The organism is Serratia sp. L9, assembly GCF_050632285.1.
GTDB lineage: Bacteria > Pseudomonadota > Gammaproteobacteria > Enterobacterales > Enterobacteriaceae > Chania.
In genome coordinates this window covers 4,718,026-5,179,398 of sequence record NZ_CP192591.1, presented here as the reverse complement: position 1 = coordinate 5,179,398, position 461,373 = coordinate 4,718,026, and the positions used below count along the sequence as shown (strand labels likewise).

Below are 461,373 nucleotides of genomic sequence, written 5' to 3'. Positions count from 1 at the left end.
ACACGCGTGGACCTTCGGCCACTACCAGCGGTGTTCCCCCGGTGCGAGCTACGCTTTCCACCAGATCGTCCACCGCACGCGGGAAGTGGCCATTGTTGGACTCCACATGGCGACGAATGGCGTCCACAGCCCCTTTGCGGATCATCCGGTCTTGCACGTTGACGCCGCTCATGCGGGTTTGCGCAGAGAAGGGGATGAAGGTGGCGCTTAACGCCTGTAGATCACGTTCACGCAAATTGAAGCGCTGTTTGGCCAACACCACAATGCTGCGGCCTTCTGGCGTTTCATCGGCGAGTGAAGAAAGTTGGGCAGCATCGGCCAACTCCTGTTCTTTGACGCCTGGCGCAGGCAGGAACTCCGAAGCCTGGCGGTTGCCGAGGGTAATGGTGCCGGTCTTGTCCAGCAGCAGCACATCAACGTCACCGGCGGCCTCTACCGCCCGGCCACTGGTGGCGATAACGTTGGCACCCAGCATGCGGCTCATCCCGGCGACGCCAATGGCAGAGAGCAACCCGCCAATGGTGGTTGGGATCAGGCAGACCAGCAAGGCTACCAGCACGGTGATGGAAACCACGGTGCCGCTGCCAGCGGCCTCTACACTGTATTGTGAGTAGGGGAGCAGGGTTGCCGTAGCCAAAACGAACACCAGGGTCAACGCTATCAGTAAAATGGTCAGCGCGACTTCGTTAGGTGTTTTACGGCGTTTGGCACCTTCCACCATGGCGATCATGCGATCAAGGAAGGTTTCACCTGGGTTGACGCTGCATTGCACGACCAGCCAATCGGACAGAATGCGGGTCCCGCCGGTGACTGAAGAAAAATCGCCGCCGGATTCGCGGATAACCGGCGCGGATTCACCGGTAATGGCGCTTTCATCTACCGAGGCACCGCCTTCCAGGACTTCACCGTCACAGGGAATGGTATCGCCAGCTTCCACCAGCACGATATCCCCTTTACGCAGGCTTTCTGCCGCGACTTTCTCGGTGGCTCCATCAGGTTTGGGTGTGGCGAGTTTCTTTGCCCAACTGGTTTTCTTAGTACCTTTCAGGCTTTCTGCCTGGGCTTTGCTGCGCCCTTCCGCCAAGGCTTCGGCGAAGTTGGCAAACAGCACGGTAAACCACAGCCACAGCGAGATGCTGCCGGTAAAGGACGCACTACCTTCGGCGTTACCCGAAAGGATCGCCAACCAGATTACGGTGGTCAGAATGCTGCCGATATACACCACGAACATCACCGGGTTGCGCCACTGGACGCGTGGGTCCAGCTTTTTCACCGCATCGAACATCGCGGTACGCACCAGTGCCGGTTCAAACAGCGCACGTTGTTTGCGAGTCATCTTCTCTTTCTCTCTCTGTGACTGTTAGTTTGCTAACCAAAACTGCAAATGCTCGGCTACCGGGCCTAGCGCCAATGCGGGAACAAAGGTCAATGCACCGACCAGCAGGATGGTGCCGATCAACAGGCCGATAAACAGCGGCCCGTAGGTGGGCAGTGAGCCGTTACCCGCCGGTTGACGTTTTTTGACACACAACGAGCCCGCGATGGCCAGCACCGGCAGGATCACCCCGAAGCGGCCAACGAACATCGCCACAGCCAGCAGCAGGTTGTAGAACGGGGTGTTGGCGCTCAAACCGGCAAAGGCGCTGCCGTTGTTGTTGGCCGCCGAAGAGAAGGCATACAGCACTTCACTGAAACCATGCGCTCCAGGGTTGAAGATGCCAGCACGGCCCGCGTCAGTGGCAATCGCCAATGCCGTCCCCAGCAGCACCAGAGTCGGTGTGACCAGGATCGCCAAGGCGGTCATCTTCATGTCATAAACATCAATTTTTTTGCCGAGGTATTCCGGCGTACGGCCAATCATTAACCCGGCGATAAACACCGTCAGCAGCACAAACAGCAGCATGCCGTAAAGGCCGGAACCCACGCCGCCGAACACGACCTCACCAATCTGCATCAGCCACATCGGCACCATGCCGCCCAAGGCGGTAAAGGAGTCATGCATGGCATTAACGGCACCGCAGGAGGCGGCGGTGGTCACCACCGCATACATGCTGGAGGCGAGAATGCCGAAACGGGATTCTTTACCTTCCATATTGATGTTGTTGGCACCACTCAGCGCACCCAGATGCGGGTTGCCAGCCGTTTCGGCAGACATCACGACGATCACGGCAATAATAAAGATCAGCGCCATTGCCCAGATCAGGGCATGGCCCTGGCGGTTTTCACCGGCGACCTGGCCGAAGGCAAAGCATAATGCGCAAGGGATCAGGAAGATCGCCAACATCTGCACAAAGTTGGTCAGTGCTGTCGGGTTCTCAAACGGATGTGCCGAGTTGGCACCGAAGAATCCGCCACCATTGGTGCCGAGCATCTTGATCGCTTCCTGTGAGGCTATCGGCCCCATCGGCAGCGTCTGCTGTGCTCCTTCCAAGGTGTGCAGATGCAGATAAGGCAAGAAGTTCTGCAGTGAACCCTGGCTGACAAAAAATAGCGCGATAAGCAACGAGATCGGCAACAGTACATATAAAGTAATGCGCAGGATATCGATCCAGGCGTTGCCGATGGTGGCGCTGGAGCGGCGTGCAAAAGCACGGATCAGGGCAAAGGCCACGGCGATACCGGTAGCGGCGGAAAGGAAATTCTGCACCGTTAGCCCAACCATTTGGCTGAAGTAGCTGAGCGTATTTTCACCGCTGTATGCCTGCCAGTTGGTGTTGGTGACAAAACTGACGGCGGTATTGAGCGCCAGATCCCAGGATAAACCGGGAAACCCTGCGGGTTGAGCGGTAACGCCCCCTGCGCCATCAGCAGCGCAAACAGCAGCATCAGGCCAAGAATGTTGAACCACAGGATCGCCAGAGCATATTGCCACCACTTCATCTCGGCGGGATTGTTGCCACAGCAGCGCCAGACGGTTGCTTCTACGTGGCGCAGTATTGGCAACGGTTCCCCTTCAATCAGGCGAGCCAAAAAGCTGCCCAATGGACGAGCCAGCAGCAGAAGCACCAGCATAAAGCTGGCAATCAATAAGAAGGCCGAAGCTGCCATCAGAAGTCCTCCGCATTAAACAGGGCATAAATCAGATAGCCCAACAGCAGCAGAACCAACAGCGCACCACCAATAACGCTGAAACTCACGGGACACCTCCAGAGGTGTTGTTTTTAATAGCTGGAGTGTAGGGAGGGCAGTAGAAAGAAGATGAAAAAAAGCGCTGCCGGGTGTAAAAAAAGTATAAAAATGGCTGAAATTACAGCGAAAAACGGGGGTTTTATCGCCTTAAGGTCGGTGCTAGATGAAACTGACAGAGCGGGAGATTATTTTTTACGCAGAAGAAGTGGGTTGAAGGAAGAGATATCCCTCAACAACCACAATGTAACTAATGTTAAGTTAATTGTTAACCTTGATGTAACAAAATTACAGATTGCGCGTTTTTTTTGCGATTTTTTGTGCAATTTAGTGGTCGGATGAGTAGTAAAATTACAACAAATGCGGTAATATTTTGCTCAGTTTCCAATTCGTCTTGTTTAATTTCACTCCACACTTTGTCCTGACAACGTGGTGTGGATGCTTTGAAGGAGGTTCGCATGTCTAACTATCAAGCCTATCCGTTGCATCGGATCCTCCTGCGCCGCAGCGCAGTGGTTCTGATTGGTCTGGTTGCTTTACCGGTGATGCTGTTCCGTGCCGATCGCGCACGTTTTTACAGCTATCTGCACCGGGTCTGGTCAAAAACCAGCAACAAACCGGTCTGGTTGCAACAGGCAGAAACGGCATCCTGCGATTTTTACTGATTCCCGTTAGCCGCAAATTTTGAAACCCTCGCCTCGTGGCGGGGGTTTTTTGTTTATGCCCCAGTCACCCTGAAAACTCCGGGGTCGTATCAACGCCCGAACTCTTCTACACTTTTGGCATTATCCTGGTTCTGTGAGGCGAGACATGAATGACAGTATTAGCATCGGGATCAGCGCCTGTCTGCTGGGAAACGCGGTGCGTTTTGATGGCGGCCATAAGCGGTGCGGGTTCGCGGTAGAGCAACTGGCACCCTATGTGCAATTTGAACCTGTTTGCCCAGAAATGGCGATTGGCTTGCCCACACCCCGGCCAGCGCTGCGTTTGATCAAAAGCCAACAGCAGGTGCGGTTGTGCCACAGCAACGATAGCGCTATTGACGTCACTGACAGGATGCAACAATTCTCGCAACAGCGGGTGGCCGAACTCCAGCATCTGTGCGGCTATATTGTCTGTGCGAAATCGCCAAGCTGCGGCATGGAACGGGTCAAGGTTTATGATGAAAACGGTGCCGGGTCGCGCAAAAGCGGGGTTGGGCTGTTTACCGCAGAACTGTTGCGCCAGATGCCTTGGTTACCGGTGGAAGAAGATGGCCGCCTAAACGACCCCGAGCTGCGGGAAAATTTTGTCGAGCGGGTGTTTGCCCTCTACGAACTGAATATGTTGTGGCGTAAGGGGCTAACGCGCGGTGGCCTGATTGCTTTCCACAGCCGTTATAAACTTTCACTGTTGGCGCATTCACAGCCGCAGTACCGTGAATTAGGGCGTTTTGTTGCCGATATCGAAAAGTGGGATTCGCTGGAGGAGTTTGCGGTGGAGTATCGCCTGCGCCTGATGACGTTGTTGCAACATCGGGCTACCCGCCGCAATCACACCAACGTGCTGATGCATGTGCAAGGTTATTTCCGCCGTCAGCTCAATACCGCCCAGCGTCAGGAACTGGCTCAGTTGATCGACCGTTATCGCCAAGGCTTACAGCCTTTATTGGCGCCGATTACGTTGTTAAAACATTATATGGCTGAATATCCTGATAGCTATCTGGCGCAACAGCGCTATTTTGAACCTTACCCGGAAGCTTTGCGCCTGCGATACGGCCATTAATCAGCAAGGAATGTTATGACCACTCATCTGGTCTGGTTGCGTAACGATCTGCGTATTACCGACAACAAAGCGCTGCATGCCGCCTGCGGCGACCCACAGGCGACAGTGCTGGCGGTGTTTATTGCCACGCCGGATCAATGGCGGCAGCATCATATGGCCCCTCGTCAGGCGAGGTTTATTCATGCCAACCTGCTGCAGGTACAGCAGGCGCTGGCCGCCAGAGGGATAGAGCTGGTTTGCCACCAATGCCCCTATTTTGCCGATTCAGTGAGTTGGCTGGTGGATTTCTGCCAGCAACACCGGGTTTCAAGCCTGTTTTATAATCGCCAATATGAAATCAATGAACGCCAACGCGATGGCCAGCTTGAACAGATGTTGGCAGGGCAGGTTATTTGTCACAGTTTTGATGACAGTCTGTTATTGCCCCCAGGTAGCGTAAAAACCGGTGGCGGTGAGATGTACAAAGTTTACACGCCATTTCGTAAAGCCTTTATCCAGAGGTTGACCGAATCTGATGTAAATTGCCTGCCTGCTCCACGTCAGCGCGGAGAGGCCGTCAGATTTAGCGCACCGCAGGTATTCGACTACCCGCAGGCAGAGGTTGGGGCGCCTTATCCCGCAGGTGAAGAGGCCGCTCTGCAACGGCTGCGTGCTTTTTGCCGCGAGCAGGTGCCGGACTATGTAAAGCAGCGTGATGTGCCAGCCATCGCCGGGACCAGCAACCTGTCCCCGTATCTGGCTATCGGCACTCTTTCCCCGCGCCAATGTTTCAATCGCCTGCGGGCAGAATGCCCCGAGGTCATGGAAAACCCGGAAAGTGGCGCTTTCTGTTGGTTAAATGAGTTGATCTGGCGGGAATTCTACCGCCATCTGATGGTGGCGCACCCCGCGTTGTGCATGCATCGCCCCTTTATCGACTGGACGGATAGGGTATGCTGGCATCACGACGACGAAGCCCTGCAGGCCTGGCAACAGGGTAACACCGGGTTCCCGATTGTTGATGCCGCGATGCGTCAGCTTAATCAGACTGGCTGGATGCACAACCGGCTACGCATGATCAGCGCCAGTTTCCTGGTCAAGGATCTGTTGATCGACTGGCGGGCCGGTGAACGCTATTTTATGTCTCAACTGTTGGATGGCGATTTGGCGGCCAACAACGGTGGCTGGCAGTGGGCCGCTTCAACCGGGACCGATGCCGCACCGTATTTCCGTATTTTCAACCCGACGACTCAGGGCGAACGTTTTGATCCGCAAGGCACTTTTATCCGTAAATGGTTGCCTGAACTGGCGGATGTACCGGACAATGATATCCACCAACCCCATCGCTGGGCACAAAAGCAGCAACAGGTGCTGCACTATCCGTTGCCGATTGTCGATCACAAGCAGGCCCGTCTGGAGACTCTGGCGGCCTTTGAAGCGGCGAAGCGAGCGGGATCTTAAGGCAACAGCAAGGAGCTTCCTGATGATGAAAAAAATACTGGCCCTGTGCCTGGGCGGTTATTCCGCATTGGCCCTGGCTGGTTTTGACGTAGTGGCGCTAGGCGTCGACGGCGGCGTCAGTGATGGCAATCTGACCTCTTACCTGATCCGCAGTGACAACCAGACGCAATATCTGGCGCTGGATGCGGGTTCGCTGCTGCCGGGGATTGCCAAAGGGCTGGAAAAGGGCAGTTTTCCACAGGTAACACCCGAGCTGGCCGCTCCTTACACGCCGCAGGGCTATATTTTCCGCCAGCTAATCGGTAGTTATTTTATCAGCCACGGCCATCTGGATCATGTCGCCGGATTGATCATAGGCTCGCCGGAAGACAACAAGAAAACCATTTATGCGCAGGCTGATACCGTGCTGACATTGCGCAATCACTACTTCAACTGGAAAGCCTGGCCAAACTTTACTGATGCGGGTAACGGCTCGCGGCTTGGCACCTACCGCTTGCAAACGGTGCGCCCACAGCAGCGTGTCACCTTGGGCCTGACCGGTTTGAGTGGGGTGATGTATGCACTCAGCCACGATCGCTATCCTTCTTCGATGTTACTGGTTTCCGATCGTGAAGGATCTTTCGCTTACTTTGGCGATACCGGCCCGGACGCGCTGGAGCAGGCGCGCAATCTGGATACCGCCTGGCGCGCGCTGGGGCCATTGATTGAACAGAAGAAACTGAAGGGCATGATTATCGAAACCTCTTACCCGAACGAGGTGGAAGATAAGCAGCTTTACGGTCATCTGACCCCCGCCTGGTTATTGAAAGAGCTGAAAAACCTGCAGCAATACAGCGGTGGCGAAGGTTCGTTAAAAGATCTGCCGGTGGTGATCAGCCATATCAAACCCAGCCTTAAGCAAGGGGAAGATGTGCGAGCTACCATCAGGCAACAACTGGATCAGGGTAACGATCTGGGGGTGAAATTTATTCTGATGGAACAGGGCGAACGGCAACAATTTTGAATGAGAGCGAGAGGAATATGCGTAACCTGGATCTGGAAAATCTGATCGACACCGAACTGAACTGCTCGGCTTTTCAGGACTATGCGCCGAACGGCCTGCAGGTGGAGGGGCGCGCGCATGTGCAGCGCATTGTTACTGGCGTAACGGCATGCCAGGCGTTGCTGGATTCTGCAGTAGAACATCAGGCAGATGCCATCGTGGTGCACCACGGTTATTTCTGGAAAAACGAAGCTCCGGTGGTGCGGGGCATGAAGCGCAACCGGCTGAAAACCTTGCTGAGTAATGACATTAATCTGTATGGCTATCACTTGCCGCTGGATGCACATCCGGTGCTGGGTAATAACGCGCAACTGGCGCAGGAATTCGGTATCCGTACGCTGGGTGAGATTGAGTCTTTGCTGCCGTACGGTGAATTTGAACAACCGTTAAGCGGTAGTGAGCTGCAACAACGTATCGAAAGCCGTCTTGGCCGGGCGGTGTTGCACTGCGGCGATAACGCCCCACAGCATATCCGCCGGGTAGCCTGGTGCAGCGGTGGTGGCCAGGGTTTTATCGACAGCGCCGCGCGTTTTGGGGTTGATGCCTTTATCAGTGGCGAGGTGTCTGAACAGACGATTCATACGGCACGGGAGATGGGCATACACTTTTTCGCTGCTGGTCATCATGCCACCGAACGTGGCGGTATCAAGGCGTTGGGCGAGTGGTTGGCGCAACAGCACGGCTTTGATGTCACCTTTATCGATATTCCTAATCCTGCCTGATTTCCCCCAGGGTTCGGTAAACGAACCCTTTAATCTCTCTTTACTCTATAGATTTCAAGTTGTAGCCAGGCACCAATTTCACTTATCCCCTGGAGCTGACTTCAGTAACTGACTGGGGCGAGTGAGTGCAGGTAACAACGCTAAAGTTTGAAAGACAACGGTTAAAATCCCTTATTTTTGCGCAGGTTGTTCTATTGACAGCCGGCCTGCGCTCACGCATAACTGATATGTTTTGCAAATAATAATAAGGAGATTGGGGTGCAACGAGCACAATATTACCTGTTAGGGGAACGAGCTGTAGTGCTTGAATTGGCACCTCCAGTGACGCTGCAAAGCCAGCAGCGTATCTGGGCCTTGGCTGAAAGGCTGAACCATCACACTGATGTACGGGAAGTGGTTCCGGGGATGAATAACCTGACGCTGTTACTGTATACGCCGCAGGCGGATGCCGAAGCGATGCTGGAACTGCTGCGCCAGGGTTGGGAAGGGAACGAAAGCCTGGTGCCTGAATCCCGAGATGTGGATATCCCGGTGATTTATGGCGGCGAGTATGGCCCCGATCTGGATGAAGTGGCGCGCCATACCGGCATGACGGCTCAGCAGGTGGTCGAATGCCATTCATCAACCCTCTATGTGGTTTATTTCCTGGGATTCCAACCTGGTTTTACCTACCTGGGAGGCATGCCTGATCGGCTGGCCACGCCACGCCGTGCTGAGCCGCGTTTGTCCGTTGCTGCCGGTTCGGTAGGGATTGGTGGCGGGCAGACCGGTATTTATCCGTTGGTCACCCCTGGGGGCTGGCAACTGATTGGCCGCACACCGCTGGCACTGTTTAACCCTAATGAAATGCCGCCGACGTTGCTGCGCCCTGGCGATAACGTGCGCTTCGTGCCGCAAAAGGAGGGCGTATATTGAAAATCTTGCGAGCAGGAATTTATACCACCGTACAGGACCTGGGGCGTAACGGATTCCGCCGGTTAGGGATCAGCCAAGGGGGAGCTCTTGATATACCCGCGCTGAAAATTGCCAACCTGTTAGTAGGCAATGCGCCGGAAGCCGCCGGGCTTGAGATCACGCTAGGGCAGTTCAGCGCCGAATTTACCCACAACGGCTGGATTGCCTTGACCGGTGCGGGGTGTGATGCCCAGTTGGACGGTAAATCGCTGTGGACGGGCTGGCGTTATCCGGTAAAAAAAGGCCAGCAACTGACGCTGAAAATGCCTAAACACGGCATGCGCAGTTATCTGGCGCTGTCAGGTGGTATTAATGTGCCGGAAATGCTGGGGTCGCGCAGCACCGATCTCAAAGCGGGTTTTGGTGGCCTGGAAGGGCGGCAACTGAAAGAAGGTGACGTTCTGCCACTGGGCAAACCTCAGGCATTGCCACAGAGCAGCCTGGGCGTGAAACAGTTATTGTTCAGTAATCGGGTCCGGGCAATCCCGGGGCCTGAGTATGAGGAGTTCAGTGCTCAGGCGCGGGAAGATTTTTGGCGCACGGCATGGCAGCTCAGCCCGCAGAGTAACCGGATGGGATATCGCCTGCATGGCGGTAATGCTCTGGCGCGCACCACTGAGCGCGAGATGCTTTCTCACGGCCTGTTGCCGGGGGTGGTTCAGGTTCCGCATAACGGCCAACCTATCGTGTTGATGGCCGATGCACAAACAACCGGTGGTTACCCGCGAATTGCCTGCGTGATTGAAGCCGATCTCTACCATTTGGCGCAAATTCGCTTGGGTGACATTGTCCACTTTATCCCCTGCACGTTAGCAGAGGCACAGCGTGCCAAGACAGAGCAGGATCACTTTATTCAACAGATTGCCTGGGGGTTAAATGATCGTCGATTTGAATGCCGATCTTGGTGAAGGCTGCGCCAATGACGAGGCGCTGCTGCAACTGGTGAGTTCAGCCAATATTGCCTGTGGTTTTCATGCCGGGGATGCCCAGACCATGCGCCAATCGGTGCGTTGGGCGGTGCAGTATGGGGTTGCCATCGGCGCACACCCGAGCTTCCCCGATCGGGAAAATTTTGGCCGCACCCGCATGCAATTACCTGCAGAAACGGTGTATGCGCAAGTGGTTTATCAGCTTGGTGCGCTGGCCGCGATCGCCAGCGCCGAAGGTGGCAAGATGGTTCATGTGAAACCTCATGGCATGTTATACAACCAGGCCGCGGTGGAACCTGAATTAGCCGCGGCGATTGCACGCGCAGTATTGGCGGTGGACCCCAGCTTGCGCTTGGTGGGGCTGGCTGGCAGTGAGCTGATCAAGGCTGGTGAAAAACTGGGTTTGGCAACGCGCCAGGAAGTCTTTGCCGATCGAGGCTATCAGGCCGACGGTACGCTGGTTCCTCGTGGTCAGCCGGGGGCGTTGATCGACAATGATGAACAAGCCCTGGAACAGACGCTGGAAATGGTACGCCACCATCGGGTTCGCACCCTTGCAGGCACCTGGGCCGCCGTTCAGGCCGAAACGGTTTGCCTGCATGGCGACGGCGAACACGCGCTGGCGTATGCTCGCAAACTGCGCGAAAGCTTTACCCAGCACAGCATTCACGTTACTGCAGAATAAAAAAATAATTACGACAGCAAACACAACATTGCCCGCTGAGTTTTGAGCAACGGCTCAGAAAGCAGAAGGGAAAAGAGGGAAATTCATATGGAACAAGCCGTAAACTTCTGGCCACTGATTGGTATTGCCGCCATCGTGGTTGGATTTATTTTGCGTTTTAACCCAGTGCTGGTGGTGATCGTCGCCGGTATTATTACCGGGCTGGCGGCGCTGATGCCGTTGAGTGTTATTTTGGAGAAGCTCGGCGAGGGGTTTCTCAATACCCGTAATTTACCCTTAATCCTGCTGTTGCCGCTGGCGGTTATCGGCCTGTTAGAGCGCCACGGATTGAAAGAGCGCGCCCAGGCGTGGATTGCCAAAATCAAAAGTGCGACCTCTGGACGTTTGCTGATTGTTTACCTGTTTGTCCGTGAAGTCACGGCCGCAATGGGCTTGACCAGTCTGGGGGGCCACGCGCAAATGGTGCGCCCGTTGCTGGCGCCAATGGCAGAAGGGGCGGCGGAAAGCCGTTATGGCGAACTGCCGGAGCGAGTACGCTATCGCCTCAGGGCCATGTCTGCCGCTACTGATAACGTCGGGCTGTTCTTCGGGGAGGATATCTTCGTGGCCTTTGGCGCGATCATCTTTATGCATAACTTTATGCTGGAGTCGGGCGGTATTCAGACCGAACCGCTGCATATTGCGCTGTGGGGTATTCCAACGGCGATCTTCGCCTTCCTGATCCACTCTTTCCGTTTATATCGCTTGGATAAACAACTGACTGCAGAATTGAGCAAGCTTAATCAGGCAGCGATGCAGGCGAAAGGAGAAGGTCAATGAATTTCCAGCAGCAATATCTTTACTGGTTGGCCGGTGTCGTATTACTGATTGTCGCAGTGATGTCTTTTCGCGATCGCGCCAACCCGCGCCGTGTCACTACCGGCCTGTTCTGGGGATTGTATGGTTTGATCTTCCTGGTCGGGGACTGGACCTACGGATTATTTGGCAGCGGCGCGGAAGCCAAGCGCCAATTGCATATTGTGGTGGGTGTGTTGGTGGTGGTGATGGCATTAATCGCCGGTTTTGGCGGCGTTCGCCTCGGAAGTTATCACCAACGTAGCCCGCAAGAGCGTGAAACCAGCGCCAAACGTTTGGGTAACCGCCTGTTTATTCCGGCATTGGCGATCCCGGTGGTGACGGTAATTGGCGTGCTGCTGTTCAATAATATTCCGGCGTTGCAAACTGTGGTGTTCGGCAGCGGCAACCATGCCACCCTGGTAACGCTGTTCTCAATGACCGTTGGCTGCGCGCTGGGGCTGGTTATTGCAGTGAAGATGACCCACGAGAAAGCGTTGCAGCCGGTTCAGGAAGCTCGCCGCCTGTTGGACTCCATCGGTTGGGCATTTATTCTGCCGCAGATCCTGGCAACTCTTGGCCTGTTGTTCACTGTAGCCGGTGTTGGCACCGCAATCTCCCATCTGACACAGGAATATCTGGCGGTGGATAACCGCTTTATTGCCGTGGCGGTGTATGCCATAGGTATGGCGGTGCTGACGATGGTGATGGGTAACGCATTTGCGGCTTTCCCTATTGTCACTGCGGGTATCGGTATCCCTATCCTGGTGCTGCAACATGGTGGTAATCCGGCGGTGATGGCGGCTATCGGTATGTTTTCCGGCTATTGCGGCACGCTGATGACGCCAATGGCTGCTAACTTTAATATTGTACCGGCTGCATTACTGGAGTTGCCGGACAAGAATGCGGTCATCAAGGCGCAGGTTCCAACCGGGGTTACTTTGTTGTTGGTTAACGTATTCCTGCTTTATTTCTTGATGTTCCTCTAGGAGAGCGCATGCAAAAAGTTTTGATTACCGGTTTCGAGCCGTTCGGCGGTGAGCATGTCAACCCTTCCTGGGAAGTGGTGAAGCAGCTTAACGACCTGGAACTGGCTGGTGCGCGTATTGTCGCCCGTCAGTTGCCTTGCGTATTCGGTGAGGTGTTAGCGGTGCTGAATGCCGCTATTGATGAAGTGAAGCCGGTGATGGTGCTGGCGGTGGGCCAGGCGGGCGGGCGCACGGACATTACGTTAGAGCGGGTAGCCATTAACGTCGATGATGCGCGTATCCCTGATAATCAGGGGCAGCAGCCTATAGACCAGGCGATTGTGGAGGGGGCCCCGCGGCCTATTTCAGTAGCTTACCGATTAAAGCGGTGGTTAACTCCATGCGTGAGGCCGGTATTCCCGCTTCAGTATCTCAAACGGCGGGCACTTATGTCTGCAACCATGTGATGTATGGTCTGATGCATCGCTTAAGTGGGCAGCAAGAGGTGAAAGGGGGATTTATACACATCCCTTATCTGCCTGAGCAGGCGGCGAATCATCCTGGCGCACCCAGCATGGCAGCGCAGACGGTGCTGTTTGCCCTGGAATTGGCGATTTCGATCGCCTTGCAGGTTGAGCATGACTTGAAAGTGGTGGGTGGTGCTACCCACTGAGGTATTTACCTGCCCAGCGTTAATCCATTGGGTTCGGCTCGCCGAACCCTTTTCAATCAAGGAGTTGTTTTATGCCGGAAGGACCGGAAATTCGCCGGGCGGCAGATAAACTGGCAGCGGTGATGATTGAGCAGCCGTTGGCCGAAGTCTGGTTTGCTTTTCCCCAACTGAAACATTATCAGGCCGAGCTGATCGGCCAACGTATTACTGCCATCGAACCCCGCGGTAAAGCCTTGCTGACCGATTTCTCCAATGGGTTGACCATGTACAGCCACAACCAGCTTTATGGCGTCTGGAAGGTGGTCAAGGCGGGTGAAACCCCGCAAACCAAACGAGATCTGCGTGTCCGGTTAGAAACTGCCGAGTGGGCAATTTTGCTGTATAGCGCTTCGGATATCACTCTCGCGCCCCGTGGCGAGATTGAGCAGCACCCCTTTCTGAAACGTATTGGGCCAGACGTGCTCGATATGGCTCTGACGGTGGAGCAGGTGGAACAGCGGCTATTGTCAGCGGCGTTTTGCAAGCGGCAACTGGGGGGCATGTTACTGGATCAGTCTTTTCTGGCGGGACTGGGTAACTACCTGCGAGCTGAGATATTGTGGCAGGCGGAATTGGCACCCAAGCATAAACCGCAGGATTTAACCCCGCCAGAGTTGCACCAACTGGCACGGGCGCTATTGGAGATCCCGCGAGTTTCCTATCAAACCCGTGGCCAGGCCAATGAAAAACATCATCATGGCACGCTGTTCACTTTCAAGGTATTCCATCGCAGCGGCGAGCCTTGCCTACGTTGTGGGGGGATGATAGAGAAGGTGTCACTGTCGTCACGGCCATTCTATTGGTGCCCGGTCTGCCAAAAGTAGCTGATGAGGTGTTTTGGTTAGCTGGGGGAGAAGATGCGATGCCGTACTTGGGTGGGAGAGTCACATTGTGGCAATAATGTAACCCTCTCCCTGCGGAAGAGGGTTAAGGTGAGGGGCGTTGACACCCCTCTGCGAATCTTATTTTTTAACTTGAGATTTGAACTCACGCTCTGCATAACCGGTATACAGCTGGCGTGGACGGGCAATCTTGATGCCCTCGTCGTGCATTTCGTTCCAGTGGGCGATCCAGCCAATAGTACGGGCGATGGCGAAGATAACCGTAAACATGGAAGAAGGAATACCCATTGCTTTCAGGATGATGCCTGAATAGAAATCGACGTTCGGGTACAATTTCTTCTCGATGAAGTACGGGTCGTTCAATGCGATGTGTTCGAGCTCCATCGCCACTTCCAGCAGGTTGTCGTCTTTCTTGTTCAGTTCTTTCAGCACTTCGTGACAGGTTTCACGCATCACGGTAGCGCGCGGATCGTAGTTCTTGTACACGCGGTGGCCGAAGCCCATCAGACGGAACGAATCGTTCTTGTCTTTGGCGCGCTTGATAAATTCTGGAATGTGCTCAACGGTTTTGATCTCTTCCAGCATTTTCAGAGCGGCTTCGTTGGCACCACCGTGTGCAGGCCCCCAGAGGGAAGCGATGCCGGCAGCGATGCAGGCAAACGGGTTGGCTCCGGACGAACCTGCGGTACGCACGGTTGAGGTAGAGGCATTCTGCTCATGGTCTGCGTGCAGGATCAGAATACGATCCATGGCGCGTTCCAGCACCGGATTCACCACGTACTCTTCACAAGGTGTGGCAAACATCATATGCAGGAAGTTACCGGCATAGGAGAGATCGTTACGTGGGTAAACAAACGGCTGGCCGAGTGAATACTTGTAACACATCGCCGCAACGGTTGGCATTTTGGACAGCAGACGGAAAGCGGTGATTTCACGGTGGCGCTCGTTGTTCACATCCAGCGCATCGTGGTAGAACGCCGCCAGCGCACCGGTCACACCGCACAGCACTGCCATTGGGTGTGAGTCACGACGGAAACCACGGAACAGATGGGTGATCTGATCGTGGATCATGGTGTGGCGGGTAACTGTGGTCTTGAAGGTTTCGAATTCCTCTGTGGTCGGGGTCTCGCCGTACAGCAGGATGTAGCACACTTCCAGGTAAGAAGACTCTTTTGCCAACTGCTCAATGGGGAAACCACGATGCAGCAGGATACCCTTGTCGCCGTCAATAAATGTGATTTTGGATTCACAGGAAGCGGTAGAGGTAAAGCCTGGATCAAATGTGAAATAACCTTTGGAGCCCAGGGTGCGGACGTCCAGAACATCTGGGCCCAGCGTTGGGGTGAGTACGCCCAGTTCGATCGGAGCTTCGCCATTGTTGATATCTAGCGTCGCTTTCTTATCAGTCATTCTACAGTCTCCTTCAGCGCCTAATTTTAAAAACCTTTAACAACTGAAATACCTTAAATCTCCGCAAGTTGCCCGCAATTTAAGTGGTACGGACGCCAACTCTGTGAGCGACTGCGCAAATGTGCGGGCAGGGTACAGAGTGCCAACCAGGCGAACGAGACGGGTTACCAGCCGTTAATGATTCATTGGAATTCGTTAATCATTGCCTACGATATGTTTGAAATTTTAACCAAATACACTGTTGCATAACTAGCGCTTAGGGGGAAGTGTATCTGTTGGCCGCTAGTGCATCGTAGGGTTGATTGCCACTCTATTTGTAATGTAAATGTTGATCTCTTGTCAAATCAGATAATTAATTTTGTGCTAAATGTGAAAATCGTGATCTAAATCACTGTTCGGGGGAAATATTACCAAAGGGATTGTATGGGAATTGTAATAAGAATGTGAACCTCCTATACTGCCGCCAGGTCTCCGGATTACCCTGAAGTAGGAGCACCCAGCGTTAAAATTACGCGCCGTTTAAACACTAGGATGTTGATGTTTGAGCGCGTGACGTGTAAGGGTTTCATACTCTTGACGCTGTCTGATCCCCACCCAGGCCCGGAGGAAGGAAAATAATAAGAGCTGTGTGGGCAAAACCGTGAAAAAACAAAGACCTGTCAATCTGGATCTGCAAACGATCCGGTTTCCTTTAACTGCGATAGCGTCCATCTTACACCGAGTCTCTGGCGTAATTACTTTCGTTGCCGTGGGCATTCTCCTCTGGCTGCTGGGCATCTCTCTTTCTTCTCAAGAGGGTTTCCTGCAAGCTGCCTCCATCATGAATAGCTTCTTCGTGAAATTCATCTTTTGGGGGATCCTCACTGCATTGGCCTATCACATTTGCGGTGGCATTCGTCACTTGTTAATGGATTTTGGCTATATCGAAGAGAGTTTAGCCGCAGGTACCCGTTCTGCCCAGGTGGCGTTCGGTCTGACTGCCGTGCTGTCAATTCTGGCTGGAGTCCTCGTATGGTAAGCAACGTTTCTGCATTAGGGCGTAACGGAGTACACGACTGGTTGTTATTGCGTGCCTCTGCCATCGTCATCACCCTGTATGTCATCTATATCCTGGGCTTTGTGGTTACGGCCCCGGGCATCACCTATGAAATCTGGCGCGGTTTCTTCGCCACCTCCATTACGAAAGTATTCACCTTGCTGACATTGCTGTCGATTCTGGTTCACGCCTGGGTCGGAATGTGGCAGGTGCTGACGGACTATATCAAGCCACTGGCGTTACGCCTGGTGCTGCAACTGGCCATCGTCGTCGCGTTGCTGGTCTATTTACTGTACGGAACAATCGTAGTGTGGGGTGCTTAAATGAAACTGCCAGTCAGAGAGTTTGATGCAGTTGTTATCGGTGCTGGTGGCGCAGGTATGCGCGCGGCGCTACAGATTTCCCAGGCAGGCTCAACCTGTGCCCTGCTTTCCAAAGTATTCCCGACCCGTTCCCATACCGTGTCTGCCCAGGGCGGTATCACCGTTGCTCTGGGTAATAACCACGAAGATAACTGGGAATGGCATATGTACGATACGGTGAAAGGTTCCGATTACATCGGCGACCAGGATGCCATCGAGTATATGTGTAAAACCGGCCCGGAAGCGGTGCTGGAACTGGAACATATGGGTTTACCGTTCTCTCGGTTGGACGATGGCCGTATCTATCAGCGTCCGTTTGGCGGCCAGTCACTGAACTTTGGTGGCGAGCAGGCGGCACGTACCGCGGCAGCGGCAGACCGTACCGGCCATGCGCTGTTGCACACGCTTTATCAGCAGAACCTGAAAAACCACACCACCATCTTCTCTGAGTGGTATGCGCTAGATCTGGTGAAAAACCAGGATGGCGCGGTAGTAGGTACAACCGCAATCTGTATCGAAACCGGTGAAGTGGTTTACTTCAAAGCCAAGGCTACCATTCTGGCTACCGGCGGTGCAGGCCGTATTTACCAATCCACCACCAACGCCCACATTAACACCGGTGACGGTGTCGGTATGGCACTGCGTGCCGGTGTACCGGTGCAGGATATGGAAATGTGGCAGTTCCACCCAACCGGTATCGCCGGGGCCGGGGTGCTGGTAACCGAAGGTTGCCGTGGCGAAGGTGGTTACCTGCTGAATAAGCATGGCGAGCGTTTTATGGAACGTTATGCGCCTAATGCCAAAGATCTGGCGGGCCGTGATGTGGTAGCCCGTTCAATCATGATTGAAATTCGTGAAGGCCGTGGCTGTGATGGTCCATGGGGGCCGCACGCCAAGCTGAAGCTGGATCACCTGGGTAAAGAGGTTCTGGAATCTCGTCTGCCGGGTATTCTGGAGCTGTCCCGCACCTTCGCTCACGTCGATCCGGTTAAAGAACCGATCCCGGTTATTCCAACCTGTCACTATATGATGGGCGGTATTCCGACCAAAGTGACCGGCCAGGCGTTGACGGTGAATGAGAAAGGCGAAGATGTGGTGATCCCGGGTCTGTTCGCCGTGGGCGAAATTGCCTGCGTTTCAGTACATGGCGCTAACCGTCTGGGCGGCAACTCGTTGCTGGACCTGGTGGTGTTTGGTCGTTCTGCGGGTATGCACCTGCAAGAATCGATGGCAGAGCAGGGCGAAAGCCGTGACGCCAGTGAATCAGATGTGGAAGCATCCCTGGATCGTCTGAACCGTTGGAATAACACCCGTTCTGGTGAAGATCCGGCTGAAATCCGCAAGGCATTGCAATCCTGTATGCAGCACAACTTCTCGGTGTTCCGTGAAGGTGATGCGATGGCAAAAGGGTTGGAAGAATTGAAAGTGATCCGTGAACGTCTGAAGAACGCCCGTCTGGATGATACCTCCAGCGAATTCAACACCCAGCGTATCGAATGCCTGGAGTTGGATAACCTGATGGAGACCGCGTATTCCACCGCCGTTTCGGCCAACTTCCGTACCGAGAGCCGTGGCGCGCATAGCCGCTTCGACTTCCCGGATCGTGATGATGCCAACTGGCTGTGCCATTCGCTGTATCTGCCGCAATCGGAAAGCATGACGCGTCGTGAAGTGAACATGCAACCGAAACTGCGTGCGGCATTCCCGCCGAAAGTGCGTTCTTACTAATTGCGGAGCCAGATTGATGAAACTTGAATTCTCTATCTATCGCTATAACCCGGATGTCGATAACGCCCCGCATATGCAGGATTTCACCCTGGAAGCGGAAGAAGGCCGGGACATGATGTTACTGGATGCCTTGATCCAGTTGAAAGAAAAGGATCCGACCTTATCGTTCCGCCGCTCTTGCCGTGAAGGCGTGTGCGGCTCAGATGGCATCAACATGAACGGTAAAAACGGTCTGGCCTGTATTACGCCGGTCTCGTCGTTGCGTAAAGGCAACAACAAGATTGTGATCCGCCCACTGCCAGGGTTACCGGTGGTGCGCGATCTGGTGGTCGATATGGGCCAGTTTTATACCCAGTATGAAAAGATTAAGCCGTTCTTAATTAATGATGGCAAGAATCCACCGGCGCGTGAGCATCTGCAGTTGCCAGAAGACCGGGAAAAACTCGACGGTTTATATGAGTGTATTCTTTGTGCCTGCTGTTCAACCTCCTGCCCATCATTCTGGTGGAATCCTGACAAATTTGTTGGTCCGGCAGGTCTGTTAGCGGCTTATCGCTTCCTGATCGATAGCCGAGATACGGAAACTGAAGCACGATTGGATGATCTGGACGACGCTTTCAGTGTTTTCCGCTGCCATAGCATTATGAATTGTGTCAGTGTATGTCCTAAGGGCTTGAATCCGACGCGTGCTATCGGGCATATCAAGTCTATGCTGCTGCAACGTGGCGCATAAGTAGAACAAGATACTGCGCCGGACAATCTTCCGGCGCACATTCTAAGAGAGGGTATCTCTAAAAACTGACCCGTGATTGTGGTTGTAGGCAATCAGGCTCGTCCCGCCGGTTTTTAGAGGTTCCTTGTAGGGGGCCGCGAGGTCCAAAACAGAACGTGCATTAAAACTTTCAAAAGTTTTAGCCTTACGGAGTTCAGGTCACAGTGAGCAAGTCACGACACTGCAGCTTGAAGGATGATGGGTGTAAGCACGTCTAGTGAACCGTTATACGATAATCGTACCATTACGGTAATTATGTTAACCACGGCGAAAACTGAAGCTTTAAAAGCTTAAGGGATCAAAATGCAGAACGGCGCAATGAAGGCCTGGCTGGATTCCTCCTATCTGGCGGGCGCGAACCAGTCCTACATAGAGCAGCTCTATGAAGACTTTTTAACCGATCCAAGCTCCGTTGAAGATAGCTGGCGTTCCATTTTCCAACAGCTACCAACTGCGGGTGTTAAACCCGATCAACTCCACTCCCAAACGCGAGATTACTTCCGCCGCCTGGCGAAGGATTCATCCCGTTATAGCAACACCATCAACGATCCTGAAACCGACGCCAAGCAGGTTAAGGTACTGCAACTGATTAACGCCTTCCGTTTCCGCGGGCATCAGCATGCAAACCTTGATCCTCTTGGCCTGTGGAAACAGGAACAGGTGCCGGATCTCGATCCTGCCTACCACAACCTGACCGAAGCCGACTTCCAGGAAACCTTCAACGTGGGTTCTTTTGCCATAGGCAAAGAAACCATGAAGCTGAGCGATTTGTACGCCGCGCTGAAGCAAACCTATTGTGGGTCGATTGGTGCAGAGTATATGCACATCACCAACACCGAAGAAAAGCGCTGGATCCAGCAGCGTATTGAATCGGTAGCGGGCCAGGCGAGTTTCACTACGGACGAAAAGCGTCGTTTCTTAAACGAACTGACTGCAGCCGAAGGGTTGGAGCGTTACCTTGGTGCCAAATTCCCAGGGGCGAAGCGCTTCTCGCTGGAAGGTGGCGACGCGCTGGTGCCGATGCTGAAAGAAATGGTGCGTCACGCGGGTAAAAACGGTACCCGTGAAGTAGTGCTGGGCATGGCTCACCGTGGCCGTTTGAACGTGTTGATCAACGTGCTGGGTAAAAAACCGGCTGATTTGTTCGACGAGTTTGCCGGTAAGCATAAAGAACATCTGGGCACGGGTGACGTTAAATATCACCAGGGCTTCTCATCCGACGTGGAAACCGAAGGCGGCATGGTTCACCTGGCGCTGGCGTTTAACCCTTCGCATCTGGAAATCGTCAGCCCGGTAGTTATGGGGTCTGTGCGTGCTCGCCGCGATCGTCTGGATGAAGCGCGTAGCAATATGGTGCTGCCAATCACTATCCACGGTGATGCCGCGATAACCGGGCAGGGCGTAGTTCAGGAAACCCTGAACATGTCGCAGGCCCGAGGTTATGAAGTCGGTGGCACGGTGCGTATCGTGATCAACAACCAGGTTGGTTTCACGACCTCCAACCCGTTGGATGCGCGTTCCACCCAATACTGTACCGATATCGCCAAAATGGTGCAGGCTCCCATTTTCCATGTGAACGCTGATGACCCAGAAGCGGTTGCCTTTGTAACCCGTCTGGCGTTGGATTTCCGTAACACCTTTAAACGTGACGTCATGATCGATCTGGTCTGCTACCGTCGCCATGGGCATAACGAGGCCGATGAGCCAAGTGCAACCCAGCCGGTGATGTACCAGAAGATCAAGAAGCACCCAACGCCACGCAAGATCTACGCAGACGTTCTGACCGAACAGAAAGTTGCCAGCCTGGAAGATGCCACGGAAATGGTTAACCTGTATCGCGATGCTCTCGATCGCGGCGACTGTGTGGTTGAAGAATGGCGTCCGATGAACCTGCATTCCTTTACCTGGTCGCCGTACCTGAACCATGAGTGGGACGAAGAGTACCCAAGCAAGGTCGAGATGAAGCGTCTGCAGGAACTGGCGCGCCGCATCAGCACCGTGCCTGAAGCGATCGAAATGCAGTCCCGCGTGGCGAAGATCTATGGTGATCGTGCCGAGATGGCCGCTGGCACCAAAGCTTTTGACTGGGGCGCAGCTGAAACCCTGGCTTATGCCACGATGGCTGATGAAGGCATCCCGATCCGTATTTCCGGTGAAGATGCCGGTCGTGGAACCTTCTTCCACCGCCATGCGGTTGTACACAACCAGAAAAACGGTTCTGTCTATGTGCCGTTAGCCAATATCCATAGTGGCCAAGGCGAATTCAAGGTCTGGGACTCGGTACTGTCTGAAGAAGCCGTTCTGGCGTTCGAATATGGTTATGCCACCGCAGAACCGCGCACCCTGACCATCTGGGAAGCGCAGTTTGGCGACTTTGCCAACGGTGCTCAAGTGGTTATCGACCAGTTCATCAGCTCCGGTGAGCAGAAATGGGGCCGTATGTGTGGCCTGGTGATGCTGCTGCCGCATGGTTACGAAGGCCAGGGGCCAGAACACTCCTCTGCGCGCCTGGAGCGTTACCTGCAGCTGTGTGCAGAACAGAACATGCAGGTGTGCATTCCTTCTACCCCGGCACAGGTTTACCATATGCTGCGCCGCCAGGCGTTACGCGGTATGCGCCGTCCGTTGGTAGTGATGTCACCGAAGTCACTGCTGCGTCATCCGTTGGCGGTTTCTTCTCTGGAAGAGCTGGCAAACGGCACTTTCCAACCGGCTATCGGCGAAATCGACGAACTGGATCCGAAAGCGGTCAAACGTGTGGTGATGTGTTCCGGTAAGGTTTACTACGATCTGCTGGAACAGCGCCGTAAAAACGACCAGAAAGATGTGGCCATCGTGCGTATCGAGCAGTTGTATCCATTCCCGCATCAGGCTGTACAAGCGGTGTTGGAGCAATATGCCCATGTACATGACTTCGTCTGGTGCCAGGAAGAGCCATTGAACCAGGGTGCCTGGTATTGCAGCCAACACAACTTCCGTGAAGTGATCCCGTTTGGGGCTTCTTTACGTTACGCCGGACGTCCTGCCTCCGCCTCTCCGGCGGTGGGTTATATGTCCGTACACCAGAAGCAGCAGCAGGCTCTGGTAAATGACGCGTTGAATATTGAATAAAATATTAAAGGAAAGCTAATGAGTAGCGTAGATATTCTGGTTCCTGACCTCCCTGAATCCGTTGCCGATGCGACTGTGGCCACCTGGCATAAAAAACCGGGTGACAGTGTTCAGCGTGACGAAGTTCTGGTTGAGATCGAAACCGATAAAGTGGTGTTGGAAGTGCCAGCCAGTGAAGCGGGTATTCTTGATGCGATCCTTGAAGATGAAGGTGCAACGGTACTTTCTCGCCAGCTTCTCGGCCGTATTCGTCCGGGTGACAGCTCCGGCAAACCCACCGAAGAGAAAAGCCAGGCTAAAGAATCCACTCCAGCCCAGCGTGCGACTGCCAGCCTGGAAGACGAGAGCAATGATGCACTCAGCCCGGCAATCCGCCGCCTGATTGCTGAACACGATCTTGACGCTGCCGCTATCAAAGGTAGCGGTGTGGGTGGCCGTATCACTCGCGAAGACGTCGAAGCTCACCTGGCTACCAGCAAGAAACCTGCTGCTGCTCCTGCCGCCGTTGCTGCACCGCAGTCGGCATTGGGTAGCCGTAGCGAAAAACGTGTACCGATGACCCGCCTGCGTAAGCGTGTGGCCGAGCGCCTGTTGGAAGCGAAGAACAGCACCGCAATGCTGACCACCTTCAACGAAATCAACATGCAGCCGATCATGGACCTGCGCAAGCAGTACGGCGAAGCCTTCGAGAAACGCCACGGTGTGCGCCTGGGCTTTATGTCCTTCTACATCAAAGCGGTTGTCGAAGCGCTGAAACGCTTCCCAGAAGTGAACGCTTCGATTGATGGTACCGATGTGGTTTATCACAACTACTTTGATATCAGCATCGCGGTCTCTACTCCTCGCGGCCTGGTAACCCCGGTTCTGCGTGATGTAGACACCATGAGCATGGCGGACATTGAGAAAAAATCAAAGAGTTGGCGGTCAAAGGCCGTGACGGCAAATTGACCGTGGAAGAACTGACCGGCGGTAATTTCACCATTACCAACGGCGGTGTCTTTGGTTCTCTGATGTCTACCCCGATCATCAACCCACCACAGAGCGCCATACTGGGCATGCACGCCATCAAAGATCGCCCAATGGCGGTTAATGGTCAGGTTGTGATCCAGCCGATGATGTATCTGGCTCTGTCTTACGATCATCGCCTGATCGATGGGAAAGAGTCCGTGGGTTATCTGGTGACGGTAAAAGAAATGCTGGAAGATCCGGCTCGTCTGCTGCTGGACGTTTAATCCCTGCAGGGCGCGGGGAACCGCGCCCAAACTCTGTGCTATGTGGCCGATAAGTCATGCGGGATCCCGCGAAAGTGACCCGGCTGAAACTTTCAGACCTGAATGGATAGAACATCATGAATTTACACGAATATCAGGCAAAACAGCTGTTTGCTCGGTATGGCATGCCAGCACCAACCGGTTACGCCTGTACTACACCGCGTGAAGCAGAAGAAGCCGCATCAAAAATCGGCTCCGGCCCGTGGGTAGTTAAATGTCAGGTTCATGCTGGCGGCCGTGGTAAAGCAGGCGGCGTTAAAGTTGTGAACAGCAAAGAGGATATCCGTGCCTTTGCTGAAGCCTGGTTGGGTAAACGTCTGGTGACTTACCAGACTGATGCACTGGGTCAGCCGGTTCACCAGATCCTGGTGGAAGCGGCAACCGACATCGACAAAGAACTGTATCTGGGTGCTGTGGTTGACCGCGCAAGCCGCCGTGTCGTGTTTATGGCTTCCACCGAAGGTGGCGTCGAGATCGAGAAAGTTGCGGAAGAAACCCCGGAACTGATCCACAAAATGACCATCGATCCATTGGCAGGCCCGCAGCCTTACCAAGGTCGTGAGCTGGCCTTCAAACTGGGCCTGACCGGTAAGCAAGTCAGCCAGTTTGCCAAGATCTTCATGGGCCTGGCGACATTGTTCCTTGAGCGCGATCTGGCGATGGTTGAGATCAACCCGCTGGTGATCACCAAGCAGGGCGATCTGGTATGCCTGGACGGTAAACTGGGCGCTGATGGCAACGCACTGTTCCGCCAACCTGAACTGCGTGAAATGCGTGACCCTTCTCAGGAAGATGAGCGTGAATCCCGTGCTGCACAATGGGAACTGAACTACGTTGCGCTTGATGGCAACATCGGTTGCATGGTGAACGGTGCCGGTTTGGCCATGGGTACCATGGACATCGTGAAATTACATGGTGGTGAACCAGCCAACTTCCTGGACGTGGGCGGTGGTGCAACCAAAGAGCGCGTCACCGAAGCCTTCAAAATCATCCTGTCTGATGACAAGGTGAAAGCGGTTCTGGTCAACATTTTCGGTGGTATCGTGCGTTGCGACCTGATCGCTGACGGTATCATCGGTGCCGTAGCCGAAGTGGGCGTTAACGTCCCGGTGGTGGTGCGTCTGGAAGGGAACAATGCCGAACTGGGCGCCAAGAAACTGGCGGACAGCGGTCTGAATATCATTGCTGCGACCAGCCTGACTGATGCGGCTCAGCAAGTTGTTGCGGCAGTGGAGGGTAAATAATGTCCATTTTAATCGATAAAAACACCAAAGTAATTTGCCAGGGTTTCACCGGTAGCCAGGGGACCTTCCACTCTGAACAAGCTATCGCTTACGGCACCAAAATGGTCGGTGGCGTTACCCCGGGCAAAGGCGGCACTCAGCACCTGGGCCTGCCAGTGTTCAACACCGTGCGCGAAGCGGTTGAAGCCACTGGTGCCACTGCGTCAGTGATTTACGTACCAGCCCCCTTCTGCAAAGACTCTATTCTGGAAGCGATCGAGGCGGGCATCAAACTGATTATCACCATCACCGAAGGTATCCCAACGCTGGATATGCTGACCGTGAAAGTGAAGCTGGATGAAGCTGGCGTGCGTATGATCGGCCCGAACTGCCCAGGTGTCATCACGCCGGGCGAATGCAAGATTGGTATCATGCCAGGCCATATCCACCTGCCAGGCAAAGTGGGCATTGTTTCCCGTTCAGGCACCCTGACTTACGAAGCGGTTAAACAAACCACAGACGCCGGTCTGGGCCAATCTACCTGCGTAGGTATCGGTGGCGACCCGATCCCGGGTTCCAACTTTATCGATATCCTGAAAATGTTCCAGGAAGATCCGCAGACCGAAGCGATTGTGATGATCGGTGAAATCGGCGGTAGCGCAGAAGAAGAAGCCGCAGCCTATATCAAAGACCATGTCACCAAGCCGGTTGTTGGCTATATCGCTGGGGTGACTGCGCCTAAAGGCAAACGTATGGGCCATGCTGGCGCCATCATTGCCGGTGGTAAAGGAACTGCGGATGAGAAGTTCGCGGCTCTGGAAGCGGCAGGGGTTAAAACCGTACGCAGTCTGGCTGATATCGGTGACGCAGTAAAAGCGATTTTGAATCACAAATAATATCCTCTATGGATTTCAAGCTACGGCTTGAAAGACCACGGAGATAACAATATCTCGACATGTTTGGCCGCCCTCTGGGTGGCCTTTTTTTGTTACTCGGCTTAACTGGCGGGGCATTTTGCAAGACAATCGTGTGGGTGCTGAGAGGTTGAGCTACAGTATTTACACGTTCTGCGATCAAGCTTGCAACATGGACTATGATTACTTAGCAAAAAGTGGATTTGTGAACTAACTCACTGCAATTAACATTGAAAATTAAAAGTTAATATATATCGAATAAAAACGTATTAACTAATACAATGAGGGTTCTTTTAAAGTACATTTTATTAACACAAAATTATCAATAAAAAACAATTAAACTATTACTTAACATGGCCATTGGGAAATTACAGTAAAACCTGTAATGAACCTGGAAATAATAAGCAGATAAGCTTAAATTGTTTTAGATCAAAATAAGCCTGACTACCTATTTAGGCTGATTTTTGACCTGTAGCCAAAAGTCAAACCCAGGTCACGTAAAAACCTATTTATTGTGTGGGATTTGGCGAGTATCATCCTATTGTGTAATTAGGGATGGTTGATCTTGTTGCATTTGTTACCCGCTGTCGGCTTTCATTGGTGCGTTTTCCCGCCAAGCTAAAAAGTTTGGCGAAGAGTGTACGGTTGAAAGCGGGGAGGCCGGAGCAAAATTTGCTGTGTTTAAGGGTTTTTACTGCGGGGCGTTACCGGCTACTCTTTAGGGAGTAATACCGATAACTGCAAGTCGGAGTCTTCCTGCGAGGAGCAAGGAGTCAAGATGTTTGATATTGTCGAGCTGTCGCGCTTACAGTTTGCTTTAACGGCGATGTACCACTTCCTATTTGTCCCATTAACGCTCGGTATGGCGTTTTTGCTGGCAATTATGGAAACGGTATATGTGCTGTCCGGCAAACAAATTTATAAAGATATGACCAAATTCTGGGGCAAGTTATTTGCAATCAACTTTGCCCTGGGTGTGGCCACTGGGTTGACCATGGAGTTCCAGTTCGGGACCAACTGGTCATATTTCTCTCATTACGTCGGTGATATCTTCGGGGCCCCTCTGGCTATCGAAGGTCTGATGGCGTTCTTCCTGGAATCGACTCTGGTAGGTCTGTTCTTCTTCGGCTGGGATCGCCTGAGCAAGATACAGCACATGACGGTAACCTGGTTTGTCGCCCTCGGCTCAAACCTGTCCGCACTATGGATCCTGGTTGCTAACGGTTGGATGCAAAACCCGATCGCATCTGATTTCAACTTCGAAACCATGCGTATGGAGATGCTCAGCTTCTCCGAACTGGTTCTGAACCCGGTTGCGCAGGTGAAGTTCGTTCACACCGTAGCTTCGGGTTACACCACCGGTGCGATGTTTGTTCTGGGCATCAGTTCTTACTACCTGCTGAAAGGGCGTGACATTGCCTTTGCCAAGCGTTCTTTCGCCATTGCTGCCAGCTTCGGTATGGCTGCGATCCTTTCCGTTATCGTGCTGGGTGATGAGTCCGGTTACGAAATGGGGGACGTGCAGAAAACCAAACTGGCTGCCATTGAAGCTGAATGGGAAACCCAACCGGCTCCGGCAGCATTCACTCTGTTCGGTATCCCGAATCAGGAGAGAATGGAGAACTCCTTCGCTATTCAGATCCCATGGGCGCTCGGCCTGATTGCGACCCGTTCTATTGATACCCCGGTTATCGGCCTGCGGGATCTGATGGAACAGCACCAGGTGCGTATCCGCAACGGTATGAAGGCCTATCAGTTGCTGGAAGAACTGCGTGGTGGCAATACCGATCCTGCCGTCCGTACCGCGTTCAATGAGACCAAGCGGGACCTGGGTTATGGGATGCTGCTCAAGCGCTATACTGAAAACGTCACTGACGCAACGGAAGCGCAGATCCAGCAGGCAACCAAAGATTCCATTCCACGTGTGGCTCCACTGTACTTCGCCTTCCGTATCATGGTGGCGTGCGGTGTGATTATGCTGTTCATCATTGGGATGTCGTTCCTGAGCGTAATGCGTGGCCGTATCGGCCAGAAAAAATGGCTACTTCGTGCAGCGTTGTACGGCATTCCATTGCCTTGGATCGCAGTAGAAGCAGGCTGGTTCGTGGCAGAGTATGGCCGTCAGCCCTGGGCGATTGGTGAGGTGCTGCCAACCGCAGTCGCTACCTCTTCGCTGACCGCTGGCGACATTCTGTTCTCGATGGGGCTGATTTGCGGCTTGTACACCCTGTTCCTGGTGGCTGAAATGTACCTGATGTTCAAGTTTGCACGTCTGGGTCCAAGCAGCCTGAAAACTGGCCGCTATCATTTTGAACAACCGACTGCCGCCGTGCAGGAAGCGCGCTAAACAGGAGTCCAAGATATGTTTGATTATGAAGTACTACGATTTATCTGGTGGCTCCTGGTTGGCATATTGCTGATCGGTTTCGCCGTCACCGATGGTTTCGATATGGGTGTCGGCATCCTGATGCGCATTATCGGCAAAACGGATACCGAGCGTCGGGTGATGATTAACTCCATCGCTCCTCACTGGGACGGCAACCAGGTGTGGCTGATCACCGCAGGTGGCGCATTGTTTGCCGCCTGGCCGATGGTTTATGCTGCCGCATTCTCTGGTTTCTATGTTGCGATGATCCTGGTGTTGGCTGCATTGTTCTTCCGCCCGGTCGGTTTTGACTACCGTTCGAAGCTGGAAAACAGTCGCTGGCGTAACATGTGGGACTGGGGCATCTTTATCGGTAGCTTCGTGCCCGCTGTGGTATTTGGCGTGGCATTCGGCAACCTGTTGCAGGGTGTACCGTTCCATATAGATGAATATCTGCGCCTGTTCTACACCGGTAACTTCTTCCAACTGCTGAACCCGTTTGGTTTGCTGGCTGGTATTGTCAGCCTGACCATGCTGGTGACTCAGGGAGCGACCTATCTGCAGATGCGTACTACCGCCGAAATTCACCTGCGCTCACGCGCTGCGGCGCAGATTTCTGCGCTGGTGATGGGGGTATGCTTCCTGTTGGCAGGTATCTGGCTGGTGAAAGGTATCGACGGCTTTGTGATTACCTCAGCACTGGATACTGCGGCGGAATCCAACCCGTTGCGTAAAGAAGTTGCTCATCAGGCTGGTGCCTGGTTGATCAACTACAACAAGTATCCGATCCTGTGGGCACTGCCAGCGTTGGGTGTGATTCTGCCACTGTTCACTATTCTGTTCTCCCGTTTGGAGAGAGCGGCAATGGCGTTCCTGGCTTCATCACTGACGATTGCCTGTGTGATCCTGACGGCTGGGGTAACCATGTTCCCATTCGTTATGCCTTCAAGCACCGTGCCTAACGTCAGCCTGACCATGTGGGATGCAACCTCCAGCTTGTTCACGCTGCAAGTGATGACCGTTGTTGCCATTATCTTCGTGCCAATCGTTCTGGCCTACACCGGTTGGGCGTACTACAAAATGTTTGGTCGCCTGGATAAGAACTTCATCGAAAACAACAAGCATTCACTGTACTAAGCAAAAGGAGCTAAACCATGTGGTATTTTGCCTGGATCCTCGGAACGCTTCTTGCCTGTGCCTTTGGCATCATTACGGCGCTGGCGCTTGAGCACAGTGAAGATTCAAAAGCCCAGCAAGACGGTAAGTGATGAGTTCGTCACTTGTAGACAAGCTGTACGCTATTACCGACAAGGGCCCGGTACGGGCCCTTTCACTCGTGCTGGCGTTGGTTTTGGCAGGGTGTATTTTCTGGGACCCAACCCGTTTTGCGGCACGTACCAGCTCATTTGAGATCTGGCAAGGCATCTTGCTGATCTGGGCGGTCTGTGCAGGCATAGTGCACGGTGTTGGTTTCCGGCCTCACAGCATGTTTTGGCGTGCATTTTTCGCGCCATTACCTGCAATTGTGATCTTGGCCGCAGGATTACTTTACGTTTCTTTATAATCTGCGGTAAATCCCTGAGTTATGGGCCGTTCAGGCCCATAATTATTTTCATTCCCATCTTGTAACCCATTCCCAACCCGATCCGTCTTGCGTATAGTAGCAACGTTAAATTGCCTTGCTGGGAAGTAGAGTGAGTAATACGTTATTTCGATGGCCGGTACGGGTCTACTATGAAGATACCGATGCTGGTGGGGTGGTCTACCATGCCCGTTACGTCGCCTTTTATGAAAGAGCGCGCACCGAGATGCTGCGTCAACATAACTTTCATCAACAGCAGCTGCTCAGTGAACATGTCGCTTTCGCTGTCCGGCGTATGACGGTTGATTATCTGCTGCCAGCCCGTCTTGACGACATGCTGGAAGTGCGGACCAAGATCACCTCAATACGCGGGGCTTCTCTCACGTTTGCTCAACGCATTGTTAATTCTGATGGTACTCTCTTGAGTCAGGCCGATGTATTGATTGCATGCATTGATCCACACCAAATGAAGCCGATAGCGCTTCCTAAGTCTATTGTCGCGGAGTTTAAGCAGTGACTGACATGAACATCCTAGATTTATTCTTGAAGGCGAGCCTGCTGGTTAAGCTTATCATGTTGATTTTGATATGCTTCTCAGTGGCGTCTTGGGCGATCATCATCCAGCGCACCCGCATTCTGAATGCGGCAACGCGCGACGCCGAAGCCTTTGAAGACAAATTCTGGTCTGGTATCGAGCTTTCTCGTTTGTATCAGGAAAGCCAGGCACGCCGCGACAGCCTTACAGGCTCAGAGCAAATCTTCCATTCCGGTTTCAAAGAGTTTGCTCGTCTGCACCGCGCCAACAATCATGCGCCAGAATCGGTGATCGAAGGCGCCTCGCGAGCGATGCGTATCTCTATGAACCGTGAGCTGGAAACGCTGGAAACCCATATTCCTTTCCTTGGCACCGTGGGTTCCATCAGCCCGTATATCGGCCTGTTTGGAACAGTGTGGGGGATTATGCACGCCTTTATCGCTTTGGGCGCTGTCAAACAGGCCACGTTACAGATGGTGGCACCAGGTATCGCCGAAGCGTTGATCGCAACCGCGATCGGTCTGTTTGCCGCGATCCCTGCCGTTATGGCTTATAACCGCCTCAACCAGCGTGTTAACAAGCTCGAGCAGAATTACGACAACTTTATGGAAGAGTTCACTGCTATTCTGCATCGTCAGGCTTTCTCCAGCGACAGCAAATAAGTAGGAGGTAGCATGGCGCGAGTTCGTGGTCGTAAAAAGCGTGAACTGAAATCGGAAATCAACATTGTTCCGCTGTTGGACGTATTGCTGGTGTTACTGCTGATTTTTATGGCAACAGCGCCCATTATTACCCAAAGCGTTGAAGTTGATTTACCCGATGCCACAGATTCCAAAACGGTATCCAGTGACGATAACCCACCGGTGATCCTGGAAGTTTCCGGCGTAGGTCAATACACCCTGGTGGTGGATCACAACCGCATGGAGCTGTTGCCGCCGGAGCAGGTTGCAGCAGAGGCCAGGTCGCGTCTGGCGGCTAACCCGAAGACGGTCTTTTTGATCGGTGGGGCCAAGGAGGTACCGTACGATGAGATTATCAAGGCATTGAATATTCTTCATCAGGCGGGTGTTGCTTCCGTAGGGTTGATGACCCAGCCAATCTGACCGTAAGGTGAGAGGTAACCCGGTTACGGCATAATTTGGCCGGAACCCTGTTTAAGCACCAGTTTTTGGGACTCTATTTTGGTAAAGGCAACTGAACAAAACGATAAGCTGAACCGCGCCGTTATTGTTTCGGTGGTTCTGCACATCCTGTTGATTGCCCTGTTGATTTGGGGATCACTGTACGAAAACACCGAAATGAGCAGTGCCGGTGGCGGCGGTGATGGTTCTGTGGTCGGTGCAGTGATGGTCGATCCTGGGGCGGTGGTAGAGCAGTATAATCGCCAGCAACAGCAGAGCAGCGATGCGCAGCGTGCAGAAAAGCAACGTCAGAAGAAGGCGGAGCAGCAGGCGGAAGAACTGCAGCAGAAACAGGCTGCGGAGCAGCAGCGCCTGAAAGAGCTTGAGCAAGAGCGCTTGGCCGCGCAGGAAAAAGCCGCGCAAGACGCCAAGGCGCAGGCCGAACAGCAGAAGAAAGCTGCGGAGCAGCAACAGCAGGCTGCTGAGCAGCAGAAAGCGGCAGAAGCGGCGGCAGCGAAGGCCAAAGAACAACAGAAAGCCGCCGAGCAGGCTGCGGCGAAAGCCAAAGCTGAGGCGGATAAAATAGCCAAGGCGCAGGCAGACGCGCAGAAGAAAGCCGAAGCGGAAGCCAAGAAAGAAGCTGCCGCTGTCGCCGCGGCTAAAAAGCAGGCGGAAGAGGCGAAGAAAGACGCCGCGGCCGCCGCCGAACAGAAAGCAGCAGAAGCCGCAGAGAAAAAGCTGCTGCTGATGCCGAGAAGAAAGCCGCTGCCGCTGAGAAGGCTGCCGCCGCCAAGAAAGCGGCAGATGCCAAGAAGAAGGCGGCTGCTGAAGCATCTAAACAGTCTGCCGATGTAGACGATTTATTCGGTAGTCTGGCAGATGGCAAGAACGCGCCGAAAGGTGGCGGTGCCAAGGCTAAAGGTGACGGCAAACCGGCAGGGCAGGGTAATTCCAAGACTGCGGGGGCAAGTGGTGCTGATATCAATAATTACCTGGGGCAGATTACTGCCGCCATACAAAGCAAATTTTACGATGCCGATCTGTACAAAGGAAAAACTTGTGACCTACGTATTCAGTTGGCACCAGATGGTTTCTTGAAAAGCGTTAAGGCTGAAGGCGGAGATCCTGCCTTGTGTCAGGCTGCAATGGCGGCAGCCAACCAGGCTCGTATTCCTAAGCCACCTAGCGCGGCCGTGTATGAGGTATTTAAGAATGCTCCTCTTACATTTAAGCCACAATAATGATTGTTTTAACCGAGTAAAGTGCATGGATGTGCCAAGGTAACCAGCAGGGAATAGGTAGTTTTGTTGGCGTTGGTTTGTTAAAATTCTGCTAAATTATCGCAGGCATCCCGCCTGGATAAGGGAGATGAGATGAAGCAGGCATTTCGAGTAGCGTTAGGTTTTTTAGTACTGTGGGCATCCGTGCTGCATGCGGAGGTTCGCATCGAAATCACCCAGGGGGTCGACTCTGCTCGCCCGATTGGTGTGGTGCCGTTTAAATGGGCGGGTCCAGGCACGCCTCCAGAAGATATTGGCCAGATTGTCGGCGCAGACTTGCGTAACAGTGGTAAATTCAACCCCATTGACGTGGCGCGGATGCCGCAGCAACCGACTACCGCGTCTGAAGTGACTCCGGCTGCCTGGACTGCGTTGGGTATCGATGCCGTAGTGGTTGGCCAGGTTCAACCTGGTGCCGATGGCAGTTATCTGATCTCCTACCAACTGGTGGATACTTCAGGTTCTCCAGGCACCGTATTGGCGCAAAACCAGTATAAAGTGACCAAGCAGTGGTTACGTTATTCTGCCCACACCGCCAGCGATGAAGTGTTTGAAAAACTGACCGGTATCAAGGGCGCGTTCCGTACCCGCATCGCTTATGTGGTGCAGACCAATGGCGGGAAATTCCCGTATGAACTGCGCGTAGCGGATTATGACGGCTATAACCAGTTTACCGTGCACCGTTCACCTGAACCACTGATGTCGCCAGCCTGGTCTCCAGATGGCAGCAAATTGGCTTATGTGACCTTCGAAAGCGGTCAGTCAGCACTGGTGATTCAGACGCTGGCTAACGGTGCTATCCGTCAGGTTGCCTCATTCCCACGTCACAACGGTGCGCCAGCGTTCTCCCCGGATGGCACCCGTCTGGCTTTCGCGCTGTCCAAAACCGGCAGCCTGAACCTGTATGTGATGAACCTGGCTTCTGGCCAGATTAGCCAGGTTACCGATGGCCGCAGCAACAATACCGAACCTAGCTGGTTCCCGGATGGCCAGTCTCTGGCTTATACCTCCGACCAGGGCGGGCGTCCTCAGATTTATAAAATCAATGCAAACGGCGGTGCTCCACAACGTCTGACCTGGGAAGGTGCCCAGAATCAGGATTCTGATGTGAGTTTCGACGGTAAGTTCCTGGTGATGGTGAGCTCCAACAATGGTGTTCAGCACATTTCCAAACAAGATCTCGGATCGGGAGCCGTTCAAGTTTTAACGGATACTTTCCTGGACGAAACGCCTAGTATCGCACCAAACGGCACCATGGTGATCTATAGCTCCACGCAAGGTATGGGCTCCGTGCTGCAGTTGGTATCGACTGATGGGCGTTTCAAAGCGCGTCTTCCGGCAACTGATGGACAGGTCAAATTCCCTGCCTGGTCGCCGTATCTGTGATGCATGTGTAAATATGTATGGCAAACTATAAAAGGATCAAAGAAATGCAACTGAACAAAGTGCTGAAAGGGCTTCTGCTGGCACTGCCAGTTCTGGCGGTAGCAGCTTGTAGTTCTAACAAAAGCGCAAACAACGACCAATCTGGTATGGGCGCTGGCACTGGTACAGAAAACGGCAGCAGCAACCTGTCTTCTGAAGAACAAGCTCGTCTGCAGATGCAAGAACTGCAGAAGAACAACATTGTTTACTTCGGTCTGGACAAATATGACGTCAGCTCTGAGTTTGCTCAGATGCTGGATGCTCACGCTGCATTCCTGCGTAGCAACCCATCTTACAAAGTGACTATTGAAGGTCATGCGGATGAGCGCGGTACGCCGGAATACAACATTGCTCTGGGCGAGCGTCGTGCTAACGCAGTTAAAATGTACCTGCAAGGCAAAGGCGTTTCCGCTGACCAGATCTCTATCGTTTCTTACGGTAAAGAAAAGCCAGCAGTACTGGGCCACGACGAAGCGGCTTATGCTAAAAACCGTCGTGCCGTTCTGGTTTACTAAGAGAATTGCATGAACAGTAACTTCAGACGTCACCTATTGAGTCTGTCGTTACTGGTTGGCGTAGCGGTCCCATGGGCCGCTACTGCCCAAGCGCCAATCAGTAATGTCGGCTCCGGCTCGGTCGAAGACCGTGTCACCTCCCTTGAGCGTATCAGTAATGCTCAGGGCCAGCTTTTAAACCAACTCCAGCAACAACTCTCTGATAACCAACGTGATATCGATACACTTCGTGGGCAGATCCAGGAAAGTCAGTATCAGTTGAATCAAGTGGTTGAACGCCAGAAACAGATCTATCAACAGATGGATAGCCTAAGCCAGGGTGGCGCACAGAATTCTTCAGGTGCAGCAGCAACTGCCGCCGCAGCATCTGACAGCGCTGGCAGTGCCCCTGAGGGTTCGGCAGCCGCTCCGGCGAGTACGGGCGACGAGAACAGCGATTACAACGCCGCTGTGTCACTGGCGTTGGAAAAAAGCAGTATGACCAGGCGATCACCGCTTTCCAGTCTTTTATAAAGCAATATCCAAAATCCACATACCTTCCTAATGCCAACTACTGGCTGGGGCAGTTGTTCTACAACAAAGGTAAAAAGGAGGATGCGGCTTACTATTATGCGGTGGTGGTGAAGAATTATCCAAAATCGCCCAAGGCTCCAGACGCAATGTATAAAGTTGGGGTGATCATGCAGGAAAAGGGCCAGGCGGATAAAGCCAAAGCCGTTTACCAGCAGGTGATAAAATCATACCCGACTAGCGATGCAGCCAAGCAGGCAAAAAAACGCGAAGCCAGTCTGTAGATAAAAAGTGAGCCCAGAAGTTGGTCGATTTGACTGAATTCTGGGCTCATTCGCGTGAAGAACAAGCAGTTAAACCCATCGAGCCAAAATTTAGGTTGCGCTGCTGAGATAAATTAGTAATATATGCCGCCGTTGCCAAGACATCTTGCAAGGTGTTAAAGCAGCAAGGAAATTGGGTCGTTAGCTCAGTTGGTAGAGCAGTTGACTTTTAATCAATTGGTCGCAGGTTCGAATCCTGCACGACCCACCAATTCTTAATGAATTGGTAAGCAGTAAAGCAGTAACCACGACAGTGGGTGATTAGCTCAGTTGGTAGAGCATCTCCTTTACACGGAGGGGGTCGGCGGTTCGAGCCCGTCATCACCCACCACGACAGTGGGTCGTTAGCTCAGTTGGTAGAGCAGTTGACTTTTAATCAATTGGTCGCAGGTTCGAATCCTGCACGACCCACCAATTTTTAAGATGTAGTAGTGAGTCAAATCGTGAAGGTTGGGAACCGTAAGAGGTTCGAACCGAGCGAAGCGAGACCAGGCGTTAACCGCTAATCCTGCACGGCCCACCATAAATTGCAGCCGAGTCCCTTCTCGTTGCTCTTGCATCTCGCAGTAAACCACGCCAGTGGGTCGTTAGCTCAGTTGGTAGAGCAGTTGACTTTTAATCAATTGGTCGCAGGTTCGAATCCTGCACGACCCACCAATTTTATGGCGTAGCAGTGAGTCAAATCGTGAAGGATAAGAACCGTAAGAGGTTCTGGCCGAGCGAAGCGAGACCCGGCATTAGCCGCTAATCCTGCGCGACCCACCGTAAATTGCAACTGAGTGCCTTCTCGTTGCTCTCGCATTAAGCAGTAAACCACATCAGTGGGTCGTTAGCTCAGTTGGTAGAGCAGTTGACTTTTAATCAATTGGTCGCAGGTTCGAATCCTGCACGACCCACCACTCTTCAGAGAAAAGCGCCTTTTGGCGCTTTTTTCGCATCTGCTCTCCGTACTATCGTGCAGCCTGCCAATGTGGCATACGCAAAGATGTTTGTGGGCGAGGAGCTGCTTTCAGCTTCGCGTCATCCCAGCTTAAAATTGACGAACCAGCCATTATCCCCAAAAATTTTAATCCAGTAAACAAACATCATCAAAAGATGAAAATCAAAGCGACTTCCAGCTAAATTTTAGGTATTTTGTTTAGTATATAAAACGAGGGTGTTTGCTGGAGGCAAAGTAAGGCCTGGATGGCAGACGGACAGCCTAGCATAGAGATGAAAGTGATGAGTGAAATGTTTGATGTCAACGCGGCGGTGTACCCATTCCCGCCGAAACCGGTGCCGTTAGACGTGGCAGAGAAGGCTTTTTATCGCCAGAAGATTAAAACCTTGCTCAAGCAGCGTGATGCGGTAATGGTAGCTCACTATTATACCGATCCAGAGATCCAGGCGCTGGCGGAAGAGACCGGTGGCTGCGTTGCAGACTCACTAGAGATGGCTCGTTTTGGTAGCCAGCATCCGGCTTCAACCTTGCTGGTTGCCGGGGTGCGCTTTATGGGGGAAACGGCAAAAATCCTCAGCCCGGAAAAACAGGTGCTGATGCCGACCCTGAAGGCAGAATGTTCGCTCGATCTGGGTTGCCCCGAGGAAGAGTTCGCGGCTTTCTGCGACAGCCATCCTGATCGCACGGTGGTGGTTTATGCGAATACTTCAGCGGCAGTCAAGGCGCGTGCAGATTGGGTGGTCACTTCCAGTATTGCAGTTGAGCTGATTGAACATCTCGACAGCCTGGGGGAAAAAATCATCTGGGCACCGGATCGCCATCTTGGCAGCTATGTACAAAAGCAAACCGGTGCGGATGTGTTGTGCTGGCAGGGCGCCTGTATCGTCCATGACGAATTTAAAACCCAGGCGCTGATGCGTATGAAAGCCTTGTACCCAAACGCTGCGATATTGGTGCACCCAGAGTCACCGCAGGCGGTTGTCAGCCTGGCTGACGCGGTAGGTTCGACCAGCCAGCTGATTCAAGCGGCGACAACGCTGCCTAACCAGCAACTGATAGTTGCCACCGATCGCGGTATCTTTTACAAGATGCAGCAGGCCGTTCCGGATAAGGAACTGTTTGAGGCACCTACCGCTGGTGAAGGCGCAACCTGCCGTAGCTGTGCGCACTGCCCGTGGATGGCGATGAACGGCCTGAAGGCTATTGCCGAAGGGCTGGAGCAGGGCGGCGCGCAGCATGAGATCTTTGTTGATGGCGCACTGCGTGAAAAAGCGCTGCTCCCGCTCAACCGTATGCTGGAGTTTGCAGCGCAGTTGAAGATGCAAGTGAAAGGGAACGCCTGATGCGGGCTAACCCAGCAATAAGGAAAGCAAGATGAGTTTTTTCAGTACCAGCAATATCCTGGTTCATATTCCGATTGGCGCGGGCGGTTACGATTTATCGTGGATTGAGGCCATCGGCACGCTATTTGGTTTACTGTGCATCTGGTATGCCAGTAAAGAGAAAATCATCAACTATCTGTTTGGCCTGATAAACGTCACGCTGTTCGCGGTGATCTTTTTCCAGATCCAGCTTTATGCCAGCCTGTTGCTTCAGCTGTTTTTCTTCGTCGCCAATATCTACGGCTGGTATGCCTGGAGCCGCCAGACGCAGGATAACCAGGCAGAGCTGAAAATCCGCTGGTTGCCACTGCCTAAAGCGTTGGCCTGGGGCGCAGTATGCGTGATTGGTATTACGTTGATGACGTTTAATATCGACCGGGTATTTGCCTACCTGACACAGATTGCGGTAGCGGTCATGCAGGGATTGGGGCTCAACGTACAAATGCCAGAACTACAGCCGGATGCCTTCCCGTTCTGGGATTCAACCATGATGGTGTTATCCATCGTCGCCATGATCCTGATGACGCGCAAATACGTTGAGAACTGGCTGTTGTGGGTAGTGATAGACGTTATCAGCGTGGCCATTTTCGCCTATCAGGGCGTATATGCGATGGCATTGGAATACGTTATTCTGACGTTGATTGCGCTGAATGGTTCGTGGCTGTGGATCCGCAGTGCCGCGCAGAATCATTCACAGCCGTTTTCCTCGGCAAGTCAATGAATCAGGGCACCGCAGTGTGCCCTATGATGTCAGTGGTGGTGCCCCAGGTGGGAATGTGAACCCGTATGTGAGTGTTCACTCGGTTCTGGGGCCCGATTGATGCCACAATCTGGCGTCTCGCAATGCTGGTACTCCATTTGAATCGTCGCATGGCCAATCTTGTAATGTTCCAGCAGATAAGCCTGGATATGGCGCAGCAAGCCATCATGATCGTGAGGGGGATCACTTGCGCATGCAGCGTCATTAATTTTTGTTCACCAATCTGCCAGACATGCACATGATGGATATTGCGCACCTCCGGAATATTCAGGCACAGGTCCCTTTGCAGCCTGTTGATATCCACTTCCTGCGGCGTGCCTTCCAACAATTCATGAAAACTCTCTTTGAGCAACCGCCAGGCGCTGTGCAGCACCAGGCAGGAGACCAACACGGAAAGTATCGGGTCGATGGGCGTCCAGCCGGTGGTGATAATGACCAGTGCTGCAGCGATGGCCCCTACCGAACCTAGCAGATCGCCAAGAACATGCAGGGCAGCGGCGCGCACGTTGATATTTTTCTCTTCATTGCCCCGATGCAGCAGCCAGAAGGCGAACAGATTAGCCAGCAGGCCCGCTACGGCGATGATTAACATCGGGGTACCCATCACAGGCTGTGGCTCGAAGAAGCGCCGTATCGCCTCCCACAGGATGAATACGACGATCAGCAGCAAGGCTGCAGCATTGAGAAAGGCAGCCAGAGTGGTCAGTCGCAGATAGCCGAATGTGTGGCGAGAATCAGGTTTGCGTTGTGAGAAGTGTACCGCCATCAAAGCCACAAACAGTGCAGCGGCATCCGTCAGCATATGCCCGGCGTCGGCCAATAGCGCCAGAGAACCGGAAAGCAGCCCGCCAACCACCTCGGCAACCATAAAAATCACGGTGACTAAAAATGCGGCTAGTAGGCGCTTACTGTTGTTGTCTTTAGGCAGATGGACATGTGTAGATCCAGACATGACTTATCCTTTTAAACCTGTCGTCTTTCAAGCCGCAGCGGTGTTACCTTCGCTGTCTCACCCCAGCCACTGACACTTCAGTAAGCTCCAGGGGATGAGGGAGCCAGGCGTCTGGCAGCAACTTGAAATCCGTAGGGGTTATATCCGTTGTCTTCCAAGCTGCAGCGTTGTTACCTAGCCATTATAGGCAACCTTATTGAGAGCTGAATATCCACTTGGTGCCATTACCCTGTCAAAGGTGATTTACAGCGCCAGCCCCACAGGCTAGATTGGTGAAATTAACGCATTGAGCAATACACCTACCGATACCGAATGGAAAAGCTATGAATTACCAAAACGACGATTTACGCATTAAAGAGATCAAGGAACTTCTGCCCCCGGTTGCCCTGCTGGAGAAGTTTCCAGCCACTGGGCCGGCAGCAGAAACGGTGTCGCAGGCTCGTAATGCTATCCACAAAATTCTACGCGGCAATGATGACCGCCTACTTGTGGTGATTGGGCCTTGTTCTATTCACGATACCAAAGCGGCGAAAGAATATGCGGCACGTTTGCTCAAGCTGCGTCAGGAGCTCAGCGGTGAGCTGGAAGTGGTGATGCGGGTCTACTTTGAAAAGCCACGTACTACCGTTGGTTGGAAAGGTCTGATCAACGATCCACAGATGGACAATAGTTTCCAGATTAACGAAGGTCTGCGCCTGGCGCGTAAACTGTTGTTGGATATCAATGACAGCGGCTTGCCTGCGGCCGGTGAGTTCCTTGATATGATCACCCCGCAATATTTGGGCGATCTGATGAGCTGGGGGGCGATCGGCGCACGTACCACAGAATCTCAGGTACACCGCGAGCTGGCTTCCGGCCTGTCCTGCCCGGTGGGGTTCAAGAATGGGACGGATGGCACCATCAAGGTGGCGATTGATGCCATCAACGCCGCTGGCGCACCGCACTGTTTCCTGTCTGTGACAAAATGGGGCCATTCCGCGATTGTTAACACCAGTGGCAATGGTGATTGTCATATTATTCTGCGCGGTGGCAAAGAGCCAAACTACAGTGCGTCCCATGTGAAAGAAGTGAAAGACGGTCTGGTTAAAGCCGGCTTGCCTGCACAGGTGATGATCGATTTCAGCCATGCAAACAGCAGCAAACAGTTCAAAAAACAAATGGAAGTGAATGCCGATGTTTGTCAGCAACTGCGCAACGGGGAAAAGGCCATTATCGGTGTGATGATAGAGAGCCATCTGGTGGAAGGGAATCAGAACCTGGAAAGTGGCGAGCCGCTGATTTACGGTAAAAGCGTGACCGATGCCTGCATCGGTTGGGAAGACACCGAATCCGTGCTGCGTGAATTGGCAGGGGCGGTGAAGGCGCGTCGCGGCTAATACGCCCGTCGCCTTTCAAGCTGCAGCGTTGTTACCTGCGATGACGAAACCCAACCGTGGGTTTCGTCCCTCACGGGCCGCGGTTTACGGCGTTCAAATCTGGGAGAAATCCGTCCTGGTGATTTCCGCTACGGGCTGCCGCTTGCGGCATTCGAATCGGTTCCTGGCCGACTTGTCCCGACAGATTTGTCATCCCCGCCCTGACTCAAGTGAGCCCCAGGGGACGAGGTTGCTGGGCACCTGGCTGCAACTTGAAATGTATTCTGCCTGGCCCCGAGGCAGCGGGGCCAATAAATTGGTTTTTTCGTTTTAACTTATTCTCTTTATTAATTTTAAAAGCTGTGTATTTGCGTCATTGTATGGAAAAATTCCTACCCGTAAAGATGAGGCGATAGTTTTTATTAGCCTCAGCCTTAATCGTTTTTTATAAGCAAATTCTTAATCGAAATTTTATTATCGCGACCAACGAAAACATTAATTGCGATTGGTTACCTATTGAGATTATGATGATGCGCTTTTTTACTGCCGCCATGCTCTTTTTTAATAAATAGCAGTCTATACCCGTCGTCCTTCAAGCTGCAGATAACAACATTGCAACCTGAAATCCAGAGGTAAGGAGCGGTGGATTATATTTCTTTCAGGATGAAAGGTTTATGGAAAATAATAGTTCACAAACTAATGTTCGGCATCAGATGCTATTTCATGGCAAAGGTGGCGAGTACTTCTCAATTTGGTTGGTTAATCTGTTGCTGACTGGTATTACACTAGGTATATATTCTGCCTGGGCAACGGTACGCCGCCGCCGTTATTTTTATGGCAATACCGAGTTGAACGGTGATCGCTTCGACTACCACGCGCAACCGATAGAAATCCTTAAAGGACGTTTGTTGGTTCTCGTTGGGGTGATCATATTCTATGTCCTGCTGTTTGTCGCGCCACTGGCTGGCGTAGTGGCCTTATTAATCTTTGTAGGGCTGATCCCCTGGTTTATTATCCGCAACTGGCGTTATAACGCGATTATGTCCAGTTATCGCGGTGTCCGTTTTAATTATCAGTGTAAAACCGGGCGCGCCTATTGGGCTCTGCTGTTCTGCCCGATGCTGTTAATCCTTGGATTATATGCCGTTATTATCGTATTGGGTGTTATTGGCAGTAATGCAGAAAGTATCGGCGGTGTGATTACTTTAGCTATCGGGTCGATCGTGGTATTGGTGCCGCTGTTTGCCGTAATCAACGGCGTTATCGCTACCTTGCAGCACGATCTGTATGTGAACAATCTGCATTTTGGCAACTCGCCATTTAGTGCCGAACTCAAGAAAGCCGCATATATCAAGTTTGCACTGTTTAGTTTACTGATCTTTGTGCCGTTTTTTGTTATTGCAATGCTGCTGGCAGGCTCATTCTTTGCCACGTTATTCCAGTTTGCATTAATGGGCGGTATGTCTGATGAAATGGCTGCCACACTGTTGATCAGCCATGCCTTCAGCCTGTTCCTGATGGTATTGGTGATCCTGGTCGGTGCGATGATTTCCAGTAGTTACCATATGGTGGCGCAGCGGAACTATCTGTTTAAACAAACCACGCTGAAAGGCGAGGTTAAACTGAATTCCTCCATGCAGACCCTGCCATATATGGGGTTACTGATCACTAACAGTCTGATCACTGTTTTCTCTCTGGGTTTTGCTGCTCCAGTGGCCGAAGTGCGTCACGCGCGTTATATGGCGCAGTCCACTCAGGTTGAAGGTGATTTGTCGTTGTTGACCGTACAGGCACACCATGAGACGGCAAACAATGCCATCGCTGAAGAAGTCGTACAGGCACTCGATCTTGGCGCCAGTTTTTGAGTAAAGGCCAATGATCCTGGAAGGCTATTACCAGAGCCCTGGCCGGGCTGCACGCGAAACAGCGCGGCTGTTGCTGAATGACGCAGGGGAAGGTGTCACGCTGCAACGTGATACGCAGCGGTGCTATTTCTCTCTGCCTCAGGTCAGCGTTTCGGCATCATTGGGGAGTATCCCGCTGGCGTTGACGTTTCCCGACGGCGGGCGCTTTGTGCCTGCCGACGATGCGTTATTCCGCCAGTGGTTTTATCAGCGTCGTTCGCCAGGCCTGGTGCATCGGTTAGAGCGTTATAAACGAGGTGTGTTGCTGACGCTGTTACTGAGCATCCTCTCTACTTTGGCGTATATCTATCTGGTGCTTCCCTGGGCAAGCAATGAGATTGCATTACGCATTCCCACATCGGCGGAACAAACACTGGGCGAACATTCGTTACAGTTTCTGCAAAAAGGGGGTTTAAACCGTCGGAGTTGCCCGTAGAAAAGCAACAGGCCCTCCAGAAACTGTTCTTGCAGGTGATGCCAGAGCGAATGCAGCAGGAACGCACTCCTCTCAGCTTGAAGCTGATGGCGTCAGAAGGGGAAGCCAATGCGTTTATGCTGCCCGATGGCACCTTGGTGATCAGCGATGATCTGGTGAAACTGGCGAACGGCGACGATGGCCTTGCCGCGGTGATGTTACATGAAATGGCCCACCATGCTTACCGTCATCCTATGCGGATGGTGGTGCGTTCTTCCCTGGTAGCACTGACGTTTATGTGGATGACCGGTGATGTGAGCGGTGTGGGTGATACGCTGCTGCAATCGGCTTCATTTATGCATGAGATGCAATTCTCCCGCACCATGGAGCGTGAAGCAGACGATTGGGCAATCGCAGAAATGCGGTCTCAACGGCGTTCATTGGCAGCCATGGCAGATATCTATCGCGCATTGCAGCAATCGGCAGGCACCCGGGTGGGGGCTTCATTAAAAGTGCCCGAATGGCTAAGTACGCATCCGGAGATGCAGGCCAGGCTGGAGGCTATTGAAGCTGCCGACATCAAGGCGCAGCAGAACTAGCCGGTATCGGTGAAAAAGCCCCCGGCCAAAAGCCGAGGGCTGCTGTCCTCAGGGGATTACTTCGCTTTACCCTGGTTTGCTACCGCAGCGGCTTTGGCTGCGATCTCGTCAGCATTACCCAGGTAATAACGTTTGATTGGCTTAAAGTTCTCGTCGAACTCGTATACCAATGGCACGCCCGTTGGGATGTTCAGCTCGAGGATTTCGTCCTCGCTCAGGTTATCCAGGTATTTCACCAATGCACGCAGGGAGTTGCCGTGAGCGGCAACGATAACGCGTTCACCGCTCTTGATGCGTGGCAGGATCTCTTCGTCCCAATAGGGGATTACGCGATCGATAGTCAGCGCCAGGCTTTCGGTCAGTGGCAGCTCTTTTTCGGTCAGGGCTGAATAACGCGGATCGTGGCCCGGATAGCGTTCATCTTCTCTGGTCAGTTCTGGCGGTGTTACCGCAAAGCCACGACGCCATTGTTTAACCTGCTCATCACCATATTTCTCAGCCGTTTCAGCTTTGTTCAGGCCTTGCAGTGCGCCGTAGTGGCGTTCATTCAGTTTCCAGGATTTTTCGGTTGGCAGCCAGGCTTGATCCAGCTCGTCCAGAATGTTCCACAGGGTGTGGATAGCACGTTTCAGAACGGAAGTGTAAGCGAAATCGAAAGAGAAACCTTCATCTTTCAACAGCTTGCCTGCTGCTTTTGCTTCGGTACGGCCTTTGTCGGAAAGATCGACGTCATACCAACCGGTGAAGCGGTTTTCGTTGTTCCACTGGCTTTCGCCGTGGCGCACCAGAACCAGCTTAGTTACAGCCATAGCTTAACTCCTTAATAATCTGACAGTTCAATGATAACGAAAATCATTATATTCTGCGGCCGATAGCACGGCAATCGAAATACCCGTTAACTATACCCACTAAAATAGCCGGGTTTTATACCAGGAATGGCAAGGCTCAGCCCCCCATAACCGTTGGGTGTAGTGTTTAACCATAGCCAATTTTTGACGGTAGGATAAGAGGAGTTTTGCACGGGCTGCATTGTTGAGGCGGTTGGATAAAGGCGCAAACAAGATTGACTCATTTGCGCCAAGGAATTAATACCATCAGGCAGATTTTTTCAGGCAACTGCTCATGAAGGTTTTACGCTCGTCACCTTTCAGACTCTTTTTAGCGGCGTCGGCGTTACAGTCTTTCATTTTCTGCTGCTGCGGGGTGAGGGCCTTGTCGGTTTTGTGGCCTTCGGCCTTCAGACAGGTGCTCATAAAGGTGGTGCGGTCAGAGCCCTTCAGCGATTGGGTGGTGGCCTGTTGATTACAATCGGTCATTCGCTTCTGCTGGGCTGCCTGCGCCGGGGAGGGCGTTTTTGCTGCGGTATCGGCGGCCATCAGAGGGGTGCTCAGCAGTAAACCTGTCAGTAATGGAAGTGCAGTAATCAGACGCATAGGTGTTCCTTCAGCTATTGACCGGCCTGGGGCCGAAAATTGTGACTCTGCACAAGGCGTTGTGCATATCACGGTAGCCTGATAGTAGTGTGGGGTTTGGAATAAGGAAAGGTCACTGCCGACGGATGCAATGTAAGCAATTATAACAAAAACGCCCCTGACCGCATGATAAGGGGCGTGGCGGGTCAGATAGGAATAAACCGATAATGCGTGGCGCTCTGGTAACGCTGGCCCGGATATAGCCAACAATCGGGCTGTGGCCATTGTGGATGATGCGGGCTATCGGGCAGGAACTCGCTTTCCAGGGCCACCCCGGCGTAATTATTATAGGTGCCGCCATCGCGTGCTGGCGTTCCCCCAGATAATTACCGCTGTACAGCTGCAACGCTGGCGCAGTGGTGTATACCGTCATTTCAACTTTGCCATCGGCAGACCACAGGTGGGCTGCCGGGTTTTCCAACCCGTTGCAGGTCCGGTGAAGCAGATAGGCATGATCATAACCTTTTACCCGTTGCTGATCGCGATCGCGCAACAGGTCCTGATGCAGGGTTTTAGGCTGGCGAAAATCCATACCGGTACCCGCAACCGCCGTCAGATCGGCACAGGGGATGCCTTCGCTGTCTACCGGCAGGTAGCGGTCGGCGAACAGTTGCAAGCGCTGTTGCCTGGCATCGTGTCCGGCACCGTCCAGGTTGAAATAGGCATGATTGGTCAGATTGACCGGGCAGGGGCGATCGGTCTGTGCCTGATACTCGATTTCCAACCGATGATCGGCGGTGAGCCGATAGGTCAGCGTTACGTCAAGGTTGCCAGGAAAACCCTGGTCACCGTCAGGGGAACATAGCTGATAGACCACCCGCTGTTCGTCCTGGGCAACTGTCTGCCAGCGGCGTGCATGGAAGCCCTTCGGGCCGCCGTGCAGTTGGTGCTCCCCCTGGTTGGCTACCAGCGGATGAGCCTTACCGTCGATCTCCAGGCTGGCATGAGCAATTCGGTTGGCGTAGCGCCCGACCGTTGCCCCCAGGTAAGCGGCCTGATACAGATAGTCTACCGGCGTTTTGCAACCCAGCAACAGCTCACGTTTTTCACCGGATTTCAGTGGCAGCACGGCGGAAAGCCAGGTTGCTCCCCAGTCCATAAACGAAACCGTCATACCCCCGGCATTACGCAGGGTGGTAAGATTAAAGGGCTGCCCGTCTGGGGCAATTGCGGGTGTATCGGTCAGCATAAGCCAGATCCTTGCGATGCTTGGCATACATAAAAGGTTTCTTTGAGGCCGTTGGTTTGCAGAGGGTATTCTTTAGCCACCGCCGCTCGCACCGGCTCCACCAGTTCCTGTGGCATCAGCGCCACGATGCAACCGCCGAAACCGCCGCCGGTCATACGTACGCCGCCACGATCGCCAATCACCTCTTTGACAATCTCGACCAGTGTATCAATGGGAGGCACGGTTATCTCAAAATTATCACGCATTGAAGCGTGTGATTCGGCCATCAGTTTCCCCATCAGTTTCAGATTGCCAGCGGCTAAGGCATCCGCAGCGGCCAGGGTGCGAGCGTTTTCGGTGATCACATGGCACGCCCGTTTGGCGACAATCGGATCCAGTTCATCCATGATCGGGAAGAACAGATCCAGGCTGACATCACGTAGCGCTTTGACACCAAAGAAGCGGGCTGCTTCTTCGCACTGTTTGCGGCGAGTGTTGTATTCGCTGTCGACCAGGCCACGTTTGACGTTGGAGTTGATAATAACCACGGCAATATTTTCTGGCATTGATACCGCTCGTGTTTCCAATGAACGGCAGTCGATCAGCAGGGCGTGATCTTTCTTCCCCAGTGCTGAAATCAATTGATCCATAATGCCGCAGTTACAGCCGACAAACTGGTTCTCTGCTTCCTGGCCGTTCAGCGCCAGTGCAACGCCGTCGAGGGGTAATTGATAAAGCGCCTGCAATGCCTGGCCGACGGCAACTTCGAGCGAGGCGGATGAGCTCAGCCCGGCCCCTTGCGGCACATTACCGCTGATCACCAGATCGGCACCGCCAAAATCAGCATTGCGTGTCTGCAGGTGTTTCACCACGCCACGTACATAGTCGGCCCAGCGCAGATTGGCGTGGCTGACGATCGGTTCGTCTAACGAAAACAGATCCTGCTGATTCTCGTAGTCGGCCGCCAATACGCGGATCAGGCGATCGCTACGTGCTGCACCACTGATGACGGTCTGGTAATCGATGGCGCAGGGAAGCACAAAGCCGTCATTGTAATCGGTGTGCTCGCCAATCAGGTTTACCCGGCCTGGAGCCTGAATTGTAAGGGTCGGTGCGTAGCCAAAGTGTTCAGTAAAGAGGGTTTGGGTATGCTGTTTCAGGCTCATTATTTCACTCCGGCTTGTTGATAATGGATATCGCTGACCGCGCGCAGGCGTTCAGCAGCTTGTTCTGCGGTCAGATCGCGCTGGGTTTCTGCCAGCATTTCATAGCCCACCATAAATTTGCGCACCGTAGCGGAACGCAGCAGTGGTGGATAGAAATGGGCATGTAACTGCCAGTGGCGGTTATCGGCGTTGTTAAATGGCGCACCGTGCCAGCCCATCGAATAAGGGAAAGAGCACTGAAACAGGTTGTCATAGCGGCTGGTGAGTTTCTTCAGCGCGATGGCCAGATCGCTGCTTTGCTCGGCGCTGAGATCGGTAAGGCGTTGCACGGCAGCTTTCGCAAGCAGCAGGGTTTCGAATGGCCAGGCGGCCCAATAGGGCACCACGGCCAGCCAATGTTCGGTTTCGACTACCGTCCGGCTGCCATCAGCGAGCTCCCGCTGCGCGTAATCGACCAGCATGGCGGTTTGGTGTTGAGTGAAATATTCCTGCTGCAGGCGATCTTCACGTTCTGCCTCGTTGGGCAGGAAACTGTTAGCCCAAACCTGACCGTGTGGATGAGGATTGGAGCATCCCATCGCGGCACCTTTGTTTTCAAACACTTGTACCCAAGGATAGGTGCGCCCCAAATCTGTAGTCTGTTCCTGCCAGGTGGCGATCACCTGCTCCAGCGCGGGAGAGAGAGTAGGGGCAAGGTTTTGCTGTGATCCGGGGAAAAGCAGATCACCCGGCTGGTGCCACGCGCACTTTGGCAACGTATCAGCGGATCGTCGCTTTCAGGGGCCTGTGGCGTGTCTTGCATCAGGGCTGCAAAGTCATTAGTGAACACATAGGTACCCGGATAATCTGGGTTTTTATCACCGGTCACGCGCGTATTGCCAGGGCAAAGGAAGCAATCGGGATCGTGCGTCGGCAGGGTTTCCTGCGCGGCAGATTCCTGCTGGCCTTGCCAAGGACGCTTGGCCCGGTGAGGTGAAACCAGCACCCATTGGCCAGTGAGAGGATTAAAACGGCGATGCGGGTGATCGGTCGGGTTAAAATTGAGCATAACGCTTCCTTCATCTATGCCGGGCTAAGTGTAATCGCTTTCACTGGGTTTTTACTGACTGTAGCCGCGTGCATTTTAGAGAATAATGTAAGAAAGATAGCATGCCTGTGGTAATAAAAAGGTGATCTAACGCGAAAAATGGAATCGCTTACACTGATTGAGTATCTTGGCTGCCAGCCATTACAGGGAAATTTAACGCGTTGGTGGTGGTAACGTTTTCACTGAGGTTGGCCGACAGCGAAATCTGTCGGCCAATATGGGGTTATGGATGTTGATAGAGCGGATAAGTGAAGAACAGCAGATGGGTAAGGTTAAGGCCAAAATGGAAGACGATTGGCACCCACAGGCGGCCGCTCCACATCCAGGCCAGGCCGTAAATCACCCCGGCCAGCGTGGCAAACGCCACCATCAGCATGCCCCCGGCCAGATGAGCGGCACCAAACAGCAAAGCGGTGATAATCAGTGCCGGGTAAGGCCCCAGCCATTGGCGCAGACGCTGCTGCAAATAACCCCGGAACAACGCCTCCTCAGCCATAGAGACGAAAAACAGGTTGGCCATGATAAATGCCAGGATCCAAGGCGGCAGATGCATTTCAACTTTCAGCCCACCAAGCGCGACCGCCAACATCAGCACCGCCGGGATGCAGAGCACCAGCAGCACCCAGGCGCTGGCTCCCACTTTCTTGTCAGGCTGGCCAGCATTGAACAAGGTTGGCAGACAGACAATCAACAGGAAAGGTACCAGTGCCTTATCGAAGTTGTAATACATCGAATAAAGCGAGCTGAGAGGGCCTACCTTTTCCTGATCGACCATCACTGGGTTATTGAAGCCGGGGATCAGGTGATAAAACAGTGCGATTGAGCAGGCAACCAAAAACAGTTCTAAGGCCAAAGATACTGCGCGCTGATGGTGATATAACTGATGTAGCCAGGCCGCAATGGCAATGACGCCCAGGCAAGCCAGGCTGACCGGTGTCAGGATATGGTGGTAAACCCCCATCCCTGCTGCGGCAGCCAGCACGACTAAAGCAATCAGTCGATTAAATGGCAAAAAAAACAACGAAGCCGAAAGTACGCCCCACATATTTAGCTATCCCTTTAAATAGATACACGGCACTCAATACCAGAAAATCTGGTGTGTTAATGACACGTAAAGTGAGTGCTAAATGGGATAGTAGCACAAGCTTATGTCAGCAAAGGTCGGGGCAGTCGTTAAACCTGCTAAAACGGCTATTTATCCTTGCATCCAGGCCTGGGAACGCCTGACTTCCGCCAGATTTTGCAATGTCTCCAGGCTTTGCTGATGGATCTCTTCTGTTGGGGCGGCGCAGAGGTCTTGCAAAATGGTTATCTGGAATCCGGCATCGTGCGCGTGCCGGGCGGTGCTTTCGATTGCCAGCGGCGTACTGATCCCCCCAACAGCAAATGGTGGCGGCGCTGCTGCTGTAACCATGCTAACAAATTGTTACCGGCGAATGCGGAGAGCGCTTTTTTCGTACTGCAAATCCTCTGCTTTTATTTCCAACCCGGCCAGCCAGTGGCAACCCCCGTTGCTTAAACGCAGCGCACCGATATGTTTGAAATGGTTAAACAGCGGTGAGTGGGGTGGAATATCGTGATAATCATCGGCAAAACCGGTGCGCAACCAGATCACCGGAATTTTTCTTACTCGTGCGTAGGCCGCTGCAGCATTGACATGCGCGATCAGATCCCGCGCCATGAGCTGCTCGCGGCAGTGGTTCGCGCGTCCTTTGGGGCCTGCCAGATCTTCAATCAGATCGGTAATAATCAGCGCTGCGGACATACCTTCTCCAGAAAATAACTCTGCATCCTTTGATGATAAGAGGCCAAGTGTGATGCGTTGTGGAGGAAGTGTTGCCGGATATGTCTCCGGGATAGGCGCTGTAGCACTTATCCCGGCAGCTTAAGCTAATACCTCTTGCTGATAACCGTAGCCGTCCCCTTCAGGAACGAAGGTCAAACGGTGAGTGATACATTGCGGGGCATCTTCTGCATGATGCGAAACGAACAGCAACTGGGTCGAACCTTGTTGGATCAGCACATCGATGAAGCGCCGCACCAGTTGGCGGTTAAGCGGATCCAGACCCTGCAAGGGTTCATCCAGGATCAGCAGAGCCGGGTGTTTAACCAGCGCCCTGGCAATCAGCGCCAGCCGTTGCTGGCCCCAGGAAAGGCCATGGAACGGCGCATCAGCGGAGTTCTCCAGGCCGAGCAATGCCAGCCACTGAGAAGTTAACTGCTGCTGGCGATCGGAGACGGCCTGATAGATGCCGATCGAATCAAAGAAGCCGGAAAGTATAACGTTACGCACGCTGGAGCTGACGCGATAATCCAGATGCAGGCTGCTGCTGACGTAGCCGATATGGCGTTTGATATCCCAGATGGTTTCACCGCTGCCACGTCGGCGGCCAAACAGCGTCAGATCGTTACTGTAACCTTGCGGATGATCGCCAGTGATCAGGCTGAGCAACGTTGATTTCCCGGCTCCATTGGGGCCGACGATCTGCCAATGCTCACCAGGGTTAACCTGCCAGCTCAACTGGCTGAGGATCGGGCGATCGTTGTAACTCACCACGCCATCACGCAAGACGATCAGGGGGCGATCGCTTGGCAGGCCAACCTTCTGGGTAGGATCTTCGGTTTCAGGCAACATCAGGCCCTCGAGGTTTTCGCTGTGTGCCAACTGGGCGATCAGCGCTTCGGCCATCACCTGTTCCCGCGGCCCCTGGCTGGTGAGGGTACAATCGGCCAACACGCCCACCTGCTCAATGAAATCCGGGATCTCATCGAAGCGGTTGAGTACCAATACCAAGGTATAACCCTGTAGCGAAAGTGCGTTCAGCAAGATAGCAAGCTGGGCGCGTGAGTTGGCGTCCAGCCCATCGAAAGGTTCATCCAGGATGAGCAAATCCGGTTGGGGCATCAGGGCACGACAAAGCAGGGTTTTGCGAGTTTCGCCGGTAGACAGGTATTTAAAACGGCGAGAAAGCAACGGGGTGATACCAAACTGCGCGGCAAGCTGCGCACAACGGTTGGCATCTTTGACTTCTTCTTGAATAATTTCTGCCGTGGTGCGACCGGTGTCGTCCTCGTCCGGGCTTAACAGGTCGGTATTGTTGCGCTGCCATTCATCGCTGACCAGTTTTTGTAACTGCTCGAACGAAATCCGCACGACGTGGTGAAAATCGCCATGAAGCTCGCCTTTCAGCAACGTCAGTTCGCCAGACAATGCCCTGGCCAGGGCTGATTTCCCGCTGCCATTAGCCCCGACAAACGCCCAGCTATCGCCAGATCGGATGCTCAAGTGGTCCAGTTCCAGCGTGCGGGTATCGCTTAAACGAAACGAACCTTGTGAAATTTGCAACGACGACATTCTCTATTCCCTGTTTCGCAATGACTTTGTTTAGAAATAGGAGCATCGGCAAAAGATGTCAATCGGCAATACTGCAACGTGACGTTGCGTTTAACACAACGTAGCGACAATCACCCGATCGGCATTGAATAAGGCATGCACCGCTGAGCCCTGGCTGAGCTTCAGTTGTACCAATTCCTGACTGCTGATGGTGGCGCACAGCGTTTCCCCGCCGCTGAGCGTCACCAGAATTTCGCTGTGATCGCTGCCGGGTTGAATACTGGCGACGGTGCCAGGCAACACATTATCTGTCAGCCCGGTCATGGTGGGGTCGGTGCTTAGTTTCACCCACGGGGCTTTGATCAGTGCCAGCACTTCTTTACCCGGCACCAATTGCAACCGGTCGGCACTTTGCTGCGTTACGGCAGCGAGCAGACGGGTGCGGCCATCGGCCAGCAACAGGCTGATATGCTGCTGAACCTGCTGGTGATCACGTTCAATCACGGTGCCGAAGAACTGGTTGCGGGCGCTGGTTTGCAACGAGAAGCGGGAGATAGCCGCCAGCAGACTGTCCAGCGGCAGGTTGTCCTGCTGCAGGACGTCGAAGGCTTTTTGCTGGATCTGGCCCAGCAGATCGTAAAGCTGGATCAACCGCTGCCCATAACGCGTCACCTGTGCGCCGCCGCCACCTTTGCCGCCGGTAGCGCGTTCTACCACCGTTTGTTCGGCCAGTTGGTTCATTTCGTTGATGGCATCCCAGGCGCTTTTGTAACTGATCCCAGCCAGTTTGGCTCCCTGACTGATCGAGCCGGTATTCACCACCTGTTTGAGCAGCGCGATGCGGCGTGGATCGGCGAACAGCTTCTGCTGAAGTTTTAGGGTGAGAAGGATCTCGGCCTGCATGGTTAGCTCCGGTTGGTCGTTTTTCCTATTCGCTTTTCAAGCCGTAACTTGAAAATCACAGGGGGATAAAAATGTTATTGTCGCCGATTTGGCTCAAAGCGCCAACTGAGCACGTTTCGCAGATTACAAATATCCCGCAGCCGTTAAAATAGACGCGTTTTTGCCAGCATTTTGGTTTACAGTAAACCCTACGCAGCCGTTTGAAAGGCAGTAAAGTGAGGCTACCATGTTAGAATTATTGAAAAGTCTGTTGTTTGCCGTGGTAATGGTGCCGGTGGTGATGGCGGTTATTCTGGGCCTGATTTATGGCTTGGGTGAAGTGTTCAACGTCTTCTCCAAAATCGGCCATCCGAAAGAAAACCGCAGCTAGTCCCCTCTCTCAAATGCCCGCCAATATCATTTGGTCGGGCGTTTCTCAAGTTATCTCCCAGTTTGCCGATAAACCGCATGACAACCGTCCATACTGCGTTATATCATTTTTTACATAACGATGTTGATGGTTAACTTGCGGAGAAAACAATGAAACAGCAATGGATAAAATGGGTGGGAGGCATGGCTTTGGCCTCCGGGTTGGTGATGCAGGTTTCTGCGGCAGAGAAAATTACCGTTTTTGCTGCGGCCTCGCTGACTAACGCGTTGCAGGATATCGCCACTGAATACCAGAAAGGCAAAGATGTGCAGATCGTATCTTCTTTTGCTTCCTCTTCAACGCTGGCTCGCCAGATTGAGCAGGGCGCCCCAGCCGATATGTTTATCTCCGCCGATCAGCAGTGGATGGATTATGTGATCGACAAACAGCAGATGGTGAAAGACACGCGTTACACGCTGCTGGGTAACGAGCTGGTGCTGATTGCCGCCAAGTCGTCCAAACAAGACAAAATCGATATCAATAAGCAAACCGACTGGGCCAAATTGTTGAACGGTGGGCGTCTGTCTGTCGGCGATCCCGATCACGTGCCAGCGGGTATCTACGCTAAAGAAGCGTTGCAGAATCTGGGCGCCTGGACAACGCTGGAACCCCAACTGGCACGAGCCAATAACGTGCGCAGTGCCATGGCGATGGTTGAACGTGAAGAGGCGCCACTGGGTATTGTTTACGGTTCAGACGCGAAAGCCAGCGATAAGGTGAAACTGGTGGGTATTTTCCCTGAAGACAGCCATAAACCAGTTGAATACCCAATGGCGATCGTTAAAGATCGTCAGACTCCAGCCGTTACGGCTTTCTACGATTATCTGAAAAGCCCACAAGCCGCGGCTATTTTTGAACGTTATGGATTCTCCCCACGTAAATGATATTAAGCGAGTATGAGTGGCAGGCCGTTGAGCTGAGCCTGAAAGTCTCCAGCCTGGCGGTGATCGGCAGTTTGCCGCTGGGCATTCTGATGGCCTGGGTTCTGGTTCGCTGCAATTTTCCTGGCAAATCCTTGTTGGACAGCCTTATTCATTTGCCGTTGGTATTGCCCCCGGTGGTGGTGGGCTATATTTTGCTGATCGCCATGGGTCGAAGGGGTTTTATTGGTGAATGGCTGTACCAGTGGTTTGGCTTTAGCTTCAGTTTCAGCTGGCGCGGCGCCGCCTGGCTTCGGCGGTGGTGGCATTTCCGCTGATGGTTCGGGCCATCCGGTTGGCGCTGGAGGCGGTGGATACCCGCTTGGAACAGGCTGCCCGTACCTTGGGGGCCAACCCTTGGCGGGTGTTCTTTACCATCACGTTGCCGCTGTCGCTGCCCGGCGTTATCGTTGGCGTGGTGTTGGCGTTTGCCCGTTCTTTGGGCGAATTTGGCGCCACCATCACCTTTGTTTCCAACATTCCAGGTGAAACACGGACCATCCCGCTGGCAATGTATACCCTGATAGAAACGCCCGGGGCCGAAGCGGCAGCAGCACGTTTATGCGTCATTGCCATCGCGCTTGCACTGGCCGCCCTGATGGTTTCCGAATGGCTGGCCCGCTGGGGCCGCAAGCGTATGGGCCTATAGATGTTAGAACTGGATTTCAGCCAACGGCTTGGCGATCTCAACCTGAACATACAGGCCAATCTGCCCGCTCAGGGGATCACCGCTATTTTTGGGCTTTCAGGTGCCGGTAAAACCTCATTAATCAATGCGATTGCTGGCCTGACGCTGGTGCAGCAGGGGCGTATTGCCCTTAATGGCCGCACGCTGGTGGATACCGCCAGCGGCACCTGCCTGCCCCCGGATAAACGCCGTGTTGGCTATGTATTCCAGGATGCGCGCCTGTTCCCGCATTATCGCGTTCGCGGCAATCTGCAATATGGCATGGCGGCCGGCATGCGTGGCCAATTCGACAACATTGTTGAGCTGCTGGGGATTGCGCCGTTGCTGGATCGCCTGCCACTGACCCTTTCCGGTGGTGAAAAACAGCGTGTGGCGATTGGCCGTGCGCTGCTGACCGCGCCGGAACTGCTGCTGATGGACGAACCTTTGGCCTCACTCGATATGCCGCGCAAGCGTGAGCTGTTGCCATACCTGGAACGGCTGGCGCAGGACGTGAATATCCCCATTCTCTACGTCAGTCACAGCATGGATGAGATCTTGCGGCTGGCGGAGCAGGTGCTGGTGTTGGATAACGGCCAGGTGCGGGCGTTTGGCGGGGTGGAGGAAGTCTGGGCTAGCCGTGCGCTGCGGCCTTGGTTACAGCGCGAAGATCAGAGCAGCGTATTGAGCGTTAGCGTCATTGAGCACCATCCACGCTATGCCATGAGCGCATTGGCGCTGGGCGATCAGCGCCTGTGGGTCGGTGGTATTGAAGCCCCGGTAGGCACGCAAATGCGCATTCGCATCAACGCCGCCGATGTCTCGCTGGTGCTGCAACCCCCGGCCAGCAGCAGTATCCGCAATATTCTGCCCGCTAAGGTAGCAGAGTGCCTGGATGTTGACGGCCAGGTGGAAGTGAAGCTTTTAATCGGTGAGAACATTCTCTGGGCACGCATAACCCCGTGGGCGCGGGACGATCTGGCGATTAGAGCTGGCCAATGGCTCTATGCTCAGGTCAAGAGCGTGTCGATTAGCCGGGAAAGCAACTGAGTTAAGGTTTTGCCTCCCATACCCTAACCTTCTCCCTGCGGGAGCGGGTTAGGGCGAAGGGCCGTTGTCAGTTCAGGATCCTGGAACGGATCACTTGCGCAATACCTGGTTGCAGGTGATCGGCGATCACCAGATCGGCGCGTTCCTTGATCGCATTATCGGCATTCCCCATAGCGACACCCAGCCCGACGGCCTCAAGCATGCTCAGATCGTTATAGTTGTCACCAAAGGCGACCACCTGATCCATCCCCAATCCCTGAGATTCCACCCACTGCTGCAGGCGTTTGCCTTTGCTGTTACCGCCTTTGGCGATGTCCACCTGGTCATGCCAAGACCATTCACAGGCCAGGCCCAGCTCTTTTTCTACCGTTTCGGCAAATGTGCGCAGCGCCGGGAGATCCCCGTGTGAAGTGGCAAATTTCCAGATAGCCTGCACGTCGTCAGCAGCTTGCACCAGGCTGTTGACCTGTAACAGGGTTGGGCGTTGGGCTTCCGGCAAAGCTTTTGCCCAGGCAAGAGTGCGGGTCACATGGCCACTCGGCTCCTGGTAGAGCATGGCATCATCCACATACATCAGGCCGTGAATACCGCTCTGTTTCAGCATCTGCAATACCAGCTTGGCCTGATCCTTCGCCAACGGATCGGCGGCCAGCACTTTTTTCTGTTGGAAATCGTACAGATAGGTGCCATTACAGCAGATAGCCGGGGTATCTAGCTGTAATGCCTGATAGAAGGGATGAATGGCCACGTGATGGCGGCCAGTCACTACCACCACCTTCACCCCGGCGGCGCGTGCCTCGGCCAGTGCGGCCAGCGATTGTGGCAAGATACGTTTCTGGTTGTCCAGCAGGGTGCCATCTAAATCAAGGGCAATAACACGGTAGCTCATAGCGCTCTCAGTATGGTTAGCAAGAAAATTAACCCGATGGTACACCGGATAACCGTTCGATAAAACCGCGATCAACGCCAGGGTTGTCTTGCCACGGATGTCAGGTAAGCTAGAACAAATCGCAAAACTGAAACCGGTTACTCTTTCTCATTAAGGAAAGCAAATGAAGCAAATCGTTTATGTCGCCAGCCCGGAAAGCCAGCAGATCCACGTTTGGCAGTTAGACGACCAGGGCGCGCTGGCGCTGCTCCAGACGGTCGAGGTGCCGGGGCAGGTGCAACCGATGGCTATCCATCCGGACAGAACCCATCTGTATGTCGGTGTACGTCCGGCATTCGGTATCGTCAGTTACCGCATCGAAGCCGACGGCAGGTTACAGCAAGCGGGCATGGCTCCGTTGCCTGGCAGCCCAACCCATATTTCGACCGATTTGCAGGGCCGTTACCTGTTCTCCGCCTCCTACAGCGGCAACTGTGCCAGCGTTAGCCCGATTGGCCATGATGGCGTGGTGGTAGCGCCAATCCAACAGATTGATGGCCTGACCGCACCGCACTCGGCCAATATCGATCCAACCAACCAACTGCTGCTGGTGCCCTGCCTGAAAGAGGATCGCATCCGCCTGTTTAACCTGAGCCAGGAAGGCAGACTGACGCCACACGCTCAGGCAGGGGTATCGACTGCGGCAGGCGCGGGCCCGCGCCATATGGCGTTTCATCCGAACGACAAATTCGCTTACTGTGTGAATGAGCTGGATGGCACGGTAGACGTGTTCGCCATCAGCGAAAACGGCGGCAAATATACCCTGGTGCAAACCCTGGATGCGATGCCTGCCGATTTTACCGGCACTCGCTGGGCGGCGGATATCCATCTCACGCCAAACGGCCGTTTCCTGTACGTCAGCGATCGCACCGCCAGCATTCTGACGATATTCAGCGTGTCGGAAGAGGGCAGCAGGATTGCGGTCGCTGGCCACCATGCGACGGAAGAGCAACCGCGTGGCTTTAATATCGATCACAGTGGGCGTTTCGTGATCGCGGCGGGGCAGAAATCCGGCCATATCGGCGTTTACCAGATTGACCAGAACAGCGGTGAATTGACCTCGTTGGCGCGTTACCCGGTAGGCAAGGGCCCAATGTGGGTGAGCGTGTTGGCTAAATAATCAGGGTGTAAATCGGGGGCGAAGCGCTTCGCCCCTCAACTGCGTTATTCAACTGCAGCAGCAATCGCCGCCGTCAGGCGTGAGAGCTGCTCTGGCGTAATGATATAAGGTGGCATCAGGTAAATCAGTTTACCGAATGGCCGGATCCAGACGCCACGCTCAACAAAACCCCGCTGCAGCAAGGCCACATCCACCGGTTGGTGCATTTCCACCACGCCAATGGCCCCCAATACCCGCACGTCTGCCACTTTGGGTAACGCCGCCAGCGGCAGCAATTGCTGCTTGAGCTGTGCTTCAATAGCGGCCACCTGCTGTGGCCAAAGGTTTTCCTCAAGCAATGCCAGGCTGGTGCAAGCAACGGCGCAGGCCAGGGGATTGCCCATAAAGGTCGGCCCGTGCATAAAGCAGCCTGCGGCACCGTTACTGAGCGTTTCTGCCACATGGCGCGTGGTCAGGGTGGCTGAAAGCGTCATATAACCGCCGGTCAGCGCCTTGCCCAGGCAGAGAATATCTGGCACGACGTCGGCATGGTCACAGGCAAATAGCTTGCCGGTGCGGCCAAACCCGGTGGCGATTTCGTCAGCAATCAACAGGATCTGGTGGCGATCGCACAACTCCCGAACACGTTTCAGATAGGTTGGATGATAGATGCGCATCCCGCCAGCACCTTGCACCACCGGTTCGAGGATCACGGCGGCGATTTCACCGGCGTGTTGCTCCAGTAATTCGCTGAACGGGGCGATATCCTGTTCGTCCCAAGGCGCATCAAAACGGCACTGAGGTGCGGTGGCAAACAGGTGAGTAGCCAGATAGCCCTGATACAGGCTGTGCATCGAGTTATCCGGATCGCATACCGACATGGCGCCAAAGGTATCGCCGTGATAACCGTGGCGCAGGGTCAGAATTCGCTGCCGCCGCTCCCCACGCGCCTGCCAGTATTGCAGCGCCATTTTTAGCGCAACCTCCACGGCCACAGAGCCGGAATCTGCCAGGAACACGCACTGTAGCGCTTCCGGCGTCATCGTCACCAGCTTGCGGCATAGCGCAATGGCAGCGGGGTGAGTGATGCCGCCGAACATGACGTGCGACATTTGCTCAAGCTGCTGTTTGGCTGCCAGATTGAGCTGCGGGTGATTGTAACCGTGGATGGCGGCCCACCATGAAGACATCCCATCGACCAACTGGCGGCCATCGGCCAGTTGCAGCTCAACGCCGCTGGCAGAGACCACCGGATAACAGGGCAGAGGTTGAGTCATTGACGTATAGGGGTGCCAGATATGGCGTCGATCGAATTCAATATCGCAGGCAGAAAGTGACATTAATCGTAAACCAGATTTTAATAGAATGGTTGACAGTATATCCGCAATATTTACACTGACGATACTTTTTCCTCTTTGGAGACGCCGTGATGGCCGACCGCATTCACTGGACAGTGCAACTTGCCCAGACTCTGTTTGATAAACCCCTGCTCGAACTGCTGTTCGAGGCGCAAACCGTTCACCGCCAACATTTTGATCCACAGCGGGTACAGGTCAGCACGCTGCTGTCGATCAAAACCGGCGCCTGCCCGGAAGATTGTAAGTACTGCCCGCAGAGCTCACGCTATAAAACCGGCCTGGAATCCGAACGCCTGATGCAGGTGGAACAGGTACTGGAATCTGCGCGCAAGGCCAAAGCGGCCGGTTCAAGCCGCTTCTGCATGGGGGCTGCATGGAAAAACCCACATGAGCGCGATATGCCTTATCTGCAGCAGATGGTGCAGGGCGTAAAAGCAATGGGGATGGAAACCTGCATGACGCTGGGCTCGCTGGACAGCTCCCAAGCACAATATCTGGCTGAAGCCGGGCTGGATTATTACAACCATAATCTGGATACCTCGCCAGAGTTTTACGGCAGCATTATTACGACCCGCAGCTACCAGGAACGCCTGGATACCCTGGATAAAGTGCGTGATGCCGGGATCAAGGTCTGCTCCGGTGGTATTGTCGGGCTGGGTGAAACCGTGCGTGACCGTGCCGGCCTGCTTGTGCAGTTAGCCAATCTGCCCACACCGCCGGAAAGCGTGCCGATCAACATGCTGGTGAAAGTGAAGGGCACGCCGTTAGCCGATAACGACGATGTTGATCCCTTCGATTTTATCCGCACCATCGCCATTGCCCGCATTATGATGCCGACATCCTATGTCCGCCTGTCGGCAGGCCGCGAGCAGATGAGCGAGCAGACTCAGGCCATGTGCTTTATGGCTGGCGCCAATTCCATTTTCTATGGCTGCAAATTACTGACCACGCCAAACCCGGAAGAAGACAAGGATCTGCAACTGTTCCGCAAGCTGGGGCTCAACCCGCAGCAAACCTCCACCGAACAGGGCGATAACCAGCAGCAACGGCTACTGACCAAGCAGTTGCTGAGTGCCGATACCGCTGAATTCTACAACGCGGCGCTGTGATGAGCTGGCAGCAACGTATCGAACGAGCGCTGGATGAACGGAAAGCGGTAGCCGCTTACCGACATCGGCAAGTCAATCAGGGCGGCAATGGCCGCCATCTGCAACTCAATGGCCAGAGCTATCTCAACTTTTCCGGTAATGATTATTTGGGGCTCAGCCAACGCGCCGAGGTGATCGCTGCCTGGCAGCAGGGGGCAGAGCGCTATGGCGTTGGCAGCGGGGGCTCAGGCCACGTTACCGGTTTTTCTTACGCTCACCATGAGTTGGAGCAGCAACTGGCACAGTGGCTTGGTTATCCGCGCGCGCTGTTGTTTATCTCTGGCTATGCGGCAAATCAGGCATTATTAGCCGCCATGATGCAGGCAGACGATCGCATTCTGGCGGATAAGCTCAGCCATGCATCGCTATTGGAAGCGGCCACTCACTCACCGGCCCAACTGCGGCGTTTTCGTCACAATCAGCCGCAGGCGTTAGCCGCGTTGTTGCAAAAAAGTGCGCGGGCCAGCAGTTGGCGATCACCGAAGGCGTATTCAGCATGGATGGTGACAGTGCGCCATTGGCGGAATTGCACCGGTTAACGCAGCAGGCCGGTGCCTGGCTGATGGTCGATGATGCACATGGCATTGGCGTGCGTGGTGAGCAGGGACGGGGCAGTTGCTGGCAGCAAGGCGTGCACCCGGAAGTGCTGGTGGTGACCTTCGGCAAAGCCTTCGGTGTCGGTGGTGCCGCTGTGCTGTGCGATGAACCGCTGGCGGAATATCTGCTGCAATTTGCCCGCCACCTGATTTACAGCACAGCCATGCCGCCAGCCCAGGCCTGTGCTTTGCAGGCGGCATTGAGTTGCATCCAGCAGGGGGATGAATTACGCGGCCACTTGCAAGACCATATTCAGCGGTTCCGTACCGGGGTAGCCAACCTGCCGCTTGCGTTGACGGATTCCGATACGGCGATCCAACCGCTATGGGTTGGCGATAACCAGCAAGCGCTTGATTTAGCGCAGCGGCTGCGTGAACAAGGGTTGTGGGTGAGCGCTATCCGCCCACCAACGGTTCCCCCAGGGGGGCCCGATTGCGCATCACTCTAACCGCGGCACATCAGCCGCAGGATATCGATCGTTTGCTGGAGGTGCTGCATGACATCTGCCTTTGATGCGGTCAACAAGCAGGCAGTCGCTTCGGCATTCAGCCGCGCAGCAAATAGTTATGATGCCGCAGCGGTGTTACAACGAGAGGTTGGTGAACGCTTACTGGGGATGGGATGGCAACATCCTGGTCAGTCGGTGTTGGATGCAGGCTGCGGCACCGGTTATTTCAGCCGCCGTTGGCGTGAGCAGGGCAAGCAGGTGACCGCTCTGGATTTGGCGCCCGGCATGTTGGCGTTTGCACGCCAGCAGCAGGCCGCGGAGCATTATTTATTGGGGGATATCGAGCATATTCCCTTGCCCACCGCATCAGTGGATATCTGCTTCAGCAGCCTGGTGGTGCAATGGTGCGGCAGCCTGCCAGGGGCGCTGGCGGAGTTGTACCGCGTTACACGGCCCGGCGGCCTGGTGCTGTTTTCTACCCTGGCGCAAGATTCCCTGCATGAGCTGGGTAATGCCTGGCAACAGGTGGACGGTGAACGCCACGTGAATGCTTTCCTGCCGCCAGAGCAGATTGCTCAGGCCTGTCAGCCCTATCGGCATCATCTGGAAGCGGTTTGGCAAACGCTCAGCTACCCCGACGTCATAGCCCTGATGCGTTCGCTAAAAGGGATCGGCGCGACTCATTTACATCAGGGGCGCGGGGCTGGGTTGCTTTCCCGCCAGCGTTTAGCCGCACTGCAAGCCGCATATCCTTGCCGCAACGGGCAGTTTCCCCTCAGTTATCATCTGGCTTATGGAGTGATTTATCGTGACTAAACGCTGGTTTGTAACCGGAACCGACACCGAAGTGGGTAAAACCGTAGCCAGCTGTGCGTTGTTGCAGGCTGCCAGCGCGGCCGGGTTGCGCTGTGCCGGGTATAAACCGGTGGCCTCAGGCAGTGAGATGACCGCCGATGGGTTACGTAACAGTGACGCGTTGGCTTTGCAGCAGAACAGCAGCGTGGCGCTGGATTACGCCGCAGTAAATCCTTACACCTTCGCTGAACCGACCTCACCGCATATCGTTAGTCAGGATGAAGGGCGGCCCATTTCTCTGGCGCGGCTTTCTGCCGGTTTTCGCCATCTTGAGCGGCAGACTGACTGGCTGCTGGCGGAAGGGGCCGGCGGGTGGTTTACCCCGCTTTCTGAGCAATATACCTTTGCTGATTGGGTGGTGCAGGAACAGTTGCCGGTGATCCTGGTGGTGGGGATTAAGTTGGGGTGCATCAACCACGCCTTGCTCACGGCTCAGGCGGTCCGACTGGCAGGATTACCCCTGGCTGGCTGGATAGCTAATGACATTCACCAACCGGGCAGACGCCATCAGGAATACCTCGCCACACTTTGCCGTATGCTGCCAGCACCGTTGCTGGGTGAGATCCCTTATTTGCCGCAGATAGAGCTTCAGCCGCTAGGGCAGTATCTTGATTTAAACCTGCTGGCTGATTGATTGGGCGTGATGGTCTGCACCGTTTGAGAGCCATGCAGGAACCTGATGGTGCAAGCCCTCCGGGCTATTGCCGCAATGGCGACAGCCCGGCGACAGAGAGCGGCAAATGTCTTTTCTGCAATAACGTCTGTTAGCATTAATCGTCATAACCAAAGCAATATTATTATCAAAAAATAACTAAAAAAACGGCTTCGGCGGTATTTGCAGAGGAAAACCGTTCTTTCTGTAACTCCCGCCCCCGTGGCGTGAAAAGAGTTATCCACTATTCCTGTGGATAACCTTGTGCATGAGAGTTAGAAAAGCGCTCTGAACAGAGAGCCGACGCGGGTTGAGACTCGGTTGTCCGCATTCTCGTCTTTTTATTAAATGTATTTATTATCAATAAGTTAATTAAAATCAAGCCAGCCTTTATCCTGGTGGATTTAACGAGCGATTTTACGCCTGGTTGCTAACCAAAAGTTAATTCGCGGCGCGATCTGGGGATAACAGGTTATTGACAATAAAAATGTAACCTTAACGGTGCATGTATGCCCTGCAAACGTCAGTTAACAACATAAATCAGTTTGAAGCTGGTTTTATATCCAGTATCATAGCCACTGGCGGAAATCGTCAGGGCTTTCCATAATTAGGGGCTGTTTCCGGCAGCGTTCAACTTTTTGCTTTCTGCGGATCAATACCCGGTTCGGCAGCGGGGCGGGGTTTTGCCCTGGCGCCATTTGAAAGATGAAGGGGATATGAGCAAACATTTCAAACTGCATTCAGAATTCAAACCGGCCGGCGATCAGCCGGAAGCTATCCGCAAGCTGGAAGAGGGCCTGGAAGACGGCCTGGCACATCAGACGTTGCTGGGGGTGACCGGTTCAGGCAAGACCTTTACCATCGCCAACGTGATCGCCGATCTAAACCGCCCAACCATGGTGCTGGCACCGAACAAGACGCTGGCGGCGCAGCTTTATGGCGAGATGAAAGAGTTCTTCCCTGAGAATGCGGTTGAGTATTTTGTTTCTTACTACGATTACTACCAGCCAGAAGCCTATGTACCAAGCTCAGACACCTTTATCGAGAAAGATGCCTCGGTAAACGAACATATTGAACAGATGCGCCTTTCGGCGACCAAGGCGTTGCTTGAGCGGCGCGACGTGGTCGTGGTGGCCTCGGTTTCCGCCATTTACGGTCTGGGCGATCCGGATCTTTACCTGAAAATGATGCTGCACCTGACCAAGGGCATGATCATCGATCAGCGTTCGATCCTGCGCCGTCTGGCAGAACTGCAATATACCCGCAACGATCAGGCTTTCCAGCGTGCCACCTTCCGCGTCCGTGGCGAAGTGATCGACATCTTCCCGGCGGAATCTGATGAGCTGGCGCTGCGTGTTGAACTGTTCGACGAAGAGGTAGAGCGCCTGTCGCTGTTTGATCCGCTCACCGGCCAGATTGAGCAAACGGTGCCGCGTTTCACCATTTATCCCAAATCACACTATGTCACCCCGCGTGAGCGTATCGTGCAGGCGATGGAAGACATCAAGGTGGAGTTGGCCCAGCGGCGTAAGGTGCTGCTGGAAAACAACAAGCTGCTGGAAGAACAGCGGTTGTCGCAGCGCACCCAGTTCGACCTGGAGATGATGAACGAACTGGGCTATTGCTCCGGCATTGAAAACTACTCGCGCTACCTCTCCGGCCGTGGCGAGGGTGAGCCGCCACCGACGCTGTTTGACTACCTGCCAGCGGACGGTTTGCTGGTCGTGGACGAATCCCACGTCACCATTCCGCAAATCGGCGGCATGTTCAAAGGTGACCGCTCGCGTAAAGAGACGCTGGTGGAATATGGCTTTCGCCTGCCTTCGGCGCTGGATAACCGGCCAATGCGCTTTGAAGAGTTCGAAGCGCTGGCACCGCAAACCATCTATGTGTCTGCCACGCCGGGCAAATATGAGCTGGAGAAATCCGGTGGCGACATTATCGATCAGGTGGTTCGCCCAACCGGCCTGCTGGATCCGTTAGTGGAAGTCCGGCCGGTTACCACCCAGGTTGACGATCTGCTTTCTGAAATCCGCAAGCGTGTAGCCATCAATGAGCGTGTGCTGGTTACCACGCTGACCAAACGTATGGCGGAAGACCTGACCGAATACCTGGAAGAACACGGCGAGCGGGTGCGTTACCTGCACTCGGATATCGATACGGTGGAACGTGTCGAAATCATTCGTGATTTACGCCTTGGCGAGTTTGACGTGCTGGTCGGTATCAACCTGTTAAGGGAAGGTCTGGACATGCCTGAGGTGTCGCTGGTGGCGATCCTGGACGCAGATAAAGAAGGCTTCCTGCGTTCTGAACGTTCATTGATCCAGACCATTGGCCGCGCGGCGCGTAATCTCAATGGTAAAGCGATTTTGTACGGCGATAGGATCACAGACTCCATGGCCAAGGCGATCGGCGAGACGGAACGCCGCCGCGCCAAGCAGCAAGCGCATAACGAAGCCCATGGCATCGTGCCAAAAGGCCTGAACAAAAAGGTTTCCGATATCCTGCAGCTTGGGCAACCCAGCACGCGTGGCAAAAACAAAGGGAAGGGCAAGGCAGCAGAAAGCGCAGCGCAATACCGCCATCTCACGCCGAAAGCGCTGGAGCAGAAAATCCAGGAGTTGGAAGGCCAAATGTATTCTCACGCACAGAACCTGGAGTTCGAGCAGGCGGCTGCTGTGCGAGATGAAATCCATCATTTGCGTGAGCAGTTTATTGCGTTGTCATAACGTTTTCGCAGGGCTGGGCGTGCCAGCCCGGTAATTTTTCTTGCTGCGCGCCAGTTTGCTGATTAAGGTGTGCGGCCCAGGTATCAGACGAGCTGCCGATCATGACTGCAAACCCATCCAAAGACCCATTACACGGCATCACGCTGGAGCAATTACTCAATAAACTGGTGGAGCATTATGGTTGGGGCGGGCTGGCTGAGCGTATCCGTATCAACTGCTTCAGCAGCGATCCAAGCATCAAGTCCAGCCTCAAATTTTTACGCCGCACCCCGTGGGCACGCAAGCAGGTAGAAGATCTCTATATCAGCCTGGTAAGCGACAATCCGTGGTATCGCGGCAAAGACTAAAAAGGTTAAGTGCGGATTGCCAGTTCGACCAAGGCCTTGTCCAGCGCCAGGCGCAGTAACTGGCGATCGTGGCGGTAAGGAATATCGCTGGCTTCCAAAGGTTGCTGGATCACGATGCGTGCGTCCATTCCACGGGTATCCACCGCCGGGCCGACGATCACGGCATCAATCATCTTACGGCCAATCTTCTCTTCCATCAGCGCCAGTTTGCCTTCCAGCGTCAGAGCGGCAGCGGCCACGCTCAGCTCTTTGCCCAGATTACCGATGTACACCATATTGGCACTGCTGCGCCGCAAGGCCTGAGTCAGATCGTCCAGCAGCAACAGCGGCATCAGGCTGGTAAGGAAACTGCCTGGCCCGATCAGGATCAGATTGGCCTGGGCGATGGCTTCCACTGCTTCACGTGTGGCGTGTACCGGAGGCGAGAGCAACAACTCCTGGGGCATGATCTTTAACTGATCGATATTCACTTCGCCATACACCTGGTGGCCTTCATGATCGTGAGCCATAAGATCCACCGGCTGCTCCGACATCGGGATCAACGCCGCATCGATCTTCAGCAGGCTACGCACCAGGTTGATCGCCTCCAGCGGGCGCACGCTAAGGTGATCCAGGGATTTCAGCATCAGATTGCCCAGGTTATGGCCTGCCAATTCCCCGTTACCGCTGAAGCGGTATTCAAACATCGCAGAAGCGACGCTTGGCTCGGTAATGAGTTGATTAAGGCAATTACGGGTATCCCCCCAGGCGATGCCGCCTTCGGATCGGCGAATGCGGCCGGTAGAACCGCCGTTATCAGTGGTAGTGACGATGCCGGTCAAACGAGAGCCCAACGACGACAAAGACGACATCACGCGGCCAAGACCATGGCCGCCACCTAGTGCCACGACCCGATCAAGATCGGCCAGGGTACGGTTGCGCATATAATTCCTTAACTCAGGGTGGGTAGACTGCCTGCATAAAGTAGCGGATTTGGCGCAAAAACGCGATAAAGAGTGCGATTTGCGTGATTCTGGTCAATTCTTCTGCGTAACGGTTGTTTATTATGGTTAGCACGACTTGAGAAGGTGAAAAAGCGCTATGTATAGAACTATATAGCGAAACTGCACATTGGCTATCGCGTTTGTTTAGCGCTAGAATTCTCAGGAAAACCACGGTTTCGTTCCGGCTGCTCTGGGTAGCGGGGATGAGATCCAAACTCCTAGCCTTTTTACCTACGTTGTTCCACTAACAATAGGGTATCTGGGCCGTGGCGATGTCAGCCACCAGGGTGCAGAGTGGAAACGCTCGCATCTCCCGTATTTGGAAGGTGTTAAGGTGCCGCAACTTATTGATGCTTTTGAGCGTAAATTCTATTATTTGCGCCTGTCGATCACCGACGTGTGTAACTTCCGTTGCACTTACTGCCTGCCGGATGGCTATAAACCGAACGGCAGCCCCAAAACCTTCCTTTCTCTGGATGAAATTCGCCGTGTCAGCCGCGCCTTTGCCGAACTGGGTACTGAAAAAGTACGTTTGACCGGTGGTGAGCCTTCATTGCGCCGTGATTTCACCGACATCATTGCTGCCGTGCGCGAAAACCCGGCGGTGCGTACCCTGGCTGTCACCACCAACGGCTATCGTCTGGCGCGTGACGTGGAAAGCTGGCGTGATGCAGGCCTGACGGCGATAAACGTCAGCGTCGACAGCCTGGATCCGCGTCAGTTTCAGGCCATCACCGGGCAAGACAAGTTCCGCCAGGTTATGGCAGGGATCGATGCCGCCTTTGCCGCCGGTTACAGCAAGGTGAAAGTGAACGCCGTGCTGATGCGTGATGTGAATCACCAGCAGTTGGCCAGCTTCCTCGGCTGGATCAAAGATCGGCCAATCCAACTGCGCTTTATCGAACTGATGGAAACCGGTGACGGCAGTGAACTGTTCCGTAAACACCACGTTTCTGGCGCGGTGATCCGCCAACAGCTGGAGCAGCAAGGCTGGCAGTTGCAGCCGCGTGGCCGCAGCGACGGGCCAGCGCAAGTGTTCAGCCACCCGGATTACCTGGGGGAAGTCGGGTTGATCATGCCGTACGAAAAAGATTTCTGCGCCAGTTGCAACCGCCTGCGGGTTTCCGCCATTGGCAATCTGCACCTGTGCCTGTTTGGTGAACAGGGCATTACCTTACGCGACCTGCTGGTGGATGATGGTCAATTGGAACAACTGAAGATGCGTATTCAGAGCGGGCTGCAAACCAAAAAACAGACCCACTTCCTGCATCAGGGCAACAGCGGTCTTACCCAGAACCTATCGTTTATCGGCGGTTAATCTGCCAGCCCACACTAAACCTGTCCCCTTTTCTTTAGGGGAGAGGGCTAGGGTGAGGGGTTTTCGGCTATAGGAGCACAGCACATAATGAGCCATACCAGCAGTGAATTCATTCCGGCAAAGATTGCCATTCTGACCGTCTCGGATCGTCGCACTGAAGCGGAAGACACCTCAGGCCAGTATCTGCAGGATGCCGCCCAGGCGGCAGGCCATCAAGTGGTGGCGCGTGCTCTGGTCAAAGACAATATTTATCAGATCCGTGCACAGGTTTCCGCGTGGATTGCCAGTGATGACGTGCAGGCCGTGCTGATCAATGGCGGTACCGGTTTTACCGCCGGTGATAATACGCCAGAAGCGCTGCTGGCGCTGTTTGATCGCGAAGTGGAAGGGTTTGGTGAACTGTTCCGCATGGTGTCATTTGAAGATATCGGCACTTCGACCATCCAGTCACGTGCCCTTGCCGGTATGGCAAACCAGACGATCATTTTCGCCATGCCGGGTTCCACCCGCGCCTGCCGCACCGCCTGGGAGCGCATCATTGAAGAACAGTTGGACGCACGCCATCGTCCGTGCAATTTCCTACCTCATTTGAAGAAGTAATTTATGACACAGCTAACTCACATTAACGCCGCAGGCGAAGCGCATATGGTGGATGTTTCCGCCAAGGCGGAGACGGTGCGTGAAGCCCGTGCCGAGGCGTATGTTGAAATGCAGGCGGCTACCCTGGCGATGATTATCGAAGGCAGTCACCACAAGGGCGACGTCTTCGCCACGGCGCGTATTGCCGGTATTCAGGCGGCGAAGCGCACCTGGGAGCTGATCCCTCTGTGCCATCCGCTGATGTTGAGCAAGGTGGAAGTCCAGCTTGAAGCGCAGCCAGAATATAACCGCGTGCGCATTGAAACCTGCTGCCGCCTTACCGGTAAAACCGGGGTAGAAATGGAGGCCCTGACGGCCGCTTCGGTAGCCGCATTGACCATCTACGATATGTGTAAAGCGGTGCAAAAAGACATGGTGATTGGCCCGGTGCGGCTACTGGCGAAAAGCGGTGGCAAGTCCGGTGATTTTAAGGTGGGATCATGATTAATATTCTGTTTTTCGCGCAGGTGCGCGAACTGGTCGGAACCGGCATGTTGAGCGTACCGGCCCAATACCTGACGGTAGAAGATCTGCGTAAAGCGCTGTGCGAACGCGGTGATCGTTGGGCGCTGGCGCTGGAGTCCGGCAAACTGCTGACGGCGGTCAATCAGTCGCTGGTGGCGGCTGAGCATCCGCTACAGGCTGGTGACGAAGTCGCTTTCTTTCCACCGGTAACCGGGGGTTAACTGTGGAGAATACCCGTATCCGCGTAGGCGTTGAGCCGTTTAACGTCGGTGATGAATACCAATGGCTGGCTCAGTGTGATGATGACGGCGCGGTAGTCACTTTTACCGGTAAGGTGCGCAACCACAATCTGGGGGATGATGTCAGTGCATTGTCGCTGGAGCACTATCCAGGCATGACCGAGAAGGCACTCGAAGAGATCGTTATTGAGGCGCGCGCTCGTTGGCCATTACAACGGGCAACGGTGATCCACCGTATCGGTGACCTGTTCCCTGGTGATGAGATTGTGTTTGTCGGCGTCACCGGTGCTCACCGCAGCCAGGCCTTCGAAGCGGCGCAATTCATCATGGATTACCTGAAAACCCGTGCACCGTTCTGGAAGCGTGAGGCCACCGGCCAAGGTGAGCGTTGGGTCGAGGCGCGGGATTCGGATAAGCAGGCGGCAAAGCGTTGGTAAATAGCCGCTCAACGGTTGAAATAAATCAGTAAAGCCTAAGGCTTGAAAGGCGACAGGTATGCTGTTTTCTGTGATACGCTTATTAATGGCAGGGGATGTTCCCCCAAAACTTGGCTCACTTGTAAAAGGTAACCGTCATGGACCGATATCCACGTAATGGTTCAATTGTTGAACGTGCCAACAGCGGCATTCAGGCTTATATGGCGCAGGTTTATGGCTGGATGACCTGTGGTCTGCTGTTGACCGCTTTTGTCTCCTGGTACGCAGCAAATACGCCTGCGATCCTCAACTTTATCTTCTCCAGCCAGATCACCTTCTTCGGTCTGATTATCCTGCAGTTGGGTCTGGTATTTGTTATTTCCGGTATGGTGAATCGCCTGAGCGGCACCGTGGCTACCGGGCTGTTTATGCTCTATTCGGCGTTGACCGGCTTGACACTATCCAGCATTTTCATTGCCTACACCTACAGTTCAATCGCCAGTACCTTTGTGGTTACCGCAGGTATGTTCGGTGCGATGAGCGTGTTCGGCTACACCACCAAGCGTGATCTGAGCGGTTTAGGCAGCATGCTGTTTATGGGGCTGATCGGCATTGTGCTGGCTTCGCTGGTGAATATCTGGCTGAAAAGCCCGGCACTGATGTGGGCAATCACCTATATCGGCGTGTTGGTGTTTGTAGGCCTGACGGCGTATGACACCCAGAAACTGAAAGCGATGGGCGAGCAGTTGAATCCTGATGATAAAGACAGCTTCCGCAAATACGCCATCGTTGGCGCATTGACGCTGTATCTTGATTTCATCAACCTGTTCCTGATGTTACTGCGGATTTTCGGCAACCGCCGCTAATACGCCAGTTCAGCAATAATTCTCCAAGCCCCGTTTAAACGCGGGGCTTTTTTGTGGGAGTTTTCTGGTGTTACTGATAAATAGCAGATAAACATTGTCTTGGCATATTAAGGTGGGTTCTATTGAATGCTCAGCTTATATTTGAGTAATAGCCATACATGTTTATCATATTTTATGTTAGTTACATTGATTATAGGGATATATATGAGCCACGAATTAAGTACAGTATGGAAAGAACGCTTTGCCCTCTTTGGTAATGCGGGGGTGATATAAATTCTGCGTAATACAAAACCGATATTCAAAAAATGAAGCTCTTTTCCAGGTTTAAACACATCTCGAATATCTATGCGCTCATCTTTGGTATCATCTATTTGTGTATCCTTGGCCTATGGAAAAAGGGGCTGGTATTGTTTATCGGTGCTCTGTTAGCGAACCTCATATTGATAGTTGCCGAGGACGCAACAGGAATCAATATGACGAATGCTCTTCGTTGCGTGAATCTTGGCTACGTGTTTTCATGTGGGGGGATTGCCAACTACGCTTACTACCTTAAAGAAGTTAAAGAATTGCAGGGGTGGAACCCGTTTGAAGGTTTTTCCAAGAAAGGATCGGCTCAAATAACCGCAATGTAACCAGAACGTTAGGGCAATACGGGCTGTTGCCCTTTAAAATATACTGCGGTTCTAATTACCCGATATGTAAACTCCCATTGCGCCCAGATAGATAATAAAAATCACTATACTGATAGCCATCACCAAAAATGCTGACCATTTCAATGTGGATTTAAAAAGCCCAACCAATGCAAAGCAAAAAACCAGTAAATTGATCGAAATATTGATGAAGCAGAACGCCCCCATCGCGGTATCGACCCATTGGGCAGTTTCTTCCGGCAGAGAAAAGAGCACGATGAATAAAATAACCATGCCTGACAGATTGGACCAAGCCAGATTCAGTCCAAAACGAACCATGCCGTTATGCCAATTTTCTTTTACCGTGGTTATTTCCGTCAAATCGCCCTCCATAAGCAATTAAGTTACAGCATGTATATTTTACGCGTTCTATTTACGGTTAACATCTCTTCTCTTTCTCACCGTCGCTCAGGCATGTTAAAAGCCGGGGAGTGGTAACCCCTCCGGCCAGAGCACTTGTATTTCAGCCAGGACTTGTAAGTTCATAACGCATTGCAGAGAGCAGGAGTAAGGCAGTATTAAGAGCTAACTCGTTGATTATAAAAACAACGCTGGCAATGTTACGCCTGAAATATGAGCGATTTTTTACGTCTGCTATTCAAGCAATCTTGCGCCGGAACATGGCATAGGCAGCGCTGCCGGTAGTTACGGTAATCACTAACAACGGCCACAGGCTACGCCAGATAATGCCGAAGCTGGCATCCTTCAGGTATATTTGCTTGGTGATGTCGGTGAAGTGGCGGATTGGGTTAACCCAGGTAATATGCTGCAACCATACCGGCATATTTTCCACGGGCGAGACATAGCCGGAAAGCAGTATGGCGGGCATCATAAACACAAACACCCCGATAAATGCCTGCTGCTGAGTAGCGCACAGCGAAGAAATCAGCAGGCCGAAACCCACCAGAGAAAGCCCGTAAATCAGCATTGTTGCGTAAAACAGCAGCAGTGAACCGGCGAACGGGATCTGGTAGGCAAAGATACCGATAAACAGCACCACCGAAGCCTGGAAGGTGGCGACGATCAGCGCAGGCACCGCCTTGCCGATAAAAATTTGCCAGGTGGTCAAGGGGGATACCAGTAGCTGTTCCAGCGTGCCTTGCTCACGTTCGCGAGCCACCGAAAGCGAGGTTACAATCAGCACGCCGATGGTGGTGATCATGGCGATCAGCGAAGGCACCACAAACCATTTGTAATCCAGGTTCGGGTTGTACCAGTTGCGCACCACCAACTCGCTGTTGTTGGGTTTGGCACGCTGGCCGATCAATTCATTCTGATAGTCCTGCACGATCCGCTGCACGTAGTTGGCGGCGATCTGCGCGCTGTTGGAGTTGCGGCCATCGAGCAATAACTGCAATGGCGCGGTATTCCCATTGGCGATATCGCGCGAGAAGTTGGCTGGGAAGCGGACCAGCAGCAGCGCTCTTTGGTTATCAATAGTGGTCTTAATTTCCTGCGGGCTGCGCAGCAACAGCACGTGAGAAAAGGCTTTGGCCTTGGCAAAGCGCTGGGTCAGTTCTATGGAGTGAGGGCCACTGTCTTCGCTGTAAACCGCGATGGTGGCGTTGGTGACCTCCAGCGTTGCGGCGAACGGGAACAGCAGCACCTGCACCAGGACTGGCATAATCAGAATCGCACGGGTCTGCGGATCGCGCAGCAGTGACTGCATTTCTTTAACGATCAGCGTCCAGAGACGGTGAAACATAGCTTCCCCTTAGAACTTGTCCCAACAGGACTGTTTTATTTGCCATTTTGAACCTGGGCTGTACTCATAATCCTCACGTACTTCGTTCTTCCGTGCGCTCCGTGTTTAAACGGTCTGCAACCGTTACACCTATTGAGATAGGCCCTTAATCCAGCCGCCGCTGAGTTTTCCAGGCCGTCAGGCCGATAAACACCACCGCTGAGGCAATCAAAAACAGCAGGTTAATCATCAGCACGGTGCCAATATTGCCTGCCAGGAATAACGTCTGCAGCGTGCTGACAAAGTAACGCGCCGGAATGATATAGGTCACTGCGCGCACTACCGCTGGCATGCTGTCTATCTGGAAGATAAAACCGGAGAGCATAATCGAAGGCAGAAAGGCAGCGTTCAGCGCCACCATCGCCGCATTGAACTGGTTGCGGGTGATGGTAGAGATCAATAGCCCCATGCCGAGCGTGCTGGCCAGGAACAGACTGCTGATCACAAACAGCAGCAACAATGAGCCACGGTAAGGCACGCCGAGCACAAATACCGAAACCACCATACACAGCACCATAGCGATCATGCCCAGGAAGTAATAAGGCACCAACTTGGACAACAGTAATTCGCTGCGCGTGACCTGGGTAGAGAGCAGGGCCTCCATGGTGCCACGTTCCCATTCACGGGCAATCACCAGCGAGGTAAGAATGGCGCCGATCACCGTCATGATAATAGTGATGGCGCCAGGAATGATAAAGTGCTGGCTGATCGCTGCCGGGTTAAACCAATAGCGCATCTGTATCTCAATCAGCGGTTTATCGTCACGGCCCAGATCGGTGGCACGTTGTTGCTGCCAGATTTGCCAGACGCCCTGAGTATAACCCTGCACAAAGTTGGCGGTGTTGGGCTCGCTGCCATCGGTGATGATCTGCAGCGGTGCTTTATCGGAGGAACGCGCCATATGTTCGGCAAAGTCGTTAGGGATCACCACTAGGCCACGGATGCTGCCAGCCTGCATCATCTGGATCAACTGCTGGCGGTTATCGCTGATGGTGGGTTCTATGTACGGCGAACCGGCAAAGGTATTAGCCAGATCGCGGGCCTCCTCACTTTGCTGCTCCATCAGGATCCCCAGCCGTAGCTTGCTGGAATCCAGATTGATGCCGTAGCCGAAAATAAACAGCAGCATCAGCGGGATAACAAAGGCAATCAACCCGCTGCTAGGGTCACGCAGGATCTGCCGGGTCTCTTTCAGGCACAGCGCCCGCAGGCGTCGCCAGGAAAAACCGCTTTCGCTGCTCATGCTGTCTCCTCCCGGTCGTAGCCTTGCACCAGTTCGATAAACGCCTGTTCCATCGAAGGGTTGGGGTTTTCTTCACTGGCTACCTGGTGTTTTAAATCGTCCGGCGTTCCGGCGGCGATAATTTTGCCGCGATACACTAACCCAATGCGATCGCAGTATTCTGCTTCGTCCATAAAATGGGTGGTTACCATCACCGTCACGCCTTTATCCACCATGCCGTTGATATGTAGCCAGAACTCCCGCCGAGTCAGCGGGTCGACGCCCGAGGTCGGTTCATCAAGAAACAGAATGTCCGGCTCATGCATCAGCGCACAGGCCAGTGCCAGCCGTTGTTTGAATCCGAGCGGCAGTGAATCCGGCGTTTGGCTGAGGATCGGGCCGAAGTTGAATGCTGTAGACATCTCGGCAATTTTATTGCGCTGGCTCTTGCCACTCAGGCCATAAACGCCGGAGAAAAACTTCAGGTTCTGCTCCACCGTCAGGTTGCCGTACAGCGAGAATTTCTGCGCCATATAGCCCAGATGCTGGCGGGCCTTGCCGGAACTGGTTTTCAGATCCATACCCAGCACCAGCGCTTTGCCATCGCTGGGCACCAGCAGGCCGCACATCATTTTGAAAGTGGTGGACTTACCCGCGCCGTTGGGGCCGAGCAGGCCAAAGATCTCACCGCGCTGCACCTTGAAGTCGACATGATCGGTAGCCGCAAAATCGCCAAATTTTTTGGTCAATCCCTGCGCTTCGATCACAATTTCAGTGCTTTCACCAGCCACCGTGGGCATGATCTCGGCCAGGGCGGATTTACTGTTTGGGCCGCCGCCAAGCAGATCGATAAACGCATCTTCAAAACGTGGCTCGGCTTCGGTCAATTCGGCGTTCGGCAGGTTCAGGTCGCGCAGCACCTGCTGATGATCTTCGCCCTGTTTGAGGATCAATCGCAGATATTTCCCCTGGATCACACCATCGCTCACCGAAGGTAAGCAGATCGCCTGTTGTAATAATGCGCGGTGGCTACCGGCTGGGGCACCGATCAATACCGTGCGCCCGGCCATGCGCTGGGTCAGGCTCTGTGGTTCACCGCTGAACAACAATTCTCCTTCGTTCATCAGCAACACTTCACGGCATTGCTCGGCTTCATCCAGATAAGAGGTGCTCCACAGGATCAGCATGCCGTCGTTGGCCAACTCATGCACCATACGCCACAGCTCGCGGCGCGAGATGGGATCGACACCGACGCCAGGCTCATCCAGCAGCAGTACCTGCGGCTGGCCGAGCAGCGTACAGGCCAGCCCGAGTTTCTGCTTCATGCCACCGGAAAGCTTGCCCGCCAGTCGCTCGGTGAAACGCGTCAGATCGGTAAACGTCAGCAGGCGCTCAAAAGTCTCTTTGCGCAGATCGCCAGTGACCCCGCGCAGATCGGCATACAGCGTCAGGTTTTCCATTACGGTCAGATCTTCATACAGCCCGAACTTCTGCGGCATATAGCCGAGAATGGCGTGCAGTTGGCGATCTTGTGCGATCGGATCCAAACCCGCGACGGTCAGTTTGCCGCTGCTGGGTTTCAGCAAGCCTGCCAGCATACGTAGCAAGGTGGTTTTGCCAGCCCCGTCCGGGCCTACCAGCCCTGTCACCGCTCCGCTGCGCAGGGTCGTTGTCAGGCTGGCCACCGCTGGTTTTTCGAGAGACGGAAAGCGTTTTTCCAACGCCTCCAATTCAATCGTATGGTCCTGTGTCATCACTGTTCCTTACGGCTGTGCGAAACGGACGGTAACCGGCATCCCCTGGCGCAATGCGTCGTCGGCATCGGTGACGATAATCCGCAGGCGATACACCAGATCGGTGCGCAGATCCGGCGTTTCTACGCTTTTGGGGGTGAACTCGGCGGTCGGGGAAACAAAGCCAACCTTGCCGTGGTAAGGCTGGCCGGGGCGGCCATCGGTATAAATCTGCACTTCGCTACCCGGCGTGGCCTTGCCCAGATTGGCTTCATTAATATATGCCCGCACCCAGACAGGCCGGGTCAGCGAAAGGGTAAATACCGTGCCGCCCGCGCTGAGCATGGTGCCGGGCTCAACCGCCCGCGTCATCACCGTGCCAACGGAAGGGGAGATCAAAGTGGTGTCTTGCAGATCCAACCTGGCCTGCGCCAATGCCGCTTCGGCCTGGGCCAGATTGGCTCTGGCCTCTTCGATTTCCTGTGGGCGGTTACCGGTCAGATATTGCGACAGTTTATCTTTCGCAGCCTGCAGGTTGGCCTGCGCCTGATTACGTGCGGTGCGGGCATCTTCCAGGGCATCGGCAGACGTGGCTTTTTTCGCCCACAATCCTTGCTGGCGCTGGTAGAAACTGTCGGCATAGCTGAAGGCAGAAAGGCGTTGAGCCACTTCCGAGCGCACCTGAGCAATCTCTTCGGCACGGTAGCCTGCCTGCAATAAGTCCAGTTTGGCGCTGGCGCTGGCGACGTTTGCCTGTGCCTGCTGCAACGCGTTGAGGTAAGGGCCATCGTCCAGCTTGCCAAGCAGTTGCCCCGGTTGCACGCTATCACCTTCGTCTACTGCCAGCGTGGCCAACCGCCCATTAACGCGAAAACCCAGGTTGACCGTGCGGATGTCTACGTTACCGTACAGCGTCAGCGGTTTTTCCTGCTGCTGTTGGTAATACCAGAAACCGTAGGCCGCAGCGGCAATCAATGCGATCGCCACGCCCAGAATGGCAATTTTTTCTTGTTCATAACACTCCCTGCCAGAGTTGTTAGGTTACAGCTTGCAAAAAGGGGAATTGATACCCGCCGCCTTTCAAGCTATAGCGTTGTTACCTGCATTCGCTGTGATGTACAAATGCCGCTGGCGCAGCCCATTCACCAGAATTTCAATATGTTCAGCCAGCACTTCGCTTATCTGCGTGGCTTCCTCAGCGCCTATCTGCTGCCAGTTGGCCTGGCGCAGCAGGGTTTCCCGCCCAACGCGGAAAGACAGCACCTCGCCGATCAGCGCATGAGTGTGCAGCACGATTTTTGTCGAGTTTTCATCCATGCCGGTGCAGCCAGCCAGCAGGCGGCACAGTGAATGATGCAATGGAGCGATCACCTGTTGGTGGATCAGCGGGTAAGCATCGGTTGGGGAAAGCTGTTCGCGCGACATGATTTTGCTCAGATTGAGCGTTTGTGGCTGGGTCATCAGCGTGCTGAAGGCCAGCAGCCCGGTTTTGATATGTTGCAGATGATGCTCTGGTAAGCGTTGTTCTGCCGGCAACAGCCAGAAACGTTCAATTTCTTCGCTTTGTGGGCGGAAGTTTTGCTCGATAAAGTCGGCAATCCACTGGGCCACCGCCAGATATAACCCTTCTTTCGAATTAAAATAATAGGTAATGGCCGCGATATTCTGACCGGCGCGTTGGGCAATGTCCCGCGTAGTGGCGCCTGCAATACCGTATTCACCAAACACTTCGATTGCGGCGGCAAGCAACTGCTGGCGTGCCTGCTCACCCCGTGTCAGGGGGCTGCTGGCGGGCTTTCTGAAGTAGGCATTGGTTGATCCGTAAAGTTAATCAATCATATGATTAACTTTAGGCTGAGATGGGCAAAATGTAAACGCCAGAACTGAATATTTTGCTTTGTCGGAGCCGCTTGTCGGCATAACGTGCTTTGAACACGCAAAATTACCTTTTCATATTCGATTTCTGCTACACTCTCGCGCTTGGTGCACTGCAGTTTGTGCCAATCCCTCGTGGTCATGCCGAGGATGTGCCGCTAACAAAAGCGCGAGCACTTCCTTATGCCCCGTCTGATAATCCTCCCTGGAAACTGCACCGAACATTGTTTAGGTTAGGGGGATCTGGAGTTTTTCTCTACTATGTCATTTGAAAACCTCGGCTTAAGTGCTGAAATTCTGCGCGCTGTTGAAGAACAGGGCTATCGCGAACCTACGCCAATTCAACGCCAGGCTATTCCTGTGGTATTGGAAGGTCGTGACCTGATGGCCAGCGCCCAGACCGGTACCGGTAAAACCGCTGGTTTTACCCTGCCGCTGTTACAGCTGCTGAGCAAACATGACCACCCGGCCAAAGGCCGTCGCCCGGTTCGCGCGCTGATCCTGACACCAACCCGCGAGCTGGCAGCCCAGATCGGCGAAAACGTTGAGTCTTACAGCAAATACCTGCGCCTGCGTTCGCTGGTGGTATTTGGCGGGGTAAGCATTAACCCGCAGATGATGAAACTGCGTGGCGGTGTTGACGTTCTGGTGGCAACACCGGGCCGCCTGCTGGATTTGGAACATCAGCGCGCGGTTGATCTGTCCAAAGTCGAAATTCTGGTACTGGACGAAGCTGACCGCATGCTGGATATGGGCTTTATCCATGATATCCGCCGCGTGCTGGCCAAGCTGCCAGCCAAGCGTCAGAACCTGCTGTTCTCCGCCACTTTCTCTGATGAGATTAAAGGGCTGGCCAGCAAACTGCTGCACAACCCGGCATCGGTAGAAGTCGCTCGCCGTAACACCGCTTCTGAGCAGATTGAGCAGAGCGTTCACTTTGTGGACAAGAAACGCAAGCGGGAACTGCTTTCCCAGATGATCGGTGAAGGTGACTGGAAGCAGGTGCTGGTATTCAACCGTACCAAGCATGGTGCCAACCATCTGGCTGAACAGTTGAATAAAGATGGCATCACGGCGGCCGCCATTCACGGTAACAAGAGCCAAGGGGCGCGTACTCGCGCACTGGCAGACTTTAAAGATGGCAAAATCCGGGTGCTGGTCGCAACGGATATCGCCGCCCGTGGTCTGGACATCGATCAGTTGCCACACGTGGTGAACTACGAACTGCCAAACGTACCGGAAGATTACGTACACCGTATTGGCCGTACTGGCCGTGCCGAGCGTACCGGTGAGGCGATCTCGCTGGTGTGTGTGGATGAACACAAACTGCTGCGTGATATTGAACGCCTGCTGAAGCGTGAAATTCCACGTATTGCCCTGCCAGGTTATGAGCCGGATCCGAGCATCAAGGCAGAACCGATCATCAATGGCCGCCAGGCTGGCGGTGGCCGTGGCGCTCCGCGCGGTAACGGCGGTGGTCAGCGTACCGGTAACGGTGGCGGCCAGCGCAGTGGTCATGGCGGCGGTCAGCGCGAAAATCGTGGCGGCAGCAGCGCTCGTCCTCAGGGGGATGCTAAACCGCGTTCAGGTGCTCCTTCGCGCCGCCCGCGTAGCCGTAAACCGTCTGAGTGATCCTGCATAAATGATCTATACTGAACCGCCAATTCGTTGGCGGTTTTTTTGCTCGCGGGACAATGGCTTCCAGGAGATCTAGCTATGACATTAAAGTGTGCAATTCTTGATGATTACCAGGGTGTGGCGCTATCGATGGCGGATTGGTCGGCCCTGGGTGAGCAGGTTGCGGTGTTTTCCCTGCGCGAGCCTATTACCGACGAAGCCCAGTTGGTCAAGCGCATTGCAGACTGCGATATCGTGGTGATCATGCGTGAACGTACTCCCTTTACCGCCGCACTACTCCGCCGTTTACCGAAGTTGAAGCTGTTAATCACCTCTGGCATGCGCAATGCCGCTATCGACCTGCCTGCCGCAACCCGGCAGGGGATCACCGTTTGCGGCACTGCCAGTGGTTCTGAAGCACCCACGGAGTTGACCTGGGCGCTGATCCTCGGCCTGGCCAGGCATCTGGTGCTGGAGAACCGCGGATTGCGCGATAACGGGCCTTGGCAGCAGAGTGTCGGCATCACCCTGCACGGTAAAACGCTAGGCCTGCTGGGCTTGGGCAAAATCGGCAGTCAGATGGCGAAAGTCGCTCAGGCATTTGGCATGAACGTGGTGGCCTGGAGCCAGAATCTGACGCCGGAACGGGCGCAGGCATTCGGTGTGCAGCTTGCCAGCTCCAAACAGGCATTATTGGCCGCGAGTGATGTTGTTTCTGTGCATCTGGTACTGAGCGATCGCAGCCGTGGGATGATCGATCGCCAGGCTTTGGCACAGATGAAAAGCAGCGCTTTCCTGATCAACACCTCGCGTGCAGCCATTGTCGATCAAGCTGCCCTGATCGAGGCGTTGCAAACCGGCCAGATTGCCGGTGCCGGTCTGGATGTATTCGACGTAGAGCCGCTGCCCGCCGATCATCCGTTGCGCAGCCTGCCAAACGTGTTGGCCACACCTCATCTGGGCTATGTGGCGGACGATAATTACCACACCTATTTCCGTGAGGCGATCGCTGATATCCAGGCGTTTATTGCCGGTGAGCCGGTTCGCAAACTGAGTTGATCCTTTGCTTTGGGTGATAACCTCTGCAGCATGAGTAGCCCTGCGGCTTTAAATACGGCGGCCAGGCTTGTCTGGCACGGTCTTTCACCCTTATCATGTCGCCTCTTTTTTTAGCAGGGGAAGGTATGCGCGTCTTATTAGCACCGATGGAGGGGGTACTTGACTCTCTGGTGCGGGAACTGCTCACCGAGGTGAACGATTACGATCTCTGCATCACCGAGTTCCTGCGCGTGGTCGATCAGCGGCTACCTGCCAAATCCTTCTACCGCCTATGCCCAGAGCTGCACCATGCCAGCCGGACGCCTTCTGGCACACGGGTGCGGGTGCAATTGCTTGGTCAATATCCCGAGTGGTTGGCGGAAAACGCGGCCCAGGCGGTCGAGCTAGGCTCTTACGGTGTCGATCTGAACTGCGGCTGCCCTTCCAGACATGTTAATGGCAGCGGCGGCGGGGCAACCCTGCTTAAAGATCCCGAACTGATTTATCAGGGCGCTAAAGCGATGCGAGCCGCGGTGCCAGCGGAGCTGCCGGTCACGGTAAAAGTGCGTCTGGGCTGGGATTCGGATGCCCGCAGCTTTGAAATTGCCGATGCGGTGCAACAGGCGGGGGCCAGCGAAATCACCATCCATGGCCGCACCAAAGAAGACGGTTATAAAGCCGATCGTATCAACTGGCCAGCGATTGCCGAGATCCGCCAGCGTTTGACTATTCCGGTGATCGCCAACGGGGAAATCTGGGATTATCAAAGTGCGCAGGCTTGCCTGCAGGCTACCGGCTGCGATGCGGTGATGCTGGGGCGCGGCGCGTTGAATATTCCTAATCTGAGCCGGGTGGTGAAATATAACGAGCCGCGGATGCCATGGCCGCAGGTGGTGCAATTGCTGCAGAAGTATATCCACCTGGAAAAACAGGGTGATACCGGTCTGTATCACGTTGCGCGCATCAAGCAGTGGCTGAGCTACCTGCGCAAGGAGTATCAGCAAGCCACGGAACTGTTTACCGAGGTCCGCGTACTGAACAATTCCAAGGATATTGCCCGGGTGATTTGCCGCTAAGCTGCCTGGACGTTCAACTCAATATTAAAATAATGCCGCAGCACCGCTAGCCGCTCCTCATGCGAATGCAGCGTCGACTCCTTGCGTTGACGATCCTGGGTAATAATCAGCTTTGATTCACTGAGCGTAATACGGCCATTTTCCGTCGGGCGTGAGCACACCAGTTTTTGGGTAAAATGTGACTGCGGCGAGGTGCAGTGATAGTGACACATGCCGTTAAACTCTTCCGGCTGCCGGGGTTGCAGGGTGAAACGATAGAGCGTTTTGGCATGGGAACAACGATCGCCATTGCGCCGCTCCAGAGAGTAATAATCGCCGTCGTGCTCAAGATGGAAGGTGCCACTGGCCTGCGGTTGCTGCTCAGAGGTGATAATTTTCAGCGGGGTGAGGAAGGCATCGCCAAAACCTACGTCCACCAGGTAGGGCTGATCCAGCGTTACCACCAGCGCCATATGGTCAAACGGTGGGCCGAAAGTGCCGTCTCTGGCGCGGATCTCGCCGGAAATAAAACTTACCTGGAAGCCAATCTGCTGTAAAAGCAGCGCAAATATCCGGTTCAATTCGTAACAAAACCCACCACGATTATGCTCAACGATTTTGCTGAACAGGGCCGCTGGCGTCAGATGGATCCCCTGATGATAAATAATGCTCAGATTCTCGAACGGGACGGCCAGCATATGGCAGCGGTGTAACTGTTCCAGCGTGTGCAGATTGGCCTTTGGCGTGCCTGCGAAGTGAATGTGTTGCAGGTAGCGTTGTATATCCACAAGAATTCTCGCTGAAGGGGAAATTCAGCATAAATTAGCGGGAATTGGCGCGGCGATGGAAGCAATACGTGCTGTGTTGGAGGATAACCACTGCCAGAAACTGTCATCCCCCCTTCTAACCTTAACGTCTCGGTAATGATATCAGGAGGCGTTATGCGGGATTTCACAGATAAAGTTGCGTTGGTCACCGGTGCCTCAACCGGTATTGGTGAAGCTATCGCTCAACAGTTACTGGCGCGTGGGGCAAAGGTTGTCATCACAGCCAGAAATCAGCAAAGGTTGGCAGCTGCGGCACAACGGCTGGATCCCACGGCTGAAATGCTGTTTCCGCTGATGATGGATGCGCGCGATCCGCAATCGGTACAGCGAGCGGTGGAGCAGACACAGGCGCATTTTGGGCCGTTGCACCTGCTGGTCAACAATGCCGGCATTACCGGCCCACGCGGCGTGCCGCTGGATCAATATCCCGTTGAGGATTGGCACGGGGTGATTGCCACCGATCTCAGTGGCACCTTTTATGGCATGAAGTATGGCTTGCCAGCTATCGTGGCGGCGGGGGGCGGGGCGGTAGTTAATCTCTCTGCCGTCAATGGCGTGGTGGGCATCGCGGGCATTGCCCCTTATACCGCCGCCAAACATGGCATTATCGGCCTGACCCGCGCCGCTGCGCTGGAGTTTGCCAACAGTGGTGTACGTATCAACGCCGTTGGGCCAGGTTATGTCGATACTCCCTCAATGAAAGCGTTATCGGCGCAAGTACGAGAAAAAATGGCTGCTGCTCATCCAATGGGGCGCATGGCGACCTGCGAAGAAGTGGCGAAAACGGTGGTTTTTTTGCTTTCTGCAGACAGCAGTTTCACTACCGGGGCGTTTTACAGCATTGATGGCGGCTACAGTGCGCAATAGCTCGCCGTTGAATGGGAGAAAAATAGTGTAAAGAATAAGCTGAATCAATGTATTAACCATTAATTTGGCGGTAATTCTCGGTTGGTGAGCGGCTCAATGACCAAGATCATTCTTGGTTCCAGTGGGTGAACTATAATTTTCATCAATTTCAGATGGTAACTAATTGATGAGTGGCTCTGCTTACTATGATTAAACCCGTGCTCCTTCGTTTGATGGCAATGTGCTTTCTGGCCATTGCCGCCCCCGCATTTGCCGCACCGCTGCCAGCGGTAACCGTAGCCGTGATTGAACAAAGCCAACCCGAAAGAACATTACATTACCTGGGTCGCATTGAATCTCTGCAAACCGTAGAGGTGAAAACCCGCACCGAAGGGTTTATCGCCAAGCGGCTGTTTAGCGATGGGCAAATGGTGAAAGCAGGGGATTTACTGTATGAGATTGAACCTGCGCTGCACCATTCTGCGGTGGCGCAAGCTCAGGCACAGCTGGATAGCGCGACGGCCACCGCCAATCTGGCGCAGGTGAATCTGACACGCTTACAGCAACTGGGCAACAACCGTGCGGTCAGCCGGGCGGATATCGATGCCGCCTCTGCTGAGCGTGACAGCACCCGGGCGGCGGTAGCTCAGGCGCGGGCGATGCTCAACACACAGCAATTGCAGCTCAGTTATACCCGCATTTATGCGCCGATCGCCGGGCGTATCGGCCATAGCCGCTTCCATGTTGGCAGCCTGATCAACGCCGCTAGCGGGCCGCTGGTGAACATCGTCCAACTCGATCCGATCCGTGTAGCGATTGCCATCAACGAACGTGACTACATCACCGCCGCCTATCAACGCCAAAACGGTGAGGGCAAACTCGCCGAAGGGCAGTTCTCTGCCCGGCTTGAGTTGGCTAACGGCAAAGCTTACCCGGAGACCGGCAGTTTTGAGTCAGTGGATAACCAGATTGATGCTCATACCGGCACCGTGACGTTGCGTACCCGCTTCGCCAATCCCAATCATCTGTTGTTACCTGGCGGCGTGGTGAACGTCATATTGACTGCCGAGCAACCCCAAACTGTCACGCTGGTGCCGATCGCCGCGTTACAACAAAACAAGCAAGGCCACTTTGTACTGGTGGTGAACCCAGAGAATAAGGTCGAAGTCCGTGAAGTGACGCTGGGTGAGCAGCATCAGCAATCCTACCTGGTTACCTCCGGGCTCAAGGCTGGGGAACGGGTGATTATCGCCGGTGTACAGCATGCGCGGCCCGGTATGCAGGTAAACGCCATTCTTTCAGAACAATAAGGGGACGTTGATGCTGCATTTCTTTATCCGCCGCCCGAAATTCGCCATTGTTATTGCGTTGGTGATCACCTTGGTGGGGATGGTTTCTCTCAAGGTGATCCCCGTTGAGCAGTATCCGGATATCACACCGCCGGTAGTTTCCGTCAGTGCGCTGTACCCTGGCGCCAGTGCGCGTGATGTTGCCCAGGCGGTGGCATCGCCAATTGAAGCTCAGGTCAACGGCGTCAGCAATATGCTGTATATGGAATCGACCAGTGCCAATAACGGTGGTTATCAGCTCAGCATCACCTTCGCCAGCGGTACCGATCCGGATATGGCCGCTGTTGAGGTGCAAAACCGGATTTCCCAGGTTAGCGCGCAGCTCCCGGCAGAGGTGAACAACAATGGGGTTTCGGTGCGTAAACGGGCCTCGAACCTGTTGCTGGGCGTTAGCGTATTTTCCCCTAAAGGCACCCGTGACACGCTGTTTCTGAGCAATTACACCAGTATTCAACTGCGCGATGCGCTGGCTCGCATCACCGGCGTGGGGGATGTGCAGGTCTTTGGCGCCCGCGATTACAGCATGCGCGTCTGGCTTGATCCGCAGCGCATGGAGTCGCTCAATATCAGCGTGCAGGATATCGTTCAGGCGCTGCAACAGCAGAACGTGCAGGCCGCAGCGGGGCAGATTGGCTCTGCGCCTTCGCCAGCGCAACAGCAGCAGACGTTGACCATCAGCGGGCAGGGGCGTTTAGCCGATCCGCAGGAGTTTGCCCGTGTGATTATCCGCAGCGGTGCCCAGGGTGGCACGGTGCGGGTGGGCGATGTGGCGCGAGTCGATCTTGGGGCGCAGAACTATCAGGTCAATGCCTCGATGAACCAGCAGGAGTCGGCATTCCTGGTTGTCTACCCGACTCCGGGGGCCAACGCGCTCAACGTTGCCAACGCGGTACGCCAGGAAATGGCGCGCCTGTCGCAAGCTTTCCCGAGCGATATGAGTTATGACATTAAATACGACTCTACGCGCCCGGTTACGGCAACACTGCAGGAAATCGCCATTTCTCTGGCGCTGACGTTGGCGGTGGTTTTGCTGGTGGTCTACCTGTTCCTGCAAAGCCTGCGAGCGACCTTTATTGTGGCGCTGACCATCCCGGTTTCGCTGCTTGGCACCTTTGCGGTGCTGTATGTTTTTGGCTATTCCGCCAATACCCTCAGCCTGTTTGCGATTATCCTGGCGCTGACCATTGTGGTGGACGACGCTATCGTGGTGGTGGAAAACGTCGAACGCCTGCTGTCCCAGGACCCGTCCCTCAGCCCGGAGCAAGCCACCCGCAAGGCGATCAGCCAGATAGCCGGGCCTATTGTCGCAACGACTCTGGTATTGATGGCGGTATTTGTGCCGATTGCAGTGCTGCCGGGTATTACTGGCGAGCTGTATCGTCAGTTTGCGGTGACGTTATCGGCGGCGGTGATCCTTTCAAGTATCAATGCGCTGACCCTCTCCCCAGCCCTGTGCGCCACGTTGATCCGGCGACGCGAACTGGCCCAAACTGGCTTCTTTGGTGGTTTTAACCGTGGCATGGACCGGATGCGTGACGGCTATGTCCGCCTGACAGCATTGGCCAGCCGTAAGGCACTGACCAGCGTAGTGGCGTTGTTGGTGATTGGTGCAGCAACCTGGTATGGCTACAGCCGCCTGCCCACCTCTTTCTTGCCGGAAGAGGATCAGGGCTATTTCTTTGTTAACGTCCAGTTGCCGGACGGCGCTTCCCTTGAGCGTACTCAGGCGGTCATGGATCAGATGCACCAACAGGTGGTGCAAAATCCGGCGGTGGAGGATGTGATCAAAATTACCGGCTTCAGCCTGCTGAGCGGGGGCAATTCACCCAATGCCGGTTTTGCTATTGTGATGCTGAAACCGTGGGGCCAGCGGCAACACGTTGATCGGGTGTTGGCCGATTTGCAGGCCCGGTTGGCGGCGACCCCTTCGGCGATGATCATGGTTGTCAACCCACCGGCAATCGCCGGGTTGGGTAACGCCGCCGGTTTCGATTTGCGCATTCTGGCGCTGGAAGGGCAAACGCCACAGCAAATGGCCCAGGTCAGTCAGGGTATTATTTTTGCAGCCAACCAGCGGCCAGAGTTAAGCCGGGTATTTACCACCTTCAGCGCCGTGGTGCCGGATATCGATCTGGCGGTGGATCGTGAACGTGCGGCGTTGTTGCAGGTGCCGGTCAGCCGTATCTTTAATACGCTGCAGGTTTCGCTTGGCGGTCTGAACGTCGGTGATTTTTCGGTGAATAACCGTATGTTCAGGGTACAACTGCAAAACGAGATGGATTTTCGCCAACGCACTGAACAGATCAACCGCCTGAACGTGCGCAGCGAAAGCGGCGCCCTGGTCAGTATGGCCAATCTGGTGAGGCTGACGCCTTCTGTCGGCGCTCCTTTTATCAGCCAGTTTAACCAGTTCCCAGCGGTATCGGTGAACGGCTCTGCCGCCGAGGGGGTCAGTTCCGGCCAGGCGATGAAGGCAATGGAATCCCTGTTGGCCGAGCAGTTGCCACAAGGTTATGGCTACAGCTGGAGCGGCCTCTCCTGGCAGGAGCAACAAACCGGTGATCAGGCATTGATCATCTATCTGGCGGCATTGGTGTTCGCCTATCTGTTCCTGGTAGCGCAGTATGAGAGCTGGAGTATCCCGCTGGTGGTGATGTTGTCGGTGATTTTCGCGGTGGCGGGCGCGGTGGCGGGCTTGCGCATGATGGGTTTTGCCAATGACGTCTATGTGCAGATCGGTCTGGTATTGTTGATTGGTCTGGCTGCGAAGAATGCCATCCTGATCGTCGAATTTGCCAAAGCGCGGCGTGAAGAGGGGGCAAGCATCCGCGAGGCGGCGCAGGATGGTGCGCGGCAGCGTTTCCGGGCGGTCATGATGACGGCCATTTCCTTTATTCTGGGGGTAATGCCGCTGGTATTCGCTACCGGTGCCGGGGCGATGAGCCGCCAGATCATTGGTATCACCGTATTTGGTGGGATGCTGCTGGCCACGCTGGTGGGGATCTTCTTTATTCCAGCGCTGTATCTGCATATTCAACGCCTGCGGGAATGGGTGAAATCACGCTTCGCCCAGTGAGCCTGAATGCAGGCGTTTATGCAACGGTAAATGGTTTACTTTCGGGTAAATGTAAAACTTTATGACTGGCGGCCAACAGAGGGAATTGTTCCGCCGTGGATAATCCGTCCTTTCGGGAGAGGGAAGTAGGTATATTAATGATGTGGATTAATTGAAATCTAGGGCAATTTTTCTGTGTTTTTTACGGCTTTCAGTGAAATCAATATCATTCTTATCTGCCAATGCCAGGCTTTGCAATATGCTCAGCCCTGAGGGTTTTTTGACGTATAAGATAAAGGGAAAAACAAAGAGGAATGTCTTATTTTATAAGACATTTTTTTAAATATTTTATCCCCGGACTCTAGCCGAGAGACAGTATCGTTGGATAGGCGAAACACGTTTTAGCCAATAAGCAGAAATGCTGGGTTTGTCTCATTCTGAGTTGATTTGAGTTGTAACATTGTCGCAACATTCTTTACATTGGTTTATTCGCGAACCGCTTTTGAGGAATGTGATGCAACAGCTTAGCCAGATTGTGAATTTATCGGCCAACCCACTGGGCGATGCGGCGTTTATTGCCCGCAGCAAGCAGACCTTGGAGCGGTATGGTGCGCTGGTATTGCCAGGGTTTCTTCAACCCGCTGCGTTGGCCGCTATCCGCCAGGAAGGGGTTGAGAATAGCCATGCGGCATTCTATGCGGCCAACCAGCACAATGTTTACCTGAAACCGCAGGACCCGGAACGGCCAACTCACCACGCCCGTAACCGGCTGGTGACCTCTTCAAAAGGTTGCATCACGGATGAAGAGATCCCGGCAGGCTCCCCTTTGCGTACGCTTTATGATTCACCCGCCTTCCAGGGTTTTCTCTGCAGCGTGCTGGATGAGCCGCAGCTTTATCCCTACGCCGATAGTCTTTCCTCGATCAATCTGCATTACGCCCATGCCGGCCAGGAATTAGGCTGGCATTTTGACAACTCCTCTTTTGCCATTACCCTTTTGATCCAAAAACCGCATGCCGGTGGCACGTTTGAATATGTCGAAAACCTGCGTGATGCCGATCGCGGCGAAATGAATTTTGCCGGGGTGGAGCGGGTGCTGGATGGGGAGGTGGTGCCGAAGCAATTGGCGATTAACGAGGGGGATCTGGTGCTGTTCCGTGGCCGTAATGCCATGCATCGTGTCACGCCAACCGAAGGGGATATCACACGCATGTTAGTGGTGCTGGCGTATAACGCTCAGCCAGGCGTGGCGCTTTCCGAGAGTGCCAGAATGACCTTTTATGGCCGCATGTAAACGGGGCGCCAATGGCGCCCCGCTAGCAACTTAATGCCCGCTGTGTTGTTCGTGAGCCTGCTGTTCCAGCTTCACTTGTGCAGCCCGTTTACGCAAGCCGAACCAGCCGAGCACTAACAGCACCGTCAGCACCGGGATAGTGGCAATAGTCCAGGTGCCGTTCGGGTAATCAAACGCCATCATCACCACCACCGCCAGCAGGAACAGCAGCGTCAGCCAGGAAGTCACCGGCGCGCCTGGCATCTTAAAGGCTACCGGCTGGGCCTTCCCTTCCTTGATCGCCTTACGCAGTCGCATCTGGCAAACGATAATAAACGCCCAGGAACAGATGATGCCCAGCGAAGCGATGTTGAGCACAATCTCGAATACCTGCGAAGGCACCAGATAGTTCAGTATCACGCCAATCACATAAATACCGCAGGTCACCAGGATCCCGGCGTAAGGAACCTGCTGGCTACTCATTTTTGCCATCAGCTTGGGCGCCGAACCGCCCATGGCAAGCGAGCGCAGAATACGCCCGGTGGAATAGAGGCCAGAGTTCAGGCTGGAAAGGGCGGCAGTCAGTACCACGATATTCATGATGGTGCCGATGTAAGGTACGCCAAGCTTGGAGAAAAAGGTCACAAATGGGCTTTGCCCAGCCTGATAGGCGTTCCATGGCAGCAGCAGAACCAGCAACACTACCGAGCCGACGTAGAACAGGCCGATGCGCCAGATCACGCTGTTGATCGCTTTCGGCATCATTTTTTCCGGATCTTTACACTCGCCAGCGGCGGTGCCGATCAGTTCAATCCCGGCAAAGGCGAAAATAACACCTTGCACCAGCACCAGTGCAGGTAACAGGCCGTGGGGGAACATGCCGCCGTTATCGGTAATCAGATGAATACCGGTTGGATTACCCGCCACCGGGGTTCCGAAGCCAAGTAACAGCGTCCCAACAATCAGGAACAGGGCGATGGCGGCGACTTTGATCAGCGCGAACCAGAACTCCATTTCGGCAAACCATTTCACACCGATCATATTCATGGTTGCCACAATCCCCAGTGCGCCCAGGGCAAACAGCCACTGCGGAACCTCGGCAAAGCTGCCCCAATAATGCATATACAGCGCTACGGCGGTGATATCGACAATGCCGGTCATTGCCCAGTTGAGAAAGTACATCCAGCCCGCCACATAAGAGGCTTTTTCGCCAAGAAATTCGCGGGCGTAAGACACAAAGCTGCCGCTGGTGGGGCGATGCAACACCAATTCACCCAAGGCGCGCAGGATGAAGAAAGAAAAATACCGCAAACCAGGTATACCAGTGCCAGCGCCGGGCCAGCCATCTGCAGGCGTGCGCCGGTGCCGAGGAACAGGCCGGTGCCGATAGAGCCGCCAATGGCGATCATCTGTATTTGGCGTTTACCCATGCTTTTGTGATAACCGGATTCATGTGAATCCAACCAACGTTTTCTAGCCGCTTGTTTGTCTGAATGCATTTACGCCCTGTTTCCTGTCTGCTTTATGGGAATGACGTCATGGCATCGTTCCGCTGTTTATACCCACGCCGTGAAATAACGGCGGAGCATGCTACCTTTTCTGCGTAACTGAGGCAAAAGGAAGGAGCGACAGCGCTCAGACGGGATCTGTGGCTGGCAGAGCCGAAGTGGGCAAGCCGAATACTTTGTCAAAGGCCCAGTTAAACACGAAGGTATAACAAGGAATAATAACGATCAGCGCCATATCCAGCAGGAAGGCCTGCGCCAGTGAAATACCCATCCACCAGGCAATCAGCGGGATCAGATAAACCACCAAAGTCAGTTGGAAACCGATCGCATGCAGAATACGGCGCCGCAAGGTGCGGGTGCGGCAAGCCTGGCGGCTTTCCCAAAACTCGAACAGGGTGTTATAAATCAGGTTCCAACTGACGGCGATGGTGGTGATGATAACCGCCAACGGCCCAGTGCTGCTGGGTGCCGTGCCGGAGAGCAGTGCCAACCCAAGGGCAGAAATAACCATCCCGATAATTTCGTAAGCGGTCACATAAACCAGTTTGCGTTTAACGCCTTGCATGCTTCTCTCCTGCTTTTTATTCGATGATTGACGCTTGCCTGATGACCAGGGGCCAGTGGGTGAGTAAGATAGCGTCAATCCTATTGATAGAAAAAGTCAGGAGCTGTCAGTTTTACTGATAGTAATTGCAATGAATTTTTCCAGTGACAATATCGAACTGTTTTTGGCGGTAATGGATCGCGGTTCTTTTTCCGCTGCGGCAAGGGCTCTGCAGCGTGTTCCTTCTGCGGTGAGTATGGGGATCGCCAATATGGAGGCGGAGCTGGGGTTTCAGTTGTTTGACCGTTCACATCGCGAACCCGTACCCACCGCGCTGGCGATGGCGCTGGCACCTCATGCACGCTTGATTGCCGACCAATTAGCGCAGTTGCAAACCCACGCCATTGAGCTTTCCCAGGGGTTGGAAAGCCGGTTATCGATTGGCGTTGCTGGCGATATCAACAGCAGCGGCTTGCTGGCAGCAGTAAAAATGCTGACGGAGCGCTACCCACTCTTGGATATCGAAGTGCTGACCGCGCCACAAGATGAAGTGCTGCACCTGCTGCATCAGCAGCGTATCAGCCTGTGCCTGGCGTTCGGTGGGCTGAACGTCAACAACCAGGAACAGTTTCATTTTGTGGGCACCGAATCGCTGGTGGCGACCCTTGCTGCGCAACATCCGGCGCTGGGTGCTGCGGGGGAGAACTGTTTCTGGAGGATTTGGTGAACGTGCGGCAGATCATCGTTGCCAGCCGTGATTTGCCAATGGTCGATCGGCGGCCGCGGGTGGCGGAGTCCTTCTGGCGAACCGACAGCCTGCCCATGGCATTAAGCATGGTGGAGGCCGGGCTTGGTTGGGGCAACTTTCCTCTGTCGCTAACCGCCCCCTATTGGATCAGGGCCGTTTGATTCGGCTGCAATTTAAAAATACCAAAAATGAGCTGCGCCTGCCGATGCATCTGATCTGGCTGAAAAACCAGCCGCAGCACAAGGCAGCCCGAGAACTGGTGGAATTAATGCGTAACACATCAGGTTAGATAATTCCTGAGTGGCAGCATGCTATTTCCATTGCTTTTATTTTGACTGCGGCGTTAATTTGAATCATGGAATCTGGCCAGAGGGAAGGACATTGATCAACGAAACGCTGTTATCGGTACTGAGCATCACCGGGGCGATAACCCTGGGGGCGATGAGCCCGGGGCCAAGCTTTATTCTGGTAGCACGCACCGCCGTGGCCTCATCGAGACGTGATGCCATGGCTGTGGCATTAGGCATGGGGATGGGCTGTTTTATCTTCGCATTAATCGCCCTGTTGGGGTTGCAGTCGCTGTTACTGGCGCTGCCTTGGCTCTATACCACGCTCAAAATGCTGGGGGGCGCTTATCTGATCTATCTGGCATTCCGGATGCTGCGTGGGGCCAACCAGCCGTTGGTGGTCGAAGCGGTTGGCTATGAACCCTTGGGGCTGCGCCGGGCATTCACTACCGGCTTGCTGACCCAATTGGGTAACCCGAATACCGCAATCGTATTTGGCAGTGTGTTTGCAGCGCTGCTCAGCCACCACATCCCGCTGGTGCTGTATATCGTCCTGCCATTGATCGCACTGTCGGTTGATTTACTGTGGTATGCCTTTGTCGCGTTTGTGCTTTCATCACCACGCCCGCGCCGTGTTTATCTGCGCTTCAAAGCCTGGTTTGATCGCCTGGGCGGCGGTGTAATGGCGCTGTTGGGGCTTAAGCTGATGCTCAATAAATAATATTATGCGGCATGGCGTCGCCGCCACCAGTAGCGTAATACCAGGATAGCGGCCACCACCAAAATGCAGAACAACAGGCTATACAGCTTTTTGTCGGTGCCGGTGACGAAACTGCTGATAGCCTGGCCGCCAAAATAACCAAGCAACACAAACAAGGTTGCCCAGAGGATAGCCCCCAGGATATTTAGCGGGATAAAACGCGAAGGGGGCAGCTTGCTGGCACCGATCAGCACCGGGCCGAGAAGACGGAATCCATACATAAAACGTACGCCGATCACAAACAGGATCGGGTGGCTGGCAATCAGCTTTTGGGCTCGCTCAATGCGGGATTGCTGGCTTTTCATCCGTGCAATCATCCGGCCGCCAAAATAACGCCCGGCAAAATAGAGCAACTGATCCCCCAGGGTGCCGCCAACTGCGACAACCACAATCACCAGCGGCAGGCGCAACAGCCCATTATGTGCCGCAATGCCGCCTAACAGAGTGATGGTTTCCCCTTCAAGCAGGCAGCCAATCAACAGCGCCCAGTAACCGTATTGGGTAATGTAGTGGGCTAAATCCGTCATTTCTATTCCTTATAGCGATGAAATATGATTATAACATTCTGCCTGGATAAGGAGAGGGCGTTATCGAGCAGGATGCTAATAATAGATCCCTGCATTCGAATAGTGTTTAATCCGCTATTAATAAAGTCATCGGATAATGACGTGGAATTATGATGATCAAGATTTGCCTGTGGTTGGCTTTATCCCTGTGCTCAGGGAGTGGGGTGATCATTTATGCCCTACAACAGCAATATGAAGAGCAATCAGTCACCTATCGAATTTTATATCGTGAGGTTACGGTTAAATTATCTCAGCTTGAGACGATACTGTCATTGTTGTCGGTCACCAGCGATCCCGCAGTTATTCAACAAAAATTCCCGCAGATCCTTGCCTGGAAGCCGCAGCCTGAAACGGCGGCGATCTCCACTCTGCTGCCTGCAGGCAAGGGGACTTATTGGTTGGGAGACGCGCATTTTGCGTTACTGATCGATCTAAACGTGCTGTTGGCGGATATTCCTCAGAACCATTCTTTTCAGCATATTAGTTTAAATTTGGCGGGCAAGCCGCTGTTCGAATTGGCCAGCGGCGGCAAACCTGCTTATTGGCAATGGGATAAAGAGATCAACAGTGCTTCGCAGCCTTTTGAATTATCTGCCAGTAACCATCCTGACTGGGGACGCCTGCCTTGGCTGCTGCTGTTGCTGATATCGTTTTTTTGGGCTGGAGTCGTCTATTTTATCAGCCTGTATCGTATTCAAAAACGCCAGCGCAAAATTGCAGTTTTGCGTGAACACTTCTCAGAATTGACGCGGCTTAATGCTATGGGGGAAATCACCGCCGGTATTGTTCATGAGCTGAACCAACCGCTGACCGCCGTGTTGAGTTATAACCAGGCCGCCCTGCGCCTGATTGGCCAACAGCAGACAGTTAAAGCTGCACCGCTGCTTGACGCTGCGGTAATACAAATCAAGCGTATCAGCACGTTGCTGCTGCAATTCCGGCAGAAACTGGCCGATGATCGGGTGGTTTATCAGCAGGTCGATTTGTCTCAGGTCTGGTTGCGTGTCACTACGCTGCTGGGCGATGAGATAGAGCAGGGGAAGGTTACTATCATTAATCGGATGCCAGCAACGTTACCTGGCCTGTGGGCCGAACCGTTGTGGATTGAACAAATCTTCCATAATATTTTGTCCAATGCCATTCAGGCCCAGCAGCATAAGCAAGCGGGGCTCTCCTGGGTAGCGATAGATGCCCAATTTTCTGAGCAAGCTATTCAACTGAAGATTACCGATGGTGGCCCTGGGCTATCAGAACAGGCATTACAACAGGTCTTCATTCCCTTTTTCACCACCCGCCAGGCGGGATTGGGGTTGGGAATGGCACTAACAGAAACTTTAGTTCAACGCCTAAACGGCAATATTACCGTGGAAAATATTGCTGGGCAGGGGGCATGTTTCACCCTGCGTTTCCCTTTTAATACTCAGGAGGAGTGATGGAGCAGAATATTTATCTGATCGACGACGATCAGGCCATCCGCTGTTCGCTCAGCGCATTACTGGCAACCATGGGCTGGCAAACGTTAGCTTACGCAAATATTCTGGAATTTCAGCAGAGGGTGGTTGAGCCACAGACATTGTCGGGTTGTCTTTTACTGGATATCCGTATGCCGGGGAAGAGTGGATTAACTTTGTTGGAGGAGTGGCAACAGCAGGGACTGGAGATACCCGTTATCATCATGACCGGCCACGGGAATATCGATTTATGCCGCCGAGCCTTCAAAAATGGGGCTTTTGAATTCCTGACCAAGCCAGTTGATGCCGATCTGTTGATTGAAACGGTTGGCGGAGCGTTGGAGCATCAGCGCGTGTTGCAGCAACGGCAACAGCAAATTGTTGAATTGAATGAAAAACTGCATACGTTGTCGACGCGTGAGCAGCAAGTTGCCCGGCTGATTATGGATGGGAAATCCAGTAAGGAAATTGCCAACGATTTGGCACTTTCGCCGCGGACGGTAGAGGCCCATCGCGCCAGCATATTTGCGAAATTAGCCATTAACTCCTCGCTGAAGCTAATGAAAGTCTATGGTGGAATATTTTCTACCGAAAGCGTTAAGTAAAAATACCTAGGGCGCTAGGTAATCAACCGAATTGTTCCACCGCGCTGTGCTGGTTATTTTAGCTGAGGCTTTATTGCTCATCATAAATACCCTTTTCAAGCGAGGAACGCATGAATATTAAACCTCTTTTACTGGCGATTTCTATGGTCGCTATTGCCAGTAATGTTTTGGCCGATGACTCTTTGCCTGGATATTACGGGGCGATAAAATTATTGCATGCCAGGCAATCTGCCGAGGATATGGATACCAGTAGCCGTCCTGGTGTTGGTCAATTCGTCAGTGGTGATGAAAAACATAATTTCTATAATGGCGCCATCGCGGCGGGCTATCAATTTGGCAATGGCTGGCGTAGCGAAGGGGAATATGTATTCAAAAAGAAAAGCGAATACACCAGTGGTTCAACCACTTTTGCCAGCAGCTACAATCACCATAAAGTCGAAGCTCAACGCCTGATGCTCAATGTTTATCGAGACTACGCGTTAGGCTATGACTTCTCGCTGTATGGCACAATTGGCCTGGGTATCGCCAAAGTGAAGTCTGACGGCTGGCAGGGTAATACCTCACGCCAGTATGCGGCAAGCACACAAAACAACCTGGCTTACTCAGTGGGGGCCGGGATCAGCTATGCGGCCATGGAACGGCTCAGCCTGGATTTAGGCTATCGTTATGTCGACATGGGCAAAATTGAAAGTGGTTATAATAACTTCACCAATGCTCGCGGGTTGAAAGATGAGCAAATGAAGGCCCGCCTGGTATCAAGCGAGTTCACTTTAGGCGCTCGTTACCTGTTCTGATTTTAATTATGGGCAGCGAATGGTGATCCATTGCTGCCACGGCCAGCACTGTAACTTTTACACTGTGGGCGTACAGCCCAGTACGCTCGCGGTTTGCGCAGTTGTTGCGCCGACAGAATTTGTCACAAATAGGTACTAACAATCACAGTGCCAATTCAATAGCCCTCACTTATAATCCTACTCAGTCAATTCCTATCTTCCCCAGTGACAGAGTAATGCTTGTGAAAATCCGTGTTTTGGTTCTAACCCTGCTTGCTTTGCAGGCGGGTGCTGGCCTGGTGCCACGTGCGCTGGCCAGTGAGAATACTACCGCGCTGCACGCCACCCAGCCGGAACTGGCATCTGGCAGTGCCATGGTGTTGGATATGCAAACTCATAATGTGATTTATGCACGCAACCCGGATGAAGTGGTGCCAATCGCCTCGATCACCAAGCTGATGACGGCAATGGTGACGCTGGATGCGCATTTGCCGCTGGACGAAATGCTGTCGGTAGATATCAGCCAGACGCCCGAAATGAAAGGGGTGTACTCCCGAGTACGTCTGAACAGTGAAATAAGCCGTAAGGATATGCTGCTGTTGGCGCTGATGTCCTCGGAAAACCGCGCTGCCGCCAGCCTGGCCCACCATTATCCCGGGGTTATAACGCCTTTATCAAGGCGATGAATGCCAAGGCTAAAGCGCTTGGCATGACCAGCACGCATTATGTGGAGCCGACCGGGTTATCGATTCATAACGTGTCCACTGCGCGTGACCTCACCAAGCTGATGCTGGCGACCAAGCAATACCCGCTGATTGGCCAATTGAGTACGACCACCGAGCGGATGGCGACCTTTAAGGATCCGAACTATACCCTGCCGTTTCGCAATACCAACCACTTGGTCTATAACCAGAAATGGAATATCCAGCTGACCAAAACCGGTTTTACCAATCAGGCAGGGCATTGCCTGGCGATGCGTACCATGATTGGCAATCGTTCAGTATCGCTGGTGGTGTTGGACGCCTTCGGGAAATATACCCACTTCGCCGATGCCAGCCGTCTGCGTACCTGGATTGAAACCGGGAAAGTGACGCCAATCCCGGCGGCAGCGCGCGATTATCGCCGCCAGAAAGATGCCAGTCTGGCGAAGAACGAGACGAATTAACGCTATGACATCCTGCCGTAGCTGGCGGCAGGTTACTATTCCCTTTCGGGTTTCTTATCACCAATCCACGCTCGCGATCGCCGTTAAAACCGACGCGTAAATACCCTGGATGCGCTTCGGCGCGTTGTTGGCCAGAACGTAATACGACCTGATAGCAATCTGCCTGTCAGGCCAGTTGCCGCGTGAATTGCATCATCGATCTTCCGACCCCTTGACCGCGATACATGTTCAGTAACGCCAAACGGCTGGGCACCATGTGCCAGGCCAGGCTCTATCGCCAACCTACGGGGCTACCGGGCGGTGGGCGGGTTGGCGTCACTGGTGCCGCGTCTGTTGGGCTTGCCCACAGGTCAAGGGGGCATCGTCTGGGCGTCGCTGTGGGTACAACGCCTGAATGCCGACCCGATCGGAACATTGAGCCAGCCTGAAAATCATCTCGTTTGCCATGTTTCCCTCGGTCGAATCGCCAATTTATTGCAATATAGCGCTAATATAAGAGACATATTCACTAATCCGCTATGGCTCTACCCGTCGCCTTTCAAGCTGCAGCGCTGTTACCTGCGCTGGCTGCGACATGAAATCCATAGGGTATAAACCGGTATGGTTTTTTGATAAGGAAAACGCATTTTGGCAGGAAGTAGCTTATTAACCCTGATCGACGACATTGCATCTTTACTGGATGATGTTTCGCTGATGACGAAGATGGCGGCGAAAAAACCGCTGGAGTATTGGGCGACGATTTAGCGCTTAATGCGCAGCAGGTTAGTGGTGTCAAGGCCGATCGAGAATTGCCGGTAGTGTGGAAGGTGGCCAAGGGGTCATTTATCAATAAGGCGATCCTGGTGCCGCTGGCACTGCTGATCAGCGCTTTCGCTCCCTGGGCGATTACGCCGTTGTTGATGGTCGGCGGGGCTTACCTCTGTTACGAGGGCTTTGAAAAGGTTTACCACAGCCTGATGCATCGCAAAAGTGCGGGGAAAAAGAGAAAACGGAGCTGGATACCAGCGAGGACGCCAGCGCCTATGAACAGCGCAAAATCAAAGGGGCGATCCGTACCGATTTTGTGCTCTCTGCCGAAATTATTGCCATCACGCTGGGCACCGTCGCGGCTGCCACCTTTAGCCAACAGGTGATAGTGCTGTGCGGTATTGCCATTGTGATGACGGTGGGGGTATATGGCATTGTGGCAGGTATCGTCAAGCTGGATGACCTCGGGTTCTACCTGAGCCGTAAAAGCAGCGCGATTGCGCAATCGATAGGGTGTGGAATTGTCAGGGCTGCGCCTTACCTGATGAAAACGCTGTCGGTGGTAGGGACCTTGGCCATGTTTATGGTTGGGGGCGGTATTTTGACTCACGGTTTGCCTGCGGTACATCATCTGTTTACTGACTGGGCGTTGGTTACCACGGCGGTACCTACCTTCGGTGAGATCCTCAGCGGTATCCTGCCAACGGTGCTGAATGCCCTGTTTGGTCTGGTAGCCGGTGGCGTAGTGATGCTGGTGGTCTCTGGGCTGATGGCGGTGCGTTCACGCTACAAGGCATAACCAAAAGGCCCCGTTGGGCCTTTTTTAGCATTCGGTATGAAGCTCAGGTGCGCGGGATTACCTGGAAGCGTTGGAAAACGTCTCGAAAATAATCTGAGGTCTTACATCACGACAGATCAATCGGAGTGATTGTGCCAGGCACTGAGCGCGCCCAGCACCGGGTTGTTAGAAGATCAGTTTGAAGACACCAGTAATGGTGAGCAAGCCAACAAAAAAGATAATCGCAATAATCCACAGAAAAATTTTCATCCGTCTCTCCCGACTGTTTAAGTGAGTGCGTGAACACCGGCTGAAATCGCTAAGCCAATGAAATCCCTACTTCACTATAGATGAAAATCCGTGGATTGCCTGGACCCCTCCGAATCAACCCTGCATCCGCTGCGTGATACCTTGGCGCAGATAGCCCAGCAGCGCTGGTGTGTGCCAGGTGCCTTCGGTCATTGCCGGAGTGATGCCTGTTTGCTCGCTTCAAGAGCATTTAGCTTCTCCCCTGGTGCGAGCAGAGATACTACAGCCTGACGTTACGTGAGGGTCAAGATGACAGGATTATTTTTATGGGGATTGCAGGCCTCCGTGAATAGAAGCCTGCGGGATAACGAGCCGGTTACCAGCCTTTGACTGCTCCGCCGTTGAAGATTTTCTCTGCCGCTTTGGCAACTTCATCAGACTCATAGGCTTTAACGAAGTTCTGCACGTTCTGCGCATCTTTATTATCTTCGCGAGCCACTACGATATTGGTATACGGCGAATCCTTATCTTCGATAAAGATGCCATCTTTGGTGGGGGTCAGGCCAATCTGGTTGATATAGGTGGTGCTGATCACCGCTATCGCTACTTTGGGATCGTCCAGGATGTGTGGCAGTTGCGCGCCTTCCAGTTCCATAATCTGATAGTTGTGCGGGTTGGCACTGATATCCAGTGACGTTGGCAGCAGGCCTTTACCCTGTTTGAGATCGATCAGCCCGACTTTTTCAACAGCAGCAGCGCACGGCCCAGGTTGGTGGGATCGTTGGGGATGGCTATCACCGCGCCATCTTGCAACTCTTGCAGCGATTTGATTTTTTCGAATACCCGGCCATCGGGAAGACAAAGGTATTGCCTACCGCCACCAGTTTGTAGCCGTGATCTCTGTTTTGTTGTTCCAGGAAAGGGCGGTGCTGGAACACATTGGCGTCCAGATCGCCTTTGTCGGTGGCATCATTGGGTAGCAGCGATCCGCTAAAGCCGATCAGTTCAACGTCCAGGCCATACTTTTCTTTGGCGACCTGTTTGGCCACTTCCGCCACGTCCTGCTCGGCGCCATTAATAACGCCTACCTTGATATGATTCTGATCGGTTTTTTGATCGCACCCTTGCAGCAACAGCGTTGCCGACAGTGCCGCGGCCAGAGCCGTGCAACGCCAGAGTAATGCCATAACTCACTCCCTGAAAAAACAATAAGATTGGTTGGTTTTATGCCAACAGCTAACCCTATGGCGGTAACCAAGTCAAATACCTGCTAAGCACAAATCCGTATAGCTAATAACGCCGCAATCATTGCGGCCGCAGCACCACAATGCCTGGCGTATTGGCGACATAACTGGCAAAGGGGGAATCCACCACCTGCATATTTTCCTGGCGCGAAGAAGCATTGCGCAGTACCGGCCCTGCCGGGGTCATGATAAAGAAGCCGGTGTGTGTGACATCCAACCCGGGCAGCTTGGTGTAGATCCCGATATAGTCACCGGTCTGCAACTGGTTAATCACCTGGTCATTGATAAATTCGCTGGGAATATAGGTGACGCTGCGATCTACCACCGGGATACCGGGCAGATAAACATCGCCGTCGGCTTTGCGGTTAAGATGCTTATCGACGGTAACGGCATGTGGGCTGAGGCCAGCGGTAATATCATCGGCAAGTACGTGCTGGGTTTGCGCCCAATCGGTGAAGAAATGTTTGCGATGCGCGAAGGTGACATCCCCTCTGACATAGCGCGTCTGGATGACGTTTTCGACAAATTCTCTTTCGCTGGTCGCGGTTCTCAGAGCCTCTACGTAATCGAGATAGGTAAAGCAATCCAACCCACGAAAATCAATGACCAGTTGCTCTGGTGTAGTGGCTGAGCCGATGAGCCGGTTGGCGACATAAGGAGTGCCAAGGAAGGCTTCTGACAGCATGTCGATAGTTTGGTTTTTATCGATTTCGGGTACTGCTGCATGCAGAGCCAACAGGGCCTGCAGTTTGTTAACTGTGTAATCGTCCATTGTTACCGCCATAGTCTGATGTGCAGCCGCTTGCGGCTTTGATTCTACCGGCATCTTGGCCGGTTGTTTACTGCTGCAGCCCATGATTGCCGGGATCAAAATCATCAGGGTAAACCAACGCATCCCTTTATCCGCCTTTGCCAAGTCATTATTGGTTGATTCGGCCAGTATGGGGCGCGAAAAGTAAACTTAGCCTAAATATCAGGTTGTTAATCAATATCCGACCTGATTGTTGAATGGCAGGTACCAGAACAGGGCAATCTCATGATCGGCAATGTCCGGTTGGCCACGATAAAGCAGATGATCTATCCCGCCCAGGGTAAAACCATAACGCTGATAACAGAAGCAGGCATTGAGATTGTTGTTTTGTGTTTCCAGCATCAGCCCGGCGGTGTTCTGCTCCCGTGCCCACTGGAGCGCAGTATCCAATAGCGCGGTTGCTATACCTTTTCGGCGCGCATGCTGGCTTACGGCAATTTCCTCGATCAGCGTGTAGTCGTTCCAGTTCTTACTGAGCGTGATATGGCCCACGGCTTCCCCGTCGTAGCGCGCCAGAAAGGTTTCCCCTTCGTCATTGAGGAAGGGGGCCAGCGGGTAGATTTTGCGAAAAGGAGCCACCGGCAGGGTAGGCCACTGTTCTACGGGGGTTGAGAAAACGGGCTGAGCATAGCAGGCGACAGAAAAGGTAAAATCCCCGTATTCCAGATAGCCATGAGGTAAGCGGGTGATGGATTCGATGTCGATCGCCTGTTTCATTTATTCCAGCTCCCTGAGTAATTTGGCCGGGTTGCCTGCATAGATACCTTTGCGGGTAATGCTTTTACTGACCACCGCTCCAGCACCAATCACCACGTCATCGCAGATGTCCACGGCCAGAATGGTGGCACCGGAGCCAACAGACACCCGGTTGCCGAGGCGCGTATGCCCCCAGCTTGCCGGGTCGGCATTGGGGGTGCCGCCTTTAAACAGATCGTTGGCAAACATCACGCCGTGGCCGATAAAGCAATCTTCACCCAACGTAACGTATTCGCAGATAAAACTGTGAGACTGGATCTTGCTGCGCGCGCCGACGCTGACGTTTTTCTGGATCTCGACAAACGGCCCGACGAAGACATCATCACCGAGTTGGCATCCATACAGGTTGCAAGGCTCGATGATCATTACGTTCTGCCCGGCCTGCACATTATTAATCCCGCTTTGGCGGGTGCGGATTTTAGTTGTCATAATTTCCCTCCAACGTATTGATTATAGAGCAGAGTACCCCACAGCCCGTCGCTAGCGTACGATTTTTCCGCCAAAGACTATAATTGAACCAGGGAGAGAGCCCCGAAGTTGCAATCCTCACGCGGCTTTGAGCCGCCAGAGGCATGTGTTCCTTCGCCGAGTGCGCGCTATGGCGAAATTAAGGAGGTGTATCATGGTCAATCATGTTTGGGGATTGCTGGCGCACCCTAACACCGAGTTCAAACACATTAAAAGCGAGAACGAATCCGTCTCGCATCTCTATACCCACCACGTGTTGTTAATGGCGCTGATACCGGTTATCTGTGCGTTTATTGGCACCACTCAACTGGGTTGGCTCTCAGGCGAAGGGCATGCCATCCGCCTGAATATGTTTACTGCCTTCTATACCGCCATCGCGTTCTACCTGCTGATGCTGGCCGGTGTAGCGATCATGGGCAAAGTGATCCATTGGATGGCGCGGCGCTATGAATCCCGCCCAAGTCTGCACCGTTGCATGGTATTTGCCGGTTATGTCGCCACCCCGATGTTCCTCAGCGGTGTGGTAGCGCTGTATCCGGTGGTCTGGCTGTGTCTGTTTGTCGGGATTATTGGCCTGATTTATTCGGGTTATCTGCTGTATGTCGGTATTCCGCATTTCCTGAATATCGATCGTAAGGAAGGGTTTATTTTCTCCAGTTCGACGTTAGCCATCGGCATCCTGTTGCTTGAGTTCCTGCTTGGGCTGACAGTGGTGTTGTGGGGGTATGGTTCCTGGTTCTTCTGAAGTTTATGCTGTTGTTGTCGCCCCTCAGGCCATTGCGGTCTGAGGGGCTTTTCTTTATGTAAGCCGTCTATGCCGGCCTGGATCTACCGCTCCCTCCGGCTTATCAGCTATTACTGACCACCACCAGTTTCTGATTCACAAACTCCTTGATCCCCAGATCTGACAGTTCGCGGCCAAAACCGGAGCGTTTCACACCGCCGAAAGGTAATTCGGGTGCGGTATCGGTTAACGAGTTGATATACACCATGCCGGTTTCAATCCGGGAGGCCAGCTTTTTGGCACGCTCAATATCGGTGCTGAAAATAGCCCCACCCAGCCCGTAGTGGGAATCATTGGCCAGCTTGACGATCTCTTCATCATCTTTCACCACATAAATCTGCGCCACCGGGCCAAAGAACTCGGTGAAATAGGCTGGGTTGTCGCGGCTGATATGGGTGAGGATGGTTGGCTCAAAGAAGTTGCCGTCGTGCGGCAGCGCCTTGCCACCCAGATGCAATTTGGCACCGTTTTCCACCGCCTGATCAACCTGTTTGGTTAGCCCTTCGAGTGCCGATTTGGACGACAACGGGCCCAGCGTGGTGGCCTGATCCAGCGGATCGCCGATCTTCACCGCCCGGAAATGCTCGGTGAGTTTCTGCAGGAACTCTTTCGCTACTTTTTCCTGCACGATAAAACGCTTGGCGGCGGTACATACCTGCCCGGCATTGTTCAGCCGCGCTTGCGCGCCTACCTTGGCCGCTTTATCAAGATTACTGTCATCAAGCACCACGAAAACGTCATTGCCGCCAAGTTCCAGCGTGGCCTTTTTCAGTTTCTTCGCCGCCTGGGCTGCCACAATGCTGCCCGCTTTTTCCGAGCCGGTCAGCGCCACGCCCTGCACGCGGTCGTCCGCAATAAGAGTGGCGACCTGTTCCTGGGAAATATACAGATTGGTATAGGCCCCTTTGGGAGCTCCGGCCTCATGAACCAGCTTTTCGAATGCTTCTGCGCAATGTGGCACTATGCTGGCATGTTTGACCAATACCGGGTTGCCCGCGGCCAGGTTGGGGGCCAGTACGCGCATCAGTTGGTAAAACGGGAAGTTCCAAGGCTCGACCGCCATCAACACGCCAATCGGGTGATGTTCTACCCAAGCCTCACCCAGGCCGGATTCATAGCGCACCGGAGCCAGGAATTTCTGCGCGTTATTGGCGTAATAGCGGGCAATCTGTGCGCACAGTTTGACTTCGCCACGGCTTTGATCGATAAGTTTCCCCATCTCGACGCTGGCGATTTTAGCCAGTTCATCCACCCGGCTTTCCATCAGATCGGCCAGCTTATGCAGCACCGGCAACCGTTGGTTGATTTCGCCTTTGCTCCAGTTGGATTGATACAAATCATCGGCCTGTGCCAGCGCCTGTTGTACCTGTTCGTCGCTATGCGGAATGTATTCTTTAATCAATTGATTATTAAAAGGGTTTACTGTCTGGTATGGCATGCAATGCTCCTTTCGTCGCTCATGTTGACGCCTGACTGACGCCTTATCAGAACATTAAGTCTAGACGATAGGGGTAGCGATTAGGGGCATAAAGAGTGATAACGCGCCCAAGCTCCGTCTAGCGGAGGCTAAGGCGCATGCCTGAAATGTTACTGGGTATTGCTGTGCCAATATTTCTTTTTACTGGTTTTACCGATGCCCGGGTTAAAACTGTTAGTGGGATCGGCCTCCTGGTAGAACGCCTGTAAATCGGGTTTGGCATGATAGAGGTGGCCGACATTGTGCTCGGCAGGATACTCGGCACCGCGCTGATCAAGGATCGCCAGCATCTGCTCTTTCAGCGCATGGCTATCAGCGCCTTTCTTCACCACATAATCTTGGTGGAACACATGGCACATAAAGTGGCCGTAATACAATTTATGCACCAACTGGCTGTCGATCTCAGGCGGCAGGGTTTCGAACCATTCGGTGTCGTTGCGGCGTAGCGCGATATCCAGCGCCAGAATATCCTCGACCCGATCGCTATGCACCGCGTGGTAGCGCACGGCAGCGCCTGCTGCGGCAAAGCGATGCAGAAACGCTTTTTTCCCTTCTTCCGGGGTGCAGGCAAAGAAATCCCCATTGGCCTGGGCAAAATAGCGTTGCAAATACTGCCGGGCTTCTTCGACACCCGTGCCGGCCATTTTCAACAATAGGTGATGCTCAAAGCGCTGGCGATACTCTTTCATGCGTGCAGGCAGATGGTTGGGGACCAGTTTGCCGAGCTTTTGCATCAGGCGGTCGGTGAAGTTATGCGGCAGTAACGGCAGTTTGTTCAGCGTGGCATCTACCCGGCCTTTAAGGGTGAAAATGCGCGGCATCTGATCGGTGCCGAGCTTGTCGATCATCATAAAGGTGTCTTTGCCATAGGCTTCGGCGATATCAAAAATATCGCGATGCATATATTCCCCAGCGACCGGCAGGTTCTCAAACTGGCTGAGCATATGGCGGCGCAGTTCGGTGAGGACCGCCGTATCATTGGTGCCGATATAAAACACCTGTTCCTGGCTTTCTTTGGCAAAGGTATCCAGGCGCACGGCAAACACCGCCAGTTTACCGGCGCAGCCAGAGGCTTCGAACAGGCGGCGCTTATCGGCGTTATAGCGGGAAGGGGTATCGGCGTCGACATCTCGTACCCGGCTGGCGTATTCGTTATCAGAGGCGCGCAACTCGCCGTGTTCCACATCTTCTGGCCGGTAATCGCCTTGTTCCAGCCGGGTGAGGATTTCTTCTGGCGTATCACCGAGCTTAATCCCCAGGTGATTTACCAGTTGCAGTTGACCATCGGCACCCAACCTGGCGTAAAGCGCCATTTCGGTATACGCCGGGCCGCGTTTGACCAGTGAACCACCGGAATTGTTACACACGCCGCCAATAACCGAGGCACCGATGCAGGAAGAACCGATAACCGAATGCGGCTCACGGCCATAAGGTTTCAGCAACCTTTCGAGCTTGTTGAGCGTACTGCCAGGGAAGCCGACCACCTGCTTGCCGTTGTCCAGCACCTGAATATGATCGAGCCGTAAAGTACTGACAATCACGATCTCGCGGTCATAATCCTGGCCGCTGGGGGTTGAGCCTTCGGTCAGGCCAGTGTTGGCTGCCTGCATAATCACGATTTTATCGGCGGCGACGCAGGCTTGCAGGATTTGCCACAGTTGCAGCAGGCGGCTCGGGAACACCACGGCCAATGCTTTGCCGCTGCCAGAGCGGAAACCCTTGCGGTAACGTTCGGTGCTGCGCTCATCGGTCAGCACGTGCGGGCTACCGACGATATCCTTGAGCTGATGGATAAATGCCTGATTGGTTGACTGCATCATACTTTCTCCCTATTTCCCCGCTGTTTTTCTAGCTGCAACCTGAAAACCAGGGAGGAATCGATTAATAGTGCTCTTTATAACCTGCCTGGCGCTCTTCTTCACGCAGTGTCAGAATCTCCACTCCGTCGGCGGTCACTGCCACGGTGTGCTCCCATTGGGCAGACAGTTTTTTGTCGCGGGTGACCACTGTCCAGCCATCTTTCTTCTGCTTGATACGATGATCGCCCTGGTTAATCATGGGTTCGATGGTGAACACCATGCCTTCTTGCAGCACCGTACCGGTGCCAGGCTGCCCGAAGTGCAATACTGCCGGGCCTTCATGCATTTCTCGGCCAATGCCATGGCCGCAATATTCCCGTACCACGCTGTAGCCTGCCTGTTCGGCATGGTGCTGGATCGCATGGCCGATATCCCCTAGCGTCGCCCCCGGTTTTACTGCGCGAATGCCTTCCCACATCGATTCATAAACGTTGTTCACCAACCGCTTGGCAACCGGTGTTATCTGGCCGATGCAGTACATCTTGCTGGAGTCAGCAATAAAACCGTCATTTTCCAGCGTGATGTCCACGTTGACTATCATGCCTGAACGCAGGATTTTACTGGCTGAAGGCATGCCATGGCAGATAACGTCGTCGATCGAGGTATTCAGCACATAAGGGAAGTCATATTGGCCTTTGCTGGCAGGGCGTGATTTTAGTTGTTCAACGATAAAGGCTTCGGTGAGGTCATTGATCTCCATGGTGGAGATCCCTTCGCGAATGGCCCCATCAAGCATAGCAAACACTTTGGCCAGCAGTGCACCGGAGTGGCGCATTTTGGCTATCTCTTCCGGTGTTTTGATCACAATGTCTTTCACCCAACAATCTCCTTTAACGTCAATGCGTTATCTTTCATCATTTTCTTTATCAATTGCGGATAAGTCAGTTCAGGGTTGAGCTCTGCCAGCATCCCTACCTTGATCCAGTGTTCCGCCTGCGCGTTGATAGAACGCGTCATGGTCAGGCTGGCCAGCCGGAGATCGTCATGTAATGCATCCGAAATTTTTACGATTCCCATCACATACCTCATAAGCGGGTTATATACGGAATATATACGTTTTGGATGCTATCAGTTTGGCATTCTGTGGCGTGGACACTTTCGGCAGCCTGGGCATTGCCGGGCGAATACAATGCGTTTATTGTGATGGACGGCTTTGTTGCCATGACTTTTCTGAGAAGGATTTAGGGCGTGACTAAACTACGTGTTGGGGTGATCTTTGGGGGCAAATCGGCGGAGCATGAGGTTTCGCTGCAGTCGGCAAAAAATATTCTGGATGCCATCGACAAAGAGAAGTTTGACGTCACGCTGCTGGGGATCGATAAACAGGGGCAGTGGCATATTAACGATGCCTCTAACTTCCTGCTGAACGCAGAAAACCCGGCGCTGATCGCGCTGAACCATTCGAACAAAAATGTAGCGTTGATCCCTGGGCTTGAGAAACAGCAACTGATTGCCGCCGACGGTGCGGGTGCGCTGGGTCAACTCGACGTGGTGTTCCCAATCGTACATGGCACCCTGGGTGAAGATGGCTCGTTGCAAGGGTTGCTGCGCATGGCAAATATGCCGTTTGTCGGCGCGGGCGTATTAGGTTCGGCAGTCAGTATGGATAAGGACGTCACCAAGCGCCTGTTGCGTGACGCCGGGTTGGCGATTGCACCTTTCGTAACACTGACCCGCGCCAACCGTAACCAATACAGCTATGAACAATTGAGTGAAAGCCTGGGATTACCGCTGTTTATCAAGCCTGCCAATCAGGGTTCCTCCGTTGGCGTCAGCAAGGTGCACGATGGGGCGGAGTTCGAACAGGCCGTGGCCCTGGCATTCAGTTTTGACCACAAAGTGCTGGTGGAGTCGGCCATCGTTGGTCGCGAAATCGAATGCGCGGTGTTGGGTAACGATCGCCCGCAGGCCAGTGTCTGCGGCGAAATCATCCTAAGCGATGAATTTTACTCTTACGACACCAAATATATTAACGAGCAGGGCGCACAGGTGGTAGTGCCAGCGGCGCTCAGCCAAGACGTCAGCGATAAAATCCGCGATGTAGCCTTGAAAGCATTCAAAGCCTTGGATTGCCTGGGCATGGCGCGTGTCGATGTTTTTCTGACGCCAGACAGCGAGGTGATTATCAACGAGATTAATACACTGCCTGGTTTCACCAATATCAGCATGTATCCAAAACTGTGGGGAGCCAGCGGGCTGAGCTATACCCAATTAATCACCGCATTGATTGAATTGGCGCTGGAACGTCACCAACAGGAACGTGGATTGAACAGCTCGGTATTTAACCGCGCCTGACAGGCCTTATAAAGCAGAGGGTAACCCCTCTGCCTTGGGTTGAGACCGATATTATCGATCGGTCCGATCAGATTTTAGGTACCTTATCAAACAGGTTTTTCATTTCTTCCGGGAAACCATTGGATAAGGTTGCCCGTAAGTCACTCATGGCTGTTTCGAAGTCTTTTGGCCGTTCTTCGCTCTGCATTTTCTGATGAGCGCTCACATTATCCTGCATCCCATTCAGGATCTTGTTCATGTCATCCATCATGGTCTGGCATGATTGATTTACCGACTGCATGATACTTCGTGCCGCATCGGCCCCCGACATTTCCATTTTGTCCATGCCTTCAACAAAAGGCTTCTGCAGGTCGGCCTGAGCTTGTTGGCCAAGGCCTGAGCTTTGCTGCATAACATCTTTTATATTTTTCGGATCAAGCATTTGATATTCCTTTTTACGCGGTTAGAGGTTTTTGGGACACGAAAATTGGCTCAGCGCTCGTGACCACAGCGGGTAGTCCTTCATGGTTGAGCTGAGTTCCACTTTAAAAAATCCACTGATCGAGTTCATGGCAATGGTCAACTCGCGGCTATTGCTGCCGAGCTTCACAGGATTACTGGCGTCATACATGCGGAAGATGGCCCAAGGCCCATCAAAGCTGACCGCTTCGACCTTGCCGCTTTGTGTTTTAAACGTCAGGCGGATATAGACCCCGCCTTTGGGACCTGGCCAGTCCACACGCATAGGCTGGCTATAACCATGGCTGTAGGTGAGCACCTGCCCATCCACATCCAATACCGCTTCCAGAATGCTTGGGGACAATGAAATAGGGCGGATAATCATAGACATCGCCATCTTGCCAGAGGCATCGAAGAAGGTGTCGCGGATCAGCGAGGCATTCTCGAATGCCCCGACCGTTTTCGTGGTCACCACGCCGGCACTTTCTGGTTTAACCTTCCAACTGTTACCGCTGGTATCGACATACGGCGCCAGATTCTGATCGAAGAAGCTTTGCATGGCCCCGCTCTGGCTGAACATGCGACTGAAATCAGCGATGCCGATCTCTTCTCTGGCTGAGCGATTGAATGGATAGCGGCCACTGACGGTTTTATTGCACAGATCTGAAGCAATGGAGGAAACCCCTTTATTCAGGTTCTCTTTGCTTTGTTGCAGGCTCTGGTTCTGACCGGTTGACAACAGATCCATCATCACGCTGCGTACCGGTTCTGGTTGGCGTGCCATGTCAATTTGTAGCCGGCTGAAGTCGGTATTCTTAGGCAGGATCTGGCCTGCACGTAGCGATACCGAAAGTGTAATCAGCTGGTTGTAGATCTGTTCGAAAGCATTGGCCAGGGGATCGCTGTTACTGGTTGTGGCTTGTTGTAACTGGTAGCCAAGCCGACGCAACTGTTCGAAGCGATCTTCCACACTTTTCTCCGGCGTAAGGCGAAAGCGGGAACGCTCACCGGACATCTGATCTATAACACTGCGGCGTGTCTGATTCAGTTTGTTGCGCTGGGTGTCGAACCAACCGGCCACGTCCCCCTTGCTATCGGCATTAAGCGTGGTCTCTCTGGTGGCAAAGCGCACCAAATTTGCCAGCGGGGAAGAAGGATCAGAGAACTGACGAGCCAGAAGAGCGGCATCGTCGAGATCGTTGATGGGACGTACCCGGATATCATTGAGGAATGCATCCCAGTGGTTGGCATACTCCATCAGATAATACTTTCTTGTCTCATCTGACAGTTTCTGCGCGGTGGCCAGAAGGTTAACCTGGCTGACGGAGTCTCTGCTGTCGCTGAGCACCCAGCTTTGCTCCTTGATCATGTTTTCTGACTCGTCCTGTAACTGGGCCAGGAACACTTCGTGATAACTGGCTCGGGTGTAAAAACCAGGGATAGCCAGGTCGGTTACGGTGCTTGGGCTTTTGCGGCGCAACATCAGGGCCACGCTCGGGCCAGCCATATCCGCCAGAGTGATATTTTCGATGCGCGGTGGCAGCGGTTTATCCTGAATACGCTGGGCAACCCGAATATGGATTGGGATCCTCATCGCTTTGATACGAGCCGTGCGGATCAGTTCATCATCCATTTTGGCTTTTGGGGAACCGGGCGAAGTATCGTCAAACAGCTCTCGCAGATGATAACTGAACAACTTGCGTTCGCTGGCGGTATAGCCTTGTGGGGCAAAATCATTCCAGCGGCTCATAAACCAGTTTTCCAGAGCCTCCGGTGAGCGGCGTTCCGGTTGGCCCAGCATCAGGTAGATTTTTAGCGTGTCGTACCCATCGTCGTTACCCGATAACGTATCCTTACGCAATTCGTTGGTGACGTAGTTTTCTACCGCAGGCCAGAATATTTTGTTCAGATGTCGGTGATAGGTTTGCAGCATGACCCGGTTGAGCAGGCGATGCTCAAAATAGGGGGTCAGTAGCGGTGGGGTACTTTCCAGGAATTGGGTACCGATATAGCCCAATTGCTCAAAGGCAGCCACCAGATCGTCGTTAATTTGATTGGTTAAAGGGATATCGCGTACGATCCGTTTGGTCTCCTCGAAACGTGCCGAGGCGTAGGCAATATAGTCATACTCCCAGAAATACCGGGAGCCCAACATTAACAAGGTCAGGCAGATCAACAGCGTGACCAGCAGATAGCGGCCGGTCAGTATCAGGCGATTACGTAATGGCAGCGGCCCGGAAGAGTGCAAAATACCACGTTCAGTTACCGCGTTACTCAGGGCCGGATAGTAAATTGGCCCCATGGGGCGGGTTTCAAAGGTATCTTCCCAGGAAGACAGCGTCAGGGTGCTGCCCAGCCACAGTTGTCGCAGACAACCGGAATAACCAATCGGTGTGGCCGGGAATACCTGTTCGAATAGATTAAACAGGGGTTTTTGCAAGGCTCCGAGGCTTTCTGTAAACAACAACAGTTGCTGGCGAACGTCGGCGCTTGGCGCATCATGCAGTATTTCCAGTACGTAGCGGCTTACCTTGGCCTGTAGCTCACGATAGCGGGCTTCATCGGCAGTAAAGTCATTGTGCCCTTGTGGGCTGCAGGTCAGGCTGATACCCAGCCCCTCGGCGAGGACGTTTTCACTCATCAGTGAAAGGAATGCGGCTCCCCCGGGTAGCTTGTCGATGTTGTTAAGCAGCAGATAAACCGCGATATCGGTATGGAAACTCGCGGCCGCCTCCTGAATACGAACCCGCAGGGTATCGGCTAAAGATTTGCGTTCAGTCAGTGAGGCATGCAGCAGCATTTCGGCATCCAGGCAGAGAATAATCCCGTCGATCCCTGGGTAGCGCCGGTATTTGCGGATCATGGAGAACAGGTTTTGCCTGGCATTACCGGCCTCTTCGCTCTGGCCGTGCAGCAGGATCCATTCTCCCGCCGTATCAATATAAACCGCGCGATCTGTCAGCCACCAGTTACAATCCTGCGTGGGGCCAATATCTGTGGTTTGCGCCAGACCATACTGCTCAGACAACAAAAAATGTTCGCCGCTTTCATAAACCAGCGACGTTTTTCCGCATCCCGGTGGTCCCATCACCAAAAACCAGGGTTTTTCATCGATATATTGGCGTTTTCTGCGTTCACGCCACCGTTGCCAGCGCGTTTTGTGGCTGGCCAGGCTGACGTGCTGCAAAGTGCGCAGTGCATCATAAAACCGGGCAGAAACGCGATCCAACTGCACCGTTTTTTCTTGCGCTGTGGTAATGGCGCCCGGAGATGGCGGAATATCCAGCCCAGGCAACTGGCTACGAAAGGCCACAATGCCCAGCACAGAACCAGGATGATAATGATTTTGCGGGTCCAAACTCCTGCCAGAGGGAAAAAGGAACCAATGGCAATCAATGGCCCCACCCACCAGACGGCATAGCAGAGCACCAGGGCAATCATCAAAATCAGAAGTCGACGTATCATAACGATCCCTATTATTGTCTATTGGTATCCAGAAGCACGGGGGCACTACTGTCTATGAATTCCTTCATGGCCTGATCGGCATCGCGTTTGCCTATTTTCCACAGAATATCTACACGACGGTTACGGCGGCGGCCTTCTTCCGTTGCGTTATCAGCCAGGGGTTCGGCTTCACCCCGTCCTACCGCACTGATTTCCCGCTGATGTGTTTGATTGATGTTGGTGGATTCCCGCAGCTTGTCGGCTACCACGATGGCCCTGGCTTCAGAAAGCTTGAGATTTGAGTTGTTTGAGTTGCCGCGGAAAGGTTTGTTATCCGTATGACCGATAACCTCCAGATCCCCCGGCCATGGCGTCAGTGCCTCGCCAAGGCGTTCAATATTGCGTTTAACCAGGAACTCCTCGGACAACTGAGCCTGCCCGGTGCGGAATGCCCCATCTGAAGTGAAAATCAGCAGCCAGCCACGCGGATCTTTACGCACCTCTAGCCAGCCCTCGTTGAGGATTTTCGACAATGGGTTAGGCAGGGTTTCCATAATGTTGATCTTGCGGGGCTCTGGTGGCACCCAGGCAAGGATGTCACTGCGGATCTTGCGTGATTGTTCATGCAGGTACCAGGCACTGGCACCGTATACGCACAGGCATATGAGCAGGCCATAGCAGAGTATTTTTAATGCTTTGACGTAGGCGCGCCGCGGCGAACCTTTGACGGTTTGCGCAATGGCCAGCGACTCGGTAGGGGTCTGCGCATACAGCAACTGATGCAGGCGGTTACGCAGGTCCATCAATAACACGGTACCGTGTTCAATCATCTGGAATTTACCCTCGAATCCCAATGACAGGATCAGGTCGTAAAACTCCAGTACCTGCCGGTTCTGTTTGGGCGATTCCAGATATTCCTGCAGATGTTCGAAACAGTCTTCCCCGCCCCAGGCATCGCGATGGAACTCCACCAGCAGGCTTTGGCTAAATGATGCAGAGTTCTGCAGACCGGAGAAAATACCGTCGATGTAAGTGCAACAGAGATAAGAAAGGTGATGAACATCCTCCGCCGGGCAGTTCTTTTTCTGCAGATTTTGCTGGAAATATTGTATTTCCCTGACGATAGGTGGCCTGATTTCGGCCACCTTGATTTCGGGATGCGAGCGCAAGCGCTCGACCAGTAATAGCAATGGCATCGCGGCGGCAATGTAGGGATTATCCCAGGTACCGGACAAAACTCCGGGGCGGTCGGGGATCACCCGGTAAGGTTTATGTTGTACCTGCGGCACTCTGACAACGTGACGGGGGGTCTCATAGTCACTTTCGGTGCCGTACTCCCCCATTGTCGATCCCGCCGGTTCATTGGCGGGTTCGTCGTGATAATCTTCTTCACTCTCATGGCGTCGTGACGCCGGGGATGCACTGGCGTGGGGCATTATACCGCTCAAAGATGCCACGCTGCTTTTAGCTTGCCAGATAGGGTTGGTCAGTGATTGTTCCGCATGACGTGCGCCATTGCGCGCTGCGGAAATCGCTTCACGGATCTGGCGTTCAAAATCATTCATCCGACTCTCCCTTGCCTTAATCCCCAGGCTTCAAAACGCAGTTCGGGGAATTCCCCGACGATACTGAGTGCGATAGCGGTGCCTGACATCATTTCCTGATAGATCGGATCGGCATGATCGACCTCAAAATAGACACTGTTGGGGTAATAGGGGATATGTCTCGGCGGCGATGCCATCGGCATCATTCTGGCCCCAGGAAGTTGCAGGTCGATGAGCTGGACGATTTTTTCAACTGGCCCCAGTTTGGTTTGTGCCGGGAAGTAGGTACGTATGGTATCCGCAGGCAGTTTTGAACTGACGGTAAATATCAGCTTCTCCAGCCGCAATTGAGCGTCGTTCTGGCACAGATAGATATTGTCGCCGCGCTCGACAAATGGCAGGGCAACGGCAGGTGCTTCGATGACCAGTGACAATGCGCGGCGCAGGGCGGCAAACAGCGAAAAATACCCGTTGTGCGGTTCGTGATGGGCGTAGAGCAGATCCTGACGGGCCCAGGGCTTTTCGCCGCCGGGGATGGTACTTAAGCGGCCAAGCAACCCCAGCAATAACTGGAAGAGCAATTCAGGATGAACCTGGCGCTGTGTCAGTAAGTGCGAGAGTTTTAAGTTATATTCGCTGAGGGTTTGCAGCAGTAACAACTCCAGCAGCTCAGACAGCCCTCCCATAGACAACGGCACATCTGGCCGATAGACCGCCTCCAGCCGTTGCACTATCAGACCCAGTAATTCCGTGGTGGCATTTTCCAGCCAACCTATCGCCCTGAAATCCAGCATCGGCGGCAAAAACTTGTCATCAAGAATCAGCCGCCCATCCCGGGTGCGCTCTTTGATAAACGCCACCGGCAGCATGGATTCCGCATCGCTGATAGCGCCGCGCAAATTCAAGCGGGTTTGCAGTTGCCCAAGCTGAAGGGTGGTGATCAGCGGTGTACCTTCCGCCGCAATGCCATGATTGCGATCCTGAACTTCTGCATCCAGCGCGGTAAAGCGGCTACCCTGTTTACCGCCGGTCAGGTCAATATAAGTATTGCCGGGAATATCCATCAGTACGGAAATACACAGCACGTTGCCTTGGCAGTTTTCTCCGGGATCGAAAGGCAGCGGCAGGGGATCGCTGTCCCCCATATGGAACGGCGTACCGTCGGGAAACACACCACTGGCTTTGTTCAAGGCAAATTTGCCCTGATCCAGTAGACCCTGGTTAATACTCAGCGCCTGGAATCCCCAGGCCAACGCCCCCAGACTGCGTGTACGCATATCGATAAGGTGCTCCAGGTAGCGCTCTTGCTGCTGGAAGTGCTGGGGTTCCATCAGCATCCCTTCCACCCAGGCAACACGTTGTTTCGGCAACATATTATTCTTCCTTTGAAACGTCTTTGGCCTGGTTCGTGAGCAGCGTCAGGGTACTGCCATCGACCAGGACTACGGGGTTGAAATCGGTACGTGCATCGGACTTCAGCTGTATCGGGTTTTTACCTCCGCCCATATTTTGAAATTCGGCGGCAATCACCAGCCAGCGCTCCTGATCGAAAGGCACCTCTCGCAGATATTGGCGTGTCTCCAGGGGGGCCAGAATGTATTGGTTCACACTGATCACTTTATCGCTGGTACTGATACCGCTGCAGGGTGTCCCCTGATACAACTCAGGAGGAGACCAGCCATCGAGGTTGGTTTCGATGATGCAGATCTTCACCGGTTGCGCCTGCCCGTTAGCCCCTGGATTAATGCTCTGTGAGGCATTAATCTGCAGGCCGATCTGGCGTTGCTGCGGTGGGATTTCCGGTGCGGAGGAAAACCAGCTGCAGCCGCTGAGCAATGTCCACCCGGCCAGGATGGGCAGATGTCGGAAACGATAGGGGTTCTTCATCTTTTTTCTTGGATTGGCTGGGTTCCGTTTGTGTTGGATATATATTTAAAGTATTGATTATATGCATTATTTTCTTGCCTTCGTTTGGCTGGGTTCCATTTGTGTTGACGGTGCATTGAAATTATTGGTCATACTCATATCGTTCATACCGGTGGCCTGGCTCCCCTGGATATAAAGTTTGGGTGAACCCTGGATCGGATCCATTTTTCCATCCCTTGTGCCGGAAGCGGCTCCCGTAAGGAAGCCGGCATCTGTCGTCGATGTGCGTGTGGTACTCACTGAGGCCTCAGGTGCGCCACAAAGGTAAATGTTGGCGTGGTTTGGTATCCCCTGGCTATTGGGGGCGTCGTTTGGACCCGGGATCGGGATCATTGGGGTCACCCCTGCAATACTGCGACCCTTGCCGGTGTTGTTGAAAAATGATGACATTTGATTTACCCCATATGTATCTGCCCGCCGTCGATTCTCAGTACGGCGGAGGCATTTAATGAGCCGATTTGGCTATTGATGATCAGGCTTTGTTCCGCCTGTTGGCTGATATGGCGGGCCTGGAGCTGATCGGTATTTTCCACCTGCCGATAAGCATGTTTTGCCCGAACCAACAGGGTATCGGCAACCTGATGCAGGGTTTTGGCGACCCAGCGTGTCGTGCGTGCCAGTAATGAGAAGTTGCCGGTATGGATTTCGACCCGCTCAGGGCTGTGGATCTCTAACGCGGGTGCCAACAGGTGCATGGGGACGTTGCCGCTGTTCAATATCAATGGCGCCTCTGGCTGCAGGCGTTGCAGGATGGCGGTAACAAAAGCCTGGCGTTGGCATAAGACCGCACTCACCAAATCACCGATTTGCGGCTGCACCAGGCAACTGGCCGCTGTTACCAGCGTTATCTCCACATGGTGCTGAAGGCACAACTGGCCATCCTCATTAAGCTGGACGCGATCGGTGATGATGTTAGGCACCAGATGTACGCGGCGGACTCTCCTGTGCGTACGGGGAGGGCGAGGAATACTGGCCGCGCTGTGGGAAGAGAGACTGGAAATGAGTTCAGACATAGCGACTTGCTCCTGAGGGAATAGGTGAGAGTGTTGATTTGCTTTGCGGCCCCGGCTGATGCAGGTCGTACCAACTGTCGATCCGCGTCAGCAATGGGTCCGGTAAGGAAAATGGCGTATCCAACGGTTGCAACTGTGCGCCGTGCAAGCGCGTCGCCGCTATTTTGCAGGCTTGAATCGATGAGGTTTGCAGCACGCAATTACGCAGATCGGCCTGGCTTAAATTCACCTGGATCAGATTACAGCGCTCCAACTGGGCACGTAGCAGTGAAGCCTGCTGCAGATCGGCAGCCTCCAGGTTGCAGGCGGTCAGTTTGGCGTTGACAAAGCGTGCGCCTCGTAGCTGTGCCAACTTGAGGTCACAGTTTTCGAGGGTGGCTTCGCTGAACTGCGCGGTATCAAGGTTACTGCCGTCTAGCCAACACGCCTTGAGCTGGCTTCTGTGGAAATTGGCATATTGCAAGGGCAGCTTGCGTAGTTCGGTTTGCGTCAACTCGCAACGGCTCCAGGCCACGGTGTCAGCGGTTATTTCCTGGTAGCGGCAGTGGCTCAGGGTGCAACACCCCATCACCTGACGGAGGATATTCACTCCCTGCCAGCAAGCCTGCGACAGCTTGGTGCCATACCAACTGGCATCTTGCAGGCTGCCACCGGTCATTTTCAGATCGGTGATGGCGGAGTTGGGAACGGTCAAATAGGAAAGCTCAAGGTTTTGCCAACGGGCAAATTCCATCTGGCAATGGGCTAACAGCCAGACCTCAATCTGGCAATCGCTCAGTTGCAGTTGTTTCCAATTACTTTCCACACAGGTCAGCCTGGCGGCAGTTAAATCACTGGCCGTCACGTTTTGCAGGTGACTCCCACGGAACGTGCAGTTCTCCATGTCGCCAGCCTGTATTCTGATGTCGTTAAAGCGACAGTTCTCAAAATGGCAACCAAGGAGAGAGCCATTGGTGAGGGCAATATCCGAGAAGCTGCAGTCAATAAAATGCGTCTTGAAAAGCGATATGCCATCAAGCTTGCGCCCCTTAAAATGCCGGCCAACGATCCGCCGTGGTTCTTTTGGCGGTATCGCCAGGGTTTCTATTTCGCTCATCCCGTTCTCCTGTCAGAAGGCCTGTTTATGCCGGTAGCTTGTAGCGGCGTGGGATCCAATGGGTTTTTTCCTGCAGGCACTGTTCGAAGCGAGTAGCCAGGTTCTGACTGGTCATGGCCAGATTGGCTCCGGCCAGGTTGCAGCGCTGGAAACAGGTATCGCGCAGATCGGCGTTGTACAATATGCTTTGTTGCAGGCTGGTGGCCTGCCAGATGCTATGTGTCAGGCAGGCATCCTTAAGGTGCAGTGCCGCCATATCACAAGCGGTGATGGTGGCCTGATCCAGATTGGCTTGGTCGCAGCATCCCTCCAGCAGTGAACAATGCGTAAAAGTGCTGGCTTGCAGATTGGCCTTGGTGAATCCCACTTTTTCCATATGGCATTGTTCAAAGAGGCTTGCCGATAAATCGACCTCTAAACCGGTGGTGAAGCTGTATATCTCGCAGCGGGTAAAACTGACGCCCTGCCAGTTGCTGTCGATAAACGAGCTTTTCTCCAGCTTGCTGTCGATAAATTTGGCGTTCAGGCCAGTGGATTTTTCGAAAATGCACGAGGTTAACAAGCTGCTGCTATGTTGAGATTGGTTGAATGAGGTCTCAGAGAAAAAGCTGCCGTCCAGCGTGCACTGTTCAAACCGACTGAGAGTGAAATCCCCCAGCTTGATAATGCATTGCTGCCAGCGAAAGTCGCTGAAGCGACATTGCAGAAGCTGGCTCGATTCCAGCGTGATCTTTTCATACAGGCAATGGTCAAAAAGGGTGTTGCTGAATCGGGTGCTGCTGATAAAACACCCCGCCACATGCACGTTGTGCCAATGGGCGTCTTCAATGTGGCAATGTAAAAACTGGCAATTCTCAAAGGTGCAATCTGCCAGAGTGGTGCGCAGCAAACGGCAGTGATTAAACGTGCAATAGCGAAAACGCCGGTTTTGCAGTGTCAACGCCGTGAAGTCTGTGCCAGCAAAAGTGATGTTCTCCGCGCTGTCCTCGTGACGTTGCAACCACAGGGTGCCAGCCTCATTGTCTTCTGCGGGGGAGCCTGCTCGTTGTGAGGCAGGGCGGGGGGCTGTTGGCGTTGCTGTTCGATGGCTTCGCGAACGCTCTGGTAAAATCCCTGGCTCTCCTCGGCAGGCTGCGGCGTTGCTCTATAGCGCTTTGAATAGGGGTGATCGGCTAAATCGCGGATCACATTCACCGACATGCCAACGGGCATGAGTTCCGGATCGTTGAGGGATTCGAAATTGGGGGCCCCTATCTGGCTGCGGCGGCGGTAAATCTGTTGGTAATATTCAGCGTCTCGCAATGCCTGAACGTTATCCAACCCCACCAGCAAGGTTTCTAGCGGCTCATCGAACAACTGGCTGATTGGCACACTGCCGGTAAAAATCATCAGGCCGATATCGTGGTCGGGTAACAGCCACAGGGTTTTACGCTGCAGGTGTATCTCTTGCGGTTCAGAACTGTGCTTATGCCAGGCAAAAGCGCGAGCACGCACCGCAGGAAAACTGCCTGCTATTATTGCTCCGTCAGGGCGGAAACCCTGTAACTCATAAGGAATGCTCTCCGGCCATTCAGCGCTTTTCAGCCACTGAGAAGGCGGGGCCAGTTGGAAGTATCGATGGTCGATAGTCGGTGGCAGACCGGGGAAATAGGCCTCCAGATAATGCTTATCCGTCATATTCCCGGCGATGCTGTCCAGATGGGATTTCCGTAACTGGAATTCGTGTGGGATCGGTGTGGGGGCGGCCAACGGCGAGCGAACGATGGCCGCCCCGTCAAAACCTATCGACATCAGGTTTGGATTACTGCTGTCGTCATAACCCCGGCCCCAGGGATTGTCTTTACAGCCTTTTCCCCCCAGCTTTGGGCGTGATCCATCGGCATACGGAGGAACGGTTTCACCAGTAGGCTGGTTTTGTCGCTGTCACCCTCAATACGCCAACGACGTGACAGGGAACCTACTTTGACCCGGACATCCAGCGAAGTTACCTCTTCGCCAATACCTGCATGGCCGGCCAGTAAATATTCCGCAAACGGCTTGGGTTCTGCGCAATCCAGTATTTGGAAAGCGCGTGGGGAATTCTGCAGCGCGTGCCAGATTTGAGGGGTGGTTACAAAGTGGTCGGGTTTGGATAAGTAACAACCGGCCACGACGCTGATGCCCATATGACTCTCCCGCCCGATCTGGTAGCAGTTTTTCAGTATTTCCAACTGCTGTGGGCCAATAGTGTTCATCGGTTTTCCTCACTCAGTTCTTCATCTGCATGCCGACAGTTTTCAGATCAACACCGTGGTCTGAGTACTGCATGGCGGTATAACTGATACCCAAACCGGTATTGCTGATACTGCTGCCGGTGGTACTGATGCTGCTGCCGGTATTACTGATGCTGCTACCGACAGCGCTAACGGAACTGCCCGTAGTGCTGATACTGCTACCGGTGGTGCTGATGCTGCTGCCAGTGGTGCTGACGCTACTGCCGGTGGTCGAAATGCTGCTACCTGTCAAACCGACGCTGCTGCCGGTGACGCTGGTACTGGAACCGGTGGTACTCATGCTGACACCCGTCTGGCTGGTGCTGCTGCCCACACAACTGAAACTGACGCCGGTAAATGAGGCGCTTTCACCGGTCATACTGGTGCTCTCGCCGGTCATACTGATGCTTTTACCTGTCATGCTGCTGCTCATGCCGGTCATGCTGTGGCTGCTGCCGGTCATGCTGTTGTTGCAACCGGTAAAGGAGTTGTTGTTGCCGGTCATGGAGTTGCTCATTCCGGTCATGCTGCTGGACATGCCGGTAAAGGAGGTATTCATCCCGGTAAACGAGGTATTAACGCCGGTAAAGGAAGTCCCGATGCCGATAAAGGAGGTATTGATCAGCGTCAGGCTGGTGTTCAGCCCGGTTAAGGCGAAGTTGACCCCGGTGGCGGAAACGCCCATCCCTTTAGCCGAGACATCCAGACCCGTGACTGAAAAACTGACGTCTTTATATGAGATATGGTTGCTTACCCAGTCGGTTTCGGTGCGCTCTACGGTTTCATACTTATCCTGACCGATGGCGGTAGCGGCATTACGCTCAATGGTTTTCTGTAAATCACGTTCGGCATGCAGCATCACGCGTTCGTTGCCACGCTTATCATCGAAAGTCAGTTGGCTGGCATGTTGTGGCTGACCAAAACGCAGCGAGCGTGAAACAAAGCCCGAATAATTAATATGTTCCGGTAAGCGATAAGGCGGCGGGTTTTCCCCGTTGTAGACGATCCCTGTCACCATAGGCCGATCCAGATCGCCATCCACGTAGTTGACCAGGACTTCCTGGCCTACGCGCGGCATGGCCAGGACGCCCCAGCCTTTACCGGCCCAGGCCTGTACCACGCGGATCCAGCAGGAGCTGTCTTCTTCGGTGGTTTTATAGCGATCCCAGTGGAAGTGAACGCGGATACGCGCAAACTTGTCGGTATGGACTTCAGATTCGCGTGCGCCGACCACTGTGGCACTTTGCACGCCAGGTAGCTGGGGTCTTGGCGTGATGCACAACGGGCGGTAGGTAATGTCGTCATTGAGCGCCATAAAGCGGCAGGCAACGTTGCGCCCTTGGCTACCGCTGTCTGGCCCATCTTGTAAAAAGCTGTAGTCACAGGCAATCAGCTTGAAGGTGCGGTTGCGGTTGTTGTCGGGGTGCTGCAACAGAGAGAATGACTTGCCGGCGATCAGGCCCGTGGCGTTACTTTCACCGGAAAGCAACTGGCCATTGCTCTGCATGGCTTCCAGACGTAGGCGGGCAATATTCTCACCATGTTGGGTATCGGTGTACCCGGCGGCATAGTCATACCATTCCAGAGGTACGCCTTGCAGGTGCTGGCGGGACTCCTCGATATGAGTTTGCAGGCTATTACGTGGGTTAAGAAAATCGAAGTCACGCAAGACGACTTCGCTGGCATGAATACGCTGCGAGCGCTGAATGCGTTGCACACCTTCGCGAATAGCGCGCATTTCCTCGCCGTCAGGCAGAAAACTCAGCTGAGCATAGTTTCCTTCCAGTGGGGAAAATTGCTGCTGATCGGTAATGACCAAGGTATGTTTTTCATCACCTTGCTCGAAGTAATACCAGACCCCTTCGTCTTCCAACAGGCGGTTGATAAAGTCGAAATCGGTTTCGGCAAACTGCACGCAGTACTCGCGCAGCGGGTAGCTGCCAGAGATATCGATACGGTAGTCGGCAAAGTTATAGCGCGCAAAAACCTGTTCAATAATGCTGATGATATTCAGATCCTGAAATATCCGGCAGTTACGGTTCTGCATCAGGAACCACAGCCAGGTACTCAGCTCTAACCGGTAAATGAACTGATTTTGGCGCTGGCCTTGATCGTTGCCAGCCACCACATAGGTGAAGAATGTACGGTAACCGGCAGAATCAGGCAGTTCGATACGGACCTTGATAATTTCACCAAGCAGGCTGACCAGATCGATGTCGGCATCAGCCGCCTGAAATTCGAGGCTGTACATCGAGTTTCTGGAAAGCCGCTCATGTGTAGTAAAGCTGAGAGGGAAAGCATCAAACCCCGACAGCAACTCATTTTCCACTTCAATTAAAGGCATAACGACCTCGTCTAAAAATAAGGCTTATAAAGCAGCCATTGGCTACGCTTAAGCGAATTCCATACTCAGGTTGGCGTCGTTGAGCATCAGCCGGATTTCTTTCAGGGGGATAGCCTCATGCTGGCGCCGTAATACTTCGTTGCCGATTGCTGGCAATACCGTCTGGCGTAGCAGCTCTTCTACCGCCCGTCCCCGGTTCGGATGGCTTGAGACACGTTCGGCGATCCAGGAAGGGATATCCCCCTCGGTTAACAGTGTGGCTCCGAGCTCATTGGCCAGCCGCTGTTGCAGACGAGCGAGATAATGGGAAGCGATTTGAGCCAGAGCGCCTGGTTGTAAGGGCAGATAAGGGATGATATTGACCCTGGCCAGCAGTGCCGGAGCAAAGCGCGGGAGAAGGGCGTCGTAGACCAGAGGCTTCAGGGTTGAAAGCCTGATGCTGTTGTCGGCCAGGAAGGCCTGCTCGATCTCTTCCGCCCCCTGATTGCAGGTCAAGAGAATGAAACACTGGCGGAAACTGACAATGCGTCCTTCTGAATCTTCCATCCAGCCTTTGTCAAAGACCTGATAAAAGGCGTCGTGAATGTCGGGATGGGCCTTGTCGAACTCATCAAGCAGGATCACCGAGTAAGGTTTGCGGCGTACTGCCTCGGTCAGTTTGCCCCCTTTGCCATAACCGACGTAGCCAGGCGGTGCCCCTTTAAGTGTTGACAGGGTATGCGCTTCCTGGAACTCACTCATGTTGAAGGTGATAAGATTATGAGCACCGCCATACAGCATATTGGCTAACACATTGGCGGTTTCTGTTTTACCGGTGCCTGTTGGCCCAGCCAACAGGAAGATCCCTAACGGCCGTTCCTGGGATTGAATTCCCGCCCGCGCAATACGGATTGTCTGGGCGATTTCCCTGATAGCATTTTCCTGGCCGAAAATGCATTCCCCCAGGTGCTGCTCAAGTTTCAGCACGCATTCGATGTCATCCTGCAACATCTTGCCGCTGGGGATGCCGGTCCAGTCAGACAGGACCTCTGCGATGGTGTGCTCATCAACCCACGGGTAAACCAGAGGGGTATCCTGTTGTAACTGGGCCAATTCAGACCAACGTGCGTGTTCGGTAATCACGTTGGTGGAACCTTCTGTCGGCAGCAATTCCTGCACCAGTTCCTGCTCAAGTTGGTTACGCTGGCGTAAAGCAGCCAACTGGCTTTCCAACTGGGGAATGATAGCCCCAACCTCAGCCAGCCGTTCATTGACTGCGGCCCCCAACTGATGCTCTCTTTGCAGATATTGGTATTCCGTACTCAGGATGCCAAGCCGAGCGGCCAGTTGTTCTACTGCCTGGGGCTCAGCATGTTGACTCAGCGCGACACGGGCGCAGGCCGTATCCAGCAGGCTGATTGCTTTATCCGGCAACTGGCGTGAAGGCAGGTTACGTAACGACAGACGTACCGCCGCGAGAATGGCGTTGTTCCGGATCGTTACGCCGTGATGGCTGGCAAAGTGGGGTGCTATGGCACGCAGCATTTCCACCGCTGTTGGCTCATCAGGTTCCCCGATCAGTACCCGCTGGAACCGGCGGGTAAGGGCCGAATCCGGTTCAATAAACTGTTTGTATTCGGACCAGGTTGTGGCGGCGATCATCCGCAGAGCGCCGCGCGCTAGCATCGGTTTCAGCAGGTTGACGGCGTCGCCCGTGCCGGCCTGTCCCCCAGCCCCGACCAACGTATGGGCTTCGTCACAAAACAGGATCACCGGGACTTCACTCTGGCTGATACCATCAATCAGCGCTTTCAGACGGGACTCGAATTCCCCGCGCATACTGGCACCTGCCTGCATGCGGCCAAGATCGAGTGACAGCAGACGGGCACCTCGCAACAGAGGCGGGATGTCATTGCTGGCGAGTCTCCTGGCCAGAGCTTCAACTACGGCGGTTTTTCCGACACCGGCCTCACCCACCAGGATCGGGTTGTTTTGACGGCGGCGCGTCAGGATATCGATTATCTGACGCAATTCGGCTTCGCGGCCAATGACCGGGTCGATCTCGCCCGCTATCGCCTGTTCAGTAAGATCAAGACACCATTTATCCAGGGCTGCCTGACTTTCCGCTGTCTGTTTGGCAAGGGGAGTGGTGGCCAAGGCGGCATCGTCCAGTCGCGCATCTTCATGTTCTATGGAATCGCGCAGCAGGTTTTCATATTCCTGTGCAATCTGCGGAACGGGTAATTTCTTGAATTCATCACACAGGCGATAAAGCCAGCGTTGATGTTGTGCATCCTGCAGCAACCCGAGCAGGATGTGGGCGGTACGGATCGAGCGTTGCGCTCCGATCACTTGGCTCATAAGTAGCCCGGATTCTACGGCTGACTCCAGGCGCGAGGAGAGATCCTGCACTGCCGTAGGGGTGTTTGGCATATGCTGAATGATGTTATCCAACCGGGCGCAGATGACCGCTTGGTTCAGCCCATAATGTGCCAATAGCGCCGGGACATCCCCTTTTTGTTGATCCACCAAAACTTTCAGCCAATGCTCAAGCTCCACGTATTCGTGCCGGTAACTGCGACAAAGCCGGGTTGCCTCAACAAAAGTTTGATAGGCAAAGGCACCTAGCTGGTTAAAAAGGCGTTCACGCTGGTACATCTTTATCGCTCCTGAAGTTAAGTAGCCGTTCTATAAAGGGGTTGTATGCGCACAGCCGAGCCAGGTTTTAACCAGCAGTGGCGGCTAAGCTGTCCTTTACCCAGGCGGCAAGCCATTTCGGGTGAGGTCTGGATAAACAGATTCACATCCAGCACCATCCGGTGCCGCACAAAGTCATGGCATAGGTGCACCAAGGTCTGCAGGCGTTCACTGCCACGTTGGTAATTGAGATAGTCGGGTTCAGATACCGGGCCGATATTGACGAGCAGGCTGTGCTGAACGTCGAAAAAACGCCGGCCAATCCTCGTCTCCCCCAACTTCCCCATCCGCTGGTTGGCGCTATTACGGGAATCATCGATCCACATTCCCTTATGGGAGTGCAGGCTGATAGGAACGCGGAAGTAATGTGTCAGGATTTCCTGCAGCTTATGTAACGCCCCTCTGCCTGGCAGATAGGCTCCAGGGAAAAGTGTACGCACGCGCGTAACATGCTGATTCAGCGTCTGTTTAGAGGTCACACCTGCGATCTGGCGGATGTGGTGCAAGAACGGGTTGTTGTTGGCACGATCGTGCCCCACGACGACGTTAAGCTGCGCCCACGAACGGTAATGCAGGACCGCCATGCGCTGGCTGAGGATGCTGGCAAAATCCTGAAAGGCCTGATTACGCTTGGCCAGAGATTCATTGCGAGCATGTTCGGTCACATGAATGGGGAGCGGCCCATAGGGGGCAAACAACCCGAAGTGACGACAGGAGATAGTCACCTGTGGCCCTTGGCCGGTGCTATTGAGGCGTTGCCTTACATCGGCCACTTCACGAGGAGCAAAGGCCATATCCGCAGGTTGCACGATCCTCAATTGCCGGTGGCTGCGTGCGCCTGAGGTTCCCAGGCGGGCTTCATGTGGCGTTGCACGCTCAATGCGGCGTAACAGTTCAAAGAAATCCTGAGCGGCACTGAGGCCGACGATCAGCATCGGTGAGTTAGACATGACCGATCGCTCCCCAATGTGCCACGGTTTCGCCGTCAACTTTGAGGTGCATCCGCAGGGTTTGCCCCAATTCACAATATTCTGACAGCGCGTGATGCATGATCCTGGCGAATAGGAAAGCCCCCTTGTCACTGTGGTGGTGGCTGTTCAGATCAACAGTCGCTTCCACTCCGCGCCCCCAGGCGATAGGCCCGGAAGTGGTATAACGTTCAAAATTGTGGCTGATGCTGGCATGGCTGAGGCTGGTGATTCGCTTATGCTGGCTGATCTCACTGGTCTGGCAAAACAGCGATAACCAGTCTTTGAGCAGAGCGGAGCAATCCCTGACTTCCGGCAGGGCATAGCGCAGAGGATTGTTGGCTATCAGCTGTAATGCCTGCCAGGCTTGAGCCAGATCGGGCACACCTTGCGGCCGCGAAGGAGAACGCAGCATTTCGATTGGGCCGATGGGCAGGGCGATGTCCAGTTGGAACTGAGCATGTTGCAGTTGATTCGGTATCAAATGGCGTTCACACACCATCGCTTCGATTGACAGTGATTTAACGCGGTCGATGTCAAAACCGGTGTTACCGGGTGACAGTGAAATAAACAGGCTGTCATGCGGCATTGGTGAGGTTCTGTGGTTTGCGCTTTCCCTGAATTCGCGACGCCGCCGGATACTGTAACCCCCGATGTTGTCATCATCGTCAAAACGCCCGTGGCCGTAGAGAGGCGAGAAAGGAATATTGCCGCCATCGGTAAGCAAGCCATTGACGCCCTGCACATGGTGGATCTCATACAAACGCGGGTTTAACTGATCGACAATAATGGGGTATTCGATGTGTTCGTTATTGATCAGGACCGGGCTGCAGCGGCGTTTATAAAGATTGATAATCGGGGTAGCGAACAGCCGGAAATCTTGTGGGCTCACTCGATCAATCAAATGCAGGGGGCGTTGATTCAGTACAAACAGAATTTCAAAAGAATGTACCCGGTCACCCTGCTTTAAAAAATCATTCAGCCCGTGTAATTCCAGGCTAAAAAAGCGTGAAGGGGCGGCAAAATATTCTCGTAACAGGCGGCTGCCGGGTAATTCACTGATATTGGTAGGCAGCAAGGCTTCCTCATCATGCAAGCCGCCTTGGCGCAGTTGCCCTTTATCGAGCACTTTCATCAATGGACGGTCTGCGTTTTTAGCCCAGACGACAATCCTGAGAGTGTTATTGAGCAGCGTTGTCATCACCTGATTTGAATGCACGATATCTCCCGCCAGCGTCAGATTCAGCGGGGCAAGATCAAGCTCGGATAATGACGCTATGCCTTGAGTCGTGAGGCGTAATACCATGTGGGACTGCCCATCGCGCAACTGATGAGCCACCAGATGGGGTAAATGTGCCGGGGGAGTGTTGCTGCAACCGGCAAGTTCAATCGTCACCGGCTGAATTTTCAGCTCCCGACCTGTTACAAAATTGGCCCGTCGATTATTCAGAGAATTATCGTTTAGCGTGACACGGCTTCCTTTTGGCAGCGAAACCTGTGCATGCCATTGCGGAGAGGTCAGATCGGGAGTCATGGCAATGGTGGCGATGGAGGGCAATGGGGTGTACCAGAGCGGAGCCAGACGCCCTAACATCTGCAAGGCGAACTCAGGATGTTCATTATTCAGCCGTTCCTGAATGCGGGAACTGAGAAAGGCGGTCCCTTCCAGCAGACGCTCGACAAAAGGATCGAGGACACCATCGGCATGCAGCCCCAGATGCTGGGCAACCTGTGGGTGCATTTGTGCGAAGCGTTGCCCATCCTCACGCAGATAGCGTAATTCTTCGTTGTATAAAGAGAGAAAACGTTCGCTGAGCATGACTACTTATTCCTTTTGTCTGCCAATGTGGTTTAGAGAACGCGTACCATTCCATAGGAGTAATCGAGTGCAATGCGCAGGTTCATCAGGTGCTCTTCACCGGGCAAATTACACCTGGCGTGAATATCAAACAGGATGGCCAATACCCAGGTGTGGTCTTTATCGATCAGCGGAACGACTTTGATCGATCGCGGATCCAGACGTGATTCAAAGGTGGCGATAATGCGTTGTATATGACGTGCAAGTTCCATCAGATCGGTATTAATCGGAACCTGTTGGCTCAGGGAAGGTAGGCCGTAATTAACCACGGAGGTTTCGCAATGGGGATGATGTCCAAGTTTCAAGGTTGCGCTATGTGCTGAATCATTAAGCAGGGTCTCAATATCCCGCAACAGCACTTCGCGCCAGTGGGGCAGACGGGTATGTTCATGGCGCAGACTCAATTTATCAAAAAGTATAGGAGCCGAAGTTGTCATGGTTAGCCTTCCCAAGCCGAGTTGAAAGACTGCCCCAAACTCTGGAGCAGTCTGGTTAGCGATATTAAATACGTGAGTTCAGTTTCAGGTCGTAGCCAGATTTTATTACTGCGCCCATCGAGCCATCGTTCTTCTGCTCTTTGTATTCAATTTCAATACGTGCAAAGTTCAGACTGATCACATCGGTTGGTAGGACCGTATCGGCATCCAGCTTTTCCCCTACACCTAATGGCATATTGCCGACGGTTTTAAAGGCAGAAACCAGACAGTTACTGAAGGTCACGGTCAGGAAATCCTGCTGACCGCTGCCTGATTTACGGCAGACCAGTTTGGCCTGTGGGACGTGTTCGCCGGTGGCACACATCAGAAAAAGCTTGGGTGACGCCTTGTTGCTGACCATGCGGAATTCAAAATCTTTCATTTCGACTTTGCCGGAACCGCCGCCGCTGCCAAAGCCCCAACGCCCGGCGTTTTCTTCCGACCATTGCCAGGCTTGTAATTGGATCCAGCCTGAATAGTTCTGGTCCGGAGATTCGCCCTCTACCCCTTCAATTTTGAGAAAGTAATCCACTAATGCTGCCATTCTTTCACTCCTGAATTAATGTCATTAAGGTTGGGTTAAAATTTCTCTTCCATTCACTGACTTACTTTAAAAAAATTAGATTATGTAATACCCCCTTGGCGGATTGGGATTGTCCCCTGGTGGCTGCCATGTTTGGTATGACGCCCATATAATCCCCACCGGAGAACAATCGTTGATTTAAACCGTTACTTTTCTTTTCCTTCTTTGCTGGATGGAAGCTTGGAGACCAGCCGCAGGGACACGGTCATACCTTCCAATTGGTAATGAGGGCGCAGGTAGAAATGCGCGCGGTAAAACCCGGGATCGTCTTCCACGTCTTCCACCTGAACTTCTGCAGCCGCTAATGGCCTTTTAGCTTTGGTGGCTTCGGTGGAGATCGAAGGATCGCCATCGACGTAGTTCATCAGCCAGTCGTTCAACCAAATCTGCATATCATCACGGGAGCGGAATGAACCAATCTTGTCGCGGACGATACATTTGAGGTAATGCGCAAAACGACAGGTAGCAAAAATGTAGGGTAAACGAGCAGAAAGCTTGGCATTTGCCGTGGCGTCAGGATCTTCATACGTGGCGGGAGCATGCAGGGTGCATGAGCCAATAAACGCAGCAAAATCAGAATGCTTACGATATACCAGTGGCAAGAATCCGGCACTGGACAGCTCATTTTCACGGCGGTCCGAGATAGCCAGTTCGGTTGGGCAGGTAAGTTCATAGCCTCCTTCGTCGGATGGGAAGGCATAGGCAGGAAGCTCTTCAACCGACCCCCGGATTCGATACCGCGGATCCTGGAACACCAGCCGTATTCATTGAAGGCGCGGTTAATATTGACGCCCATGGCATAGGCTGCATTCGCCCAGGTAAAATCTTCAATGGCGTAAGGGCTGACCACTTCTTCGAAGGCGAAGTCATCGATCGGCAGGCTCTTGGCTCCATAAGGCAACCGTGACAGGAAGCGGGGCATGGTTAACACCAGATAACGGGAGTCATTACTTTCACGCAGTCGCCGCCAAGGGGCATACTCCGGGGTTGTAAAGATCTTGCCGATATCCCGTGGGTTGCCTAGCTCTTGCCAACTGTTCATCTGCATGATGGAGGGGATGCCGAGGCAATAAAAGGACAGTGCGCAGCGGCAGCGACTTTGGCCAGTTCAGTCAACAGAGCAACGTTTTGCGGGCTGTGATCGAATTCATAGTCGCCAATGATGCAACCAAAGGGTTCACCACCAAACTGGCCATATTCATGCTCGTAAATCTGCTTGAATATCGGGCTTTGATCCCAAGCTGAACCACGGTAGCGCCGCAGAGTTTTCGCCAGTTCATCTTTGCTGATATTGAGCACACGGATTTTCAGCGTTTCGTTCACTTCGGTGTTATCAACCAGGTAGCCCAAGCCACGCCAGGCCGATTCAAGCTTCTGAAATTCTTTATGGTGCAGAATATGGTTCATCTGTTCTGACAGTTTTTCATCGATCTCGGCGACCAATGACTCGATAGTCAGTACCACATCCCGGCTGACTTTAACTTTGCCTTTGTTGGCGTAAGCGGCCAGCGTCCCAATCGCTCTGCGTACCGCGGAGGAGGCCTCATCGGTGCGCGGGCGGAATGAACGCTTCAGAATGTCGTCCAACTCATTGTTAGCAAAGGCTACCTCAACATCTGGTGAGCTTTTGGCAGGTGCTTGTTGCATGTTCTCCACTATTCATCTCCCTCGGTGGCTTCGGCATCCAAATCCTGGCTGATACTTCCGACGGTGTTCTGAGCATCCGCAGCCAGGCGTTGCAAGAAATCGGGTTGCTCTAACAGTCTTTGAACCACTTCCTCAGCACTGGCCTTGCCATCCATATAGGTAATCAATTCAGCGAGGTGTGTTCGAGCTTCAAGTAGTTTTTCCATCTGAGGGATGCGGCGGGCAACCGCCCCCGGCGAAAAATCTTCCATAGATTCGAATTCAAGTTCGATATCCAGTAACTCTTCGTCTTCACTGAGCGTGTTATCAACATAGAATTTGAGCCGGGGTTTGATGGCTCGCATACGTGCGTCAAAGTTGTCTTGATCGAAGGTCAGGAACTTTCGTTCTTCAACGGCGGCGAGGGGTTTATCGCGATGGCCCGATAAATCGGCCATAACGCCGGTAACAAAGGGCAGTTCCACCTTTTTGTTCGAGCCATAAATCTCGACGTCATACTCTATTTGCACCCGTGGCGCGTTGTTCTTACCGATAAACTTCTGTGAACTTGAATCTTTGGCCATTTCAAAACCCTCATCGAATCGTCAGGGGATTACTTCCCGGTAAACTGTTGTAAAGTATTCAAAGACTCAGGTAGGAGGTCTTCAACGATAGAAATGAAATCCATACCAATCATTTGCTTGGTACGGCGTATAAATATCGGTGCCGGATGGCTAGGTTCAAAATGTTGGAAATACTCCAAAATGCGGTCAAGCATAAGAATGATTTCCTGGCGTGAGCGGATGCTTATATCTTCAGCGTGCAAAGTGGCGGTTGAGGACAACCCAGAAGAGATTGCAGTTTCACTTAGGGATATACTCATGTTTTTTTCATGGTTATTCGATTGAGTAATAAAGGTAATGCATTTGGTAATAAAAACATGCAGTAGATCACAATCTAATTGATAGCTCTCAGAATATTGATTAGCATAATCTTCAATTCTTTTTACTGCTCTCTCCAAAGCAGTGAATTGTTCAATTAAATCAGGCAAGCCATTTTGTTGAAAGTAGGTATTTACCTGCAGTATTTGGGTTGATGCAACTCCCTGAGAGTGGCTTGATTGTCCGGTTATAGATTCAGTATTGATCAATTCTTGTACACTATAAGGATGTTCTACAGTTACGCGTGCGGCTTTTAATTCAGCAATACACTGGGCGGTTGACAGCCAGCCAAGTGCTGCAGCATGCCCATTGTTAAACGGTTCATCTTCGGATATTGGATAGATCTTGCTTTGGTTTTCTGTGATCTGTTTATCTAGGCTGGTTAACCCCTGAAATAATGCAGACATGCCTTCCAGATGCATATTTGCTCTGATTAACCACAGCGCCACTCTAAGATCGAAGCATTGCTCAAGCAACTTTGCGGATTGCTCGGCAATCAATCGCCAGTTGATTCTGGCTGGCTCATTGGGCATGGAAAGTGGATCGGCAGATTCATTCAGCTGCGCTAATATGGCCTCTATTTCGCTATACAATGGATCGAATTCAACGCCGAACAAGTCTGGGGAAAATGTGTCATCCATATTACTAATCCATTCCTTTTATAACTATACATTGATTGCATGAACGTTGTTTTGTGATTCTAGGATTAATTCTATTTCTTTTTAAGAAATATCCTATTGTTCGGCAATAAATTATTTATGTCATAGGGTGAAAGTTGTAATTTAACATTTATAATGAGATAAGATTTCAGTGGGGGTAATTAATAAGGTGTGTCAGGGTTAATGTGTAGGGATAAAATTCTAAATCTGGTTTTTCACCCTTTTAATATTCGGTGATCGTATCATTAATATGATGAGATTGAGAGGAAGTTGCAACTCAAAGGATGTGTTCATGAGCGGAAAAATATATACCGATTTTGCTTGGGAGTGCCTTAGAAGGAATCCTCAATACATCAGTGATTGGGAAATAGCTAAGGAAAAAGAGAATACTGCCGAGCATGGAATACCCGATGATTGTGTAAGAGTGCAGAGTGCTTTAGACCTGAACGCCGAGAAAAAATGGGGATTAATTAAATATGTAGAACCTAATAACTCAGATCCTATAGATGTTTTTTGGTCTCCCCGGCTCAGTAAGCGTTCCATCCGATTGGCGCTCAGTACCTCGGGTGATTTTACCTGGAGCAGTATCGCCAGCAAACCCGGGGTACGACAAAAGAAACTCAGGCTGCTGGATCGTACTCTTTGTGTTAAAATATTCAATAATAACAGTTACTTCCAGTTCTTTGCTGACAGCGGTACCACACTGAGTGAGAACACGAGTCTATTCCTGTACATTCCTTTGAGCCTGCAAACCGATGCCATCTATAAGAATATCGATATTATCAAAGGCATTATTAGTGATCAGGGAGAGATGGATGAGAAAGAAAAGCAGCATCTTGATTTACTGAAGGCTATTGATAATAGAAAACAAGGGCTTACGCATAGAGATATCGCATCAGAGATTTTCGGTGAGGAGTTGGTGAAAACGGAATGGTCATCAGATAGCTGGCTCCGGGCCAATATCCGTTATCGTCTGAAAAAAGCCAATGACCTGATCAACAATGGTTATCTTGATTATATCTAGTGTTCATAACCCAAGGCCAAGGACGGTCTTTACCCGTTACCCGTTGTATCGACGAAACACCGATCAGAATGGGGTGAAATGCTCACAGTAGCCCCATCTCTGGTTTATTCCGCCAAGATTTGAGGTTGGCTCCCTGTCGCCATGACTTTTGCCCTCTGGCGCGGGCAAAAGTCTTCAATAATGTAAGAATTCAAAGGGTTATTTTACCGTCACATCCACATCACCAAAGTACTTCTTCGACAGCTCGGTAATGGTGCCCTGCTGCTTCACCTTGGCGATGGCTTCATTCAGTTTCTTCAACGTCGCGGTATCGTCTTTGCGTAAGCCGAAAGCGATGCCTTCACCCAGTATCTTATCGTCCTGCACCGCCTCGCCGACAAACGCAAAGCCTTTGCCATCCGGGTGTGCCAGGAAACCACTCTGCCCGGCCGGGGCCATGATCAGGGTGGCATCCAGGCGGCCAGCGGTGAGATCAAGGTATACCTGATTCTGATCCTGATAGGACACCACATCGACACCTTCCGGTGCCCAGTGCGCCTTGGCATAGTTTTCCTGAATTGACCCTTGCAGCACGCCTACATGTTTCCCGGCCAGGGATTTGGCATCGGGTTTCAGGCCGCTGTCGGCTTTGGCGATCAGGCGGTTTGGCACCTGATAGATCGAGTCGGTAAAGGCAATGGCTTGCCTGCGTTGATCGGTGATGTTCATGGCCGAGTTGATAGCGTCAAATTTGCGCGCCTGTAACGCCGGGATCAGGCTGTCAAAAGAGGTTTCTACCCAACTGCATTTCAACTGCGCAGCGGCGCACACGGCGTTACCCAGATCGATATCAAAGCCTTCCAACAGACCGCTGGCGGATTTTGACTCGAAAGGTGGGTACAGCGCTTCGATACCAAAGCGCAGATTGTTCTCTGCCGCCAGGGCAGAACCGGCAGCCAGCAAACATCCCGCAGCGAACAGCGTTTTCAGTGTTTTTTTCATTGGTGGTTCTTCCCCATGGTAAAAATCAATGGATTACACCTGACACAGACGGCGAGCGCCTTCCAGCAGGGTGTCATTATCTTTTGAGAAGCTTAGCCGGATAATGCCGGTATCGGTGCCGTCGCTGTAAAATGCCGACAGAGGGATGGTCGCCACCTTGGCTTCGCGGATCAGGCGTACTGCAAAGGCGTTGTCGCTTTCATCGCTGAAACCGCTGAAGCGGGCCAACATAAAGAAACTGCCCCGGCTGGGCAGGAGTTCAAAGCGTGACTCCTGTAGCGCGGTCGCCAGCAGATCGCGTTTTTGCTGGTAGAACTCCGCCAGCCCCAGATAGCTTTGCGGGTTATCCAGGGCGGCGGCAAACGCATATTGCATCGGCGTATCGGCGGAGAACATCATAAATTGATGTACCTTGCGGATCTCCTCCATTAGCGCGGCTGGTGCCATGCAGTAACCGACGCGCCAGCCGGTGACGTGATAGGTTTTACCAAAGGAGGAAACGATCACGCTGCGTTCTGCTAACGCAGGGTGGCGCGCCATGCTGTGGTGGATCCCGCCGTCGAAGACCACGTGTTCGTAAACTTCATCGGAAAGGATAACGATATCGGTGTTGCGCGTCAGGGCGGTCAGGCGCTCGATGTCGTGTTCGCTGAATACGCTGGCGGTTGGGTTGTGCGGGCTGTTGACAATAATCATGCGCGTTTTGCTGTTGATTGCCGTGGCTACCTCTTCCCAGTCTATCTTTAAGTCTTGCAGTGAAAGCTTGATAGCGACCGGTGTTGCCCCTTGCAGACGAACGATCGGCGCATAGCTGTCGAAGGCGGGTTCGAAATAGATCACCTCATCGCCAGGATGCACCAGCGCGCTGATGGCGGAGTATAAGCCTTCGCTGGCGCTGGCGATCACCGTGATCTCTTGGTCGGCGTCATAGCGGGCGCCATATAACCGCTGCACTTTTTCTGCCAGCGCATGGCGCAATGTAGCCACGCCACTCATCGGGGCATATTGGTTATGACCTGCACGCATGGCTTGGGCGACGCCTTCAACCAGTTGCAGATCACAGGCAAAATTCGGTGCGCCCTGCGACAGATTCAAGGCCTGATGTTCGGCGCTCAATTGGCCAATCACGGTGAAAATAGTGGTGCCAACGTCTGGCAGTTTCGAACGTTGCGAGCAGGCGCTCTGCATGGTGGGCTCCCGGCAAAATTATCGAGTGTCGAATGATTAAGCATCAGTTAGGATGGGCTAACAAGAGAAAATTCGTCATGCTTACCATGCATTCAGATCATGGCTGGTAGCCTAATACCCTGCAGGCAAAGAGATTGATTATGCAAACTTCGCTGCCGTCGCTCGACGTGCTGAAAACTTTTGTGGTGGTCGCCCAACGCCTGAATTTTACCCATGCAGCCCAGGAGTTGCATCTGACGCAGGGCGCAGTCAGCCGCCAGATCCTGGGGTTGGAACAACAATTAGGCTATCCGTTGTTTAGCCGTCGGGCGCGTGGGTTAACGCTGACGCCACAGGGTGCATTGCTGTTGGCTCCGGTGCAAATGGCTTTGGCCCAGTTGGCACAAGCGCTGGCCCGTGCCGGGGAACAGCCCGGCACGTTGCGGATCAAATGCCCGACCTGCGCGATGCGTTGGGTTCTGCCACGTATTATCCGCCTGCAAAATGAACGGCCAGAAATGCATATCGAACTGACCGCCTCGGTGTCGCACGGGCTGGATTTCAGCAGTGAACATTTTGATGCGGCAATCGTGTTCGGTAAACCTCAGGGGAAGCGGTTGAAGGTACATCACCTGTTTGATGAAATTTTGACGCCGGTCTGTATCCCTGCCTATCTGCCCGATTTGCCCCAGCTTACCGATCTGACGGAGAAAACCTTGCTGCACCCCACGCGCGATCGCCGTGATTGGTTACTGTGGCTGAAAGCGGCGGGGCAGGAGGCATTGCCTTCGGCCAAGTCACAGCATTTCGATACGCTCGATCTGGCGATGAGCGCCGCATTACAGGGCTGCGGTATCGCTATTGGCGATCTTTGCCTGCTGGAAGAGGATCTGCAGGCCAATCGTATTGTCACGCCATTCCCGCTCAGCGTCGTCAGCGGTGCGGCCTATTATCTGGTTTACCCTGAATCTGCCGTGGTGCCCGCAGCATTAAACCAATTGGTGGCCTGGTTGGAACAGCAGGCGCAGCAAAGTCGTAGCCGGTTAGAAAACCTGTTAACCTCAACGCAGACTCATTGATTCTGCAATTATAAGGAGTATGGCAAACTGCCTGCTCACCTCTAGACCCTATGGATTTCAAGTTGGCCGCTCAAAGGTATCCCTGTGCCCGCGACATGTGTACATCCCTGTACAGCACAGCCAGGCACCCAGCTATCTCATCCCCTGGTCAAGTGACTGGGGTGACAAATCTGTCGGGACAAATCGGTCAGGCATCGATTTGAATGCCGCAAGTGGCAACCCGCAGGGTAAATAGCAAAGGCGTGATTCATAAAATTTTTTAACGCTTATTGCAGCGGCGCTAACAGGGCTGGGCCTCGGATGGACCTGGTGATTGAGTGCAGGCAACAACGCACCAGCTTGAAAGACGACGGGTATTTTAATATTCCTTGCCGTGGTTTGTGGCGGGGACGCGCCTGAGATAATGCTATGAAATGGTTTGGTGTAGTGAGTGTGTTGTCCGGTTTGGCTATCAGCCCGGTTTTTGCGCAGGGGACCGACGCGCAACAGCGTGAGGCCTTTGTTTCTCATCTGATGAAGCAGATGACCCTGGAAGAGAAAATCGGCCAATTGCGCCTGATAAGCGTTGGGCCAGATAACCCGAAAGAAGCGATCCGCGATGGCATCAGCAAAGGGCAGATCGGCGCCATCTTCAATACCGTTACCCGCCCGGATATCCGCCTAATGCAGGATCAGGCCATGCAGCTTGGTCGCCTGAAGATCCCGCTGTTTTTCGCCTATGACGTCGTTCACGGCCAGCGTACCGTTTTCCCTATCAGCCTGGGGTTAGCCGCCAGTTTTGATCTGGAGGCTATTGCCCTGAGCGGGCGGATTTCGGCACAGGAAGCCAGTGACGACGGCCTTAACATGACTTTCTCACCGATGGTGGATATTACCCGCGATCCACGCTGGGGCCGCGTCTCCGAAGGATTTGGTGAGGATACCTGGCTGGTGTCGAAGATAGCTAAAGTGATGGTCGATGCCTATCAGAACGGCGATCCTTCCAAACCGGGGTCGGTGATGGCCAGCGTAAAACATTTTGCCCTGTATGGTGCGACAGAGGGAGGCCGCGATTACAACACCGTCGATATGAGCCCGCTGCGTATGCATCAGGACTATCTGCCGCCGTATAAAGCGGCGGTGGATGCGGGTAGCGGTGGCGTGATGGTCTCGCTTAACTCGGTCAACGGCGTACCCGCGACGGCCAACCCGTGGTTATTGAAAGATCTGTTGCGCGACCAGTGGGGTTTTAAAGGGATTACTATCAGCGATCATGGTGCGATCAAAGAACTGATTAAACACGGTGTGGCGGAGGATGCGCGTGACGCGGTGCGGCTGGCGATCACCTCCGGTGTTGATATGAGCATGAGCGACGAGTATTACGATAAATATCTGCCGGGGCTGGTAAAAGAAGGGCGGGTTGCGGAAAGCGAGATTGACCGTGCCTGCCGCGACGTGCTGAATACCAAATATGATATGGGCCTGTTTAAGGATCCGTACAACCATCTTGGCCCGGCAGGGGCCGATCCTCAGGATACTAATGCCGAAAGCCGTCTGCACCGTGCGCAAGCCCGAGTGATTGCCCGTAACACCCTGGTGCTGCTGAAGAACGATAACCAGACGCTGCCATTGCAAAAGCAAGGCACTATCGCGCTGATTGGGCCTATGGCCGACAGCCAGCGCGACATTATGGGGAGTTGGTCGGCAGCAGGTGTGGTGAAGCAGTCAATCACGGTGCGTGAAGGGTTGCACAATGCGGTGGGGGAAAAGGCCAATATTCTGTATGCCAAAGGGGCCAATATTACCCAGGATAAAAGCATTATCGATTATCTGAACCTGTATGAGCCAGCGGTGGTGTTTGACTCGCGCTCGCCGCAGCAGATGATTGATGAAGCGGTGAAGGTTGCCAGGCAGGCAGACGTGGTGGTGGCGGTAGTGGGTGAATCGCAGGGGATGGCTCATGAGGCTTCCAGCCGTGCTGATATCACCATTCCGCCAAGCCAGCGTAACCTGATAGCGGCACTGAAAGCCACCGGCAAGCCGATAGTGCTGGTGCTGATGAACGGTCGCCCGTTGGCATTGGGCTGGGAAAGTGAACATTCAGATGCGATGCTGGAAACCTGGTTCAGCGGCACCGAAGGCGGCAACGCCATTGCCGACGTGCTGTTTGGTGATTACAACCCCTCCGGCAAGCTGCCAATGACCTTCCCACGTTCGGTTGGCCAGATCCCGATGTATTACAACCATCTGAATAGCGGCCGTCCGTTCAATAAAGAAAACCCGGGCAAGTACACTTCGCGTTATTTCGACTCGCCTAATGGCCCGCTCTATCCGTTCGGCTATGGCCTGAGTTACACCCAGTTTGCGCTGTCGGATTTTACGCTTTCCAGCGCGGAAATGGCGCGTAACGGCAAAATTACCGCCAGCGTGACGCTTAAAAATACCGGCAAGTATGATGGAGCCACCGTGGTGCAACTGTATGTGCAGGACGTGGCCGCTTCGGTCAGCCGCCCAATCAAAGAGCTGCGTAACTTCAAAAAAGTCATGCTGCGTGCAGGCCAGCAGCAGCGGGTGGAGTTACCACTCACCGAAGAGGATCTGAAGTTTTACAATGCCAGCCTTAAATGGGGGGCCGAACCGGGTAAATTCAACGTGTTTGTCGGCCTGGATTCGGACAATGTGCAGCAGCAGAGCTTTACGCTGAAATAAGCGACGGGCGATGGTATTTGCCCTGCACGCCGGGCCTTCCGTCATCGCACCCCTCTTCCCAAGAAGAGGGGTGTTTCGGTATTGGGTTTGGGTGAAGACGCTGATTTATTGCACTGTCGATCCCGCGGCTTTTGCGGCTTTCCGGCCGCCGGGTAACAGCCAATCCTGCGCGGGTTCGCTCATGGAACACCCTACGCTCAGATTCAGCCAGCGCACGCCGCTCTGCTTTAATTCCACTGGGGTTGTCTTCAAATATACACCCGAATCCAGCCTGCCTGCTCCAGCGCATCGCGTTACAGGTCGCGGTGCTGGTCATCGCTTGAAACCCGTGCATATCCCATCTGCATGGTGCGAATGCCCCGTTATTACGCTCAAAAGCAGCATCCTTTTTTACGCCTTGTTTGATCCGGTTGATGGTTTCGTTTGCGTCATCGTTATATTATTTTTTATATAACGATAACTGAATGAGAAACGCCTATGTTCACCCTGATACCACGCCTATTACTGATTTTGGTCTTTTTTCCTGTTCCGCTTTTGCCGATCGCCAGGTAACCGATCAACTTAACCGTACCGTTACACTGCCGGATCACATTACCCGCGCCGTGGTACTACAACATCAGACGTTGAATCTGTTGGTGCAGTTGGATGCCATGCCGCAGGTGGTTGGGGTACTGAGCAGTTGGCAGAAACAGTTGGGGCCGAACTATTTACGCCTGGCACCGAGCCTGGCCACCCTGCCAATGCCGGGGGATCTCACGGCGGTCAATATAGAAAGTCTGTTGGCTCTGCAACCCCAGGTGGTGTTTGTGGCCAATTACGCCCCGGCGGAGATGATCGCGCAGATCGAGCGGGCAGGTATTCCAGTCGTGGCGATTTCGCTGCGCCGTGAACCTGCGGATCAGGGCGGGAAAATCAACCCGGTGCTGCCAGATGAAGATCGGGCTTATAACCTCGGTTTGCAGGACGGAATCCGCCTGATTGGCACTGTGATGGGCCGCCAGGCGCAGGCAGAGGCGATGGTGAAAGATGTCTTTGATCAACGTGCGCAGGTGGCAGAGCGCCTGCGGGATATCCCGCCGGAGCAGCGGGTGCGGGTCTATATGGCGAACCCCGACCTCACCACTTACGGTGCCGGTAAATACACCGGCCTGATGATGCAGCATGCCGGTGCCATCAACGTGGCGGCTAAAGATATCCAGGGTTTTAAGCAGGTTTCTATCGAAGACGTGCTGAAGTGGGATCCGGCGGTGATTTTTGTGCAGGAGCGTTATCCAGAGGTGGTGCAGCAGATCCTCCACTCGCCGCAGTGGCAGGCGATTGATGCGGTAAAACACCAGCGGGTTTACCTGATGCCGGAATATGCCAAGGCCTGGGGTTATCCAATGCCGGAAGCATTGGCGCTGGGGGAGCTATGGATGGCGAAAACGCTCTACCCGCAACGTTTTACCGGGGTCGATCTGCAACAGCGGGTTGATGCCTACTATCAGCATTATTACCGCGCCAGCTGTTGCCAGAGTGGGCAATGAAGCTAAGCGTCCTGTTACTGTTAACCGCCCTGTGCGCACTGTTCTCATTGGGTATTGGCCGTTATCCGGTTGCCATCGGGCATAGCCTGCTCATCCTGCTGGAACCCTTTACCGGTGCGCATGCCGGTATTACAGCGATAGAGCGGCAGGTCATTCTTGGCGTGCGGGTGCCGCGTGTACTGTTAGCGATGGGGGCCGGGGCTGCACTTGCGCTGTGCGGCGCGGCCCTGCAGGGGGTATTCCGCAATCCGCTGGTGGATCCGCATATTATCGGCGTTTCTTCCGGCGCGGCATTTGGTGGCACTTTGGCGATCCTGCTTGGCCTGCCAGTGCTGATGTTATTACTTTCTGCCTTTGTGTTTGGTATGGCGGCTCTGCTGCTGATTTTTGCCATCACCAGCGCTATCGCCCGGCGCAATATCCTTTCCCTGGTATTGGCGGGGGTGATCCTCAGTGGGTTCTTCTCTGCCTGTGTCAGCCTGCTGCAATATCTGGCCGATACCGAAGAGAAGCTGCCCAGCATCGTGTTCTGGCTGCTGGGCAGCTTTGCCACGGCGGATAACCCTAAGTTGCTGATGCTGTTCCTGCCGCTGCTGTTGGCTGGCGGCCCCTTGCTGGCGTTGCGTTGGCGCATCAATCTGCTTTCTCTGGGGGATGAAGATGCCGCCGCACTGGGGATTAACGTTGAGCGGACCCGTTGGTTGATCCTGACATTATGCGCGCTGATTGTAGCGGCACAAGTGGCCGTCAGTGGCAGTATTGGTTGGGTTGGCTTGCTGATCCCGCATTTTTCCCGCTTGCTGGTGGGGCCAGATCATCGGCGATTATTGCCAGCCTCGATGTGCCTTGGGGCTTTGTATATGGTGTTGATCGACGACCTGGCCCGCACCTTGAGCAGCAGCGAGATCCCCCTTGGTATTCTCACGGCTTTGATCGGCGCTCCGCTGTTCGCGTTGTTATTGCGCCGTGCCCAGGTGAGGGGATGGAATGGCTGAACCGTTATTACAGGTCACTAACCTGAGCTTTGGCTGGCCGGGGCAGCCAAAGCTGTTCCAACAGCTTGACTTACAGTTGCAACGGGGTGAGGTGTTAGCCGTGCTGGGCCCCAACGGGCGTGGCAAGAGCACCTTGATGCAACTGCTGTTAGGGGCGTTGCCGGTGCAACAAGGGCAGGTCATCTGCCAGCGTGGCTTAGGGTTTGTGCCGCAATATTTCACACCGCCGTTTGCCTATCAGGTGCGGGATATCGTGTTGATGGGCCGGGCGCGCCACGTCGGGTTGTTCCGTTCACCTTCAGCTAAAGATCATCAATTAGCCCGGCAGGCGCTGCATTCTCTGGGCATGCTGGCATTGGCCGAACGTGAGTTTGGCAGCCTTTCTGGCGGGCAACGGCAATTGGTGTTAATTGCCCGGGCGTTGGCGATGGACTGCGAGGTCTTGATCCTGGACGAACCGACGTCAGCATTGGATTTACACCATCAGGACAAGGTGCTGACCATGATCGACCAATTGGCGCATGAACGGCAAATGGCTGTGATTTTTTCTACCCATCAACCCAACCATGCGCACGCGGTGGCCGATCGGGCATTGCTGCTGGGCGCTGCGGGGCAGCATCTGCTGGGTGACTGCCAGCAGGTACTGACGGCAGAAAATCTCTCGCCCCTGTTCCATCTGCCTATTGAGCGGGTCTGTGTGGCTTATGCTGGTAGCCAGATGCCAGCGCTGGTACCGCTTTATTACAGCCAGCGGAGGCGTAGTGGTGAATAAGATTTCCCTGTTTGCTGCAGGCAGCCTGCGGTTGGCTTGCGGGCCATTACTGAAGGTATTTGAGCAGGAAACCGGCCAGCAGGTTGAGGTTACTTTTGGCCCGGCGGGCTTACTGCGGCAACGTATTGAACTTGGGGAGAGGCCGCAGCTGTTTGCCTCCGCCAATCTTGATCACCCACAGCGTTTGGTGGCCTGCGGTCTTGCACAACAGGTTCAGCCCTTCACCCGAAACAAGCTTTGCGCCACGGTGCGCAATATCCCGGCGTTAACCGAGCCAGATTTATTGGCTCTGCTCTGTGACCCCAAATGGCGAGTGGGCACGTCGACACCCATAGCCGACCCTTCCGGTGATTATGCGCTTCAGTTGTTTGAGCGCCTGGAACAATTGCTGCCAGGGCAGGGGAGAGCGTTGAGCGCCAGATCGTTGGAGTTAGTGGGCGGGCTTGATTCAGTGCCGATACCGGCAGGCCGATTGGCGGCGCACTATCTGATTGAACAGCAACAAGCGGATATCTTTCTTGGCTACGCGAGTTATGCCTGTGCGTTGGCTGCTTATCCGCAGATAAAAGTGCGCATGCTGCCAGCCGTGCTCGACTTCAACGTGACCTACGGAATGTGTCTGTTGGATGAAGATTGCGTTGCGGCGCTGAGCCTTGCTGCATTTATCCTAAGCGATCGGGGGCAGAGAATACTTCAGCGTTGGGGAATGCTGCCTTTACATTAAACTTTTAATATCAACAACATTAAGTTATTGGCTTAATAAGATATCAGGTTAATGATTTATCAAAATGACTTACCAGCTTGCTAACTTGGCAAGCTGGTAAGTTACGCTCTTCAGAGCTTCTTAAGCAGGGCCAGCAACTGCGCCTCGCTCTTGCCTGCCAAGGTATCAATGGCCAGCTTGATCACGTCGGACCGGGTGATGCGCACAATGCCATTACGCGCCGCCTGCCCAATCATTTCGTCAATCATCTCTACGTGGTTGTCGGTCAGGCTGACGGACAGCGCTTTATAAATGCGTTGGCGGCCTTGCGGCTTGGCTGCCTGGGCTGGTACTGGCGCGGGGGCAACCAACGTATGGGACGTTGCGCTATTGATAAATTCATCTTCCGACATGCGGTGTGTCGGGGTTCGTTTTTTCACAGGATCACCTCTTTCACCAGGCTGGCGATTTCGTGCTGCGCTTTTTCATTGTTGGCTTCGTGCACAGTCAATGCTTCACCCCAGGCATCACGATAAATCTTGCGATCGCACAGACGGTTTTTCAACAGCGTCAGCTGTGGGTATTCATGCAGCACTTCAGCCGCTTCGTTAGCTTCATTAATAAAGATATTGGTCGGGCACAGGTTAAGGACGATGTGGCCCTTCACCTTTTCGTTGTATTCCTGAGCGGTAGAGAACATCTCTGACAGGTAGCCGATGGTATCCAGATCCATCTGGGAAGGGCGCAATGGCGAGATAAACAGATCGGCTGCCAGCAAGCCGGAGCGCAGCTCGGCGCTGTCACGGCCTGCGGTATCTACAATCACGTAGTCGTAATGACGGTCCAGTTCCAGCAAGGTCTCTTTGATCTTGCCCGAGGCGGCAACCACCGGAATGTTCGGCGCCGCTTCCACGCTTTGGCGATCGTTATACCAGGTCATGATGGATTTCTGGTCGTCGGCATCGACGATGATGGCCGTTTTCCCCTGTTTAAGGATCAGATACCCGGCGATATTCACCGCCATGGTTGATTTCCCGACGCCACCTTTTTGCGAACCAATCAAAACAATCATGCTGCCATCTCTCAAGTTGCCAAGCGGATAACTTATCAAACAATTAACTTATTAAGTTAACGAGCTTGTTAGGTTGATAATTAAATGAGTTAACAAGGACACATTGCGACAATATGCCCCATCAGAGGCGGCTTGCCAAGCAGGCATAATCTTAACTTGCTGATTTATTTTATTGTTAACTTAATAAGTGAGTAAGTTAATTATTCAGGCGGAATGGGGCGCAATCGGTTTTTTTAATAAGTTAATAACGGATTAAGTTGCCGCTTTGACTGGGGGGTTGGTGCAGAGGATTTACCGGGGCAGCAAAGGATAGCGCCACCCCGCAGGGAGGATGACGCTATTTTTTCATCATGGATTTCAGATTAGCAAATGGGTTGTGGGTGGCGACCCCAACCTCTTTCTGTGCGTCGTCACCGGCCACGACCGTGGTGCCGTATTGGTCCGCCTCGGTGTATTTTGAGTGTTCATGATCGTGACAATACAGGCACAGCATCTCCCAGTTGCTGCCGTCTTCCGGGTTGTTGCTGTGGTCATGATCGATGTGATGCACCGTCAGTTCACGCAGGTTGGAGTAAACAAATTCGCGTGAACAACGCCCGCACACCCACGGGTAAATTTTCAGCGCTTTTTCGCGGTAACCGGTTTCCAGCCTCGCGTAGTTTTTTGGAATGTATGCCATGGGATGCCTACAGGATAAGAAAAGTTTTCTGGCCAATATTACCACAAACCACGAGGAGATCGCGCAGGCTTGCTATTGGAATCTTTCTACTGCCCAGTCGATAAACACCCTCAGCTTGGCACTCAAATGGCGGTTTGAAGGGTAAACCACGTACATTTTTTCATCCGGTGGTTGCCAGTTGTCGAGCAAACTGAGCAAGTTGCCTTTTTCGAGATGCGCTTGGGCCATAAAGCGGAACGTTTGAATAATGCCAAGGCCAGCCAGACCGGACGCCAAATGCGCGTTACTTTCGTTGACGCTGATGGGGTAACGATGCTGAATTTCGATAGTTTTTCCCTTGTCGATAAACTGCAGCGGCTGGATGCGATCGTTTACTGCGTGGCGATAATGGGCGAGCGGGTAGCCTTGCTCCAGATCGCAAGGATGCTGCGGTGTACCGTGGAGAGCAAGATAACCCGGCGTTGCGCAGGTTACCCATTGCAGTGGGAATAGTGGTCTGGCTATCAGGTTGGAATCTGCCAGCGGGCCGCTGCGGATCACGCAATCGGCGCTGTCGTTGATTAAATCGATGTTGCGATCGCCGACGCCAAGATCAATCTGAATCTGTGGATAGCGGGCGATAAAATCGTGGAGAGCGGGGAGTAGCACTTGCCGTGCGGTTGAGCCGCCTGCGTCGATGCGTAAGACGCCCTGTGGCACGGCTTGTGAGTCGGTCATATGGTTTTCCATCTGTTCCAGTTCGGCCAGCCATTTAACCGTGCGCCGGTAATAGCATTCGCCCTCGCTGGTGACGGAAACGCTGCGGGTCGTGCGTTGGAACAGCTTGGTCTGGAGATGGTTCTCCAGATTCTGGATCAGTTTGGTCACGGTAGCTTTTGGCATACGCAGCGAATCTGCGGCGCGGGTGAAGCCGCCGGTTTCTACCACCCGGTTAAACACACGAATAGCAAGCAGATGGTGATCCATAGCGCTCCCCATAGGTTGCCCCGGCGGATCACCGGGGCCAGGAATTATACCCGTGGTCATTCGAGCCGCAGCGTTGTCAGCGGCAATCTGAATTAACCTGACGGTATGACTTTATACCGCCGCGTAATGACCAGCCAAACGTCAACATGGCAGAAAGCACTAACGCCCCCCGAACAGCATTGCGCTGCTGACGCCTTGCCAGTCAACCACTTCTCCGCCGATCAGCGCACCAGAGGCCAGGGCTATCTGGATCACGCACACCAGCAGTGCCTGCCCGGCTTCAGGGGCCTGAGGGACGGCGGCAAACATCCAGTTGGTGGCACAAACCGGCACCGCCCCGAACGCCAATCCCCAGACCAGCACCATCAGAGTAGCTCCGGGGATCCCGCTAAGGAAAGGGGAAACGATCAGAATACCGGCCAACATGGCGGTGATCAGAATAAAGGTGGCACGCAGGTTATATTCCCCCAGCCTTTCCCCCAGAAAGGTTCCCAGCAGGCCGATGGCACCGTAGGCCAGCAGTTGCAACGAAATAGCCGAAGGGCTGAGCACAAACACCTGTTGTAACAGTGGACGCAGATAGGTGTAGGCGGCAAAGTGACCGAAAAACAGCAAGACGATGGCGATTAACCCAATGCGCGCCATCGGTAACCGCAGGGGTAACAGCAGATCGCCTGGTGCTACCGGGCGGCTTGGCGGCACCGAAGTGAGCAGGCGTAACTGTGCCAGCAACACGAGCCCCGCCAGCACGGCGCTGCTAAAGAATGCCGCACGCCAGCCGAACAGATCGCCCACCATCGCGCCTGCGGGGACCCCACAAACGGCACCGACGGAGATGCCGCTCAGGATCAGCGCGGTTGCCCGGCCTTGGCTGCTAACCGGTACCAGGTGGCGGCCATAGTTGGCGGCGAAGGACCAGAAACCGCCAACGCAGACCCCCAACAGCACGCGGCCAAGCAGCATCATGGGGAAATTGACAGCCAATGCGGAAACCAGATTGGAAACAATCAGCAGTGCGGAAAGGCCCAGCATCAATAACCGCCGGTCGAGCCGTCCGGATATCAGGCTCAGAACCGGCGCAGCGACGGCGGCGACAATCCCGGGCATGGTGATCATCAGCCCAGCTTTACCGGTACTGACGTCCAGGGAAGGCGCGATGTTGGTGAGCAGCCCGATGGGCAGGAACTCGGTGGTGACCATAACAAAACAGGCAACCGTCAGCGAGAAGATCGCCAGCCAGGGTGATGATGCAGGTTTATCTTTATTATTCAGCATAATTGCGCTCATTTCAGGTGAATACGCGGATCGTACGGCCAATCTGCGAGTGATCGGGATCACAATTTACGCAATGATGAGCGGGGAGATAAATCCATAATCCATGGTTACACTGTTTCTACCGGGGAATAATCACGCCAAGCCACTATGGGCGCGGGTTGGCTGGCAAAAAAAGCGTAAAACCATTTTCGCATAAGCTTATGTCCTGGGCACAACGGGGGTTGTGCCAGCGGCCTCAAAGCCCTGGTGCTTTCCAGAGGGAGGTGGTCAAACCATGATCGACCAGCGTTAACTGATCGGCATACACTTCCTGCCAGGTCAGGGTTTGCTGGCGGTAAAGCTCATGGTTGGCCTGATTGGGGTGATATTCACTTTCCCAGCGCACCAGACGTTCACCGGTTTCCGCCAGCGATTCGTATAACCCGGCGCCGACTCCGGCGGCAATGGCGCAGCCCAATGCGGTGGCTTCCTTCACCACGGGAACCTGTATCGGCAGGCCAGTGACATCGCTGAGAATCTGGCTCCACAACCTGCCTTTTGAACCGCCGCCTGCAAACACCAGCGAAGCCGCCTGCACGCCGGAAAATGCCGCAATCTGCGCCAGATTGCAGGCGGAGACTATGGCGGCATTCTCCTCCAGCGCGCGAAACAGGGTTTGCTTGTTACAGCGCGCCGGATCGATCGACAGATTGATAAACGACGGCGCCGCGTGATACCAGGTTTTAAAATGCATGGCATCCGAGAAAATCGGCATCACGCCGTAAGCGCCGGGCGGCACTCGTGCGGCCATGTCTTCCAACAGGCTATAGGCATCAACCCCCAGCCGCTCGGCCAGCAATTTCTCCTCGGCGCAGAAAGCATCGCGGAACCAGCGCATGGTCAGGCCGGTAAAAAAGCTGATGGATTCCGCCTGCGCCATCCCAGGGATAACGTGCGGGTTGATGCGGATGTTCATTTCCGGATCGGTCATCGGCTGCGGCAGGTTCACGATCTGCTGCCAGAAGGTTCCCCCCAGCACCGCCGTCTGCCCGGCACGAACGACTCCTAACCCCAGGCTGCCGAGCTGAACATCGCCGCCTCCCATCACCACCGGAGTGCTACGCAGCAAGCCGGTTTGCTCCGCTGCCTGGGGGTGATATGGCCCAACAGCGTGCCGGTTTCTTTGACCGGGGAGAGCAGGTCGGCGCGTAGTCCCGCCATATCCAGCAACGCTGGCCGCCAGTTGCGGCTGACCAGATCCAGCATCCCGGTGGTCCCGGCATTGGAAGGGTCCACCGCCAGTTCGCCGCTCAGCATAGAGGCCAGCCAGTCGCTGATCATGGTAACCGTTGCCGCCTGCTGATAGATATCCGGCCGATGATGCGCCAACCACAGCAGGCGCGGCATGGCGCTCAGTGCCAGAGTCTGGCCGGAATATTGATATACCTCCCGTTCGAAGGTGAAGTTATGCAGCTCTTTCAACTCGCTTACTTCACGGCTGGCACGGGCATCAACGTTGGCACAGGCCCAAATCGGCATGCCTTCGCGGTTGTATAACACAATGCCCTCGCGCATCGAACAGCAGGCTATGGCGCGGATTTGTTGTGCTTCGGCCTTGGCCTGTTGCAGGGCCTGGCGGATACATTGGCAAACCAACTGCCAGTTATGGGAAAGATCAAACTCCATTGAGCCTGGAACACCCTGCACCGCAAGGTGCTGCCATTCCTGCTGGCCATACGCAATCTGGTTGCCTGCCAGATCAAAGATCACCGCGCGGATACTGCCCGTCCCTGCGTCTAATGCCATCAAATAGTCTTGCATAGCTCACGCTCCCCCAGGGTTCAGATCTTAACTATAGATGGCGTGCGCCGAGGGTGCGGCTGGGTGGGGTGAGCAATCTGTGAGCTGCGCGACAAAATTGTTGCCAGAAGGGGGAAATATAAGAGGATCCCCCTATGTTTGGTTATTGGCTGGATAAAAACAGGAGCAACTATGCAAGTCACACTGGTAGAAATTAACGTTAAGCAGGATAAGGTAGACGAGTTTCTGGAGGTGTTCCGCGCCAATCATCTGGGTGCGCTCAAAGAACCGGGCAACCTGCGTTTTGATGTGTTGCAGGATGAACATATCCCGACACGTTTTTATATCTATGAAGCTTACCAGGATGAGCAGGCGGTGGCGGCTCATAAAAAAACGCCGCATTATCTGCTGTGTGTCGAAAAGCTGGAGGCCCTGATGACCGGCCCGCGTAAGAAAACGACCTTTATTGGCATAATGCCTGAATAGCCTCTTTGGGCTGTGAACCGGGCCAACGGTATCGCAGCCTGCCTTTTCTAAATCCGCCCACTCTCTTTCTTTCGATAATACAATTAATTAGCTATTTTTAATGGCGTCGTCTTCTTCATTTTTTGCTATTTTTGCGATTTTTCTCTTCATGGAAATAAAAATGAAAAAGAGTTTTAAAAAATGAAATAATGTTTCATTTTTCGTGATTGAGATCGCGATTCAATAACTTTCCAGCGGTAAAAAAACCTTTGCATGCTATCACTGTGCGCATCGAAGGCCTGTTAATCCTCTTCACCTTTCACGCCTTAGAGTTACCGTTGGGGAGCCTGAGTTGGCCAATCAACGGCAACTTGACATTTTTAGGTATAGAGAAAGTCCTTCAAAAATAACGCCAATAAAATTATGAGGGAAATTGTGGACATATTGCTTAGTTTAGTGAAAACACCGTCAGTAATAATTGCCATAGTCGCTTTTTTAGGATTGCTTTTTCAGCGTGCTCCGCTCTCAAGGCTGATCACTGGGACGTTGCTGTCCTTTATTGGTTTTACCATGATAAAAGTGGGCGGCGGCATTTTGATGAAGGTGCTTACCGCCTTCAGTTCGCTGTTTTCACAAGCATTTAACATTGTCGGTGTGGTGCCGAGCAACGAAGCTATTATGGCGGCAACCATCGATAAACTGGGGGCCACGGCAGCGTTGATCCTCTTGTTCTCTATGTTGCTGAATATTTTACTGGCGCGTTTTACTCGCTTCAAAAATATTTATCTGTCGTTGCATCTGGTATTGTTTATGGCCTTTGCGCTAACCGCAGTACTTTCTGAACTCGGCTACAGTCATCTGGCTATCGTCACTATCTCATCGCTGTTTATTGGTTTTTATATGGCAGTGTCGCCATATATCTTAAGCAAATTCAGCCGGGATATTATTGGTTCCAATGATTATTCCATTTCCCACGCGGCGATCTCTTCATACATTATTGGTTCTTATATGGGGAAATGGTTCGGCAATAAAAAACACGATACTGAACACGTTGTTATCAGCAACAAATTCGACTTTATCCGTGAGCCTAATGTTGCCACGCTGCTGACCATGTTAATTTTGCTGGTCGTCTCTTGTATCTTTGCTACGCAACCGCAGGTCAAAGAGGCTATGGGCATGGTTTATGGGGCCGGGGCAGCGGACAAAAACGTGCTGATTTTTGTACTGGAACAATCCGCTATTTTCGCATGCGGCCTGTATATGGCTAAGGCAGGGGTAAATCTGTTCACCGCCGAGATTGTCCCGGCGTTTAAAGGCTTTGCCAAAGTCTTTGCGCCGGGGGCTGTGCCGGCGGTTGATGTGATGGTCTTATTCACCAAAGCACCGAATGCCACTTTGATTGGTTTCCTGGTCAGTTTTCTGGTGGAGTTGGTGTGCATCCTGATTTTCCCGTTTATCGGTTTACCCATCATCGTACCCGGTATTATGGCCAGCTTTATTACCGGCGGCGCAGCGGCGATCTTCGGCAATGCCACCGGTGGATTCCGTGGGGCGATAATTGCCAGCACCATTAATGGACTGTTGTTGTGCGTGTTCCCGGCAATCACCTTACATCTGTTTGCCGGTCTGGGGGCTAATGGTGTGACCTTCGCCGATCCTGACTTCACGATTTCATCTTTGTTGATCAACACGGTATTTGGCTGGTTTAAATGATGCTGTGGTAGGCCGTTGCCTTATGGCTTTAACGTTTTCCCTTTACCGCACTCTATCTGCATAGCGTGCGGTAAAGGTGTTTATGGAGCTTTAATGCACTTAACGGCGTTATCATTGATAACAATGGTAATTTTTTCGATTTGGCAAACCTCTTTGAAAGCCTTCCTTATCAGTTTAATGATCAGTAAGTCATCACTAACCAAAAGAGAGAACGATATCCTCAAAAGGATACTCTCTGGTATGAAAAATAAAGAAATTACGAAAGAGCTTTTCATAAGCAGTAAAACTGTGGGAACACACCGCTCTAATATACACAGCAAATTGCACGTAAGAACTATTACGGAACTTTACTTTAAATTAAAATCAGATTCATTGATTCGATAGTCATGACCAGGACATTGCTTGGAATTTTCGAGGGAAGAAATGAATAACCTGATAATGATCAGTCGCTGTCAGTACTTGTTGCTGGGGCTTAGGTTTTTGTTCGCAATAGAAACTAAAGGTATGGGGTAGTGTGTCGAGTATGAATTTTTCAGTTTCCAGAAATGAACTTACTATGACCAATACTATTTTAAAAGAGAAGAAAAGCGCCACATATAATAGAGTTAAAGGGATCTCTATGACACCTTGTGAAATATCGGTGTTTGATTCAGTTATGAAAGGCGTTAGCTTAACCACATTGGCCTGTATTAATGGCCGAAGCATTAAAACGTTGAACCATCATAAACGTAATCTGATGAGGAAGTTGGGTGTAATAACCAATATGGAGCTGTATAGATTAGCCAAGCATGACTTAAGAATATAATTTCTTTTTTTAACCAGTGTTTAAATTCAATATAAATAATTGTTTAACCTCGCTGTCTGTTTTACCCTGCGCCGTGTTATAAGTGGGCCTTGTTATAGCGTTAATCCGTGCGGCAACGAATACAAGGGTAGGGAAATGATGATATGGCTTAACCGGTTGGCTTTGCCGCCGTTAGTGATGGCGTCAAGCGCTGCGGGTATGCTGATAATGCGCTGGTTGGCCAGCGGGCTGTGGCAAGACAATGCTCTTATTCTGCTGGTGGCCGGTATGTTGGCTGCGGCTTCTGTTGTCATCATGCTAAGCGCCAGCTTGGCTTTCCGCCGTGCCGGAACCACCATTCACCCGCAAAAACTTCAACAGGTTAATACGCTTATCGTCGGCGGTATGTTCCGCATCAGCCGTAACCCGGTGTATTTGGGGCAACTATTATTGTTGGCGGCCTGGGCGCTGGTGTTAGGGGGATGGGCGGTGTGGCTGGGGTGGTTAATCTTTTTTGCCTATTTGAATGGCATCCAGATACCGCGAGAGGAAACCTTTCTTGCTACACGTTTTGGTCAGGACTATGCGGTTTATTGCCAACAGGTGAGACGCTGGCTTTAAACAAAAGGCTCCCCGGTATGTGAACCGGGGAGGGGGTTTATTCTTCGTTATTGCGGGCCATCAATTGGCGCTCATGCTCGTCACTGGCCGCCTGGATCTCTTCCAGCACCGAGCCGACGTCTGCCCGCTTGTTGCTTTCGGTAAATTTACCGGTCAGTTCGCTTTCTGGCGTCAGGTTCCCTTCCTGATACAGTGCCCAGATTTCTTTGGCATATTTGCTGCCAAGCAGTTGCGGCGCATACTGGCCGTAATACTGCGTCATATTATTGATGTCACGCTCAAACATGCTCTGGGCGTGATTGTTGGCGGCGGCATCCACCACCTGCGGCAGATCGATGATTACCGGCCCGTTTTTATCCATCAACACGTTAAATTCAGACAGATCCCCATGAACCAGGCCTGCACACAGCATGCGCACTGCGTAGTTCATCATCAGAGCGTGATCGTTCAGTGCCTGTTCCTGCGTTAACGTCACATCGCTCAGGCGAGGGGCCACCAGGCCTTCTTCATCGGTGATCAGTTCCATCAGCAATACGCCGTCCAGGCAGATATCCGGCTGTGGCACGCGCACACCGGCTTTAGCCAGCAGGTACAGCGCATCCACCTCGGTGTTCTGCCAGGCTTCTTCCTGCTGCTGGCGGCCAAACTTGGAGCCTTTGCTCATGGCACGCGCATCGCGGCTGTTGCGCACCTTACGGCCTTCCTGATAATGCACGGCCTGCTTGAAGTTACGCTTGTCTGCTTCTTTGTAGACTTTGGCGCAGCGGATCTCTTCACCGCAACGCACGATAAACACGTCGGCTTCTTTGCCACTTTTTAAACGGCGGATGACGTCGTCGATTAAACCATCATCTACCAATGGCTGGAGTCGTTTTGGAATTTTCATGCAGCCTTGTACCCTATTTAGGCTCCGGTGTGAATGGGGTCGTAATGTAAATTTTGACCAGAAAGGCAAAAATCAGTTTACCACCAGGGTGATACGTTGCCACCCCGGCGGGTGTTCACCTATCCTCGGTAATGACCCAAACGCTGACGCTGCCACCGTTGACCGGGAAATCCGCATTACCCTGTTCGTCGGTCATGATATCTTCCTCGCGGTTGCCTAGGAAGTCATGCCAGGTTTTATGCGCAAAATTATCTCCCAATGCGATGGTTTTACTGCTTTCAGCCCCGTTAGTCATCACTACCACGCAGCCTGGTGCCTCTTCTGTTCCACTGCGGCTGAAGGCGATGCAGTTCTGGTCATCAAAATAGTCGTTCTGGATACCGTTGGCAAAACGCTGACGGGCCTGGATCAGCTTTTCCAGTTCGGGGACAACGGGCATTTCAATCTGGTAATCACTACCGTCATCACCCTTATCGGTATAGCTGGCACCGTACATATCCGGATAAAACAGGCAGGGAACCCCTTGTTCGCGGAGCAGGATCAAGGCATAGGCCAAGGGTTTGAACCAGGGTTCAACCGGTGCTTCAAGCGATTGCAACGGCTGGGTATCATGGTTGGCAACCAGGGTTACCGCATGCGCCGGATCGGTGGCGACGAGCGTTTCGCTGAATATTTGCGCCATGTCGAAGCTATCGCCCTGCTTAGATGCCAGGTGAAACTTCAGTTGCAGCGGTACATCAAACAGCATCACCTTACCACCGACCCGCGCTAAATACTGTTGCAATGCCGCCAGATCGTGTGACCAGTATTCCGCCACGATAAACAGGTCGCGCTGTGCCGCATCGCGTACGTGATCGCTCCACTCCTTGAAAAACCAGGCGGGAATATGTTTGGCGGCGTCCAAACGGAATCCGTCGCAAGGCAGGGTCTCCATCAGCCAACGGGCCCAGTATTTCAACTCCTCGACGACGGCACCGTTGCGCAGTTCCACGTTCGCCCCCATCAGGTAATCGAAATTGCCGAACTCGTCGTCAACCTGATCGTTCCAGCCTTCTTCACCATAATCGTTGGCAATCTTGAAGATGCCTTTATCGTCCGGCTGCTCGATATAATCGACACCGCTAAAACATTTGTAGTCCCAGATAAATTTGGAATAGGTGCCTTGCCTTCCGGGGAAGGTGAAGCGGGTATAGGCCAAAGCGTTGATGCCTTCATCGGCGATATCGTTGCGGTTATTGGCATCTACCTTGTGGACATACACCGGCTCTTTTTCATCAGCCCCGATTTTGTGATTGAACACCACGTCATAAATCACCCGTATATCGTTTTCGCGTAATGCGTGTACGGCATGTACCAGGGCCTCTTTATCACCGTATTTGGTGGGGCGAGTGCCTTTTTGTTCAAACTCCCCCAGATCGAACAAATCATAGCTGTCGTACCCCACCGAATAGCCGCCAGCAGCCCCCTTATAGGCCGGTGGCAGCCATAAATCGGTTACGCCTAGCTCAGCCAGGGCCGGAGCACGCTCGGCGGCTTCCTGCCAAAGTTTACCGCCATCCGGGTAGTACCAATGAAAGAACTGCAGTAGCGTGGTTTTTTTGGTCATGGAACCCTTTCCCGATTAGCCAGAATGAAAACGTCAGGCGAGCTATCAGTCGCCATCGATTTAAGCATGGGCTACTTTTGCTAAAATGGAAAACCGCGAGCAGGCAGCCGCATGGCTGCCTTAGGGTAGATTAACGTTGGCTTGCTCCTTGCCGGGTCTGCTGCAGGTGGGTGATCAGGATGTTTTTTGACGGGTTGCCCAGGCGATCTACTCCATCAGAGAAAATACCGTTGATATAGTTGGAGCGGTTATCCCTCTGTAGGCATTTCCCTTAATGAAATCCTGATATTGCTCATATGGGGGGCAGCCCTGCGAATTGTGAGCGGTTTCAACGTTCGGCTTCTCACGTTATGTGAAGATATAACTGATTGATAACAAAACACTAACGGAGTGACAGGCATGATGGAGTATCCGATGGGCGTTTCTGCGCTGGTCACGCTGGTCGTGATCGCCTTATGGGCGACGTCCCGTTTACCTGAATACCTGGTTGCTCTGCTGTTCTTTGCCGCGGTGATGGTGTTGCAACTGGCACCGGCGGCGGTGGTTTTTTCGGGTTTTGCCTCATCGGCTTTCTGGCTGGTATTGAGTGGTTTTGTACTGGGTACGGCCATACGTGCGACGGGTCTGGCAGACAGGCTTGCCAATCGTATTCTGCCTCTGTTGGCTGGCTCCTGGTCACGGCTGGTGGGCGGTGTGGTGGCCATCAGCTATGCACTGGCGTTTGTCATGCCCTCAAATATGGGGCGTATCACCCTGTTGATGCCCATCATTATGGCGCTGGCGGGCCGAGCCGGGTTGGCTGAAGGCTCGCGTGGCCGTTACGGTCTGGCGCTGGCGGTGGGGTTTGGTACTTTCCAGCTTTCAGCCAGTATTCTGCCTGCCAACGTCCCTAATCTGGTGATGAGCGGGGCGGCAGAGAGCGCCTTCGGGATTCACTTTACTTATTTGTCTTATCTGATGCTGCATGCGCCAATCCTTGGGTTGGCGAAAGGCGTGTTGCTCACGTTGTGCATCTGCTGGTTGTTCCGCGCCAAACCCCAGAGGGTAGAAAAAAGCCTGAACAGCATGCGCTCAGCGCGGCGGAATGGCGGCTGATTATGTTACTGCTGGTGACCGTGCTGCTGTGGATCACCGACCGGTGGCATGGTATTGCGCCTGCCTGGGTGGGGTTGAGCGCCGCCTGCGTCTGTCTGCTGCCGCGTATCGGTTTCCTGACCGGCGATCAATTTGCTGCCGGGATTAACATCCGTACCTGTATCTATGTGGCAGGGATCCTTGGATTAACGGCGTTGGTGAGCCACTCCGGGCTGGGGGATTTGCTTGGCAAGGCGTTGCTGGACGTCATGCCGCACACACAGGATCGGCCATTTGTCGCTTTTAGCTCGCTGATCGGTATCACGGCCTTGCTGAATTTTGTGGTCACGGCGAATGGTGTGCCAGCGCTGTTCACCCCTTTGGCACAAGTGCTGTCAGAGGGCAGCGGGCTACCGTTGATCACGGTTTTGATGACGCAGGTAATTGGCTATGCTACACCGCTGTTGCCGTATCAGGCTGCGCCGATCGTTGTGGCGATGGGAATGGGTAAAGTTCCGCCGCGTGAGGGGTTAAAGCTATGTCTGCTGGTGGCGGCGCTGACTTTTGGGCTACTGATGCCGCTGGATTACTTTTGGTTCCGGCTATTAGGGTGGTTTGGCTAGGTTCAGATAGCCAAAAGGCGGCTAAGGGCCGCCTCTTTGCGCTAAAACCGTTTAACGATTAATTATAGATAATCGCAGTACCGTGCAATTTGTTGTTGCCGGTAGTGGAGATGATCTGGAAGGATTTAGCTCCGGCTTCCTCTGCCTTGGCGGCCAGCTTGTTTTCCAGTGAGGTCAGGTTAGAAGCCCCACCCACGCTGATAACGCCAGCTTTTTGCAGGTCTGCCGGTTGGCTGTTGACCAGTTCCGCGGCAAAACCGGCGAAAGATACTGAGGCCAATGCGATAGCTGCGACGGTCATTTTCAAGTTTTTCATGGAGTTATTTCCTAATCTCTCTATGTTTAAATAACTGTTCTGGTAGCGCCGTTAAATTAATTAACGATCGATAACTAAATGCTAATCCCTTCTGGACGGGGATGCAATACTTTTTTATAATGATCGTTAAGTTAATTGTGCGGTCATGTCCTGGCAGGATAAGTGAGGCTCTATGAGTATCAATGAAGAGGCAGGTGCGAAAAAATCACGCGGCAGGCCAAAGCAGTTTGATCGTGCTCAGGCACTTGATCGCGCTCTTGACCTGTTCTGGCGCCATGGCTATGAATCCACCTCGATGGCGGATCTGGTTGAGGTAACCGCAGCCAAAGCTCCCACGCTATATGCGGAATTCGGCAACAAGGAAGGGCTGTTTCGTGCCTCGGTAGAGCGCTATCTGAGCCGGTACGCCGAATGCTACAACCAGTTGTTGCAGCAGGATCTGCCGATAGCCGAAATTGTGGAGGCTTATATCCGTACCTCCGCACAGGTGTTTACCGATCCCGGGAACCCTTCCGGCTGCTTTATGGTCTGTGCCTCGGCAGCGCTGTCTGCGTCTTCAGATGATCTGGCCGAGATGCTGCGAAGAAAACATCATATGCAGGAAACCAACCTGCAAGCCTGTTTTGACCGTAAGGTACGGGAAGGGGAGTTGCTGACCGATACCGACACGGCATTGCTGGCGAAATACATCATTTGCATCATTGAAGGGATGTCGGTACAGGCGCGTGAAGGGGCCAGCCGCGAAGATTTACTCCGGTTGCTCGATGCTACGATGAGGGTATGGCCTCTTTTGAGCCAGATGGGCAACAGCGTTTAAGTTGGGTTTCCCCCTTTGCCTGGCAGGAAAAGGGGGCATGGCTCAACGTGCTGTCAGTTTCATATGCAGCAAGGGGAAGGGCTTGCCTTGGCCATCCCGCTCCGAGCGGCCTGTCTGGGTAAAACCGTAGTGTTGGTAGAAACCAAGCGCCTGCGGGTTTTGTTCGTTGACGTCCAGCAGCAGTTCATCATGCATGGTTGCAGCCTTCGCCAACAGGGCTTTACCAATACCTTCGCCACGCCGTTCGGCATCAACAAACAACATCTCAATCCTGTTGCCATCCAGACCAATAAAGCCGCACGGCTGCCCGGTTTGATCTTCTGCCACCCAAACGCTCACGGCGGGGAGGTAGTCGTTGAGGATCAGCGGATACAGCCGCGCGATATCTGTTTCACTGAGGAAATGGTGGGTAGCGCGTACCGAACGCTGCCAGATCTCAATCAATTGCTTATTATCTTCAGCCCTGCGGGCTCTAACAGTTATCATCGGCAGTCCTATCCTTTAATCGATTAGCCCGTTTTTGAGACTTTTACGCGTGATCCAGGCTACGGATACGTTTTACACTAGGTAAAGCGAAACATCCTGTTTTTAGTGTGCGGCATGATCCTGCACCGTGAACCCATTGAGGTGATATGAACGAGTCACATGTACTTGCTGAAGTCAGTAACGAGAACCAAACGCTGGTCGCAGTGGTTCAGCAAGATAGCCGGGCCGCCTATTTTTATATCTACCCAACGGAAGAATACAGCGAACGCTTTCAGGTTCGCGCCTGTTGGCTTCGTAACCTGGGCACCGCCCCTATTCAGGAAGATCGCGCCGCGATGGAAGCCGGGCAGGCACCCATGCTGGCCGCAGAGTTTTGCCGTAACCTGGAAGGCGAAGCGCCGCTGAGCCCGGAAGGTTTAATGGTCGTCTGGGCCGCAAGCGATGATGGCGCCGCCTTGTGGTATCACGGCCAGTTGCTGGCGGTGATCCCCGGCTGGAGTTTGTATATCGATCACTCGGTGTGTTATTCCGCCAGTTGCATCAAAGAAAGCCCGTTGGCTTACCCTCTCGGTTCCGCCTCTACCAATACCCAATATGCGCAGGCGGAAGAGGCGCGCCAGTTCTGGCGCAGTTGGCAGCGGGAAGAGGGCAACCCGTGGCCGAAAATGCAGAGCGATTATCTGGCGCACTATGAACAGCACTTCGGCCCCTCGGTCAAATATTACGCCATCGATCAGGGCAAATGGCCGCCAATGGCCATCAGCCAGCATGAGCGTGACGGGATTTATTATTTCCTGACCATGGGAGTCAGCATCCGGCCAATGCCCTGGGTGGAAATCCTGTTCAATGACGATGCGCCACAGCACCGCCGGATGGAAATGGCAATGGCCATTGATGGGCAGTACATGACCGAAGAGAATGCGGTGCAGATGGCCAGCGCGCTGGCCGGATTTGCTCATGTTCCCTGGGCGAAAATTACCTGGTTTGGGGAAGGGCATACCCTGGCTTCGGAAGTGGCTCCACAGGGCTACGAAGGCTATGTACTCTCTTCTTCGTTCTACCCTTATGCCGAGCACCTGGTATTACCTCAACGGGATGGCGATCCGGTGAATATTTTCTGGGCCAGCCCGGTATTTGAAGCCGAACGCGTATCAGCGCACGCCACGCCAAACGGTGGCCATGACCTGGTGAAGAAAATGCGCGAGCAGGGCGTTGATCATATCTTCCGCCCGCGTCAGCCATTGATCTGAAATACTGGCAGGTAGCGGCTACCTGCCAGTAACTTACTCAGGGAAGGTGACTGGGAAGGATACCGGCACCTGCCTGGCGGGTGACGATAGCTTTGACCTCGTTCACGTCATCAACATGCAGCCGTAGCGTCGGGCTCCAGCCAACGTCATCCGTAAGCCGATCGGGCGCAGAAACTGCGGCATTATAAACCGCCAGCAAATCGGTTGGCTCACCGTTAACCAGATTCCCCTCGGTCAGAATGTGCTGGCCAGCGTAGCGTTTGATGATTTTGCTGGCTGGGATGCCCTCTGCCAGATCAATCGCATTTTTTTCCGCATAAATGGCAGATTCAAATCCGACTCCCCACAGGCTGGTAAAGTCCTTGGCCGCCAAAACTTCGGCGTAATTGTTATAGACGTCCACTTGCCCAAAACGCACGCGTGGAGCCCGCTGGCCAGGGTTACGCCAGTGATTATGGTGCATTGTGACCTTGAGCTTATCGCGGTCATCTATGCGGGAGTCGGAAGAACCAATCAGGTTAACCTTGTCGTGATCGTCAAAGATATTGTAGGAAGCGGTGACATAGTTGCTGCTATGGGTGATATCCAACAGGCCGTCATGCACCTGGAAAGTTCGCCCATATACCTTCGGCAATGACTGGCGCGGATGTTCCCCATCATCAAGCGTGACGTGATCGATCCAGGCATGCTGTGTCGTCATTATCGACAGATTATCGTAAAGGCCATTCCAGTTACCGGCACTGCCATCCGTGGGATCCCATTCAGGGAAGCAGTCGTAAGCATCGGAAACCCGCAGGTTCCGGACGATCACGTTTGAGACATCTCTGACCAGCAGATGAGCGCCAATAATATGGGCATTTTTCCCCACGCCAATCAGAGTCACGTTAGAGCCGAAACGTTGCTGAACCTGCTTACCTTGCAGCTTGGTCGCTTCAATCCTCGCGTCTTCCAATGGGCCGGAAGGTGTCACCATTCCCCAGGGGCCTTCGGGATTAAAGTGTTCGATAAAGTCGTCCATGCTAAATGCTTTCCCTGTGTCGGCGACCGTTACCTGTTTGGCCAAGGCGTTGCAGGTCATCACGCCGTTACCCTCGCTGTTTTCCATGGCATTGATCGTGCCTTTGACATAGATAATGCGCGGCGTAGTTTCATTCTGCGCCTTGGTGCCACCCAGCGCATCGCGCAATTCCTGCCAGGTGTTAACTTCGAAAACGTGGCTACTGTCGGCCGTGCTGCCACCAGTGACGCCTGGGCCATAGGAACCCCAACCATCGCCTGAAGCTAATACTTCGCGGCCCAGATCCTTTGCTGAAGCGGGCATACTGTAAGCAAAACTGGCGGTAAGAATTACTGCCATTGTGCTGGCAAGTGCCGTGCGCCGCAGAGTAACGTATTGATGCATAATGACTCCTGTCATAATTGATGGTAAATTTTTCAACAAGATGCCGATCTGAGAAGCGCTAAAAGCCACCTTTTCATCGCGCTGTAACCCGCCTCCTGCTGAACGTAACCCTCTTAAGAAAATCATCACCTACCTTTAAATAGGTAAGCAAAATTAACTATAGAACCTTATTTTTAATTTATGGAAACATTGTTTTAATATTTGTGTTGGCGCACGTTTTTGCGGGTTATTTAAATCGTTGGGCATGTCCTAACGCCGTGGTTTGGCATAGTATTAAGCGCAAATCCCCCGCTTGGAGTTCGCTATGAAGTCAGCGTTGTTAGTCATCGATGTACAGCAAGGCTTGTTCACGCCGCCACCGGCAGAGGCAGAGGAAGTGTTGATGAGGATTAACCAACTCAGTGCGCGCGCCCGGCAAGCTGGCGCACCGGTTTTCTTTATTCAGCACCAGACGGCGCACCAGGAACTGCCTTATGGCAGCGACGCCTGGCAGATCCATGCCGAATTACAGGTGAAAGCAGGGGATCACCGGGTAGATAAAACCACGCCGGACTCTTTTTTGCGTACCCATTTGGGGAAACTGCTGATTGCCGAAGGGGTGACACAGTTGGTCGTCTGCGGCTATTCCACCGAGTTTTGTGTCGATACCACCACTCGCCGGGCCGCCGGATTGGGTTACCCGGTGATGCTGGTGGCGGATGCACACACCAGCCACGATAAACCGCATGCCAGCGGGTTGCAGATCCGTGCCCACCATAACGCCACCTTGTCGAATATCGAAAGTTTCGGCGTGTTGATCAGCGCGGTGCCTACAGAAGAGATCCGTTTCTGAGGGCTGATATCGCCGATGCGAAGTCATTGACGCGGTTTAACCCCCAGGGTAACGTAGTGGCATGAATATCTTCCCGTCTATTACATCCTCTTTTTACTGGTGGCGCCTTTTCTAAAGGCGGCATGGGTTTATTCATCCCTTATTTATTAATGCCGCCGGTTCTGGCGGCATTTTTCTCGCGTTGATCCGGCGGTCTGTTATCTCCCAGGAGCAATGCGATGAGTTACACCATTCTTACCGGCGATCGAGCCACAGGTTCACTGCACTTAGGCCACTATGTCGGTTCACTGCGTCAGCGCGTTGAGCTGCAACACCATCACCGGCAAACGGTGATGGTGGCCGATTTGCAAGGACTGACAGACAATGGCAGCAACCCGCAGAAAATCAGTGCCAATGTGCTGAACGTGGTGGCCGATTATCTGTCCGTGGGGATCGACCCTGTCAAAACCACGATATGCCTGCAATCTGCACTGCCAGCGTTGGCAGAGCTGACGATGTATTACCTCAATCTGGTCACCGTTGCGCGGTTGGAGCGCAATCCTACGGTGAAAAGCGAAATCATCGAGAAGGATTTCTCTCGCAGTCTGCCCGCCGGTTTTCTGATTTATCCGGTCAGTCAGGCGGCGGATATCACCGCATTTGGCGCAACGCATGTGCCAGTGGGGGAAGATCAGTTGCCGATGCTGGAACAGACCAACGAAATTGTCCGGCGCTTTAATCGCGTTGTCGATCGGGAGGTTCTGGTGGAGTGCCAACCGTTGCTGAGTAACGTTGGCCGCCTGCCGGGTCTGGATGGGCAGGGTAAGATGTCGAAATCACGCGGCAACACCATCATGCTGGGGGCCAGTGCTGATGACGTCCATAAAGCGGTGATGAGCATGTTTACCGATCCTAACCATCTGAACGTTAGCGACCCTGGTCAGGTGGCAGGCAATATGGTCTTCACCTATCTGGATGCATTTTGTGACGATGCGGCGTTAGTGGCGGAACTGAAAGTTCAATATCGCCAAGGAGGGCTGGGGGATGTGAAAATCAAACGGCTGTTGGAGGATTGCCTGCAAACTCTACTGGAGCCTATTCGCAGCCGACGTGCGCAGTACCTGGCCGATAAAGGTGAACTGATGCGCATTCTGCAAACGGGTAGCCAGCGAGCCCATCAGGTGACGCAGAGCAGGCTGGCACAGGTTAAAGCGGCATTAGGGCTGGATTTTTTGCCTGAAATGACACCCCCTCTCTGGTTGGAGAGGGGATGTCACTCTCAGACCGCGCTGTCGGTGATCGGGTGTTTCACGATAAACACATAAGACAGTGCGCCAATCAGCGTCACGCAGGAACAAATGGTCAGTGCCAGGCTGAATGAATGGGTGGTATCGAGGATCCAACCGGTAATGACCGGCGCGAACGACGCGAATACAAAGCTGGCAAAGTTTTGAATGCTGCCCACCGAGGCGGTCATTCGGGAAGTTACCGCCACGTGGATCAGCCCCCAGCAGGAGGTACCGGCAAAGTGGATACAAAACAGCGCCATACTGATCAATGCTACCGCGCTGGCGGTGGTGGTGGCCTGAGCCACAACGGCGGTAAAGCTGGCAGAAAGCAGCATCCCGGCAACGATACAGATTTTACGGCTTTTGAGCGGCGCCATACCCCGGCGCACCAGGAAATCGGTGACAAATCCATTAGACAGCATGCCCGCAGCACCAAACAGGAACGGGATCGCCGCCAGCATACCCGTACTTTTCAAATCCAGATGGTAGGTCGTTTGCAGATAACCCGGCAGCCAGGCCAGATACAGCCAGGCGGTGTAGTTGATGCCGCTAAAGCCGATCATCATCCCCCACATGGTGCGGTTCCGGAACAGTGAGCGCCATTCCTTGAAGTTCATCGGTTCACGGCGTGCGCTGACGCTACCGGCGTTGAGATAGCTTTGCTCCTGCGCACTCAGATTGATGTCTTCACGGTTGCGGTACAGCATGTACCAACCGCAGGACAATGCAATACCCAGCACACCGATGGTGATGAACATACCGCGCCAGCCTAACAGCAGCATCATGGCGGTCAGGATCGGTGGGCTGATGGCCAGGCCGATGGTGGACGCCGAGTTAAAGATACCCATCGGCATACCGCGATCTTTAATATTGAACCAGTCGTTGATCACCTTTACGCCACAAGGGTTCATGGGCGCTTCGCCGATCCCCAAACCGATACGCACCCAGATAAACTGGGTAAAGTTGTGGATCATGCCGGACAGGGTTTGGAAAAGTGACCAGACAAACATCCCCAGGCCCAGCATAATGCGCGGCCCTTTACGATCCAACAGCGGGCCACAGGGTAATTGGGCAATACCGTAGGCCAGTGAAAACGCGGAAAGCAGCAGGCCGATCTCGGTACCGCTCAACCCCATTTCTTCACGGATCGTTGAGTTGGCTACGGAAAGCGAACTGCGATCGAGAAAGTTAATCACTGCGGCCAAAAATAGCAGGATCATCGCTGTAGTCTGGATCTTTTTAATTCTTGCGGAACGTTCAATGACTCCGCCTATGGGAATAGGATTAATACTATCCGAATAACTTTCTTCCTGTTCTTTCCCATTACTCACGGTGGTTATTTTTTCCATTTCTCGCCTCTAGAATGCGGTATTAATAATTTTTATTTTTCCGGGGCCGGGCCCTGGATAGTTTTTTACCACGGTATTAGTCAACCTTTCGGCTGTGAGCCTAGGCGGCGAAAATGTTTCATGGTGCCTTTTTTAACCGGTTCCGTGCGGCGGTTACGGTTTTGCTGTTCTTTATCGGTTTTAAATCCCGTTTTCAGCGGTTTTTTATCAATAAAAATCAGACGGCATCCTGTTTGATGGAACGGACCATCGATTGTTTGGCGGTATCAAGATGGCGATGCAGTTCACGGGCCGCCTCCTGATCGTTACGGCAGATTAGAGCGCTCAAAATAGCCATATGCTCTTCAATTGCAATAATATTTCTTTGCTTCAGATCGGTTTCATCCCACTGGTAGTGGAAGTGAAATATCACCGATATGATCTCCAGCGACTGGTTGAAAAACGGATTATTGGCCGCTGACAGGATCAGGGTATGGAAATCGCGGTCCAACTGGGAGAACAGCCGATAATTATCGCTGATGGTATCGCGTAGTTGGCGGTGGCGGTTTAACAGTTCCTTGGCCTGCAACCAACGGCTGTCTTGCTCTGGCAGGTTGATAAAGCGTGACAGGGCGTGGGTTTCCAGCATCTGGCGCAGCTCAAACAGCTGCTCGGCGTAGTTCTGGTCGAACTTTTTCATGCTCCATTGGCCACGCCGCACGTTGTCGATGAGATCAAAGCGGCTAAAGCGCAGCAGGAATTCCCGCACCACCACCGGGCTGACGTTCACTGCGCGTGAGAGCTGCAATTCAGTGAATGAATCCCCCGCCCGCAGCTGCTTTTGATTAATCATCTGATAAAAGGCTTTTTCAAACAGTTTGCCCTGCTCGTCCAGCGAGTGATTCATACATTCAAAGCCATCTTCAGCCTGCGGCATTCGCAGGATCACATAATCATCGTTCACCTTCTCCAGAACGCCACGGTGGAAAAGATGCGTTAGCGTGTGGCGTACCGTGGTGCGGCTGATGTTATACATTTCTGCCAACGCTGCCTGGGAGGGGAGTGGCGAACAGATATGGCCTTTGATCAGGCCGTCGATCATCTGATTCACCACATTTTGCCGGAGGTTCTGCGTTCTGCTCATTGGACTTCTCAATGGGGTTAGATGTTTTTAAAGCATTTAAAACCCATTTAAAGCGGTTTAATTTGTGCTGACTCACACTTTCCTATCGTCAGCCAAATCCCGATATCTTTTTTGCCGGATAACAACTCCCACATCACAGGAGAAAAAATCATGGCCACAATGAATACGCTAGTTTGTCTGGAGCCGACCCGGCTGGTTTACCAACAGCGACCCATACCGCAACCTGCAACGGGGGAAGCCGTGCTAAAAATCCTGACGGTAGGTATCTGCGGTACGGATATCCACGCCTGGTCCGGTCAGCAACCTTTCTTCAGCTACCCGCGGGTGCTGGGTCATGAAATATGCGGCGAAATTGTCAGTGTGGGTAGCCAGGCCAGCGATTTTCGCGTTGGGCAGCGTGTGGCGGTGATCCCTTATGTTTCCTGCCATCACTGCGGAGCCTGTAACAGTGGCAGACCCAATTGTTGCGAGAATATCTCGGTGATTGGCGTGCACCAGGATGGGGGGTTCAGCGAATTTTTAAGCGTGCCGGTGAGCAACCTGCTGGCCGTGGATGATGTGGAACCGCAGGCAGCGGCGCTGATCGAACCCTTCTCCATCAGCGCTCATGCCGTTCGCCGTGCCGCTGTAGGGCAGGGCGATCACCTGCTGGTGGTGGGAGCAGGGCCAATCGGCTTGGGGGTGGCGGCAATCGCCAAGGCGGACGGGGCCACAGTTATTGTGGCGGATACCAGTGCACAACGCCGCACCCAGGTGGAAAAAGTGCTTGGGCTGGCCACGCTGGATCCGGCAGATGTGGGTTTTGAGGCGGCTTTAAGGGAACAGTTTTCCGGTATGTTGGCGGCAAAAATCATTGATGCCACTGGCAACCCGCATGCGATGAACCACAGCGTTAACCTGATCCGCCACGGCGGCAGCATTACCTTTGTCGGTCTGTTTAAAGGCAACCTGCAGTTCTCCGATCCGGAATTCCATAAAAAGGAAACCACCATGATGGGAAGCCGCAACGCCACAAAAGAGGATTTTATCAAGGTTGGGCGGTTAATGGCCGCTGGGAAAATAACTGCGGAGATGATGCTTTCTCATCAATTTGATTTTTCTACCCTGGCAGAAAAATATGAAGCCGAGGTAATAAATAATCAACAGTTGATTAAAGGCGTTATTCATTTTAATTAAAAATTAAGCCCCGCTTGGGGCTTTCCGGATGCAAGGAGCAATAAATGAAGCAACTGAATCGTAGCGAATTTCCTGGCGCACAATATCCCGATCGTATTATCCAATTTGGTGAGGGGAACTTTCTGCGTGCTTTTATCGACTGGCAAATCGATCTATTAAACCAGCATACCGGCCTTAACGCTGGCGTGGTGGTGGTGCGGCCGATCGACAGTGAGCAGCCCCCTTCGCTAAATACTCAAGATGGGCTGTATACCACCATTATCCGTGGGTTGAATGAACAGGGTGAGGCGGTTTGTGAACCCAGGCTGATCCGCTCGGTGAACCGCGAAATTAACGTTTATCAGCAATATGACAGCTATCTGGCCCTGGCCCGCGATCCGGCTATCCGTTTTGTGTTCTCCAACACTACCGAAGCGGGTATCAACTTCCTGCCGGACGATAAATTCACCGATACCCCAGCCGCCAGTTTCCCGGCTAAGCTGACGCGTCTGCTGTTCGAGCGTTTCAGCCATTTTGCCGGTGCCGCCGACAAGGGCTGGGTGCTGCTGCCTTGTGAACTGATCGATTACAACGGTGAAACGCTGAAGGCGTACATTCTGCGCTATGCCCAACTGTGGCAGTTGCCGCAGGCCTTCAGCGATTGGCTGAATAACTGCAACACTTTCTGTTCCACGCTGGTAGACCGCATTGTTACCGGTTACCCGCGGGGTGAAGAGGCCCAGTGGCAACAGCAACTTGGCTATTGCGATAGCTTCCTGGACACCGCAGAACATTTCTATCTGTTTGTTATTCAGGGCCCGCAGTGGCTGGCAAAAGAGCTGCATCTGGACCTGTTGGATCTGAACGTTCATATCGTTGATGACATCAAGCCATACAAAGAACGCAAGGTGGCCATTTTGAATGGCGCGCACACGGCGTTGGTGCCGGTGGCGTTCCTGGCTGGCCTGAATACCGTCGGTGAGGCCATGAGCGATGAGCAGGTTGGCGACTATGTGGCGCGCACCATTGCCGAAGAGATTGTGCCGGTGCTGGACCTGCCGCAAGAAGAGTTAATGCCGTTTGCCGAGGCGGTTCAGAACCGTTTCCGTAACCCGTTTATTCAGCACCAGCTATTATCCATTGCGCTAAACGGCATGACCAAATTCCGCACGCGTATTCTGCCGCAACTGTTGGCTGGCCAGCAGCAGCATGGGGCACTGCCAAAGCGGCTGACCTTTGCTCTGGCGGCGTTAATTGCCTTCTATCGTGGTGAGCGGGAGGCGGGCAGTTACGCATTGCAGGATGATGCGCATTGGTTGACGCGCTTTACTACCTTGTGGGCCGGGGTCAGGCATCATGATGTCACCCTTGCAGCGTTAGTGGAAAGCGTGTTGAGCGATGAAGCGCATTGGGGGCAAAACCTCAATGAGGTGCCTGGTCTGACCCTGGCGGTCACCGCCGATCTGCAGGTCATCCAGGATCAGGGTATGCGTGCTGCATTACTTCAGCTTGGCAGCCATTAATCCTATCAACTACGGGAAATGGCGTTGATCGTCATTTCCCGGCCATAAAACCATCATCCCGGTGTCATAAAGTTATCCGTTAATAGGTGCCCATAAGATCAGCCACTGAAATCAGAGAAATCATATGGCTCAGGCACTGTTAAAACTGGCTCAAACCGACTATCCGCGGCAGCAACCGCTTCTTTCACACAAGGTGTTATCGGTCAAAGGATTGGGGAAGGCCTACAAAGTTCAGCAACGCGTACTTGACGACATCAGTTTTGATCTGCATGCCGGTGAATTTGTGGCAGTGGTTGGCCGCTCCGGTGCGGGTAAATCTACTCTGTTGCATACGCTCAATGGGACTATTCCTTCCACCTGTGGCGAGATGCTGCATTTTGATGCCGACGGCATCGCGCAGGATATTGCGCAGCTTTCCACCCGTCAGATGCGCCAGTGGCGTGCCCGTTGTGGCATGATCTTCCAGGATTTTTGCCTGGTGCCCCGGTTGGATGTGATCACCAACGTATTGCTTGGCCGCCTCAGCCATACCTCAACGCTGAAATCCTTCTTTAAAGTATTTGATGATGCCGACCGTGCGCGGGCCATCGAACTGTTGCAATGGCTGAATATGCTACCGCATGCGTTGCAGCGTGCTGAAAACCTTTCCGGCGGCCAGATGCAACGCGTGGCTATCTGCCGCGCCCTGATGCAAAACCCACAAATTCTGCTGGCCGATGAGCCGGTAGCTTCCCTCGATCCGAAAAATACCCGCCGCATTATGGATGCGTTGCAGAAAGTCAGTGAAAACGACATCGCGGTGATGGTGAACCTGCACTCGGTAGAACTGGTGAAAGAATATTGCACACGGGTGATTGGCATTGCCGAAGGGAAAATCATTTTTGACGGCCCCCTTCACAGCTTAACGAAGGTATTTTGCAGCAGTTGTATGGCGAAGAAGCCAACCAGATCCACTAATTACCCAATGTTCTCTTCACTTTTATCTCTACACACAGGGCATGCGCAATGAAAAAAGTATTACCTCTGACCACCATGATGGCCGGCGTAATGATGGTATTTAATGCGGGGGCAGCGGACGCACCCAAAGAATTAAACCTGGGGATCCTGGGGGCAGAACGCCACCCAGCAGATTGGCGATAACCAGTGCGTTAAGGATTTCCTGGATAAAGAACTGAACGTTGACACCAAACTGCGTAACTCTTCCGACTATTCTGGGGTGATCCAGGGCCTGCTTGGCGGCAAGATCGATCTGGTGCTGAGCATGTCCCCTTCGTCATTCGCTTCGGTGTATATCAAGGATCCTAAGGCGGTCGATCTGGTGGGGATCGCGGTTGACGATACGGATCAGTCTCGAGGTTATCACTCGGTGGTGGTGGTTAAGGCGAACAGCCCTTACCAGAAGCTGGAAGATCTGAAAGGCAAATCCTTCGGCTTTGCGGACCCGGATTCCACATCGGGTTTCCTGGTGCCAAACCAGGTGTTCAAACAGCAGTTTGGTGGCACAGCGGATAACAAATACAACAATTTCTTCTCCAGCATCACCTTCTCCGGTGGCCACGAGCAGGACGTGCTCGGCGTATTGAATGGCCAGTTTGAAGGGGCGGTGACCTGGGCTTCGATGATTGGGGATTACAACACCGGCTATACCAGCGGCGCTTTCAACCGCATGATCCGTATGGACCATCCGGACTTGATGAAGCAAATCCGCATCATCTGGCAGTCGCCGCTGATCCCCAACGGCCCAATCCTGGTGAGCAACTCCCTGCCTGCCGAATTCAAGGCCAAGGTGGTAGCGGCTATCAAGAAGCTGGATACCGACAACCATCAGTGCTTTATCAAGGCGATGGGCGGCAAGCAGCACATTGGTGACGTTTCTCTGGCCGAATATCAGACCATTATTGATATGAAGCGCGAACTGACCAAAGGCGACCGTTAAGCCTGGCGATGTGTTTCCCTGTACTTTAGCCCTCTCCCGCAGGAGAGGGCAGCGATCGGGCGCGTTGATGAATCGGCATCGATCGCTGAAGTACCTCCCCTCTCCCTTTGGGAGCGGGGCGGGGTGAGGGGGCAAATTATCGCTGCCACAACATTTGGACGCTATTTTGAATACAGATTTTGCCTATTACTACCAACAGATCCGCAGCAGACAAAAGCGCGAAACCCTGCTTTGGTCGCTCGGGCTGGTGGTGATCTATCTTGGCGCAGGCAATATTGCCGAGTTCAACCTGCACACCGTGTGGGTCTCCATTCCGCATTTTTTTGACTATCTGGCAGAAACCATCCCAGTGCTGCACTGGCGGGCGCTGTTTGCCGATGGCCGCACCGAAGGCTCCTTTGCCTACTGGGGTTACCGTCTGCATATTCAATTGCCGCTGATTTGGGAAACCCTGCAACTGGCGCTGGCAGCCACCATTCTTTCCGTGCTGGTGGCCGGGGGCTGGCATTTCTGGCGGCCAACAACACCCATAGCCCAGCCACGCTTCGTTTTGCCATCCGGACGCTGGTCGCTTTCCTGCGCACCATGCCGGAGCTGGCCTGGGCGGTGATGTTTGTGATGGCGTTCGGCATTGGCGCCATCCCCGGATTTATGGCATTGGCGCTGCACACCATCGGCAGCCTTACCAAGCTGTTCTATGAATCCATCGAAACCGCCTCCAGCAAACCGGTACGTGGGTTGGCCGCCTGTGGCGCCACACCATTGCAGCGTATGCGCTTCGGCTTGTGGCCTCAGGTCAAACCGATTTTTCTGTCCTACAGCTTTATGCGGCTGGAAATCAATTTCCGCCAGTCGACGATCCTGGGGCTGGTAGGCGCCGGCGGCATTGGCCAGGAACTGATGACCAATATCAAACTCGATCGTTACGATCAGGTCAGCATGACGCTGTTGCTGATTATCGTGGTGGTATCGCTGTTGGATTATGCCTCCGGGAAATTACGCCAACGTGTTGTAGAGGAGAAAACCTGATGTCAGTTCAACCGATCGTTAGCGCTAATCTGCGACAGCTGAAACAGCAGCACCCGGAAATCTTCGCGCGGCAGGGGCGTTATCTGCGAACGCTTGGCATTATCGCCGCAGCGATCGTGCTGTATTACGTGTTCTTCTTCCTGTTCTTTGGCATCTCCTGGCCGCAGTTTGCCAATGGCTGCCAGCAGCTTGGCCGTTACTTTTTGCGCATGTTCGTCTGGCACAATTTTGCCGACTGGCCATTTATGTATTACTTCCAGCAGATCTTTATCACCCTGGCCATTGTGTTTGCCGGGACCATCACGGCAACGCTACTTGCCTTACCCTTGTCTTTTTTGCTGCGCGCAACGTAATGTCATCCCGATTGCTACGGCCCGTTGCCACTCTGGTACGTCGTCTGCTGGATATTCTGCGCGGCATCGATATGGCTATCTGGGGGCTGATCTTTGTGCGGGCGGTGGGCATGGGGCCGCTGGCCGGGGTGTTGGCGATCGTGATGCAGGATATTGGCCTGCTTGGCAAGCTCTATGCAGAAGGCCACGAAGCGGTGGAGAAATCCCCGGGCCGGGGGCTGACGGCGGTGGGTGCCAACGGTTTGCAAAAGCATCGTTACGGTATTTTCACCCAATCATTCCCCACTTTCCTGGCGTTGAGCCTGTATCAGATTGAGTCCAATACCCGTTCGGCGGCGGTGCTCGGGTTTGTAGGGGCAGGGGGATTGGTCTGGTCTATGCCGAAAACATGCGCCTGTGGAACTGGGATGTGGTGATGTTTATCACCCTGATCCTGGTGGCGGTAGTGATGCTGATGGACAAGATCTCTTCCGTGCTGCGAAACAAATATATCGTCGGTGAAGATATTCCGCTGTATCAGCAAAAGCACTGATCTTCACGGGGCAACCAGGGTTGGCCCGTGGAAATCCGATTGAGAAACCCCCGCCGGATCCCTATACTGCCGCACATGCACGTTGTGTGGCCGTAACCTCGTCGTACCACACGCCTCTCCTGATTGATAAGCTAAAGGCAATTCCATGATTAACAATGATGTGCTGCGCAGTGTGCGCTACATACTGGGTATTAATGACGCGAAGATGGTTGAGATCGTCAAGCTTGACGGTTTTGATGTCGATGTCGCCGCCATGGGAACCTACCTGATCAAAGAAGGTGAGCCGGGTTTTGAAAAGTGCCCCGACGAAGTGATGGCGCATTTCCTCAATGGCCTGGTGTTCTTTAAACGGGGCAAGGACGATAAATTCCCGGCCCCGGCGGTGGAACTGCCTATCACCAATAACCTGGTGCTGAAAAAACTGCGTGTGGCCTTTGAACTGAAAGATATCGATCTGCACCAGATTTTCACCGCGGTGGAATTTAATATTTCCAAGCCTGAGCTGAGCGCCCTGTTCCGCAAAGAAGGCACCAAAAACTACCGCCCATGTGGCGATCAGATGCTGCGTTACTTCCTGAAAGGGCTGGCACAACGCATTCGCGGCGTATAATTTCTGCGCCTGCGGCAGCAAGCGTCCTCATTGTGAGGGCGCTTTTTTTGCTTATTGAGGGCGATGATTAAAGCGCCTGCCCACTTCCCTTGCCGCAAACCTGATGGCTATTCCTGGGCAATGGGTTGATGGCCACTCAGGGCACCCCATTCGCTCCAGGCACCGTCATACAGCTTCACCTGTTTGGCATCCAGTGATTGCAGACCCAGCGCCAGCACGGCTGCGGTCACGCCGGAACCACAACTGACGATGATCGGCGCATGGATATCGACCCCTTTATCACTGAAGGTTTTTTCCAGAGCCGCCAGCGATTTGAAGCGCCCATTCTCCAGCAGGTCGCCATAGGGAATATTGATGCTGCCGGGAATATGGCCACGATGCAGGCCGGGACGCGGTTCCGGCGCTTGAGCATAAAAGCGGGGAGCGGCGCGAGCATCCAGGATCTGCTGCTGGTTATGCATTGCCTGCTCCACCTGCTGCATATCCACCACCGCCTCGGCATTAAACTGCGCCTGGAAGGACGCTGGTGTTGGCTGGGCCGGACCACTTTCTAATGCGTTACCGCGAGAGAGCCAGCCTTGCAACCCTTCGTCCAGCACGTAGACGTTTTGCGCACCGAAATTGCGGAATGTCCACCAGCCCCGTGGGGCAGAGAACTGATTGCCTTCGTCGTAGAAAACGAGGGTCTGTTTTTCATTAATGCCGAGTTTGCCCACCGCGGCGCTGAAATCTTCTGCCGTGGGCAGCATATGCGGCAAGGCGGTATTTTTGTCTGCGACATCGTCGATATCGAAATACACCGCGCCCGGAATATGGCCGAGTTCAAATTCTGCCAGCATGTCTTTCTTTGGCATTATGCCTACCGGCGACATACGCACGTCGACGATCGCCAGATCTTTATCGTTGATATGTTGTTCAAGCCACTGCGCAGTGACTAAAAAGGGAGAGTTCATCGTTATTGTTCGCCTGTCTTCAAACAAAGAGGGTTTTTACTATACCCTATGAATTTCAAGTTGGCTGCTCAAGCGCATTCCTGGCCAGCATAGCGAGTCACCCGGCTCTCTCATCCCTTGGCACTGACATTAAGCCAGTGACTGGGGCCAGACAGCGCAGGTAACCAGGCGACAGATATGGCCTATTGTCAGGCGGTAACAGGAAAGGTAAAAAGCGGATGGTGATGGCTGACGAAGACTTTGATGGGGCGAAAATCGCCTTGCTGTGTGATGGCAAACTGCTGGTCTACCTGCGTGACGAAAAAGCCGATATCCCCTGGCCCGGCTGCTGGGATTTGCCGGGCGGTGGGCGTGAGGGGAACGAAACCCCGATGGAATGCGTGCAGCGGGAAACGCTGGAAGAGTTTGGCATCCAACTGCAACAACAGCAGATCCTGTGGTGCCGCCGTTATACCGGGCTCAAACCAGGCTCTCCGCCCACCTGGTTTATGGTCGGGGAGATCAACCGGGGGCAGATTGCCGCCGTTCGCTTTGGGGATGAAGGCCAGCGTTGGCAAATGATGGCTGCGGAAGAGTTTATCCAGCATCCGCAGGGAATTGCCCATTTGCGCCAGCGGCTGGCGGAGGCGCTAACGCTTTTCCGCTGCTTTAACCCGCTCGATTAACGCTTCAACCTGATGTTCGCAAAACACTTCAATGCCATGCTGGCGTAATAACTCGGCGGTTACACCGCTGCCGGGCTGCGTTTGGCCGCTGAATGAACCGTCGTAAATTGTCTGGCTGCCACAGGAAGGGCTGCGATCGCTAAGCAAGGCAAAGCGGCAATCATGTAAGCGGGCGGTTTTTAGCGCCAACTGTGCGCCAAGCAGGTATTGAGCGGTAATGTCACTGCCTGTGGCATCGATCACTCTCGCCTTAAGAGCAATCACGTCAGCCCCTTTGGCGCCTGCGGCAATCTCCGCCGGTGGGCGTGGCGTGGAGAACCCGGCAGCCAGCTCCGGGCAGCAAACGACCAGCCGGTGCTCTTCTTGCCACTGTTGCAGGGTGGAATTGACCAGGGCTTTATTGGTGGCGTTATAACGTACGCTGAAACCGGCCAGGCAGGCGCTGATCAGAATTTTTGATGGCATAGGGAAGTGCCTCAATTGAGGGGGCGGAAGTGCGGCATAACGGCCCGCACGCGCGGCTTTATAATAGCAGCGGGCCTTTGCTCAACGCCAGTTATTTGCCTGATGCCAGTTCAGGCTTTTATGAACGCTGTCACGAATATGAATACCTGGCTTGTTATTGAAATTTAAATTTCATATAAACTAATAACGGATTTTAAATTCCATTTAACATGATGGCGAGACGAGGGGACAGGAGAAAACCATGAAACAGGTTCGCGTTGGATTGATTGGTACCGGCTATATTGGCCGGTGCCACGCTATTGCCTATGCACAGGTCAGCACGGTGTTTGCGCTGAAAGGGGAGTTGGTGCTGGAGATGTTGGCGGAGGTCACACCGGAGCTGGCGGCGTTACGGGCCGAGGAGTTCGGTTTCTCGCGTTCAACGGGCGATTGGCGCGCACTGGTGGCAGATCCTGCGATTGACGTAGTGGATATCTGTGCCCCGAACTTCCTGCATAAAGAGATGGCATTGGCAGCCATTGCACATGGCAAGCATGTGTATTGCGAAAAACCGCTGGCGCTTAATGCGCAAGACGCCGCAGAAATGCTGCAGGCTGCCCGGGCCAAAGGGGTGAAAACTTTGGTAGGGTTCAACTATATGAAAAACCCGACCAGCCAGCTGGCGCGGGAGATCATTGGCAGCGGTGAGATTGGCGAAGTGGTGCATTTCTACGGCACCCACAATGAAGATTACCTGGCAGACCCCCGCACACCCATCGACTGGCATTGCCGTAAAGCGACCGCAGGGCTGGGGGCATTGGGTGACTTGGCGGCGCATATCGTCAATATGGCTCATTATCTGGTCGGCGATATTGTGGCGGTATCGGGGGATATGCAGACCCTGATCAAACAGCGGCCTGATGCCAAAAACCCGGCCAGGCTGTGTGAGGTAGAAAACGACGATCAGGCCAGTGCGTTGGTGCGTTTTGCCAACGGAGCCATGGGCACGATAGAGACCTCACGCATCGCCTGTGGGCGCAAGATGGGCCTGACTTATGTGGTAACAGGCACCAAGGGCACGCTGAGTTTTACCCAGGAACGTATGGCGGAACTGAAACTGTATCGCCATGACGAACCGGCAGAGCGCCAGGGTTTTAAAACCATTATGGTGGGGCCAAAACACCCGGATTACTCCGCCTTCTGCATCAGTGCCGGGCATGGCATCGGTTTTAACGATCAGAAAACGGTCGAGATCCGCGATCTGATCAATGGCATCGCGGCTGGGGATCGTATGTGGCCTGATTTTGAAGAAGGCTGGAAGGTTTCCTGCGTGCTGGATGCGATCGCCGCTTCTGCCGGGCAGCGCCGCTGGCTGGATATCAACCCTGATTGAAGATCGCCAGAGCCTGGCTTCCCTCTCCCCGTGGAGAGGGGTAAGGTGCATGGCGATCGGCATCAAGCCAATCTGCCGGTTTTTAACTTTGCTTTGCCACTTTTGTTATTTTGAGCGCCGATCCGATCCGCTGATACTGAGAAAAATAGCCGACAGCGAACCGGAAAATGCCCTCAAATAAACCTCATAGCCACTATCTGCACAGCGAACAACGTGCCTGGATCCAACGGCTTAACCGGCAGTGGCTGTGGCGGCTGGAATTGCCTACCTGGGGCATTATGCTACTGGTTTATGGCAGTTGGTTTGCCGTGGTGCTCTGCTGGCAACAGCTTGGTCCCTGGCTTGGAACCCCGTTGCTGACGCTGGCCACGACCTGGTATCTCTCGCTGCAACATGAGCTGATTCATGGTCATCCAACCCGCTGGCCGCGCCTCAATCAACTGTTTGGCCTGCTGCCCCTGGCGGTGTGGTATCCCTACGGGCTGTATCGCGACAGCCATCTTCAGCATCACTACAATGACTCTCTGACGTTACCCGGCGAGGATCCGGAAAGTTACTACTTTAGCCGGGTACAGTGGCAACGTCTGCCCGTTCTGCTGCCGTTGCTGGCCAGGGTACGTAACACTCTGCTCGGGCGGATCGCTTTCGGCCCGGTGCTGGATATCCTCACCACGCTGGCTGAGGCGCTGAAAGCGATTTTGGCGGGGGATCTGCGAACGCTGGCGATGTGGTTGGTGCATGGCGCGCTGTTGGCCACGCTGCTTGCCTGGCTCCAGACCCAGGGAATTGCCGCCGGATTTTATCTGCTGGCGGTGAGCTATCCGGCATTGGGTTTAACCAAGGTTCGATCGTTCTACGAACATCGTGCAGTGGAAGCCCCGCAGGCACGTTCTATTATTAATGAGGCATCCTGGCCATGGCGGCTGCTGTTTCTCAATCTGAACTATCATTTAGTGCACCATGATTTACCCGGTTTGCCGTGGTATGGTTTGAAAAAGGTCTATCTGGCCGAGCGGGAGGCTTACCGCCAGCGCAGCCAGGGGTTTGTGGTGCAGGGCTATGGTAACTGGTTTGTTGCGTATGCCGTTACGCCGATAGCCGTTGAGGTACACCCTTTTGAACCTGCTGAGGCCGGGGCGCATGACCCGCAAGTGGCAGACAGCGTGCGATGGAGCCGCACTGTCCAGGCATTTCCAATCGATCCGGCGAAATAGCCGGAAAGCATAATCCAAGAGGAACCAGCATGGCGATTACCCCATTACGTGGACGTTTTTTGGCATTGGCACTGACCATTATGGCGGCAGCGAGCGGTATGGCGCAGGCGGCTGATACGGTGCGCGTGGGTTCCAAAATTGATACGGAAGGCTCTTTGCTCGGCAACATTATCGTGCAGGTGCTGGAAGCCAACGGCATCAAGACCACCAATAAGCTGCAATTAGGCACCACCAAGGTGCTGCGTGGGGCGATAGCTTCCGGCGAAATTGATATCTATCCGGAATACACCGGCAACGGGGCCTTTTTCTTCTCTGACGAAAAAGATCCCGCGTGGAAAAACGCCCAGGCCGGGTTTGAGAAGGTGAAAAAGCTCGACTATGACCAGAACAAGATTGTCTGGTTGGATGCCGCTCCGGCCAATAATACCTGGACCATCGCCATTCGTCAGGACGTTGCCGAAGCCAATCATCTGAAAACCCTGGCGGACCTGGCCAAATGGATCAATGGCGGCGGCAAATTCAAACTGGCCGCATCGGCAGAATTCATCGAACGCCCAGATGCATTGCCGGCCTTCCAAAGCGCTTATGGCTTCAAGCTTAATCAGGATCAGTTGCTGTCACTGGCAGGGGGGATACTGCGGTAACCATCAAGGCTGCTGCCGAACAGACTTCGGGTGTCAACGCGGCGATGGCTTATGGCACCGACGGCCCGGTAGCCGCGTTGGGGCTGCTGACGCTGGCAGATCCGCAAGGCGTGCAGCCGATTTATGCTCCGGCCCCGATTATCCGCGAGGCGACCTTGCAGCAACACGCCAATATTGCCCAGTTGCTCAAGCCGGTCTTTGCCACGCTGGATGGGCCAACGTTGCAGAAGCTGAACGCGCAGATTGCCGTAGAAGGGCAGGATGCCAAGCAGGTGGCGGCCAACTATCTGAAACAGAAAGGGTTGGTTAAATAACCTGTATTAAGCTGGGATTGAAGTTTCCCCCTTACCCCAATCTTCTCCCAGAGGAAGAGGGCGCTGATACGGAGTGGTAACTGGGGGAGGGGCCAATGGGTGGCAGGCCCGGTCTGCTCTCCCGGCAGGGAGGGGGAACTGATACGACATTGCCGTCGGGGACCGGGGCTAATTTATGGCACATTCAGTCCCCCCTCGTTTTGGGAGGGGGTTAGGGTGAGGGGCACCACCTGACGCAGGGCTATGCATCATTTTGCAAAGCTGCGCTTAACTGATGGGTATTAAGTCCAGGGAGTGATTTTGATTATTGTCTTAAAAAACCGCGTATTGCTGACACTGCTTATTTTACTGCTGCTGGCGGCCTTTAGCCTGCCGTTTCTCAGTTATGCCCCCAACCGCCTACTGTCCGGCAAGAGTATCTCTCTGATATCGCTATTACATGGCCCGGCATGGTGGCTGCTGCTGCCGTTGTTGTTACTGGCCGTTCTCAGCCTGCTGGCCCCCACGCGTAATCGGGCGTTGCTGACAGCCTGTGTTGCCACGGCGTTATTGGCCCTGATCTTTTGGCTGAGCGGCCATGCCGCGCAGCAGTTGGCCCAGCAAGGTTCGCCTCTGGCCCGAACTTCGTGGGGCAGCGGTTGCTGGTTGATGGTGGCATTGAGCGGATTGATTGCCGCAGATGCCATGACGCGCATCGCTGCTTCGCATCTGTGGCGTATTGTGGGCAACACCCTGGTGATGATACCAGCGGCGCTGCTGCTGTTTAACCATCAGTTGGATCACCTCTCTTTGCTGAAGGAATATCACAACCGGCAGGATGTGTTTGACGCCGCGTTGCTGCAACACCTGACCATTCTGCTGGCTACCATGTTCCCGGCACTGCTGATCGGCTTGCCGCTCGGGGTGTTGTGCTTTCGTTCAGCCCGCTGGCAGGTGCCTATCTTCTCTACGCTGAATATTATCCAGACCGTGCCTTCAATTGCGCTGTTTGGCCTGTTGATCGCCCCTCTGGCCGGGCTGGTGGCGGCGCTGCCATGGCTGGCCAATCTGGGCATTAGCGGTATCGGGATGGCGCCTGCCATTGTGGCGCTGGTGCTTTATGCCCTGTTGCCGCTGGTGCGCAGTGTGGTTGCCGGTTTACAAAGTGTGCCGGCCAGCGTGATTGAATCCGCTAGCGGTATGGGGATGACGCGTGGGCAGATTTTCTTTCGCGTGCAGTTACCGCTGGCATTACCGCTGTTCCTGACCGGGGTACGCATCCTGGCGGTTCAAACCGTGGGGATGGCGGTGGTCGCCGCGCTGATCGGTGCCGGGGGTTTTGGCGCCATTGTATTTCAGGGGTTGCTCAGCAGCGCGCTGGATCTGGTGCTGCTTGGGGTGATCCCGGTGATCGCCATGGCAGTAGTGGTTGATTCGTTGTTTAAATTTATTATTTCAATGTTGGAAGTGACACGCCGATGATTAACTTTAACCGGGTAAGCAAGATTTTTCAGGGTAAACCGGCGGTGGATAATCTCACGCTGAACATTGCCGAGGGGGAGTTTACCGTGCTGATCGGCACTTCCGGCTCTGGGAAATCCACCACCTTGAAGATGATCAACCGGCTGATCGAACATGATGAAGGCAAGATCACCTTTGCCGGTGAAGAGATCCATAAATTCAACGCGCAGGATCTGCGCCGCCGGATGGGCTATGCGATCCAGTCGATCGGCCTGTTCCCGCACTGGACGGTGGAGGAGAACATTGCCACGGTGCCGAAACTGCTGAAGTGGCCCCGAGTGCGTATCCGCGATCGGGTTACCGAGCTGATGGAACTGCTGAGTCTGGAGCCTGAACTGTTCCGTAGCCGTTATCCGCACCAGCTTTCTGGTGGGCAACAGCAGCGGGTTGGCGTGGCCAGGGCGTTGGCTGCCGATCCGGAAGTGCTGTTGATGGATGAGCCTTTTGGTGCGCTGGATCCGGTGACCCGGGCAACGTTGCAGGCCGAGATTGCCCGTATCCATCAGCTTTCCGGCCGCACCATTGTGCTGGTGACGCACGATATTGATGAGGCGCTGAGCTTGGCGAACCGGATTGTGTTGCTCGATCAAGGGCAGGTGGTGCAACAGGGTACGCCGTTGGCACTGCTTACCCATCCGGCCAATGATTTTGTGCGTGATTTCTTTGGCCGCAGCGATCGCGGCATCAAGCTGCTGGCGCTGGGTACGGTTGCGGAACGCATGCGGCCAGGGGAGGCTGAAGGTGAACCGATCCTGGCGGCCATGACCCTGCGCGATGCGCTCTCGGTATTTGTAGCCCGGGGCAGTGAACGCCTGCCGGTAGTCGGTGAACAGGGGCAAGCGCTCGGCGTGTTGCATTTCAGTGATTTAATCGCGCAGAAGGCCCTGACATGACGATGCACTCATCCCCCCAAAGCCTGCGCTGGCGGCGCTGGCTCTTCGATCCGCTGCCGTGGGTTTTTGCCCTGTTGCTGGCGTTGGTATTGGGTATGAACCATCTGCACGGCCTGTTTGCCGCCTGGTTCCCGCAGTTGGCAAGGCCCATCTATCAGCAGGACAGTTTTTTGTCGCTGGTGGAGGCGCACTTGCTATTGGTGGCGGTATCGAGCCTGATTGCGGTAATGATTGGCGTATCTGCCGGGATTGCGGTAACGCGCGGGGTAGGGCGGGAATTCCGTTCACTGGTGGAAACCGTGGTTGCCGTCGGGCAGACCTTCCCGCCGGTCGCGGTGCTGGCGGTGGCGGTGCCGGTTATGGGGTTCAGCGAACAGCCAGCGATTATCGCGTTGGTGCTTTATGGTTTATTACCGATCCTGCAAGGCACGCTGACCGGGATCGAATCAGTGCCGGAGGCAACGCGAGAAGTGGCGCAAGGTGTTGGCATGAGTCGCTGGCAGATCCTGTGGCATGTCGAACTGCCATTGGCCGCTCCGGTGATTGTAGCGGGGATCCGCACTTCGGTGATCATCAACATTGGTACGGCGGCGATCGCCTCAACTGTCGGCACCAAAACGCTGGGCTCGCCTATCATTATTGGGCTGAGCGGCTTCAATACGGCTTATGTGATCCAGGGGGCGGTGGTGGTGGCGTTGTTGGCTATCATTACCGATATGCTGTTCGAACGCTGGGTGCGCTACCTTACCGCCTGGCGCCAGCAGCGGCTTACGGTCTCATCTTCTGCGGGGTGAATCTGATGGCAAGCGTTTCTTTACCGATGTATGGCGTTAGCCATCAACAAGTCGAGCCATTCTGGCAGGCGTTGCGTGGCAGATTATTGCAGCTTGGCATAACCGACGTTCCTCAGGCACTGAGCTGGCCGCAGGATTTACTGCGGCACTGGCAAGACCCAGACCTGCTGCTTAGCCAGACCTGCGGTTACCCTTTGGTGACCTCGTTGCCACAGGTCCAACTGGTGGGCACCTATCATTACCGCGTAGAAGGTTGCAGCGGTGCCAATTACAGCAGTTGGCTGGTGGTGCGTGAAGAAGAACCGGGAGAGCGGCTGGAAGATTTCCGTGAGCGGGTGGTGGCGTACAACAGCCAGGATTCGCAATCGGGCTATAACAGCCTGCGCGCCTTGATCGCCCCACTGGCACAGCAGGGGCGGTTTTTCCGCCAGGCTATTGCCTCGGGTGCGCATTATCACTCTTTGGCGATGATCCGCAGTGGGCAGGCGGATATTGCAGCTATTGATTGCATCAGTTTTGCCCTGCTGAAGCGGGCACAGCCCCAGGCTGTCTCTGGCTTGAAAATTATTGGCCGCACGGCTGCGGTGCCTGGGTTGCCACTGATTACCTCGGCAGAAACCTCACCACAACGGTTGGCTATCCTGCGCGCTGCTGCCAGTGCGATGGTCAATGACGCCACCAGCGAAAGCCTGCTGATCGGCGATTTCAGCCTGGTGCCGCGCTCGGCCTACCAGGTGATCAGCGAACTGGAACAGCAGGCGGCCAAGGCCGGTGTCACGGCGTTGTAAAGCGGGAATTACCGGGTTTGAATCGTCTCGGCGGGTGCCGTGTTGGCTGGGGTTTCTGTGGGGGTGGCCGTCTGTTCCTGTGGCGTGGTGGAGCGGGTATAAATATTCAGCCCGGCGAGGAAAACGCCGCCTAAAGAACCGAAGGCGCATAAGGCGATGACGACGAGGAACGCTTTTTTCAGCATGATTATTATTTCGCAGGTTGCTCAGAACAGCGGGAATTATAGCCCCTTCAACCGGTGAAACAACCCCCGTTTTACCGGGGATAATTCCTCGCCAGCCACCGCTGGCCCAGCCATTATTTGGCGCGCTGCACTTTGGCAGGGCGGGTAAACAGATATTTGCCCAACGTCACCAGAACCACCGCCGAAACGATCACCACTAATGCCAACCACTCGCGGGTAGCCAATGACTCGCCAGCAAAGCCGACACCAAGCAGGACGGCGACCACCGGATTGACGTAGGCGTAACTGGTCGCCACCGCCGGGCGCACGTTTTTCAGCAGGAACATATAGGCGCTGATCGCCAGTATCGAACCGAAGACAATCAGATAACCGAGGGCCATAAAGCTGCTGAGGCTGGGCATTTTATCCAGATGCTCACCGCTCAGTTGGCTGGCGATTGCCAGCACCACCCCCGCTACCAGCATCTCTGCGGCACCCGCCATTGGCCCGGCAGGAAGAGAAATCCGCGAACCCAGCACCGAGCCAAAAGCCCAACTGGCTGAGGCCAGCAGGATCAGCAGCGCGCCGGTTGGGTTACCTACCAGGTTATTACCGGTGTTCAGTAACACAATCCCCACCAGGCCAAGTGCGATACCGGCCCACTCCAGCTTGGTATTGCGAATTCCCCAGAACATGCTGAAGCACAGGGTAAACAGCGGAACCGTGGCAACCATGACAGCGGCAATGCCTGAAGGCACATCCTGGTGTTCCGCCACGGTAACCAGGCCATTACCCACGGCCAGTAACAGGATGCCGATAGTGCCCGCGGCTACCCACTGTTTCAAAGTAGGCAGAGCATGGCCGCGCAGCAGCAGGAAGGTGAACAGGATGATACCGGCAACCAGGAAGCGGATGCCCGCCATCATCAGCGGTGGCCAGCTTTCAACCCCAATCCGAATGGCAAAGTAAGTCGATCCCCAGACAATATATAACGTGAACAGCGCCCCGACTAACGGCAGGACATGGCGATTTTGTTGGCTCAGCATGGGTTTTTATTCGGTAGGTTAAGACTGGGTCAGGACCCTCAGTAAACCTTAAGGGATGGTTGATAAGCAATGCTTTTTTTGTGCGCCTGAAGCCATGATGAAATACTGACCGACTGGCGGCAGTCTCGGGGCCTGGTGTACCAGGCCTTTGTTAGATCTGCGGTATTTATTGTGCACTAATCCGGTAAGCGCAGCGGCGAGCACCGGTCAGAATATGTTCAGAGCGCTCCACCCGGGCTTGTAGCACCTCGGTAAAAACGCTCAGCTCGGCACGGCAGAACCCTTGGCAAACCGCAGCTGCGACGCAGATTGGGCAGTGGTTTTCCACCAGCAGGAACGCGCCATTTTCCAGTTCGCTCCATTCGGCCATATACCCTTCACAGCAACGAATGGTCGCCAGACGTCTGACGCGCTCCGCCAGGTCTGTTGCGCCTATCATTGCCTGTTTGTAGTTGATGCGGGTTTCTTGTTCGCGGCTGTCGATCAGCAGCTCCATCGCTTTATCCCCCAGCTTGTCGCGCACCGTACGCAGCAACTGGGCCGTTAGCTCGGCATGGGCATCGGGAAAATGAGCGTTACCAGCGGCGGTCAACTGCCATAGTTGCACTGGGCGGCCAACGCCTCGTGTTTCTGCTTTGGCTTCCACCAGGCCTTCTTTTGCCAGCTTGACGAGCTGTTGGCGGGCGGCTTCCCCGGTGGTACCGAGCACTTTTCCCGCTTCAGTGGCTTGTTGAGGCCCGCAGGTTTTTAACAGTTTCAGCAACCGGTCACTGACCGAATGTGCTGTGCACTCGCCGTTTTCCAAGCTAATTCGTGACATATTTACTGCCTCGGCCTTAATTATTCCAAGTTATTGCTTGTTAAATTTAACGTAATCGCCAGATCAACTCAATGACATTCCGCTGAAAATAGGGGCAACAGCCGTTGGGGTTGTTATTGGCACAAAAGGGGAGCCGCGCATTGCCGCTGTACATTAGCCAACAGCGGCAATATATACCCTATGAATTTCAAGTTCTTGAAAGGCAACTGGCGGAGAGGGCTTAGAGGGGAGCCCGGTCAATCAGTGACAAGTCTCGGTTAACCGCAAAAATTTTGCCGTTGACCGTCGGGATGCCAAACTCCATCAATCGCTTGGTATGCATCTCCAGATAGGCCTGCGCACTGGCCTGGTCGGTGAAAAGATAAACCCCACCCGCTTCCCCAGCGTTTTGGTTTTCGGTCCATATTTTCCACAACAGCCCAGGCTCACCAGAAATGGATTGCGCCAACTCGGTCATCACCAGAGTCATTTCATCGCCCCAAGGGCCAGGATACGGGAAATCAACTTGCAACAGGTAAGGCATAGGGTCGTTCTCCATAGGTTTGCGTCGAAGTTTATCTTTCAGACGTGGAACAAGAGATTTAAAGTTAATGCCGTCGAATGAAAAGCGGCGGTCCTAATTACGTTATAATCCTCGCAACGGCGATACCCGTCGCCTTTCAGAAACTTGAAATTCATCGGGTATGCGTTGATCATTTATACCGAGTCTGACCTTCGCAGATACTGGCACCGAAGCTGCAAGTAATACTGTGTTAAAAAATTATATAAATCAATGGAGTGAATGCATTGAGTTATCAATCAACACTGACGGAACCCTCAACGCCGCGCCTGCGACCGGCATTGCAGGGGGCGACGGCAATTCTGCCACTGTGCCTGGCGGTGCTGCCCTGGGGCATTCTGGCGGGTTCGATGGCGATCCAGAGTGGCATGACGGCAGCCGAAGGGCTGGGGATGTCGGCCATTGTCTTCGCCGGCGCATCACAACTGGTCGCTATGGGGATGATCAAGACCGGTGCTGGCATGTTGGCGATCCTGGTTTCTACCTTTTTTGTTACCGCGCAGCACTTCCTGTATGGCCTGCGGCTACGGGAATGCATTGCACCCTTGCCGCTGAGATGGCGCGTGCTGTTGGGGTTCTTACTTACCGATGAGCTGTTTGCGCTGACCGGGGATCAAGGCCCGGCACGCTTTAACCGCTGGTATGCCCTTGGAGCCGGGCTGGCGTTTTATCTGAGCTGGTTTTTTGCCACCTTGCTCGGCATATTGGCCGCCAGCAGCGTCACCGATCTTGACAGCTATGGGTTGGATTTCTCCATCGCAGCCACCTTTATCGCTATCGTGGTGCCGCTGGTGCGAAACCTGCCGGTGCTGGCCTGCGTATTGACGGCCTTGGTGCTGTCCATCGGTCTGCATCATTATCAGGTACCGGGCGCATTGATTATTACCACCGTGGTGGCAATGCTGGTGGGGCTGCTGTGCAGCAGGGGTAAAGCATGATCTGGCTGACCATTGTCTTGATGGGCGTTATCGTCTTTTTCAACCGTTACTGTTTCCTGGCGCCAAGCCTGCCGGTACGTTTATCACAACGGATGAGAACCTTACTGAGTTTCTCGGTACCTGCGGTATTGACCGCAATTAGCGGGCCGATCATTGCCTTTAATGGTGATGAGTGGCGTGCGCTGCCTGAAAACCCCTATCTGTGGGCCGCAATATTTGCCATTGTTCTGGCCTTTTTCTTACGCAATATGTTGGCGGTGGTGGTACTGAGTATGCTGATGTTTATTCTGCTGCGCACCTTGCTGTAATTGGCCTCCAGGCGGGGAGCAGGCTGAATTTCAAGGTCCGATCGCCATAGCCATTTCCAACTGCCTTAGCGCTTCCTCGCGCCAACCCAGGTGATGGAAGAAGGGGGCCACCTTCTCGGGCACAAACACGTTGGCCGAAAGCGCCAAGGGGGCAAATTGCGATTGCAACGCCTGTAGCAGACACCGCGCATGGCCTTGGCCCCGCAACCTGGGCGGCACATAAATCATACGTAACTGGCACTTCTGTGCCCCTGGTATCACCAGCGCAAAAGCCTGTTGCTCCAGGGTAAAGGCACGGGGTGCGCCTGGCAGTTTGTACAATGATTCTGGGGCGATTAACCAAGGCAAGCCGCGCTGGTTTTCGGCGGTCATCTGTTGGGCAAGGGCCAGCGGGTCGATCTCTTGCAATGGTTTTGCAACTGCGGGGGTGGCCAGCGGCGCATGAAACCCTAACAGGGTACGGGTAATGCTAAGGCCTGCCTGTTGATACAGGGCCTGCGCGGCCTGGTTGCCTTCAATCACCTCAAGCGAAAGCTGGCGATCGCCACGCGCTTTGGCTGCTTCAATAATGCGTTGCATTAATGCCTTTCCCAATCCTTTAGCGCGCATTTCCGGGCGGATAGAGAGCGCTGCCACCCGGCTGTGCTGGCCCCGGCGTGCGATCAAGGCCACAGCCACCGGGTGGTGCTGATGGGTGACGATAATGCTGTCATTCAGGCTGAGATCTTCGGCAGTAAAGCGGCCAGCAAAGGTTTCGCCATCAACCACAAAGGGGACAATGTAGTTTTCGAAACAGTGGCTGAGTATTTGTGCCAACTGCACGCTGCTGTAAGGCAAGGCGGAATGAAACTCGAACAGGGCATCATGGTGCATAGCTGATCCACAATTGTTAATCAAAGCTACACATCTAGCTGTGATCAGGTTATCCGGCAAGCTTTATCGAGATCCCAGGGGTAAAAATGAGAGCAGAAACGGGGCGCGTGGTTGCGGTGGAAAAGCACCATGAAAAAGCCGGGCGCAGCTGCCCGGCAATGAAACCCAGAAATAACCTCATACCCTATGAATGTCGAGTTGGTCGCTCAAGCGCATGGGGCATCCCCGTAGCTCGAAAGACAATGGGTATCAGCTATAATTTACAGCGGTGGTTACACAATACCGGCTAAATCAGAACTGATAAGTCAGAGCAATGGCAACAACGTCGTCGGTTTTCAGACCTAGCTTATTATTGTCATCCAACTGGTTGATTTTATAATCAACATAAGTAGACATATTCTTGTTGAAATAATAGTAGGCACCTACGTCGATATATTTCACCAGATCAGTGTCGCCGATATTTTCAATATCCTTGCCTTTAGACTGGATATAACCCAGCGATGGGCGCAGGCCAAAGTCAAACTGATATTGTGCAACAATTTCGACGTTTTGGGTTTTATTGGCAAACCCACTGACAGAAGTTGCCGTATTATTAATGGTTGCCGTCCCTGAAATCGGCGTCAGATTATGGGTTTCGGCATAGGTTGCTGCCAGATAAACGCTATTGGCATCGTATTTCAGGCCGGTTGCCCACACTTCGGCGGTATCACCTTTGCCGTAGCTGCCCTGTTTCTGGGCGGTGGTACGGTTGGAGGCAGCATAGGCCGCGCTCACGCTGACACCATCGATGATTTCATAGCTGGAAGACAGGCCGAACCCGTCGCCGTTAGCCTTACTGGAGGCACGGCTGTCGTTTTCGTTTTTACCCTGATACTGCAAGGCAAACTTCAGACCATCGACCATGCCGAAGAAGTCGTTGTTACGGTAGGTGGCAACGCCATTGGCGCGGCCCGTCATAAAGTTGTCGGTTTTGATATAGGTATCGTCACCGAATTCCGGCAGCATATCTGTCCAGGCAGCGACGTCGTAAATAATGCCGTAGTTACGGCCATAGTCGAATGAACCGACGTTTTTCATTTTCAGGCCAGCAAAACCTAAACGGGTTTTGGTGTCTTTATTACCGTCTGCTTCACTGTGGTTAGCGGCGATCTGATATTCCCATTGGCCATAACCGGTCAACATATCATTAATCTGGGTAGCCCCTTTGAAGCCGATACGCACATAAGTTTTGTCACCATCATTTCCTGCATCATCAGAGAAGTAATGCAGAGCTTTTACCCGACCATAAAAATCAAGCTTATTGCCGTCTTTATTATAGATTTCTGCTGCCTGTGCGGTCTGAGCAATTAAAAGTGCCGGAATAATAACGGCAAGAAGATTAGGTTTCATGGTTTTCCCTGCTTTATACGATTGAAAGATGCTTATCATCAGTTTTACTTTGCTGCCTGAATTTGCGCAGCGCAGAATTTTTACCGCAGTTGTGTGATGTATTTATGACAGATGATTCAAATCCGTATTGAAAGGTGAAAAATAACGCGGCGCGCTATACCCATCGCCTGCCAAACAGCCGCCAACAAGGCAGCAACTTCAAGTAAGAAGGAGTTATGTGGTCGGCTGGTCTACAGTTACCAATACGCCTGATGAGCTCTGGAGGGAATATGCACGAGATTTATACATTACTCGGCTGCCGTGGTTGTGGCTCGACGATTGTGGCTGCGGCTCTGCAACTGACGGGATTCCCCTGGGGCTATGAAGAAGTAGACTATGAGTCCGATAGCTCTGAACGTGAGCGCCTGTTGGAACTGAACCCACTGGGTCAGGTACCGACGTTGATCCTGCCTGACAATGAAGTGATGACCGAGAGTGCGGCAATTATTCTGTTGCTGCACGAGCGCGCACCGCAAGCCGAACTGGTCCCCCATTCAGGTGCAGCGACACTGCCGCGGTTTCTACGCTGGCTGATGTTTATCAATAGCGCAATCTACCCGACATTTACCTATGGCGACGATCCGGCGAAATGGTTACCCAAAACCCGTAACCCGGAGCGATTGGAAGAGACCATTCTGGCGCATCGACAGCAGTTGTGGCTGCAATTTGCCGCTGCGGCCAGCGAGACTGGCCCCTGGTTTCTGGGCCGCAGTTTCAGTGCCCTGGATCTCTACGTGGCGGTGATGTGTCATTGGCGGCCAGGGCGGCGCTGGTTCCGTCAGCATTGCCCGCAATTAATCGCGATTGCCGAGCGGGTTGAGCAGATGCCTGAGCTGAATGCATTATTCCACGCCAATTTTGATCGGGTGGCCGACTGAGTTTATGGTTTCAGCGAAACCAGACACTGAGGAAGGGGCTTTCAATGCGGGATGCTGCGCATTGTTTGCAAGCTAACCGCAACTCGGGCTGACGCCACGGGCGGTCTGTGGGACAATAGCGCCATCATTTCGTTTAGATAAGAGTTGAATGGCGCTCTCCTCCGCAGTTAAAGATCAGATTGGCCAGTGGTACAAAGCCCTGCAGCAGCAAATACCGGATTTTATTTCCCGTGCCCCTCAGCGGCAGATGATTGCCGAAGTGGCGAAAACCCTTGCCGGGGATTACACCCGCCATCTGGCGATTGAAGCGCCAACCGGCGTGGGCAAAACCCTCTCGTACCTGATCCCCGGCATCGCCGTTGGGCGGGCCGAGAGCAAACCGTTGGTGGTCAGCACTGCCAACGTGGCGCTGCAGGATCAGATCTACAGTAAAGATTTACCGTTGTTGAAGAAGATCATTCCCGATCTGAAATTCACCGGCGCGTTTGGCCGTGGCCGTTATGTCTGCCCACGTAACCTGGCGGCGATGAGCACCGACGTAGTCGAGCAGGGCGATTTGATGCTGTACCTGGACGAAGAAGAGCTGGCCCCGTCCAACGGCGAGGAACAGGCCTTATGCCAGAAGCTGTCAAAAGCCCTCAGCCGCCACGAGTGGGACGGCCTGCGCGATCATTACACACTATCCATCAACGACCCGCTATGGGCCAAGCTGAGCACCGATAAGGCCAACTGCCTGGGCCGCAACTGCCATTACATCCGCGAATGTCCGTTCTATATTGCGCGTAAAGAGATAGAAACCGCCGATGTAGTGGTGGCGAACCACGCGTTGGTGATGGCCGCGCTGGAAACCGAGTCGGTATTACCAAACCCGAAAGAACTGCTGCTGGTATTGGACGAAGGCCATCATCTGCCAGAGGTGGCGCGGGACGCGCTGGAGATTGACGGCGAGATCACCGCGCTGTGGACCAACCTGCAGCTCGATATGATCGTGCGCCAGGTGGAACAGTGCATGACGCAGTATCGGCCAAAGAATCCGCCGGGGCTGGCCAACAGCGAACGCCTGAAAAACCATTGCGAAGAATTGCGCGAACTGATCCAGATTTTCGAGCATCAGGCCAATGCCTATCTGCCGCCTGATAGCAGTAATGCCGAGTATCGCTTCGAAATGGGCGAACTTCCTGCAGAAATGGTAGAGATCTGTACGCGTCTGTTCAAACTGACCGACGGATTGCGTGGCCTGGCGGAGTTTATTCTCAACGACCTCACCGAGCAGACAGGCAAGCACGATATAGTGCGGTTGCACCGCTCCATCATCCAGATGAGCCGTACGCAAGGTTACCTGGAAGCGATGAGCAAACTGTGGCGGCTGGCGGCGATGGAAAAATCCTCCAACGCGCCGATCTCCAAGTGGGTTGTGCGTGAGCTACGCGATAATGTGACCCACCTTTATCTGCACTGTGTGGGCATCCGGGTTAGCGATCAGTTGGAGAAACTGCTGTGGCGCAAGGTGCCGCACGTGGTGATCACCTCGGCCACCCTGCGTTCGCTGAACAGCTTCTCGCGCCTGCAGGAGATGAGCGGCCTGAGCGAAAAGGCGGGGGATCGCTTCGAAGCGCTGGCCTCGCCGTTTAACCACGTCGAGCAGGGTAAAATCGTTATTCCCACCATGCGCTTTGAACCGGCAATGGCGAATGAGGCCGAACATCTGGAAGAGATGGCGCGCTTTTTCCGGGGGAGCAGGCCAGCGGCAAACACAAAGGCATGCTGCTGCTATTTAGCAGCCATCGGGCGATGCAGACCTTCCTCAGCTATGTTACCGATCTGCGCCTGATGCTGCTGGTGCAGGGCGATCAGCCGCGTTACCGGCTGGTGGAAGAACACCGTAAGCGCGTAGAGAAGGGCACTGCCAGCGTGTTGGTCGGGTTGCAGTCCTTTGCGGAAGGGCTGGATCTGAAAGGTGAACTGCTGACCCAGGTGCACATTCACAAAATTGCTTTCCCACCGATCGACAGCCCGGTGATCCTCACCGAAGGCGAGTGGCTGAAATCGCTTAATCGCTATCCTTTTGAAGTGCAGAGTTTGCCTAGCGCTTCGTTTAACCTGATCCAGCAGGTTGGCCGCCTGATCCGCAGCAATGAGTGCCACGGCGAAATCGTGATTTACGATCGTCGCCTGTTGACCAAAAGCTACGGTTCGCGGCTGTTGGCGGCATTGCCGGTGTTCCCGATTGAACAGCGCGAGGTGCCGGAAGCGGACAAGGCGCACAAGGCCGCGCTGAAATCCGCCGTGGAAGCGGCAAAGAAAGAGAAAAAGCGCAAAAACCCGTTTGCCCGCCGCCGCGCCCGTTAATTAAGACAGCGGAGGCAAACGGCGCTTTACCGGCGTGGTTTTGACGATTGAGGTATTGCACTGTGCATGTTCGGCCAGCTTATCCAATACCTGATCGAGCTGCTCCATCGAGTGTGAAACCAGCCGGGCGATAAAGCAGTCTTCACCGGTGACTTTATCGCACTCGATCACTTCGGGGATCTCCTGCAATATCAGCTCCACCTTCTTCAGCATACCGGGTAGAGGCTTTAGGCGTATCAACGACTGAAAGCCGTAGCCTAGCGTTTGCAGATTCACCCTCAGGGTATAACTCTCAATGACTCCGCTTTCCTCTAGCCGCCTTAACCGTTCCGAGGTGCTGGGGGAGGAAAGACCGGCCTGTGCGCTCAAGGCTTTCAGGGAGATTCGTGCATCTTTGGTCAGTATTGTCAGGATCTGGCGATCGATATCATCCATAACAGCTCCGTTAGGCGATAGTTGATTTATGCCTTCAATATAAAGGTATTTGATAGTTTTCACCTATTTTATGCTATGTCAATCAAACCTGAAAAACCGCAAGATAATACTCAGTGCTGATGGGCCAGTGAGAGTGACATTGCCCCCTGACTCCACCCTGGAGCTGCCCAAAGGGAGGGGGACCTGTCAGTCAGAACGAGTGCCATGACAGGTTAATACAGAGTTTTCCATGAGGAACTGGGGATGAATGCACAGGTAAAGCGCGGTTCTTTGGAGATGGTGGCTGCCATGCTGATCTCCGGCACTATTGGCTGGTTTGTGCTGGTCTCTGGCCAGCCAGTGATCAACGTGGTGTTCTGGCGTTGCGTGGTGGGGGCAATAACGCTATTGGTGGTCTGCGGCCTGCTGGGGCAACTGCATCGCGATCGATTGCCGCGTGCCGCATTGCTGCTGGCGATTGCCGGTGGTGTGGCCTTGGTCGTCAATTGGCTGCTGCTGTTTGCCGCCTATTCCTATGCATCCATTTCCATTGCCACTGCGGTATATAACACTCAACCCTTTATGCTGGTGGGGCTTGGGGCCCTGTTTCTGGGGGAAAAACTCACCGTCCGCAAACTCTTTTGGCTGTTGCTGGCGTTTATCGGCACGATGCTGGTGGTGCTGGCGCAACCCGGGCAATCCGCTGGGCCAAATAACTATCTGTGGGGTATTTTGCTGTCCCTGGGGGCCGCTTTTTTCTATGCGCTGATGGCGTTGGCTGCCAAACGTCTGAAAGGCATGCCACCGCACTTGATCGCGCTGATTCAGGTAACGGTCGGAGTGGTGATGCTATTGCCTTTTGTTGATTTTCACGCCTCGGCCAGCCCTGTGCAATGGGGGATGTTAGCCACCTTGGGCGTGGTGCATACCGGGCTGATGTATGTTCTGTTGTACGGTGCGATCCAGAAACTGCCGACCAACCTGATCGGCTCGCTGTCGTTTATCTACCCGATTGCGGCAATGGTGGTGGATCGGTTGGCGTTTGGTCACCAACTGGTGGCACTGCAAATTGCCGGTGCGGCGTTGATTCTGCTGGCCGCTGCTGGAATGAACCTGTTGGGGGAACCACGTTTGCCTCTGGCCAGGCATGGCAAGCCGATGGTTTAGTCAACAATGGCTTGCTGCACCGGTTTACCGCCGGTGCAGCATGGTTGACTCACCAGCCGCCACCGCCACCACCGCCGGAACCACCACCGGAGGAACCGCCCCCAGATGAGCCAGAGCCGCTGGAACTGGAACTTGAAGATCCTGAGCCAGAACTGCTGCTGGGTGTAGCACTGGAGGATGAGCTACAGGATTGGCTGAAGTGATTCACGCTACTCCAATCCGCATTGGCAAAGACTTCCGACATGGTGCCACTATCAATCAGATATTGCGCAAAGGTATTGGCCCAGGTTTTGCCCACGCCCAGAGCCAGCGCAACGGGCAGCAGGCTTTCGAAATGTGAGACCAACTGCTCGGGTGGGTAAAGCGTCTGATAGCGGTGTTTCTCTGCCGCACCGAGATACAGTTTTAATCCTTGTGCCGTGGCTAGCTGGTTAAGCCCTTGCTGCGTGTAGCGGGGGACCTTCCAGCCGAAGATGACGCAAATCACAATCCCGGCCAGCAGTGCGCCAAAGTACCCGGGAGGGAACTGGTTCAAAGGCACGATTGCAAACAGGAAAAGGCCGCTGGCAAAGGTGGCGAATGGGCCAAATATCAGCGAGATAAATAGTGGGATGGCCCCCCAGCTGTTCCATATTTTCTTTGGGTTGAGTAAAAACCTCAGGGGTAAAGAGAGCATCGTGAGGCCGAGCAACAAGAATATTAAGGCGGGAATGGTGACTATCGCCGCCGCAGGGCTGAACAGCGTACCGCAAATGACGGGCACCAGCAGCAGGATGTAGACCCCACGTCGAACCGGTTTACCCCATTTTTTGAATAATTTCTCCCGCAGGTCTTCGCAGCTCTTTTCCAAGAGTTTGCGGGCATTTTGCATGGGCCGCTGATAGGCCAGGCCAAGATTGATGTTCTTGCGATTGCCGCTGAACAGCGTACTCAGCAGTTGCTTATCCTTGGCATTCAGCTGCGAATTTGCGGTTTTTGTCTGCAGTGAGATCCACTGTTCTTCAGAACGGCGATTCAAAAACCACGCACCCAGGGATTTACGCTCTTTACGGGTAATGGCTATGCCACGTTTGGCAACCAGACCCAGCAGATCGCTGCTGAAGGCAACGTCGTCATATTTACGCTCGGTAATAAAGCGCAGGTAACCCGGCGACAGGGTTTCGGGCAAGGAGTACAGCGGTACAATCGGCGGCATCTTCAGCCCGGTAGCCGTCACATTTTTACGCCACCAGAGCAGGCAGTAGCCGATCAGCAGGATCACTGGTATCCATATCGCGAGGGTTTTGCTGGTTGGCAACAGCAGATGCACCAGCGGTGAGGTGGCCTGCGGATCTGCTGCACCGGCGAGAATGGCGCGTGGCCAGGTGTACACGACCGTCAGACCTGCGCCTTGGTCGAGTGGCTGTGTAGTTCGTACGCTGCCGTCAGGCAGGATCCGGGCATAGTGCTCTTTAGCACCACGTTGCCCGGTATACACATCAATGGTACGCAGCCGGGTATCTCTTGCGTCGCTATTGAGATTGCCTGCGGCTCCGGGCAATTCCAGTTGGAAACTGGCTTTGCCGATCGGATAGGCCCAATCGTTGCCCGTTACGTTCCAGTAAAGTTCATCCCATTCGGGAAAACGGCTGAAATGGTTACTGACCTGATAGCGGATCTCGTAGTTATAAATGGCAGGTGACAGGATGTGGCCTGCACTGCCAATACGCACGGTAAGCGTTTTTCCTTCTCGTTCCAGGCTGTAGGGTTCTGCAACGCCATCGCGTAATACCGATTTGATTTGATAATCGACGCTGAAAATTTTGCCGTCCTGCCGATTCCAGGACAGTGGCAGCGTGCGGAAAATCCCCCGGCGTATCTCTTGCCCCAGGGACAGCACTTTGATGTTTTCCCGCATTTCCATGCTGCCATCCGGGTTAAAACGTGCGTGGGTATCAAACGAGAGAATATGCTCATAGGCGCGCGCCAACCGTGGCGCTCTAAGGGGGCTGCGGCGCCTCGCCTGCACGGGCTTCGACAGGCGCGGCACCGATGGCAACTTCATTTATGGCGATATCATTGGCCGCAGCAGTACCGGTTACCAACATCAATAACAGACCAAAAACGAGCGCTAATCTACCAGACAAACCTGCCATGTTATTACTCCATCCGTGGCAACTTGGCATCCTCGGGATCCTCGAGTTCGAAAAAAGCATCCGCTTTGAAATTAAACAAGTTAGCCAGCAGCAGGCTGGGGAACGACTCTACCAGGATGTTGAAATCGCGCACGGTGCCGTTGAAATAGCGGCGTGCCATCTGGAGTTGCTCTTCTATCTCGGCAAGGGATTGTTGCAAGGAGAGGAAGTTTTCGTTGGCTTTCAATTCAGGGTAGGCTTCTGCCAGGGCAAAAATACGGCCTAGGGTACCCGAGAATTGTCTTTCACTCTCGGCGATCTGGGTGGTGTTGCCGACCAGGTTACCGCGCTGGCGGGTGATCTCTTCCAGCAGCTCTTTTTCGTGCTGCGCATAGCGTTTGACCAGGCTCAACAGATTGGGCGCCAGATCGTGGCGGCGCTTGAGCTGTACCGCAATGCCGCTCCAGGCTTCGTCTTTAAAACGGCGCAGGGAGATAAAACGGTTATAGGTCATTACTGCCCAGATAAGCACCGCGGCGACAACGGCCAATCCGATATAAATTTCCATTTTTTCAATCCGATTTTTGCAGTAGATGCATATTTCCTTTGTGAGTCGGTAAATTCTACCCCACTCCGGTGGTTAGAGGAAATCGCGACACCTGATAAAAAGACCCTCTAGAATTTGAGCGGCCCGGTGAGGGGCGAAGCCCACGGAGGGATTTGGTCATCGCAGGTAACAACGCTATAGCTTGAAAGACAATGGGTATCGACGAGGTTGAGCGGCGACGCGGATAAGGTATGCTTAATGTAAACCGAGTCAGCGGAGCGAGCGATGGATTACAGTAAAATTATCAAAGAAGTAGGCCGTGGTAAGAATCATGCCCGCAATCTGAGCCAGGAAACGGCTTTCCAGCTTTATAATGCCATGCTGGCTGGTGAGGTCCCGCCATTGGAACTGGGGGGATATTGATTGCCCTGCGTATCAAGGGGGAGGCCGAGGAAGAGATGATCGGTTTTTACCAGGCGATGCAGCAGCAGGTTATGCGTCTGCAAAGGCCGCAAGGCCGTCCGATGCCGGTGGTGTTGCCAAGTTATAACGGTGCGCGTAAACAGGCGAATCTGACCCCTTTGCTGGCATTATTGCTGGCACGGGTGGGCTTGCCGGTGGTGGTTCACGGTGTTTTGAACGATAGCACCCGCGTGACCAGCGCAGATATTTTCCGCGAGCTGGGTCTGCCGTGGTCTCAGGACCCGGAGCATGCCCAACAGCGGTTGAATCAGGGCGAAGCGGTCTTTATCCCCGTCTCTACGCTCTCTGCGCCTTTATCTGCTCAGCTTGATTTGCGCTGGAAGATGGGGGTGCGCAACAGCGCCCATACGCTGGCAAAATTGGCGACACCGTTTGGTGACCAGGATGTGTTGCGTATCGCCAGCGTTTCTCACCCGGAATATGTTGGCCGTGTAGCCTCATTCTTCTGCCAGATTGGTGCTCGTGGTTTGTTGATGCACGGTACCGAAGGGGAAGCCTATGCCAACCCGCAACGCTGCCCGCAGATCCATTACATCACCGGGGGCGAACAACAGATTCTGCTGGCGCGCCCAGAGCAGGATGAGATGGCTGAAGTCTCTGCCGCCAAGGATGCTGCCACCACCGCCCGCTGGACGGAACGCTGTCTGGCTGGCGAAGTGGCCATCCCCGCGCCTATCGCCCGCCAAATTGCCTGCTGCCTGGTGGCAACCGGTGAGGTGGCAAGCCTGCAACAGGGATTGGCAAGGTTAGGTTAAGCCGATTTCCGGCCGTTGCCTCTGTGATTAATGGAAGATAACTCCGGCAATCCAGGGGCAATATATGATCAATGATTTCAGACTGTGCCACTGAATTATTACGGGGAAACCCTCTTGTTTTCACGCTGTCTTGATTTGCTATAGACGTTATACCGAAGCCTGATTATTGAATTGAACAGGGAGCAGAACCATTATTTTCAGTCTGAACATAGATAAATGCCGGATGTTTGAGGGCAGGGTTGCGCCTGTTAATATGTATTGTCAAATGGAACGGCGGTGATAGAACATCATCGATTAAAAGGGAGTAGGATACATAGCGAATAGGTTTATTTATATTTGCGGTAACAACAGGCTGTAATTAGTTACCTAGGATTTTATTTATTGTTCCACCGATAAAGGGGATTTTAGCCAATCCGGCTTCTATTGTTCCGCCAATGGTAGCGCCGATAGCGCTGCCGACCGTGCTGCCAAGCCCAGGGAGGAAATCGGCTAAGGAGATATTGCCAAAGAAAGGAATGTTAATGGATAGCGTTGAGCTAACGAGGTTATAACCCGCATTACCAAGCCACGAACCCAATGATGATAATCCATCCTTGATGAAACCGGCACCAGAGACGGCATTTATTTCTACCAGGGTTAATTCTTTCATTATTAAACTCCCTTCACATTATATGTTTAATTAGGTATTCGATATTTATATCTATTCGCAATGTATTGACTCCCTGGCAAAAACTATAATTGATTTTTTCTGTATTGTGAAGATAGTAACAAGTCGTATATATATCAGTGAAGTTACTACTATCAGTAAGCCATGATTCAATCTATAAATCACCAAGTGGTTGAAACTCATTATCTTAAAAGCAAGCATTATTACTATTATCTCCTGCGCTATAAAGTCGCTGCGGGGCTTTCCCGGATAACGCCATTCAGCACGTTTTGGTCCACCGTTTGCCACTATCCCCGCCAACATTCAAACGGTGGTAGAGGATTTCCCCAGGCATAACGTTTAGGAAGGACGCGCCAAGGATCATTGAAACAGACCACCCGTTTATCACCGGGTGATGCGCAAGGTAAAAACGCCCCGCAGCGGGCGGGAGTACAAGGGGAAACGCAGCGGGCAACCCTGGGGGGCGTTGGGAGTATCATAATATTTTGTTTATAAAACATAATGTTATGGCATTGTTATAATTATGGATCCGGCCTGATGTCTGCTATCAGTGGAAGCGTTACCAAACGAGGCATAGCGCCTTGCAGAAAAACTTTTAAAACTCAGGTGTATAACTTTAAAGAAGTAGATTACACTCCAGATACCGGCCGCAGATGCTCCACAAAACCCTAATTAATTAAGACATTCTCACTGTTCTGGCTGGAGTTTGTTGTAAAAAAGGACTTGTAGGCTACTCTTTCTAAACTATAAGAAGAGAGACGCTTAAAATACATAGACGGTTGTCTATTATGTATTTGGGTTATGAATCACAGTTTGTAGTTTAAGTGATTTGTATGCATTCATAGAGTGCGCAGTATAATCTTACAGGTTTAGATTATGAGCAAATATGATGATGTCCAGCAGTTTAAAGATAAGATCAATCTAAAAGATATTGATTATAAAGAGTTTCCTAAAGACGATAACGCATCGGCACTCCAGCGCTGGGCTATTGTTGATCAGGTGGCGGGGAATGGCAGTGTCGTTTCTGCCAGCAAGCAACCTACGCCAGCAAATACTTCGGATTTTTCTTCGGCTGCCCCCGTTGGTACAGAGCAACCCGCGCAGCCCAGTGCCGTGATAAAAGAAAATACCCGCTTGCCAGGCCATGTTTCTCATAATTTTGAGCATCTCGCACCGCCCGTGCCCCCCAAACCCGCTCGTGCTCCGCAGCCGGAAATTGCGCCAACGCTTCCTGTCCAGGGGCATCATTTTAATTCTCCTGCCGCAGAGGTAGCCGCTGTTTCGCCGGGGGAAAACAAACGTTTTAAACAGATGTTCAGCAAGAAAGCGTCTTCTGCCGATGAGATGGGAGCGACGGATCGTAATACTTTACTTAAACCACTTTTAGAGTCTATTGCCTCATGCCGTTAGTTTGTGTTTGTTCTCCGAAAGGAGGGGTTGGGAAAACCACGATTACCGCTAATCTGGCTTATGCATTAGCCCGTAGCGGCAGTAAGGTTTTAGTTGTCGACTTTGATACGCAAAATGCGCTGCGGCTGCATTTTGGTGTGCCAATTTCGGACAGTCGCGGTTTTGTTGCCCAGTCAGGCACCTTATCTGACTGGAGTCAGTTTATTCTCAAAGTCGGGCCGAACCTGTTTGTTTTGCCTTATGGTGACGTCACCGAACAAGAGAGAATGCAGTTTGATGACAACCTGCTTAACGAACCGTTGTTTATACAACGCGGCCTGAGTGCCGTGCTGCAAATCCCAGGCATGGTGGTGATTGCCGATATGCCACCAGGGCGCAATGCGGCAATGCAGGCGATGCAGGCGGCGGCAGATATGCGGATCGTGGTTTTGCTGGCCGATACCGCCTCGCTAAGTTTATTGCCCAATATCGAACAGCATAAATTTATGAATGCGCCAGCCAATGAAGACGTTGGCGAATACTACATCGTGAATCAAAGCGACATGAGACGCACCCTGAGCAGGGATGTGACCCATTTCTTCGAACAGCGTTTGCAGAACAAGTTGTTGGGAACCATTCATCGCGATGAATGTGTCCCCGAGGCCAACGCCTCGCAACGGGCAATAATGGATATCAGCCCCGTGTCGGCCGCTGCATTTGATATCGAACAGATCAGTAAAAAGGTCGCAGTAATTTTAGGGCTTAGTGTGGGAGATGGCTCGTATCATCATACGACGTCTATTTATGGCTCTTAGTAAGGATCGTCCGATTAGCTATGAATAAAATATTGTTTTCTTGCTTACTGCTGTTGGCGTTGCCTTTTATTGCGTTGATTATTATTGCACCAATGAGCAGCGATAATCAGTACATCTTTGGCTTTATATGCATCGCTATCGTCTTTATTTTAGGGGTAAGCAAAAGCAAGAAAGTCACCCTGGTGATGATCGTCATGTCCACGCTGATGTCATTACGCTATATCTATTGGCGCGCCACGGAAACCCTGCATTTCAACAGCACATTGGAAGCGGTGCTGGGGATTGCCCTGTTTATTACCGAGCTGTATGCGCTGGTGATTCTGCTGTTCGGTTATATCCAGACCACTTGGTCGCTGAAGCGCACCATTGAGCCCTTGCCGGATGATATGTCGTTATGGCCAACGGTAGACGTTTATATCCCGACGTATAACGAAAGTATGGATGTGGTGCGTGATACCGTGCTGGCGGCACAGTGTATCGATTACCCCAAAGAAAAGATGAAAATCTATGTGCTGGATGACGGCAAGCGCAACGAATTTGCCGTTTTCTGCGCCGACGCGGGGGTTGGCTATATTACCCGAAGCAATAATAGTCATGCCAAAGCGGGTAATCTGAATAACGCAATGAAAGTGACCCAGGGTGAATTAATCACCGTGTTCGACTGCGACCACGTGGCGACCCGGGCATTTTTACAGGCAACCGTGGGTAGTTTCCTGGTCGATGAACGCCTGGCATTGATCCAGACCCCGCACTATTTCTATTCTCCTGATCCGTTTGAACGCAACCTGTCGGAAGCGAGCAAAGTCCCTAACGAAGGGGCGCTGTTCTATGGCCCGGTTCAGCAAGGCAACGATAACTGGAACGCCACCTTTTTCTGCGGCTCCTGCGCCGTTATCCGGCGTTCAGCGCTGGAAGAGGTGGGTGGGTTTGCTGTTGAAACCGTGACCGAAGACGCCCACACCGCGTTGAAAATGCAACGCCGGGGCTGGAATACGGCATTTCTGGCGCTCCCGCTGGCGGCGGGGCTGGCAACTGAACGCCTGGGGCTGCATGTGATACAACGTACCCGCTGGGCGCGTGGCATGACGCAGATATTCCGGGTGGATAACCCGTTGCTGGGCCGTGGCCTGACCTGGCAGCAGCGTCTTTGCTATCTGAACGCCATGCTGCATTTCCAATACGGGCTGCCCAGAGTCATTTTCTGTATTGCTCCCCTGTTTTATCTGTTATTCAACTTAAATATCATCGCCTCATCTGCCGGGCTGATTTTTGCCTATGTATTGCCCCATCTGGTGATGTCGATCTATATCAACTCCAGGGCAAACGGGCGCTATCGTCATTCGTTCTGGGGGAAATCTACGAAACGGTGATGTGTTTCCACCTGGTTATTCCTACTTTGCTGACCATGATTTCACCCAAGCATGGCAAGTTTAACGTGACGGATAAAGGGGCCTTGCTGGACTCTAACTATTTCGATTTCCATATTGTACGACCGCATATTATTGCCGTGTCTCTGCTGCTGCTCGGTACCGCCTGGGGCGTTGTCCGCTTGATTATGCCCGAACATTACGGCGCCAATCCGCAGGTTATTATGCTGAACATCGCCTGGGCCAGCTTCAGTATGATTATTCTGTTGGCCGCTATTGCCGTAGCAAGGGAAACCCGCCAGGTCAGAAAAACCATCCGTATTGATGCGTCTTTGCCGGCGGTGCTCTATTTTGCCAGCGGGGCGGCTATGCGTACCGAAACCCTGGACTTGTCCATGGGTGGGGTCAAATTGAAAACCCCGGATGAACGCTTCTTGCAGGATCCGATCGAAGAAGTGGAGATCTCGCTGAAATCCGGTGCTGTCAGCTTCCCGGTTGAGCTGATTGATGCCAACAGCTCGGTTACCCGTTTGATGTTTAAAGAACTGCCGATCGAAAAAAGGCGTGAACTGGTGCGGGTGGTGCTGGCACGGGCAGATGCCTGGATCCGCACAGAGCCTTATCCGCAGGATCGGCCGTTGCGTTCTTTGCTGGGGGTCATTCGTTGCATTTTCGAATTGTTCTATTTCTCCTGGCGTGATCGCCGTGCCAAAAAACAGCAGAGAAAGAATCCACCGGTGCAGCCGAAACAGGACAAGGAACAGATCATATGAGCCTGGTGGATACCAAGCTGCCTAAAGGCAGATCTGCACTTATTGCCCTGCTGATACTGTGCCTGCCCGGCCTGGCTGGTGGGGCGGACACGCAGCCAAACCCCATTCCAGGCGATGTACAGGGCTTCCCGGCGCTCCCCAGGCCGGTAGATGCACCGCCAGTTGATGCCCCACAGGGGAATGTTCCGGGTGATATTGCTACGCCACCAGCCGCCACCTTCAACCCATCGGTCGCTTCTACCCTGAGCGTAACCGAAATGGGGCAACCTTCAGGGCTGACACTGAGCAGTTGGCAGCGTCAATCGGGGATCACCTTCACCCTGCCAACGGATTGGGTGGTGACGGATGGCAACCTGCGGCTGGATATAGAGGTCTCCCCAGCCCTGATGGAGAGCGATACCGAACTGCATTTGATGCTGAATGGGCAACCGCTGAGCACGCACCGGTTAAGCCAGCTGCACGATGCCAAGGTGACCTATCAGGTGCCGATCCCGGCCGCCATGATTGTGGCTCGCAACAACCTGAGTTTCAGTATCGAGAGCGGCAGTGATGCCGCCATGCAGTGTGAAAAGGGGGCTGACAATAAATATTGGGTTAAAGTGCTGCCAACCAGCCGCCTGCAGCTAGAGAATCAGGTGCTGAATATCGGCCAGAACATTGGGCGATTCCCTCAGCCATTCTTTGATCCTCAGGCTATGCAACCTGCCACTGTGGAGGTGATTTTCGGCGAGACCAAGCGGCCGGAAGAGGTTGCGGCTGCAGCCATTGTCAGCTCTTATCTGGGCAAGATAACGCGCTACAACAACCTCGATTTTCTGGTATTGCAGGATCAACTGCCGGAGCAAAACGGCATTATCTTTGCCCGCCCAGGGGAGCAGATCGGCCAACTGACGCTGCCACAGGCCGAAGGGCCAACGATCCAGGTGATTGATAACCCGCTGAATCCGGTTTACAAACTGCTGCTGGTCATGGGGCGTAATAGCAGCGAGATGCGCCAGGCAGCCTATCGACTGGTGAGCCAGCCATTACCGGAGAAAACCACTTCGCTGGCAGTGAAACCGGTAAAAATCCCGCTGCGCCAGCCTTACGATGCCCCACGTTGGATTGATACCACCAAGCCGGTCAGTTTTAGCCAACTGGTGGCGAATGTGAATGAACTGACTGTCAGCGGTGTCTACCATGATGCGGTGCGAATTGCCTTCCGTGCCGCCCCGGATCTGTTTATCTGGGATGGCCGCAACGTTCCGTTACAGATTGATTACCGCTTCCCTACCGACAGTTGGATTGATGAAAATAAATCCCAGCTTAGCGCCACGCTGAACGGCACCTTCCTGCGTAATATGTCGGTTAACAAAAGGGGCCTGCTGGAACTGTTCTGGCACCAGTTTGGTGGGGATATTCGCCAGGAAAGTTACCGCCTGCCTCTGCCGCCGTATCTGATTTATGGCGATAACATGCTGGAACTCTATTTTTCAATCGTGCCGAAAAATAACAGCTCCTGTAACCCGGTGGATAGCAACACCATCAAGAGCCATATCGGGCCAGATTCTTATATCGATCTGAGTAAGACCTATCACTTTACCGAGCTGCCTAACCTCTCTTATTTCGTCGGTGCCTCTTTCCCGTTCTCCAAACTGGCGGATTTCTCGCAGACCGTGTTGTTAATGGCGGAAAAACCGACGATCAATGAAGTGCGCACACTGCTGAATCTGACCGCCCGCTCCGGTGCTTCAACCGGCAGCGCGGTAGGCAATGTGGATATCCGCTTTGGCCTGAAGGGCAATGAAAGCGAGGATCCGCAATTCAAGGGGCGTGACGTGCTGGTGGTCGCCTCGCTGGCTCAGAGCGCGTTGTATCAGCGGTTATTACAGCAGGTGCCATTTACCTTGGGCAACAGCGGTGGCCTGGCGGTAAAAGAGCAATCTGCGCTGGAAAAACTGCAGGCTTACCTGCAAGGCAACTGGCGGACACAAGGCATAGATGCGGATCGCTATCTTTCTTCTGTAACCGACTGGCGCGGATTCTTCAGTTTCCGCTCCGCCTGGGATCCTCAGCGGGTGGTGGTGGTGGCCAGTGCCTCTTCCGACGACGGTCTGAACAAGATCTATACGGATCTTAAGTCATCGAAGATCAACGCCGGAGTACGTGGCGATCTGGCGGTGATCACCGATCAAAACGGTGTGCACAGCTTCCAGGTTGGCGCCCCGTTCCCTAGCGGTGAACTGCCTTGGTACCTGATCTTTATCTGGTATGCCAGTAAGCATGTGGTGCTTTTATCTCTGACCGGGTTAGGGATCTCCCTGGTGCTGGGACTAGGCCTCTATATTCTGCTGCGCAAGCATGCTGCCAAACGTCTGGGGAGAGATGCAGAAGATGAACGCTAAAACTTGTCTCAGCCAGAGGGGATATCACCCATTGAGCACATTGCTGAAAAAGAAACTTTACGGAGTCTCTTTGGCTGGGCTGACGATATTTTCGCTGTCGGCGATGGCGGATGACGCTAACCCTGCGCTGAAAGCCCTCTTTCAGCAGGCGGCCTACTGGCATGACAAATCTCATGATGAATTGGCTCAGGGGCTTTACAGAAAGTCCTGCTGATCGATGAGAACAACGCCGAGGCGCTGTACCTGTTATCCCTGTATGCCATGCAAGGGGGCGATAAGGAAAAAGCGGAGTTCTGGCGGAAAAAGCTGAGTGCCGTAGCGCCTAACGATCCTCGGTTGCAGGCGCTGAACAGCAGTGGCGCAGCACCCTCTGTCTCCAAGAGCCTATTGGCTCAGGCACGTCAATTGGCGGCAAAGGGGGATTTTACCCAGGCCGCAGCGGCGTATCAGGCGGTGTTCAACGGCAAGACCCCCATTGATAACCTGGCCAATGAATATTATCTCACGCTGGCGGGTTCCCCAGCCGGTCGGGCGGAAGCGATTAGCGGCCTGAAACAGCGCCTGGCCTTACAGCCTAATGATACGCAAACCCGCGTAGTGCTGGGTAAAGTGCTGACCTATCAGGAATCAACCCGTCGGGAAGGGATCGACATGCTGGCGTCGATGGCGCCAGGCAATAACGAAGCGGATCAGGCCCTGAAACAGGCATTGCTCTGGCTGGCACCGCAGCCGAGTGATAAAGCGTTGTATGACGCCTACCAGCAGAGGCACCCGGCAGACAAGGCGGTTGCGGCCTACTACCAGCAAACGATGGCCGGTTCGGCGAAGGGGGCGGGGTTCTCGGAGCTGAATAAAGGGGATCTGGATAGCGCCAAGAGCCAGTTTGCCGCTATTTTGGCGAGTAATCCTAATGATGGCGATGCCTTGGCCGGGATGGGATTCGCGGCGATGCGCAGCGGTGACTTCAGCCAGGCAGAAAGCTACCTGACCCAGGCGGCAAAACAGGGTGGTCCGCAAAGTGCCCAGTGGAGTTCATTGGCGCAGGATGCGGCGTTCTACGCTAACCTGGAAAAAGCCAAACAGGCTGCCAATGCTGGCCAACTGGATGAAGCGCTGGCGTTGACCGCCCCCATGAGCAATGCCACCGGGGATAAAGGCAATGCGGTTACCCTGTTCCGGGCAGATGTTGCGCGCAAGAAAGGGGATTTCCCGGCGGCAGAGCAGATGTACCGTGGTTTGCTGACGCAAAATCCGCAGAATAATGACGCCAAGCTGGGGCTTTATTACCTGCTACAGCAGCAGCGCGATAAGGCGCCGCAAGCGGCACAAATGCTTCAGACCATCCCAGACAATCTGCGGCCCAAAGTGCAACAGCCCGTGGTTGGCGTCAACGTCGATCCGTTGCGTAAACAGGCTGAACTGGCGATGCAGAATAACGATCCTCAGCGGGCGATGATGTTGTTGCAACAGGCGCTGGAAAAGCAGCCTTCCAACCCGTGGATACGTCTGGATATGGCGCGCATCCTGAACAAGCAGGGGCAGGAGTTACAGGCTCAAACCTTGATCTCCCCTCTGATGCAGATGGGGGCATCACCAGACAGCCTATACGCCGCCGCCTTGTTTGCCTCGGAGCGTAACGACTGGCTGAATGTTTCTACCTTGATGGCGCGTATCCCGGCTGCCCGGCAGAACAGCAGCATGCAGGCGCTGGCGGCATCAGCGGCGGCAAACCAGCAGCGTGCCGCGGCAGAAAACTACCTCCGCCAAGGTAACACCACCGCTGCGGCGACCATTTTGCGGCAGTTGGCACAAAAACCGCCGACTGACCCCGCCGCGCTTGGGGGTTGGCAAAAGATCTGATGGCGGTGGGTGATGTCTCAACGGCGGTGCAACTGGTGCGCGATAACATGCGTCTGGGGGTTAAAGGTAATGCCGGTGATTACGCAGCCCAGATTGCGGTGCTTAATCAGGCGGGGTTAAGCCAAGAGGCAGATGCCTGGTTAAATAACCCGGCGTTGCGCGCCCGTAGTTCCACCAGAGATATCAGCCAGATGCGCATGGGCAGCGTGATCAATGATGCCGATAAACTGCGTTTGCAAGGGCAGTACAGCGCTGCCTATGACAAATTGATCGGCGCGCTGCAAAACGATCCGCAAAACCCGGACCTCATGCTGGCTATGGGGCGGCTCTATCAGTCTGGCAATATGAACAAAGAAGCCGGGCAGGTTTACAGCTACCTGCTCAGCCGCGATAGCCTGAACCAAGGGGCGAGAGAAGGGGCCGTCGGTGTCGCCTTGTCCGAAGGGGACGTCGATCAGGCCAAACAGTTATTACGCGGCTTGCCTGCGATTAAAACGCCAGATCAGTTGTTGCTGGCGGCTCGTGTTGCCCAGGCAGACGGTAATTATTCGCAGGCTATGTCCCTGTTGCGTGAGGCTAAAAACCGCGTGAATGGCGTGGCTGGCACCACCGGCAGTAGCTCGGCGATGATCGGCGGCTTGCGGTTGGCGGACAACCCCTTTGCAGCGCAAAGCACGGTTTCCTCCAACCTGTCCCCTCAGCCTTCGGCCTATGGCGTAGTGTTGCCTTGGCAGGTTGCGGCACCGGGCAGTTACAGCAACGCGCTGCAACCGGTCGCAGTGGCAAAAAACCCGACCTTACAGCAAATCGAAAAATTGATGGATGAGGTGCAGGACAAGACCGCGACCTGGATACGGGGGGATATTTCCCTGCGCGATAACAGCAGCGGTGAAAATGGCCTGAGTAATATCACCGAGATAAGAAGCCCAATCAGCCTGTCTGGTATGCCTTTTGATAGCAGTCGGCTCAGCTTCGATGTGACGCCGGTGATGCTGAAATCCGGTACGCCATCCAACAGCGCCAACAGCCGCTTTGGTACCGGGGCCTTGCAGCAGGCCAGGGCGGTCGAAGCTGCGACTCAGGCTTCGATTGTTGCTTCGCAGAATTCGATTGCTGCCGCACAAGCCGCCGATCTGCGTTACCAGCAGATCCATGCAACCAGAGACAGCCTGTGTTCGGCTGATGCCACTTCGGCGGAGTGTGCTGCCGCCACCGTGGCGCAGGATCAGGCCTTTGCCGAACGGCAGACGCTTGCTGGCCAGGTGACGCAGCCGCAGACCTACAATCCTAATGATTTTTATGCCGACTCCCCGGGGCAACAACAGGATACCGGCGTAGAGCTGGCGCTGGCGTTAAGCGGTGACAGCTATAAGCTGGACGTTGGCAGCACTCCATTGGGGAGCAACTTCAATTCTGTCGTGGGGGGCGCAACCTGGTCACCTAAACTCAGCCAGCATTCCACATTGGGAATCACCCTTGAGCGCCGGGCCGTCAAGGACAGCCTGCTCTCTTATGTCGGTACCGAGGACACCATCACCGGCAATAAATGGGGGGCGGTGACCAAAAACGGCGGCAGCCTGAACCTGGGTTACGACGATGGCGTGGTGGGTGCCTACGGCGGGGTGGGGCTTTACAACTACCTCGGCGATAACGTGGCACGCAACAAAAGCGTCACTGGCAATATGGGGGCCTATATCCGGCCTTATAAAGATGACGAGAACGAGTTGAAAGTGGGCGTTAACGTCAACTATATGGATTTTGACAAAAACCTGAGCTACTTCACCTATGGCCAGGGGGGCTATTTCAGCCCGCAGGACTATCTCAGTATTTCGTTGCCGGTCGAGTTCACCAAAAAGCAGGATAACTTCACCTATATGGTGGGTGGAAGCGTGGGTTATCAAACCTATAACAATCAGGAGAGCCCGTATTTCCCGAACGATCCGAATCTCCAGTCGCAGTTGGAAGAACTGGTTAGCCGAGGGTATGGCAATGAGGCGACCTACGCCAGCGAAGACAAGAGCGGTATTGGCTACAGCCTGAAGGCGGGGGGAACGTATAAGGTTGCGCCAGGCATGTTGGTCGGGGGGCAGTTGGGTTATGACACTTTCGGCAGCTATTCCGAGAGCACGGCTTTGCTCTATTTCAAATATCTGTTAGATGAGAAATAACCATGCAAGATATTAATAACGCGTCGTACGAGCTTGATTATTATCGTCAGCGTCAGTTCAAACCGGGTTGGCAGGATCTGATTGAAGTGGTGTTTTCAGGCATTCAGGCTTCCGCCGATGATGCGGATAGCCGGGATTTTCTGCGTCTGATGGGGGGCAATCTGGCAAGAAAGCTACCGTTGTCGCAGGCAGAGACCTTAGGCGATCTGGAAGATAGCCTTAACGCCATGTTGCGCCATTTTGATTGGGGTTGGGTACAGATCGAAGCGTCGGGGGAGCAGATGCTGCTGTCGCATTATGCTTACCCGCATAGCGCCGATCCGGACAGCGAAGCGGCCTGGGCTCTCTCTTTTGCCTCTGTGCTCGAAGGGTTATATGACGCCTGGCTGCTGGCGCAAGGGGGAGTCTCATGTTTCTCTGCGCTGGCGTGGCCCGGCCAAGGACAATGCGTTGGTGTTTTGCTATCGCAATGAGCAGCGAAGGTAAGTTATGGCGGCGAAAGGAATGCTCGGTGGGTTCAAAACATTTTTCGTGATGGTAGGGCTACTGTTTTCCTTTAGCACGCTGGCTGCGGACGCCGGTTGGGCGCAATACAAGCAACGTTTCTTGTTATCTGACGGGCGAATTGTTGATACCGGCAACGACAATGTCAGTCATACCGAAGGGCAGGGCTTTGCCATGCTGCTGGCGGTTTATAACAACGATCGCGCGACCTTTGACAATATCTGGCAGTGGACCAACGCCACCTTATACCGTAAGGATATCGGGCTGTTTTCCTGGCGCTATGAGCCGGGGAAGCCCAACCCCGTAGCGGATAAAAACAATGCTACCGACGGCGATATCTTTATCGCCTGGGCCTTGTTGGAAGCGGGCAAGAAATGGGGGTTACTGCCTATCTGATCTCGTCGGCCCAGATCCAGCGTTCCCTGCTGAGACATACCTTGATCGACTACGCCGGTTATCAACTGATGCTGCCCGGCGTTAACGGTTTTAAGCAGGCTGATGCGGTGATCGTTAATCCTTCTTATTTTGTCTTCCCTGCCTGGCAGGCGTTCTATGAAGATACGCATCTGTTGGTATGGAAAAACCTCAGCGATGATGGTTTGGCGATGATCGGCAAAATGTCCTTTGGTAAACCACGGCTGCCCACTGATTGGGTCAGGCTGCAGGCCAACGGGCAAATGGCCCCGGCGAAGGGCTGGCCACCGCGTTTTGGCTTTGATGCAGTGCGCATTCCGTTATATATCCAATGGTATCAGGCTGACAGTCCGGCACTCAGGCCCTTCGCCAGTTTTTGGCGTGGCTATGACCGCCGATCGGCACCTGCCTGGATTGACGTGCTCAGCGGGCAACGCTCCGAATATAACCAAAGTCAGGGGATGAGGGCGATCAGGGATCATGTAGTCGGGGACACAGGGCCGCTTACCAGCCAGTTGGCTCCCGACGAGGATTACTATTCCGCCAGCCTGCATCTGTTGGCCTACTGGTCGCAACAAAACCAGTTACGCTGATTGGCAGAGAGGGGAGTCTCTCTGCCTCAGCCATTATTTACCTGCCTCCGGGCGGACCAGATCGAAACGGTGTTGCTCAGAGATACCGTAATAAGCGGTTGGCCCACCGGCGCGTAATACCGGTTCCGCCGCCGCAGTCTGGTAAATACCGTGCTCATCCAACAGCGTTGGATCGATATGCACCGCTATCACTTCCCCCAGGACCAACCAGGTATCCACCTTTTCGCCTGCTGCGCTCTGTAACTGAATGCATTGGGTTAACCTGCATTCAAAGTTGACCGGGCTTTCCGCTACGCGTTCGGCCTTGACGCGCCGCCCAGGGATTGGCGTCAATCCGGCAAAGGCAAACTCATCTTCACCACGGGGCAACGAGGCCGAGCTGTTATTCATGGCTTCTGCCAGCGGGCGGGTCGTCAGGTTCCAGACGAACTCACCGGTTTCTACAATGTTGGCGACGCTGTCCTTCCAGCCTGAGCTGGCAAAACCGATGATCGGTGGCCGATAGTTGAAACAGTTGAAGAAGCTGTAAGGTGCCAGGTTGCGCTGGCCGCTGGCGCTGAGAGAAGAGATCCAGCCGATGGGGCGTGGGCCGACGATGGCGTTCAGCGGATCGTGTGGCAAACCATGACCCGTCGCCGGTTCATAGTAATAACGTGGTTCACTGCTCATAAATACCCTTTATAAGTAAGGACCAAACCCATGATCTGTTGGGACAAAGCTGCGTCAGCAGACGCGAACGGTCGCCTCTCCTTCGGGAAGAGGGGGATATCACCCTGGCCAACGTTCTTAACCTGGCCCTTTTCCAAAGAAGAAGCATCACAATGCCCATTCTGGTGGTTTTCACACCGGCTGCAAGTGCCTTGGCGCCCTTTTTGCCGGTCTTTGTGCTATCTTACGCGCCAGAAAACCCTTTTCAGAGAACTCGTCACGGTGGAAAAAAGAAAAGTTTCCCGCAGCAGAAACGCGGACTGCATCCGCGCAATCGCCATCGCTCACGTTATGATTTTCCGGAGCTGATTGCCAGTTGCCCGCCGCTGGAGCCGTTTGTAAAACCCAATGCCTGGGGCGATATTTCGGTAGATTTCGCCGATCCTGCCGCGGTGAAAATGCTTAACCGTGCTTTGCTGCAACACTTTTACGGCATCGAGCACTGGGATATCCCCGCCGATTACCTTTGCCCACCGATCCCAGGACGGGCCGACTATGTCCACCATCTGGCGGATCTGCTGGCAACCAGCAACGGCGGCGAGATCCCTCGGGGCAAAGGTGTGGCGATCCTGGATATTGGCGTCGGGGCAAACTGTATTTATCCGATCATCGGTCAGCGTGAATATGGTTGGCGTTTTACCGGCACGGAAACCGATCCGATCTCCCTTGGCGCCGCCAAGATGATTGTCGCCATGAACTCAACGTTGAAAAACACGGTGCGCCTGCGCCAGCAGAAACAGCCGGAATTTATTTTCAATGGCATTATTGGCGTGGCTGAGCGCTTTGATGCCACACTGTGCAACCCGCCGTTCCATGGTTCAGAACAGGAGGCTCGTGCCAGCACACGCCTCAAACTGCACAAATTGGGCAAGGGTGAAGTGGCAGACAAACCGGTGCAAAACTTTGGTGGCAAGAACAATGAGCTGTGGTGCGAGGGTGGGGAAGAAGCCTTTGTGCGCAAGATGGTGGAAGAGAGCGTCGGTAAGGCGAAAAACTGCCTGTGGTTCACTTCACTGATCTCCAAAAACACCACTCTGCCGGCCATTTACTACGCGCTTAAGCAGGCGGGTGCCGCAGAGGTGCGAACCATCGAAATGGCACAGGGGCAGAAGATTAGCCGCTTTGTTGCCTGGACGTTCCACGATGCCGAGCAGCAGGCCGCATGGGCGGCAGAACGCTGGCAATAATCTGACCGTTGCCGGTGAATTCATCGGCAACGATTATTTATTCTGTGCTTCCTTTCATTCTGTATCTCTTGCGTTATCCTCAATACAGCTTCAGATAATAATAATCCCAACTCAGTAATTACCTTGTTATAGAGCATTTTATATCCGGTTAGCCTGGGCGATTGACTGTGCGCAATTGCCGAGGTGTCTGCGCGTCTGTAAGTGGGCAAAGCGTGCAGATAAAACAACAGAGAACGCGTGCGGTAAACTCATCTACCTGAAGGACTCTTACCCTATGTTTCTACGTTTCAGCCAGTTAACTCCACCTTGGCGTGCTGAATTAAGCGCTATCGAAGATGCGGTGGCGATGATCGTGTTCAAACCCGATGGCACCGTACTACGGGCTAACGATCTTTTTCTGCAGACGTTGGGATTCCAGCGCCATGAGGTGATTGGCCAACATCATCGTCTCTTTTGTGACGGAAAATATGCCGCCAGCCCGGCCTACCTGCGCCATTGGAATAGATTAAATCGGGGTGAACCCATTACCGATAATATTCGGCGGATCCGCAAGGATGGGGAAGTTGTCTGGTTGCAGGGGACGTATACCCCGGTATTGGATAAGCAGGGACGCGTGGTGGAAATAGTCAAAATCGCCAGCGTAGTGACCGAACGCATTATTCAGGCTCAGGAACATCAGAGCCTGTTAACGGCGCTCAATCGCTCGATGGCTATGATCACCTTTTCTCCAACCGGCATTATTCTGGATGCCAACGAAAATATGCTTAATCTGATGGGATATCGGCTGGAAGAGGCGTGTGGGCAGGCACACAGCATATTGTGTACCCCAGAGTTTGCTGATTCTGAGGACTATCGTCAACACTGGCAGCGTTTGGCTGGTGGGGAGTTTATTACCGGTCGCTTTGAGCGCCAAAATCAACGTGGTGAACGGGTGTGGCTGGAAGCCAGCTATAACCCGATCATGGATAACGAAGGGCGAGTGTTGAAGGTGGTCAAGATAGCGCAGGACATCACACGCTTGATGTTTCAGCAGCACCATGAGGAGGAGATGGTACGCAATGTCCATCAACTTTCTTTAGGCACCGACAAAACTGCCGCGCAGGGCACAATCATTGTTCAACAGGCGGTGCAGGGGATGCAGCAGGTGGAGGTGGCCGCCAGGCAGACTTCAGAGGTCGTCAGCGATTTGGGGCGTTGTTCACAGCAGATAGGCGCCATCGTTGAGGCTATTCGCAAAATTGCCGCACAAACCAATTTGCTGGCCATCAATGCTTCGATTGAAGCGGCCCACGCCGGGGAGCATGGGCGCGGTTTTGCCGTTGTGGCCAACGAGGTACGCACGCTGGCCGAGCAGTCCCGTAAAGCGGCCACCGAGATTGAACACATGACCAAGACCATCCAGCAAGGAGTGAAGGCGGCTATTGAAGGTATGGCTACCTGTGTGGAACAGGCCGGTGGTGGTGTGGCTCGCGCCAGGGAGGCTGGGGAAGTGATCAATCAGGTCAATGTCGGCATGCAGGATGTGGTGAGGCTGATGCAGGCGTTTATGGCGCTCAAGCAAGGGGAGATTATTCACTGAGTTAAGCGGGCACGCAGGTGCCCGCTTTTGGCCAGCAACTATCAGGAAACGTGTTGCAGGAACTCGCGCAGACGCTGGCTCGGAGGGTTGTTGATCAGGTCATGTGGGTTGCCGTCTTCCGCCACCCGGCCTTTGTCGATGAAGATCAGCCGTGAAGCCACCTTCTCGGCAAAACCGACTTCGTGAGTCACGATCACCATCGTCATGCCTTCTTCCGCCAGGTCTTGCATGACCTTCAATACTTCGTGGCGCAGTTCTGGATCGAGTGCCGAGGTTGGCTCATCGAACAGCATCATTTTTGGTTTCACCGCCAGCGCACGGGCAATGGCCACACGCTGTTGCTGCCCACCGGAAAGCTCGGAAGGGAAGTGGTGAGCACGCTCGGCCAGCCCGACTTTGGCCAACAGCTCGCGCGCCAGCGTCTCGGCTTGCGCCTTTTTCAAACCACGGACGCGGATTGGGCCAAAGGCGACGTTTTCCAGTGCGGTCAGATGCGGGAACAGGTAGAACTGCTGGAACACCATACCGGCCTCCTGACGGATCAGGCGATCGTCCACTTTCGGGTCGTTCACCTTCAGGCCATCAACCACCAGTTCACCGCTGGTGATCTCTTCGAGCTTGTTGATGCAGCGCAGCAGGGTGGATTTACCGGAACCCGAAGGGCCGATGATCACGACCACTTCACCTTGCTGGATATTCAGGTCGATATTGTGCAGCACCTGGGTTGGGCCAAAGTGCTTGGAGACATTTTTAAATTCAATCACAGGATTTTCATCCTTCTTTCCAGACGACGCAGCACGAAGCTCAGCACCAGAGTAATAAGCAGATAAATAACCGCCACGGCGCTCCAGATTTCCAGCGCGCGGAAGTTACCGGCAATGATTTCCTGACCTTGACGGGTCAGTTCCGCCACGCCGATCACAATAAACAGCGAGGTGTCTTTGATGCTGATGATCCACTGGTTACCCAACGGCGGCAGCATACGACGCAGGGCCAGCGGCATGATCACATAACGGATAGTCTCGCGGCGTGACAGGCCTAGCGCCAGCCCGGCTTCACGGAAACCACTGTGGATCGACAGCACCGCACCACGGGTAATCTCCGCGATATAAGCGCCTGAGTTGATCATGATGGTGACCACGGCGGCGGTTAAAGGATCGATGCGGAAATCGGTAAATGCCATCGGCAGGGCGAAGTAGATAAACATCACCTGTACTACGATGGGCGTGCCGCGGATCACTTCAATAAAAATCAGCGCTACGTGGTTGGCGATCCAGCCGCCATAGGTGCGGGCAAAGCCTGCGACGAGGCCGATGATCAGGCCGCCAATCAGACCGAGGACCGAAATCCACAGGGTCATCTTGGCACCTTCTAACAAAATAGGGATGGCGGGCCAAATGGCGCTCCAGTCGAACTGCATGGTATTTCTCCCGGTGATCCCAAACAAGGGAATCAGATACAACAAAGCGCAGGGGCGAGAACACCTCCCCTGTGCTTAACTTAATATACCCGTCGTTTTTCAAGCCGCAGCTTGCGATTTCTAAGGTAAAACATCGCTACGTAATAAATTACTTAGGTTCGGTACCAAACCATTTTTTGTAGATTTCGTTGTAAGTACCGTTATCACGCAGGGTTTGCAGCGCAGCGTTCACTTTCACACGCAGTTCGTCGCTGCCTTTCGGGAACGCGATGCCGTATTGCTGTGCTTCCAGTGATTCGCCAACGGTTTTGAACTTGCCAGCACCTGCGGTTTTGATGAAGTACAGGATGTTTGGCGTGTCGTGCAGTACCGCATCAGCACGCTTGGTGCCCAACTCCATATAGGCGTTGTCGATGTTCGGGAACTGGCGCAGGTCTTTGGTTTTTACGTTCTGTTTGGCGTAATCCACCGAGCCGGTGCCGCTTTTGACCGCAACGACTTTACCGTCCAGATCCTTGATGCTTTTAACGCTGTCGTTATCGGCGTTAACCATGACCAGCAGGCCGCTTTTGTAATAGCCATCAGAGAACTCGATGGCTTTCTTACGCTCGTCGGTAATGGTGATGCCAGCCAGTGCCAGATCCACGTTCTTGGTTTGCAGCGCAGGGATAATGCCGCTGAAATCCATAGGTTTGAGGGTGTAATCCAGCTTCAGCTCTTTAGCGATAGCTGCCCATAAGTCGATATCAAAACCAACGTATTTATCACCCTGTTTGAATTCAAACGGAACGAAGGCGGTGTCCGTGGCGACAACCAGCTTGTCCGCTGCGTGGGAACTTACAGCAAAGGCCAGGGAAAGTGCGGCCAGGGAGACTTTAAAAATAGACTTCATGAGAGGAATTCCTGTACAGGTTGCGGATTACCCATTTTTTATGTTGCATTTTGTGCTATGGAAGAATCGTGCCAAGTTTGCAATCATTTTAAAAACAAAGGGTTGTGTTGTGATGTTGTGCCCGGAAAGCAAATTATAATTATTTTGCACCATTATGGGGCGCTAAAATGGTGCGTTGCGGCAGCTGTGGTGCAACCGGCTTATCATTAACCAAAAAACCAGCCGGAAACAACCGATAATTAACTTTTATGCTTCAATTCTGATAACTAACTCTAACTTTTATCTGCACTTTGATTGTCTTTGGTGCAAAGCTGGACGTTCAGGCCGGAAATGAGTCAACGCAGTTGGCTGTCTTTGCTGCCCCGGCGGTTATAAAGGCTGGTGGCGGAGTGCTTTTTATCCAGCGCAGTCTGGCAAGCCAGACAGTAACGCACTCCTTGTAATGCATTTCGTCTGGCTACGGGGATTTCTTCGCCACATTCCAGGCAATAATGTTCGCTCTCACCCTTACCTAGGGTCTGGCGAGCACGTTGCACGGCGTCATCCACGGTAGAATCAATCTGATCCTGTACTGCGCCGTCTGCTGCCCATCCGCTTGCCATGCTTATTACCTCGCCATTATTTGAATGGGTGAAGATACTCTCAGTTTAATCCAGCGTTTTTTTATACAACTCAACGTACAGATAAAAAAACAGGCTGGGGCATAGACCCGCAGCCTGTCATTCCCCGCGTGGCGGGCCGGATTGATTATCCCCAAAGTCATCGGCGTTGGCCGCTCCAGCGCCTCCATGCGCCCGCAGCATTTGTACATCCTTGTACGGCACAGCCAGGCGGCCCCTGGGCTTACACAGGTAAAAGACGGGAGTCCACCCTCGCAACCAACAACGCCGCAGCTTCAAGTAACAACGGGTTATTCAATATTCGACTCGATAAACCACAGGAACTTGTCCAGATCGCGTGAGGCGGCGGTGAACATGTCGGCGGTATCTTCATCTTCAACTTCGGTTATGGCTTTACGGATCTCATTGGCGACCACGCCATAACGATCGGCCAACGCTTTCAGGTGTTCCTGGACGCTGTGAATATGGGTCGGGTAGCTTTTCAGTGAGGTTTTATCATTCACCACCTGCACGGTGCCCAGTGCGACTCCACCGAGTTGAACCACGCGCTCGGCAAAAGTATCCTGATGTTCGATGATGGCGGTACGGAAGCCATCGAGCATTTCATGGACGGCAATAAAGTTGGCACCCCGCATGTTCCAATGCGCCTGTTTGGTGATCAACGACAGGTCAATAAACAGCACAACCTGATGATTCAGCGCCTTGATAGCTGCCTGCTTGGCTTTTTCATCCACATCATTACGTGTGTACAGCAGATCAGAAGATTTCGTTTTCACCAGTTTAGCGGTACTCATATCAAATATCCTCTTCTTGATAGTGTATTGTCCTATTTTTGTGTCGGGAATAATTATAGCAGCGTTATTTGGTTTTGCTGGGCGAAAGTGGCTATTCAATTAATAGGCAATAATCGATAGCTATTTTACGGGTAGGGGGATATAACAATTGATGTGACTTTTGTTATTGATATTTAATGGTTTTAACTTATTAAGATAAAGCGGGTCAGGTTCCCCATTAATAATAACCACAATTTGGGTTGTTATTTCAAATTATAATGCTTACAGAATATTTCTGCGGAGTTTCAACCGGTTTTTCCTCCGCTAATTCATATTGCTAGGTAATTATCACTAGGCTAAAATTTCCAGCTCTGCAATTAACCGAGTCTGGACGCATGAAAATCAATGTCGTGGGCACCAGCGGCAGCGGTAAGAGCACCGTTGCGCGTCAGTTGGCACAAAAATTGGCCGTACCCTATATCGAGATGGACAGGCTCTACTGGCAACCAGACTGGCAGGGCACGGATGACGAAGAATTTCTGATGCGAATTGAACAGGCATTGGCAGTAGCCGCTTTGGGCTGGGTATTAGACGGTAATTATAAGCGCTCTAAAATTGTGAAATGGCGCGAGGTTGACTGGGTGGTCTGGGTGGATTACGGGTTTTGCAGGACGTTATGGCAGGCGACTCGCCGTGCCGCAGTGCGCGCCTGGCACAAAACCGAACTATGGCCAGGAACCGGTAATTGTGAAAGCTTCCGCCGTTCCTTTTTTAGTCGCGAGTCGATAATTTTGTGGACCTTGAAAACTTACCACCAGAACCGCAAAAAATATCAGGCAGAAAAGCAGCATGTGGACAACCGCCATATCCGTTTTATTCATTTGCGTTCACCGAAGGAAACGGCGGCGTTTCTGGCTTCACTGCCAGAACCCGCAGTAAAGGAAGCGGCGCAAAAAATCTAAGGCGTTTTAAGCCGGCCTGCCGACCGGCCCTTTGTTGGTTCTACAGCAGCAATTCGTAGTGTACTTTCACCACCACTTTCTTGATGTTCTGGGGCCCCTGTACCTGGCATCCAGGTTTATGTGGCTCCAGTGGGAAGAAAATCACGTACATGCCAGGTGTCAGATTCAGGGTCTGCGGGCTGCGTTTGATATCCAGCATTTGCAGATCTTTGCTTTCATCATAGGGATCGTTGCTGTCCCAACTGCCTGGCAGGCCAAAGTCGATCCTTTCTTCTCCCCCGATCAGGATCTGAATATCCAGATATTCCTGGTGGATCTCCGCGCGTTTGTTTTCAGCGGGTTCTGTGACCACTTCCATTACGTTCATAAACACCCGATCGCCATCGATCTCGTGTCGCCCCAGTTGCAGGCCAGGCAAATCATACTGGCGAACGGTATTGAGGATATTCGCTAACGCGGGTGAGAGGCCACGCCCAAAGCGGGGATTGTACAAACTGCCGTATATCATCCTGATTCTCCGTGATAAAGAAATAAAAATGACTAAAAGGACACAGGCTGAGTATGGCTATTATCCGCAGGGAAAAAGTTAACTGGGCAGCAATCACGCATCATCGTCAGGATTTATTTTACTGCGGCGCAGGGGAAACCCGTGCGCCTCAGCGTTCAGGACAGGTTTTCAATCTGTGGCTTGGGTTTGATGGTCAGGGTGGCTCCCATAGAGGCAGTGATAATGGCGGCCAAGGCCAGCCACTGCACCGTATTAAGATGCTCATTAAGGAAGATCATGCCGGACAGGGCGGCCAAGGCCGGTTCCAGGCTCATCAAGGTTCCAAAAGTCCGTGCCGGGATTTTAGGTAATGCGATAATTTCCAATGAATAGGGCAGCGCCGTAGAGAGGATTGCCACAGCCAGCGCCACCGGAAGAATATCCACATTCAACAGCGCACTGCCCGCTTGCCAGGCCCCGATTGGGCAAAACACCAGGGCGGCAATTAACGAACCGACGGCCACGGTGCCTGGGCCGTGATCCCCGCCCGCTTTCTGGCCGAAGATAATGTAGATAGCCCAGCAAGCTCCTGCTCCCAACGCGCAGGCTGCCCCCAAGGGATCGATGCTGCCCATATCGTGGCCCAGAGGCAGCAGGAACCACAGCCCTGCTATGGCCAGCGCGACCCAGAGAAAATCAATGGGGCGACGGGAAGAGAACATCGCAACCGCCAGCGGTCCGGTGAACTCCAACGCAACGGCGATGCCGAGTGGCACCGTGCGCAAAGAAAGATAAAACAGATAGTTCATCGCCCCCAGTGACAGCCCATAGATTAACAACGGCAACCGGCTGCCAGCCGCAAAGCGCATCCGCCACGGGCGGAAAATAACAAACAGTATCAGCGTACCTATGCTTAAACGCAGGGTTGTGATCCCTTCTGCGCCTACCAGCGGGAACAGGCTTTTGGCGAGCGAAGCGCCGCTCTGGATTGAGATCATCGCGACGATCAGCAAACACACAGGCACCAGCGTAGAAGAGGCTTTGGTGGTTACAGACGAAGACATCCTTTCAGGCCTTTATCGGTTTCCCTTCGTCAGGGAAGGTATATAGATGTTGCCCAGTGTAAAGGAATTGGCAGGATGGTGTTGACGAAAAGCGTGCGGCAAAACAAATCTGTCAAATTTTTGCTTGAAGATGGTTCCATTGGCTAAAAAATAGGCCAAAATTAAGAATTGTCTGTATATCGGATAGGTGATTATCGTCACAGAAAGGGATAGAATACCGGCGAAAATATAGGAAAATTAGACGGATGAAGTGCTCTTGTAATTTCCTGTTACACGATATAAAGCTTTAGACACTGTTTTAAAGGCAGAGTTTCACGCTAATTTTTGCTATATTTTCAACGTATGAACGAATTGATGTATTTTAATAATAAAACGCGTTTGAGGTGGTTATGAAAAAAATTGCATGTCTTTCCGCAGTAGCAGCTTGTGTGTTAGCAGTGACCGCAGGTACCGCAGTTGCAGGCCAGAGCACCGTATCCGGTGGCTACGCAATGGGTGATTTTCAAGGCGTTGTTAACAAGGCCGACGGTTTCAACCTGAAATACCGTTACGAATACGACAACAGCCCTCTGGGTGTGATCGGTTCTTTCACTCACCTGGAGAAGAACGGTTCTGAGAACGGTTTCTACGATAAAGCTCAGTACAACTCCATCACTGCCGGTCCAGCTTTCCGTTTCAACGACTGGGCAAGCATCTACGGTGTGATCGGTGTGGGCTACGGTAAATTCACTACCAATGCTCAAGATGGTAGCGACAACAACAGCACCAGCGACTATGGCTTTACCTATGGCGCGGGCCTGCAGTTCAACCCAATGCAACAGGTTGCTCTGGATGTGGGTTACGAGCAGAGCCGTATTCGCAGCGTTGACGTTGGCACCTGGAACGTGGGTGTCGGTTACCGCTTCTAAGATTTTGCCGCGCTTTCGGGCGTGAGCGTGTGGCCCTGATTGCTGCACCCGTTAAAAATCCGCCTTTTGGGCGGATTTTTTTGCCGCTGAGAACGGTGTTTATCGGTGTTTTCTGCCGGTTATCGTGGTCGGTTGTAAGGAAAACCGGGCGGTGCGTGCATCACGTTCATAGCCTTGTGGCTCGCTGAGCAGCCCGTACAGTTCTGGGCGGCGGCCATGGATCCAACGCCTGCCGGTGCTCATCGGGATTAATGAAAGGTCCAGATCGGCGGTAACCATATTATCTTGCGCTACCCAGGTCTCGGCGACGATACGGCCATAGGGATCAAGGATCATTGCATTACCCGTGCGGATCTCATCATCATCACGTCCCACGCCATTGCTGAACAGAATAAATATCCCATTATCATGGGCGCGGGCAGGTAGCCAGCGCATTAACCAACCCCGGCCGTTTTCACCCCGGAAAGCCGCTTCGATTGCCGCAGGGTCTTCTTCCCTACGCTGCCATAACCCCAAGGGCAAAGGCTTCATGCCATGCGGGCTGCGCGAGTGGGTTCCGCCGGTCTGGTGGGGAGCAAACAGGATATCTGCCCCCAACAGCGTAGTGGCGCGAACATTTTCCACCAGGTTATTGTCCCAGCAAATCAGGATACCCATACGCACGCCCCAAGGCGTATCAAAAACGGTAAAATTATCGCCACCCACTATCAGCGGGTGCTCAAAAGGATGCAACTTACGATGGACGTGCGTTTGGCCATCGGGCAGGCAGACTGCATAAGCGTTATAAAAGCGGCCCTCTTCATCCTGTTCGATCAGCCCAACACCAATGGCCATCTGGTAGCGTTGCGCTAACGGGTGGATGCGTGCGAGAGAAGGGCTGCCGGCAATAGGCTCTGCCAGCGCGGCAATATCGCTGTCGGCAAGATGGCGTACGTGCCAGTAACCGGTAATGCACATTTCCGGGAAGGCCAGCACCTGCACGCCGGCATTAGCGGCACGGGTGATAAAGCCTTCCATAATGTTGAGGTTATAGTTTTTGTCGTTGGCGCGGTGTTGAAATTGTACCGACGCAGCGCGCAGGGTCGTGGTCATATCAAGCTCCTGTTGTGGTTTCATCTTGGGATTACAGCAGCCGAGTTGATTACTGTATAATCAATTAAATTCCTCTTTTGATAACCTTTCGGAATGGATACTCGTCAACTACGGGCCTTTGTCACTTTGGCTGAACTGGGCCGTTACCACCTGGCAGCGGCGCGGCTGTGTATCACCCAGCCTGCGCTGAGCAAGCAGATTCAAGCTCTGGAATTACAATTGGGCACACGCCTGTTCGATCGTGGCCGCCAGGGCGCACTGCTCACGGCGAGCGGTGAGGCGTTGTTCCCAAAGGCGCGGGAACTGATGACGCAGCATGAACAGTTCCACCTGCATGCATTGCAGGTTGCCAAAGGTGAAGCCGGGAGGTTGGCGTTAGGGTTTGGGCTGTCGAGTTTTCATCTGGCGCCGCAGTTGGTGTCGGCCTTTCGCCAGCGTTTTCCTGCAGTGGCGATCAGGTTGGAGGATATCCCTTCGGAAAGGCAGTGCCAGCTGTTGCTGGAAGGCAAGTTGCAGGCTGGATTTGTGCGCTTACCGATCACTGAACCCTTGCAGGCCTTTCCGTTATTAAGCGATCGGCTGGTGCTGGCTGCCCCGGCGGCGCTGGCATTACGTGCAGACAACCTGCTGGCGGAGTTCCACCGTTTACCTCTGTTGCAACTGCTACCCCGTCGCGGGCGCGGCCTGAGTGAGCAATCCTTGCGTTTTATCGCGGCTCATCGGCTGGAGGCCAACGTGGTGCAACAGGCGGGAGATATTCAAACGCTGTTGGCACTGGTGGCCGCAGGCGTCGGCGTGGCGTTATTGCCGCAAAGCATTATGCACATTGTGCCTGCGGGAGTTGATATCCTGGCCTTGAGTGGCGAGCAAACCGAGTGGCAGGTGGGGTTAGCCTGGGATCCGCAGCGGCCAGATGCGCTGCGGGATCATTTTATTCAGGTTGCACTTGAGATGGCAGCGCCGTGAGGCTTGCCACTCAAAGTGGCCGATGCATCACCACCGTGGATTGCTGATGGTATTCGCTGCGGTGGCTTTCCACAAATCCCACTTTTTTCGCTAGCCCAATTGAGGCGCGGTTTTCCGGCGAAATAATGCAGACGGTCTTCCCCTGCGGGAAATTGTCTTTCGCCCAGGCCAAAGCGGCGTTCAACGCCTCGGTAGCATAACCTTTGCCGTGGGCTGATGTGATGAGCGTCCATCCCATTTCCGGCACATCGAGAGCGGGTTGTATTTCGCGGTGAAAATCGGCGAAACCAATGCCGCCAATGTAGTGACCGCTGGCTTTCTCTCGCACTGCCCAGTAGCCATAACCCAGTAACTGCCAATGGCCAATGTAGCGCAACAGGCGGCCCCAACTGTCTTCCCGATCACGCGGATTGCCGCCGATATAGCGCACCACAGCCGGATCGGCCCACATGCTGGCCAGTGCGTCAAAATCTTCCAGCCGGTGCGCGTCCAATACCAGGCGCTCGGTAATCAACGTCGGGGCGGCAGTAAAAGTGGTCATAGTGGGTTCCTGAACAAGAGAAAAGCGATGCCAGAGCACCGCTTTGAATAAGGGTTGATAACGTTCAAGATAAATCAGACCGCCAGCCACAACAACCAGGTAAACACAAAACCGCTCAAGCCTAGCAGGGTGGTCAGCACCGTCCAGGTTTTCAGACCATCGGCGACAGAAAGCCCCAGGTATTTGGTTACGATCCAGAAGCCGGAGTCATTCACGTGCGATAGCCCTAATCCGCCAAAACAGGTTGCCAGTGTGACCAGCACCAGTTGCAACGGGTTGAGGCCGATCACCGCTTCGGAAAGCAGGCCGCCAGTGGTCAGAATCGCTACGGTGGCGGAACCCTGCGAGGCACGCAGAGCCAGCGAGATGATAAAGGCCGCCGGGATCAGCGGCAGGCCAACGGTGGTTAGTACATCGGCCAGCGCTTTACCTACCCCAGACTCTACCAGCACCTTGCCAAACACCCCGCCTGCACCGGTAACCATAATCACCACGGCTGCGGTAGGTAGCGCTCCTCCCATTACATCGCTGGTGTGTTGAAGGCTCCAGCCACGGCGGATAGCCAGAAAATAAAACGCCAGCATCAGGGCGATCATCAGCGCGACCCCTGGCGAGCCTATTAATGACAAGGCGTCACGCAGTGGCGAACCCGCAGGCAACAGAGTGGCCGAAACGGTACCGAGCATAATGATGGCGATAGGGATAACGATCAGGGCGGTAATCAGCCCGGCACTGGGAGGATTGATCCGATCGCTGAGCGGGGCTTTGTTCTCAGGTGCCGGTTCTGGCGCAGCCAGTTGTAACTGCTCCAATACTTCGATAGAAAGCGGGTAGGTTTTACGGTTAAGGTATTTTGCCGCAAAATAACCGATAACCCCCACAGGAACGCAAATCGCCAGGCCGACAATGGTCAGCCAGCCGATATCAGCATTCAATAACCCAGCGGCGGCTACCGGACCAGGATGTGGCGGCAGGGCAACGTGAACGACCAGCATCACCCCGGCAACAGGCAGGCCAAACTTCACCGGTGAAACTTTCGCCACTTTGGCAAAGCCGTAGATGATTGGTGCCAGGATGATAAAGCCAACGTCAAAGAATACCGGAATGCCGAGGATAAACGCGGCGATGGTCAGTGCAGCGATAGTGCGTTTTGGCCCCAGTGCCGAACTAAAGCGTTGCGCCAGGGATTCCGCACCGCCGGAATGTTCGATCATTCTGCCCAACATCGCACCCAGACCGATGATGATCGTCACTGAACCCAGTACGCCCCCCATACCGGAGGTCATCACTTTCATGACTTCACCGGTAGGAATACCGCTGGCAAGAGCGACCAGCAGGCTGACGACCAGCAGGGCGATAAACGGCTGAATTTTCGCCTTGATTATCATCAGCAGGAGTAGCACTACACCTAATACAGCAATAATGAGTAGCATAGTAGGAGACATTGAATAACCTTTATTCAGGTAAGAGTCCGGCACCGCGATCGCCTTGCGGCCATACGGGTGCATTTAATTTTTATGTTGTCTATTTCTGGTGTTGGCGCAGGCCCGGTCTTACAGGTAAGGTTTTACCCATTCAAGACCCGCCGTGGTTACCCCACGAGGCTTATATTCACAACCGATCCAGCCTTGATACCCCACTTTGTCCAATTGGGCGAATAGCCAGGGGTAGTTCAGTTCACCGTCATCGGGTTCATTACGATCGGGCACTGATGCGATCTGGATGTGGGCATAGCGCCCGGCCAGTGAGGCGATCAGATTGCCAATGTTGCCGTCCACCAACTGCGCGTGGAATAAATCGAACTGAACAAATACGTTCGGGCGATCGATAATTTCTACCAGCTCTGCTGCCTGATGCTGGCTGGAGAACAGATAGTTTGGCTTGACCGGCGGGCTGAGCGCTTCGATCAGCACCTTGATGCCGTGAGGTGCAAAGGCATCGGCGGCGTAACGGATATTGCTGATAAAGGTTTCCCGATAACGGGCAATATCCTCACCCGGCGGCACTACCCCAGCCATCACATGGACATTGGGGCACTTCAGGGCAATGGCGTATTCCAGGGCGCGGTCGATATCCGCACGGGCATCCTGTTCACGGCCTGGCAAGGCCGCCAGCCCCCATTCCCCCACGCTGATATCCCCAGGTGCGGTATTGAACAACACCTGCTGCAAACCCTGTTGCCTGAGCTTCTCGGCCAGTTGTTCGGCCGGGTAGTCGTATGGGAACAGGAATTCCACCGCTTTGAATCCTGCCGCCGCAGCGGCCTCAAAGCGATCCAGAAATGGCAGTTCGTTAAACATCATTGATAAGTTGGCGGCAAATTTTGGCATGGTTCAGCTCCGTAACTCGGCAATTTCATCATCGGTTAAATAGCGGATTGGGCGGTTGCCAAGGGTGAAAATCAGCTTGGCTGCGTCTTCCATCTCTTCGGTATTGTTCGCGGCTTCCCGCAGGTTTTCACCGGTCACCACTGGCCCGTGGTTTGCCAACAGGAAAGCTTTGTAGCGTGGGGCAAGTTTGGCCAGCTCCTCTGCCAACCGCAGATCGCCGGGGCGAAAATAGGGGACCACCGGGATCTGGCCAACGCGCATCACCACGTAAGGGGTGAAGGGTTTGATGGCATTGCCGGTATCCAGGTTTTGCAGGCAGGATAGCGCGGTAAGGTAGGTGCAATGCAGATGCACCACCGCCTTGCACGCCGGGTTGTTTTGGTAAAGTGCGCGGTGAAAACTAATCTCTTTCGAGGGTTTATCGCCAGAGATCCACTCACCGTTCAGGTTCACTTTCGATAGTCTGTCAGCCTGCAATTCCCCCAGGCATGAGCCGGTGGGGGTGGCCAACAGGTTTCCGTCCGGTAGCAACAGAGAAAGGTTGCCCGCTGAACCGGTAGCGTAGCCGCGCTGGAAGAAGGAGGCACCCAGGTGCACCATCTCTTCTCTTGCCTGCAGTTCCGCGATTTGATGTTGTTCAGCGGTCATGGTCATACTGGAAACTCCGTTTGTGCTCTGGCGAAAAAGTTTTCATCGCCGAAGTTGCCCGATTTCAGGGCCAGTGATACAGGTTGGTCGATGGCGCGTACCCAAGGAACGCCGGGCGAAATGCATGGGCCGATATGAAAACCACGGATCCCCAACGCCTGAGTGACTACGCCAGAGGTTTCGCCACCGGCAACGATAAAGCGGCTGAAACCAAGCTGTTGCAGGCGCTCGACAACTTCGGCAAACAGGGCTTCCACCGCCTGGCTTGCCGCTTCGGTACCGTATTGCTGCTGAGTCTGCTGCAACAGCTCCGGCTCTGCGGTGGCATACAGCATCGGGGCCAAAGGCTCTGCGGCATGTTGCGCCACCCAGGAGCTCAGTTCGGCGGCGTAAGCGCTACGATCACCCGCCTTGATACAGCGCGCGACATCAATACTTTGCGTATTGGCCTGCTGGCGATAGCGTGCAACCTGCCGGTTGGTCATGGTGGAACAGGAGCCGGAAAGCACCACGGCTTTATCACCTTGTGGTGCACCGGCTGATTGCGCCTTCGTCTGGCCGGGTTGCGCCCATTGGCGGGCAATCCCGATCGCCAATCCCGATCCGCCGGTAACCAGTTTCATGGTTTTCAGCGCTTCACCCTGGGTGAGCAGATGCTGTTCATTAAGGGTATCCATCACTACATAGCGCACACCTTGCTGTGCCAACTGCTGCAGTTTGTCTTGCACCGCGCGGGGGCCAGCCTCCATCTCGGCGGCGTTTACCAACCCACAGCGGCCACTGGCCTGTGCTTCCATCAACCGCAACAGGTTACTGTCGGTCATTGGCGTAACCGGGTGATTGCGCATGCCGGATTCCGACAACAGTTGATCCATCACGAACAGGTATCCCTGGTAAACCGTGCGCCCATTCACCGGCAGCGCAGGGAGATCACCGTTTGCTGTTCACCCAGAGCGTCAAGCAAGGCGTCGGTGACTGGCCCGATATTGCCTTGGGCGGTACTGTCGAAGGTGGAACAATATTTGAAGTAGAACTGGCGGCAGCCCTGACGTTGCAGCCAGGCCAAAGCCTGTAACGATTGCTCTATTGCCAGATTAGCCGGGCAAGAGCGGGATTTAAGGCTGATCACCACCGCCTGCGCATTTACCGGGGTATCATCCTGAGGCACACCGTTCAGTTGTACCGTCGGTAAACCGTTTTCCACCAGGAAGCTGGCGATGTCGGTGGCACCGGTAAAGTCATCTGCAATTACGCCAAGCAGCATTATGAGTTCTCCTTATTCCTGGGCAGGTCAATACCGGCGAAAATCTTGATCACCGCGCTGTCGTCTTCCTTGCCGTAACCGGCGTTACTGGCGGAGGTAAACATATTGAATGCTGTGGAGGCCAATGGCAGGGGGAAGTGCAGCGCTTTGGCGGTGTCGGCTACCAGCCCGAGATCTTTGACGAAGATATCGACCGCAGATTTTGGCGAGTAATCACCGTCGACCACGTGGCGCATCCGGTTTTCGAACATCCAGGAGTTGCCTGCCGCGTTAGTGACCACGTCGTACATCACGTCCAATGGAATACCGGCACGTGCGGCCAGCGCCATCGCCTCTGCTCCGGCAGCAATGTGTACTCCAGCCAGCAACTGATGGATGATTTTTACCGTGGCCCCCAGGCCGATCTCTTCACCAATGCAATACACTTTACCGGCCACGGCATCCAGCACCGGTTGTAATTGAGCGAAGGTACTTTCACTGCCTGAAGCCATAACGGTCATTTGGCCGGCCGCCGCCTTGGCTGCGCCACCAGAAACCGGGGCATCCAGCATTGGCAGATTGAATGCCCGCAGCTTTTGTTCAATATCTTTGGCATCTGCTGCCGCGATGGTCGAAGAGACCATCACCGGCGTATTGGGTTTTAACTGCGCGGCCAGGCCGTTGTCACCGAACAGGATCTGTTTCACCTGTGCGGCGTTGACCACTAACAGCAACACTGCGTCCAACTCGCTGGCAAAACCTTCTGCACTGCTGGCTGCCTGTTTGGCCCCAGCCTGGGTAAGCGTAGCCAAAGCTTGTGGGTTGAGATCTATCCCATAAGTCGTCAACCCGGCATTGATACATGACTTTGCAGCACCCATGCCCATCGAACCTAGGCCGACGATACAGACTGAATAGTTTCCTGGTCGTGTCATGATGACTCCTGTTAATTTTAGTGATTATTTGTTTTGTTGTGTTAAATATAGGCGTTACTGACGGAATTATCGGTGACCATCTTCACAATTATTAACATTGAAAAGTTTTGCATCAAATCGGGAAACGATTCCTAACACAATGCTTTTAAAGGTTTTTTATGGCTATGATGGCTTCACAGCCTGAAAAGCTTTACTTTCTCTGCACGAAAATTGACGTAAAATCACAATTATTATCACTGCGGTCATTGAGAGGGAAACGTGATACCTGTTGAACGTCACCAACAAATTCTAGCGCTGGTATCTGAACGCGGCGTGGTAAGCATTGCACAATTGACTGAACGCCTGGGCGTATCGCACATGACCATCCGGCGCGATCTGCAAAAGCTGGAAGAGCAAGGCGCCGTTCTGGCTGTTTCCGGCGGTGTGCAGGCCGTGGAGCGAATAGCGATTGAACCATCGCATCAGGATAAGGAAGGTATGTTCAGCCAGCAGAAAGCGGCCATCGGGCAATTGGCAGCGCGCCAAATCCCGGCCAACAGCTGCATTTATCTGGACGCTGGCACGACTTCACTGGCATTGGCCCGCCAGATTGGCGAACGTGATGATATCACTGTGGTCACCAACGATTTTGTTATCGCTGCTTACCTGCTTGAGAACAGCCAGTGCAAGCTAATCCACACCGGGGGCACGGTGTGCCGCGAAAACCGCTCTTGTGTGGGGGCCGCTGCGGCTCAGGCTTTGCATAATCTGTTTATCGATCTGGCGTTTATTTCTGCCTCATCCTGGAGCATGCGCGGGCTATCAACGCCCAGCGAGGATAAGGTGATGGTAAAAAAAGCCATTGTTGCCGCCAGTCGCCGCCGTATTTTGCTGAGTGATACCTCCAAGTACGGAAAGGTAGCGACCTATCTGGCGCTGCCAATCTCGGTATTTGATGTGATTATTACCGATGGCAACCTACCGCAAGCGGCTCGTGAGGCGATCATGCAAGAAAATATCACATTGCTTACCGCGGCAGACTGAATCACACAAAATCGTTAGCCCGCCCCACTAAGAGAAGTTGTCAGCAAGAGAAATATAACGGCTCATTCATTGAGCCGTCTTTTGTAAATTATTTACTTTGGTTACTATATTCCATTATTTTTCTAAACCTTTACCCCTGATTATTCCATTTAACCGTCACTGAATATCTCCGCCAAACGCCATTTTATCAGTTTTATCCTGGTCGCTAAATCAAAGAAAAGCGATTGCTTTTCTTTTATCTATACCTCTGAATGCTTAGTGATGTTATGAAATTCAGGTGGTATTCAGCGATAAGGCGGGCTATCTGCCAGGGGGCAGTGAATCGGGTATTTTGGCATGGATCACTATGCGCAACAGGGAGTCTAGCGACAATTCCAATACAGTAGGTCATTAATCCTACAAGGGAATTAATGTTTTTTCACTTTTATGTATACTCGCTATACAGAGGATCCAATCATTTTATTCACCATTTCCCACTTTTGGTTTTTGCTGCGCGGCGACATAATGCGTTGATTTCTTTAACGAGCCTTTTCTGATAAACAATTGATGTAAGGTGAATTTATCAGGTTTCAACATGACTAATCTTAAATATGCAATATTTAAATCTTAAAAATTATAAAATGATAACTTATATTAGTTTTTTTATCTTAAAATTTCTTTTTTTAGGATAAAAAACTAACTTTAAGAAATTTCATGTGTCAATATATCAATGTCGATTCGGTTTGTATAATCTTTGTGGCGGGTTATGAGAAAATTCTTATTCCAGGGAAGGGGAAAATGCCAATGCTATTTTTTAAGGTGTTGCAGTATCAAACTGCAAAAAGTAAACAGGACTTACGAAGTTAACTTCTTACACTTTAGTTAATATTTTATTAACGAACGATGCCAGGATTAGATCGTCTTTATAGTGAAAACCCGTGAATAATATGAAATATAGATTTAATGACCGTATTATCTTTGATGTGGAAACAGGGACGTTAAGTCTGAGTGACCTCTTTGATGAACCTGTAACCATTTCTAACCCCTCAAAGCGTCTGCTGCGGCTTTTGATTGCTCACCAAGGGGATACCGTCAGCCGTGAAGCGATCTTCAAAAAAGTTTGGGATGATTACGGCATGATCTCCAGTAACAACAACCTTAACCAGTGTGTCAGCAAGTTACGCCGGGTAATAAAGGCATTGGGGATTGATGACGAAGTGATCGCGACGGTGCCAAAAGTCGGTTTTATGCTGCGCCCCGAGATCATGGTCGAACTCTGTGAGGCTGAAGAGCCCAAGGTTGCCGAGAGCCCCGAACCCTCTATACCTATCATCACGCATTCGCCCGTGCCTAAATCGTGCTTTGACATCCTGCCTAAAGTGCCCTTGCGTTATGTGTGGGCGTCGTTGGGTTTTATGCTGGTGATTGCTGCTGGTATCGCACTCTATATTTTTAACGCGCCCTCGCGAAGTGAAAGCTATCTGGGCAAGGCAGGCAATTGTACGGTATTTATGAAGAATTCTGCTCTACTGGCCGATACCGAGTTTGCCACCGAAGTTCTGGCCTACGCTGAACAACAAAAAATACAGTGCAGTGCTGACGAATACTTGCTGCTGATGCGTAGCAAACAGCTGAAGTCATATATATCCGGTGTTCCACGGTTGTTCTTTTTGCGCTGTAAGATCTTGCGCGAACACAACATCGAGGTTTGTACCGGATTAGAAAATGAAAATGGATCCTTCCTGGAATAGTTTCCATCACATTGACCCTTCTTACTTGACGTTGCAGTGTTGTTTTCTGCGAGAGTGAACCTCAGTCATTTGCCTGCTAAGCTTTATGGGTTAACCCCCTTACCGTCTAACAGCGGCCCCCATTATTTTAGGTATGGCTGTACCTTCCCCCGGTAAAAAATTTAACGTGGCTCTGAGCCATAATGGTGAAAATCGTTATGGCTTGGCCCGCTTATTGTTATGAGTATTGAATCGTCTTACCCCCGTAATAACCTCAGAGTGAGTTGTGTTGGTTATGTTCTTGGTATTTACCGTTCTTACAAATTCCCGATTTTCTTATTGCCACCGGTTTATTTTAAGTGTTTCCTTAGATTTATTAACAAATCATCCGAATGTTGGTAATAAAAATATAGGATAATTCTTTGGTAAATTTTATGTTATTAGAGGTTTATTGAGGTTAGTGACTGTTAAAACCTTAAACCCAGAATTTAAACCTAAATTTTTGCATTTTTGTAGTTAATGATTATTTTTTTCTTATTTTTAGTTAAGATTTTTCCGGTCAAGTAGGGCGATTCAGCTAAACATGCTGGCACTCATTCTTGGCGTTGTCCTCCCGCTAGCAACTGGTTTTTGCAAAGTGAGTGGTGATGACAAAGCGCTTCAAATTTAACGGACAAATTAAATCTATACATAAGGGAATTCACCATGAAAAAAATCACACTTGCTCTGGCAATCGTTTCAGCGTTCGCAGTAGTTGGTACCGCTCAGGCGGCAGACGTAACTGCACAAGCCCTGGCCACCTGGTCTGCAACCGCGAAGAAAGATACCACCAGCAAGTTGGTTGTAACGCCAATCGGCAGCCTGTCTTTCCAATATGCTGAAGGTATCAAAGGCTTCAACAGCCAGAAGGGCCTGTTTGACGTCACTATCGAAGGCGAAGGAACCGCTACCGATTTCAAACTGACCTCTAAATTGGTATCCAATACCCTGACTCAGTTGGATACTTCTGGTTCTACACTGGATGTTGGTGTTAATTACAACGGTGCTGCCGTAGAAAAAACGACCGAAACCACCATGATTGATACCAGCTCCGGTATTTTGGGTGGCAATCTGAGCGCGCTCTCCAGTGCTTACAATCAAGCGGTGCGTACCAGCGCACAAGACCAGTTCACTTTCAGCATCATCGGCGCAACGGCTGATGGTACAACCGCTGTGACTGACTTCAGCACCCTGCCTGAAGGTATCTGGAGCGGTGATGTGAGCGTTGAGTTCAACGCTACCTGGACCACTATCTGATAGTTCCCCCAGAGTTATACCCGTCGTCTTTCAAGCTGCAGCGTTGTTACCTGCGCTGACTAGCCCCAGCCCCTGGCTTAAGTCAGTTCCAGGGGGATGAGTGAGCTGGGTGCCTGGCTGTAACTTGAAATTCATAGGGTATATGCGTCTCAAGCAGGGGGAAACTCCTGCTTGTTTATCGCCCGCGAAAGATTTTGGAATACCGCTATGAACCGCTTCTATTTTTCTATTCCGCTGTTGCTGTCTTTATGCCAAAGCGCCCAGGCGCTGGATGTTGGGGCTATCAGTTCCTTTATGCACAGCGATACCGCGACCTTAAGTAAAGAGATTAAAAATACCACCGATAATGGCCGCCTGGTGAATATCAAAATAGAACGGCTTACCGATCCTTCTGAGTCAGGTACCGTCATTGCGATGGAATCGCAGGATGAAATGCTGCTATCGCCCGCCAGCTTGATGATGCCAGCGAATGCCTCCGACCTGATCCGTTTTTACTATAAAGGGCCGGACGATAATAAAGAGCGTTATTACCGGATAGTCTGGCTCGATCAGGCATTAACCGATGCCGGGCAGAATACGGCTAAACGCAATGCGGTTGCCACAACCTCGGCACGTATTGGCACCATTTTGGTGGTTTCACCACGCAAGGTGCAATTCAACCACCAATTTGCCAATGGCAAGATTAAAAATACCGGGAACGCCACATTCAAAATGGTGGCTTATGGCGCATGTAAAAATAAAAAAGACGGCAGCAACTGCAAAGAAAATTATTTTGTTATGCCTGGCAGGGATCGCTCTCTGACCAAAGTTGATATTAACGATAAAAAAAGCCATGTCGCGCTCTGGTATGGAGAACAGTTTATTCAGGTTAAGTAGACCTGCCATGGAAAGTGCAGTGAAAAAGCACATGGATACAGTTCAAGGAGTTAGACGTGAAGCCAGCCCTGGAAGGTAGGTTATTAAAAATTCTGGTTACCGTAGGCGTGTTTGTGACACCTGCCGTTATGGTTCCTGGGCAATTCGCCTTTGCCGCCGGGTTGACCCAAATTGACGGCGTGCTGATCCCTCAGGCTTTCAGTACGGCGTTAAGAGAAGGGATGAGTATCCCGGTATTGCTGCATTTTGAAAAAAACGACACCGCAAAAGATGACCAGCGTATTGGGCATGCGTTACTGCTGCTCGATAATGAACGGCTGAAAATCCGCCAGGTTATCCTGGAAGATAATGAGGGTGGCGCACAACTGACAGAAGCCACAATCAAGCAACTTAATGCCCTGAATGAGGTGGATTTTGACGATCAGCAACGGATAGTGCTGGCGGACGATGCCTGGCTGGCACTCAATTTCCGCCAGTTGAATCTGCAATTGGTGGTAAAAGAATCTGCCATGGGAACGGTATTGCGTGAGCGCTCCAGTGATATTGGCGCGTCGAGCGTGGATGCGTTAAGCAGTACGTTGACTTACAACCTGGGTATTTACGACAACCGCGCCAAAGCCAGCGAAGGTTTTACGTCCAGCTATTTATCGCTTAACAACGTGACTTCGCTACGTGAGCACCACGTCGAAGTGAACGGCTCGGTCTATGGCATTGGCAGCAGTAACCAGGACAGCACGCTGTATAAGGTCATGTACGAACGTGATTTTGCAGGCAGACGTTTCGCTGCAGGCATGCTGGACAGCTGGAATCTGCAATCGCTCGGGCCAGTGACCACCATCAACTCAAGCAAAATTTATGGCATGTCATACGGCAATCGTGCCAGCTCGACCGTGTTTGATAACACCCAATCGTTAACCCCGATAGTGGCTTTTTTCCCTTCGGCGGGTGAGGTTCACCTGTCTCGCGATGGCCGCTTGCTTAGCGTGCAGAATTTCGCCATGGGTAACCACGAAGTGGATACCGGCAATTTACCCTTCGGTATTTACGATGTGCAGGTTGAAGTGGTGGTCAATGGCCAGGTGATCAACCGGCGTACCCAACGGGTTAACAAACTCTATAACCCTTTGCATGCTTCCGGAGCACCCCTGTCCTGGCAGTTCTGGGGCGGGATGGTACGCATGAATGAATGGCGTGGGGAGAACGACCGCTACAGCGAGGCGAAAGACTCGTACCTGGCGGGGGCCTCTGCCGCCGGTAATCTGCAGCGGCTGAATTGGGCGCTATCAGGTTATTCGCTCGATAACAGCCAGGTTGGGGAGGGGCGCTTAAACCTGCCGATCACCGACTCCATCCAGGTCAGTGCTCAAGCGATGGTGGCCTCCGACAATTCGTGGAGCATTGTTAACACCGCCAGTGTGTCATTACCTGGTGGCTTCAGTACCCTGTGGGCGAATGAAGAAAAAACCACGATTGGCAGCAAACTGCGCCAGAACGATGCCCATAACCGGGCGATGGGCGGCACGCTGAACTTTGGGGCGTTCACGCCCAAACTCGGCACGCTCAGTGCCAGCTACAACGATGACAAGAAAAATAACAGCCACTATTACAACGTCGACTATTACCAGAACCTGTTCACCGGTCGTTACGGCACGCTGGGTGTGCGTGTCGGGATGCAGCGTTATAACAATGGCTATGCCGGCGGGAACACCGGTAAATACATCGCTCTCGATTTCTCGTTACCGCTGGGCAACTGGTTCAGCGCCGGGGTTTCCAACCAGAACGGTTACACCACGGCCAATATTGCGGCCCGTAAAGAGATTGCCGAAGGGCCAATCCGTACCCTTGGAGCCAACCTTTCGCGGGCCATCTCTGGGGATACCAATGGGGATAACAGCTTTAATGGCGGTGCTTATGCCCGTTTCGATACCAAATATTCTACCGGCACCGTCAACGTCAGCAGCTCTGCCGACGGCTTTATAAACACCAGCCTGACCGCGAATGGCAGCGTCGGCTGGCAGGGGCGCCATATTGCAGCCAGCGGGCGAGGCGAAGGGAATTCCGGGATCATTATCAACACCGGGCTGGAGAACGACGGCATGTTGACTGCACGCGTAGACGGCCGTGTCGTCAAACTGACCGGTGACAAGAACTACCTGCCGTTATCACCTTACGGCCAATATGTTGTGGAGTTAATGAACAACAAAAACTCGGCGGAAAGCTTTGATATCGTCACCCGGCGCAAGAGCAACCTGACGCTGTACCCAGGCAACGTGGCGGTGATCGAACCGCAAATCAAGCAGATGGTGACGGTGTTTGGCCGAATCAAGGCCGAAGATGGCACCTTGCTGGCCAACGCCAATATCAAGAATCACATCGGGCGTACCCGCACGGATGAAAAAGGCGAGTTCGTTATGGACGTAGATAAGAAGTTCCCGGTTATCGACTTCACGCATGGCAATAATCAGACCTGCGAAGTGTCGCTGGATCTGGCCAAGGCACAGGGTGCCGTATGGGTCGGTGACGTGGTTTGCCAGGGGCTAAAAACCTATGCCAGCAACGGGTTAACAGGAGAAATGGGTAATGAAAGCTAAAATCACGCGCCGGGTATTATTTATCGGCGGGCTGATGGCTATGGCCCCGGCACAGGCGGTTAATCCGACCAATCTGGGGGATGCTGCTGCGGTGAAGTTTGTTTTCGTTGAGAACAATGCCGACGATAACTTCTTTGTCACCCCTGCCGGGGTACTGGATCCCCGCATGACCGGGGCCAATAAATGGACCGGCCTGAAGTATGGCGGCTCTGGTACGATTTATCAGCAGAGCCTGGGTTATGTTGATAATGGCTATAACTACGGGTTGGTCGCCAACTACCGCTTTGATATGTGGTTGGAAAATGCGCCCATTAAAAACCCGTTCCTGGGGCTTCGTTGTATTAACTGGTATAGCGGTTGCGATATGGATACCAGTCTGATCCAGCCGGAAACCACCGATGAGAAAGGGTTTTATGGTGCGGTGGTTACCCCTGGTGGGCAAAAATGGATGCACGGCATGATGTCGCCGAGCTTTTATCAATACCTCAAACAGATGGGAACCGGCGATTCGTTTGGTATGCAGATCAACGGTTGCCAAACCAACGTTGCCTACAATGCCAGCAGCGGTGGGCGTTGCCAAAACCAGACCAGCGGTACCTGGTATCGGCGTAATGTCACCCACAGCAAGGCGGCCCACCTGCGCTTTATCAATACCAACGCGGTATCAGAAGTATTTGTTAACAGCGATGGGATACCGATCATTGGTGAAGGGAATGCGGATTGCAGGAATCAAACCATCGGTAGCCGCAGCGGTATCATGTGCAAAATGGTCAGTTACGAACTGCAGACGGATGGCAGCGTCAGCAATACCTCGATTCACATTTTCCCCTCGATAAACCATGCGGCGCTTGCCTCTGCGGCCAATGCGGCAGATCTGCAGTTCAGCCTGACGGGCAATAGCTGGAAAACCACGTCGGGTACCGCTAGTTACTACACCTTTAATGAGTTGAAGAGCAGTAACGCCGTTTACGTTTTCTTCTCCAGCAACTTCTTTAAACAGATGGTGAATCTGGGCATCACCGACGGTGGTAGCCAAGACCTGATTAACTTCCGCTTCCAGAACACCACTTCACCAGAGTCTGGCTGGTATGAGTTTTCAACCACAAACGAGCTGATCATCAAACCCCGGGACTTCAGCGTCAGCATTATTTCTGAAGATTATGACAACCGCCCGCATCGGGAAGGCCAGGTTGGCCCGGCGGAACCTGCGTTGGAATATGGTTATATCGTGACAACCAGCGGCAAAACCAACGCCGATGAGGTCAAGGTATCGGTAACCGGCCCAACCCAGTCATTGCTGGGGCGTAACTATTGCATTTTCTCATCGGAGGACCGGACGACGCAGGTGCCATTCCCGGCGCAGTTGAGCATTACGACCAGTACCGGGGCTGAGCAGTCGTTTGATGCGGGTTGTGATGGCCAATGGCACGATATGACCCATGCCTTGTGGAGCAGCACCCCGTGGAACGATATTTCCGGCGATGTGGGGGTGATGAATAAAACCAGGGTTAAATTCACCATCCCGATGAACAACCCCATCTCGCTGAAAACCGTTGAGGGTAATGCCTGGTATGGCGACGTCACCGCTGCCGGTGAAATACGTGTTGAAGCCACCTGGCGCAATATCAATTAAGGGGGCGAGATTGAAAACTCTGCTGCTTTGGCTACTGTGCCTGCCGTTTACCGCAGGGGCAATTAATGTGGGTACCATGACATTTGCCATGAGCCAGGATCAGGCCTTTGTGGCCAAACGGGTGCTGAATAACAACAGCAGCGCCCGAATTTACCAGGTATCCATCCGTGCTATCGATAAACCAGGGCAGCAGGAAGTGCGTAGCCGCCCGGCTGACGGAGAACTGTTATTTGCCCCGAAACAACTGACCTTGCAGGCCGGACAAGGGGAATATTACAAATTCTATTATCAAGGGCCGAAGGATAATAAAGAGCGTTATTACCGCGTGGCATTTCGCGAGGTGCCTACCAATACGCTTGGGGTTGCAGCACAGCAGAAAGCCGGCGCCAACCTGGAGCCGATCGTGGTCATGGATACCATTTTGGTGGTCAGGCCGCGTGAAACCAGATTCGCCTATCAACTCGACAAGCAACAAGGCACGATTAAAAACAGCGGCAATACATTTTTCAAATTCCTGTTGAAACCGGGATGTGACAGTCGCGACGAAGAGGGGATCACCGAATATTTACGCCCAGGAGATACCTTGAGCCATTCTGGTATCAAGTTGAAAGGGCAGAAATTCATTATCTATAACGACACTTTTATTAACGTGGATAAAAGCTGCAACTAGTTGTGCTGCGCGCAGGAGGGGCTATCCCTGCAACGGAATGAAAGTGAACGTTTAATTCAATAAGACCATACTTTAATAGGGTAATAAATAATGAGATCTATCGAGGAGCAGACTTTTATTTTTTTGAGCCGCACCCTTTGGCCCAACAAGGGTTACAGGCTCTTATTGACCCGCTCTGCAAACAAACCATTTATTTATCTACCCTGAAAGAGATCGTCTCTGCGCTCAATAATGAGGGTAAACAGACGGTGATCATGGAGTTGTATCATCACGAGGAGGAGCTGTATGAGGTGATGCAATTTGTGTTAACCGCCAAAATATACTGGCCAAAAGTCACCTTTGTGATTTTCACCGATGTTATCAATCACAGCATTCTGGCGCTGCTGGCTTCGCACTCTAACCTGTCTTTGGTTTCCAAGCTTGATGAGTTGGAGCATTTATTAGCCGCAATCTCAGCGGCCCGTTACGCAATAAATTACCGTAGCCCGGTCATGCGCCAATTGCTGCAGCAGCAGGTACAGCCATTATCTCGCGGCGAATGGCATATTTTACGATTAATGATCAGTGGCGCCGATGTGCGGCATATCGCCAGCGCAACTCATCGCAGCTACAAGACGGTCTGCAGCCATAAATTGAATATCATGCGCAAATTAGGGGTGAATTCCGTCGGTTTTATGCTGCTGGTACTGGTTTTCCGAACCCGCTTTGGGGGTAATTCTTTATAACCTGTCGTATTTCACGCCGCAGCGTGGTTACCTGCACTCAATTCCAGGCCCATCCGTGGCCCTAACCCTGTGAGGATTGCTGCATGCAGGTCTATTGCAGTGGAATGGCAAAGCGGAAACAGGCCCCGCTCTGTGGCTGATCCACTAGCTGGATATCGCTACCGTGCAGTTGCAAGATACGTTTCACAATCATCAGGCCTAAACCGCCAGCATGACGGCGGGCATGGTTGAGAATTGACGGGCGGATAAACAGGTCGGGACGCAGCTCCTGCGGGATGCCAGGGCCGCTGTCATTCACCTGAACCATCACCTTGTTGTCTTGTGGCCACAGGCGCACTTCGATTTCGCCACCTTCCGGCGTGTGGCGGATAGCATTATCCAGCAGATTGGTCAGCACGCGTTCCATCATGCTCAGATCGGCATTTACCAGGGGGATCCCTGGCCGAATATCGGCATGCAGCCGTTGTTGACGAGCCTCGGCGGCCAATTCAAATTTCTGGAACACGTCCTGCACCAGTTCACTGAGTGAGAACGGCTCTTTCTGCGGTTTCACTACGCCATATTCCAAGCGTGCCAGTTCGAACAATTCCTGTGCCAAGCGGCCTACCTTGCGGCTCTGCGCCAGCGCGATATCCAGATAACGCTGGCGATCGGTTGGCGTCAGGCTGGCGGATTTCACCGACAGCGTTTCGAGGTAGCCATGCAGCGAGGTCAGGGGTACGCAAATCGTGAGAGATGTTGGCGATAAATTCACGCCGTTGCTGATCCTGTTGTGATAGCGCCTGCCACTGCTCGGTAATGCGCTGGGCCATGCGGCGGAATGCCTGCTGCAATTGGCTGACTTCGTCACGGCTACTGCTGGTGACAGGCGTATTGGCATAGGCTTGCAGAGCGCTGATGCCATCGCTGTCCAATGCGCTGACCTGCTGGGTCAGATGGCGGATAGGGCGGGTCACCCAGCGGAAGGCAAACGCCCCGGCCAGCAGCCCAAACAACACTACCAGGCCCATCGACCATAGCGCCGAATAAAGCGCGGAGTTTACCTGGGCGCTGTTGGCCAGCGCATCGTAATCTTCCCCCAACAACACCACATACAGGTAGCCTTCGATTTCGCCATTGACCTTCAGCGGCGCTGCACTGAAAACTTTGCCAGTATCCATGTTACGCGGGTCGTCGCCATAAACCGGCAGTTTTGCCCCTTCCAGCAGCGCCTGAACCGGTAACAGATCGACTTTCTGGCGTTTAATATGGCCAGCCGGCGCAGCATTGCCGACGATATTACCCTGTTTATCCAACAGATAAACTTCGACGCTGGGGTTAACTGCCATCAACTGATCGAACAGCTTATGCACAGATTGATTGTTCCAGCCTTTCGTACCCAATAACGGATTGCTGGTGGCAATATGCTGAGCCAGATTGGCAGAAAGCCGTTGGATCACCGCTTGGCTGTACTGGGTGCTGCTACGCACCTGCAGCACACCGGAAATGGTGCAGCAGATCAGCAGCAGCAGGGCGAAAACCAGGGTCAGACGTTGTGTCAGCGTGAGATTTTTCATGATTCACTCTTGCGGGAAGGCCGCGAATTTATAGCCCATACCCCATACGGTGAGAATGTGCTCGGGTTCTGCCGGGTTGCGCTCTATCTTGATGCGTAGCCGATTGATATGGGTGTTGACGGTATGTTCATACCCTTCATGCTGGTAGCCCCAAACCTGATTGAGCAGACTCAGACGGGAGAACACCTTACCGGGATGACGGGCAAAGAAATACAGCAGATCGAACTCACGCGGGGTCAGTTCTATCGATTGTTGGTTCAACTGGACTTCGCGGGCGATGGGATCAATCACCAGGCCGTCAAAGCTTAAGGTTCCAGCTTCCATACGCAGGTTGCGGGCCATCGCTTCCTGGCGGCGGAACAGGGCCTTGACTCTGGCGACCAACTCCAGCATGGAAAAGGGTTTGGCAAGGTAGTCGTCTGCGCCAAGTTCGAGGCCAAGCACCCGGTGGACTTCACTGGAGCGAGCGCTGGTAATGATGATCGGCGTATAGCGGGCCATGTTGCGGGCGCGGCGGCAGATCTCCAGGCCATCAATACCCGGCAGCATCAGATCGAGGATCAGCGCGTCCCATCCACCCTGTTCCAGCATCGCCATGCCCAGGTTGCCATCAGCGGCATGGCTGATGTCATAGCCTTCGTCGCGCAGATGCAACTGCAGCAATTCGGCGATATTGCCGTCGTCCTCAACGATCAAAATTCGTTTTGCCTTATCCATTTATCCCCACCGTGGTTTTCTGGCTTTAATAAAGTCTACACAACCGACACGCCCGGAGTTATCACATTTTATTTAACTCTGCGTGAGGTCTTGGGGAACAAATCCGTTGAATACTGCATTCACCAGAAACAACAGGGGCGGAGGGTGCAGATGAGTATAGCTATCATGCCGGAAAAACCGAGGCTTGTTCACCCGTTGTGGCTCAGGCTGACCCATTGGTTGAATGCCTTGGCGATGCTGATAATGGTCACCAGCGGGTGGCGTATTTATAACGCTTCGCCACTTTTTAACTTTAGTTTCATCAACGAACTCACCCTCGGTGGTTGGCTGGGGGGCACTGCAGTGGCACTTTGCCGGGATGTGGCTGTTTGGCATTAATGGCCTGTGTTACCTGCTGATTAATCTGTTCAGTGGCCGCTTTAAACGCAAGTTCTGGCCGCTTAGCCCACGGCAGTTTTTTATCGACCTGTGGGCCGCATTGCGCGGCAAATTGCAACACGCCGATTTACGTCACTACAACATGGTGCAGCGGGCAGCCTATCTGTTTGTGATTGCCGACAGCATCCTGCTGGTGCTTTCCGGCCTGGTGCTGTGGAAGTCGGTACAGTTCCCGCTGTTGCGTATGTTGCTCGGGGGGTACGACGCGGCTCGCTATGTGCATTTCTTTGCCATGGCTGCGCTGGTGGGGTTTGTGGTGATACATCTGATAATGGTGGCGCTGGTGCCGCGTACTTTATTAGCCATGTTGCGCGGACGTTAAGGAGAGCCTGATGAAACCGGAAAAACCACCGATTAGCCTGAGCGCAAGCCAGGACATTGTGCAGGAAGCGCAGCGATTGTTAGCGCGCCAACTGGCATCCTCATCACGCCGCCGCTTTTTACGCAATGGGTTAACGCTGGGGGGATAGCGATGCTGACCGGTTGTGATCTTAGCGATAACACCCAGGTAGAACAGGCTTTGACGGGGATTTCACGCTTTAACGATCGGGTTCAGGGCTGGTTATTTAACGCCGACCATCTGGCCCCGGTGTATGCGGAATCGATGATCACCCGGCCCTTCCCATTCAACGCTTTCTATTCCGAGGAGCAGGCACCGGATATCAACGGTGATGACTATCGGCTGGAAGTGGCCGGGTTGGTGCTGCACAAACAGCCCTGGACGCTGGCCCAACTACACCAGATGCCGCAGATCAGCCAGATTACACGCCATATCTGTGTGGAAGGCTGGAGCGCCATCGGCAAATGGGGGGCGTGCCGTTTGCCGCATTCCTGCAGGCCATTGGTGCCGATCTGAACGCCCGTTATATCAGCTTTAAGTGTGCCGACGATTATTACACCAGCATTGATATGGCCACCGCGCTGCACCCACAAACCATTATGGCGCTGACCTATGACGGGCAGATCCTGCCACGCAAATATGGCTACCCGATGAAACTGCGTATGCCCACCAAGCTGGGCTATAAGAATCCGAAACATATACAAGCGATCGAAGTGACTAACCATTTCCCTGGCGGTTACTGGGAAGATCAAGGCTACAACTGGTTTGGCGGCAGTTGATTGTTGCCGAACTATTCCACGCCATGACTAGTGCTTTTAATGACAGAAGGAAAGACCATGAAAAAGTTATTTGCAATGATGATGTGTAGCGCGCTGATGTTGGGTATCGCGGGTGCCAATGCGGCAGATAGCATGAGCAAAGACGCGATGCACAAGAGTGGGGAGAGCCAAATGTCCCATGATGGGATGGCTAAAGATGGCATGAAAAAAGACAGTATGAAAAAAGAGTGTATGGGCAAGGATTGTATGAAAAAAGATCCGATGGGTAAGGAGGCTATGAAGCATGATAGTATGAAGAAAGACTCTATGGCCAAAGACAGTATGAAGAAAGACGCGATGAGCCAGTAAATCCGTCAACCCCGGCGGCGTTTGCCGCCGGGGACATTCCCGATTAAAAAAGTATGCGTTTGATTTCTCTGTAAAATCACTAATCGGTGCTTCGCAAAGTTTGTCTTTAAATATCAAACAGGAAAGGTATAAAGAAGCCCCGGGTGAACGAACGTTCCATCCTCTGAAGTTTCAACAAAATACAGCCAGACTCTCGCTTGGTTTGGACCTGCCCTATTACCAGTAACCACCTCGAGAATACGAAGCGCGTTTTGGTCTCTCCGTCAGGATAGCGTTAAAGAAAATGGAGCTCGCCGACAAAAACTATTTGCTGGCGACAAAAATGGTGCTCATATTGCGTAAACGTAACTTTTTTAACGCGCTGTATTTTTGGGAAAAAATGGTCTTTGGGTGCGTCCCGCGTTTGGCGGCAATGTGCAGCAGGCTATCGCCCCGCAGCAGGTTAAAGATCACATCGCTTTCCGCCGGGCTCAGTTCACGGGTTTTCTGCACTTTGATCCGCCCGGACTCTTGGCTTTCTAACAGATTCTCAATTTTTTCCTGCAGCAAATAAAGCGGGGTACGGGTAGAGACCAGTTCTACGGAGATACCGAGGATCGCTAACAAATTCACCACACGAATATCGTCATAAAACACCAGGATCCGCGTGTTGGTATTATATTGCTGGTGCATGGAGACCAGGCTTTCGATCACGTTGACGCTTTGCTCCAGGCTCTGTGAGGTAAAAATCAACGCAATATCGTGCTTGACGATTTTTTCGGCTTTTGTGCCGTTATGCATAAAATCTGAAAACAGCCTGATATCGTACTTGCCGTAATTTTTTTCAACAGCACAGAAAGCCCGACGTAGCTGTATTTACACTCACTAACAACAAGAACACTGTTTTTAGACATAAAAAGTTATACCAAAAATGAGTTAAAAGTATTCAGCTGTAAGAAGCAGGTTCAAATCCTGTATATTGAATTCCTTCCACAACTTGCCCTGTAGCGCATAATATGGCATGTCCTCGAGCCATTTTTTTGCTCAAAGGTTTCTACCCCTTCGATAATCACCTGGTAATGATTAAGGTGAAAAAAACGCAATAACGCGTGCATGAGGCCATCACCACCGGGTTTTTGCATAAAATCCCAAAGCAACAGGCGATCGAGTTTAACGAAGCGGAAACGGCTGTTATACAGTGCAGAAAAACCCGCATAGCCAGAGCCAAAATCATCGAGCCAGAACGAATAACCGTTTAAAGCGGGATCGCTATGGACGCGGTTTTTTACCAACCTGCTGGCGTGCTCATTGATTTCGAAATGAATACAGCGAATACCTTGAACCTTTTCTGCCAACGAACTGTTAGCCAGAGAGCTAAGGGAATGGTCATCCACATTTATGGTGGCCATAACTTCATTTTTTGAAACCAGGCTTTATTTCTCGCAATCAAATCAACCTGTGCAAGCAGAATTTCAATGCGTGTTTCACGGTCTGCCTGCTGAAAGAACTGTTCTGGTGAAAAGTGCGCAAACGCACTATTGAAAGCAAATCTAGACAAACATTCTACAGCCAGAAGTTGCCCGGATTTTGCGAACATTGGCTGAAAAACATAATTAATCCCGCTATTTTTAGCTCTAAAGGAACCACGCATTTCCCAAACCTTGGATTGATATTTATCATTATGATTTTCAACAATAAACTTAATTTAATTGAGCCGTTTATTGGTAATATTCTTATTTAAACGATGCAGTTGGCCATTTGGCAGTAATTTGCTCTAACAGACTGGTTTTCCAGTGAAATCATAGGATCGTCAAAAATTACAAAATGTAAATATACAGAATAATTCACTGTTTAAACTGCCGTTACGCAAGATGTTTGACCTGCCTGGTTTTCAAAACAAAGATTATTCTTATTTGGTTAAATCGTCAACATCGATCGATAAGTATTTGTTGATAGTTTTTTCCTATCAAGAATGCGGTTGTGAATGTTTTAAACGATTTACCATTAAGAATACTCTTGGTCTATATTTCGCCGGGTAATGGATTCATCGGGCTTCATTCCTGACAGGGAGTAGCATCGTTGAATGTACTTTATAGCTGTATTAATTCATCGAGAGTCTAAATATGAAAATCTCTAAATTATCTACTGTATTAGCACTGGCTGTATCTACTGCTGCTATTTCTTCTCTGTCTGCACAAGCGGCTGATGGCACTATTACTTTCAATGGTAAAGTGACTGACCAAACTTGTACTATCAGCACCCCAGGCGGAAAAGACTTTACCGTTACACTGCCGACCGTATCTTCTTCTACTTTGGGCGCGGTAAGTGCCACTGCGGGCCGTACTCCGTTCGCAATTAACCTGACTAAATGCTCTAAAGGGCAGGTAGCAACTTATTTCGAGCCTGGTGCGACTGTTGATTTCAAAACTGGCCGCCTGAATAACCAAACCAAAACCAATGCGGCAACCAACGTGCAAATTCAGCTGTTGGGTGAAAATAACCAGTTCCTGCCAATTCTGGCGGCAAGCAACAATGGTGCACAGGCTAACTCCCAGTGGGTTGCTGTTGCCAACGATGGTGATTCAGCCGATCTGAATTACTATGCGGAATATTTCGCAACTGCTGCTGCTGGTGCGGGTGACGTGACCTCTAACGTGCAATACACCATCATCTATCAATAAGTAATATTCTTATTACTTTGAATTTTTAATAACAGTTTATTACTGAGATTTGAAATTCATCTGACATATACCCGATGAATTGCAAGTTGCCGCTACGCGCCCAACTCACTGATCTCCTGGCGCTGACTTAAGTCAGTGCCTGGGGTGAGTGATTGCCGGTAACCACGCTACAGCTTGAAAGGTGACGGGTATATTCTGGCGGGAAGATAATATTCCCCCATATTCCTTCCGTAGTGACTAGAAAATGAAAAATTCATTTAAAAAATACAGCGTATTGCTGATGGCCGTGCTTTTCAGCAGCAGCGTTTTTTCCAGTGTCATCATTAACGGTACGCGGGTTATTTATCCTGCAAAGCAGCGGGAAGTGACGGTTCAACTTTCAAATAACGGGGATTCTCCGGCGCTGATCCAGGCCTGGATTGATGAAGGCAATGCGGAAACCACGCCGGAAAACAGCAAAGCGCCGTTTATTGTCTCCCCGCCAATCAGCCGGGTTGAACCCAATAGTGGCCAGGCGTTGCGTGTTTCGCTGACGACCACCGCGCTGGCGCAAAACAAAGAATCTCTGTTCTGGTTGAACGTGCTGGAAATCCCCCAGCCCCAACCGGGACGGCAACCGATACCACGCCGGAAAACTTCCTGCAGGTGGCTTTCAGAACCCGCGTAAAACTGTTCTATCGCCCGGCAAATCTCAGCGGTGAAGCTAATGATGCCCCAGAGAAATTGCAGTGGAGCTACGTTGCGGGTGGCGTAAAAGTGAAAAACCCAACGCCGTTCTATGTTTCTTTCACCGAAATTAATGCCATTACCAATCAGAAGAAGAGCGCGCTGGCCTCGCACGGCGACATGCTGGCTCCCGGCCAGGAAAAACACTGGCCTTTTCCGGTGACAGTTCGCGCATTACTGACATTGAGTTCACCACAATCAATGACTTTGGTGGCCGGGTTAACCGCAGCAAAAACAAGCAGCAGTAACTCTTGGAAAAAGCCCCAGGCTGCTGCGCGTTGTCTGCTGACAGGGGGACGCTTAATTTGGTAAAGGAATGCATGGATATGAAAGAGTTACCTATCTCTGCCGCCATTAAATCGGCACTTTTCAATTACAAATCCATCCTGTTATTGACCGGGGGCGCACTCTGCCTGGCCTCCCCGATGGTGGTCTGGGCAGCCGCTCAGGCTACTGCCAAACCTGCCAATACGCCGGTCGAGGCGACTTTCAATAGCAATTTCCTGGTCGGGCAAGCGCAGGGTGTGGACCTTTCGCGCTTTCGCGACGGTAATCCGGTGCTGGCGGGAAAGTATTCTCTGGATGTTTACGTCAACGGCGAATGGAAAGGCAAAAAGAATATTGAATTCAAGAGCGTGCCAGGTAAAGACAGTGCCGAAACCTGTTTTGGCCTGCTGTCTCTTGAAGAGTTTGGCGTAGATACCGCCGCAATGGGCAGCGATCCTTCCGTAGCCACCACGACCTGCAAATCGCTGAGCCAGTGGGTGCCGGAAGCGTCTTATCGCCTGGATACCAGCACGCTGCGTATGGATGTCAGTATTCCGCAGGCGGCATTGCGCCGCACGGCCCGTGGCTATGTCGACCCTAAATTCTGGGATCGCGGGATCACGGCGGGTTTCCTGTCGTATAACTTCAACGCCTTCAACTCTCACAGCTCAAATACCGGGGGCAATGCAGATTCCACCAATGCTTATCTGACGTTGAATGCCGGGCTGAATATTGCCGGCTGGCAGTTGCATCACGACTCGAATGTGAACTGGCGTAGCCAGGAAAGCACCCACTGGCAGAACACCGCGACCTATGCGCAGCGCGCTATTGCGGGTGTGCGCGGTATGTTGACGTTAGGAGATGCGTTTACCAGTGGTGATTTCTTCGATTCTATCGGTTTTCGTGGTGCGCAGATCGCCACTGACGATCGCATGTTGCCAGATTCCCTTAACGGTTATGCGCCGGTAGTCCGCGGTATGGCGCAAAGCAATGCGTTAGTGGAAATCCGCCAGAACAATCAGCTGATCTATCAAACCACGGTGGCACCGGGGAGTTCGTTATCAACGATCTTTACCCAACCGGTTACGGCGGCGATCTGAACGTGACGGTCAATGAAGCCGATGGCAGCGTGCGCCAGTTCAGCGTGCCTTACGCCTCGGTGGCGCAGATGCTGCGCCCGGGGATCCAGCGTTATGCGTTAACCGCAGGACGCGTGCGTGATGATAATTTGAGCAAAGAGCCGGAGATGTTCCAGGCGACTTATCAACGCGGGTTCACCAATATTCTGACAGGCTATACCGGAGCTACCGTCAGTGACGGTTACAGCGCGGTGCTGTTGGGCAGCGCAGTAGCCACCCCGTTAGGGGCCGTTGCGGTGGATGTTACGCAGGCAAACACTCGCCTGAAACAGGGGGATATGTCTGGCCAGAGCTACAAGATCAGCTACAGCAAACTGATGTCGGAAACCAATACCAACTTCACCATTGCGGCTTACCGTTATTCGACCTCTGGCTATCTTTCGCTGCGTGATGCGGTGTACGCCCGGGATAACGAGAGAAGAGGGCTAAGTGCCAATGCGATCAATCGCCAGCGCAGTGAGTACCAACTCACGCTCAACCAAGGGTTAGGGAGCAGCCTGGGTTCACTGTATCTCACCGGTTCGGTGCGTGATTACTGGAACCGTGGCGGCACCTCCAAGCAGTATCAGATTGGTTACAACAATTTTATTGGCCGCGTGACCTATGGTTTGTCCGCCATGCGCACCACCGATACCAATAACCGTGATGAAACCCGTTATTACCTTAACTTCTCGATCCCATTCAACGTGGGCACGCAGAATATCAGCCTGAACAGTGCGCTGGCTTATACCGATCGCGGTTACGACAGCAGCCGTATCGGTATCAATGGTTCAACCGGTGAAGATAACAACCTCAGTTACAGCGCGACCTTGGCTAACGATCGCAGTGGCGGAACCAACAGCAGCGTGAGTGGCGAATATCGTAGCCGCTTCGCCACCATGAATGGTTCCTACAGCTATGGCCGTGACTTCCGCCAGTCCTCTATCGGGGCTTCCGGCAGCGTGGTGGCACATAGCGGCGGCGTGACCATGACGCCACAACGCGGCCAGACCATGGTGCTGATTGAAGCGCCGGACGCTGCAGGTGCGATCGTCACGAATACGCCAGGGGTGCGTATTGATGACAACGGCTATGCGGTGGTGCCTTATGTTGCGCCTTACCGGATGACGAGCGTGACGTTGGATCCCAACGGTATGTCGCGTGATGTCGAGTTGGAAAGCAGCAGCCAGCAGGTTGCCCCTTACGCTGGCGCAATAGCCAAGTTGGAGTTCAAAACCATCAAGGGTCAGGCGCTGATTATTCATGCCTTGGGCCCGAATGGCACGGCGTTACCGTTTGGCGCAGAGGTGTTGGATACCCGTAACCAAGTGGTGGGTATCGTCGGCCAGGGCAGCCGTATCTATCTGCGTACCGAAGCATTACAGGGATTGCTGTTCGTCAAATGGGGCACTCAGCCAACACAACAATGTGCCGTGAAATATAGCGCGCAGGCACAGAACAGCACTGATTACGAAATTATCGAGGCAAGCTGCAAATGATTAACCTGATCCGCAAACTCACCGGCATGCGCCAGCGCCCTAAACAAGCCATGCTGTTTTTATTGCTGATGTCGGCGGGGCAGATGGCCTATGCCCAATGCCGGGTGACCACCAATAACCCGCAGGATATCGTTATGAACGTTGGCCGGGTGCTGATTACCCCGACCAGCAAAGTGGGCGATATCCTTGCTACCGGTAAATTCGATATTCGCCGTAACAACAGTATTTCCTGCTCCGGTAACAGCACCCTGTTTGGGCGCATTCTGCAAGGGGGCCAAGCTCGGTCAGCGACAAAATCTGGACAACCAGCGTGCCGGGGGTGGGGATCCGTCTTTACCGTCAGATCGGAACCCAGGAAGGGGCATACTATCCGCACGAGATTTATCGTAACAGCGCGGTGTATCTGGCGGAAGGTTACTTTGTGGTTGAGGTGATCAAGATTGCCCCGAATACTGGCACCGGCTCATTGGCCCCTGGGCAGTACTCTTCTTACTACGCTGATGGCACAGGCCCGTCAAAACCGATCCTGATTTCTCACGTTCTGGCTAACAGCATTACCATTGTGACCTCGTCTTGCTCGGTGGATGCGGGGTCTAAAAACAAGGTTATCAATCTGAGCACGGTGGCTTCGGCAGCATTTAAGGGTGTTGGCAGCACGGCGGCAGAACAGGATTTCTCACTCAACATCAACTGTGTTGGTGGTACGGGAACCGAGCTGTTGCCCGGTGGCGCGGGTGAAGGCCTGGTGAATGTGCGTTTCGACTATACCCCGGATACTTCAAATGCGCCGGGCGTATTAAAGTCCCTGCAAGACACCAATGCGGCCAACGGTGTGTCCGTGCAGTTGCTGAACGGCAAGGACTCAACGCCAATCAAAAACGGGGCTTCGGTCTATGCTGGGCATACTATCGCCAACCAGACCAACACGATCACCTTGCCGCTGAAAGCGCGTTACTACCAAACCGCGGCCAGGATAAAGGGCGGCACGCTAAAGTCGATTGCCACTTTTACGCTTGAATATAACTGAGTAAGGCCAGGCGCCACCGCAGGCCAATGGGTGACCCGTTGGCCTTTTACTTTTTAGCGCTGCCCCATCCAGTTGGTGCAGTTATCGTCGACGCACTGGCGGTTATACAGGCGTTGCAGGCTAGGTGAAGAGTGGCGATGGCCGGATAATGGCGTGATGTCTGCTGGGCGTGACACCGTGCCATCCCGCTGCGGCGTGCGGCGATAAACCGCCGGAGTCTTGCCAAACTGCTTTTTAAAGGCGCGAGAAAATGAAGGCTGTGAGTCAAAATGGAACTGCAGGGCAATATCCAGGATCGGGCGTGGCGTGGTGCGTAACGCTTGTGCCGCCTGCGACAAACGGCGTTCGCGGATATAGCTACCGAGGGCATGGCCAGTAGTGCTGCGGAACATCCGCTGCAAGTGCCATTTGGAATAGCCTGATTTCGCCGCCACGTTATCCAGCAGCAGAGGTTGATCCAGGTGGGTTTCGATCCAGTTCATTAAATCGTGAATGATATCGGCGCGATCCATTGTTTAAATTCTCCTGCAGGGACGACATTCAGCCAGCGTCAAAAGAGGTCTAATAATCCAAGTTTATTCTTTGATAATAGGCTCGGCAGACAGGTTACGCAAGTCTCATCTTGGTAAACCGGGGTGGCGAAAAATGCTCTACTGGTGGCAGGGGAATAGCGCGGTGGTTGAGGATACGTTCCCTCTTCGTGATGAAGAGAGAACGGATTATGTTGTTAGCTTATTAAGTTAATTACTTGATATTCATGGCATCGCGCATGGTGAAGAACAGATCCGTCTGATCGGTCAGCCCCACTACGTTGGCGGCGTGCGGGCCGTAAGCGGCAATACGCAACTGGGTGCCGGTATGGCCCTGCGAGCTGTCTTCCGAGTTGCCGTAGCTGATGGCCATCACTGCGCCATCTTTGGTGGTTAACGCCTGGGTCAGCCCCGGAGCTTTGGTATCGGCGGCTACGATCTGGCTGGAATGAGCATGATCAGCAGTGACGATAACCAGCGTATTGCCATCGGCACGGGCAAACTCCAGCGCTTTTTGTACCGCTTCATCCAGATCGACCGTTTCACCAAATTGGCCGCAAGGGTTGGCATCATGATCCTGTTTGTCGATGGAAGCTCCTTCCACCTGCAGGAAGAAACCGTTGGGGTTGTGCTTGAGCAGGTCGATGGCCTTTTCAGTCATGGCCGCCAGAGTTGGCACATTGGCGCTGCGTTCTGGGTTATTTTCGCAGGTGACGGCGGGCTTATCGATATTACCGTGGTAAGAGGCCTTTGGCCCTTTCCATCGCACAGGCATGTTACCCGGTGCAAACAGACCCAGCAGAGGTTTTTGTTGATTGGCGATATTGATGGCGCTGAGATCTTCAGCAGTTTCCACCCATTGATAACCCAATGCAGCAGCCTGCTCTTTCAGCGTTTTTCCCTGCCATTCGCCGCTTTTGGCTAACTGGTTAAAGGATTTTGCTCCGCCGCCCAGCGTGACGTCTGCGCGGGTTTTGATTAACTGTTCGGTAATAGAGCCATGCCCACCGTTTTCCAACGCATTACTGGCGCATTTCTCGCTGGTTTCTTCTGGGCCATAGCATTTGCGTGCGGTGACGTGTGACACCAGAGCCGCCGGGGTGGCATCTTGCAATTCTGCCGTCGAGACGTTGCCTGTGGCTTTACCTGCGGCTTTGGCCAGCTCCAGAATGGTGGGCTGATCTTTGCCGTTAACATCGACACCCAATGCGCCGTTATAGGTTTTCACCCCGGTTGCCCAGGCGGTGGCCGAGGCGGCAGAGTCGGTGACATAGTCGGGTTTATGGCTTTCTTTATCCAGCGAGTAGTGGGTGTATTGGCCAGTCAGTGGCAGTGCATCAATCCCTTTGAAGTAGCCACCGGCACCCTCGGCATAGTTGCGTGCGCCGGTAATTTCTGAATCACCCATGCCATCACCGATCAACAGGATCACGTTCTTGACGGTTTTATCCGACAACGAGGCTTTCAGTGCTGCAGTTTGATCCCCCGCCAGACGGCGTGCACCGCCAGGTTCGGTAATATCACCACGCGCTGCGCGGTGGGTTAGCGGGTTGCTGTCGATGGGGGCGCTTTCAGCCAGGGCGGTGGTGCATAGCAGTGCGGACAATACGGCACCGGCGATCAGGGAAACAGACTGCGGCATAAGTAGAGCTCCTTGTCGTAATACAAAAATACGTTTGGCATGGTTTTGTTACCGGGGAGAGTAGAGCAGGAAAGTGACATTTTTATGACGAACAAAAGAGAGGGAAGGATAGCCTGAGCGGCTATCCTAAAACGTGATCAGGCTTCGCGAGCCGGGATATTGATACCGCGTTGTACGGCTGGCCGCGCCAATCCACGTTCCAGCCAAAGGCCAACTGCCGGGAAGCTGTCGAAATCCACCAGATCGCGGGCTTCGTAAAAGCCAATCAGGTTGCGGACCCAGCCAAGTAAGGAGATATCAGCAATGGTGTATTCGTCGCCCATCATCCAGTTGCGCCTTATCAGGCGCTCTTCCAGCACGCCAAGCAGGCGTTTGGACTCCTTCTGATAGCGCTCCAATGGCCGCTTGTCCTCATATTCGCGCCCGGCGAATTTATGGAAAAAGCCGAGCTGGCCGAACATTGGTCCGACGGCGGCCATCTGGAAAAAGACCCACTGGAGGGTTTCGTAACGCCGCGCTGGATCCTGGGGTAACAATTGGCCGCATTTTTCTGCCAGATACAGCAAGATTGCACCTGATTCAAACAGCGCCAAGGGTTTGCTATCCGGCCCGTTGGGATCGAGAATGGCCGGGATTTTGCCGTTCGGGTTTAGCGACAGGAATTCCGGTGTCCAGGTTTCATTTTTGCCAATGTCGATCAAATGGGCTTCATAAGGCAGCCCAATCTCTTCCAGCATGATGGAAACCTTCACCCCATTGGGGGTTGGCAGTGAATATAGCTGCAACAACTCTGGATGTTTGGCAGGCCAGCGTTGGGTTATCGGGAACTGCGAAAGACTGAGCATGATGACTCCTCGGATTTTACGGGGTTCGTAAAACAGATTACCCATTGAGTATTGCAACAAAGCTAGCGCGCTGCAGGGGTAAAACGATAGACCAAAATGTGCTTTAGCGTCTGCTGTCTAGCGGGTCACGAATATGATTAAATGCTACTTTGTCGATCCGCGCACTTTGCGTATGCACACATTCCTGAATTTTATCCTGCCGAGGAGAATAATGATGATAGCGGTGATTTTTGAATTACGGGCTGCCGCCGGGCAACAGGAAACCTACCTTGAGCTGGCAGCCGAACTGAAACCGCTGTTGGCAGAGATAGAGGGTTTTATCTCAATTGAGCGCTTCCAGAGCCTGAGTGAACCGGAAAAATTGTTGTCATTGTCATTCTGGCGTGACGAGCAGGCGGTACAACAGTGGCGCAACCTGGAGCAACATCGTAAAGCGCAGGCGCGTGGGCGGCATGAGGTATTGGAGCATTACCGGTTGCGGGTTGCCGAGGTGGTGCGTGATTATGGGCTTGAACCGCGTGAGCAGGCCCCTTTAGACAGCCGGGATTGCCATGGTTGAAACACTCTGTGCCCAGACTCAGGTGCTGGATTCAATATATTTGAGGGATTATTCATCAACCAGCGCGTTACGTACTCATAGAATAAATTTATCTCGGTATAGAGGGTGAATAGTAACAATAAGCGTTGCGACAGAAGGCAATAATTTTAAAGGATACGGCACTTCTGCACCGTATCCTTAATGACGCGGCTTTTTATAACAGGCAGTTATTCATGTTAACCACTTCACGGATGACAGAGGAATCACCAAACTTATTGGAGCAGTCTGAGTATCTGTAACAATTTACCTGATTGCCCGGATTCTCCTTTTTATACACCGATGTGCAGCTCATTTCATCCGGCACCAGGAAAAGCCCGCCAATGATATTCTCAGCCTTGGATGAGGCTAATTTTTTCATAAAATATCCTTATTCAATTCATTAAACCAGAGTGATGTATGAATATCTTTTCAAATCAACACATTGTAATTATAGTGATTAATTAATTTATCAGTCAACCGTGATGTATTTGTATACCCTTATTTCGGGAAATTTCCTGTTTATGTCTTGCTTAAATCCTTTATAAGTAAAAAAGGAGGCGGCACCATTATCCGCCCCCTAATATAGGTTTTCTTCTAATGCTTTCACGTATTTTAATTGGTTGAGATAATAACTCAATGGCCGATTAATACATATTTATTCGCGGTTATCAGAACGGTTTAGTTGGCAAGTATTTGCCATCCAACGTGATCACTGCGCGTTCACCCCCTTCGGGATCCTGGACTTTTTTGATATCCAGTTTGAAGTTAATCGCGCTGATCACACCGTCACCAAACTGCTCATGAACCAGGGCTTTCAGCGTTGAACCGTAGATTTGCACCATCTCGTAGAAACGGTAAATGGTGGGATCGGTTGGCACTCCGCCAGGGATGCTGCCGCGCAATGGGATGGTTTGCAGCAAACGCACTGCGTCTTCGTCCAGATCCAGTTTTGTTGCCACCCGGCGGGCCGCCTGTTCTGGTAATGGGTGCTGGCCCAGCAAAGCGGCTGTCACGAACGCCAGACTTAAACCAGTCCCTTGATTAATGGCCTCAAAGGTCAGGTTTTTACGGATTTTGGCATCCAGAATAGTATCGGTGAGTGTCTGGCGAGTTAAAGCGGTATGTAATGACTGTGTCATATTGACTCCGAATATTCCCGTCGTCTTTCAAGCCGCAGCGTTGTTACCGCACTCATTCACCCCAGTCACTGACTGAGTCAGCTCCAGGGGATGAGTCATCTGAGTAACTGGCTGCAATTTGAAATCCATAGGGTATGGGGTTGAAATAATTAAAAACGTTGAATAGAAGGGCTAGCTGTCACCCTCGGGTTGCTTGCCAGCGGTACAAAGCGGCGGGTATTACCATCCAGAGCGTCAATGCAACCGGTAGCAATATCGTAGACCCAACCATGTAACTTAAGGTTGCCGCGATCGAGCGCCAGAGCGACCGAAGGATGAGTCTTGAGGTTAGTGAGTTGCGCAATCACGTTTTCACGCACCATCGCGTTGATTTGCTCATGTTCACTGGCATGTTCGTTGGCCTGATTTACCGCCTTGGCGGCATCGGCGTAGCGCAACCAATGGGCAACGGTAGGCATGTGATCAAGGCATTTGCAGGTAGCAATGGCGGTCATGGCCCCGCAATCTGAATGGCCACAGATGACAATGTCTTCCACGCCCAGCTCGGCAACGGCATATTCCACTGAGGCCGAGACACCGCCCGGTTCTGGTCCGAAGGACGGGACGATGTTGCCCGCATTACGGATCACGAACAGATCGCCCGGTTCGCGTTGGGTAATCAGTTCCGGTACCAGACGGCTGTCGGAACATGAGATGAAAAGGGTATGAGGGCTCTGGCTGTTCGCCAGGCGTTTGAACAATTCTGTACGCTCAACAAAGGCTTCACGCTGGAATTTGAGAAAACCGTCAATTACCTCTTGCATATTATCTCCATCAATTTGTTGCCTGCTCATCAATGAGTGCAAGAATGGATTTTTCTGGCTATAGGGTCCAAGACTTATTTATAATAATGTCCATAGTTTTTACCAATAGTTTGAGGCGTTATGTTACTTCGGCACATTCGTTACTTTTTGGCGGTGGCAGAGCAGGGGAATTTCACCAGAGCGGCCGAGGTGTTACATGTCTCTCAACCCACTTTGTCACAACAAATCAAACAGTTGGAAGAGTCTCTGCAAACAACGCTGTTTGATCGTTCGGGGCGGAAAGTGCAACTAACGGATGCCGGTGAGGCCTGGATGCGTTACGCCCGCCTGGCGTTGCAGGATTTGGATGCCGGAAAGCGGGCGATCCAGGACGTTGCAACGCTGGAGCGTGGCAGCCTGCGCCTGGCAATGACGCCCACCTTTACTGCCTATCTGATTGGCCCGCTGGTTGACCGTTTCTTTCGGCTTTACCCTGGCATTACGCTGAATATCCAGGAGATGACGCAGGATAAGATAGAGACATTGCTTTGCGACGATAGTCTGGATATCGGTATCGCTTTCGATCCTGTTCAGTCGCTAGATATAGAAGCCAGCATGTTGTTTACGGAGAGGTTGCAACTGGTGGTGGGTGAAGGGCATCACCTCGCCAATCGCCGCGATACCCTGAGCGCGCTTGAGCTGCAACAACTGCCAATGGTGCTGCTGAACCGTGATTTCGCCACACGCATTTACGTGGATGACTATTGCCAACACCAAAGTATTACTCCATACGTAGCGATGGAGGCCAACGCAATTGGTGCCATCGTGGAAATTGTGCGCCGGGGCCAGCTTGCCACCATTTTGCCGCAGGCCATTGCGCGGGATAATCCGCTTTTACGACCAATCCCTCTGGCGATCCCGATGCCTGCACGTAACGCGTTGCTGTTACAGCGCAAAGAAGGTTATCGCAGTGCTGCTGTGCGGGCATTTATTGAGATGTTAAATGAATTGGCGTTAGAAATGCGCTGAATACGTTCCCTTGATCCCGATTTTCGGCTATTTTGGCCCTAGGCTGAGTGCCGCATTTTCAAATAAAACGCTTATTTCATTCATTGTTTGAATTTCATTTTTATTAAAAATAGTTATTGCGCATGCGTTTTTTGCAATTAGAGATAATGAAATCAATTATCTGCTACCAGGCGGGCCACTTTAGCCATAATCATTAAATAAAATCGAATGTGGGTCTGATAAAAATCATAGGATCCCGTTCTGTTATCGTCTATAACACCTTGGTGTAGACTCAATTGAAGGGATTCAATGCTGATGAAATCCCATCTGGTATCTTATTCGGCAATAACAGATAAACAAGCGAAGATGAATAATAAATTAGCGAGTTCATTAGCTATTTTAGCAATAATTGGCACCATTATTAGTTTGTTTACATCGATATATATCGATAATAAGCTTAAAGGTAATGGGTATGACGTATGTCAAAGAACATCTTGGATGGCGCCTGATAAATTTGTAAAAGAGATAAGTTTATGCTCATGATGACAATAAACAAGCACGTTTTCTCAAGTGTGCTTGACACCAAATGAATAGACCTTATCGTCCCTCAACCATTTGTTGATGTACTCACGGTTAGGCAGAAACATGGCCAAGAACCGTTTAATAAAATAGTATCATTTGTGGAGAAAGAGCTAAATGGGAAAAAAATTTAAAGACAAAGTGTGTTTCACTATAGCAAACACTCTGATTCACTTGCTAGGCTCCATCGGCTTTCTGCTATGCGTGTATTTCTTTTTTCATTTTGACACAATAATGGAGAGAGTGCTTTATATCGGCGGCACAATCATTGCTACTGTCACATTAGCTTATGTTATTCCCATTGATAAGAATTACTCGCCTGCTCAGCCAGGGGCAGGCGAGTAACAAAAAATAAGCGCTGTAATGGCATTTGACTTTGTATGGTTATTAGGCGCAAGTCGGTTAACGTTTATTTGCGCTCAAATATCAACCAAAAATCCCCGCGATCTCTCACCGCCGTTATGGCATAATGCGCGCCAAATCACATTCCCAATTAAATTAAGAGCGAGCGCTGTGTTAAGCACTAACAATATCACTATGCAGTTCGGCAGTAAGCCATTGTTTGAAAACATCTCTGTCAAGTTTGGCGGCGGTAACCGTTATGGTCTGATCGGGGCCAACGGCTGCGGCAAATCGACGTTCATGAAAATCCTCGGCGGCGATCTGGTGCCGAGCGGCGGTAACGTGTTCCTGGATCCGAATGAGCGCCTGGGTAAACTGCGCCAGGATCAGTTCGCTTTTGAACAGTTCAGCGTGCTGGATACCGTGATCATGGGCCACACGGAACTGTGGGCGGTGAAGGAAGAGCGCGATCGCATCTACGCCATGGCGGAGATGAGCGAAGAAGACGGCTATAAAGTGGCCGATCTGGAAGTGGCCTATGGCGAGATGGATGGTTACACCGCTGAAGCACGTGCCGGTGAGCTGTTGCTTGGCGTGGGGATCCCGGTTGAACAGCATTACGGCCCGATGAGCGAGATCGCTCCAGGCTTCAAACTGCGTGTCTTGCTGGCGCAGGCGCTGTTCTCTGATCCCGAAATCCTGCTGCTTGACGAACCAACCAACAACCTGGATATCGATACCATCCGCTGGCTGGAGCAGGTGCTGAACGAACGTAACAGCACCATGATTATTATTTCGCACGATCGTCACTTCCTGAACATGGTTTGTACCCACATGGCGGATCTGGACTACGGCGAACTGCGCGTGTATCCGGGTAACTACGACGAATATATGACGGCAGCAACCCAGGCGCGTGAGCGCTTGATGGCCGACAACGCCAAGAAGAAGGCGCAGATCAACGAACTGCAGTCATTCGTCAGCCGCTTTAGCGCCAATGCTTCCAAATCTAAACAGGCCACTTCTCGTGCCCGCCAGATTGACAAGATCCAGTTGGACGAAGTGAAAGCCTCTAGCCGCCAGAACCCGTTTATTCGTTTCGAGCAGGACAAAAAGCTGTTCCGTAATGCGCTGGAAGTGGAAGCGTTGGCAAAAGGTTTCGATAACGGCCCTCTGTTCAGTAAATTCAACCTGATGGTTGAAGTGGGCGAGAAAGTCGCCATCCTGGGGCCTAACGGTATCGGTAAATCTACCTTGCTGAAAACGCTGGTAGGTGACGTGCAGCCAGATAACGGCACCGTGAAATGGTCTGAAAACGCCAAGATCGGCTACTACGCTCAGGATCACGAATACGAATTCGACGATACCCAGACCGTGTTTGACTGGATGAGCCAGTGGAAGCAGGAAAAGGACGATGAGCAAGCAGTGCGCAGCGTGCTTGGACGTCTGCTTTTCAGCCAGGATGATATCAAGAAGCGCGTGAAGGTGCTGTCTGGTGGTGAGAAAGGCCGCATGCTGTTTGGCAAGTTGATGATGCAGCGTCCTAATATCCTGATTATGGATGAACCTACCAACCACATGGATATGGAATCCATCGAGTCGCTGAACATGGCGTTGGAAATGTACGAAGGCACCCTGATCTTCGTTTCCCACGACCGTGAGTTCGTCAGCTCTTTGGCAACCCGCATTCTGGAAATGACACCGAACAAGGTGATCGACTTCACCGGCAACTACGAAGATTATCTGCGTAGCCAGGGTATTGTCTGATTCAGCACCGCTGAAAGCTTATGGGCCGTCGTGACGGCCCATTTTTTAATCTTTTCTGATCGCTCAGCCACACACTTCACATCGTGGATCTTTAGGCAGTTTCATTTCGCGAAACTGCATGCTCATGGCATCAAACATCAGCAATTTACCCACCAGCGGCTGGCCATATCCCGCCAATAGCTTGATGGCTTCCATTGCCTGCAAGGTGCCGATGGTGCCCACCAAGGGGGCCATGACACCGGCTTCTACGCAGGTAAGGGCATTTTCGCCAAACAGTCTGCTCAGGCAACGGTAACAGGGTTCTTCGGGCTGATAGGTAAATACGCTGAGTTGGCCTTCCATGCGGATGGCGGCACCGGAAATCAGCGGCTTGCTCTGCGCATGGCAAAGGCGGTTCAGCATATCGCGGGTGGCCACATTATCGGTACAGTCCAGCACCACATCACAAGCGGCGATCTGCTGCGCCATCTGCTCGTCGTCCAACTGATTGCTAAAGGTATCGATATGGATATGCGGATTTATCGCGCTCAGCTCGATGCGTGATGACTCCACCTTTGCCATGCCAATGCGCGCATCCCGGTGAAGGATCTGGCGCTGCAGATTGGAAAGAGAAACGGTGTCGAAATCAACCAATGTCAGATGGCCAACGCCAGCGGCTGCCAGATAGGGGCTGCGGCGCAGCCTAACCCGCCGAGCCCGACGATCAGCACATGTGCGGCCTTGAGCTTTTCCTGGCCGTCAAAGTCAAAGCCCCGCAGCACAATCTGGCGGTTATAGCGCAGCGTTTCTGCATCGGTCAGTTCCGGCAGCATAATCAGTTCCTCAACAGGGCATTGAAAGGTTCGATCTCTACCATTTCACCGGCGGCTACCGAACCGCGATCGCGTTCCAGCACGATAAAGCAGTTACCCTGGCTGAAGGAACTGAATACATGCGAGCCTTGATGGCCGGTGGTGCTCACTTCCAGTTCGCCAGCGGCGTTGCTGCTGAATATGCCGCGTTGGAAATCCAGGCGGCCCGGCGATTTTTTCAGTGGCGTCAAAGCGCGCGCTTTCAGGCGGGCTGGTTTTTGCCATTCGCTGTGGCCAGCCAGTTTTGCCAGCAGCGGCTGCACCAACTGGTAAAAGGTCAATACGGCAGAAACAGGGTTACCGGGCAGGCCGCAGAACCAGGCGTGCTGGAGTTTACCGAAAGCAAAAGGCTTGCCGGGTTTGATGGCCAGCTTCCAGAAGCCGATTTTACCGAGTTCGTCCAGCATCTGTTTGGTGTAATCGGCCTCACCGACGGAAACACCGCCGCTGCTGATCACCACATCGGCTTCGCTGTCAGCCTTGATAAAGGCGGCGCGTAACGCCTCCTGATTATCGCGGATGATCCCCAGATCGATCACGGTGCAACCGAGCTGTTCCAGCATCAGGCGCACGGCAAAGCGGTTGGTATCGTAAATTTGCCCGGCTTGTAAAGGCTGGCCGACAGGTTGTAGTTCGTCGCCTGTTGAGAAAACCGCCACGTTGAGCTTGCGCATTACCTGAACATTGGCAACGCCCAGTGATGCCAGCAAAGGCAACTGGGCTGCACCCAGTTTTACCCCGGTGGGCAGGACATTGGCCCCACGCAGGATATCTTCACCCGCAAGACGGATATTTTGCCCCACTTTTACTGGCGCAGTGAAAAGCACACCAGCCTCACTCACCTGTGCCTGCTCTTGCATGATCACGGCCTCGCTTCCTGCCGGGATAGGGGCACCGGTCATGATGCGGATGCAGGTATTCGCTGGCCAAACGTCGCTAAATGGCGCCCCGGCAAACGCCTTGCCCGCTACTGGCAGGGGGTGTTGCTGCTCAAATCGGCCATACGCACCGCGTAGCCGTCCATCGCAGAATTGGCGAAGGGCGGGACATCAATGGGGGAAATCACTGGAGCGGCGGTAATTCGCCCCGCGGCGTTGGTCAGCGCGATAGATTCGGTCTGTTGCAATGGCGTGATTTGGGAGAGCATTTTCTCCAGCGCCTGCTCAAGGGAAATGAGGTCAGAAGTATGGCAATGGTCCATAAAGAAAGCTCCGTAATCAGCGTGTCATGCTGGTCATTCAAGCAATAAAAAGCTCAATAATCAGCGGTCTGTATGTGGCAACGTTCCTCTTCCATTGGGAGAGGAACCCATGCGTAATGATCAGCCCCCTGTCTGGGGGAGGGGCCTTGGCTGGGTGTTCTTTTTACCCTCCCCTAAACCCTCTTCCCGAAGGGGAGGGCAAATGCACAATAATCAGTGTGCACGAAAAAATAGCGGTAAAGTGGGGGTATTATGAAGGATGCTATGCTGAAGTAAACAATGGGAGGCGATGATGCACAGACAGATTTTAGACTTTTGGTTCGAAGAGATTGACCCGGTGATGTGGTTTAAAAAGGACGATGAGTTCGACCGTTTGCTACATACGCGTTTCGGCCAGCTGTGGCACGCAGCGGCCCAGGGCGAGCTGGCACATTGGCGGGATACCGTCCATGGCAGGCTGGCGGAAATTATCGTACTCGACCAATTCAGCCGTAACCTGTTTCGCAATACGCCACGCTCCTTTTCCTGCGATGGAATGGCGCTGGTGCTGGCGCAGGAAGCGATCGCCAGCGGGTTATGTGAAACTTTGAGCATTGAACAGCGTGGTTTTCTCTACTTGCCTTTTATGCATTCCGAATCGGCGGCAATCCACCAGCAGGCCTTGGTGCTATTTAGCGAATTAAATAACGGCGATCAGCTGGAATTTGAATTACGTCATAAAGCGATTATTGACCGTTTCGGTCGATATCCGCATCGCAACGCGATATTAGGCCGAGAATCCACGCTAGAAGAGCTGGAGTTTTTGCAACAGCCAGGTTCCGGTTTTTGAATATTAGAGCATTCTGACCACGGGTGATGAATAAACCGGTGGGTTATTTTAACAATACCTGGAGCAGCGAATAATCCGTTGTTTATATTCCATTAAATTCTTACAAAGGTCAAAACAATCTATACCCCAGGAATTTCAAATGACAGCCAGGTGCCCCGCTATCTCATCCCTGGAGCTGGGGATGAGAGAATGCAGGGAACGACGCTGTAGCTTGAAAGGCGACGGGTATTAAACAGACTATGCTTAACGCGGGTTGGCCAGTTTGCGCTTTACATCACTTGCCGCGCTAAATATAGTCGAAACGGGCAGAATAATAATTATCCCCCTGTTTTTCACGTTGCGACCCGCGGTGGCAATTTGAATTATCGCGGGTGTCTCAGGATTAACACAGGGTGTCAGATCAATGAGCAAACCAGTGATTGCCATTCATGGTGGCGCGGGAGCAATTACCCGTGCGGCATTGAGTGCCGAAAAGGAACAGGATTATATTCAGGCGCTTTCCGACATTGTTGCCGCTGGCCAGGCTATTTTGGCCCAGGGAGGCAGTGCGCTGGATGCGGTGACGCAAGCGGTAAGATTGCTGGAAGAGTGCCCACTGTTCAATGCTGGCAAGGGTGCGGTATTTACCCATCAGGGGACCCATGAACTGGACGCCTGCGTGATGGATGGCCGAACCTGTGATGCCGGAGCGGTAGCCGGAGTCAGCCGAATACGTAATCCGGTGCTGGCTGCACGTGCCGTGCTGGAAAACAGCAGTCACGTGTTATTTGGCGCAGAAGGGGCAGAAAAGTTTGCTGCCGCTCACGGCCTGGAAATGGTCGATCCCACTTTTTTCTTTACCCAGGAACGTTTTGACCAACTGCACCGCGCTCAAGCGGATCAGGGCCGGGTGCTGCTCAATCACGACGGTGCAGCGGCTCTGGGCGGTGAACCGCTGGATCCCGATCGTAAATTTGGCACCGTAGGCGCGGTGGCGCTGGATGCCTTGGGCAATCTGGCGGCAGCCACATCAACCGGCGGTATGACGAACAAACAGGCCGGGCGCATTGGCGATACGCCGATTATTGGTGCAGGTTGCTATGCCAATAACGCCACGGTGGCGGTTTCCAGCACCGGTACCGGCGAAGTCTTTATGCGAAGCGTCGCGGCTTATGATGTTTCCGCATTGATTGAATATGCCGGGTTAAGCCTGCAACAGGCTTGTGACAAAGTGGTGATGGAAAAGCTGTTGGCGATGGGCGGCAGCGGTGGCCTGATTGCCATCGATCGCTTTGGCAACGTAGCGTTGCCGTTCAACAGCGAAGGTATGTACCGCGGCTTTGGCTATGTCGGTGATGCCCCTTCAATCGGTATCTATCGCTGAACGCTTACCGGGAGGCCGCATGACCGATACCCTCATCTCGCCACAGGCCGATAGCGGGCTGATGTTGTTGCCGCAGCGGGTGTTGGCGGTGAATAATCTTGGCGTGCAGTTCCGCCAGGAAGGCGAGGTGGTGGAAGCGGTGCGCCATCTGGCCTTTGAGGTGGATCGTGGTGAAACTCTGGCTATCGTCGGCGAGTCTGGCTCGGGCAAGTCGGTCACTTCGCTGGCCTTGATGCGCCTGGTGGAGCAGGGCGGCGGCGAGTTGACCAGCGGCACGATGCATTTTCGTCGCCGTAATGGCCAGGTGCTCGATCTGGCCAAGGCGAAGCAGAGCACTTTGCGCACCCTGCGCGGTGCCGATATGGCGATGATCTTTCAAGAACCCATGACCTCGCTTAACCCGGTGTTCCCGGTGGGGGAGCAGATCGCCGAATCTTTAAGATTGCATCAGGGCATGGACCATCGCAGCGCCAAGCGTGAAGCCTTGAATATGCTCGATCTGGTGCGCATTCCTGAAGCCCGGAACGTACTTGGCCGCTATCCGCACCAGCTTTCTGGCGGCATGCGCCAGCGGGTGATGATCGCAATGGCCCTGTCGTGCAAACCCGCATTACTGATTGCCGATGAACCCACCACCGCGCTGGATGTCACCATTCAGGCGCAGATTTTGCAGTTGATCCGCGTGTTGCAGCAGGAAATGCAGATGGGGGTGATCTTCATCACCCATGATATGGGTGTGGTGGCAGAAATTGCCGATCGGGTGCTGGTGATGCACCAGGGGGAGAAGGTCGAACAGGGGAACGTGCGTTCACTGTTTGCCGCCCCACAGCAGGCCTATACGCAGGCGCTGTTGGCGGCGGTACCGCAATTGGGCGCTATGGCCAATAAAGACTTCCCGGCTAAATTCCCCTTGCCGGGGATCGAAGAAAATAACCAGCCGCAAGACACGATCCCTGCGGGAGCGGCACCAATCCTGCAGGTGCGGGATCTGGTCACGCGTTTTGACTTGCGCAGCGGGGTTTTCAACCGCGTCACACGCCGTGTCCATGCGGTCGAGAACGTCAGCTTTGAACTCTACCCTGGTGAAACGCTGGGGCTGGTGGGGGAGTCTGGCTGCGGCAAATCCACCACAGGCCGTTCCCTGCTAAAGCTGGTCGACAGCCAGCACGGCACTATCATGTTCAATGGCCAACAGATTAATCAGTTGAAAGGCGCAGCCCTGCAGCATTTGCGGCGTGATATTCAATTTATCTTTCAAGATCCTTACGCTTCCCTCGATCCGCGCCTGACCGTAGGGTTCTCGATTATGGAACCGTTGCTGGTGCATAACGTTGCACGCGGCCAGGCAGCAGAAAAACGGGTGGCGTGGCTTTTGGAACGCGTGGGGCTAAAACCGGAGCATGCGCACCGTTATCCGCATGAGTTTTCCGGTGGGCAACGCCAGCGTATCTGCATTGCGCGTGCGTTGGCGCTCAACCCGAAAGTGGTGATTGCTGACGAAGCGGTTTCCGCGCTGGACGTATCGATACAGGCGCAGATCGTCAACCTGCTGCTCGATTTGCAGCGTGAGTTGGGGATCGCATTTCTGTTTATTTCCCATGATATGGCGGTAGTGGAACGCGTCAGTCACCGCGTGGCGGTGATGTACCTCGGCCAGATTGTTGAGATTGGCCCGCGCCGTGCCGTATTCGAAAACCCGCAGCATGCCTATACCCGTAAGCTGATGGCCGCCGTTCCGGTGGCCGATCCTGCCCATGCGCATAAACGCCAGCCGCTGCTGGTGGATGAGATACCCAGCCCAATCCGTGCGCTGGGCGACGAACCCGTTACCGCACCTTTAGTGCAGGTGGGGCCAGGGCATTTTGTGGCCCGTCACCCTATCGCCGGTGCCTTTTAGCCTTGCCTCAGGAGAGAAAGCAATATGACTAAGCACACATTCAAGCGTCATGTTTTGGCCACCGTACTGCTGGCCGCCGCTACCGGCCCAGCCTGGGCAGCCAAGGATGCGGTAATAGCCGTGGCCTCTAACTTCACGACCCTCGATCCTTATGATGCCAACGACACCTTATCTCAGGCGGTAGCCAAATCCTTCTATCAGGGATTGTTCGGCTTTGATAAAGACATGAAGCTGGTGAACGTGCTGGCAGACGGCTATGAGGTGAGCAAAGATGGCCTGACCTATACCGTCAAGCTTCATCCGCAGGTGAAGTTCCACGACGGCACCGCGTTTGATGCCGAGGCGGTGAAGGTTAACCTGGATCGTGCCAGTAACCCGGATAACCACCTCAAGCGCTATAACCTGTTCAAGATGATTGATAAAACCGAGGTGGTGGACCCGGCGACGGTCAAAATCGTGCTGAAAGCGCCATTCTCGGCGTTTATCAACAACCTGGCGCACCCGGCGGCAGTGATGATCTCGCCTGCGGCGCTCAAGCAATATGGCAAGGAGATCGGTTTCCACCCGGTTGGCACCGGCCCTTATCAGTTTGACATCTGGAACCAGACCGACTATGTGAAAGTGAAGAAATTCGACGGTTACTGGAAAGCGGGCTTACCGAAGCTGGACAGCATCACCTGGCGTCCGGTGGTGGATAACAACACCCGTGCGGCAATGCTGCAAACCGGCGAAGCGACCTTTGCCTTCCCGATCCCTTATGAGCAAGCCAAGGTGCTGGAGAAAAACGACAAGCTGGATTTGGTGGCGGCTCCGTCGATCCTGCAACGTTACATCAGTATGAACGTCACGCAGAAACCTTTCGATAACCCGAAAGTCCGTCAGGCGCTGAACTATGCCATCAACAAAGAGGCGTTGATCAAAGTCGCCTTCTCTGGCTTTGCCGTTCCGGCGGAAGGCCCGGTGCCACCGGCAATCGACTTTGCCACGCGTTATAATCCTTGGCCATACAATCCGGACAAGGCGCGTGAACTGCTGAAAGAAGCGGGTTATCCGAACGGCTTCACCACCCAGTTGTGGTCTTCCCATAACCACAGCACCGCGCAGAAAGTGCTGCAGTTTGCCCAGCAACAACTGGCGCAGGTTGGGGTGAAGGTCACGGTGACCGCGATGGACGCTGGCCAGCGTGCGGCACAGGTAGAAAGTGTGGGCGTGAAAGAGACTGGCGTGCGCATGTTCTACACCGGCTGGTCTGCCTCAACCGGCGAAGCCGATTGGGCACTGACCCCACTATTTGCTACCCAGTCGGCCCCACCGAAGCAGTTCAACACCGCATTTTACAGCAATCCGCAGGTAGACAAGGCGCTGGCCGATGCGTTGGCCACCACCGATCGCGCCCAAAAACAGGCATTATATAAAGATGCCCAGGATCGCATCTGGGCAGATGCCCCGTGGATCTTCCTGGTGACCGAACGCCTGCTCTCGGCCAACAACAAACAGCTGAGCGGTTTTTACGTGATGCCAGACACCTCGTTTAGCTTTGATAACGCGGATTTGAAATAAGAGACTGATCGCCGCCTTTCCGCTGTAGGGAAAGGCGGCGTGAGGGGATTTATGCGCAATGCTTAATTACTTTCTTAAACGCCTGCTGGGCCTGATCCCGACGCTGCTGATCGTGGCGGTATTGGTGTTTTTGTTCGTCCATATGCTGCCTGGCGATCCGGCACGGCTGGTGGCCGGGCAGGATGCAGATGAAGCCGTTGTCCAATTGGTGCGCCAGGATCTGGGGCTGGATAAACCGCTGCCACAACAGTTTGTGCGTTTCTTTGTGAATATTCTGCAAGGCGATTTTGGCACGTCGATGGTTTCCAAACGCCCGGTGAGTGAAGAAATCGCCTCGCGTTTTATGCCCACTTTCTGGCTTACCGTCACCAGCATGGTATGGGCGGTGATCTTTGGTATGGCTATCGGCATGGTATCCGCCGTGTGGCGTAACCGCTGGCCGGATCGGCTGGGGATGACCTTGGCGGTCTCCGGCATCTCTTTCCCGGCCTTTGCGTTGGGGATGCTGCTGATGCAGGTTTTTTCGGTCAATCTCGGTTGGCTGCCCACGGTCGGGGCCGATAGCTGGCGGCACTACATCCTGCCCTCCATTACGCTTGGCGCTGCGGTGGCGGCGGTGATGGCCCGTTTTACCCGTGCCTCGTTTGTGGAGGTGATGCAGGAGGATTACATGCGCACCGCTCGCGCCAAAGGTGTGCGGGAGCCGTTGGTGATCGTCAAACACGGGCTGCGCAACGCCATGATCCCGGTGGTCACCATGATGGGGTTACAGTTTGGTTTTCTGCTCGGCGGCTCGATTGTGGTCGAGAAAGTGTTCAACTGGCCAGGGCTAGGGCGTTTGCTGGTGGACTCGGTGGAAATGCGTGATTATCCGGTGATCCAGGCAGAAGTATTGCTGTTCTCACTGGAGTTTATTTTGATCAACCTGTTGGTGGATATGCTGTATGCGGCCATCAACCCTTCGATTCGCTACAAATAGGCAGGCCGCATGATCAAGTATTGGCGGCGTAATGCCGCACTCAAGGCAATGCCGGTGGTTAACACGCATGCGGTGCGCACCCCGTGGCGTGAGTTCTGGCGCCGTTTTCGTCGCCAGCATGTAGCGATGGCGGCCGGGCTGTTGGTGTTATTGCTGGTCGCTGCCGCGCTGCTGGCACCTTATCTGGTGCCCTATGATGCCGAAAACTACTTCGATTACGATCGCTTGAATGAGGGCCCTTCATGGGTGCATTTGCTGGGGGTTGATTCGCTGGGCCGTGATATTTTCAGCCGTATTCTGATGGGGGCACGCATTTCCTTGGCCGCCGGTGTGTTCTCGGTTCTGGTGGGGGGCGCGATAGGCACGCTGCTCGGGCTACTGGCGGGATATTACGAAGGTTGGTGGGATCGCATTGTGATGCGTATCAGCGACGTGCTGTTTGCTTTCCCCGGCATTCTGTTAGCGATTGGGGTCGTGGCGATCATGGGCAGCGGAATGGCCAACGTGATTGTGGCCGTGGCTATATTCAGCATCCCGGCGTTCGCCCGTTTGGTCCGTGGCAATACGCTGGTGCTGAAACACCTGACTTATATCGAATCGGCGCGCAGCATCGGTGCTTCTGATTGGACTATCATTCTGCGGCATATCCTGCCTGGCACCATCTCTTCTATCGTGGTGTATTTCACCATGCGGATTGGTACTTCGATTATCACCGCTGCCAGCCTTTCGTTTCTTGGTTTGGGTGCGCAACCGCCGACGCCGGAATGGGGGGCAATGCTCAATGAAGCTCGGGCGGATATGGTGATTGCTCCGCACGTGGCAATTTTCCCGAGCCTGGCTATTTTCCTCACCGTGCTGGCGTTTAACCTGCTGGGTGATGGGCTGCGCGATGCGCTGGATCCCAAGCTGAAAGGATGAATATCGAGGCGTATTGGTCCCCTCTCCTTCAGGAGAGGGGACCAACACTCAGCGGAACAGATGCTCCGCATGAAAACGCAGATGATCTTCAATAAACGTAGCGATGGTGAAGTAGCTATGGTCGTAACCTGGCTGAATGCGCAAGGTTAACGGCCAATCGCGCTGGCGCGCCAGTTCGGCCAGTTTTGCCGGTTGCAGTTGATCCGCCAGGAACTGATCGCCGTCTCCCTGATCGACCAGTACCGGTAGTTTCTCTGCGCCGTTGGCCAGCAGGTGACAACTGTCATACTGCAACCACTGGCTTTCGTCACTGCCCAGATAGGCTGTCAAGGCCTTACGGCCCCACGGCACCTGACAAGGGTTGACGATAGGGGCAAAGGCCGACACCGAGCGGAAACGCTGCGGGTGACGTAGAGCCATCATCAGGGCACCATGGCCACCCATCGAATGGCCAGAGATAGACTGCCGATCGCTGACGCTGAAATGCTGTTTGATCAGCGCAGGCAACTCATCGCTGATGTAATCAAACATACGAAAATGCTTATCCCACGGAGCCTGGGTGGCGTTGAGATAAAACCCCGCCCCCTGGCCCAGATCGTAACCTTCATCGTTTGGCACCTCATCCCCACGTGGGCTGGTATCTGCCATCACCAGCACCAGGCCTAATTCAGCGGCAACGCGCTGAGCACCGGCTTTCAGGGTGAAGTTTTCATCATTGCAGGTCAGCCCTGAAAGCCAATACAACACCGGCGGCGGGTTATCATCGCGTGGTGGCGGCAGATAGATGCTGAAAGTCATGTTGCAATTCAGGCTCTGCGCCGCATGGCGGTAACGTTGTTGCCAGCCACCGAACATGCGGTGCTCTTCGAGAAGTTCTAATGACGGGTACATCTTCTGCCTCCTGGCTTATTTATCGAAATGGATCACGGAACGGATAGACTTGCCTTCATGCATCAGGTCGAACGCGTCGTTAATCTGCTCCAGCCCCAGGGTGTGGGTGATAAAGTCATTCAGCGCAAATTCGCCATCCATATAGCGTTGTACAATGCCTGGCAACTGGCTGCGGCCTTTCACCCCACCAAAGGCCGAACCGCGCCAGACGCGCCCGGTAACCAGTTGGAATGGGCGGGTAGCAATCTCCTCACCTGCACCGGCAACGCCAATAATCACCGACTCCCCCAACCTTTGTGGCAGCATTCCAACGCAGAGCGCATCACGTTGACGTTGCCGATGCACTCAAAGGAGAAATCGACGCCGCCGTCGGTCAATTCAACGATCACTTCCTGAATCGGCTTGTCGTAATCTTTCGGGTTAATCAGGTCGGTTGCGCCCAGCTTGCGGGCCAGTTCGAACTTGCTGGTGTTGATATCAATGCCGATAATGCGGCTGGCACCGGCCATCTGTGCGCCGATGATCGCCGAAAGGCCGATACCGCCCAGGCCGAAGATTGCCACGGTATCGCCAGCTTTTACCTTGGCGGTATTCAGCACGGCACCCATGCCGGTGGTGACGCCACAACCGAGCAGACAGACTTCTTCCAGCGGGGCTTCTTTACTGATTTTTGCCAGTGAGATTTCCGGTACGACGGTGCGCTCGGCAAAGGTGGAAGTGCCCATATAGTGGAAGATCGGCTTGCCATCCTTAAAGAAGCGGGTGGTGCCGTCTGGCATCAACCCCTTGCCCTGAGTGGTGCGAATGGCCTGGCACAGGTTGGTTTTACCCGATTTACAGAACTTACATTCACCGCATTCCGGCGTGTACAACGGGATCACATGATCGCCGACGGCAACGCTGGTGACTCCCTCACCAATGGCTTCGACGATCCCGCCGCCTTCGTGGCCAAGAATCGCCGGAAATACGCCTTCCGGATCCTTGCCGGAAAGCGTGTAGGCATCGGTGTGGCAAACGCCGGTGGCGACGATCCGAACCAGCACTTCACCTTTCTGTGGCGGCATCAGATCGACTTCTTCAATCGTCAGCGGCTGGTTAGGGCCCCAAGCCACGGCGGCGCGGGTTTTAATCATTTTCATTCGATTTTCCTCTTCTGGATAGGCTTTAATTCTCGTGGCACTGGCTCTGTCAACGGCGTGGACTCGGCGCCCACCTCCTTGATTTCGGCCTGTTCTATAATCAGTTCTTTCAAAGCACGCACGTTTGGCCCGAACGCATCGCGCCGCCATAACAGCCAGGTGGCGGTCTCGGCAATATCTGCCGGGAGTGCATGGACTTTAACCCGTTGATAGCCCGGCAGCAGGCTCAGCACCGAGTGCGGGATCATCGCTAAACCGGCCCCGCTGGCGACGCAGGCCAGCATGGCATGATAAGACTGGATCTCCATGACTGGGCCTGGGATTGAGCCATCTCGCTTGAACCAGGATTCCAGCCGCAGGCGATAGGAGCAACTGGCGCGGAAGGCAAACAGGGTTTCCCCCTTGGCATCCTGAGCCGTTGCAATGGGGGCATGATCCAGGCAGGAGATGACCACCATACGTTCCGGGAAAGCGATACAGCCGTTTAACTCGTCATGCTGTAATGGGCCATCCACCAGCGCGGCGGCCAGCGTGCCTGCACGCACACGCTCGGTGATCTCCCCCGAGGTGCCGGTGGTCAGAGAAAGCGAAACCTGTGGAAATCGCTGGTGGTAAGCTGCCAGCAAGGTGGGCAATCTGGTGGCTGCCGTACTCTCCATTGAGCCTAGCGCAAAGTTGCCAGCGGGTTTACCGGCGTGGGTGATACTCATCGCTTCTTCACTCAGTGCCAGGATCCGTTGGGCGTAGCAAAGAAAATTATGGCCCATCGGCGAGAGCCGCAGACGCTGCTTCTCTCGAATGAACAGATCGGTGCCCAGTTCCAGCTCGAGCTGGCGCAGGCGCGTGGTCAGGTTTGACGGCACGCGATGCAGTTGCTCGGCTGCGCGGGCGACGGAGCCGGTTTCGGCCACGCTGCAGAACATGCGCAATTGGGTCAGATCCATAACTTTCTCTTTTCGTGATGAACTTGATAAGCATTATTCAGTTTTTGTGAGTTTAATACTGCGGCATGATAGTCGCAACTTTCTTTTAACAGGCTGGATACACCCATGGCGTTAAGAATTGCATTGAGCGGCTTTATTGTGTTGATTGTGGCGATGGGTATCGGCCGCTTTGCCTTTACCCCACAGGTGCCGTTGATGATTGCTGAGCATCAATTCAGCCTGACCGGGGCCGGGCTGGTGGCAGCACTGAACTACCTGGGGTATCTGTGCGGAGCCTACGACGCGATGCGGGCCAACCGCCATGTGGAATGCCGTTTGTGGCTCGGCGTGTGGGGGGCGGTAGCCCTGACGCTGTTGTCTGCGGTGGTTGAGGGCGAGTGGTGGCACGGTGCGGTGCGTTTTGCCATTGGCTGGGCCAGTGGTTGGTCAATGGTGCTGGTTGCCGCCTGGACCAACGAGCGTTTGGCTCACTATGGCCGCCCGGCGTTGAGTGCCGCCGTGTTTGCCGGGCCAGGGGCCGGGATTTTTATCAGCGGTATGCTGGCGGTTGCGATCCACAGCCTGGCACTGAGCGCTTCACAGGCCTGGCTGGTATATGGTGTGCTGGCGCTGGTGCTGGTTGGGGCCATTAGCGTCAATCTGCCGCGAACCGGGGAGTTGCATCGCCCAGATATGCCGCTGGAGCCGTTGATACTGACGCCTGCATTAAAGCGCCTGGTGTGGAGTTACAGCCTGGCCGGTTTTGGTTATATCCTGCCTGCGACATTCCTTTCCCAAATGGCGACGGCCCGTTTCCCGGACAGCCTGTTTGCCCAGTTTGTCTGGCCGATTTTCGGGGGTGCCGCGGTGCTGGGGATTATCATCGGTATTCTGACCCGTCATAAGCTCACCACACAGACTCGTCTGGCTATCACCCTGTGGGTGCAGGCACTTGGGGTGCTGTGCGCCGAAGTGGTGCCGGGCGTTACCGGTTTGGCTCTGGGAGCGCTGTTGACCGGCGGGGGTTTCTTAGCGTGGTACAGCTTTCCATCCAGCATGGCCGGGAGCTGGCACCCCATCATGCCCGTTATATGGCAGGGCTGCTGACTACTGGATATGCCATTGGTCAACTGGTTGGCCCGATGCTTTCTGCGCTCTCCACCGCGCTAACCCATCGCCTTGAACCGGCATTATATGTCGCTGTGGTCGGGTTGGTGATCGCCGGGGTGTTGGTGATCAATACGCCGGTGCGGGCGATGTCCAGCAAGCTGACGTTACCCTGATTGAATTCCGTACAAATAGTATGGGATAGCCGCAGCCAGCCTGTTGTGGGCCGGATGCGGAAATTTCATACAGGGATGAAAGACAATCACTGGATTAACGTCTCACTCTCATCTAGAGTAGATGAAAATAATGATCGACATCACGTTATACCCGTCGTTTTTCAAGCTATAGCGTTGTTACCTGCACTCACTCACCCCAGCCACTGACTGAAGTCAGCGCTAAGAGATGAGTGAGCTGGGTGCCTAGGTATAACTTGAAATCCATAGGGTATAGCGCACTGCAACCCTGCTGTTATAAAGAATAAGACATCGCTAACCTGCTGGTTTCGGTATAGCAGGTACTGCTGGAGACACGCCATGACATCGTTGAGTAATGAAGCTGCACTGGTTCACGCGGCGCTTGAAGCGCGCGGCCTGGAAACCCCGTTGCGTGGGGAAGTATTGGATCGTGAGACGCGTAAGCGCCGTATTAAAGAGCATATGACGGAAATCATGTTGCTGCTGAATCTCGATTTATCTGATGACAGCCTGGCTGAAACCCCGCACCGCATTGCGAAAATGTATGTCGACGAGATTTTCTCCGGCCTGGATTATGCCAACTTCCCCAAAATTACCGTTATCCAGAACAAGATGAAAGTGGATGAAATGGTGACGGTGCGTGATATTACGCTCACCAGCACCTGCGAACACCACTTTGTTACCATTGATGGCAAAGCCACGGTGGCTTATATTCCCAAAGACTCGGTGATTGGCCTGTCGAAAATAAACCGTATTGTGCAATTCTTTGCTCAGCGTCCGCAGGTGCAGGAGAGGCTGACCCAGCAGATCCTGGTGGCATTGCAAACTTTGCTCGGTACCAACAATGTGGCGGTATCGATTGATGCGGTCCATTATTGTGTCAAAGCCCGGGGGATCCGTGATGCGACCAGCGCGACCACCACGACCTCGTTGGGTGGCTTGTTCAAGTCTAGCCAGAATACCCGCCAGGAATTCCTGCGTGCGGTGCGTCATCATCAATAAGGGTGGCAGGTTCTTCGAACACAAAGATAACAGGCGCCTGCGGGCGCCTTTTTACTGATTGAAACACTGCGGTATAAAATGAACGCTAACGAAACACCCGCGCGACCACGTATTGCCACATTGGATTGTGTACGCGGTATCGCCATTCTCGGTATCTTGCTGCTGAATATCAGCGCCTTTGGTTTGCCGAAAGCCGCCTATCTCAATCCGGCCTATCTCGGGGTGCCTTCCGACCGCGATGCCTGGACCTGGGCTTTGTTGGATCTGTTCGTTCAGGTTAAGTTTCTGGCTATGTTTGCCTTGCTGTTTGGGGCTGGTTTGCAGCTATTGTTGCGGCGTGGCAAAGGCTGGGTTCGTGCCCGTTTATCGTGGTTGGTGTTGTTTGGTCTGGGCCATGCCATCTTTATGTGGGACGGCGATATCCTGCTGGCCTATGGGCTGATTGGACTGGTGTGCTGGCGCATGATCCGCGATGCGCCCAATACCTATACGCTGCTGAAAACCGGCGTGGTGCTGTATCTGATTGGCATTGCGGTGTTGCTGCTATTGGGTTTTATCTCTCCCGGTGAGCCAAACAGTTTCTGGCTGCCTGGCGTGGCAGAATTACAATATGAGAAATTCTGGAAGCTGCAGGGCGGGGTAGAGGCCTGGCGCAACCGTGTGGACTTACTTTCTTCCAGCCTGCTGGCGATAGGTGCGCAGTACGGCTGGCAACTGGCAGGTTTGATGCTGTTCGGTGCTGGCCTGATGCGCAGCGGTTGGCTGCGCAATAGCTATCCCCCTGCCTACTATTTGCGCCAGGCGGCCTGGCTGATACCGCTTTCATTGCTGATCCAGTTGCCAGGCGTGGTATTGCAGTGGCGGCTGAATTGGGACTATCGCTGGAGTGGTTTTCTGTTGCAGGTGCCGCGTGAATTAGGTTCTCCCCTGCAGGCGATGGGCTACCTGGCCCTGGTTTATGGTTTCTGGCCAACCCTTTCACACCTGCGTATCAGCCATTGGTTGTCCCAGGTTGGGCGCATGGCGTTAAGCAATTACCTGCTGCAAACCTTGATCTGCACCACGCTCTTTTACCGTTTCGGCCTCTATCAGCAGCTCGATCGGTGGCAGCTTTTGGCCATTGTTCCGCTGGTCTGGCTGGCTAACCTTTTGATTTCAAACCTATGGTTGCGTTATTTCTCGCAGGGCCCGATGGAGTGGCTGTGGCGCAGACTGACGGCCCTTGCCGCTGGCGAAGGGACTCATCAGGCAACAAAATGAGATCTGACGCAGACAGGTTAAAAAAATGTATGTAAACGTTTTCTTTCCTGTGACGTAATTCACGCTGAGGAGGATGAAAAACAGAGTAGGATAGCGCCATTATCAACTCTGCCGACCTCAGGACGTTTCATGAACTCTGTTCATCCGAGCACCATTCGCGATGTCGCTAAACGCGCAGGCGTTTCCGTGGCCACCGTGTCACGCGTGCTGAATAACAGTGCCCTGACCAGTAAAGAGACGCGAGAACAGGTACTTAAGGCCGTTGCAGAATTGGGATATCGGCCAAATGCCAACGCCCAGGCCTTGGCGACCCAGAGTAGCGAAACCCTGGGTGTGGTGGTGATGGATGTCTCGGATCCGTTCTTTGGTGCCCTGGTGAAAGCGGTAGACACTGTGGCGCAGCAAAACCACAAATACCTGTTGATCGGCAACAGCTATCATCAGGCAGATAAAGAACGCCACGCCATCGAGATCCTGATCCGCCAACGCTGTAATGCCCTGATTGTACATGCTAAAGCCTTGTGCGATGCGGAACTGATTGCCTTTATGGATCAGGTGCCGGGTATGGTGCTGATTAACAGGATTGTAACAGGCTATGAGCATCGCTGTGTCGGCCTGGATAACGTGTTTGGTGCAGAGGTTGCCATGCGTCTGCTGCTTTCTCAAGGGCATCAGCGGATTGGTTATCTGGGATCCAATCACCCGATTGAAGATGGCCCGCTGCGCCAGCAAGGGTATTGCCAGGCGCTGGCGGCGGCAGGCTTCTCCGCCCCGGACAGTTGGCGTGCCTATGGTTCACCGGACCTGCAGGGCGGTGAAGCGGCAATGGTAGAACTGCTGGGCCGCAATTTGCATCTGAGCGCAGTGTTTGCCTACAACGACGCCATGGCGGCTGGTGCAATGGCGGTTCTGAAGGAAAACGGTATCACGGTGCCGCAGCATTTCTCGCTGGTGGGTTTTGATGATATCCCCATTGCGCGCTATACCAGCCCCAAGCTGACTACCATCCGTTATCCCATCGTTTCCATGGCGACCTTAGCGACAGAGCTGGCGCTGAAAGGCGCTGCCGGGCTACTGGAGCCACAGGCTTCTCACTTGTTCATGCCAACCCTGGTACGCCGCCACTCGGTGGCTCCTTGGCAAAATGAGGCTTCGGTCACTCTCTGAACATTTATTGTTGTGTAACCGTTTTCAATCTGTGAGAAAATTCACAGAATATTAACATCGTGGCGTCTATGCTCTAGGCGTTTTCCGGCGCAAAGGCTCTTGCCAACCTAAGATTTTAACCAAGCGCTGACACAGCATTACCAATAACAAGATTCAAGGATGACCGGGATTTATTGAAAACTGCCAGGCCTGCCCGCAGCTGACAACGCTGCAGCTTGAAAGGCGATGGGTAATTAGCTTTATACCGAGTACGACCCTATATAACCGGAGACAGACAATGAATAAGAAGGTTTTCACCCTGGCCGCGCTGGCCGCAAGCATGATGTTTGGCGCTGCCGCTCACGCAGATACCCGTATTGGCGTCACCATTTATAAATATGACGACAACTTTATGTCGGTAGTTCGTAAAGCGATTGAGAAAGAAGCCAAGGCTTCTCCAGATATCACCCTGCTGATGAATGACTCGCAGAATGACCAGTCCAAGCAGAACGATCAGATCGACGTACTGATTGCCAAGGGTGTCAAAGCGCTGGCGATTAACCTGGTGGATCCTGCCGCCGCTCCGGTGGTGATTGATAAAGCGCGCGCTAACGATATTCCGGTGGTGTTCTACAACAAAGAACCTTCCCGCAAGGCGTTGGACAGCTATGACAAGGCTTATTACGTCGGCACCGACTCTAAAGAGTCTGGGGTGATCCAGGGTGAACTGATTGCCAAGCACTGGAAAGCCAACCCAGCCTGGGATCTGAACAAAGACGGCCAGATCCAATATGTGTTGCTGAAAGGTGAACCGGGCCATCCAGATGCGGAAGCGCGTACCACTTATGTGGTTAAGACCTTGAATGAAAAGGGTGATAAAACTCAGCAACTGCAGATGGATACCGCGATGTGGGACACTGCTCAGGCTAAAGACAAGATGGATGCCTGGTTGTCTGGCCCTAATGCTAACAAGATTGAAGTGGTGATTGCCAACAACGACGCAATGGCTATGGGCGCGGTTGAAGCACTGAAAGCCCACAACAAGAGCAGCATTCCGGTATTTGGTGTAGATGCCCTGCCAGAAGCGCTGGCGCTGGTCAAATCTGGTGCCATGGCCGGTACCGTGCTGAACGATGCCAACAACCAGGCTAAAGCCACCTTCGATCTGGCAAAAAATCTGGCTGCGGGCAAACCGGCTGCAGACGGCACCCCGTATAAGATCGTCGCAAAAATCGTGCGTATCCCTTACGTGGGCGTAGATAAAGATAACCTGTCTCAATTCGTTAAATAATCTGCGAGAACAGGCAATGCCCCCGCTGGCTATCAGCGGGGGAACTTATTATAAGAACCCGTTTATCTCCCATCACTTTCTTGCGAAGGCCGGGGGAGAGCAGGCTCCAGATTTAGCCAGGACTATTTATGGCCGATAACTCGAGTGAGTGGCTGCTGGAAATGACCGACATCAACAAGTCGTTTCCCGGCGTAAAGGCATTAGATAATGTGAATTTGCGCGTACGTCCACACTCCATTCATGCATTAATGGGGGAAAACGGCGCTGGAAAATCAACGTTATTAAAATGCCTGTTTGGCATTTATAAAAAGGATTCCGGCAGTATTCTGTTTCAGGGGCAGGAAATTGATTTCAAAAGCTCCAAAGAGGCGCTGGAACACGGCGTTTCGATGGTGCATCAGGAATTAAACCTGGTTCTGCAACGTACCGTGATGGACAACATGTGGCTGGGGCGTTATCCAACCAAAGGCCTGTTTGTCGATCAGGACAAGATGTATAAAGACACCAAGGCAATATTCGACGAGCTGGATATTGATATTGACCCGCGCGCTAAAGTTGGCACGCTCTCGGTATCACAGATGCAGATGATCGAAATAGCCAAGGCGTTCTCCTATAACGCCAAAATAGTGATTATGGATGAGCCGACATCTTCTCTGACGGAGAAAGAGGTCAACCATCTGTTCACCATTATCCGTAAACTGAAAGAGCGTGGCTGCGGTATCGTTTATATCTCGCATAAGATGGAAGAGATTTTCCAACTGTGTGATGAAATCACCATTCTGCGCGATGGCCAATGGATTATTACCCAGCCGCTGGAAGGGCTGGATATGGACAAGATTATCTCGATGATGGTGGGCCGTTCGCTGAGCCAGCGTTTCCCCGATCGCCAGAATACGCCGGAAGAGGTGATTCTTGAGGTGAAAAACCTCACTTCATTGCGCCAGCCATCGATTCGTGACATCTCCTTTGATTTACATAAAGGAGAGATCCTGGGCATCGCTGGCCTGGTGGGCGCCAAGCGTACCGATATTGTGGAAACCCTGTTTGGTATCCGCGAGAAAGTCAGTGGCACCATCAAGCTGCATGGCAAGAGTATCAACAATAACAGCGCCAACGAAGCTATCAATCATGGCTTTGCGCTGGTGACAGAAGAACGGCGTTCAACCGGCATCTATGCCTATCTGGATATTGGCTTTAACTCGCTGATCTCCAATATCCGGCATTACAAAAACAAAATGGGGTTGCTGGATAACTCGCGGATGAAAAGTGACACCCAATGGGTGATCGACGCCATGCGGGTGAAAACACCGGGCCACCATACCAATATTGGCTCGCTTTCCGGTGGTAACCAGCAAAAGGTGATTATTGGCCGTTGGCTACTGACACAGCCGGAAATCTTGATGATGGATGAGCCGACACGCGGTATTGACGTGGGGGCCAAATTTGAAATTTATCAGTTAATGACCGAATTGGCGAAGAAGGGCAAGGGGATCATCATTATCTCTTCTGAAATGCCGGAGCTTTTGGGAATTACCGACAGAATATTGGTGATGAGTAATGGTCAGGTTGCGGGCATCGTGAATACCAAACAGACCTCGCAAAATGAAATATTGCGATTAGCCTCCTTGCATCTTTAAGGATCGTAAATATGAGCGCGCTTAATAAAAAAACTCTGTTCACCTATTTTAAAGAAGGTGGCATTTATGTGGTCTTGCTGGTGTTGCTGGCCATTATTATTATCCAGGATCCGACGTTTTTGAGCCTGATGAACCTGAGTAATATCCTGACCCAATCTTCGGTGCGTATTATTATCGCGCTGGGTGTTGCCGGGTTGATCGTCACCCAGGGGACTGACCTTTCTGCCGGGCGGCAAGTGGGGCTGGCGGCGGTGATTGCCGCGACCTTGCTACAATCGATGGATAACGTCAATAAAGTTTTCCCACAGATGGAAACCTGGTCGATCCCGCTGGTGATCCTGCTGGTTTGTGCGGTGGGTGCGGTGATTGGCCTGGTGAACGGCCTGATTATCGCCTACCTCAACGTGACGCCGTTTATTACCACTTTAGGCACCATGATTATCGTCTATGGCATTAACTCGCTGTATTACGATTACGTTGGTGCTTCGCCGGTGGCGGGGTTCGATCCGAAGTTCTCCAGCTTTGCTCAGGGATTCTTGCGATTCGGTGACTTCAAGCTGTCGTATATCACCTTCTACGCCATTATCGCGATTATTCTGGTGTGGATCCTGTGGAATAAAACCCGCTTCGGCAAGAATATCTTCGCTATCGGCGGCAACCCGGAAGCGGCGAAAGTCTCTGGCGTCAACGTGCCGTTGAACCTGATCATGATCTATGCGCTGTCTGGCGTGTTCTATGCCTTTGGCGGTTTACTGGAAGCTGGCCGTATCGGTAGCGCCACCAACAACCTCGGTTTTATGTATGAACTGGACGCCATCGCCGCCTGTGTGGTCGGCGGGGTGTCATTTGCCGGTGGGGTAGGAACGGTGCTGGGGGTGGTGACCGGGGTGATCATCTTTACCGTGATCAACTACGGCCTGACCTACATCGGTGTAAACCCTTACTGGCAGTATATTATCAAGGGCGGCATTATCATCTTTGCGGTAGCGCTGGACTCGCTGAAGTACGCCAAGAAAAAATAATGATCCGGTTATGACCGCGGCCAGCCATTGCTGGCCGTTTTGTTTTGCTGGCGTTGGCAATTCCTCTCTCCCTAAACCTTTCCCCGCAGGAGAGGGAACCGATTGAGCCAGTCGATTGCCCTGCATCGATCGCCAACGTCCCCTTAATCCAGCACCAGGGGGAAACGGCCAGTTTCAGGAGCGCTGCGGGATAAGGGAGAAAAGTAACCCGTGGGGAGGGTGTCGCATCAAACAAACCTCAACTCTTTTTCTCTTGAGCCTTTTGTTTTTCTGCCGCCAGTTTGTGTTCCAGTTCCAGCAACTGTTCTGGTGATACCGCAGGGTAACCCTGGGCATCTTGCGGGATGTCGTGCATTGACGATATCGGGATCAGCGGCCCAAGAAAGCGGGGTTCGCGCTTGAGGATATACAGGTCAGTCAGTGCGCCGAGGCGGGCGAAAATCTCACGGGCACGTACCGTCATCATATCTTTGGGGGACGGCACCGCATAACACTGAGCCTGGATGCCCATATGCAAGGCGATAAACAGCGCACGTTCGCAGTGGAAGCGCTGGGTGATGATGATAAAGTCGTTGGTGTCGAACACCTTGCGGGTGCGCACGATGGAGTCGAGGGTACGGAACCCGGCGTAATCAAGTACGATATCGCTTGGCGCAACCCCTGCGGCCAGTAAATCGCGGCGCATGGTCATAGGTTCGTTGTAGCTCTGCTGGGCATTATCCCCGCTCAACAACAGGGTTTTCACCTTTCCGCTGTTATAGGCGTTAATCGCACCCTGAATGCGGTAGCGATAATACTGGTTGATGACGCCGGTGCGATAATATTTGGCAGTACCAAGCACAACGCCGACCTGGCGGTGCGGTAATCCCTGCAGTTCATCATAAACGTAAGGGGCAGTTTTCCAGCTTATCCAGCGATCGAGCGCAATAGCCGTCAGCATCAACAATGAAATGATGATGAACAGGCTAATTATCAGGCGTTTCCACATGTTGTTGCCTTGCGCGCACGGTTGCTTAAGTAAGACTCAAGGCTACTTTACCTGTCCGGCTGACGCAAGCGGTGAGCCGCTTACCCCGGGCATTACGCTGTATTTTTCAGCAGTTGTTTATTACGCGAAGAGAATGACGGGGCCTGCAAGCCAGACCCCGCTATCAGGTTTAGAACGAAGTCCGTTTGTAGCTGCGGTATTGTGGGCGCCAGAAGTTGTGCTCAATGGCTTTGGAGAGCGCTTCTTCCGAAGTCACTACCGCCACACCTTGCAATTGGGCAGCCTTGCCTACCTCCATGGCGATGCATTTGGATACGCCTTGAATATCGTCAATATTCGGCAGCAGTGCGCCATGGCCGTCAGTGGCCAGCGGTGAACAATCCGCCAGTGCTCGGCTGGCAGCCATCAGCATGGCATCGGTAACACGCGTGGCCCCTGCGGCCAGCACGCCAAGGCCAATCCCCGGGAAGATATAGGAGTTGTTGCATTGGGCAATCGGGAATTGCTGCTCTTTATAGGTTACCGCGGAGAACGGGCTACCGGTGGCTACCAGCGCCGCACCTTCTGTCCAGTTGATGATATCTTCTGGGCGGGCTTCCACACGGGAGGTGGGGTTTGACAGCGGCATTACGATCGGGCGCGGGCAATGCTTATGCATTTCGCGGATCAGCTCTTCGGTAAACAACCCCGGCTGGCCGGATACGCCAATCAAAATGGTAGGTTTCGCGTTGCGCACGACTTCCAGCAGCGAGATCGCATCACTCTCCACCTGCCACGCGGCCAGGTTCTCACTTTTCTGAACCAGCTTGCTCTGGAAGTCGAGCAGGTTCGGCAGTTTGTCCGTCAGCAGGCCAAAGCGGTCCACCATAAAGACCTTGGCACGGGCTTCTTCTTCGCTCAGGCCTTCGGATTTCATCTGCGCAATGATTTGCTCGGCAATGCCACAACCGGCGGACCCGGCACCAAGGAAGGTCACGGTTTGGTCACGCAACTGGCTGCCTGCGGCACGGCTGGCGGCGATCAGGCTGCCGAGCGTCACGGCGGCGGTGCCTTGAATATCATCATTGAAGCAGCACAGCTCATCACGATAGCGATTCAGCAGCGGCGTGGCGTTGTTCTGGGCAAAATCTTCGAACTGCAACAACACATTCGGCCAACGGCGTTTCACCGCCTGAATGAACTCTTCCACAAAGGCGTGATACTCGTCGCCAGAAATACGCGGGTGACGCCAACCCATATACAGCGGATCGTTCAGCCGTTGCGGGTTGTTGGTGCCGACGTCCAGCACGACTGGCAGCGTATAGGCTGGGCTGATGCCACCGCAGGCGGTATAGAGCGAGAGCTTGCCAATAGGGATACCCATGCCACCAATGCCTTGGTCACCCAGACCTAGAATGCGTTCGCCATCGGTCACTACGATCACTTTAACGTTCTGTTTGGTGGCGTTTTGCAGCATATCGTCAATGCGATCGCGATTTGGGTAGGAGATAAATAACCCGCGCGCACGGCGATAGATATCGGAGAAATGCTCACAGGCTTCGCCCACGGTTGGCGTGTAGATGATGGGCATCATCTCGCTCAGGTGTGAGTCCAACATGCGATAAAACAGGGTTTCATTAGTGTCTTGAATATTGCGCAGGTAGATATGTTTGTCGTTGTCGTTCTTGAAGTCCTGGTATTGGCGATAGGCGCGTTCGACCTGTTCCTCGATGGTTTCTACCGCTTCTGGCAGCAGGCCGTGCAGGTTGAAATTGCTACGCTCTTCTTCGGTGAAGGCACTCCCTTTGTTCAGCAGCGGGAATTCCAACAGGATCGGGCCTGCGTAGGGGATGTAGAGTGGGCGTTTGCTTCCGTATTCATGTTCCATCAGTTTTACTCTTTACGTATCAGATAACTTTTATAACCGCTGATCCTAAGAGATAAGAAAAATATGTACAGCAATTGTTAGTAAATGATGAGCAAATTTGGCAGGGGGATCGGTAATTAAATGATTTTGTAGCGGTAAAAGTATCAACACCGCAGAATTTGGCGGAGCGCGCTGGCTCCGCCACAGAGATTAGAAGGTCACCCGTTGGACGTCCTGGCAACCTAAGGCTGCCAGGGTTGCCTGAGTGGCATCCCACTGTGTCAGGATGGCGCCCTGGGCCTCCGCCAATACCGCACGGCGGATTTTCTGGCAATCGCCGCCGGAGATATTCATGAGAACCAATGCTGCCTGCAACGGTGGCAGACTCGGGTTGAAGGCGGCGTTCTCCGCATAGCGGCCAGCGTAAACCGTGCCATCTTCAGCTTCCAGGGCTACGCCACTGTGGGCGGTGCTGTAGGGCGCATGGCTCTGGTTGGCGGCGGCCAGAGCGGCCTTGGCCAACTCATCATCCAGCGTCAGTTGGAAACCGTGGTTGACGGGGTCCATCAACAGCTCGTTGATCTCCAGATCTTTTGGCCCGAATGAATACGGCAGGTAATCACCCAGCGTGGCCGGTGCCCGTGTTGGCAGGTGGATTTGCAGGCCGGTACCACTGTTTAGTTCATTCATAAACTGACGGCAGTGGCCGCAAGGTGTGTAATTGACGGTGATGGAGACCAACCCGGCCTCATCCCGCAGCCAGGCGTGGGTAACGGCACATTGTTCGGCATGCACGGTCTGCTGCAATGGCGCACCGCTGAATTCCATATTGGCACCAAAGTACAGATTGCCACTGATACCACGGGCTACGGCCCCAACATGAAAATGCGAAATCGGTGTTAACGAGCAGGCGGCAGCCAAGGGGAGCAGAGCAAATGCCAGAGCATCATCATCTAAACCACAGTGTTGCTTGATTGCTTCCACCTGATCGGCCTTGAACATAGCCTGGAAGCCAGGCGCATCAAGATAAGGCAGCAGGGCCGATTGCAAGGCTGATGGCAGTTCGCTGTAGGCAGTGTGAAAGCGCGAGTGCATAAGTAAATTTCTCTACAAGTTAACGGGATGACATTCTAGGCAACCTGCTGACAATAAATTGTGATTTACATCTATTTATTGATGAAATTTATGCAATGGAATTTATAAATTCGAGATGTTTAGCAGTATTTGACGGGGCTAGCCAAACAATCTCAGCATTATCGGGAACAGGAACGGCGCAATCAGCGACGTAATGATCCCGCAGATAACCAGAGCCAATGAGCTGAATGCCCCTTCCTGATAGTCCATTTCTGCACTGCGGGCAGTGCCTAATGCGTGTGAGGCTGTGCCCATTGCCAGGCCGCGTGCGGATTTGGTGGTGATCTTCAACAGGCTAAGCAGGCTCTGCCCAAAAACCGCGCCCAAAATACCGACAAAAATCACGCAGACGGCACTGATTGCCGGAATGCCACCGATCGATTCGGCTACCGCCATAGCTATCGGTGTGGTGACCGATTTCGGCATGATCGAGGCGGCGATATCCGGCTTGGCCCCCATCAGCAGAGCAATGACTCCACCGCTGATCATCGCGGTCATGCTGCCGACAAAGCAGATGGCGATGATAGATTTCCAGCGTGCGCGGATCTGGTGAAGCTGTTCATACAACGGAAAGGCCAGGGCGACAACCGCTGGTTGCAACAGGTCATTAAGGATTTTGCTGCCCTGAAAATAGCGCTCGTATGGGATGCCCGTCAGCAATAAAAAGGGAATAATCACCGCCATCGACACCAGTAAGGGGTTCAGCAACGGCATTTTCAGCCATTGCGCCAATTTGCGTGCGGCAAAGAAAACCAGCAGCGTCAGCGGCAGAGACCACCAGATATTGTGGATCATTTCTCTTCCCCGGGGTTGTTGGCTTTGCCGATAATCTGGCGCTCACGGTGGAAGTAGTGTGAAGTATAGCCGACCACGACAAACACCAGCAGCGTACTGAGCAGGCAAGACACCACCAGTGGGGCCAGATCCTCAACAATCTGGTCGTAATACTTCATCACGCCGACACCGATTGGCACAAACAGCAGCACCATATAGCGGATGAGCAGATGGCACCCGGGTTTGACCCATTTGGCAGGCAGGATTTGTGAAGAGAGCAGGGCAAACAGGATCAACATGCCGATGATGCTGCCGGGGATAGTGACCGGCAGCAGCGCTGCAATGGCGTTACCGGCAAACAGACTCAGGTAGATCAGTACTATTGCCCTGAGGTATTTCCAGCTCTGTGTGAATACGTTGCCCATAACCCTTTCCCATTTAATTTGACGCATTCATCATACAATTAAAATGTGAGCTATGCCACAAAACGCATCATGAATATCGTTGCGAGTTTATTGTCTGGCAGCCAACAGCGCGGCAACTCAAGTTAGAAGATAGCGCCTATTCAGCGCTGTTGAACCTGGTAACCGGTTGTTGCTCGGCCAACCGATGGCCGAGGAAGAAAAACAGCAGGCTGAACAGCGCCGCCGCGATCAGTACCAGGAACATTACCGGTGGCGGTGCATAGCTCAGCAGGAAACCACACATAACCGGGTTGATGGCTCCCCCAGATTACTGAGACTTTGTACCCCGTAATAGCTGCCTTTCAGGTGCGGCGGGGCGATAAAGTCGATAAACATATATTCAACCGGAATGACGATGATTTCGCCAAGGGTGAAAATAGCCATCGCCGCCATCCATAATGCGATGGACTGCCCGGCCAGCATAAAGCCAATCAGCCCCAGCACAAAGAACAGGGTGCCCAGCATCAGCCAACGGATCATGTTGTCCTGGCGCATGCCGCGGCTCAACAGATATTGCAGGGCGATAACGATGCTGGCGTTGACGATCATCACCACCCCGATCACTTTGTAAGCGAATTCGGCGTTGGCAACGGTGATCAGGTACTGCGAAAGATAGCCGGTAAACTGGCCAAAAACCACTGCGCCCAGGGTACTGCCAACGGTGAAATAAATCAGCCGCCGATCGCTACGCAAAACGGTGACCGTCTGGCGGAAGTTGAGTACCGCCGCCGTAGTTGCATTGGCTTCAGCTAGCGGTGGCGGCTGTTGACCACGCAGGCGGAAATTGAGGACGATCACCGTCAGTAACGCTAACCCCCGGAGAGGTAAAACGGCAGCAATGGGCTGTAACCCGCCACCATAACCCCCAGCGACGACCCTACCGCCCAGCCGACGTTAACCAGCGTGTAGTTCATCGAGAAGGCTTTAATGCGTTGCGCCACCGGTAGCCAACTGGCAAAACAGGCCTTGATGGCGATGTTGAGCACCGCGTAGGCGGTATGCAGAATGGCCAGCACCACAATAATCCCCGCCGGGCGCGGTATCCACGGGATAACAAAAAGCTTAATGCAAATAGCAGGATAGACAGCAGGATCAGGGGTTTTTATTAAAACGGTCGACCAGATAGCCACCATAAAAGCTGCTGATAATGCCGAGAGTCAGGCTGATACCAAGGATGATCCCCACGCTTTTGGGCAGCAGATGGAAGTGCTCGGTCAGGTAAATGGTGATAAAGGGTAACGTAACGCCGCGGCCGATTGTCAGCACCAACGAACTTGCCAGCAACATATTAATCTGTGGGGGAATCCCTTCATAACCTAACCTGTTTATGCATACAGCTCTCTAGTCAGTATTGATACATTAGCTGAATTCGCTGCGCAGGGAAGGGGTAAAGCAAATTATTTCAATAGTAATAACGATTTGTCTGGATGCGTTGCGCAGGTTTTGCTTGAAGGCAGGATCAAATGGCAGCTTTGGCGCTGGCTTGGGTCAATCAGGAACACAACGCCCCGCTTGCTGGCGTGGCAGGGTTTTTGCCTGATTCGTTTCTGGCACGAAGAGTGTTGCGAAATTGGCCGGTGATTTTATGGCCTTGGCAGAGTTGCACTTTCCCCACACCCTCGGCGAGAGGGTGTGGGGACTTACGCCCGATGAATAAAACCTTACTTAACCTGCATGCCAGGCTGTGCACCGCTGTCTGGGCTCAACAAGAAAATCTCTTTCCCGCCAGGGCCAGCCGCCATCACCATGCCTTCGGAAACGCCAAAGCGCATTTTACGCGGCGCCAGGTTGGCCACCATGATGGTCAAACGCCCTGCCAGCAACGAAGGGTCCGGGTAAGCGGAGCGAATACCAGAGAAAATCTGACGGGATTCACCACCCAGGTCCAATTGCAGCTTCAGCAGCTTGTCGGAACCTTCCACAAACTCGGCGCTTTTGATCAGCGCGATACGCATATCCACTTTGGCGAAATCATCAAAGCTGATGGTGTCCTGGATCGGATCGTCCGCCAGCGGGCCACTCACCACTTTGGTGGCTGCCATGTCTTCTTTCGAGGCATTAACCATTGCATTCACCTTGTCGAGATCGATGCGGTTGAACAGAGCCTTGAAGGTGTTCACCTGGTGGCCCAAGAGCGGTTGCTGAATACCATCCCAGCTCAGTTCACAGTTGAGGAACGCCTCGGCGCGTTCGGTTAATGAAGGCAATACCGGTTTCAGGTAGGTCATCAGCACGCGGAACAGGTTGATCCCCATAGAGCAGATCGCTTGCAGATCGGTATCACGGCCTTCTTCCTTCGCCACAACCCAAGGGGCCTGCTCGTCGACATAACGGTTGGCCAGATCGGCCAGCGCCATGATCTCGCGGATCGCTCGGCTGGTTTCACGGCTGGCGTAAGCTTCTGCAATGCTTGCCGCTGCGTCGACAAAGGTCTGATACAGCGCCGGATCCGCCAGGTTATCGGCCAATGTCCCGGCAAAGCGCTTATTGATAAAGCCAGCGTTACGGGAAGCCAGGTTCACAACCTTGTTAACGATGTCCGCGTTGACACGCTGCACAAAGTCTTCCAGGTTCAGGTCGATATCGTCAATGCGAGAAGAGAGCTTGGCGGCGTAATAATAACGCAGGCAGTCTGCATCCAGGTGCTGCAAGTAGGTGCCAGCCTTAATGAAGGTGCCGCGCGATTTAGACATCTTGGCGCCGTTCACCGTCACATAACCATGCACGAACAGGTTGGTTGGCTTGCGGAAGTTACTGCCTTCCAGCATAGCCGGCCAGAACAGGCTGTGGAAATAAACGATATCTTTACCGATAAAGTGATACAGCTCGGCAGTGGAGTCTTTGCGCCAGAATTCGTCAAAATCCAGGTCGCCACGTTTATCGCACAGGTTCTTGAACGAGCCCATATAACCAATTGGCGCATCCAGCCAGACGTAGAAATATTTGCCTGGCGCATCAGGAATTTCGAAACCGAAATACGGCGCATCGCGGGAGATATCCCACTGCTGCAGGCCGGAATCAAACCATTCCTGCATCTTGTTCGCTACCTGCTCTTGCAGCGCCCCTGAACGGGTCCAGGCCTGCAACATGTCGCTGAAGGCGGGCAGATCGAAGAAGAAGTGCTCTGAATCCCGCATTTCTGGCGTAGCGCCGGAAACCACGGATTTAGGTTCGATAAGTTCCGTCGGGCTATAGGTTGCGCCGCAAACTTCACAGTTATCGCCATATTGGTCCGGGGATTTACATTTCGGACAGGTGCCTTTCACAAAACGATCCGGCAGGAACATGCCTTTCTCTGGATCGTAAAGCTGGGAAATGGTGCGTTTCTTGATGTAGCCGTTTTCTTGCAGGCGGCTATAGATCAGGCCAGCCAATTCACGGTTTTCTTCGCTATGGGTTGAATGATAATTTTCATAGCTGATACCAAAACCGGCGAAGTCCTGTTGATGTTCGCGGCTCATCTCCGCAATCATTTCTTCTGGCTTGATGTCCAATTGCTGCGCTTTGAGCATGATTGGCGTGCCGTGGGCGTCATCTGCACAGATGAAATGAACTTCGTTGCCGCGCATTCGTTGGTAACGAACCCAGATATCTGCCTGGATGTGCTCGAGCATGTGGCCGAGATGGATGGAACCATTTGCGTACGGTAGCGCGCACGTCACCAATAATTTTTTCGCGACTTGAGCCATAGTGAGAACTTGCTTTCTGTAGTGATTAAAAAGGGTCTTTGATGTTAACCGATCGCGCTCTTCGCTGCTAGGGCGGTTTCTTTCAGGTTAGATGAGCGAGTTACCATCCAGTTCTGATATGCTTATCGAGATGCTATTCATACAAAAATCAAGGAGCCGGGATGAACACCAAATCCCCTGAGCAGACCAACCCTGAAGTTCTGCGTGCCCTGGTGACCGGTGTATTGGCCGCCTTTGAACACCCGACGTTAAAAAACAACCTGACAACGCTGAAGGCTATCCACCATTGCGCTTTGTTGGACAATGTCCTGCATATTGAATTGACGATGCCTTTCGCCTGGCATGGCGGTTTTGAAGTGCTGAAGGACTCGGTTAGCGGCGAACTGCTGCGTGTGACCGGCGCCCAGGCCGTTGACTGGAAACTCAAGCATGATATCACCACGCTAAAACGTGCCAACGATCAGGCTGGCGTCAAGGGCGTGCGGAATATTATTGCCGTCAGTTCCGGCAAGGGCGGAGTAGGGAAATCCAGTACCGCAGTTAACCTGGCGCTGGCCTTGATTGCGGAAGGGGCCAAGGTGGGGATCCTGGATGCGGACATTTATGGCCCGTCGATCCCAAATATGCTCGGCACTGAACATGAACGCCCAACCTCGCCGGACGGCCAGCATATGGCCCCGATCGTGGCGCACGGTCTGGCTACCAATTCCATCGGTTATCTGGTGACCGACGACAACGCCATGGTCTGGCGTGGCCCGATGGCCAGCAAGGCGCTGCTGCAATTGCTGCAGGATACATTGTGGCCGGACCTGGATTATCTGGTCATCGATATGCCACCAGGCACCGGGGATATTCAACTGACGCTGTCACAGAACATCCCTGTGACCGGGGCGTTGGTGGTAACGACCCCGCAAGACATTGCATTGCTGGATGCAGCGAAGGGTATTGTGATGTTCGAGAAGGTGCATGTGCCGGTATTGGGCATCGTTGAGAACATGAGCATGCATATTTGCAGCAACTGTGGTCATCACGAGCCGATTTTTGGAACCGGTGGCGCGGATAAGCTGGTGGCGAAATATAACAGCCGCCTGTTGGGACAGATGCCGTTACATATCTCGTTGCGTGAAGACCTGGATCGTGGTCAACCGACGGTGATCAGCCGCCCGGACAGCGAGTTTGCCGAGATGTACCGCCAGTTGGCCGGGCGCGTCGCGGCTCAGATGTACTGGCAAGGGGAAGCGATCCCAACCGAGATCTCCTTCCGCGCGCTGTGAGCCTTGCGGTATTTTATTTTGTTGTTCCCTCTCCCTTTCGGAGAGGGGCTTCGCCTGAGGCGGTTGCCTCATCCCAATCAAGAAAAAGGCCAGTGCCAAGATTTTGGCTTCTAACGGTGAGGTAATGATGAAACCGGTGGTTGGCTGTGCAGATCGGCTCGGACAAAAGGCTTTTCGACCGGAGCGATGGTCACTGCGATCCTTTCCAGCAACCCCTGTGTAGGTGCCGCAGTACCGGTATTAATCAGGATCACCGGCAGAACCAGTGCGGCGGCGATTTTACGGTAGGAAAGCCTTGGCGGCGGTGTGCCACGCTGTAGCAACAGGAAGGTGCTGCTGACCATAAATCCAAGAATTAAACCGGTAATCACTTCCGAAGTGGAATGGACATGAATAACCCATCGTGAAAGGCCCACGGCGGCGGCCAGTAAATAACCCACGATAACCATCGAGCGCCGGACCCGTGAAGAAAACCGCCCGCAAATCAGCCACAGCATGACCGGCCAGATACTGGCAGACAGCGCTGAATGACCACTGAAGCCGGTGAAGTCCCATGCGCGGCTGCCCACACCCCAGCCCATAAACGCCAATTTTGATATGCACACCACGGCGCCGACACCGCCAAACAGCAGCATCCATTGCCAGGTGGGTTTCCTGCTGGCAGGGGAAAGCATCAAGATAATAAAGATGATGGCCGCGCAGGGTAGCAGCAGCATACTGTCGCCAAAGAAAGTGAGAAAATGCCAGTTCATTTGCGGCGGTGCTCTAGAAAAAAGGAGAAAGGAGGTTCAGCCACAGGCCAAATGTTTATTCATCTTGCAATTGAGCGAAATTGTACCTTGAGTTAGCGCTTGGCAGTAGCGTAATTATTCTGAAAGCCGCCCACGGAGGAATGCGTTAGCCTCAATCGCAAAGGTTTATGCGGATTATCTCCCGTCTGGCCCGTTAAACACTGGCGCCAAGGGGACTAACTCCCTATAATTGTCGCGCTTTAAACCCGCCGCCTTTCAAGCCGAAATTTGAAATTCAGCGGGCATAGCGCCCCCTTTCCCCACTCTGAAATCAGGTCTTTAATTTTATGACTGACAAGTCGCATCAGTGCGTCATCATTGGTATAGCTGGCGCATCTGCTTCTGGAAAAAGCCTTATCGCCAGTACCTTGTATCGTGAACTGCGCGATCAGGTTGGCGATCAACATATCGGTGTGATCCCGGAAGACAGTTACTACAAAGACCAGACTCATCTGACCATGGAAGAACGGGTCAAAACCAACTATGACCATCCCAGCGCCATGGATCACAGCCTGCTGTTCCAGCATCTGCAAATGCTGAAAGCCGGTAAGGCGATTGAGCTGCCGCTGTATAGCTACACCGAACATACGCGCAAAAAAGAGACCGTTCATCTGGAACCGAAAAAGGTCATCATTCTGGAAGGTATTCTGTTGTTGACGGATATCCGCCTGCGCCAGGAAATGAACTTCTCAATCTTTGTCGACACCCCGCTGGACATTTGCCTGATGCGCCGTATGAAGCGCGACGTCAATGAGCGTGGTCGTTCAATGGATTCAGTGATGGCGCAGTATCAGAAAACCGTTCGCCCGATGTTCCTGCAGTTTATTGAGCCGTCCAAACAGTATGCTGACATTATCGTACCGCGCGGTGGGAAAAACCGTATTGCGATTGATATTTTGAAGGCCAAGATCAGCCAATTCTTTGAATAAGCAATCAAAGGTCGGAAGATATTTTTTCTGGCCTTTGGTGAACTATTTGGTTCATGGCGTGGACCTTTGGCCGGTTGTGTGGCAATTTTCGTATAAGTCCTGATGGAATGGAGAAAAATAATGAGACTGTGTGACCGCGATATAGAAGCCTGGCTGGATAACGGAAAACTGGCGATTTCGCCGCGTCCACCCACTGAGCGTATTAACGGGGCCACAGTGGACGTTCGTCTGGGCAACCAGTTCCGCGTATTCCGCGGCCACACCGCCGCCTTTATCGATCTTAGCGGGCCAAAGGATGAAGTGAGCGCCGCGCTGGATCGCGTAATGAGCGATGAGATTGTGCTGCCGGAAGGGGAAGCCTTCTTCCTGCACCCGGGCGAACTGGCGCTGGCGGTGACGCTGGAATCGGTAACGCTGCCCAACGATCTGGTAGGTTGGCTGGATGGCCGTTCCTCTTTGGCGCGCTTGGGGCTAATGGTGCATGTGACCGCACACCGTATCGATCCAGGTTGGCAGGGCCGAATTGTGCTGGAGTTCTATAATTCAGGTAAGCTGCCATTGGCACTACGCCCCGGCATGTTGATCGGCGCGCTGAGTTTTGAACCGCTTTCCGGCCTGCGGCACGGCCTTACAACAGCCGTCAGGACGCGAAATACCGAGATCAGCAAGGGGCAGTGGCCAGTCGCATTGATAAGGATTAAACAGCGCTGGATGTAAGTTGGCATAGCGCTGACAAGAGGATGGCATGAGAAGACTACTGACGACGTTGGTTATTTTGCTGGTGGTGCTGGTAGCAGGGATGTCTGCCTTGGTGTTGCTGGTTAATCCGAATGATTTCCGTGCTTATATGGTCAAGAAGGTTGAACAGCGCAGTGGTTATCATCTGACGCTGGAAGGTGACCTGCGTTGGCATGTGTGGCCACAGTTGAGTATTCTTGCCGGGCGGATGACGCTGACCGCGCCAGGGGCGAACGCGCCGGTAGTGAGCGCAGATAATATGCGCCTTGATGTCAAACTCCTGCCGCTTCTCTCCCATCAACTCTACGTCAAGCAGGTGCTGCTGAAAAATGCGGTTATCCGTCTGACACCCGATAGCGCGGAACAAAGCCAGCCAGATGCACCTATTGCACCGGGCGGTTATCCGGTCGAGGATACCGCCGAAGCGCGGTGGAAATTTGATATCGATAATCTGCAGGTGGTGGATAGCCTGCTGATCTGGCAGCGTGCCAACAATGAGCAGATTAACGTCCGCGACATCAATCTGAGCCTGCAGCAGAACGGCCATCATCAGGCACAGATTGAGCTCTCCAGCCGCGTGAACCGCGATCAGCGCGATCTGGCCTTCACCCTGGCCGCCGACCTGGATTTGCAGCAGTTCCCCCGGCAGATTGGTGCAAAAGTTACGCAGTTCAGCTATCAGTTGATAGGCGCGGATATTCCGGCCACAGGCATTAAAGGTGAAGGCAGCCTACAGGCGGTTTATCAGCAGTCACCGCCACAGATTGTCTTTAACCAACTGGCGATCAGCGCCAATGACAGCCAGCTTTCTGGCGACGCCAGTGCCCAACTTGGTCCGATGCCTGCCTACGCATTGAATCTCAACGCCACGCAACTCAATCTGGATACGCTTTCGGGTTGGCAGATAAAAACGCCAGATGAAACCCAACCGATGCAGCGAGTCACTTCCGCACCGGTTATTGCCAACCAGGCAGAAGATCCGCAGCAGAATCTAAAGGTATTACGTGACTTCAATGCGCAAGTCAGCCTGAAGGCCGATCAGGTCACCTACCGTGGTATGAATATCGACCAATTGGTGGCGCAAGCGGACAATCAGCAAGGCCTGCTGATGGTGAATACCCTGTCTGGCAAGCTGGCCGGCGGCGATTTCTCTCTGCCCGGTTCGGTGGATGCGCGCGCAGGCAAGCCAATAATTAAACTGCAACCGGTATTGCGGCAGATTGGATTAGGGAACGTGCTCAAGGCTTTCGAGATGCCTTTGGCGTTGACGGGCTCGTTCAACATGCAGGGTGACTTCAGTGGCGATCGGTTTAACCCTTCTTCCTTTGAGCACCGCTGGCAGGGCAGCGCTGAGCTGAGCATGCAGAATGCTCAGCTGCACGGCTTGAACATTCAACAGCTTATCCAGCAAGCCGTGGCGCGTAACGAAAGCAGCGTGCGAGGGCAGGATAAATACCAGCGCTATACCGAAGTCAGGCAGATGCGTGCCAAAGCCGCCTTGAGCAAGGGGAAGATTACGCTCAGCGAGTTAACCGCCGAATCACCGCTGCTGGCCTTGAGTGGCGGAGGGACGCTGGATATGCCGGGTAGACAGTGCGACATGCAGTTGAACGTGCTGGTTACTGGCGGATGGCAGGGCAATAACGATTTGATTACGCAACTGACTAAAACACCGATCCCATTGCGGGTGTATGGCCCTTGGGAGCAGCTTAATTATCAGTTGCAGGTCGACCAACTGCTGCGTAAAAAGCTGCAGGATCGTGCCAAAGATGCACTGAATAAATGGGCCGAAAAGAATAAAGAGTCCAGCGAAGGGCAGGGGCTGAAGAAACTGCTCGATAAGTTGTAATCACTGATCACTGCGGGCCATCCCCCGGCCCGCAGAATAGCTATCCCCACGGGCAATTTCATTATTTCCTGATAGTTTCCCCTCGCAACTTTGATGAATGTCATAATATTCAGTAGTGATTTTCGGCAGAGTGTGGCCCATTCGGCGGCCATATGGCGCTGCGGTGAAATAAAATAATTAAGTAGAGGCTATATGATAGAACTTTTGATTGGTGCCGTAGTGGCCGTGGGTGTTGGCCGTTACATTATCAAAGGGTACTCCGCGACGGGCGTATTAATGGTTGGCGGTTTGCTGCTGCTTACCGTCAGTGCATTAATGGGCAAAAACGTATTGCCTGCCAGCGCCACGTCGACGGGGTGGCGTGCCACGGATATTGTCGAGTACGTCAAGATCCTGCTGATGAGCCGTGGCGGCGATCTCGGCATGATGATCATGATGCTGTGTGGTTTTGCGGCTTATATGACGCACATTGGTGCCAATGACGTGGTGGTCAAGCTGGCCTCCCGTCCGCTGCAGATGATCAACTCCCCGTATTTGCTGATGATTGCTGCCTATTTCGTGGCATGCCTGATGTCACTGGCCGTGTCCTCTGCAACCGGGCTGGGTGTGCTGTTGATGGCGACGCTGTTCCCACTGATGGTTAACGTGGGTATCAGCCGTGGTGCTGCTGCCGCGATCTGTGCCTCACCGGCGGCGATTATCCTGTCGCCGACGTCGGGTGACGTGGTGCTGGCGGCCAAGGCCGCTGAAATGCCACTGGTTGATTTTGCCTTTAAAACCACGCTGCCGATCTCCATTGCTGCCATTGTCTGTATGGCGATTGCCCACTTCTTCTGGCAGCGCTATCTCGACAAGAAAGCCAATGAACAGCACCATATTATGGATGTGAGTGAAATCACCACCAATGCGCCGGGCTTCTACGCCATTCTGCCGTTTACCCCAATCCTTGGGGTATTGGTGTTTGATGGCAAATGGGGGCCGGAGTTGCATATCATTACGGTGTTGGTGATTTGCATGATCCTGGCGGCGGTGATTGAGTTCATCCGCAGTTTTAACGCCAAAACGGTATTCACCGGTTTGGAAGTGGCTTACCGTGGCATGGCCGATGCGTTTGCCAGCGTGGTGATGCTGTTGGTGGCGGCGGGCGTTTTTGCTCAGGGGCTCAGCACGGTTGGCTTTATCAGCGGCCTGATTAGCCTGGCGCAGTCGTTTGGCACCGGTGGCATTATCATGATGTTGGTGCTGGTGGTGATCACCATGCTGGCGGCCATGACGACCGGCTCTGGTAATGCGCCGTTCTATGCGTTTGTGGAGCTGATCCCGAAACTGGCGGCACAAATGGGGGTTAACCCGGCTTATCTGGTGATCCCGATGCTGCAGGCTTCTAACCTGGGCCGTACGCTTTCGCCGGTTTCCGGTGTGGTGGTGGCGGTTTCCGGTATGGCGAAGATCTCGCCGTTCGAAGTGGTGAAGCGCACTTCGGTACCGGTGATCGTTGGGCTGGTAGTGGTGATTGTGGCGACAGAACTGTTGGTGCCGGTACACTGACAGGAAACGCCGGGCAGGCCTTACGGCTGCCCGGCATAGTCTTAGTCGTCTTCGCTTGGCACCAATAACGGCGTGATTTTTACTTTCATGATGCGGTGGCTACTGATTTCCAAGGGTTCAAACAGATAGTCGCCAATCTTGAACTGTTCACCTTCGCGCGGAATGCGCTGGCAGTGCTCCATCAGTAACCCGGCCAGGGTATGATATTCCCGCTTTTCTTCTATCGGCAAGGGGACATACAGCACTAAATCTTCCAGCGGCATATGGCCGTTGGCAATCCAGCAACCCTCGGCGGTCTGCTGAATATCATGGCGTGCATCGATCTCTTCATCTGCTTCTGGCAGGTTACCAGCGATGGTTTCCATCACATCCGTCAAGGTTACCACCCCTTCGACCGAACCAAACTCATCAACCACAAACGCAAAATGCGTCTTGGCCTGGCGGAACTGCTCCAGAGCCGAGAGCAACGTCAGTTGTTCCGGGAAGATCAGCGGCTGGCGCACCAGAGCGCGCAAGTCCAGCGGCGATTGCTGCAATTGCTGTTTCAGCACATCAATGGTGTGGATCACCCCAAGCGGTTCATCGCTGGCGCTATCTTCCGTGACCACGATGCGGGTGTGCTGGTTTTTCTCCAACAGTTGCGTCAACTTATCTTGCGGATCGTTAAGCTCCAGGTATTCCACGTCATGGCGTGAGGTCATGATACTGCTGACCGTACGCTGTGCCATACCCAGCACCCTTTCGATCATACTGCGTTCCTGCTGGTTAAAGATCTCGCCGTTTTCACTGTCGCTATCGGCCAACAGGCTGGCCGAGTGGCTGTCTACCTCGGCTTCTTCGTGCTTGCCGCTCAGCATGCGCAACACGGCCTCTGCGGTACGCTCACGCAGTGGCCGGACCTTGGAAAGGAAACGCCGGCGGTTGTACTGGGCAAGTTGGTTCAGGGCTTCGATCATCACCGAGAAACCGATTGCAGCGTAGAGATACCCTTTCGGAATATAGTAACCGAAGCCTTCGGCCACCAGGCTGAAACCGATCATCAGCAAGAAGCTGAGACACAAAATGACAATTGTCGGGTGAGCGTTCACAAAGCGTGTGAGTGGTTTGCTGGCCAGCAGCATCAGGCCAATAGCGATGCTCACGGCAATCATCATTACCGCCAGATGGTCCACCATCCCGACCGCCGTGATCACCGAATCTAGCGAGAAGACGGCATCCAGCACCACGATTTGTGCCACCACCGGCCAGAAACGCGCTCCTTTGCGTGGCCCGTGCTGTTCTTCGTCTTTACCCTCCAGCCGTTCGTTAAGCTCCATGGTGGCTTTAAACAGCAGGAAAATACCACCAATCAGCATGATCAAGTCACGGCCACTGAAGGAATGCTCCGCGACGATAAACAGAGGTTTGGTCAGGGTAGCCAGCCAGGATATCGAGGCAAGCAGACCCAAGCGCATCAGCAGCGCCAGCAGCAAGCCGACAACACGGGCTTTATCTCTTTGTTTTTTGGTAACTTTTCCGCCAGGATGGCGATAAATATCAGGTTGTCTATCCCCAGTACGATTTCCAGTACAACCAGGGTGGCCAAGCCGGCCCAAATTGTTGGATCTGCGATCCATTCCATACGCTCAATTTCACCTTTCAGTTCGACGGCATATGCCGCAGTGAGAATGATGGACGCTGAGAGGGGCGATTTCAACTCAAAATCTGCATCAGAGGCAATGGAATAAATGTAAGTTGAATAATTGAGCTTGGTAAGGGGGGCGGTCACATCACGGGGGTCATAAAAATGCAAAAATTATGGCAAGTCAGAAAATACGCACTAAGATAATTCTGGATATAATCAATTTGTTATGGCGATGCTAATTGAGAAGAATCTGTATTTCTGAATGCCTTTAGTAGTCTTATTCTGAAAAGGCTTTATCGCTTCTATTAAGGCTTGTTTCACCGGGTTAATAGTATAAGAATCTTGGCACCATATTAAATGATAGCAAGGTTCACCTATTGGCCACAAAATGGTCGCCATTACCCTTTTTTTGTGACTTGCCTCTCATAAAATTCTGAACAGAGCCCCGCAGTCATCTACAAGCGAGATGGTTATCACACGCCTGTGAGGTCAAACATTGTCTACAGTGCATTGGTAGCTGCAAGCCAAGGGCGGTAGCGTGCCGAAATGGCAACCACGCGTTCGTAACATTTTGATTATAAACAGCAAAAAAACCATTGAAGTGTTAAGCGAACCACTTTATTTAGCTCTGTTACACTTACTTGTTATTTGTTGGTGGAAGAAATTTATGCAAAAAAGATTGAAAGCTGTAATTCCAGTGGCAGGTTTGGGTACCCGTATGTTACCCGCAACTAAGGCTATTCCTAAAGAAATGCTGCCAGTGGTCGATAAGCCATTGATTCAATATATTGTGGGCGAATGCGTTGCGGCCGGTATTAAAGATATCATTTTGGTCACACATTCATCTAAAAACGCGATTGAAAACCACTTTGATACCTCGTTTGAACTGGAAGCCCTGCTGGAAGCCCGAGTGAAGCGCCAACTGCTGGCGGAAGTGCAGAGTATCTGCCCACCGGATGTCACGGTGATGCAGGTGCGCCAGGGGCAGGCCAAAGGGCTTGGTCATGCGGTGTTATGTGCCAAACCGATGGTAGGGGAGGAACCCTTTGTTGTGTTGCTACCAGATGTGCTGCTGGATGATGCCACCGCCGATCTGCGTAAAGAAAACCTGGCAAAAATGATCCAGCGCTTTGAGCAAACCGGTTTTAGCCAGATTATGGTTGAGCCAGTGCCAGAACAGGATGTCTCCAAATACGGCGTAGTGGATTGCGGTGGTGTGGCGTTAACGGCGGGCGAAAGTACGCCCATGACCGCTGTGGTAGAAAAACCAGCGCAGGAAGATGCTCCTTCCAACCTGGCAGTCGTTGGGCGCTATGTGCTTTCGGCTGAAATCTGGCCATTATTGGAGCAAACTCCGCCAGGTGCTGGTGATGAAATCCAACTGACCGATGCGATAGCCATGCTGATGAATCAGGAAACGGTCGAAGCCTTCCATATGAGTGGTAAATCCCATGACTGCGGCGACAAGCTGGGTTATATGAAGGCTTTTGTGCAATACGGCCTGCGCCATGCATCGGAAGGCGAAGGTTTTACCCAGTGGATGAAACAGACCCTGAACAGCAAGTAATTGCCGTCGATGTTGGTACGACCATAAGATTTTGAGGACTACCATGACTAAGAAGTTGAAAGCCGTTATTCCTGTTGCAGGCCTGGGTATGCGTATGTTGCCTGCAACCAAGGCCATCCCGAAAGAGATGTTGCCGATCGTTGATAAACCACTGATCCAATATATTGTGAACGAATGCGTGGCTGCCGGGATCAATGAAATCATCCTGGTAACGCACTCTTCCAAAAATGCGATTGAAAACCATTTTGACACCTCTTACGAGCTTGAAGCGATGCTCGAAGCGCGGGTAAAGCGCCAGTTGCTGGATGAAGTGAAATCCATTACCCCACCAGGTGTTACCTTGATGCATATCCGCCAGGGGCAACCAAAAGGTTTAGGGCATGCCGTGTTGTGCGCCAAACCGCTGGTAGGTGATTCACCCTTTGTCGTGGTACTGCCAGATGTTCTGCTGGATGATGCCAAGGCCGATCCGCATAAAGACAACCTGAAGCATATGATCGACCGTTTTGAAGAAAGTGGCCAAAGCCAGGTGTTGGTCCAGGCGGCGGATGAGCATGTGCTTTATGACTACTCAGTGGTTGAATGTGAGACCAACAGCCTGCAACCGGGTGAAAGCTCGCGCATGACATCAATAATTGAGAAGCCGAGCAGGGAAGTCCAACTGAAATCAAACTATTCTGCTGTGGGCCGTTATGTGCTTTCTGCCGATATCTGGCCGATTTTGGAGAAAACCCAGCCAGGTGCCTGGGGCCGTATTCAGCTAACCGATGCCATTGCGGAATTGTTAAAGCACAAACCTGTAGAAGCGATGGAATTGGTGGGCGAATCCTTTAACTGTGGCGAAAAACTGGGTTACCTGCGTGCATTTGTCACCTATGGCCTGCGCCACCCGACGCAGGGCAAGGCATTCCGCGAGTGGGCGGAGCAGTTGAAGTTGTGATATTAGTGCACGTAAAGCACGAATAATAAATAGTCTACGTAGGACTGTGATAATAATTAACTGCAGTCCTACGATTAATGAGTTCTTTATTATCTAATCTATTAAATTCCTAAACATTGTAGTTCAGTTATTAAATTACAGAGATTATTTTCTTGATTTAATAATAAAAATATATTTTTTATTATTGATAACGGTACTTAGCATATTTAGATATTCCACTGTCAGAGTTCGAAAGTTCATTGTTCCTCATTTAATCGCTCTAGCTATTAAAAACCGCGCTTTATTAATTTTGGTAGGGCTTCCTCGTTTTAGTAAGGAAATTATGTCAATAGCCATATTGGCTAGCTGATACGGGCATTTTGAATAGACTAAAAAATTCCAGCATTTCAATTTTCTAAAAATGATAGTGAATATCAATAAGATATGTTCTCTTCCTTAGGCTGGCAGCTAAGTCCTCAAGCCCAGAGAATAGTCTTTTTCTGAAAAGGTTTTCATAACCTATCTAAGACTTGTTTCGCCTGGCTAACAGTATAAGAATCTTGCCATCATAATTTGATATTAGTAACGATTTTGTATGGCGATATGCGAATTTTTGAATTAGCAGCAAACTGGTTTGACATGTCGGCAAGGGTACCTTCATCAAGTAAGCATAGCTGCACCTAAAAGATTTACTGTATAGCAATGCATTACAACGGTAGTTGGTAAGTCAAGAGCAATACGTATTTGTGCGATTCTGATTGGGGTTGCAACTTCTTGATTATGGTGAATATATGCAAGAGTTGATTGTGGTTTTCATTGGGGCATTCCTTGTGCTATTAGGGGCAAGAAAGCTAGCTTTTCAAATTGGTTTGGTGGACAAACCAAGCGCTCGTAAAAAGCACAGTGGACATATCCCATTGGTAGGAGGGGTATCGATATATTTGGCTTTGTGGGTACTTTATGCATTGCATCCAGATTGGATGCCTCAATTCACCCTTTATATGATCTGCGCCACAATTTTATTAGTGGTTGGGGTGTTAGACGATCGGTTTGATTTACCCGTGTTGCCCAGGGTTGGTATTCAGGCTTTGGTCGCCGGTGTGATGATGTGGTCTGGTTTGTATTTGGCCAGCTTAGGGCATGTTGCTGCTGGTAGTGAACTGGTGCTAGGTGTATTCGGCTATTCGGTAACCCTGTTTGCGGTATGGGGAGCTATCAATGCGTTCAATATGGTTGATGGTATTGATGGGTTACTCGGTGCGCTGTCATGCGTTACTTTTGGTGCACTTTCTGTGGTGTTTGAGCTGGGCGGTAATTCAGAGCTTTCAAAATGGTGCCTGTGCTTGCTTGTCGCATCATTGCCATACATCATGCTGAATCTTGGCATCCCTATGGGTAAGCGATATAAAGTGTTTATGGGGGATGCGGGCAGCACGCTAATAGGTTTTACCGTTATTTGGTTACTGGTTTTAGCCACTCAAGGTGATAAAGCTGTGATGCGGCCAGTATCTGCGCTGTGGGTGATTGCGGTACCATTGATGGATATGGCAACCATCATGGTGCGTAGGATCCGCAGAGGTGATAGTCCTTTCAAGCCAGATCGCGAACATCTTCATCATATATTGATGAGATCAGGCCTGGGGCCGCGCCAGACACTTTTGGCCATCGTTGCATTTTCAGCTTTATTAGCGGCAATTGGTGTCATTTGTGACCGGCTGGGCGTGCCAGAGTTATTAATGCTGGGGATGTTTTTGGTTGTTTTTGCAGCTTATTTTTGGTCTATTACCCGGGTTTGGAGAATTTTGACATGGATACGAAGATCAAGCCATAAGTCAGGGATGAGCGAAATCGGAAGCTCGCCATCAAACAAATGATTAACCGTCTGTTTAGTGGCGTTCTTGGCTCCTTGCGGAGCCGTTTTCTGTTTATAATGCTCAAATTTAAGATTGGATAGCATTTTCTCATAATAGTGAAAAATTTGATGATAAAAGTTACATTTAAGCTGATACCACTACTGATTTCTGCAAGTTTTATCACTGGATGCACTGTGGTGCCGGGCTCGCACCTCTCGACTTCAGGCAAGGATGTTGTAAAGCAGTCCGACGCAGATTTTAATCTTGATAAGCTAGTTAACATCTACCCGATGACCCCGAAGTTGATCGAAAAAATGCGACCAACACCGGTAGTTGCTCAGCAGAATAAAGCGCTGGAAACGGAACTTGAGAACTACGAATACCGTATTGGTGTTGGTGATGTTCTGATGGTAACCGTATGGGATCACCCAGAACTGACAACCCCCGCAGGGCAGTATCGTAGTGCAAGCGATACGGGTAACTGGGTAAATTCTGATGGCACAATCTTCTATCCTTACATTGGCAAAGTGAAAGTTGCTGGTAAAACAATCACTGAAATCCGCTCTGTCATCATGTCTCGTTTGGCCCAGTATATTGAATCGCCACAGGTTGACGTCAGCATCGCTGCTTTCCGCTCTCAGAAAGTCTATGTTACAGGAGAGGTTGCAACCTCAGGTAAACAGGCTATAACAAATGTGCCTCTTACCGTTTTGGATGCGATCAACAGCGCTGGTGGATTAACCGAGAATGCAGACTGGCGCAATGTGATTTTGACGCATAATGGCAAAGAAAACCGCATTTCCCTGCAGGCATTAATGCAGAATGGCGATTTATCACAGAACCATTTGCTTTATCCCGGCGATATTCTCTATATCCCACGTAACGATGGCTTGAAAGTCTTTGTTATGGGGGAGGTTAAAAAGCAGACAACCCTACGGATGGATCGCAGTGGTATGACGTTAACTGAGGCATTGGGTAATGCTGAGGGGATGGATCAAGCGATGTCTGATGCAACCGGGGTGTTCGTTATTCGCTCATTACGTGGTAGTGAAGGCAACAAACTGGCAAATATTTATCAATTAAACACCTCTGATGCAGCGGCGTTAGTTATGGGAACTGAGTTCCAACTGCAACCCTATGATATTGTTTTTGTAACCGCAGCTCCTCTGGTCAGATGGAATCGTGTTGTGAGTCAATTAGTGCCTACAATTACAGGTGTCCATGATATGACAGAAACAATTCGCTATATTAGAACGTGGCCATAAAATGTTTAATTCAATATTGGTAGTTTGTGTTGGTAACATATGCCGCTCACCAATAGGTGAACGACTGATGCAAAAATTATTGCCAACAAAGAAAATTGCGTCGGCTGGAATTATGGCTTTAGTTGGGAAACCAGCAGACAGTTCAGCAAATTTAGTTGCAAAACAAAACTCATTATCGTTGGAAGGGCATCAGGCTGTCCAATTGACCGCCAAAATGTGCCATGAGTATGATCTAATACTGGTTATGGAAAAAGTGCATATTGAAATGATTTGCAATATAGCACCGGAAGCTCGCGGTAAGATTATGTTATATGGACATTGGAACCAACAAGAGGTTGCGGATCCATACCGGCAGAGCATGGAGGCTTTTGAATTTGTTTATAGCATCCTTAATAGTTCAGCTCAGAAATGGGCAGAAATATTAAATCGTTAATCAAGGATTACAATGTCAGAGAAAATACGAACCTCGCCGAACTCCTCAGAGAAAAAGGATGAGATTGATTTTGGAATGCTGCTAGGCCGGTTGTTAGACAATCGTTGGTTAATTTGCAGTGTTATGTCATTATTTATGCTTGCAGGGGTGGTTTATATTCTATTTAGCTCGCCAATTTACCGTGCTGATGCAATAGTTCAAGTTGAACAAAATTCTGGTAGTACATTACTAAATAATTTGTCAGAAATATTGCCTAGTACCCAACCCCTTCTGCTGCGGAAATTGAGTTAATACGCTCTAGGATGGTCCTGGGTAGAACGATTGATAAACTTGGCTTAGAGATAGAAGTCAATCAGAGTTATTTTCCAGTTTTTGGAAAGGGATTTGCAAGACTCCAAAAAAAATACCAGGTGAAATATTAGTTTCTCAATTTTCTGTTCCAGATGAAAAAATGGAGCAGCCTTTTGAGCTAGTTATAACGAGTGATAATGCTTTTACTCTTGAGTCAGATGATATAAAAATAGTCGGAAAAGCAGGGCAACTAGTTGATAAAAATGGAGTTACAGTAAAAGTTGATAAAATAGATGCACCTATCGGAACTTCTTTCACAATTACTAAAAACTCGAAAATTAAGGTTGTCAATGATCTTCTTGATCGATTAGATATTAGTGATAAAGGAAAAGATACAGGCGTATTATCATTAAGCCTAATAGGGGAAGACCCTAAAAAATAAAAGAAATTCTGAACTCGATTACCGAGGACTACTTACGTCAGAATGTGGAGAGAAAGTCAGCGGAAGCAGAAAAGAGCCTTATTTTTTTAAAGGAACAATTGCCAATAGTCCGAGTTCAACTAGATAATGCTGAAAGTAAATTAAATGGATTCAGACAGCAAAATGAATCAGTAGACTTATCATTAGAAGCAAAGTCGGCACTAGACTCAATGGTAATGTTAGACTCACAGCTTAACGAGTTAACGTTTAAAGAGTCAGAAATCTCTAAGCTCTATACAAAAGAGCACCCAGCTTATAAATCATTAATAGAAAAAAGACAGACATTAGAAAAAGAAAAAGAAAAGTTAAATTCGAAAATAAGTTCACTACCTAGAACTCAACAAGAAATACTGCGCTTAACACGAGATGTTAAAGTCGGGCAAGAAGTTTATATGCAATTGCTCAATAAGCAGCAAGAACTGGGAATTAACAAGGCTAGCACTGTTGGCAATGTAAGGATTGTTGATGATGCAATGACTCAACCAAAACCAGTAAAACCTCAAAAAATTATTTTACTAGTATTATCTTTAGCTATTGGCGCTTTCGTTTCTGTTGTTATTGTAGTTATAAATACTTTGCTACATAAAGGAATAGAGAATGCAGAGCAATTGGAAAATATTGGAATTAGTGTTTATGCCAGCATACCATTATCCGAATGGCAAAAGAAAAAAGATACGGATTTAGCATTAAAATATAAGAGGCGGAAAAGTAATACAAGAAGTACCTCATTGCTTGCTGTAGGTAATCCTGCAGACCTCGCTATAGAAGCAATTAGAAGTCTCCGCACAACACTCCATTTTGCTATGTTGGAAGCCAAAAATAATGTAATAATGGTTACTGGAGCAAGCCCTGGAATTGGTAAGTCGTTTGTTAGTACAAACCTAGCTGCAGTAATTGCAATGAGTGGACAGAAAACGCTAATTATTGATGGCGACATGCGTAAGGGATATATGCATGAAATATTTAATACAGACGCGAATACTGGACTATCTGATATACTTTCAGGTCAGTTAGATAAAGATAAAGCTACTCGCAAAACAGACGTACCTCTTCTTGATTTCATATCTAGAGGTATTATTCCACCGAATCCAGCCGAACTGTTGATGCATGAACGATTTGATGAACTTTTAGAATGGGCAAAAAATATATATAGCATCATTATTATAGATACCCCACCTATTTTAGCCGTGACTGATGCTGCCATTATTGGGAGGCATGTAGGTACTAGCTTCCTTGTCGCTCGCTTCGATGTTAATACCGCCAAAGAGGTTGAGGTTTGTGTACAGCGGCTCTACCAAAATGGCGTTGAAATTAAAGGAGCGATTATCAACGGTGTCACTCGCAAGGCTTCAAATTATTATTCATATGGTAGCTATGGATACTATAGCTACGATTCAGACAAAACTTAAATTCTAGTTAAAAATATAGGCACGTTCTATCGTGCCTATACGACTCCTCTTAAATCACATTTAACTTTTGATAATCTGCATGGTGTTAATTAAGGGAATTATCTATTCCTTTAGTAACCAATAGCAGGAGCTATGGAATTACCCGAATATGAAAGTATCAATAATAACCCCTGCGTACAATTCAGAACGCTTTATTTTAGAAGCATATAATTCACTGTTAGAGCAAACACATACTAATTGGGAATGGTTGGTAACTGATGATTGCTCTTCAGATAACACATATAAAATAATTAATGAAATTGCTAAGAGTGATAAAAGAATTAGCTTAGAATCAAATCTAAAAAACTCTGGGGCCGCGATTGCACGGAATAAATCACTGTCTAGAGCCTCTGGCAATTTTATCGCTTTTCTCGATAGTGATGATAAATGGTTTCCTACAAAATTAGAGAAGCAATTGCAATTTATGAATGAAAGGAATGTTAATTTCTGTTTTACAGCTTATACTTTAGTTGATGTTCAAGGTCAATTAAAAAATGAGTGTGTTGATATCAAATCACCAGAATCTGTTTGCTACAGTGACATGCTAAAAAAGAGAGCCACAATTGGTTGTTCTACAGTCATGCTAAGACGATGTGCATTTGAATATATTGAAATGCCGGATATAAGAACAGGGCAAGATTACGTGCTTTGGATCAGCCTTCTCAAGACAGGTGCTGAAGCTGTTAAGCTACAAGAGATATTAACTATGTATAGAATTGTACCTGGATCTATATCAAGAAATAAATTAAAAAAAGCATTACGGCAATGGGAAATATACCGAAAAATTGAGAGAATAGGTTTCTTCCGTTCTGTATGGTATTTCACAAATTATGGATATAGAGCGGTATTAAGGAGATGATATCAATTAGATCTAGAATGACTAATAATACAAGTCCAGTGTGGCAAGTATTAAGTTCGTTATGTAATGCTTTTTTACAGCTTTTAGTAACTATAATTGCAGCGCGAATTTTGAGTCATCAAGATTTAGCTTCATTATCAGTAGTTACTTTAATATTTGGTCTTATTACCATTCCAATGGAGAATGGAGTTCAGCATTATATTATAAAATTAGGTGAAGAGCAAAAAAACAGTGACCTTAGAGGGTTAAACTTTGTTTTTATATCGTTTTTTTTGCTTATCAATTTTTCTATTTTGCTTATGACATCATTAACTAATTTCATATCAAATGAAATCTTGTTGTCATCTTTTTTTATGACATTACCATTATTGATTGGGATTATTATATCCATTTATATAGGTCGTCTATATTCTCAGCGTAATTATAAAAGAATAGCAGCTATCCAGGTAACATCACGTCTATTCTCGCTTGCATTATTGTTGCTTCTTTTGCATCTTGGTTTTCATAATATCTATGTTTTTTCAATTAATTACATGATATTTTATGTTTTTCAGTTCATTCTTATAGTTTTCTTTACAAGAAATTTATCGTTTAATGTTATGACGATAAAGCCAGATTTAAAAAACATTAGATACTCTTTCGATGTCATTATTAGTCAGTTTTTAATTTTTTTACGAGGACAATTAGATATCATTTTAGTTAATATTTTCTTTTCAAAGGAGGTCATATCTTCTTACTTTTTAGCTAAACAACTAGTTGGTCGAGGGTTTGAGATATTGTCCACAATTTATATCAAAGAGGCATTTCCTCGTTTGTGTGCCTGCAATGGTAATGTGGAAAGCTTAATAATCAATATAAAGAAAGGGAATAGAATATATACTAGCGTTCAATTTATACTATTTTCTTTCTATATGTTTTTTAGTGCTCTCATTATTGAAGTTATATTAAGTAGAGATGTTAAAGAAAATATCTATTATTTCTGGAGCACTGCAATTTTATTCTTTGTTCGATCATTATCTGTTATCAATCCGAATGTATCTCTTGCCGTCGGGCGTTCTCGAGATATAGTTGTTTGGAATTTGTCGTCTTTGTTATTCTACTTTATCTTATCAATTACAATGGTGAATTATAGCATAAAATCATATATTTTATCTATGATAGTTTATAATGTCATTGTCATGTATGTCACATCAATAATATTTATTAAAAAGGCTATTGGTGTGTGGTTCAGTGTTTTGAAATTTGAGTTCATAGTTTCAATATTAGCTTTTGTTATATATTTTATTGTAGGGTGGGAGTTTTATGGATTTTAAATATGTAGTAAATAGTAGACTTGGATTAAATAAATTTATTAAATCTGAGGTGAAAAATGATCTTGTGTCAATTTTTGATACGAGCATAAGTTCACTTAATGTTGGTGATAGTATAATAAATGATTCGGCAAGAAAAGAATTAAGAAAAATATTTCCTCTGAAGCAATTTGTGACCTATCCCACTCATATCGGTCTATCATCTAAAGGCATCTTTCTGCATAATAACTGTTATAGATCGTTTGTATGTGGTACTAATATACTAAACTCCAATATGTTATTAAATAAACAGTGGGATATTGATATTATAGATGCATTAAGAATGAAACCCCTTATTTTGATGGGGTGTGGTTGGGGGAGTTATCAAAAAAAGCCAAATGCATATACTAAGAAATTATTAAACCTTTTACTTTCAAAAGATCATTTACATTCAGTTCGTGATAGTTATACTTTGAAGATGCTTCAGAGGTTGGGGATTAAGAATGTTATTAATACTTCTTGCCCCACTATGTGGGCACTTACAAAAGATGCTATGAAAATGGTTCCAACTAAGAAAAGTAATAGTGTCGTTTTCACTCTAACTGATTATCGTAAAGATTACGAAAATGATAATTTTTTGATCGCGTTTCTGCTTAATAATTATGATAGTGTATCATATTGGGTTCAAGGAAGTGATGATTTGAAGTATCTGCAATCCTTGGGTGATTTTAAAGATATAAAGATAATCCCCCCGAATCTTGGATCCTATGATGCATTTGTTTCAAATAATTCATGTGACTTTGTCGGAACAAGATTACATGCTGGCATTCGCGCATTACAGAATAATAGAAGAACTTTAATCATTGGTGTAGACAATAGAGCAGAAGAAAAAAGAAGGATTTTAATCTGCCGGTGATAAAAAGGGAAAAATTAAAGTTAGAGTTAGAGAGTTTTGTCTATAGTGATTTCAAAACTGAATTAAATATAGATGAAGGCAGCATAATAAACTGGAAATCCCAATTCCTATGAAAATAATGATGATCGTACCATCTCTCCATAATGGTGGAGCGGAAAGGGTCGTTAGCACTTTTGCCAATCAACTTGCAAGACTTGGTGCGGATGTTCATCTTGTTTTGCATGAGGATAAAATAGAATATGATATTTTTCCTGAGGTAAATGTTGATAAATTAATTTTTGATTATGGAGCGACAGGGATAAAATATGTACTATCAATGTTTTCGAGAATCCGTAATTTAAAACGAAAGATCTCAGAAGTATCTCCTGATTTAATTGTTTCATTTCTTACTGGCTGTAGTATGCAAGTTTTGATATCCCAATTTTTTTCCAAAAATAAAATACTGGTATGTGAGCACAATAATTATTTTGCTATTAAAAGCCCATTAAAAAGGTTGCTGAGAAATATTATATACCTCCGTGCTAATAGAATAAGTGTGTTGACTAGAGGTGATATAAAGCACTATCCATTTCTGCTTAGGCGGAGTATTTACGTTCAAGAAAATCCATTACCTTGGGAGATTATACAGGATTTCGAATCTAGGAAATGGTCAGGAAAATTATTAGCTGTAGGCCGCTTAGAACATCAAAAAAATCATGAAGAGCTTATTGATATTATCAATCTATGTAAACATAAAGGTATAGATATTAAGCTATCTATTGTTGGGGAGGGAGTTTATTATCAAATTTAAAATCTAAAGTAAAGAATCTTAATTTGTCGCAAGAAATAGAATTTCTTGGGCGCCGAACCGATATGCATGTGCTATATAGAAATCATAATGTTTTAGTAATGACATCACATTATGAAGGGTTGCCAATGGTCATAAGCGAAGCTTTCAGTTTTGCTTTACCCGTAATAGCTTATGACTGTCCAACAGGCCCAGCGGAAATGATTAGTAACGGTGAAAATGGCTTTTTGATTGATCTTTATTCAAAAGAAAGATTCGTGGAAGAGATTGCTAAAATTAGTTTAGATGCAGAGTTATATTCAAAATTGCAATATTCTGCATTAGAAGCATCATCCCGTTGGGATGCGAAGAAGCTTTGCACGTTATTTTATAATAAACTGAAAAGTATAATTAACGATAAAAATGACATTCGAAGGATTTCCTGATGCTCTGGCTCGTTGTACCAATTATATATTGTGCGTTCTTTAGTTTTCTGCCTATAAGAAATAACACAAGCCGCCTGTTAGTTTTAATAAGTGCCATATTTGTATCGGTGATAATTGCTGGGACCCGCTATAATAGCGATCCTGACTATTTTTCATATCGGCAGATTTATCAACTTGTACCAGAAATATCAAGGTTTTTTAGTTACAATCTTTCCTCTATACATGGCGAGTGGGGATACTTATTTTTTAATTCAATTTTCAAAACATTTGGTCTAGGATTTTTTTCTTTACTACTTTTCTTTTCGTTTTTGTCAATTCTATTGAAGGTCATAGCTTATAATAAATTTGTATCTCAGGACTCAGTTCTGGCATTCCTCATTTATTTATCGTTTAATTTTATAAATTCTGAATTTATACAATTTCGGTTTGGGTTTGCTGTAGGTATTATCTGTTTTTCATTTCATTACTTATATGAGAAAAAAATATTCCAGTCAATTTTATTAATGTTTATTGCTGGCTTTTTTCATGTCTTTGCGTTTATATTTATTATTCCGATAGTAATCTGGCGATACTATGGAAAAATTAGATTGTTTAAATATACATCGCTATATTATTTGTCATTGATTTTTTATTTAATAGTTCCTTTTCTATCGATAAATGTTGTATTTGGCATTCTTGAATCTCATTTTTCTGGTATTTCATTGTTTTCGAGGTTATACAATTATTCAAATTCTGATATGTATGGTGGCGAGGTCAATCTTTTTAGTTTCTTTGCATTGCGTCACATAATTTTTGCCACTATTTTTTATTTTATGATGAGAAATAATGACGATGAAAAATTTGAATTTTTTTATGTCATGTATCTTATCGGAATGATTTTTGGATTTATGACAGCTGGATTTGAAATACTAAGCTTTAGAACATTTAAATTATTTGATGTTGTTGAGCCTATATTGCTCTGCTTAGCATTATATCGTTTGAGCCCAGGTGGCCGTTTTGTTGTTCGTATTATACTCATTTTATTATGTGTGACAATTTATCTGCTTTCGGTTGGCAAGGCTGGTGTTAATGATTATCAATCTTGGCTTGGATTTTATTTGTGAGGAAATAATATGCCCCGCTTATTAATTGTTGGTCCTTGGTCATCTGGGCATATCCAGCGGTGGATAGGAAATATTGGTCCAGAATTTAAAATTAAAGTCATTACGTTACACGGAAATGCACCAGATATTGATGGAGTTGAAGTAATTAGATTGCCTGCAATAACTAATACTCGTCTTGATTTTTTATTATATGTGAATAAAATAAAAAAAATCACAAAAGATTTTTCTCCAGACATAATTCACGCTCATTTTCTTTCTTCTTACGGTATTGTTGCATCATTTTTAAGCGGATACAAAAAGATACTTTCTATTTGGGGTACGGATGTTAATGGAAAAATAAATACTAATCTAATATTGAGAAGGTTGGTTAAATATTCACTTGGTAAGTACGATATCATCAATGTACCAGCCGTCCATTTGGCAGACAAAATACAATCAATTCGTAGCATTGATAATAATAGAATACATGTTTTTCAATATGGAGTTGAGACTGATAAATTGCCAATAAAATTAGAAAGAAATGATAAGACAATAAATATTTGTTCTATCCGGAATTGGGCTCCTTTATATCATATTGATGATGTTCTACTTGGTTATAAAGCTTTTAGAGAAAAATTTAAAAGTCTTGATGTTAAACTCCATTTATATGGTGGGGGCGATTCTTTCGATGAGTTAAGAATAAAGAAATTAATTAATGAACTTGATTTTTCAGATGAGGAATTTGTTTTTTCTGGGAGAGTTGATCGCGAAAAATTAATGAGTGAATTATCAAATATGGATCTTGCAGTAAGTATTCCAGATAAAGATGGAACACCATTGTCATTGTTTGAAGTTCTCTGCATTGGCGTTTATCCAATATTATCAAAGATCGATGCTAACATTGAATGGCTTGATAAGAGTCATGCTGTTTTTATTGATTCCTATGATAAGAATGAAATTGCTAATAAATTTGCGATGGCATGTGATAAATTGAAAGGAGATAATTATCCAATGATTGTGCTAAATAACCGAAAAAATATTGTATTGCATGGAGACTATAATAGAAACACGCAGCGCATGTATAATATCTACACTGATATTTTAAAATAGTTGGGAAATATGAGAGCATTGTTACTGGTGGCCTTACTCATCATTTCATTTGTAGCTCGAACTGAGCAGATAGATCAAGTGGAAATACTTAAAGATCCAACTTTTGATCAAGGCCTTGCTTCTTGGAGTAAATCTAAATCAGGAGTTAAAATACTACGTGAATGCGATAATAAACAAAAAGCATGTGTACTTATTCAGAACAAAAAAATGGAGATTATTCTTACATTGCGCAAAAAGTAAATGTTTCATATGGTGATGTCATTAACATTGAGTTTGATATGAAAGGAGTTGGAGCAGATGTAGGGCAGAATGGAGGTGAGTTTTATATTAAAGCGTACAATTCTTCAGGTGATATTTTCGATACATATTCTCATCAAGAGAAAACTGGAAATTTTGATTGGAAAAAGATTAATTTTCAATACGCCATACCTCATGAAGCTAAACAGTTGACCATTGGATTTTCTGCTGGAAGGGAAAATATAGGTTCTGTAATCTTTGATAACCTACGTGTTCGAAAGTATACAATTGGAGAGAAAATTGTATCTTCTGATAATCTAAACCGAAAGAGTGAACTTTCGAAAGGATTAATCAGTAATAATAACTTTTTTGACTTAGATGGTTATTTAATTAAGGATGGAAAGAGATTTTTCCCATTAGGTGTTTTTGTTACGAACTCAAGTACTGATGATTTTAAAAAAATTAGTGACGCTGGATTTAATACAATCCTAAGTTACTCGATACCTGCAGCCAGTAATGTGGACGACTTTTTCTTACAAGCTAAGAATAATAACCTTTCTGTTATATTTTCGTTAAAAGATATGTACAAAGGGATGAAATGGGCCCCAAGTTTTTCATCCGATCCTGAAAAGCTAGTGAGTTATATCGATTTAATCAAAGTTCAAGATAATTTACTTGCTTGGTATATTAATGATGAGTTACCAGTTACTCGTATATCCGAGGTGAAAAATCTTTATTCAATTGTGCGAAGCAGAGACGAATCGCACCCAATTTTGCAAGTGGTGTATAGAACTGCTATCGCGCGTTTTTTCCTTGAATATACAGATATTATAGCTGCTGATGTTTATCCAGTTGGAGTTAGAAAAGATCTTTCTGTTACATATGATATGGCAAAGGATCTAGATGATATTGTTAGAAATAACAGAAAAATAAAAACAAGCTGGTTTATTCCTCAAATTATGGATTGGGGTGTTTATAGGAAAGATTTTTTATCTTACCCCCCAGTTATGAGGAAATGAAAAATCAAGCATATCAAGCTTTAATCGCTGGTTCCAAAGGTCTTATATTTTATTCTTATTATGACTTATATTACTCATCTTTCCCTAGAAAAAATAAGAGTAATAAAATATTTTTTAGCCGATGGAATGATGTAATTAAGATGTCACAAGGAATAAAAAAGTACTTCCGAGTATAATGTCAGGCCATGAGTATAAAAAATTTAAAGTACCCAATAACGCAGAAATAAAGTTAGCAATGTACTCAGATAAAAATATTATTACGGTGTTAATGGCAAATCCATATTATATGCAAAAAATTATAGACATCAAATTTTATGAACACATTGATTTTTCTGATTTATTTTATAAAGATCTTAAGATGACAGCACGTGGAAATAAACTGTCTATCATTGTCCCTCCTCTATATAGCGGTAGCTTTTCTTTAAAAATAAAATGACTAAGAACTTTGGGTTTCAATGTGTCTTTTTAAAAATTAGTAATTATATTGAATGGTGTGTTTTAAAGATTTAATTCATGGAAGTGTATTTAATCAATATCTTCCCATTTTTTTACTACCCAACTATAGTGCTCTTTGTTTTGATTTTATAGCCAACCTCATCTCGATATTTACCTGGTTGGATTATCCACTCCCTATAGCCGCAATATTTCTTCCTAGGAATGTAATTTTAATTTCGATAATTCATATTATCCGATAGGCTTTATACTGGATTGATGCGTTTTAATTGTCGATATTATTGCTATCTCCTTATATAGCCACTATTTTTGTTTTTACCAGTGAGTTTAATTTTCTATTATTACATTTTCATTAAGAAACCCAGCCTTTTACTGAGCACTTCTTCTGCCTCTTTAGAATAAAGCAATCTATTGTTCTTTTTAACACCACTTTCATACGTGGCTTTTTAATGGTTTTTAAGTGGATTAATATTAGTACTGAGCAATTTAGGATCTCGCGTATACATATCGTGTTTTTCCATAATATTCCCGAAGTTAAGGATTATTTTATTAGTTCAACATCCCCTCTTTTCTCCACTAAAGAAGCTGGCCGCCAACAATTTCAAGGGTAGAATAACCACCTATTGACCCAGCGTTTTTCGCCCCCATTGCATATGCAAGGAGTAACAATGGCAATTCTAGTCACCGGCGGTGCCGGCTATATTGGTTCCCATACAGTTCTGGCGTTGCTAGAGCAGGGAGAGGATGTTGTCGTATTAGACAACCTGTCGAACTCTTCCGAAGAGTCGCTGCACCGAGTGGCACAGTTGGCCGGTAAAGCGGCTGTGTTCTACCAGGGTGATATCCAGGATGCGGAGTGTCTGAGCCGCATTTTCGCCGGTCACACTATCTCGGCGGTGATCCACTTTGCTGGCCTGAAAGCGGTAGGGGAGTCGACGCGTAAGCCATTGGAATATTACCAAAACAACGTGTCGGGCACCTTGGTGTTGCTGGATGCAATGCGCCGTGCGGGCGTGCATCAGTTTATCTTCAGCTCTTCAGCCACCGTATATGGCACACCTGAGCAGGTTCCTCTGGTTGAAACCTCCCGTGTTGGTGGAACCACCAATCCTTACGGTACTTCCAAACTGATGGTGGAGCAGATCCTGCAGGATTTTGCCAAGGCGGAGCCTGCGTTTTCTATCACAGCGTTGCGCTATTTCAACCCCGTAGGAGCCCACGAGTCTGGCCGCATTGGCGAGGATCCTAACGGCATCCCAAATAACCTGCTGCCTTATATCTCGCAAGTGGCTATCGGTAAGCTAGAGAAATTGTCAATTTTTGGTGATGACTATCCGACCCCGGATGGCACTGGCATTCGTGACTATATCCATGTGATGGACCTGGCAGAAGGGCATCTGAAAGCCATCGACCATATTGCCGATCAGAAAGGGTTTACTGTTTATAACCTGGGCACGGGCAAAGGCTACTCGGTATTGGATATGTTGCATTCGTTTGAGAACGCCTCGGGCTGCAAAGTGGCGTATCAGATCGTCCCACGCAGGGAAGGGGATATAGCAGAATGCTGGTCAAATCCTGCGTTAGCGGCGGAAAAACTGGGTTGGCATGCGAAGCGCGATCTGGCGGCAATGATGCGTGATACGTGGAACTGGCAAAAAAATAACCCAAATGGCTATCAAAAATAACCGTCAATAAAAGTAAAAAGCCAGTCCTGAGCATTGGGTTTCCAATTGCTTAGCGACTGGCCTTTGCCATTATGAGGCTTGATCTATTTTATGTTCCGGCTGTGGCTGCGGGATGCCCAGCATCTCCAGCAAACGGCTGTTTACCCTACGGGCATCGAATTTTTCCTGCGCCAGACGATAGCTGGCGAGGCCCATTTCCCTGATGAGCTGCGGGTTTTCGATCATTTCCAGCATCTTCTCTGCCAGTGCTTTATCCGACCAACGTTCCACCAGGTAACCATTAACGCCTTGGATCACGGTTTCACGGCAGCCTGGTACATCACTGCTGATCACCGCACGGCCTATCGCCATCGCTTCCTGGGTGCTGCGTGGTAAACCTTCACGGTAAGATGGCAAAACGAAGACACTGGATTTGGCTATCCAGCTAGGGACGTCTTCCACATAGCCAGGGTAGTTGATGATATCGTCTTCAATCAGCTGCGAAAGATGCTGCTCGGTCAGGCTACCCGGGTTTTGCTGGTCCACGTCGCCCAACATATAAAATTGCACCTCGGGGTATTTTGCCTTGACTATTTTGGCGGCAGAAACGTACTCATACACCCCTTTTTCCACCAGAAGCCGTGCGATAAAAATGAATGAAACTGGTGCTACAGGTGGCAGAGAGAAAGGGTAATCAGCAAGGTTTAGCCCTATCCCACCCAATACATGGGCTTTCTTGACCTTAACCTGTGAGTCAACCAACAAGTCATTGTAGTCATCAGGATTAAGCAGTATTAACGCGTCCAGCTTGGGGAATGCGAAGCGGTACAAGGCAATCTGGATTTTTTCAGCAATTTTACCTTCAGGCTAGTGCCTTGGGGTTTCTCTGTGAACAGATAGCCTAGCCCCTCAAGCATCGCATAGCGCTTTTTGACGCCAGCTTTGGCGGCAGCCAACGTGCCGAAGATGCAAGGTTTTGAGAAGTAAGAAAAAACAAGATCGGGTCCAAGTTCTTTCAATTTTTTGCTGAGTGCTAAAGTGTCGCGGATATCTTTGAACGGGTTAAGGCCCGTCCGGCTGAAATCATAATCAACAGGGATCGCGCCCAATTTTTTTGCCTGTGCGCGGGTCTCCGCATCATAATTCAAGGCAAACGCATATACTGTATGCCCTTGTTGATGCAGGGATTTAATCAAGTCAGCCCGGAAACCCACAACGCAGCTTGCTGTCGTACCTATTAATGCAATTTTCATTCAAGACCTTTTGGCGATGTGCTGATGCTATTTATTATTATTTTGCAGCCCAGCGTAAATCTGCTCCCAGAGAGTGACTATTTGATTAAGAGAGAATCTCTCTTGAATCTGTTGACGGGCTTGTTTGCCCATGGTTTCTCTTTCCTTGAAAGGCAGTGCCTCTATAGCTGCCAGTGCACTGGCTAAAGCTTGAGGATCTTTAATTGGGACCAGTAGGCCAGCTTTTCCTTCTCTACCGACAATCTCACCGGGCCCACCGCTGTCAGTTACGACAACAGGTAATTCAGAGGCCATAGCTTCCGCGACAACCAACCCATATCCTTCCCATTCTGATGACAGGACAAAGCCGTCAACCTGCCGGTAAAGCTCATCGATATCATGGCGAACGCCAAGAAAATCAATTCGCTCTTCCAATCCCAAATCTTTTACCTGTCGCTGCAGGGCGCTTAGCAGTTTCCCTTGTCCGGCAATCAACAATTTGCTCTGCGGCAGATGGCTGAAGGCTGTGATAAGCGTAGGATAGTCTTTTTGCTCCATCAAGCGGCCCACAGCTAACCAGCGGAAAGGGCCTGCCTTTTCATCACGTTGATTTGCTGGATGGAACTTATCGGTATCGATGCCGTTGAAAATAGTCCGCGTCTTTTCACGCGGGAAAACCTTCTCTTCAGTAAAACGACGGGTTGCCGCTTCACTAATAGTAGTATTTAACTGGCTCAGCGGGTTGGTCAGGCGATAGGCCCAATCACGAAGTTTACCACCCTCACGGGTATTGTGTGCTGTACAAATCACTTTCAGGTTGGGCACCAATATGCGCACCAACCGCACCAGAAGGTTGGCATGGACCATATGACCATGGACGATATCCGGTGGGGACTCCTTCAATAATTTACGCAAACGCCATAAAGCGAAGGGTAAATGCTTGGCTGAATGCATTTCGAGTGAGCAAAGAGGGATCCCTGCTGCAGAAAGGCGTTCTTGGAAAGCCAATGGTGGGGTCAGCGAGATAACGCGCACATCGTGGCCCCGCTGAGCTAAACGCTCAACTAAAGCAACAATTTGGAATTCAGCGCCGCCAATATCAAGGCCGGTGATTACGTAATCAATACGCATAACATTTTTATCCCTGACGTTGACGGTAAAGAAGGAACAATTTATGGATCAGGGGCTGTGGCAACCAACTGATTGCCCAGAGTGCTGTTTTCAGCTTATTGCCAAGCGGGGCATCATGCAGATATTGCCGTGATTTGTCACGCTGGTTATCCAGCAAGCTGTAGGTGATGCGGGCCAGGCTTATCCGGCGGAACTCTTGTGGATGATCCTGGCGTAACCGCTCACCGAATTCAGCCAGCGCCATATCGGCGAGCTGTTTGTGGCAGGCGGCCTTTTTCACTTGTGAAGAGAAATGGGTCAGGCGCACCGTTGCATCATCAGAGACACAGACCAGCGGCCGATCGTATGAAGGGATACCGAACTTTTCAGCAATCTTCCACCAAAGCAAATGTTCGCCACCTGCCCGGTTATCCGGGTAGCGTAGCCTGGTTTGCAGGAACTTTTGCCGGTCAAAAACGGGTGTGAAGTCACCGGTAATTGCTTTGTTGACGTAATCGTCAAAAGTGATCAGCCGGTACTCCTCTTTTTGATTCATTTTGCTGACGGCAAACTGATACACCGGGTAAGCGGATTCTTCTAATGTTGGCAACTTTTGCGCTAAATAATCGGCTGTTCCTGGCACTAGAGTGTCGTCATCGTCAAGCATCAAAACCCAGGGCGCTCTGGCCAGTTGCAGGCCAACCATCCGGGCAGGCCCAGGCCCGCCATTGGTTGGCATACGGTGATACACCAGATGTTCAACGGCCATGGCTGGCATTGAAGTGGTGGATGCATCATCGACTACGATGATCTCGATGTTATTGCTGTGACTTCTCTCGGCAATCACCGAGTTAACCGCACGCACGATCAGATCGGGGCGGTTATAGGTAGTAATAACAACGCTTAGGGTAAAGTTACTCAAACCAGCTTCCTTCATACAAAGAATAAAGCAGTAAAATCAACGCTAATTACTGAAAATGTTCAGGCTGCGGTCCGGGGTTGTTTTCTGTAGAAAAAAACAGTAGCAAACTAAACATGGTAATTTCGGCCGCCAGGAATGCGATAGTCATGCCCAGCCCACCCAAATTTGGAACCAGCAGGAAAGCCAGCAAGCAAATGATAGCGATATTGACCATCATTACCCGGCTTGCTACTCGCTCTTTGCCAATAGGGATAAACCATAGAATGGCTAGCGCCATACTACAAATACGCAAAGGGACGATCCATACCAGAATTCTTAATAATTCAATTGCGTCCTGATATCCCGGCCCAAAAACAATATTGACCACCCATGGCGCAAGCCAGACGGTCAATAGAGCGAAAATAACGGTGGCAGCTAAAAGCGCCATCAGCGCCAGGCTGACCACTTTTTTGGCTGCGTGAGCAGAGTCTGATTGTAATTTTACCAGGTGTGGGAAGGCCGCATTCAGCACTGGGGATGCTAATCCGCTAGCGGCCCTGACCAGTTTCTCTGCCGGAACAAAAGCCCCTACGGCACGCGCCCCGCCCAAAAGGCCCAGCAGTGTTGACGCTATAGAGCCCATGATACTTTGAGCCCCTTTATACAAAAACAACTCCCAGCTTTCACGTAATACGCCGATCGTGCCTTGCAAGCTCACGCGGCCTAAACCTGTGGTGCGGATCATCAGCAGGGTAGGTAGCAATGTATTGATAATTCCCACCGTGGCCTGGATTGTTAATACGCGCTGTGCGTGCTGGGGCGAAGAGACTAGCAGGATAGTAAACAGCAGGCCAGTACTGCGTAGCCCCAAATCTAACAACGCAGGTAAAATCAACCGTTCAATCCCGACATAATACCAGAGCGGGGTAAAGCCGAAGGCCAGGATAAATAACGAAATCCAGATAAACCAGTGATGCGGGATTGATGTAGCGCCCGTTCCGGAAAGAATAAGTATTGCGACAATTGCCCCGACCACCAGGCTCAACAACAGCTTGGCGAACAGCACGTTGGTGACGAGCTGCGCCAATTTTTTACGGTCGCCTTCTGCCTTCACCACGCTGCGCGCTGCACTGAAGTTAAAGCCAAACTCGACGAACACCGAAGCGGTAAGGGCAATGCCCAAGGCATACAGCACCTGGCCATAACCTAACTGCCCAAGCGCACGAGCGAGTACGGGCAATTCAATCAAGGGGATAAATAATCCCCCGATTTGTGCCAGCATTAGCCAGAAAGTGTTAGTTGCGACGCGGGACATGCGTAACCAAAATAGCGATAGCGGTTAGAACGATTCCCCACTCGGTGAGCTCGTTACTTAACGGGTGGAAACAGCCCATAAACAAAAACAGAGCGAGCGCAGATAAAGGGCAAAGCAACAGTTCAAAGCGTTCCACGAACAGCTCACGCTTCTCCGTGACGAATTTCAGGCCACAATAAGCAGGGAACAGTAAAAACAGCAGGTAACCCACAAAAGCAAGCACCCCATCGTCCGCCAGTAACTGCAGGTAAGTCATATGGATGACGCTGCTCGCGCCAAAATCCATGACGCGTGTACTGCCAAAACCGGCTCCCCAAGGGAATTTATCCACGGTTTGCTTCCAACCAATCTGCAGCATCTCCAGACGCGTACTGTTATCACCTTTGAGCAGGCGATCGGCAGTGGAGTCTTTCGGGGTCGCAAAAGCCTCTCCCAGGTTAGACATAAAATTACCGATGAGGGCGTTACCACTCTCTTCGGTACCGACTTCATTCCCGCTCTCCTGGTTATGCTTCGCTCGCCACTCGTTGAATTCAACAACCAGCGGGTCATAGTGGCCAGAAACCCAGCTCAGCAGCACGGGTTGGATCGCGGCAAAAGAAAATAGCGTTACGAATAACAGGCTGATATGGGTGCGTACTGGTTTGGGGTTGGCTCTGGTCACTGCGGCAATGATGGCCAGCGTCAGCCAAACCAGGACCAGCCACAGCATTGAGGTGCGGCTGCCGTCCAGTGCCATAGTCAATACTGCGCAGAATGCCAGTAAAACGTTCCTGAATGACGGTGCCCGCAAACAGCGCCAGATGGCAAACGGCCAAACAAAAGCGCCAATCTTCCAGATAACGCCTGGCCAGCTAGCCAGCCAACCCATGCGGCCATCACCAAGGATCACCATTGCATCCAACTGGCGGAACAGGGCAAGCAAAATCAATGGGATCAGGGAAACCACCAGTGCCACACTAAGCGATTTTTCCAGCAGGGCAGGTGAAAGCGGTGAAATAACAACTAGGCACACTAAGACAAACAGTAAGGCAAGATATTTTGCTACCGTATACAGGCCAGTACCCTCGTTCATCAGTGCGGCAATCGCAATACCTGCCATAAACAGCAGCCAGCCAAGCAACATCGGCGTATAACCGCGCAGCAGGCACAGACGCTCACGCAACGTTTGTGTTATGGAAACGGGGGCTGCGAGCAACGAACTTGCTACCGCGATGACCAATAGTATTAATTGAATTAACCAATTGAGATTGCCGCCAATGTATATCTTGACGGTACCTAACATCGCAAACACAATGAAAAGTAATGTAAAAAAGCTGGAACTCGCGCGCACTTTCTATTCCCGAAGTTTTTAAAACTGCTGAATTGTACAGTATCCACTTGTAGCGGCAATACTCATTTATCCTATTAAATACTTAAAAGAACTTGCTTTCTGTTTCGTATTCAATTAGTTGAGAAAGCAACTCATTATTCAGCGTCATATCCTTTGTTACAAACTATCTATCGCACCAATCACTACCCACTGCCCTCAATCCTGAGTTAACATGTTGGCCACATCAAAAACCTGTAGGCCGAGAGCCGTGATACAGGTGTCATCCTCAGACAGGAGTTTCTAATGTCCAAACAACAAATCGGCGTTGTCGGCATGGCGGTGATGGGCCGCAATCTGGCATTGAACATCGAAAGCCGTGGTTATACCGTTTCCATCTTTAACCGTTCAGGCGACAAGACTGACGAAGTTATTGCTGAAAACCCGGGCAAAAACCTGGTGCCACACTACAGCGTCGAAGAGTTTGTAGAATCGTTGGAAAAGCCGCGCCGCATTTTGCTGATGGTAAAAGCGGGCGAAGCGACGGACAAAACCATTGCCTCTCTGACTCCACACCTGGAAAAAGGCGATATCCTGATCGACGGTGGTAACACCTATTACCAGGACACCATTCGCCGTAACCGCGAACTGTCTGCTCAGGGCTTCAACTTTATTGGCACCGGCGTTTCCGGTGGCGAAGAAGGTGCACTGAAAGGGCCTTCAATCATGCCTGGTGGCCAGAAAGAAGCCTACGAGCTGGTTGCACCAATACTCAAGAAAATCGCTGCGGTAGCCGAAGGTGAGCCTTGCGTGGCCTATATCGGTGCGGATGGCGCTGGTCACTACGTGAAGATGGTGCACAACGGTATTGAATACGGTGATATGCAACTGATTGCAGAAGCCTACTCTTTGCTCAAACAGGCACTGAACCTCAGCAACGAACAGCTGGCTGAGACCTTCGCCGAATGGAACAAAGGCGAACTGAACAGTTACCTGATCGACATCACCAAAGACATCTTCACCAAGAAAGACGAAGAGGGTAAATACCTGGTTGATGTGATCCTGGATGAAGCAGCCAACAAAGGTACCGGTAAATGGACCAGCCAGAGCTCGCTGGATCTGGGTGAGCCGCTGTCGCTGATCACCGAGTCGGTATTTGCGCGCTATCTGTCTTCCCTGAAAGATCAGCGCGTAGCTGCATCCAAAGTACTGACCGGCCCGAAAGTAGCTGCGTTCAACGGCGATAAAGCCGAGTTTGTGGAAAAGGTACGCCGCGCTCTGTACCTGGGTAAAATCGTTTCTTATGCGCAGGGCTTCTCTCAGTTGAAAGCCGCTTCTAAAGAAAACAACTGGGATCTGCACTACGGCGAGATCGCCAAGATCTTCCGCGCCGGTTGCATCATCCGCGCCCAGTTCCTGCAGAAGATCACCGATGCCTACGCTGAAAATGCCGACATCGCCAACCTGCTGCTGGCACCTTACTTCAAGCAAATCGCCGATGAATATCAGCAGGCGCTGCGTGATGTCGTTTCCTATGCCGTGCAGAACGGTATCCCGACGCCAACCTTCTCTGCGGCGATCGCTTACTACGACAGCTACCGTTCAGCGGTGCTGCCAGCTAACCTGATCCAGGCGCAGCGTGACTACTTCGGTGCTCACACCTATAAACGTATCGATAAAGAAGGCGTGTTCCATACCGAATGGATGGAATAATCCTGAGTATTGAACGATAAAAAATGCCGCCGAGGTTAACGCCCGGCGGCATTTTTATTGGAACCCATCAAAAGTCCCTAACCCAAAAGGAGGGGCAACTTCAGTGCTTGATACAGGTTTGATCAAGAGGCCCGATCGGTTCCCTCTCCTTTGGGGAGAGGGAAAGGGGGCGTGATAAAAAGAGAGTATTACTTCTGGTGCCGCTCCCGCAGGCGGCCAATCACGGTGCTCAAATCCAGGTCCTGATCCTGCAGCAACACCAGCAGGTGATAGATCAGGTCCGAGGCTTCGTTGGTCAGCTCTTCGCGATCGTTAACTGTGGCGGCCAGGGCGGTTTCTACGCCTTCTTCACCCACCTTCTGGGCGATGCGTTTGGTGCCGCTGGCATACAGCTTGGCGGTATATGAGCTTTCCGGGCTGGCGGTTTTGCGCGATGCCAGTAATTGCTCCAACTGATACAGAAATCCCCAGTCACTCACCGCAGGGTGGAAGCAACTGTTGTTGCCCAAATGGCAAGTGGGGCCGATAGGGGTGGCCAGGATCAGCAGGGTATCGTTATCGCAGTCTGGCGTAATGCTGACCAAGTTAAGGAAGTTGCCCGAGCTTTCGCCTTTGGTCCACAGGCGTTGTTTGGTGCGTGAGAAGAACGTCACCTTGCCACTTTGTTCGGTCTCGGCCAAAGCCTGCTCGTTCATATAGCCCAGCATCAGCACCTCGCCGGAAACGGCATGCTGAACGATCGCTGGCAGCAGGTGGCCGGTTTTTTCCCAGTCCAGTTTACTTTTCTGTTGTTCTGTTAACACAAGCGGATCTCCACGCCATTCTTTGCCAGGAACCTTTTCAGTTCGCCGATATTTATGATTTGCTTATGGAATACCGAAGCCGCCAGCGCGCCGTCAACGTCGGCATCGCGGAAAGCTTCCAGGAAGTGCTCCATGGTTCCGGCACCGCCAGAGGCGATCAGCGGCACTTTGCACACTTCACGTACCTGCTTCAGTTGTTCCAGATCATAACCATTGCGAACGCCGTCCTGGTTCATCATGTTGAGCACGATCTCCCCGGCACCACGCTTCTGCACTTCCTGTACCCAATCCAGGGTCTGCCATTCGGTGACCCGGGTGCGGCTTTCATCCCCGGTATATTGGTTGACATGATATTTGCCGGTTGCAGCCTCATGCCAGGTGTCGATCCCGACGACGATGCACTGCACACCAAAGCGGTCCGCCAGGCGGCTGATCAGCGTGGGATCGGCCAGCGCTGGTGAGTTGATCGAGATCTTGTCTGCGCCGAACGAGAGGATCTGGCTGGCGTCTTCGGCACTCTTGATGCCACCGGCCACGCAAAACGGAATATCGATCACTTCTGCCACGCGCGACACCCAGCTTTTATCCACGACCCGGCCATCGCTGGAAGCGGTGATATCATAAAACACCAGTTCATCCGCGCCTTCCTGCGCATAGCGCTGGGCCAGCGGCACGATGTCGCCAATGATTTCGTGGTTACGGAACTGCACGCCCTTGACCACTTGCCCGTCTTTAACGTCCAGGCAGGGAATTATCCGTTTTGCCAGCATGCGATAGCCTCCTCGACGCTGAATTTACCATCCAACAGGGCGCGCCCGACGATCACCCCTTCAACACCGCTGCCGCGCAATTGGGCAATATCATCCAGGTTGCCGATACCGCCGGAGGCCTGGAAGGCAATCTGCGGATAACGTTGGCACACTTCCTGATACAGCGCTACGTTGGAGCCTTTCAGCGTACCGTCGCGTGAGATGTCGGTACACAGAACGTGTTTCAGGCCGAACGGCAGATACTGTTCTACCACCTGTTCCAGCGTGGCCTGCGAGTTCTCCTGCCAGCCACTGATGGCCACGTGCTTGCGGCCAGCGGTATCAATGCGTACATCCAGCGCCAGCACCATGGCATCGGCGCCGTAGCGCTCAAACCAACCTTGCACCATCTCTGGTTGTTTCACGGCGGTAGAGCCAATCACCACTCGCGTGGCACCGGCTTCCAGCAGTGCGACAACGTCTTGTTCGTTACGGATGCCGCCGCCAACCTGTACCGGGACGTTCACCCCGGCCAGCAGTTTACGCAACAGTGGGATCTGGCGTGCTGCCGGGTCTTTGGCACCCGTCAGGTCCACCAGGTGCAATACCTGCGCCCCTTGTTGCTGATAGTCTTGCAAACGCAGCAGCGGATCGTTGCCGTAGTCGCGTTGTTGGCCGTAATCACCCTGATGCAGGCGCACTACGTTGCCGTCGATCAAATCCAAAGCGGGAATAATCATGCTGCCTACATCTCCAGAAAGTTTTTCAACAGTTGCGCCCCGGCGTTGCCAGATCGCTCTGGATGAAACTGCACGCCAAAGAAGTTGTCTTTTTGTACGGCGGCGGTGAAGGGCTCGCCGTAATTCGCCTGGGCGATGGTGCTTGCACATATTGACATCGCATAGCTGTGAACGAAGTAGAAGTAAGCACCATCCTCGATGCCGCGGAACAGATGATTATCGGCTTGCGCTGTTACCTGGTTCCAGCCCATATGCGGCAAGGGCAGGCCAAAGTCGGTCATCTGTTTTACTGGAGCATCGATAATCCCTAACGTCTTGATACCCCCATTTTCTTCGCTGCTCTCAGCCAGTAACTGCATACCAAGGCAGATGCCCAGCACCGGTTGGGTGCAGGCTTTGATCAGGTCAATCAGCTCGCGCTGTTGTAACTGATCCATCGCCGCCTGGGCCGTCCCCACCCCTGGCAGGAACAGTTTATCGGCGCGCAGGACTATCTCCGGATCGCGGCTCACGTCTGGTTGATAGCCCAACCGTTGAACCGCGTAGGTGACAGAAGCCAGGTTGGCGCAACCGGTGTCCAGGATCACCACGTTCATCACAACACCCCTTTTGAGCTTGGCAGCGTGTTGCCCTCTACGCGGATCGCCTGGCGCAGTGTGCGGCCAAACACTTTGAACAGGCTTTCGACGCGGTGATGGTCGTTCTTGCCTTTGGTTCTCAGGTGCAGGGTGCAGGCCATGGTGTAAGACAGCGAACGGAAGAAGTGCTCAACCATCTCGGTGCTAAGATCCCCCACACGCTGATAATTGAACTCTGCTTTGTATTCCAGATGCGGTCGGCCAGAGATGTCCATTGCGCAACGTGCCAGGCATTCATCCATTGGCAGCACGAAGCCGAAGCGTTCGATGCCGCGTTTGTCGCCCAGGGCTTTATTCAGGGCTTCACCCAGCGCCAGCGCGGTGTCTTCTACCGTGTGGTGATCGTCGATATACAGATCGCCATTGACCTGAATATCCATACGGAAGCCACCATGGGTAGCGATCTGGTCCAGCATGTGATCAAAGAAGCCGACGCCGGTCTTAATCTTGCTGCCGCCTTCGCGATCCAACCAGACGTTGACATCAATCTGCGTTTCTTTGGTGACGCGTTTAACGTGCGCGTGGCGATCGCGTTTGGTCAACTGTTGGGTGATCTGCTGCCAACCCAGAGTCTGGCGCTGGTACAACAGGCCTTGAATGCCCATATTGTTCGCCAGTTGGATATCGGTTTGGCGATCGCCAATCACATAGCTGTTGGCGGTATCCATCACGCCCGGTTCCAGATAGCCTTTGACCATGGCGATTTTCGGTTTACGGCACTCGCAATAGTCTTCCGGTTTGTGCGGACAGATCAGGATATCTTCGAACTTGACGCCCTGCGAGCAGAGGATCTGCATCATCAATTGGTGCGGTGGGTCGAAGGTTTCCTGCGGGAAACTGGCGGTGCCGAGGCCGTCCTGGTTAGTGATCATCACCAGGGTAAAACCCGCCTGCTGTAAGGCCAGCAGGGAAGGGATCACCTCGGGTTCTAGCGCCAGTTTGTCCAGGCGGTCAACCTGAAAATCTTCTGGTGGCTCAGCAATCAGCGTGCCGTCACGGTCAATAAAAAGAAATTTCTGGTTCACGTGGGCTCCTATGCGCCGGGCAAAGTGTCGAGTGCGTCAACGACGCGCTGGCATTCATTACGGGTGCCTATGGTGATGCGCAGGCAACCGGAAAGGCCAGGCTGTTTATTTTGGTCTCTCAAGATAATGCCCTGATCCCATAAGGTTTTAAATACATTACTGGAAGCGGTGAAGCGCACCAGCAGGTAGTTGCTGTCGCTGGTGAAGACCTGTTCCACGCAGGCACAGTTTTGCAGCGCCTGTTGTAACCAGGTGCGGTTAGCGGCGATTTCGGTAACGCGCTGGCGCATTGCGCGGATACCTTCGGTACTCAGGGCCTGGGCGGCAATATCAGCCACCGGGGTAGAGAGCGGGTAAGGCGCAATCACTTTCAGCAACAGGGTGATAACTTCTTCATTGGCCAGGGTAAAGCCGCAACGCAGGCCTGCCAGCGCAAAGGCTTTCGACAAGGTGCGCAGCACCACCAGATTTGGATAAGCGCTCAGCCAACCGGCAACCGAAGCCTGCGGACAGAATTCGATATAGGCTTCGTCGACGGCCACGATTGCCTTGCCTTTGGCCATGTCCAACAGGTTGCGCAGATCGTCAGGATCCAGCAGGTTGCCGGTTGGGTTATTCGGGCTGCAGGCGTAGATAAGCTTGACGTTTTCCAGGCTGGCGGCAATCGCCGGTAGATCGAGCTGCCAATCTTCTTTAGCGGCAACGGTGCGGCGCTCCACGCCAAAAGTCTCGGCACTGACGGCGTACATGCCATAGGTTGGCGGGCAGAACAGGATCGCATCCTTGCCCGGCTCGCAGAAAGCGCGGATCAGCAATTCGATACCTTCATCTGCTCCACGGCTGACCAGCACCTGGTCTTTATTCACACCGGCATAATCGGCATAACGCTCAATCACCCGCGCCGGTTGGCATTCCGGATAACGGTTGAAGGTCTGGGCGGTAAGCTGGAACTCTGGCGCCACCGGGTATTCGTTGGCATTGAGCCATACGTCACCTTTGCCCCCCAGGCGGCGGGCCGACTGATAGGGGTCAGCTCGCGCACGTTTTTGCGCGCTAATTCTTCAATGCTCATGCTTGCTCCTTTAGCGCGGCGACACGTAAAGTCACGGCGTTCTTGTGGGCGATCAATTGCTCGGCGGCTGCCAGGGTTTCAATGGTGGAGGCCAGAGCCATAAAGCCTTGCGGCGTCAGTTCCTGCACTGTCATGCGCTTTTGGAAATCCGCCAGCCCAAGGCTTGAGCAGGTGGCGGTATAACCATAGGTGGGTAGCACGTGGTTGGTGCCGGAGGCATAATCCCCGGCCGATTCCGGCGACCAGTCACCGAGGAACACCGAACCGGCGCTGGTGATGCTGTCTACCAGATCGCGCGCGCTGCGAGTCTGAATAATCAGGTGCTCAGGGCCGTACTGGTTGCTGATGGCCACGCATTCCGCCAGGTCACGCGCCACGATCAGGCGGCTACTGGCTAACGCCTGGCGGGCGGTTTCTGCGCGTGGCAACTGGGCCAACTGTTGCTCGACGGCCACGGCCACCGCTGCTGCCATTTCGGCGTCCGGGGTTAACAGAATAACCTGTGAGTCCGGGCCATGTTCAGCCTGAGAAAGTAAATCGGAAGCGACAAACGCCGGGGTAGCGCCGCTATCGGCAATCACCAGCACTTCGGAAGGGCCAGCAGGCATATCGATGGCAGCGCCGTCCAGACGCTGGCTGATCTGACGTTTAGCTTCGGTAACAAACGCATTACCAGGGCCGAAGATTTTATCAACCCGCGGCACCGAACCGGTGCCAAACGCCATAGCGGCAATCGCCTGCGCACCGCCAACCTGGAAGACTTCCTGCACGCCACAAAGTTTGGCAGCATAAAAGATCTCGTCGGCAATGGGGGCGGCGAGCACAGAACCACGCGGCGGCAACCGGCAATGCGCGCCGGTGTGGCAAGCATCAATACCGTCGAAAACAGCGGTGCGGAACCGCCTGGAATATACAACCCCACCGAATCGATCGGGCGGGTCACCTGCTGGCAGCGTACCCCCGGCAGGGTTTCGATATCTACCGCTGGCAGTTTTTGCGCATTGTGGAAGGTTTCCACGTTGGCCACGGCCACGGCCATCGCCTGTTTGATCTCATCCCCCAGACGGGCACTTGCCTGCTCAATCTGCTCAGTGGTTACGCGTAATGCGCCAACTTCGGTCTTATCAAACCTGGCGCTGTATTCACGCAGGGCGCTGTCGCCATTGGCTTTCACGTTATCAAGGATTTCGCGCACCGTGCGGGTGATGCTTTCCGAGGCGGAAATGGCCGGGCGCATCAGCAACTCAACGCGCTGTTCTGCGCTGCAGTTGGCCCAATTGACGACGGTATTGAAGTTCGGCATGGCGTTACTCCATCATCTTCTCAATAGGCAGGACCAGAATGGAGCTGGCACCCAGACCTTTCAGTTTTTCCATGGTTTCCCAGAACAGGGTTTCGCTGCTGACCATGTGCATGGCCACGCGGTTCTGTGAACCCGCCAGCGGCAGAATGGTTGGCCGCTCGGCACCCGGCAACAGCGCAATGATTTCGTCCAGACGTTCGCTTGGTGCGTGCAGCATGATGTATTTGGATTCCCGGGCCTGGATCACCCCTTGGATACGTGTCATCAGGCGGTCGATCAACTGCTGTTTGGCTTCCGACATTTCACCGTCACGCTGGATCAGGCAGGCTTTGGAGCGGTAAATCACTTCCACTTCACGCAGGCCGTTAGCTTCCAGGGTGGCACCGGTAGAAACCAGATCGCAGATCGCGTCCGCCAGGCCAGCACGTGGTGCGACTTCCACCGAGCCGTTCAACAGGCAGGATTTAAAACGAACGCCTTGTTTGTCGAGATATTGCTTAAGGAGGTGCGGGTATGAGGTAGCGATGCGGGAGTTTTGCAGGCTTTGCGGGCCGGAATATTCGCTATCCAGCGCGGTGGCCAGCGACAGGCGGCAAGAGCCAAAGTCCAGACGGCGCAGCGTGAAGTAACGCGGATCTTCACCCTGGGCGCGCCGGTTAAGCAACTCTTCTTCCAGCACGTTCTCACCGATAATGCCGAGATCGACCACACCATCCATCACCAGGCCTGGGATATCGTCGTCACGAACGCGCAGGATATCAATCGGCATATTCTCGGCAAAGGCAATCAGGCGTTGCTGTTGCAAGTTGATCTTGATACCGCAGCGGGCCAGCAGTTCCTGAGAGTCTTCACTCAGGCGGCCTGATTTCTGCATCGCGATACGTAAACGTGTTTTATCCAACATGGTAACCTCTGTTTAATCTGTAATTTTATGAATTTATTATAAAAAACTATTTTTCTGTCTGTCCGAAGCCAAAAAAACCCTCGGAAGATATCTTCCGAGGGCTTTCTCTTGCGTTTATACGTTCTACGCGCCACTGGAAGATTCGAGAATCGTCTTCCAGCACACATCGCCTGAAAGACTAGTCAGGGTGATGGTGATGATGGTGGTTGAACTGAACGCGTGTCATGATATTTCTCTTTAAATTGAACCAGCCAGTGCTGAGTTGCTGATTAAGCTAAACTATCCTCTGTATAACATGCAACCCTTTTTTGTGGTTATAAATTTAATTTATTGAAACGGTGCGAATTATTAGCTGAACGTGGTTTTGCCCCGAGTTGAATCCACCTGCGCGGTGGGGTAGCCTTAGATGGCTAAACGCTGCGATCTTCTTGAGAGGAAGCTGATGAAAAAAGTCGCCATTATTGGCCTGGGTTGGTTAGGGATGCCGCTGGCTTTATCGTTATTGAGCCGCGGGTATGAAGTGGTCGGCAGTAAAACTACGCCAGACGGTGTAGAGGCCGCACGCATGAGTGGCATCGAATGTTATCAGCTTGAAATGACGCCAGAACTGATTTGTGAAGCTGGCGATCTGGAGCAGCTGTTATATGCGGATGCGTTGGTGATCACCCTGCCAGCCAGCCGCACCGTTGAGGGCAGCGAAAGCTACTTTGATGCGGTGCGGATGCTGGTAGACAGTGCGATGGCCTTCGGTGTGCCTCATATCATTTTTACCAGTTCGATCTCGGTTTATGGCGAAACCACCGGTATTGTGCGGGAAGATTCACCGCTCAAACCGGTGACGGCTGCAGGAAGGGTGCTGGCTGAGCTGGAACTCTGGCTGCATAAATTGCCGAATACCTCCGTCGATATTTTACGCTTGGCAGGGCTGGTGGGGGCAGAACGCCATCCGGGCCGGTTCCTGGCCGGTAAAGTTGACGTCAAAGGTGGTTCGCAAGGGGTCAACCTGGTGCATCAGGAAGACGTGATTGCGGCCATTCAGCTGTTGCTGAAGTTACCGAAAAGCGGGCACGTTTATAATCTTTGTGCGCCAAAGCACCCGGCTAAACGTGAGTTTTATCCAGCATTGGCCGAGCAACTGCACCTGCAACCGCCACAGTTTGCCCAGGACGATGAGCAGGAAGGGCGGCTGGTGGACGGCAGCCGCATTTGCAGCGAACTGGGGTTTGAATACCAATATCCTGATCCGGCGCGGATGCCGCTTGGTTAATGGCCGTTCTGAGATAAAACAAGGGGCTAGCATTGCTGCTAACCCCTTGGTGGTTTTCATGATAATGGCAATCAGACTTTCGAACCCCAGAGATCGTACTCGTCGGCGTTCTCAATCTTCACTTTGACCACATCACCCACTTTTACATTGGCTTCGCCATTCAGGTAGACTGCGCCGTCGATTTCCGGTGCATCGGCCATGCTGCGGCCAATCGCGCCTTCATCATCCACTTCGTCGATCAGTACCAGCACTTCACGGCCGATCTTGTCCTGCAAGCGTTGGGCAGAGATTTGCTGCTGCAATTGCATAAAGCGGTGGAAGCGTTCTTCTTTCACTTCTTCTGGCACTGGGTCGGGCAAATCATTGGCTGTGGCGCCTTCAACCGGGCTGAATTTAAAGCAGCCAACGCGATCCAGCTTGGCTTCTTTCAGGAAGTCGAGCAACATCTGGAAGTCTTCTTCGGTTTCCCCAGGGAAGCCAACGATAAAGGTCGAGCGCAGCGTCAGGTCTGGGCAGATTTCACGCCAGCGTTTGATGCGCTCCAAAGTACGTTCAACCGCGCCGGGGCGTTTCATCAGCTTGAGGATTTTTGGGCTGGCATGCTGCAGCGGGATATCCAGATAAGGCAGGATTTTGCCTTCTGCCATCAGCGGGATCACATCATCTACGTGCGGATACGGGTAAACGTAGTGCAGACGAACCCAGGCGCCGAGGCTGGAAAGCTGTTCGCACAGGCTGACCATGCTGGTTTTCACCGGCTGGCCGTTCCAGAAACCGGTGCGGTGCTTGACGTCAACGCCATAGGCCGAGGTATCTTGCGAAATCACCAGCAGCTCTTTCACCCCGGATTCCACCAGGCGTTTGGCTTCATCCAGCACGGAACCGATCGGGCGGCTGTCTAAATCGCCACGCATGGACGGGATGATGCAGAAGGTGCAACGGTGGTTACAGCCTTCGGAAATTTTCAGGTAGGCGTAATGTTTTGGCGTCAGCTTCACACCTTGCGCCGGGGTCAGGCTGGTAAACGGGTTATGTTCCGGCTTCGGCACATATTGGTGAACATGGGATAAAACCTGCTCGTAGCTGTGCGGCCCGGTAATTTCCAAAACCTTTGGGTGCACTTCACGGATCTGGTTTTCTTTTGCGCCCAGACAGCCGGTCACAATCACCTTGCCGTTCTCGTTCAATGCTTCACCGATCGCTTCCAGTGATTCTTGCACGGCACTGTCGATAAAACCGCAGGTGTTAACGATCACCAGTTCAGCGTCATCATAGCGTGGCACTACCTGGTAGCCTTCGTTACGCAGTTCAGTCAGGATCCGTTCAGAATCAACCAGGTTTTTCGGGCACCCTAATGATAAAAATCCAATCTTAGCCATTTTTGTACAATATGTTATTGAGAATTTGGAGAGTATACACATGCCCAAGTTATACAGCTATATCCGCTGGCCATCTGAGCGTCAGGCGAAGGGAACGACCCTTAAGAGGCAGATGGAGAGTGCGAAGGCGTTCGCTTTGATGAATGACTTGGAACTCATTGAAATCATAGATCCTGGGGTGAGTGCTTTTCGCGGCAAAAACACTAAGTCAGGTAAGCTTGGTGATTTTATTGATGCGGTAAGACAGGGAGCTATACCTGCTGATAGCTGGCTGTATGTTGAGCATCTGGATCGTCTTACACGTCAGGATGTCACTACTGCTCAAAAATTGTTTATTGAAATTCTTGAGCTTGGGCTAACGCTGGTGATGGGAATGGATAAGCGTAGTTTTACTCTGGAGTCAGTAAATCAAAACCCTACTGAATTGATGATATCGATTCTCATGTTCAGTCATTCAAATGAAGAAAGCAAAACTAAGCAGAGTCGCACGATTAGCAATGTTAAAGTCTTAGTCGAACGTCATAAGGAAGGAAAGCCCGTTAATATAAAAAGTTGTGGTAAGCATCCATTCCAATGCGGTATAAAAGCTATATGCAGTCACACGAACCACGGCAATGCGGCACAATAAAGAATTCTTAGCAGATGGATTCCTTGATAGACATATTAGGTTCACACCTGACCATGCGAAAGGGAGTTGAATAAATTTGTACAATATAGATCCGTCCAAATTTTGAAGACACATTTTTTAGTTGTTTATGTAGCTGAAACATGAAGTGCGATTAAAATCGCGACCGTTGCAAGAGAACAGTGATAGGGAGAAAACGGGCAACTCGCTTCCGTTTGAACGATTTATACAATATAGATCCGTCCAAAGTTCACTACATAAAATGTTCGATAGATACCATCGACAAAATTAATTTTCTATCCCCCTGTGGGGGGATGTTCTCAGAAAACCTCGAAAATGGATTATAAAGTATATTAAATCCTTTCAATAGTAATCACTGATTTAATTTATAATTTCTGAAAAATTTTACGAAGCAAAACGTATGAAGAAATTTAAATTATAACTTGACAGTTTGATTGAAACACGAAGTGTTGAGTATTCTCAATCACGAATGTTGATTACTCAAATATTAAATCTCTTCATTATGAATCTACAGCTATGAATCAATTAATGAAAGTAAAACCCCAGTAGATGTAAACTACCTTTTAATTATATAATCTGATTACTAACAGGTATAATATTGCTGTTATATAATATGGTATTGTCAGATATATTAGTAATTTATATTTAAATTCGTTTATTTGATAATGATCTTTTAAGACTCCTTTATGAAAATAATATGACTTCTTTGTCCTGTAATGAAAATACTATCAGCATATACAAATGGTGCTAAGGTCACTGGTCTTTAGTTAGTGAAATAATAGCGGATCGGATTTTTATTACCTAACCGAAAAGTACAAGGGATTACCTATTCAAGTAAAAAATGACATATTTTTTGTATTAATAGCAATTTAATCGTAATAGTTAAAAATCGAAGTATTTCAATACTTGTGATGTTGTATAGTCAGTATAAGCGTCTATACCTGTCTTTATAACGATGGTATAGGCTGTATTAGTATAGTATCGCGGTACGGAGTAATTAGGTTAATTAAAGGCATAAGGTTTTGCTTGTCCAGTAGTAATGGGATGGGTTAGAATAGGTTATCATTAACAATAATAGAATAATACAGATATGAAAATTAAAAGGCTTATTTTGAAAAATGGATTTACATATCGAGAACTTTTAAAATTAAAAAACCAATATAGGGATAGAAAAAATGATACATATGGAAAAGGAGTGAAAGTGACAGATGATGAGTCACTGAAATACTACATCCTGGTAGTTGCTGAGCTATGCGGTGGCAATATGATATTTCTTTCCCCTGTTTTTTTTGTAATGATGTTCGGATCTTACTTCTTTAGTGAGAATGTAAATCAGGCTGTTTTCTATTTGATATCATTTATTCTTTTTATCTCTATCTATATCTGGATTAATAGCAGAGGAATGAAACTAGGTCTTCTGCTAACCGCAAAATTGGTGAGACTTAGACTTCTTATGTTTTTATATCGAGTTTCACCACCAAAAGTAGAATACAATGATAAATGAATTTTTCATTCATCATTTAGTTCATATGTACCATCGACAAAAAGAATCTTAGCTTTAACGATGGATGTACCTACCATGAAAATTCTCATTGGAACACCTTTAGTATCCCACTTGGTTCCATAATCAGGTTTAAGATTATTGAATAGCATGCCAGTACCGGGTTTTTCAAACAATCCACTTGTCGCGAGTCTATTAGCATTGCTCTTTAAAACTAAGCCACGATACCCAGCATAAGCAGTTATAGCGAAATCAACAGTGCTATAAGCTAAGTCACCATATTTTTGGTCCAAGCCAGCTAATTTAGCTCCTTTTCTATAAGCATCTCTGAGTAAACCAGAGTCTTCATGCTCATGTTCATAAATAAGAGGAGATATAGACTCATATGCATTGTTTAGACCATAAGCAAATAATATAGCACCATAACCTTTCAATTTTCTTGAATGAAGTTTGCGGCCAAGGTTGGCCATCAATGCACCGCCCACAGCTTGACCTGTACCAGTGACAACTCCCCAGCCTATTTTGGCATACTTAACCACTCCCTGATCTTCATATATATCGGTAATAAGATATTTTGTATAATTACCTTGTCTTAAAATCTGATATTCTTGACTTGCTAATTCACTTTCAGCACGCATTTCATAGATTAGTCTCATTCGTTCGTTTACATCAAATGTATTTTTAAATTTACGATTGATGTTGTTTATAAACTCCTCAACTTGTCTGAGATATTCTCTTCTTGTCTGATAATCAGGCATAAAGTAAGCAGAAGCTAATGTAGCAATACGTCTTAGGTCAGTAGCATGCCTATCTAAATCATACTTTAGATGAGCTATTGCAGTAGTTCCCATGATTAATACACCCTATCATCCCAGATACTATATGCACTTGTTCCAGCCATAACATGTTCCCAAGTTATGGATTCGTATTTGAAGGAAATGCTTTCATCAGATTGAATCTCATTGTGTGTCAATGAGTTAGGACTAAACATTCTAATTTCGCTTAACGTTGCACCAGTCAGTTTTATTTTGAAGAAGATCTCAAGGCCACCAGAAGGATTCATTCTATAAAATACGAACTCGCACGTCAGCCGCTCATTTTGGTTCATTGCTAAAGCTAAGAGCGGGGTTGATTTATCTATGGGCTTTCTGATTTGGAGAGGGTGGAGCTGAACGTTGCTTTCACGTGTCATAAGATTAAGCAATTCAAGGACAAGGATCTGATCTTCATGCCCCTTTTGGTACTTATTTCCTATTGAATCAGGAGTTGAGCACCCCGCAGAGATCAACCCTTGCTTGTCACCCTTGATGGTTCCGTAAATTATATTAGCCATGTAGATCCCTTACATTAAGTACAGAAAAATTTATAATACATAGGTTCAGTTTTGGAATCCAGCATCAAAATGTTGTTATTATATTCATGCTGCGGTTGTATTTTTATTTAAACATTAACGCCATGTATCCATTGAGTGAAAAAACCAAACAATCCATTTTAAGAACGGACAAGTTCACCAATATATTGGTATTTCACAATCGTCCCTATTTAAACCGGTCATTTCACCAGCAAGAACATAGCATCATATTGCAAGATCGTCCGATACAAGAAATTGAAAAGATTACTGGCAGGTATGATGCTGGTGTAGTCCCCCTGAATTTAGTCTTACCGCTTAATGGAGTTCTCTGGTTAAAATACAACCAACGGAGGCTCATCATGAAGAAAGCGCGTTTCACTGAAACTCAGATCCTGAGGGTCCTGAAAGAAGTTGAAGGGGGTCGGCATGTGAAGGATGTGTGCCGTGAAAACGGTGTGTCGGAAGCCAGCTATTACAACTGGAAATCTAAATACGGCGGCATGGAGTCCTCTGATATCAAACGAATGAAAGAGCTGGAAGAGGAAAACCGTCGGTTAAAGCAGATGTATGCTTCCTTGAGCTTAGATCATGAAATTCTTAAGGATGTTGTTTCAAAAAACTTTAACGGTACCCGAAAAGCGTGAGTTGGTGCGTTACGTCATGACGGAACATCAGGCCAGCGAACGACGCGGGTGCCGGATTATCGGTATCAGTCGAAGCCTGTTGCATTATTGCCCGAACACAGTACGGGATCTGCCTGTGGTCGAGGCGCTACAAAAACTGGCACATCAGTATCCGGCCTATGGTTTTGGACTTATGTTCAATAAGTTACGCCAAGCAGGATTACTGTGGAATGCAAAGCGGGTTTACCGGATCTATCGATTGTTAAAACTCAACTTCCGACGCAAAGGAAAAAACGCTTACCGAACAGGCATCCACAGCCGTTGGTTATTCCACATAAAATGAACCACTGTTGGTCAGTTGATTTTATGAGTGATGCCTTGAGCGACGGGCGGCGATTCCGGTTATTTAACGTAGTTGATGACTTTAACCGGGAAGCACTGGCAATCGAAGTTGACTTGAATATACCGGCCCATCGTGTTGTGCGCATTCTGGAGCGATTAAGTGCAGAACGCGGCTACCCGACTTATATACGAAGTGATAACGGGCCAGAACTCACTGCCGCGGCCTTATCCGAGTGGGCAGAGATGCATGGAGTGATACTCGATTTTATTCAGCCCGGAAAGCCGATGCAGAACGGATTTATCGAGCGATTTAACAAAACGTTGCGAACAGAAATACTTGATATGTATCTGTTCAGAACATTGTCTGAAGTACGTGAACTAACAGAAGACTGGCGCACAGAATATAACGAGGAACGCCCGCATAGCTCACTGGGTGATATGCCACCGGTTATCTATGCGAGGCAAAAACTGGCCGGAGACCCTCATTGGCGGTGGTACTAAAAACTGGAGGGACTACATGGTCAAATGCGACTGCATTTTGCGGCTGATGAAATAGCTCTTGGCGTAAGTGTTCCGCTTAAAAGAACTATTCACTTTTAACGATCTTCCCATATATGACCGTAGTCAAAATTCAGTGCAAGCCAAAACTGGAGATCTTCGTCTTTTCTGAGACTCCGGATAAATTCAGCCGGAGTCATGTTATTTAATGATGAATGTGTTCTCTCATAATGATATTCCATTCGCCCGCGCTCCAGCTTTCCCGCGCATCGTCCAGAGACAGGAACCAGTGGATATCCACGATTTACTACTATCCTGTCCAGCCCTCGGGCGACCCGCTGTGCCGGGATATTCAGGCAGGCGTTGTTTACCCAAAGATAAAGGGAGCATATCAACAGACCGGATGCTGATTTATTGGGCTCTTTATGGTTTAACTGGCAATCCTTGCCCGTTATTACAGGGCTGGTTGATGGTGAGCTATAACCACCCGGAGCGCTTGAGTTTTTGGTAGAGGAAGAAGCACCCGGCAACCGTGACCCCCAGTGTGGCATGGTAGGCCCAAGGGAACTTCAGTTCTGGCATATCGGCAAAGTTCATCCCATACAAGCTGAAGATCACCGTCGGGATGGCTAATATTGCCCCCCAACCGGCCAGCCGCTTCACCACTTCGTTTTGCTTAACCGTAACCAGCGCCAAATTGACGTGCATGGCGTTGGTCAGCATTTCACGCATATCATCAAGGGTGCTGGCCACCTGCCGGGCGTGATCCTGCACGTCACGTACATAGGCGCGCAGTTCCTTGGGGATCACGTCTTCGTGCAGATGGATAAGCTGATTGCAGATCTCGTCCATCGGTAGCGCGGCATTGCGCAGGCCGAGCAGGTGACGGCGCAGGCTGTAGACGTTTTCAATGGCGGTTTCGTCAAATTCCGAACGGAACATGTTGGATTCGATGCCTTCGATCATCGTTTCGAATTTGCTAACAATATGGCGGTAATTATCGACGATAAAATCCAGCACCGCATACAGCGCAAAACCTGGCCCGTAGCACAATTGTTTAGGGTTTTCCTCTACCTTGGCACGGATTGGAGCATAGCTGGAAGAGGCGCCATGGCGCACGCTGATCAGAAAGTTTTTGCCAACAAAAAAGTGCGTTTCGCCGTATTCGACTTCTTCATTGACCCATTGCGCGGTTTTTACAACGATAAACAGCGAGTCACCATAGGTTTCTATTTTAGGCCGTTGGTGGGCGCACAACGCATCTTCGATTGCCAGATCGTGCAGGCCAAACTCCTCCTGGATCTTGCGCATAAAGGCATTTTCCGGCTGCCACAGTCCCAGCCATACAAAGGTATCCGGCTCTTTAACCACTTCACTGATATCATCAATCGTGACATCACTGAGCCGTTTACCAGCCCTGTATGCCACGCTGTTGACTACCATTGCTTGGGTTTCCATTGCGTTACCTGTCAGTCGGTGAGTATTTTAGTGAGGAAATAACGTTCATGCTCTAGCGGATAATTTTGCAGCGTCATCTGCAACTGATAACCCAGTTTTTCGTAAAATGGCCGCGCCTGGAAGCTGAAGGTATCAACCCGAGCGAAACGGCATCCAGAAGCAACAGCCTGTTGCTCTGCCGTTTTCATCAGCTTACTGCCAACCCCTTCACCACGCAGCGCCTCAGAAACCCATAACAGATCAATACTTAACCAGTTTCCTACGGTGCTACCGGTCAACCCGGCAATTTTATTGCCGCTATCATCCAAGGCAAATACACCAATATCTTTATTCAGGATCTCGCCAACGAATTTACGGTTGTTGGCCTTCAGGTGGTTGCGGATTTCTTCGGTATCTTCTGCCATTAGAGCATCTGTCACGGTGATTTTCATGGTTTCTCCTCAGTCCATCCACTAACTTAAGCACAGTAAAATAAAAATGCAACATATTGAAATTTCGATTAAAGCGCAGGTTCTTGACGCTACGCTAAACTTGGTATGCCTTTATTGATTTCAGGAGGAAACATGCTGCGTCATTTATTGATAGCGAGCTTGCTGCTGTCGAGTTGTGGCCTGTTACAGGCGGCAGTGACAGTAACAGAGCTGCAAGATAACCTTGATCACCCTTGGTCGTTGGCCATCTTGCCGGATGAACAAGGCATGCTGATCACTGAACGCCCTGGCCGTTTACGGTTCTGGCAGCAAACCCGTGGGCTTTCCGAACCGATAACGGGGGTGCCCAAGGTCTATGCTCAGGGGCAGGGAGGGCTACTGGATGTGGTGCTGGCGCCGGATTTTGCCACCAGCCGCCGAGTTTACCTGAGCTTTGCAGAGGCGGGGGATAAGGGGAAAGCCGGCACTGCCGTCGGTTTTGGGCGTTTGAGCCCAGACCATAAACGATTGGAGGATTTCCGCGTAATTTTCCGCCAGGAGCCTAAATTATCCACGGGCAATCATTTTGGTTCCAAGCTGGCCTTTGATGGCCAGGGCTATCTGTTTATTACCCTGGGTGAAAATAACCAACGGCCCACGGCGCAGGAGATGGATAAACTGCAAGGTAAAATAGTTCGTTTGACGCCAGAAGGTGAAGTGCCTGCCGATAATCCGTTTGTTGGCCAGCAGGACAAGCGGCCAGAGATCTGGTCATATGGGCATCGCAATCCGCAAGGGTTGGCGCTGAACCCCTGGAGTGGGGCGATATGGCAACACGAGCACGGCCCGCGCGGCGGTGATGAAATCAACCTCCCGCAGGCGGGCAAGAATTATGGCTGGCCAATAGCCACTTATGGGGTCAATTATTCTGGGTTAGCCATTCCTGAAGCTAAGGGGCAAATTGTGCCGGGGACGGAGCAGCCTCTGCATTATTGGAAAGTTTCGCCAGGGATCAGCGGCATGGCATTTTACGACGCCAAACGCTTCCCACAATGGCAGCACTCACTGTTTATTGGCGCCTTGGCTCAACGCGAATTGATTCGCCTGAGGTTGGAAGGTGACAAGGTGGTGGCAGAGGAACGCTTATTGGGCGATCGCAATGAGCGTATTCGTGACGTTCGCGTTGGGCCAGATGGTTACGTTTATCTGCTGACCGATGACAGTAATGGCAAGCTGTTGCGGGTGGGGCGCTCTTAGCGCCCCTTATGGCATCAGGTCAGTGGGATCATTATCGCTTTTTGGTAGGCGGGGCGTGCACAAAGCCGTTGATACCAGCGCTCCAGATGTGGGCGCGGTTGGCGCTTGATGGGCATTTCAAACCAGGCATAAATAAAACTGCCCAGCGGGATATCCCCGATACCAAACTCTTCCCCGGAGAGATAGGGTTGTTTTGCCAGGGTTTGTTCGACGATATTGAGGTGTTGTTCCATTTCGCCAATGGCAGTTTCGATCAGCGCCATGTCCCGTTGTTCTGGCGCGGTACGCACCATGCCCCAGAATATGTGACGGAAAGAGCCTGTAATGGTAGCGGTTTGCCAATCCATCCATTTTTCAGCCGCAGCGCGAGCCTGGAGATCCTGCTGATAAAAAGGTGATTGGCCAAATTTTGCTGCCAGATAACGGACGATGGTGTTGGATTCCCACAGCACAAAATCGCCGTCTTGCAACAGCGGCACCAGACCGTTGGGATTGAGTGAACGGAAAGGCTCTTCGTTAACTTTGCCGTAAGCGCCACCCGCATTGATATGGGTGAAATTCAGCCCCAGCTCGGCAGCACACCAAAGTGCTTTCTTTACGTTATTCGAGTTCTCACGGCCCCAAATAGTCAACATAAAACGCCCCTTCACAAGTTTGATAAAAGTCGCCTTAATACCTACGCTAGAAAATTCCCTTTGTCACCCACAATGACATCAGCGCTCCCAGCGGCACACTTCCCAGCCATGCAGTGCGGCCAAGGCGGTTAAATCGCGATCGGGGTTGATTACACTGGCACTGTCTACATATTCCAGCATCGCTTTATCGTTAATGGAATCGCTGTAGCCGTGGCTGTAAGCGAATTTCAGTTCCGGGTGTTGTTGCAGCCATTGGCGCAAGCGTATTACTTTGCCCTGTTGATAGGTCATGGTGCCGTAAGTGTTGCCGGTAAAACGGCCATCGGCCACTTCGACGCCAATAGCCAGGGCGTCATCAGCTCCCAATAGTTGTGCGATGGGGGCAACCAGGTGCTCACCTGTGGCGGAAATCACCACAATGCAGTCACCCCGTTCACGGTGCCATAACATTCGTTCGCGTGCCGCTGGGTAAACCCGTGGCAGAATATCCCGGCGAATATACCGCTCTACCCAACCGGCCACTGTTTGCGTGCTTAACCCAGCCAGCGGCGCCAACGTTGCCCGCATGTAATCCTCCATCGACAAGGTTCCCTGGTAATAAGATTGCATCAACACCTGCTCCTGCTGTTCCAGGTCTGCGGGAACAAAGCCTTCGGCCACCAGCCAGCGGATCCACAGGCTGGCACTGTCATCATCAATCAGCGTTTCATCCAGATCGAACAGGGCTAAGTCCATCAATTTTTCTCCGGCAAGGAACGAAATGGGGTAAATACCCTAGCTGTGGTCGCAGATGATAAGAAACTTTGATGACATTGCTGAGACGGTTTGTTGACGGTTTGCATGCTAAAACTGGCGGGGTAAGACAAAATGACAGTGAACGGCATGATTTCTGAACAATACCTGCGTAATTACGTACAGTTATGTAAAAGTGCAGAAAAATCAGGCCAAACCCTGCAAAAAGAAGAGCAATCTAATAAACTCACAACGAGGGCATTTTTGGTGCTGCGCTGACCCAAATGGGAGCTGCAAAGTATTTCGCGGTTGGCAGTGCTGTTCCGGCCTCTCTCGCTGGTTGGCTGAAAACGTGAACATGTTTGAAAGTTAACACTATTTCAATGGGTTGAATGGACACTCTGGCGACGTCATGATGAATAAAAACTTTTCTACCTCTTTTCGTAAACTGACCCTCGGTGTAGGCGTCATGTTATTGGTTGTTCCTGCTGTGCAGGCAGCTGAAGCCCCGGCCGCACCACAAATTGATGCCAAAGCCTACGTGTTGATGGACTACAACAGCGGCAAGATCCTGACGCAAGGCAATGAAGATACGCGCCTGGATCCCGCCAGCCTGACAAAAATCATGTCCAGCTATGTGATCGGCCAGGCGATGAAAGCCGGCAAAATCAAGCCGGACGATCTGGTTACCGTAGGCAAAGATGCCTGGGCGACCGGCAACCCGGTGCTACGCGGTTCGTCGTTGATGTTTATCAAACCGGGTGACCAGGTGCCGGTATCTGAATTGAACAAAGGCATCGTTATTCAATCAGGCAATGATGCCAGCATTGCGTTGGCGGATTTCGTGGCGGGTAGCCAGGACTCGTTTGTTGGGTTGATGAATAACTATGCCAGCTCCCTCGGCCTGCAAAATACTCATTTCCTGACCGTACATGGGCTGGATGCTGAAGGGCAATACAGCACTGCGCGCGATATGGCATTGCTGAGCCAGGCGCTCATCCGCGACGTACCGGAAGAATATGCCCTGCATAAAGAGAAAGAGTTCACCTTCAACAAAATCCGCCAGATAAATCGTAACCGCTTGCTGTGGAGCACCAACCTGAACGTGGATGGTATCAAGACCGGTTACACCAGCGGTGCCGGGCATAACCTGGTGGCTTCGGCAACCGATGGCCCAATGCGCCTGATTTCGGTAGTGCTGGGGGCGCCAAGCGATCGTGTTCGTTTCAGCGAAAGCGAGAAGTTGCTGACCTGGGGGTTCCGTTTCTTTGAAACCGCCACGCCGATCAAGGCCGACAAAGCGTTTGTCACGCAGAAAGTTTGGTTTGGGGATGTAAGTGAAGTGCCACTCGGCGTCGCCAAAGATGCCGCTATCACCATTCCTAAAGGGCAGATGAAGAACCTGAAAGCCAGCTATAAGCTTAATCAACCGACGCTGGAAGCCCCATTGGCGAAAAATCAGGTGGTCGGCACCATCGATTATCAGTTGGAGGGCAAAACCATCGAACAACACCCGCTGGTGGTGATGCAGGAAGTGAAAGAAGGGAACTTCTTCAGCCGCATATGGGATTTTGTCATGATGAAGCTGAGCCAGTGGTTTGGCGGTATCTTCGGCTGATCCCCGCTTGATAAGGGGCCGGCAATGCGCCCCTCATGTCTTGCCTCGCCACCGATTGACCCGTACCTGAATATCACTCCGTGGCCGCGCCCTCTCCCTGAGGAGAGGGGGCATGAGGGCAAGGATCAGTTACAGGCCACAACCTTGATGGCTAAACCGCCCTGCGAAGTTTCACGGTATTTTGCATTCATGTCTTTACCGGTTTCGTACATGGTTTCGATCACCTTATCCAGGCATACGCGTGGCTCGCTGGTGCGGCACAGCGCCATACGTGCGGCATTCACTGCCTTCACGGCGGAAATCGCGTTACGTTCGATGCAAGGTACCTGAACCTGCCCGGCCAGCGGATCGCAGGTCAGCCCCAGGTGGTGCTCCATGGCGATTTCTGCGGCGATACAAACCTGCGCCGGGCTCCCGCCCATCAGCTCTGCCAATCCGGCAGCGGCCATTGAGCAGGCTACGCCAACCTCGCCCTGGCAGCCGACTTCAGCGCCAGAAATTGAGGCGTTCATCTTGTACAGCGTGCCAATTACCCCGGAAGTCAGGAAAAAGCGGCTGTAGGAGTTGGTATTCACCGGGCGGATAAACTGATCGTAATACGCCAGTACTGCCGGAATGATACCGCAGGCACCGTTGGTAGGGGCCGTTACCACGCGGCCGCCAGCAGCATTCTCTTCGTTAACCGCAAACGCGAACATGTTGATCCAGTCCACCACGTTCATCGGGTCGATGTTGTTCTTGTCGCCGGTCACCAGAATACGTCGCAGGGCAGCGGCACGGCGCTGGACCTTCATCGGTCCTGGCAGCAGGCCCTCGGTATTCATGCCGCGCTCGATCCCGGTGCGCATCACCTGCCAGACGTCGGCAAAATGTGCTTCGATTTCCGCTTTGCTGCGCAGCGCCAGCTCGTTTTGCATCACCAGGCCAGAAAGCGAAAGCCCGGTTTCCTTGCAGTGTAGCTGCAGGTCTTGTGCGCTGCGGTAAGGGTAGGGAACTTGCACGCTATTGCTGGCCGGGAGGCCAAAATGTTCCTCATCAACGATAAAGCCGCCGCCGATGGAGTAATAAGTTTTGCTATGCAGCAACTGGTCTTCTGCATAGGCGCTGATACGCATGGCGTTTTCATGCAGTGGCAGATTGCTGTTATGGAAATTCATGCCGCCTTGTTGCGGGAAATCCACTTCATGTTCGCCTTTAGCCAGCAGCAGGCGGCCGCGTTGTTCTACATCACGGATAAAACCGGCAATGCTGTCGATATCCACATCATGGGGCAGATTACCTGCCAGGCCCATAATGATTGCAATATCAGTGTGGTGCCCTTTGCCAGTCAGAGACAGTGAACCATAGACGTCAACGGCCACGCGGGTGGTGGCATAAAGTTGCCCGGCAGCAATCAAATCGTCGATAAACTGTTTACCAGCTTTCATCGGGCCGACGGTATGGGAACTGGATGGGCCGATGCCAATTTTGAAAATATCGAAAACGCTGACCATTGTCTCGCTTCCTTCTTCGGGTTAACTCCCCTTTACCTGTTGTTGCTCGGGGGGATGCAGGTGGCGCATTGAGAATGCAGGTAACAGGGGGCGGTTCGAGATAGCCGGTGCCTGATGGCACCGGCTGAGCGTAATTAGCCGAACAGGGTGTAGAGGATTGCAGACATGGCAACCAACCCCATTACCACCACAAATACGTTGCTGATGTGGCCGCTGTACTTGCGCATGGCAGGCACTTTACGGATGGCATACATCGGCATCAGGAACAGCAGCATGGCGATGATTGGGCCACCGAGGTTTTCGATCATCCCCAGAATGCTTGGGTTCAACGTTGCCACGATCCAGGTCGTCACCAGCATGAAGATCGCTGTGATACGGTTCAGTTTGCTGGTGCTTACGGTCTTGCCACGGCTCTTCATTGATTTGGCAATCATACCGTTAAAGCCTTCACGGGCACCCAGGTAGTGGCCCAGGAACGATTTGGTGATGGCGATAAAGGCGATAACCGGTGCGATGTACTCGATCATCGGGTTTTTAAAGTGGTTGGCCAGGTAAGACAGAATGGAGATGTTCTGTGCTTTGGCTTCTGCCAGGTTTTCTGGGGACAGGCTCAACACGCAGCTGAAAACGAAGAACATGACGGTCAGCACCATCATGATGTGTGCATAAGCCAGGATGCGTGAACATTTTTTCTCAGCGTCTACGCCGTACTCTTCGCGTTTTGCTACGGCAAAGGCGGAGATGATGGGTGAGTGGTTGAAGGAGAACACCATAACCGGGATCGCCAGCCACAGGGTGACTACCAGGCCGTGGCCCAGACCGGTGCCAGAACTGGCCAGAGAAACGTTTTCGAAAATCGCACCGCTCCAGTTAGGGATCAGGTACAACGCCAGCAACATCAGAACGCCGACAAACGGGAATACCAGAATGCTCATGGTCTTCACGATGGCCTGCTCGCCGAAGCGCACAATGGTCATCAGGCCGACGATCAGGATCAGTGACAAAATGGCGCGCGGTGGCGAAGTCATGCCCAACTGATGGGTAATGAAGCTGTCGACGGTATTGGTGATCGCAACGCTATAAACCAACAGGATCGGGTAGATGGCGAAGAAGTAGAGCAGGGTAATCAGCTTACCTGCGCTGATACCAAAGTGCTCTTCTACTACTTCGGTGATGTTCTCACCCGGGTTTTTACCAGACAATACAAAGCGGCACAGGCCACGGTGGGCAAAGAAGGTCATCGGGAAGGCGATAATCGCCATGATGATCAATGGGATCAAACCGCCGATACCGGCGTTGATTGGCAGGAACAGAACACCTGCGCCGATGGCAGTGCCATAAAGGCCCAACATCCACATGGTGTCGGATTTACGCCAGGTGCTGCTGGAACTTGAGGCCGCAGAGGCAATCGTGCCGGTCTGAGTAGTGTCCATAAATATCTCCGAGGTGAACACGTTAAATTAAAATTAAAGACAAATCTTAAGGTTAAAAACCGCAGGCGAAATAATAGTGATGACGCCAGCGGTTAAAATCAGATGTTACTTGCGGGGATAAATGACGCCCCCTGGTTGTTTAATAAGCTAATTACTTTCGACATCTTTGCCGGGTAATCTGCTAAAAGACTTTCCACTATTAATTAGCTCGAAGTCGTTACTTCTGTCGGAAGATCGTCGCCTACCGATTTTTGTTGGCGGCAAGATAACGATTTACAGCAGAAACAACCGTGATCATGCTCCCAAATGCGCAATGCGTGCGGCAATTTGCTGTTTTATTGCTTTTTCATGCATATGTTGCAGGATTGTGAGAGATTTCATGCTGTAAGCGCTCTCATCAATTCCCTACTGTTTATCCGGCATGCTCGATGTTTAGCCAGATAAAAGCCTGCTTTTTACCTTGGGGCGAGCAATATATTTTATGTGTTGTTATTGATCTAGCAAAAAAGCCGCGACTCACTATTTTAGTGACTTAGATCACGTTTCAATTTTAACGCATATTTTTTATTTATTTGTTTTTTAATGATTTTTTAGGATTTAAAGATAATCACAGAAGGGGATTATCTGTTCAGAAATGGGACGTGAATTCCTGTTTATTCATCATATAAATATCATGTAATAGCGGTTATTTTGCGCAAGTCATGTTGCGATGAAAAGTAAAAATAAGAATAAGAAGAGAGGGAGTTATGCCTATATGGCAGCAAGGCTGGAGTATTTTTATGCAATTAAACCCTGCGTGAAATAATAACGGTGGCAAGTTGTTGCAATCCATTAACCTGTAATTATTGTTCACTAGGAATTTTATGGATTTGATTGCGCATTATTTGCACAAAAATAGGTTGGTTGATTTAGGTTGGGTTGATTAAAGAAAACCGTACCGCCGACCGAAGCCAGCGGTGGGGGAGGTCAAAACCGCAGGCTGATCGCGTGCTTTTCGAAGAAGTCGACGAAATCCGGTTCGGGTTGACTATCGGTGATCACCCGATCGAACAACGTTAGCGGCCCGATGCAGGCTGGCCTGGTTTGGCCAAATTTGCTGTGGTCAGCCACCAGGATTTTTTGCTGCGCCTTGGCCAATACCTTGTGTTTCATCTCAAGCTCATCAAAGTTGAAGCAGGTCGCACCATGTTGCAGGTTGATACCTGCCGCAGAGATAAAGGCAACGTTAGGGCAGATATGGTCCAGTTCATTATGCTGGCCGACGGAGGCAAAAATGTAGTTATTCGGCCTGAATTCACCACTGCACAGAATTACCTTGCAGTTGGGTTTATCCTGTAACGCCAGGAAGGTATTAAGCGAATGGCACACGGCGGTAAAGGGCAGTTCATCGGCGATGGCGTCGATAATCGCCGGGGTTGTGGTGCCGCAGTCAAAGAACACCGTGTCATTTTCGTTGACCAGCGGAGCCGCCAGCATGCCAATACGGCGTTTTTCTGTCACCTGTTTGGCTTTCTGATCGGAGACAAAGTAATTGGTTACCCCGTTGATGCGCGGGTCAGCCACCACATAACCCCCCAGCAATACGACCGCGGCGGGTTCAGCGCTGAGATCGCGGCGGATGGTCATTTCCGAGACGCCTAGCAGCACGGCAGCTTCCTTCAAGTGGATCTTGTCAGAGCGTTTTAATGCTTGAACCAGCCGGTTGATACGTTCGTCGCGCCTTGTTTCCATCAGTTATTCCCACAGGTATAGAGGCCAAAAGTCGCTTATCTTACTATTCGACGCAACAATGCGGGATAGCACTTGCTCAGTCCAGGCTGAGGGTGCTACCCCGCATTGAATATGTCTTTACCCGTCGTCTTTCAGGCTGCAGGCAACCATGCTGCAACTAAACTGGTAACGCGAGTAAATCAGTAGCTGCCTGCAGCGGCGTTATCGCCAGAAACAATTGCCACGCCAGAACTGGTGCCAATGCGTGTTGCACCCGCAACGATCATTGCCTGAGCAGTGGCACGATCGCGCACTGCGCCAGAGGCCTTGACGCCCATCTCGCTGCCCACAGTGGCACGCATCAGTTTGACGTGCTCTTCACGAGCACCGCCAGTGCTGAAACCGGTAGAGGTTTTAACGAAGGCGACATCGAGTTCACTACACATTTCACAGATCTGAACGATTTGTGCATCGCTCAGCAGGCAAGTTTCTAATATTACCTTCAACGGGATAGCGGCGCAAACCTCGCGCACGGCGGCGATATCGGCTTTCACCTCTTCCAGACGGCCGCTATTCAGCCAGCCAACGTTGATAACCATATCAATTTCCTGGGCACCAGCAGCAATAGCCGCTTTGGCTTCGAAAGCTTTAGCTACGGTCAAACCAGCACCCAATGGGAAACCGATTACCGAGCATACTTTAACATCGCTTTCCTGTAACAGGTGGGCAGCTAAAGGCACATACCCGGAGTTCACACAAACGGCATAAAAATTATGCTGCTGAGCTTCTTTACACAATTTGGTGATTTGGCTTTCAGTCGCGTCCATAGCCAGCAGGGTATGGTCGATATAGTGGGCATAATCAATCTGTTCGGTAGTCATGGTGATTCCTCTAGGATGGTTACAACGTATCAGGATGTGAATAATGTTATTATCCTAACATCGAGAAATGGCAATTGATAGCTGTCGTTACGCTATTTTTTGTTATGCGCGAGAGATTAATTGGTTTAATGAGTCACATTGTCTACTTGTAAATGTTATTTAAATAACATAGCGTATTCTTGCCTTATCCGTTCACAGTGAGAGACTGCTTTCCTGAGGAGAAAAGATGAAAAACATGGTTAATCTGAGCCCTGGATTGTTCGGGAAACAACCTAAAGAAGTGTATTGCGACGCTGATTTTACCGTCACCGCATTTATGTTTCCTGGCGATATTGCCGCACTGGCGTTGCAAAACAATCGTGGGATATTAACTTTGCTACCCTACCAGGATTTGATGGTGTGGGATGCGGCTTTTGACGGCCATTCGCTCAAATCCAAAGATAGCTGTGTGAAACCGCGCCGCGACGACAACAGTGGCTGTTTTGCTTTCCATGAAGGTTTGCCCGAAAATTATGGTCCGATCGCCGATGTTTGGTTGGAAGTCGAGGCAGAAATGCTAACGGTGCGTGCCAGCAGTGCCGATAGCGCAACCCGTGGCTGCCGTACTCAACCCGCTGTTCAATTGTCAGCTAACAGCGCGCAGTTCAGTATCGAGATGGTGATCAGCAATCTGGCCGATACGGCTCAGCCATTGAGTTATATGTGTCACATGAATTATGCCTGCGATCCAGATGCGGTTTTCCGGCAAAACCTGCCAGGATGTGCGCTTAATATCCGTAATAATCCGCTGCCGGTGATTTGTTCTGACGATCTTTCTTTATATGTCGATCAGGCCGAATTCTTTATGCTGGCACCTCGTGGCAGAAAGTATGTAACCCGTTTTTCCACCGGGCAATTCAACTATGCGGTTTTACGGCGCCCAAATACCAGCCCGCAGGCTGCGGCGTTTATTCAGCCTGCCAGTTGCAGCCCAGATAGTGCGGCTAAACAAATGTCGGCGGTGCTCAACGCTGGGGAGATGCGGGAGTTCCGGGTGACGACTGGGGTATTGTAGTGGGCGGGGGCACTGGCCCCCTGCCGGCAGGGTTACTCTTTCACCCATCCTTTGCGGATAGGAAAAGCAAATAAGAAGTGATACAGGCGTGTCAGTTTGTTGGCGATGGCTTCACCGTACAGGTTCCACACCAACTGAGAAAACAGACAGCCTACGCAACCAACCAGGAAACCGCCGACCATATCCAGAGGCCAATGCACTCCAAGAAAGACGCGTGACCAGGCAATGGCGACGGCGATAGTCATTAACACCACGCCGGACCATGCGCGGTGCCAGAATAAGAAAGCCAACGCAAAAGTGAAGATGGCCGTGCCGTGATCGCTAGGGAAGGAACTGTCTGGCGCATGTGCCAGGAAGGTGTAACCGATACCGGCTACAAATGGGCGCTCATGAGGCAACAACATACCGATAGCGGCGGCGGCACTCATGGCAAATAACAGAGCAATTGTTGTTTTTGCTACCACTTCTCGCTGTGATCCTAACTGATTATGCGGCCCCCACAGCCATAAACCGATTATCAGCAACGGTATTATAGCGATCAGATCCCGGGCGATAAAAGTCGCGAAATCGATCAGCCATTCCGGGCTGGCCGGGGAGGCATTAAGCCAGGCGAAAAGAAGATAGTTCAATTGCTCCATTAAGTCTTACCTCATCTTGCGGCGGAAAAAGCCGCTAATCCACCAATAAACAGCCAACTGGCTGAACCAGACCCACCACCCAGCCCACAGGTTATGGGAGAGAAAATGTGCGCCGCGCATAATCTGACCAAACCCCATCAGCATGCCAAGCGTGATACCAGCCAGCCAGCACCAGTAAGCCAGGCGCGGGCGTTGCGGATAAAACAGAAAAAATAGCGCCATCAGGGCAAAACCACTGGAGGCATGGCCACCTGGGAAGCAACGGCCAGGCCCAGGAAACGCCGGTGTGGCACCAAACAGTGGGAATGACATTGCCTTGCCACCGTACTCCAGCAAATCCCATGGGCAGGAATGGGCGCTGGTGGCTTTCAGAATCCCGACAACCAGCGGCCCGATACCGATCAGCAACATAGCGACGATAAGCCGAGCATTCCGACGGTAAATCCCCCAGATAAGTGCCAGAACTGCGCCAGTGATAACGGAAATCTTCAGTAGGCGATGGTTGATCAGATCCAGCCAGTAATTGTTCTGCCAAGGGAAACTGTGGCTTGCAGCGTCATACCAATAGTTACTGATTGCCCAATCCAACTGCTCGTTGCGTGAAAGCCAGATAAACAGCAATCCTGTCACTATCAAGCCGAAAACTTGCCAACGGTAAAAGGAAGCCGATAAGGAGTAAAGGGCATCAGTCTTAATTTGTGTTGCTGTTGAAGATTGATTTAATGAGGATTCTGGCGGGTTCACACGGCGGCCCATAGGTAATGATGGATCGGGTTACTGTAATCAAGCAGTCTTAAGAAAACCTTAATGGCTTGCACCATGCCAGGGAGATATCCAGATTTAACCTATAATTTGCAGGTATAAACTATGCTAACGTATCAATGTATTACGCCATGAATTGTAAGGATAAAAAATGAACAAGCTTTCTTTCGTGTTTACCAGCCTGTTAATGGCTGCGTCTGCCAGTGCCATTGCAGCAACGACAGCCGGAAACGACGACCTTAATCTACAGCCTTTGGAAAAGGTGGCGCCATTCCCTCAAGCAGAGAAGGGGATGAGCCGTCAGGTTATTTATTTGCCAAAGCAGGAACATGAAGAGAACTTTAAGGTTGAATTGCTGATTGGCAAAACGCTGGAAGTGGATTGTAACCGCCACATGATGGGGGGCACGCTAGAGAGCAAAACGCTGGCCGGTTGGGGCTATGACTATTTTGTTCTGGCCAAACTTTCTGCACCGGCATCTACCATGATGGCCTGCCCGGATAACACCAGGCGCCAGGAGTTTGTTGCTGCCCATCTGGGAGATGCCGCTATGCAGCGTTATAACAGCCGCCTGCCGATTGTGGTTTATGTGCCAAAAGATGTTGAGGTGCGTTATCGCATATGGTCAGCCAGCGAAACCACCGGGCGCGCGGTCGCTAAATAATCACGGTGAATTCTATCGTTCTGCCAGCCATTTTTGGCTGGCAGATGTAGCAAAGGCAATAACGCGACTAACGTTGGTTTCTCTTTTTTATCAATGCATTACCACTTTAATATCGAAATTATAAAGTAAGAGTCATGGCTACATTCTCGATTAATAATTAATTTTCACTGAGTAACATAAATATATTTTTTAACCTGTTTTCTCGCTTGCCTTCAAATCGATTTACCAGGAGTTATAAACTTAAATCGAGGGTTTAATAATGAAAGAACTGGATGTCTCCGTTTTGGATTTGATCTCTGGCGATAATGGCGGTGCAGGTAAAAATGATGGGCGGCGTGGGGAGAGATGCGCCAGAGAGCCTTGACTATTCTGTTCCACAGAACCTTTCTACACCAAGCCAAGCTTCACAGTCGTTATCTGAGTGAGGGCATCAGAGAAGGTTATCACCCGTGCCAAAACATTAACTGCAGTTGTACTTCTGTGACTTTTGAATCTATCCAACGCCAAATAGTGGCACCGTGAAAAATCGATATCGTGCCACCACACCCACCGAGGGGAGATCAAGGCGCATTGTGGATCTGACCAGATACCTGCGAAAGTCGATTTTGGGTAACCAGTGTGTGGCGAGAGGGCTTGCAACCGACTGTTTTTAAATTATTTAAAATTCAGGCAACAAAAAACCCGCTAATCTTGAACCTAAAAAGGCGGGACTAACGGGCTCCACAAAATGGGGACATCAAAGAAAAGCAGTGGCACTAACTCAGACTATGGCCCGATCGAAAAGTTCTGTCTGGCGAAAGAAAAATCAAAAATATTTTGCCCCAGAATCATTTCTGTTGTTAACCAGTTACCCCATTATTCCGGGCCATATCACCACGATGAGTGAACCAGCCAAGGTTAACAATACGTTAGCGATAGCGTAGGTACCTGCGTATCCCAAAGCAGGGATATTACTGCGTGCAGTGTCGCTGATGATTTCCATCGCGGGAGCGCAGGTACGAGCCCCCATAATGGCACCGAACAGCAAAGCACGGTTCATGCGCAGAATGTAGGCACCGAACAGGAAACAGATGACCACCGGAACCAGGCTGACAATCAAACCTGCTATCAGCATCTGGCCACCTACCGCACCAAGGCTGTGACCTATACCGGCACCTGCGCTCAAACCAACGCCAGCCATAAACACCATCAGGCCGAACTCTTTCACCATATTCAGCGCACCCTGAGGGATGTAACCGAAGGTTGGGTGGTTGGCTCGCATAAAGCCCAACATGATGCCCGACATCAACAACCCGGCAGCGTTACCGATACCGAACGAGAAGTTGCTGAACTGAATAGTTATCTGGCCAATCAACAGGCCGATAATAAAGAAGGCGCAGAAGGCCAGCAGGTCGGTGACCTGGCTGTGGATAGAGATAAAGCCGATCTTCTCTGCCACGCTTTTAACACGCCGTGCATCGCCGCTAACCTGCAGGACATCGCCTTTATTCAGCACGATACTGTCATCAATCGGCATTTCAATCTGGCTGCGGATCACGCGGTTCAGGAAACAGCCGTGATCGGTCAGCTTTAACTGGCTCAGGCGTTTACCTACGGCATTGCTGTTTTTGACCACGATCTCCTCGGTGACGATACGCATATCCAGCAGGTCGCGATCGAACACCTCTTTACCATTGCGGAAGCTGGGATCCAGGCGCGCATGGGCATCGGGGTAGCCGACCAATGAGATCTCATCCCCGACCTGCAATACGGCGTCGCCATCGGGGTTGGCGAGAATGCCATTACGGCGAATACGTTCAATGTAACAGCCGGTCTGGCGGTAAATGCCAAGTTCACGCAGATTCTTACCGTCTGCCCAGGCCACCAACTCCTGGCCAACACGGTAGGCACGGATCACCGGCAGATAGACTTTGCGCTGGCTATCGGTATCCAGGCCACGCTCGCGGGCGATTTGTTGGGCGGAGGTTGACAGATCCTGATGCTGTAACTTTGGCAGGTAACGAGCACCAAAAATCAGGCTGACCAGGCCAATCAGGTAAGTGAGGGCATAACCCAGGCTCAGATGATCTTGTGCGGCAAGCAGCGCCGGGCCATTAGTGATGGTATTGCGTAGCGTATCGCCAGCCCCGACCAATACCGGCGTGGAGGTCATCGAACCGGCGAGCATACCGGCGGTCAGGCCGATATCCCAATGGAATAATTTGCCCAGGCCGAGGGCGAGCACCATTGCAGAGCCGACCATCACCAACGCCAGCATGAAATAGTTTTTGCCGTCGCGGAAAAATATCGAGAAAAAGTTGGGGCCGGCCTCAACGCCAACGCAGAAAATAAACAGCATGAAACCGAGGTTCAACGCTTCGGTATTTATGGCGAAATGCTGCTGGCCAAGCAAGAGTGAGACCACTAAAACGCCAATGGAATTACCGAGTTGAACGGAGCCCAGACGGACTTTGCCGAGGCAGAGCCCCAGAGCGAGTACTACAAACAGTAACAGGATGTAGTTACCATTTAACAAACTTGCGACGTTTATGTTCACGGAGGATAACTTATTGTTTACCAGTAAGTGCTTGAAATAGAATACTATAAGATATAAATTTAACCACAGAATATATGGATAAACACCTTTAAGACGGCTAACCAGCGGAAGGCAATTCAGACCATTGATCAGCGGCGCTTATTCTAGTCGCTATGGCGCGCGACAGCCAGCATAAAGCTGATTCTGTGCGCTGCCTGATCCATTTAACCCTCTTTTTAACCACGGAAAAAATTCAGTCGGCTTCACCGGTTTGGTGTTGCGTCACAATGTCTGTGATAAGGCTGGTTTCTACGGTGTAGTGAGTAGTCACATCGCTAAATGGGAGAGGTGTATGGCAAGCTATCGGTATTGGGTGGGGATCTTAAGCTGTTTCCTGCTCTTTAGCCTGGTTTTTCTCGGCCAGAAGATCGGCGCCGTCAACGGGGCTGAACCTGAGCATCACGGTGAAACCGGTCTGCTGTTATTTGTCATTCCTGGCTTTATCGCCAGCTATTTATCGAGCAAAAAACGCATTTTGTGCCCATTACTTGGCGCGTTGTATGCGGTACCCCTCTGTTTGCTCATCCGTCACTTCTGGCTTACCCCCGGATATTCTCTCTGGCAAGAGCTGGCTTATGCCGTCAGCGCCGTATTCTGGTGCGTATTTGGCGCGATGCTGTACTTGTTTATCCGGATGGTTTTGCATGCGTTGCAGCATCTTTATCAGCGGGAAAGGCAATAATCAGCAGTATAAAAGGCGCTTTAGCGCCTTTTATACTGGCAGGGATCATTGCACCGCAGGCAGCGTCTTATCTGTCTCTTTAATTAACTGATTTAGATAAATCTTGGCGGAGACATCGGGTTGCCCGGCAATTTTTACATAGTAAGGCTTGCCAGAAATAGAGGAGACCGAGGCCACTTTATCAATGAATTGTTCAGCCGTATTCAGGCGTTTACGGGTATTGCCCAACTTTAATTTCAGGTGTTCGACGGCTTCAGCGCTGGTGTGGTCATCGCCATTGCGCACAAAGATTAAGCCCTGTTTTTGGCCCAGCGCATTGAGCATGGCTGCAATTCTGGCCTCTTCGTGTGCATTCAGTTTGGCGAAGGCGGGTAGGGTGATAAGCAGGCCCAACAGCAGCCCCATCATTTTCCTTAACAACATATCCTGTCCTTGTAGTGGATTTCTATTCTGTGACAGTGGAGCAAAGAGAAAGTTGCGGGGCTGGGCGCTGTTTAACTGCGCCCACAACGCAGAAAACGGTGGTCAACGTCGATAGCCCAAAAAAACTAACCCCGCAAAAATGCAGGGTTAGTCATCTACCTGATGCCGTTTTCAGTAAGGGATTACTGGAACAGGTTCAGATTTTCTTTGGCATATGCTTCAAAATCGGTACAACCGCCAATGTGGTCCTGATCGATAAAGATCTGCGGTACGGTTTCTACCGGCTTACCAACGGTTTTTTCCAAATCGGCTTTAGTGATGCCTTCTGCGTGAATATCGACATAACGGAAGTTGAAATCGTCACGCTCTTCAGTCAATTTCTCAGCCAGTTCTTTAGCACGGACACAGTAAGGACAGCCCGGACGCCCGAAGATTACAGCAAACATGTAACACTCCTAGTCTGTTATTTATAATTAACCGCTATTGTAACGACATTCCTTCCGTCATAAAAAGACTTCAGTAATACAATCACTCACGTTGAGGCGGCTACTATGCCCGTTGCCGGAGGTAAAAAAAGCAGGATCTACCTGTTAGTCTGATTCACAGAACCGATTAATCAACGAGGGCTGTTGCTGCGATGGTGAATTTACTACACTGGGCATAACGAGTCTGGAGAAAAAATATGCGTTCATTCGGTGACTTACCGCGCACGGTTCTGGTGCTTGAAGGGCTGGGCATGGTGCTGTTGGTACTTTCTTATCTGAGTATCCACGATTTCGTGAGTTTGCCCGGTATGCTGGGGTCACAGCAGGCGGCGGTCGGGATGATTTTTCTTGGTGTAGCGCTGATGGTGCCTGCAGCCGCGTTTTTGGTCTGGCGGGTGGTGCAAGGGTTCAGCCCGCTGCTGCGCAGTGCTCCGTCACCGAAAAATGATCGAAAAGCTCAGTCGCCAGACGATAAACAGGACCAGGACCCGCATTAAGTATAACTATGGGCTAATGCCTGCCATCACAGGTGATAAACGCCTTCAGGGGTGATGAATGAAGATTGCCATTCTTTCGCGGGACGGTTCATTGTACTCATGCAAAAGACTGCGGGAGGCCGCAGAACAGCGTGGGCACCACATTGATATTATCGATCCACTATCTTGCTATATGAATATCAACCCGGCGGCTCCCACTATCCATTACCGGGGTCGCCAGCTGGAACGTTATGATGCGGTGATCCCGCGTATTGGCTCCGCGATCACCTTCTATGGCACGGCGGTATTGCGCCAGTTTGAGTTACTGGGCAGTTATCCACTGAATGAGTCCGTGACCATCACCCGTGCGCGCGACAAGCTGCGTTCGCTGCAATTGCTGGCGCGGCAGGGCATCGATCTGCCCATAACCGGCTTTGCTCATTCACCGGATGATACTGGCGATTTGATTGAACTGGTGGGGGGCGCGCCGCTGGTAGTGAAGCTGGTGGAGGGAACGCAGGGGATTGGCGTGGTGCTGGCAGAAACCCGCCAGGCGGCGGAAAGCGTGATTGATGCGTTTCGTGGCCTGAATGCGCATATTTTAGTGCAGGAATATATCCGTGAGGCCAAAGGTAGCGACATCCGTTGCCTGGTCATTGGCGGGCGGGTGGTTGCCGCTATTGAACGGCAGGCAAAGCCCGGTGAATTTCGTTCGAACCTGCATCGTGGCGGCAAAGCTCGTAAGGTGCATATCACCGGCAAGGAACGGGCCACGGCAATCAAGGCCGCCACTACGCTGGGGCTGGACGTGGCTGGCGTCGATATTTTACGCGCCGAACGTGGCCCGCTGGTGATGGAAGTGAACGCTTCTCCGGGGTTGGAAGGCATAGAAACCACCACCGGTCTGGACATTGCCGGGATGATGATTGAATACATCGAACAGCGAGGGCGGCCTGGCTTTCGTCTGAAATCGGGGGGATAGGCCAGGTGGCAGCGGGAACGCTCTGGTACCGCTGCCGTTATAGGTTTGCACCCATCCAGCCATGCAATATATTGTGTTAAAAGTTATCGCTTTAGTGAATTTAGCGGCTTTGATCGTGGCATATCAATTGAATATTCCGTAAGCTATGCGCCTTTTCACGTTTTAAACCCTGTGAGGCTGGTAATTTATGGATTCACTCATCGTCCCCGATTTGGCGTTATTACGACGTTGGCTGGATCAATTGGGGGTTTCATTCTTTGAATGTGATTCTTGCCAGGCGTTACACCTGCCACATATGCAAAACTTTGACGGCGTATTCGATGCCAAGATCGACCTGGTTGATAACGTGATCCTGTTTTCTGCGCTGGCTGAAGTCAAGCCGACGGCATTGATCCCGCTGGTCACCGATCTGAGCCAAATCAACGCCAGTTCGCTGACCATCAAGGCGTTTGTTGATATCCAGGATGATAACCTGCCCAAGTTGATTGTTTGCCAGGCGCTGAGCATTGCCGTGGGCGTGGCTTATGAGCAGTTTGCCCACTTTATGCAGCAAGGAGAGGAGCAGATTTCGATGGTGATCCTGGAAGCCAGAGCGAACGATCTGCTGTTTATGGGGGATGAAGAAGAGAACCTCGCTACGGCAGCTCGTCAACCGATGTTGCACTGATCCCCGCTGTACATTATGTATGCCGCAGCTCAGGCGGCATACGCTCCTGATTTTCTTCCGCAATTAGATATTCTGCGTTTTACCCTTAACAGCCAGATATTGTTCGCCATTTAAGGCGTTATTGGCGTATCACATAAAGATCAACTGCATAAAAAATCGATAAAAGGCGTTTTTTACCCTGGAGGGTAGCACACCCCGGCAACACCGGTTATGCTGCTGATTCTGCTAACAGCTCGCGTTCCTGTTTGTGGCCGCGCGGGTTGGGTAGCCAAGAAAAGTGCATGCAATCAACTGCATAGCTATTCAGCCACGATCGCAACGATTGTGTTCCGCGAGTCAAAGGTTTTGTATCAGTTCGGGATACAAATTTACCCCTTGTTTTTGGAGGAAGTTACGGATGGTCACCCAACGTAAAAAGTGGTTATCGGGTGTGGTTGCCGGTGTGCTGATGGCTGCAAGTGTTACTGCGTCAGCCGCGGACAATACGCTGCACATCTACAATTGGTCCGATTATATTGCGCCGGATACCCTTGCCAAATTCCAGAAAGAAACCGGCATTAAAGTGGTGTATGACGTCTTTGACTCCAATGAAGTATTGGAAGGCAAATTGATGGCGGGCAGCACCGGTTATGATTTGGTGGTTCCTTCATCCAACTTCCTTGAGCGCCAGTCCAAAGCCGGTATTTTTGAGCCGTTGGACAAGAGCAAGATACCTAATTACAAAAACCTTGACCCTGAAATGCTGCAACTGGTTGCGCACAATGACAAGGACAATAAGTACGGTATTCCTTACATGATGGTAACGACTGGCATCGGCTATAACGTCGACAAGGTCAAGGCGGTATTGGGCAAAGATGCGCCGGTTAACAGCTGGGATCTGATCCTCAAGCCGGAAAACCTCGAGAAGCTGAAAAGCTGTGGTGTTTCTTTCCTGGATGCGCCAAGCGAAGTGTATGCCACCGTGCTCCACTATCTGGGCAAGGATCCTAACAGCACCAACGCAGAAGATTACACCGGTGCAGCCAATGAATTGCTGATGAAGCTACGCCCGAATATCCGTTATTTCCACTCTTCCCAGTATATCAACGACCTGGCTAACGGTGATATCTGTGTAGCCATCGGTTGGTCTGGCGATGTGATGCAGGCCGCCAGCCGAGCCAAGGAAGCGAAAAACGGCGTGAACGTGGCGTATTCGATTCCAAAAGAAGGGGCGCTGGCTTACTTTGATATGTTTGCCATGCCTGCGGATGCGAAAAACAAAGACGCTGCTTACCAGTTCCTGAACTTCCTGCTGAAGCCGGAAATCATTGCGGATATCAGCAATCACGTCTTCTATGCCAATGCGGTGAAGGATTCTACGCCGTTGGTGAATGCCGAAGTGCGTGATAACCCGAACGTGTATCCACCGGCCGATATACGAGCCAAGCTGTTTACGCTCAATGTGCAAACGCCGAAACTTGATCGTGTTATTACCCGTTCGTGGACTAAAGTTAAAAGCGGGAAGTGATGCACCGGGCCTGCTTTGCTGAGCCCGATTTTAGCGTTATAGACCAGCAGGCGGGTTTCCCGCCTGCGTTGCCATTTAGGGCCATGGCAATTGCTGTGGTTTTTTGTATTGTTTTAGCCGGAGAGCACCCCGATTGAACGACGCCATCCCACGTCCTCAAGCCAAATCGCAGAAGGTTTTCACCCCTCTGCTGGAAATCCGTAACCTCACCAAAACCTTTGACGGCCAAAACGCAGTAGAAGACGTCAGCCTGACTATCTATAAGGGCGAAATCTTTGCGCTGCTGGGGCCTTCTGGTTGTGGCAAGTCTACGTTGTTGCGCATGCTGGCCGGTTTTGAACAGCCGACAGAAGGGAAGATTGTCCTGGATGGGCAGGATATGTCCCATGTGCCACCTTACCAACGCCCGGTAAACATGATGTTTCAGTCCTACGCCCTGTTCCCCCATATGACGGTGGAACAGAACATTGCGTTTGGCCTCAAGCAGGACAAAATGCCGCGTGATGAAATAAGCCATCGTGTTGCCGAAATGCTGGCGCTGGTGCATATGCAGGAGTTCGCCAAACGCAAACCACACCAGCTTTCCGGTGGGCAGCGCCAGCGGGTGGCATTGGCGCGCAGCCTGGCCAAACGGCCAAAGCTGCTGTTGCTGGATGAACCGATGGGGGCGCTGGACAAAAAGCTGCGCGATCGCATGCAACTGGAAGTGGTGGACATCCTGGAACGTGTGGGAGCGACCTGTGTGATGGTCACTCACGATCAGGAAGAAGCGATGACCATGGCGGGCCGTATCGCCATTATGAACCGTGGCAAATTCGTGCAAATCGGTGAGCCGGAAGAGATCTACGAGCACCCGAACAGCCGTTTCAGTGCCGAATTTATCGGTTCAGTCAACGTGTTCGACTGTGTGCTGCAAGAGCGGCGGGACGATGCCCTGATCCTGCAAAGCCCAGGCCTGCGTCATGCCCTCAAGGTGGATCCTGACTCTTCGGTGGTGGACGGTGTGCCTATTCAAGTGGCGCTGCGGCCGGAAAAAATCATGCTGTGTGAAGAGGTGCCGGAGGATGGCTGCAACTTTGCGGTGGGCGAAGTGGTTAACATCGCCTACCTCGGCGACCTGTCGATTTACCATGTCAAGTTGCTCAGTGGGCAGATGATCAGTGCGCAATTGCAGAACGGCCACCGTTTCCGTAAAGGGATGCCGACCTGGGGTGATGAAGTTCGCCTGTGTTGGGAAACCGACAGTTGTGTGGTCTTGACGGTGTAGTTGAGAAAGTGAGGAGTAACCCTAGATGACATTGCTTTCTGAACGTTCGCCACAGCCCCCAGCAAGAATTCCGGGCCCGTTCAAGGCGTTTATCCAGCGTTTTCAGATGGCCCATGGCCGCAAGCTGGTGATCGCACTGCCTTTCCTGTGGCTGTTGCTGTTGTTTATGCTGCCGTTCCTGATCGTTTTCAAGATCAGCCTGGCGGAACTGGCGATGGCGGTGCCACCTTATACCGACTTAATGAGTTGGGCAGAGGGCAAGCTTGATATCGCCCTCAACTTTGCCAACTATCTGCAACTGGCTGACGATCCGCTGTACATCGATGCCTACCTGCAATCTTTGCAGATTGCGGCGGTTTCTACCTTGTGCTGCCTGGTGATTGGCTACCCGTTGGCTTGGGCGGTGGCGCACAGCAAACCTTCAACCCGCAACATTCTGCTGCTGTTGGTGATCTTGCCGTCCTGGACCTCATTCCTGATCCGTGTTTATGCCTGGATGGGCATACTGAAGAATAACGGGGTGTTGAACAATTTCCTGATGTGGCTGGGCGTTATCGATCAACCGCTGGTGATCTTGCATACCAACCTGGCGGTGTACATCGGTATCGTTTATTCCTATCTGCCGTTTATGGTGTTGCCGATTTATACCGCTTTGACACGCCTTGATTACACCCTGGTAGAAGCATCATTGGATCTGGGCGCCAAACCGCTGAAAACCTTTTTCAGCGTGATCATGCCGTTGACCCGTGGCGGTATTATTGCCGGTTCGATGCTGGTGTTTATCCCGGCAGTAGGGGAGTTTGTGATACCGGAACTGCTTGGCGGGCCAGACAGCATCATGATTGGCCGCGTGCTGTGGCAGGAATTCTTCAATAACCGTGACTGGCCGGTGGCCTCTGCGGTTGCCACCGTCATGCTGCTGCTGCTGATCGTACCGATTATCTGGTTCCACAAACACCAGAACAAGGAAATGGGAGGCCAGGGATGAATACCTTGCCGGTAGTGCGCTCACCGTGGCGTATCGCAATTTTGGTGGTTGGTTTCACCTTCCTTTATGCACCTATGCTGATGCTGGTGATCTACTCGTTTAACAGCTCCAAACTGGTGACGGTCTGGGCGGGGTGGTCAATTCGCTGGTATATCGAATTATTCAACGATTCGGCCATGATCAGCGCGGTAGGGTTGAGTTTGACCATTGCGGCAGCCTCTGCCACGGCGGCAGTGATCCTCGGTACTATTGCGGCGGTGGTGATGGTGCGTTTTGGCCGATTCCGGGGTTCAACCGGCTTTGCCTTTATGCTGACAGCCCCCCTGGTCATGCCGGATGTCATCACCGGCCTGTCGCTATTGCTGCTGTTTGTGGCAATGGGGCATGCCTTCGGTTGGCCATCAGAACGCGGGATGTTCACCATCTGGCTGGCCCACGTCACCTTCTGTACCGCTTATGTGTCGGTAGTGATCAGTTCACGTCTGCGTGAACTGGATCGCTCTATTGAAGAGGCGGCTATGGATTTGGGGGCAGCGCCACTGAAAGTGTTTTTCGTGATCACCTTACCGATGATTGCCCCTGCACTGATCTCCGGCTGGATGCTGGCGTTTACCCTGTCGCTGGACGATCTGGTGATTGCCAGCTTTGTCGCCGGGCCTGGGGCAACCACGCTGCCGATGTTGGTGTTTTCCAGCGTCCGTATGGGGGTTAATCCAGAGATTAACGCCTTGGCAACCCTGATCCTGCTGGTGGTGGGGGTGATTGGCTTTATTGCCTGGTGGTTTATGGCTCGTGCAGAAAAACAGCGCGCGCGTGAGCTGCAAAGGGCTGCCCGTGGTTGATTGCATATTTTTGCGATGAAGATTATGCAAAGAGGAAGCTGATATTAAACGCCGCCTGATTGGGCGGCGTTTTACTCTTGAATCAAGCCCCTGCGGTCAACCGCTGATTTTCGCCTTTCGCAAATAAGTTTTTGGCGGCATAGGGTGTTACAATCTGCGGCCTTATTCGTCATCCTGATTTAACGGTTAATATTCATGCATTGCGCTTTGTACCAGGCGGGCACCTGTCGATCCTGTCAGTGGCTGGAAAAACCTTATCCGCAGCAACTGGCAGAAAAACAGCATCACTTGCAATCTCTGTTGGCCGAACGCGATGTTGCACGCTGGCTGGCACCGGTGACAGGTGAAGAAAGCGCATTTCGCAACAAGGCGAAAATGGTCGTGAGTGGCAGCGTTGAACGCCCCCTGCTTGGCATGCTGCATCGTGATGGAACGCCGGTAGATTTGTGTGGTTGCCCGCTGTATCCGGCCAGCTTTACTGCCGTTTTTGACGTGCTGAAAAGCTTTATCCCCCGCGCTGGACTCACCCCTTATAACGTGGCCCGTAAACGTGGCGAACTGAAGTATCTGCTGCTGACGGAAAGTACCTGCAGCGGCGGCCTTATGCTGCGTTTTGTTCTCCGCACAGAGAGCAAATTGGCGCAACTGCGTGCCGCTTTACCCTGGTTACAACAACAATTGCCGCAGTTGAAGGTGATCTCCGCCAACATCCAGCCGGTGCATATGGCGATCATGGAAGGCGAGCGCGAAATACCTCTTACCGAGCTACAGGCGCTGGAAGAGCAGTTCAATGACGTGCCGCTGTATATTCGCCCGCAAAGCTTTTTCCAGACCAATCCAGGGGTTGCCAGCCAGTTGTACGCCACCGCGCGGGACTGGGTTCGGGCAACCAATATTACCAGCATGTGGGATCTTTTCTGTGGCGTCGGCGGGTTCGGCCTGCACTGCGCACAGCCACAAACCCGGCTGACCGGGATTGAGATCAGCGCCGAGGCGATAGCCTGTGCCAGGCTGTCCGCCGCAAGCCTGGGCCTGCAGTATGTAGATTTTCAGGCGCTGGATTCGACACGTTTTGCCACCGCCGAAGGGCGAGTACCGGAGTTGGTGCTGGTTAATCCGCCGCGCCGGGGGATTGGCAAAGAACTGTGTGATTACCTCAACCGCATGGCGCCGGGTTACCTGCTTTATTCCAGCTGTAACGCAGAAAGTATGGCGAAGGATATCGCGATGCTGCCTGATTACCGCATCGAACGCGTGCAACTGTTTGATATGTTCCCACATACCGCGCATTACGAGGTGTTGACGTTGCTGGTTCGGGAATAATCAGGGCTTGATCTGTCGTGCTCAGGGCACTCCATTTCTTTCTAACCCTATGGATTTCACGTTACATCCGGGCACCCAGCTCACTCATCCCCTGGCGCTTACGATTGCTAACAGATTTGAACGCTGCCTGCAGCGGCCGTTATAGAGCCAGGCCCACGGATGGGCCTGGTCATTGAGTGCAGGTAACAACGCTGCAATTTGAAAGAAGGCGGGGACTTATTGCGGGAACCACTTATCGTTGATGGCCTTATAGGTGCCATCGGCCTTTATGGCTTCCAGCGCGGTATTCAGCCTGGTCAATAGCGCCTGGTTGTCTGGGCGCACGGCAATGCCTAAACCGGTGCCAAAGTACTGAGCATCGGTAACGTGTTCACCCACCGCAGCCAGATTCGGGTTATTCTTCAGCCATTCATTAACCACCGCCGTGTCACCAAACACGCCGTCGATACGGCCATTTTTCAGCTCCAGAATGGCATTCTGATAGCTGTCATAAGCCACGGTATTGATCTCCGGATGCTTATCCTGCATATATTTCTGGTGGGTGGTGCCGTTTTCCATGCCGATTTTCTTGCCTTTCAAATCTGCCAGCGAAGTGAACTTGCCCTTCTGAGCGATCACAATCGCCGAGTTGGCGTAATAAGGCTGGGTAAAAGCAACCTGTTTGCTGCGCTCTGGCGTGATATCCATACCGGAGATCACCGCATCGTATTTTTTGAATTTCAGGGCGGCGATCAGGCTGTCGAACGCCTGGTTGGTAAAGGTGCAGTCGGCCTGCATTTGTTTGCATAAGGCGTTGGCCAGATCGATATCAAAACCGACAATCTGGTTATTGGCATCAAGCGATTCAAACGGCGGGTAGGTAGCGGAGGAGGCGAAGCGGATACTGTCTGCCGCTGCTGCGTTAAAGGTCATCCCGGCAAAAAGGGTGGCGGCAAGTAAAAGCTTTTTCATGCGTAATGCTCCTGTCGAAAATTTGATTTTTTTGTTTCGCCACCGTTTGATTTTTCTGACAATAACGCAACGCTATTGTGAGTGGCTATGCCGACAACATGCCATTAAGTGAATTAATATTCAATAAAAATGATTATAAATTTATTTTGCCATAAAAAAGCCCTACACATGGCAGGGCTCAAAGTGAAGCGAGCGGTATTAGTTACGGCGTTCAAACGCCAATGCGCGGCGTTCAACCAGGCGCATCAGTAACGTCAATAGGCCATTGACGCACAGGTAAACCAGACCTGCGGCACCGAACACCATCACGTCATAGGTCCGGCCATACATCAACTGGCTGTAGCCCATCACTTCCATCAGCGTGATGGTGTAGGCCAGAGAGGTACTTTTGAATACCAGCACCACTTCGTTGGAATACGATGACAGCGCCCGCTTGAAGGCGAACGGCAGCAGAATACGCAGCGTCTGCTTGCGCGACATGCCTAGCGCTTCACAAGACTGCCATTGGCCTGCCGGAATGGCCCGTACCGCACCGTAAAATAGCTGGGTGGTGTAGGCTGCGCTGTTAAGCGCCAATGCGATCATGGCACAGAGCCAAGGCTGCGAAAGCAGGTTCCACAGCCAAGGATATTCGCGGATCGCCGGGAACTGGCCAGGACCATAATAAATCAGGAAGATCTGCACCAGCAGCGGGGTGCCGGTGAACAGCGTAATGTAAACCTTTACCAACGGTGTCAACACCGGCGTTTTTAACGTCAGGATCACCGTCATCAGCAACGACAGGAACAGGGCGACAATCAGCGCCACAATCGTCAGCGTCAGGCTGGTATGCAACCCTTTGATGATTTCCGGTAAGAACTCAAGCATCAGGATGGCCCCCGTTCAAAACGCGTCGTACGGAGTTCGATCCGTTTGAGGATGTACTGGCTCAGCAAAGTCACTAGCAGATAAATGATTGCTGCAACCACATACCAGGTAAAAGGTTCCTGGGTTCGGGTTGCGATGCTTTTGGTTTGCAGCATCAGATCGTTAACGCTGATCAGGGAAACCAGGGCGGTGTCTTTCAACAGCACCAGCCATTGGTTACCCAGGCCAGGTAAGGCATGGCGCCACATCTGCGGCATAATCAAACGAAAGAAGATGGCCGCTTTGCTTAAGCCCAGCGCCTGGCCTGATTCCCATTGGCCTTGTGGCACCGCTTTCAGTGCCCCACGCAGCGTTTGTGAAGCGTAGGCGGAATAGAGCAGGGCCAGGGCGATCACACCGCACAGGAATGGGCTGACTTCGAAATTATCGATAGCCAACTGTACCGGCAACTGGAACAGACCCAGATTCAGGGTAAAGCCGTCAGACAGGATCAGCAGCAGTTGTGAAGAACCGAAATAGATAAACAGCACCACCAGAATTTCTGGCAGGCCGCGCAACAGGGTTACCCAAAGGGTACCGAGCCAACTGACCACTTTCCAGCGGGATGACTCCCAGACGGCAAACAGCATCGCCAGGATCAGCCCGAGAACCAGGGCACAGACGGCAAGGCCGACGGTCATCCCGGCGGCGCTTGCTAAAGGTTGGATTTCATTCATGGATGATGATTACTGCTGGAACCATTTTTTGTAGATGGTTTCGTAAGTCCCATCCTGCTTGATTTTTTCCAGGGCGGCGTTGAATTTGCCCTGCAACTCGGTATTTTGCTGGCGTACTGCAATGCCCAGGCCAGTACCGAAATAGTCTTTATCAGTCACTTTATCGCCCACGGCGGCCAGAGCCGCATTCTGTTTCAGCCACTCGTTAACCACGGCAGTGTCACCGAACACGGCATCAACACGGCCATTTTTCAGGTCCAAAATAGCGTTCTGGTAGCTGTCGTAAGGTACGGTGGTGATTTCCGGGTGTTTATCGGTCAGGAATTTCTGATGCGTGGTGCCATTTTGCACGCCGACTCTTTTGCCTTTCAGCGCGGCTACGTCGGCCACTTTGCCTTTCTCGGCAATAAACAGGGCCGAGTTGTCATAATAAGGCTTGCTGAACAGCACCTGCTTTTCACGCTCAGGGGTGATGTCCATGCCCGCCATGACTGCGTCAAAACGCTTGAATTTCAGGCTTGGGATCAGGCTGTCAAATGCCTGGTTGGTAAAGGTGCAGTCGGCCTGGATCTCTTTACACATGGCGTTGGCCAGATCGACGTCAAAACCCTGGATCTTGTTATCTGCGCCGATAAATTCGAACGGAGGATAAGAAGCTTCGGTAGCGAAACGGATAGTTTCGGCTGCGGAGGCGGAAACGCTGATGCCAGCCAGAACGGCGGCGATTATTAGTTTTTTCATCGCAAACTCCCCTAAAAACAGCAAGTAAAATTTAGTGTGACAGGTAATTGGCAAACTCGGTGGTCTGCGGCTGCGTAAAGTGGCTGGCATCGCCCTGTTCCACCACATGGCCGTTTTCCATATACACCACGCGGCTGGCGGTTTTGCGCGCCACTTCAACCTCGTGGGTAACAATAACCTGGGTAATGCCGGTGCCCGCCAGTTCATTGATGATACTGACGATCTGGGCGGTGATTTCCGGATCCAGTGCAGCCGTGGGTTCATCGAATAACAGAACCTGCGGCTCCATCATCAAGGCGCGGGCAATAGCGACACGCTGTTGCTGGCCGCCAGAAAGATGCAGTGGGAAACGATCGGTAAAATCGGTCAGGCGCAGACGCGTGAGTAACTTGCCCGCTCGTTCCATCGCCTGTGCCTTGGTCAGGCCAAGTACACGGCAGGGGGCTTCAATCAGATTTTGTACCACGGTCAGGTGTGGCCAGAGATTGTATTGCTGGAATACCATCCCTACATTCTGACGCAGCTCGCGGATGGCTTTTTCACCCGGTGTATGTTTGAAGTCGAATTGATTGCCAGCGATTTGCAGGTGGCCTGAACGTGGCATTTCGAGCAGGTTAAGCACCCGCAGCAATGAACTTTTCCCCGCGCCGCTTGGGCCAAGCAGCACCAAGGTTTCCCCTGCTGGGCAATCCAGTGTGATGTTAAACAGCGCCTGGTGCGCGCCGTAAAAGCAATTGATATCTTTTAGTTGAATGCTCATGCGCCGGAATTGAATAGACATTGATGCCGCGAATGTTAACTTCCACAGAATACTTATGCAATCTTTGTGAGTTAAAATTTATTAGTAGCGGGAGGAATAGTCAAAGAATAGCATAAGATAGCGTGAGTCATGCATGAACCACTGATTTGTCGCGCACTGTGTGATATTGGTAGCGAATTTCCTCAAAGTGGCGATATTTTCAGCGAATTCAAGGTGATTAGCTGGCAACCAGCGTGGACACTCGCCGGTTGCCATCGCGACATTACTGGTTTTCCAGGACCTGGCGTAACGTACCGCTGGCTGCATGGGCAGGAACGTTTAGGAAGCGAATATCATCAACTACCCAACAGGTGCCTTCACGGATCATCAGCACTTCATCCTGCCAGTTGATCGCGCTGCCACCCTCTTTTTGGTGGCTCAGTTGAACGCGTAGCGGGATATTTTTGCATCAGTGTTAGGGATGCGCGACGCACTGGCGACGGAAGCGCTGGTTGGCCCCTGGGCGTTGCCGGAGAACAGATCGCCGGCGATCTGATGTTTACCTGGGTTCTGGCTGGCACTTACCAGATCCTGATACAACACCTGGCTCAGGAAAGGCTGCATCTGCGCCAGCCGGCTGCTGTCTGGCAGAGTCGTACTCGGGCCTTGCTGAATACGCAAATCATAGAATTTCTGTGCAACCTGGTCCGGGCCTCCTTCCACGCAGGCGCCGTTACGGGTGCCGATATCCTTGAAGGCTGGCTCAACGGTGGTACAAGCGCTCAGAAACAGTGCCAAGGGTAAAACAACAGCAAGTGTTTTTGTTTTCATCTCATTACCTTATGTAAAAGTCTCTACCATGAAGACCGAAAACCTCAAGACAAGTATTACGGGGCATAGCCTACAGTATAAAGGCGTTTTTTGCCCTTGCATGGGGACTCTGTGCCATCAGGCCACCGAACATTCAGTTAATTTAGCTGTCATAGCACGGCAATTATTTGATTTTATAAGGAGTTATTGATGCAGTTATCTACAACACCTTCCCTGGAAGGGTTCACTATCACTGAATATTGTGGCGTTGTGACTGGTGAGGCTATTCTGGGGGCTAATATTTTCCGTGACTTCTTTGCTGGCGTGCGCGATATCGTTGGTGGTCGTTCCGGCGCTTACGAGAAAGAGTTGCGTAAGGCGCGTCAGCTCGCCTTTGAGGAGTTGCAGGAACAGGCGCAAGAGCTGGGTGCCAACGCGGTGGTGGGGATTGATATTGACTATGAAACCGTAGGTAAAGACGGCAGTATGCTAATGGTGAGTGTCAGTGGCACCGCTGTGAAAGCCAGCCGTTAACCGTGACTCACGCAACAGGATCGTTTTTTGTTGAAATAACAGGGAGATTAAATGAACGACATGGAACAAACCAGGAGTGAGCTTCAGCAGGAAATTGGCAAGGTAACCAATCTGATGAAATGGTTGCTGATCGGCGGGATAGTCACGTTGGGCATGGCGTTGTTTAAATTTGTTTCTGGTGAGTTTGACCCGATCTACCATTCGGTGGAGGCGGCGATTGGGGTGTATTGCCTGGTGAGCTGGGGTAAAAATTATCACCACCGCCAAAAGTTGCTGCAAAAGTTAGAAAAATTGGATAAATCGCCAGAGGTTATTTCATCTTGAAGAGGGCTTTCAAAAAATGAAAGGGGGGACGGCGGCCGGGTGGTTATGCCTCGCTGCCATAGGATTATTGTCGGGTTGCCAAAGCTCGCCGGAAAGCACCGTTGTGGATCATGGCAGTTATCGGCTGGAAACTCTGCATCAGGCTCCTGGCGCGGATCAACGAATTCGCTTCCTGGTGATGCATTACACCGCAGAGGATTTTCACTCCTCGCTGAAAACGCTCACGGACGAACACGTCAGCGCCCACTATCTGTTGCCTGCCTACCCGTCATTAGAGAAGGGTAAACCACTGGCTTACCAACTGGTGCCGGAAGACATGCGGGCCTGGCATGCCGGGGCCAGTAACTGGCGTGGCCGAACCAATCTGAATGATACTTCGATCGGTATTGAGATCGTCAATCAGGGGTTCAGCCATCGCTTGCTGACGACGCATTGGCAGCCTTATACCCCAGAGCAAATCGAGTTACTGATCCGGCTAAGCCGCGACATCGTAAAGCGCTATGACATTCAACCTACGGATGTGGTGGGGCACAGCGATATTGCCCCGCAGCGTAAACAGGACCCTGGCCCGCTGTTCCCCTGGCCGCAATTGGCGCAGGCTGGGATTGGCGCCTGGCCGGATAAAACCGAAGTAGAACGCTATCTGGCCGGGCGTGATAAACACGCGCCGGTGCCAATGGAGCGGCTATTGGAAAAGCTGGCTCGCTATGGTTATGGTGTTGACCCGGCCTGGGATGCCAGGCAACAGCGCAACCTGCTGGCCGCGTTTCAGATGCATTTCCGGCCCAACGATTACCGCGGTGAACCAGATGCAGAAAGTGAGGCGATTATTGACGCATTGTTGAGCAAGTACGGTGCCGCACGTTAATTATAAACCCTGCAGCTTGCCGTGATCTTTCAACCACCGAGCGGTGCGGCTGATGCCTTCCTCCAACGAAATTGGCGGCTGGTAGCCCAGTTCCTGCTGCGCTCGCGTGGTATCCAGCGTCAGATCGAAATTGAGTTTGGCGACACCATAATGGGTGAGCACCGGTTCTTTGGTACTTTTGCTGCCCAACTTCTCCATACCGCGGGCGATCATGTCCAACATGGGGTAGGGCACCGAGCGGATGCGGCATTGCATACCTAGCTCATCGATCAGTTGCTGGACAACGGCGCGCAGCGGACGAGCCTGCTGATTGGTGATATTGTAGGCCCGGCCCGACGGCGTGTCTTCTTTCTGGGTTGCCAGCCACATGGCATGTACCGCGTTTTCCAGGTAAGTCATATCCACCAGCGCCTCACCGCCACGCGGTAATAACAGGCTGCCATAGTGTTTAATCATATGCAGCAGGCGTGGCAGCATTATCTTGTCGTGCGGGCCAAACAGCCCTTGCGGGCGCAGGATCGTGAAGTGGGTTTGCGGGTTGGATAACGCCAGTTGCTGAACCACCTGTTCGCTGGCCGCTTTACTGCGGGCGAATTCGTTGGCATAGCGCAGTGGTCGGAAGTCTTCATCCACATTACGATGATGATGATAGTCGAAGTAAATCGCCGGTGAAGAGATATGAATAAACTGTGCGACACCATAGGCTGCCGCCCACTCCCCCAGGCGCCGCGTGGCGCGGACGTTGGCCAACTCAAAGGCTTCTTCCGTCCCCCAAGGAGAGGTGAAGCCGGAGCAATGCCACAGCACGTCCACATCTGCCAGCATGGCTTTTGCCTGCGAAGAGATCAGGTTGGTGAGATCGGCATGTATGAATTCAGCGCCCATTTTTTCCAGCAGGCTACCCATGGCCTGGTTACGACCGGTGGCGCGTACTTTTATGCCTTGACGGCAGAGATATTCAACGGCGTTACGGCCTAACCCACTGGTTGCACCGGTGACCAATACCTTCATAGCGAACTCTATTCTCACCAAAAATCAGGATGCTGGGGGATTTTTGCCACGCCCAGCAAATAAGGTGCCATTCTTTCGTGATTTGGTGCGCTATGCAATCGGAAAGGCCTCAACCGCAGCGGTAAACTGTGCGGTTGATCGACAAATAAACTATCCCCTGAGAATTTCAGGCTGTGGCTTGCAAGACCGGGGGTCTATCAGGGGCGTTGGTGGTCGTACTCCTCCGCCAACTTCGCTATTCGCCTGGCCATGCCACGAAAAATAAACAGGTGGGCGGGCATCATGGCAAACCAGTAAAGCAGCCCGCTGAAACCGGCTGGGTGCCACCAGGCACGCACATCAAGTTCGCGTCGGTCGCCAAGGTCTTTGATAGTGAATGTTAACCGGCCAAGCCCTGGCGCTTTCATACCAAACATCAGTGCCAACTGGTGTAATGGTTTCTTGGTGATCACTTTCCAGCCATCCACCAGATCGCCGATCTCCAGGGTTTCCCGCTCCGGGCGGCCATAAACGATACCGTTGCCTATCATATCGTCCATGCGCGCACGGATTTGCCAAAGAATGTTGGCATAGAAGTAGCCTTCTTTGCCGCCCAACTGTTGCACGACATGCCAAAGTGCGGCGTCAGAGGCCTGTGTTTCTACCGCACAGCCTGCGTGTTTTGGATAAAAGCCGTAGCCTGGGCGCCAACGGGCTCTGGCTTCTGGGTCATAGCCCCAGTCGGCAGAGTCGACCACCTCATCTTCACGGCGCAGCGTTTCTCTTACGGCCTCATCAAAGGTTTGCAATTGTTGTGGGATCAGCGCCTGCAACGGCTTGCCGTTGGCGGGCAAGTCGTGGTTCAGCCCCTGGATCAGGGCGCTGGCGATTGAGGTAGGCACCGAGGTAATCATGCTGATAAACCACACCGAGATAAACCGTGTTGGCAATGGCACCGGGATCAGCCAGCGTTTTTTACCGCTGATGACGATAAAGCGCTCGAACAGGGTTTGGTAGCTGATGTATTCCGGCCCGGCAACGTCGAAAATCCGACTTTCCTGTGCTGGATGTTGCAGCAGTTCGGTCAGGTAAGTGAGCAGGTTATCCAAGGCTACCGGGGAGGACTTTGAACGCACCCAGCGCGGTGGGGTCAGGATCGGCAGGTTGTAGACCATGTCGCGCATGATCTCGAATGCGGCTGAGCCTGGGCCAACAACGATGCTGGCGCGTAGTTCGGTTACCGGGATGCCACTTTGGCGCAAGAGTTCACCGGTCAGTTTGCGCGCGATAAGGTGGGGGAGCTGTCGCCCTCCGGCTGCAGGGCTCCGAGGAAAATAACCTGTTTTACATTGGAATCCCGCAGGGCATTACGCACATTCTCCGCCGCCTGGCGTTCCTTTTCGATAAAATCGTCACCATCGCCCATGCCATGAATCAAGTAATAAACGGTATCAATCTGCCACAGCGCGGCGGCCAGGGTTTCTGGGCGATAAACGTCAACGTAGCGACAGTTTACCCGTGGCCAGTTCTGTTCCTCCAACCATTCGATGCGGCGTGCTGCGGCGGTGATCTCATGGCCCTGTTCTGCCAGGCGGGGGATCAGGTGCTGGCCAATATAGCCGCTGGCTCCAAGAACCAGAATTCGTTGGGGGATCATGGTTGTTGCCTTAAATTATTGGTGTCTCGATTAGCGTAGCCACAGGATGCCAAATTCGCCGATTAATTGCACTTTTTGTAAGGATATCAGAGTTGCATCTGAATGGAGGGCAGTTCACACTACGCGGCGATTACGCGATGAGTTTATGCCTGCATGAAAATCAACTACCTCTGTTATCTTTTGCTAGCGTTGGCCTTGTTTGGCTCGATGTTCTTTCCCCACCCGCTGTGGACGGGCTTGCTGTTGGTTAACCTGCTGACGCTGCTGGTTTATGGTGCAGATAAATTAGCCGCCTGTAAAAGATGGCAACGGGTGCCTGAAATCACCTTGCTATTGTTTGGCGTTCTGGGCGGTTGGCCAGGGGCTATTTTAGGCCAGCAACTGTTCCGGCATAAAACGCAGAAACAGCCATTTAAAACCTATTTCATCCTCAGCGTGGTGGTTAACCTGCTGGTGATCCTGGCTGCCGGTTATTGGTTCTATGGCCGCATGGTGGTATGAAGCATCCTCACCCTGCCGGGTGAGGACTGGGTGCTGTTGTTACGGCTTCTGGCTGGTGGCTACCGGGGCATATTCAACCGGTACCCAGGCATAGCCTTTACCTTCCGTGCGTACGTGGCCCAAGCCTGGGAATGGCAGATGTGCCCCGCCGATCCACAGCTTGTTTTCAGCGGCATCGGCAAACACTTTCTGCCGGGTGGCTATCGCCTGTTTGGAATCACTGTCAAATTCTACCGCTACTTCAGGTTTTGCAAACTGCAAGGAGTGGCTGTGGACCAGATCGCCCCATACCAGCAGTTTCTGCCCTGCGGAGCTGAAAAGATAAGACGTATGCCCTGGGGTATGGCCCGGTGTGGCGATCACTTCCAGCCCAGGCAGTAACTGCTCCCCAGGGCTGTAAAGTTTCAGCCTGCCCTGTTTGGCATAGGGCTCAACGGCGTCCTGGGCCATTTTAAACATCGGTTGTGCATCTTTAGGCGCCTTGAGCGCTGTCTCTTTATTCAACCAATAATCGCCATCTGCCTTGGCAGCATAGACCGTGGCATTAGGGAAGGCGGCTTTGCCTTGATCGGTGATGCCACAGGCGTGGTCCGGATGCAGGTGCGTCAGCAGTATTGTATCAACCTGTTCTGGCTGATAGCCTGCCGCGCGCAGGTTGTTCTTGATGGCCCCCAACGTCGGGCCAAAACACTGCGCGGTACCGGCATCAACCAGCACCAAATGCGTTCCGGTGTTTATCAGAAAAGCGTTAACTGCCGTTTGTATCCCTGTTTTGCTGTCGGTAAACATACGGGCCAGCAGCTTTTGCATGTCAGGCTCGCTGATCCCCTTGAACAGTTTGGTATCCAGGTTGACGTAACCATCATACAGAGCGGTCACCTCCAGATTACCCAGCATCATGCGGTAGTAACCTGGAACCTGCGTTTGTTGCTGAGCCGGGGCAGGGGCGGCATTGGCCTGTGAGGTTAATGGAATTGTGGTGCTGGCGAGGGCGATAGCTAATAACGTTTGGCGAAATCTACGGCGCATAAATATCCCTTTATAATGAGTACCAAAGCAGAGGTGATTACAAAGCTATAAACCGGGAACAGAGGTGCTTCCCGGTTTCGCAGGCAGTGGGTGACTGCAAGAACAGTTTAGGCATGCTGCTGCAAAAATGCTTGCCACAAATCGACTACTTTTTGCAGATCCTGGCGGCTTACATTGAGATGGGTCAGGATACGGGTCAACGGCCCGGCGCTAATCAACACGCCATGTTCACGCATCCATGGGCCAAGCTTGGCCGCCAATTCTGGGGATTGACGCAGATAAAGCACGTTGGTCTGAGCCCCCGGTTCGGCGACGTCCAACCCTAAATCACGCAACTGCTGTTCCAGCCATTTGGCGTTATCGTGATCTTCTTTCAGCCGCGCCACATTGTGTTCCAACGCATACAGCCCGGCCGCAGCCAGAATACCGGCCTGGCGCATACCGCCACCGGTCATTTTCCGCCAGCGAATGGCGCGCTGAATAAACTCTTCGCTGCCGCAAAGCAGTGAACCCACAGGTGCGCCCAAGCCTTTTGACAGGCAAATAGTAAAGGTATCGCAATACTGGGTGATGGTTTTCAGCGGCACGTTCAATGCGACTGCCGCGTTGAAAATGCGAGCGCCGTCAATGTGCAAAGCCAGGTGATGCTCACGGGTAAACTGCCAGGCTTGCTGTAGGTATTCCAGCGGCAGCACTCGGCCACTGATGGTGTTTTCCAGGCTCAGCAGGCGGGTTCGGGCAAAGTGAATATCATCGGGTTTGATCGCGGCGGCGACCTTGTCCAGCGGCAGGGTCCCGTCGGGATTGGCCTCTATTGGCTGTGGTTGAATGCTGCCCAGCACGGCGGCGCCACCGGCCTCATATTTATAGTTATGCGCCTGCTGGCCGACAATATATTCCTCACCGCGCTGGCAGTGGCTCAGCAGGGCCACCAGATTGGCCTGGGTCCCGGTAGGCAGGAACAGCGCCGCCTGTTTGCCTGAGAGCCTGACGGCTTCGGCCTGTAGGGCGTTGACAGTGGGATCGTCGCCATACACGTCGTCGCCGACATCGGCCTGGGCCATGGCGGCGCGCATGTCGGCGCTGGGTTGGGTAACGGTATCACTACGTAAATCGATAAGCATACAGATCCTTGAGTTGCCGATGAGGAAGATAGTTTCATCATAACCGGATTGCTGTTTTGAAAAAGCGAAAATTGCAGGGTGAAACGATCTTCATTTCACCCTGGCGGGGATCAGCGTAACCAGTTGGTTTTCGCCAGTTCTACCACTTCGTCCCCTCGGCCATTGATGATTGCGCGCAACATATACAGACTAAATCCTTTGGCCTGATCGAGTTTGATCTGCGGCGGCATGGCCAGCTCTTGTTTGGCGGTTACCACGTCGAGCAATGCCGGGCCGGGATGTGCCAGCATTTCTTGTAATGCACCGTCCAGATCCGAGGCTTTTTCCACGCGAAATCCTTTAATCCCGGCCGCATTGGCAATGGCTGCAAAATCCGGATTGTGCAGATCGGTACCGTCGGTGAGGTAGCCGCCAGCTTTCATCTCCATCGCGACAAAGCCCAACACGCTATTATTGAACACCACCACTTTGACCGGTAATTTCAATTGGGCCAGCGACAAAAAATCCCCCATCAGCATGGTAAAACCGCCGTCACCACACATTGAAATCACCTGTTTATCGGGTTCAGTGGCTTGTGCGCCAATGGCCTGCGGCATGGCGTTGGCCATTGATCCGTGGTTGAACGAACCGAGCAGGCGGCGTTTGCCGTTCATTTTCAGATAGCGGGCTGCCCAGACTGTCGGCGTGCCGACATCACAGGTGAAGATAGCGTCATCCGTGGCGTAGTGGCTGATTTGCTGTGCCAGATATTGCGGATGGATTGGCCGATCGTCGTTGGCGGTGGCCAACCCGTCGAGGTCCTGGCGTGCGGTGCGGTAATGCTCCAGCGCCTTATCCAGAAACTTGTGGTCACTTTTGGCTTCCAACTGCGGCAGTAAGGCGGTGAGTGTAGTTTTGATATCGCCCATCAGCGCCATATTAACCGGGCAGTGGGCCCCGATGCTGCCAGGATTGATATCAATCTGGATGATATTGGCATTGGCAGGATAAAACGCCCGGTAAGGGAACTGGGTGCCGAGCAGCACCAGCGTATCCGCATTCATCATGGCGTGATAGCCAGAGGAGAAACCGATCAGGCCGGTCATCCCTACGCTGTAGGGATTATCCCATTCGATATGTTCTTTGCCGCGCAGGGCATGCACCACCGGTGCCTGTAACAGTTCGGCCAGTTTAACCACTTCATCATGGGCGCCGGCACAACCGCTGCCGCACATCAGGGTGATGTTTTTTGCGCTGTTCAGCGTGTCTGCCAGTTTTTGCAGTTCACTCATCGGCGGCTGTATCAGCGGCAGTGCTGGAGTATGCCATACCATGCTGGCATCTTCCGGTGCCAGTTGCAGGGCAACGTCGCCCGGCAACACAATAACGGAAACGCCACGGTTGAGGATCGCTTTGCGCATGGCAATCTCAAGTACTCGCGGCAACTGCTCTGGGTTGGAAACCAGTTCGCAGTAGTGGCTGCATTCGCGAAACAACTCCTGCGGGTGGGTCTCCTGGAAATAGCCGCTGCCGATCTCGCTGGAGGGAATATGGGCAGCGATGGCCAGTACAGGTACGTGATTGCGGTGGCAATCGAATAGGCCATTGATCAGATGCAGGTTGCCGGGGCCACAGGAACCAGCACAGACCGCCAGTTGGCCGGTGAGTTGCGCTTCGGCACCGGCGGCGAAGGCGGCGACTTCTTCGTGACGGGTCCCCAGCCAGGCGATGGTTCCCATGCGGTGCAGGCTGTCGCTCAGGCCGTTCAGCGAATCGCCGGTGACGCCCCAGATCCGTTTTACACCCGCTTGCTCCAGGGTTTTGGCGATCAGCGTGGCTACTGTTTGCTTCATGTTTCCTCCAGTCATTATCCAGAATGAGGGGTTAAACCTGATGAAAGGCAAACAGTAAAGTGTAGAAGGGCATAGGGAGATACGCTTACCGATAAGTGCCCCATCGCGATGATGGGGCAAAGGGATATCGCTTCAGATCAGGCGAGGGTGACATCACCCTGAAGTTGGCAGCTACAGGCCAGGACATAACCCTGTTCGATTTCTGCCGCACTAAGCGTCATGGTGCTGGTGGTGGTGTATTTGCCTGCGACAATGCGTGTTTTACAAGAGCCGCAGACACCGGCGCGGCAGGCCGCATTAACCGGTAGCTTATGGGATTCCAAAGCGGCCAGCAGCGTGCTGCCAACGGGCACGCGGAATTCGCGCAGCGGCTGGCCGATACGCAGTGTCAATTGGTCGCCTTGCTCATCGTTCAGCTCTGCCGAGATATGGAACTGCTCTTTATGGAATTGAGCGGCGGGTACCCCGAGTTGCAGGCTAAGCTGCTCCACCTGTTGCATGTATGGCGCAGGGCCACAGGTCATCACGGTGCGTGAAGCAATATCCGGTGCAGCCTGCAGCAACACCTGCTCACTGATACGGCCTGGCAGGAAGCCGGGCTGCACATCTTGTTCGGCCATCAGCGTCAGTTGCAACTGTGGATGTTGGGCCGTCAGGCTGTGCCATTCAGCGGCAAAAATCACATCCGCCGGGGTACGCACGTTAAAGATCACCCGGATATCACACTGCGGGCGGTTGGCCACCAGCCAGCGGCACATCGACATCACCGGAGTGACGCCACAACCGGCTGCCAGCATCAGATAGCGATCGCTGGGGTGTTGAACACAACTGAATTCACCCTGGGCATCTGACAGCCACAGCGAGCTGCCGGGTTTGACCTCTTGCGTCAGCCAACGGGAGCCGGCACCCTCCGGCAAACAGCGGACGCTGATGCTGATAAAACGGCTTAAACCGGGTGAAGAGGAGAGGGTATAGGCGCGCAGTGTATCTTCACTGTCGCGGATGCTGATCAGTGCAAACTGACCGGGTTGGTAAGGGTAAAAATCATTATTGATCAGGTTCAGCGTCCAGACATCGGCGGTTTCCTGCTGCACGGAATGCACCTGCATCTGGTTGGGGCAAAGCGGGCTGGGTTGGGTCATCGTGCACCTCAAAAACAGACGGGGCTGCCGTATAGGCAGCCCCGGATAAACGGCCTTAGCCGAGAAGGGTTTGCAGATCTTGCTCAACGGTAGTGATTGGGCGCATTCCGAATTTTTCGTTCAGGATCGCCATCAGGTTATCGGTCAGGAAAGCTGGCGCGGTTGGGCCGGTAACGATATTTTTCACCCCTAGCGACAGCAGCGTCAGCAGAATGACGATCGCTTTCTGTTCGAACCAGGAAAGCACCAGACTGAGCGGTAGATCGTTCACCGTGCCACCGACTTTCTCGGCCAATTTCACTGCCAGCATAACGGCAGAATAAGCATCGTTACATTGGCCGACGTCCAGCAGGCGTGGCAGACCTTCCAGCGTACCGAAGTCCAGCTTGTTGAAACGATATTTACCGCAGCCCAGCGTCATGATCAGGCAATCTTGTGGAATGTTGCGGGCAAAGTCAGTGAAGTAGCTGCGATCATCACGACTACCGTCGCAGCCGCCTACCAGGAAGACATGGCGCAGTTTTTTCTGCACGACCAGATCGACCACCGTATCGGCGGCGCTCAACAACACCTGGCGACCAAAACCGACGGTGATCAGGTGTTCAATCTCATTGTATGGGAAGCCGGCAAGCTGCTGTGCCTGGCCGATAATGGCGCTGAAGTCATCCCCTTCCAGATGTTTTACGCCAGGCCAGCCAACGATGCTGCGCGTCCATATGCGATCGCCGTAATTACCCACGTTTGGATCGATGATGCAGTTGGAGGTCATCACAATCGGGCCAGGGAATTTGGCGAACTCGGTTTGTTGATTCTGCCAACCGCTGCCGTAGTTACCCACCAGATGGGAGAACTTTTTCAGTTCTGGATAGCCATGAGCCGGTAACATCTCACCATGGGTGTAGACGTTGACGCCGGTGCCTTCGGTTTGCTCCAGCAGCATGCGCAGGTCTTTCAGATCATGGCCGGAAATCAGGATAGCTTTGCCCGCTACCGGACGGACGTTGACCGAGGTAGGCTGCGGATCGCCATAAGCCTGGGTTTCACCGTGATCCAGAATAGCCATCACGTTGAAGTTCATTTTACCGATCCCCATAGCGTTGTTCAGCAAGGTATCAACATCGCGCGGTTGGGTACCGAGCCAGGCCATATAGGCGTGATAATCGGCATAGATCTGGTTGTCGGACTGCCCCAATACATGGGCGTGTTCCATATAGGCAGCAGCACCTTTCAGTCCATACAGGCATAGCAGGCGCAGGCCGTGAATATCGTCGCCCACGTCGGCTTTATCGCTATTAAGTGCGAATTGCGCCGCCTGTTGCAGCAGCGTCGGCATATCGTCACCGGCCAATTGCAGCGAAGCCATCGGGTGATCAACCTGGACGCTGGCGTCAAGCAGGCGGCAACGCGCGGCCAGGGAGTCGCGCAGCGAAATGGTGTCGCGTGCGTAACCGATAATGCGATCGGAATCGAAGTTGACGTTGGTCAGAGTCGAGAAGAAGGCACGAGGCGAGAAACTGTCGATATCATGATCGACAATCCCCAGTGCGCGTGCCTGCAAAGCCCAGGCAGAGAGCCCTTGCAGAGCGGCTACCAGCAGGTCTTGCAGGTCTGAAGTTTCCGCTGTTTTACCACACATCCCTTGAGAGTAAGAGCAGCCATTGCCTGCTGGTGTCCGGATGGTTTGCTCACATTGCACACAGAACATAATCGCTTCCTTTTTAAAGTTGCATTTTTAATGCTTGTTTAAGAGCATAGATCGTCAGTGCAACCTGAAAAAGGACTTTGTTATACAACTTTAACAAATATTGATTTAAAACAAATTAGTGCGCGGATGGGAATTATTACGATTTTGCGATTGAGGCGCGGTGAACCGCGCCAACCCTAAATCAGGAAAACAGGGCTATCAAAACCGGAGCCAGCAGGCTTAGCAGAAATCCATGTACGATCGCCGGGGGCACCATTTCCAATCCACCGCTACGTTGCAGCACCGGCAGCGTGAAGTCCATTGAGGTTGCCCCACATAAGCCCAGAGCGGATGAGCGGCTGCGGCGTACCAACGTCGGGATCAGCATAATGGCCACCAACTCACGCGCCAGATCGTTAAAGAAGGCGGCGCTGCCCATGACCGGGCCGTAAGCGTCGGTGATCAGAATACCGGAAAGCGAATACCAGCCAAAGCCTGATGCCATCGCCAAACCGCTCTTCAGCGGTAAACCAAGCAGTTGTGCAGCCAATAACCCCCGGCCAGGGAACTGACCGTTACCACCGCGGCCACCATCATGCCACGGCGGTTAAGTGCGATCTGGCGTAGCGTCATGCCGCTGTTACGCAGTTGGATCCCCACCAGCAGTAACAGGAATATCAGGGCATACTCGCTACCTTGATTGGCAAATTGCAACCACGGCCATTGCGTCAGCCCAAGTACGAATCCACCCAGAACGACACCGCAGAGCTTCAACGACTCCAATGCCATATGCAGGCGCGAAGGCAGTTTTTCCTGCTTGTGGCTATTGCGCCAGGGCGAGCGGCGCTCCAACAGATGGAGCAACAGGATATTGGCGAAGAAAATACACAGGAAGAACACCGCAGTGTATTGAAAGATCAGCACCAGATTGCTATTCAGATCCTCCAGAAATGCCAGGCTGATACCCATAAAGAACAAAATGACGTACACCATCCAGCTCAGCAGACGGTTAATGGTCTGAATCAGGGATTTGCTGCGTAAAGGGACGAGATAACCGGCGATCAGCGGTAACAGAATAATCAGCAGACCTGAATACATAATAAAACGCGTGTCCTTAATCTGGGTGGGAGCTCGCCGGGGCCCGACGAACCAAACACGCTATCTAAAATGCGCGGCGGAGTAAAGTGGTTGATAGTGGCTAATGTTGCTTGACCTGTAAGGGGTTTTTTGACCATCCTCAATAGACCCAGCGTCTTTCAAGCCGCAGCATGGTTATCTGCGGGCATTAACCCAGCGACTTGGTTAAGTCAGCCCCGGGGATTAACGCTCTTGTCGCCTGGCTGTGCTGTGCAGGGATGTGCTGGAGCGGCCAGCCTGAAATCCAAAGAGTCTATATTTACCTATTAGGGAAAAGCACAGGAGCCGGCAGATGTTCTTAGAGCGCGTCGAGATTGTAGGATTCCGTGGCATAAACCGGCTTTCACTGATGCTGGATGACAACACCGTATTGCTTGGTGAGAATGCCTGGGGTAAGTCCAGCCTGCTGGATGCCATGACCTTTCTGTTGGCGCCAGAGCAGAAACTCTACCGCTTTGAGGCCCGGGATTTCCACTACCCGCCAGGGGATGAAGCGGCCAAAGAGCGCCATTTGCAGATCATTTTTACCTTCTGCGAAAAAGACCTCGGCCATGCCCATCTGCCCAGATATCGCCATCTTTCCCCGCTCTGGTCGAAAGGGGAGGATAACCTGGGGCGCATTCATTATTGTTGCGAAGGTGAACTGGCCGATGATGGCACGGTCTGCACCTGGCGGCGTTTTCTTGATGCCCATGGCAATGCTTTGCATCTGCATCATATCGACCAACTGGTTCACGCCCTGATCCGTATTCATCCGGTGCTGCGCCTGCGTGATGCACGCTTTATCCGCCGTCTGCGCCCAAGCTCCCTTAACGATAATCTCCCGGCAGATAACCAGGCACTGGCGCAGCAACTGGATCAACTGACGCGTGAACTGGTGCGTAACCCGCAAAAGCTGACCAATACCGAATTGCGCCAGGGGTTGGCGGCGATGCAACAGTTGCTGGAGCACTATTTTGCCGAACAGGGTTCGCAGGTTGCTGGCCCACGCCGCCACCGCCAGCCGCCGGAACAGCAGGCATGGCGATCGCTGGACAGCATTAACCGCATGATTGCCGAGCCCAGCAGCCGAAGCATGCGTCTGATCCTGCTGGGCATGTTTTCCACGCTGCTGCAGGCCAAGGGCAATGTGAAGCTTGATCCCCATGCCCGGCCATTATTATTGGTGGAAGACCCTGAAACACGCTTGCATCCAATCATGCTGTCCGTCGCCTGGAGCTTGCTCAACCAGATGCCGTTGCAGCGCATCACCACCACCAATTCCAGCGAACTGGTGTCGCTGGTGCCGGTAGAGCATATCTGCCGTCTGGTGCGTGAGTCTGCGCGTGTGGCGACTTATCGCCTCGGGCCGAGAGGTTTGACCCCGGAAGATGGTCGGCGGATTGCCTTTCATATCCGCTTTAACCGCCCTGCGTCACTGTTTGCCCGTTGCTGGCTGTTGGTGGAAGGGGAAACCGAGGTTTGGCTGCTGAACGAACTGGCGCGCCAATGTGGCTACCATTTTGAGGCGGAAGGAGTACGGGTTATCGAGTTCGCCCAATGCGGGCTGAGGCCTTTGCTTAAATTTGCCCGGCGTATGGGGATTGAATGGCATGCCTTGGTCGACGGTGATGAGGCCGGAAAGAAATATGCCAATACCGTCCGCAGCATGCTGGACAACCACGACGATAACGAGCGCGATCGGCTGACTGCGCTGCCAGCGCTGGATATGGAACATTTTATGTACCGCGAGGGGTTCAGCTCGGTCTATCACCGGGTGGCAGCCATTCCGCCAAAGGTGCAGATGCCAGTGCGCAAAGTGATCATCAAGGCGGTGCATCGCTCTTCAAAACCCGATCTGGCGATTGAAGTGGCGATGCAGGCCGGGGAATGGGGCACGGATTCTGTGCCACCACAATTGAAGAAAATGTTCTCGCGCGTGATTTGGTTGGCGCGGGGCCGGGCAGATTAAGCCGCCTGCCTTGGGAAGTGCGCGGCAACCTGCTGTTGCAACTCGTCCAGCAGTTGATAACGGCGGCGATATTCCGCGCGCTTTTTGCTGGCTATCTCCTCCATGGGTTTACGGGCAAGGCGTTCTGGCAGCAGGAAATAACCGTTTTCGAGCGGTCTGCCGCCCATAGAAAGCCAAAACTGATCGTAATCGGCATGCAGCAGAGCTTTCTTTTTGTGGTGATAGCGCCAGTTCTGATAAATGTGGGTGCTATTGCCTACCGCGAGCAGTTGGCGGATCCCCAGTTGCTGTGCCAGAGAGACAATCCCCTCCAGGACCAGACGCTTTGGGAACAGGCCGTGACAGGCTTTGGTCGCATGCTGGATCTCCGCGTGCGGAACTTCGCGATTAGCTCCCTGCAGCCCACCAATAAACAGCGTTGGTTGCTGGTGATAGTTCATTAACGTGAAGGTAATCTCTGCCAGCATGATACCTTTGGCGTTGCGCAGCAGCAGGGTGGTTTCGCCTTCTTTGTTCAGATTGTCGAGAGCGGCCAATTGCAGGCAGATTTGCTCGCCGTTTTTATCCTGGGCATAACTCAGGGTAAAGGCTGGCGGCCAAGATGGCCGAGACACATTTTCTTTGGCATACGCTGGGCGATCAGATCGTAATGATCGCGCAGGGCAAACAGGCCTTCGATGCGTTTCATATTGGCGGCCAGATAGGGGCGATGCAGTTTGCACGGCAGGTTCGGCTGCGCGGTTAAAATTTCATCCAGCAGAGGGTTGTTGGCCAGCGTGTTGAGCAGGCCACTGGTGGTGGGCCAACAGAGCAGCGAGCGGCTGAGAAACTTAAGGCGGAATGAGGTTTTTTTCCAGGCTTTGCTGGGGATCTTGTCGCCACCGATCAGTGCGGCCATCAATTGCCAACTGCTGGCTGGTTTGACAGATTCGAGTGGATAGCTGAGCTGAGACATGATGAAATCCTGATCTTGTGTTGAATCGCACCATTTCATCAAGGCTTGGCTAAACCAGAGGTCAATATGCTATTCCAAAAAACTGGAGCTCGCGGCATGTTGAGCTTAGGTTTAGTTATTGATAACTCTAAGTGATAGTTTAATTCGGCGGCCACCGTTGGCTGCTCGGTATTGATCGAATAGGTAGGAATAAACATTGACGTGGTTAATCAGACGTAAAAAGCGTTGGTTGTTAGCAGGCGCGGTGGTGGCCGTGATCGCTATTGTAGCCTATTGGCATTTTAGCCATCCGGCCCCGGTAGATTTTAAAACCATCAAGGTGACGAAGCGCGATTTGCAGCAGAATGTCCTGGCAACGGGCCAGTTGGACGCGGTGCGGAAGGTTGACGTAGGGGCGCAGGTCAGCGGCCAACTGGAGAGCCTGAACGTCGAGATTGGCGATAGAGTCAAGAAAGGCCAGTTGCTGGGGATAATCGATCCGCAACAGGCGCAAAACAGCATTCGTGAAGGGGAAGCCACGCTGCAGGAATTACATGCTCAGTTACAACAGGCGCAGGCAGAACTGCAATTGGCTGCGGTAACTTTGCAGCGTAATCGTGAATTGGCCAAGGTGCAGGCGGTGTCGCGCCAGGATCTGGATAAGTACATCACAGAACTGGCAGTAAAAAAGGCACAGGTTGAGACCACCAAGGCGCAGATCACCAAGAACCAGGCCAGCCTGGACACTGCCAAGATCAATCTGGCCTATACCCGTATTGAAGCGCCGATGGACGGTGACGTGGTGCAAATCACCACTCTGCAAGGCCAGACAGTGATCGCCGCGCAGCAGGCACCAAACATTCTGACGCTGGCGGATATGAGCACCATGCTGGTGAAGGCTCAGGTTTCTGAGGCGGACGTGATCCACCTTAAACCGGGTCTGAAAGCCTGGTTTACTGTGTTGGGAGATCCGAGCAAACGCTTTGATGGCGTGCTGAAAGACATTCAGCCAACGCCAGAGAAGGTCAATAACGCCATTTTCTATTATGCGCGTTTTGAAGTGCCAAACCCGCAGGGCTTGCTGCGTCTGCAAATGACCGCTCAGGTACATATCCAGCTTTCTGGCGTCAGCGATGCGTTGGTGATCCCGCTGGCTGCATTAGGTGAGCAGATTGCCGATAACCGTTACCAGGTTTCGCTATTGAAACAAGGTAAGGAAGAGAAACGGGAAGTGACGATTGGCATTCGTAATAACGTCGATGTGCAGATCGTCAGCGGGCTGGAGGCAGGGGACGAAGTGATTGTCAGCCGTGGTGGCGCGGAGGCCAGCTGATGACGGCACTGTTGGAACTGAATGGTATCTGGCGTAGCTACCTCTCCGGCGATCAGACCCTGGACGTCTTGAAAGACGTCAGTCTGCGTATTGATGCCGGTGAGATGGTGGCGATCATGGGGGCTTCCGGCTCCGGTAAATCCACGCTGATGAATATTCTCGGCTGCCTGGACAAACCCAGCGCCGGGACTTACCGCGTAGCCGGGCAGGATGTGGCAACGCTCAATAGCGATGCCTTGGCCCAACTGCGGCGTGAGCACTTCGGATTTATTTTCCAGCGTTACCATCTGCTGCCGCATCTTAGTGCGGCGCATAACGTTGAGGTCCCTGCTGTTTATGCAGGTTTGAGCAAGGCGGCCCGGCGTGAAAGGGCTACGGCATTGTTACAACGCCTCGGCCTGGGGGAGCGGATAGCCTACCGGCCAAGCCAGCTTTCCGGTGGGCAGCAGCAGCGCGTCAGTATTGCGCGGGCGCTGATGAACGGCGGGCAGGTGATCCTGGCTGATGAACCGACCGGCGCGCTCGATAGCCATTCCGGTGAAGAGGTGATGGCGATCCTTAAACAGTTGCGCGCGCAGGGGCATACCGTGATTATCGTCACGCACGACCCGGCGGTGGCGCGGCAGGCGGAGCGGATTATCGAAATTCGTGATGGAGAGATTATTGCCGATTCCCGCCCTCAAACTCAGGGTGACCCCAAGGCGAAAACGTTGGAGTTGTCCAGCCCGGCACCGTCCTGGCAGCAGATGGCTGGTCGTTTCCGTGAAGCTCTGGTGATGGCCTGGCGGGCCATGGCGGCCAATAAGATGCGCACGGCGCTCACCATGCTGGGGATTATTATTGGTATCGCCTCGGTGGTATCAATCCTGGTGATTGGCGATGCGGCCAAACAGAGGGTTCTGGCCGATATCAAATCCATCGGAACCAACACCGTGGATGTTTATCCCGGCAAGGATTTTGGTGATGACGATCCGGCGTTCCGTCAGGCACTGAAATATGACGATCTGAGCGCGCTGCGTGAGCAACCCTACGTCAGCGCGCTTTCGCCCAATATCAGCAGCAGCATGCGTGTGCGTTTTGGCAATATCGATGTGGCGGCCAACGTTTCGGGCGTCAGTGAGCAGTACTTCCGGGTTTATGGCATGGCCTTTTCCCAGGGCGCTGGCATTGATGCCATGCAGGTGCAATCCCAGGCTCAGGTGGTGGTGATCGACGCCAACACACAACGCCGGTTGTTCCCGTACCAGAAAAACGTGGTGGGTGAGGTGATCCTGGTTGGCAATATGCCAGCAACGGTGGTGGGCGTGGCGCAGCAAAAGCAGTCGATGTTCGGCAGCAGCAAGACGCTGAGCATCTGGGTGCCTTACACCACTATGGCCAACCGGCTGATGGGTAACGACTATTTTGACTCGATCACCGTGCGTATCCGCGATGGTTACAGCAGCCAGGAGGCGGAACAGCAATTAACCCGTTTGCTGACCCTGCGCCATGGCAAGAAAGACTTCTTCACCTACAACATGGACAGTCTGGTGCAAACGGCAGAGAAAACCACTCGCACCCTGCAACTGTTCCTGACCCTGGTGGCGGTGATCTCGCTGGTCGTCGGGGGAATCGGCGTGATGAATATCATGCTGGTCTCGGTGACTGAAAGGACCCGTGAAATCGGCATTCGCATGGCGGTGGGGGCGCGTTCTGGCGATGTGTTGCAACAGTTCCTGATCGAGGCGGTGCTGGTTTGCCTGGTGGGGGAGCTTTGGGGATCACGCTGTCGTTCGTTATTGGTCTGGTGGTGCAGTTGGTGTTGCCGGGCTGGCAGATCAGCTTCCCGCCTGCCGCTTTGCTGAGCGCGTTCCTGTGTTCCACCGGGATTGGCGTGGTGTTCGGTTATCTGCCTGCACGTAGCGCTGCGCGGCTGAACCCGATCGATGCGTTGGCGCGAGAGTAAAATAAAATGCCAGTCGTACTGCGGCTGGCATTTTAATTCGGCTGTACAGAGTGGCTTTCCAGGGGAGTCTAGGCCATTGCCTCGCTTTCCAGCGGCATAATAAGACTTGCATGATTCCCTTTAGGCCCTTGATGTACGTCGAACCTGACCTGTTGGCCCGCTTTCAAGGTTCTGTAGCCATCCATTTTGATTGTCGAATAGTGGGCGAAAATGTCTTCGCCGCCGCCTTCGGGGCAGATAAAACCGAACCCTTTGGCATTATTGAACCATTTAACAGTACCCGTCTCCATGCTTCTACATCCCTCGCAACGCAATTTTTAGAATGAGATGAATAACTGATTCTGGTGAGTGAAGGTGGTCAAAAGACCAGCAACTCACGAAATTACACTCTAGAGCAAATGATCAACACGTCAAGGGATCGGCCAATGACCGTGCGCAGCAGTTCACTAAAGTTTGAAGCAGTTAACGCTATTGACATTGTCTGGTAACAAACCAGGGACGCTATTATTCGATCTGCGCTGCGGCACGTTAACCCTGAAGATGATAAAATAATATCGATCCTTCACTTTGAATAACCCGAACTTGTCCCCATATAGGGACATGGCAGAGAAGATGAGCAGCGATGGGTAATAACAACGATTGGCTAAATTTTGAACACTTAGCCGAAGAAAAACAAATCGATGCGGTAAAACCGCCGTCAATGTATAAAGTTATACTTAACAACGACGATTACACACCGATGGAATTTGTGATTGACGTTCTGCAAAAGTTCTTTTCTTATGATATTGAACGTGCAACGCAACTGATGCTCACGGTCCACTATCAAGGCAAGGCGATCTGTGGTGTTTTCACCGCCGAGGTGGCGGAAACCAAGGTGGTCCATGTGAACCGTTACGCAAGGGAGAATGAGCATCCGTTGCTCTGTACGCTGGAAAAAGCCTGAAAAGGCAATCTATTGGGGAGGTGCCTATGCTCAATCAAGAACTGGAACTCAGTCTCAACATGGCTTTCGCCAGAGCGCGTGAGCACAGACATGAGTTTATGACCGTGGAGCACCTGTTGCTGGCATTACTCAGCAACCCTGCCGCGCGAGAAGCGCTTGAGGCTTGTACGGTGGATCTGGCGGCATTACGTCAGGAACTGGAAGCCTTCATTGAACAAACCACGCCTACGCTGCCCACCAGCGAAGAAGAGCGCGACACACAGCCGACGCTCAGCTTCCAGCGTGTGCTACAGCGCGCGGTATTCCACGTGCAATCTTCTGGCCGTAGCGAAGTTAGCGGCGCCAATGTGTTGGTGGCAATCTTCAGCGAACAGGAGTCACAGGCAGCCTATCTGCTGCGCAAACACGACGTCAGCCGTCTGGACGTGGTGAATTTCATTTCTCATGGTACACGTAAAGACGAGCCGGGCCAGGCGCCGAATGCGGAAAACCCGGTAAACGAAGAGCAGTCTGGAGGGGAAGACCGTATGGAGAACTTCACCACCAACCTCAATCAACTGGCCCGTGTAGGCGGTATCGATCCGTTGATTGGCCGTGATCGGGAACTGGAGCGTACCATCCAGGTGCTGTGCCGCCGCCGTAAAAACAACCCGCTGCTGGTGGGGGAATCTGGCGTCGGTAAAACCGCCATTGCCGAAGGGCTGGCCTGGAGGATTGTGCAGGGTGATGTGCCGGAAGTGATGGCAGATTGCACGCTTTACTCGCTGGATATCGGTTCATTGCTGGCTGGCACCAAATACCGTGGTGACTTCGAGAAGCGCTTCAAGGCATTGCTCAAACAACTTGAGCAGGATAAAAACAGCATCCTGTTCATAGACGAAATTCACACCATTATCGGTGCCGGTGCGGCTTCCGGTGGGCAAGTGGATGCCGCCAATCTGATTAAACCCTTGCTGTCGAGCGGTAAAATCCGGGTGATCGGCTCTACCACCTATCAGGAATTCAGCAATATCTTTGAAAAAGATCGTGCCCTGGCGCGGCGCTTCCAGAAAATAGACATTACGGAACCGACGCCGGAAGAGACAATCCAGATCATCAACGGTCTGAAAACCAAATACGAAGCGCACCACGATGTACGTTACACCGCCAAAGCGATCCGCGCCGCGGTTGAGCTTTCGGTTAAATACATCAACGATCGTCATCTGCCGGACAAGGCGATCGACGTGATTGACGAGGCAGGCGCCCGTAGCCGGTTGATGCCGGTGAACAAGCGTAAGAAAACCGTTAATGTGGCAGATATCGAATCGGTGGTGGCACGCATTGCGCGCATCCCGGAAAAAACCGTCTCTGCCAGCGATCGCGATGTGCTGAGAAGCCTGAGCGATCGTCTGAAAATGCTGGTGTTCGGCCAGGATCCGGCGATCGAAGCCCTGACAGAAGCGATCAAGATGAGCCGCGCTGGCCTGGGCCAAGACCGCAAACCTGTCGGTTCTTTCCTGTTCGCCGGGCCAACCGGGGTCGGGAAAACCGAGGTGACGGTACAGCTGGCGAAGGCGCTGGATATCGAGCTGCTGCGGTTTGATATGTCCGAGTATATGGAACGTCACACCGTCAGCCGCCTGATTGGCGCGCCTCCGGGCTATGTTGGCTACGATCAGGGGGGCTGCTGACCGATGCGGTGATCAAGCATCCACATGCAGTGGTGTTGCTCGATGAAATCGAGAAGGCGCACCCGGATGTTTTCAACCTGCTATTGCAGGTGATGGACAATGGGACCCTGACCGACAACAACGGCCGTAAGGCAGATTTCCGTAACGTTATCCTGGTGATGACCACCAACGCCGGTGTTCGTGAAACCGAGCGTAAATCGATCGGCCTGATCGAGCAGGACAACAGCATTGATGCGATGGAAGAGATCAAGAAAGTGTTTACGCCAGAATTCCGTAACCGTCTGGACAACGTGATCTGGTTCAACCATCTGTCTCCTAGCGTGATCCAGCAGGTGGTCGACAAGTTTATCGTCGAGCTGCAGGCGCAGCTGGATGCGAAAGGCGTGTCGCTGGAAGTGAGCGATGAAGCGCGAGATTGGCTGTCTGTAAAAGGCTATGACCGTGCGATGGGCGCTCGTCCAATGGCGCGGGTCATGCAGGAAAGCCTGAAGAAACCGTTGGCCAACGAACTGCTGTTTGGTTCCCTGGTTGATGGCGGCTCGGTGAAAGTCGAGCTGGATAAAGACAGCAAGCAACTGACTTATCACTTCCTCAGTGCGCAGAAGCGTAAAGCGGATGAAGGTGCCGTGCACTAAGCGGTAGCCAGATAGCGGAAAAGCGATGCTTCGGCATCGCTTTTTTATGCATCAATTTCAGGTGTGTCAGAAATGAGTGAGCCCTCTCGGTTTACCTGCGCCAAGACAACTCGATGTTGAACGTTGCTGCGGCGGTAAACGGAAAGGGCTCTGTGAGGGATCACATCCTCGGTGCCGCCAATGGCAGGCGGCGGGTGAGCCGATTAACGGCTACGGAAGACAATGCGGCCTTTGCTCAGGTCGTACGGGGTCAGCTCAACAGTGACTTTGTCGCCCGTCAGGATGCGGATATAGTTTTTACGCATTTTACCGGAGATATGAGCGGTTACCACGTGCCCGTTTTCCAATTCAACGCGGAACATGGTGTTTGGCAGCGTATCAAGAACGGTGCCCTGCATTTCAATATTGTCTTCTTTGGCCATCGAATCCTCTAGGTGTAACTACCTTAGTTTTTAACCGGCAAGATAATGCCGAAAAACCCACATTATGTAAAGGAGTGTCGGTGAACTATGCACCGCTTCCACAAAATTAGTTCGTTGAGGAGGGTGGTTCATCCTGCTGTGGGGGTATGACTTGCGGCTGCCAGCATCCCGGCGCTAACGCCTTGCGCTGTAGATTGCTCAGCAACTGCAAAAATTGGCGGCGGGGGATCTCCCTCGCTCCAAGCCGGGCAGTGTGAGCGTTAAGCACCTGACAGTCAACCAATTCCCCGCCATAAGCGGTAAAATGGCGGTAAAACGCCACCAGAGCGCATTTCGACGCATTGGTCGTACGGCTAAACATCGACTCACCACAAAACAGCGCGCCCTGCGCTACACCGTATATACCGCCGACCAACTCATCACCCAGCCAGACCTCCACGGAATGCGCGTATCCCTGGCGGTGCAGTTGCAGATAGGCCAGTTGCACGTCCTGACTGATCCAGGTGCCTTCGTCGGGGCGATGCGCACAGGCGGCAATCACGGCGGCAAAGTCATGATTCAGGGTGATATGAAACGGATTGCTGCGCAGGAAGCGTTTAAGACTGCGGCTGATATGAAACTCGTTGGGGAACAGCACCGCCCTTGGGTCCGGTGACCACCACAGGATAGCCTCCCCCGGCGAATACCAGGGGAAGATACCGCGTTGGTAAGCGGCCAGCAGGCGAGGGGGCGTCAGGTCACCCCCAATGGCCAGGAGGCCGTTAGGATCGCGCAGAGCGCCCTCTGGTGAAGGAAAGGCAATGGATTGCGGTGACAGCTTAACAATGCGCATAAAACCTCTTGGCGGAGTCTACAGGCCCTTTTATAGCGATATCCCCTGGTTATTTGGCATTGCAGCGCTATTGTCTGTCATGCCAATGACTTCGGGGAGAAATGGCTGATGCGCTGGCGGAAGTGGGCATAGCGGCCATGCAACTGCATCAGCTCGGTATGGTTTCCCTGTTCCACGATATTGCCACCGTCCATGACGCAGATACGATCGAAATGCTCCAGTCCATACAGGCGATGAGTCACCAGAATCAACGTCTTGCCGCGGCAGTGCTGGCGGAGCAGGGACAGGATCTGTTGCTCGGTTTCCGCATCCAGCCCTTCGGTAGGCTCATCAAGCAGCAGCAATGGCGCCTGATGCAGCAAGGCGCGAGCAAGGCCCAAACGCCGCTGTTCACCGCCGGAAAGCTGGCGGCCACCTTCGCCAAGCCAGGCATTCAACCCTTCGTTTTCCAGCAGTTTATCCAAACCCACCTGCTGCAGAACCTGCTTCAGCTCCTCGTCGGAAGCCTTGGGGGCGGCGATTCGCAGGTTTTCACGCAGCGTACTGCTGAAGATATGCACCCGCTGGCTGACCATGGTGGTCATGGCACGCAGCGTTGACTCGTCATAAGCACTCAGCGGCTGGCCGTTGAGCTGAATGTTGCCGCTATCTGGATCCCAGGCACGCGTCAGCAGTTGTAGCAGAGTCGATTTACCACAACCGGTACGGCCAAGCAGGGCGATATGCTCACCGGCAACGATGTCCAGCGTCACCTTGTTCAACACCGGCAGCGGCTGATCGGGGTAGGTGAACGTGACGTCGCTCAGTTGTAGCGCGGCCCCTGGTTGTGTGGCAGGACCACTGGCAGGGAAGGTCACCGCTGGCTGTTGATCGATGATCTGCTTGACCCTGGTCGCCGAGGCGATTACCTGGCCCAGGTGCTGGAACGCCCCGGCCACCGGCATCATGGCCTCAAAAGCGGCCAGCGTGGCAAAAGCAAACAGAGCAATCAGTGCGCCCGGCTGGGTATCACCGCCCACTCCCGCGGCGGCAAGCCACAGCAACAATGTCACGGAGAGGCCACTGGCCAGGATCATCAATGCCTGCGCAATGCCACCCAGAGAAGCCTGCTGCCATTGGCGGCGTTGCCAGCGCTGCTCGGTGGCGTTGAGTTGTTGACGAAAACCGTCCAGCGCGCCAAACACCACCAATTCCGCCTGGCCTTGCAGCCAGGCGGTCAGCCCGGTGCGGTACTGGCTGCGCAGCAGGGTCAGTTGCTCTCCAATCGGCTTACCGGCACGATAAAAGACCGGGGGAACCAACAGCAGCAATAGCAGTAAAATGCCGCCCAGAGTTAACGCCAGCGGGCCATCCAGCCAGCTTAGGCCGAAGGTTACTACTGCAATCACTACCGCCGCGCTGACCATCGGAGAAATAACGCGCAGATAGAGATGATCGAGCGTATCGACATCGGCCACCAACCGATTCAGCAGCTCAGCCTGACGAAAACGGGCCATACCGCCGGGCGAAAGCGGCAGGATTTTTTAAAGGTAAATACCCGCAGATGTGACAACACGCGGAAGGTGGCGTCGTGGCTGACGACACGTTCGGCATAGCGCCCGGCAGTACGGAAAATGGCTGCGCCACGCACACCGGCGGCTGGGAGCATATAGTTAAAAGTCGTTAACCCCACCAGCCCGGCTAACGACGAGGCGGCCAGGAACCAACCGGAGAGGGCCAGCAAGCCGATACTGGCCAGCAGGGTAACGATCGCCAGAACAATACCCAGCAAAATCAGGAAAGTGTGGCGGCGATATAACGCCAGGAATGGCAGCAAAACGCGCATGATTAAAGCTCCCCGCTGCGGTGTGCCAGCAGATTGGCAAATAGGCCAGGTTGGGCGCTGAGCGTGGCATAATTGCCTTGCTGAACGATTTTCCCGCTGTCCATCACCCAAATCTGGTCATAGTCTTCAGTATCTTCCAACTGGTGTGTGACCAACACGGTGGTCTGTTGGTGAGAGGCGGTATTCAGTGCCTGCATCACCAGGCGCTCACTGTGCGCATCCAGGCTTGCCGCCGGTTCATCCAGCAGCAGCAAATGGCGTGGGCTCAGTAGTGCGCGCGCCACGGCCACGCGCTGTGCTTGCCCGACAGAAAGGCGTGCGGCTCCGTCGCCCAGATCGGTTTCCAACCCCTTTGGCAAGTGCGGCAGGAATTCACTGACGTGGGCCTGTTCCACGGCCTGTTGCAGTTGTGCCTCGCTGGCCTGCGGGTAGCCGAGCAGAATATTTTCCCGCAAGGTTTGTGCTGGCAGGTGTGGATTTTGCCCAACCCATCCCAGTTGTTGACGCCAGCTTCCTGCAGCCAGCTCGCGCAATTCTGTGCCGTTTACCTGCAACGAGCCGCGATAGGGCAGGAAACCAAGCAACAGGTTCAGCAGTGAACTCTTACCGGCACCGCTGAGCCCGACCAGCGCAATGCGCTGATTGGCAGACAAGGTAAAATCAAGCGGCCCGGCCAGCAATACGCCATTGGGTGAGAGGATTTCCAGGCCTCGAGCCTGCAACGCCAAAGGCGTTTCGCTATTTAGCACCTCAGTGCCGTTTCCTACCTGTTCCCCCTCGGCTGCCAGGAAGGTTTCCAGCGCTTCAGCCGCGCCCACGGCCTGCGCTTTGGCATGGTAGAAAGCCCCCAGATCGCGTAATGGCTGGAAAAACTCCGGGGCCAGGATCAGCACCAGAAAACCGGCAAACAGCGTGACGGCGGTACCGTAACTGCCAAAATCCAGCTCCCCGAGGTAAGAGAAGCCAAAATAGACCGCCACAACGGCAATAGAAATAGACGCGAAAAACTCCAGCACCGCAGAGGAAAGGAAGGCCAGGCGCAAGACTTCCATGGTGCGCTGGCGGAAATCCTCTGAGGATTTGGCAATCTGGTCGGTTTCTGCCTGCCCACGATTAAACAGACGCAGCGTATCCAGACCACGCAGGCGATCGAGGAAGTTGCCGCTCAGGCGGGCTAATGCAACAAAGTTACGCCGGTTGGCATCCGCTGCGCCCATGCCGACCAGTGCCATAAATAATGGGATCAGCGGGGCGGTAGCCAACAGGATAAACCCGGCGGCCCAGTTAATCGGGAAGACGGTGATCAGGATCAGCACCGGGATGAAAACGGCCAGATACATTTGCGGCAGATAACGTGAATAGTAGTCCTGCATGTCTTCAATCTGTTCGACAATGATGCTGGCCCAACTGCCAGCCGGTTTCCCCTGGATCCAGGCCGGACCGAGCTGTTGCAGTTTATCCAATACCTGCGCCCGCATGCGCTGGCGTATGACTTGCCCACAAATGAAGCCGATCCGCTCACGCAGCCAGCTCAGGAGTGCCCGCAGGGCAAAGGTGGCCGCCAGCCAGAAAAAGGATGAGACAAGTTCACCTCTGGGTTGATGCTCAATAATCAGGGCATGGAGCAAGGAAGCCAATAGCCAGGCCTGGGCGACAATTAAAATGCCGCTTGCCAGACCTAACAGCATGGAAATACGCAGCCAAGGTTGCGCTAACGTACTCTGTGTCTTGAGCCAACGGGTTAACTGGTGCTGTCTGGTTTTTTTCATCAGGAAGTCTGCGTCGCCAATGCCTGTTGCAACAGGCAGGTTAACGTACTGTTAAAAAAGTATTTGTCTTGGCCAGAAGCAAGACACATGAACGTTAATGTTACCTGCACTGGCGGCAACTTGAAATCCAAAGGGGATAAATAAGGCGGCCTGAAGCCGCCTTGGTATGATTTTAGTCAGTATCGGGTTATAGCACTCAGGATTTGGCAAGACCGTCGAGATAACGCTCGGCATCCAATGCAGCCATACAGCCGGTGCCTGCCGAGGTGATCGCCTGGCGATAGATATGATCCATTACGTCACCTGCGGCAAACACGCCAGGGATACTGGTTTGTGTCGCGTTGCCGTGAATACCGGACTGCACTTTGATATAGCCGTTTTCCAGCTCAAGCTGGCCGCCGAAGATGGAGGTATTCGGGCTATGGCCGATAGCGATAAAGGTTCCGGCAACGTCCAGTTCTTCAGTTTTATCTTCAACCTTGGTGCTACGCAGACGCACACCGGTAACGCCCATCTGATCGCCTAACACTTCATCCAGCGTGCTGTCGGTATGCAGCACGATGTTACCGTTCTGCACTTTATCCATCAGACGATTGATGAGGATTTTTTCAGAGCGGAAGCTGTCGCGACGGTGGATAAGGTGTACTTCAGAAGCGATGTTAGACAGATACAGCGCTTCTTCTACTGCGGTGTTACCCCCGCCGACTACGGCGACTTTCTGGTTACGGTAGAAGAAACCATCACAGGTGGCGCAGGCAGAAACCCCTTTGCCTTTGAATGCTTCTTCAGAAGGCAGGCCTAAATAACGGGCCGATGCGCCGGTGGCGATAATCAGGGCATCGCAGGTGTATTCGCCGCTATCGCCAAACAGGCGGAAAGGACGGTTCTGCAGGTCGACGTTGTTGATATGGTCAAAAACGATTTCGGTGTCGAACTTTTCCGCGTGCTCACGCATGCGCTCCATCAATGCCGGGCCGGTCAAACCTTCAGCATCCCCAGGCCAGTTCTCTACTTCGGTAGTGGTGGTCAACTGGCCGCCTTGCTCCATGCCGGTGATCAGCACCGGGTTCAGGTTGGCGCGTGCTGCGTAGACTGCTGCGGTATAACCAGCCGGGCCAGAGCCCAGAATCAATAATTTACTGTGTTTAGCCGTGCCCATGAATAACCTCTTTTCCCACAATGGCGGACAATGTTGTCGATTGTAGGGAAAATGCGACAGTAAAAAAGCTCCTGGCAATGTTGTTAACGATTTGTCCGATAGCAATGGCCAATTAACGATGGCTTGATGAGCAGGGACCAGGCCGAATGTCGGATTTTCAGGGCGTGGGTGAGTGTGAGTTTTTTGTGCGGGAAAGAGGGAAAAACCCTGTTTCTGGCCGGTTTATGTCGGTAACCGGTGGGCTTTTTATGGGTGGGATTCCTAACTAAAAATCAGGTGCCAAGTTTTTCTGGCGGCACGTTCTACTGATTTTAGTTCTTTTACTTTGACAATCCGCTGCGCATTTGCGAAAACATCATAGGAAGAAGAAATTATCCCCGTACAAGTAGCAAATTGTAGGAATTTACAACAGCGAAGCAGAATAGGGCATCGTTGCGAAAGTAAGAACGCATTTTGCCTGATGGCGGGTCGTTGATTTCTGAACCAGCATCATTTGAATTCGTTGCCCAGGGTTGATAGACAGGCTGGGCAATGGCGGAAGATGGTAGTAATGAAAAAGCACTATGGCGGTTGGTATCACGCAACATGTTCCCTATTAAAGGGAATGGGCCGCTTAACACAGGCATCGGGTCTTCGCTTGGAACAAGCCCTTGCACATTGATGTTGGCTAGGGTGTGGCAAGTGCAGGGAAGAACATAAGAGAGACAATAATAATGGCAGACAATAAAAAACGCCCGGGTAAAGATCTTGACCGTATCGATCGCAACATTCTTAACGAGCTGCAAAAGGATGGGCGAATCTCGAACGTCGAGCTTTCAAAGCGCGTGGGTTTATCCCCAACCCCATGTTTAGAGCGTGTGCGCCGTCTTGAGCGTCAGGGCTTTATCCATGGTTATACCGCATTGCTCAACCCGCACTATCTGGATGCTTCCCTGCTGGTCTTCGTGGAAATCACGTTGAACCGTGGTGCGCCGGACGTGTTTGAGCAGTTCAACTCAGCCGTACAGAAACTTGAAGAGATTCAGGAGTGTCATCTGGTTTCCGGTGATTTCGACTATCTGTTGAAAACCCGTGTGCCAGATATGTCGGCTTACCGTAAGTTACTGGGTGAAACTCTGCTGCGTTTACCGGGGGTTAATGACACCCGAACTTACGTGGTAATGGAAGAAGTGAAACAGAGTAACCGTCTGGTTATCAAAACACGGTAAGGTGCAGGTGCAAAACCTGATTAAATTCGTTACACTCCTGTTTATTCATACAGTTTTGGCGCCGAGGAAACTTCTCGGCGCTGTTACTGTGTCAGCTAACAGGAACCTGGAGTGCCTTTCTTGAGCCAGGAATACACAGAAGATAAAGAAGTTACCTTGAAAAAACTAAGCAGTGGGCGTCGTTTGCTCGAGGCTTTGTTGATCGTGGTATCCATTTTTGCCGTTTACCTTATGGCTGCGTTGGTCAGTTTCAATCCTTCTGATCCCAGTTGGTCGCAAACGGCGTGGCATGAACCTATTCATAATCTGGGCGGTGGCGTTGGCGCATGGTTGGCCGACACGCTGTTCTTCATCTTTGGGGTGCTCGCCTACGCGATACCTCCTATCATGCTGATTTTGTGCTGGGTGGGTTACCGCCAACACGAAAACAGTGATCATATCGATTATTTTGCGCTCTCTTTGCGCCTGATTGGTACTCTGGCGCTGGTGCTCACTTCTTGTGGCCTGGCGGCGCTGAACATCGACGATCTCTATTATTTCGCTTCCGGTGGCGTGATCGGCAGCCTGTTGGGCAGTGCCATGCTGCCGTGGTTCAACGGCATTGGCGCGACTTTGGCGCTGCTTTGCGTCTGGGCGGTGGGCTTAACCTTGTTCACCGGCTGGTCGTGGCTGGTGATTGCCGAGAAAATTGGTGGTGTTGTGCTTGGTGCCGCCACCTTTATGACCAATCGGTCGCGCCGCGAGGATCGTTATCACGATGATGATGATGACATCTTGCTTGAAGACGAGCCTGAAACAAACATCAAAGGTGCCGTTGCAGCCATGCCTGCCACAGCAATAGCTGATGATGATGTCCTGTTCTCCGCACCTTCGGTGACCGAAACGGCTAGAGAAGCGGCGCAAGAGGCGGCAGATCCCTTACTGAGCGGCTTGCGTGCCGGCGATGATGACGCGGTTATAGAGCCTGCCCTTACTGATATTCCGGTGATGCCAAAGGTTTCTGTACCACAGGCAGCGGTAACTGCGGCACCGGTGGTGCCAGCTTCTGTCAATCAGCATCCGTTGAGCCAAGCACCAGAATCAGATACGCCACCGTTGTATTCGTTTGAAATCCCTGAAGAGACACCGGTACCCAGGACGATCCGCCCAGCAGACACCTTGCGCGAAGAACACGAACCGCGTATGGGCAACTGGCAAACCCCGGATACGCCGAAACCGGAGTCATCACCGTTTGATTTCTCTGCCTCACAGCGGGATAGCGATGATATCAGTGGTTCAACTGGTTTTAGCGCCAGCGATGCTGCTCCTGCTTTTGGGGTGATTAAACCAACGCCAGCTGCCACCGTGGCAACGGGCGCGGTGAATAACACCTTTATGCCTGCTTTCACGGCGACCAGTGATGCGAGTTCACAAATCAAGCAAGGTATTGGCCCTGAACTGCCGCGGCCAAACCCGGTACGTATCCCTACTCGGCGTGAGCTGGCTTCTTACGGCATCAAGTTGCCTTCGCAACGCATTGCGGAGCAGGAACAGCGTAATCTGGGGGAGCAGCCGACAGAACAGGCCAGTAACCCGCAGGATGATGAAGCCTTGCAGGAAGCCGCACTGCGCCAGGCGTTTGCTCAACAGCAAAGCCAACGTTATGGCGAAGCGTACCAACAGGATCAGGTGGATGAGGATGCCTTGCATCAGGCCGCACTTGGCCAGGCATTTGCCCAGCAGCAACAGGCTCGCTATGGCGAAGAGGTCACGCAGCCTGAACCGGTTCCGGTTTCTCGCCCGGTTGATATCCATAATGCCTATAGCTTCTCGCCGATGGCGGATCTGGTAGATGATGGCCCCAGCGAGCCGTTGTTCACCCTGTCACCACAGCTTGAGGAGCGTATTGAGCTGGAAAGCGAGCAGGAAGACGACGTGCCTTTCGGCCAGTTTGAACCTGAAACGCCTGCTTATCAGGCTCCGCGTCCGCAGACTCCACCGGCGCAGGCTTACCCGCCGCAGAGTTATCAGTCACCGCCTCAGCAGCCACCGGCTGCACCGGCGATGGATAGCCTGATCCACCCGTTCCTGATGCGTAATGATTTGCCATTGCAGAAACCGACGACACCGCTGCCGACGCTGGATCTGCTGACAGAAGCGCCGAAAGAGGTTGAGCCGGTTGATACCTTTGCGCTGGAGCAGAAAGCAAGGTTGGTGGAAGCAAGCCTGGCGGATTACCGCGTAAAAGCGGACGTGGTCGATATTCTGCCTGGGCCGGTAATTACCCGTTTCGAGCTGGATTTGGCTCCAGGCGTCAAGGCTGCACGTATTTCCAACCTTTCGCGCGATTTGGCGCGCTCACTGTCAACCTCGGCAGTGCGTGTGGTTGAAGTTATTCCGGGCAAGCCTTACGTCGGCCTGGAATTGCCGAATGCCAAACGCCAAACGGTATATCTGCGTGAAGTGCTGGATTGCCCGGCCTTCCGCGATAATACTTCGCCGCTGGCGATCGTGCTTGGTAAAGATATTTCGGGCCAACCTGTGGTTGCCGATCTGGGTAAAATGCCGCATCTGCTGGTGGCGGGTACGACGGGGTCGGGTAAGTCGGTCGGGGTCAACGCCATGATCCTGAGTATTTTGTATAAGGCGACGCCGAAAGAAGTGCGCTTTATCATGATCGACCCGAAAATGCTGGAGCTGTCGGTTTACGAAGGTATTCCACATCTGCTGACCGACGTAGTTACCGATATGAAAGATGCTGCCAACGCGCTGCGCTGGTGTGTCGCCGAGATGGAACGCCGCTATAAGCTGATGTCTGCGCTTGGGGTGCGTAACCTGGCCGGTTATAACGAGCGTGTCGACCAGGCTGAAGCTATGGGGCGCCCAATCCCGGACCCATTCTGGAAGCCAAGCGACAGCATGGATATCACGCCGCCGGTGTTGGAAAAAGAACCCTACATCGTGGTAATGGTCGATGAGTTCGCCGACCTGATCATGACGGTGGGCAAAAAGGTTGAAGAGCTGATCGCCCGCCTGGCACAGAAAGCGCGTGCTGCGGGTATTCACCTGGTGCTGGCAACCCAGCGCCCGTCGGTGGACGTCATTACCGGCCTGATCAAGGCCAATATTCCGACGCGTATCGCCTTTACCGTGTCCAGCAAGATAGATTCCCGTACCATTCTCGATCAGAGCGGAGCGGAATCCTTGCTCGGGATGGGGGACATGTTGTATCTGGCACCAAACTCATCGATCCCGGTGCGCGTGCACGGTGCTTTTGTCCGCGATCAGGAGGTTCATGCGGTAGTCAAAGATTGGAAAGCGCGTGAACGGCCTCAATATAAAGAGGGTATTCTCAGCGCTGGCGAAGAAGGTGAAGGCGGTGCCGGCGGCGGAATGGACGGTGACGAAGAGCTGGATCCGCTGTTCGATCAGGCGGTAGAGTTTGTGGTGGATAAACGCCGCGCCTCGATTTCCGGCGTACAGCGTCAGTTCCGAATCGGTTACAACCGTGCTGCGCGAATCATTGAACAGATGGAAGCGCAGGGCATTGTCAGCGAACAGGGGCATAATGGTAACCGTGAAGTATTAGCTCCGCCGCGCCATGATTAATTGCCCTACCCGTCGTTTTTCAAGCTGGCGTTGTTACCTGCTATTACGAAACCCATCTGTGGGTTTCGTCCCACACGGGGCGGCTGTTCACAGTGTTCAAATCTGTTCGGTTCCGGCCGATTTGCACCTGACAGCTTTACCACCCCAGTCACTTACTGAGGTAACTGGGGATAAGATAGCTTGTGGTGCCTGGCTGTAACTCGAAATCCATAGGGTATAAACGTATTTTAAGGGCCGCGCAGCGCCCTTATGCAAAGAAGCGTAAACCCCTGCTTTTATCGGAATAGTGCTCTGGTTGCCAGTTCAGGGCTTCGGGTAGAGTGGGAGCCGTTCAGCTTATTGTGTCGCGCAAGGCTTGGCCTTGCGGTAAATGCATTTCATAAGGTATCTGGAATCATGAAAAAACTGTTAGTTGCCTGTTGTCTGCTTTCGGGATTCGCATCCACTTCAGTGCTGGCAGATGCCGCGCAGGATCTGCAAGGTCGTCTGGCGAAAGTGAACAGCTTCCATGCCAGTTTCTCCCAATCGGTGACCAGCAGTGACGGCGCTGCGGTGCAGGAAGGGGAAGGTGAGCTGTGGGTTAAGCGTCCTAATCTGTTTAACTGGCACATGACCTCGCCAGACGAGAGCGTGCTGGTTTCCGATGGCGAAACCCTGTGGTTCTACAATCCTTTCGTTGAGCAGGTGACGGCAACCTGGCTGAAAAATGCGACCGGCAATACGCCTTTTATGCTGATCACTCGCAATGATGCCAACGATTGGAAGAAGTACAACGTTAAGCAGAAAGGTGATGACTTTGAGCTGACGCCAAAGACCAGTAGCGGTAACCTGAAGCAGTTCGCGATCACGGTGACCAATAGCGGCACCATCAAGAGTTTCGCCGCGGTTGAGCAAGATGGCCAACGTAGTGCTTATCAGTTGAAGAGCCAGCAAAACACCAGCGTCGATGCTGCCAAATTCAAATTTACCCCACCGAAGGGGGTGACGCTGGACGACCAGCGCCAGTGAGGTTTACGTGAGTAACATGTCACTCGATTTTTCCCATAACGAATTCCAGCCGTTGGCCGCGCGTATGCGGCCGACAACGCTTGCACAGTATATCGGCCAGCAGCATCTGCTGGCTCCGGGCAAGCCTTTGCCTCGTGCCATAGAAGCCGGGCAACTGCACTCGATGATCCTGTGGGGGCCGCCGGGGACGGGGAAAACGACGCTGGCAGAGTTGATTGGCCGTTATGGTCAGGCCGATGTAGAGCGGATTTCTGCCGTGACCTCCGGCATCAAGGAGATCCGCGAAGCTATCGAGCGCGCACGACAAAACCGCGATGCTGGCCGTCGTACTATTTTGTTTGTTGATGAAGTCCACCGTTTCAATAAGAGCCAGCAGGATGCTTTTCTGCCGCATATTGAAGATGGCACCATCACCTTTATCGGTGCCACCACGGAAAACCCCTCCTTTGAATTGAATTCGGCACTGCTTTCCCGTGCTCGTGTCTATCTGCTGAAAGCGTTGACGGCTGAAGATATCAGCCAGGTACTGGATCAGGCGATGCAGGACCAGGGGCGGGGTTTCGGCGGCCAGAATATAGAATTGCCACCAGAAACCCGGCGCATGTTGTCGGAACTGGTGGGGGGCGATGCCCGTCGCGCATTGAACAGCCTTGAGATGATGGCTGATATGGCGGAAATTGACGGCCAAGGCATGCGGGTGTTAACCCCCGAGTTGCTCAAGGAAGTCTCGGGTGAACGCAGTGCGCGTTTTGATAATAAAGGCGATCGCTATTACGATCTGATTTCTGCACTGCATAAGTCGGTGCGTGGTTCTGCCCCGGATGCCGCCTTGTATTGGTATGCGCGTATTATTACCGCCGGGGGCGATCCGTTGTATGTAGCCCGCCGCTTGCTGGCGATAGCCTCGGAGGATGTGGGTAACGCCGATCCTCGCGGCATGCAAGTTGCCATCGCCGCCTGGGATTGTTTTACGCGTGTTGGCCCGGCGGAAGGTGAGCGCGCTATTGCTCAGGCGATCGTCTACCTGGCCTGCGCGCCGAAGAGTAACGCGGTTTACACCGCCTTTAAGGCCGCCATGCGTGATGCCAAAGAGATGGCGGATTATGATGTGCCGGAACACCTGCGTAATGCACCAACCAAATTGATGAAAGAAATGGGGCTTGGCGCAGAATACCGCTACGCCCATGACGAACCCAATGCTTATGCGGCTGGAGAGAACTATTTCCCGCCGGAAATGGCTACCACTCGCTATTATCATCCGACCTCGCGCGGGCTGGAAGGTAAAATCGGCGAAAAGTTGGCATGGCTGGCTGGGCAGGATCAAAATAGCCAGACAAAACGCTACCGCTAGCGTTGCCGTTGCGGTAAGGTTAGCGGGTATCACATTCTTTTTATGCGGCTTTACCCGTGCCGCGTAGAACAACAATTTCTCTTTCAATAACAACAAGCACAGGATTAGCATGCTCGATCCCAATCTGCTGCGTAATGAGCTAGACGCAGTCGCCGTAAAACTGGCTCGCAGAGGCTTTAAACTCGATCTGGATCTGCTGCGTTCACAAGAAGAACGCCGTAAGGTTCTGCAGGTAGAAACTGAGACACTGCAGGCAGAACGTAACTCCCGATCGAAATCCATCGGCGCGGCTAAAGCGCGCGGTGAAGATATCGAGCCACTGCGTCGCGAAGTGAACGAGCTGGGTGAAAAGCTGGATGCTGCCAAGGCCGCACTGGACAAACTGCAGAACGAGATCCGTGAGTACGCGCTGGTAATGCCAAACCTGCCCGATGATGCAGTACCGGATGGCAAAGACGATAGCGAAAACCTGGAAGTCAGCCGCTGGGGTGAACCACGTCAGTACGATTTCCCGGTGCGTGACCACGTTGAGCTGGGTGAAATGGCTGGCGGTCTGGATTTTGCCGCCGCAGTGAAACTGACCGGCGCGCGCTTTGTGGTAATGAAAGGCCAGATGGCCCGTATGCACCGTGCGTTAGCCCAGTTTATGCTCGATCTGCACACTGAAAAGCATGGGTATCTGGAAACTTACGTGCCGTATCTGGTGAACCATGCCACGTTGTACGGTACTGGCCAGTTGCCAAAGTTTGGTGAAGACCTGTTCCACACCAAACCGCTGGAAGAGGAATCAGAAAGCAGCAACTATGCCCTGATCCCGACAGCCGAGGTGCCCGTAACCAACCTGGTGCGTGACGAGATCCTTGATGAAGAAGCGCTGCCACTGCGCATGACCGCGCATACGCCATGCTTCCGTTCTGAAGCCGGTTCTTATGGGCGTGACACCCGTGGCCTGATCCGTATGCACCAGTTCGATAAAGTGGAAATGGTGCAGATCGTGCGCCCGGAAGACTCCATGAATGCGCTGGAAGAGTTGACTGGCCATGCGGAGAAAGTGCTGCAGTTGCTGAATCTGCCCTATCGTAAGGTGCTGTTATGCACCGGTGATATCGGCTTTGGTGCCTGCAAAACCTACGATCTGGAAGTGTGGCTGCCTGCGCAGAATACCTATCGTGAGATCTCTTCCTGTTCCAATATGTGGGATTTCCAGTCTCGTCGCATGCAGGCCCGTTGCCGCAGCAAGACCGACAAAAAACCACGCCTGGTGCATACGCTGAACGGTTCCGGCCTGGCCGTTGGCCGTACTCTGGTCGCGGTGCTGGAAAACTATCAGCAGGCTGATGGCCGTATTCAGGTGCCGGAAGTATTACGTCCTTATATGGGCGGACTGGAATATATCGGTTAATCAGGATCCTGCCCGTCGCCTTTCAGGCTGCAGCGTAGTTATCTGCTATTGCGAAACCCATTCGTGGGTTTCGCCCTCCTCACAGGGTCGCTGTTCACAGCGTGTAAATCCTTTATAAATCATGTTGTTGTGATTGCCCCAACGGGCTGCCGCTGGCGGTATTCACATCGGTTGCTGGCCGATTTGTCCCGACAGAATGGTTATTCTAGCCACTGACTGAAGTACGCTGAGCCGGGTGCCTGGGTGTGCTGTGCAGAGCGGAAAATGCTGCGGGAGCATGGATGCGCTTGAGCGGCCAGTTCAAAATTCATAGGGGATAAGTGTTATCGCAAGTGCCTACGGGCGTTTTTTTCGTTTGAATAATTTTCATTTACGAATGAAAGTTCGATTTATTGATAGCAGACAAAGTTTCCTACCTCCTTCTGAGTAACATTCAGCTTATGGAGGGGGATTTACGCTGACCATACGACCTGTCTTTTTTAGCTTCCTCCTTATGACTTTTCCCTCTTTGAGGGCAAAACCTGGAGTGAGCTATGTCGAACAATAAATCTGCAACATCCTCTACCGGTATAAGCCGTCGCACATTGGTGAAATCCAGTACGGTCGCGGGCCTGGCACTGGCCGCTGGCAGTTTTTCTCTGCCTTTCAGTCGCCATGCGCTAGCGGAAACGGTGGGCGTAGCGGTGCAAAAAACGCCATCGGATAAAGTCGTGTGGGGGGCCTGTTCGGTTAACTGCGGCAGCCGTTGTGCCTTGCGGTTACATGTGCGGGACGATGAGGTTTACTGGGTCGAAACCGATAATACCGGGGACGATGTCTATGGCGACCATCAGGTGCGTGCCTGTTTGCGTGGTCGCTCCATTCGCCGTCGCATGAACCACCCTGAACGTTTGAATTACCCGATGAAGCGGGTTGGCAAACGGGGAGAAGGGAAGTTCAAACGCATCAGTTGGGAAGAAGCCTACAGCGAAATTGTCAGCAACCTGCAGCGTATTGTAGAAAAATACGGTAACGAGGCGGTATACATTAACTACACCTCCGGCATCGTTGGCGGCAATATTACCCGCTCCTCGCCTTATGCTTCCCTGGTTGCCCGCCTGATGAACTGCTACGGCGGTTTCCTCAGCCACTATGGCACTTACAGCACCGCCCAGATTGCCTGCGCCATGCCTTATACCTATGGCAGCAATGAGGGCAACAGCACCTCTGATATCGAAAACAGCAAACTGGTGGTGTTGTTCGGTAACAACCCTGCGGAAACCCGCATGAGTGGTGGCGGGATCACCTATTTCCTGGAGCAGGCACGCGAGCGTTCTAATGCACGGATGATTGTCATCGATCCGCGCTATACGGATACAGCAGCCGGTCGAGAAGATGAATGGATCCCTATCCGGCCAGGTACCGATGCGGCTTTAGTCGCCGGGTTGGCACATGTGCTGATCGCCGAGGGGCTGGTCGATCAGCCATTTTTGGATAAATACTGTGTCGGTTATGACGAGAAAACCTTACCGGCTGGTGCGCCCGCTAATGGTCACTACAAAGCCTATATTTTGGGTCAGGGTGACGATGGCGTTGAGAAAACCCCGCAGTGGGCTTCAAAAATCACCGGTATCCCGGCCGATCGCATCATCAAACTGGCGCGCGAAATCGGCAGCGCAAAACCAGCTTATATTTCCCAGGGGTGGGGGCCGCAGCGCCAGGCCAATGGCGAGCTCACCTCTCGTGCCATTGCGATGCTGCCAATCCTCACCGGCAATGTAGGCATCAATGGCGGTAACAGCGGCGCCCGCGAATCAACCTATACCATCACCATTGAGCGGATGCCGGTGCTGGAAAACCCGGTAAAAACCCAGATTTCAGTCTTTACCTGGACCGATGCCATTACGCGTGGCCCGGAGATGACTGCCAGGCGTGATGGCGTGCGCGGGAAAGACAAGCTGGATGTGCCCATCAAATTCATCTGGAACTACGCCGGTAATACCATCACCAACCAGCATTCTGATATCAATAAAACTCACGACATTCTGCAGGACGATTCTCAATGCGAAATGATTGTGGTGCTGGAAAACTTTATGACCTCTTCGGCGAAATACGCCGATATTCTGCTGCCGGATCTGATGACGGTTGAGCAGGAGGATATTATTCCGAACGATTCTGCTGGCAATATGGGATATCTGATCTTTATTCAGCCAGCCACATCTGCCAAGTTTGAGCGCAAACCTATTTATGAAGTGATGAGTGAGGTCGCACGCCGTCTTGGGCCGCAGGTGCATGAGAAATTCACCGAAGGCCGTACCCAAGAACAGTGGCTGCAATACCTTTACACTAAAATGCTGGAAAAAGACCCCCAGTTGCCTACCTATGACGCCTTGCGCAAGATGGGAATTTATAAGCGTAAAGATCCGAACGGGCATTTTGTCGCCTATAAAAAGTTCCGTGAAGACCCGGCAGCCAACCCTCTGAAAACGCCTTCAGGAAAGATTGAAATCTATTCGGCCAAACTGGCGGATATTGCCAATAGCTGGGTGCTGGAGAAAGACGAAACCATCAACCCTTTACCCATCTATGCCTCAACCTTTGAAGGTTGGGATGATCCCCTGCGCAAGACTTACCCGCTGCAAATGTTCGGCTTCCACTACAAGGCCCGGACACACTCCAGCTACGCCAATATTGATGTGCTGCAAGCCGCTTGCCCGCAGGAGGTTTGGCTCAATCCGCTTGATGCCCAGCAACGGGGTATCACCAGCGGTGAAACGGTGCGGGTATTCAATGCGCGCGGTGAAGTGCGCGTGGCCGCCAAGGTTACACCACGCATCATGCCAGGGGTGGCGGCGATGGGGCAGGGATCATGGCACCAGGCCAATATGAATGGCGATCGTATCGATCACGGTGCCTGCGTAAATACCCTTACCACCCATCGGCCATCACCGTTGGCGAAAGGTAACCCGCAGCATACCAATCTGATCGAGATCGAAAAAATATGAAATGAAAATCATTATCAATAAACCTATTTATATCAACCATTTATTGATTGTGAACAAAGTGGAACTACCTCTTTTGGAGGATAGTTTCACCGAGGGCAGGCCATAACAAAAATAAATTTTCCTGTTCATTCGAAACCAAGCCGTCATTGGCATGGTTGATTAAGTTGATTGTATTTTTATTGCCACGATCACTGGCTGATTTAAGCAACCCAGAGCGAAACCATTATGAGTGATTCCCCAAAAAAACCACTGTCCGGCCTACAGTGTTCCAGGCGAAAGCTGGTTAAGAACAGTGCCATTGGCGGGCTTGCATTTGCGGTTGGTGGAGTTTCTCTGCCATTTAGCCGTACTGCCCGCGCCGAAGACCCGTCAGCGACAGCTCAACCCCAAGAGAAAGTCGTATGGAGTGCCTGCACCGTTAACTGTGGCAGCCGCTGCCCGTTACGGATGCACGTTGTCGATGGCGAGATAAAATATGTTGAAAGCGATAATACCGGCAATGATGAGTATGCCGAGTTGCATCAGGTTCGTGCCTGCCTGCGTGGGCGTTCGATGCGCCGCCGCGTATATAACCCAGACCGCCTGAAATATCCGATGTTGCGTGTGGGTAAGCGGGGTGAAGGTAAATTCAAACGCATCAGTTGGGATGAAGCCTTCACGCTGATCGGCGACAACCTGCAGCGCATAATCAAAGATTATGGTAACGAAGCCATTTACCTGAACTATGGCACCGGAACGCTGGGCGGCACGATCACCCGCTCCTGGCCACCTGGCTCTACGCTGATTGCCCGCCTGATGAACTGCTGTGGCGGCTATCTTAACCACTACGGTGACTACAGCACCGCACAGATTGCCATGGGGCTGAATTACACCTACGGCGGTTGGGCCGACGGCAACAGCCCGACGGATATCGAAAACAGTAAACTGGTGGTGATGTTCGGCAATAACCCGGGCGAAACCCGCATGAGCGGGGGCGGGGTGACCTATCTGCTGGAGCAGGCCCGCGAGCGGTCGAATGCGCGAATGATTGTTATCGATCCGCGTTACACCGATACCGCGGCTGGCAGGGAAGATGAGTGGATCCCGATCCGACCAGGTACCGATGCGGCACTGGTTGCCGGTTTGGCCCATGTGCTGATCACCGAGAATTGGGTCGATCAACCCTTCCTGGATAAGTTCTGCGTCGGCTACGACGAGAAGACTCTGCCGGCAGGCGCACCCGCCAACGGGCATTACAAGGCGTACATTCTTGGGCAAGGGGATGATGGCATTGCGAAAACGCCAGATTGGGCCTCCAAAATTACCGGTATTCCGGCCGATCGTATCATCAAACTGGCCCGCGAAATCGGCAGTACCAAACCGGCCTATATTTGCCAGGGGTGGGGGCCGCAGCGCCAGGCTAACGGAGAACTGACTTCACGCGCCATCGCCATGTTACCAATCCTTACCGGTAACGTCGGTGTCAATGGGGGTAACAGCGGTGCTCGCGAAGGGTCTTACGGTTTACCGTTTGTCCGTATGCCAACGCTGGAAAACCCGGTGAAAACCAGTATCTCCATGTTCCTGTGGACCGATGCCATTTTACGCGGGCCGGAAATGACCGCCAAACGTGACGGTGTGCAGGGTAAAGACAAGCTGGATGTCCCCATCAAATTTGTCTGGAACTATGCCAGTAACTGCCTGATTAACCAGCACTCGGATATCAACCGCACCCACGACATTCTGCAGGACGAGAAGAAATGCGAAATGATCGTGGTGATTGATAACCATATGACCTCTTCAGCGAAATATGCCGATTTGGTGTTGCCAGATTGCACGGCATCGGAACAACGCGATTTCTGCCTGGATGCTTCCAGCGGCAATATGGGCTACGTCATCTTTGCCGACCAGGCGATCAAACCGCGTTTTGAGTGCAAGAACATTTACGACATGACCAGCGAGATCGCCCGCCGTATGGGGGTTGAGCAGGCATTCACCGAAGGACGCACGCAGGAAGAGTGGCTGCGCCACCTTTATCAGCAATCCCGCGAGAAAATCCCGGCGCTGCCTGAATATGAGCAGTTCCTTCAGCAGGGGATCTTCAAACAGCGCGATCCTGATGGCCACCATGTGGCTTACAAGGCATTCCGCACCGATCCTCAAGCCAACCCGCTGAGCACCCCTTCCGGCAAGATTGAGATCTACTCTGCTCAACTGGCGGAATTGGCGGCTACCTGGGAGCTGGAGAAGGACGACGTTATCCATCCACTACCGGTTTATGCAGTAGGTTTCGAAAGCCACGAGGATCCGTTAAGCGACAAGTATCCGCTGCAGATGACCGGCTTCCATTATAAAGCCAGAACCCACTCCACCTATGGCAACGTTGACGTGCTGAAAGCCTCTTGCCGCCAGGAGATGTGGATCAACCCGATTGATGCCGACTCGCGTGGGATCGCCAACGGCGATCTGATCCGGATTTACAACGATCGGGGTGAAGTAAGAATTAACGCCAAGGTAACACCGCGTATGTTGCCGGGGGTTGTTGCATTAGGGGAAGGTGCCTGGTACGCGCCGGATGGTAGCCGTATCGACCACGCTGGCAGCATTAACGTCCTGACGACTCAGCGCCCGTCGCCGCTTGCCAAAGGTAACCCTTCTCATACCAACCTGGTACAGGTCGCCAAACTTTAAGGAGTAGCTGATGACTACGCAATATGGATTCTATATCGATTCAAGTCGTTGCACCGGCTGCAAAACCTGCGAGCTGGCGTGTAAGGACTATAAGAACCTGACGCCGGACGTCAGTTTCCGCCGCATTTATGAATATGCCGGTGGTGACTGGCAGAAAGACGGCGATAGCTGGCACCAGAACGTGTTTGCCTATTATCTGTCGATCGCCTGCAACCACTGTGAAGACCCGGCTTGTACCAAAGTGTGCCCAAGCGGTGCAATGCATAAGCGGGAAGACGGCTTTGTGGTGGTGAACGAAGAAGTCTGCATCGGTTGCCGTTATTGCCATATGGCCTGCCCGTACGGTGCGCCACAGTATAATGAAGCAAAAGGGCACATGACCAAGTGTGATGGCTGCTATGAACGCGTAGCAGAGGGTAAGAAACCGGTCTGTGTCGAGTCTTGCCCACTGCGAGCGTTGGATTTTGGCCCGATCGAGGAACTGCGCAAACAGCATGGGACTTTGGCACAAGTGGCACCGTTACCGGCAGCCCATTTCACCAAACCGTGCATTGTGCTGAAACCTAATGCCAACAGCCGCCCGAGTGGTGACACTACTGGCCATCTGGCCAATCCGAAGGAGGTTTAAAATGGGAACGGGATGGCATGAATGGCCGCTGATGGTGTTCACCGTGTTAGGGCAGTTTGTGGTGGGCGGCGTGATTGTAATGGGGCTGGCGTTAATCGCCGGTAATTTGACCGATCGCCAGAGCAAGGCGGTGCACGGTTCTATGTTTTTCCTGTGGTTGCTGATGGGGATTGCGTTTATTGCCTCTGTGATGCACCTGGGGACGCCGATACGGGCATTTAACTCACTGAATCGCATCGGTGATTCGGCGTTGAGTAACGAAATCGCCAGCGGTTCACTGTTCTTTGCGGTGGGGGCTGTACTGGTTGCTGGCGGTTCTGAAGAAAATGCCTCAGGGGTTGGGTAAAGCCTGGCTGGTGGTCACCATGGTGCTGGGCCTGCTGTTTGTCTATGCCATGACGCGCGTTTATCAAATCGATACCGTGCCAACCTGGCATAACGGTTATACCACCCTGAACTTCTTCTTGTCGGTGCTGATCGGCGGGCCGCTGTTGGGCGTACTGCTGCTGAGAGCTGCTGGTCTGGAAGTTTCTGGCCGCGTGCAACTGATGATGATCAGCGTGCTGGCCTTGTTGCTGAGTCTATGCTCGGCGCTGTTGCAAGGCGCTGAACTGGCCACCATCAGCAGTTCGGTACAGCAGGCTTCGGCACTGATCCCGGAATATGGCCAGTTGATGGTATGGCGGTTGGTATTGCTGACTCTCGGCCTGGGTTGCTGGATTTGTCCGCAGTTGCGCCGGGGTAACACGAGTGTAATGGGGTTGACCTTGGGCTTTGTGCTAGTCTTTGCCGGTGAGTTGATTGGCCGTGGCGTATTCTACGGCTTGCATATGACCGTTGGCATGGCCGTGGCTGGCTAATGTTTAAACTGGGCGCAGCTTGCTGCGCCCCTGGAGAAGCCCAAGTTATGATGCTTGATAAAATCGCGTTAACCGGCCGTGTGCTGGGTGTTTTACTGTATGCCCCGCCGCAAAGCAAAGAGTGCCAACCCTTACTGGCCTCTCTGGCAGATCCGCAATGGCTGGTGGAATGGCCGTATGAAGGCGGTGAGCAGGCGGCAGCGTTGATCGCTGAAGGCCTGTCAGGGGAACACGCAGAATCGCTGGAAGAGGCTTATCAACGCCTGTTCGTTGGCCCGTATGCCTTACCTGCGCCACCTTGGGGTTCAGTCTACCTGGATAGGGAAAGCGTACTGTTTGGTGATTCGACACTGCGTTTACGCCAGTGGCTGCGGGTCAATACCATCGAAGCGCAGCGCGAGCAAAATGAGCCGGAAGATCACATTGGCACCTTGCTGATGATGGCTGCCTGGTTGGCAGAAGAGAAACAGCATAAGATGATTTCCGGCTTGCTTGCTCAACACTTGCTGCCTTGGGCACCGCGTTATCTGGAACTGTTAGAGCAACATGCCGGGCATCCTTTCTATCAAGGGGTCGCTCAGTTGGCACAAATCACGTTGGCAGGTTGGGCGGCAGAGTGCCCGACCCCAGTGGCGACTTTGGAACTGTATTTCTGATGAAAAACGACCAGCAGCTCACTTCGCAAGGCAGCAGCCGGCGCAGGTTGCTGACTGGTTGGCGGGAACGCGGCAACGACACACCGGGGCAGCAAGCCCCGGTTTTGCCATTATCCGCGGTAGCTCGCCCACCTCAGGCTTTGCCGGAGGCCTTGTTCAGCGCATTGTGCGATGGCTGTGGCAATTGTGTGGGCAGTTGCCCTTATGGTTTATTAAGTCTCGAACAGGGCAAGGCCGCCTTGAGTATTGATTTCACCGAATGCGACTCCTGCCTGAAATGTACCGCCGCTTGCCAAACAGGCGCGCTACGCGACAGAATGCCCTGCGATACGCTGCTGCGCCCACAAATTAGCCCCAGTTGCCTGGGGCGGCAGAATAGCTGCCGAATGTGTACTATCAATTGCCCACAGCAGGCATTGGCTTTTCACCTTACCGATAGCGGAGTTCGCCAGTTGCACTGTGATGACGAGCTATGCAATGGTTGCGGGCTTTGCAAATTATCCTGTTTCCACGGGCATATCGCGCTGTTGCCATCCGGTGAAAAATCCTTGCCAGAACGGCTTTGAGCCTGCCTTTAAAACCAGACTGAACATATTGTGCGATCGCCCGTTAAGCGCCGATTGACTTTTTTATCGCCAGTGGCATGATGCGCGCACTCTCTTTGTGTGTTCGGTTTCAATTTCACTATGTCCGCATATTCCCGCCCAGTGCTTCTGCTGCTCTGCGGCTTGTTATTGCTTACGGTTTCGATTGCCGTTTTGAATACTCTGGTTCCCCTTTGGTTAACCCATGCCACCTTGCCGACCTGGCAAGTGGGCGTAGTCAGTTCCTCGTATTTTACCGGCAACCTGGTGGGAACTTTGGTTGCGGGTAAACTGATCAAACGCATTGGCTTTACCCGCAGTTACCATCTTGCCTGCCTGGTTTTTGCCCTGGCCACCGTGGGAATGGTGCTGTCTTTGGACTTCTGGAGCTGGATTGGCTGGCGCTTCTTTGCCGGAGTCGGTTGCTCCTGGATCTGGGTTATCGTAGAAAGCGCGCTATTGCGCAGCGGCAATCTGAGCAACCGTGGCCAACTGCTGGCGGCATATATGATGGTTTATTATCTGGGAACCGTGGCAGGGCAACTGTTGCTGGGGATGGTTTCCACCGAACTGTTGGACGTGGTGCCGTGGGTTACTGCCATTGTGATGGCCGCCATGCTGCCAATGCTGTTTGCGCGGGTGAACCATCAGGATGATGAGCCGCAACACGCCTCGGTCTGGCTGATGTTCAAGCGCCGTGGTGCCAAGCTGGGGATTAACGGCTGCATTATCTCGGGAATAGTTTTGGGCTCGCTGTATGGCCTGATGCCGCTTTATTTGGCCCATCAAGGGATGAGCGATGCCAACGTGGGTTACTGGATGGCGCTGCTGGTCAGTTCAGGTATTGTTGGGCAGTGGCCAATCGGGCGCTTGGCTGACCGCTATGGCCGCCTGCTGGTGCTGCGGATCCAGGTCTTTGTGGTGATCCTTGCCAGCATCGCGATGTTGGGAAACTATGCCATGGCTCCATCGCTGTTTATTCTTGGCTGTGCCGGTTTTACCCTGTATCCGGTGGCCATGTCCTGGGCTTGCGAAAAGGTGTTACCGCATGAGCTGGTGGCGATGAACCAGGCGTTGTTGATGAGCTACACCATCGGTAGCCTGCTGGGCCCATCGATGACCTCGATGCTGATGCAGAACTACTCCGATCGTTTACTGTTTGTGATGATTGCCGCAGTGGCATTGGTTTATCTGGTGATGCTGCTGAAAAAACCGGACCATCATCACACGCCAGTGGCGACAGCCTGATAAACACAAAACCCGGCAGGTTCGCCGGGTTTTTTGAGTCAACGGCGGGCGATCAGTAAATCACTTTGTGGCCGTAGCTTTCCAGGATCCCTTTGACGCGATCCATAGTGTCGGCTTTCGGCGGATGAACGCCATCCAGTTTGTACTCTTCCCCCATTGCCACCCATTTATGCTTGCCCAACTCATGATAAGGCAGCAGTTCGATCTTCTCGATATTGGTCATGTCTTTGGTGAATTCACCAAGCAGATGAGCTGATTGATCATCATCTGACCAACCCGGCACCACCACGTAACGGACCCAGGTACGCTGATTGCGCTTAGCCAGGTAGCGTGCAAATTCCAACGTGCGGTGGTTGGAGACCCCCACCAGATTCTGGTGAATATCATCGTTCATCTGTTTCAGATCGAGCATCACCAGATCGGTGGTGTCCAGCAATTCATCAATCACCGGATCATAACGGCGCACAAAGCCGTTGGTGTCCAGGCAGGTGCTGATCCCTTCTTTATGGCAGGCGCGGAACCAGTCACGGACGAATTCGGCCTGCAAGATGGCTTCGCCACCCGATGCCGTCACACCGCCGCCGGAAGCATTCATAAAGTGGCGATAGGCAACGGTATCGGTCATCAGTTCTTCAACCGTGACTTCTTTGCCACCGTGGGTATCCCATGTGTCACGGTTGTGGCAATACAGGCAGCGCATCAGGCAACCCTGGAAGAAAACAATAAAGCGGATACCAGGGCCATCAACGGTGCCACATGATTCGAAAGAGTGGATGCGACCTTTTAAGGACATTGCGGGGATTTCTCCAAAATTGACTGTCAAACGCAGTCTAAAATAGGCTGGCAGGTATCAGCGATGCGGTAACAGGGCAGGCCCGATACCGAGTGAAAAGATCCCTGTTGGCCGGATAACTGTTTTGCCGGGTATCCTTTTCATTATATACCCTATGGATTTCAAGTTGCAGCCAGGTACCCAGCTATCTCATCCCTGGAGCTTATTCAAGTCAGTGACTGGGGTGAGAGAGTGCAGATAACCACGCTGTCAGAGACACCTGGCAAAACAGACCCAAATTTAGAGTCAGGAAATATTTATTAAAAAGGCCGGAATATCCGGCCCTGGTATTTTCTTCTTTGAGGCGGGGTTACCCGCCCCGGTGAAGTCGTGGATTAGATCGACTGAGTGAAGGTACGAGTAATCACGTCTTGTTGCTGTTCTTTGGTCAACGAGTTGAAGCGAACGGCATAACCAGATACACGAATGGTCAACTGAGGGTATTTCTCAGGGTTTTCCATCGCATCCAGCAGCATTTCACGGTTCATCACGTTAACGTTCAGGTGCTGGCCGCCTTCGATTGACGCTTCGTGGTGGAAGTAACCATCCATCAGACCCGCCAGGTTGGCTTTACGCACGTCGTCATCTTTACCCAATGCGTTAGGTACGATGGAGAAGGTGTAGGAGATACCGTCTTTCGCATAGGCAAACGGCAGTTTGGCTACAGAAGTCAGGGACGCTACAGCACCTTTCTGATCACGGCCGTGCATCGGGTTGGCACCTGGGCCAAATGGAGCGCCTGCACGACGGCCATCTGGGGTGTTACCGGTTTTCTTACCATAAACCACGTTAGAGGTGATGGTCAGCACGGACTGGGTTGGTACCGCATTACGGTAGGTGCGCAGTTTCTGAATTTTCTTCATGAAACGTTCTACCAGGTCACAAGCGATGTCATCTACGCGTGCATCGTTGTTACCGAACTGCGGATATTCACCTTCGATTTTGAAGTCGATAGCCAGGCCGTCTTCGTCACGGATGGTCGATACTTTGGCGTATTTGATAGCAGACAGGGAATCGGCAGCTACAGACAGACCAGCGATACCACAAGCCATAGTGCGATAAACATCACGATCATGCAGCGCCATCAGCGCAGCTTCATAGCTGTACTTGTCGTGCATGTAGTGGATGATATTCAGCGAGGTCACGTATTGCTTGGCCAGCCAATCCATAAAGTGGTCCATGCGATCCATGACTTTGTCATAGTCCAGCACTTCGTCCATCATTGGCGCTTCTTTAGGGCCAACCTGCATTTTCAGTTTTTCATCAACGCCGCCGTTGATTGCATACAACATGGTTTTCGCCAGGTTGGCACGCGCACCGAAGAACTGCATTTGTTTGCCAACAATCATCGGGCTGACGCAGCAAGCGATGGCATAGTCATCGTTGTTGAAGTCTGGGCGCATCAGATCGTCGTTTTCATACTGTACGGAGGAGGTGTCGATAGACACTTTCGCTGCGTATTTTTTGAAGTTCAACGGCAGTTTTTCAGACCACAGAATGGTCATGTTTGGCTCTGGAGATGGCCCCATGGTGTACAGGGTATTCAGGAAGCGGAAGCTGTTTTTGGTAACCAGCGTACGACCATCAACCCCCATCCCTGCCAGGGATTCGGTTGCCCAGATTGGGTCACCAGAGAACAGCTCATCATACTCAGGAGTACGCAGGAAGCGAACCATACGCAGTTTCATGACCAGGTGGTCAATCAGTTCCTGAGCCTGTTCTTCAGTCAGTTTACCCGCTTTGATATCGCGCTCGATGAACACGTCAAGGAAGGTAGATACACGGCCGAAGGACATGGCTGCGCCATTCTGGGATTTAACTGCGGCCAGGTAGCCGAAGTAGGTCCACTGTACCGCTTCTTGAGCGGTTTTGGCCGGGCCGGAAATGTCGTAGCCATATTTGGCTGCCATTTCTTTAATCTGCGCCAAGGCACGGTGCTGTTCAGCAATTTCTTCGCGCAGCTGGATGGTCATTTCCAGATCTTCGCCGTTTTCCAGCCGGGTCTGCAGAGACTTGAACTGGTTCAGCTTGTCGGCCATCAGGAAGTCGATACCGTACAGCGCAACGCGGCGGTAGTCACCGATGATACGACCACGGCCATACGCATCTGGCAGACCGGTCAGTACGCCGGATTTACGGCAGTTCAGGATATCTTTGGTGTAAACATCGAATACGCCCTGGTTGTGGGTCTTGCGGTATTCGGTGAATACTTTTTTCACCTGTGGATCCAGTTCACGGCCATAAACCTTGCATGAACCTTCAACCATCTTGATGCCGCCGAATGGGATCAGCGCGCGCTTGAGTGGGGCGTCAGTCTGCAAACCAACGATGGTTTCCAGATCTTTATTGATGTAGCCCGCATCGTGGGAAGTGACGGTAGAAACAACGTTAGTGTCGAAATCAACTGGCGCATGGGTGCGGTTTTCCAGTTTGATCCCTTCCATAACCTTGTCCCACAGGCTGGTAGTGGCTTGACTTGCGCCAGCCAGGAAGGCTTCATCACCCTCGTAAGGAGTGTAGTTTTTCTGGATGAAGTCACGAACGTTGACTTCTTTCTGCCAGTCACCTTCGCTGAAACCTTGCCAAGCGGTCGCTAACTTCTCGTTAAGTTCGGACATTGTACACCTACCTTCTAATGTGGATTTCTTGTAAACCCGGCGCCGTGCCAGCCAACAGATTAATGCTTCTGTTCGCCACCACGCAGATATATTACCCAGTAAGTCAACCCAACCAGCAGACCACCGCCGATGATGTTACCAATGGTGACGGGGATCAGGTTGTCGATGATAAAGTTGCTTACCGTCAGATGAGCAAATTGCTCAGGCGTTGCCCCTATGGCTTGCCAAAATTCTGGCGTGGCAAAGTTCTTAACCACTATACCCATAGGGATCATAAACATGTTGGCGATACTGTGCTCAAAACCGCTGGCAACAAACATGGCTACCGGCAGGATCATGGCAAACATTTTGTCCATCAGGGTGCGGCCGGAGTAACTCATCCAAACGGCCAGACAGACCATCAGGTTAGCCAGGATGCCGAGACAGACGGCTTCGATAAAGGTGTGATGCAGCTTGTGGTCAGCGGTTTGTAAAACGTTCAGTCCCCACAGGCCGTTGGCCGCCATATGCTGACCAGCGAACCAGATCAGAGCGACAAAGAACAGAGCACCGATCAGATTACCAATATAGACGTTTAACCAGTTGGTAGCCAGTTGGCCCCAGGTAATACGGCCGCTGGCCTTGGCAATCACGGTGAGAACGGTTGAAGTAAACAGATCTGCACCACAAACGACAACCAGCATTAAACCCATAGAGAAGCAAATACCTCCTACCAGTTTGGCAAGGCCAAAAGGAACGGCAGCGGTGCCGGTGGTAGCGGTAATATAGAAAACAAAGGCGATTGAAATAAACACACCGGCAGTGATCGCTAAATAAAAAGTTTTCAGCGGATGCTTGGTGGCTTTATACACTCCCGCATCTTCGGCAACTTTCGCCATCGCGGCAGGTAACAGCATATCGAAGGGGTTGTCAGCTCTCAAACTAACTCTCGCTCTAAAGGGTTAAAACAATGCATTGAGATACTAGCAAAGCAGTATAGGGTAAAAATTGACTTGGATCATATCGCGCAGAAGTAAAACGGTTGAAAACCGTAAAATCGATAGGGGTTTTGAGCTTAATTAATTGATTTATATGAAAAAAATATTTTTTAATGTTTGCAAAAAATTTTGAATAAGCCGCTGTATTTACCCAGATCAGGGTTAAATTTTTGTATTTATTGTGGCATTTTACTGAATAAATATTAATTGATGGTTAATTAATATTTTACCGGTCCATAACAACTGGTGGTTTAATTGCCCAGCTTGTGAATAAGTGCTTATTTAATGAAAAAACTTCTGGGAATTTAGCCGGGTTTTTGATCAAGGCAAGGGGTTGGCTTCTTCTTTGGGAGTAACGCCGGCAGTAATTGCCGGCGTGTCAATATAAGGCTTAAACCTGTGCCCAATAGCGGCGTTTTGCTTTTTGCAGTTTTTCGTAAGCGGCCAGCAGCGCCTGATGAGCAGGCAAAGCCTCTAGTTCACTGTCGACGGCAAACAGACCGTTGAAACGTTCTTCACCGCTCATTGCCGCGGAAGCGGCATCAACTGCATCCTGCCCGTACATTTTCACGAAGGCGGTGTGATACTGAGCAGGATCGCGCTCTGGCTCCAGGGCCAGCAGCAGCAAGGTTTGCAGGCAGCGATAATAGTTGCTGCGTTCCGCAGTGAAGACCGAAGCGTTAAACTCCTGAGTCCACTCAGCCCAGATCAATGCCTGCTCCAAATCGCCACCGGCCAGTGCCAGCATCGATTTCAGTTCGCCCACACGCAGGGTGTACCAGGCATTATCCTTACCGGAAGCGATACCCAGCAATTCGCGCACGCGGGTGAAATCATCCAGGCCTTCATCATCCAACTGCTGGATCAAGGCCAGATACTCCTCGGGCTGCCATTCGCTACCTGGCAATTGCAGCAGGGTTTCACGCAGGTGCGCCCCCATGCTGTTGTTTGCCAGCAGCAGATCTTCTGCCGGATAAATGTCGGACATCCCCGGCACGATGATGCGACAGGCATAGACGTCCAGATGTTCATAATCGGCGATATACACCTCGGCACCTTCTTGATCGAAAATGCCCATCAGGGTGGCGAACTCTTCCTGCGTGCTGCCGCTGAAACTCCAGTCGGCAAACGGGTAATCGGCATCCTGCTTGAACATGTCCCAGGAGATCAGGCCACTGGAATCGATAAAATGGGTTTCCAGGTTAGCGTGCTCTGCGACTTCCTCGTCGTCGAAGGTCGGCGCGGTGAATACGTCCAGATCTTTTAAGCCACGGCCTTGCAGCAGCTCGGTAACGGTACGCTCCAGTGCGACACCAAAATCAGGGTGAGCACCAAACGAGGCAAAACAGGTGCCATTGGCCGGGTTGAACAGCACCACACAGATCACCGGGTAATTGCCGCCCAGCGAGGCGTCATAAGACAGGATCGGGAAGCCTTCGGCTTCCAGTTTGGCGATGGCTTCAACCACGCCGGGATAGCGGTTCAGTACTTCGCTTGGGATTTCCGGCAGGCTGATGGATTCGGCGATAATGCGGTTTTTCACATAACGCTCGAACACTTCGGAAAGGCCCTGAACCCGCGCCTCGTTGGCGGTGTTCCCGGCAGACATGCCGTTGGAAACGTACAGGTTGCCAATGATGTTCATCGGGATATAAACAGTCTGCTGGTCCGACTGGCGTGAGAATGGCAGGGCGCAGATACCGCGTTCGCTATTGCCAGATTGTAAATCGATCAGTTCGCTGGCCTGCAGTTCCTGCTCCGGATCGTAAAACGCATGCAGGCGCTCATCCAGGATCCCCTGCGGCAGCGAGTTGTCGGCCGGGATTGGGAACCATTTCTCGTTCGGATAATGGACGAAGTCGCCTTGCGCAATCTGCTGGCCTAAATAGAAATCTGCGAAGAAATAGTTGGTGGACAGGCGCTCGAAATACTCGCCCAGTGCCGAAGCCAGAGCGGCCTTTTTGCTGGCACCTTTACCGTTGGTGAAGCACAGCGGACAATCGCGATCGCGGATATGCACTGACCAGACGTGCGGCACCGGATTCAACCAGGAGGCTTCTTCGATATTGAAACCCAGATCGGTCAGTTTCTGCTGAAAACGGGCGATGGAGTCTTCCAGCGCAGCATCTTTGCCAGGAATAAAAGTTTGCGTCATTGTCTTCACTTAGTCTTCATTTGTTGGTCGCACTATACCCTATGGACTTCAAGATACTGCTGGGTGACCAGCCGCAGCTTGAAAGACGACGGGTATAAAACGCGCAATGATACGGGGTTTTATGTTCAAGCTCCACGTATTCCTAAAGCGGTGCAGATGTCACAGTATTAATAGGGATAAATGCGATAATTCAGCGGGTTATCAATAACGGAGAAACGTAATGAAATCAGTGAAGCTTAGCGTATTGGCCTTATTGTTGTCAGGGATCAGCGGTTCAGTACTGGCATTACCTACCATCACCCTGCTGGCCACGGGTGGCACCATTGCCGGTGGGGGCGAGTCTGCCACAAAATCCAACTATACCGCAGGCAAATTGGGGGTTTCGGCATTGGTGAATGCAGTACCAGAACTGAAAAATGTGGCCAATATTCAAGGGGAACAGGTGGTGAACATCGGTTCCCAGGATATGAATGATGAAGTCTGGCTCAAGCTGGCGAAGAAAATTAACGCGGATTGTGACAAAACCGACGGTTTTGTGATCACTCACGGCACCGACACGCTGGAAGAAACCGCTTATTTCCTGGATCTCACGGTCAAATGCAACAAACCTGTGGTGATCGTGGCAGCGATGCGCCCGGCGACCGCCATGAGTGCTGATGGTCCCTTTAACCTGTACAACGCGGTGGTCACCGCCGCCGATCCTCAATCGGCCAGACGCGGCGTGCTGGTCGCTATGAATGATGTGGTGCTTGATGGCCGCGATGTGACCAAAACCAGTACCACCGAAGTGCAGACGTTCCAGTCACCCAACTTTGGTCCACTGGGGTATATCCACAACGGCAAAGTAGACTATCAACGTTCTCCACAGCGTAAACACACCTCCTCCACGCCTTTTGACGTTAGCCAACTGACTACCTTGCCGAAGGTCGGCATTATCTATAACTATGCCAATGCTTCAGATGCCCCAGCCAAAGCGTTGATCGCTGAAGGTTATCAAGGAATTGTCAGCGCCGGTGTCGGTAATGGCAACATATACAAAACCGTGTTTGATACGCTGGCCACGGCGGCTCATAGCGGTGTTGCAGTCGTGCGTTCTTCGCGTGTTCCTACCGGGTCAACTACTGAAGATGCCGAAATCGATGATGCTAAATACGGTTTTGTCGCCTCCGGTACGCTGAACCCGCAGAAAGCGCGAGTGCTGCTACAACTGGCATTAACACAAACCAAAGATCCCAAGCAGATCCAGGTGATGTTTAATCAGTATTGATCTTGTACCCAGCCGGGGGCGTCATGCCCCCTATATTTCCCTGCCCAGACTATGCTGTATGAGATCATTTTTTGTGAAGGAACGATTTCATGCAGGCATTTGATATCAAAAGAATGGCATTTGATGAAACAACACCTCAGTTTTTGGCGGAGGTTGCAGTTCGTTGCCTGTTCACTTTTTTGCTGGTGTTTATTTTTTAAAAATGACCGGGCGGCGCGGGGTGCGCCAAATGTCGTTGTTCGAAGTGTTAATCATCTTGACCTTGGGCTCAGCGGCAGGCGATGTCACGTTTTATCATGACGTCCCTCTGTTACCGGTGCTGATGGTGTTTATTTCCATCATGATAATGTATCGCTTCTCCACCTGGTTGATGGATCGTTTTCAAAAAATCCAGACCTGGATGGAAGGTGAGCCGTTGATTCTGGTCAGCGAGGGGGTTTTTGACTGGGATACCCTGCGGCGGGAGAACATTACCCACGATGAGTTCTTTATGGAATTGCGGCAGACCGGAGTGGAGCATCTTGGTCAGGTGAGATTGGCCATTCTTGAGGTGAACGGCACTATTTCGGTGTACTTCTATCCGGATGAACAGGTTCGGCCTGGTTTACCCGTGCTGCCCGCGCAATGCGTCAGTAGTGTAGAGCAGATTGATAGGGGGGTGATTATGCCTGTAGTATGTGCAGCCTGATCTCAACCCTGGATCAGACCCCAACACATGTTTGCCCCCGCTGTGGTAACCACAAATGGATAGCGGCTTTGACTCATAGCCGGGTTAGCTGAATACAGTACAAAAAACCGTGTCAACCCACTGAATTATCCATTGACATAGCGTTTTATAACAGAAAAAAACCTTGAAGCCGTAGAGCCTGTTATCTGCGGCTGGCACTGTTTCCCTCTCCTGAGAGAATAAGCATTGCAGCCGCGTTACGTGAGTGATAAAACCGATAAAGTTGGTTAACATCAGCGTTAACTTCGGGCGTATTTCAGCAGGCCGGTATCTGCGGCAAACAGTGAATGTGGTGAGGGGAAATGACTCAGGTTTATAATTTTAGCTCTGGCCCGGCGATGCTGCCGGTTGAAGTATTGCGTCGTGCAGAACAAGAACTGTGCAACTGGCATGGTCTTGGTACTTCAGTAATGGAAATCAGCCATCGTAGTAAAGAATTTATCGCCGTTGCCGAACAGTCCGAACAGGACCTGCGCGACCTGCTGAAAATCCCCGCCAACTATAAAGTGTTGTTCTGTCACGGCGGTGCCCGCGCGCAATTCGCCGCGTTGCCACTGAACCTGTTGGGCGATAATACCACTGCTGATTATATCGACGGTGGTTACTGGGCACATAGCGCAATCACCGAAGCGGAGAAATACTGCCAACCTAAGGCGATTGACGTTAAAACCACCGTCAACGGTTTGAACGCCATCAAACCGATGAAAGAGTGGCAATTGAGCGATAACGCCGCTTACGTGCACTATTGCCCTAACGAAACCATTGATGGCGTGGCTATCGATGAAACGCCGGATTTTGGCGATAAAGTGGTGATCGGCGATTACTCCTCGACTATCCTTTCTCGTCCGCTCGATGTGAGCCGTTTCGGCGTTATCTATGCGGGCGCACAGAAAAATATTGGGCCGGCTGGCCTGACGCTGGTGATTGTACGTGAGGATCTGCTGGGTAAAGCACGCCGCGAAGTGCCTTCTATTCTTGATTACACTGTGCTGGCAGAAAATGGTTCCATGTTCAACACACCGCCGACCTTTGCCTGGTACCTTTCCGGCCTGGTGTTTAAATGGCTGAAAGAGCAGGGCGGCCTGGTGGAAATGCAAAAGCGCAATCAGGCAAAAGCCGAGCTGCTGTATGCCACCATCGATCAATCCGATTTCTACCGCAGCCAGGTGGCGGCTTCGAACCGCTCCTGGATGAACGTGCCGTTCCAACTGGCCGAGCCCGAGCTGGACAAAGTGTTCCTCAGCGAAGCGGAGGCCATTGGGCTGCAAGCCTTGAAGGGTCACCGTGTGGTGGGCGGTATGCGTGCTTCTATCTACAATGCAATGCCACTGGCTGGCGTTAAAACATTGACAGATTTTATGGTTGACTTCGAACGTCGCCACGGTTGAACCCCTGGCCTGCATTGAGTGGGCTGGACGCTTTTTTACCCTATGAATTTCACGTTGCAGCGTGAAAGATGACGGGTGCAGGTATTATTCTTTTGCATTACAGCGGCTCCGGCAGTATCCCGGGGCCGTTTCGTTTATCAGATTCTGGAGAGTTTTTTCACATGGTAGATTCCCTGACGTTACAACCGGTTGCCTTGGTCGATGGCACCGTCAATTTACCCGGCTCCAAGAGCGTATCCAATCGGGCTCTGTTGCTGGCTGCACTGGCACAGGGAACGACCCGACTGACCAACCTGCTGGACAGCGACGATGTGCGCCATATGCTGAATGCTCTCCAGGCGCTGGGTGTGAACTACCAACTTTCCAACGATCGTACCACCTGCAGCGTTGACGGCGTGGCAGGCCCGCTGGTGGCGAAGCAGCCGCTGGAACTGTTTCTTGGCAACGCCGGCACGGCGATGCGGCCCTTGGCGGCGGCACTTTGCCTGGGCGAGGGTGATGTGGTGCTGACTGGTGAACCCCGCATGAAAGAACGCCCGATTGGCCACCTGGTGGATGCATTGCGCCAGGGCGGGGCACAGGTTGAGTATCTCGAACAGACGGATTATCCGCCGGTGCGCCTGCGCGGTGGCTTCCATGGTGGGGATATCAGCGTTGACGGCAGCGTATCCAGCCAGTTCCTGACCGCTTTGCTGATGATGGCACCATTAGCGATACAAGACACTGCTATCCATATTAAAGGTGAGCTGGTTTCCAAGCCTTATATCGATATCACACTGCACCTGATGAGCACTTTCGGCGTTGAAGTGACGCACGATAACTACCGTGTATTCCATATTCGTGGCCAGCAGACCTATCTCTCACCGGGTGACTATCTGGTTGAAGGGGATGCTTCTTCCGCGTCCTATTTTCTGGCAGCGGCAGCCATCAAAGGGGGAACCGTGCGCGTAACCGGTATCGGTAGAAAAAGCGTACAGGGTGATACCAAATTTGCCGATGTGCTGGAAAAAATGGGCGCTCACATTACCTGGGGCGACGATTTTATCGAGTGCCGCCGTGGCGAGCTTAAAGGTATCGATATGGATATGAACCATATTCCCGATGCGGCAATGACCATCGCCACTACCGCGTTGTTTGCTACCGGGCCAACCACCATCCGCAATATCTATAACTGGCGCGTGAAAGAAACTGACCGTTTGGCAGCGATGGCGACAGAACTGCGCAAAGTAGGGGCGAAGGTGGATGAGGGCGAGGACTATATTCACGTTGTGCCACCGGCCAAGCTGCAGTTTGCAGCAATCGGGACTTACAACGATCACCGCATGGCGATGTGTTTCTCGTTGGTGGCCCTGTCCGATACGCCAGTGACTATTCTTGATCCCAAATGCACCGCAAAAACATTCCCGGACTATTTCGATCAGTTAGCCCGCATCAGCCAATTAGCATAATCCCACCAGCATTTGTTTAATTCTGAGGCCCCCAACAGGGGCCTTTCCTCTTTAATCCTCCCTAAAGCATCTATACTTTTTGCACATTAATGCGCTTATTTTCAACAACCAGACTGTTCTGGGGTAACAGTAAACCCTGCAGGCGCGTATAATGTGCCACCGAATCTGCTCCGATCGGGGCAGATGGCAGGCGCGTTCCTGTGAGGTTTTCTACCTGAAGGAGAGAGAAATGACGGCTACAGCCCCGGTGATAACCGTTGATGGACCAAGTGGTGCAGGTAAAGGCACGCTGTGTAAAGCGCTGGCCGAGTCCCTTGGTTGGCGTTTGCTCGATTCAGGCGCGATTTATCGTGTGCTGGCTCTGGCTGCGCTGCATCATCAGGTGGATATCACCTCTGAAGAGGCATTGGTCCCCTTGGCCGCCCATCTCGACGTCCGCTTTGTTGCTCAGGACGGCAAGCTGCAGGTTATTTTGGAAGGTGAGGATGTCAGCAATGAGATCCGCACCGAAACCGTTGGTAACACGGCCTCGCAAGCGGCTGCGTTCCCGAGGGTGCGGGAGGCATTGCTGCGCCGCCAGCGTGCGTTCCGCGAGGCCCCAGGCCTGATCGCCGATGGCCGTGATATGGGAACGGTGGTGTTCCCGGACGCACCAGTGAAAATTTTCCTTGATGCCAGCTCTGAAGAGCGTGCGCATCGCCGCATGCTACAGTTGCAGGAAAAGGGCTTTAATGTTAACTTTGAACGTCTTTTAGCCGAGATAAAGGAACGGGATGACCGTGACCGTAATCGGGCTATTGCGCCACTGGTGCCTGCTTCTGATGCGCTCGTGCTGGATTCTACCAGCATGTCGATTGAAGAAGTGATCCAGCGGGCGTTGGCATATGCACATGAAGTCTTGGCGTTGCCGCAGCAATAAGCGCGGCGGCGCTATTAGCTTTTTGTTATATTTGTCATCGTATTGCATAGCAGTATCTGAATATATCGGGTAAAATTTTACCCCTGTAACCTAAACCCTGTCGGCATGGAGCCAATGGCGGGGTATGTGAAACAACCCCATTCGGCGGGATGCTAAATGGACGTTAAACTATAGAACCCTGAAGATTAAACATGACTGAATCTTTCGCTCAACTCTTTGAAGAATCCCTGAAAACAATCGAAACCCGTCCGGGTTCCATCGTTCGTGGCGTTGTCGTTGCTATCGATAAAGATGTCGTACTGGTTGATGCCGGTCTGAAATCTGAATCTGCCATCCCGGCTGAGCAATTCAAAAACGCGCAGGGCGAGCTGGAAATCCAGGTTGGTGACGAAGTTGATGTTGCGCTGGACGCTGTTGAAGATGGCTTCGGTGAAACTCTGCTGTCCCGTGAGAAAGCTAAGCGTCACGAAGCTTGGATCACGCTGGAAAAAGCTTACGAAGAAGCTGAAACTGTCGTCGGTGTTATCAACGGCAAAGTTAAGGGTGGCTTCACTGTAGAGCTGAACGGTATTCGTGCGTTCCTGCCAGGTTCCCTGGTTGACGTGCGTCCAGTTCGCGACACTCTGCACCTGGAAGGCAAAGAGCTTGAGTTCAAAGTCATCAAGCTGGATCAGAAGCGCAACAACGTTGTTGTTTCTCGTCGTGCAGTAATCGAATCCGAGAACAGCGCAGAGCGCGATCAACTGCTGGAAAACCTGCAGGAAGGCATGGAAGTTAAAGGTATCGTCAAGAACCTCACTGACTACGGTGCATTCGTTGATCTGGGTGGCGTTGACGGCCTGCTGCACATCACCGACATGGCTTGGAAACGCGTTAAGCATCCAAGTGAAATCGTCAACGTTGGCGATGAAATCACTGTTAAAGTGCTGAAGTTCGACCGCGAGCGTACTCGTGTATCTCTGGGCCTGAAGCAACTGGGCGAAGATCCATGGGTTGCTATCGCTAAACGTTACCCAGAAGGCACCAAGCTGACTGGTCGTGTAACCAACCTGACTGATTACGGCTGCTTCGTAGAAATCGAAGAAGGCGTTGAAGGTCTGGTACACGTTTCTGAAATGGATTGGACCAACAAAAACATCCATCCGTCCAAAGTTGTTAACGTGGGCGATGTAGTGGAAGTCATGGTTCTGGACATTGACGAAGAGCGTCGTCGTATCTCCCTGGGCCTGAAGCAGTGCAAATCTAACCCATGGCAGCTGTTTGCAGAAACCCACAACAAGGGCGACCGCGTTGAAGGTAAAATCAAGTCTATCACTGACTTCGGTATCTTCATCGGCCTGGACGGCGGCATCGATGGCCTGGTTCACCTGTCTGATATCTCCTGGAACGTTGCAGGCGAAGAAGCAGTTCGTGAATACAAGAAAGGCGACGAAATCGCAGCGGTTGTTCTGCAAGTTGACGCAGAGCGCGAGCGTATCTCCCTGGGCGTGAAGCAACTGGCTGAAGATCCGTTCAATAACTACCTGTCTATGAACAAGAAAGGTACTATTGTTACTGGTAAAGTCACTGCAGTTGACGCCAAAGGTGCTACAGTTGAATTAGCAGGCGGCGTAGAAGGTTACCTGCGTGCATCTGAAGCCTCTCGCGACCGCATTGAAGATGCAACTCTGGTTCTGAATGTTGGTGACGAAGTAGAAGCTAAATTCACTGGCGTTGACCGTAAGAACCGCGTTGTAAGCCTGTCCGTACGTGCGAAGGACGAAGCTGACGAGAAAGATGCAATTGCTACCGTTAACAGCGGCAGCAAGCAGGAAGAAAGCAACTTCTCTAACGCAATGGCTGAAGCCTTCAAAGCGGCTAAAGGCGAGTAATGACGGGGGGCAGTTTATTGACTGCCCCGATACGGTAGTTTAGCTGCAAAGCTTGGAGGAACTATGACCAAGTCTGAACTTATTGAAAGACTTGCTGGCCAGCAATCTCATATACCGGCGAAGGCCGTTGAGGATGCCGTGAAAGAGATGCTCGAGCACATGGCTGCTACGCTAGCCGAGGGTGAACGCATTGAGATCCGCGGATTCGGCAGTTTTTCTCTTCACTACCGTGCTCCGCGCGTCGGCCGTAACCCTAAAACGGGTGATAAAGTTGAGTTGGACGGCAAGTACGTTCCTCACTTTAAGCCAGGTAAAGAGTTGCGTGATCGCGCCAATATCTATGGCTAGTCGCTGACTGCCAATAGAGTTGTTGCTTGTAAAGAATATAAAACGGTGCTGAAAGGCACCGTTTTTTTGTCCAGATTTTACCTCTCCCTCCTATCTTCATATACCCGTCAAAGTTTGCGCTCCAGCCCGCAGTATCCATTGCAATGTAAAAAAGGTAATCGATAGTTTGCGCATCCTTTCCCTGCGTCTGCGCCCGTTGCTGGCGATTATTTATCCGAGGCTTACCATCCTGGCTAGATAAGATAACTGGCAAGGAGAGCGGAAATCAGGATCTCAGTCGACATCGCAGCCGCCACTTTAGTCATGGGGATGCTGCCAATACTGTTTTTACCACAACTGCCGTCACCGCCGCTGTTGGCAGGGATGGCTATTGCGGCTCTGACGCTATGGTGGCGCAGGCAACGCCGCTGGTGCCTGCCAATATGCAGTATGTTGCTGGGTTTTATTTTTGCTGCCGTGAGTGCCAGCATATTGATGCATCAAGTCACATCACTGCTGGCAGATGGGAATAAGAATGTTATTGCCACCGTCCAGAGTCTCAAGCTGGAGGGGGCGGAAATGGCGCAGGTCCAGTTCCGTATTGAGCAGGTTAATGGCCGCTGGTTGGTTCCCGCCCTCTCGTTTACCGCAAACAAGCCCAATGAGAACCTGTGCGCCGGGCAACGATGGGTCATGAAAGTCCGATTCCGCCCGGTACACAGCAGCCTGAATGAAGGTGGATTTGATGGGCAGCGTTGGGCTATTGCCAATCGGCAACCCCTGCGTGGATATATTCGAACCGCCAGCGTACTGGACGCATCCTGCCATTGGCGCCAGCAAATCATCACTTATATGGATAAACAGTTAATACGGTTGCCGCAGCGCCCGTTGTTGCTGGCCTTGGCATTTGGTGAGCGAGGGCTAATGGATAGCAGCAGGCGCGGGCAACTGATGAAAACCGGCGTGGCACATCTGATGGCTATCTCTGGGCTGCATATTTCGCTTGCCGCTGCATTTGCCTGGGGGCTGACACGTGGCGTGCAGTATCTCTTCCCTGCACGCTATATCGGTTACCGGCTACCGTTAATTATCAGTTGGTTGATGGCATTATGCTATGTCTGGCTAGCAGGGGGCAACCCCCGCAATGCGCGCGTTTATTGCGTTGTCTTTGTGGTTCTGGCTGCGTCTGCGGGGCATTTCCTGTTCGTCCTGGCAAGTGTGGCTGTGGTGTATCAGCCTCCTGTTGCTGTGTGATCCTATGAACTTGCTTTCGGACAGTTTCTGGCTCTCTGCCTTGGCCGTTGCGGCTTTGATTTTTTGGTTTGAATGGGCGCCATTGCCTGCACGATTTACCTCTTTTTGGGGCTGGGCCCCCTTGGGATGGTTACATATCCAGTTTGGGATGACGTTGCTGCTGATGCCGTTGCAATTTGGCCTGTTTCATGGCGTCAGTTGGACATCGTTGCCTGCCAATCTTTGGGCTGTCCCAATAATTTCTCTGCTGTCGGTGCCATTGATATTGCTGGCGATGACGCTGTTTTTTATTCCGCTGTTGAGCCGCTGGAGTTGGCAACTGGCCGATCTCACGGTCGAGTGGGCGTTATGGCCGCTGCCCTGGTTGGAACAAGGGTGGTTACAGGTTGGGGTAAGGTTGCTGCAATTTAGCGCACTTGGCTGGTTAGCTGTGGTGTGCTGGCGTTTTCGCTGGTGGCGTTCCTACCCAGCAGGTTGTATTGCGGTAGTGTTGGGTTGCCTGTTATGGCGGGAGCGACAGCCGGATTACCGCTGGCGAGTCGATATGTTGGACGTCGGGCATGGTCTGGCCGTAGTGATCGAACGTGAAGGAAAGGCCATCATCTATGACAGCGGGAATCGATGGCAAACTTCCAGTGCGGCAGAACGTTTCATTTTGCCATTCTTGCATTGGCGGCAGATTTCGCTGGAGCATATTCTGATCAGCCATAGCCATCTGGACCATATCGGTGGGTTGGAGGTATTAACAACCGCGTTCCCACAGGCCAGCGTGCGTACGCCGGTGATAAACGATAATAATCAGCCTTGTATACAAGGGCAGCGCTGGGTGTGGCGTGGGCTAAATTTTCAGGTATTGTGGCCACCGGCTCTGGTGGATTATGCCGGTAACGATGACTCCTGTGTGGTGCGCGTCGATGATGGCAGGTTCAGCATCCTGCTGACCGGTGATATCGAACGTCGTGCAGAGCAGGCACTGTTACGCCAGCGGGCCGTGTTGCCTTCTACCATCATTCAGGTACCGCACCACGGCAGCAAGACTTCATCAACACCGCCTTTCTTGCGTGCTGTTGCACCGGAACTGGCTATTACCTCGGCTTCCCGTTATAACGTCTGGCGTTTACCTGCGGAAAAAATCGTCAAACGATACCGGCAAAATCGCATCACCTGGCATGATACGGCTCGCTCTGGGCAGTTAAGTGTGTTTTTTTCGACAATGACTGGCAAATTAAAGGCTTTCGTGAACAATTAAATCCACGCTGGTACCATCAGCGGTTTGGCGTAGAGGGTGATAATGAGTAGAATGGGCCGCTATTTCTTCCGATGCTGGTATCTGAATGATGAATGATAAAGATCTCTCCACCAGGCAGACTTTCCGTCGCCTATGGCCGATGATCACTCCTTTTAAAACCGGCCTGGTTGTTGCCGCCATTGCATTAGTTTTAAACGCAGCCGGGGATACGTTAATGCTATCCCTGTTGAAACCTCTGCTGGATGATGGTTTTGGTAAAACCGACAGCCGTGTTCTGGTCTGGATGCCACTGGTAGTGATTGGTTTGATGCTGATGCGTGGTGTCACCAGCTTTATTTCCAGCTATTGTATTTCCTGGGTGTCTGGCATGGTGGTCATGCAGATGCGCCGTCGTCTGTTCGGCCATATGATGAGAATGCCGGTAGCCTTTTTTGACCAGCAATCAACCGGGACGTTGCTTTCACGTATTACCTATGATTCTGAGCAGGTTGCCTCCTCTTCTTCCAGCGCACTGGTCTCAGTTGTGCGTGAAGGGGCTTCGATTATCGGCCTGTTCATTATGATGTTCTATTATAGCTGGCAGCTTTCAGTGATCCTGATTGTGTTGGCACCTATCGTGTCCTTCGCCATTCGTCTGGTCTCCAAGCGTTTTCGCAATATCAGCAAAAACATGCAGAACACGATGGGGCAGGTGACCACCAGTGCCGAGCAGATGTTAAAAGGGCATAAAGAAGTGCTGATTTTCGGTGGCCAAGAGGTGGAAACCGAGCGATTCAATACCGTCAGCAACCGCATGCGTCAGCAGGGGATGAAACTGGTTTCCGCCTCTTCCATTTCCGATCCTATTATTCAGCTGATTGCCTCGCTGGCGCTGGCATTTGTGTTGTTTGCTGCCAGTTTCCCCAGTGTGATGGAGACATTGACTGCGGGTACCATTACCGTCGTATTCTCATCAATGATCGCTCTGATGCGCCCTCTGAAATCACTGACTAACGTCAATGCGCAATTCCAGCGCGGTATGGCAGCCTGCCGGACGTTGTTCTCGATCCTGGATATGGAACAGGAGAAGGATACCGGTACACGTCAGATGGAACGCGCCAAAGGGGATATCGAGTTCCGTAACGTGACGTTCTACTATCCTGGGCGTGAAATTCCGGCACTGCGTGATATCAACCTGAGTATTGCAGCAGGCAAAACGGTAGCGCTGGTTGGTCGTTCCGGTTCTGGTAAATCGACAATTGCCAACTTGTTGACGCGTTTTTACGACGTGCAGGAAGGCACCATTCTGATGGATGGCCACGACTTGCGGGAATATACCCTGGCGTCATTGCGCGATCAGGTTGCTCTGGTTTCGCAGAACGTTCACTTGTTCAATGACACCATCGCCAACAATATTGCCTATGCCCGTGAACAGCGCTACAGCCGTGAAGAGATCGAGAAAGCGGCGCGTATGGCCTATGCCACCGACTTTATTGATAAAATGGAAAATGGCCTCGATACGGTGATTGGCGAAAATGGGGTGATGCTCTCTGGTGGGCAACGCCAGCGTATTGCTATCGCCCGTGCGTTGCTGCGTGACTGCCCAATCCTGATACTGGATGAGGCCACTTCGGCGCTGGATACTGAATCCGAGCGTGCCATCCAGGCCGCGTTGGACGAGCTGCAGAAAAACCGTACATCGCTGGTTATTGCACACCGTTTATCCACCATAGAGAAAGCCGATGAAATCCTGGTGGTTGAAGATGGCCGTATCGTTGAGCGGGGTCAGCATGCCACTTTGATTGACCACAAAGGCGTGTATGCTCAGCTCCACCGTATGCAGTTTGGTCAGTAATGATCGAGCGTATCTGGTCTGGCGGTTCGCTGGTTTATCTGCTGCTTTTGCCGCTCTCCTGGCTGTATGGCCTGGTGAGCGGTCTGATCCGCCTAAGCTACCGTTATGGCTTGCGTAAAAGTTGGCGAGCCCCCGTTCCCGTTGTCATTGTGGGGAACCTCACCGCTGGCGGTAACGGTAAAACGCCAATGGTGATTTGGCTGGTTGAGCAACTGCACCAACGGGGTTACCGCGTGGGTGTGGTTTCCAGAGGATATGGTGGTAAATCTGCGGTATATCCGTTAGTGCTGAATGCGCAAACCACTACTCAGCAAGCCGGTGATGAGCCGGTGTTGATCTACCAACGCACCGGAGCGCCGGTGGCGATCTCGCCAAAGCGGGCCGAGGCGGTGCAAGCTCTGCTACAACAGGGGGAGCTTGATGTGGTTATCACTGATGATGGCCTCCAGCATTATGCTTTACAGCGTGACTTTGAGCTGGTGGTGATCGACGGGGTCCGGCGTTTTGGTAATGGTTGGTGGTTGCCGGCAGGCCCGATGCGTGAGCGAGCTGCGCGATTGAAAACCGTAGACGCCTGCGTGGCAAATGGTGGTGTCGCCCAGCCCGGCGAAATCGCCATGAAACTCCAGGCTCGGGATGCGGTAAATATGGCAAACGGTGAACGCCGCCCGGCCGCAGAACTGCCGCATGTTATTGCCATGGCCGGTATTGGCCACCCGCCACGGTTTTTCGCCACGCTGGAAAAGCTGGGCGTGGAAGCCGAACTGGAGGTCGCTTTTGCCGATCATCAGGAGTACAGCCATCCGCAACTGGCCGCATTGACCAAACAGGGCCAAACGCTGCTGATGACTGAAAAAGATGCGGTGAAATGCCGTGCTTTTGCTCAGCCTAACTGGTGGTATCTCCCGGTAGATGCGGTACTTCCCACAGATCAGGCCGAGCAACTCTTGCAAGGGATTGAGAAACTGCTCAAATAAATCAGGCTTCCAGCTCCAGGGTGCTCAACCCTAAGGTTTGCGCGCAAGCCTGCAAGGAACGTTGCTGTGTCTGCTGGTAAAGTTCCAATTCATCAATAACCTTTGCTCCCAATGCCTGTTCAAATGCCGTGCGGCTCGAAGCTGTAGCGAACTGTGACTGCGGGTTGTCCCCGAGATTTGATTGGAAAATACCAGCCGCGCTGACCGGCAGGAAGTCTTCATATACCAATGGCTGAAACCGGACGTAATCCAGAGCAATAAGTTGCTCAAGCGTACTTTGTTTATCCAGCGCCTCTTTGGCTGCCAATCCGCATTCGGTAGGGAAATAGCGGAACCAGGCTAACTGTTGTTCGCGCAATGTCTGGTAATCATCAGGAAATGCCTGGAAATTCTCTATCAACAATTGGCGATATTGTGCCGCATTGCTTTCCGTGGCTGGAGCTTGTAATGCATCGTTGGTGTCTTGCAGCAGACGGTCGTAAAGTGCCCGTCCTTTGGGCGTTAGTGCCACGCCCCGTTGCTCAATTTCGCCAAAACGCGCGGTATGATGCCCAGCAACCTGGTGGCCATCTGGCTCAATAAATGCCACATCCTCTTCTAACGCCTTGAAGCTGGTCTGACGCAGCAGGATAGGGCAACGACGTGGCGGCGGGCCCTCGATCACCGCTTTGGGGGTGATGCCGCATCCCGGCATAGCTGACTGGACCCGATCGATATTTAAAGTTCGTGGCGTCAGGTGGTTAATATGCGGGCCTTTGAACGCGACAACATCGGCGATTAAACGATGCTGATCGTGTAATAACTGGTATTCGTGGGTACTGACCGTAGCCGAGCTATGCCAACGGAAGGTTTCAAGAGCCTGCACGACAAATTCTCGTGCCTGATCACCGTCCAATCCACCTTGAATTTCATGTAATGAAATCAGCTCCAAGGCGCGTTCGGTAAAGATATGGCGTCGTTCCAGCAAGCGTTGGGCCAGTTCACGCAACGCCTCATCTTCAATAAGTTCGAGCCTAAGTAATGAGGTAAATATCCGAAATGGGCTGGCCTGTAGGTCAGATTCATGCACCGCGCGGAACGCGGTTGAATGAACTGGCACTCCGGCAACGGCCAGATCGTAATAGCCGACAGGCGACATTCCCATAACGGCAAACAGCCGACGTAAGGTTTGCAGTTCTCGCGCAGTGCCTACACGGATAGCCCCATGGCGCTCCATCGCCAGGCGGTCAATCTCGCCGGTTATTTGTAGCCGATGGGCCAGGGCGTCGTCTTCTCGCAGCACTTGTCGGTTGGTTTCTGCCACCAGTTCGAGCAATTCACCGTATAACGGCACCTCTTTCTGATACATGGCCGACATTGCCTGAGAGAACTTGGCACGAATTTCATTCGGTGAGGCGAAGTGCTGGTCGGTCATGCGTCTGACTCCTTTACACAAAAAATCTGAAAAATGCGAATTAGGGCGGTAATAGTGCTGGCAATAAGCTGGCTTACCGGGTTTTTGACTTAAGTTTAGCCAGCTCGTTCTTGATTTGTTATCTATTGGCTAACGATATTAGTGTTTTATGCGTTAGCTCTCATTTGTTGTATCTCTGAATGAACTCCTGTTTATAAAAAATAATTTCTTTATAATCATATGGATAATGGAATATCATGTAGATCTGGGTATAAAAGTGTGATAAACCTCTTGTATTGATGAATGCTTTATGAGTAAATGCAGTCCGGCCTGTGATGCAGACCTATTTATGTTCGAGTTTAGATTTAGAGTTAAGCAGTTCCTCCCAAGACGTTATCATTTGATTCCGCTTCAAAGACGAACCTTCTAAGTACCCTCCCATAAGTAAAGATTCTGAAAACGGCCAAATTGCCTTATGGCAGGTTTTGTAAATATATTTAAAAGGTTAAAGTTATGTCTAAGAAGACTGGTCAGGTTAAGTGGTTCAACGAAAGTAAAGGTTTTGGGTTCATTGAACAGCAAGACGGCGGCAAAGATGTATTCGTACACTTCTCCGCAATCGCGACCGACGGTTTCAAGACTCTGGCAGAAGGCCAGCGTGTTGAGTATACCATCCAGGACAGCCCGCGCGGGCCGGCTGCCGCAAACGTTGTTGCTCTGTAAATAAACAGAAAATGACGTAAAGAGAGTTTTATACAACCATAATGAAGCATTTTTGCTGATTTATTGCGGAAGATATAAAGCTCAACAAGCCCGCCTTAGTGCGGGTTTTTTAATTTTTGCTCACGAGAGGTTTGTTACGAAAAACTTTAGGTTGGGCTGGTAGCATCCGAACAATAATAAAAAGGATGCTCAGTGAAAGGAGTTATTTTATGTTTAAGAATACAGTATTAAAAATGGGCCGTGTGAAATGGTTTGATCAGGCTCAAGGCTATGGTGTTATTTCACCGGTTGATGGTAGTGACGAAATTTATGTTAGCCGTCGTGCTATCGCCAATACCAAGAATAAATCGTTAAACGAAGGTCAGAACGTTGAGTTCTCGATCTATCGCAGCTCTCACGGGCTGTCTGCGGCAGACGTTATCGCGTTCTGATCCCAACCCTTCCTCGCCAGTGCCGGTGCCGCCACCCCAAGCACTGGCGAAGAAAAATCTCCCACATTTTCTCCACTCTATGAGTTTCAATGGGCCGCTCCAGCCCCGTACCCAGTACCACACGGTCAGACCACTGAAGTAAGTGAGTGGGCGCAGTAAAGTGAGTACAGGTAACAACGCTTCAGCTTGAAAGGCGACCGGTATATCATCAGGCCATCGATCAGTGACCTTGGATATCAGGATGCCAACCCCGGTTATTTCTCTTTCTTCTGCCCGTGCGCTTCATCTTGCCGCTCAAGGCCTGCTTGCCCCCAATAAACGTAAAGCCCGTCCCGATGATGTGGTTGCTGCCATCGAACGTATGGGGTTGCTGCAGATCGATACCATCAGCGTGGTTGCGCGTAGCCCTTATCTGGTGCTGTTCAGTCGCCTGGGCGACTATCAGCCAGAATGGCTGGAACAGGCCTTGGCTAGCGGTAAACTCTTTGAGTACTGGGCTCATGAAGCTTGCTTTCTCCCGATTGATGATTTTGGCCTGCTCCGTCACCGCATGCTGCAACCGCAGGGGATGGGATGGAAATATTCGCAGGAATGGGTGCAAAAACACCGGTTGGCCATTGATGAACTGCTGCAGCATATCGAGGCTCAGGGGCCGGTGCGTTCGGCCGATTTCAATGCTGAAAAGAAAGGTGCTAATGGCTGGTGGGATTGGAAGCCGGAAAAACGCCACCTTGAAATCCTGTTTACCTCGGGCAAATTGATGGTGGCTGAGCGCCGAAACTTTCACCGGGTTTACGACCTCACCGAACGGTTGCTGCCACACTGGGATGATAATGTACACGCGGTACCGCAGGCCGTGGCGCAACAAGCGATGCTGCGCCGCAGTTGCCGCTATCTGGGTATTTTTAAAGCAGAGTGGCTGGCGGATTATTACCGTCTAAAACGTGTCACCCCAAAGGCGCTGCTTGAAACGCTGGTTGAGCAAGAAGAGATTTCGCGGGTCAGTATTGACGGGTTGGCAGGGAGTTTTATGTCCACCAGTCTCTGGCGGCAGAATTGGCGTTGGCACAACAGGGGAAGCTGAAGTCCAGCGTAACCAGCCTGCTTTCTCCTTTTGACCCGGTGGTGTGGGATCGTCGGCGCGCGTTGGAACTGTTCGATTTTGATTATCGGCTGGAGTGCTATACGCCAAAAGAGAAGCGCCGGTTTGGCTATTTCACCTTGCCGTTGTTGCAGCGGGGCAAACTGATTGGCCGGGTTGATGCAAAAATGCACCGCAAACAGGGGATTTTTGAGGTCATCAGCTTTCATCCCGAAACACAAACCAGGTTGCATGGACAGTGCTGCCAGGACATTCGGCAGGCGATAACCCGAACGGCAAAATGGCATGGAGCGACTCAGGTAGCGCTGGGGGGCTGCCTGCACTGTTGGCAACTGAATGGGGGCAGGGCTGGGCGTTGGAATAACGAACGGTGCGGTAGCGAGGGTAAAACGAAGCCCAGCACCGTCGTTACATCAGATTTTCTCAGTTGCTGAAATTGGCAAACAGAGCGATGATTTTATGAATGCGTTTGATCATTTGCAGGTTCTCATTTTTTTGTGATGTAAGTCACAAAAATGGTACGCCTGCTGATGGACTGATTCAACCCCTGGACAAAAATTTCCTGTCCGGTGACTGGCTGGGCAAATCAGGCGGTGATTAACCTGCCCCTTAGCGTTATGCTATCCTCACGCACTTTCCCTGATGATATATCTCCCCCTGGAGGACGCATGGATCACCGTTTACTCGAAATCGTTGCCTGCCCGATTTGCAGCGGTAAGCTCTATTTTAATAAAGAAAACCAGGAACTGGTCTGCAAAGTGGATGGCCTGGCTTACCCATTACGCGATGGTATTCCGGTATTGCTGGAAAACGAAGCACGTTCCCTATCACTGGATGAGAAACACGCATGAGTTTTATTGCTATCATTCCTGCGCGTTATGCCTCTACTCGGCTACCGGGTAAACCGCTGGCGGATATTCACGGCAAGCCTATGGTTGTGCATGTGATGGAACGTGCGCGCGAATCCGGGGCTGCCCGCGTTATCGTTGCCACCGATCATCCTGAGGTCGCTAAAGCGGTGGAGGCTGCCGGTGGCGAAGTTTGCATGACCAGCCCAGACCACCATTCCGGCACTGAACGCCTGGCGGAAGTGATCGAGAAGTGTGGATTTGCCGATGATGAAATCATTGTCAATGTGCAGGGCGATGAACCCCTGATCCCACCGGTTATCGTGCGCCAGGTTGCCGAGAATCTTGCTGGCAGCAGTGCTGGTATGGCAACGCTGGCAGTGCCGATCGAAACTGCGGAAGAAGCCTTCAACCCGAATGCGGTCAAGGTAGTGATGGATGCACAAGGTTATGCGCTCTATTTCTCTCGTGCCACTATTCCGTGGGATCGTGAGCGGTTCGCCCAATCGAAAGAAAGCATTGGTAATAGCCTGCTGCGCCATATCGGTATCTATGCCTATCGGGCCGGTTTTGTGCGCCGCTATGTCGCCTGGCAGCCCAGCCAGCTTGAGCAGATAGAGTTGCTGGAACAGCTACGCGTACTGTGGTACGGCGAAAAAATTCACGTTGCGGTGGCGCAGGCCACTCCGAGTGTCGGTGTTGATACGCCAGAAGACCTGCAACGCGTGCGCGATAGCATCAGACCTTAAACCTAATCTTGGCTGGAGCGGTAGCGGGTGCTCCGGCCATTTTGCCTCCCGCCTGTTGATCCCCCTTTTATTGATCTGTGTTGAAGAAATTCGCCACTCCTCGTTCAATGATGTAGACGTTTTTCCTTTTTCTGGAGGGGGTTGCCCGATGGAGCAGTTACGTGCCGAGTTGAGTATTGTGCTGGGGGAATCCATCAGCCGTCTTGAGCGTGTCAGCGAACAACCTTACGCACATCTGTATTCGTTGTACGATCGGCAGAATAATGCCATTCCGTTGATGGCGAAAAGCTTTGTCCATGAAGGCATTGCTCAGCAAGAGGCCTACAAACTTTCCATGCTGGCGCGCGAGGGTGATATTCGCCTGCCGACGGTTTTTGGCGTGGTCTGTTCCCTGCAGGCACCTTATAAGGAGATCTTGCTGATTGAACGCTTGCGCGGAGTCTCGGTAGAAGCGCCAACGCGCACCCCAGACCGCTGGAATGTGTTGATGGAGCAGATTATCGACGGTGTTCTGGCCTGGCATCGTATCGACAGCCACGGTTGCGTTGGTACGGTAGACGGCACGCAGGAAAACGACTGGTTCAGTTGGTATCAACAGCGTATCGAAGTGCTTTGGTCAACCTTGAGTAACCTGAATTCGCCGTTGTTGACCATGGCAGATCGCCGCCTGCTTTATCGTACGCGCGAAATGCTGATCCATTTCTTTACCGGTTTTGACGATCCCTGCGTGCTGGTACATGGCAATCTTTCCCTGCGAAGTATGCTTAAAGACGCCAAGACTGACCAGTTACTGGCGATGCTTAATCCGGGGATGATGCTATGGGCTCCAAGGGAGTATGAATTGTTCAGACTTTGTGAGGCGGGCATGCCGGAACAGTTGCTGTTCCAATATCTGCAGCGTGCGCCGGTAGCGGAGTCTTTCCTGTCCCGCCGTTGGCTGTATGTCGTATGGGAAGCCGTAGCCAGAATGATCCATACCGGCAAGCTGGACCGCGTTCTGTTCGATCAGGCTTCGAAACAGCTGCGGCCCTGGCTTGCCGAATAATCATTCCGGGTCTGATGCTGCCTCGCTGCCACCTTTCAGGCTCTGCCACAGACTGCCCAACGTTTCATACACCGCCCGTTCGCTGTGCCCAAGGAACATGGAGGAAGGTATAACCCGATCCCAGATATTCAACGGTGAGCTGATAGCCAGCTGGTTGGCCGGTGCCGGGATTGGGTGCAGCCCTTGAGCCTCAAAAAGCGCATTGCCCGTGGCAGATGATTAGCTGAAGTGACCAGAATAAAGGGTTTTTGCCCCACCAGTCCGGCGACCTGGGCGGCCTCCTGTTCGGTATCCAGCGGGCGATCCAGAATCACGATGTCACTGAGGGGTACGCCCAGGCTTTCTGCCACATATGCCGCGGTGGCGGCGTTGCTTAAGGTATTTGCTCCCCGAGCCCCGGTGAAGACCATCTTGCTGCCTGGGTGTGACAGGTATAATCTGACGCCTTCTGTCACCCGTGGCAGGCTGTTGCCGAGCAGATTAGAGCTGGGTGCCCAGTCCGGGTTGAAGGTGTAACCACCGCCCAATACCACGATATAATCAACCTGATCGCTGCCGCGATAGGTCACATAGTTTGACTCCAAGGGTCGCAGCAGGCGATCGGCTACGGGTTGCAGGCTAAGCAACAGCAACAGCAGCCAACTGAGGCTTAAAATAACTTTGCCGCTCTTCTGCCAGCGGGTGAACCATAGCAGCAATAATGCCAACCCCATCAGTAACAGCAGCGCGGGTAAGGGCATCAGCAGGCTGCCAATAAATTTTTTCAGGTTAAATAACATCAAAAATCAGGTCCTTTTGGGCGAAAAAACGACATCTGGGCGCAATCACGCCGCAAGAAGATTTATTCTAAGCCAGTCTGTGCCAGAATAGCAGGTTTGAATGGGCAGGCGCTTTGCCGAAGCCACGAGACAATCAGCGGAGCTGTTGTTCATGCAGGATCGCAATTTTGACGATATTGCTGAGAAGTTTGCGCGTAATATTTACGGCACCACCAAGGGGAAAATCCGCCAGGCAGTCGTCTGGCAGGATCTGACCACGCTGTTGGCCCAATTGCCGCAGCGGCCGCTGCGCATTCTGGATGCCGGTGGTGGCGAAGGCCATATGGCCTGCCAACTGGCAGAATTAGGACATCAGGTCTTGTTGTGCGATCTTTCTGGTGAGATGATCCAGCGCGCTGCGTTACTGGCAGAGCAAAAAGGTGTGAGCCAGAACATGCAATTCATACAAAGTTCGGCCCAGGATATAGGCCAGCACTTGGAACAGCCTGTCGATCTGATATTGTTTCATGCCGTTTTAGAATGGATCGCCGAACCGCAAGTGGCATTACAGGCATTGTTTGACTGCCTGTTACCTGGCGGGGCGCTTTCTCTGATGTTCTTTAATGCCAATGGCCTTTTGATGCGTAACGTGGTGTTGGGTAATTTCCAACTGGTGGATCCTGAAGTCAGAAGGCGCCGTAAGCGCTCTCTGTCACCGCAGTATCCGCATAATCCACCGCAGGTTTACAGCTGGCTGGAACAGATGGGTATGCAGATTTCAGGGAAAACCGGCGTGAGGGTTTTCCATGACTATCTGCAAAGCAGGCAGTTGCAGACACAAAAATTTGAAGAATTACTGGCGCTTGAACAGCACTATTGCCGGCAGGAGCCGTACGTGAGTTTGGGGCGCTATATTCACGTCATGGCGCATAAACCGAACCTGAAGGACGAACTATGAGTGAATTTTCCCAGACAGTACCCGAACTGGTTGCCTGGGCACGGAAAAATGATTTCTCTATTTCGCTCCCCACTGAGCGTCTTGCGTTTTTACTTGCCATCGCCACGTTAAACGGTGAACGGCTGGATGGCGAGATGAGTGAAGGTGAGCTGGTTGATGCATTTCGCCATGTCAGTAAAGGGTTTGAACAGACAAATGAAACGGTGGCAATCCGCGCCAACAATGCGATCAACGACATGGTGCGCCAGCGTCTGTTGAACCGGTTTACCAGCGAATTGGCAGACGGTAATGCCATTTACCGCCTGACCCCGCTGGGCATCGGCATCACTGATTATTATATTCGTCAGCGCGAATTCTCTACTCTGCGCCTTTCCATGCAACTGTCGATCGTGGCTGAAGAGTTGAAACGTGCCGCGGACGCTGCCGAAGAGGGCGGTGATGATTTCCATTGGCATCGCAATGTGTTCGCACCGCTGAAATATTCGGTGGCAGAGATCTTCGACAGTATCGATCTGACGCAGCGCCTGATGGATGAGCAGCAGCAGAGTGTGAAAGAAGACATTGCTGCGCTGCTTAATCAGGATTGGCGTGCGGCGATCTCCAGTTGTGAGATGCTGCTGTCGGAAACCTCCGGTACTTTGCGTGAACTCCAGGATACGCTGGAGGCCGCTGGTGATAAACTCCAGGCCAACCTGTTACGCATTCAGGATGCCACGCAGGGTGAAATGGAACTGGGCTTTGTCGATAAGCTGGTTTTTGACCTGCAAAGCAAGCTGGACCGTATCATCAGTTGGGGTCAACAGGCGATTGACCTGTGGATCGGTTACGACCGCCACGTTCACAAGTTTATCCGTACCGCGATCGATATGGATAAAAACCGCGTGTTCGCCCAACGCCTGCGCCAATCGGTGCAAAACTTCTTCGATAACCCTTGGGCGCTTACTTATGCCAATGCCGATCGCCTGCTCGATATGCGCGATGAGGAACTGGCGTTGCGCAGTGAGGAAGTGACCGGGGAACTGCCGCCGGATCTGGAATATGAAGAATTCAACGAAATCCGCGAACAGTTGGCATTGATGATCGAACAGGCACTGAAGATTTATCAGGAACAAAAAATGCCGCTCAATCTGGGGGCGGTCATGCGCGATTATCTGGCGCAATATCCGCGAGCACGTCACTTTGACGTTGCCCGTATAGTGGTCGACCAGGCAGTGCGCCTTGGTGTGGCTGAAGCTGATTTTTCAGGGTTGCCAGCGCAGTGGCAGGCAATCAATGATTACGGAGCCAAGGTACAGGCCCATGTCATCGACAAATATTGAACAAGTAATGCCAGTCAAGCTGGCCAAGGCATTGTCTAACTCGCTGTTTCCGGCGTTGGACAGCCAATTGCGTGCGGGTCGTCATATCGGTATCGATGAACTGGACAACCACGCATTCCTGATGGATTTTCAGGATGAGCTGGAAGAGTTTTATGCTCGCTATAGCGTAGAACTGATCCGCGCTCCGGAAGGGTTTTTCTACCTGCGTCCGCGCTCTACCACCCTGATCCCACGTTCGGTGCTTTCCGAGTTGGACATGATGGTTGGCAAGATCCTCTGTTACCTCTATCTCAGCCCCGAGCGCCTGGCGCACGAAGGTATTTTCAGCCAGGAAGAGCTGTATGAAGAGCTGCTGAGCCTGGCTGATGAGAGCAAACTGCTGAAGTATGTTAATCAGCGCTCCACCGGTTCGGATCTGGATCGCCAGAAGCTGCACGAAAAAGTACGCTCCTCGCTCAATCGCCTGCGCCGTCTGGGCATGGTGTATTTTATGGCGAATGACAGCAGCAAATTCCGCATCACCGAGGCGGTGTTCCGCTTCGGTGCCGATGTGCGCAGCGGTGACGATCCGCGTGAAGCGCAGTTGCGTATGATCCGCGACGGTGAAGCCATGCCGATTGAAAACAGCCTGTCACTCAATGATGCGGAAGATGCGCAGGCAGAGACCAACACGGGCAGTGCAGAGGATGAACAGGAATGATTGAACGCGGTAAATTTCGCTCGCTGACACTGGTTAACTGGAACGGTTTCTTTGCCCGGACCTTTGATTTGGATGAATTGGTTACCACTTTGTCCGGGGGTAACGGGGCCGGTAAGTCCACCACGATGGCTGCGTTTGTCACAGCGCTGATCCCGGACCTGACGCTGTTGCACTTTCGTAACACGACCGAAGCCGGGGCTACCAGCGGGTCACGCGACAAAGGCCTGCACGGTAAATTGCGCGCTGGCGTCTGCTACTCCACCCTGGATGTGATCAACTCGCGTCATCAGCGTGTGGTTGTCGGGGTACGTCTGCAGCAGGTGGCAGGGCGCGATCGTAAAGTCGATATCAAGCCGTTCACCATTCAAGGCCTGCCAACCGCAGTCCAACCTACGGAACTGTTGACCCAGACCGTGGGTGAACGCCAGGCTCGCGTGCTTTCGTTACAGGAACTGAAAGAGCGTGTCGAAGAGATGGAAGGGGTGCAGTTCAAGCAGTTCAACTCCATCACCGATTATCATGCCTTGATGTTTGACCTGGGGGTGATCCCCAAACGTCTGCGCTCCTCTGCCGATCGCAGCAAGTTCTATCGTCTGATTGAAGCTTCTCTGTACGGTGGTATTTCCAGCGCCATTACCCGTTCACTGCGTGATTACCTGCTGCCGGAAAACAGCGGGGTGCGTAAGGCGTTCCAGGATATGGAAGCCGCGCTGCGTGAGAACCGCATGACGCTGGAAGCGATCCGCGTGACCCAGTCGGATCGCGACTTGTTCAAGCACTTGATCTCTGAGGCCACCTCCTATGTGGCCGCTGACTACATGCGCCACGCCAACGAGCGCCGTATCCATCTTGATGGCGCGTTGGTGTTGCGCAGCGATTTGCTGGGTAGCCGCAAACAACTGGCCGCAGAGCAGTTCCGCCACGTTGAAATGGCGCGTGAGCTGGCTGAACAGAGCGCGGCCGAATCCGATCTTGAAACCGATTATCAGGCTGCCAGCGATCACCTGAATCTGGTGCAGACGGCGATGCGTCAGCAGGAAAAGATCGAACGCTATGACGGCGATCTGGAAGAGCTCACCTACCGTCTGGAAGAACAAAATGAGGTTGTGGCAGAAGCCAGCGAGCAGCAGGCCGAAAACGAAGCGCGTGCCGAAGCGGCAGAGCTGGAGGTCGATGAGCTGAAAAGCCAACTCGCCGATTACCAGCAGGCGTTGGACGTGCAGCAAACGCGTGCCATTCAGTATCAACAGGCACTTCAGGCTCTTGAGCGTGCCCGTGCGCTGTGCCAGGTGCCGGATCTGAGTGCTGAAAATGCTGAAGAGTGGCTGGATACCTTCCAGGCGCGCGAGCAGGAAGCCACAGAATCCCTGTTGATGCTGGAGCAGAAACTGAGCGTGGCCGATGCGGCTCACAGCCAGTTTGAACAGGCTTATCAGTTGGTGGGTAAAATTGCAGGTGAAGTCAGCCGCAGTGAGGCCTGGCAAACCGCACGCGAATTGTTGCGCGATTGGCCTTCACAGCAGCATCAGGCCGAGCGGGTGCAGCCACTACGTATGCGCTTGAGCGAGCTGGAACAACGTCTGCGTTCGCAACAGGACGCCGAGCGCCTGCTGCAGGAATTCTGCAAACGTCATGGGCAGACCTATCAGCCGGATGAGCTTGATGCGTTGCAGCAGGAGCTGGAAGAGCGCCTGGAGTCGCTGTCACAAAGCGTCAGTGAAGCCGGTGAACGCCGGATGGAAATGCGCCAGGAGCTGGAGCAGATCCAGCAGCGTATTAAAGAACTGACTGCCCGTGCGCCGATTTGGCTGGCCGCCCAGGACTCACTGAGCCAGCTCAGCGAGCAGAGCGGTGAGGCTTTCGAAGACAGCCAGCAAGTCACCGAGTATATGCAGCAGCTTTTGGAGCGCGAACGGGAAACGACCGTTGAGCGTGACGAAGTAGCCACTCGCAAGCGTGAAGTGGAAGCGCAGATTGAGCGCCTCAGCCAGCCAAGCGGTGCGGAAGATCAGCGTCTGGTCACGCTGGCCGAGCGTTTTGGCGGCGTGTTGCTCTCCGAAATCTATGACGATGTCACCATCGATGACGCTCCGTATTTCTCTGCGCTGTATGGCCCTTCGCGCCATGCGATAGTGGTGCCGGATTTATCACTGATCCGCGAGATGCTGGAAGGGTTGGAAGACTGCCCGGAAGATCTCTACCTGATCGAAGGAGATCCGCAGTCGTTCGATGACAGCGTATTTGCTGTCGAAGAGCAGGAAAAAGCGGTGGTGGTGAAGATCGCCGACCGCCAGTGGCGCTATTCGCGTTACCCGGAAGTGCCGTTGTTTGGCCGTGCTGCCCGTGAAAATCGCCTGGAAGTGCTGTATGCCGAGCGTGATTCGTTGGCTGAACGTTACGCCACCTTGTCATTTGACGTTCAGAAAACTCAGCGCTCCCATCAGGCCTTCAGCCGCTTTATCGGCTCCCACCTGGCGGTAGTCTTTGATGCGGATCCCGAAGCAGAAATCCGCACCATGAATACCCGCCGTGGCGAGATTGAGCGTGCGCTCAACAACCATGAAGCGCAGAACCAGCAGCAGCGCCAACAATACGAACAGGCGAAAGAGGGCATCTCTGCGCTTAACCGCCTGATACCGCTGGTTTCGCTGTTGACTGACGAGACATTGCAGGATCGTGTCGAAGAAATCCGTGAGGAAATGGAAGAGGCGCAGGATGCGGCGCGTTATATCCAGCAGCACGGTGTTTCTTTAGCCAAGCTGGAGCCATTGCTTTCGGTGTTGCAAAGCGATCCAGAGCAGCATGAGCAGTTACAGCAAGATTATGTGCAGGCGCAGGCAACCCAGCGCCAGGCCAAGCAGCAAGCTTTTGCCTTGACGGAAGTGGTTCAACGCCGTGCGCACTTCAGCTATACCGACTCCGCCGGTATGCAGAACGCCGACAACGATCTTAACGATAAACTGCGCCAGCGGCTGGAGCACGCAGAAGCGGAACGGAGCCGTGCCCGTGAGCAATTACGCCAGTATCAGACTCAGTTTACGCAATACAGCCAGGTGCTGGCTTCGCTGAAAAGCTCCTATGACGCCAAGCGCGACATGCTCAAAGAACTGAGCCAGGAACTGGTGGACATTGGGGTTCAGGCGGATGCCAATGCCGAAGCTCGCGCACGTACGCGCCGTGATGAATTACATGCTTCACTCAGCAATAACCGTGCTCGCCGCAATCAGTTGGAGAAACAACTCACCTTCTGTGAAGCCGAAATGGACAGCCTGCAGAAAAAACTGCGCAAGCTGGAGCGTGATTATTATCAGTTGCGTGAGCAGGTAGTTACCGCCAAGGCTGGCTGGTGTGCCGTGATGCGGCTGGTGAAAGACAACGGGGTTGAACGCCGTCTGCATCGCCGTGAATTGGCCTATATGGACGGTGACGAACTGCGCTCGATGTCGGATAAGGCATTGGGGGCGCTGCGCCTGGCGGTGGCAGATAACGAACATTTGCGTGACATTCTGCGCCTGTCGGAAGATCCAAAACGGCCTGAGCGTAAAATCCAGTTCTTTATTGCGGTATATCAGCACCTGCGCGAACGTATCCGCCAGGACATCATCCGTACCGACGATCCGGCCGAGGCCATCGAACAGATGGAAATCGAGCTGGCCCGCCTGACGGAAGAACTGACGGCGCGTGAGCAGAAACTGGCTATCAGCTCGAAGAGCGTGGCCAATATCATCCGCAAGACCATTCAGCGCGAACAGAACCGAATCCGTATGCTCAACCAGGGGCTGCAGGCGGTATCCTTCGGGCAGGTGAAAAGCGTACGTCTGAATGTCAACGTACGGGAAGCGCACGCCACCTTGCTCGATGTACTCTCCGAGCAGCAGGAACAACATCAGGATCTTTTCAACAGCAACCGGCTGACCTTCTCCGAAGCGCTGGCCAAGTTGTATCAGCGTCTGAACCCGCAGGTTGATATGGGGCAGCGTCTGCCGCAGACGATCGGTGAAGAGTTGCTGGATTACCGTAACTATCTGGAGCTGGAAGTTGAAGTCTTCCGTGGCTCTGATGGTTGGCTGCGTGCGGAAAGTGGCGCGTTGTCTACCGGGGAAGCGATCGGTACCGGGATGTCGATTCTGGTCATGGTAGTACAAAGCTGGGAAGAAGAGTCGCGCCGCTTGCGGGGCAAAGATATCTCACCTTGTCGCTTGCTGTTCCTGGATGAAGCCGCGCGTCTGGATGCCAAATCTATCGCAACGCTGTTCGAACTGTGCGATCGCCTTGAAATGCAGTTGATCATAGCCGCGCCGGAAAACATCAGCCCGGAAAAAGGCACCACCTATAAGTTGGTGCGTAAAGTATTCCAGAACCATGAACATGTGCACGTTGTGGGACTGCGTGGCTTTGCCAACGATCAGCCTGCGTTGGGCGCTGCTGTGGCAGAAACGCCGCAAACTTAAAAAAACGCCCTAAAAATCTGAAAATAGCTGCCCTGGTGTGGCTATTTTTTTACTGCAGGGATGATAACCTGGTTTTTTTCCAGTAGAATGGCAGTGGCGTTTTACCCGAAACAGTAATTTACGGTGCTGACAGCAAAAGGGCCGTTCTGTTTGTATACTGAAACTAATAATAATCTGTGCGGTATTTTTGTGAGCCTACAGGGGGCAAGGGATGTTGCTAAAAAATGGAAACTCAGTACGACGTCTGGCATTGAGTTGTGCAATCGCATGGGGTTTTGCCTGGTCGTTTTCCGCTGGAGCAACTGTACCGGCGTTCCCGGTGGCATCATCAGCCGGTGGTATGTCCGCTGCGCAGAGTCGTGCAGAGCTGCTAGCAGCTCTGCCGAAGAGCGTTGTGCCATATTATATCGCTACTTTGGCACCGCTTTATGCGTCCAACCAGATGCAACCTATGTGGCAGGATCGTGAAGCGGTATTACAATTTCAGCAGCAGATTGCCGAACTGGCGATTTCCGGGGTGCAGCCGCAATTTACTCAATGGGTGAAATTACTGACAGACCCGGCCATTACCGATATGGCACGCGATATTGTTCTGTCTGACGCCATGTTAGGTTATCTGCAGTTCGTGTCCTCCATCGGTGCCAATGGTAATAACTGGTTGTACAGCAACATCCCCTACAAGTTGAACGTGCCCGCGAGCACGGTTGTCAACCAATGGCAGTTGGCCATGCATCAGGGCAAAACGTTGGCCTATGTCAATTCGTTGGCCCCACAGCATCCCCAGTATCAAAAAATGCATCAGGCGTTGCGCGAGATGTTGGCCGATGGGCGTCCGTGGCCACAAATAGTCAATGGCCCGAGTTTGCGCCCAGGCCAGCTCAGCGACGATATTCCGGCGCTGCGTGAGATCCTGGCACGTACCGGCATGCTGACCACTGCATCGGTGGAGGCCCCACGTTCACCGGAACCGGAGGTGACCAACGCCGCCGCCACGACCCCAGCCGCGGATGATGATCTGTCAGTGGATGAAGAGAAGAGCCGCGATGCGACAGGGGCCGTTGTCAGTCCGGCGGCTGCACCCATCAAGGATCTGGCCCCTTCTCCAGAAGCACCGTTGGCACAACCTCCGGTCAGCCCTGTTTCCGTGCGGGATAACCGCTATACGGAAGATTTGGTGGAAGCAGTTAAACGCTTCCAGACCTGGCAGGGGCTGACGCCAGACGGTGTTATCGGCACCCGGACGCGCGAATGGCTGAACGTTTCGCCACAAATGCGCGCTTCCTTGCTGGCGCTGAACATCCAGCGTTTGCGTATTCTGCCTGGGCATGTGGATACCGGCATTATGGTCAACATCCCCAACTACTCGCTCACCTATTATCTGAATGGTAATGAAGTGCTGTCCTCCCGGGTTATTGTCGGCCGTCCAAGCCGTAAAACCCCGCTGATGAGCAGTGCGCTGAACAACGTGGTGGTTAACCCGCCGTGGAACGTGCCAACCAAGCTGATTCGTGAAGATATCGTGCCTAAGGCCATGCACGACGCCAGCTACTTCCAGAGACACGGCTATCGCGTGTTCTCGGGTTGGAGTAATGATGCCGAGGTTATCGACCCAGCCATGATTGACTGGAGCATGATTTCCCCACGTAATTTCCCTTATCGCATTCAGCAGGCGCCTGGCACCAGCAACTCGTTGGGCCGCTTCAAGTTCAATATGCCTAGCTCGGATGCTATCTATCTGCACGATACCCCTAATCATGGCCTGTTCCAGAAGGATATTCGTGCATTAAGCTCTGGTTGTGTACGTGTTAACAAGGCCTCGGATTTGGCCAATATGCTGTTACAGGATGCAGGTTGGAATAACACTCGCGTATCGTCCACCCTGAAACAGGGAAACACGACCTACGTGAACATTCGCCAGCATATCCCGGTTCAACTGTACTACCTGACAGCCTGGGTTTCGGAAGACGGCAAGCCGCAGTTCCGCACCGATATTTACAATTACGATGCCACGGTGAGATCGGGTGCACAAATCTTGGCTCAGGCCGAAAAATTGATGCAATAAATGCAGTAATTCAATGTAAATAACGGTCTTAATGTTGGGCTAACTTTACCCTATGAATTTCAAGTTGGCCGCTCAAGCGCATGAATACGCTTGAGCGGCTCTGCCAAGCTGTGACTTGAAAGGCGAGGGGTAAACGAGCACTCTTTTTGTGAGTGCTTGTAACCTCAGCGTATCGCGGGTTGACTCAGCTTACGCTGGCGGTTAAGGTTCAGGCAGTGCGCAGTTTTGTGCATATATTTTGACATTATTGCCGGGTTTAAAAGAGTCATGGATAAAATTGATCATCATCGCCGTAAATGGTTGGCGTTAGGTAGCGCTGCCATGGGTATTGCACTGCTCCCTGGGCAGTCGTTTGCCAGCCTTTCTACCGCTCGCCCACGTATTCTGTTGTTGAACAACCTGAATACCGGTGAGTCCATCAAAGCCGAATTCTTCAACGGTAAAGGTTATAATAAAGAAGAACTGGCGCGGTTGAACCATATCTTCCGTGACTATCGGGCTAACAAGACCAAAACCATCGATCCTCAGTTGTTTGATCATCTCTATCGCCTGCAGGGTCTGTTGGGCACCAACAAACCGGTGCAGCTGATTTCGGGCTATCGTTCACTGACAACCAATAACGAAATGCGTGAGCATAGCCGGGGTGTGGCCAAGCAGAGCTATCACACCAAAGGGCAGGCGATGGATTTCCATATTGAAGGTATCCAACTGAGTAATATCCGTAAGGCGGCAATGAAAATGCGCGCTGGTGGTGTAGGATATTATCCGCGTAGCAACTTTGTACACATTGATACCGGCCCGGTGCGGACCTGGTAATCACTGTGTATCATGATAAGTGAATGGCGCCAGCCTGCCAGGTATGGCGCCGTTGTCGTTGGAGCTTTATGAAATACCATATTATTCCCGTTACGGCGTTTAGCCAGAACTGTACGCTGATTTGGTGTGAAGCAACCAAGCAGGCCGCACTGATTGATCCCGGTGGCGATCCGGAAAAATTGAAGGCGGAAGTGGCCAAAATAGGTGTGCAGGTCAGCCAGATCCTGCTGACGCATGGTCATCTCGACCACGTGGGCGCCGCAGCAGAGATGGCAGAGCATTATCAGGTGCCGATCTATGGCCCGGAGAAAGAGGACGCTTTCTGGCTGGAAGGGTTACCTGCGCAGAGCCGTATGTTTGGTCTTGAAGAGTGTCGCTCTTTTACGCCAACCAAATGGCTTGAAGAAGGGGACAAGGTGCAGGTTGGCGAGATGTCGCTGGAGGTACTGCATTGCCCTGGGCATACGCCGGGTCATATCGTGTTTATCAACCCGCAAGCGCGCCTGGCTTTGGTTGGCGACGTATTGTTCAGCGGTGGTGTTGGCCGCAGCGATTTCCCGCGTGGTGACCATCAGACGTTGATCAATTCCATACGCAGCAAATTACTGCCTCAGGGCGACGATATGGCATTTATTCCGGGGCATGGGCCAATGTCTACCTTTGGTCGGGAACGTCAAACCAACCCTTTCCTGCGCGAAGAGCCCGCTATCTGGTAGGGGTATTTCCCTGTAGAAACAATAAAGGGCGCAGATGCGCCCTTTTTCAATACTGCCGGTTCAACTTACAGCACGGCAACGATGGCTTCGCACAGCGGTGCCATGTTGTCTGGCGTCATACCTGCCACGTTAACGCGGCCAGAGTTCACGGCATAAACACCAAACTCATCACGCAGGCGCAGTACCTGATCTTTGGTCAACCCGCTGAAAGAGAACATGCCGTTCTGGTTGATGATGAAACTGAAATCCTGCTCGGCCCCTTTTTCCTGCAGGGTATTGACGAACAGCTGACGCATGCGGTGAATGCGTTGGCGCATATCGGTCAGTTCCTGCTCCCAAATGGCACGCAGCGCTTCGTTACCCAGAATGGTGGCAACTACCGCCGCACCGTGTGACGGCGGGTTAGAGTAGTTGGCGCGAATTGCCGCTTTCACCTGGCTGAAGGCGCGGTCTGCAGTTTCTGCATCGGCAGCCACGACGGTACAGGCACCCACACGTTCGTTATACAGGCCAAAGTTCTTTGAATAGGAACTGGCAACAATCAGTTCCTGATGTTTGGCCGCAAAAATACGCAAGCCTTGCGCGTCTTCTTCCAGACCTTTGGCAAAACCCTGATACGCGAAGTCGAACAGCGGCAGCCAACCTTTGGTGACGGAAAGCTCAGCCAACTGCGCCCATTGCGCTTCGGTTGGATCGATACCGGTTGGGTTGTGGCAGCAACCATGGAATAGCACTACATCGCCAGCCTGCGCTTGTTCCAGGCTCTGGAGCAGGCCATTGAAATCCAACGAGTGGTTGGCGGCATCGTAATAGTTGTATTCCAGCACTTCCAGGCCAACGGCGCCAAAGACGTTTTTATGGTTTGGCCAGCTTGGGTTACTGACCCAGATACGTTTGGCGTTGGTCTGGTTGGCAATAAAGTCTGCCGCTACACGCAGGCCGCCGGTACCACCAGGTGTTTGCGCGGTGCGAGCACGTTTGTCTGTAATGATCGGGCTCTGTTTGCCGAACAGCAGTTCTTGAGTGCAACTGGCAAACTCAGGGATACCTTCAATGCCCAAATAGTTCTTGGTGGTTTCATTTTCCAGCAGGAATTGTTCAGCCTTCTTCACGCTGGTCAGCACAGGTGTTTTACCGGTTTCGTCTTTATAGACGCCGATCCCCAGGTTGATTTTGTTCGGGCGGGCGTCCGCGCGGAAAATGTCAGTCAGACCCAGAATCGGATCGGCAGGTGCTGCGGTGATTTTTTCAAACATGTCAAATGCTTCCATGGCCTAGAGTTAAGCAGACAGAAACATCAGGGTAGCGCCAGTTATCTTCTTTGCCAACCGTTTGCGAGAAAAACACATCGATCTTGTGATGGCGGCAGATTCAGCACAAAAAATGACGGGGAAGGGGGATTGGCAGGATAAAAAATGGCAGATAGGGCAAAAAACAAAAACAGGGCCGAAGCCCTGTTTTTTAACTTAGCTGACAGCGAACTGTCATTAAGCGCTACGACTTAGAACTGGTAAACCAGACCAACAGCAACGGTGTCGTCGGTGTTCAGACCCAGTGGGTTGTCGTCGTTCAGCTGGTTGATCTGATAGTCCACATAGGTAGACATGTTTTTGTTGAAGTAGTAAGTTGCGCCCACTTCTACGTATTTGATCAGGTCAGCATTACCGATGCCTTCGATTTTCTTGCCTTTAGACTGTACGTAGGCAATAGAAGGACGCAGGCCGAAATCGAACTGATACTGTGCAACCAATTCAATGTTCTGTGCTTTGTTAGCAAAACCAGAGGCGCCATTGTTTTCGTTTTCAATGTAAGTTGCGTTACGGGTTTCGCCGTACATTGCAGCCAGGTAAACGTTGTTCGCGTCATATTTCAGAGCGGTTGCCCACTGCTCTGAACGGCCTTCACCGTTAGCATAAAACGCAGCATCTTGACCATCGGTACGATCAGAAGAAGCATAAGCTGCAGAAACACCTACACCGATTTCTGATTCGTAGGAGCTGGAGATACCCCAACCGTCGCCATTTGAACGGCTGATGTCAGAACGATCGTTTTTACCCTGGTATTGCAGGCCGAAGTTCAGACCGTCAACCAGACCAAAGAAGTTTTTGTTACGGTAGGTTGCCAGACCGGTAGAACGGCCAACCATAAAGTTGTCGTTGTAAGCTGAGTCACCACCGAATTCTGGCAGCATGTCAGTCCAGGACATTGGATCGTAAACGATACCGTAGTTACGGCCGTAGTCGAATGAACCGTAGTCAGCAAATTTCAGACCAGCAAAGCCCAGACGGGTTTTGGTGCCGTCAGTTGCGTCAGTGCCACCTTCGGTTTTGTTTGCCTGGATGTTGTATTCCCACTGGCCATAACCGGTCAGTTGGTCAGCAATCTGAGTTTCACCTTTGAAGCCAAAACGAACGTAAGATTTGTCGCCATCATTACCGTCGTTGTCTGAGAAGTAGTGCAGGCCGTCAACTTTACCGTACATATCCAGTTTGTTGCCGTCTTTGTTATAGATTTCTGCTGCGTTTGCTGCACCAGCTGCTAACAGAGCCGGGATTACTACTGCAAGAATATTGCGCTTCATCATTATTACCCTCATTGGTGTTATTCGGACACCTTGCCACTGCCGCCAATAATTCTTTTGGAACTATTGTTGATAGATTGGTGTCGTCCTGTGTCTGCACGCAGTGTTCCATTCACTGGCGGGTTAATCTAGAGCGAAAGTGCTACGAATGTCGCAATTGGGTTTCATAAAGAAACAATGTGTAACAATTTGTGAATCTGAGGGAACTTTGTGACGCAGGTCAAGGTTAAAAAATGCGAAAGGCCAGCTAAGCTGGCCTTTAAAGTGTAAAGAATTGGTTTAAAAAATGTTTGAATTATTAATTAGAAACTTGCGTTACGTGGGGTGCGAGGGAATGGGATCACATCCCGCACGTTTTGCACACCGGTCACATAGGCGATTAAACGTTCAAAACCTAAACCAAAGCCTGAATGCGGCACGGTGCCATAACGGCGCAGATCGCGGTACCACCAATAATCTTCTTTATTCAGGCCCATCTCTTCCAGGCGCTGATCCAGTACATCGAGGCGTTCTTCACGCTGTGAACCACCGATGATTTCGCCAATGCCCGGTGCCAATACGTCCATGGCCGCCACGGTCTTGCCGTCTTCATTCATACGCATATAGAAGGCTTTGATGTCTTTCGGGTAGTTTTTTACCACTACCGGCGCCTTGAAGTGCTGTTCGGCCAGATAACGCTCATGTTCCGATGAAAGGTCGATACCCCAGGAGACGGGGTTTTCGAAGGTTTGGCCAGAAGCGATCAGGATCTCGACGGCTTCGGTGTAATCCACTTGGGCAAAGTCAGAGCTGACAAAACGCTTCAAGCGTTCAATGGCGTCTTTATCTACCCGCTCAGCGAAGAATTGCAGGTCGTCGGCGCGTTCATCCAGTACCGCCTGGAAGACATACTTCAGCATGCCCTCGGCCAGACTGGCAACATCGTCCAGCGTAGCGAAGGCCACTTCAGGTTCGATCATCCAAAACTCGGCCAGATGGCGGCTGGTGTTGGAGTTCTCGGCGCGGAAGGTGGGGCCAAAGGTATAAACCTTGGACAACGCACAGGCATAGGTTTCGCCGTTCAACTGACCAGATACGGTCAAGAAAGCCTCTTTACCGAAGAAGTCCTGGCTGAAATCGACAGTGCCTTTATCCGTGCGCGGCAGGTTTTCCATATCCAGAGTAGAAACGCGGAACATTTCGCCAGCACCTTCGGTATCCGAGGCGGTAATCAGCGGGGTAGAAACCCAGAAATAGCCGTTTTCATGGAAGTAGCGGTGGATCGCCTGTGCCAGCGTGTGACGGACGCGGGCAACTGCACCGATCAGGTTAGTGCGTGGGCGCAGGTGGGCCACTTCACGCAGATATTCGATGCTGTGGCGTTTAGCCGCCATCGGGTAGGTATCCGGATCGTCAACCCAGCCAACCACCTTGATGGACGTTGCCTGCAGCTCGAAACTCTGGCCTTCGCCAGGGGAGGCAACGACGGTGCCGGTCACTTCAACGGAACAGCCGGTGGTCAAGTGCAGAACTTCATCCTGATAATTCGGCAGAGAATGATTAACGACGGCCTGTAACGGATTAAAGCAGGAGCCGTCATAAACGGCGAGGAAGGAGATACCAGCTTTAGAATCTCTCCGGGTACGTACCCAACCGCGCACGGTGACTTCACTGTCAACCGCAGCACGACCTTGCAGTACGTCGACTACAGGCACTACGCTCATAGATTTCTCTCTTTATAAGTTTTGGTTCACAAATAGGCTAACAACCCAAGAATTTGGGGATGTTGCTATGTTACTTGCCGCGTTGCAGAGCACAAGCAGAAATCATCGCAATGGCGCAACATTTATTGAGGTTGGGTAAAAAGGGGAGCTATATAAAGGAAGAAAAGCGAAACCGGCGAGAACGGGCTCACCGGCTTGTATCATTAACTGGCTTTTTTAACCAATGGCAGGTCGAAGGCTTTGCATAAGGCTTTCACAAACGCCTGGTCCTGGCAGATGGTTTTGCCTGGGCTGTCTGAAAGTTTGGCTACCGGTTTGCCTTTGCACTCAACCAGTTTGATCACGATATTCAGCGGGTTGACGCCGGGTATATCACAGGTTAAACGGGTGCCAATTCCGAAGGACAGATTGATACGCCGATCAAAGTGGCGATACAGCGCCAACGCCTTGTCCAGGTCCAGGTTGTCGGAAAACACCAGCGTTTTGCTCAGCGGATCAATACCCAGCTTCTGGTAATGAGCAATGGCTTTTTCACCCCATTCGATGGGATCGCCCGAGTCGTGTCGCAACCCTTGATAGCGTTGGGCAAACTGCATACCGAAATCACGCAGGAACGCATCCATGGTAATACAGTCAGTGAGCGCCACACCCAACTGATCGGGGTATTCGTCTAGCCAGGCTTGCAGCGCCGCACGTTGGCTGTTGGCGAGCACCGGGCTGATCTGCTGGTGCGCCTGGAACCATTCATGGGCCTGAGTGCCCAGCGGAGCTAAATCTAACTGGTGCGCCAGATCGTAGTTACTGGTACCGACCAGATAAGGGAATTCCTCTTTCAGCGTTGTGACGATGGCCTGTTGCACTTCTCGCGAGAAGCGGCGGCGGGTGCCAAAGTCCATCAATTTGAAGCGGGAAATATCAATATCCCCGCTCATTTGTTTGAACTGGGCCAGTTTGCTGCGCAACTGGTTTACCGCCATCTCTGGTGTGACCTGCGGTGACCGGTGGCGATGAACCACTTCACTGATTACTGCCAGCAAAGGAACTTCCCACATGATCACTTCAAGCCAGGGGCC

Annotated in this window: 366 protein-coding genes, 5 tRNA genes, 64 pseudogenes, 1 riboswitch and 1 other annotated feature (2 of these 437 cut by a window edge); of the genes and pseudogenes, 249 read left to right on the top strand and 186 right to left on the bottom strand. The window is 52.5% G+C overall.

Features of this window, described 5'->3' with window-relative positions:
* From kdpB to ACQ86O_RS24635, 3 genes and pseudogenes are all read right to left on the bottom strand, one after another.
* A protein-coding gene (gene kdpB / locus ACQ86O_RS24645) for a potassium-transporting ATPase subunit KdpB (protein ID WP_431223260.1) crosses the window boundary here: on the bottom strand, positions 1-1,336 show its 5' portion. It extends 734 nt beyond the left edge of the window; only the first 1,336 of its 2,070 coding nucleotides appear in the window; it begins with the start codon at positions 1,334-1,336; its stop codon lies off the left edge, out of view.
* A gap of 24 nt (positions 1,337-1,360) precedes the next feature.
* Positions 1,361-3,048: pseudogene (gene kdpA, locus ACQ86O_RS24640) on the bottom strand (potassium-transporting ATPase subunit KdpA).
* Positions 3,048-3,137 (bottom strand): K(+)-transporting ATPase subunit F, encoded by a 90-nt coding sequence (locus tag ACQ86O_RS24635; RefSeq protein ID WP_037398280.1) that lies wholly within the window; start codon positions 3,135-3,137, stop codon positions 3,048-3,050. The pseudogene kdpA and the gene ACQ86O_RS24635 overlap by 1 nt, the downstream one beginning before the upstream one ends.
* A gap of 61 nt (positions 3,138-3,198) precedes the next feature.
* Between ACQ86O_RS24635 and ACQ86O_RS24630 the strand changes: the two genes are divergently transcribed.
* The 13 genes and pseudogenes from ACQ86O_RS24630 to nei all read left to right on the top strand — a co-directional run bounded on the left by ACQ86O_RS24630 (position 3,199) and on the right by nei (position 14,000).
* The gene (locus ACQ86O_RS24630) at positions 3,199-3,468 is read left to right on the top strand and encodes a hypothetical protein (protein ID WP_431223259.1); all 270 of its coding nucleotides are present in this window, start codon (positions 3,199-3,201) and stop codon (positions 3,466-3,468) included.
* A gap of 116 nt (positions 3,469-3,584) precedes the next feature.
* Positions 3,585-3,791 (top strand): YbfA family protein, encoded by a 207-nt coding sequence (locus ACQ86O_RS24625; protein ID WP_431223258.1) that lies wholly within the window; start codon positions 3,585-3,587, stop codon positions 3,789-3,791.
* 145 nt (positions 3,792-3,936) lie between these two features.
* Positions 3,937-4,890 (top strand): YbgA family protein, encoded by a 954-nt coding sequence (locus ACQ86O_RS24620; RefSeq protein WP_431223257.1) that lies wholly within the window; start codon positions 3,937-3,939, stop codon positions 4,888-4,890.
* 15 nt (positions 4,891-4,905) lie between these two features.
* The gene (gene phrB, locus ACQ86O_RS24615; protein ID WP_431223256.1) at positions 4,906-6,330 is read left to right on the top strand and encodes a deoxyribodipyrimidine photo-lyase; all 1,425 of its coding nucleotides are present in this window, start codon (positions 4,906-4,908) and stop codon (positions 6,328-6,330) included.
* A 22-nt stretch (positions 6,331-6,352) separates the two neighbouring features.
* Entirely contained in the window at positions 6,353-7,333 is a 981-nt protein-coding gene (locus tag ACQ86O_RS24610; protein WP_431223255.1) for an MBL fold metallo-hydrolase, read from the top strand.
* 17 nt (positions 7,334-7,350) lie between these two features.
* On the top strand, positions 7,351-8,094 hold the full coding sequence (locus ACQ86O_RS24605; protein WP_431223254.1) for a type 2 GTP cyclohydrolase I: 744 nt from the start codon (positions 7,351-7,353) through the stop codon (positions 8,092-8,094).
* Positions 8,095-8,352: 258 nt separating this feature from the next.
* On the top strand, positions 8,353-9,009 hold the full coding sequence (gene pxpB, locus ACQ86O_RS24600; RefSeq protein WP_431223253.1) for a 5-oxoprolinase subunit PxpB: 657 nt from the start codon (positions 8,353-8,355) through the stop codon (positions 9,007-9,009).
* Positions 9,003-9,956: a 5-oxoprolinase subunit PxpC gene (pxpC, locus tag ACQ86O_RS24595; RefSeq protein ID WP_431225823.1), complete on the top strand. Its 954-nt coding sequence runs from the start codon at positions 9,003-9,005 to the stop codon at positions 9,954-9,956. Before pxpB ends, pxpC begins: the two co-directional genes overlap by 7 nt.
* Complete coding sequence (pxpA, locus tag ACQ86O_RS24590) at positions 9,925-10,662, top strand: 5-oxoprolinase subunit PxpA (RefSeq protein ID WP_431223252.1); 738 nt, start codon at positions 9,925-9,927, stop codon at positions 10,660-10,662. Before pxpC ends, pxpA begins: the two co-directional genes overlap by 32 nt.
* A gap of 87 nt (positions 10,663-10,749) precedes the next feature.
* Positions 10,750-11,481, top strand: coding sequence for a DUF969 domain-containing protein (locus ACQ86O_RS24585; protein ID WP_431223251.1), 732 nt, complete (start codon positions 10,750-10,752; stop codon positions 11,479-11,481).
* Positions 11,478-12,485, top strand: coding sequence for a DUF979 domain-containing protein (locus ACQ86O_RS24580; RefSeq protein ID WP_431223250.1), 1,008 nt, complete (start codon positions 11,478-11,480; stop codon positions 12,483-12,485). The genes ACQ86O_RS24585 and ACQ86O_RS24580 overlap by 4 nt, the downstream gene beginning before the upstream one ends.
* 8 nt (positions 12,486-12,493) lie before the next feature.
* Positions 12,494-13,137, top strand: a pseudogene (gene pcp / locus ACQ86O_RS24575) (pyroglutamyl-peptidase I).
* A 71-nt stretch (positions 13,138-13,208) separates the two neighbouring features.
* The gene (gene nei, locus ACQ86O_RS24570; RefSeq protein WP_431223249.1) at positions 13,209-14,000 is read left to right on the top strand and encodes an endonuclease VIII; all 792 of its coding nucleotides are present in this window, start codon (positions 13,209-13,211) and stop codon (positions 13,998-14,000) included.
* 138 nt (positions 14,001-14,138) lie between these two features.
* On the opposite strand, the gene ACQ86O_RS24565 is transcribed toward nei, so the two are convergent.
* Positions 14,139-15,428 carry a citrate synthase gene (locus ACQ86O_RS24565; RefSeq protein WP_431223248.1) on the bottom strand — a complete coding sequence of 430 codons (1,290 nt, stop codon included), beginning with the start codon at positions 15,426-15,428 and terminating at the stop codon, positions 14,139-14,141.
* Between the two features lie 628 nt (positions 15,429-16,056).
* On the opposite strand from ACQ86O_RS24565, the gene sdhC reads away from it, so the two are divergent.
* From sdhC to pnuC, 26 genes and pseudogenes are all read left to right on the top strand, one after another.
* Complete coding sequence (sdhC, locus tag ACQ86O_RS24560; protein ID WP_431223247.1) at positions 16,057-16,446, top strand: succinate dehydrogenase cytochrome b556 subunit; 390 nt, start codon at positions 16,057-16,059, stop codon at positions 16,444-16,446.
* Positions 16,440-16,787, top strand: coding sequence for a succinate dehydrogenase membrane anchor subunit (gene sdhD, locus ACQ86O_RS24555; protein WP_431223246.1), 348 nt, complete (start codon positions 16,440-16,442; stop codon positions 16,785-16,787). Before sdhC ends, sdhD begins: the two co-directional genes overlap by 7 nt.
* Positions 16,788-18,554, top strand: a complete 1,767-nt coding sequence (gene sdhA, locus ACQ86O_RS24550) for a succinate dehydrogenase flavoprotein subunit (RefSeq protein WP_431223245.1) — start codon at positions 16,788-16,790, stop codon at positions 18,552-18,554.
* 16 nt (positions 18,555-18,570) lie between these two features.
* Positions 18,571-19,287, top strand: a complete 717-nt coding sequence (locus tag ACQ86O_RS24545; protein ID WP_431223244.1) for a succinate dehydrogenase iron-sulfur subunit — start codon at positions 18,571-18,573, stop codon at positions 19,285-19,287.
* Between the two features lie 342 nt (positions 19,288-19,629).
* Positions 19,630-22,437, top strand: coding sequence for a 2-oxoglutarate dehydrogenase E1 component (gene sucA / locus ACQ86O_RS24540; protein WP_431223243.1), 2,808 nt, complete (start codon positions 19,630-19,632; stop codon positions 22,435-22,437).
* Between the two features lie 18 nt (positions 22,438-22,455).
* A pseudogene (gene odhB, locus ACQ86O_RS24535) lies at positions 22,456-23,600 on the top strand (2-oxoglutarate dehydrogenase complex dihydrolipoyllysine-residue succinyltransferase); the annotation flags it as partial.
* 185 nt (positions 23,601-23,785) lie between these two features.
* The gene (gene sucC / locus ACQ86O_RS24530) at positions 23,786-24,952 is read left to right on the top strand and encodes an ADP-forming succinate--CoA ligase subunit beta (protein WP_234589812.1); all 1,167 of its coding nucleotides are present in this window, start codon (positions 23,786-23,788) and stop codon (positions 24,950-24,952) included.
* The gene (gene sucD, locus ACQ86O_RS24525) at positions 24,952-25,827 is read left to right on the top strand and encodes a succinate--CoA ligase subunit alpha (protein WP_431223242.1); all 876 of its coding nucleotides are present in this window, start codon (positions 24,952-24,954) and stop codon (positions 25,825-25,827) included. Before sucC ends, sucD begins: the two co-directional genes overlap by 1 nt.
* Positions 25,828-26,623: 796 nt before the next feature.
* Positions 26,624-28,192, top strand: a complete 1,569-nt coding sequence (gene cydA, locus ACQ86O_RS24520) for a cytochrome ubiquinol oxidase subunit I (protein WP_431223241.1) — start codon at positions 26,624-26,626, stop codon at positions 28,190-28,192.
* Between the two features lie 15 nt (positions 28,193-28,207).
* Positions 28,208-29,347: a cytochrome d ubiquinol oxidase subunit II gene (gene cydB / locus ACQ86O_RS24515; protein WP_431223240.1), complete on the top strand. Its 1,140-nt coding sequence runs from the start codon at positions 28,208-28,210 to the stop codon at positions 29,345-29,347.
* A 17-nt stretch (positions 29,348-29,364) separates the two neighbouring features.
* Entirely contained in the window at positions 29,365-29,478 is a 114-nt protein-coding gene (cydX, locus tag ACQ86O_RS24510) for a cytochrome bd-I oxidase subunit CydX (protein WP_021805265.1), read from the top strand.
* Positions 29,478-29,774, top strand: coding sequence for a cyd operon protein YbgE (gene ybgE, locus ACQ86O_RS24505; protein WP_431223239.1), 297 nt, complete (start codon positions 29,478-29,480; stop codon positions 29,772-29,774). Before cydX ends, ybgE begins: the two co-directional genes overlap by 1 nt.
* Before the next feature lie 130 nt (positions 29,775-29,904).
* Complete coding sequence (ybgC, locus tag ACQ86O_RS24500; protein WP_142010992.1) at positions 29,905-30,309, top strand: tol-pal system-associated acyl-CoA thioesterase; 405 nt, start codon at positions 29,905-29,907, stop codon at positions 30,307-30,309.
* Positions 30,306-30,989, top strand: a complete 684-nt coding sequence (gene tolQ, locus ACQ86O_RS24495; protein ID WP_004939862.1) for a Tol-Pal system protein TolQ — start codon at positions 30,306-30,308, stop codon at positions 30,987-30,989. Before ybgC ends, tolQ begins: the two co-directional genes overlap by 4 nt.
* Positions 30,990-31,001: 12 nt before the next feature.
* Positions 31,002-31,430, top strand: coding sequence for a colicin uptake protein TolR (tolR, locus tag ACQ86O_RS24490; RefSeq protein WP_431223238.1), 429 nt, complete (start codon positions 31,002-31,004; stop codon positions 31,428-31,430).
* A gap of 78 nt (positions 31,431-31,508) precedes the next feature.
* Positions 31,509-32,689 (top strand): annotated as a pseudogene (gene tolA / locus ACQ86O_RS24485) (cell envelope integrity protein TolA).
* A gap of 132 nt (positions 32,690-32,821) precedes the next feature.
* Positions 32,822-34,114, top strand: coding sequence for a Tol-Pal system beta propeller repeat protein TolB (gene tolB / locus ACQ86O_RS24480; RefSeq protein WP_431223237.1), 1,293 nt, complete (start codon positions 32,822-32,824; stop codon positions 34,112-34,114).
* Positions 34,115-34,158: 44 nt separating this feature from the next.
* Entirely contained in the window at positions 34,159-34,668 is a 510-nt protein-coding gene (pal, locus tag ACQ86O_RS24475; RefSeq protein WP_431223236.1) for a peptidoglycan-associated lipoprotein Pal, read from the top strand.
* Between the two features lie 9 nt (positions 34,669-34,677).
* Positions 34,678-35,462, top strand: a pseudogene (gene cpoB, locus ACQ86O_RS24470) (cell division protein CpoB).
* 174 nt (positions 35,463-35,636) lie between these two features.
* A tRNA-Lys gene (locus ACQ86O_RS24465) sits at positions 35,637-35,712 on the top strand.
* A 44-nt stretch (positions 35,713-35,756) separates the two neighbouring features.
* Positions 35,757-35,832, top strand: a tRNA-Val gene (locus ACQ86O_RS24460).
* A 7-nt stretch (positions 35,833-35,839) separates the two neighbouring features.
* Positions 35,840-35,915: transfer RNA gene (locus ACQ86O_RS24455), tRNA-Lys, on the top strand.
* Positions 35,916-36,082: 167 nt separating this feature from the next.
* Positions 36,083-36,158 (top strand) — tRNA-Lys (locus ACQ86O_RS24450).
* A gap of 166 nt (positions 36,159-36,324) precedes the next feature.
* Positions 36,325-36,400, top strand: a tRNA-Lys gene (locus ACQ86O_RS24445).
* 322 nt (positions 36,401-36,722) lie between these two features.
* On the top strand, positions 36,723-37,784 hold the full coding sequence (gene nadA, locus ACQ86O_RS24440) for a quinolinate synthase NadA (RefSeq protein WP_431223235.1): 1,062 nt from the start codon (positions 36,723-36,725) through the stop codon (positions 37,782-37,784).
* 31 nt (positions 37,785-37,815) lie between these two features.
* Positions 37,816-38,544, top strand: a complete 729-nt coding sequence (pnuC, locus tag ACQ86O_RS24435; RefSeq protein WP_431223234.1) for a nicotinamide riboside transporter PnuC — start codon at positions 37,816-37,818, stop codon at positions 38,542-38,544.
* A gap of 29 nt (positions 38,545-38,573) precedes the next feature.
* On the opposite strand, the pseudogene zitB reads toward pnuC, so the two are convergent.
* Positions 38,574-39,535 (bottom strand): annotated as a pseudogene (gene zitB / locus ACQ86O_RS24430) (CDF family zinc transporter ZitB).
* Positions 39,536-39,858: 323 nt separating this feature from the next.
* Between zitB and aroG the strand changes: the two are divergent.
* From aroG to ACQ86O_RS24415, 3 genes and pseudogenes are all read left to right on the top strand, one after another.
* Positions 39,859-40,911 carry a 3-deoxy-7-phosphoheptulonate synthase AroG gene (aroG, locus tag ACQ86O_RS24425; RefSeq protein ID WP_431223233.1) on the top strand — a complete coding sequence of 351 codons (1,053 nt, stop codon included), beginning with the start codon at positions 39,859-39,861 and terminating at the stop codon, positions 40,909-40,911.
* Between the two features lie 653 nt (positions 40,912-41,564).
* A complete protein-coding gene (locus tag ACQ86O_RS24420; protein ID WP_431223232.1) occupies positions 41,565-42,755 on the top strand; it encodes a YjgN family protein in 1,191 nt (396 codons plus the stop codon).
* 10 nt (positions 42,756-42,765) lie between these two features.
* A pseudogene (locus ACQ86O_RS24415) lies at positions 42,766-43,808 on the top strand (M48 family metallopeptidase).
* A 56-nt stretch (positions 43,809-43,864) separates the two neighbouring features.
* On the opposite strand, the gene gpmA reads toward ACQ86O_RS24415, so the two are convergent.
* The 10 genes and pseudogenes from gpmA to modE form a co-directional block, all read right to left on the bottom strand.
* The gene (gene gpmA / locus ACQ86O_RS24410; RefSeq protein ID WP_431223231.1) at positions 43,865-44,617 is read right to left on the bottom strand and encodes a 2,3-diphosphoglycerate-dependent phosphoglycerate mutase; all 753 of its coding nucleotides are present in this window, start codon (positions 44,615-44,617) and stop codon (positions 43,865-43,867) included.
* Positions 44,618-44,902: 285 nt separating this feature from the next.
* The gene (locus ACQ86O_RS24405) at positions 44,903-45,241 is read right to left on the bottom strand and encodes a PsiF family protein (protein ID WP_431223230.1); all 339 of its coding nucleotides are present in this window, start codon (positions 45,239-45,241) and stop codon (positions 44,903-44,905) included.
* Between the two features lie 185 nt (positions 45,242-45,426).
* Positions 45,427-46,469 (bottom strand): annotated as a pseudogene (gene galM, locus ACQ86O_RS24400) (galactose-1-epimerase).
* A complete protein-coding gene (gene galK / locus ACQ86O_RS24395; protein ID WP_431223229.1) occupies positions 46,463-47,614 on the bottom strand; it encodes a galactokinase in 1,152 nt (383 codons plus the stop codon). Before galK ends, galM begins: the two are co-directional and overlap by 7 nt.
* A pseudogene (galT, locus tag ACQ86O_RS24390) lies at positions 47,614-48,662 on the bottom strand (galactose-1-phosphate uridylyltransferase). Before galT ends, galK begins: the two are co-directional and overlap by 1 nt.
* Before the next feature lie 262 nt (positions 48,663-48,924).
* Positions 48,925-49,746, bottom strand: a complete 822-nt coding sequence (locus ACQ86O_RS24385) for a lysostaphin resistance A-like protein (RefSeq protein WP_431223228.1) — start codon at positions 49,744-49,746, stop codon at positions 48,925-48,927.
* Positions 49,747-49,896: 150 nt separating this feature from the next.
* Positions 49,897-50,115 carry a cysteine hydrolase family protein gene (locus ACQ86O_RS24380; RefSeq protein ID WP_431223227.1) on the bottom strand — a complete coding sequence of 73 codons (219 nt, stop codon included), beginning with the start codon at positions 50,113-50,115 and terminating at the stop codon, positions 49,897-49,899.
* A gap of 12 nt (positions 50,116-50,127) precedes the next feature.
* Positions 50,128-50,466 (bottom strand): hypothetical protein, encoded by a 339-nt coding sequence (locus ACQ86O_RS24375; protein WP_431223226.1) that lies wholly within the window; start codon positions 50,464-50,466, stop codon positions 50,128-50,130.
* 120 nt (positions 50,467-50,586) lie between these two features.
* Complete coding sequence (gene modF / locus ACQ86O_RS24370; protein WP_431223225.1) at positions 50,587-52,056, bottom strand: molybdate ABC transporter ATP-binding protein ModF; 1,470 nt, start codon at positions 52,054-52,056, stop codon at positions 50,587-50,589.
* A gap of 90 nt (positions 52,057-52,146) precedes the next feature.
* A complete protein-coding gene (gene modE, locus ACQ86O_RS24365) occupies positions 52,147-52,938 on the bottom strand; it encodes a molybdenum-dependent transcriptional regulator (protein WP_431223224.1) in 792 nt (263 codons plus the stop codon).
* A gap of 226 nt (positions 52,939-53,164) precedes the next feature.
* Here modE and ACQ86O_RS24360 point away from each other — a divergent pair, with 226 nt between their 5' ends.
* The 4 genes and pseudogenes from ACQ86O_RS24360 to modC all read left to right on the top strand — a co-directional run bounded on the left by ACQ86O_RS24360 (position 53,165) and on the right by modC (position 55,984).
* Positions 53,165-53,308 carry an AcrZ family multidrug efflux pump-associated protein gene (locus ACQ86O_RS24360; RefSeq protein ID WP_431223223.1) on the top strand — a complete coding sequence of 48 codons (144 nt, stop codon included), beginning with the start codon at positions 53,165-53,167 and terminating at the stop codon, positions 53,306-53,308.
* A gap of 149 nt (positions 53,309-53,457) precedes the next feature.
* Positions 53,458-54,231, top strand: a complete 774-nt coding sequence (modA, locus tag ACQ86O_RS24355; RefSeq protein ID WP_431223222.1) for a molybdate ABC transporter substrate-binding protein — start codon at positions 53,458-53,460, stop codon at positions 54,229-54,231.
* A pseudogene (gene modB / locus ACQ86O_RS24350) lies at positions 54,228-54,916 on the top strand (molybdate ABC transporter permease subunit). Before modA ends, modB begins: the two are co-directional and overlap by 4 nt.
* Positions 54,917-55,984, top strand: coding sequence for a molybdenum ABC transporter ATP-binding protein ModC (modC, locus tag ACQ86O_RS24345; RefSeq protein ID WP_431223221.1), 1,068 nt, complete (start codon positions 54,917-54,919; stop codon positions 55,982-55,984).
* Positions 55,985-56,051: 67 nt separating this feature from the next.
* On the opposite strand, the gene ACQ86O_RS24340 is transcribed toward modC, so the two are convergent.
* Entirely contained in the window at positions 56,052-56,873 is an 822-nt protein-coding gene (locus tag ACQ86O_RS24340) for a pyridoxal phosphatase (protein ID WP_431223220.1), read from the bottom strand.
* Between the two features lie 163 nt (positions 56,874-57,036).
* Here ACQ86O_RS24340 and pgl point away from each other — a divergent pair, with 163 nt between their 5' ends.
* The gene (gene pgl / locus ACQ86O_RS24335; RefSeq protein ID WP_431223219.1) at positions 57,037-58,032 is read left to right on the top strand and encodes a 6-phosphogluconolactonase; all 996 of its coding nucleotides are present in this window, start codon (positions 57,037-57,039) and stop codon (positions 58,030-58,032) included.
* 44 nt (positions 58,033-58,076) lie between these two features.
* On the opposite strand, the gene bioA is transcribed toward pgl, so the two are convergent.
* Positions 58,077-59,351, bottom strand: a complete 1,275-nt coding sequence (gene bioA / locus ACQ86O_RS24330) for an adenosylmethionine--8-amino-7-oxononanoate transaminase (protein WP_431223218.1) — start codon at positions 59,349-59,351, stop codon at positions 58,077-58,079.
* 89 nt (positions 59,352-59,440) lie between these two features.
* Here bioA and bioB point away from each other — a divergent pair, with 89 nt between their 5' ends.
* From bioB to ACQ86O_RS24300, 6 genes and pseudogenes are all read left to right on the top strand, one after another.
* Entirely contained in the window at positions 59,441-60,478 is a 1,038-nt protein-coding gene (bioB, locus tag ACQ86O_RS24325; protein WP_431223217.1) for a biotin synthase BioB, read from the top strand.
* Positions 60,478-61,627: pseudogene (gene bioF, locus ACQ86O_RS24320) on the top strand (8-amino-7-oxononanoate synthase). Before bioB ends, bioF begins: the two are co-directional and overlap by 1 nt.
* On the top strand, positions 61,611-62,378 hold the full coding sequence (gene bioC, locus ACQ86O_RS24315) for a malonyl-ACP O-methyltransferase BioC (RefSeq protein ID WP_431223216.1): 768 nt from the start codon (positions 61,611-61,613) through the stop codon (positions 62,376-62,378). Before bioF ends, bioC begins: the two are co-directional and overlap by 17 nt.
* The gene (gene bioD, locus ACQ86O_RS24310) at positions 62,371-63,051 is read left to right on the top strand and encodes a dethiobiotin synthase (protein WP_431223215.1); all 681 of its coding nucleotides are present in this window, start codon (positions 62,371-62,373) and stop codon (positions 63,049-63,051) included. The genes bioC and bioD overlap by 8 nt, the downstream gene beginning before the upstream one ends.
* Before the next feature lie 734 nt (positions 63,052-63,785).
* Positions 63,786-65,798: an excinuclease ABC subunit UvrB gene (gene uvrB / locus ACQ86O_RS24305; protein ID WP_431223214.1), complete on the top strand. Its 2,013-nt coding sequence runs from the start codon at positions 63,786-63,788 to the stop codon at positions 65,796-65,798.
* A gap of 101 nt (positions 65,799-65,899) precedes the next feature.
* Positions 65,900-66,145: a VF530 family DNA-binding protein gene (locus ACQ86O_RS24300; protein ID WP_431223213.1), complete on the top strand. Its 246-nt coding sequence runs from the start codon at positions 65,900-65,902 to the stop codon at positions 66,143-66,145.
* Between the two features lie 5 nt (positions 66,146-66,150).
* Here ACQ86O_RS24300 and yvcK read toward each other — a convergent pair whose 3' ends face one another.
* Positions 66,151-67,068: a uridine diphosphate-N-acetylglucosamine-binding protein YvcK gene (gene yvcK / locus ACQ86O_RS24295; RefSeq protein WP_431223212.1), complete on the bottom strand. Its 918-nt coding sequence runs from the start codon at positions 67,066-67,068 to the stop codon at positions 66,151-66,153.
* 263 nt (positions 67,069-67,331) lie between these two features.
* A riboswitch (molybdenum cofactor riboswitch) is annotated at positions 67,332-67,473 on the top strand.
* On the opposite strand from yvcK, the gene moaA reads away from it, so the two are divergent.
* The 7 genes from moaA (at position 67,463) to ACQ86O_RS24260 (ending at position 71,703) form a co-directional block, all read left to right on the top strand.
* Positions 67,463-68,446, top strand: coding sequence for a GTP 3',8-cyclase MoaA (gene moaA, locus ACQ86O_RS24290; protein WP_431223211.1), 984 nt, complete (start codon positions 67,463-67,465; stop codon positions 68,444-68,446). Its footprint overlaps the riboswitch before it by 11 nt.
* A gap of 87 nt (positions 68,447-68,533) precedes the next feature.
* Positions 68,534-69,046, top strand: a complete 513-nt coding sequence (gene moaB / locus ACQ86O_RS24285) for a molybdenum cofactor biosynthesis protein B (protein WP_431223210.1) — start codon at positions 68,534-68,536, stop codon at positions 69,044-69,046.
* 3 nt (positions 69,047-69,049) lie between these two features.
* Positions 69,050-69,529: a cyclic pyranopterin monophosphate synthase MoaC gene (gene moaC, locus ACQ86O_RS24280; protein WP_431223209.1), complete on the top strand. Its 480-nt coding sequence runs from the start codon at positions 69,050-69,052 to the stop codon at positions 69,527-69,529.
* Positions 69,526-69,771: a molybdopterin synthase sulfur carrier subunit gene (gene moaD / locus ACQ86O_RS24275; RefSeq protein WP_431223208.1), complete on the top strand. Its 246-nt coding sequence runs from the start codon at positions 69,526-69,528 to the stop codon at positions 69,769-69,771. Before moaC ends, moaD begins: the two co-directional genes overlap by 4 nt.
* 2 nt (positions 69,772-69,773) lie before the next feature.
* Positions 69,774-70,226, top strand: a complete 453-nt coding sequence (gene moaE / locus ACQ86O_RS24270; RefSeq protein ID WP_431223207.1) for a molybdopterin synthase catalytic subunit MoaE — start codon at positions 69,774-69,776, stop codon at positions 70,224-70,226.
* Positions 70,227-70,363: 137 nt separating this feature from the next.
* A complete protein-coding gene (locus tag ACQ86O_RS24265) occupies positions 70,364-71,071 on the top strand; it encodes a Bax inhibitor-1/YccA family protein (RefSeq protein ID WP_431223206.1) in 708 nt (235 codons plus the stop codon).
* Between the two features lie 305 nt (positions 71,072-71,376).
* Positions 71,377-71,703, top strand: a complete 327-nt coding sequence (locus ACQ86O_RS24260) for a DUF2628 domain-containing protein (protein WP_431223205.1) — start codon at positions 71,377-71,379, stop codon at positions 71,701-71,703.
* 51 nt (positions 71,704-71,754) lie between these two features.
* Here ACQ86O_RS24260 and ACQ86O_RS24255 read toward each other — a convergent pair whose 3' ends face one another.
* The 6 genes from ACQ86O_RS24255 to cecR form a co-directional block, all read right to left on the bottom strand.
* Positions 71,755-72,081: a hypothetical protein gene (locus ACQ86O_RS24255; RefSeq protein WP_431223204.1), complete on the bottom strand. Its 327-nt coding sequence runs from the start codon at positions 72,079-72,081 to the stop codon at positions 71,755-71,757.
* Between the two features lie 277 nt (positions 72,082-72,358).
* Positions 72,359-73,465, bottom strand: a complete 1,107-nt coding sequence (locus ACQ86O_RS24250) for an ABC transporter permease (protein ID WP_431223203.1) — start codon at positions 73,463-73,465, stop codon at positions 72,359-72,361.
* Positions 73,466-73,610: 145 nt separating this feature from the next.
* Complete coding sequence (locus ACQ86O_RS24245; protein WP_431223202.1) at positions 73,611-74,747, bottom strand: ABC transporter permease; 1,137 nt, start codon at positions 74,745-74,747, stop codon at positions 73,611-73,613.
* The gene (locus ACQ86O_RS24240) at positions 74,744-76,480 is read right to left on the bottom strand and encodes an ATP-binding cassette domain-containing protein (RefSeq protein ID WP_431223201.1); all 1,737 of its coding nucleotides are present in this window, start codon (positions 76,478-76,480) and stop codon (positions 74,744-74,746) included. Before ACQ86O_RS24240 ends, ACQ86O_RS24245 begins: the two co-directional genes overlap by 4 nt.
* 9 nt (positions 76,481-76,489) lie before the next feature.
* A complete protein-coding gene (gene hlyD, locus ACQ86O_RS24235) occupies positions 76,490-77,461 on the bottom strand; it encodes a secretion protein HlyD (RefSeq protein WP_431225822.1) in 972 nt (323 codons plus the stop codon).
* Between the two features lie 78 nt (positions 77,462-77,539).
* Positions 77,540-78,208, bottom strand: coding sequence for a transcriptional regulator CecR (gene cecR, locus ACQ86O_RS24230; protein ID WP_431223200.1), 669 nt, complete (start codon positions 78,206-78,208; stop codon positions 77,540-77,542).
* Between the two features lie 387 nt (positions 78,209-78,595).
* Between cecR and rhlE the strand changes: the two genes are divergently transcribed.
* From rhlE to dusC, 3 genes are all read left to right on the top strand, one after another.
* Positions 78,596-79,966 carry an ATP-dependent RNA helicase RhlE gene (gene rhlE / locus ACQ86O_RS24225; protein WP_431223199.1) on the top strand — a complete coding sequence of 457 codons (1,371 nt, stop codon included), beginning with the start codon at positions 78,596-78,598 and terminating at the stop codon, positions 79,964-79,966.
* 84 nt (positions 79,967-80,050) lie between these two features.
* Positions 80,051-81,010, top strand: a complete 960-nt coding sequence (locus ACQ86O_RS24220; protein ID WP_431223198.1) for a D-2-hydroxyacid dehydrogenase family protein — start codon at positions 80,051-80,053, stop codon at positions 81,008-81,010.
* A 125-nt stretch (positions 81,011-81,135) separates the two neighbouring features.
* The gene (gene dusC, locus ACQ86O_RS24215) at positions 81,136-82,065 is read left to right on the top strand and encodes a tRNA dihydrouridine(16) synthase DusC (protein ID WP_431223197.1); all 930 of its coding nucleotides are present in this window, start codon (positions 81,136-81,138) and stop codon (positions 82,063-82,065) included.
* Here the strand turns inward: dusC and ACQ86O_RS24210 are convergent.
* Positions 82,062-82,832 carry an arylamine N-acetyltransferase family protein gene (locus ACQ86O_RS24210; protein WP_431223196.1) on the bottom strand — a complete coding sequence of 257 codons (771 nt, stop codon included), beginning with the start codon at positions 82,830-82,832 and terminating at the stop codon, positions 82,062-82,064. The genes dusC and ACQ86O_RS24210 overlap by 4 nt on opposite strands.
* Before the next feature lie 153 nt (positions 82,833-82,985).
* Between ACQ86O_RS24210 and ACQ86O_RS24205 the strand changes: the two genes are divergently transcribed.
* The 4 genes from ACQ86O_RS24205 (at position 82,986) to ACQ86O_RS24190 (ending at position 89,415) form a co-directional block, all read left to right on the top strand.
* Positions 82,986-83,738, top strand: coding sequence for an SDR family NAD(P)-dependent oxidoreductase (locus ACQ86O_RS24205; protein WP_431223195.1), 753 nt, complete (start codon positions 82,986-82,988; stop codon positions 83,736-83,738).
* Between the two features lie 185 nt (positions 83,739-83,923).
* On the top strand, positions 83,924-85,027 hold the full coding sequence (locus tag ACQ86O_RS24200) for an efflux RND transporter periplasmic adaptor subunit (protein WP_431223194.1): 1,104 nt from the start codon (positions 83,924-83,926) through the stop codon (positions 85,025-85,027).
* Between the two features lie 10 nt (positions 85,028-85,037).
* On the top strand, positions 85,038-88,142 hold the full coding sequence (locus ACQ86O_RS24195; protein ID WP_431223193.1) for an efflux RND transporter permease subunit: 3,105 nt from the start codon (positions 85,038-85,040) through the stop codon (positions 88,140-88,142).
* 493 nt (positions 88,143-88,635) lie between these two features.
* The gene (locus tag ACQ86O_RS24190; protein ID WP_431223192.1) at positions 88,636-89,415 is read left to right on the top strand and encodes a 2OG-Fe(II) oxygenase family protein; all 780 of its coding nucleotides are present in this window, start codon (positions 88,636-88,638) and stop codon (positions 89,413-89,415) included.
* A gap of 30 nt (positions 89,416-89,445) precedes the next feature.
* Here the strand turns inward: ACQ86O_RS24190 and ansP are convergent.
* Positions 89,446-90,893, bottom strand: a pseudogene (ansP, locus tag ACQ86O_RS24185) (L-asparagine permease).
* A 136-nt stretch (positions 90,894-91,029) separates the two neighbouring features.
* Positions 91,030-91,467: a PACE efflux transporter gene (locus ACQ86O_RS24180; RefSeq protein WP_431223191.1), complete on the bottom strand. Its 438-nt coding sequence runs from the start codon at positions 91,465-91,467 to the stop codon at positions 91,030-91,032.
* Positions 91,468-91,597: 130 nt separating this feature from the next.
* On the opposite strand from ACQ86O_RS24180, the pseudogene ACQ86O_RS24175 reads away from it, so the two are divergent.
* Positions 91,598-92,483 (top strand): annotated as a pseudogene (locus tag ACQ86O_RS24175) (LysR family transcriptional regulator).
* 95 nt (positions 92,484-92,578) lie between these two features.
* The gene (locus ACQ86O_RS24170; RefSeq protein ID WP_431225821.1) at positions 92,579-93,202 is read left to right on the top strand and encodes a LysE family translocator; all 624 of its coding nucleotides are present in this window, start codon (positions 92,579-92,581) and stop codon (positions 93,200-93,202) included.
* A 2-nt stretch (positions 93,203-93,204) separates the two neighbouring features.
* Here the strand turns inward: ACQ86O_RS24170 and ACQ86O_RS24165 are convergent, their stop codons facing one another.
* Positions 93,205-93,768 (bottom strand): DedA family protein, encoded by a 564-nt coding sequence (locus tag ACQ86O_RS24165; protein WP_431223190.1) that lies wholly within the window; start codon positions 93,766-93,768, stop codon positions 93,205-93,207.
* A 149-nt stretch (positions 93,769-93,917) separates the two neighbouring features.
* On the opposite strand from ACQ86O_RS24165, the gene ACQ86O_RS24160 reads away from it, so the two are divergent.
* The 4 genes and pseudogenes from ACQ86O_RS24160 (at position 93,918) to pbpG (ending at position 97,801) form a co-directional block, all read left to right on the top strand.
* Positions 93,918-95,240 (top strand): sensor histidine kinase, encoded by a 1,323-nt coding sequence (locus ACQ86O_RS24160; protein WP_431223189.1) that lies wholly within the window; start codon positions 93,918-93,920, stop codon positions 95,238-95,240.
* Positions 95,240-95,863, top strand: coding sequence for a response regulator transcription factor (locus ACQ86O_RS24155; RefSeq protein ID WP_431223188.1), 624 nt, complete (start codon positions 95,240-95,242; stop codon positions 95,861-95,863). Before ACQ86O_RS24160 ends, ACQ86O_RS24155 begins: the two co-directional genes overlap by 1 nt.
* A gap of 110 nt (positions 95,864-95,973) precedes the next feature.
* On the top strand, positions 95,974-96,657 hold the full coding sequence (locus tag ACQ86O_RS24150) for an outer membrane protein (RefSeq protein WP_431223187.1): 684 nt from the start codon (positions 95,974-95,976) through the stop codon (positions 96,655-96,657).
* Between the two features lie 215 nt (positions 96,658-96,872).
* Positions 96,873-97,801: pseudogene (gene pbpG, locus ACQ86O_RS24145) on the top strand (D-alanyl-D-alanine endopeptidase).
* Between the two features lie 315 nt (positions 97,802-98,116).
* Here the strand turns inward: pbpG and ACQ86O_RS24140 are convergent.
* On the bottom strand, positions 98,117-98,248 hold the full coding sequence (locus tag ACQ86O_RS24140; RefSeq protein WP_431223186.1) for a hypothetical protein: 132 nt from the start codon (positions 98,246-98,248) through the stop codon (positions 98,117-98,119).
* Between the two features lie 180 nt (positions 98,249-98,428).
* Between ACQ86O_RS24140 and ACQ86O_RS24135 the strand changes: the two are divergent.
* A pseudogene (locus ACQ86O_RS24135) lies at positions 98,429-99,347 on the top strand (DUF808 domain-containing protein).
* Positions 99,348-99,951: 604 nt separating this feature from the next.
* Here the strand turns inward: ACQ86O_RS24135 and ACQ86O_RS24130 are convergent.
* From ACQ86O_RS24130 to ACQ86O_RS24115, 4 genes and pseudogenes are all read right to left on the bottom strand, one after another.
* A pseudogene (locus ACQ86O_RS24130) lies at positions 99,952-100,762 on the bottom strand (MetQ/NlpA family lipoprotein).
* Between the two features lie 118 nt (positions 100,763-100,880).
* Entirely contained in the window at positions 100,881-101,714 is an 834-nt protein-coding gene (locus ACQ86O_RS24125; RefSeq protein ID WP_431223185.1) for a DUF1460 domain-containing protein, read from the bottom strand.
* 90 nt (positions 101,715-101,804) lie between these two features.
* Positions 101,805-102,347, bottom strand: a complete 543-nt coding sequence (locus tag ACQ86O_RS24120) for a GNAT family N-acetyltransferase (protein WP_431223184.1) — start codon at positions 102,345-102,347, stop codon at positions 101,805-101,807.
* Positions 102,348-102,815 carry an acyltransferase gene (locus ACQ86O_RS24115; protein ID WP_431223183.1) on the bottom strand — a complete coding sequence of 156 codons (468 nt, stop codon included), beginning with the start codon at positions 102,813-102,815 and terminating at the stop codon, positions 102,348-102,350.
* Positions 102,816-103,008: 193 nt separating this feature from the next.
* On the opposite strand from ACQ86O_RS24115, the gene ACQ86O_RS24110 reads away from it, so the two are divergent.
* A complete protein-coding gene (locus ACQ86O_RS24110) occupies positions 103,009-103,599 on the top strand; it encodes a Yip1 family protein (RefSeq protein WP_431223182.1) in 591 nt (196 codons plus the stop codon).
* A 103-nt stretch (positions 103,600-103,702) separates the two neighbouring features.
* Here ACQ86O_RS24110 and ACQ86O_RS24105 read toward each other — a convergent pair whose 3' ends face one another.
* From ACQ86O_RS24105 to ACQ86O_RS24090, 4 genes are all read right to left on the bottom strand, one after another.
* Entirely contained in the window at positions 103,703-105,076 is a 1,374-nt protein-coding gene (locus tag ACQ86O_RS24105) for an NAD-dependent succinate-semialdehyde dehydrogenase (RefSeq protein WP_431223181.1), read from the bottom strand.
* Between the two features lie 149 nt (positions 105,077-105,225).
* Positions 105,226-106,932 (bottom strand): D-lactate dehydrogenase, encoded by a 1,707-nt coding sequence (dld, locus tag ACQ86O_RS24100; RefSeq protein ID WP_431225820.1) that lies wholly within the window; start codon positions 106,930-106,932, stop codon positions 105,226-105,228.
* Positions 106,933-106,996: 64 nt separating this feature from the next.
* Positions 106,997-107,791 (bottom strand): type I methionyl aminopeptidase, encoded by a 795-nt coding sequence (gene map / locus ACQ86O_RS24095; RefSeq protein ID WP_431223180.1) that lies wholly within the window; start codon positions 107,789-107,791, stop codon positions 106,997-106,999.
* The gene (locus ACQ86O_RS24090) at positions 107,788-107,991 is read right to left on the bottom strand and encodes a ParD-like family protein (protein ID WP_431223179.1); all 204 of its coding nucleotides are present in this window, start codon (positions 107,989-107,991) and stop codon (positions 107,788-107,790) included. The genes map and ACQ86O_RS24090 overlap by 4 nt, the downstream gene beginning before the upstream one ends.
* 171 nt (positions 107,992-108,162) lie before the next feature.
* Between ACQ86O_RS24090 and ddlA the strand changes: the two genes are divergently transcribed.
* Positions 108,163-109,269, top strand: coding sequence for a D-alanine--D-alanine ligase (gene ddlA / locus ACQ86O_RS24085; protein ID WP_431223178.1), 1,107 nt, complete (start codon positions 108,163-108,165; stop codon positions 109,267-109,269).
* 67 nt (positions 109,270-109,336) lie between these two features.
* On the opposite strand, the gene ACQ86O_RS24080 is transcribed toward ddlA, so the two are convergent.
* The 19 genes and pseudogenes from ACQ86O_RS24080 to ACQ86O_RS23990 all read right to left on the bottom strand — a co-directional run bounded on the left by ACQ86O_RS24080 (position 109,337) and on the right by ACQ86O_RS23990 (position 133,095).
* The gene (locus ACQ86O_RS24080) at positions 109,337-109,690 is read right to left on the bottom strand and encodes a DUF6277 family protein (RefSeq protein ID WP_431223177.1); all 354 of its coding nucleotides are present in this window, start codon (positions 109,688-109,690) and stop codon (positions 109,337-109,339) included.
* A 21-nt stretch (positions 109,691-109,711) separates the two neighbouring features.
* Positions 109,712-113,119: pseudogene (gene tssM, locus ACQ86O_RS24075) on the bottom strand (type VI secretion system membrane subunit TssM).
* Positions 113,120-113,183: 64 nt separating this feature from the next.
* Positions 113,184-114,716 (bottom strand): type IVB secretion system protein IcmH/DotU, encoded by a 1,533-nt coding sequence (gene icmH, locus ACQ86O_RS24070; RefSeq protein WP_431223176.1) that lies wholly within the window; start codon positions 114,714-114,716, stop codon positions 113,184-113,186.
* A complete protein-coding gene (gene tssK, locus ACQ86O_RS24065; protein WP_431223175.1) occupies positions 114,713-116,068 on the bottom strand; it encodes a type VI secretion system baseplate subunit TssK in 1,356 nt (451 codons plus the stop codon). Before tssK ends, icmH begins: the two co-directional genes overlap by 4 nt.
* Before the next feature lies 1 nt (position 116,069).
* Positions 116,070-116,582 (bottom strand): type VI secretion system lipoprotein TssJ, encoded by a 513-nt coding sequence (gene tssJ / locus ACQ86O_RS24060; RefSeq protein WP_431223174.1) that lies wholly within the window; start codon positions 116,580-116,582, stop codon positions 116,070-116,072.
* A 66-nt stretch (positions 116,583-116,648) separates the two neighbouring features.
* A complete protein-coding gene (locus ACQ86O_RS24055) occupies positions 116,649-117,011 on the bottom strand; it encodes a PAAR-like domain-containing protein (protein ID WP_431223173.1) in 363 nt (120 codons plus the stop codon).
* 5 nt (positions 117,012-117,016) lie between these two features.
* Complete coding sequence (locus ACQ86O_RS24050; protein ID WP_431223172.1) at positions 117,017-117,634, bottom strand: DUF3540 domain-containing protein; 618 nt, start codon at positions 117,632-117,634, stop codon at positions 117,017-117,019.
* A complete protein-coding gene (locus tag ACQ86O_RS24045) occupies positions 117,627-118,730 on the bottom strand; it encodes a pentapeptide repeat-containing protein (protein WP_431223171.1) in 1,104 nt (367 codons plus the stop codon). Before ACQ86O_RS24045 ends, ACQ86O_RS24050 begins: the two co-directional genes overlap by 8 nt.
* Positions 118,731-118,755: 25 nt before the next feature.
* Positions 118,756-119,730, bottom strand: coding sequence for a pentapeptide repeat-containing protein (locus tag ACQ86O_RS24040; RefSeq protein WP_431223170.1), 975 nt, complete (start codon positions 119,728-119,730; stop codon positions 118,756-118,758).
* A pseudogene (locus ACQ86O_RS24035) lies at positions 119,667-120,895 on the bottom strand (DUF2169 domain-containing protein). Before ACQ86O_RS24035 ends, ACQ86O_RS24040 begins: the two are co-directional and overlap by 64 nt.
* A gap of 82 nt (positions 120,896-120,977) precedes the next feature.
* On the bottom strand, positions 120,978-123,326 hold the full coding sequence (vgrG, locus tag ACQ86O_RS24030) for a type VI secretion system tip protein VgrG (RefSeq protein ID WP_431223169.1): 2,349 nt from the start codon (positions 123,324-123,326) through the stop codon (positions 120,978-120,980).
* Positions 123,327-123,374: 48 nt separating this feature from the next.
* On the bottom strand, positions 123,375-125,963 hold the full coding sequence (gene tssH / locus ACQ86O_RS24025) for a type VI secretion system ATPase TssH (protein WP_431223168.1): 2,589 nt from the start codon (positions 125,961-125,963) through the stop codon (positions 123,375-123,377).
* A gap of 17 nt (positions 125,964-125,980) precedes the next feature.
* Positions 125,981-126,952, bottom strand: coding sequence for a type VI secretion system baseplate subunit TssG (gene tssG / locus ACQ86O_RS24020; RefSeq protein ID WP_431223167.1), 972 nt, complete (start codon positions 126,950-126,952; stop codon positions 125,981-125,983).
* Entirely contained in the window at positions 126,945-128,789 is a 1,845-nt protein-coding gene (gene tssF / locus ACQ86O_RS24015) for a type VI secretion system baseplate subunit TssF (RefSeq protein ID WP_431223166.1), read from the bottom strand. The genes tssG and tssF overlap by 8 nt, the downstream gene beginning before the upstream one ends.
* A gap of 32 nt (positions 128,790-128,821) precedes the next feature.
* Positions 128,822-129,265: a type VI secretion system baseplate subunit TssE gene (locus ACQ86O_RS24010; RefSeq protein WP_431223165.1), complete on the bottom strand. Its 444-nt coding sequence runs from the start codon at positions 129,263-129,265 to the stop codon at positions 128,822-128,824.
* Positions 129,266-129,329: 64 nt separating this feature from the next.
* On the bottom strand, positions 129,330-129,848 hold the full coding sequence (locus tag ACQ86O_RS24005; protein WP_431223164.1) for an Hcp family type VI secretion system effector: 519 nt from the start codon (positions 129,846-129,848) through the stop codon (positions 129,330-129,332).
* Positions 129,849-130,033: 185 nt separating this feature from the next.
* A pseudogene (tssC, locus tag ACQ86O_RS24000) lies at positions 130,034-131,534 on the bottom strand (type VI secretion system contractile sheath large subunit).
* 8 nt (positions 131,535-131,542) lie between these two features.
* Positions 131,543-132,097, bottom strand: coding sequence for a type VI secretion system contractile sheath small subunit (gene tssB, locus ACQ86O_RS23995; RefSeq protein WP_431223163.1), 555 nt, complete (start codon positions 132,095-132,097; stop codon positions 131,543-131,545).
* 29 nt (positions 132,098-132,126) lie between these two features.
* On the bottom strand, positions 132,127-133,095 hold the full coding sequence (locus ACQ86O_RS23990; protein ID WP_431223162.1) for an ImpA family type VI secretion system protein: 969 nt from the start codon (positions 133,093-133,095) through the stop codon (positions 132,127-132,129).
* A gap of 310 nt (positions 133,096-133,405) precedes the next feature.
* On the opposite strand from ACQ86O_RS23990, the gene ACQ86O_RS23985 reads away from it, so the two are divergent.
* Complete coding sequence (locus ACQ86O_RS23985; protein WP_431223161.1) at positions 133,406-134,137, top strand: DNA -binding domain-containing protein; 732 nt, start codon at positions 133,406-133,408, stop codon at positions 134,135-134,137.
* 198 nt (positions 134,138-134,335) lie between these two features.
* Here the strand turns inward: ACQ86O_RS23985 and ACQ86O_RS23980 are convergent, their stop codons facing one another.
* Together ACQ86O_RS23980 and ACQ86O_RS23975 are read right to left on the bottom strand one after the other, a co-directional pair.
* The gene (locus ACQ86O_RS23980; protein WP_431223160.1) at positions 134,336-135,118 is read right to left on the bottom strand and encodes an ABC transporter substrate-binding protein; all 783 of its coding nucleotides are present in this window, start codon (positions 135,116-135,118) and stop codon (positions 134,336-134,338) included.
* A gap of 33 nt (positions 135,119-135,151) precedes the next feature.
* On the bottom strand, positions 135,152-136,306 hold the full coding sequence (locus ACQ86O_RS23975) for a pyridoxal phosphate-dependent aminotransferase (protein WP_431223159.1): 1,155 nt from the start codon (positions 136,304-136,306) through the stop codon (positions 135,152-135,154).
* A 140-nt stretch (positions 136,307-136,446) separates the two neighbouring features.
* Here ACQ86O_RS23975 and ACQ86O_RS23970 point away from each other — a divergent pair, with 140 nt between their 5' ends.
* The 7 genes from ACQ86O_RS23970 (at position 136,447) to ACQ86O_RS23940 (ending at position 144,069) form a co-directional block, all read left to right on the top strand.
* Entirely contained in the window at positions 136,447-137,364 is a 918-nt protein-coding gene (locus ACQ86O_RS23970) for a LysR substrate-binding domain-containing protein (RefSeq protein ID WP_431223158.1), read from the top strand.
* Positions 137,365-137,772: 408 nt separating this feature from the next.
* Complete coding sequence (gene bglX, locus ACQ86O_RS23965; protein WP_431223157.1) at positions 137,773-140,052, top strand: beta-glucosidase BglX; 2,280 nt, start codon at positions 137,773-137,775, stop codon at positions 140,050-140,052.
* Positions 140,053-140,062: 10 nt separating this feature from the next.
* Positions 140,063-140,506 (top strand): hypothetical protein, encoded by a 444-nt coding sequence (locus ACQ86O_RS23960; protein ID WP_431223156.1) that lies wholly within the window; start codon positions 140,063-140,065, stop codon positions 140,504-140,506.
* Positions 140,507-140,516: 10 nt separating this feature from the next.
* Positions 140,517-141,578 (top strand): ABC transporter substrate-binding protein, encoded by a 1,062-nt coding sequence (locus ACQ86O_RS23955; RefSeq protein WP_431223155.1) that lies wholly within the window; start codon positions 140,517-140,519, stop codon positions 141,576-141,578.
* Positions 141,575-142,573, top strand: coding sequence for a FecCD family ABC transporter permease (locus ACQ86O_RS23950; protein WP_431223154.1), 999 nt, complete (start codon positions 141,575-141,577; stop codon positions 142,571-142,573). The genes ACQ86O_RS23955 and ACQ86O_RS23950 overlap by 4 nt, the downstream gene beginning before the upstream one ends.
* On the top strand, positions 142,566-143,345 hold the full coding sequence (locus ACQ86O_RS23945; RefSeq protein ID WP_431223153.1) for an ABC transporter ATP-binding protein: 780 nt from the start codon (positions 142,566-142,568) through the stop codon (positions 143,343-143,345). Before ACQ86O_RS23950 ends, ACQ86O_RS23945 begins: the two co-directional genes overlap by 8 nt.
* Complete coding sequence (locus ACQ86O_RS23940; protein ID WP_431223152.1) at positions 143,338-144,069, top strand: substrate-binding domain-containing protein; 732 nt, start codon at positions 143,338-143,340, stop codon at positions 144,067-144,069. Before ACQ86O_RS23945 ends, ACQ86O_RS23940 begins: the two co-directional genes overlap by 8 nt.
* 110 nt (positions 144,070-144,179) lie before the next feature.
* Here ACQ86O_RS23940 and ACQ86O_RS23935 read toward each other — a convergent pair whose 3' ends face one another.
* The 6 genes and pseudogenes from ACQ86O_RS23935 to lsrK form a co-directional block, all read right to left on the bottom strand.
* On the bottom strand, positions 144,180-144,488 hold the full coding sequence (locus tag ACQ86O_RS23935) for a hypothetical protein (RefSeq protein WP_431223151.1): 309 nt from the start codon (positions 144,486-144,488) through the stop codon (positions 144,180-144,182).
* Positions 144,485-145,120, bottom strand: a complete 636-nt coding sequence (locus ACQ86O_RS23930) for a division plane positioning ATPase MipZ (protein ID WP_431223150.1) — start codon at positions 145,118-145,120, stop codon at positions 144,485-144,487. The genes ACQ86O_RS23935 and ACQ86O_RS23930 overlap by 4 nt, the downstream gene beginning before the upstream one ends.
* A gap of 337 nt (positions 145,121-145,457) precedes the next feature.
* Positions 145,458-145,799 (bottom strand): HNH nuclease YajD, encoded by a 342-nt coding sequence (yajD, locus tag ACQ86O_RS23925; protein WP_431223149.1) that lies wholly within the window; start codon positions 145,797-145,799, stop codon positions 145,458-145,460.
* A 72-nt stretch (positions 145,800-145,871) separates the two neighbouring features.
* A complete protein-coding gene (locus tag ACQ86O_RS23920; RefSeq protein ID WP_431223148.1) occupies positions 145,872-146,765 on the bottom strand; it encodes a LysR family transcriptional regulator in 894 nt (297 codons plus the stop codon).
* 76 nt (positions 146,766-146,841) lie between these two features.
* Positions 146,842-148,040, bottom strand: a pseudogene (locus tag ACQ86O_RS23915) (MFS transporter).
* Between the two features lie 235 nt (positions 148,041-148,275).
* Positions 148,276-149,840 (bottom strand): annotated as a pseudogene (lsrK, locus tag ACQ86O_RS23910) (autoinducer-2 kinase).
* 171 nt (positions 149,841-150,011) lie between these two features.
* Here lsrK and lsrG point away from each other — a divergent pair.
* The 5 genes from lsrG (at position 150,012) to ACQ86O_RS23885 (ending at position 153,402) form a co-directional block, all read left to right on the top strand.
* Entirely contained in the window at positions 150,012-150,305 is a 294-nt protein-coding gene (gene lsrG, locus ACQ86O_RS23905) for a (4S)-4-hydroxy-5-phosphonooxypentane-2,3-dione isomerase (protein WP_431223147.1), read from the top strand.
* A 402-nt stretch (positions 150,306-150,707) separates the two neighbouring features.
* Complete coding sequence (locus ACQ86O_RS23900) at positions 150,708-151,997, top strand: PTS ascorbate transporter subunit IIC (RefSeq protein WP_431223146.1); 1,290 nt, start codon at positions 150,708-150,710, stop codon at positions 151,995-151,997.
* Positions 151,998-152,090: 93 nt separating this feature from the next.
* The gene (locus ACQ86O_RS23895) at positions 152,091-152,381 is read left to right on the top strand and encodes a response regulator transcription factor (RefSeq protein ID WP_431223145.1); all 291 of its coding nucleotides are present in this window, start codon (positions 152,091-152,093) and stop codon (positions 152,379-152,381) included.
* Between the two features lie 139 nt (positions 152,382-152,520).
* Positions 152,521-152,802 carry a LuxR C-terminal-related transcriptional regulator gene (locus ACQ86O_RS23890; RefSeq protein ID WP_431225819.1) on the top strand — a complete coding sequence of 94 codons (282 nt, stop codon included), beginning with the start codon at positions 152,521-152,523 and terminating at the stop codon, positions 152,800-152,802.
* 135 nt (positions 152,803-152,937) lie between these two features.
* Positions 152,938-153,402 (top strand): methyltransferase family protein, encoded by a 465-nt coding sequence (locus tag ACQ86O_RS23885; RefSeq protein ID WP_431223144.1) that lies wholly within the window; start codon positions 152,938-152,940, stop codon positions 153,400-153,402.
* A gap of 37 nt (positions 153,403-153,439) precedes the next feature.
* On the opposite strand, the gene ACQ86O_RS23880 is transcribed toward ACQ86O_RS23885, so the two are convergent.
* The 3 genes and pseudogenes from ACQ86O_RS23880 to ACQ86O_RS23870 form a co-directional block, all read right to left on the bottom strand.
* Complete coding sequence (locus tag ACQ86O_RS23880) at positions 153,440-154,288, bottom strand: PA4780 family RIO1-like protein kinase (protein WP_431223143.1); 849 nt, start codon at positions 154,286-154,288, stop codon at positions 153,440-153,442.
* A 115-nt stretch (positions 154,289-154,403) separates the two neighbouring features.
* Positions 154,404-155,894: an alpha-amylase gene (gene amyA / locus ACQ86O_RS23875; protein WP_431223142.1), complete on the bottom strand. Its 1,491-nt coding sequence runs from the start codon at positions 155,892-155,894 to the stop codon at positions 154,404-154,406.
* A gap of 154 nt (positions 155,895-156,048) precedes the next feature.
* Positions 156,049-156,147: pseudogene (locus ACQ86O_RS23870) on the bottom strand (CsgG/HfaB family protein); the annotation flags it as partial.
* 146 nt (positions 156,148-156,293) lie between these two features.
* Here ACQ86O_RS23870 and ACQ86O_RS23865 point away from each other — a divergent pair.
* Positions 156,294-157,591, top strand: a pseudogene (locus ACQ86O_RS23865) (SLC13 family permease).
* Between the two features lie 58 nt (positions 157,592-157,649).
* Here ACQ86O_RS23865 and bhsA read toward each other — a convergent pair.
* A complete protein-coding gene (gene bhsA, locus ACQ86O_RS23860; RefSeq protein ID WP_431223141.1) occupies positions 157,650-157,907 on the bottom strand; it encodes a multiple stress resistance protein BhsA in 258 nt (85 codons plus the stop codon).
* Between the two features lie 172 nt (positions 157,908-158,079).
* On the opposite strand from bhsA, the gene ACQ86O_RS23855 reads away from it, so the two are divergent.
* On the top strand, positions 158,080-158,724 hold the full coding sequence (locus ACQ86O_RS23855) for a TetR/AcrR family transcriptional regulator (protein WP_431223140.1): 645 nt from the start codon (positions 158,080-158,082) through the stop codon (positions 158,722-158,724).
* A 42-nt stretch (positions 158,725-158,766) separates the two neighbouring features.
* Here the strand turns inward: ACQ86O_RS23855 and ACQ86O_RS23850 are convergent, their stop codons facing one another.
* On the bottom strand, positions 158,767-159,210 hold the full coding sequence (locus ACQ86O_RS23850; RefSeq protein ID WP_431223139.1) for an acetyltransferase: 444 nt from the start codon (positions 159,208-159,210) through the stop codon (positions 158,767-158,769).
* 146 nt (positions 159,211-159,356) lie between these two features.
* Between ACQ86O_RS23850 and ACQ86O_RS23845 the strand changes: the two genes are divergently transcribed.
* A complete protein-coding gene (locus tag ACQ86O_RS23845; protein WP_431223138.1) occupies positions 159,357-160,460 on the top strand; it encodes a suppressor of fused domain protein in 1,104 nt (367 codons plus the stop codon).
* 37 nt (positions 160,461-160,497) lie between these two features.
* Here ACQ86O_RS23845 and ACQ86O_RS23840 read toward each other — a convergent pair whose 3' ends face one another.
* Positions 160,498-161,862, bottom strand: coding sequence for a pectate lyase family protein (locus tag ACQ86O_RS23840; protein ID WP_431223137.1), 1,365 nt, complete (start codon positions 161,860-161,862; stop codon positions 160,498-160,500).
* A 304-nt stretch (positions 161,863-162,166) separates the two neighbouring features.
* Between ACQ86O_RS23840 and ACQ86O_RS23835 the strand changes: the two genes are divergently transcribed.
* Together ACQ86O_RS23835 and trpS are read left to right on the top strand one after the other, a co-directional pair.
* Positions 162,167-162,694, top strand: coding sequence for a cysteine hydrolase family protein (locus ACQ86O_RS23835; RefSeq protein WP_431223136.1), 528 nt, complete (start codon positions 162,167-162,169; stop codon positions 162,692-162,694).
* A gap of 218 nt (positions 162,695-162,912) precedes the next feature.
* A pseudogene (gene trpS, locus ACQ86O_RS23830) lies at positions 162,913-163,908 on the top strand (tryptophan--tRNA ligase); the annotation flags it as partial.
* Positions 163,909-163,952: 44 nt separating this feature from the next.
* Here trpS and ACQ86O_RS23825 read toward each other — a convergent pair.
* Both ACQ86O_RS23825 and ACQ86O_RS23820 read right to left on the bottom strand, forming a co-directional pair.
* A complete protein-coding gene (locus ACQ86O_RS23825; RefSeq protein ID WP_431225818.1) occupies positions 163,953-165,182 on the bottom strand; it encodes an MFS transporter in 1,230 nt (409 codons plus the stop codon).
* Positions 165,183-165,528: 346 nt separating this feature from the next.
* Positions 165,529-166,434: an FCD domain-containing protein gene (locus ACQ86O_RS23820; RefSeq protein ID WP_431223135.1), complete on the bottom strand. Its 906-nt coding sequence runs from the start codon at positions 166,432-166,434 to the stop codon at positions 165,529-165,531.
* 150 nt (positions 166,435-166,584) lie between these two features.
* Between ACQ86O_RS23820 and ACQ86O_RS23815 the strand changes: the two genes are divergently transcribed.
* The 7 genes and pseudogenes from ACQ86O_RS23815 to ACQ86O_RS23785 all read left to right on the top strand — a co-directional run bounded on the left by ACQ86O_RS23815 (position 166,585) and on the right by ACQ86O_RS23785 (position 173,572).
* The gene (locus tag ACQ86O_RS23815; RefSeq protein ID WP_431223134.1) at positions 166,585-167,610 is read left to right on the top strand and encodes a zinc-binding alcohol dehydrogenase family protein; all 1,026 of its coding nucleotides are present in this window, start codon (positions 166,585-166,587) and stop codon (positions 167,608-167,610) included.
* 44 nt (positions 167,611-167,654) lie between these two features.
* The gene (locus ACQ86O_RS23810) at positions 167,655-169,112 is read left to right on the top strand and encodes a tagaturonate reductase (protein ID WP_431223133.1); all 1,458 of its coding nucleotides are present in this window, start codon (positions 167,655-167,657) and stop codon (positions 169,110-169,112) included.
* A 124-nt stretch (positions 169,113-169,236) separates the two neighbouring features.
* A pseudogene (phnC, locus tag ACQ86O_RS23805) lies at positions 169,237-170,069 on the top strand (phosphonate ABC transporter ATP-binding protein).
* Positions 170,070-170,117: 48 nt separating this feature from the next.
* Positions 170,118-171,048, top strand: a pseudogene (phnD, locus tag ACQ86O_RS23800) (phosphonate ABC transporter substrate-binding protein).
* 166 nt (positions 171,049-171,214) lie between these two features.
* Positions 171,215-172,077: pseudogene (gene phnE / locus ACQ86O_RS23795) on the top strand (phosphonate ABC transporter, permease protein PhnE).
* Positions 172,077-172,962: pseudogene (gene phnE, locus ACQ86O_RS23790) on the top strand (phosphonate ABC transporter, permease protein PhnE). The pseudogenes phnE (ACQ86O_RS23795) and phnE (ACQ86O_RS23790) overlap by 1 nt, the downstream one beginning before the upstream one ends.
* Positions 172,963-173,107: 145 nt before the next feature.
* Positions 173,108-173,572 carry a DUF1456 family protein gene (locus ACQ86O_RS23785; protein WP_431223132.1) on the top strand — a complete coding sequence of 155 codons (465 nt, stop codon included), beginning with the start codon at positions 173,108-173,110 and terminating at the stop codon, positions 173,570-173,572.
* Positions 173,573-173,679: 107 nt separating this feature from the next.
* Here ACQ86O_RS23785 and sseA read toward each other — a convergent pair whose 3' ends face one another.
* A complete protein-coding gene (gene sseA, locus ACQ86O_RS23780; protein ID WP_431223131.1) occupies positions 173,680-174,525 on the bottom strand; it encodes a 3-mercaptopyruvate sulfurtransferase in 846 nt (281 codons plus the stop codon).
* A 224-nt stretch (positions 174,526-174,749) separates the two neighbouring features.
* Between sseA and ACQ86O_RS23775 the strand changes: the two genes are divergently transcribed.
* Positions 174,750-175,190, top strand: a complete 441-nt coding sequence (locus ACQ86O_RS23775) for an NUDIX hydrolase (RefSeq protein WP_431223130.1) — start codon at positions 174,750-174,752, stop codon at positions 175,188-175,190.
* On the opposite strand, the gene ACQ86O_RS23770 is transcribed toward ACQ86O_RS23775, so the two are convergent.
* Positions 175,155-175,655 carry a DUF523 domain-containing protein gene (locus ACQ86O_RS23770; RefSeq protein WP_431223129.1) on the bottom strand — a complete coding sequence of 167 codons (501 nt, stop codon included), beginning with the start codon at positions 175,653-175,655 and terminating at the stop codon, positions 175,155-175,157. The genes ACQ86O_RS23775 and ACQ86O_RS23770 overlap by 36 nt on opposite strands.
* Before the next feature lie 241 nt (positions 175,656-175,896).
* Between ACQ86O_RS23770 and ACQ86O_RS23765 the strand changes: the two genes are divergently transcribed.
* The 8 genes and pseudogenes from ACQ86O_RS23765 to ACQ86O_RS23730 all read left to right on the top strand — a co-directional run bounded on the left by ACQ86O_RS23765 (position 175,897) and on the right by ACQ86O_RS23730 (position 183,174).
* The gene (locus tag ACQ86O_RS23765) at positions 175,897-177,027 is read left to right on the top strand and encodes a Gfo/Idh/MocA family protein (protein ID WP_431223128.1); all 1,131 of its coding nucleotides are present in this window, start codon (positions 175,897-175,899) and stop codon (positions 177,025-177,027) included.
* Between the two features lie 49 nt (positions 177,028-177,076).
* Positions 177,077-177,208: a hypothetical protein gene (locus ACQ86O_RS23760; RefSeq protein WP_431223127.1), complete on the top strand. Its 132-nt coding sequence runs from the start codon at positions 177,077-177,079 to the stop codon at positions 177,206-177,208.
* The gene (locus ACQ86O_RS23755) at positions 177,195-178,241 is read left to right on the top strand and encodes a fatty acid desaturase (protein ID WP_431223126.1); all 1,047 of its coding nucleotides are present in this window, start codon (positions 177,195-177,197) and stop codon (positions 178,239-178,241) included. Before ACQ86O_RS23760 ends, ACQ86O_RS23755 begins: the two co-directional genes overlap by 14 nt.
* 29 nt (positions 178,242-178,270) lie before the next feature.
* Positions 178,271-179,199: pseudogene (gene osmF, locus ACQ86O_RS23750) on the top strand (glycine betaine ABC transporter substrate-binding protein OsmF).
* A 300-nt stretch (positions 179,200-179,499) separates the two neighbouring features.
* Positions 179,500-180,660, top strand: coding sequence for an ABC transporter permease (locus ACQ86O_RS23745; protein ID WP_431223125.1), 1,161 nt, complete (start codon positions 179,500-179,502; stop codon positions 180,658-180,660).
* Positions 180,657-181,592 (top strand): ABC transporter ATP-binding protein, encoded by a 936-nt coding sequence (locus tag ACQ86O_RS23740; protein WP_431223124.1) that lies wholly within the window; start codon positions 180,657-180,659, stop codon positions 181,590-181,592. Before ACQ86O_RS23745 ends, ACQ86O_RS23740 begins: the two co-directional genes overlap by 4 nt.
* Positions 181,593-181,594: 2 nt before the next feature.
* Entirely contained in the window at positions 181,595-182,386 is a 792-nt protein-coding gene (locus ACQ86O_RS23735) for an ABC transporter permease (protein ID WP_431225817.1), read from the top strand.
* 5 nt (positions 182,387-182,391) lie between these two features.
* Positions 182,392-183,174: a phosphate/phosphite/phosphonate ABC transporter substrate-binding protein gene (locus ACQ86O_RS23730; RefSeq protein ID WP_431223123.1), complete on the top strand. Its 783-nt coding sequence runs from the start codon at positions 182,392-182,394 to the stop codon at positions 183,172-183,174.
* Between the two features lie 8 nt (positions 183,175-183,182).
* Here ACQ86O_RS23730 and ACQ86O_RS23725 read toward each other — a convergent pair whose 3' ends face one another.
* From ACQ86O_RS23725 to ACQ86O_RS23710, 4 genes are all read right to left on the bottom strand, one after another.
* The gene (locus tag ACQ86O_RS23725; RefSeq protein WP_431223122.1) at positions 183,183-183,359 is read right to left on the bottom strand and encodes a hypothetical protein; all 177 of its coding nucleotides are present in this window, start codon (positions 183,357-183,359) and stop codon (positions 183,183-183,185) included.
* Between the two features lie 113 nt (positions 183,360-183,472).
* Positions 183,473-184,384 (bottom strand): drug/metabolite exporter YedA, encoded by a 912-nt coding sequence (gene yedA, locus ACQ86O_RS23720; RefSeq protein WP_431223121.1) that lies wholly within the window; start codon positions 184,382-184,384, stop codon positions 183,473-183,475.
* A gap of 166 nt (positions 184,385-184,550) precedes the next feature.
* A complete protein-coding gene (locus ACQ86O_RS23715) occupies positions 184,551-185,204 on the bottom strand; it encodes a helix-turn-helix transcriptional regulator (RefSeq protein WP_431223120.1) in 654 nt (217 codons plus the stop codon).
* Between the two features lie 220 nt (positions 185,205-185,424).
* Entirely contained in the window at positions 185,425-185,727 is a 303-nt protein-coding gene (locus ACQ86O_RS23710; protein ID WP_431223119.1) for a monooxygenase, read from the bottom strand.
* Positions 185,728-185,990: 263 nt separating this feature from the next.
* Here ACQ86O_RS23710 and ACQ86O_RS23705 point away from each other — a divergent pair, with 263 nt between their 5' ends.
* On the top strand, positions 185,991-186,701 hold the full coding sequence (locus ACQ86O_RS23705; RefSeq protein ID WP_431223118.1) for an AzlC family ABC transporter permease: 711 nt from the start codon (positions 185,991-185,993) through the stop codon (positions 186,699-186,701).
* Positions 186,698-187,009: an AzlD domain-containing protein gene (locus ACQ86O_RS23700; RefSeq protein WP_431223117.1), complete on the top strand. Its 312-nt coding sequence runs from the start codon at positions 186,698-186,700 to the stop codon at positions 187,007-187,009. Before ACQ86O_RS23705 ends, ACQ86O_RS23700 begins: the two co-directional genes overlap by 4 nt.
* Positions 187,010-187,039: 30 nt before the next feature.
* Here the strand turns inward: ACQ86O_RS23700 and ACQ86O_RS23695 are convergent, their stop codons facing one another.
* Complete coding sequence (locus ACQ86O_RS23695) at positions 187,040-187,882, bottom strand: GNAT family N-acetyltransferase (protein WP_431223116.1); 843 nt, start codon at positions 187,880-187,882, stop codon at positions 187,040-187,042.
* A 291-nt stretch (positions 187,883-188,173) separates the two neighbouring features.
* The gene (gene ompC / locus ACQ86O_RS23690) at positions 188,174-189,271 is read right to left on the bottom strand and encodes a porin OmpC (RefSeq protein ID WP_431223115.1); all 1,098 of its coding nucleotides are present in this window, start codon (positions 189,269-189,271) and stop codon (positions 188,174-188,176) included.
* Between the two features lie 269 nt (positions 189,272-189,540).
* On the opposite strand from ompC, the gene ACQ86O_RS23685 reads away from it, so the two are divergent.
* Together ACQ86O_RS23685 and dinG are read left to right on the top strand one after the other, a co-directional pair.
* Positions 189,541-190,188, top strand: a complete 648-nt coding sequence (locus ACQ86O_RS23685) for a glutathione S-transferase family protein (RefSeq protein WP_431223114.1) — start codon at positions 189,541-189,543, stop codon at positions 190,186-190,188.
* A gap of 148 nt (positions 190,189-190,336) precedes the next feature.
* Positions 190,337-192,439, top strand: a pseudogene (gene dinG / locus ACQ86O_RS23680) (ATP-dependent DNA helicase DinG); the annotation flags it as partial.
* A 98-nt stretch (positions 192,440-192,537) separates the two neighbouring features.
* Here the strand turns inward: dinG and ACQ86O_RS23675 are convergent.
* Positions 192,538-192,972 carry an Lrp/AsnC family transcriptional regulator gene (locus ACQ86O_RS23675; RefSeq protein WP_431223113.1) on the bottom strand — a complete coding sequence of 145 codons (435 nt, stop codon included), beginning with the start codon at positions 192,970-192,972 and terminating at the stop codon, positions 192,538-192,540.
* Between the two features lie 243 nt (positions 192,973-193,215).
* Here ACQ86O_RS23675 and ACQ86O_RS23670 point away from each other — a divergent pair, with 243 nt between their 5' ends.
* Positions 193,216-194,118: a DMT family transporter gene (locus ACQ86O_RS23670; protein ID WP_431223112.1), complete on the top strand. Its 903-nt coding sequence runs from the start codon at positions 193,216-193,218 to the stop codon at positions 194,116-194,118.
* 49 nt (positions 194,119-194,167) lie between these two features.
* Here ACQ86O_RS23670 and ACQ86O_RS23665 read toward each other — a convergent pair whose 3' ends face one another.
* From ACQ86O_RS23665 to ACQ86O_RS23655, 3 genes are read right to left on the bottom strand one after another with little or no spacing between them, the layout of a single operon-like run.
* Positions 194,168-196,087, bottom strand: a complete 1,920-nt coding sequence (locus tag ACQ86O_RS23665) for a DUF2207 domain-containing protein (protein WP_431223111.1) — start codon at positions 196,085-196,087, stop codon at positions 194,168-194,170.
* A 10-nt stretch (positions 196,088-196,097) separates the two neighbouring features.
* A complete protein-coding gene (locus ACQ86O_RS23660; protein ID WP_431223110.1) occupies positions 196,098-196,253 on the bottom strand; it encodes a hypothetical protein in 156 nt (51 codons plus the stop codon).
* 4 nt (positions 196,254-196,257) lie between these two features.
* Entirely contained in the window at positions 196,258-196,800 is a 543-nt protein-coding gene (locus ACQ86O_RS23655) for a LemA family protein (protein WP_431223109.1), read from the bottom strand.
* A gap of 264 nt (positions 196,801-197,064) precedes the next feature.
* Between ACQ86O_RS23655 and ybiB the strand changes: the two are divergent.
* Positions 197,065-198,017 (top strand): annotated as a pseudogene (ybiB, locus tag ACQ86O_RS23650) (DNA-binding protein YbiB).
* Positions 198,018-198,375: 358 nt separating this feature from the next.
* Here ybiB and ACQ86O_RS23645 read toward each other — a convergent pair.
* Positions 198,376-198,666 carry a hypothetical protein gene (locus ACQ86O_RS23645; protein ID WP_431223108.1) on the bottom strand — a complete coding sequence of 97 codons (291 nt, stop codon included), beginning with the start codon at positions 198,664-198,666 and terminating at the stop codon, positions 198,376-198,378.
* A gap of 894 nt (positions 198,667-199,560) precedes the next feature.
* Here ACQ86O_RS23645 and bcsO point away from each other — a divergent pair.
* The 9 genes and pseudogenes from bcsO (at position 199,561) to ACQ86O_RS23600 (ending at position 210,951) form a co-directional block, all read left to right on the top strand.
* Positions 199,561-200,094: a cellulose biosynthesis protein BcsO gene (gene bcsO / locus ACQ86O_RS23640; protein ID WP_431223107.1), complete on the top strand. Its 534-nt coding sequence runs from the start codon at positions 199,561-199,563 to the stop codon at positions 200,092-200,094.
* On the top strand, positions 200,085-200,888 hold the full coding sequence (gene bcsQ / locus ACQ86O_RS23635; protein ID WP_431223106.1) for a cellulose biosynthesis protein BcsQ: 804 nt from the start codon (positions 200,085-200,087) through the stop codon (positions 200,886-200,888). Before bcsO ends, bcsQ begins: the two co-directional genes overlap by 10 nt.
* Before the next feature lie 20 nt (positions 200,889-200,908).
* Positions 200,909-203,028, top strand: a pseudogene (gene bcsA / locus ACQ86O_RS23630) (UDP-forming cellulose synthase catalytic subunit).
* Positions 203,025-205,412 (top strand): cellulose biosynthesis cyclic di-GMP-binding regulatory protein BcsB, encoded by a 2,388-nt coding sequence (bcsB, locus tag ACQ86O_RS23625; protein WP_431223105.1) that lies wholly within the window; start codon positions 203,025-203,027, stop codon positions 205,410-205,412. Before bcsA ends, bcsB begins: the two are co-directional and overlap by 4 nt.
* A 31-nt stretch (positions 205,413-205,443) precedes the next feature.
* The gene (locus tag ACQ86O_RS23620; protein WP_431223104.1) at positions 205,444-205,626 is read left to right on the top strand and encodes a hypothetical protein; all 183 of its coding nucleotides are present in this window, start codon (positions 205,444-205,446) and stop codon (positions 205,624-205,626) included.
* Positions 205,627-205,673: 47 nt separating this feature from the next.
* A complete protein-coding gene (locus tag ACQ86O_RS23615) occupies positions 205,674-207,272 on the top strand; it encodes a tetratricopeptide repeat protein (RefSeq protein WP_431223103.1) in 1,599 nt (532 codons plus the stop codon).
* Complete coding sequence (locus tag ACQ86O_RS23610) at positions 207,257-209,440, top strand: cellulose synthase subunit BcsC-related outer membrane protein (RefSeq protein WP_431223102.1); 2,184 nt, start codon at positions 207,257-207,259, stop codon at positions 209,438-209,440. Before ACQ86O_RS23615 ends, ACQ86O_RS23610 begins: the two co-directional genes overlap by 16 nt.
* Positions 209,441-209,442: 2 nt before the next feature.
* A complete protein-coding gene (bcsD, locus tag ACQ86O_RS23605; protein WP_431223101.1) occupies positions 209,443-209,913 on the top strand; it encodes a cellulose biosynthesis protein BcsD in 471 nt (156 codons plus the stop codon).
* Between the two features lie 16 nt (positions 209,914-209,929).
* Positions 209,930-210,951 (top strand): annotated as a pseudogene (locus tag ACQ86O_RS23600) (glycosyl hydrolase family 8).
* A 33-nt stretch (positions 210,952-210,984) separates the two neighbouring features.
* Here the strand turns inward: ACQ86O_RS23600 and ACQ86O_RS23595 are convergent.
* On the bottom strand, positions 210,985-211,620 hold the full coding sequence (locus tag ACQ86O_RS23595) for a flavin reductase family protein (protein ID WP_431223100.1): 636 nt from the start codon (positions 211,618-211,620) through the stop codon (positions 210,985-210,987).
* Between the two features lie 152 nt (positions 211,621-211,772).
* On the opposite strand from ACQ86O_RS23595, the gene rlmF reads away from it, so the two are divergent.
* Positions 211,773-212,846 (top strand): 23S rRNA (adenine(1618)-N(6))-methyltransferase RlmF, encoded by a 1,074-nt coding sequence (rlmF, locus tag ACQ86O_RS23590; RefSeq protein ID WP_431223099.1) that lies wholly within the window; start codon positions 211,773-211,775, stop codon positions 212,844-212,846.
* A 274-nt stretch (positions 212,847-213,120) separates the two neighbouring features.
* Positions 213,121-214,425: a methyl-accepting chemotaxis protein gene (locus ACQ86O_RS23585; RefSeq protein WP_431223098.1), complete on the top strand. Its 1,305-nt coding sequence runs from the start codon at positions 213,121-213,123 to the stop codon at positions 214,423-214,425.
* A 41-nt stretch (positions 214,426-214,466) separates the two neighbouring features.
* Here ACQ86O_RS23585 and glnQ read toward each other — a convergent pair whose 3' ends face one another.
* The 5 genes from glnQ to dps form a co-directional block, all read right to left on the bottom strand.
* Complete coding sequence (gene glnQ, locus ACQ86O_RS23580) at positions 214,467-215,189, bottom strand: glutamine ABC transporter ATP-binding protein GlnQ (protein WP_431223097.1); 723 nt, start codon at positions 215,187-215,189, stop codon at positions 214,467-214,469.
* Entirely contained in the window at positions 215,186-215,845 is a 660-nt protein-coding gene (gene glnP / locus ACQ86O_RS23575; protein WP_431223096.1) for a glutamine ABC transporter permease GlnP, read from the bottom strand. Before glnP ends, glnQ begins: the two co-directional genes overlap by 4 nt.
* A gap of 148 nt (positions 215,846-215,993) precedes the next feature.
* Complete coding sequence (gene glnH, locus ACQ86O_RS23570) at positions 215,994-216,737, bottom strand: glutamine ABC transporter substrate-binding protein GlnH (RefSeq protein WP_431223095.1); 744 nt, start codon at positions 216,735-216,737, stop codon at positions 215,994-215,996.
* Between the two features lie 335 nt (positions 216,738-217,072).
* Entirely contained in the window at positions 217,073-217,339 is a 267-nt protein-coding gene (locus tag ACQ86O_RS23565) for a DksA/TraR family C4-type zinc finger protein (protein WP_431223094.1), read from the bottom strand.
* 308 nt (positions 217,340-217,647) lie between these two features.
* On the bottom strand, positions 217,648-218,151 hold the full coding sequence (gene dps / locus ACQ86O_RS23560; RefSeq protein WP_431223093.1) for a DNA starvation/stationary phase protection protein Dps: 504 nt from the start codon (positions 218,149-218,151) through the stop codon (positions 217,648-217,650).
* 374 nt (positions 218,152-218,525) lie between these two features.
* Between dps and ACQ86O_RS23555 the strand changes: the two genes are divergently transcribed.
* Positions 218,526-219,092, top strand: a complete 567-nt coding sequence (locus ACQ86O_RS23555; RefSeq protein ID WP_431223092.1) for a shikimate kinase — start codon at positions 218,526-218,528, stop codon at positions 219,090-219,092.
* A 40-nt stretch (positions 219,093-219,132) separates the two neighbouring features.
* Here the strand turns inward: ACQ86O_RS23555 and nanQ are convergent, their stop codons facing one another.
* Together nanQ and rhtA are read right to left on the bottom strand one after the other, a co-directional pair.
* On the bottom strand, positions 219,133-219,600 hold the full coding sequence (gene nanQ / locus ACQ86O_RS23550) for an N-acetylneuraminate anomerase (protein WP_431223091.1): 468 nt from the start codon (positions 219,598-219,600) through the stop codon (positions 219,133-219,135).
* 155 nt (positions 219,601-219,755) lie between these two features.
* Positions 219,756-220,643, bottom strand: coding sequence for a threonine/homoserine exporter RhtA (gene rhtA / locus ACQ86O_RS23545; protein WP_431223090.1), 888 nt, complete (start codon positions 220,641-220,643; stop codon positions 219,756-219,758).
* 389 nt (positions 220,644-221,032) lie between these two features.
* Between rhtA and ompX the strand changes: the two genes are divergently transcribed.
* Positions 221,033-221,551, top strand: coding sequence for an outer membrane protein OmpX (gene ompX, locus ACQ86O_RS23540; RefSeq protein WP_431223089.1), 519 nt, complete (start codon positions 221,033-221,035; stop codon positions 221,549-221,551).
* 99 nt (positions 221,552-221,650) lie between these two features.
* Here ompX and ACQ86O_RS23535 read toward each other — a convergent pair whose 3' ends face one another.
* Complete coding sequence (locus ACQ86O_RS23535; protein ID WP_431223088.1) at positions 221,651-222,643, bottom strand: nitrilase family protein; 993 nt, start codon at positions 222,641-222,643, stop codon at positions 221,651-221,653.
* 93 nt (positions 222,644-222,736) lie between these two features.
* Between ACQ86O_RS23535 and ACQ86O_RS23530 the strand changes: the two genes are divergently transcribed.
* Positions 222,737-223,609, top strand: a complete 873-nt coding sequence (locus ACQ86O_RS23530) for a LysR family transcriptional regulator (RefSeq protein ID WP_431223087.1) — start codon at positions 222,737-222,739, stop codon at positions 223,607-223,609.
* A 10-nt stretch (positions 223,610-223,619) separates the two neighbouring features.
* Here ACQ86O_RS23530 and ACQ86O_RS23525 read toward each other — a convergent pair whose 3' ends face one another.
* From ACQ86O_RS23525 to ltnD, 6 genes and pseudogenes are all read right to left on the bottom strand, one after another.
* Positions 223,620-224,150, bottom strand: a complete 531-nt coding sequence (locus ACQ86O_RS23525; RefSeq protein ID WP_431223086.1) for a GNAT family N-acetyltransferase — start codon at positions 224,148-224,150, stop codon at positions 223,620-223,622.
* A gap of 74 nt (positions 224,151-224,224) precedes the next feature.
* Positions 224,225-225,595 carry a GntP family transporter gene (locus ACQ86O_RS23520; protein ID WP_431223085.1) on the bottom strand — a complete coding sequence of 457 codons (1,371 nt, stop codon included), beginning with the start codon at positions 225,593-225,595 and terminating at the stop codon, positions 224,225-224,227.
* Positions 225,596-225,703: 108 nt separating this feature from the next.
* Positions 225,704-226,480, bottom strand: a complete 777-nt coding sequence (locus ACQ86O_RS23515; protein ID WP_431223084.1) for an HPr family phosphocarrier protein — start codon at positions 226,478-226,480, stop codon at positions 225,704-225,706.
* Positions 226,481-226,483: 3 nt separating this feature from the next.
* The gene (locus tag ACQ86O_RS23510) at positions 226,484-227,107 is read right to left on the bottom strand and encodes an aldolase (protein WP_431225816.1); all 624 of its coding nucleotides are present in this window, start codon (positions 227,105-227,107) and stop codon (positions 226,484-226,486) included.
* A gap of 23 nt (positions 227,108-227,130) precedes the next feature.
* Positions 227,131-228,392: pseudogene (gene otnK, locus ACQ86O_RS23505) on the bottom strand (3-oxo-tetronate kinase).
* Positions 228,392-229,306, bottom strand: coding sequence for an L-threonate dehydrogenase (gene ltnD, locus ACQ86O_RS23500; protein ID WP_431223083.1), 915 nt, complete (start codon positions 229,304-229,306; stop codon positions 228,392-228,394). The pseudogene otnK and the gene ltnD overlap by 1 nt, the downstream one beginning before the upstream one ends.
* Before the next feature lie 258 nt (positions 229,307-229,564).
* Between ltnD and ygbI the strand changes: the two genes are divergently transcribed.
* The 8 genes from ygbI (at position 229,565) to ACQ86O_RS23460 (ending at position 239,829) form a co-directional block, all read left to right on the top strand.
* Positions 229,565-230,329, top strand: coding sequence for a DNA-binding transcriptional repressor YgbI (ygbI, locus tag ACQ86O_RS23495; RefSeq protein WP_431223082.1), 765 nt, complete (start codon positions 229,565-229,567; stop codon positions 230,327-230,329).
* Positions 230,330-231,255: 926 nt separating this feature from the next.
* Complete coding sequence (locus ACQ86O_RS23490) at positions 231,256-232,059, top strand: winged helix-turn-helix domain-containing protein (protein ID WP_431225815.1); 804 nt, start codon at positions 231,256-231,258, stop codon at positions 232,057-232,059.
* Between the two features lie 684 nt (positions 232,060-232,743).
* Entirely contained in the window at positions 232,744-233,334 is a 591-nt protein-coding gene (ecpA, locus tag ACQ86O_RS23485; protein ID WP_431223081.1) for a common pilus major fimbrillin subunit EcpA, read from the top strand.
* 207 nt (positions 233,335-233,541) lie between these two features.
* A complete protein-coding gene (locus ACQ86O_RS23480) occupies positions 233,542-234,210 on the top strand; it encodes a hypothetical protein (protein WP_431223080.1) in 669 nt (222 codons plus the stop codon).
* A gap of 128 nt (positions 234,211-234,338) precedes the next feature.
* Complete coding sequence (locus tag ACQ86O_RS23475; RefSeq protein WP_431225814.1) at positions 234,339-236,801, top strand: CS1-pili formation C-terminal domain-containing protein; 2,463 nt, start codon at positions 234,339-234,341, stop codon at positions 236,799-236,801.
* Positions 236,802-236,835: 34 nt separating this feature from the next.
* Positions 236,836-238,434: a fimbrial adhesin EcpD gene (gene ecpD / locus ACQ86O_RS23470; RefSeq protein ID WP_431225813.1), complete on the top strand. Its 1,599-nt coding sequence runs from the start codon at positions 236,836-236,838 to the stop codon at positions 238,432-238,434.
* Between the two features lie 19 nt (positions 238,435-238,453).
* Positions 238,454-239,104, top strand: a complete 651-nt coding sequence (locus ACQ86O_RS23465) for a fimbria/pilus periplasmic chaperone (RefSeq protein WP_431225812.1) — start codon at positions 238,454-238,456, stop codon at positions 239,102-239,104.
* A gap of 137 nt (positions 239,105-239,241) precedes the next feature.
* Positions 239,242-239,829 carry a LuxR C-terminal-related transcriptional regulator gene (locus ACQ86O_RS23460; protein ID WP_431223079.1) on the top strand — a complete coding sequence of 196 codons (588 nt, stop codon included), beginning with the start codon at positions 239,242-239,244 and terminating at the stop codon, positions 239,827-239,829.
* Positions 239,830-239,920: 91 nt separating this feature from the next.
* On the opposite strand, the pseudogene ACQ86O_RS23455 reads toward ACQ86O_RS23460, so the two are convergent.
* Together ACQ86O_RS23455 and ACQ86O_RS23450 are read right to left on the bottom strand one after the other, a co-directional pair.
* A pseudogene (locus ACQ86O_RS23455) lies at positions 239,921-241,385 on the bottom strand (HAMP domain-containing sensor histidine kinase).
* Positions 241,386-241,388: 3 nt separating this feature from the next.
* The gene (locus ACQ86O_RS23450) at positions 241,389-242,102 is read right to left on the bottom strand and encodes a winged helix-turn-helix domain-containing protein (RefSeq protein ID WP_431223078.1); all 714 of its coding nucleotides are present in this window, start codon (positions 242,100-242,102) and stop codon (positions 241,389-241,391) included.
* A 150-nt stretch (positions 242,103-242,252) separates the two neighbouring features.
* On the opposite strand from ACQ86O_RS23450, the pseudogene ACQ86O_RS23445 reads away from it, so the two are divergent.
* The 3 genes and pseudogenes from ACQ86O_RS23445 (at position 242,253) to ACQ86O_RS23435 (ending at position 244,007) form a co-directional block, all read left to right on the top strand.
* Positions 242,253-242,862: pseudogene (locus tag ACQ86O_RS23445) on the top strand (cytochrome b/b6 domain-containing protein).
* A 10-nt stretch (positions 242,863-242,872) separates the two neighbouring features.
* A pseudogene (locus ACQ86O_RS23440) lies at positions 242,873-243,659 on the top strand (molybdopterin-dependent oxidoreductase).
* Positions 243,660-243,716: 57 nt separating this feature from the next.
* On the top strand, positions 243,717-244,007 hold the full coding sequence (locus tag ACQ86O_RS23435) for a pentapeptide MXKDX repeat protein (protein ID WP_431223077.1): 291 nt from the start codon (positions 243,717-243,719) through the stop codon (positions 244,005-244,007).
* A 303-nt stretch (positions 244,008-244,310) separates the two neighbouring features.
* Here ACQ86O_RS23435 and ACQ86O_RS23430 read toward each other — a convergent pair whose 3' ends face one another.
* The 3 genes from ACQ86O_RS23430 to ACQ86O_RS23420 all read right to left on the bottom strand — a co-directional run bounded on the left by ACQ86O_RS23430 (position 244,311) and on the right by ACQ86O_RS23420 (position 245,637).
* Complete coding sequence (locus tag ACQ86O_RS23430) at positions 244,311-244,787, bottom strand: helix-turn-helix transcriptional regulator (RefSeq protein WP_431223076.1); 477 nt, start codon at positions 244,785-244,787, stop codon at positions 244,311-244,313.
* A 164-nt stretch (positions 244,788-244,951) separates the two neighbouring features.
* Complete coding sequence (locus tag ACQ86O_RS23425) at positions 244,952-245,395, bottom strand: EAL domain-containing protein (protein WP_431223075.1); 444 nt, start codon at positions 245,393-245,395, stop codon at positions 244,952-244,954.
* A complete protein-coding gene (locus ACQ86O_RS23420) occupies positions 245,383-245,637 on the bottom strand; it encodes a hypothetical protein (RefSeq protein WP_431223074.1) in 255 nt (84 codons plus the stop codon). The genes ACQ86O_RS23425 and ACQ86O_RS23420 overlap by 13 nt, the downstream gene beginning before the upstream one ends.
* Positions 245,638-246,109: 472 nt before the next feature.
* On the opposite strand from ACQ86O_RS23420, the gene ACQ86O_RS23415 reads away from it, so the two are divergent.
* The 7 genes and pseudogenes from ACQ86O_RS23415 to ACQ86O_RS23385 all read left to right on the top strand — a co-directional run bounded on the left by ACQ86O_RS23415 (position 246,110) and on the right by ACQ86O_RS23385 (position 251,304).
* Positions 246,110-246,667 carry a fimbrial protein gene (locus ACQ86O_RS23415; RefSeq protein ID WP_431223073.1) on the top strand — a complete coding sequence of 186 codons (558 nt, stop codon included), beginning with the start codon at positions 246,110-246,112 and terminating at the stop codon, positions 246,665-246,667.
* Between the two features lie 244 nt (positions 246,668-246,911).
* Positions 246,912-247,334, top strand: a complete 423-nt coding sequence (locus ACQ86O_RS23410) for a fimbrial biogenesis chaperone (RefSeq protein WP_431223072.1) — start codon at positions 246,912-246,914, stop codon at positions 247,332-247,334.
* Positions 247,313-247,705 (top strand): fimbrial biogenesis chaperone, encoded by a 393-nt coding sequence (locus ACQ86O_RS23405; RefSeq protein WP_431223071.1) that lies wholly within the window; start codon positions 247,313-247,315, stop codon positions 247,703-247,705. The genes ACQ86O_RS23410 and ACQ86O_RS23405 overlap by 22 nt, the downstream gene beginning before the upstream one ends.
* A gap of 8 nt (positions 247,706-247,713) precedes the next feature.
* A pseudogene (locus tag ACQ86O_RS23400) lies at positions 247,714-249,950 on the top strand (fimbria/pilus outer membrane usher protein); the annotation flags it as partial.
* Positions 249,933-250,277: a FimD/PapC C-terminal domain-containing protein gene (locus tag ACQ86O_RS23395; RefSeq protein ID WP_431225811.1), complete on the top strand. Its 345-nt coding sequence runs from the start codon at positions 249,933-249,935 to the stop codon at positions 250,275-250,277. The pseudogene ACQ86O_RS23400 and the gene ACQ86O_RS23395, both read left to right, overlap by 18 nt.
* Positions 250,274-250,767, top strand: a pseudogene (locus ACQ86O_RS23390) (fimbrial protein); the annotation flags it as partial. The gene ACQ86O_RS23395 and the pseudogene ACQ86O_RS23390, both read left to right, overlap by 4 nt.
* Positions 250,768-250,839: 72 nt before the next feature.
* Complete coding sequence (locus ACQ86O_RS23385) at positions 250,840-251,304, top strand: fimbrial protein (RefSeq protein ID WP_431225810.1); 465 nt, start codon at positions 250,840-250,842, stop codon at positions 251,302-251,304.
* Between the two features lie 53 nt (positions 251,305-251,357).
* Here ACQ86O_RS23385 and ACQ86O_RS23380 read toward each other — a convergent pair whose 3' ends face one another.
* The 3 genes from ACQ86O_RS23380 to ACQ86O_RS23370 all read right to left on the bottom strand — a co-directional run bounded on the left by ACQ86O_RS23380 (position 251,358) and on the right by ACQ86O_RS23370 (position 254,321).
* The gene (locus ACQ86O_RS23380; protein ID WP_431223070.1) at positions 251,358-251,816 is read right to left on the bottom strand and encodes a helix-turn-helix domain-containing protein; all 459 of its coding nucleotides are present in this window, start codon (positions 251,814-251,816) and stop codon (positions 251,358-251,360) included.
* Positions 251,817-252,048: 232 nt separating this feature from the next.
* The gene (gene phoA / locus ACQ86O_RS23375; protein ID WP_431223069.1) at positions 252,049-253,476 is read right to left on the bottom strand and encodes an alkaline phosphatase; all 1,428 of its coding nucleotides are present in this window, start codon (positions 253,474-253,476) and stop codon (positions 252,049-252,051) included.
* A 137-nt stretch (positions 253,477-253,613) separates the two neighbouring features.
* On the bottom strand, positions 253,614-254,321 hold the full coding sequence (locus tag ACQ86O_RS23370; RefSeq protein WP_431223068.1) for a glutathione S-transferase N-terminal domain-containing protein: 708 nt from the start codon (positions 254,319-254,321) through the stop codon (positions 253,614-253,616).
* Between the two features lie 214 nt (positions 254,322-254,535).
* Here ACQ86O_RS23370 and ACQ86O_RS23365 point away from each other — a divergent pair, with 214 nt between their 5' ends.
* A complete protein-coding gene (locus ACQ86O_RS23365) occupies positions 254,536-254,880 on the top strand; it encodes an antibiotic biosynthesis monooxygenase family protein (RefSeq protein ID WP_431225809.1) in 345 nt (114 codons plus the stop codon).
* A gap of 193 nt (positions 254,881-255,073) precedes the next feature.
* Here ACQ86O_RS23365 and ACQ86O_RS23360 read toward each other — a convergent pair whose 3' ends face one another.
* The 3 genes from ACQ86O_RS23360 to ACQ86O_RS23350 form a co-directional block, all read right to left on the bottom strand.
* A complete protein-coding gene (locus tag ACQ86O_RS23360; RefSeq protein WP_431223067.1) occupies positions 255,074-255,277 on the bottom strand; it encodes a hypothetical protein in 204 nt (67 codons plus the stop codon).
* Between the two features lie 289 nt (positions 255,278-255,566).
* Complete coding sequence (gene cynS, locus ACQ86O_RS23355; protein WP_431223066.1) at positions 255,567-256,037, bottom strand: cyanase; 471 nt, start codon at positions 256,035-256,037, stop codon at positions 255,567-255,569.
* Positions 256,038-256,186: 149 nt separating this feature from the next.
* A complete protein-coding gene (locus ACQ86O_RS23350; RefSeq protein ID WP_431223065.1) occupies positions 256,187-256,840 on the bottom strand; it encodes a carbonic anhydrase in 654 nt (217 codons plus the stop codon).
* Between the two features lie 120 nt (positions 256,841-256,960).
* On the opposite strand from ACQ86O_RS23350, the gene cynR reads away from it, so the two are divergent.
* The 3 genes from cynR (at position 256,961) to ACQ86O_RS23335 (ending at position 260,512) form a co-directional block, all read left to right on the top strand.
* A complete protein-coding gene (gene cynR / locus ACQ86O_RS23345) occupies positions 256,961-257,848 on the top strand; it encodes a transcriptional regulator CynR (RefSeq protein WP_431223064.1) in 888 nt (295 codons plus the stop codon).
* Positions 257,849-258,136: 288 nt separating this feature from the next.
* Positions 258,137-258,370, top strand: a complete 234-nt coding sequence (locus ACQ86O_RS23340; protein ID WP_431223063.1) for a DUF1240 domain-containing protein — start codon at positions 258,137-258,139, stop codon at positions 258,368-258,370.
* A 549-nt stretch (positions 258,371-258,919) separates the two neighbouring features.
* Complete coding sequence (locus ACQ86O_RS23335; RefSeq protein WP_431223062.1) at positions 258,920-260,512, top strand: ABC-F family ATPase; 1,593 nt, start codon at positions 258,920-258,922, stop codon at positions 260,510-260,512.
* A gap of 63 nt (positions 260,513-260,575) precedes the next feature.
* On the opposite strand, the pseudogene moeB reads toward ACQ86O_RS23335, so the two are convergent.
* A pseudogene (gene moeB / locus ACQ86O_RS23330) lies at positions 260,576-261,324 on the bottom strand (molybdopterin-synthase adenylyltransferase MoeB).
* Between the two features lie 2 nt (positions 261,325-261,326).
* Positions 261,327-262,564: pseudogene (moeA, locus tag ACQ86O_RS23325) on the bottom strand (molybdopterin molybdotransferase MoeA).
* A 292-nt stretch (positions 262,565-262,856) separates the two neighbouring features.
* Between moeA and ACQ86O_RS23320 the strand changes: the two are divergent.
* The 6 genes from ACQ86O_RS23320 to gsiD all read left to right on the top strand — a co-directional run bounded on the left by ACQ86O_RS23320 (position 262,857) and on the right by gsiD (position 270,110).
* Positions 262,857-263,393 (top strand): DUF924 family protein, encoded by a 537-nt coding sequence (locus tag ACQ86O_RS23320; protein WP_431225808.1) that lies wholly within the window; start codon positions 262,857-262,859, stop codon positions 263,391-263,393.
* 403 nt (positions 263,394-263,796) lie between these two features.
* Positions 263,797-264,756: an isoaspartyl peptidase/L-asparaginase family protein gene (locus tag ACQ86O_RS23315; RefSeq protein WP_431223061.1), complete on the top strand. Its 960-nt coding sequence runs from the start codon at positions 263,797-263,799 to the stop codon at positions 264,754-264,756.
* A 19-nt stretch (positions 264,757-264,775) separates the two neighbouring features.
* Positions 264,776-266,653, top strand: coding sequence for a dipeptide ABC transporter ATP-binding protein (locus tag ACQ86O_RS23310; protein WP_431223060.1), 1,878 nt, complete (start codon positions 264,776-264,778; stop codon positions 266,651-266,653).
* A 24-nt stretch (positions 266,654-266,677) separates the two neighbouring features.
* The gene (gene gsiB, locus ACQ86O_RS23305; RefSeq protein WP_431223059.1) at positions 266,678-268,213 is read left to right on the top strand and encodes a glutathione ABC transporter substrate-binding protein GsiB; all 1,536 of its coding nucleotides are present in this window, start codon (positions 266,678-266,680) and stop codon (positions 268,211-268,213) included.
* 58 nt (positions 268,214-268,271) lie between these two features.
* Complete coding sequence (gsiC, locus tag ACQ86O_RS23300; protein WP_431223058.1) at positions 268,272-269,192, top strand: glutathione ABC transporter permease GsiC; 921 nt, start codon at positions 268,272-268,274, stop codon at positions 269,190-269,192.
* A 9-nt stretch (positions 269,193-269,201) separates the two neighbouring features.
* Entirely contained in the window at positions 269,202-270,110 is a 909-nt protein-coding gene (gene gsiD / locus ACQ86O_RS23295) for a glutathione ABC transporter permease GsiD (protein WP_431223057.1), read from the top strand.
* A 48-nt stretch (positions 270,111-270,158) separates the two neighbouring features.
* Here the strand turns inward: gsiD and fghA are convergent, their stop codons facing one another.
* The 3 genes and pseudogenes from fghA to ptrR all read right to left on the bottom strand — a co-directional run bounded on the left by fghA (position 270,159) and on the right by ptrR (position 273,084).
* A complete protein-coding gene (fghA, locus tag ACQ86O_RS23290; protein ID WP_431223056.1) occupies positions 270,159-271,001 on the bottom strand; it encodes an S-formylglutathione hydrolase in 843 nt (280 codons plus the stop codon).
* A gap of 15 nt (positions 271,002-271,016) precedes the next feature.
* Positions 271,017-272,140: pseudogene (locus ACQ86O_RS23285) on the bottom strand (S-(hydroxymethyl)glutathione dehydrogenase/class III alcohol dehydrogenase).
* Positions 272,137-273,084, bottom strand: coding sequence for a putrescine utilization regulator PtrR (ptrR, locus tag ACQ86O_RS23280; protein WP_431223055.1), 948 nt, complete (start codon positions 273,082-273,084; stop codon positions 272,137-272,139). The pseudogene ACQ86O_RS23285 and the gene ptrR overlap by 4 nt, the downstream one beginning before the upstream one ends.
* A 105-nt stretch (positions 273,085-273,189) precedes the next feature.
* On the opposite strand from ptrR, the pseudogene ACQ86O_RS23275 reads away from it, so the two are divergent.
* The 7 genes and pseudogenes from ACQ86O_RS23275 to mglC all read left to right on the top strand — a co-directional run bounded on the left by ACQ86O_RS23275 (position 273,190) and on the right by mglC (position 281,722).
* A pseudogene (locus ACQ86O_RS23275) lies at positions 273,190-274,346 on the top strand (YbfB/YjiJ family MFS transporter).
* 357 nt (positions 274,347-274,703) lie between these two features.
* A complete protein-coding gene (folE, locus tag ACQ86O_RS23270) occupies positions 274,704-275,366 on the top strand; it encodes a GTP cyclohydrolase I FolE (RefSeq protein ID WP_431223054.1) in 663 nt (220 codons plus the stop codon).
* A 78-nt stretch (positions 275,367-275,444) separates the two neighbouring features.
* Positions 275,445-276,626, top strand: a complete 1,182-nt coding sequence (gene yeiB, locus ACQ86O_RS23265) for a DUF418 domain-containing protein YeiB (protein ID WP_431223053.1) — start codon at positions 275,445-275,447, stop codon at positions 276,624-276,626.
* A gap of 129 nt (positions 276,627-276,755) precedes the next feature.
* Entirely contained in the window at positions 276,756-277,793 is a 1,038-nt protein-coding gene (gene galS / locus ACQ86O_RS23260; RefSeq protein ID WP_431223052.1) for an HTH-type transcriptional regulator GalS, read from the top strand.
* Between the two features lie 277 nt (positions 277,794-278,070).
* A complete protein-coding gene (mglB, locus tag ACQ86O_RS23255; protein WP_431223051.1) occupies positions 278,071-279,063 on the top strand; it encodes a galactose/glucose ABC transporter substrate-binding protein MglB in 993 nt (330 codons plus the stop codon).
* Positions 279,064-279,191: 128 nt separating this feature from the next.
* A complete protein-coding gene (gene mglA, locus ACQ86O_RS23250; RefSeq protein WP_431223050.1) occupies positions 279,192-280,700 on the top strand; it encodes a galactose/methyl galactoside ABC transporter ATP-binding protein MglA in 1,509 nt (502 codons plus the stop codon).
* 11 nt (positions 280,701-280,711) lie between these two features.
* Positions 280,712-281,722: a galactose/methyl galactoside ABC transporter permease MglC gene (mglC, locus tag ACQ86O_RS23245; protein ID WP_431223049.1), complete on the top strand. Its 1,011-nt coding sequence runs from the start codon at positions 280,712-280,714 to the stop codon at positions 281,720-281,722.
* A gap of 238 nt (positions 281,723-281,960) precedes the next feature.
* Here the strand turns inward: mglC and sanA are convergent, their stop codons facing one another.
* The 7 genes and pseudogenes from sanA to metG form a co-directional block, all read right to left on the bottom strand.
* Entirely contained in the window at positions 281,961-282,710 is a 750-nt protein-coding gene (gene sanA, locus ACQ86O_RS23240; protein WP_431223048.1) for an outer membrane permeability protein SanA, read from the bottom strand.
* Positions 282,711-282,879: 169 nt separating this feature from the next.
* The gene (locus tag ACQ86O_RS23235) at positions 282,880-284,577 is read right to left on the bottom strand and encodes an NAD-dependent malic enzyme (protein WP_431223047.1); all 1,698 of its coding nucleotides are present in this window, start codon (positions 284,575-284,577) and stop codon (positions 282,880-282,882) included.
* Between the two features lie 189 nt (positions 284,578-284,766).
* Positions 284,767-285,651, bottom strand: coding sequence for a cytidine deaminase (cdd, locus tag ACQ86O_RS23230; RefSeq protein ID WP_431223046.1), 885 nt, complete (start codon positions 285,649-285,651; stop codon positions 284,767-284,769).
* Positions 285,652-285,789: 138 nt separating this feature from the next.
* Positions 285,790-286,485 (bottom strand): CidB/LrgB family autolysis modulator, encoded by a 696-nt coding sequence (locus tag ACQ86O_RS23225; protein ID WP_431223045.1) that lies wholly within the window; start codon positions 286,483-286,485, stop codon positions 285,790-285,792.
* A complete protein-coding gene (locus tag ACQ86O_RS23220) occupies positions 286,482-286,889 on the bottom strand; it encodes a CidA/LrgA family protein (protein WP_431223044.1) in 408 nt (135 codons plus the stop codon). Before ACQ86O_RS23220 ends, ACQ86O_RS23225 begins: the two co-directional genes overlap by 4 nt.
* A 136-nt stretch (positions 286,890-287,025) precedes the next feature.
* Positions 287,026-288,215: pseudogene (locus ACQ86O_RS23215) on the bottom strand (MFS transporter).
* A 374-nt stretch (positions 288,216-288,589) separates the two neighbouring features.
* Positions 288,590-290,626: pseudogene (metG, locus tag ACQ86O_RS23210) on the bottom strand (methionine--tRNA ligase); the annotation flags it as partial.
* 152 nt (positions 290,627-290,778) lie between these two features.
* On the opposite strand from metG, the gene apbC reads away from it, so the two are divergent.
* On the top strand, positions 290,779-291,891 hold the full coding sequence (gene apbC, locus ACQ86O_RS23205; RefSeq protein ID WP_431223043.1) for an iron-sulfur cluster carrier protein ApbC: 1,113 nt from the start codon (positions 290,779-290,781) through the stop codon (positions 291,889-291,891).
* A 110-nt stretch (positions 291,892-292,001) separates the two neighbouring features.
* On the opposite strand, the gene ACQ86O_RS23200 is transcribed toward apbC, so the two are convergent.
* On the bottom strand, positions 292,002-292,643 hold the full coding sequence (locus ACQ86O_RS23200) for a phosphatase PAP2 family protein (RefSeq protein WP_431223042.1): 642 nt from the start codon (positions 292,641-292,643) through the stop codon (positions 292,002-292,004).
* Between the two features lie 326 nt (positions 292,644-292,969).
* Here ACQ86O_RS23200 and udk point away from each other — a divergent pair, with 326 nt between their 5' ends.
* From udk to dcuC, 4 genes and pseudogenes are all read left to right on the top strand, one after another.
* Positions 292,970-293,611 carry a uridine kinase gene (gene udk / locus ACQ86O_RS23195; protein WP_431223041.1) on the top strand — a complete coding sequence of 214 codons (642 nt, stop codon included), beginning with the start codon at positions 292,970-292,972 and terminating at the stop codon, positions 293,609-293,611.
* A gap of 120 nt (positions 293,612-293,731) precedes the next feature.
* Positions 293,732-294,312 (top strand): annotated as a pseudogene (gene dcd, locus ACQ86O_RS23190) (dCTP deaminase).
* A 44-nt stretch (positions 294,313-294,356) separates the two neighbouring features.
* A complete protein-coding gene (gene asmA, locus ACQ86O_RS23185; RefSeq protein ID WP_431223040.1) occupies positions 294,357-296,198 on the top strand; it encodes an outer membrane assembly protein AsmA in 1,842 nt (613 codons plus the stop codon).
* A gap of 192 nt (positions 296,199-296,390) precedes the next feature.
* Positions 296,391-297,746 (top strand): anaerobic C4-dicarboxylate transporter DcuC, encoded by a 1,356-nt coding sequence (gene dcuC / locus ACQ86O_RS23180; protein WP_431223039.1) that lies wholly within the window; start codon positions 296,391-296,393, stop codon positions 297,744-297,746.
* Between the two features lie 41 nt (positions 297,747-297,787).
* Here the strand turns inward: dcuC and ACQ86O_RS23175 are convergent.
* Positions 297,788-299,367, bottom strand: a pseudogene (locus ACQ86O_RS23175) (TerC family protein).
* Between the two features lie 670 nt (positions 299,368-300,037).
* Between ACQ86O_RS23175 and galU (ACQ86O_RS23170) the strand changes: the two are divergent.
* The 16 genes and pseudogenes from galU (ACQ86O_RS23170) (at position 300,038) to galE (ending at position 317,489) form a co-directional block, all read left to right on the top strand.
* Positions 300,038-300,937 carry a UTP--glucose-1-phosphate uridylyltransferase GalU gene (galU, locus tag ACQ86O_RS23170; protein ID WP_431223038.1) on the top strand — a complete coding sequence of 300 codons (900 nt, stop codon included), beginning with the start codon at positions 300,038-300,040 and terminating at the stop codon, positions 300,935-300,937.
* Positions 300,938-300,980: 43 nt separating this feature from the next.
* Positions 300,981-301,877, top strand: coding sequence for a UTP--glucose-1-phosphate uridylyltransferase GalU (galU, locus tag ACQ86O_RS23165; RefSeq protein WP_431223037.1), 897 nt, complete (start codon positions 300,981-300,983; stop codon positions 301,875-301,877).
* Positions 301,878-302,647: 770 nt separating this feature from the next.
* Positions 302,648-303,730: a UDP-N-acetylglucosamine--undecaprenyl-phosphate N-acetylglucosaminephosphotransferase gene (wecA, locus tag ACQ86O_RS23160; RefSeq protein WP_431223036.1), complete on the top strand. Its 1,083-nt coding sequence runs from the start codon at positions 302,648-302,650 to the stop codon at positions 303,728-303,730.
* Between the two features lie 107 nt (positions 303,731-303,837).
* Entirely contained in the window at positions 303,838-304,974 is a 1,137-nt protein-coding gene (locus ACQ86O_RS23155) for a polysaccharide export protein (RefSeq protein WP_431223035.1), read from the top strand.
* A gap of 1 nt (position 304,975) precedes the next feature.
* A complete protein-coding gene (locus ACQ86O_RS23150; protein WP_431223034.1) occupies positions 304,976-305,407 on the top strand; it encodes a protein tyrosine phosphatase in 432 nt (143 codons plus the stop codon).
* A 12-nt stretch (positions 305,408-305,419) separates the two neighbouring features.
* Positions 305,420-307,588, top strand: a pseudogene (wzc, locus tag ACQ86O_RS23145) (tyrosine-protein kinase Wzc).
* A 148-nt stretch (positions 307,589-307,736) separates the two neighbouring features.
* Entirely contained in the window at positions 307,737-308,486 is a 750-nt protein-coding gene (locus ACQ86O_RS23140; RefSeq protein ID WP_431223033.1) for a glycosyltransferase family 2 protein, read from the top strand.
* Between the two features lie 17 nt (positions 308,487-308,503).
* Positions 308,504-309,799, top strand: a complete 1,296-nt coding sequence (locus tag ACQ86O_RS23135; protein WP_431223032.1) for an oligosaccharide flippase family protein — start codon at positions 308,504-308,506, stop codon at positions 309,797-309,799.
* Entirely contained in the window at positions 309,789-310,691 is a 903-nt protein-coding gene (locus ACQ86O_RS23130; RefSeq protein ID WP_431223031.1) for a polysaccharide pyruvyl transferase family protein, read from the top strand. Before ACQ86O_RS23135 ends, ACQ86O_RS23130 begins: the two co-directional genes overlap by 11 nt.
* Positions 310,692-310,800: 109 nt before the next feature.
* The gene (locus tag ACQ86O_RS23125) at positions 310,801-311,481 is read left to right on the top strand and encodes a glycosyltransferase (RefSeq protein ID WP_431223030.1); all 681 of its coding nucleotides are present in this window, start codon (positions 310,801-310,803) and stop codon (positions 311,479-311,481) included.
* 23 nt (positions 311,482-311,504) lie between these two features.
* Positions 311,505-311,903 (top strand): glycosyltransferase, encoded by a 399-nt coding sequence (locus ACQ86O_RS23120; protein ID WP_431223029.1) that lies wholly within the window; start codon positions 311,505-311,507, stop codon positions 311,901-311,903.
* Entirely contained in the window at positions 311,903-313,006 is a 1,104-nt protein-coding gene (locus tag ACQ86O_RS23115; protein WP_431223028.1) for an EpsG family protein, read from the top strand. Before ACQ86O_RS23120 ends, ACQ86O_RS23115 begins: the two co-directional genes overlap by 1 nt.
* Positions 313,007-313,015: 9 nt before the next feature.
* Complete coding sequence (locus ACQ86O_RS23110) at positions 313,016-314,095, top strand: glycosyltransferase (protein ID WP_431223027.1); 1,080 nt, start codon at positions 313,016-313,018, stop codon at positions 314,093-314,095.
* Between the two features lie 182 nt (positions 314,096-314,277).
* Positions 314,278-315,351: a hypothetical protein gene (locus ACQ86O_RS23105; RefSeq protein WP_431223026.1), complete on the top strand. Its 1,074-nt coding sequence runs from the start codon at positions 314,278-314,280 to the stop codon at positions 315,349-315,351.
* A gap of 175 nt (positions 315,352-315,526) precedes the next feature.
* Positions 315,527-315,787 carry a hypothetical protein gene (locus ACQ86O_RS23100; protein ID WP_431223025.1) on the top strand — a complete coding sequence of 87 codons (261 nt, stop codon included), beginning with the start codon at positions 315,527-315,529 and terminating at the stop codon, positions 315,785-315,787.
* 685 nt (positions 315,788-316,472) lie between these two features.
* Positions 316,473-317,489: a UDP-glucose 4-epimerase GalE gene (gene galE / locus ACQ86O_RS23095; protein WP_431223024.1), complete on the top strand. Its 1,017-nt coding sequence runs from the start codon at positions 316,473-316,475 to the stop codon at positions 317,487-317,489.
* A 69-nt stretch (positions 317,490-317,558) separates the two neighbouring features.
* Here the strand turns inward: galE and ACQ86O_RS23090 are convergent.
* The 5 genes and pseudogenes from ACQ86O_RS23090 to ACQ86O_RS23070 all read right to left on the bottom strand — a co-directional run bounded on the left by ACQ86O_RS23090 (position 317,559) and on the right by ACQ86O_RS23070 (position 323,224).
* Positions 317,559-318,721, bottom strand: a pseudogene (locus tag ACQ86O_RS23090) (glycosyltransferase family 4 protein).
* Between the two features lie 27 nt (positions 318,722-318,748).
* Positions 318,749-319,831, bottom strand: coding sequence for a glycosyltransferase (locus tag ACQ86O_RS23085; protein WP_431223023.1), 1,083 nt, complete (start codon positions 319,829-319,831; stop codon positions 318,749-318,751).
* Positions 319,832-319,838: 7 nt separating this feature from the next.
* Positions 319,839-320,732 carry a glycosyltransferase family 2 protein gene (locus ACQ86O_RS23080; RefSeq protein ID WP_431223022.1) on the bottom strand — a complete coding sequence of 298 codons (894 nt, stop codon included), beginning with the start codon at positions 320,730-320,732 and terminating at the stop codon, positions 319,839-319,841.
* Between the two features lie 46 nt (positions 320,733-320,778).
* Positions 320,779-322,026: an oligosaccharide flippase family protein gene (locus ACQ86O_RS23075; RefSeq protein ID WP_431223021.1), complete on the bottom strand. Its 1,248-nt coding sequence runs from the start codon at positions 322,024-322,026 to the stop codon at positions 320,779-320,781.
* On the bottom strand, positions 322,007-323,224 hold the full coding sequence (locus tag ACQ86O_RS23070) for a hypothetical protein (RefSeq protein WP_431223020.1): 1,218 nt from the start codon (positions 323,222-323,224) through the stop codon (positions 322,007-322,009). The genes ACQ86O_RS23075 and ACQ86O_RS23070 overlap by 20 nt, the downstream gene beginning before the upstream one ends.
* A gap of 417 nt (positions 323,225-323,641) precedes the next feature.
* Here ACQ86O_RS23070 and gndA point away from each other — a divergent pair, with 417 nt between their 5' ends.
* Positions 323,642-325,048 carry an NADP-dependent phosphogluconate dehydrogenase gene (gene gndA / locus ACQ86O_RS23065; protein WP_431223019.1) on the top strand — a complete coding sequence of 469 codons (1,407 nt, stop codon included), beginning with the start codon at positions 323,642-323,644 and terminating at the stop codon, positions 325,046-325,048.
* Between the two features lie 188 nt (positions 325,049-325,236).
* Here the strand turns inward: gndA and hisIE are convergent, their stop codons facing one another.
* The 9 genes and pseudogenes from hisIE to hisL all read right to left on the bottom strand — a co-directional run bounded on the left by hisIE (position 325,237) and on the right by hisL (position 332,508).
* The gene (hisIE, locus tag ACQ86O_RS23060) at positions 325,237-325,851 is read right to left on the bottom strand and encodes a bifunctional phosphoribosyl-AMP cyclohydrolase/phosphoribosyl-ATP diphosphatase HisIE (RefSeq protein WP_431223018.1); all 615 of its coding nucleotides are present in this window, start codon (positions 325,849-325,851) and stop codon (positions 325,237-325,239) included.
* Complete coding sequence (hisF, locus tag ACQ86O_RS23055; RefSeq protein WP_431223017.1) at positions 325,845-326,621, bottom strand: imidazole glycerol phosphate synthase subunit HisF; 777 nt, start codon at positions 326,619-326,621, stop codon at positions 325,845-325,847. Before hisF ends, hisIE begins: the two co-directional genes overlap by 7 nt.
* Positions 326,603-327,340 (bottom strand): 1-(5-phosphoribosyl)-5-[(5-phosphoribosylamino)methylideneamino]imidazole-4-carboxamide isomerase, encoded by a 738-nt coding sequence (gene hisA / locus ACQ86O_RS23050; RefSeq protein WP_431223016.1) that lies wholly within the window; start codon positions 327,338-327,340, stop codon positions 326,603-326,605. The genes hisF and hisA overlap by 19 nt, the downstream gene beginning before the upstream one ends.
* Before the next feature lie 5 nt (positions 327,341-327,345).
* The gene (gene hisH, locus ACQ86O_RS23045; RefSeq protein WP_431223015.1) at positions 327,346-327,936 is read right to left on the bottom strand and encodes an imidazole glycerol phosphate synthase subunit HisH; all 591 of its coding nucleotides are present in this window, start codon (positions 327,934-327,936) and stop codon (positions 327,346-327,348) included.
* Complete coding sequence (hisB, locus tag ACQ86O_RS23040) at positions 327,936-329,003, bottom strand: bifunctional histidinol-phosphatase/imidazoleglycerol-phosphate dehydratase HisB (RefSeq protein ID WP_431223014.1); 1,068 nt, start codon at positions 329,001-329,003, stop codon at positions 327,936-327,938. The genes hisH and hisB overlap by 1 nt, the downstream gene beginning before the upstream one ends.
* Positions 329,004-329,011: 8 nt before the next feature.
* Positions 329,012-330,075 (bottom strand): annotated as a pseudogene (gene hisC, locus ACQ86O_RS23035) (histidinol-phosphate transaminase).
* Positions 330,072-331,378: pseudogene (gene hisD, locus ACQ86O_RS23030) on the bottom strand (histidinol dehydrogenase). Before hisD ends, hisC begins: the two co-directional pseudogenes overlap by 4 nt.
* A 4-nt stretch (positions 331,379-331,382) precedes the next feature.
* Positions 331,383-332,282: an ATP phosphoribosyltransferase gene (gene hisG / locus ACQ86O_RS23025; protein WP_431223013.1), complete on the bottom strand. Its 900-nt coding sequence runs from the start codon at positions 332,280-332,282 to the stop codon at positions 331,383-331,385.
* 68 nt (positions 332,283-332,350) lie between these two features.
* Positions 332,351-332,485, bottom strand: a sequence feature (His leader region).
* Positions 332,461-332,508: a his operon leader peptide gene (gene hisL, locus ACQ86O_RS23020; RefSeq protein WP_100396937.1), complete on the bottom strand. Its 48-nt coding sequence runs from the start codon at positions 332,506-332,508 to the stop codon at positions 332,461-332,463. (Overlaps the previous feature by 25 nt.)
* A 216-nt stretch (positions 332,509-332,724) precedes the next feature.
* Here hisL and ACQ86O_RS23015 point away from each other — a divergent pair, with 216 nt between their 5' ends.
* The gene (locus ACQ86O_RS23015) at positions 332,725-333,549 is read left to right on the top strand and encodes an SDR family oxidoreductase (protein ID WP_431223012.1); all 825 of its coding nucleotides are present in this window, start codon (positions 332,725-332,727) and stop codon (positions 333,547-333,549) included.
* Between the two features lie 71 nt (positions 333,550-333,620).
* On the opposite strand, the gene rimO is transcribed toward ACQ86O_RS23015, so the two are convergent.
* Positions 333,621-334,928: a 30S ribosomal protein S12 methylthiotransferase RimO gene (rimO, locus tag ACQ86O_RS23010; RefSeq protein ID WP_431223011.1), complete on the bottom strand. Its 1,308-nt coding sequence runs from the start codon at positions 334,926-334,928 to the stop codon at positions 333,621-333,623.
* 40 nt (positions 334,929-334,968) lie between these two features.
* Here rimO and ACQ86O_RS23005 point away from each other — a divergent pair, with 40 nt between their 5' ends.
* Together ACQ86O_RS23005 and ACQ86O_RS23000 are read left to right on the top strand one after the other, a co-directional pair.
* Positions 334,969-335,556 carry a recombinase family protein gene (locus ACQ86O_RS23005; protein WP_431223010.1) on the top strand — a complete coding sequence of 196 codons (588 nt, stop codon included), beginning with the start codon at positions 334,969-334,971 and terminating at the stop codon, positions 335,554-335,556.
* 1,108 nt (positions 335,557-336,664) lie between these two features.
* Entirely contained in the window at positions 336,665-337,078 is a 414-nt protein-coding gene (locus ACQ86O_RS23000; RefSeq protein WP_141132717.1) for a hypothetical protein, read from the top strand.
* Between the two features lie 5 nt (positions 337,079-337,083).
* On the opposite strand, the gene ACQ86O_RS22995 is transcribed toward ACQ86O_RS23000, so the two are convergent.
* Positions 337,084-337,926: a DUF4225 domain-containing protein gene (locus tag ACQ86O_RS22995; RefSeq protein WP_431223009.1), complete on the bottom strand. Its 843-nt coding sequence runs from the start codon at positions 337,924-337,926 to the stop codon at positions 337,084-337,086.
* 2 nt (positions 337,927-337,928) lie between these two features.
* Positions 337,929-338,408 (bottom strand): Hcp family type VI secretion system effector, encoded by a 480-nt coding sequence (locus ACQ86O_RS22990; RefSeq protein ID WP_431223008.1) that lies wholly within the window; start codon positions 338,406-338,408, stop codon positions 337,929-337,931.
* Between the two features lie 377 nt (positions 338,409-338,785).
* On the opposite strand from ACQ86O_RS22990, the pseudogene ACQ86O_RS22985 reads away from it, so the two are divergent.
* Positions 338,786-339,892, top strand: a pseudogene (locus ACQ86O_RS22985) (IS3 family transposase).
* Positions 339,893-340,366: 474 nt separating this feature from the next.
* Here ACQ86O_RS22985 and ACQ86O_RS22980 read toward each other — a convergent pair.
* A complete protein-coding gene (locus ACQ86O_RS22980) occupies positions 340,367-341,347 on the bottom strand; it encodes a magnesium and cobalt transport protein CorA (RefSeq protein WP_431223007.1) in 981 nt (326 codons plus the stop codon).
* A gap of 11 nt (positions 341,348-341,358) precedes the next feature.
* Positions 341,359-341,778, bottom strand: coding sequence for a GNAT family N-acetyltransferase (locus ACQ86O_RS22975; RefSeq protein ID WP_431223006.1), 420 nt, complete (start codon positions 341,776-341,778; stop codon positions 341,359-341,361).
* 132 nt (positions 341,779-341,910) lie between these two features.
* Between ACQ86O_RS22975 and ACQ86O_RS22970 the strand changes: the two genes are divergently transcribed.
* Positions 341,911-343,014, top strand: coding sequence for a PQQ-dependent sugar dehydrogenase (locus ACQ86O_RS22970; protein WP_431223005.1), 1,104 nt, complete (start codon positions 341,911-341,913; stop codon positions 343,012-343,014).
* Between the two features lie 14 nt (positions 343,015-343,028).
* Here the strand turns inward: ACQ86O_RS22970 and ACQ86O_RS22965 are convergent, their stop codons facing one another.
* Positions 343,029-343,649, bottom strand: coding sequence for a glutathione S-transferase family protein (locus tag ACQ86O_RS22965; RefSeq protein WP_431223004.1), 621 nt, complete (start codon positions 343,647-343,649; stop codon positions 343,029-343,031).
* A 78-nt stretch (positions 343,650-343,727) separates the two neighbouring features.
* On the bottom strand, positions 343,728-344,384 hold the full coding sequence (locus tag ACQ86O_RS22960) for an HAD family hydrolase (RefSeq protein WP_431223003.1): 657 nt from the start codon (positions 344,382-344,384) through the stop codon (positions 343,728-343,730).
* A 409-nt stretch (positions 344,385-344,793) separates the two neighbouring features.
* Between ACQ86O_RS22960 and ACQ86O_RS22955 the strand changes: the two genes are divergently transcribed.
* Positions 344,794-345,999 (top strand): serine hydrolase, encoded by a 1,206-nt coding sequence (locus ACQ86O_RS22955; protein WP_431223002.1) that lies wholly within the window; start codon positions 344,794-344,796, stop codon positions 345,997-345,999.
* Between the two features lie 125 nt (positions 346,000-346,124).
* Here ACQ86O_RS22955 and ACQ86O_RS22950 read toward each other — a convergent pair whose 3' ends face one another.
* The 4 genes from ACQ86O_RS22950 to deoC all read right to left on the bottom strand — a co-directional run bounded on the left by ACQ86O_RS22950 (position 346,125) and on the right by deoC (position 351,516).
* A complete protein-coding gene (locus ACQ86O_RS22950; protein ID WP_431223001.1) occupies positions 346,125-347,492 on the bottom strand; it encodes an L-serine ammonia-lyase in 1,368 nt (455 codons plus the stop codon).
* A 134-nt stretch (positions 347,493-347,626) separates the two neighbouring features.
* Positions 347,627-348,925 carry an HAAAP family serine/threonine permease gene (locus tag ACQ86O_RS22945; protein WP_431223000.1) on the bottom strand — a complete coding sequence of 433 codons (1,299 nt, stop codon included), beginning with the start codon at positions 348,923-348,925 and terminating at the stop codon, positions 347,627-347,629.
* Between the two features lie 966 nt (positions 348,926-349,891).
* Positions 349,892-350,656 carry a DNA-binding transcriptional repressor DeoR gene (deoR, locus tag ACQ86O_RS22940; protein ID WP_431222999.1) on the bottom strand — a complete coding sequence of 255 codons (765 nt, stop codon included), beginning with the start codon at positions 350,654-350,656 and terminating at the stop codon, positions 349,892-349,894.
* Between the two features lie 179 nt (positions 350,657-350,835).
* On the bottom strand, positions 350,836-351,516 hold the full coding sequence (gene deoC, locus ACQ86O_RS22935) for a deoxyribose-phosphate aldolase (protein ID WP_431222998.1): 681 nt from the start codon (positions 351,514-351,516) through the stop codon (positions 350,836-350,838).
* A 226-nt stretch (positions 351,517-351,742) separates the two neighbouring features.
* On the opposite strand from deoC, the gene ACQ86O_RS22930 reads away from it, so the two are divergent.
* Complete coding sequence (locus ACQ86O_RS22930; protein WP_431222997.1) at positions 351,743-352,570, top strand: hypothetical protein; 828 nt, start codon at positions 351,743-351,745, stop codon at positions 352,568-352,570.
* 32 nt (positions 352,571-352,602) lie between these two features.
* On the opposite strand, the gene ybjG is transcribed toward ACQ86O_RS22930, so the two are convergent.
* Both ybjG and ACQ86O_RS22920 read right to left on the bottom strand, forming a co-directional pair.
* Positions 352,603-353,208 (bottom strand): undecaprenyl-diphosphate phosphatase, encoded by a 606-nt coding sequence (gene ybjG, locus ACQ86O_RS22925; RefSeq protein ID WP_431222996.1) that lies wholly within the window; start codon positions 353,206-353,208, stop codon positions 352,603-352,605.
* A gap of 6 nt (positions 353,209-353,214) precedes the next feature.
* Positions 353,215-353,964: a phosphatase PAP2 family protein gene (locus ACQ86O_RS22920; RefSeq protein ID WP_431222995.1), complete on the bottom strand. Its 750-nt coding sequence runs from the start codon at positions 353,962-353,964 to the stop codon at positions 353,215-353,217.
* Between the two features lie 157 nt (positions 353,965-354,121).
* Between ACQ86O_RS22920 and eco the strand changes: the two genes are divergently transcribed.
* The gene (gene eco / locus ACQ86O_RS22915) at positions 354,122-354,634 is read left to right on the top strand and encodes a serine protease inhibitor ecotin (protein ID WP_431222994.1); all 513 of its coding nucleotides are present in this window, start codon (positions 354,122-354,124) and stop codon (positions 354,632-354,634) included.
* 345 nt (positions 354,635-354,979) lie between these two features.
* Positions 354,980-355,156, top strand: a complete 177-nt coding sequence (locus tag ACQ86O_RS22910) for an ogr/Delta-like zinc finger family protein (RefSeq protein WP_431222993.1) — start codon at positions 354,980-354,982, stop codon at positions 355,154-355,156.
* A gap of 325 nt (positions 355,157-355,481) precedes the next feature.
* Here ACQ86O_RS22910 and ACQ86O_RS22905 read toward each other — a convergent pair whose 3' ends face one another.
* Positions 355,482-357,170: an aspartate:alanine antiporter gene (locus ACQ86O_RS22905; protein ID WP_431222992.1), complete on the bottom strand. Its 1,689-nt coding sequence runs from the start codon at positions 357,168-357,170 to the stop codon at positions 355,482-355,484.
* Between the two features lie 331 nt (positions 357,171-357,501).
* On the opposite strand from ACQ86O_RS22905, the gene ACQ86O_RS22900 reads away from it, so the two are divergent.
* Entirely contained in the window at positions 357,502-357,891 is a 390-nt protein-coding gene (locus tag ACQ86O_RS22900; RefSeq protein WP_431222991.1) for an inner membrane protein YbjM, read from the top strand.
* A gap of 45 nt (positions 357,892-357,936) precedes the next feature.
* On the opposite strand, the gene ACQ86O_RS22895 is transcribed toward ACQ86O_RS22900, so the two are convergent.
* Positions 357,937-358,314: a YfeK family protein gene (locus ACQ86O_RS22895; RefSeq protein ID WP_431222990.1), complete on the bottom strand. Its 378-nt coding sequence runs from the start codon at positions 358,312-358,314 to the stop codon at positions 357,937-357,939.
* Positions 358,315-358,496: 182 nt separating this feature from the next.
* Complete coding sequence (locus ACQ86O_RS22890) at positions 358,497-358,760, bottom strand: GrxA family glutaredoxin (protein ID WP_025119331.1); 264 nt, start codon at positions 358,758-358,760, stop codon at positions 358,497-358,499.
* A 236-nt stretch (positions 358,761-358,996) separates the two neighbouring features.
* Here ACQ86O_RS22890 and ACQ86O_RS22885 point away from each other — a divergent pair, with 236 nt between their 5' ends.
* From ACQ86O_RS22885 to rlmC, 8 genes are all read left to right on the top strand, one after another.
* A complete protein-coding gene (locus tag ACQ86O_RS22885; RefSeq protein ID WP_431222989.1) occupies positions 358,997-359,296 on the top strand; it encodes a YbjC family protein in 300 nt (99 codons plus the stop codon).
* Positions 359,297-359,354: 58 nt separating this feature from the next.
* Positions 359,355-360,257 carry a 30S ribosomal protein S6--L-glutamate ligase gene (rimK, locus tag ACQ86O_RS22880; protein WP_431222988.1) on the top strand — a complete coding sequence of 301 codons (903 nt, stop codon included), beginning with the start codon at positions 359,355-359,357 and terminating at the stop codon, positions 360,255-360,257.
* A 187-nt stretch (positions 360,258-360,444) separates the two neighbouring features.
* Positions 360,445-360,924 carry a YbjN domain-containing protein gene (locus tag ACQ86O_RS22875; RefSeq protein WP_431222987.1) on the top strand — a complete coding sequence of 160 codons (480 nt, stop codon included), beginning with the start codon at positions 360,445-360,447 and terminating at the stop codon, positions 360,922-360,924.
* Between the two features lie 397 nt (positions 360,925-361,321).
* On the top strand, positions 361,322-362,431 hold the full coding sequence (gene potF / locus ACQ86O_RS22870; protein WP_431222986.1) for a spermidine/putrescine ABC transporter substrate-binding protein PotF: 1,110 nt from the start codon (positions 361,322-361,324) through the stop codon (positions 362,429-362,431).
* Between the two features lie 133 nt (positions 362,432-362,564).
* Positions 362,565-363,698 (top strand): putrescine ABC transporter ATP-binding subunit PotG, encoded by a 1,134-nt coding sequence (gene potG / locus ACQ86O_RS22865; protein ID WP_431222985.1) that lies wholly within the window; start codon positions 362,565-362,567, stop codon positions 363,696-363,698.
* Between the two features lie 25 nt (positions 363,699-363,723).
* Complete coding sequence (gene potH, locus ACQ86O_RS22860) at positions 363,724-364,686, top strand: putrescine ABC transporter permease PotH (RefSeq protein WP_431222984.1); 963 nt, start codon at positions 363,724-363,726, stop codon at positions 364,684-364,686.
* Positions 364,683-365,528, top strand: coding sequence for a putrescine ABC transporter permease PotI (gene potI / locus ACQ86O_RS22855; protein ID WP_431222983.1), 846 nt, complete (start codon positions 364,683-364,685; stop codon positions 365,526-365,528). The genes potH and potI overlap by 4 nt, the downstream gene beginning before the upstream one ends.
* 195 nt (positions 365,529-365,723) lie before the next feature.
* Positions 365,724-366,851: a 23S rRNA (uracil(747)-C(5))-methyltransferase RlmC gene (rlmC, locus tag ACQ86O_RS22850; RefSeq protein WP_431222982.1), complete on the top strand. Its 1,128-nt coding sequence runs from the start codon at positions 365,724-365,726 to the stop codon at positions 366,849-366,851.
* A gap of 216 nt (positions 366,852-367,067) precedes the next feature.
* On the opposite strand, the gene ACQ86O_RS22845 is transcribed toward rlmC, so the two are convergent.
* The 6 genes and pseudogenes from ACQ86O_RS22845 to ACQ86O_RS22820 all read right to left on the bottom strand — a co-directional run bounded on the left by ACQ86O_RS22845 (position 367,068) and on the right by ACQ86O_RS22820 (position 371,696).
* A complete protein-coding gene (locus tag ACQ86O_RS22845; RefSeq protein WP_431222981.1) occupies positions 367,068-367,802 on the bottom strand; it encodes an arginine ABC transporter substrate-binding protein in 735 nt (244 codons plus the stop codon).
* Between the two features lie 198 nt (positions 367,803-368,000).
* Positions 368,001-368,669, bottom strand: a complete 669-nt coding sequence (gene artM, locus ACQ86O_RS22840) for an arginine ABC transporter permease ArtM (protein ID WP_431222980.1) — start codon at positions 368,667-368,669, stop codon at positions 368,001-368,003.
* On the bottom strand, positions 368,669-369,385 hold the full coding sequence (gene artQ / locus ACQ86O_RS22835) for an arginine ABC transporter permease ArtQ (RefSeq protein ID WP_431222979.1): 717 nt from the start codon (positions 369,383-369,385) through the stop codon (positions 368,669-368,671). Before artQ ends, artM begins: the two co-directional genes overlap by 1 nt.
* 9 nt (positions 369,386-369,394) lie before the next feature.
* Positions 369,395-370,126, bottom strand: a complete 732-nt coding sequence (gene artJ / locus ACQ86O_RS22830) for an arginine ABC transporter substrate-binding protein (RefSeq protein WP_431222978.1) — start codon at positions 370,124-370,126, stop codon at positions 369,395-369,397.
* A 31-nt stretch (positions 370,127-370,157) separates the two neighbouring features.
* The gene (gene artP, locus ACQ86O_RS22825) at positions 370,158-370,886 is read right to left on the bottom strand and encodes an arginine ABC transporter ATP-binding protein ArtP (RefSeq protein ID WP_431225807.1); all 729 of its coding nucleotides are present in this window, start codon (positions 370,884-370,886) and stop codon (positions 370,158-370,160) included.
* Positions 370,887-371,148: 262 nt separating this feature from the next.
* A pseudogene (locus tag ACQ86O_RS22820) lies at positions 371,149-371,696 on the bottom strand (lipoprotein).
* Between the two features lie 189 nt (positions 371,697-371,885).
* Here ACQ86O_RS22820 and ACQ86O_RS22815 point away from each other — a divergent pair.
* Genes ACQ86O_RS22815 through ACQ86O_RS22805 form a run of 3 tightly spaced genes read left to right on the top strand, consistent with a single transcriptional unit; the run spans position 371,886 to position 373,401 of the window.
* The gene (locus ACQ86O_RS22815) at positions 371,886-372,209 is read left to right on the top strand and encodes a heavy metal-binding domain-containing protein (protein ID WP_431222977.1); all 324 of its coding nucleotides are present in this window, start codon (positions 371,886-371,888) and stop codon (positions 372,207-372,209) included.
* Positions 372,210-372,260: 51 nt separating this feature from the next.
* Entirely contained in the window at positions 372,261-372,533 is a 273-nt protein-coding gene (locus tag ACQ86O_RS22810) for a hypothetical protein (protein ID WP_431222976.1), read from the top strand.
* Positions 372,534-372,549: 16 nt separating this feature from the next.
* Positions 372,550-373,401, top strand: a complete 852-nt coding sequence (locus tag ACQ86O_RS22805; protein WP_431222975.1) for an N-acetylmuramoyl-L-alanine amidase — start codon at positions 372,550-372,552, stop codon at positions 373,399-373,401.
* Here the strand turns inward: ACQ86O_RS22805 and ACQ86O_RS22800 are convergent, their stop codons facing one another.
* Together ACQ86O_RS22800 and ACQ86O_RS22795 are read right to left on the bottom strand one after the other, a co-directional pair.
* Positions 373,402-374,412: an NAD-dependent epimerase/dehydratase family protein gene (locus ACQ86O_RS22800; protein WP_431222974.1), complete on the bottom strand. Its 1,011-nt coding sequence runs from the start codon at positions 374,410-374,412 to the stop codon at positions 373,402-373,404.
* A 197-nt stretch (positions 374,413-374,609) separates the two neighbouring features.
* Positions 374,610-376,048 (bottom strand): annotated as a pseudogene (locus tag ACQ86O_RS22795) (DUF2867 domain-containing protein).
* 153 nt (positions 376,049-376,201) lie between these two features.
* Between ACQ86O_RS22795 and ACQ86O_RS22790 the strand changes: the two are divergent.
* Positions 376,202-376,549, top strand: coding sequence for a DUF1294 domain-containing protein (locus ACQ86O_RS22790; protein WP_431222973.1), 348 nt, complete (start codon positions 376,202-376,204; stop codon positions 376,547-376,549).
* Between the two features lie 39 nt (positions 376,550-376,588).
* Here ACQ86O_RS22790 and ACQ86O_RS22785 read toward each other — a convergent pair whose 3' ends face one another.
* The 6 genes and pseudogenes from ACQ86O_RS22785 to ACQ86O_RS22760 form a co-directional block, all read right to left on the bottom strand.
* Positions 376,589-377,578 (bottom strand): MBL fold metallo-hydrolase, encoded by a 990-nt coding sequence (locus ACQ86O_RS22785; protein ID WP_431222972.1) that lies wholly within the window; start codon positions 377,576-377,578, stop codon positions 376,589-376,591.
* 107 nt (positions 377,579-377,685) lie between these two features.
* On the bottom strand, positions 377,686-378,702 hold the full coding sequence (gene ltaE / locus ACQ86O_RS22780) for a low-specificity L-threonine aldolase (RefSeq protein WP_431222971.1): 1,017 nt from the start codon (positions 378,700-378,702) through the stop codon (positions 377,686-377,688).
* A 110-nt stretch (positions 378,703-378,812) separates the two neighbouring features.
* Positions 378,813-380,534 carry a ubiquinone-dependent pyruvate dehydrogenase gene (poxB, locus tag ACQ86O_RS22775; protein WP_431222970.1) on the bottom strand — a complete coding sequence of 574 codons (1,722 nt, stop codon included), beginning with the start codon at positions 380,532-380,534 and terminating at the stop codon, positions 378,813-378,815.
* Positions 380,535-380,671: 137 nt separating this feature from the next.
* The gene (gene hcr, locus ACQ86O_RS22770; RefSeq protein ID WP_431222969.1) at positions 380,672-381,676 is read right to left on the bottom strand and encodes an NADH oxidoreductase; all 1,005 of its coding nucleotides are present in this window, start codon (positions 381,674-381,676) and stop codon (positions 380,672-380,674) included.
* Positions 381,677-381,731: 55 nt separating this feature from the next.
* Positions 381,732-383,381 (bottom strand): hydroxylamine reductase, encoded by a 1,650-nt coding sequence (gene hcp / locus ACQ86O_RS22765; protein ID WP_431222968.1) that lies wholly within the window; start codon positions 383,379-383,381, stop codon positions 381,732-381,734.
* A 181-nt stretch (positions 383,382-383,562) separates the two neighbouring features.
* Positions 383,563-384,458, bottom strand: a pseudogene (locus tag ACQ86O_RS22760) (lysine exporter LysO family protein).
* Between the two features lie 331 nt (positions 384,459-384,789).
* On the opposite strand from ACQ86O_RS22760, the gene ACQ86O_RS22755 reads away from it, so the two are divergent.
* The gene (locus ACQ86O_RS22755; protein ID WP_431222967.1) at positions 384,790-386,448 is read left to right on the top strand and encodes an ATP-dependent endonuclease; all 1,659 of its coding nucleotides are present in this window, start codon (positions 384,790-384,792) and stop codon (positions 386,446-386,448) included.
* On the opposite strand, the pseudogene ACQ86O_RS22750 reads toward ACQ86O_RS22755, so the two are convergent.
* Positions 386,445-387,403, bottom strand: a pseudogene (locus ACQ86O_RS22750) (VirK/YbjX family protein). The gene ACQ86O_RS22755 and the pseudogene ACQ86O_RS22750 sit on opposite strands and share 4 nt — an antisense overlap.
* 196 nt (positions 387,404-387,599) lie before the next feature.
* On the opposite strand from ACQ86O_RS22750, the gene macA reads away from it, so the two are divergent.
* Both macA and macB read left to right on the top strand, forming a co-directional pair.
* Positions 387,600-388,715, top strand: a complete 1,116-nt coding sequence (gene macA / locus ACQ86O_RS22745; RefSeq protein WP_431222966.1) for a macrolide transporter subunit MacA — start codon at positions 387,600-387,602, stop codon at positions 388,713-388,715.
* A pseudogene (gene macB, locus ACQ86O_RS22740) lies at positions 388,715-390,660 on the top strand (macrolide ABC transporter ATP-binding protein/permease MacB). Before macA ends, macB begins: the two are co-directional and overlap by 1 nt.
* 68 nt (positions 390,661-390,728) lie before the next feature.
* On the opposite strand, the gene cspD reads toward macB, so the two are convergent.
* Entirely contained in the window at positions 390,729-390,950 is a 222-nt protein-coding gene (gene cspD, locus ACQ86O_RS22735) for a cold shock-like protein CspD (RefSeq protein ID WP_021804952.1), read from the bottom strand.
* A 332-nt stretch (positions 390,951-391,282) separates the two neighbouring features.
* Here cspD and clpS point away from each other — a divergent pair, with 332 nt between their 5' ends.
* Both clpS and clpA read left to right on the top strand, forming a co-directional pair.
* Positions 391,283-391,603: an ATP-dependent Clp protease adapter ClpS gene (gene clpS / locus ACQ86O_RS22730; protein WP_004928347.1), complete on the top strand. Its 321-nt coding sequence runs from the start codon at positions 391,283-391,285 to the stop codon at positions 391,601-391,603.
* 26 nt (positions 391,604-391,629) lie between these two features.
* Positions 391,630-393,908 (top strand): annotated as a pseudogene (clpA, locus tag ACQ86O_RS22725) (ATP-dependent Clp protease ATP-binding subunit ClpA).
* Between the two features lie 203 nt (positions 393,909-394,111).
* On the opposite strand, the gene infA reads toward clpA, so the two are convergent.
* The 5 genes and pseudogenes from infA to trxB form a co-directional block, all read right to left on the bottom strand.
* Positions 394,112-394,330 (bottom strand): translation initiation factor IF-1, encoded by a 219-nt coding sequence (infA, locus tag ACQ86O_RS22720; protein ID WP_002211347.1) that lies wholly within the window; start codon positions 394,328-394,330, stop codon positions 394,112-394,114.
* 106 nt (positions 394,331-394,436) lie between these two features.
* Positions 394,437-395,162 carry a leucyl/phenylalanyl-tRNA--protein transferase gene (gene aat, locus ACQ86O_RS22715; RefSeq protein WP_431222965.1) on the bottom strand — a complete coding sequence of 242 codons (726 nt, stop codon included), beginning with the start codon at positions 395,160-395,162 and terminating at the stop codon, positions 394,437-394,439.
* A 77-nt stretch (positions 395,163-395,239) separates the two neighbouring features.
* Positions 395,240-396,987, bottom strand: a pseudogene (cydC, locus tag ACQ86O_RS22710) (heme ABC transporter ATP-binding protein/permease CydC).
* Between the two features lie 2 nt (positions 396,988-396,989).
* Positions 396,990-398,756, bottom strand: coding sequence for a heme ABC transporter permease/ATP-binding protein CydD (cydD, locus tag ACQ86O_RS22705; protein WP_431222964.1), 1,767 nt, complete (start codon positions 398,754-398,756; stop codon positions 396,990-396,992).
* Positions 398,757-398,952: 196 nt separating this feature from the next.
* A complete protein-coding gene (gene trxB, locus ACQ86O_RS22700; protein ID WP_431222963.1) occupies positions 398,953-399,915 on the bottom strand; it encodes a thioredoxin-disulfide reductase in 963 nt (320 codons plus the stop codon).
* 713 nt (positions 399,916-400,628) lie between these two features.
* Between trxB and lrp the strand changes: the two genes are divergently transcribed.
* From lrp to ACQ86O_RS22640, 12 genes and pseudogenes are all read left to right on the top strand, one after another.
* Positions 400,629-401,123, top strand: coding sequence for a leucine-responsive transcriptional regulator Lrp (gene lrp, locus ACQ86O_RS22695; protein WP_004928318.1), 495 nt, complete (start codon positions 400,629-400,631; stop codon positions 401,121-401,123).
* A gap of 120 nt (positions 401,124-401,243) precedes the next feature.
* Positions 401,244-404,711, top strand: a complete 3,468-nt coding sequence (locus ACQ86O_RS22690) for a DNA translocase FtsK 4TM domain-containing protein (protein ID WP_431222962.1) — start codon at positions 401,244-401,246, stop codon at positions 404,709-404,711.
* A 396-nt stretch (positions 404,712-405,107) separates the two neighbouring features.
* On the top strand, positions 405,108-405,719 hold the full coding sequence (gene lolA / locus ACQ86O_RS22685; RefSeq protein WP_431222961.1) for an outer membrane lipoprotein chaperone LolA: 612 nt from the start codon (positions 405,108-405,110) through the stop codon (positions 405,717-405,719).
* A 7-nt stretch (positions 405,720-405,726) separates the two neighbouring features.
* Entirely contained in the window at positions 405,727-407,070 is a 1,344-nt protein-coding gene (locus ACQ86O_RS22680; RefSeq protein ID WP_431222960.1) for a replication-associated recombination protein A, read from the top strand.
* 109 nt (positions 407,071-407,179) lie between these two features.
* A complete protein-coding gene (serS, locus tag ACQ86O_RS22675; RefSeq protein ID WP_431222959.1) occupies positions 407,180-408,472 on the top strand; it encodes a serine--tRNA ligase in 1,293 nt (430 codons plus the stop codon).
* A gap of 533 nt (positions 408,473-409,005) precedes the next feature.
* Positions 409,006-411,456, top strand: a complete 2,451-nt coding sequence (gene ynfE / locus ACQ86O_RS22670; RefSeq protein ID WP_431222958.1) for a selenate/tellurate reductase subunit YnfE — start codon at positions 409,006-409,008, stop codon at positions 411,454-411,456.
* Positions 411,457-411,681: 225 nt separating this feature from the next.
* The gene (gene dmsA, locus ACQ86O_RS22665) at positions 411,682-414,126 is read left to right on the top strand and encodes a dimethylsulfoxide reductase subunit A (protein WP_431222957.1); all 2,445 of its coding nucleotides are present in this window, start codon (positions 411,682-411,684) and stop codon (positions 414,124-414,126) included.
* A 10-nt stretch (positions 414,127-414,136) separates the two neighbouring features.
* Complete coding sequence (locus ACQ86O_RS22660; protein WP_431222956.1) at positions 414,137-414,754, top strand: DMSO/selenate family reductase complex B subunit; 618 nt, start codon at positions 414,137-414,139, stop codon at positions 414,752-414,754.
* A 1-nt stretch (position 414,755) separates the two neighbouring features.
* Positions 414,756-415,614 (top strand): annotated as a pseudogene (locus ACQ86O_RS22655) (dimethyl sulfoxide reductase anchor subunit family protein).
* Between the two features lie 47 nt (positions 415,615-415,661).
* Positions 415,662-416,270 (top strand): Tat proofreading chaperone DmsD, encoded by a 609-nt coding sequence (gene dmsD / locus ACQ86O_RS22650; RefSeq protein WP_431222955.1) that lies wholly within the window; start codon positions 415,662-415,664, stop codon positions 416,268-416,270.
* A complete protein-coding gene (gene napF, locus ACQ86O_RS22645; RefSeq protein ID WP_431222954.1) occupies positions 416,270-416,836 on the top strand; it encodes a ferredoxin-type protein NapF in 567 nt (188 codons plus the stop codon). Before dmsD ends, napF begins: the two co-directional genes overlap by 1 nt.
* Positions 416,837-416,956: 120 nt before the next feature.
* Entirely contained in the window at positions 416,957-418,102 is a 1,146-nt protein-coding gene (locus tag ACQ86O_RS22640; RefSeq protein WP_431222953.1) for an MFS transporter, read from the top strand.
* A gap of 52 nt (positions 418,103-418,154) precedes the next feature.
* Here the strand turns inward: ACQ86O_RS22640 and pflA are convergent, their stop codons facing one another.
* From pflA to ycaO, 4 genes are all read right to left on the bottom strand, one after another.
* Positions 418,155-418,895 (bottom strand): pyruvate formate lyase 1-activating protein, encoded by a 741-nt coding sequence (pflA, locus tag ACQ86O_RS22635; RefSeq protein WP_431222952.1) that lies wholly within the window; start codon positions 418,893-418,895, stop codon positions 418,155-418,157.
* Between the two features lie 374 nt (positions 418,896-419,269).
* Entirely contained in the window at positions 419,270-421,552 is a 2,283-nt protein-coding gene (gene pflB / locus ACQ86O_RS22630) for a formate C-acetyltransferase (protein ID WP_431222951.1), read from the bottom strand.
* Between the two features lie 59 nt (positions 421,553-421,611).
* Positions 421,612-422,472, bottom strand: a complete 861-nt coding sequence (gene focA / locus ACQ86O_RS22625) for a formate transporter FocA (RefSeq protein ID WP_431222950.1) — start codon at positions 422,470-422,472, stop codon at positions 421,612-421,614.
* A gap of 448 nt (positions 422,473-422,920) precedes the next feature.
* Entirely contained in the window at positions 422,921-424,684 is a 1,764-nt protein-coding gene (gene ycaO, locus ACQ86O_RS22620; protein WP_431222949.1) for a 30S ribosomal protein S12 methylthiotransferase accessory factor YcaO, read from the bottom strand.
* 220 nt (positions 424,685-424,904) lie between these two features.
* On the opposite strand from ycaO, the gene ansB reads away from it, so the two are divergent.
* The 10 genes and pseudogenes from ansB to lpxK all read left to right on the top strand — a co-directional run bounded on the left by ansB (position 424,905) and on the right by lpxK (position 437,945).
* A complete protein-coding gene (gene ansB, locus ACQ86O_RS22615) occupies positions 424,905-425,951 on the top strand; it encodes an L-asparaginase 2 (RefSeq protein ID WP_431222948.1) in 1,047 nt (348 codons plus the stop codon).
* Positions 425,952-426,040: 89 nt separating this feature from the next.
* Positions 426,041-426,731, top strand: a pseudogene (locus ACQ86O_RS22610) (DUF421 domain-containing protein).
* Between the two features lie 249 nt (positions 426,732-426,980).
* Entirely contained in the window at positions 426,981-428,066 is a 1,086-nt protein-coding gene (gene serC / locus ACQ86O_RS22605) for a 3-phosphoserine/phosphohydroxythreonine transaminase (protein WP_431222947.1), read from the top strand.
* Positions 428,067-428,227: 161 nt separating this feature from the next.
* A complete protein-coding gene (gene aroA, locus ACQ86O_RS22600) occupies positions 428,228-429,514 on the top strand; it encodes a 3-phosphoshikimate 1-carboxyvinyltransferase (protein WP_431222946.1) in 1,287 nt (428 codons plus the stop codon).
* Positions 429,515-429,743: 229 nt separating this feature from the next.
* A complete protein-coding gene (gene cmk, locus ACQ86O_RS22595; protein WP_431222945.1) occupies positions 429,744-430,433 on the top strand; it encodes a (d)CMP kinase in 690 nt (229 codons plus the stop codon).
* A 191-nt stretch (positions 430,434-430,624) separates the two neighbouring features.
* Entirely contained in the window at positions 430,625-432,304 is a 1,680-nt protein-coding gene (gene rpsA, locus ACQ86O_RS22590) for a 30S ribosomal protein S1 (RefSeq protein WP_431222944.1), read from the top strand.
* A gap of 63 nt (positions 432,305-432,367) precedes the next feature.
* A complete protein-coding gene (gene ihfB / locus ACQ86O_RS22585; RefSeq protein ID WP_004928264.1) occupies positions 432,368-432,652 on the top strand; it encodes an integration host factor subunit beta in 285 nt (94 codons plus the stop codon).
* 303 nt (positions 432,653-432,955) lie between these two features.
* Positions 432,956-435,134 (top strand): annotated as a pseudogene (locus tag ACQ86O_RS22580) (DNA internalization-related competence protein ComEC/Rec2).
* 85 nt (positions 435,135-435,219) lie between these two features.
* Positions 435,220-436,968: a lipid A ABC transporter ATP-binding protein/permease MsbA gene (msbA, locus tag ACQ86O_RS22575; protein ID WP_431222943.1), complete on the top strand. Its 1,749-nt coding sequence runs from the start codon at positions 435,220-435,222 to the stop codon at positions 436,966-436,968.
* The gene (gene lpxK, locus ACQ86O_RS22570; protein ID WP_431222942.1) at positions 436,968-437,945 is read left to right on the top strand and encodes a tetraacyldisaccharide 4'-kinase; all 978 of its coding nucleotides are present in this window, start codon (positions 436,968-436,970) and stop codon (positions 437,943-437,945) included. The genes msbA and lpxK overlap by 1 nt, the downstream gene beginning before the upstream one ends.
* A gap of 1 nt (position 437,946) precedes the next feature.
* On the opposite strand, the gene hglS is transcribed toward lpxK, so the two are convergent.
* Positions 437,947-439,359 (bottom strand): 2-oxoadipate dioxygenase/decarboxylase HglS, encoded by a 1,413-nt coding sequence (hglS, locus tag ACQ86O_RS22565; protein WP_431222941.1) that lies wholly within the window; start codon positions 439,357-439,359, stop codon positions 437,947-437,949.
* A gap of 492 nt (positions 439,360-439,851) precedes the next feature.
* On the opposite strand from hglS, the gene cspE reads away from it, so the two are divergent.
* The 6 genes and pseudogenes from cspE to ACQ86O_RS22535 all read left to right on the top strand — a co-directional run bounded on the left by cspE (position 439,852) and on the right by ACQ86O_RS22535 (position 444,236).
* Positions 439,852-440,061 carry a transcription antiterminator/RNA stability regulator CspE gene (cspE, locus tag ACQ86O_RS22560; RefSeq protein WP_431222940.1) on the top strand — a complete coding sequence of 70 codons (210 nt, stop codon included), beginning with the start codon at positions 439,852-439,854 and terminating at the stop codon, positions 440,059-440,061.
* Positions 440,062-440,270: 209 nt separating this feature from the next.
* Positions 440,271-440,492, top strand: a complete 222-nt coding sequence (locus ACQ86O_RS22555) for a cold-shock protein (RefSeq protein ID WP_431222939.1) — start codon at positions 440,271-440,273, stop codon at positions 440,490-440,492.
* 241 nt (positions 440,493-440,733) lie between these two features.
* Positions 440,734-441,958, top strand: a pseudogene (locus tag ACQ86O_RS22550) (winged helix-turn-helix domain-containing protein).
* A gap of 304 nt (positions 441,959-442,262) precedes the next feature.
* The gene (locus ACQ86O_RS22545; RefSeq protein ID WP_431222938.1) at positions 442,263-442,445 is read left to right on the top strand and encodes a Trm112 family protein; all 183 of its coding nucleotides are present in this window, start codon (positions 442,263-442,265) and stop codon (positions 442,443-442,445) included.
* Positions 442,442-443,191 carry a 3-deoxy-manno-octulosonate cytidylyltransferase gene (gene kdsB, locus ACQ86O_RS22540; protein ID WP_431222937.1) on the top strand — a complete coding sequence of 250 codons (750 nt, stop codon included), beginning with the start codon at positions 442,442-442,444 and terminating at the stop codon, positions 443,189-443,191. Before ACQ86O_RS22545 ends, kdsB begins: the two co-directional genes overlap by 4 nt.
* Positions 443,192-443,339: 148 nt before the next feature.
* The gene (locus tag ACQ86O_RS22535) at positions 443,340-444,236 is read left to right on the top strand and encodes a YcbJ family phosphotransferase (protein ID WP_431222936.1); all 897 of its coding nucleotides are present in this window, start codon (positions 443,340-443,342) and stop codon (positions 444,234-444,236) included.
* On the opposite strand, the pseudogene elyC reads toward ACQ86O_RS22535, so the two are convergent.
* Positions 444,237-445,015 (bottom strand): annotated as a pseudogene (elyC, locus tag ACQ86O_RS22530) (envelope biogenesis factor ElyC).
* 151 nt (positions 445,016-445,166) lie between these two features.
* Here elyC and cmoM point away from each other — a divergent pair.
* The 7 genes from cmoM to ACQ86O_RS22495 all read left to right on the top strand — a co-directional run bounded on the left by cmoM (position 445,167) and on the right by ACQ86O_RS22495 (position 456,016).
* Complete coding sequence (gene cmoM / locus ACQ86O_RS22525) at positions 445,167-445,952, top strand: tRNA uridine 5-oxyacetic acid(34) methyltransferase CmoM (protein WP_431222935.1); 786 nt, start codon at positions 445,167-445,169, stop codon at positions 445,950-445,952.
* Positions 445,949-447,271, top strand: a complete 1,323-nt coding sequence (mukF, locus tag ACQ86O_RS22520; protein WP_431222934.1) for a chromosome partition protein MukF — start codon at positions 445,949-445,951, stop codon at positions 447,269-447,271. Before cmoM ends, mukF begins: the two co-directional genes overlap by 4 nt.
* On the top strand, positions 447,252-447,971 hold the full coding sequence (mukE, locus tag ACQ86O_RS22515) for a chromosome partition protein MukE (protein ID WP_431222933.1): 720 nt from the start codon (positions 447,252-447,254) through the stop codon (positions 447,969-447,971). Before mukF ends, mukE begins: the two co-directional genes overlap by 20 nt.
* Entirely contained in the window at positions 447,968-452,422 is a 4,455-nt protein-coding gene (mukB, locus tag ACQ86O_RS22510; RefSeq protein ID WP_431222932.1) for a chromosome partition protein MukB, read from the top strand. Before mukE ends, mukB begins: the two co-directional genes overlap by 4 nt.
* Positions 452,423-452,633: 211 nt before the next feature.
* Entirely contained in the window at positions 452,634-454,484 is a 1,851-nt protein-coding gene (gene ldtD, locus ACQ86O_RS22505) for a L,D-transpeptidase (RefSeq protein WP_431222931.1), read from the top strand.
* Positions 454,485-454,751: 267 nt separating this feature from the next.
* Positions 454,752-455,300, top strand: a complete 549-nt coding sequence (locus tag ACQ86O_RS22500; protein WP_431222930.1) for a DUF882 domain-containing protein — start codon at positions 454,752-454,754, stop codon at positions 455,298-455,300.
* A gap of 68 nt (positions 455,301-455,368) precedes the next feature.
* A complete protein-coding gene (locus ACQ86O_RS22495; RefSeq protein ID WP_431222929.1) occupies positions 455,369-456,016 on the top strand; it encodes an MBL fold metallo-hydrolase in 648 nt (215 codons plus the stop codon).
* Positions 456,017-456,081: 65 nt separating this feature from the next.
* Here the strand turns inward: ACQ86O_RS22495 and ACQ86O_RS22490 are convergent, their stop codons facing one another.
* The 4 genes from ACQ86O_RS22490 to pncB all read right to left on the bottom strand — a co-directional run.
* Positions 456,082-457,272 carry an amino acid aminotransferase gene (locus tag ACQ86O_RS22490; protein WP_431222928.1) on the bottom strand — a complete coding sequence of 397 codons (1,191 nt, stop codon included), beginning with the start codon at positions 457,270-457,272 and terminating at the stop codon, positions 456,082-456,084.
* A gap of 245 nt (positions 457,273-457,517) precedes the next feature.
* A complete protein-coding gene (gene ompF, locus ACQ86O_RS22485) occupies positions 457,518-458,600 on the bottom strand; it encodes a porin OmpF (RefSeq protein WP_431222927.1) in 1,083 nt (360 codons plus the stop codon).
* A 299-nt stretch (positions 458,601-458,899) separates the two neighbouring features.
* Positions 458,900-460,300, bottom strand: a complete 1,401-nt coding sequence (gene asnS / locus ACQ86O_RS22480) for an asparagine--tRNA ligase (RefSeq protein ID WP_431222926.1) — start codon at positions 460,298-460,300, stop codon at positions 458,900-458,902.
* Between the two features lie 203 nt (positions 460,301-460,503).
* Positions 460,504-461,373 carry the 3' portion of a nicotinate phosphoribosyltransferase gene (gene pncB, locus ACQ86O_RS22475; protein ID WP_431222925.1) on the bottom strand. Its footprint extends 336 nt past the window's final position, so only the last 870 of its 1,206 coding nucleotides appear in the window; the start codon falls outside the window, past its right edge; it ends in the stop codon at positions 460,504-460,506.

Coding starts and splice junctions, on each gene's coding strand:
- ACQ86O_RS24630 (WP_431223259.1), top strand. CDS start 3,199: ATGAAAAAAAGCGCTGCCGGGTGTAAAAAAAGTATAAAAATGGCTGAA.
- ACQ86O_RS24625 (WP_431223258.1), top strand. CDS start 3,585: ATGTCTAACTATCAAGCCTATCCGTTGCATCGGATCCTCCTGCGCCGC.
- ACQ86O_RS24620 (WP_431223257.1), top strand. CDS start 3,937: ATGAATGACAGTATTAGCATCGGGATCAGCGCCTGTCTGCTGGGAAAC.
- phrB (WP_431223256.1), top strand. CDS start 4,906: ATGACCACTCATCTGGTCTGGTTGCGTAACGATCTGCGTATTACCGAC.
- ACQ86O_RS24610 (WP_431223255.1), top strand. CDS start 6,353: ATGATGAAAAAAATACTGGCCCTGTGCCTGGGCGGTTATTCCGCATTG.
- ACQ86O_RS24605 (WP_431223254.1), top strand. CDS start 7,351: ATGCGTAACCTGGATCTGGAAAATCTGATCGACACCGAACTGAACTGC.
- pxpA (WP_431223252.1), top strand. CDS start 9,925: ATGATCGTCGATTTGAATGCCGATCTTGGTGAAGGCTGCGCCAATGAC.
- ACQ86O_RS24585 (WP_431223251.1), top strand. CDS start 10,750: ATGGAACAAGCCGTAAACTTCTGGCCACTGATTGGTATTGCCGCCATC.
- ACQ86O_RS24580 (WP_431223250.1), top strand. CDS start 11,478: ATGAATTTCCAGCAGCAATATCTTTACTGGTTGGCCGGTGTCGTATTA.
- nei (WP_431223249.1), top strand. CDS start 13,209: ATGCCGGAAGGACCGGAAATTCGCCGGGCGGCAGATAAACTGGCAGCG.
- ACQ86O_RS24565 (WP_431223248.1), bottom strand. CDS start 15,428: ATGACTGATAAGAAAGCGACGCTAGATATCAACAATGGCGAAGCTCCG.
- sdhD (WP_431223246.1), top strand. CDS start 16,440: ATGGTAAGCAACGTTTCTGCATTAGGGCGTAACGGAGTACACGACTGG.
- sdhA (WP_431223245.1), top strand. CDS start 16,788: ATGAAACTGCCAGTCAGAGAGTTTGATGCAGTTGTTATCGGTGCTGGT.
- ACQ86O_RS24545 (WP_431223244.1), top strand. CDS start 18,571: ATGAAACTTGAATTCTCTATCTATCGCTATAACCCGGATGTCGATAAC.
- sucA (WP_431223243.1), top strand. CDS start 19,630: ATGCAGAACGGCGCAATGAAGGCCTGGCTGGATTCCTCCTATCTGGCG.
- sucC (WP_234589812.1), top strand. CDS start 23,786: ATGAATTTACACGAATATCAGGCAAAACAGCTGTTTGCTCGGTATGGC.
- sucD (WP_431223242.1), top strand. CDS start 24,952: ATGTCCATTTTAATCGATAAAAACACCAAAGTAATTTGCCAGGGTTTC.
- cydA (WP_431223241.1), top strand. CDS start 26,624: ATGTTTGATATTGTCGAGCTGTCGCGCTTACAGTTTGCTTTAACGGCG.
- cydB (WP_431223240.1), top strand. CDS start 28,208: ATGTTTGATTATGAAGTACTACGATTTATCTGGTGGCTCCTGGTTGGC.
- cydX (WP_021805265.1), top strand. CDS start 29,365: ATGTGGTATTTTGCCTGGATCCTCGGAACGCTTCTTGCCTGTGCCTTT.
- ybgE (WP_431223239.1), top strand. CDS start 29,478: ATGAGTTCGTCACTTGTAGACAAGCTGTACGCTATTACCGACAAGGGC.
- tolR (WP_431223238.1), top strand. CDS start 31,002: ATGGCGCGAGTTCGTGGTCGTAAAAAGCGTGAACTGAAATCGGAAATC.
- tolB (WP_431223237.1), top strand. CDS start 32,822: ATGAAGCAGGCATTTCGAGTAGCGTTAGGTTTTTTAGTACTGTGGGCA.
- pal (WP_431223236.1), top strand. CDS start 34,159: ATGCAACTGAACAAAGTGCTGAAAGGGCTTCTGCTGGCACTGCCAGTT.
- nadA (WP_431223235.1), top strand. CDS start 36,723: ATGAGTGAAATGTTTGATGTCAACGCGGCGGTGTACCCATTCCCGCCG.
- pnuC (WP_431223234.1), top strand. CDS start 37,816: ATGAGTTTTTTCAGTACCAGCAATATCCTGGTTCATATTCCGATTGGC.
- aroG (WP_431223233.1), top strand. CDS start 39,859: ATGAATTACCAAAACGACGATTTACGCATTAAAGAGATCAAGGAACTT.
- ACQ86O_RS24420 (WP_431223232.1), top strand. CDS start 41,565: ATGGAAAATAATAGTTCACAAACTAATGTTCGGCATCAGATGCTATTT.
- gpmA (WP_431223231.1), bottom strand. CDS start 44,617: ATGGCTGTAACTAAGCTGGTTCTGGTGCGCCACGGCGAAAGCCAGTGG.
- ACQ86O_RS24405 (WP_431223230.1), bottom strand. CDS start 45,241: ATGCGTCTGATTACTGCACTTCCATTACTGACAGGTTTACTGCTGAGC.
- galK (WP_431223229.1), bottom strand. CDS start 47,614: ATGAGCCTGAAACAGCATACCCAAACCCTCTTTACTGAACACTTTGGC.
- ACQ86O_RS24385 (WP_431223228.1), bottom strand. CDS start 49,746: ATGTGGGGCGTACTTTCGGCTTCGTTGTTTTTTTTGCCATTTAATCGA.
- ACQ86O_RS24380 (WP_431223227.1), bottom strand. CDS start 50,115: ATGGTTACAGCAGCAGCGCCGCCACCATTTGCTGTTGGGGGGATCAGT.
- ACQ86O_RS24375 (WP_431223226.1), bottom strand. CDS start 50,466: ATGTCCGCAGCGCTGATTATTACCGATCTGATTGAAGATCTGGCAGGC.
- modF (WP_431223225.1), bottom strand. CDS start 52,056: ATGTCGTCGTTGCAAATTTCACAAGGTTCGTTTCGTTTAAGCGATACC.
- modE (WP_431223224.1), bottom strand. CDS start 52,938: ATGCAGGCCGAGATCCTTCTCACCCTAAAACTTCAGCAGAAGCTGTTC.
- ACQ86O_RS24360 (WP_431223223.1), top strand. CDS start 53,165: ATGTTAGAATTATTGAAAAGTCTGTTGTTTGCCGTGGTAATGGTGCCG.
- modA (WP_431223222.1), top strand. CDS start 53,458: ATGAAACAGCAATGGATAAAATGGGTGGGAGGCATGGCTTTGGCCTCC.
- modC (WP_431223221.1), top strand. CDS start 54,917: ATGTTAGAACTGGATTTCAGCCAACGGCTTGGCGATCTCAACCTGAAC.
- ACQ86O_RS24340 (WP_431223220.1), bottom strand. CDS start 56,873: ATGAGCTACCGTGTTATTGCCCTTGATTTAGATGGCACCCTGCTGGAC.
- pgl (WP_431223219.1), top strand. CDS start 57,037: ATGAAGCAAATCGTTTATGTCGCCAGCCCGGAAAGCCAGCAGATCCAC.
- bioA (WP_431223218.1), bottom strand. CDS start 59,351: ATGTCACTTTCTGCCTGCGATATTGAATTCGATCGACGCCATATCTGG.
- bioB (WP_431223217.1), top strand. CDS start 59,441: ATGGCCGACCGCATTCACTGGACAGTGCAACTTGCCCAGACTCTGTTT.
- bioC (WP_431223216.1), top strand. CDS start 61,611: ATGACATCTGCCTTTGATGCGGTCAACAAGCAGGCAGTCGCTTCGGCA.
- uvrB (WP_431223214.1), top strand. CDS start 63,786: ATGAGCAAACATTTCAAACTGCATTCAGAATTCAAACCGGCCGGCGAT.
- ACQ86O_RS24300 (WP_431223213.1), top strand. CDS start 65,900: ATGACTGCAAACCCATCCAAAGACCCATTACACGGCATCACGCTGGAG.
- yvcK (WP_431223212.1), bottom strand. CDS start 67,068: ATGCGCAACCGTACCCTGGCCGATCTTGATCGGGTCGTGGCACTAGGT.
- moaB (WP_431223210.1), top strand. CDS start 68,534: ATGAGCCATACCAGCAGTGAATTCATTCCGGCAAAGATTGCCATTCTG.
- moaC (WP_431223209.1), top strand. CDS start 69,050: ATGACACAGCTAACTCACATTAACGCCGCAGGCGAAGCGCATATGGTG.
- moaD (WP_431223208.1), top strand. CDS start 69,526: ATGATTAATATTCTGTTTTTCGCGCAGGTGCGCGAACTGGTCGGAACC.
- ACQ86O_RS24265 (WP_431223206.1), top strand. CDS start 70,364: ATGGACCGATATCCACGTAATGGTTCAATTGTTGAACGTGCCAACAGC.
- ACQ86O_RS24260 (WP_431223205.1), top strand. CDS start 71,377: ATGAAGCTCTTTTCCAGGTTTAAACACATCTCGAATATCTATGCGCTC.
- ACQ86O_RS24250 (WP_431223203.1), bottom strand. CDS start 73,465: ATGTTTCACCGTCTCTGGACGCTGATCGTTAAAGAAATGCAGTCACTG.
- ACQ86O_RS24245 (WP_431223202.1), bottom strand. CDS start 74,747: ATGAGCAGCGAAAGCGGTTTTTCCTGGCGACGCCTGCGGGCGCTGTGC.
- ACQ86O_RS24240 (WP_431223201.1), bottom strand. CDS start 76,480: ATGACACAGGACCATACGATTGAATTGGAGGCGTTGGAAAAACGCTTT.
- rhlE (WP_431223199.1), top strand. CDS start 78,596: ATGTCATTTGAAAACCTCGGCTTAAGTGCTGAAATTCTGCGCGCTGTT.
- ACQ86O_RS24220 (WP_431223198.1), top strand. CDS start 80,051: ATGACATTAAAGTGTGCAATTCTTGATGATTACCAGGGTGTGGCGCTA.
- dusC (WP_431223197.1), top strand. CDS start 81,136: ATGCGCGTCTTATTAGCACCGATGGAGGGGGTACTTGACTCTCTGGTG.
- ACQ86O_RS24205 (WP_431223195.1), top strand. CDS start 82,986: ATGCGGGATTTCACAGATAAAGTTGCGTTGGTCACCGGTGCCTCAACC.
- ACQ86O_RS24200 (WP_431223194.1), top strand. CDS start 83,924: ATGATTAAACCCGTGCTCCTTCGTTTGATGGCAATGTGCTTTCTGGCC.
- ACQ86O_RS24195 (WP_431223193.1), top strand. CDS start 85,038: ATGCTGCATTTCTTTATCCGCCGCCCGAAATTCGCCATTGTTATTGCG.
- ACQ86O_RS24190 (WP_431223192.1), top strand. CDS start 88,636: ATGCAACAGCTTAGCCAGATTGTGAATTTATCGGCCAACCCACTGGGC.
- ACQ86O_RS24180 (WP_431223191.1), bottom strand. CDS start 91,467: ATGCAAGGCGTTAAACGCAAACTGGTTTATGTGACCGCTTACGAAATT.
- ACQ86O_RS24165 (WP_431223190.1), bottom strand. CDS start 93,768: ATGACGGATTTAGCCCACTACATTACCCAATACGGTTACTGGGCGCTG.
- ACQ86O_RS24160 (WP_431223189.1), top strand. CDS start 93,918: ATGATGATCAAGATTTGCCTGTGGTTGGCTTTATCCCTGTGCTCAGGG.
- ACQ86O_RS24155 (WP_431223188.1), top strand. CDS start 95,240: ATGGAGCAGAATATTTATCTGATCGACGACGATCAGGCCATCCGCTGT.
- ACQ86O_RS24150 (WP_431223187.1), top strand. CDS start 95,974: ATGAATATTAAACCTCTTTTACTGGCGATTTCTATGGTCGCTATTGCC.
- ACQ86O_RS24140 (WP_431223186.1), bottom strand. CDS start 98,248: ATGGCAAACGAGATGATTTTCAGGCTGGCTCAATGTTCCGATCGGGTC.
- ACQ86O_RS24125 (WP_431223185.1), bottom strand. CDS start 101,714: ATGCGTTGGTTTACCCTGATGATTTTGATCCCGGCAATCATGGGCTGC.
- ACQ86O_RS24120 (WP_431223184.1), bottom strand. CDS start 102,347: ATGAAACAGGCGATCGACATCGAATCCATCACCCGCTTACCTCATGGC.
- ACQ86O_RS24115 (WP_431223183.1), bottom strand. CDS start 102,815: ATGACAACTAAAATCCGCACCCGCCAAAGCGGGATTAATAATGTGCAG.
- ACQ86O_RS24110 (WP_431223182.1), top strand. CDS start 103,009: ATGGTCAATCATGTTTGGGGATTGCTGGCGCACCCTAACACCGAGTTC.
- ACQ86O_RS24105 (WP_431223181.1), bottom strand. CDS start 105,076: ATGCCATACCAGACAGTAAACCCTTTTAATAATCAATTGATTAAAGAA.
- dld (WP_431225820.1), bottom strand. CDS start 106,932: ATGCAGTCAACCAATCAGGCATTTATCCATCAGCTCAAGGATATCGTC.
- ACQ86O_RS24090 (WP_431223179.1), bottom strand. CDS start 107,991: ATGGGAATCGTAAAAATTTCGGATGCATTACATGACGATCTCCGGCTG.
- ACQ86O_RS24080 (WP_431223177.1), bottom strand. CDS start 109,690: ATGCTTGATCCGAAAAATATAAAAGATGTTATGCAGCAAAGCTCAGGC.
- icmH (WP_431223176.1), bottom strand. CDS start 114,716: ATGAATGATTTTGAACGCCAGATCCGTGAAGCGATTTCCGCAGCGCGC.
- tssK (WP_431223175.1), bottom strand. CDS start 116,068: ATGTTGCCGAAACAACGTGTTGCCTGGGTGGAAGGGATGCTGATGGAA.
- tssJ (WP_431223174.1), bottom strand. CDS start 116,582: ATGAAGAACCCCTATCGTTTCCGACATCTGCCCATCCTGGCCGGGTGG.
- ACQ86O_RS24055 (WP_431223173.1), bottom strand. CDS start 117,011: ATGTCATCATTTTTCAACAACACCGGCAAGGGTCGCAGTATTGCAGGG.
- ACQ86O_RS24050 (WP_431223172.1), bottom strand. CDS start 117,634: ATGTCTGAACTCATTTCCAGTCTCTCTTCCCACAGCGCGGCCAGTATT.
- ACQ86O_RS24045 (WP_431223171.1), bottom strand. CDS start 118,730: ATGAGCGAAATAGAAACCCTGGCGATACCGCCAAAAGAACCACGGCGG.
- vgrG (WP_431223169.1), bottom strand. CDS start 123,326: ATGCCTTTAATTGAAGTGGAAAATGAGTTGCTGTCGGGGTTTGATGCT.
- tssH (WP_431223168.1), bottom strand. CDS start 125,963: ATGTACCAGCGTGAACGCCTTTTTAACCAGCTAGGTGCCTTTGCCTAT.
- tssG (WP_431223167.1), bottom strand. CDS start 126,952: ATGTCTAACTCACCGATGCTGATCGTCGGCCTCAGTGCCGCTCAGGAT.
- tssF (WP_431223166.1), bottom strand. CDS start 128,789: ATGCTCAGCGAACGTTTTCTCTCTTTATACAACGAAGAATTACGCTAT.
- ACQ86O_RS24010 (WP_431223165.1), bottom strand. CDS start 129,265: ATGACAACTTCGGCTCCTATACTTTTTGATAAATTGAGTCTGCGCCAT.
- ACQ86O_RS24005 (WP_431223164.1), bottom strand. CDS start 129,848: ATGGCAGCATTAGTGGATTACTTTCTCAAAATTGAAGGGGTAGAGGGC.
- tssB (WP_431223163.1), bottom strand. CDS start 132,097: ATGGCCAAAGATTCAAGTTCACAGAAGTTTATCGGTAAGAACAACGCG.
- ACQ86O_RS23990 (WP_431223162.1), bottom strand. CDS start 133,095: ATGGATGACACATTTTCCCCAGACTTGTTCGGCGTTGAATTCGATCCA.
- ACQ86O_RS23985 (WP_431223161.1), top strand. CDS start 133,406: ATGAGCGGAAAAATATATACCGATTTTGCTTGGGAGTGCCTTAGAAGG.
- ACQ86O_RS23980 (WP_431223160.1), bottom strand. CDS start 135,118: ATGAAAAAAACACTGAAAACGCTGTTCGCTGCGGGATGTTTGCTGGCT.
- ACQ86O_RS23975 (WP_431223159.1), bottom strand. CDS start 136,306: ATGCAGAGCGCCTGCTCGCAACGTTCGAAACTGCCAGACGTTGGCACC.
- ACQ86O_RS23970 (WP_431223158.1), top strand. CDS start 136,447: ATGCAAACTTCGCTGCCGTCGCTCGACGTGCTGAAAACTTTTGTGGTG.
- bglX (WP_431223157.1), top strand. CDS start 137,773: ATGAAATGGTTTGGTGTAGTGAGTGTGTTGTCCGGTTTGGCTATCAGC.
- ACQ86O_RS23960 (WP_431223156.1), top strand. CDS start 140,063: ATGGTATTTGCCCTGCACGCCGGGCCTTCCGTCATCGCACCCCTCTTC.
- ACQ86O_RS23955 (WP_431223155.1), top strand. CDS start 140,517: ATGAGAAACGCCTATGTTCACCCTGATACCACGCCTATTACTGATTTT.
- ACQ86O_RS23950 (WP_431223154.1), top strand. CDS start 141,575: ATGAAGCTAAGCGTCCTGTTACTGTTAACCGCCCTGTGCGCACTGTTC.
- ACQ86O_RS23945 (WP_431223153.1), top strand. CDS start 142,566: ATGGCTGAACCGTTATTACAGGTCACTAACCTGAGCTTTGGCTGGCCG.
- ACQ86O_RS23930 (WP_431223150.1), bottom strand. CDS start 145,120: ATGATTGTTTTGATTGGTTCGCAAAAAGGTGGCGTCGGGAAATCAACC.
- yajD (WP_431223149.1), bottom strand. CDS start 145,799: ATGGCATACATTCCAAAAAACTACGCGAGGCTGGAAACCGGTTACCGC.
- ACQ86O_RS23920 (WP_431223148.1), bottom strand. CDS start 146,765: ATGGATCACCATCTGCTTGCTATTCGTGTGTTTAACCGGGTGGTAGAA.
- lsrG (WP_431223147.1), top strand. CDS start 150,012: ATGCAAGTCACACTGGTAGAAATTAACGTTAAGCAGGATAAGGTAGAC.
- ACQ86O_RS23900 (WP_431223146.1), top strand. CDS start 150,708: ATGAGGGAAATTGTGGACATATTGCTTAGTTTAGTGAAAACACCGTCA.
- ACQ86O_RS23895 (WP_431223145.1), top strand. CDS start 152,091: ATGCACTTAACGGCGTTATCATTGATAACAATGGTAATTTTTTCGATT.
- ACQ86O_RS23890 (WP_431225819.1), top strand. CDS start 152,521: ATGAATTTTTCAGTTTCCAGAAATGAACTTACTATGACCAATACTATT.
- ACQ86O_RS23885 (WP_431223144.1), top strand. CDS start 152,938: ATGATGATATGGCTTAACCGGTTGGCTTTGCCGCCGTTAGTGATGGCG.
- ACQ86O_RS23880 (WP_431223143.1), bottom strand. CDS start 154,288: ATGAAAATTCCAAAACGACTCCAGCCATTGGTAGATGATGGTTTAATC.
- amyA (WP_431223142.1), bottom strand. CDS start 155,894: ATGACCAAAAAAACCACGCTACTGCAGTTCTTTCATTGGTACTACCCG.
- bhsA (WP_431223141.1), bottom strand. CDS start 157,907: ATGAAAAACTTGAAAATGACCGTCGCAGCTATCGCATTGGCCTCAGTA.
- ACQ86O_RS23855 (WP_431223140.1), top strand. CDS start 158,080: ATGAGTATCAATGAAGAGGCAGGTGCGAAAAAATCACGCGGCAGGCCA.
- ACQ86O_RS23850 (WP_431223139.1), bottom strand. CDS start 159,210: ATGATAACTGTTAGAGCCCGCAGGGCTGAAGATAATAAGCAATTGATT.
- ACQ86O_RS23845 (WP_431223138.1), top strand. CDS start 159,357: ATGAACGAGTCACATGTACTTGCTGAAGTCAGTAACGAGAACCAAACG.
- ACQ86O_RS23840 (WP_431223137.1), bottom strand. CDS start 161,862: ATGCATCAATACGTTACTCTGCGGCGCACGGCACTTGCCAGCACAATG.
- ACQ86O_RS23835 (WP_431223136.1), top strand. CDS start 162,167: ATGAAGTCAGCGTTGTTAGTCATCGATGTACAGCAAGGCTTGTTCACG.
- ACQ86O_RS23825 (WP_431225818.1), bottom strand. CDS start 165,182: ATGATCCTGCTATTTTTGGCCGCAGTGATTAACTTTCTCGATCGCAGT.
- ACQ86O_RS23820 (WP_431223135.1), bottom strand. CDS start 166,434: ATGAGCAGAACGCAGAACCTCCGGCAAAATGTGGTGAATCAGATGATC.
- ACQ86O_RS23815 (WP_431223134.1), top strand. CDS start 166,585: ATGGCCACAATGAATACGCTAGTTTGTCTGGAGCCGACCCGGCTGGTT.
- ACQ86O_RS23810 (WP_431223133.1), top strand. CDS start 167,655: ATGAAGCAACTGAATCGTAGCGAATTTCCTGGCGCACAATATCCCGAT.
- ACQ86O_RS23785 (WP_431223132.1), top strand. CDS start 173,108: ATGATTAACAATGATGTGCTGCGCAGTGTGCGCTACATACTGGGTATT.
- sseA (WP_431223131.1), bottom strand. CDS start 174,525: ATGAACTCTCCCTTTTTAGTCACTGCGCAGTGGCTTGAACAACATATC.
- ACQ86O_RS23775 (WP_431223130.1), top strand. CDS start 174,750: ATGGCTGACGAAGACTTTGATGGGGCGAAAATCGCCTTGCTGTGTGAT.
- ACQ86O_RS23770 (WP_431223129.1), bottom strand. CDS start 175,655: ATGCCATCAAAAATTCTGATCAGCGCCTGCCTGGCCGGTTTCAGCGTA.
- ACQ86O_RS23765 (WP_431223128.1), top strand. CDS start 175,897: ATGAAACAGGTTCGCGTTGGATTGATTGGTACCGGCTATATTGGCCGG.
- ACQ86O_RS23760 (WP_431223127.1), top strand. CDS start 177,077: ATGGCGATCGGCATCAAGCCAATCTGCCGGTTTTTAACTTTGCTTTGC.
- ACQ86O_RS23755 (WP_431223126.1), top strand. CDS start 177,195: ATGCCCTCAAATAAACCTCATAGCCACTATCTGCACAGCGAACAACGT.
- ACQ86O_RS23740 (WP_431223124.1), top strand. CDS start 180,657: ATGATTAACTTTAACCGGGTAAGCAAGATTTTTCAGGGTAAACCGGCG.
- ACQ86O_RS23735 (WP_431225817.1), top strand. CDS start 181,595: ATGCACTCATCCCCCCAAAGCCTGCGCTGGCGGCGCTGGCTCTTCGAT.
- ACQ86O_RS23730 (WP_431223123.1), top strand. CDS start 182,392: ATGGCAAGCGTTTCTTTACCGATGTATGGCGTTAGCCATCAACAAGTC.
- ACQ86O_RS23725 (WP_431223122.1), bottom strand. CDS start 183,359: ATGCTGAAAAAAGCGTTCCTCGTCGTCATCGCCTTATGCGCCTTCGGT.
- yedA (WP_431223121.1), bottom strand. CDS start 184,384: ATGCTGAGCCAACAAAATCGCCATGTCCTGCCGTTAGTCGGGGCGCTG.
- ACQ86O_RS23715 (WP_431223120.1), bottom strand. CDS start 185,204: ATGTCACGAATTAGCTTGGAAAACGGCGAGTGCACAGCACATTCGGTC.
- ACQ86O_RS23710 (WP_431223119.1), bottom strand. CDS start 185,727: ATGCCTTACCTGTTGCAAGTTGATTTCCCGTATCCTGGCCCTTGGGGC.
- ACQ86O_RS23700 (WP_431223117.1), top strand. CDS start 186,698: ATGATCTGGCTGACCATTGTCTTGATGGGCGTTATCGTCTTTTTCAAC.
- ACQ86O_RS23695 (WP_431223116.1), bottom strand. CDS start 187,882: ATGCACCATGATGCCCTGTTCGAGTTTCATTCCGCCTTGCCTTACAGC.
- ompC (WP_431223115.1), bottom strand. CDS start 189,271: ATGAAACCTAATCTTCTTGCCGTTATTATTCCGGCACTTTTAATTGCT.
- ACQ86O_RS23685 (WP_431223114.1), top strand. CDS start 189,541: ATGCACGAGATTTATACATTACTCGGCTGCCGTGGTTGTGGCTCGACG.
- ACQ86O_RS23675 (WP_431223113.1), bottom strand. CDS start 192,972: ATGGATGATATCGATCGCCAGATCCTGACAATACTGACCAAAGATGCA.
- ACQ86O_RS23670 (WP_431223112.1), top strand. CDS start 193,216: ATGAATGCACAGGTAAAGCGCGGTTCTTTGGAGATGGTGGCTGCCATG.
- ACQ86O_RS23660 (WP_431223110.1), bottom strand. CDS start 196,253: ATGGCAGGTTTGTCTGGTAGATTAGCGCTCGTTTTTGGTCTGTTATTG.
- ACQ86O_RS23655 (WP_431223109.1), bottom strand. CDS start 196,800: ATGGAAATTTATATCGGATTGGCCGTTGTCGCCGCGGTGCTTATCTGG.
- ACQ86O_RS23645 (WP_431223108.1), bottom strand. CDS start 198,666: ATGAAAGAATTAACCCTGGTAGAAATAAATGCCGTCTCTGGTGCCGGT.
- bcsO (WP_431223107.1), top strand. CDS start 199,561: ATGAGCAAATATGATGATGTCCAGCAGTTTAAAGATAAGATCAATCTA.
- bcsQ (WP_431223106.1), top strand. CDS start 200,085: ATGCCGTTAGTTTGTGTTTGTTCTCCGAAAGGAGGGGTTGGGAAAACC.
- bcsB (WP_431223105.1), top strand. CDS start 203,025: ATGAGCCTGGTGGATACCAAGCTGCCTAAAGGCAGATCTGCACTTATT.
- ACQ86O_RS23615 (WP_431223103.1), top strand. CDS start 205,674: ATGCAAGGGGGCGATAAGGAAAAAGCGGAGTTCTGGCGGAAAAAGCTG.
- bcsD (WP_431223101.1), top strand. CDS start 209,443: ATGCAAGATATTAATAACGCGTCGTACGAGCTTGATTATTATCGTCAG.
- ACQ86O_RS23595 (WP_431223100.1), bottom strand. CDS start 211,620: ATGAGCAGTGAACCACGTTATTACTATGAACCGGCGACGGGTCATGGT.
- rlmF (WP_431223099.1), top strand. CDS start 211,773: ATGCCCATTCTGGTGGTTTTCACACCGGCTGCAAGTGCCTTGGCGCCC.
- ACQ86O_RS23585 (WP_431223098.1), top strand. CDS start 213,121: ATGTTTCTACGTTTCAGCCAGTTAACTCCACCTTGGCGTGCTGAATTA.
- glnP (WP_431223096.1), bottom strand. CDS start 215,845: ATGCAGTTCGACTGGAGCGCCATTTGGCCCGCCATCCCTATTTTGTTA.
- glnH (WP_431223095.1), bottom strand. CDS start 216,737: ATGAAGTCTATTTTTAAAGTCTCCCTGGCCGCACTTTCCCTGGCCTTT.
- ACQ86O_RS23565 (WP_431223094.1), bottom strand. CDS start 217,339: ATGGCAAGCGGATGGGCAGCAGACGGCGCAGTACAGGATCAGATTGAT.
- dps (WP_431223093.1), bottom strand. CDS start 218,151: ATGAGTACCGCTAAACTGGTGAAAACGAAATCTTCTGATCTGCTGTAC.
- ACQ86O_RS23555 (WP_431223092.1), top strand. CDS start 218,526: ATGAAAATCAATGTCGTGGGCACCAGCGGCAGCGGTAAGAGCACCGTT.
- nanQ (WP_431223091.1), bottom strand. CDS start 219,600: ATGATATACGGCAGTTTGTACAATCCCCGCTTTGGGCGTGGCCTCTCA.
- rhtA (WP_431223090.1), bottom strand. CDS start 220,643: ATGTCTTCGTCTGTAACCACCAAAGCCTCTTCTACGCTGGTGCCTGTG.
- ompX (WP_431223089.1), top strand. CDS start 221,033: ATGAAAAAAATTGCATGTCTTTCCGCAGTAGCAGCTTGTGTGTTAGCA.
- ACQ86O_RS23535 (WP_431223088.1), bottom strand. CDS start 222,643: ATGACCACGACCCTGCGCGCTGCGTCGGTACAATTTCAACACCGCGCC.
- ACQ86O_RS23530 (WP_431223087.1), top strand. CDS start 222,737: ATGGATACTCGTCAACTACGGGCCTTTGTCACTTTGGCTGAACTGGGC.
- ACQ86O_RS23525 (WP_431223086.1), bottom strand. CDS start 224,150: ATGACCACTTTTACTGCCGCCCCGACGTTGATTACCGAGCGCCTGGTA.
- ACQ86O_RS23520 (WP_431223085.1), bottom strand. CDS start 225,595: ATGTCTCCTACTATGCTACTCATTATTGCTGTATTAGGTGTAGTGCTA.
- ACQ86O_RS23515 (WP_431223084.1), bottom strand. CDS start 226,480: ATGCCAAAATTTGCCGCCAACTTATCAATGATGTTTAACGAACTGCCA.
- ltnD (WP_431223083.1), bottom strand. CDS start 229,306: ATGACACGACCAGGAAACTATTCAGTCTGTATCGTCGGCCTAGGTTCG.
- ACQ86O_RS23490 (WP_431225815.1), top strand. CDS start 231,256: ATGAAATATAGATTTAATGACCGTATTATCTTTGATGTGGAAACAGGG.
- ecpA (WP_431223081.1), top strand. CDS start 232,744: ATGAAAAAAATCACACTTGCTCTGGCAATCGTTTCAGCGTTCGCAGTA.
- ACQ86O_RS23480 (WP_431223080.1), top strand. CDS start 233,542: ATGAACCGCTTCTATTTTTCTATTCCGCTGTTGCTGTCTTTATGCCAA.
- ACQ86O_RS23475 (WP_431225814.1), top strand. CDS start 234,339: ATGGTTCCTGGGCAATTCGCCTTTGCCGCCGGGTTGACCCAAATTGAC.
- ecpD (WP_431225813.1), top strand. CDS start 236,836: ATGGCTATGGCCCCGGCACAGGCGGTTAATCCGACCAATCTGGGGGAT.
- ACQ86O_RS23450 (WP_431223078.1), bottom strand. CDS start 242,102: ATGGATAAGGCAAAACGAATTTTGATCGTTGAGGACGACGGCAATATC.
- ACQ86O_RS23435 (WP_431223077.1), top strand. CDS start 243,717: ATGAAAAAGTTATTTGCAATGATGATGTGTAGCGCGCTGATGTTGGGT.
- ACQ86O_RS23430 (WP_431223076.1), bottom strand. CDS start 244,787: ATGCATAACGGCACAAAAGCCGAAAAAATCGTCAAGCACGATATTGCG.
- ACQ86O_RS23425 (WP_431223075.1), bottom strand. CDS start 245,395: ATGGCCACCATAAATGTGGATGACCATTCCCTTAGCTCTCTGGCTAAC.
- ACQ86O_RS23420 (WP_431223074.1), bottom strand. CDS start 245,637: ATGCGTGGTTCCTTTAGAGCTAAAAATAGCGGGATTAATTATGTTTTT.
- ACQ86O_RS23415 (WP_431223073.1), top strand. CDS start 246,110: ATGAAAATCTCTAAATTATCTACTGTATTAGCACTGGCTGTATCTACT.
- ACQ86O_RS23410 (WP_431223072.1), top strand. CDS start 246,912: ATGAAAAATTCATTTAAAAAATACAGCGTATTGCTGATGGCCGTGCTT.
- ACQ86O_RS23395 (WP_431225811.1), top strand. CDS start 249,933: ATGTCGCGTGATGTCGAGTTGGAAAGCAGCAGCCAGCAGGTTGCCCCT.
- ACQ86O_RS23380 (WP_431223070.1), bottom strand. CDS start 251,816: ATGGATCGCGCCGATATCATTCACGATTTAATGAACTGGATCGAAACC.
- phoA (WP_431223069.1), bottom strand. CDS start 253,476: ATGCCGCAGTCTGTTTCCCTGATCGCCGGTGCCGTATTGTCCGCACTG.
- ACQ86O_RS23370 (WP_431223068.1), bottom strand. CDS start 254,321: ATGCTCAGTCTTTCGCAGTTCCCGATAACCCAACGCTGGCCTGCCAAA.
- ACQ86O_RS23365 (WP_431225809.1), top strand. CDS start 254,536: ATGATAGCGGTGATTTTTGAATTACGGGCTGCCGCCGGGCAACAGGAA.
- ACQ86O_RS23360 (WP_431223067.1), bottom strand. CDS start 255,277: ATGAAAAAATTAGCCTCATCCAAGGCTGAGAATATCATTGGCGGGCTT.
- cynS (WP_431223066.1), bottom strand. CDS start 256,037: ATGACACAGTCATTACATACCGCTTTAACTCGCCAGACACTCACCGAT.
- ACQ86O_RS23350 (WP_431223065.1), bottom strand. CDS start 256,840: ATGCAAGAGGTAATTGACGGTTTTCTCAAATTCCAGCGTGAAGCCTTT.
- cynR (WP_431223064.1), top strand. CDS start 256,961: ATGTTACTTCGGCACATTCGTTACTTTTTGGCGGTGGCAGAGCAGGGG.
- ACQ86O_RS23340 (WP_431223063.1), top strand. CDS start 258,137: ATGCTGATGAAATCCCATCTGGTATCTTATTCGGCAATAACAGATAAA.
- ACQ86O_RS23320 (WP_431225808.1), top strand. CDS start 262,857: ATGCACAGACAGATTTTAGACTTTTGGTTCGAAGAGATTGACCCGGTG.
- ACQ86O_RS23315 (WP_431223061.1), top strand. CDS start 263,797: ATGAGCAAACCAGTGATTGCCATTCATGGTGGCGCGGGAGCAATTACC.
- ACQ86O_RS23310 (WP_431223060.1), top strand. CDS start 264,776: ATGACCGATACCCTCATCTCGCCACAGGCCGATAGCGGGCTGATGTTG.
- gsiB (WP_431223059.1), top strand. CDS start 266,678: ATGACTAAGCACACATTCAAGCGTCATGTTTTGGCCACCGTACTGCTG.
- gsiC (WP_431223058.1), top strand. CDS start 268,272: ATGCTTAATTACTTTCTTAAACGCCTGCTGGGCCTGATCCCGACGCTG.
- gsiD (WP_431223057.1), top strand. CDS start 269,202: ATGATCAAGTATTGGCGGCGTAATGCCGCACTCAAGGCAATGCCGGTG.
- fghA (WP_431223056.1), bottom strand. CDS start 271,001: ATGTACCCGTCATTAGAACTTCTCGAAGAGCACCGCATGTTCGGTGGC.
- ptrR (WP_431223055.1), bottom strand. CDS start 273,084: ATGGATCTGACCCAATTGCGCATGTTCTGCAGCGTGGCCGAAACCGGC.
- folE (WP_431223054.1), top strand. CDS start 274,704: ATGACATCGTTGAGTAATGAAGCTGCACTGGTTCACGCGGCGCTTGAA.
- yeiB (WP_431223053.1), top strand. CDS start 275,445: ATGAACGCTAACGAAACACCCGCGCGACCACGTATTGCCACATTGGAT.
- galS (WP_431223052.1), top strand. CDS start 276,756: ATGAACTCTGTTCATCCGAGCACCATTCGCGATGTCGCTAAACGCGCA.
- mglB (WP_431223051.1), top strand. CDS start 278,071: ATGAATAAGAAGGTTTTCACCCTGGCCGCGCTGGCCGCAAGCATGATG.
- mglA (WP_431223050.1), top strand. CDS start 279,192: ATGGCCGATAACTCGAGTGAGTGGCTGCTGGAAATGACCGACATCAAC.
- mglC (WP_431223049.1), top strand. CDS start 280,712: ATGAGCGCGCTTAATAAAAAAACTCTGTTCACCTATTTTAAAGAAGGT.
- sanA (WP_431223048.1), bottom strand. CDS start 282,710: ATGTGGAAACGCCTGATAATTAGCCTGTTCATCATCATTTCATTGTTG.
- ACQ86O_RS23235 (WP_431223047.1), bottom strand. CDS start 284,577: ATGGAACATGAATACGGAAGCAAACGCCCACTCTACATCCCCTACGCA.
- cdd (WP_431223046.1), bottom strand. CDS start 285,651: ATGCACTCGCGCTTTCACACTGCCTACAGCGAACTGCCATCAGCCTTG.
- ACQ86O_RS23225 (WP_431223045.1), bottom strand. CDS start 286,485: ATGATCCACAATATCTGGTGGTCTCTGCCGCTGACGCTGCTGGTTTTC.
- ACQ86O_RS23220 (WP_431223044.1), bottom strand. CDS start 286,889: ATGGGCAACGTATTCACACAGAGCTGGAAATACCTCAGGGCAATAGTA.
- apbC (WP_431223043.1), top strand. CDS start 290,779: ATGAACACCAAATCCCCTGAGCAGACCAACCCTGAAGTTCTGCGTGCC.
- ACQ86O_RS23200 (WP_431223042.1), bottom strand. CDS start 292,643: ATGAACTGGCATTTTCTCACTTTCTTTGGCGACAGTATGCTGCTGCTA.
- udk (WP_431223041.1), top strand. CDS start 292,970: ATGACTGACAAGTCGCATCAGTGCGTCATCATTGGTATAGCTGGCGCA.
- asmA (WP_431223040.1), top strand. CDS start 294,357: ATGAGAAGACTACTGACGACGTTGGTTATTTTGCTGGTGGTGCTGGTA.
- dcuC (WP_431223039.1), top strand. CDS start 296,391: ATGATAGAACTTTTGATTGGTGCCGTAGTGGCCGTGGGTGTTGGCCGT.
- galU (WP_431223038.1), top strand. CDS start 300,038: ATGCAAAAAAGATTGAAAGCTGTAATTCCAGTGGCAGGTTTGGGTACC.
- galU (WP_431223037.1), top strand. CDS start 300,981: ATGACTAAGAAGTTGAAAGCCGTTATTCCTGTTGCAGGCCTGGGTATG.
- wecA (WP_431223036.1), top strand. CDS start 302,648: ATGCAAGAGTTGATTGTGGTTTTCATTGGGGCATTCCTTGTGCTATTA.
- ACQ86O_RS23155 (WP_431223035.1), top strand. CDS start 303,838: ATGATAAAAGTTACATTTAAGCTGATACCACTACTGATTTCTGCAAGT.
- ACQ86O_RS23150 (WP_431223034.1), top strand. CDS start 304,976: ATGTTTAATTCAATATTGGTAGTTTGTGTTGGTAACATATGCCGCTCA.
- ACQ86O_RS23140 (WP_431223033.1), top strand. CDS start 307,737: ATGAAAGTATCAATAATAACCCCTGCGTACAATTCAGAACGCTTTATT.
- ACQ86O_RS23135 (WP_431223032.1), top strand. CDS start 308,504: ATGACTAATAATACAAGTCCAGTGTGGCAAGTATTAAGTTCGTTATGT.
- ACQ86O_RS23130 (WP_431223031.1), top strand. CDS start 309,789: ATGGATTTTAAATATGTAGTAAATAGTAGACTTGGATTAAATAAATTT.
- ACQ86O_RS23125 (WP_431223030.1), top strand. CDS start 310,801: ATGAAAATAATGATGATCGTACCATCTCTCCATAATGGTGGAGCGGAA.
- ACQ86O_RS23115 (WP_431223028.1), top strand. CDS start 311,903: ATGCTCTGGCTCGTTGTACCAATTATATATTGTGCGTTCTTTAGTTTT.
- ACQ86O_RS23110 (WP_431223027.1), top strand. CDS start 313,016: ATGCCCCGCTTATTAATTGTTGGTCCTTGGTCATCTGGGCATATCCAG.
- ACQ86O_RS23105 (WP_431223026.1), top strand. CDS start 314,278: ATGTGTACTTATTCAGAACAAAAAAATGGAGATTATTCTTACATTGCG.
- ACQ86O_RS23100 (WP_431223025.1), top strand. CDS start 315,527: ATGTCAGGCCATGAGTATAAAAAATTTAAAGTACCCAATAACGCAGAA.
- galE (WP_431223024.1), top strand. CDS start 316,473: ATGGCAATTCTAGTCACCGGCGGTGCCGGCTATATTGGTTCCCATACA.
- ACQ86O_RS23085 (WP_431223023.1), bottom strand. CDS start 319,831: ATGCGTATTGATTACGTAATCACCGGCCTTGATATTGGCGGCGCTGAA.
- ACQ86O_RS23075 (WP_431223021.1), bottom strand. CDS start 322,026: ATGTCCCGCGTCGCAACTAACACTTTCTGGCTAATGCTGGCACAAATC.
- gndA (WP_431223019.1), top strand. CDS start 323,642: ATGTCCAAACAACAAATCGGCGTTGTCGGCATGGCGGTGATGGGCCGC.
- hisF (WP_431223017.1), bottom strand. CDS start 326,621: ATGCTGGCAAAACGGATAATTCCCTGCCTGGACGTTAAAGACGGGCAA.
- hisA (WP_431223016.1), bottom strand. CDS start 327,340: ATGATTATTCCCGCTTTGGATTTGATCGACGGCAACGTAGTGCGCCTG.
- hisH (WP_431223015.1), bottom strand. CDS start 327,936: ATGAACGTGGTGATCCTGGACACCGGTTGCGCCAACCTGGCTTCTGTC.
- hisG (WP_431223013.1), bottom strand. CDS start 332,282: ATGTTGGATAAAACACGTTTACGTATCGCGATGCAGAAATCAGGCCGC.
- ACQ86O_RS23015 (WP_431223012.1), top strand. CDS start 332,725: ATGAAAAAAGTCGCCATTATTGGCCTGGGTTGGTTAGGGATGCCGCTG.
- rimO (WP_431223011.1), bottom strand. CDS start 334,928: ATGGCTAAGATTGGATTTTTATCATTAGGGTGCCCGAAAAACCTGGTT.
- ACQ86O_RS23005 (WP_431223010.1), top strand. CDS start 334,969: ATGCCCAAGTTATACAGCTATATCCGCTGGCCATCTGAGCGTCAGGCG.
- ACQ86O_RS23000 (WP_141132717.1), top strand. CDS start 336,665: ATGAAAATTAAAAGGCTTATTTTGAAAAATGGATTTACATATCGAGAA.
- ACQ86O_RS22995 (WP_431223009.1), bottom strand. CDS start 337,926: ATGGGAACTACTGCAATAGCTCATCTAAAGTATGATTTAGATAGGCAT.
- ACQ86O_RS22990 (WP_431223008.1), bottom strand. CDS start 338,408: ATGGCTAATATAATTTACGGAACCATCAAGGGTGACAAGCAAGGGTTG.
- ACQ86O_RS22980 (WP_431223007.1), bottom strand. CDS start 341,347: ATGGAAACCCAAGCAATGGTAGTCAACAGCGTGGCATACAGGGCTGGT.
- ACQ86O_RS22975 (WP_431223006.1), bottom strand. CDS start 341,778: ATGAAAATCACCGTGACAGATGCTCTAATGGCAGAAGATACCGAAGAA.
- ACQ86O_RS22970 (WP_431223005.1), top strand. CDS start 341,911: ATGCTGCGTCATTTATTGATAGCGAGCTTGCTGCTGTCGAGTTGTGGC.
- ACQ86O_RS22965 (WP_431223004.1), bottom strand. CDS start 343,649: ATGTTGACTATTTGGGGCCGTGAGAACTCGAATAACGTAAAGAAAGCA.
- ACQ86O_RS22960 (WP_431223003.1), bottom strand. CDS start 344,384: ATGGACTTAGCCCTGTTCGATCTGGATGAAACGCTGATTGATGATGAC.
- ACQ86O_RS22955 (WP_431223002.1), top strand. CDS start 344,794: ATGATGAATAAAAACTTTTCTACCTCTTTTCGTAAACTGACCCTCGGT.
- ACQ86O_RS22950 (WP_431223001.1), bottom strand. CDS start 347,492: ATGGTCAGCGTTTTCGATATTTTCAAAATTGGCATCGGCCCATCCAGT.
- ACQ86O_RS22945 (WP_431223000.1), bottom strand. CDS start 348,925: ATGGACACTACTCAGACCGGCACGATTGCCTCTGCGGCCTCAAGTTCC.
- deoR (WP_431222999.1), bottom strand. CDS start 350,656: ATGGAAACAAGGCGCGACGAACGTATCAACCGGCTGGTTCAAGCATTA.
- deoC (WP_431222998.1), bottom strand. CDS start 351,516: ATGACTACCGAACAGATTGATTATGCCCACTATATCGACCATACCCTG.
- ACQ86O_RS22930 (WP_431222997.1), top strand. CDS start 351,743: ATGAAAAACATGGTTAATCTGAGCCCTGGATTGTTCGGGAAACAACCT.
- ybjG (WP_431222996.1), bottom strand. CDS start 353,208: ATGGAGCAATTGAACTATCTTCTTTTCGCCTGGCTTAATGCCTCCCCG.
- ACQ86O_RS22920 (WP_431222995.1), bottom strand. CDS start 353,964: ATGGGCCGCCGTGTGAACCCGCCAGAATCCTCATTAAATCAATCTTCA.
- eco (WP_431222994.1), top strand. CDS start 354,122: ATGAACAAGCTTTCTTTCGTGTTTACCAGCCTGTTAATGGCTGCGTCT.
- ACQ86O_RS22910 (WP_431222993.1), top strand. CDS start 354,980: ATGCGCCAGAGAGCCTTGACTATTCTGTTCCACAGAACCTTTCTACAC.
- ACQ86O_RS22900 (WP_431222991.1), top strand. CDS start 357,502: ATGGCAAGCTATCGGTATTGGGTGGGGATCTTAAGCTGTTTCCTGCTC.
- ACQ86O_RS22895 (WP_431222990.1), bottom strand. CDS start 358,314: ATGTTGTTAAGGAAAATGATGGGGCTGCTGTTGGGCCTGCTTATCACC.
- ACQ86O_RS22890 (WP_025119331.1), bottom strand. CDS start 358,760: ATGTTTGCTGTAATCTTCGGGCGTCCGGGCTGTCCTTACTGTGTCCGT.
- ACQ86O_RS22885 (WP_431222989.1), top strand. CDS start 358,997: ATGCGTTCATTCGGTGACTTACCGCGCACGGTTCTGGTGCTTGAAGGG.
- rimK (WP_431222988.1), top strand. CDS start 359,355: ATGAAGATTGCCATTCTTTCGCGGGACGGTTCATTGTACTCATGCAAA.
- ACQ86O_RS22875 (WP_431222987.1), top strand. CDS start 360,445: ATGGATTCACTCATCGTCCCCGATTTGGCGTTATTACGACGTTGGCTG.
- potF (WP_431222986.1), top strand. CDS start 361,322: ATGGTCACCCAACGTAAAAAGTGGTTATCGGGTGTGGTTGCCGGTGTG.
- potH (WP_431222984.1), top strand. CDS start 363,724: ATGACATTGCTTTCTGAACGTTCGCCACAGCCCCCAGCAAGAATTCCG.
- potI (WP_431222983.1), top strand. CDS start 364,683: ATGAATACCTTGCCGGTAGTGCGCTCACCGTGGCGTATCGCAATTTTG.
- rlmC (WP_431222982.1), top strand. CDS start 365,724: ATGCATTGCGCTTTGTACCAGGCGGGCACCTGTCGATCCTGTCAGTGG.
- ACQ86O_RS22845 (WP_431222981.1), bottom strand. CDS start 367,802: ATGAAAAAGCTTTTACTTGCCGCCACCCTTTTTGCCGGGATGACCTTT.
- artM (WP_431222980.1), bottom strand. CDS start 368,669: ATGCTTGAGTTCTTACCGGAAATCATCAAAGGGTTGCATACCAGCCTG.
- artQ (WP_431222979.1), bottom strand. CDS start 369,385: ATGAATGAAATCCAACCTTTAGCAAGCGCCGCCGGGATGACCGTCGGC.
- artJ (WP_431222978.1), bottom strand. CDS start 370,126: ATGAAAAAACTAATAATCGCCGCCGTTCTGGCTGGCATCAGCGTTTCC.
- artP (WP_431225807.1), bottom strand. CDS start 370,886: ATGAGCATTCAACTAAAAGATATCAATTGCTTTTACGGCGCGCACCAG.
- ACQ86O_RS22815 (WP_431222977.1), top strand. CDS start 371,886: ATGCAGTTATCTACAACACCTTCCCTGGAAGGGTTCACTATCACTGAA.
- ACQ86O_RS22810 (WP_431222976.1), top strand. CDS start 372,261: ATGAACGACATGGAACAAACCAGGAGTGAGCTTCAGCAGGAAATTGGC.
- ACQ86O_RS22805 (WP_431222975.1), top strand. CDS start 372,550: ATGAAAGGGGGGACGGCGGCCGGGTGGTTATGCCTCGCTGCCATAGGA.
- ACQ86O_RS22800 (WP_431222974.1), bottom strand. CDS start 374,412: ATGAAGGTATTGGTCACCGGTGCAACCAGTGGGTTAGGCCGTAACGCC.
- ACQ86O_RS22790 (WP_431222973.1), top strand. CDS start 376,202: ATGAAAATCAACTACCTCTGTTATCTTTTGCTAGCGTTGGCCTTGTTT.
- ACQ86O_RS22785 (WP_431222972.1), bottom strand. CDS start 377,578: ATGCGCCGTAGATTTCGCCAAACGTTATTAGCTATCGCCCTCGCCAGC.
- ltaE (WP_431222971.1), bottom strand. CDS start 378,702: ATGCTTATCGATTTACGTAGTGATACCGTTACCCAACCCAGCGCCGAC.
- poxB (WP_431222970.1), bottom strand. CDS start 380,534: ATGAAGCAAACAGTAGCCACGCTGATCGCCAAAACCCTGGAGCAAGCG.
- hcr (WP_431222969.1), bottom strand. CDS start 381,676: ATGACCCAACCCAGCCCGCTTTGCCCCAACCAGATGCAGGTGCATTCC.
- hcp (WP_431222968.1), bottom strand. CDS start 383,381: ATGTTCTGTGTGCAATGTGAGCAAACCATCCGGACACCAGCAGGCAAT.
- ACQ86O_RS22755 (WP_431222967.1), top strand. CDS start 384,790: ATGTTCTTAGAGCGCGTCGAGATTGTAGGATTCCGTGGCATAAACCGG.
- cspD (WP_021804952.1), bottom strand. CDS start 390,950: ATGGAGACGGGTACTGTTAAATGGTTCAATAATGCCAAAGGGTTCGGT.
- clpS (WP_004928347.1), top strand. CDS start 391,283: ATGGGTAATAACAACGATTGGCTAAATTTTGAACACTTAGCCGAAGAA.
- infA (WP_002211347.1), bottom strand. CDS start 394,330: ATGGCCAAAGAAGACAATATTGAAATGCAGGGCACCGTTCTTGATACG.
- aat (WP_431222965.1), bottom strand. CDS start 395,162: ATGCGCATTGTTAAGCTGTCACCGCAATCCATTGCCTTTCCTTCACCA.
- cydD (WP_431222964.1), bottom strand. CDS start 398,756: ATGAAAAAAACCAGACAGCACCAGTTAACCCGTTGGCTCAAGACACAG.
- trxB (WP_431222963.1), bottom strand. CDS start 399,915: ATGGGCACGGCTAAACACAGTAAATTATTGATTCTGGGCTCTGGCCCG.
- lrp (WP_004928318.1), top strand. CDS start 400,629: ATGGCAGACAATAAAAAACGCCCGGGTAAAGATCTTGACCGTATCGAT.
- lolA (WP_431222961.1), top strand. CDS start 405,108: ATGAAAAAACTGTTAGTTGCCTGTTGTCTGCTTTCGGGATTCGCATCC.
- serS (WP_431222959.1), top strand. CDS start 407,180: ATGCTCGATCCCAATCTGCTGCGTAATGAGCTAGACGCAGTCGCCGTA.
- ynfE (WP_431222958.1), top strand. CDS start 409,006: ATGTCGAACAATAAATCTGCAACATCCTCTACCGGTATAAGCCGTCGC.
- dmsA (WP_431222957.1), top strand. CDS start 411,682: ATGAGTGATTCCCCAAAAAAACCACTGTCCGGCCTACAGTGTTCCAGG.
- ACQ86O_RS22660 (WP_431222956.1), top strand. CDS start 414,137: ATGACTACGCAATATGGATTCTATATCGATTCAAGTCGTTGCACCGGC.
- dmsD (WP_431222955.1), top strand. CDS start 415,662: ATGATGCTTGATAAAATCGCGTTAACCGGCCGTGTGCTGGGTGTTTTA.
- napF (WP_431222954.1), top strand. CDS start 416,270: ATGAAAAACGACCAGCAGCTCACTTCGCAAGGCAGCAGCCGGCGCAGG.
- ACQ86O_RS22640 (WP_431222953.1), top strand. CDS start 416,957: ATGTCCGCATATTCCCGCCCAGTGCTTCTGCTGCTCTGCGGCTTGTTA.
- pflA (WP_431222952.1), bottom strand. CDS start 418,895: ATGTCCTTAAAAGGTCGCATCCACTCTTTCGAATCATGTGGCACCGTT.
- pflB (WP_431222951.1), bottom strand. CDS start 421,552: ATGTCCGAACTTAACGAGAAGTTAGCGACCGCTTGGCAAGGTTTCAGC.
- ycaO (WP_431222949.1), bottom strand. CDS start 424,684: ATGACGCAAACTTTTATTCCTGGCAAAGATGCTGCGCTGGAAGACTCC.
- ansB (WP_431222948.1), top strand. CDS start 424,905: ATGAAATCAGTGAAGCTTAGCGTATTGGCCTTATTGTTGTCAGGGATC.
- serC (WP_431222947.1), top strand. CDS start 426,981: ATGACTCAGGTTTATAATTTTAGCTCTGGCCCGGCGATGCTGCCGGTT.
- aroA (WP_431222946.1), top strand. CDS start 428,228: ATGGTAGATTCCCTGACGTTACAACCGGTTGCCTTGGTCGATGGCACC.
- cmk (WP_431222945.1), top strand. CDS start 429,744: ATGACGGCTACAGCCCCGGTGATAACCGTTGATGGACCAAGTGGTGCA.
- rpsA (WP_431222944.1), top strand. CDS start 430,625: ATGACTGAATCTTTCGCTCAACTCTTTGAAGAATCCCTGAAAACAATC.
- ihfB (WP_004928264.1), top strand. CDS start 432,368: ATGACCAAGTCTGAACTTATTGAAAGACTTGCTGGCCAGCAATCTCAT.
- msbA (WP_431222943.1), top strand. CDS start 435,220: ATGATGAATGATAAAGATCTCTCCACCAGGCAGACTTTCCGTCGCCTA.
- lpxK (WP_431222942.1), top strand. CDS start 436,968: ATGATCGAGCGTATCTGGTCTGGCGGTTCGCTGGTTTATCTGCTGCTT.
- hglS (WP_431222941.1), bottom strand. CDS start 439,359: ATGACCGACCAGCACTTCGCCTCACCGAATGAAATTCGTGCCAAGTTC.
- cspE (WP_431222940.1), top strand. CDS start 439,852: ATGTCTAAGAAGACTGGTCAGGTTAAGTGGTTCAACGAAAGTAAAGGT.
- ACQ86O_RS22555 (WP_431222939.1), top strand. CDS start 440,271: ATGTTTAAGAATACAGTATTAAAAATGGGCCGTGTGAAATGGTTTGAT.
- ACQ86O_RS22545 (WP_431222938.1), top strand. CDS start 442,263: ATGGATCACCGTTTACTCGAAATCGTTGCCTGCCCGATTTGCAGCGGT.
- kdsB (WP_431222937.1), top strand. CDS start 442,442: ATGAGTTTTATTGCTATCATTCCTGCGCGTTATGCCTCTACTCGGCTA.
- ACQ86O_RS22535 (WP_431222936.1), top strand. CDS start 443,340: ATGGAGCAGTTACGTGCCGAGTTGAGTATTGTGCTGGGGGAATCCATC.
- cmoM (WP_431222935.1), top strand. CDS start 445,167: ATGCAGGATCGCAATTTTGACGATATTGCTGAGAAGTTTGCGCGTAAT.
- mukF (WP_431222934.1), top strand. CDS start 445,949: ATGAGTGAATTTTCCCAGACAGTACCCGAACTGGTTGCCTGGGCACGG.
- mukE (WP_431222933.1), top strand. CDS start 447,252: ATGTCATCGACAAATATTGAACAAGTAATGCCAGTCAAGCTGGCCAAG.
- mukB (WP_431222932.1), top strand. CDS start 447,968: ATGATTGAACGCGGTAAATTTCGCTCGCTGACACTGGTTAACTGGAAC.
- ldtD (WP_431222931.1), top strand. CDS start 452,634: ATGTTGCTAAAAAATGGAAACTCAGTACGACGTCTGGCATTGAGTTGT.
- ACQ86O_RS22500 (WP_431222930.1), top strand. CDS start 454,752: ATGGATAAAATTGATCATCATCGCCGTAAATGGTTGGCGTTAGGTAGC.
- ACQ86O_RS22495 (WP_431222929.1), top strand. CDS start 455,369: ATGAAATACCATATTATTCCCGTTACGGCGTTTAGCCAGAACTGTACG.
- ACQ86O_RS22490 (WP_431222928.1), bottom strand. CDS start 457,272: ATGTTTGAAAAAATCACCGCAGCACCTGCCGATCCGATTCTGGGTCTG.
- ompF (WP_431222927.1), bottom strand. CDS start 458,600: ATGATGAAGCGCAATATTCTTGCAGTAGTAATCCCGGCTCTGTTAGCA.
- asnS (WP_431222926.1), bottom strand. CDS start 460,300: ATGAGCGTAGTGCCTGTAGTCGACGTACTGCAAGGTCGTGCTGCGGTT.